Here is a 461,373-nt window from a genome sequence, read left to right as displayed (position 1 = left end):
AATATTTAAAATAAATTGCATTTAAATCAACACATTGCGGATTTTTCGTATATGATGCGGCCCACACCGAAAGTGAAGGGTGATTAGCTCAGCTGGGAGAGCATCTGCCTTACAAGCAGAGGGTCGGCGGTTCGATCCCGTCATCACCCACCATTCGCTTCAAGTGTTACGCGCAGCGGTAGTTCAGTCGGTTAGAATACCGGCCTGTCACGCCGGGGGTCGCGGGTTCGAGTCCCGTCCGCTGCGCCATATTTGCTTCCACTAAGGCCCACTGAACGCCTGGAAGCCACGGAAATAGCGGCCTTGTGCCGCTTTTTTCGTTTTCTGAATTCCACTGGAATCCATCTCCAGCCACGGTTTTTAAGTACACATTTAAGTACACCGCTGGCACAGCCTTTTACGATTCCTTGCGCATCAATTTTCGTATTGGTCCGTCTACCGCTGGGTTGTATTCCCCTCCTTGATGCAGAAGGAGGTGTCTGATGGCTCTGACAGATACAGCGCTCAAGAAAGCCAAGCCCGCCAGCAAGCCTTATACGTTAACTGATGGGAATGGCTTATCTCTGCAAGTGCCGACGACGAGTTCGAAGCGCTGGCATTTCCGTTTCTATTGGCATGACAAGCAATTGCGTATTTCCCTTGGCATCTATCCCGACGTCAGTCTCAAGGAGGCTCGCCAGCGGAGAGAGGCTGCACGTGCGCTGGTGGCCAACAATATCGATCCCCGCTCACATCGTCGCGCCGAGCGCCAAAAAGCCTCTCACGCCGCCAACAACACGTTTGAAGCGGTTGCTGGTCGCTGGCATGAGTTCCGAAGTAAAAAACTGACGAAAAGTAAGAAGGGTTCTGGTGGTGATCGTGGAGCTTCAGTCGAGTTTTGCGCGCCGGACTCGCTCGCAGGGTGCTGAACCAGACCTTGAGCTCGCATCAGCACTTCGCAGGTCTGGTTATTGAACGAGCGGGGCGCTGGAGGACTAATAAGAATCTAGTATTTTGTTTGAGTTGACGGTAGCGAGCAGGGTGCGGCGAGTTCTCGAAGCCGGTCAGTGTTCCGGCAGGTTGGCGAAGATGTTCGCCAAGACTTGGTTAAGTTTGCGCAGTTGAGCTTCGGTTAGACCCTGGAAGCTTTTTTGGAATAACTCGTCGGTGAGTTCGTGCATGTCAAAAAACGCCTGGCGACCTGCCGCGGTCAGGCTGACTTGAGTTACGCGGCCGTCCTGGGTGCTCTGGCTGGTTTCCACCAGACCATCATCCTTCATTCGGTAGACGATTTTGGTGATGGTCGAAAGCTTGGCCACGGCGTGTTCGGATATCTCCGAAATGCTGGAGTCGTCGTTCTCGAAGAGAATGTTCAGCACTCGCCAACGCGGGATATCCAGGTCGATCCGCTTGAGCAGCTTTTCCATGGCCATGGCGTAGCGCCCGTACACGCGTGCCAGCCAGTAAAAAGGAAACTCTTCCTTGTGAAAGTCTTCGCTGGCAGGGTTGTAGCGGTTACGGCGTTTCTTGGGAATGGACATCAAAGGAACTGCTTTGTGAAAGTCGACGGACAATCATAGACATTTCTACTAAATTTGGCATCCGCCGCTATGCCGGCGGAGGGCGCTCAATGGTGCTGCAGGTGTGTGGATCTGTCCGAACAGATGGTCAGCTGTTGTTTTCCAATGCCGGATCGAAGCGTGTCGTAAGCCATGTGGCATCGGGCAGACGAAAGAATTCCTGCGTGCGCTGCGCTTTCTAGGCATCGATATTCTGGCCGGCACGCAGCACTGCTTCGGAGCCAGGGAGGCCGGTTTCCACCAGCTAGATGCCCTTGGCTGGATTCTGCCCGTGATACTTCAGCACCATGGCGATCTGGCCATAGGAGTCATAGGCGTTGACGCCGACGGTCTTGCTCTTGAGGTCTGTAATGCTCTTGATAGGCGAATCCTCCTGCACGGCTCAGTACAGCGAGAATGGCCCCGGTGCCTCGGCCACGTGCTGGCACTGGCTAAGCCGGCAGTTCGCTGGACAATGTGCCCTGATCAAGCGAAGACGGGGCCTGAGATGAGCAGTCGCGTGCGCCAGCGAGCATCAACCGCACCGTTGACGCGGTGCCTTGGAATTGCATCCATTCGATACGGTAGGGCTTACCCGGTTCGGGGAAGGCATCTGCACGTCCCATCAAGCAGTACTTCATTTCTTCCACGCTAAAAAGGAAGCCTGAGCGGATGTTGGTGTTCACCGGGATGCAGGCTGCCCCGCACGCCGCTAATTACCGGAGGTAAAGCGAACAAACAGCCCATGGCCCCGGTGGCGATGATGGCAATATTCAAGGGTGTCCTTGGTTATTGTGCGCGCTGGTTGCGCCTTGGACGTTTGCGCGGTAATCCTTGGGCGGCATGCTGTAGTGGCGCTTGAATACCCGGGAAAAGTGCGCGGAGTCGGTAAAGCCCCACTTGTAGGCGATGGTGGTGATGGGTAGGGCATTGTCACCGGTCTGTGCCAAATCTCGGGCGGCGCAGTGCAGGCGTTGGCGCTGGATGTAGCGTCCGATGCTGTCACCATCGAGTTCAAACTGGCGGTAGAGCTGGCGTACCGAGATGTTCAGCATCGCGGCCAGTTCGGCTGGTGTCGGGGGCGCCAGCAGCGTTTTGTTGATCATTCGCTCAGCGAGTCGTCGTAGGGGGCGGCCGGTGTTCGGTACATCATCGGGATGTAAAGAGGGCTGCAGCAAGTTGATCAGGGCGTCCTGCAATGCCGCGCCATGAGATTGGCCGGCGCCCAGATTCATTTCCCCGTCACTGATCTGCTGCAACATGCCGTGGAGCAGACGTCCGCTCAGGCCGCTCTGTTCGATTTTGCCGAAGCGCCAGGCGTGTGTCGGCAGGAGCCGATCCACGGCGTCACGGCAGAGGTGGATCGACAGTTGCGCGATCAACCCATTCGGTTGCATTTCAAAGGACTCGGCTGAGTCCAGCAGGGCCATGTCGCCAGGGTGCAAGGTGAATGTTTGCGCACTACGGTTGATCGCCATGCTGCCTTCACGCTGCAGGACTAAAAAATAGAAGCGATCATCACCACGGCTTGCGCTGCCGCGTTCGCGGCGGATCGACAAGGCGTTAACCTGGATATCCGCCAGATTCAGATCACCCAATTGATGGTGCTGGATACTGCCAATGAAATTGTCCGCATGAGTGCAGCGTTGCGTGACAAAACGGCCACACACGGCATGTACTGCCTGATTCCAGTGGTCGAAATCGTGGAGGTTTTGCACACTCACAAGGCACCTCGAAGGGATTTCTAATAGTTTTGGTGCGCAATTGGATCGATTTTGCACATATGACTAATTACGGGAAAATTCAAGCATTCCTCGTGCCAGAAACGAGTTGAGTATTGTGAGTTTTCGAACAGGGAGGGCAGGGCCGGTAAACCGGCCCGAGAGGCGATTCAGTAGCGGATCATCACTGACTTGAGTTCGGTGTAATCGTCAATGAACGCGCTGCCGAATTCGCGGCCCGTGCCCGAGGCTTTAATGCCGCCGAAGGGCACCGAAGGGTCGAGGAAGGTGTGCATGTTGATGTATACCGTGCCGGCCTCAATCTGGGGAATCAGGCGCAGTGCCCTGGACAGGTCGTTGGTCCAGATGCTTGCGGTGAGGCCGAACGGCGAGTCGTTCATCAGGCCGGGAAGTTCTTCGACGTCGTCATAAGGCAGCACGCACATTAACGGGCCGAACGTTTCTTCGTGCAGGATGCGATCCTTGGCGTTACCCGCGAGTACCAGGGTCGGCTCAACGAAGTAGCCGGGACGGGCAATCGCATTACCACCGCAGACGATGCGGCTTTCCTGGCGTGCCAGCTCGAAGAATTGCACCATCTTGTCGAACTGCGGCTTATTGGCCAGGGGCCCGAACTGGACACTCTCATCAAGGGGCGAGCCAATGCTCATGCCTTTTAGTGCCGCGCTGAATTTCTCCAGGGTCTCATCCAGGCGTGAACGCGGTACGTAGAGCCGTTCTGGTGCCGCACACACCTGACCCTGATGCACATAACCGGTTTGGATCAGCCCACCGATGGCAGCATCGAGGTCGACGTCAGGCAGCAGCGCCGCAGCATTTTTGCCGCCCAGTTCCAGGGTCACTCGGGTGAGGTTGGCGGCCATTGCGGCCTGGCCGACCTTGAGTCCGGTCGGCACCGAACCGGTGAACGAAACCTTGGCTACCTGCGGGTGGTTGACCAGTTGTGCACCGACTTCGCCGGTGCCGTTGACGATGTTCAACACTCCCGCTGGCACACCCGCGTCCATTGCCAGTTCGGCCAGGCGCAGCAAAGTCAGTGGGGTGAATTCACTGGGTTTGAGCACCAGCGTACAGCCGGTGACCAGAGCGGCAGCGATTTTCCATACGCCGATCATTACCGAGAAATTCCACGGCACGATACCGGCCACCACGCCCACTGGCTCACGACGGGTGAAGGCGGTGTACTGTTCGCCGGCCATCGACGGGAAGGAGGGGGACATCGTTTCGCCGTTGATCTTGGTCGCCCAGCCGGCGTAGTAGCGTAGGAACACCGCGCTTTGGCCGACTTCAAACATCCGGGATAGGTGGATAGATTTGCCTGAGCAGAGGGTTTCCAACTGGGCCAGTTCTTCGCTGTTGGCTTCGAGCAGATCGGCCAGTCGATTGAGTATTACGCCACGCTGATAGGGCAAGGTCTTGGCCCAACTGCCTTTAAAGGCGCAGTGTGCTGCACTGACGGCCGCTTCGATGTCAGCTGCATCAGCGGCGGTTACCTGGGCAATGGCTTCGCCATTGGCCGGATTGATGATCGAGATACGCTTGTCGGAGGCGCTAGAGCGGTAAGCACCATCGACGAAATGGGCGTGCTGGCGTTGTAGGAACGCCTGCACTTGGGGAAGCAATTGAATGTCGCTCATGGGGTGACTCCTGGCAGATAAAATCAAAGAGGGATGGCAATGTTGAGCCAGAACTTATCGCCTTCCGGACGGTTCAATACGTCGAACTCATGTTGGTAGCGGCCCTGGATGTTCAAGCCCGAGGCAGTTGTGTAGGAGAGTTGCGGGCCCAGTGCAGTGGCGCGGCCTTTGAAGTCTCCGAATACCGCACCGTCACCGCTGTCGCCGGTGAGCTGTTTGTAGGTGTAGCCACCGATACCCACACCCCAGTTGCCGAAGTGCTTGGCAGCGACGAAGTCGGCGTGGAGTTCATTGCCTGAGCGGTATTGGGTGTCGTTGTTCTCGTAGTTGTGGTCAAACATGGTCTTCATCGAGAACTCATAACCCTGCGGGTTGCGGTAGGTGAAGGCGAACAGCGGCTCGACGGTGGCGTAGTTACGCCCGATGTTGGCCAGTTCTTTCTTGTCGTAGCGGCCGGTGGGTAGGTACAGGTCGACGGCTGCAATCCAGTGCCAGTTTCCGGCGTGCCAGCCGACCGCCAGCGGACTGACGATGAGGTCGCCCATGCCGGCGCGATCCTGGCGGCCGCCCGCCCCCATATTGACGTCCACATCGGCTGCAACCAGGAAGGCGTGCATCGCCCAGTTGCCACCGAGGATCTTCTTATCAGTGACATGGATGGCGCGCAGAATGGTAGCGGCGGTACTGACTTTGAAGTGGTCGAACGCCGGGTTCGTATTGGCAAACTTGTCGGCGGTGTAATAGGTGTTGTAGCTGATCAGGTAGTTGCCAGGCGGAGGCAGGGCGCCGGTCATGAAACCTTCGCTGCCATTGGCGTAGGCGCCGCCGCCACCCTCGGTGGCGTGGGCATTCTGGGCAAGGACAAGTGCGGAAAGTGCAATAGCGCTTATCAGATGACGCTGCGGGAAGAAGTGCATGGTGTGATCCTCGATCCGGTTTCAGGGCGTAGGAAAGCTCTGGCGCGATATGCGCGCCAGGTCGGGAAAGGTCGATTAGGAGCGGTTGGAGCCGGCGAGTGACTGAGGTGTGCCAATCACCGCATCGAGATTCAGCGTTTGCTCATGTGGTGCGCTCAGCGTCAGCGGTGCCTTGCCGAGAATGAAATCGGCACCGCGTTCGCCAAGCATGATCGCCGGCGCGTTGGTGTTGCCGCTGGCTATCTGCGGGCATACGGAGAGGTCGATCACTCGCAGGTTCGGCACGCCATGTACGCGCATCTGCAGGTCGACCACCGAGCTGCCCGGATCAATGCCCAGGCAACAGGTACCGCCAGGGTGGTAGACGGTCTTGATCGCCTGGCGTATGAAGGTCTCGATGCCGGCAGTGTCCTTCCAGTCGATATTCTCGGGCGCGACGATCTTCTTGATCAGGCTTTTCAACGCGGGTTGTTGCATCAGCTTGAGGCCGGCTTGCACGGCACGTATCTGCCCTTGCAGGTCGTCTTTGTCACCCAGATAGTTGGGGTCGATGAGCAGCATGTCGGCCGGGTCAGTGCTGCGCAGGCGCACGTCGCCACGAGCCTTGGGGCGCAGGTGACCAACCTTGACCGTGAGGCCATGCTCGGCGGCGGGAGGGGCTTCGCCGGGAGTGTTGTCGAAGTTGTCCATTACCGGCAGGAACATGAACTGGATGTCTGGCCGACCGACGCCCTGGCTGTCGACGAAACCGCCGCCTTCGAGGATATTGCTGGTCAGCAGGCCGCTACGGAACGCCAGCCACTGGATCATGTGCTTGATGCCGCGCAGGCCCTTGTCTTCGCCGAGGATGCTGTTCTGTTTGTGGGTGGTGGCGTTGAGCGACAGGTGAAGGTGGTCATGAAAGTTCTTGCCAACCGGTAGGTTGACCAAGGTTTCGATGCCGAGACCCGCGAGGTGTTCCTTCGGCCCGATGCCGGAGAGCATGAGAATCTTCGGACTGCCGAAGGCGCCAGCGCTGAGAATTACTTCCTTGCGGGCGTGGGCGATTATCGGCGCTCCATCCTTCTCGCTGAACTTCACTCCGGTAGCGCGGGCGTTCTCGACGATCACCTTGTGCGCCAGGGCGTCAGTGATCACGGTCAGCTTGCTGTTGTCGCGTACCGATTTCAGATAGGTACGCGCGGTGCTGGCACGGGCACCATTGTGCGTGGTGGTCTGGTAGAAGCCGACACCTTCCTGGGATGCACCATTGAAATCGTTGACGTAGGGCAGGCCCATCTCTTGGCCAGCGCGCACGAAGGCCATGGTCATTGGGTGGCGATAGCGGTTCTCGCTGACCGGCAATGGGCCTTGCTGTCCGTGGAATTCACCGCTGAGGCTCTCGTTGGCTTCGGCTTTCTTGAAGTAGGGCAGCACATCGCGATAACCCCAGCCCGGGCAGTTCCAGTCTTTTACCCAGTCGTCGTAATCCTCGTGTTGGCCACGGATGTAGATCATCCCGTTGACCGAGCTACCGCCGCCGAGCACCTTGCCCTGGGCAATGATCATTTCGCGGTCGTTGCAGTGTTTCTGCGGCACGGTCATGTACGGCCAGGACTTCTGCTGGAAAACCTGTACCACGGTGGCGGGCATCGTATGGAAGGGGCTGCTGTCCTTGCCTCCGGCCTCAAGCAGTAGCACGCTGCCGGCATTCTGCTGGATCAGCCGGGCTGCAACCACGCAGCCTGCCGAGCCGGCGCCTATCACGATGTAATCGTATTCCTGAGTGGACATGGGGGGCCTCGCTAATGTCCCGAAGGGATTTTTATGAGGCTCTATTCAAGCCTTTACCAGCGACAGGAAATTGATCCTGGTGGCCAGGTTGTTGTACGTGCTTGCCAGGTTTACCGATCATCCGGTTGTACGAATCTCAGCCCTTGATGAAACGCTGCGCAAGACTCAGTTGCGATTCGGCCAATTGGTGCAGGGTCTGGCTGATCTCGGTGGTGCGTCCTGCCTGCTGACTGGTGCGCTCTGTGAGGCCGGCAATCTCGGTGATCTGCTGGTTGATCTGCTCGGCGACCTGGCCCTGCTGCTCAATGGCCGCTGCCATCTGCTGGTTCATGCTGCTGATCTGGCCGACTTCCTCGCAGATACGCACCAGTGCCTGGCGGGTTTGCTGCACATCGGCACTGGCGCGCAGCGCGGCCTGCTCGCCACGTTTCGCGGTGGTCAGCGCGTTGCCGCTTCCGCTACGCAGGCTTTCGATAGAGCGCTGGATTTCATGAGTCGAGTCACGTGTGCGTGAGGCGAGGCTGCGTACTTCGTCGGCAACCACGGCGAAGCCCCGGCCGGATTCGCCAGCGCGGGCGGCTTCGATAGCGGCATTGAGGGCCAGCAGATTGGTTTGTTCGGCGATGCTCTGGATCACGCTGGCGATGCCGCCGATTGACTCGATAGCATCGGCCAGGTTGCCGACGGCGCTGCCGATCTCTTCCACCGAAGAGCGCATGGTCTGAGTGGAGTTCTGGCTGTCGTCCGACAGGCGTTCACCGTCGTAGGCCAACTGGTTGGCGTTCTGCGCGGCCTGGGCGGTGCTCTGCAGGTTGCGTGAAAGCTCCTGGATGGTGGCGCTCATCTGGTTGATGGCCGCGGCGGTCTGTTCGGTCTCGCGTACCTGCCTGTTCAGTTGTTCGGCGGTGTTCTCCACCACTTCGGCTGAAGTATGTGCCTGCTGGCGCAGAACCTCGCTGTTGATGCTGATGCGTGACATCACCGTAGTCATCCGCGCGCGCTGGCTGTTCAGGGCCATCGCTAGCAGGGCGCTGCTGTCGGCGTGGCCGCTATGCAGCGGCGCCAGTAGCGGCTCGCTGTATATTTCCCGGTACTGGCCAAGGATTTTGCGGGTCAGTCGGCGCTGGCGCAGGGCTGGTTGCAGCCCGGCCAGCAGCAGCGCGAAGAGGGCCAGCAAACCTGTGGCCAAGGGCAGTTGCGCGGTGATGATTGCGCCCAGAGCGAGCAGGCCAAGACTCAGTTGAAGGCCATGACTGGCGAGCAGCGCAGTGGAACGCTGGCCTGGCGCCCACGGCGATTGACCACGGTCGAGGCGGGCATAGAGCGTACTGGCTGCGAGTATTTCTTCACGGCTGATCGGCTGGTAGACGGTGCCGAGCGCCGAGAGTTCTCCGCCATCGAACAGCGGCACGACATAGAGCGTGTGCCAGTAATGCCCGCCCTGCCTGTGACGCCCCATCACGGGGCCAGTCCAAGGTACGCCGGCACGCAGCGCACGCCACATGCTGTCGATGACCACTGCGGGCATGCGCGGGTCATTGATCTGCTCGTGGGGTTTGCCGATCAGTTCGTCTTCGCGCAGGCCGCACATTCGCAGGTAGGCCGCATTGCAACTGAGCAGCACGCCTTTTGGATCGAGGCGCGATATCGGCGGTTCGTCGAAGTGCGGGAGGTTGGGGTGGATGGCAGCATTCATTGCACGACTCCTCGCGGTTACCAGGGCAGCACGCGCTCGGCGCGCATCTTGCGCACCATGGCGTCGTAGAACTTGGTGGCGAAGCCACTCTCGCGGATCAGCATGGCGGTGAGGTCCGCGCACCTCTCGGCAATACCGGCTTCGAGCGGGTTGTCTTCGCCGCCCAGAGCGCCGGCGGCACACTGGTTCTCGGCCGCGCGTTGCACCGTCCAGAGCAGGAAGAAGGCTTTCTCGATGCTGCTTTCGCCCACTGCGATACCGTGGTTGCGCAGCACCAGGATGTGCTTGTCGCCCAGGCTTTCGATCATCCGGGTCTTCTCGTCTTCAAACAGCGTGATGCCTTCAAAGGTGTGGTAACCGATGCGGCCGTAAAGTTGCGCGCCGTAGAAGTCGTCATGGGTGAAGCCGCGCTTTTTCTGCACCACGGCGGAGATCGGCGTGGTGTGGGTGTGTAGGAGGCACTGGATATCGTCGCGCGCGCCATGCACGGCACTGTGCAGAGCGAAGCCTGCGGGGTTGCCGTCGTAGGGTGACTCGTCGAGCTTATTACCGTGCAGGTCGACCTTGAGCAGGTTGGCTGGAGTGACTTCGCTGTAGTTCAGGCCGAACGGGTTGACCAGGTAATGGTGGGCCGGGCCAGACAGGCGTGCGGAAATGTGATTGAAGATGGTCTCGGTCCAGCCGAAGTAATCGACCAGGTGGTAGCAGTGGGCGAGCTTGATGCGCAGCGCCCATTCTTCGTCGCTACAGGTTTCGGGCTTGAGGGTTTGGATCATTGCGGTCATGGTGGTTTCTCTAGGGCGGTAGGACGCACCTGTCAGGCACGATGGCGTTATGTCAGGCGCAAGGAGCCAGGCGCAGGTTGTCATGGAACCCGTTTCGGCCGGGAAACTCCGGTGCGAGTACGCGTGCATTGGGCATCTTCAGCCACAGGCGCAGTAGGCGGCGTTTGAGGTCTGGATCGTCGTGATCCTCAAAGTTGCTACGCGAATGCATCACGGCGTAATTGTTGGCGAACTGCATGTCGCCGGGTTCCAGCATCATGTCCAGGCGGATCGCTGGGTCATGAATGATGGCGTCGATCAAATCCAACGCCTGGACTTCTACCTGGCAGAGCTTGACGTTGCTCTGTTCGTGGCCGAGTTCGATATAGGCACGAAGGTAACGACAGCTGAGCTTATCCTCGTGGTAGCTGAAAATCGGAGAGGGGACCGGTAGGTCATTACCCAAGTGTGCGAAATATAGTGGGCGATAGAGCAACGCCAGATAGTGGGGGTTCCTCTCCAGGATCTCGTTGTAGACGGTCGCAGCGCTGACCAGGCTGCTGAGTCCGCCTTGCTTGGCCTTGCGTATGGACAGGAGTCCAACTACATCGGACAGATCTGTGTGGTAGGGCAAGTAGGCGTTAGTTTCGTAGACACGAGTAGTTTTCTCTTTGGAGTTGCCTATGGCGGTCACCACGCCCAGCAGGTCGGCGCGTGGATTCTGAGTCACAGGAGTCCCCATGTGCAGGCCCAGGCCGTAATAGATGATTGCCATTTCCTCTTCGCTATAGAGCTCGGCTGGCAGGCCACGAAGGAGAAGAAAACCGCGGCCATTCTCCAATTCGTTCGCAAGGTTTTGGATCTCCTTATCCAGCTCTGGTATCAAGAAATCCTCACGTATGAAGTTCGGAGCCTTTAGGCCACGATCTCTAACCTGCACCATGGCGCGATCAAGCACAGCGAGCGTGTCAGGGGATAGGTGATATATCCAGGCTTGCTCAGGGTCTTTCACCAAATCTTCGCCACGCCAGGCGCAGGGTGAATCGATTTTTTGGGTAAGCAGGGAGGTCATGGTTTTTTCCTTTCCTGTGATGGGGTAGATGTGGGCGCGATGACCGAAACGATGTCAGTGCTGCTGCGTGAAGGGTGCCGAGTTAAAAAGCGCGCTAGCGAAAGAATGTCGCGAGTGGTGGGTACGCCGAGGCCGTGGTGCTCTGCAAGTTCGACTACCGCGTCACCGATAGCGGCGAGTTCCAGAGCGCGCCCATGCTGATAGTCCTGCAGCATCGAAGTTTTGACTGCGCCCATGCCTGCACCAAGTTTCATGAAGGTTGGTGGGTCGAAATCAATGCGTGCGCCATAAGCTGCGGCAGTGAGTAGCCCTTCATGAAGTATTTTCCCCACCAGAGGGGTTAACTCGGGCTCGCTATAGAGCTCTTCGAGTGTTGCCCCAGTGATTACCGACAGGGGGTTGGAGGTCAGATTGGCGAGGATTTTGGTCCACAGCGAGTCTCGGATACGATCACTTGCTCTGGCTTCTATACCCGCGTCTTCGATCAGTTGACGGATCGTTTCGAGTCGTTGGCTCTTGCGGTTATTTGGCTCGCCAAGAATCATCAGGTGCGGATTGTGTGAGCGTGCCTGTCCTGGGCTTATCGTTTCTGCAGTTATGAATACTACGCACCCGAGGATATGTGCCGGATCGAGAGATGCCAGCAGGGTTCCGTCTGGATCAACCGCCTGTATAGGTTGACCAGCCATATTTCCGGACTCGCCGTGGAAGTACCACCATGGCACGCCGTTCACGACCGGAACCACGGTTGTATGTGGGCCGATCAACGGTGCCAGATGGGGGACCAGCGTGGGTAAGGATTGTGCCTTGACGCACAGGAAAACCACGTCCTGCTCGCCGAGCAGGACACAGTCGTCGCTGGCGTTTACCGGGGCGTTATGTTCGCCATCCAGGTCGGTCAGGCGTACGCCGTTTTCGTTTAGCGCGGTGAGTGTGTTGCCACGGGCGAACATATTCACTGGTTGACCTGTGGCCGCCAGGCGCGCCGCCAGGGTGCAGCCAATGGCACCGGCGCCAACAATGCACAGGCGTGAAGGGATCGAGCGAGCCATGGGGCTTTCTCCTTGCAAATAGGTTGCGCCCGCGAGACGGGCGCATGGTGGATCAAGTCGCGAGCATTTCCTGGTGCTTGCTGGCCAGGCCTAGGTAGGCCTCAATCACCCGCGGGTCATCGGCCAGTTCGGCGGCCGGGCCCTGCATGACGATCTGCCCGGTTTCCAGCACGTAGGCGTAGTCGGCAACACGCAACGCCGCGCGGGCGTTCTGCTCCACCAGCAAGATCGACACACCCTGGCGCCGCAGGTCGGCGATGATGCGGAAGATCTCTCGAGTGATCAGCGGCGCCAGGCCCAGGCTCGGCTCGTCGAGCATCAGCAGCTTGGGCTTGGCCATCAGCGCACGGCCTACGGCGAGCATCTGTCGCTCGCCGCCGGAAAGGGTCGACGACTCTTGCTTGCGGCGTTCAAACAGGCGCGGGAACAGGCTGTAGACTTCCTGAAGGGTGCCGTCGAGGTACTTATCGCCTTTGCGGTAGCGCATAAAGCCGCCGAGGCGCAGGTTGTCCTCGACGCTCATGCTGCCGAACAGTTCGCGCTTTTCCGGCACCAGGCCCAACCCGCGCCCGACCAGCACCTCGACTTCCGGTACGGCTTCCAGGGTTCCGTCGAAGTTGACTTGGCCCTTGGAGCCAAGCACGCCCATGATCGCCGAGAGCAGGGTGGTCTTGCCGGCGCCGTTGGGACCGATCACGGTGACGATCTGGCCTTCGCCGACGGTCAGGCTGGCATTGCTTAGCGCCTCGACCTTGCCATAGGCCACGCTCAGGTTTTTTATTTCGAGCAGGATGTTACGAGGTTGATTACTCATGGTCTTCACTCCGCTCCGCCGAGATAGGCTTCGAGCACCGCCGGGTTTTTTTGCACGTCATCTGGCAGGCCTTCGGCAATTTTCTGGCCGAATTCCATGACCGTGATGCGGTTCACAAGGCCCATGACAAAGTCCATGTCATGTTCCACCAGCAGTATTGCCATGCCTTCGTCACGCAGCTTGCGCAGCAGGTTGCCGAGGGCTTCCTTCTCTTTGTGACGCAGGCCGGCGGCGGGCTCGTCGAGGAGCAGCAGGCATGGGTCAGCGCACAGCGCGCGAGCGATTTCCAGGATGCGTTGCTGGCCAAGGGCGAGGCTGCCAGCTTCTTCATAGAGGTAGTCGCCGAGGCCAACCCGCTCCAGTTGGCGCCGGGCCTCACGCAGCAAGTCGGCTTCTTCGGCGCGCTCCATGTGCAGCAGCGACGATACGATGCCCTTGTCGCCACGCAGGTGGGCGCCGATGGCTACGTTCTCCAGCACACTCATGGTTGATAGCAGCTTCACGTGCTGGAAGGTGCGGCTCATGCCCATGTGGGCGATGCGTCGCGAGGGAATGCCGTTGATCTTCTCGCCAAGGAACAACACCTCACCCTCGGTGGGGGTGTCTACCCCGGAGAGCTGGTTGAACATGGTGCTCTTGCCCGCGCCGTTGGGGCCGATCAGCGCGAGGATTTCTCCGGCGCGGATCGATAGGTTCATCTGGTTGTTGGCAACCAGGCCACCGAAGCGTTTGGTCACGTTACGTGCTTCGAGGATAAGTTGGCCGCTATCTGGCAGGTCCCGGCGCGGCAGGCCGCTCGGCAGGTCATCTGCTCTGGGCGCGTTGTGGTCGTGGCGCCAACGGGCTGGAACCAAGCGCACCAGCAGTGGCCACAGGCCGCCCGGAGCACGCTGCATGAGCAACACGATAAGCAGGCCGAAAACGATCGTTTCGTAGTTGCCCTGGCTGCCCATCAGCGTCGGTAGCCAGTCCTGCAGCCACTGCTTGAGCATGGTCAGGATACCGGCACCGAGCAGGGCGCCCCAAACGCTGCCCACACCGCCGATCAGTGCCATGAACAGGTAGTCGATGCCCATGTTCAGTCCAAACGGCGTCGGGTTCACGAAACGCTGGGTATGTGCGTAGAGCCAGCCCGAGACGGTGGCGAACAGCGCGGAGATGAGGAACACCACCAGCTTGGAGCGAAAGGTATTCACGCCCATCGACTCGGCCATCACCTGGCCGCCCTTGAGCGCGCGGATGGCTCGTCCTTCGCGGGAGTTGAGCAGGTTACGGGTGATCAGGATGGCGACCAGCAGCACCGCCCAGATCAGGTAATAGATCTTCTCGCCCTTATCCAGCGTCAGACCGAACAATGAGATCGACGGCAGATCGGCGATGCCGCTCTGGCCGCCCAGCCCATCCAGGGTGCCGAACAGGTAATAGAGCGAAATGCCCCAGGCGATGGTGCCCAGCGGCAGATAGTGTCCGGACAGCTTCAGGGTCAGGGCACCGAGCAGCACGGCTACACAGACAGTGAGGGCGATGCCCACCAGTAATGACAGCCAGGGTGAACCGGCGGTCCAGGCGAGCCAGACGGGCAGTTGCTCGGCGGTGGTCAGATAGGCGCTGGTATACGCTCCGAGGCCAACGAACGCGGCCTGGCCGAAGCTGGTCATGCCACCGACCCCCGTGAGCAGGACGAGGCCCAGCACCACCAGGGTATACAGGCCTATGTAGTTGAGCAGGGTAATCTGGAAGGACGGCAGTAGCAGCGGCGCGACGCCGACGATGACGACCAGCAGGGTGACGAGGAGGCGCGGTTTCATTCTTCTTCCTCCACATGACGGCTAGTCAGTGAGCGCCAGAGCAGGAACGGGATGATCAGGGTGAACACGATGATCTCTTTGTAGTTACTGGCCCAGAACATCGAGAAGGCCTCCACCAGACCAACTGCCAGCGCGCCTAGGGCGGCGATGGGGTAGCTGACCAGGCCGCCGATGATGGCGCCAACGAAACCTTTCAGGCTGATGATGAAGCCGGAGTCGAAATACAGGGTGGTGATTGGGGCGATGAGAATTCCCGAGAGGGTGCAGAGAAAGGCGGCCAGAGCAAAGGTCGTCTTGCCCGCCAGGCTCGGCGATATGCCCATCAGCCGTGCCCCCATGCGGTTCACCGCAGTGGCGCGTAGCGCCTTGCCATACAGGCTGCGTTCAAAGAACAGGAACAGGCCGACGATCAAGCCCAGCGAGACAACGATCACCCACAGTGTCTGGCTATTCAGTGTCACTGGGCCGAGCTCCAACCCTGTTTCGGAGAACGGTCGAGTGCGTGCGCCATCGGGGCCGAACAGCAGCAGGCCGACCCCGACCATGGCCACATGCACGGCAATCGAGACGATCAGCAGCACCAGCGAGTGGGCGCCGGCGATTGGCTGGAAGAACAAGCGATACATCTGTGGGCCCATTGGCACCAGTAGGGCCAGGGTCAGCAGGGCCTGGATCGCCATGGGCAGGTTTGCCAGTAGTAGATTCTGTACCAGCAACACCATGGCTACGGCGTAGGCGAGCTTTATCGGCAGGTATTTGGGTAAACGAAAGCCGTGGCCTTTGTGCAATGTGCCGAGCAGATCCAAGGTGCAGTCGATGACTGTCAGGGCGAGCAGCAGCCAGACCAGTCGGGTTGGCTGGCCAGCTTGCAGAGCCGCCATGGTCAGAGCGCCGAAGGTGACAAACTCACCCAGAGGGATCAAAAGAATCCGTGTCACGGTAAAGACCAGGAGAATGGAAAGCGCCAACAGTGCGTAGATCGCACCATTGGTCACGCCATCCTGACCCAGCAGCATGGCTATCTGAAAATTCATGGAGGCAATATCCTTCGATGACAGGATTCGTATTGCGCGCAGCGACTACCGGCCAAGAAGGCAGGTAGTGGTCTGGCGTCTAACGTACGGTCGGTGCCAGGCACCGGCTAAGGCGTGGCTGCTGTGTTACTTGAGCAGCACCCATTTACCGTCCTTGACGGTGATCAGCTCGCGGCCGCGTTTGTCGAAACCGCTGTGATCTTCAGGACTCATGTTGTACACGCCCTGGGTCGCAGCCAGCTCATGGGTCTGTTCCAGTGCATCGCGCAGTGCCGAACGGAACTCGGCGGTACCTGGTTTGCCTTTTTGCAACGCGGTGGGAATGGCGTGCTCCAGCAGCAAACCGGCATCGTAGACATTGGCGCCGAATGTCGCTGGCGCGCTGCCATTTAGCTGGGTGTAATCATCGATGTATTTGCGCGCCACACTCTTGGATGGGTGATCGTCCGGTACTTCGTCAATCACCAGCATCAGGCTGGCTGCAAGGATGGTGCCTTCGACCTTGCGCCCGCCCAGTTGCAGGAACGGCGGGAGAGCCGCGCCATGGGTCTGGTAGACCTGGCCCTTGTAACCCTGGTCGAACAGGGTGGTCTGCGGCAGCACTGCCGAGCTACCCGGTGCGGCGACCAGTACGGCGTCCGGTTTGGCCATGAGGATCTTCAGGCTCTGGCCGGTGGTGGATGTGTCCTGACGCTGGAAGCGCTCGTTGGCGACGATTTTTATCCCGTTCTTTTCGGCCAGGGCCGTCATGACTTTGCCCCAGTTCTCACCATAGGGGTCGGCGGTGCCGATCAGGCCGAGTGTCTTTACGCCGGTCTTGACCATGTGCTCGACCAGCGCTTGGGCGATCAGGTCATCGTTCTGGGTGGTCTTGAATACCCATTTTTTTTGCTCCGTCATCGGTAGTACCACGGCGGCGCTTCCGGTTGGGGCGAGCATTGGCGTGCCCGACTCGGCAGCAAATTGAATCACCCCCATGGCATTGGGCGAGCCACTTGGGCCGATGATTGCGTCGACATGTTCTTCGTCGATCAGTTTCTTGAACGCCTTCACCGAGGCCGTCGGGTCGCTACCGTCGTCCAGCGAAATGTAGGTGATGTTCTGGTCGCCGACTTTCTTCGGCATGAGCGCCACGCTGTTCTTCTGAGGGATACCGACCAGTGCGATAGGCCCGGTCGAAGAGGTGACGACACCGACTTTCACATCTGCCTGAGCCGCCATCGACGCGCAGAGCGCACTTAACATCAGGGTGGACACAGCTTTCTTGAACAGCATGTCGTGCTCCAGGGTGCAAGGCTAATAAGCGGGCTGAGTTGCGGTACCTATGGGGTATCCGCATAGCCTCTCGTAATGCGCTTGGTGATATTCACCGGCGAAAGCATCACCGCCTGACAGCGGTCGGCGTGCTAGCGACGAATTTGCAGATTGCATGCCAGAACTTGAGCTGCACCAGCAGTGCGCACACCTCGCTCATCTCCCCTCTCGACTAAAAAAGCCGGCGATCGGCAATCGTCGTTGGTCAGTCGCATCGTCAGTAAAAACAGCGATTTAAGTGATTTTTTTTCTGCTTTTTATGGCTAAAAATGTAGGCAAAGAGCGTGGTTTTTTAAGATTTAAAATGACGAATATTTTTTTTCGACAGGTGTTTTCTTGAGCCTTTTTTCTGTTCAAAAATCAACCTGGTAACACTTGTCTGATTGCTGTTGACTCGGATTTGTATGTATAACTTATTGTTTTATATGAATTTATTTTTATTTATCGATGATGGGATGAACCTTTGATAAAGCGTTACCAATCTGCACGTTACTGGTGCGATTCATGGAAATTCGCACCAAATCCGATCGATATTATTAAGTACAATTCAATTGACAATTCACGTAATTATGGCGATTTTAGATTTAGCGAATCGGCGGCCTCGTGCTCGCCACGCCAACAACGTTCGAGAAGGTAGACGGTATGACAATGGTGATCGAGCAAATGAAGGTAGGGGGTACTGGCCTGAAGGTGATGGTGAAGGACACCATCGATATTTCTGGCTATCCGACCCGCGCGTCCAGTAGGGCGCTACAGGATGTCGGTCCAGCCACGCAGAACGCCGCCGTGGTCGATGCCCTGTTTGATGGTGATTGCCAGGTTGTCGGCAAGACCGTTCTGCATGAGCTTGCCTATGGCACTACCGGCATCAACCATTACGCCGGTACTGCCGAGAATCCGCGATATCCCGGACGTATTCCTGGCGGCTCCTCCAGTGGCTCGGCGGCGGCCGTTGCTGCTGGGCTCTGTGATTTTTCCCTGGGCACCGATACCGGTGGGTCTGTGCGCATTCCTGCGTGCTGTTGCGGTGTGTTCGGCTTTAAGCCTACGTTCGGCCGCATTGATCGTCGGGGGGTGATGCCCGCGCAGAGCAGTCTGGATTGCGTCGGCCCCTTCGCGAGCCGCTTGTCCCTGCTGATTGAGTCGATGCGCATCATTGATCCTTCGTTCAAGCCATTACCGGAAGTCGCAGACATTTGTCTCGGTGTGGTCTCGGTGCAGGCATCGAGTGAGGTGCAGCGCGCTATCGACGCCGTGCTTCATGCCACCAACCTGACGCTCGGCAATGTACAGCTCAATAGCATGCAGGCTGCCTATGATGCCGGCATGGTGGTGATCAACCGCGAGACCTGGAATGCCTGCGGGCATCTACTCGATACCGGCTTGGTCGCCCCGGATGTCGCCGGTCGCTTGCAGGCAGCCGGGCAGACCAGCGATGACGCGCTGGCCGCCGCCGAACGAGTGCGCACCACGTTTACCGCCGAGGTAGATGCCGCCCTTGAGCGTTTTCCGGTTTTGGTCCTGCCGACTATGCCTGACTACCCATTGCGTCTCGAGGACGCGGCAGACACCCGTGCGGTGCTGGGGATGACCGCGTTCGTGAGGCCTTTCAATCTTTCTGGTCATCCGGCTCTGAGCATTCCCTTTGAAGGGGAATCCGGTTTGCCGGTCGGCCTGCAACTTATCGCCGCCAAAGGCGCTGACGAACTGCTTTTGGCGGTCGCTGGCGAGTTGTTGCGGCGTCTCGATTCCAACCTTCTCTGATCGTGGATCCTGTCATGACTTCGCTCACCCTGGTCGGCAATACGCCGTCTGCCGCCATTACCGACAATCAGGCCTTTTCGGCATTGTTGGTCGATATCAAAAAACGCGCCCGTAGTGGCGAATTCGACCGCCTTGGCTATATCGCCCAAGACGTGATTGACGCCTTCAAGACGCTGGGGGTTTACCGTGCTCTGGTGCCCCGCCGCTTCGGTGGTGACCAGTGCTCGCCAGGCGAGTTCTGTGCCATGGTCGAAGAGATTTCCAGGGCAGACGGTTCTGCTGGCTGGGTCGCCAGCTTCGGTATGAGCCCGGTCTACCTGGCGTCGCTGCCTTTGGATACCATTCGGCAGGTCTATGCAAATGGCCCCGACGTAGTCTTCGCCGGTGGCATTTTCCCGCCGCAACCAGCCGAGGCCGTGCCAGGTGGCTTCAAGGTCAACGGCCGCTGGAAGTACTCCAGCGGCTGCATGGGGGCTTCACTGGTGGGCGTCGGTATCGCACCAAAAAACGGTGACAAGCTGGACTTGCCGCGCCTTGCGGTAATGCCACAAAGCAAGGTGCGTATCGAGCAGACTTGGGACACCGTCGGCTTGCTCGGTACCGGTAGTCATGACCTGGTGGTCGAGGATGTGGTCGTATCAGAGGAGTGGACGTTCGTGCGCGGTGGCGCGGCCAATCTTGACGAGCCGTTCTTCCGTTACCCCTCGCTGTCGTTCGCCACCCAGGTCCTTTCCGTCGTCGGTCTTGGCGTTGCCCGGGCTGCCTTGGACGAGCTCCGCGATATGGCCGCTGGGCGCATCTCGGTAACCGGTGCGCCGGCTGTGGCCGACAGGCCACTGGCCCAGGTTGAGATCGCTAAGGCTGAGGCTGCGCTGCGTGCGGCTAGAGCTTTCTTCTTCGAATCCATCGAGGACGCCTGGCAAACGGTGTTGCGGGGTGACTCGCTGTCGGTCGAGAAAACCAACCTGCTACGTCTGTCTTCGACCCACGCTACCCGCGTCGCCGCCGAGGTGGCGCGCACCGCGCAGATGCTGTCGGGCATGACCGGCGTCTACAACAGCAGCCCGTTGGCACGCTGCGTGAACGATGCGCAGGTGGTCACCCAGCATGCCTTCATGGGCGACATTACCTACCAGAATGCCGGCGCCGTCTTCTTCGGCAAGCAGCCCTTGCCGGGCTATCTCTGACCCTTATCTGGAGCCAATCATGAGTGAGAAAAAACCACTGCGCGTGCTGTTCTGCATGGGCATCAACCAGAACTTCTTCGATGCGCCGCGCGAGGAGCAACTGGAAGTATGGGGAGCGTTCAGTGCCATGTGGAACGGCATTCACGATCTGCCTGGAGTGACGGTGTTCGGCAACATGGACGATGACCAAAGCATGGTCGGGCCATCCAGCGGATACCCCTGGACCACTTACCTGCTGGCCGATGTGCCGGACATTGAGACTGTACACGCGGCCTGCAACCTGTTCCGAACCACACCGGTGGGCGAAGGCACCTACAAACTGTGGCGTTATGCCAAGGTCGAGGCCCGCACTGGCCGCGAACTGATCATCCAGCGCGCGTGATTGACATGTTGAACGAAGCCCTAATCGCCAATCTCGAAGCGCGTCTCAAGCGCTTCGAGGCCGAGCACGCCATACGCGCCTGTATGAATCGCTACATGGTGCTATGCGATGCCCTCGACGCAAGCACGCAACTGACTGAGCTGGCTGGCCTGTTCACGATCGATGCGGTCTGGGAAGGCAAGGGCGCCAAGTACGCCAACAGCTTCGGCGGCTATCGTGGGCGTGAGGAGATCGGCGCGATGTTCTCCACCTACATGCAGACCCCGGCGCACTTCGCCCTCAACGTGCACTTCCTCACCAGCGAACTGATCGAGGTCGGCACCGACGGCGCATCGGGCAGTTGGGTGATGTTGCAGACCTCAACCTTCGCCAGTGGCGCTTCGCACCTCAATGCCGCGCGGCTGACCGTGCGTTTCGCCGAGGAAAACGGGCAATGGCGCATGGCACATTTCCAGACCGAGAACCTGTTCAGTCGTCCGGTGGATGCCTGGAACAGCGAGGCGGCCTTGCCCGTTCCAAGCCGACCCTCGGCTGGATGAACCAAGACTTTTTAAAGTCGGCCAAACAAACCGACCAGGAGCCAACTGTGAATAACATGATCGATGTCGTGAACCTCGAATGTGATCCCGCCGAACGGGTGCAGGCGGACCGCGTACACACCTCGCTGTACACCGACGCGAAGCTGTTCGATGCCGAGATGGAAAAAATCTTCTACAGCACCTGGGTATGGGTCGCTCACGAGAGCGAAATCCCTGACTCTGGTAGCTACAAGAGTACTTATATCGGCAAGCAGCCGGTGATCGCCGTGCGTGATCGCAAGAAGCAGATCCATGTCCTGCTCAACCGCTGCCGCCACCGTGGTGCCACTGTTTGCGAGCACAAGAAGGGCAAGACCAACAGCTTCGTCTGCCCCTATCACGGTTGGGGCTACGCCCTGGACGGCTCTCTGCGCGGCATTCCGCACCCTGACAGCTACGGCGATTGCCTGGACAAGAGCGAACTGCCACTGGTCAGCCTGCGTACAGAGAGCTACGCCGGGATGGTCTTTGCCACCTTCAAGGACGACATCGAGCCGCTGGTGGACTTCCTCGGTCCAGCTAAAAAATGGATGGATCTGTTCATGAAACAGGGTGCTGGCTATGGCATCAAGGTGCCGGGCGAACACCGCTTCCGCTTCCCGGGCAACTGGAAGATCCAACTGGAAAACACCACGGACGCCTACCACTTTCCGCTGGTTCACAAGTCGTTCCTGCACTCGGTGGATCAGCAGACCATGGACATGCTCGATTTCGTTGATGGCTCAGGCTATGTCGAAGACCTCGGCAACGGCCACAGCGTGATGGTCATGATCCCTGACCTGATCGACCTGGAAGCCAACCTTGATGCACCGATTCCGACCCGCTTTGAAAGCCTGGCCCAGGAGTTGCGTGACGAAGGTATTGAGGACCTTCAGGTCCGCCGCATCGTCCGTGCGGTCGGTGGTTCGGGCTTCAACCTCAATCTGTTTCCCAACGTTGCCTGCTCTATGGCGTTCTTCCGGGTGCTGCAGCCGATCTCGGTCAACGAAACGGAGATCCATCACTCGGTGATCACCATGGATGGTGGCCCGGCAGCCGCCAACCGCTACCGCTTGCGTCTGCATGAGCACTTCCAAGGTCCGATGGGCTTCGGTACGCCGGACGATTCCGAAGCCTGGGAGCGTGTGCAGAAGGGGGCCAATGCTGGCGAAGATCTATGGATCATGCTCAACCGTGGCCTGCCAGGCGAGAAGCCGAGCGAAGACGGACGGATCAGCGACGTGTCAGCCGAAACAGGTATGCGCGCAGCGTACCAGCAGTGGAAAAAAATGATGTCGGCCTGACCGACCAGACCGACGGAGAACGCGAAAATGAATCTGCAATTGCTTCAGGAAGTCACCGCCTTTATCTGGCAGGAAGGCGACATGCTCGATCACAGCGAATACGACGCCTGGTTGGCGCTGTGGGCGCAGAAGGGCACTTACATCATCCCCATCGACCCGTGCGAGGAGGATTTCGAGAACAGCCTGAACTACGCCTATGACGACGCGCACATGCGTGAGCTGCGGGTGCAGCGGCTGATCGGCGGTGAGTCGATCTCGACGACTCCGCGACCGCGTACTGTACGCACCATTTCGCGTTTTCGCGTCCTGTTCAATGACGGCGAGTTTGTCACTGTGCGCTGTGCGCAAAACCTGCGCGAGTTCCGCAAGGACGTGCTCAAGCACTACAGCTCGGACACGGTGTACGAACTGCAACGCAGCGGCGAGAGCTTCAAGATCCAGCGCAAGCTGATCCGGCTGATCAATTCCGACGATACCCTCGCGGGTATCGGCTACATCCTTTGAGGGTCCGGCTATGAAGCAGATCGCACTGGTCACTGGTGCAGCCCAAGGATTGGGCTACGCCATTGCCGCCCGGCTGTTCGCCGCTGGCTACACAGTGGTTATCAGCGACCTTTCCCTGGAGCGCGCCCAGGCGGCTGCCGAGGCACTGGATGCCAGTGGTGAGCGGGTGTTGGCGCTCAAACTGGACGTTACCAACAAGGCCGATTTCGAGGCCGCACTGGCCGTTACTCTGGAACGCTTCGGTGCTCTACAGGTACTGGTAAACAATGCGGCAATGACCATGACCACGCCGGTCATGCAGATCAGCCCGGAAGAGTTCGACAGCGTTATGAGCCTCAACACCAGAAGCATCTTTGTCGGCTGCCAGGTATTTGGCACGCACATGGCGGCGGTCGGCTACGGGCGCATCGTCAACATGGCTTCGCTGGCTGGGCAGAACGGTGGCACCGCTACCGGCGCGCACTACGCCGCATCGAAAGGCGCCATCGTCACCCTGACCAAGATTTTCGCCAAAGAGTTGGCCGCAAGCGGTGTGACGGTCAATGCCGTTGCGCCAGGGCCGATCGACTCGCCCATGGTGCATGCAGTGGTATCGCCGGAGCGCATGGGAGGAATGCTCGCCAATATTCCGGTGGGGCGCCTGGGGAATGCGGATTTTATCGGCGACCTGATCGTGCAACTGGCACGGCCGGAAGCCTATTTCACTACCGGGGCAACCTGGGACGTGAATGGTGGTTTGTTCATGCGCTGAGTTTCAACGAAAACATAATGCGACGGCCGAACCAGCGGCCGCGTTCTTACCTTGACGTCCAATGCGGGTGAGCCCGAGATGATTGAAGAGCTCTTGACGGTGCAGGTGCGCAAGCGCCAGCTCCAGGGCGACGGTGTCGTCGTTCTTGACCTGATTCCGGTGGGTGGCGCCAAGCTGCCGGCCTTTGAAGCCGGTGCCCATGTGGATATCCACATCGCCCCCGGCCTGGTGCGCCAGTACTCGCTGTGCAGCGACCCGGCGGACAGCGCTGTATACCGCCTCGGCGTGCTCAGGGACCCCGCCTCGCGCGGCGGTTCCACGAGTGTGTACGACACGTTGCTAGAAGGGGCAGAGGTGCAGATCAGTGCGCCGCGCAACCTGTTTCCTCTGGCAAGCGAGGCGCGCCGCTCAATCCTTATCGGTGGCGGCATCGGCATCACCCCGATGATCGCCATGGCCTATGCGCTGCATGCCAAAGGCGAGGATTTTGAACTGCACTACTGTGGCCGCTCGCGCAGCCGCAGTGCTTTTCTCGACGAGTTGCAGAGCGCCGCTTTCGCCGAGCGCGTTCACACCCATTTCGACGATGAGGCACCCGCGCAGAAGCTCGACATGGACCGCGTGCTCGGCCAGGCCGAGAGCGGCGTACATGTCTATACCTGCGGCCCGTCCGGATTCATGGACTGGGTGATCGGTGAGTCGGTGAAGCATGGCTATGCCGATGACCATATCCACCGTGAATACTTCCAGATTGAAGTGGACAACAGCGGTGCCAGCTTCGAGGTGGTCGCCGCGCGCAGTGGCAAGACGGTGCAGGTCGCCGAGGGGCAGACGATCCTCGCGGCGCTGGCGGACGTCGGCATCCAGATCGAGATCTCCTGCGAGCAGGGCATCTGCGGTACTTGTCTATGTGATGTGCTTGAAGGCGAGCCGGATCATCGCGACGTGTACCTCACAGACGATGAGAAGCAGGCCAACGACCAGATCTTGATCTGCTGTTCTCGCGCCAAATCGAAAAAGCTGGTTCTGGATATCTGAGGAGGTAAAGCGATGGTCGATGTAAGCGGATTCCGCAATGCCATGTCCCGACTCGGAGGCGCCGTTTCGGTGATCACCACCGATGGCCCCGCAGGACGTTTTGGCTTCACTGCTTCGGCGGTGTGCAGTGTTACCGATTCACCACCCACTCTGCTGGTGTGTATGAACCGCGCGTCCTCTTCTAACGCGCACTTCAAGCACAACGGTGTGCTTTGCGTGAATGTACTGAGTGCAGACCTGAAGGACATTTCGGGCGTATTCGCCAATCGCGAGCTTGGCTCCGATCAGCGATTTTCCTCGACCGCCTGGACGTCCCTGGAAAGTGGTTCGCCGGTGATGGAGGAGGCCCTGGTCAACTTCGATTGCCGCATCGCTCAAGTTCATGAAGTGGGTTCGCACAGCATTTTTTACTGCGAAGTTCTGCGTATCAAAGAGGGCAGTGCTGAAGAGGGATTGGTGTACTTCAACCGGGCATATCACAAGCTCTGTGACGTATCCAAGGCGCTGTCCTGACGCTGTATTGGTCGTAACTTAAAAATCTTCCAAACCTATAAAACCCCCGACGCTTGCGTGCCGGGGAAGGGCTCTTGTTGCCTGCTTCGCGGATAACTGTGCCGTTCAGAGCACCCCGTGAATTGACTGCCAAGTTATCGATTTTTGTTGATCTGCTCACACCACAACACCCGGCTCGCCGGATAAAAAAAGGAGCGTCACATGTTCCAAAAATCATCACTTGCATGCGTGTTTAAAAGTCTGTGCTTTATCGGTGGGGGCATTGCACCGATAGCCGCACAGGCAGACCTGGTCGACGACAGCCACCTGAAGGTGGACATGAAGAATCTCTATCTGAACCGTGACTTCACCACCAGCGACGCTGTCCAGTCCAAGGTCGGCAACTGGTCCCAGGGCTTCGACCTGCAATTTACGTCTGGCTATACCAATACGCCGATCCAGTTCGGTATGGACATGGATGCCCAGTACGCTATTCGCCTGGATTCCCATGGCGACGACGGCTCTTTGCCTATGGACTCCAGCAGCGGCCGCGCCTCGGATAACTACGGCCGCGCGGGTGCCACATTAAAGATGAAGTACTCCAGGACCGAACTGAAGGTCGGTGATATGCGACCAGAATTGCCAGTCGCCTGGCACGACCCGAGCCGTCAGCTTGACACGATCTTCCAGGGGGCTGTGGTCGAGTCCAAGGAAATCGACGGTCTTACCCTCACCGGTGGACGTTTCTGGTCAGCGGTTACTCGCGAATCGTCCAACCACGAAAAGTTCTACAAGTACGGCTCCACCGACAACCTCGATAGCGACAAAGGCCTGGACTTCGGCGGTGCGACTTGGAACGTTACCAAGAACTTCCAGGCCAGCTACTTCTATGGCGTGATGCATGACATCTACAAACAGCACTACGTCGGCTTCGCCCACACTGTCGACTTAGGTGGTGACTTCCGTCTGCGTACCGATGCGCGTTACTTCAACAACAAGGAAGACGGTGACGCGTTGAACGGTAAGATCGATAACCGCGCATTCTCCGGCGGCTTCACTCTGACTAAGGGGGGACACAAGGCGAGCATCGTCTATCAGCGCATGTTCGGCGAAAGCATTTTCCCGACGCCCAACGGCTACATCCCGCAGTTCTACCTGCTGAACTGGGCCAACCAGCCATTCATGCGTCCACAAGAACGCTCTTGGGGGCTCGGCTACGGCTACAACTTCGCCGGGCTGGGCTTGCCGGGCCTGGCCTTCAGTAGCCGTTTCATCAAGGGCAGCGACATCGCCCAGGCCGGTCGCCCGGATGGCGCAGAGAATGAGCGCGACCTCGCCGTGAAATACGTGGTGCAGGAGGGGCTGCTAAAAGGCGTAGGCGTGGAGTGGAAGAACTATCTGGTGCAGCAGCGCGACTTCGGTCATGACTTCAGCGAGAACCGCGTCTACGTCACCTACACCTGGAACGTTTTCTAAGAGGCTGCCCGCGATCTGTTTCGAGTCGGTCAGATAGGGTGAAGCTACTTTTGTCTGGCCCTGGCTTGTGAGGTCGTGAGCAGACTCGACGTCGACCCCTTGCCCGCTTATGGCGAAAACCGTATGCGGGCAGCATGGATGTGGAGTTTTCTATGCATGCTCACTGTGAACAACCCAGGTCGCTGCGCCGCATCGTCGTCGCTTCGGTGTTCGGCAACGCCCTGGAGTGGTACGACTTCTTTCTCTACGGTACCGCCGCTGCCCTGGTGTTCGGTCCGTTGTTCTTCCCGCCCGGCACCGACCCGGTGATCGGCACTCTCGGTGCTTTTGCCGGCTTTGCCGTTGGCTTCGTCGCCAGACCGTTGGGGGGGCTGATATTCGGCCATCTTGGGGATCGCCATGGCCGCAAAAGCGCCCTGGTGATCACTCTATCAATGATGGGGGGAGCGACCTTCCTGATGGGCCTGTTGCCGACCTTCGAGCAGGTCGGTTATCTGGCACCGATCTGTTTGGTGATTCTACGCATCGTTCAGGGCATCGCCTCGGGTGGTGAGTGGGGGGGAGGGGTGCTGATGCTCAGCGAGAACGCCCCAGCCAAACGAGTAGGTTTCTACGCGGCATGGAGTCAACTGGGTGTTTCGGGCGGCTTCGTACTCTCTGCCGTAGCTTTCTACCTGGTACAGATGCTGCCTGAACCGGACTTCATGAGTTGGGGTTGGCGCCTGCCGTTCCTGCTCAGCATCTTGATCTTTGGTGTCGGCATCTACATTCGCCGGCGCCTGCCGGAAAGTCGCGAGTTCGAGGCGGCGGTCGCAAAAAATGAGGTTCAGGCGCACCCGCCCGCGCTCCAGGTTCTGCGCGAGCATCCCAAGGCGGTACTGCAGGCTATGGGGCTGCGGGTGGCGGAGAATGGTGGTGCCTACATTTTCCTGTCCTTCTCCATGGCCTATGCCAAGTTCACCGGCCTGTCGACTCAGGTGGTGCTGATCGGGGTGATGCTGGCGATGACCGTGGAGGCCTTCAGCATTCTGTTTTGGGGCTGGCTGTCCGATCGTATCGGCCGGCGTGCGGTGTATGCCATCGGCTCGGTGAGCCTCGCGCTGTTCGCGTTTCCGTTCTTCTGGCTGATGGACACTCACCAGCCGCTGCTGGTGTACCTGGCCTTGTTGCTTGGCCTGCCGTTTAGCCATGCGGCGATGATAGGCACCCAGCCGGCGCTTATGGGCGAGTTGTTCCCCACCCATGTGCGCTACACCGGCCTGGCCATGGGGCATGAGATCGCCTCGATCTTTGCCGGCGGTCTGGCGCCTCTGGCTGCTACGGCGCTGTTCGCCGTTTACCGCGATGCCTGGCCGGTATCGCTGATGCTGGTGTTCTTCAGCGTGATCACGACCCTGACTCTACTCAGCATCAGCCGTAATCGCCCATATGCCATGCAGGAGGCAAGCGCCTAGTGTCCTTTTTATGGAGTTCCTGCTCCTTTGCCCGGGTCGCTCTCCCGAGCTTTTTTACCGTTGGACGATACCGTAGGTATCGCTGAGGATCGAAACATGCGTCGTTATTACCGCGGTACCGACTTGAGTCGCGTCCATAGCATTGCTGAGTTGGCAACGCTGGCCTGCCAGCGTCTGCCCCATTTCGTCTGGGAGTACCTGGCCGGCGGCGCCGAGGATGAGCTGACCTTGCAGCGCAATCGCCAGGCCTATGTCGAAGTCGGCCTGCAGCAGCGCGCGTTAGTGCCTTGCCATGTACCAGGTACCGCCCGCACGCTCTTCGGCAAGTCGGCTGCATTGCCGCTGCTGATCGGTCCCACTGGCTACAACGGCATGTTGCACCGTGATGCGGATATTCACTTGGCGCGAGCCGCGACCGCGCGAGGCGTGCCTTTCTGTCTGAGTACTGTGGCCAATGCCGCACTGGAGACGATCGTTCGCCAGGTGCCTGGCGTCGATTTGTGGTTCCAGCTCTACGCCATGCGCGATGCGAGCATTCAGGCTAGCCTCCTGGCCCGCGCTAGGGAGGCCGGTGTCAGTACCCTATTGTTGACCTGCGATGCGATGGTGCTGGGCAATCGCGAGTGGGACCGGCGCAACTTCGTGCGGCCCCGCCAGCTCAGCCTGCGCAACAAGCTGCAGGTGCTGCGCCATCCACGTTGGTTGCGTCAGGTGATGTGGCCCCATGGCTTGCCATCGATGGGGAACCTCGACCCTTACCTGCCTGAAGACGAACGCACGGCTCTGGGCTCGATGCAATTTATCGGTGAGCAGATGGATACGCTCCTCGATTGGGACGCCTTGGCTTGCGTGCGTGACCAGTGGGCCGGGCAATTGCTGCTCAAGGGCGTGTTGCACCCGGCAGATGCCGAGCGCGCCATTGCCCTCGGGTTGGATGGTGTGGTGATCAGCAATCACGGTGGGCGGCAGTTGGACGGCGCGGCGAGCGGACTCGATGCCCTACGCCTGATCGCACCGTTGGCCCGTGGCCGCCTGACACTGCTGCTCGATGGCGGCATCCGCCGAGGTAGCGACATCGTCAAGGCCCTGGCTCTGGGGGCCGATGCCGTGCTGCTAGGGCGAGCCAGCCTATATGGCGTCGCGGTCGCGGGAGAGGCCGGCACGGCTCGTGCGCTCGACCTGCTCGCAGAGGAGCTGCGACGTACACTCAACCTGATGGGCTGCCCTGACATAGATGACCTCTCGGCCGAATGGCTGACCTTCAACATGCGGCCCGCCGTTGTGCGGGCCTACTGACCGATTGGAGTACCCATGCGCTTGTATGAACTGATCACCTTCACCGTGCGCGTGCGCACCCCGACCGTCGCCTTGGCACGTATCGAAGCGGCCCTGGCGCAGAGCCTGGATGGCGTAGAGTTGATGGGCTGCTGGCTCTCGGAGATTGGTCCGCAGAATCGCATCGTTCTGCTACGCGGCTTTCCCAGTGAAGCACTGCGCCAGGCCGAACGTGAGCGTTATCTGCTGGCTGACGATGCCTTCGGTATCGGCGAGTTCCTGCTCGACATGCAGGCCGACGACTACTGCCTGTTTCCCTTCCTCAAACCCCTGGCTCCCGGCGCCCACGGGCCTTTCTACGAATTGCGTGAATACGATCTGATTCCTTCCGGCCTGCAACCGACTCTCGATGGCTGGGCCAAAGCCGTGTCGGCGCGCACTGGCGCAAACTACTCATCGGTGTATGCGGCTTTTTACGCCACCTCGGGCGCCCTACCTCGCTACCTGCACATTTGGCCCTACACCAACTTGGAGCAACGCCTTGACGTGCGTACGCGCGCAGTGGCCGACGGAGTTTGGCCTCCGGAAAACTCAGGGCCGCAACTGCGAACCATGCATTCTATCGTCTACCTGCCCGCGAGCTTTTCGCCGTTGTGCTAAACCTTAATGCCGTCTGTTTAAGTTGCCTGTTGGCGCCGACGCCGAATTGACCTAGTTGCCGAGATGTCTCTGACCCAGTCTGATTCCTCAAAAACCATTGCCTGTTCTACATTGGTGTCTATTTGAGGTGGGGTCAGTCTTGCATCGGCACTTGGTTCAATTTGGCGTCGGCGCCTACAGGCATCGCCGTCAGGTTTGATCGTGACGACAGAAAAGCCCTCCCAAAAGGGAAGAAAAGTATTAATATCGCGCACAAGAACGCCGGTTTTTTAGATGTGTTTGCTCGCACGAACATCATCCATCAAATCGGCGTTCTTGTTTCTGTGTTTCCCGGGATTCCGTGAAGAACCTTTTTTTGTGCCTGCCATTCAGCTCGGCGCTCCCTGTGCGGCCTCGGCGTGGAGGGGCGCGATGGGGCGTCGACCGAGGAAAATGAGCACCGCCGCGGCCGTCAGCAAGGTGACGCCCGCCAGCAGTTGCAACAAGTTGCTGAAGCCGGCGATATAGGCCGTGCGCAACACCGCCACGGGCAGGCTCGCACTGGCGTGCTGCACATTGCCCATGACCAGGCTCTGCGCAATGACGGAAACGTCCAGCGCCGTGTGCTGCGGCAGATGATGCGCAACCAAGGCGCTCAACACCGCCAGGGTGACCGCCAGCGCCACGCCCTCACTGGCCACGCGTGTGGTATTGAAAATCCCCGTCGCCATACCCGCACGTTCTTTGGGAACCACGCTGATCGCCAGCCCGTCCATCAAGCCCCATGGCAACCCGGTGCCGATGCCGATGATCAGCATCGCGACCACTGTCTGCCACGACTGGCCGCCCTGAACCAGGCTCAGCGCATACAAGCCCGCCGCCGCGATCAGCAGGCCAATGGCGCACAGCACGCCCGCCGACAGCCAGCGCGTGAGCGTCGCCGCGAGCATCGGCACCCCCAGCATGGGCGCCGACAGTGCGAGCATCATCAAGCCTGCCTCGGACGCGCCGTGGCCTTCGACGCCGATAAAGCGCAGGGGCAGCAACACGATCAGGACGATGTAGCAGTAACAGGTACCGATCGGCAGCAGTTGCACACCAAGGAAGCGCGCAAAGCGAAACAGCTGCAGGTCGAGCATCGGGTGGCGGGCGCGATGTTCAACGAGGATAAACACCAGCAGCAACACGGCGGCGGCCGCCAGCAGGTACCGTGTGCTCGCCGCGCCCCAACCCTGTTCCGGCGCGAGGATGACCGCTGTGGTCAAGCTCACCAGCATGGCCGAAAACGTCAGCACGCCGACCGTGTCCAGGCGCAGTGCCCGGGGATCGCGGCTTTCCCGCAGGGTCGGCGCGGCGAGCATGAGCGAGAGGCCTGCCAGCACGGCCGTGCCGAGGAAAATCGCGCGCCAGCTCCACTGTTCGATCAGCAGCCCCGACAACAGCGGGCCAAACGCCAGCCCCGCGCCGAAGGTGGTGCCCAGCAGGCTGAAGGCGCGCGTGCGCGCATGCCCGTCAAATTCCTGGGCCAGCGCCGCACAACCGCTGGCCAGCGCGATGGCCGCCGCGACGCCCTGCAGTGCGCGCAAGGCATCCAGCCAGAGCATGCCCGGTGCCACCGTCAGCCACAGGGAGGCGCCAGTAAACAGTGCCATGCCCCATAAAAACAGGCGCTTGCGCCCATAGCGGTCGGCGAGGGTGCCGGCGGCCATCAACAAGCTGCCGAAGCTGAGCATGAACGCGTTGGTGATCCACGCCAGTTGCGTGGGGTGGGCGGCGAATGTCTGGCCGATAAATGGCGTGGCGACAGCGCCGCCGGTAAAGCTCATGGGCAACACCAACGCCGCCAGGCAAATCGCGGCCAGGATGGCATGGCGGCCCGGGGCGGGCAGGGTCTCGGTGGTGGTGTGCATGGGGGTATTCCGGCTGTTTTATGAAGACAAAGACTCTAGACAGGATGCAATCGTCGATAAACAGCCTTACATTCCACTCATAACGGACTAAATGGATGTAATAGCGTGACGGATAATCTCAGCGGCGTGATCGCCTTCGTCAAAACGGCAGAAGCCCTCAGCTTCGTGGGGGCAGCGCGGGCACTGGGGGTTTCCGCCTCGGCGGTGGGCAAGAATGTCGCCAAACTCGAAGCCTCGCTGAATGTGCGCCTGCTGCATCGCAGCACGCGCAAAGTCGGCCTGACCGCCGAAGGTCAATTGTTCTACGAGCGCTGTCGGAAAATTCTCGACGACCTGCACGACGCCCGCGCCATGCTTTCCCATGCCATACAAGCGCCCCGTGGCAAGTTGCGCGTCAGCCTGCCGACCATCGGCTACCGCTTTCTCTTTCCGCATATGCTCGCGTTCAGGCAGACCTACCCGGAGATCGAGCTGGAACTGGATTTCAACGACCACCTGGTGGATGTGATCGAGGAGGGCTTCGACGTAGTGATCCGCAGCGGCGGCCTGGCCGATTCGAGCTTGATGGCCCGCAAGCTGGGGCCGTTCAGGTTTGTGCTGTGTGCATCGCCCGCGTATCTGCGCGAGCACGGACGGCCGGCAACCCTCGCCGATCTTGAGCGCCACCCATGCCTGCGTTATCGGTTTGCCACCACCGGCAAAATCATGGACTGGACGTTGTCCGCCAACCCCGCGATCACGGCGTTGCGCCTGCCCACGGCGCTGACGTTGAACAATATGGAAGCCATGCTCAGCGCCGCCGTCGATGGCCACGGCATTGCCTACGTGCCGGACTTTCTCGCCCGCGAGGCGCTCGCCCAAGGGCAGTTGGACACCGTGTTGGAGGGCCATTGCGAGGACGAGGGCCAGTTCTGGGCGTTGTGGCCGTCCAGCCGCCATCTCTCGCCGAAAATCCGCGTGTTCGTGGACTTCGCCGCCGCGCGCCTGTTCACAACCCGACCAACCGGTAGCCCACCTGCAACTCGGTAATGAAGTACTGCGGCTGCGCCGGGTCGGCCTCGAGTTTTTGCCGCAAATGCGCCATGTGTACACGTAGGTAGTGGGCGCGGTCGACGTAGTCCAGGCCCCACACTTCCAGCAGCAGTTGCCGGTGAGTCAGCACCCGGCTCTGGCCGCGAATCATCGCACAGAGCAAGCGGTACTCGATGGGCGTCAGGTGGACCGGCTGGCCCGAGCGCCCATGGCGGTCGCAACAAAAAACACCAGGGAGAGGCCAATAAACATCAGGTTGTACATGGCGAACTCCCTAGAATTTTTCTGCGCGAATAAGTGCGTAGCCCAAGTAAGCGAACAGCCCCACGGCGCATAAGCCGCTGGCGATATAAATGAACGTGAGTGTGAGCACGGTGTAACTCCCCTGAATGAATAAGCCGCAATGGCGGACGCGGGGAGGTTAATCGCTGGGGTATCAAGCCCAGGCACTGATTAGCGGCGGCGGTATTAAGACGGTATAGAGACGAAATTATGCGGGGCGAACGAAAAAAAGGGATAGCCCGCCGCCCGGGTATCCCTTGAAAAACTGGGGTCCTGCTAATGTTGACGCGCTGTTTATTTGGCTTTCTTTTTCTTCTCGCTGCGCGTGGCGAGGTGCTCGAAGCAAAACGCGGCGGTGCCGAAGAGTGCAATCATTGAGAGGACGACCATGCCTAAAGTTGAACTTTCCACGATGACTTCCTACGGATGTTTGGGGGTAGGAAGTGACGGTAGAACGTTCGCGCTTAGTGACTCAATAGAGGCGACGTAATCGTTATGGCGAATTGGCAATCTATACGCATTCTTTACGAAAAGCAGAACAACACAACATCTGCTTATTGTAATGAGATCTAAATGTGGGAGGCAGCAAGCCCCCTCCCACACAGCCCCAACCTTACAAGTTGCGGCTATGCCGATAGTCGCTGACAGCTTCGTACACCGCTTTACGCAACCGGTTGATCCCGCCGATGGGGCGGTGCGCCTCCAGCCCGAACCACGGGTTGAACGACTGGTTGTCGCACGCCAGGTTCAGCGCCGGCGTGTCGAAATCCTGGGCGGGGATCGTCACCTTGGCCACGGTTTCATAGGGCGCATCGCTTTCCTTCCATTCGATGCTGGTGTCCTCGATCGGCATGAACTTCTGCGGGTTCTGCCGCTGGATCTGCAACACGAAACACGCCGGTACGCGGTCGGTGGACAGTTGCTGGTTCAGCGCACTGCGCAGGAAGTTCGGCAGGTCCTGGTTCTGTTTGGGCGGCACGTAATCCGGGCAGCTTTGCGGGTCGGGTGCGACGCGGAACTTGGCGTTGGCCGCGCCGAACTTGTAGGGCGAGACGGAAAAGTACGTGGTCTGGGTCGGGCTGGCTGGCGCGGGGGCCAGGGTCGCCAGGGCGATGAACAGGTGGCGCACCTGCCAACTGCGCGGGTCGAGCTTGGGAAAAAATGCCAGGACCTTCTTGCCGTCCGCCTGGGCCCCGATGTTCTGCGCGTATTCGGCCACGTCGCTGACAAAGAAGTTCGGGTGGCTGAACATCACGAAGTCCTGCTCGGCCCGCGCTTGCTGGTCGGCGAGCAGCTGTTTGCCCGGCACGTCGAGCAGCTTGATGGCCATGCCGCGCGCATCGCGGATGCTGTCGAATTGCGGGTAGGCGTTGCCGTTGGACAACCGCATCATGGCGTGCCAGGTCTTGCCCGGTTCGGCGAACACACCTTGGCGTAACGCCGGGTCGAGGTCGGCCAGCACACTGACTTCGGCCTTCACGCAACCGTGGGCCTTGGCGTGGGCGTCGCGCAGGTAGCGCGTGCCTTCGCGGTGTTGGTCAACGATACGCACTGCCGTCTGGATAATGCCTTGGGTCATTGCCGCTTCACCGGACGGGATCTGCTCATCCGGCGACACCGGACCGCTGTACTGCCAGGCGTACCAGGCGGTGGCGGCCAGCCAGCCGAGCAGGCCAAGGGCCAGCAGCCATGCCAGGGTTTTGCCGAGCACGGCGCCGAGGCGCAGCCACAGGCGCGCGAGCATGGAAGGTTGCTGGTTGTGCGAGTGGATAATCATGGCAGTTGTTGCTCCAGCGGGCCGCCGAGGACTTTGAGGTATTCGAGCAGCGCCCAGCGTTCCTGGGGCAGCAAGCCGCGACCGATGACCCCGTTGCCACGCTGGCCGGCACGGAATTCATGGCCGCTGTTGTGGTTGCCGGTGATGCGCGTATCGAACAGGAAGGCATTTTTGAACGCGTCGGTCTGAAAGCCCAGGTGGCGCGGGTCGTAGTCGAAGGTGCCTTTATAGAAGGTGGTGGCGCGCTCGTCCTGGGGCGAGAGCAACTGGTAGATCGTCGGCACCGAGCCGTTGTGCAAGAACGGCGGGGTGGCCCACACGCCGGCCAGCGGCCGCGCTTTGTAGGCGCGCAATTCGCGCACGCCGATGGGCAGGCCGTAACCGTCCAGGCGTGGGCGCTCGGCCGGGGGAACTCCGGCGGCGCGGTAGGCGTGGTCCTCAACGAAGGCGGTGACGTAGGCCAGGCCCTTGGCCACGGAGATTTTTTTCAGGTCCAGCGGTTCGGTGGGCGTGGGGTGCAACTCGACATTCAGTTTGGCCAGCTCCGCCGGGTCCCATTTCAAGGCGCTGAGGTCATAGCGCTGGTCGGCAATGTTGTTGGCGGCGCCAGGGTCGGTGCCGATGGCGTCCACCGGGAGCATCTTCAGTTGCTGTACCGGGCGGCCATTTTGCTGGGTGACGGCCGGCACATGGCAGCCGGCGCAGTTTTCGGCGAACAGTGCGCGGCCCTGGGCGGCGAGGGGCTTGTCGATGGCGCCGAACAGGTCTTCCGGCCAGGTCGGCGGCTTGAGGCGCTGCAGGGTTTCTTCGATCAGGTTCAGGTCGCGCACCCGCACGCTCGACGGGTAGCGCGCGTCGCCCTGAAGCGGCTGGCCGGCGTTGTCGAAGAAGCCCAGGGTGGCTCCCACGCCGAGGGCTTCGCCGATGTTGCGCGCCATCGGTTGTTGCGCTGAACCGTTCCATTGCACCCAGTCGAACGTCCAGATATCCCACAGCTGCGGGTAGTCCACCGGCGCGTTGGCAACGCGGTAATTGTCCGGCGAAATCGCGTCGCCGAAGCTGGCGTTGGCGATACGGCCGAAGGCATCGGTGCGCCCCGGGCCTTCTTCGGTGGGGTAGAGGCCGCGATGGGTGTCGTTCCAGGCGACTTTGAGGAACTGGTTCAGCGACTGTTTGAAGTCCTGGCGCAGCAGTTGTTCATTGTGAGTGTCGTAATCGTGGCCGAGCACCTTGCGGGCGAAGCGCTCGAATTTCCAGGGGTTGTAATACGTCGCGGCGAGGCTGGCCACCAGGGCCTGGCCGAAACTGCCGCCGCGCAAGGTCGGCACGCTGGACGGCAGCACGTGCTGGGCCGAACCGCCGTCGATGCGCAGGGCCTGGCCGTTGAAATGCAGTTCGCCGGTGTGGCAGGCGGCGCAGGTGATGTCCAGGTATTCGGTATTGTTGCCGGCATTCTTGTGTCGAGCGAAGCCGACCGGCAGGTTGCCGGGGTTTTGTGTGCTGGGCACTTGCTTGGGGTCGACCAGGAAGCCGAAGCGTGCCAGGTACTCCGGGGCGGCGAAGCGCTGTTCGGAAAACGGCAGTTCCAGCGCGGTGAACCAGTCGTAATGCAGGCCTTTTACCTGGGTGCCCTGGGGCGTGAAGTAATAGGTCTGGCGGTCGGCGGCACTCCATTGGTCCTGGTAGCGTACCTGTTCCACGGGCACGTAGTCCGGCAGCCTGGGGTTGACGGTGTAATAGAGCACCACCGCCAGGATCAGGCCCAGCAGGGCGAGAATCAGCAATAAAACACGGGAAAAAATGCGCAAGATAACTATCCTTGTCGAGTGATTGCGTTGTTATGCCACTACGCCACAGGTGCGGCAAGTGGCCATGGTCCTGCTGACAGGCAGTCCCGCGATCCGTCGCGGGCGCCCATCATGAATGAAAATGCGTTTAAACACGTGAACTTATCAGAAGTTTCCTGCTCAGATGCCGGTAGCCATTGGTCGTGGCCGCCTGATAAGCTCGCGACTTTATTCGATTGCCCTTTTGGCGCATGAACAAGGAAATAGCATGAAACAGCATCGGTTGGCGGCGGCGGTGGCCCTGGTTAGCCTGGTACTTGCGGGTTGTGATTCGCAGACCAGCGTAGAGCTGAAAACCCCGGCGCAGAAAGCTTCCTACGGTATCGGCCTGAACATGGGCAAAAGCCTTGCCCAAGAAGGCATGGATGACCTGGATTCCAAAGCGGTAGCCCAGGGCATTGAAGATGCCGTCGGCAAGAAAGAGCAGAAGCTGAAAGACGACGAACTGGTTGAAGCGTTTGCCGCACTGCAAAAGCGTGCTGAAGAACGCATGGCCAAAATGAGCGAAGAGTCGGCAGCCGCCGGCAAGAAATTCCTCGAAGACAACGCCAAGAAAGACGGTGTAGTCACCACGGCTTCCGGCCTGCAGTACAAGATCACCAAGAAAGCCGACGGCCCTCAGCCTAAGCCGACCGACGTAGTGACTGTTCACTACACCGGCAAGCTCACCAACGGCACCACCTTTGACAGCTCCGTGGATCGCGGCAGCCCGATTGACCTGCCGGTCAGCGGCGTGATTCCGGGTTGGGTCGAAGGCCTGCAACTGATGCACGTCGGCGAGAAGGTCGAGTTGTACATCCCGTCCGACCTGGCTTACGGTGCCCAGAGCCCGAGCCCGGCGATTCCGGCCAACTCCGTGCTGGTATTCGACCTGGAACTGCTGGGCATCAAGGACCCGGCCAAGGCTGAAGCTCCTGACGCACCAGCCGCCAAGAAGTAATCGGCGCCTGAACACCCAACGCCCCGTCTCGACGGGGCGTTGTTGTTTCTGCCGCACGCTTGCACACTCAAGCCTGTGCAAACCCAAACGAACGTCCGCAAGGTGCGGCAGTCTGATCAAGACTCGAGTGCAGGTAGCCGGACGCAAGCGCCAAGTCAATGAATTCTTGGGTTTTTTTGATGTGCGCAAAAAACGCCCGATCTGACTGAAAGCCTTGTAAACCGTGGCTCTCAGCGGTGAAAACCGGCTCTGTTCACAAGGTTATCCACAATTTGTGTGGATAACCTTCTCTGTCCCATGGAACTGGAGTGCCGAATGAAACCACCCTTCAATTTCGCCCGTTTTCTGCCCATGGCCGCGCGCTTGCTGGGGCGTGGGCGCTTGCCGACGCTGTTGTTCGCCGTGGCGGCCAAGGGCGCAAGCCAGGGCAACCGCCTCGGTAAGCTCAAGGATGACCTCAAGTTGCTCCAGGCCCTGTGCCTGGCCTACTGGCGGGGCGAGTACCGCGCGATCAGCCCGAAGGCGCTGGTGTCGGTCGTCGCAGGACTGATGTATTTCCTCAGTCCGATCGATGCGATACCGGACTTTATTCCCATGTTCGGCATGCTCGACGACATCGCCGTGCTGGCCTGGGTCATGAAGAGCCTGAGCGCCGAACTGAGCGCCTTTCGCGCCTGGCGTGAGGCGCAGCGTCCGGAAAAGCTCGCCGTGGTTGAGCGCCTGCCTGCGACGCCCGCGCTGCTGGCCCAGGAAAACCGGCAAAAAACCCCATGATACGGCGATCCCCCTGCGACCTTTGTGGCTGTTAGGATTACACTCCTTAGGAAAGCGCTTAAGGAAAGTGCTTACTTAGTAAGTGTTGTTATCCTACGGGGCTGTCATGGATATTCAGATAATTTCACGGGATGGCGAACCCGAATATGCGGTGTTGCCATGGGATCAGTACCAGGCGCTGCTAAAAGCCGCCGGTCAGCAGCAACCCGCACCAGCACCTTCTTCTACTGCCCACGCCGCTCCAGCCCAGGACCTGCACCCGCTTGCAGACCTGCGCGGCTTGCGCGAAGCCAAGGGCCTGGCTATTGAAGCCCTGGCCCGTACCGTGGGGATCAGCCCCTCGTACCTCGGATTGATCGAAAGTGGTGAACGCCAGCCGGATGCCGCGATCCGCCGCAGTCTGGCCTGGGAATTGGGCGTGGCAGGTTGGAGGGATGAATCTTGAGCCTACGTATCAGCCGTCAACACTGGGATGGGTTACTCCACGAACTGGACCAGGCGCGCCGCCAGCGCCACTTGCTGACTTACCGTGCGCTGCTGGAGCGCCTGCAATTTCCCACGCCGGCGATGCAGACCCTCACCGCCGCCCTGGAACATCTGGCGGCGCTGGACGCCAAGGCCGAGCAGCCATTGCGCAGTTCCCTGGTGATCAGCCAGGGTGCCAGCCGCCTGCCGCGTACCGGTTTTTTTGAATGCGTGGAGCGCCTGGGGCGTTTTTGCGGGCCTTCCGATGGCGTGGCCGCCGCGTCCTGGCACGCTTCGGAGGTGGTGCGCGTGTTCGAATACGAGTACCCGGAATCCGCCGAGGCTTAAACCGGCAGGGGCAGCATGTCCAGGCTGTCGATCACGTGGATGCTGTAACCGGCGATGTCCTTGGCATGGTGTTTGGCCTGGGACGCCAGCTCCGCCAACTGGCTGGCATCGAGTTGTCCACAGGCCTGTGGATACAAATGCACCACGCCGATGGACAGCGACAGCAGTGCATATTCCTGGCGCACACCCTGGCGGTTCAAGGCCACAAAGCAGCCGGCGTCCAGATGTTCGGCGCGATAGAAGCGTCGGCACTGGGTGTGGAAATCGTCCAGCAGTTGATTGAGCCGTTTGCGCCAATCCTGCGGCCCGAGCACCAGCAAAAAGTCATCGCCGCCGATATGCCCGACAAAGTCGCGGCTGGGGTCGACCCGGTCATTCAGGCATTGCGCTAGGCACAGCAGCACTTCATCGCCACGCCCGTAGCCATAGATGTCATTGAACGGCTTGAAGCTGTCGATATCCACGTAGCAAATCACCGACTCGCGTTGCTGCTGCAACAGTCGCGTCAGGCACTGCTGGATCGGCACGTTGCCCGGTAGCAGGGTCAACGGGTTGGCGTAGCGCGCCTGCTGGATCTTCAGCTCGGTGATCAGCTTGAGCACATCGATCACCCGGCCCAGGCCGAGGTAGTCGCCGTTCAGCGTGATGATGAAGTCTTCCTCGATGCGTTGGCGGGCGCGGCTGGTCAGCAGCCGGCTGACCTGTTGCAGGGACTGGCTCAACTCCACCGCGAGAAAATCATCGCTCATCAGGCGGCTGATCGGCTTGCGCGCGAACAGGTCGGTGGCGAAGGGTTTGAGCAGGGCGTCGGACAACGAATGGCGATGCACAATCCCGACCGGTCGGTCGCGCCCATCCAGCACCGCCAGAGAGTTGAGGTTGGCCTGGCGGCGGAAGGACTCCAGCACCTGGGCGGTGGCGGTGTCCTGATTCACTGCCGGCTGCTCGTTGAGCAGGGCGCTGAGGTCACTGCCTTCTTCGCTGAGGGCAATGTTGGCGTTATCGGGTTTGGGTAGCATCAGGCGCGCTTCCTGCGGCGGGTGTTCTTGGGGACGACAGAGCAAATAACCCTGGATCAGGTCGACCCCCATCTCGGTCAGCACCGCCAGTTCTTCCGGCAGCTCGATGCCTTCGGCAATCACCTGGGCGCGCGACGCCCGGGCGATCTGCAGGATAGAGCCGACAAATTCGCGCTTGAGCGCGTCCTGGTGGATGCCGTCGATAAAGTGCCGATCGATCTTCACGTAATCCGGACGCAGTTCCGACCACAGGCGCAGGCTGGAATAGCCTGCGCCCAAGTCGTCGAGCGCGATGGCGAAACCCATGTCGCGGTAGTGATGCAGGGCGGTTTGCAGCAGGTCGAAATCGTCGGTGGGCGACTGCTCGGTGAGTTCGATCACCACTTGGCTGGGGGGGATGCCGAAGTCCCGCAGCAGTTGCAGGGTGCGGCCCGGTTGGTGCGCGGTTTCCATCAGGGATTCCGGCGAGATATTGAGAAACAGCTTGCCCGGCAACTTCTGCTCGCTGAAGCGTCGGCATGCGCTTTCGCGGCAGGCTATTTCCAGTTCGCTGAGGCGCCCGGCATGGCCGGCCACGGCAAACAGGGCGACCGGGGAGTGCAGCGGGCTGTTGGACGGGCCACGGCTGAGGGCTTCGTAGCCGAGGATACGCCGCTCGGACAGGCAGATGATCGGTTGGAACAGGCTGTGTAAACTGCCTTGAGCCAGGATAGAGCCCAATGCATTCAGCTGTTCGGTCATGGTCATGGCGATCTCGATCTCGATCGAAAAAAAAGGACCGCAGGCGGTGAGCCGACGGTCCTTTATTTCACGACAGAATGATGTCTATATGATGACACTCTGCAGCGTGATCACATTAAATAGCCATCATTTATTGCTTGGCCACCTGTTTGGTCACTTTCAGGTAGTCCAGCAGAATCCGGCCTGTCTCGGCCAGGTAGGCGTCGTCTTCCGGCTTGGTTTTATCCGCCTCGGTCGGCAGCGCGTCTTCATCTTCTTTCTTCAGTTCCTTGAGTGGGGCTTCGCCCTTGGCCTTGCGGCGGACGTTCTCCAGCACCAGTTGCTGATTCTCGATGTCGGCGTGCTGCTTGCGACGATCCACTTCATTGAGGCTGACGGATTTTTCTTCCATCAGCTTCTTGGCCAGGGCCAGCTTGTCGCGGATGAACATGAACTCGGCATCCTTGGCGGAGCGGGTGTCGTGGTCAGCCTTCAACTGCGCCAGGAATGGCTTGAACGGGTCCGACGCGGGCTTGATCGCAGGACGGATGGTGTCCCACGGCATGGCCTCGGGCAGGGCGCTCTCGCCGATTTCCTTGGTGTCGATGATCGACGGGAAGTCGATGTCCGGCAGCACGCCCTGATGCTGGGTGCTCTGCCCGGAAACCCGGTAGAACTTGGCCAGGGTCAGTTTCAGCTCGCCATGGTTCAACGGCTGGATGGTCTGCACGGTGCCTTTGCCGAAGGTCTGGCCGCCGATGATCAAGGCGCGGTGATAGTCCTGCATGGCGCCGGCGAAAATCTCCGAGGCCGAGGCCGACAGGCGGTTGACCAGCAACGCCATCGGGCCTTTGTAGAAGGCGCCCGGGTTCTCGTCTTCGAGCACGTCGACACGGCCGTCAGCGTTGCGCACCAACACGGTCGGACCCTTGTCGATAAACAGGCTGGTCAGCTCGGTGGCTTCCTGCAGGGAGCCGCCGCCGTTGTTGCGCAGGTCGATGACCACGCCGTCGACTTTTTCTTTCTGCAGCTCGGTCAGGATCTTCTTAACGTCGCGCGTGGTGCTCTTGTAGTCCGGATCGCCAGCCCGGAAGGCCTTGAAGTCCAAGTAGAAGGCCGGGATTTCAATCACGCCCAGCTTGTAGTCCTTGCCATCCTGCTTGAGGTTGAGGACTTTCTTCTGCACGGCCTGGTCTTCGAGTTTCACCGCTTCACGGGTGATGGACACGATCTTGCTGGTCTGGTCGTTCGGCGCATTGGTGTGCGGAATCACTTCCAGGCGCACCACGCTGCCTTTCGGCCCACGGATCAGCTTGACCACTTCGTCCAGGCGCCAGCCGACCACATCGACCATCTCTTTGTCGGCCTGGGCCACGCCGATGATCTTGTCGGCAGGGGCGACCTGCTTGGTCTTGTCTGCCGGACCGGCCGGTACCAGACGCACGATTTTCACCTGGTCATTGTCGCTTTGCAGGACGGCACCGATGCCTTCCAGCGACAGACTCATGTTGATATCGAAATTTTCCGCGTTATCCGGCGACAGATAATTGGTGTGCGGATCGTAGGACATCGCGAAGGTGTTGATGTAGGCCTGGAAGATATCTTCGGCACGGGTCTGGTCCAGACGTGCCAGCTGATTCTTGTAGCGCTTGGTCAACAGCTCTTGAATGGCCTTCGGCTCTTTGCCGGCGATCTTCAGGCGCAGCACTTCGTCCTTGACGCGTTTGCGCCACAGGTCATCCAGGGCGGCGGTGCTGGTCAGCCAAGGGGCGTCCTTGCGATCCACCAGAAGGCTTTCCTTCTCGGTGAAGTCGAACTTGTCGATGCCTTTGTCCAATTCACCCAGGGCGAAGTCCAGACGCGCTTTGACGCGGTCCAGGTAACGCTTGTAGATGGTGAACCCGGGCTGCAGGTCGCCACTCTTGAGGAAGTCGTCGAACTGGGTCTTCCACTTGTCGAACTCAGCGATGTCGCTGGCCAGGAAGTAGCTGCGCGACGGGTCCAGCAGCTTGAGGTAGCTGTCATAGATGATCACCGAGCGAGCGTCGTCCAGCGGCGGCTTGCTGTAGTGATGACGCTTGAGCAACTCGACGACGTTAAGGCTGGCAATCACCTCATCGCGATCAGGCTGAAGATTGTCCCAGCTGTTGGCTGCGAACGTATTGGTCGACATCGACGACAAGCCGAGACCAATGAAAAGAGCTAGGGCGGTGCTGGGGAACAAATGCTTCATGCTGATTCGACGCGGGGGCAATTGATAACGCATATTAGGCCGTCTTTGAAGTCGCCGGTTCCATTTGGGCCGGTCGCATAATGCAAAAAGCCCGGCGATACAGCTACGGGCTCAGTCCAGACTCACTATGGAGGCACTGTGAAAGCATTGCAAGGCGTTGAAGGTCATGTGGAGTGGTTGGAAGAGCCAAGTCCTACATGCGATGTAGGTCAGGTTCGCATTCGGGTGGCGGCTGCGGGCCTCAATCGTGCCGATTTATTGCAGCGTGCGGGGCTGTATCCGCCGCCGCCGGGCGTCAGCAAGGTGTTGGGCCTGGAGTGTTCCGGGGTGATCAGCGAGGTCGGCGCGGGTTCGTCCTGGCAGGTCGGCGACCGCGTCTGCGCGCTGCTGGCCGGCGGCGGCATGGCCGAGGAAGTGGTGGTGGACGCCCGTCACGTGCTGCCGGTGCCGGAAGGCCTGTCGTTGATCGAAGCGGCAGCATTGCCCGAGGTGTATAGCACCGCGTGGTTGAACCTGTTCCAGCTGGCGGGCGTCAAGCCCGGCGAGAAGGTGTTGCTGCATGCCGGCGCCAGTGGCGTGGGTTCGGCGGCAATCCAGCTGTGCAAGGCGTTCGGCAGCCCGTGCTGGGTCAGTGTCGGCTCGGCGGATCGGTTGGCCTACTGTGAAGCCCTCGGCGCCCAGGGCGGCGTGGTCCGCACGGACGGTATCGAAGGGCTGCGGGATTTCGGGCCGTTTGACGTCATCCTCGACCCGGTCGGCGCCAGCTACGCGGCGCTGGACCTCAAGTTGCTGGCCCTGGACGGTCGTTGGGTGCTGATCGGCCTGATGGGCGGGCGCGAGGCGCAACTGGACCTGGCGCAGGTGCTGGGCAAGCGAGTGCAACTGCTGGGCTCGACCCTGCGCAGCCGTGACGATCAGTTCAAGGCCGACCTGTTCAGTGACCTGAGCCAGCATGTCTGGCCGTTGTTTGCCGAAGGCCGCTTGAGCCCGCAACTGGCCAAGACCTTCCCGATCAACGATGCCGAGGCGGCGTTTGCGGAGCTGGCGACCAACCAGATTTCCGGCAAGTTGGTGTTGGTGATCGACGACAGCCTGACCTGATCCCGAATTGGAATGTGGTCAATGTGGGAGGGGGCTTGCCCCCTCCCACATTTGGATCTTGGTCGAATCAGGCCCAGCGGTGGACCGGCCAGCCGGCTTTTTCGGCGTGCTCGCGCAATACCGGGTCGGGGTTCACCACCTGGGGGTTATCCACCTTCAGCAGCAGCGGTAGATCATTGCGCGAATCCGAATAGAAGTACGCGCCTTCCAGGGTTTCCCCTTCCTGCTCCAGCCATTCGAGCAAACGGGTGATCTTGCCTTCGCGGTAGGTCAGGACGCCGACAGTACGGCCGCTGTACACGCCGTGGCTGACATCCAGCTCGATCCCCAATACTTCGTCGATGCCGATACGCGCCGCAATCGGCGTGACCAGGTGGGTGCCCGACGCGGAAATCACCAGCACCCGGTCGCCGTTCGCGCGGTGGCGGGCGATGGTGCGGGTGGCGTCGCTGTAGATCAGCGGTTCGATCACGTCCTCGACCCAGGGCTCCACCAGATGCTCGATCTCCTCCGGCGTGCGGCCGATCATCGGCTCCAGGCTGAAGTCCATGAACTCTTCCATGGCCAGCTTGCCCTGGCTGTAGGCGTCCATCAGTTCGTTGTTCTTGCGCATGAACGACTCGGGGTCGACCCAGGCCAGGCGGCCCATCTGCTCGCTCCACAGGGTGGCGCAGTCGCCGTGGATCAGGGTGTCGTCCAAATCAAAAATTACCAATGCCATCCGTCACACTCTCTTAAAAAATCACTGCTGCTCAGGCTACTTCACACAGTGCGCTCGGGTCGATGGAAAGTGCCAGGCGCTGGCCGTCGGGGTGCAGATCGTCCGCCGAGCGGTTGAGCACGTCCACCACCAATTCCACGCCGCGCGCTTCGATACGGTAGCGAATCACGTTGCCCAGCAGGCTGTGGCTGCGCACCAGGGCGTCGAGTTCGCCGCTGCGGCTCAGTTCGATGGCTTCCGGGCGAATCGCGATGCGCCCGCTGATCGGCCGTTGCAGCAGTTGGCTGGCCTTGTCCGCGTCGAGCAGGTTGTAGTTGCCGATAAACCCGGCGGCAAACACATCCACCGGCGCGGTGTAGAGGGTTTCGGCATCGCCGCTTTGCACGATCTTGCCCTGGTTCATCAGGAAGATCCGGTCGGACATGGTCAGCGCTTCTTCCTGGTCATGGGTCACGAAAATCGTGGTCAGGCCCAATTCGCGCTGGATCTGGCGGATCTGCTCGCGCAGGTGCTTGCGGATGCGTGCATCCAGCGCCGACAGCGGTTCATCCAGCAGCAACAGGCGCGGGCGGGTCACCAGGGAGCGGGCGAGGGCCACGCGCTGGCACTGGCCGCCGGACATCTGGTGCGGGTAGCGACCGGCCAGCTCCTTGAGCTCCACCAGTTGCAGCACGTCCTGCACGCGTTTGTGGCTGTCGTCGGCGTTGACCTTTTGCATGCGCAGGCCGAAGGCGACGTTTTGTTCCACGGTCATGTTGGGGAACAGCGCATAGCTCTGGAACACCATGCCGATCTGCCGTTTCTGCGGGCTCAAGGGCACGATGTCGTGGCCGTCGAGGAGGATCTGGCCACTGTCCACCGAGGTCAGGCCGGCGATGCAGCGCAGCAAGGTGGACTTGCCGCAGCCGGACGGGCCGAGCAGGGTGACGAATTCGCCCTTGGCGATCTCGCAGTTGATGTCACTGAACACCGGGGTGCCGGCGTAGCCTTTTTGCAGGTGTTGGACGCTGACGAAGCTCATTGGCTTTTGTCCTTGTTCAAGATGTTGGCGGCCCAGGTCAGCACCAGCACAAAGAAGAAATAGGAAATGACCACGGCACTGGTGAAGTGGCCGCTGCTGTTGCGCATGTTGTTCAGGTACACCTGCAGGGTTTCGTAGCGCGTGCCGACGAGGATATTGGCGAACACGAACTCACCGAACAGGAACGAAAACGACAGCAGCAACGCCACCATCAGGCCCTTGCGCAGGTTGGGCAGCACCACCAGGATCGCTGCCTGCCAGGTGCTGGCGCCGAGCAGTTGCGCGGCGTCCATCAGGTCGCGCAGGTTGATGGCTTGCAGGTTGTTGGTGATCGCGCGGTACATGAACGGCAGCGCCACGGTGAAATAGCAGCCGATCAGAATCCACGGCGTCCCCACCATCGCCAGCGGCCCGGAGCCATAGAGTTGCAGCAGGCCCACCGACGACACCACCGGCGGCACCGCGAACGGCAGCAGGATCAGGATGTTCATCAACGCGTCGAGCCTGGGGAAGTGGTAATGCACCACGAACAGCAGCGGCAGGATCAGCACCACCGACAAAATCAACGCGCCCACGCACACCAGCAGGGACTGGCCGAAAGCCATCAGAAAGCGCGGGTCGCTCCACAGTTGCACGTACCACTTCACGGTAAAGCCGGCCGGCAAGATCGTCGCCGACCAGCTGCTGGCAATGGAGTAGACAAAGGTGCCGATCAGCGGCAGCACCAGGATCGCGAACAACAGGTACACCACCACCCGGTGGTAGAGAGAGGCCGGGCCGGCTTCAGCGCGAGACATGGTAGCTCCTCTTGAGCAGCAGTTGATGGACCACGGTGACCACGGTCATCAGCGCCACCAGCACCACGGCCAGGGCGCTGGCCATGTTCGGGTCCAGGGAGATGTCGCCGGACACCATCGCTGCGATCCGGATCGGCAATACGTTGAAATTGCCGGTGGTCAGCGCGTAGACCGTGGCGTAGGCGCCGAGTGCGTTGGCCAGCAGGATCACGAAGGTGCCGAGCAGCGCGGGGGTCAGCACCGGCAGGCCGATGTGGCGCCAGAACTGCCAGCCGTTGGCACCCAGCAGGGCGGCGGACTCGCGCCAGTCTTCGCGCAACGCATCGAAGGCCGGGTAGAGCAGCAGCACGCCCAGCGGGATCTGGAAGTAGGTGTAGAGAATGATCAGGCCGGTCTTGGAGTACAGGTTGAAGTCCTGAATGATCCCGGCCTGCTTGAGCATGATGGTGATGCTGCCGTTGAAACCGAGCAGGATGATGAAGGCAAAGGCCAGGGGCACGCCGGCGAAGTTGCTGGTCATGTTGGCGAAGGCGGTGACGAAGTTGCGCAGCGGCGAGTCCACGCGGCGCAACGAGTAGCTGCCGAGCACCGAAATGATGATGCCGAACACGCTGGAGTAGAAGCTGATCTCCAGGCTGTACTGGATCGCCTGCAGGTAGAACTTCGAACTGAAGATTTTGCTGAAGTTGGCCAGGCCCCAGCCGAACTCTTCCGATTGCAGGCTGTTGATCATCACCCACGCCAGCGGGGCAATTTCAAACACGATGAAGAACAACGCGAAAGGCACCAGGCACAGGATTGCCAGCCATTTGCTGCGGGTCATGGCACTCACTTCAACAGCTCCCGGCATACAGGTTTGTCGTGGGGCACGCCCAGCAACGCGCAGACGGTGCCGCACAGCTCGGTTTGCCTGGGCGTGGCGTCGGGATCGAAGGTGAAGGCCGAGCCGAGCACGAACAGTGGCACTTCGCGTTCTTCCGGCAGCAGGCCGTTGTGGGAGCGGTCGTTGTTCATGCCGTGGTCGGCGGTCACCAGCACCTGATAGCCGGCGTCGAGCCAGCCTTGCAGGTAGTCGGCCAGGAGGATGTCGGCCGAGCGTGCGCTGTTGCGGTATTGCGCGCTGTCGAGGCCGTGCTTGTGGCCGGCGTCGTCGATGTTCATCGGGTGGACGACCAGCAGGTTCGGCGCGTGTCTGCAGCGCAGGCTTTCGGCGTCGGCGAACAGGTGCGAATCCGGGTAGTGGTCCTGCCAGTAGAAGTGCCCGTGCTGGATCGCCAGGGTCTTGTCGTCGGTATGCCGGTCACGGGCGGCGATAAAGGGCGTGCGGTTATACAACTCGCTGACCCAATGATAGGCCGCCGCGGCGGTGGTGAGACCGGCGTCGCGGGCGTAATGGAACAGGCTGCGCTGGTTGGACAGGCGCGACACATGGTTGTGGGTGATACCGCTGTCGATCGGCGGCACGCCGGTGAAGATGCATTCGTAGAGCGGCCGGGAGAGTGACGGCAGTTCACATTCGAGTTTGTAGAGGGCTGCGCGTCCTGCGCCGACGTAGGCTTGCAGATGCCCCATGGCATGACGGGCAACCTCGAAGTTCAGGCCGTCGAGCACCACAAGGATGACGTTGTGCTTCATAGGGGGAGACGCTCCGCAACAGATGGGTTTGGATCGGGTTTGCGGTTGGGACCGGAACAAATGTGGGAGCAGGCAAGCCTGCTCCCACACTGACCGCATCTACAGCTCAGGCATTACTGCATATTGATGATGACTTCTTCCTGCCACTTCTGCGGCAGTGCCTTGGAGCTCTTCTCCCAGGCGTCGGCATCCTTGATCGGGGTGACGTGCTTGTATTGCTCGTTCGGCAGCAGCTTGTCCTGCACTTCCTTCGGCAACGTCAGGTGTTCGGCGCGAATCGGCCGCGCATTGCCCTTGGCCAGGTTGATCTGGCCGGCGTCGCTGAAGATGTATTCGCGGGCCAGTTTGGCGGCGTTCGGGTGCTTGGCGTATTTATTGATGATGGTGGTGTAGCCGGAAATCACCGAACCGTCCGATGGGATCAGCACCACGTAGTCATCCGGGTTGGCCATCTTGGCTCTGTAGCTCAAGCCGTTGAAATCCCAGACCACGCCGACTTCCACTTCGCCTTTTTCCATGGTGGCGATGGTCGGGTTGGCGAGGGACAGGCGACCTTGCTTGGCGATGTCGGCGAACATCAGCAGGGCCGGCTGCAGGTTTTTCTCGTCGCCCTTGTTGGCGATGGCGGCGGCCAGCACACCGTTGGCGGCTTGGGCGGCGGTGCTCACGTCACCGATGGAGACCTTGTATTTGCCGCTCTTCAAGTCAGCCCAGCTGGTTGGTACGTCCGAGCCGTGCAGCAGCTTTTTGTTGACGATAAAGGCGATGGTGCCGGTGTAGGCCAGCGCCCAGTTGCCGTCTTTATCTTTCGCCCAATCCGGGACCTGGGCCCAGGTGCTTGGTTTGTAAGGCTGGACCACGCCCTGTTTCACCGCGATCGGGCCGAAGGCCGCGCCGACGTCGCCGATATCGGCACTGGCGTTGTCTTTCTCGGCGGCGAACTTGGCGATTTCCTGGGCCGAGCTCATGTCGGTGTCGATGTGCTTGAGGCCGTAGGTCTTGGCCAGGTCATCCCAGGTGCCTTTCCAGTTGGCCCAGTCATCGGGCATGCCGACGCTGTTGACGGCGCCTTCCGCTTTCGCGGCGGCTTCGAGCGTTTTTAGATCGGTATCAGCGGCCATGGCGGCGGTGCTCATGGCAATGGTCGAGCCTAACAGTGATGCCAGGAAAAGCTGTTTCATCCGAAGCTCCTTTGGGCGTTTTCAACGCGGCGTTTTATATGAACGTTAGCGGTGGTGTTGGTCTAGGTCAGCAATACCTGAGCCAATCTAGGCGGGATGGATGACAGTTTCATGTCGATGTCGTTTTTGAAGCACCGATGTCGCTCGGCGCAGGTTTAGCGTAGACCATGCCCAAGCGCCCGCAGGCCTTGGACTTGGCCGACGGATTGCAAGGTTTATCACGAGGCTCGACCGGGGTTGTCATCTGTCGGTCATCTGCAATGCCTAGGCTGGCATGCAGTAATACAGGCCCATTTAATGAGCGGTTTATGCACCTGAACGGTGCTGGTCTAGTCCAGATAGGTAACGTTGATGCGTGATGAGGCAATCAAGGCGGTGACATCCATCGGCCTGGCGCTGCAAGAGCAGATCGACCATGGCCTTTTGCCGCCCGCCAGCAAACTGCCCGCCGAGCGCAAGCTCAGCGAGTTGTTTGGTACCACCCGGATTACGGTGCGGGAAGCCTTGTTACAACTGGAGGCCCAAGGCCAGATCTATCGCGAGGAGCGCCGTGGCTGGTTTGTCTCGCCGCCGCGCCTGGCCTACAACCTGATGCAGCGCAGCCACTTTCACGCAATGGTCAACGATCAGGGCCGCGTGGCGTCGACCGAGGTGATCAGCGCGCGGCTGCAACCGGCATCGGCGGCGGTGTGTGCGTGGTTGCAATTGCCGGCGCTGTCCAGCGTGATCCAGATCTGCCGCCGGCGCAGGATCGATGAGCGCCTGGTGTTGTATGTGGAGCACTACCTGAACCCGCAGTATTTCCCCGGGATTCTGGCCTGCGACCTGAACCAGTCGATGACCGAGCTGTACGCGCGCAAGTACGATTTGCACTACGGGCGGGTACGCTTCGAGATTGTGCCGACCTCACTGCCGGTGGAAGCCGCCGCCGCGTTGCGCGTGTCGGTGGGCAGCCCGGGCTTGCGTATCGCCCGGGTCAACTATGACCAGCATCAGCGTTTGATCGACTGCGACCTGGAGTTCTGGCGGCATGATGCCATCCACGTGGGCGTGGATGTCATGGGCTCAGCGTCTTGATCAGTTGATCCACATTGCTTTCCAACGCCGTCACCGGGTCGGCGCCGTCGACGTTCAAGACCAGCAGTTGCGCGCCCCCGGCCTTCACCGCGGTTTGCACCGCCGCGCTTGGCGGGCGATGGTGCAGCACCACGGCCACCTCGTTGTCCTTCAGGCGGCTGCTCAGTTGCTGTAAGGCCTCGGGCGTCCAGTCGGCATCTGGGCGTGCGTCGGTGTCGAGCACTTCCAGGTTCAAGCTGCCGAGCAGATACGCAAAGTGATCGCTCAGGCTGACCACGCTCAGGTTATCCGCCTGGGCCAGCCGTGCTTCGCTGTCGGCGGTGAGCTTGAGCAGGCGCAGCTTGAGGGCGGCCAGGTTGGCGTCGATTTGCGCCTTCGCGCCCGGTGCCAGGCGGCTCAGGTCGGCGGCCATCACATCGGCCATGCGCCCCATATTGTTGCTCGATTGCCACGGCTGGCTGTTCAAGCCATCGCTGACGCCCGGTTGTACGGCGATCCCCGGCAGGCCACCGTCCACCGGGCGCGCGGCGTCCACTTCGACGATGCGGATATTGCTGCGTCGCGCCACCGGGTACAGCGGGTCATCGGCCCACAGCGAACGCAAGCCGATGACGGCATCGGCATCCATCGCCAACGTGTTCAAGGCCGGCGCGCCACGGCCGGTGAAGTAGGACACCTGCCGCGAACCGGGCAGGTTGGCCGGTGCGGCGCGTTCGAGCTGTACGTCGCTGCCTTTAAGCAGCAGCTCCGCCAGGCCATAGGTAATGGGCAACGAGGCGAGGACCTTCACAGGCTTTTTCGCTTTGGTCAGCGCGGCGTGGCCCAGGCCTTGGTTGACTTTGAAACTCTTCGGATCAAAACCGTCGACGGCCAGCACCGACGCGCTGATCAGGCAAGCGATGGCCAAGGCCATTGGGCGAAAGGCAGGGTGCATTATCCAAGATTCCCTTTGAGGCTGGGCACGGTGCCGCGCGCGATGGCGGCGAGGGCGAAGGCGATACCGGCGACCAGGATGATCGCGGCGCCGGAGGGGATGGGCAGGTCGAAGATGATCGGCAGCAGGATGCCGCACAACGTGCTGACGGTGGCAATCGCCACGGAGACCCAGAAGAAGCCTTTGAGCGACTGGCTCAGCAGGCGTGCCGCCGCCGCCGGAATCACCAGCAGTGCGCCCACCAGGATCGCCCCGATGACCTTGACCGCTGCGACGGTGATCAACGTCACCAGGATCACGAACAGATAATCCAGGGTCTTCACCGCCACCCCGCGTACCGCCGCCAATTGCGGGTTGAAGCTGGCGAGCATGATGCGGTTGTACAGCGGCAGGGCGAGGGCCATCACCAGCGAACCGACAATCGCCAGCACCAGCAGGTCGTTGCCATTGACCGTCAACACCGAGCCGAACAGCACGTTTTCCAGGATGTGAACGTTGATCTTGCCCGCCAGTATCAACAGCAGGCTTGCGCCCAACGCCAGGGACACCGAGAGGAACACGCCGATCAAGGTATCCGGCGCCAGGCCGGTGCGGTTGCGCAGGTAATTGAGCAGGATGCCGAACAGCAGGCAGTAGCCGAACAGCGCGCCATAGGGCCCGGTGTAGGGTTCGCCGAGTAGAATGCCCACGGCCACGCCGGTCAGCGCGGCATGGCCGACCGCTTCGGAGAAAAACGCAAAGCGCTTGACCACCACCAGCGTCCCCAGGCCGCCCAGCACCGGGCCGATCAGCAGGCCGGCGAGCAGGGCGTTGACCACAAAACCATAGGCCAGCGCCTCCGGCAGGTAACCGGAAGAGGCCCAGCCCTGGACCATCAGGCGAAACGCTTCATAACTCATGGCGCCAGGCTCCGAGGATGGGTGGAGAACAGGGTCAGCAGGCGATCCGGGGTCAGTGCCGCTTTGGGCGTGGCGTCGAACAGCACGCGGCGGTTCAGGCCGGTGACGCGGTCGGCGAGGCGGCCCACGGCGTCCAGGTCGTGCTCGATCCACAGCACGGTGATCCCGGCGCGGCGCCAGTCATTGAGCAGACGTTCGAACACCTGGATACCGGCTTCATCGAGGGCCGACATCGGCTCATCCAACACCAGCAATTGCGGGGTCGGGATCAGCCCCTGGGCGAGCAGCACGCGCTGACGTTCACCGCCCGACAACGCGCCCATGCGCCGTTTGCGTTTGTCCTGCAGGCCGACCCGTTCCAGGGCCTCGCCGATGGCGCCGGCGTAATGCCTGGACAGCCCGAGAAACGCCGGGCGCCGCTGACACATCGCCGCCATGAAGTCATCCACGGTCATCGGCAGGCCGCGGTCGAACTCCAGCGCCTGGGGCACATAACCAATGGTGCCGGGCGTGTCCGGCCACGTCAGGCGCAGTTGCCCCTGGTGCGGCGTTTGCCCCAGCAGCGTCTTGATCAGCGAGCTTTTCCCACCGCCGTTCGGGCCCACCAGTGCATGGATGCTGCCCGGCTGCACCTGGAAGCTCACGCCATCGAGGATCACGGTGCGGCCCAGGGTCAGCGACACCTTATCGAAGTCGATCGTCGGGCCGACGCTGACCATGCTCAAGCGTTGCGCCGCCGTCATGCCCCCGACTCCTGAATCGCCCGCACCACGGTGTTGAGGTTGCCGGTCATTTCCACTTCGTACTTTTCAGCGCTGTATTCGCCGTAGGAGATATGCGACAGCGGGTACAGCCGGACCCCGGATTCACGCTGGATGGTCTCGACGTAGGTGGACGGGAAATCCATCTCCGAGAAGATCACTTTCACATCCAGGGCGCGCAATTCATCGATGGTTTTCTTCAACTGGCTCGGGCTGGGTTCGATGCCGTGGGCCGGTTCGACCACGGCGGTGACTTCCAGGCCGAACTCGCGCAGCAGGTAGTCGTAGGCTGCGTGGACCGTGGCCACGCGCAGGTCCGGGTTGGGCGCGCGGGTCAGCTTGGCCAGGGCCTCGGCGCGCATCTGCCGCAGGCGCTTGCCGTAGGCGCGGGCGTTCTGGGTGTAGGTCTTGGCGTTGTCCGGGTCGAGCTTGCCCAGTTCGCGGGCGATGTTGTTGACCTGGGCAATCGAGGCACTGATCGACAGGAAGGTGTGCGGGTTGACCACCTTGCCGGCGCCGCGGGCGGCGTTGCCGGTGGCGGCCAGCAGCGGCACGTTGGCGTTGGCTTCGATCACCGGGATGTGCGGCCGCTCGCTGGTGGCGATCATGCGGTCGGCGAAATCGTCGTGGCCGACCCCGTTGAGCACGATCACATCCAGGGTGCCGATGCGCTTGATGTCGTCGGCGCGCGGCTCGTAGGCATGTGGGTTGAAACCGGCCGGAATCAGCGGCACCACCTCGGCCTTGTCGCCGACGATGTTGGCGACGTAGCTGTAATAAGGATGCAGGGTGATGCCGATCCGCAGGCGCTTGGCTGCCTCGGCGTTGGCCAGCGGGGCGAGCAGCAGGCTGATCAGGCTGACCAGCAGCAGGCGTACAAGGGGTGATGAAATAGACATGGGCAATCGGTCTTCTCGGTCAGTGACGGTGCTGGCGGGTCACGCCGGCGTCGAATTGCGCGACCACTTGCTGCCAGCCGGCCGCGATCAGCGCCTGGTCGGTGAGGTCGGCGGGGGCGGCCAGGTCCGGGCGGCGGTTGAGCCAGATGTCCGGCTCGGCGCCCGTTACCCGCATCAGTAGCGAGCCGCTGGTGGCCGGCGCCTGGCTCACGCCGAGGTAGGCCGACGGCGCCAGCAACTGCCAGCGATGATTGCCACGGCTGACCGAGCTGGCGTCCTGGGCAAAGGGCGCAAAGCCTTCTTCGGCCAGTTGCGCGGGCGTCGGCAGGGCGCTGTGTGCCTGCTGCAGCCAGTGGATTTCATCCAGGGTCACGCGCAGGTCGGCGTAGATGCCTTGCTCGGCGGCGCTGAGGTCGCGGCGCGCGTCCAACTGGTGGCTGGGCACGGCAACCACGGCCTGGGTTTCACCGTGCAGGGCCACCACCGTACCGGCCACCGCCAGGATGATCAGGCACAGCAGCAGGACATAGAGGGTTTCGTGCCCGGCCCCGGCGGGGCGTACCACCTGTGTCGTACTCATTGGGACGGGATATCCGCTTGGTCGATTTCAACGACGTGACCGGGGCCTGCATCGAACAGCACGTAGAACTCGGCTGAGGGCTTCTTGAAGGTCAGGGTCGAGTCCGCGCCGAGCTTGCCGGGCACGAGGATGGTTTCGTCGTAGCCGATCACATCCAGGGTCACGCCGGGGGCGCCGCTGCCGTCGGAAAAACCGCCGGTGCATTGGATCTGTTCGCCGGGGATTTCCTTGCATTCGCACATCGGGTTGTGGGCCACGGCTGTGGGACAGAAACCGGCGCACAGCAACAACGTGGCGCAGGCGCGGCTCAGGCGTATCAATGTCATGGTTTGACTCCTTGCTTGTTCAGCCAGGCAATGGTGGCAGGCGAGGCCTGGCTCAGCGCAATGGAACCCTGGTGCATCGTGCCGTCCCAGCCTTCCATGGTGACCCACAGTTCGGCGTCGGCCGGCGTGCGCTCGGGCACCGGCAGCAGCGCGCCCATGCGGTACGGCGTGCCGAAGAAGATCACCCCGGCGGCGCGCAGGCTGCGCGGTTTGCCGATACGCAGGTAGGTTGCCTTGACCTGCTCGGCGCAGTTGGCGCACAGGGCCGCATTGAAGAATTTCATCGGGCCGGCCGGGTCCGGGCGCGGGCCTTCGTTGCGGAACTCGGCGAGGGTCAGGCTCCAGGGCCCGACCTGCACCTCACCGGCCACCCGTTCGCCGATGCCGCTGTCACCGCGAAACAGCGCGGCGTCGGCAAAGTACTTGGGCATGAAGCCCAGGGGCACCAGCAACAGCAGGACGTTAAGGTGGAACCGCCATTTCAGCCACACGGCGCGTAGTGGCGAAGGCGTTGCGGCAGCGACCTTGCTCATTGGTTGCCCTCCGTCATTTCAGCCTGCAGGGCCACGATCGCTGCCGCCTGGCGCGGCGCCTTGTGGCTGCGCTTGAAGGCATGGAGGGTGGCCAGGGCGGTGCGTTTGGTCCAGATCAGCAGGCCGCTCAACACCATCATGCTCAACACCAGGCCGAAGAATGCCCAGATCAGCTTGATCCACAGCCCGCCAAAGTCGCCGGTGTGCAGCGGACGCATCGACTCGGTGACGAACTCCAGCGTCGAGCGGTTGGACAGCAGGTGCGAAACCGCCACTTCGCCGGTGTAGGGGTTGATCTGCGCGGTCTGGAACATCAACGGGTACCAGCCCCGCCCGCCGATCTGCAGATGGCTGTAGGCATTGAGTGGCAGGAACACGAAGCTGGTCTCCAGCCCCGGAATCCGTTGGCTGGCGATTTCGATCGCGTCGTCCAGGGCAATCATCGGCGCCGGCACGCCGGGGGCGGACGTCGGCACGTTCTCCCGGGCGATCACCGGCACGATGGGCTCGCTGGAGATGGAAATCTGGTTATCCCCCAGGATCGCCTGAATCAGGAACCAGGTGCCGGTGATGGAAATGACCGCGATGAACCAGATCGACCAGATACCGCTCAGGCGATGGAAGTCGCCCCAGAAGATCCGCGCGCCATGGCGGATGCGCAGGGTCGGGCGCAAAAAGCCCTTCCAGAAGCGCTTGTACACCACCAGCCCGGTGATCAACGACGCCAGCAACGGCAGGCCGAGTGCGGAGACCAGGTACCAGCCCCAACTGAACCCATTGGTGAATGGCACCAGCCACCAGCCGTGCAGGGCGCGGGTGAATTGTTTGAAGTCGAACGCCGGGCTGATGCCCTGGATCGCCCCGGTGTAAGGGTTGACATAGACCTCCACCGAGCGCCCGTCGGGGTAGCTGAGGGTGACACTCAGGGCGAAGTGCGACTCGTCCGGGCGGATGATGGATTGCACGATCACCGGGGGCTCGGCGCGTTTGATGGCGTTGATCACCTGGTCATAGCTCAGCGGTTCGGCGGCGTCCGACGGCTTGCTGGCGCGGATTTCCGGGTTGGCCAGCCAGACGATTTCCTGGCTGACCACCGCCAGGGTGCCGGTGACGCAGACGATCAGTACAAAAAACCAGATGGGTAATGCCAGCCAGCTGTGTACGAGAAACCAGAGTTTTGAGCGCGACTTCTTCGACATGTGAATGGGAGTCTTGATCGGAGGGGGGCAATGAGGGCCCGGAAAAGGCCAGTCGTAGCTTTTGCTGACGCGACAGGCTGTATCTAAGTTAAGACGGATGAGAATGAGAAATCCCTAACCCAGATATGAAAGCAAATGTTTCAGGTTCACATTCGGGGCGCTGAGGCCGCGGTGCTGGGCAGCCCCCGTCTCAAGCCGACCCTCGATCAAACAGTGGCAGCGGGCCTGCCCGAGCGCCATCGCGAGCAAGCCCGTTCCCAGGCTCAGCCTTGCTTGAACAGCGCTTCGGCGCGCTGGCGGATTTGTGCTTCGTTCAGATCCTCCTTGCGGGAGGCGAGGAACCACACATGACCGAACGGATCTCTCAGCGTGGCGGAGCGGTCGCCGTAGAACTGGTCCTTGGGTTCGGAAATGGACAGGCCGCCGGCTGCGACCGCTTGTCGATACTGCGCGTCGACATCGTCCACATATAAATGCAGGCCGACACTGGTGTGGCCATCGCGCGGGCTGCCGAAGGCCATTTCACCGCAGGGCGAGGCGAGCATGATCGCCGAGTCTCCGATACGCAGTTCAGCGTGGCCGACCTTGCCGTCGGGCATGTCCAGGCGCATGACTTGCGTGGCGTTGAAGGCTTTTTTGTAGAACTCGATGGCTTCGGCGGCTTTTTCGACGCCCAGGTAGGGCGTGATGCTGTGATAGCCCTCGGGAATAGGTTTTACGCTCATATCATTCTCCCTGAATTGTGTTTATGAAGGGACGGCCCTTTCACTATAGGCCACGCCAGCCGTGGCTTGCGGGCAACCGACGAGGTGTTGCCCAGGCAACAGTGAACAGGCAGATCGTTGCGCCATCAGTGCTGCGGCGGGCGCCAGCCGCAGCGACACCACGGGTTTCAGGGCGGGGCGCTGTCCCAGGGGTTTAAGGTGAACATTTCCCACAGGGAGCGGTTTTTCAACTGGGCTCCAACAACTGAGCCCCCGGCCCACGCTCACCGAGCAGGTCGCCCTGATTGCGCAACGGGCAGGCTTCCAGCGACAGGCATCCACAGCCAATACAGCCATTGAGCTTGTCGCGCAGGAGCATCAGCTTGTTGATGCGCTCGTCCAGATCTGCCCGCCACGATGCCGACAAACGCTGCCAATCTTTAGCCGTCGGAGTGCGTCCATCCGGCAGGGCCTGCAACGCTTCACCAATCGTCGCCAGCGGAATCCCCAGGCGCTGGGCGATCTTGATCACCACCACCCGGCGCAGTACGTCGCGCGGGTAGCGCCGCTGGTTGCCGGCATTGCGATTGCTTTTGATCAGCCCCTTGGTTTCGTAGAAATGCAGGGCCGTGACCGCCACGCCGCTGCGGGCCGACAGTTGGCCAACAGTAAGCTCCTTGGTAACCATGAAAAACTCCGGATTAACCCTTGACCTTGACTTAACTAGAGGTTTTACCCTGCGTGGTATCGAATCACAAGATTCTGCCTACAGAGAAAGGGGAGTGTTCATGCAGGTATCAGAGAAGAATCGCAGTTTCACTCAATTGATCGAGTTTCAGGTCGAGCCCCAGCAACAGCTCGCCCTGGTCGCGGCATTGTCCATCCAGAGCGAGCGCCTGGCCCAAGGGCACGGCGGCTTTCTCAATGCGAGTGTGCAGGTCAGCGATGACGGGCGGCGGGTACTCAATTACCTGCAATGGCGCTCACGCGAGGACGGCGAGGCGGCCTTCCAGTGCGTTGAGCACGGCGAAGAAGATTTCTGGACACTGATACGCGCCCACCAGGCCACGGCCGTGACCTTCGGTTCGTTCCAGGTGCTGCACAGTTTCGAGCGCAGCCATGACAATGCGTTGCACTGCCGTTTAAATGGATAGGTGCAGCATGCGCTCACCCTGAACGTTTTCCCCCGGGCGGCGCTTGTTCACCGCCAGTTCGCCGATCTTGATCAGGCGCGTGCGTGTGACGTTGCGGCTCAGGCCCAGCAGGTTGGCGGTGTGGACCTGGTTGTAGTGGCTGAAGCGGTAGGCGGCACGCAGCAACGCGTCCTCGACTTTGAAATCCTTGACCTGCGTGCGCGTGTCCAGCGGGTTGAGGGCGTTGCCCCAGAACCAGTTTTTGCGTGCGGTCTGTTCGAACCACGGCTGCCATTGGTCCGGCCGCGAAAACAGGCGCACCGTAGCGAGCATCAGGTGGTGAAAACCGAAGACATGAGCGATGGAGCTGTCGACCTTGGCGAATTCACGCACGATGGCCAGGGTGTCGCTCCAGCGCGCACCGCCCGTGGCGCGCGGCCCGTTCACGTACATCCGCGAGCTTTTCGGCGACGGCGGCGGGTGGTTCGCACCAGGTCAGGTACACGTCCACCTGTTCGGCGGCGAGGTCGTGGGCGGCATCGGAGGAACCGCCGAAGTACAGCGGTGGATAAGGCTTCTGCACCGGTGGGTAAAGTGCCTTGGCATTCTGCACACGCAGGTGTTTGCCTTCGAAGTCCACCGATTCGCCCTGCAATACGCGGCGCCAGATCTTGAGGAATTCGTCGGAGACTTCATAGCGTTCGCGGTGGTCGAGGAAGCTGCCGTCGCCGCGGTTTTCGTCGGGGTCGCCGCCGGTCACGACGTTGATCAGCAGGCGGCCGTTGGACAGGCGATCCAGGGTCGCCGCCATGCGCGCCGACACTGTGGGCGAGATGATGCCAGGGCGAATTGCCACCAGGTAGCGCAAGCGTTCCGTCAGCGGCACCAGCGCCGAGGCGATTACCCAGGAGTCTTCGCACGAACGCCCGGTAGGAATCAACACGCCGTAGTAGCCAAGGCTGTCAGCGGCCTGGGCGACTTGCTTCAGATAATTGAGGGTGACCGGACGGGCACCTTGGGTGGTGCCCAGGTAATGACCGTCGCCATGAGTGGGCAGAAACCAGAAAACATCCATGACGAATCCTTAAGCGATTTTCAACAGTGAGGGGGCGTGCGCGGCGAACAAAGGGGCTGCGCGTTCTGCCGCAAGGCGAATACGGCCTTTCAAGGCTTCGTTGGTGATTTGGTAATCGGTGAAATCGGCTTCGGTGGCATATACGCCGATCGGCAAGGTCAGGGCCTGGAAGAAGCTGAACAGCGGGCGCAACTGGTGATCGAGTACCAGCGCGTGACGTTCGCTGCCGCCGGTGGCGGCCAGCAGCACAGGGGTGTCGATCAACGAGTTGAGGCCAACCAGGTCGAATAGATGCTTGAGCAGGCCTGGATAAGAACCGCGATAGACCGGTGCGGCGACGATCAGCAAGTCGGCCTGTTCGATGGCCAACAGTTGGGATTCGACCTCGGCCGGCAACTCATCGCGCGACAGTGCGCCGCCCAGTGGCCGGGCGATATCACCGAGTTCGATCAGGGTCGTCTGGATCGGCAACAACGTCGCCAGTTCGGCCAGCACGGCCTGGGTCAACACCAGGGTACGGGACGGGCGCCAGGTTCCGCCGGAGAGGGCAACGACATTCAGGGGACGGGTCATGAACAGTTCCTTTTTCAACAGTGGCATAGCAGGGGAAGTGAGCCGGTCTGAGCAAGCGCTGTACCAACGGCTGCAGGCCTTGATCCGCCTGGGCTGCGGGCTCACTGCTGAAAAACGTTGCTGTTGTCTGCCTGGTGTTTTGTTGAATGGCTGTTGCCTGCGCAACAGTTGCCTGGCGAACAGTGTCGAATTGGCGTGGAGCCATTTATAGAGGGTTATGTTTATTCCGTAAATGAACGTATTTCCATATTTATAGATCTTAAAAGAATATAATGGTGGCGCTGATGAGGGTGTGGCGACGGGTGATAGCGACTATCACGGATGGTGATTTTTCACTGTCCAGGGTCGGGAGTAGCCTGTGTTCACTGACTTGAGACCTTCTTCGCAGAGCCGTCGCCATGAACCGATTTTTTGCTGTTTCCTTATTACTCGTCACTTCTGTCGTTGCCGGTTGTGCGACCCATCCTTCGCCTGAATTACGCCCTTACACGGCGCAAGAAACCCGGGAACTGGCGCTGGAGGCGTTGAGCCGTCGCGGCTTGTCGTTTGACGAATATCAACGCCAGCGGGCTGCCCTGACCGGTCAGGCACAACAACCTTTCAGTTTTGCTCACCAGGGCGAAATGAACGCCGAACGTAATGTGACCCTGCATGGCCGCTCCAGTTGAGCCGGTGCTCAGTGGCAAAAAGCCCGAGGTTTCTCAAGAAGCCTCGGGCTTTTTGTTTGCCATGGCGCTATGTCAGCCTGTTAAGCTGAATTTCAGGAGCGTTCCTACGCACATTTACGTCAAGTGGTCCTTTTTTAATGGCATTCGATCGGGTAAACCTGACGACCTCTGTTCCGGTCGATGCCCCTGAGACGTTGCTCTCGGGAACCTGCTCTGCGAGTCCCTAAGGTTATGAATAAACGTCCGTTGTATTTCGACTACGCCGCCACCACCCCGGTGGACGAGCGGGTCATCCAGGTGATGGTCGAGTGTCTGGGCTTGCATGCCAATTTCGGTAACCCTGCGTCCAGTTCCCACGCCTTCGGCCAAGCGGCCCGGCAAACGGTTGAACAGGCGCGTCGCCAGGTGGCCGAGCTGGTCGGTGCCGAGCCGGAGCAGATCGTCTGGACGTCCGGCGCGACGGAGTCCAACAACCTCGCGATCAAGGGGGTGACTCAAGCGCGGGGCTTGGCGGGTGGGCATATCATCACCAGCCAGATCGAGCACAAGGCTACGCTGGACACCGCGCGGCAGATGCAGGAGGCCGGAGTGGCGGTGACCTACCTGGCGCCGGACGCCGATGGGTTGATCAGTGCCGAGGCTGTGAGTGAAGCACTGCGTGAGGACACCTTCCTGGTATCGCTGATGTTGGTGAACAACGAGTTGGGCACCCTCAACGACATCCCCGCCATTGGCGCGCGGGTGCGTGAACACGGCGCGTTGTTGCATGTGGACGCGGCACAGGGCGCGGGCAAGGTGGCGATCGACCTGGCGCAATGGCCGGTGGATTTGATGTCGTTTTCCGCGCACAAGGTGTATGGCCCCAAGGGGATCGGCGCGCTGTATGTCGGGCCGCGGGCGCAGCGGAAGGTGTTGGCGCAGATTCACGGCGGTGGCCACGAGGGCGGCTTGCGCTCCGGTACACTGGCAACCCACCAGATTGCGGGCATGGGCGCGGCGTTCGCCTTGGCGGCGCAGGCGTTCAGTGAAGAGCAGGCGACGATCGTGGCCTTGCGCCAGCGCCTGCTCGATCAACTGGCGTCGGTCGTCGGTGTGCGTCTCAATGGCAGCGCCACCCAGCGCATTCCCCACACCCTCAGCCTCACCTTCGGTGAAGGCGAGTTCAACGCCGCGGCCTTGAGTGCGGGCATTGCTTTTTCCGCCACCTCGGCCTGCAATTCGGCGAGCAATGCGCCCTCCCATGTGCTGCTGGCGCTGGGGCATGATGCCCGCAGCGCCGGTCGAACCATTCGCTTGAGCCTGGGGCGGTTCACCACCGAGCAGGATATCGACCAGGCCGTGCAGTTGATCAAGGCCACCCTTGCCAGTGCGCCGGCGTTCTGGGCGGTCTGATTCTTCATTCGTAATCCATAACAATTATTCGTGGTTAGCAGGAGACACAATGAGTACGCAGCCTTTGACCCATGGAACGGTTCCCCAGCGCCTGGCGCATACCCGTGAATTGATGCGCCGCGAAGGCATTCATGCCTTGCTGGTGCCGTCCGCTGACCCGCACCTGTCCGAATACCTGCCGGGCTACTGGCAGGGGCGTCAATGGTTGTCGGGCTTCCACGGCTCGGTGGGGACGCTGATCGTCACCGCGGATTTCGCCGGTGTCTGGGCCGACAGCCGCTACTGGGAACAAGCGACCAAGGAACTCAAGGGCAGCGGTATCGAGTTGGTGAAGCTGCAGCCGGGTCAACCTGGCCCGCTGGAGTGGCTGGCCGAACAGACGCCGCAGGGCGCCGTGGTGGCGGTCGACGGTGCGGTAATGGCCGTGGCGTCGGCGCGTACCTTGGGCGGCAAACTGGCGGAGCGCGGTGCTCGCCTGCGTACCGATATCGACCTGTTGAATGAAGTCTGGAGCGACCGCCCGGCGTTGCCGAATCAGCCGATCTACCAGCACCTGCCACCGCAGGCCACCGTCAGCCGTGGCGAAAAACTCGCTGCACTGCGCGCCAGCTTGAAAGAAAAGGGCGCCGACTGGCACTTCATCGCCACCCTGGATGACATCGCCTGGTTGTTTAACCTGCGCGGTGCCGACGTATCGTTCAACCCGGTGTTTGTGTCCTTCGCCCTGATCAATGCGCAACAGGCCACGCTGTTTGTGGCGCTGAGCAAAGTCGATGCCGCGCTGCGGGCGGTGCTTGAGCAGGATGGCGTGACCTTGCGCGATTACAGCGAAGTCGCCGATGCCCTGCGCGCGGTGCCATCGGGCGCGAGTGTGCAGGTTGATCCGGCACGCGTGACCGCCGGTTTGCTGGAACACCTGGATGCCAGCGTCAAGCTGGTGGAAGGGCTGAACCCGACGACGCTTGCCAAATCCCGCAAGAGCCTGGCCGACGCGGAACATATCCGCCTGGCCATGGAGCAGGATGGCGCGGCCTTGTGCGAGTTCTTCGCCTGGCTGGAGAGTGCGCTGGGCCGTGAACGCATCACTGAACTGACCATCGACGAACACTTGACGGCCGCACGTACCCGCCGTCCCGGTTATGTGTCGCTGAGTTTCAACACCATCGCTGCGTTCAATGCCAATGGCGCGATGCCGCATTACCACGCCACCGAAGAAGAGCATGCGCTGATCGAAGGCGATGGCCTGCTGCTGATCGACTCGGGTGGCCAGTACTTGGGCGGTACTACCGATATCACGCGGATGGTGCCTATCGGAGCGCCGAGTGATGAACAGAAGCGTGATTGCACCCGCGTGCTCAAGGGGGTGATCGCCCTGTCCCGTGCTCATTTTCCCAAGGGCATTATGTCGCCACTGCTCGATGCCATCGCACGCGCGCCGATCTGGGCCGAAGGTGTGGACTACGGCCATGGCACGGGGCACGGTGTAGGTTATTTCCTCAATGTGCATGAAGGTCCGCAGGTCATCGCCTACCAGGCCGCTACTGCGCCGCAAACCGCGATGCAGCCGGGCATGATCACCTCCATTGAACCGGGTACTTACCGTCCGGGGCGTTGGGGCGTGCGTATCGAGAACCTGGTGTTGAATCGCGAAGCGGGCAAGACCGAGTTCGGTGAGTTCCTCGAGTTCGAAACCCTGACCTTGTGCCCGATCGACACCCGTTGTCTGGAGCCGTCGTTGCTGACGGCGGAGGAGCGCCAGTGGCTCAATGCGTACCATGCCGAGGTGTGTCAGCGTTTGAGCCCATTGCTCAGTGGCGCTGCGCTGGAGTGGTTGCAGGTACGCACCGCGGCTATTTGATCGGTCGCTGCTCGGCAAGTGCCGCTTGCGATTTACGCGCAGACGGCCGGTCGCAGCGTCGCGAAGGGCTGCGCGGGGTCGAGGCGTTCGGTGGGCGCTGCGGAGCAGTCGGAAGTGGACTGCTCGGGCCGCTATTTACAGATGACGATCATGCTCCGGCTGGTGTAACCAGCAGGGTTGAGGCCGAAGGGGTAGTCCCCAGGCTCCTCGGAGTTGTCACCGGACTTGGCGATAACCCGGTAGCCCTTGGCGCCGCATGAGTTGACTGCACTGGTGTAGCACTGGTCCCAAGAGGAGGACAGCCCTGAACAGTTGATATGCAGCCCTTTTTTGCCCCGTTTCACTTCTGTCTTGGTGGTCGCGGCACAGCCAGCAATGGCCACGACCATTAACAGTATCAAAATTCGCTTCATTCCCATCCTTAATAGCCGCTTCGAAAAAATTGCCTGAAGCTGGCTTTACTCGCTCTCGATTGTAGCGTTCGCGCTGTCCTTGTCGAAACTCTCCATGAATGACATTTGTTTGCGGCCTAAACATGGCCCAAATGAGCGACAAATACCAGAGTTACCGTCAAAGATGATTAATCGGCTGGTACTAGAGGTTTGGCCTCGTTTCGCATGGTCAGCGTGGCGCCAACGGAGGCCAGGATAATGCAGGAGATGGCCAGCCACTGTGCGAGCGACAAATGCTCCTGCAGGAAGAACAGGCCCGAGAGCGCGCCGAATGCGGGCTCGATGCTCATCAAGGTGCCGAAAGTACGGGCGGGCAGGCGAGTCAGCGCGACCATCTCCAGGGTGTAGGGGAGCGCCGTGGACAGGATGGCGACGCCGATGGCAACTGGAATCAGCGCAGGCGTCAGCAATGCCGTACCCGCATGAACGATGCCGATCGGTGCGACGAACAAGGCGGCGATCATGACGCCGAGGGCGGCGGTTTGCACGCCGTTATCATTCCCTGCCTTTTGGCCGAACAGAATGTAGAGCGCCCAGCAAACACCTGCGCCTAGTGCATAAGCCGCACCGACCAGGTCAATCCCGGTGCTGGTTTCTCCCGTGGGGATCAACAGCAGAAGACCGACAACCGCGAGGGCGATCCACAGAAAGTCCACCGCGCGGCGCGATGCATAGAGGGCGACGGCGAGCGGCCCGGTGAACTCCAGGGCTACCGCGATACCAAGGGGGACTGTGCGTAGCGACATATAGAAGAGGAAGTTCATGCCGCCTAACGCCATTCCATAAACAATCACGGTGCGCAGGGATTTGGCCGTCAGCGTGGCCCGCCATGGGCGCAATATCAGCAACATGATGATGCTGGCGAAAATCAGGCGCAGCGTGGTGGTGCCTTGAGCGCCGACGATAGGGAACATGGTCTTGGCCAGCGAAGCGCCGGACTGGATGGAAGCCATGGCGATCAACAGCAGGCCGACAGGAAACAGTGCCGAGGCCAGGCTGCGAGGGGAGGTGGTCATTGGGGTGTTCGTCCGAGGTCATATTTGAGTAGCAAAGAGCCCTATGATGCTTAAGTGTGTGTCGCTGAGCAATATATTGCTCAATTATCAGTTTTCTACCTTCTATATAGAGTGGATTGGGAGGTTTTCCGCTGTTTGATAGAAAAACCAAATTAAAGGTTGACGGCAAATCCTGGACGTCTATAATTCGCCCCACTTCCGGCGCAGTCGAAACGGAAAACTCCTTGGTAAACAAAGAGTTATGCAAGATTCGACAGCGACCTGCTTCAGTTCATCGAAGCCTGGAAGGAGTTGGTAGAGCAGGGTTGTTTGGCTCTATTAACGTTTCGATCTTCTCGGTCGAAAGCGGAGAAAAAGAGGTGTTGACAGCAGCGTGTAACGCTGTAGAATTCGCCTCCCGCTAACGAGAGATCGGAAGCGCAAGTGGTTGAAGTTACAAAGGAAACTTTGAAAGCTTCTTAAAATAATCACTTGACAGCAAATGAGGCTGCTGTAGAATGCGCGCCTCGGTTGAGACGAAAGATCTTAACCAACCGCTCTTTAACAACTGAATCAAGCAATTCGTGTGGGTGCTTGTGGAGTCAGACTGATAGTCAACAAGATTATCAGCATCACAAGTTACTCCGCGAGAAATCAAAGATGTAACCAACGATTGCTGAGCCAAGTTTAGGGTTTCTTAAAAACCCAAAGATGTTTGAACTGAAGAGTTTGATCATGGCTCAGATTGAACGCTGGCGGCAGGCCTAACACATGCAAGTCGAGCGGTAGAGAGAAGCTTGCTTCTCTTGAGAGCGGCGGACGGGTGAGTAATGCCTAGGAATCTGCCTGGTAGTGGGGGATAACGTTCGGAAACGGACGCTAATACCGCATACGTCCTACGGGAGAAAGCAGGGGACCTTCGGGCCTTGCGCTATCAGATGAGCCTAGGTCGGATTAGCTAGTTGGTGAGGTAATGGCTCACCAAGGCGACGATCCGTAACTGGTCTGAGAGGATGATCAGTCACACTGGAACTGAGACACGGTCCAGACTCCTACGGGAGGCAGCAGTGGGGAATATTGGACAATGGGCGAAAGCCTGATCCAGCCATGCCGCGTGTGTGAAGAAGGTCTTCGGATTGTAAAGCACTTTAAGTTGGGAGGAAGGGCAGTTACCTAATACGTGATTGTTTTGACGTTACCGACAGAATAAGCACCGGCTAACTCTGTGCCAGCAGCCGCGGTAATACAGAGGGTGCAAGCGTTAATCGGAATTACTGGGCGTAAAGCGCGCGTAGGTGGTTAGTTAAGTTGGATGTGAAATCCCCGGGCTCAACCTGGGAACTGCATTCAAAACTGACTGACTAGAGTATGGTAGAGGGTGGTGGAATTTCCTGTGTAGCGGTGAAATGCGTAGATATAGGAAGGAACACCAGTGGCGAAGGCGACCACCTGGACTGATACTGACACTGAGGTGCGAAAGCGTGGGGAGCAAACAGGATTAGATACCCTGGTAGTCCACGCCGTAAACGATGTCAACTAGCCGTTGGGAGCCTTGAGCTCTTAGTGGCGCAGCTAACGCATTAAGTTGACCGCCTGGGGAGTACGGCCGCAAGGTTAAAACTCAAATGAATTGACGGGGGCCCGCACAAGCGGTGGAGCATGTGGTTTAATTCGAAGCAACGCGAAGAACCTTACCAGGCCTTGACATCCAATGAACTTTCTAGAGATAGATTGGTGCCTTCGGGAACATTGAGACAGGTGCTGCATGGCTGTCGTCAGCTCGTGTCGTGAGATGTTGGGTTAAGTCCCGTAACGAGCGCAACCCTTGTCCTTAGTTACCAGCACGTTATGGTGGGCACTCTAAGGAGACTGCCGGTGACAAACCGGAGGAAGGTGGGGATGACGTCAAGTCATCATGGCCCTTACGGCCTGGGCTACACACGTGCTACAATGGTCGGTACAGAGGGTTGCCAAGCCGCGAGGTGGAGCTAATCCCAGAAAACCGATCGTAGTCCGGATCGCAGTCTGCAACTCGACTGCGTGAAGTCGGAATCGCTAGTAATCGCGAATCAGAATGTCGCGGTGAATACGTTCCCGGGCCTTGTACACACCGCCCGTCACACCATGGGAGTGGGTTGCACCAGAAGTAGCTAGTCTAACCTTCGGGGGGACGGTTACCACGGTGTGATTCATGACTGGGGTGAAGTCGTAACAAGGTAGCCGTAGGGGAACCTGCGGCTGGATCACCTCCTTAATCGACGACATCAGCTGCTCCATAAGTTCCCACACGAATTGCTTGATTCATTGAAGAAGACGATAAAGAAGCAGCCCGAAATTGGGTCTGTAGCTCAGTTGGTTAGAGCGCACCCCTGATAAGGGTGAGGTCGGCAGTTCGAATCTGCCCAGACCCACCAATTTTGTGTGGGAACCTGTAGAAATACGGGGCCATAGCTCAGCTGGGAGAGCGCCTGCCTTGCACGCAGGAGGTCAACGGTTCGATCCCGTTTGGCTCCACCACTACTGCTTCTGAAGTTTGAAAGCTTAGAAATGAGCATTCCATCGTGATGATGGTGAATGTTGATTTCTAGTCTTTGATTAGATCGTTCTTTAAAAATTTGGGTATGTGATAGAAAGATAGACTGAACGTTACTTTCACTGGTAACGGATCAGGCTAAGGTAAAATTTGTGAGTTCTCTTAATTGAGAAATTCGAATTTTCGGCGAATGTCGTCTTCACAGTATAACCAGATTGCTTGGGGTTATATGGTCAAGTGAAGAAGCGCATACGGTGGATGCCTTGGCAGTCAGAGGCGATGAAAGACGTGGTAGCCTGCGAAAAGCTTCGGGGAGTCGGCAAACAGACTTTGATCCGGAGATGTCTGAATGGGGGAACCCAGCCATCATAAGATGGTTACCTTACACTGAATACATAGGTGTAAGGGGCGAACCAGGGGAACTGAAACATCTAAGTACCCTGAGGAAAAGAAATCAACCGAGATTCCCTTAGTAGTGGCGAGCGAACGGGGACTAGCCCTTAAGTGGCTTTGAGATTAGCGGAACGCTCTGGAAAGTGCGGCCATAGTGGGTGATAGCCCTGTACGCGAAAATCTCTTAGTCATGAAATCGAGTAGGACGGAGCACGAGAAACTTTGTCTGAATATGGGGGGACCATCCTCCAAGGCTAAATACTACTGACTGACCGATAGTGAACTAGTACCGTGAGGGAAAGGCGAAAAGAACCCCGGAGAGGGGAGTGAAATAGATCCTGAAACCGTATGCGTACAAGCAGTGGGAGCCTACTTTGTTAGGTGACTGCGTACCTTTTGTATAATGGGTCAGCGACTTATTTTCAGTGGCGAGCTTAACCGAATAGGGGAGGCGTAGCGAAAGCGAGTCTTAATAGGGCGTCTAGTCGCTGGGAATAGACCCGAAACCGGGCGATCTATCCATGGGCAGGTTGAAGGTTGGGTAACACTAACTGGAGGACCGAACCGACTACCGTTGAAAAGTTAGCGGATGACCTGTGGATCGGAGTGAAAGGCTAATCAAGCTCGGAGATAGCTGGTTCTCCTCGAAAGCTATTTAGGTAGCGCCTCATGTATCACTGTAGGGGGTAGAGCACTGTTTCGGCTAGGGGGTCATCCCGACTTACCAAACCGATGCAAACTCCGAATACCTACAAGTGCCGAGCATGGGAGACACACGGCGGGTGCTAACGTCCGTCGTGAAAAGGGAAACAACCCAGACCGTCAGCTAAGGTCCCAAAGTTATGGTTAAGTGGGAAACGATGTGGGAAGGCTTAGACAGCTAGGAGGTTGGCTTAGAAGCAGCCACCCTTTAAAGAAAGCGTAATAGCTCACTAGTCGAGTCGGCCTGCGCGGAAGATGTAACGGGGCTCAAACCATACACCGAAGCTACGGGTATCACGTAAGTGATGCGGTAGAGGAGCGTTCTGTAAGCCTGTGAAGGTGAGTTGAGAAGCTTGCTGGAGGTATCAGAAGTGCGAATGCTGACATGAGTAACGATAATGGGTGTGAAAAACACCCACGCCGAAAGACCAAGGTTTCCTGCGCAACGTTAATCGACGCAGGGTTAGTCGGTCCCTAAGGCGAGGCTGAAAAGCGTAGTCGATGGAAAACAGGTTAATATTCCTGTACTTCTGGTTATTGCGATGGAGGGACGGAGAAGGCTAGGCCAGCTTGGCGTTGGTTGTCCAAGTTTAAGGTGGTAGGCTGGAATCTTAGGTAAATCCGGGATTCTAAGGCCGAGAGCTGATGACGAGTCATCTTTTAGATGACGAAGTGGTTGATGCCATGCTTCCAAGAAAAGCTTCTAAGCTTCAGGTAACCAGGAACCGTACCCCAAACCGACACAGGTGGTTGGGTAGAGAATACCAAGGCGCTTGAGAGAACTCGGGTGAAGGAACTAGGCAAAATGGCACCGTAACTTCGGGAGAAGGTGCGCCGGTGAGGGTGAAGGACTTGCTCCGTAAGCTCATGCCGGTCGAAGATACCAGGCCGCTGCGACTGTTTATTAAAAACACAGCACTCTGCAAACACGAAAGTGGACGTATAGGGTGTGACGCCTGCCCGGTGCCGGAAGGTTAATTGATGGGGTTAGCTAACGCGAAGCTCTTGATCGAAGCCCCGGTAAACGGCGGCCGTAACTATAACGGTCCTAAGGTAGCGAAATTCCTTGTCGGGTAAGTTCCGACCTGCACGAATGGCGTAACGATGGCGGCGCTGTCTCCACCCGAGACTCAGTGAAATTGAAATCGCTGTGAAGATGCAGTGTATCCGCGGCTAGACGGAAAGACCCCGTGAACCTTTACTATAGCTTTGCACTGGACTTTGAATTTGCTTGTGTAGGATAGGTGGGAGGCTTTGAAGCGTGGACGCCAGTTCGCGTGGAGCCAACCTTGAAATACCACCCTGGCAACTTTGAGGTTCTAACTCAGGTCCGTTATCCGGATCGAGGACAGTGTATGGTGGGTAGTTTGACTGGGGCGGTCTCCTCCTAAAGAGTAACGGAGGAGTACGAAGGTGCGCTCAGACCGGTCGGAAATCGGTCGTAGAGTATAAAGGCAAAAGCGCGCTTGACTGCGAGACAGACACGTCGAGCAGGTACGAAAGTAGGTCTTAGTGATCCGGTGGTTCTGTATGGAAGGGCCATCGCTCAACGGATAAAAGGTACTCCGGGGATAACAGGCTGATACCGCCCAAGAGTTCATATCGACGGCGGTGTTTGGCACCTCGATGTCGGCTCATCACATCCTGGGGCTGAAGCCGGTCCCAAGGGTATGGCTGTTCGCCATTTAAAGTGGTACGCGAGCTGGGTTTAGAACGTCGTGAGACAGTTCGGTCCCTATCTGCCGTGGACGTTTGAGATTTGAGAGGGGCTGCTCCTAGTACGAGAGGACCGGAGTGGACGAACCTCTGGTGTTCCGGTTGTCACGCCAGTGGCATTGCCGGGTAGCTATGTTCGGAATAGATAACCGCTGAAAGCATCTAAGCGGGAAACTAGCCTCAAGATGAGATCTCACTGGGACCTTGAGTCCCCTGAAGGGCCGTCGAAGACTACGACGTTGATAGGTTGGGTGTGTAAGCGCTGTGAGGCGTTGAGCTAACCAATACTAATTGCCCGTGAGGCTTGACCATATAACACCCAAGCAATTTGCGAACTCGGAAGAGACCAGATTGCGGTGTGTGAAGACGAAACGAACCGAAAGTTCGACTCTTACAAAACACCGAAAACTATCACATACCCAATTTGCTGAAGCGAGGCCAGCTGGCCACGACTCAGTACCCGAATTTCTTGACGACCATAGAGCATTGGAACCACCTGATCCCATCCCGAACTCAGCAGTGAAACGATGCATCGCCGATGGTAGTGTGGGGTTTCCCCATGTGAGAGTAGGTCATCGTCAAGATTAAATTCCAGAACCCCTGTTTGCTTACGCAGACAGGGGTTTTGTTTTGGGCGGTCGGAAAGGGCGCCTCATTGCGGTGGTCTTCAGTGCTTCCTTGGCAGTGTCTACTAAAGGCTTTTGTATCGCTCTCCTCAAGCTGCAAGATCGTACAAGAGCGCTCGACTCTTCCTTCGATAGTCTGACAACTCTCACCTACCAGAGGATCTGTCATGACTCAGCAGCACCCAGCACAACCTGTCAATCTCGCGCAAAAGGCTTCGCTCATCAGTGAGCAGTGGAGCCCGAGAGTCGTCGCCGAGATGAACGACTACCAGTTCAAGGTTGTACGCATCGAAGGCGAGTTCATCTGGCACTCACATCCAGAAACCGACGAGGCGTTTTTCGTGCTTGAAGGGACACTGCGCATCGACCTTCCGGACGGTCCCGTGTATGTGGCACCGGGTGAGCTGTATGTCGTTCCTCGCGGAATAGAGCATCGGACGGCCGCCGAAGGCGAAGCCAAATTGATGATGATCGAACCACGCGGCATCTTGAACACCGGCCATGAAGGGGGAGACCGCACCGCCATGAACGACCTGTGGATCTGAAATCTCCCTGCTGTTCGAGGCCACCGTTGCCATCTGGTAACAGTAGCCTCATCCCCTGATGCTCGGTGCCGTCTGACTCAACGGCACCACACGGCTCTTCCCAGGTACCGTTGGGGAAATCGATGCAAAGTGTTTCTGCATTTTTGTTATGGTGCAGCACATTTTCACAAGGATTGAGCTTTTATCCGCAGGACGCGGCGTCGACCTTTTTCAACGAGATGCTGTAGAAATGCCTCAACCAATCCCGATCAAAGACCACGAAAACGAAAACCGCCTGGTCAACAAGCGCCTGCTCGCCTGCGCCTTGTTGGTGATCGGCATCACCTGCGCCCTGGTGGGCCGCCTGTATTTCCTGCAGGTCGTGCAATTCGAGTATCACTCGACGATTTCTGAAAACAACCGTGTCCACGTACTGCCCATCACACCGACTCGCGGCTTGATCTATGACCGCAATGGCGTCGTGCTGGCCGACAACCGTCCAAGCTACAACCTGACCATCACCCGCGAGCGCACCACCGACCTCAAGGGCGAACTGGACGCGATCGTCAGCCTGCTGCACCTGCCGGCAGAAGACCGTGCCGTATTCGACAAGGCGCTGAAGCAGGCGCGGCATCCTTTTGTTCCGGTTACGTTATTTTATGAGCTGACCGAAGAACAGATCGCCGAACTCGCCGTCAACGAATTCCGCCTGCCCGGTGTAGACGTCGAACCGCAATTCGTCCGCCACTACCCCCTGGGCGCGCATTTCGCTCACTCCATCGGTTACGTTGGCCGCATCAACGAAAAAGAATCCAAGGCCCTCGACTCGGTGGAGTACCGCGGCACGCAGTCCATCGGCAAGACCGGCATCGAGCGTTTCTACGAGTCAGAACTGCATGGTCATGTCGGCTATGAAGAAGTCGAGACCAATGCGCAGGGGCGCGTACTGCGTGTGCTCAAGCATACCGACCCGATCCCCGGCAAAAACATCGTGCTGAGCCTCGATGTCAAACTCCAGGAAGCGGCGGAAGAGGCGCTGGGCGATCGTCGTGGCTCCGTGGTAGCCCTCGACCCGCAAACTGGCGAAGTACTGGCGATGGTCAGCAAACCCAGCTTCGACCCCAACCTGTTCGTCACGGGCATCAGCTTCAAGGAATACGCCGCCCTGCATGATTCCATCGACCGGCCGCTGTTCAACCGCGTCCTGCGCGGTCTCTATGCGCCGGGTTCGACGATCAAGCCGGAAGTGGCCATCGCGGGTCTCGACAGCGGGGTAGTGACGGCCCAGACCCGCGTGTTCGATCCCGGTTACTATCAATTGCCCGACTTTGACCACAAATACCGCAACTGGAACCACAGCGGCGACGGTTGGGTGGATATGGACGCCGCCATCATGCGCTCCAACGACACCTATTTTTACGACCTGGCCCACAAGCTCGGCATCGACCGTCTGCACGACTACCTGGCCGAGTTCGGCCTCGGCCAGAAAGTCTCCCTGGACATGTTCGAAGAGTCGGCCGGCCTGATGCCGTCCCAGGCCTGGAAGCGCGCGACCCGGCGTCAGCCCTGGTTCCCGGGCGAAACGGTGATCCTCGGCATCGGCCAGGGTTATATGCAAGTCACGCCGCTGCAACTGGCCCAGGCCACTGCGTTGATTGCCAACAAAGGCGTGTGGAATCGGCCGCACCTGGCCAAGACCATCAACGGCGTGGCGCCGGTGGACGAGCACCCGATGCCCAACGTGGTCCTCAAGAACCCGCGTGACTGGGAGCAGGTCAACCACGGGATGCAACTGGTGATGCACGACCCGCGCGGGATCGCCCGGGCGGCTGCGCAAGGCGCGCAATACCGCATCGCCGGCAAGAGTGGTACCGCGCAGGTGGTGGCGATCAAACAGGGCGAGCGCTACAACCGCGACAAAACCCAGGAGCGCCACCGTGACAACGCGCTGTTTGTCGGGTTTGCGCCAGCGGAGCACCCCCAGATCGTGATTTCGGTGATGATCGAAAACGGCGAGGCCGGTGGCCGCGTCGCAGGTCCGGTGGTGCGCCAGATCATGGACGCCTGGCTGCTCGACCACGAAGGCCACTTGAAGCCGCAATATGCGACGCCGAGCAAAGCCCCCGGCGACCCCCACGTCTGACTCATACCTGCCATTCGTCCCACGGCTGCACGCCCTCATGCGCCAGCCACGGCACATCGTGGGCCGTCCAGATATGCGCGGTGGGCCTGATGCCTGGATCATCGTCCAGCGTCGCCACCCGCACAATCACATGGGGCTGATGCCCGCGCTCGGCCATCAGGTGTGAGCCACAGCGCGAGCAGAAGCGCCTGAATTTGCCTGGCGAGGATTCGAAGGCCGCCAACAGTTCTTCGCCCTGGGTCCAGCGAAAGTGCTCACGCATTACGCCGGCAGTGCTCACAAACGCTGCCGCATGCACCTTGCGACAGCTGTCGCAGTGGCAGTGGCTGATGGGCATGTCCAGGCTGTCCACCTGGTAGCGCACGGCTTTACAGAAGCAACTTCCATTCAACGGGTCAGTCATAACCTAAGGGCCTGGACAACAATGGGGGCATCATCATCGCGCAGAACCCAAGGTTGCGCATTGGTCGATGTCGCCTACTGTCAATGGAGGAGGTGACGTATGCACGTATCAGATCGTATAGAACGGAAAGTCCTACTGAACGCTCCACGCAAAAAAGTGTGGGAGGCACTCACCGATGCCGAGCAATTCGGCCGCTGGTTTGGCATCGCCCTCAAGGGCAAGACCTTTGTCGCCGGGGAAACGATCGAAGCGCCGATCACTTACCCAGGTTACGAACACGTGATCTGGAAAGCCAAGATCGAACGCATCCTGCCGCAGACGCGGTTTTCTTTCTCGTGGCACCCCTTCGCCGTCGAAAAGGGCTTCGACTACGACAAGGAAACACCGACACTGGTGGAGTTCACCGTTGAAGACCGCGCCCCGGGCATTCTGCTGCGGGTCGTTGAATCCGGCTTCGACACAGTGCCCGAAGCCCGCCGCCTGAAAGCCTTCAAAATGAATTCCCGCGGCTGGGACGAGCAAATGCGCAATATCGAAGGCTACCTGAGTCACTTCCACCAAGGCATCGCCTGAGGCGATTGCGCTCTGTGCGCGTTAACGTGCTGCGTTTGGCCGGATGCCGGGTAGAATCACGCCCTGAACGTGATTCCTGAGGTGCGGCACGGTGGATTTACAGCAGGGTTTTGTCCTGACCCGGCATTGGCGCGACACCCCGGCGGGGACGCAGGTCAGCTTCTGGCTGGCCACCGACCAGGGGCCGCGGCTTATTCGCCTCCCCGTGCAAAGCTCGGTGATATTCATCCCCGAAGCCCATCGTAAGCCGCTGGATTGGCTGCTCAAGGACGAACGCGATATCGAATTGCGCCCGCTGGAGCTGTGCGATTTCCATCACCGCAAGGTATTAGGCCTCTACACCCGCCAGCATCGGCAACTGATGGACCTGGAAAAGCGCCTGCGCGCCGCCGGTGTCGATGTCTACGAAGGTGACGTGCGCCCGCCCGAGCGCTACATGATGGAGCGTTTCATCACCGCCCCCGTGTGGTTCGACGGCACGCCCGATGCCAGCGGTGCGCTGCTCGAAGCGCAGATGAAACCCGCCCCCGACTACCGTCCGCCGCTCAAACTGGTGTCCCTGGACATCGAGACCACCGCTCAGGGCGATCTGTATTCCATCGCCCTCGAAGGCTGCGGCGAGCGCCAGGTGTATATGCTCGGCCCGCCGAACAAGAGCGACGCGGTGGACTTCAAGCTCGACTACTGCGACACCCGCGGCCAATTGCTCGAACGCCTCAACCAGTGGCTGGCCACCCATGACCCCGATGCGATCATCGGCTGGAATGTGGTGCAGTTCGACCTGCGCGTGCTCCACGAACATGCCCAGCGCCTCAACGTGCCGCTCCTGCTCGGCCGCGGCGAAGAGCCCATGACCTGGCGCGAACACGGCAGCCGCAATCATTACTTCGCGGCCGCGGCGGGGCGGTTGATCATCGACGGTATCGAAGCGCTGCGCTCGGCCACCTGGAGTTTTGAATCCTTCAGCCTGGAAAACGTCGCGCAAACCCTGCTCGGCGAAGGTAAGGACATCTCCACGCCGTACCAGCGCATGGACGAGATCAACCGCATGTTCGCCGAGGACAAGCCGGCCCTGGCGCGTTACAACCTCAAGGACTGCGAACTGGTCACGCGGATTTTCGCCAAGACCGAGTTGCTCAAGTTCCTGCTCGAACGCGCCAGCGTCACCGGCTTGCCAGCCGACCGCAACGGTGGCTCCGTGGCCGCATTCACCCACCTGTACATGCCGCTGATGCACCGACAGGGCTTCGTCGCGCCGAACCTGGGCGACAAGCCGCCCCAGGCCAGCCCCGGCGGGTTTGTCATGGATTCACGCCCCGGCCTCTACGAATCGGTGTTGGTGCTGGACTACAAAAGCCTCTACCCGTCGATCATCCGCAGCTTCCTGATCGACCCTGTAGGCCTGGTCGAAGGCCTCAAGCACCCCGATGACAGTGCGTCGGTGGAAGGCTTTCGCGGCGCACGGTTCTCCCGCACCCGGCACTGCCTGCCCGCCATCGTCGCGCGTATCTCCGAAGGCCGCGAAGAGGCCAAGCGTGAACACAATGCACCGTTGTCCCAAGCGCTGAAAATCATCATGAACGCCTTCTACGGCGTGCTCGGCTCCAGCGGTTGCCGCTTCTTCGATACGCGCCTGGCGTCCTCGATCACCCTGCGCGGCCATCAGATCATGCGCCAGACCCGCGAACTGGTCGAAGCCCAGGGGTATGAAGTGATCTACGGCGACACCGACTCGACCTTCGTCTGGCTCGGCAGCGCGCATTCCCAGGAGGACGCCAGCCGCATCGGCCAGGCGCTGGTACGGCACGTCAACGATTGGTGGCGCGCACATTTGCACAACGCATTCGGCCTGCACAGCGCGCTGGAGTTGCAATACGAAACCCACTTCACGCGCTTCCTCATGCCGACCATTCGCGGCGCCGAGGAGGGCAGCAAGAAGCGGTACGCCGGGTTGGTGGTGCGCGGCGATGGCAGCGAAGAGATGGTCTACAAGGGTCTGGAAACCGTGCGCAGCGACTGGTCGCCCCTGGCCCGGCAATTCCAGCAGGAACTCTACCAGCGCATCTTCCACCGCCAGCCCCATCAGGATTACGTGCGCGACTACGTGCGGCGCACCTTGAGCGGCGAATTCGACGAGTTGCTGATCTACCGCAAGCGCCTGCGCCGCCGGTTGGACGACTACGAGCGCAACGTCCCGCCCCACGTGCGCGCCGCGCGCCTGGCCGACGACTACAACGACCGCATGAACCGCCCGCGTCAGTACCAGCGCGGCGGTTGGATCAGCTACGTGATCACCGTCAACGGCCCGGAGCCGCTGGAGGTGCGCCAGGCCCCGATTGACTACGACCACTACGTCACGCGGCAATTGCAGCCGGTGGCCGATGCGATTCTGCCGTTTGTGAATGACGACTTCGGCACCCTGGTCGGCGGGCAAATGGGCCTGTTCTGAAGTACTTGCCTCGCGTGGCTAAGCGGCTACGCTGTTGGCGTGCTCGGCAACTGCTACCTCACATTCAGGAGGAACCCCCATGTACACGCTCTACGGCACCGACGACTCCGGCTCATGCATGATTGAAATTGCCCTGCCGCGTTGCGCGGTGCCGTGGCATCGGGTGGACGCCAGCTCCTGGCAGGACGGCGAAGGCAGTGCAGCGCTCGCACGGATCAACCCGCTCAAACAGATCCCCACGTTGGTGACGCCCGATGGCCAGGTGCTGACGGAAAGCGCGGCGATCCTGATCCACCTGGGCCTGGAATTCCCGGCCGCCAACCTACTCGCCGGCAACCGCGGCCAGATCCTCCGCGGCCTGGTGTACATCGCCGCCAATTGCTACTCGGCGATCGGCATCATCGACTACCCGCAACGCTGGCTGGGCAACGCCGATGAGGCGGCGCAAGCGCAATTGATCAGCGGCACGCGCGACTACCTGCACCAGGCCTGGAGGGTGTTCGCCGATCAGTTTGCCGACCAATTGTTTGCCCCCGACCAACAGCCGAATGCCCTGGGCATCATGGCGGCGGCGGTGTCGCACTGGGATGCGGCGCGAGAGGCGTTGCAAGCCTCGCGGCCGGCGTTCGCCCAGACCCTGGCCCGGGTGGACGCCGACCCGCTCGTCGCGCCGGTGTTCGCTCGGCATTGGCCGCAGCAATGACAGTGCCGCGTCCTATCGCCTGGCACGTCACGCGCTGGTGCGACGACCCCTATAGCCAAGGTGCCTACAGCGCAATGTTGCCGGGAGGCGATGTCAGCCTGCGGCGCCTGCTCTCCACGCCGATTGATAATCGCCTGTTCCTCGCTGGCGAAGCCTTCAACCACGATCATTGCGCCATGACCCACAGCGCTTGGGACAGTGGCATCCGCGCGGCGAAGGCGGTGGCCGGCACCCGCGCCCGCAAGGTCATCGTTATCGGTGCCGGGTTTGCCGGCCTGAGTGCCGCACGTGCGTTGCAGGCGCAGGGTTTGGAGGTGCGCGTACTCGAGGCGCGCAACCGCATCGGCGGGCGCGTGAACAGTGTGGCCCTGGGTGACCATACGGTGGATGCGGGGGCCGCCTGGTTGCAGCACTATGCCCTCAACCCGCTGGCCCGACGTGCCGAGCAGTTGGGCCTGGAACGACGGCCTACCGATTTCTCGCAACCATTGGCTGCCGCGTGGGATGGCCCCGTACCGGACATCAATGGCGCGTATGAACGCTTGAAACAGGCCATTGATCGTCATCAACCCTTGGCGCAGGGCATCGATCAATACCTTGCGACCCTCAATGCCCCCGAACGCCGCGCTGCCCGCTATGCCATCGACGCTAACCTGATCCTCGAAGCCGGGTTGCCCCTGGACCAGTTGTCGACGCATACGCTCGACGAGGAGGGCGTTGGCCACGGCGACCAGTTTCTGCCTCAAGGCTATCGGCAATTACTGGAGGACGCCGCCAGCGGCCTGAATATCCACCTCAATCACCCCGTGCAGCACGTCGCCTGGGACGAGCGCGGCGTGTGGGTCGATGCCCTCAATGCAGATGCCTGCATCTGCACGGTGCCGATACCGGTACTCAAACACCTGCACTTTACGCCAGGCTTGCCGACGGCTTACCGAGAGGCCCTGGCGTTTTTCACCATGGGCCGCCTGGAAAAGGTCGTGCTGCAATTCGACCAGCGCTGGTGGCCGGTTTCCCGCGATGGTTATCTGCGTTGGTACGATCACCCCGCCAATTGGGGGGAGTGGCTGGATTTGACCGATGCCGTGGGTGCGCCGCTGATTGCCGGGTTGATCGCCGGTGATGCGGTGGACCGGCACTATCGAGGCAAGCTTGACGAGCAGATCGCACTGCAAGCCTGCGAAAAACTTGCGGCCTGGGCCTGCGCAATCAAAGGAAACAATGACTGCTAGCACTCGTCACCCCTTGCGTAGCCGGCGTCCTGACCTACGCTTTCTCAAGGCGGTGTAGGAATCATCCTTGAATTTGGCTGTCGCAGACATGAAACTCAAGAACCCTGCATGGAATTCAAAGGAGGTACGCATGCTCATCCGGTCGCTGACCCTGGCTACCTTGATGGCTTTTACGGGGCCGTTGTTGGCTGCTGATGATATCAACCCGCTCAAGCAGGATTTGGGCAAGGCCCGGCCGCTGGTGGTAGTGGAGCTTGATTCCGGCAATGACACATTGGCCAAGCTCAAAAAACAGCTGGACGAGCCTGCCATCAAGCAGTCCTTTGAAGAGCGCGGCATGGTGTTGTACACCGTGAAGTTCGGCAGCATCGGTGCCGAAGGGGAGAAGTTCGCCAAGGACCCCAAGGACAACAAGAAGCTTGCTCCGCCTGAAACCAACGCGCTGATCCGCGCCCTCAAATTAGGCGCCGGCAGCGGCACCAAGGTGATCCTGGTCGGCAAGGACGGCGAGAAGAAAGTCGAGAAGACCGTGCCGCCGGATACCCTCAACGTGAGCGAGTTTTTCAGCGCCATCGACCAGATGCCGATGGCCGAGAAAGAGGCCGCCGCCGCCGCGGAACCCGAACCTGTCGCCCCCGCGCCAGGCAAGAACGCCAAGCCCGCCAAACCGGCGAAACCCGGCAGCAAACCGGCCCCTCAGCCATTGGATGACTGAGGCTTATCCTTCGGCGGGCGCGCGCCCATAGATATCGTCGAAGCGCACAATGTCGTCTTCGCCCAGGTACTCGCCGCTCTGCACCTCGATCATCACCAGCTCGATGCTGCCGGGGTTGGTCAGGCGGTGTTTGTGCCCGGCCGGAATGTAGGTGGACTCGTTGGCGTTGATCAACAATTCCCGCTCGCCATTGGTGATCTGCGCGGTACCGCTGACCACCACCCAGTGTTCGCTGCGGTGGTGATGCATCTGCAGCGACAGTGACGCCAGCGGCTTGACCACAATGCGCTTGATCTTGAAGCGCGCACTCTCCTCCAGCACCGTGTAGGTGCCCCATGGCCGCGTCACCGTGCGGTGCAGGTTGTACGCCGGATGGTTCTGGCGCTTGAGCTCGGCCACGATGTGGCGCACATCCTGGCTGCGGTGGGCATCGGCGATCAGCAGGGCGTCGGCGGTGTCGACGATGATCAGGTCGCGCACGCCTACCACGCCCAATACCCGCCTGGGCGAGTCGATGTAGCAGTTGTGGACGTCATGCAGAATCGCTTCGCCATTGACCTGATTGCCCTGGGCATCGCTGGGGGTGAGCTGGCGCAGGGTTTCCCAGGAGCCGATATCGCTCCAGCCGATATCGCAGGGCACCACGGCCACCTGCGTGGACTTCTCCATCAGCGCCACGTCGATGGACAGGTCCGGTGCGCCGCCGAAGCCATCGGCATCCAGTTCGCGCTGGCGCGAGGTCGTATTCTGCAGGCTCTGGCTGTGCGCCAGCGCGGCCTTGGCGGCCGTCAGCACCTGCGGGGCGTGGGTGGTCAGCTCGTTCACCAGGGTGCTGGCCTTGAAGCAGAATATGCCGGCGTTCCACAGGTGCTGGCCGCCGTCGAGATAGCCTTGCGCGGTGGCCAGGTCGGGTTTTTCGACAAAGCGTTTGACCCGGTTTCCCGTACTCAGCGCGGCGCCTTGTTCGATGTAGCCGAAGCCGGTTTCCGGGCGATCAGGCTCAATACCGAAGGTCACCAGGTAGCCGGCTGCGGCCAGCTCGCGGGCCTGGCTCACGGCCGCGGCGAACGCGCTTTCATTGAGGATCAAGTGGTCGGCGGGCATCACCAGCAACGGTGCGTCGTCGCCGAAGTGCTCCAGCACATGCAGCGCCGCCACCGCCATCGCCGCTGCCGTGTTGCGGCCGAAGGGCTCCAGCAACAAGTCCAGGGGCAGGCGGGCTGTGTTCACCAGGCGATAGTCATCCAGCGTGCGAAACAGCAGGTCACGGTTGGTGACCGTCAGCACGTTTTCCACCCCGGGCAGGCGGCTGGCGCGCAGGAAGGTTTTCTGCAGCAGGCTCTGGCCATCGCGCATACGCATGAACGGCTTGGGCATGTTTTGCCGGGAGACTGGCCACAGTCGGGTACCCGAACCGCCGGAAATGATGCAGGGAATTAATCCGTCGTGGGTATTCATCAATAAACTTCTTGGGGGGGAAAGGGCAGCCCGCGCTTCGGAATCGAGCTTCGTCGCAATCGCGCTGCCCCGTATCATCGGCGACCCGCCGCGCAGCGGCAACTGCGACGCGTATCAACCCAGGCGCGCTGCCGCCCGCGCAGTGATTTCTGCGCGGACCTTGCGCGACTCGGCCGTGCGTTTGTTGGCCTCTTCCAGCACGGCCTTCGGCGCGGTATCCGGCCGGCCGGCATTGAACGGTGGCGCCGGGGCGTATTCGATCTGCAACTGCACCAATTGCGCTGTCGCTTCGTCGTACAGCTCAGCGGCCAGGGTCAGGGCGAAGTCGATCCCCGCAGTGATCCCGCCGCCGGTGAGCAGGTTGCCGTCCCGCACCACGCGCGCCTGAACCGGAATGGCGCCGAGCGGGGCGAGCAGGTCGTGATAGGCCCAATGGGTGGTGGCCTTGCGCCCGCGCAGCAAACCGGCCGCACCGAGCACCAGCGAACCGGTGCATACCGAGGTGACATAACGCGCGGTGAGCGCCTGGGCCCTGAGGAAGTCGAGGGTCTGCGGGTCTTCCATCAACGGGCCGACGCCGCTGCCGCCAGGGACGCAGAGCACATCCAGGTGTGGGCAATCGGCGTAGGTCATGGTCGGCGTGAACACCAGCCCGGTGCTGGAGGTAACCGGCGAAAGGTCTTTCCACACCAGGTGCAACTTCACATCCGGTAGCGAGCCCAAGACGTCATAGGGGCCGGTGAGGTCCAGTTGCTGGATGCCGGGGAACAACAGAAAACCGATCTGCAAGGTCATGAATGAAGCTCCGATAAGGGGTGGACGGTTTCACTCTAGAGGCCTAGGCTTTGGCGAATACGCCATTGAACCCACGAATCACGCCAAACATGCCGCGCATCATTCATGTACTCGCTTTTGATAATGCCCAAGTGCTCGACGTGACCGGGCCCTTGCAGGTGTTCGCCTCGGCCAACGACCTTGCGCGCCAGCGCGGTGCGCCGTTGCCCTACGCGGTTTCGGTGATCGCCGCCCAGGCGGCGCCGGTGATGACCTCCGCCGGCCTGGCGCTGGTGGCCGAGCCGTTGCCCGCCGTCGACACGCCTTGCGACACCCTGCTCATCGCTGGCGGCTGGGGTGTCTACGGCGCCGCCGAAGACCTGGCGCTGGTGGACTGGGTGCGCGAAAAAGCCCGGCACACCCGGCGCATGGCCTCGGTGTGTACCGGGGCTTTTCTGCTGGCGGCCAGTGGCTTGCTCGACGGCTGTCGCGTGGCGACGCACTGGACACGCTGTGAAGAGCTGGCGCGCAAGTTCCCGGCGCTGACGGTGGAGGCCAACCCGATTTTCATCCAGCAGGGCACCGTGTGGACGTCGGCCGGTGTAACCGCCGGGATCGACCTGTGCCTGGCCTTGGTGGAACAAGACCTGGGCCGCGCCGTGGCCCTGGAAGTCGCGCGGCACCTGGTGGTCTTCCTCAAACGCCCCGGTGGCCAATCGCAGTTCAGCGTGACCTTGTCATTGCAAAAAGGCGACAGCCGCTTTGCCGAGTTGCACGCGTGGATCGCGGAGCACCTGACCCTCGACCTGACCCTCGCCACCCTGGCCGCCCAGGCCGGCATGAGCGAGCGCAGCTTCGTGCGTCACTACCGCGCCGAAACCGGCCAGACCCCCGCGCGCGCGGTCGAGCTGATCCGCGTCGAAACCGCCCGCCGGCAACTGGCGGACAGCAGCACATCGATCAAACGCATCGCCGTGCAGTGCGGGTTCGGTTGTGAAGAGACCTTGCGGCGCAGCTTCCTGCGGGTCTTGTCAGTCACGCCGCAGGCTTATCGCGAGCGCTTTTCGCCAGCGGCCTAGGCGAGCAATTCCAGGAGTGCCTCAAGGGTCGCTTGCGGCGCTTCCTGAGGGATATTGTGGCCGACGCCGGGCAACACCTGCCGCCGATAGAAGCCGCTGAAGTGCTGCGCGTCGTTATCCTCCAGCGGCGGCGGGCCCACGCCATCATCGGCGCCGCACAGCGAAATCGTCGGCACCGCGATCGGCGGTTGCAGCGCCAGCGCCTGTTCGATGGGCGCTAGTGCGGGATCGCCTGGTGCATACATGAAGCGGTGACGGTAGGAATGAATCACCACGTCGACAAAGTCCGGGTTATCGAACGATGGCGCACTCTGGCCATAGAGGCTGGGGCCTGCCGCCCAGGAGGGCGACCACAGTGACCACAGCAATTGGCAAAACGCCCGGCGATTGGCGGTCAACCCATCCACGCCACGCTGGGTGTGGAAGTAGTACTGGTACCACAACCGATGCTCCGTCTCTGGCGGCCTGGGCTCGAGCGACTTGGCAATGTCCTGGATGTTGTAGCCGTCCCCGCTCACCAACCCGCGCACGCGCTCCGGCCACAGTGCCGCGACAATACAGGCGGCACGCCCACCCCAGTCGTAGCCCGCCAGGGTGGCCCGCGGGATACACAGCGCATCCATGAACTCCAGCAGGTCCTTGGCCAACGCGGCCTGTTGCCCGGAGCGCATCACCTGCGCGTTGATAAACCGCGTCGGGCCATAACCACGCAGGTACGGCACCCACACCCGACAGCCGCGCTCGGCCAGGGCCGGGGCGATATCGTCATAGCCGCGAGGGTCGTAGGGGAAGCCATGCAGCAGGATCACCGGTTCACCGTCGACGGGGCCGTGGGCTTCATACGCCACATCGAGCATCGAGGTGCGTACATAAAACAGCGCAGGGGCGATGGGCATGATGGGCTCCTATCGGTTGGGCGATGACTGCCGATGACACTACCGCCGATCCATTAACGCCACAAGGCTGAGAGGGTCGAGGGCCAAGAGTGTCCGGCATTCCGGTCGCCCGACCCTCCGTCATCGCGGCCTCGCTGACCCTCGACGGGTGGCGTTCAAGGCTGCCACACCGTCTTCGCGCCGCTCAACTTGCGGTCCAGAAACGTTGCCGCGCTGATCAGTGCCAAATGGCTCAACGCCTGCGGCGTATTGCCCAGGTGGCGCGCCTGGTTGTCGAACTCTTCGGCGTACAACCCCAGCGGGTTGGCGTAGCGCAGCAACTGCTCAAACTCCAGATGCGCCTTTTCGACCTGCCCGGCGCGGGCCAGGCATTCGACGTACCAGAACGAGCAGGCGGCAAACGCGCCTTCGGTGCCTGGCAGGCCGTCGATCCGGCTGTCGTCGTTGCGATAGCGATAGACCATACCGTCGCGCACCAGGCTTTTCTGGATCGCTGCCAGCGTCGAGAGCCAGCGCGGGTCGGTGGCGGCGACGAAGCGCATCAGCGGCATGAGCAGCATCGAACCGTCCAGCGCGGTGCTGCCGGTATGCTGCACAAAGTGCCCGCGTTCTTCGTTCCAGAAATTGCCCCAGATATCCGCGTAGATCGCCTGGCGCGTCTGGTCCCAGCGCGCGAACGGCGCCGGCAGCGAGCGTTTGGACGCCAGGCGGATCGCACGGTCCAGCGCCACCCAGCACATCAGCCGCGAGTGCAGGAAGTGGTGCTGCTCGCCACGCATTTCCCAGATACCCACGTCTTTGCGGTTCCAGATATCACAGACCTGATCCGCGAGTTCGACCGTGTGTTTCCAGCCGTCGTGGGAAATGGCTTCGCCGTATTTGTTGACCAGATAAATCGCGTCCATCAACTCGCCGTAGATGTCCAGTTGGACCTGGTCGAACGCCTCATTGCCGATACGCACCGGCGTCGCGCCGCCATGCCCACGCAAGTGCGTCAGTTGAGTTTCGGGCAGTTGCTGGCGGCCGTCGATGCCATACAGGATGTTGATCTTGACGGGCTGGTCGCTGCAGTCGCTGACCCGCCCTCTGAGCCAACGCATGTAGTGATTGGCTTCGTCGACAAACCCGAGGCGCATGAACGCGTAGACCGTGAACGAGGCGTCACGGATCCAGGTGTAACGGTAGTCCCAGTTGCGCTCGCCGCCGGGCGATTCGGGCAGGCCGAAGGTGGCGGCGGCGATGATCGCGCCATGTTTGCGCGAGGTCAAAAGCTTCAGGGCCAGGGCCGAGCGGTTGACCATTTCGCGCCAGCGCCCGCGGTAGTTCGATTGCGCAATCCAGCCGCGCCAGAACGCGACGGTGTGCGTCAACGCCAGGTCGGTGCAGCTGCTGTCGACGCGCGGGTCGTCCTGCCCGCCGAGGACGAATTCGGCGCCTTCTTCCTGGGCCAGGACGAAGCTGGCCACTGCGGCGTTGTCTTCGACCTGCAGTGCGTGGCTGCTCGACAAGCGCAGACCGGGCTGGCCGTGGGCGGCGAAACACACCGTGCCGTTGTCGAGGCTGGCATGGGTGGGCGCGCGCGCATAGTCATGACGCACGGCGCAGCGCAGGTGGATCGTCACCTGGCCGCTGACCGCACGCACGCGGCGAATCAACAGGGGCAGGTCGTCCTCCTCACCGATGGTCAACAGGTCAGTGATTTCCACCACGGCGTCATCGCTGAGCCAGCGGGTCTGCAGCACGTTGGTGTCGGGCAGGTAGATCTGTTCGCGGCGGGCGTTGGGCAGGTCTGGCGTGAGCTGGAAAATGCCGGCGTCGGGCGTGTCGAGCAGCGCGCAGAAGATCGACGGGCTGTCGAATTCCGGCCAGCAGAAAAAGTCGATGCTGCCCTTGTCGTTCACCAGGGCGGCGCTGCGCATGTCGCCGATGATGCCGTGGGCGTCGATGGCGCTCTGTGGCTCGTGCTTGAAATCAACCATTGCCGCCCCCGGTCACCAAGGCTACTTGTTGCTGCCGCGAGAGATGCATCCGTTACCCACCGTTGAGTTGCGTTCAGTTAGCTGACTGGCGGGGCAGGGCACAAGTTCACCGAAAAACACCACAACTTGGCTGGCGCTCGCGGCTTGAGCGCGCTCTTTATGAGCGCGCTCGCGGTAAATGACACACCGCTCGCCAGCAGAACCCATTCACTTCTCCCATTGCTCAAGCAGAATCGAAACAAATTTCTCCGCCGCTGGAGATAACGAGGCTCCACGACGGTAAACCAGTCCCAATGAACGGTTCACAATGGGCTCTATCAACGGGATGCTGACCAATGTCGGATGATCCACGGCAGGCATCGCCAGGCTCGGCACGGCCGAGACACCGAGGCCGGCTTCCACCAGGCCCAGCGACGTCGAAAGGTGTTGCACCTCATAGAACCACTGCGGGCGCCAGCTCAAGCCCGATAACGCATGATCGAGCAACATCCGGTTGCCGCTCAGGCGTCCGACGCCGATCAAGCGGTAATTGCTGAGTTCAGACCAGGTCACCGCGCTACGTTCCGCCAGTTCATGATCGCGTCGACACGCCAATACAAAAGGCTCGTCGACCAATGGCACAAATTCTATGTCGGGGTGCTGGCCGCTCATCATGTTGATGCCGAAGTCGGCTTCTCCGCGCAGCACGGCCTCCAGGCCTTCGTTGGCGCTGAGATCGAGCAGGCGGATACGGATTTGCGGATAGCGCTCGTTGTAGAGGCGGATGACCGAAGGCAGGAAGTAGAAGGCTGCGGTCGGGATGCAGGCAAGGGTGACCCGTCCGCTCTGTCGCTCTGCCAGCTCTCGGATGTTGAGTATCGAGTCGTCGAAGTCGTCCAGCAGGCGGCGTGCCTTGGGTAGAAAGTCCCGACCAACGCTCGTGAGACTCACCCTTCTGGTGGTGCGATCGAGAAGAGCGGTCCCCAAGCCTTCCTCCAGTTTTTTCATCCTCCGGCTCAGCGCCGGCTGGGACAGGTGCAATGCATCGGCAGCCTCGTGGAAGCTCCCGAGTTCGGCGATTTTCACGAACGATCGTATGTCATTTAGCTCATATTGCATTTTTTATAACTCGATGGAAGAGGGCGGCGGCGTTCAATCATCCTAAGTTTGTCATTCGCTAAACGCAATAATCAGGCTGATATTTGCATTGGAAACATTTTTCAAAGCCTGCGACTCTTGCCTCAAGAGCATTAATCAACCCGATTGATCAATAAGAGTCAGTGGTCATGCAACGAATTCCTTGTGTGCTTATGCGCGGCGGTACGTCCAAGGGGCCAGTATTTCTCGCCTGGGACCTGCCTGATGCGATCGAACAGCGTGATGAGCTGCTGCTCAACCTGATGGGCTCCGGCCATGAGCTGGAAATTGACGGCATTGGCGGTGGGAGCCCGCAAACCAGCAAGGTCGCCATCGTCAGCCCATCACTGCACCCGGACGCGGATGTCGACTATTTGTTCGTGCAGGTGATGGTCTCCCAGCGTCGAGTCGATACCGCGCCCAATTGCGGCAATATGCTTTGCGCCGTTGGCCCGTTTGCGGTCGAGCAGGGGCTGGTCAAGGCGTCTAAAGGCCTGACGCGTGTGCGTATTCGCAACCTCAACACGGGGACGTTTGTGAACGCAGACGTACACACTCCCGAGGGGACCGTCAGCTACGAAGGCGACACCGCCATTGATGGCGTGCCGGGGACTGCCGCTCCCGTGCAGCTGACCTTCCTGGATGCCGCGGGCAGCAAAACCGGTAAGCTGTTCCCGACGGGGCAGACTCAGGACCTGATCGACGGTGTCCCGATGACCTGCATCGACATGGCGATGCCGATGATGATCATCGAGGCTGGCCAATTGGGTAAACGTGGGGACGAAAGCCCTGCTGAACTGGATGCCGACAAAGCCTTCCTGGGGCGCCTGGAGTCTCTGCGGCTGCAGGCCGGCCTGGCCATGGGTTTGGGCGACGTCAGTGATAAAGTGATCCCCAAGCCCGTACTGGTGTCGCCGGCCAAGGCGGGCGGCACCCTTCAGGTGCGCTATTTCATGCCGCACAACTGCCACCGGGCACTGGCGATTACCGGCTCTATCGGCTTGGCCACCGCGTGCGTCAGTGAAGGCAGCGTGATTGCTCAATTGCTTGGCGGGGTGAGTGAGCCGCGCTTGAAACACGTTCGAATTGAACATCCCAGTGGCGCAATAGACGTTGTACTGTCCTACACCGGGGCTCAGGGTGAGACAATTCGCGCTTCGGTAGTGCGAACATCGCGCAGGCTGTTCTCCGGTTTTGTCTACGCCGCGGCTTCCCAACGACTTGCCGGATAACGTCCTTTAGTCATTGTCGTTTCTGCATCAGCACAATTCTAAAAATGGGTGATGCCATGAAGTTTGTAAAATCGCTCTACGTCCAGATTCTCTTCGCCGTGCTGTTGGGCGTGCTGGTCGGGCATTTCTGGTCACAACAGGCCATAGCCTTGAAGCCGCTGGGTGATGCCTTCATCAAGCTGATCAAGATGATGATCGCTCCCGTGGTGTTCTGCACCATCGTCACCGGAATCGCCGGCATGAGCGACAAGCGCTCCCTCGGGCGTTTGTTGAGCAAGACCATGTTGCTGTTCCTGGGCCTGACCGTGATCAGCCTGATCATCGGCCTAGTGGCGGTCTATCTGTTCAAGCCCGGTGTGGGCATGAACATCGACCCTACCCAGTTGAGCACCAAGGGGCTGTCGCACTACACCGATTCTGCGGCGAAGCTGGGCGTGGTCGAGTTTTTCATGCACATCATCCCCGACACGTTCATCGGTGCTTTCAATAAAGGTGAGGTGCTGCCGGTTCTATTCATTGCGGTGCTGTGCGGGTTTGCGCTTTCGGCCATTGGCGAGCGCGGCAAGCCGGTACTGGATGTACTGGAATCCGCTTCGCACATGGTCTTCAAGATCTTCTCCTACCTGATGCGCTTTGCGCCGATCGGTGCCTTTGGTGCCTTGGCGTTCACGGTCGGGCAGTACGGCATTACCTCGTTGGGCTCGTTGGCCAAGCTGATCATGACGCTGTACATCGCCTGCGCATTCTTCGTGTTTGTGGTGCTGGGGAGCATTTGCCGCGCGCATGGCTTCAGTCTGTGGAAGTTGCTGCGCTACTTGCGCGAAGAGTTCCTGGTGGTCCTCGGCACGTCGTCCACCGAGCCGGTAATGCCGCGGATGTTGGAAAAACTCCAGGCCCTGGGTTGCAACAAAGGCGTGGTCGGGCTGGTGCTGCCCACGGGTTACTCGTTCAACCTCGACGGTACGGCGATCTACCTCTCGCTGGCGGCGGTGTTCATTGCCCAGGCCTGCAACATCGACCTGAGCCTGACCCAGACCGTGACCATGCTGGCAATCATGCTGCTGTCCTCGAAAGGCGCCGCCGGTGTCACCGGCTCCGGTTTTGTCGCACTGGCGTCAACGTTGACGGTCATTCACGACATTCCCTTGGCCGGCCTTGCCTTGCTGATCGGTATCGACCGCTTCATGTCGGAAGCCCGGGCCTTGACCAGCCTGGCCAGCAATGCGGTGGCGACTGTGGTGATGTCCCTCTCGGAAAATGCCTGCGATCGCGAAGTACTGATGCGCACGCTGGACGGCAAACCTTCCCCCATTGCCATCTCGGCCCAGGCCCAGAACCCGGACTGGGATGGTGTGACGGTCACGGACCGCGTCTGACCGGTCGCGGCTGCGCCCAGACACCTTAAACACCTCAAATAAACACTCCCCGCCAGGCACAACTGGCGGGCGCGGAGTCGTGCGCCTGTGCGTCGGCCCCGTTACTTATAAGAACAAGAGAACTGACTTATGCTCGCATTACTTGGCTTGGCCATGGTGGTGGTTTTCACCTTCCTGATAATGACTAAACGGCTGTCGCCGATTGTCGCCCTGACGCTGGTTCCGATAGTGTTTGCCGTGATTGGCGGTTTCGGCGGCACTACCGGCAAGATGATGCTCGACGGCTTGAAAATGGTCGCACCGTCGGCCGCGCTCCTGCTGTTCGCGATCCTGTTTTTCGGCTTGATGATCGACGCCGGCCTGTTTGACCCGCTGATTCGCAAGATCCTCAAGCGCGTCAACGGCGACCCGATGAAAATCGCTGTCGGCACCGCGTTGCTTTCGCTGGTGGTGGCATTGGACGGTGATGGCACCACCACCTACATGATCACCTGCGCAGCCATGCTTCCGCTGTATAAGCGCATCGGCATGAACCCGATGATTCTGGCGACCATTTCCATGCTTTCGCTGAGCATCATGAGCGGCATGACCCCCTGGGGAGGGCCCGCGACCCGCGCGATCGCGGCACTGGGCCTGGATGCCGGGGCCTACTTCGTACCCTTGTTGCCGACCATGATCGGCGGCGCGATGTGGGTGGTGTTCACCGCGTTCCTGCTGGGCCGCGCCGAGCGCAAGCGCATCGGTAACATTCAATTGGAGAGCGGCGGCGGTAACTGCTACATCAACGCAATACTCGAGGACACGCCGCACAAGCGCCCGAAACTGGCCTACGTCAACCTGCTGCTGGTCATCGCGGTGATGGTCGCGCTGGTGATGGGGATCATGCATTCCGCGATCCTGTTCCTGATCGGGTTCGTCCTGGCGCTGATGATCAACTATCCGCAACTGGACATTCAGAAGGAACGCATCCTTGCCCATTCGGGCAATGCCATGACGGTCGTATTGTTGGTGTTTGCCGCCGGCATCTTTGCCGGGATTTTCTCTGGCACGAAGATGGTCGATTCTCTCGCGCAGACACTGGTTGACTGGATTCCACCGTCCTGGGGGCACCTGTTCCCGCTGGTCGTGGCCGTTACCAGCATGCCGCTGACGTTCGTCCTGTCCAACGATGCCTACTACTTCGGCGTGGTGCCTATCCTGGCCAACGCCGCTGCGGCCTACGGCATTGATCCGCTGGAGATCGCCCGCGCATCGATTCTGGGGCAACCGGTGCATCTGATGAGCCCGTTGGTCGCCTCGACCCTGTTGTTGGTCGGGATGGTCGATCGCGACATCGGCGATTTCCAGAAAGCCACCGTCAAGTGGGCCGTGCTCACCTCATTGGTCATCACGGCGCTGGCTTTGTTGACCGGGGCGATCAGTCTCTTCACCTGATTCAACCCAACCTCCTGTTTTTCACCGACGCGCCTCACCCGCGAGGCGCGCGATCTCCTGCACGCCAAATAACAACAATGAGTAGTTTGCTATGAACACTGTACATACCCAACGGGTGCTGTTTTCACTGCTTGGTTTGTTGCCGCTGGCCAGTGCCAGCGCCGAAGGATTTATCGATGACAGCAAGCTCAAGCTGCAATTGCGCAACGTCTATTTCAATGAAAACTTTCGCGACGAGCATGGCTTGAGTGCCCGATCGGCCAGGACCGCCAAGAGCGAACGCACCGAATGGGCCCAGGGATTCCTGCTGGATTACCAGTCGGGATTCACCCCAGGCACCGTTGGGTTTGGGGTGGATGCCCTGGGCCTGCTCGGGGTCAAGCTCGACTCTGGACGTGGCCGCAGCGGTACAGGCTTGTTGCCGGTTCACGCTGACGGGCGTGCGGCCGACGAGTTCGCCAGCCTGGGCATGACCGCCAAGGCCCGACTGGCCAAGACCACGCTCAAATACGGGACCTTGCTGCCCAAGACACCGGTACTGATCTACAACGATGCGCGTCTGATGCCGCAAACCTACCAAGGCGCACAGATCAACAGCCTCGACATCGAGAACCTCAGCCTCACCGGAGGCCACCTCGATCGATTCAAGCTGCGTGACTCCACCGACAGCATGCCGATTGTGCCCGACGGCTATAGCGGCGCTGAATCCGGGGATTTCAGTTATGCCGGCGGAGAATACAAGCTGGGGAAAAACATTCGCCTGAGTTACTTCTACGGCGAACTGGAGAACTTCTACCGGCAGCATTTTGCCGGCATCCAGCACGATCTACCCTTGGGCGGCGGCGTGCTGACCAGTGATCTGCGCTACTTCAACAGTGTCGATAGCGGCTCTGCCTACGGCGGCAAGATCGATAACAACATGCTCAGTGGGCAACTGTCCTACGCCATTTCCGGGCATACCTTCGGTGGCGGGTATCAGACCCTCAGCGGGGATGCCGGGTTGCCATACATCAGTGGCGCGACCGTCTATTCGTTCAGCAACGCCGGTATCGGTAAGTTCATCGAAGAAGACGAGAAGACCTGGATGCTCAACTACGGCTTCAACTTCGCCGCCCTGGGTGTCCCCGGCCTGACCTTTTTCACGCGCTACCTGAGCGGTAACGACGGTAAGTCCAACACCACGGTCAAGGAATGGGAACGCGATGCCGAACTGGCCTACGTGGTGCAGCAAGGCACCTTCAAAGGCCTGGGAGTGAAGCTGCGCAACTACGTCTACCGCTCGGATTTCTCCCGTGGTCGTGACAGTAATCGGATCTACTTCACCTACGACATCGCGCTCTGGTGATCCACTGCTCGCGGCCACGCGACATTCGCGGGCCGCTTTTGCATCGGCGGCTTCATAGGATCGGGGTGAAGGAATCAAATAATGTCGTTCAAAACCAAAATACTGTTGCTGACCTTATTGCCGGTGCTGTTGTTTGCGCTGGTTTTAGGGTTGAGCGCGCGCAGCACGTTGCAGGCCCAGGCCGAGCAGGAAGTCGCACAGACCCGTGAACGGCTGCTCGAGGAAAGCCGCACCCGACTCAAGGATTACGCGAGCATCGCTCAGACGTCCATCACCGAACTGTATGAGCGGGCGTCTGCCGGGGACCTTTCCGGCCGAGCCTTGGCAATCAGCCGACTGTCCAGCGTGAAGTATGGCGATGACGGGTATTTCATCGGCTATGACAGTCAGGTCGTGCGCCTGTTTCGCGGTGACAGCAGCGAAGGTGTCGGCACCAACATGAGTGATCGCAAAGACATCAACGGGAAGTACCTGAACCGCGAGATGGTCGAAGCGGCCAAAAACCAAACGCACTTCGTTACCTATTCGGGTGGGGTCGTCAACACCGATAAGGTGGTGCCCAAGCTCGCTTACAGTTTCTATTTGCCCAAGTGGGACATGGTTGTCGTCACCGCGGTCAATCTGGACAGCATTGAAACCCAGGTCGCCAACGTGCGGGCCGATGTCGAGCTGCGCATACACCACTTGATGCTCAGCATTGCGCTTATCGCTGGCGCGCTGATCGGCATCATCGGGGTACTCGCGCTTCTGCTGGTCAAACGCAGTTTACGACCCTTGACCTTGATCCGCGCTCACCTCGATGAAATCGCCGCGGGCGAGGGGGATCTGACACGGCGTCTGCCGCTTGTGAGTCGCGACGAGCTGGGACAACTGGCCGGTTCGTTCAATGCCTTTATCGAAAAGATTCACAGCCTGGTCAGCCAGATCGTCGCGATGAGCGAACAGTTGACTGGGTCTGTCAGCCATGTGGCCGAGCAGAGCCGGCAGATTGACCGGGCCATGGATCGGCAGCGCCTGGAAACCGACCAAGTCGCCGCGGCGATAAACCAGATGTCGTCGGCGGCGCAGGAAGTCTCGGCCAGCGCGCACAATGCGGCAAACGCAGCGGTCGAGACCGACAGGCAGTCCCGTCACGCCAGGCAGATCGTCAACGGCAGTATTGCGCGCATTCAGGCACTGACGGTCGAGCTGGATGAGAGTGGCCTGTCGATGAAGAATCTGCAAAACGACGTGACGTCTATCGTCACCGTGCTGGACGTCATTCGCTCGATTGCCGAACAGACCAACCTTTTAGCCCTCAATGCGGCCATCGAAGCCGCGCGTGCCGGTGCGGCCGGGCGCGGGTTTGCCGTGGTTGCCGATGAAGTGAGGGCGTTAGCCAGTCGCACTCAGCGCAGTACCCAGGAAATCCAAGCGATGGTCGAGCGCCTGGAGAGCGCTACCGGCGGGGTGGTTACGGCCATGCACCAATCCACCGAAGCCGCCCAGGGCGCTAACGCCGAAGCCGACCAGGCGGGTGAGTTTCTGGGCAACACGGTCGAGCTGATCGCCACGATCAATGCAATGAACGCGCAAATCGCAAGTGCCGCGGAGGAGCAAACCGCGGTGGCTGAAGAGATCAACCGCGGAGTGCATCAGATCGCACGCGCCATCGACGCGGTTGCCAACCAGACGCAGCAGGGCGTCCAGACCGTCGACGAGTTGTATGCGATCGGCAGCCGCCTGCAAGGCTTGCTGGGGCAATTCAAAATCTGAGGCTGCCCTGCAGGGGACGATAGGGTGGCCTGCATCCACATCATGCAGGTTGGGGGGCAGCGCGAGACTCACCCGCTCTTTCCACATCACAAGTAGTCGCAATCGGCACACAGAACGCCGGCGGTGGCGCGGCATCGTCTGCGGTCGTTGCATCCCACCCGAACCTGGACCTGCCGGCGCAAGCCACTGACCACGGCAGCACCGTGGTCGTGAACGCTCCGTCGATTCCCGGTGTGACCCCAGTGGCCCCGGCCGCAACCACCGGCGACAAACCGTCCCCGGTGGCCAGCCAGAGCATTGCCCGTGTGCAGGGCCTGCCGGGCACGCAGCCCGTGTCGCAGCCGCAGAAATACCTGATCGAAACCAACCCGGTGCTCACCGACCTCAAGCAGTTCATGAGCTCGGACTATCTACTCTCCGGCCTCGGCTACAACCCTGACGACAGCGCCAAGCGCCTCGGCGACGGCCTCTATGAGCAACGTCTGGTCGAACAAGCCGTGGTGGCCCGCACCGGCCAACGCTTCATCGACGGCCAGAACACCGACTCGGGCATGCTCAAGTACCTGATGGACAACGCCATCAGGAGCAAACAGCAACTCGGCCTGAGCGTGGGTGTGAGCCTCACCTCAGCCCAAGTCGCGGCGCTGACCCACGACATCGTCTGGCTTGAAGAAGAGCAAGTAAACGGCGAAAACGTCCTGGTACCCGTGGTGTACCTGGCCCAGGCGAATAACCGCCTGGCCCCGGACGGCGCGTTGATCGCCGGTAACGACGTCAACCTGATCGCCGGCCAGAACCTGGACAACGTCGGCACCTTGCGGGCTAGCAATAACCTGTCGGCCCAGGCCGGCAACGACCTGACCAACAGCGGCCTGATCCAGGCCGGTAACCGCCTCAATCTGCTGGCCGGTAACACCATCGTCAACACCGCCGGCGGCATCATCGCCGGTCGCGACGTGAACCTGACCGTCACCCAAGGCGACATCCTCAACGAGCGCAGCGTCACCAGCCACGACAGCAGCAGCGGCTACCGCACCGAGCACACCGACTCCGTGGACAGTGCAGCGCGCATCGAAGCTGCGAACAACCTGAGCCTGCAAGCCGGCCGCGACGTAAACAGCGTGGGCGGCGTGATGAGCAGCGGCGCCGACACCACGCTCAAGGCCGGACGCGACGTCAACCTGATCTCTGCCGAAGGGACCAACAGCAATACGGTGAGCGGGCTGTTCAAGAACAGCAGCGCGACCCAGTACGGCAGCCGCGTGGATGCCGGCGGTGATTTAAAGGTACAGGCGGGCCGGGACATCAGCGCGGTGGCGAGTGAGATCGATGCCAAGCGTGATGTGACGATGTCGGCGGTGGGCGATTTGTCACTGTCGTCGGCAGCAGACGAGTCCCATGCCTCGTTTACGTCGAAGAAGGTCAAGAGCAAAGAGGACCATGTGAGCCAGGTCTCCACCACGGTTAAAGCCGGTGGTGACGTGGCGCTGAGCGCCGGACAGGACCTGGCGTTGACGGCGAGCCGGGTGACGGCGGGGGATGAGGCGTATTTGTATGCCGGTAAAGACCTGAACCTGGTGGCGGCTGAAGACAGCGATTACTCGTATTACTCGAAAACGAAGAAGGGGTCGTGGGGTAAGAAAAGCTCGAAGATGAGCGAGAGCGAAAATGATGTGGCTGTTGGCTCTTCAATTCAGGCGCAGGGTAAAACAACGGTTGTCGCCGCCAACGACATCAACCTCACTGGATCAACCATCAACAGCGACAAAGGCGCATTGGCGGTTTTGGCGGGTCACGACGTCAATCTGACTGGCGCAGAGAACCGTGAATCCAGTGCTTCCGCCAAATCAAAATCCGGCGGGTTTGGACTTTCCAGTACCAGCAAGATGAGCAGTGATTCACAAAGCAGCACGTCGTTGACCGGTTCGACACTGAGTGGGGATACGACGTTGGTACAGGCCGGTCATGATATTGCGGTTTCCGCCAGCAACGTAGTCTCGACTGAAGAAACGAACATTCAGGCTCGCAACAGCGTTCGCATAGAGAGTGATGCGGAGTCGTTCAGTGCACAACACAGCCAGTCGACTAAAAAGTCTGGCTTGTTAAGCACAGGGGGGATCGGCGTCACCTTGGGCTCCTCCCAGAATACCTACAAGCAGGGCACGGAGAGCGCCAGCCAGAAAGGCAGCACCGTCGGCAGCGTCATGGGCGATGTGAATATCACCGCCGGTAAAGACCTGACCGTCAAGGCGTCGGACGTGGTTGCAGGGAAGGACATCAAGCTGGTTGGACAAAACGTCAATATTCTCGACGCGGCCAACGACAGTACGACGCGTACCTCTCAGGAGAGCAAGAAGAGCGGTCTGACGTTGGCGTTGTCCGGTGTGGTGGGGGAAGCGGTCAACACGGCAGTGCAAACCGCTCAAGATGCCATTCATGAAAACGACACGCGTTTGTCGGCATTACAGGGGGTCAAGGCCGGGCTTTCCGGCTATCAGGCTTATCAGGGCGCCCAGGCACTTGAGTCCGGTGCGCAGGCAGGCGAGTTCGTCGGTATCTCGATTTCGTTGGGAGGACAGAAGTCCAGCTCCAAGCAAATACAGGAACAAAGCGTCAGCCAAGGCAGCAATCTGACGGCAGGCGGTAACCTTAGCCTGGTTGCTACCGGGAATGGACAGCCGGGTGCTACGGGTGGCGACATCACGGTACAGGGCAGCAAACTTCAGGCCGGCACCGACTTGCTGTTGTCTGCCGCACAGGACATCAATCTGCGCTCCGGCACCAATACGCAAAGCCTCGACGGCTCTAACAAGAGTGCAGGCGGTGCAATCGGCGTAAGCCTGGGAGTCAGTGACAGCGGTGCGGGTCTTAGTATCTTCGCCAACGGCAACGCCGGGGCGGGCAAGGAAAAGGGTAATGGCACCACATGGACTGAAACCACCGTCAATGCCGGTAACAAGCTCACGCTCGACAGTGGTCGGGATGCAACCTTGGTGGGCGCGCAGGCGAATGCCCAGCAGATCGTCGCGGACATAGGGCGCAACCTGACGCTGAGCAGTCAGCAAGACACTGATCGTTACGACTCCAAGCAAACCAACGTCAGCGGAGGCGCCAGCTTCACATTTGGCTCTATGAGCGGGAGTGCGTCGCTTAGCGTCAGCCAAGACAAGCTCAAGTCTAACTTTGACAGCGTGAAAGAGCAGACCGGGTTGTTCGCTGGGAAGGACGGCTACCAAATAAGCGTTGGCGAACATACCCAACTGGATGCCAGCGTAATCGGCAGCACCGCGAGCGCCGACAAAAACAAACTCACGACCGGGAGCCTGGGCTGGACCGGACTGGACAACAAAGCCGATTTCAGCAGCCAGCACCAGAGCGTGAGTGGAGGGACGGGCGGGGATGCCAGTACTCAGTTCCTCGGCAATATGGGCAGTATGTTGCTGGTGGGTGCGAACCACGACGGGCATGAAAGCAGTACGACTTACGCAGCCATATCTGATGGCCAGCTGACTATTCGCGACAAGGATAAGCAGCAACAAGACGTCAACACGCTGAGTCATGACGTTGAGCATGCCAATAACGCACTGAGCCCTATCTTCGACAAGGAGAAGGAGCAGCAACGGCTTCGCCAGGCGCAGTTGATTGGTGATATCGCTAACCAGTCCATGGACATTATTCGTACCCAGGGAACGATTGAAGCTGCGAAGGCCGCGCAAGCACACCTGACAGATGAACAGAAGAACATGCCGGGGGCTAATCCAGACGCCTCTTACAAAGATCGCAAGGCCTACGTGGACATGTTGCAGGGCACCGATGCCTATAAAAGCACCATGGCTGCCTACGGTACGGGAAGTGACCTTCAGCGTGCTGCGCAAGCCGTAACGGCAGCGGTTCAAGGGCTGGCTGGAGGCAACCTCGCCCAGGCGGTCGTGGGGGCTTCGGCGCCGTATCTGGCGGGTATCATCAAGGACAACACAGGCGATAACCTTGAAGCCAGAATAATGGCTCATGCTGTATTGGGCGCGGTGCTTGCAAAATCCCAGCAAAACTCTGCGCTTGCTGGAGCCACGGGGGCGAGTATCGGTGAACTGGTCGCTTACGAGCTGTACCCGAACAAGCCCATCGATCAACTGAGCGAAGCTGAAAAACAAAAGGTCTCCGCACTATCGACACTTGCTGGAGGCCTCGCTGCAGGCATTGTGGCAGGGAACTCGTCAGATGCAGTGGCGGGAGGCATCGCAGCGAAAAATGCGGTCGAAAATAACCAGCTCAGGGGCAGTGAGGGCATAACACTTGCGCAAGAGCAGGCCGAGTATAAGAAAAGGAACTGCGGGGGAACGTCCTCATCCCGTTGTGACGAACTATCGAAAAATATAAAGGAACTGTTGGCAAGAGACAGCTCCGTACTCAAAGATATGCCAGCCGTAGAAGGGGACATAGGAACCGATCCGGGCTCCAGACCTCAGCCAGGGCAACTGGTCAGCTGTGCGCTCTCGGGTAACGGTGTATGTGTCGTATCTGACAGAACGGTCAAAACCGATTTGGGAGATGAGTGGGCCCTGGAACCCGCCAGCGACGCACAGTCGATTACTCATAAAGCAGAGGTTGCAACAACGGTAGCTGCACAGAAAGCGTATCTGGACGAGTTTTCGAAGGAAACGTTTGCTGCCGGATGCGGTGGTATGGGGCTCGCGGGGATTGCGTGCCAGACCTACATGGCTTCAGGTGGGAAAAATCCCATCACCGGTGAAGTAGCGACGACAACCGAAAGGTTCGGGTTCGGGCTCCAAGCTGTCCTGAACAGTGCGGGATTGTTTGGGGCAGTTTATGATGGTGCAGCTGCTAGTATTGATTTAGCGCCAGTTAAGGGTGCAAAAGGAGTACGCCCTCCCGTAGTCAATCCGACACCAGCGCAAGTGGCCACTGCTGAAAAGTTGGGTGTTGATCCTAGGTGGGTAAAATCTGACGGAAGTCCCGACTGGCCAACGAAAGCAAATAATGGTTTCGATGGCGGATTCGATGGGCAGCCGAAGGTTACTGAGCTTCAACCAGGCCAGACGTTTGATAGGTACGGTGGCCGATTTGATGAGAAAGGGAATTTTACTGATCAAGGTAAATTTGTGGCACCGAAAGATGTGCCGTTTGATCAGCGTGCTTTGCCTGACTCGAGTCTAAAATCACCATATCAACAATATGAAGTTATAAAGCCTATCCCAGAGGTAAACTCCGGAAATGCAGCTCCTTGGTTTGGCAAGCCAGGCGGAGGGACTCAGTATCAATTGCCTATGAGTATTGATGAGTTGTTGAAGGAAGGTTTCATCAAGCCAATAAAATAAGCTAGGGGTTATCGCAGTGAAGCTTGAGCAAGTAGCCGAATATTTTTTCAAATACGCAAGTGAGCAAGGGAATCCATATGATAAATTCCCCTTGGGAACTGAAGTGGATGAATTTGGTGCTCCATACATTGAAATTTCTGGATCTGGAAAGCTCGCTATTGTTGCAAGGGATCGCGGCGAAGAATGTCTAAGGAAAGAAACAACATCGCCGGAAGTGCTGGCCAAATGGGTATATGAGATTTTCAACAAGAAATAATAGGCTGTTGGTGGAATAGTACTGATATTGCTCCGTCCAGATTGAGGGTGCAAAAGCGACAGGAGAATTAGCTAGTTCTGGCGGGAAACCCACCGTTGAGTTATTTGGTGGGAAGAATGCTCAAACTCCTGGTGCTATAAACGTGGATATCCGAGCAGATATTCAGTCTGGTATTCGAGCGGACGCAACGAAACTTCCTTTCAAGGATAGTTCGGTGGGAGAGATTGTTGCTAGTAACCCATTCATTCCCAAGAGTGCAGGTGGTACTAACTCAATGATGGATTTTCTTTCGGAGGCTACTCGCGTGGTTGAACCTGGTGGAAAGATATTTGTCAACGCAAATGCTGCGAACCCTTACGGAAAAATACCAAGTACATCTGAATTAGAGTCTCTAGGGTTGCGAGTTATACAAAATGGCCCTCTTGACTCTCGATTCGCAGGGCAAACATTCCTTCGTACAGATGGAAGTATAATTACGAATCTAGATAGCATGAAAACTATTGTTCTGGAGAAGCTCAAGTGATAGTTTTTGTTGGCTTTGATGACCTTGATACATTTAATTGCACATATGGGTTTTCAGAAGAGAAGCTTGGAGTGCTTAGGGTTTTTGTTGAGGGAGGGCTAGCACTTCCATATGGTTTTCTTTTAAAAGAAGCAAGTGGGGTTCATTTTGTTAAGTGTGATAAAGACAACGGCGGTGGTATAGAAGATATATTTCCGAGGCACTATATTTACGATCCGTCAAGGCAGACTGAATATGTTGAGTGGGAGTTAAGTGATGGGCTTTTGAGAGCCCGCACTGACTCTGGTGAGTGGGTTCAATATGGAAGCAAGGCTGATAGTCAATATGCCATGCATGAGTTTGTAGGTGGCTGTTGGTTTGTTTTTGAAGGTGTTTCCTTTTCAAAAAGGACAATTACTGAATACGCAGCGGATCGTAAAAAATCAACTGGCAATGAAACAGTGGAAGAGTTTGGCTCTCGTGCTTATATTGAGCAGTCTTCTAGAGAGTATTTATTAGAGGGAGTTCTAAATGTTTCGCCAGGGCCGGGCTGGATGTCTTGGGAAATTCATTCAGAGTTATTTTATATTGAGGTCCCGGAAAAGTCGGGGGTAGGCCACGATTAACTAGATTTTCAGCTTTTACGTTGTGATATTTATCCTGTTGTGATTGCTTGGTGCAAAAGGAACTACTAACGCTCCCAATACATCTAGGTTCATTGCGGACTCTGCCGGTAACACTATTGATTTAGATTATACCAAGGGACTCAGGGAAACGAATGTGACGGTCACGGGAACTCGTGGTGGTGTTCAGTATCCGTTGCAAGGACAAGCACCCAATTATTACGCCAATCTTGGAAATGGGCATGTTGTTGTCTATGGTCCTGAGGGGCGTGCACTATATGATGTGTCTAACTCTCGGATTAAGGTAGTCGAATGGAACCAAGCACCGAATGGAACATATTTCCCCAAGAAGGGAAGTGATACAAAAGCTTTTGAGGGAAATGTTCCTCAGTCGGTTCTTGATAGCTTAGGGTTGAATTGATGAAAATTTATCAGGGTAATATTTCTAAAGAGTCGTTGAATTTGTTTGTTTCGGATATCGGCTCCGGGGAATTTTTTTCATATGTAGGGCACTTGGTTTCATTGGAACAAGCAATTTCTGTTCTAGGTTTGCTCTCTCCTGATTTTATTGAGGTTGATGGCCACGTTTTCTGGCTGCCTAACGCTCAGCAATACGACCCGCAAAAATTTCATTTGAAGGGGCTGGTCGAGACCGAATCTGGTGTGTTGGAACAAAGTGCATCGCGTAGAGACGTTGAGCGATACAGAAATATTTTTTCAATAAATCAGTTCTTTTCAAAGTGGGAAGATGCGCCGGGCCGACCCGTATTTAAGGTTGGCCTGTCGGAAGAAGATTATCGTCTTTGTCATTTATTTGCTGAGCAGATCACTAGATATTGGAGACGCGCGCTATCAGACTCCTTCCCAGAGAAAGTGTTTCAGTTTGAAATTGCTGATGATCTTCTCGATGAATATGGGGTTTGTCTGACATTCTGGCAGCCGTAGTTTAAAGAGGGCACAGGGCATCGTCACTAAATCGCCGCGCAAAATTGGCCGCTTCAATAAAGGCCCAGATCAGGTACGCGTTACCGTTTTTGGCGTTGCCTTCACCCTTCTTTTTGCCGTTGGAGTAGCGCGCACTTTTTACGCACCGAGCATAGGAGGCAAAGTGACCGACCTCTGCAAAACGTCCTATGTCACCGGTTTCCAACATGATGACTGTTGCCAGTACTTCACCGACGCCTGGCATCGTTTTTAGCAACAAATACTCAGGTCGTAATTTGGCCTGTTGAAGCAGTCGCGCTTCAAGCCCGGCGATCTGCGCTTCAAGCGCCTGGATGACCGCCACATTGGCGTTCATTGCCAAAGCCACATCTGTTGGCAGGCCCAGCCTGTCAACGGATGCGGCAGAAAAGCCTTTGATTTCATTGCAGCTAAAACCATGGCCGAACTGGCGTGCGGCAATGTTCTCGACAGCCAGGATATGCTGGGTTCTTGTGCGCACCAGTTGAATGCGTTTACGCGCCAAGTCTCTCAACGCACGCTCCTGAGGCGGATGAATATAGCCCGTCGGTAGAATCCCGAGTCGCAGCAAATGCGCGAGAAATACCGCATCATCCTTGTCGTCTGAATGCTTCAAACCGTCGTAGCGCTTCATCGCCACCGGGTTTGCCAGTTTAACGTCCATGCCCGCGGCCATAAGGCCATCGACCAGCCAATACCAGTTGTACGTCGACTCGACCACCACACCGACCAACTCGTCACGGTGTGGTTCGAGCAGTGAGAGGATCGGCGTGAGCTCATTGGGACAGCGTCGGCTCACCAAGACTCTGTCCGTTTCGTCGGTTACCACGACAACGCTGTTGTTCGAATGCAGGTCTATGCCACAGAATTTCATCGTAACTGATCCATAAACCCCACCTATCCAAACAGACGGCGCCTGAGGTGGGGAGGAATCAAATCATGCTGGCGCGGAGACGATTCTCGGCACAGTTACTTCATTTTTTCGGCCTGATATCCACCACCATCCCCGCCTGTACGTTTTTGATCGGTGACAGTAAGTGCGGCGAAATATTCCAGCGCTGGCCGGTGTCGGTTACCACTGTGACGGTTTTGCGGTTGAACTTCATGACGGTACCGGACAGGCGCTCACCATTGGGTGAATCGAAGCTTACCCGTGCTCCCGGATGGAACTGCATCATCGATTTATGAGCCTCCAATGACTCCAACATCTTCAGCCGTTCGATAATGTGATGATTCAATGTCACTAACTCATCAGCGCTCAGATGATCAATGTTGATACTCATGATGCCCTCCAATTCCAGGGTAGTAACGCCTCAACATCTTCAACTGATTCAGCCTGCGGTAATCGCTCCAGTACGTGGCGCAGCCACGTATAGGGCTCCTGGCCGTTGGCTTTAGCCGTTTCGACCAGACTGTAGATCTGCGCACTGGCGGTGGCGCCCTTGGGCGTATCGCTGAATAACCATGCCTTGCGCCCTATGACAAACGGCTTTATCGCTCTTTCGGCGGCATTGTTGTCGATCGGTAAAAAACCGGCCTCCACGTAACGTTCCAGCCGGCTCCAGTTGCTACCCAGATAACTGAGCGCCTTGCCGAGAGCACTTTGCGATGCGACTTGCGGCTGAGTTTTCTCCAGCCAGCTTTTCAACTGCGCGAGCACCGGCAAGCTCTTTTCCTGGCGACCGGCAAAGCGCTGCTCATCCGTCATTTCTTTCAAATCACGTTCGATACCGTACAACTTGTTGATCATCGTCAGCGCAACATCGGCCCGACCGGTTTTACCCTTGGGCTGCACTTTCTGCGCATCGACAAACTTGCGCCGTACATGGGCCATACAAGCCAAACGCTCGACACTCGGCTGTGCGGCCAAGGCGTTATAGCCGGCGTAATCGTCAGTCATCAAATAGCCACGATAGTCGCCGAGCAGCCGCAACGGCACCTCCTGCGCTCGACTGGTGGTGTAGTCAAAAAGAAGGATTGGTCGCGCCGGTGGGCCGCTGGCTTGTACCCACATCCAGGATTGGCTGGTCGGGTCTCGACCTGGCTCTTTGAGCACCTGCACTCGCGTTTCATCGCAGTGAACAATCGGACTTTCCAGTAACCGATCACGCATCAGATTCAACAGCGGTTGGAAGTGTTCGCAGCACTGGATCACCCAGCGCGCCAGGGTTTGACGCGGGATATCGACACCGTGGCGAGCGAGGACTTTTTCGAAACGGTGCAGCGGCAGGCCATCGACATACTTGGCGGTCAGCAACATGGCCAACACGCTGGGGCTGGCCATGCTTTTTTCGATCAGTTGCGCGGGTTTGTCGGCGGTGACCGGTGCAGTTTCACAACCACGGCAGCCGTAGACCTTGCGGATGTGTTTGATCACCCGGATCTGCATCGGCACGATCTCCAGCTGTTCGCTGGTTTCTTCGCCGATGGTATGTTTGCGGCAGCCGCAAATGCAGGTCAGTTCGTGTTCGGGGAGTTCGTGGATGACTTCGATTCGTGGCAAGTTAGCGGGTAGAGGCTTGCGTTTGCCACGGCGTTTGGTCGGGGCGACAACTTCTTCCTCAGCATCAACGGGCACTGGCGTGGCGATACTTTCAGCTTCATTGAACAACGGCAGCTGTGGTGTCATCGGATCAACGGTTTGCTCAGATTTTCGTCCGAACAGGCGCTGACGAAGCAGTGCATTTTCCTCTTCAAGAAGAGCGACTTTCGACTGCATCTGAGCAAGTAATTGCTTGAGCGCAGCCGGGTCATCGGGATGGTTGTCGGGCATCGAAGTCATGGCCCGGATTATACCCAATCAAGCAACAAATCGCGGCGTCAAAACCTGATGCGGACGGTTGCGCCACAGGTCAAAACCGTCAAGCAGCCAGTTCAGTTCCTGGACGCTCAATACGATGGCTTCGTCAGTCGCGTCGGGCGAGGTTTTGAAACGCTCGGACTCCAGGCGCTTGAGCCAAAGGCAAAAGCCATTGCGCTCCCAGTAAAGGATTTTCACCCGGTTACGGGGGCGATTTAGAAAAACAAAAAGTACCGGGTCGAATACCGCCACCTTGATATCCAGCTCGACCAGGGCGGCGAGGCCGTCGATGGATTTTCGAAAATCCACGGGCTTGGGGTAGAGGTAGACTTTTTCGACTTTGGCGTCGGGACGCATCATGAGGTGCTGGCTCCGTAAAGAGATCGGGAGCACAGCATCAGGCTTCAATGGGCGGCTTTGAATGTGTAGGTGATGGATCGCTTACATTTCATCACGGCCTCCTCAGCAAAAGTCTAAGTTCGCACGTTGAATTTTGCGCCACCTCCGTGAGGTGGGGAGGCCGGCCAGATGATTCTCAGATTTATTTATAGTGAACTGATCGCACGCGCCATCGACGCGGTTACCAACCAGACGCAGCAGGGCGTCCAGACTGTCGATGAGTTGTATGCGATCGGCAGCCGCCTGCAAGGCTTGCTGGGGCAATTCAAAATCTGAGGCTGCCCTGCAGGGATACCGCGCTTATCAGGCGTTGACCGTCACCGCGTTTTGCTTGCGATACAAGATCGTCGTCGCCGTGAACCCGCACAACGCCGCAAACATCAGCCAGTAGGCCGGTGATGCCTTATCGCCGGTTACTTGCACCAAAAGGGTGGATACGGCGGGTGTAAAGCCGCCAAACACTGCAGTCGCCAAGCTGAACGCCAGGGAGAACCCGACGACCCTGACGTTCTGTGGCATCACCTCAGTCAGCGCGGCGACCATTGCGCCGTTGTAAATGCCAAAGAAGAACGAGAAGTACAGCAGCACGCTGAGGAGTCGTTCGAAGCTGGCCGCGGCGGCCAGCCAATGCATGGCGGGGTAAGCGGTGCATAGGCACAACAAAGAGATCGCCAGCAATAACGGGCGCCGGCCGATACGGTCGGAGAGTGTGCCGCCGATGGGCAACCAAATGAAGTTGCTCAGGCCGACGAAGAGCGTGACCACCAGGCTGTCGGTGGTGCTCAGGTTCAGTACGGAACGGCCGAAAGTCGGGGTGTAGACGGTGATCAGGTAGAACGTGGTGGTGGTCATCGACGCCAACAGACCGCCAGCCAGTACCGTGCGCCAGTTGTCGCGCATTGAGCGGAACACTTCATTGGCCGTTGGGTGATGCTTGCGTGCTTTGAACGCCTCGGTTTCCTGCAACGAACGGCGAATGATGAAGATGAACGGGATGATCACGCAGCCGATAAAGAACGGGATGCGCCAGCCCCAGGCAGCCACCTCGGCGGCTGCCATGGACGCGTTGATCGTGTAACCCAGCGCTGCCGCAAGAATGATCGCCACTTGTTGGCTGGCCGATTGCCAACTGGTGTAGAACCCGCAGCGGCCCGGCGTGGCGATTTCAGCCAGGTACACCGAAACGCCCCCCATCTCCGCCCCGGCGGAGAAGCCCTGCAACAGTCGTCCCATCAACACCAATACCGGTGCCGCCACTCCGATGCTGGCGTAGCCGGGCACGAGTGCAATCAATACCGTCCCGGCCGCCATGATCGACAGCGTTACGATCAGGCCCTTGCGCCGTCCCACCTTGTCGATGTACGCCCCCAGCACGATAGCGCCCAGCGGACGCATCAGGAACCCGGAGCCGAATACGGCGAAGGTCATCATCAGCGAAGCGAACTCGCTGGTGGCAGGAAAGAACGTCTGGGAGATGTAGGTCGCGTAGAACCCGAACAGAAAGAAGTCGAACTGTTCGAGAAAGTTGCCGCTGGTGACCCGCAGGATGGCGCCCAGTTTTGAACCCTTGGACGGGGTGTTTTGTGTTGTTGTTTTCATTATGGCTACCGTGGTGATCAATCTTGTTTTTGGAATGACGGTCTTGACGATCAGTCGCTTGCGGCGTTGATGGGGTTGGGTTGACGTTTTTCGATGGAGTATTTGAGCAGCGCGGCGCTGCGGAAGATGCCGTGGGCGAATTTGCTGTAGGGCATGGTCAGGAAAAAAGCCATGACCAGGCCGAGATGGATCGCCAGCAACAGGCCCAGGGCCATGCTTTCGCGAAACGCCAGGAGTGCCAGGCCGCTGGCGCTGACGAGAAACAACAGCGCGATGAAGCCGCGATCCATGGGCTTCTGCTGTTCATCGCCGTGTTCGGCGTTGCGCCGCAGGTTCAACCACAAGAGCCCCGCCGGGCCGACCAGCAACCCGAACCCGCCGACGATGCCGAGCATCACCGGCACGCTCAAGACGGGGTAGGGCGCCGACCAGCCCAGCAGGAAATGGTAGAGCGTGGCCACGCCGGTGGCGGCGAAGCACAGCATGAAGCCGTAGAAGGTGAAGTGATGGAAGCGCCGCCGCCACAAGGTGAATCGATCATCGGCGTTATTGCAGCCCTCGCCGTGGCCACCATCCAGGTACTTGAGCGTGGCCACATTGGCGCTCGCTTCCAGGGCCGCCGATGTTGTTTGCTCGCGGGAGGCCTCGACCGGCGAGACATTGCGCCAAAAGCGCCGCACGCCGATCGCCAATGCAAGCACCGCGAAACCAAACACTGCGCCGAACATCAGGGCCAGGGTGTTATGCGGGAAGATCCCGTAGAAATTCCCCCCGGGCATTGCCGTGAACAGATTGCCCATCATCATCAACGTCAGGCAAAGGAACAGCGCCAGCCCCGCGCCGGATGCCAGCGCCAGGGTCAGCCCGTTGCGCCGGTATAACGTGCCCATCGCTTGCGGCCAGGCGTACTCGGCATACGTGTCGAGGCGGACTTTGGCCATGGCCTTGGGCACATTGATCGCAAATTCATGCGGTGCGGCGTACTGGCAGGCATGCAGGCACGCGCCGCAGTTATGGCAAAGGTTCGCCAGGTAATGGATGTCCGCCTGAGAAAATTCCAGGCGCCGGGTCATGGCCGGGAATACCGCGCAGAAGCCCTCGCAATAACGGCAGGCATTGCAGACCGTCATTTGTCGCTGGACTTCGCTTTCATCAAGGTTGAGGACGGGAATCAGCGTGCCCGGCGCCTTGGGATCAAACAGCTGCATGTTGCGGCTCCTGGGATGAACGGGTGATGAAGCCGGCCGCGGCGGCGGCTTGCACGCCGGCAATGCGACCGAATGCGGTGCCGATGGCCATGCCGATGCCGGCGGTGTAGCCCTTGCCCAATACGTTGCCAGCCATCATTTCTCCGGCGACGAACAGGTTGGGGCTCGCCTGGCCATTGAAGCGAACGGCGGCGGTAGCGTCGGTGGCGAGGCCTAAATAGGTGAAGGTCACGCCCGGCTTGAGCGGGTAGGCGCAGAAGGGGGGCTTGACCAATGGGCGGGCCCAATGGGTTTTGGCGGGCGTCAAACCTTCGGTGCGGCAATCGTCCAGGGCGGTGTGGTCGAACGTACCGACGCGGCAGGCCGCGTTGTAGGCCTGGATGGTGCTGACAAATGGCGCCACCGGGAGCTTCAACTGGCGCGCCAGGTCTTCCAGTGAGTTGGCTTTGGTGCCCGGAAACACCGGCGGCATGAACCGACCGATGGCTTGTTGGTCGATGATCGAATAGGCCTGTTGACCGGGCTGCCCCGCGACCAGGCGCCCCCAGATCGCATAGCGCTTGGGCCAGAAATCCTCGCCCTCGTCATAGAAGCGCTCGCCGTCGCGATTGACCACCACGCCCAGCGATACACAATCGATACGCGTGCAGATGCCGCCGTCATACAACGGTGCGCGGGCGTCGATGGCCACCATGTGCGCCTGGGTCGGGTCGCCGATAAAATCGGCGCCCAGTTGCTGCATGCGCCGCAGCAGTACGCCAGTATTGAAGCGCGTGCCGCGAATCAGAAAGTTGTCCGAAGGCCACTCGCCGCGCTCGTTTTGCCCCCACGCTTCACGCAGCCATTCGCGGTTGGATTCGAACCCGCCCGCCGCCAGCACGCACGTCCTGGCCTGGATACGTTCGGCGGGCAGACGTTGCCCTTCGGCATCGCGCGCGCTCAGGTGGGCCGCGACAAATGTTCCCCCGTTCAATTCGATGTCGGTCACTTGCGCGTTGTAGCGGATGTTCACGCCCAACCGCTCGGCGCTGCGGTAATACGCGTTGACCAACGCCTTGCCGCCGCCCATGAAAAACGCGTTGGTGCGCGCGACATGCAACGCGCCGGATAACGACGGCTGAAAATGCACGCCATGGGCGCGCATCCAGTCACGGCAGTTCGATGAGGCGCGGATGACCAGACGAGCGAGCTTCTCGTTGGTCATCCCGCCGGTGACTTTCAGCAGATCCTGCCAATACTCCTCTTCGGGGTAGGCCTCGACCAATACATCCTGGGGCGCGTCGTGCATGCAGCGCAGGTTGCGGGTGTGTTGCGAGTTGCCGCCGCGCCAGGCTTTGGGCGCGCCTTCAAGCAACATCACGCTGGCGCCGGCCTCTCGGGCCATTAACGCCGCGCACAAGGCGGCATTGCCGCCGCCAATGACTAATACGTCGATCATCATCACTCCTCGATCGCGAGGAGGCGTGAACGAAGGGCTCCTCGCGAGTGGCGAGACCTTAGGGCAGCGAGCGTTGGGTCGAAAGGCGCGTTAGCGGTTGGGGTGTTTAGTTTTCGTAAAGGCTTTGCGGGTTGCCGCTGGCCCTGAAGCGCGGGCGAGGGCGGCTGGAGATCAGGGCGTGATGTCTTCGATCCACGAGGCGCCCGGCCATTGATGATCGATCACCAGCTGCCGCGCCACATCGGTGATGACCAGCCGCGCCGCGAGTGCCGCGGGCGCCAGCTCATCATCCGGCAGTGTCGCCAACAGGTTTCGCCGGCCGACATGAGCATCGGCGATTTCCACCACCGAAAGCCCCGACTCGCCTTTGAGCGCCACCGCCGCGCCGGGCTGGATGGTGGCCGCGTGGCCGGCGCGTACAGCGTTCATCAACACGGCCAGGCCATCCACCTCCATGATGATGTTGGGCGTCAACCCCGACCGCTCGAACGCCGCCATCAGCGTTGAGCGCAAACCGTGTTGCGCACTCGGCATCACCAGTGGCAGTTGCCCCAGGTCCGCCATTTGCACAGAGCGTCCTTGCGGGGCATCCGGCAAGTGTGGCGAGCAGATGACAAACAGTTTCTCGTCAAGCAGCGGCGTCACGCTCCAGCGCTTGCCCCCTTCAAGTTGAAATAAAATGGCCAGATCGATCTGGCGGGCATTGAGTTGCGTGGCCAGATGCCCGGACAGCATCTCGATCAGGTGCAACTGAATATCCGGATACCGCGCGCGCATCGCATTGATCAAGGGCAGGGCAAGCACCGTGGCCGTGGTGGGCGGCAAGCCCACGGTGACATACCCGCTCATCCGCCCACGGTGTGCCGCCAGGATCGCATTCTCGGCTTGCCTCAAGCACAACTGCGCATGGTGCAGGAAGGCCATGCCGGCCGGGGTCGGTGTGACGCCGGTGGTCGTGCGGTTCAGCAGGCGGGTCGAGAGTTCGCTTTCGAGTTTGGCGATCTGCTGGCTCAGCGCCGATACGCCCACGTCCAGCTCAAGGGCTGCGCGGCCCAGGCTGCCGTGTTCGACAATGTTGACGAAATAGCGCAGTTGTCTTAATTCCACGCGTTACTGCTCCACTTCAAATGAGTACCTACCTGTGTAACGGTGGGTCGGGGAACGTCAGCCACCACGCACCGAGCGGGCGAGGCGGCGCGTGGTCAGCCTGAGAGGTAACGCGTCGGCAGTCAACTTCCAGCGTTGGGTTCGCTGCTGGCCGGCGTTGTTGGCGTGCGCCAATTCATAACATGCGGCGCAGCACGTCGCTACGAGGATCTTTGTCGTAGAAGCGGTGCTTGAGCGCACCGGCGATGTGCAACAGGATCAGCCCGAGCAAGGTATACGCAAGTACCTTGTGCAGCCACTGGAAGACGACGAACCAGTCGTCATTTTTCGCCAGCAGCTCCGGCAGGTTGATCCCGAAAAAGAACACCCCGTCGCTCATCGTGTAGGTGCTCGACATCGAGTAACCCATCAAGGGCACGATCACGAGCAGTGCATACATGGTGCGTTGCGCAAGTCTTGACAGAAACCGCTCATGCCTGGCCAGCGTTAACGGCGGCTGCGGGAGTAGGGGGGTGCGTACACGCACGGCGAGCTGAACCAGGACCACCAGGAATGTCAGCACCCCGAACGATTTGTGCCATGGGTAATAGAGTTCGAACTTGCTCGCCACTTCGTCATTCATGCCGGTCATATGCCAGCCTGCCCAGAGCAGGCCGATGACGAGCAAGGCGCGCACCCAGTGCAAAATGCGCAGGGACGTCGAGTACTGATCGGTTGTCAGTTTATCTGTCGGGTTCATCATAGGCTCTCCATTTATATCAAAGGCATCAGTGAAGTGATGCACGTTTGAACGTCCGCCCTTACCGAGCAACGCTTGGCCGGCTCGGTCAGGGCGAAGATTGTTTTTACTTGGGCAGCAGCACGGTGATGACCTTCTCTTCGGTGTACGCCAGCGCGCCGCCAAACCCGCCTTCACGGCCTATGCCGCTGGTCTTGACGCCGCCCCAGGGCAGGTTGGCATCCAACGGGCTCCAGCAGTTGACGCCCACGGCACCGACTTTCACGGCGCCGGCTACGCGGTGCGCGCGCACCAGGTCGGTGGTCCACACGGTGGCTGCGAGGCCGTAGGTGGAATCGTTGGCCAGTGCGACAGCCTCCTCTTCGCTGTCGAACGTGATCACCGTGCCGACGGGACCAAAGATCTCGTCGCGGGCGATCGCCATCTCGTTGTTGGCGTTGGCGAAGATCGTCGGCCGGACAAACCAGCCGCGCTCAGGCGTCGATACACCGCCGGCGAGCAGAGTAGCGCCTTGGTCAATGCCCAGTTGGATGTAACGGTTAACGCGATCGAATTGTGCTTTCTTGGCCACCGGGCCCATCTGCACGCCGGGCTCCCGAGGGTCGCCCACCTTGACGGCTTGCGCGGCGTCGGCAAGCGCCGCGGCGAAGCGATCGGCGATGCCGCGCTGGACCAGAATGCGCGAGCCGGCGGCACAGATCTGGCCCTGGTTGGCGAACAGTCCGAGGGTGCAGCCGCGCAGCGCGTCTTCAAACGAGGCGTCGTCGAAAACGATCTGGGGGCTCTTGCCGCCCAGCTCCAATGCCACGTGCTTGAACAACACGCCCGCGGTGCGCTGGATCTCGCGCCCCGCCTCGGGGCTGCCGGTAAAGCTGATCTTGGCGATGTGCGGGTGTTCGCACAGGGCACGCCCCACCTCGGCGCCATAGCCGGTGACCACGTTGATCACACCGTCCGGGAAGCCCGCTTCCCGAGCCAGCGCGGCCAGGTGCAGGGCGGACTGTGGTGTTTCTTCCGAAGGCTTGATGACCACCGTGCAGCCGGCCGCCAGTAACGCGGCCAGTTTCCAGACGGTGATCATCAGCGGCGAGTTCCAGGGCACGATCGCCCCGACCACGCCCACCGGTTCCCGAACCGTGTACGAGAGGGTCTTGGTGCCGAAGTAACCGCCGGAGGGAATGGTGCGGCCCTCCAGTTGGTTGGCCCAGCCGGCGGCGGCGCGCAGGTTGGCGAGCGCGTTGGGCACGTCCATCCGACGGGGTTCGATCGGCGAACGACCGATGGCGTTGGCGTCCATGTCGGCGAGCAATTCGGTGTCGCGCTCTACCAGATCCGCCAGCTTCAACAGCAGTCGAGCGCGCTGGGCACCATCGAGCTGGCTCCAGGCGCCCTGCTCCAGTTGGTGGTGCGCGGCGTTTACGGCACGGTCCACATCGTCGGCGGTGCCGCGCGCGCAGCTGCCGTACACCTGTTCGGTCACAGGGTCGACCAAGGGGATGCGTCGGCCGTCGGAGGCTTCGCAGCCAGTGCCTTCGATGAAGTGATTCAAGTGCTCAGTCATGTTGGGAACCTAAGTGACGTAGGGTGGACGGGGTGAGCGCCTCAAGCGTTGAGGCTGGCCAGGGCGTCGCCGAAGATATCCAGCGCCTTGAAGAACAGCGCGCGTGAGATCGTCAATGAGGGCATGACCCGCATCACGTTGCTGTAGCGACCGCAGGGAATCATCAGCACACCGTGGTTCAGCAGGTAACCCATGAGCTGGCCGATTTTTTCGGGCGCCAGGGGAGCCTTGGTGATGGGGTCTTCGACCAGCTCGATACCGATCATCAGGCCACGGCCGCGGACTTCGCCGACCCACGGGCTGCCAAAGCCACGGATACGTGCCTGTGCCTCCAGGCCCAGGGCGTGGGCGCGGTTGAGCAGATCGAGTTCCAGGTCTTGCAGGATGGCGATGTTGGTCAGCGCCACGGCTGCGGATAACGAGTTGGCGGCGAAGGTATTGGGCATCGAGCCGTCTGGAATCGCGGCCGCCAGGTCCGAACGCATGATCAGGCCTGCCATCGGCAGGTCGCTGCCGATACCCTTGCCGAAGGTGAGCATGTCTGGTTTTACGCCCGAATGCTCGACCGCCCACATTTTGCCGGTACGCCCTGCGCCGGACTGCACTTCATCGACAATCAGCAGCGTGCCGCTGCGGTCACACGCCTTGCGCAATAACTGCAGGAACTCCGGCGACGGGGGGACATAGCCGCCTTCGCCCTGCACCGGCTCGACGATCACGGCGGCCACGTCATCGGCGGCGGTGTAAGGGGTGTTCAACAGGTAGTCCACGTACTCGCCGGCGATCTGCTCGGCGCTTTTGTGCGTGGTGTCGAAGGGGAAGCGGTAGGCATACGGGTAGGGCGCGTGAATCACGCCGCCCATCTGGGCACCGTAGCCCTTGCGGTAGGCGGTGCCGGTCGTCAGGGCGCCCGAGGCGTTCCATACGCCGTGGTAGCCACCATGGAAGGCGATGATCTGGTGGCGCCCGGTGATGCGTTTGGCGAACTTGATCGCGGCTTCCAGTGCGTCGCTGCCGCTTTGCGTGAAGTAGGTGACGCAATCGCCCCGCAGGCCGTCGGGCGCGATCTCGGAAAGTTTGGCCGCCAATTCGGTTCGCCGGGTGCTGTTGATTTCCAAGGCATGCATCAGCACTTCGGACTGCTCGCGGATCGCCTGCACCACCTTGGGGTGGCAGCGGCCGACGCTGCTGACGCCCACGCCGGCGGACAGGTCGATGTAGGTGTTGCCGTCCGGGTCCTTGAAGGTCGCGCCGAAGGCACGGTCCATCGCCACCGGCATGCGTCCACCACCCCGGGCCATCGACTCGGTACGTGCCGACAGTGCCAGGGCCTCGAGGGTCTTGGGGCCGGGCAGGGCGCTAGAGGTTATCCGCGGGGCATCCGCGAAGTGCAGGGATTCAAGTTGGGCTTCACTCATGACGGTCTCTTTGGGATGTAGGTTCACGTATGCCGATCATCCCCAGAGCGCACGGGTTGCCGTTAGCCCGAATTGGCACTTGGGGATTCCATCCTGAGCGCGCTTTCCTGCACACATCTTGCATAAAGAAATGTGCAGGTTTTCTGCTATGTGCGAACATCACGCAAAAGATTCCTCAAAAAAAAAGAATATTGGCGGAGGCTTTCGACCTAATGAAAAATCAGCTTATCGGCCATTTTCGCGACATCCATGTCCATGCGGCCACCATCCATGAATGGAATCAGGACTACAGCCAGTTAACCGCAGGCTCGTCCGAGAGTTCGCTGATGCAACTGTCGACCGCCGGATGCCATGTCTTTCGCGAGCAGATCAACCAGCGTGTGGTGCAACAGGGTGCGGCGCCCCGGGGCAAGATGTGCTTTGCGGTGCCGATCACCGTGCCCGGTTCGATTCGAATGCAGGGGCGGGAGGTGGACGACAGCAGCCTGTTTTTTCTTCACGGTGGTGAGGAGTTCATGTTCCATATGCCGACGGGCATGGAGTTGTTGTCCATCACCTTCGAGCGTGAATTGTTCGAGCAAGCCTTGGCGCAAACGGCGTCGCCGAAGGAAGTCAGCCAACTGTTGCGTCAGCCGGTGATCAAGGTGTCCACCCAGCGCGTCGCGGGCGCTCGGCACCGATTGCTGGCGATGTTCACCCAGGCCCTGATGCACGAAGAGCTCGACAGCACGCGAGATCGGGAGCGGGAGCAGGCGTTGGAACAGGCCATGCTCGACGAGTTGCTGCAACTGCTGACCGACCCGGCCTGCGATAAACAGCAGCGTACCGCGAGCTCCACGCGCAGCTTCATTGTCGAGAAATGCCACCGTTTGGCGACGGCCGAGATGAACAGCGTGCCCAGCGTGAGCGAGTTGTGCCAGCGCCTCCAAGTGAGTCGGCGCACCGTGCAGAACAGCTTTCGCGCGGTGGCTGAGACCACGCCCCTGAACTACTTGCGCTCCCTAAGGCTTAACGGCGTACGCCGGACCTTGATGTCGACCCGTGCGTCGGACCTCTCGATTGGCGATATCGCTGCCCAATGGGGCTTCTATCACCTCAGCCACTTCGCGGCGGAGTACCACGCGCTGTTCGCCGAATTGCCGTCCCACACCGCGCGTGCCGCCATCGCCGTGTGCGCGCGCGCCTGAGTAAGCGCCCACGGCACATGGGGGGCGACCCTGCGCGCGGTGTTACTGTGCTGCGGATCTGCCCACTAAGTGTGCATGGACTGTCCTCTTTAGTAGCGCACCGTGCGCAGAGGGCTGTATTCGCGGTGCAGGCGATCTTCCGGCCAGCCCCGCGCTCGCCGGCGCGGGCGCAATAATGCAGCTCGAAATCTGCCCGCGCGTGCGCCGGGCGCTCAGCCGTTCCAGGATCTTGCGCGACCGCACGCCGCCGTAGGCCCCTGTTCGCTTTCGGCCCATTCCAGGTGCGGGATCAACCGTCTTGTTGCACGCCCCCTCCGTACTCGCTGGCCGGCATCCGCACGGTGGTGCCGTCGCGGCCCATCGCCAAGCCGTGGTAGCCGCAGCCCCGTTCTCCATTTTCCACAGCGCTTAGAGAAGGCGCCGCGCCGCGATGGGGCAGAAGTCCTCAAGCGTGGCGACCTGGCCCGTCAGGCCCCGGCAAAACACCATATTTTCTCCGCAAGTTTGCCGGCCCACGTGTTTTTTTGAGTGCATGACAGCTCTCCAGGAAACGCATTGTTTTTGCCTAGCGGATCCATTGAATGCTCGCGGCATTTTTGGTCAGCCTCATGCTTTCTGACTCAAGTGACTTTTTTTCGATTGTCGGACGATAAGGATCGTATCTCGCTCTTTAATGGATCCATTTACTGTGATCAATATAACTTCTTAAGTTAAATATTTTATTTACTAAAATAATTAATGATAGTAATTATTTTCCTGCATCTGCTCCACGCAGAGTCTTTTTCAGGATCACACAGATGAGCCAGAACACCGTGCCTTTACTCGTCAGGCTTTACGCCGAGGCCAATGAATCCTTACTTCCCGGGCATACCGCGCCGGGGTTGATGCAGGGGTTTCCAGCCGCGCCCGAGCAGCGCGTAACCTGGGAAAACTGGATGCGCCCGCCCTTCAACCGCTGGGGGGTTCGTCACCTCGCGCGCCTACGGCCGTCCATCGACGTGCGGGCCGGGAATGCGCCACGCAGCCCCTTGAACGACGCGCCGCAAGCGCTGAGCGAGCTGCGCTTCGACAGTTGCTGTGGCCTGAGCGTCAGCGTGCTCGACCACCTGGTGGCCAGTCACACCGATAGTTTTCTGGTGATGCAGGGCGATCAAGTGCTGTTCGAGCGCTATTTCAACGGTCAGCGTCCCGAGCACCGGCACATTATGTTTTCGGTGACCAAGTCGCTGATCGGTCTGCTGGGCGAACAACTGATCAGCGAGGCGCTGCTCGACCCCATGCGCAGGGTCAGTGCTTACGTGCCCGAGCTGGCGGGCAGCGCCTTCGGCGATGCGCGCGTGGGCCGGCTGTTGGCCAACGATGGCTGGCACGCGGGTTCGCCACTGATCTCCAGCGAGGCCATCGCGCGCATCGCCAAAGGCGGTGACCCGGCGATCTACGCGGCCAACGCCGAGTTTTCCGAATGGACGCCCGGCGCGTCCTACCGCAGCCAGTGGTACGTCTTCAACGACCATAGCCAAGCCCTTATGGCGGGCGGGATCCCAGCGTCTGGATTTCACCTGGCTTGCCCAGGTGTTGGCGGCGTACTGCGCCGCTTGCAACTGCCCTGTAACAACAATAATTACACAGGCGCTTCACTATGTTTTTCACGACGCGTTTTACCCGCGCGCTGGTGGCGGTCAACCTGCCGCTTAGCGCCCAGGTTGCCTTGGCGGGCTACACCTTCGAGGACGGCAACCTCAAGGGCGAGGTCAACCTGACCGCGAGCGCTGCGACCATCACCACGCGCAACGTCAACTTCGGCAGTGGCCGGGTCGACCAGCGCAGCGGCAAAAATGGCGGCAGCCGCATCGGCTGGCAGGAGGTGTATGTCAAACCCGCGATCAAATTCGACTATGCCCTGACACCTGACATCAGTGTGCTGGGCGGTGCGTCGGTGGTCGCCGCCAGCACCTTCGGCGACGGTGACGCCGGTCCTCGGGTACCGTTACGCGAGCTTTTCCGGTGACGACAACCTTGCCGACAACCGGCAAAAAGCCTGGGACCCGTTGAGTAAAGGCTTTGTCGACTGGAGCACCTGGCTGGTGGGGGATGTGGTCGGTAACTACCTGCTGTTTAACAGCAACGAAAATGTCCAGCAGTTCTCGCTCAAGACGCACCTGAGCCAGACGTTTACGCTGGGAGCGATCCACTATCAGTTCTGGTTGGACGAAAAGAACTATATGGGCGCGGCCGTCAGCGATCGGCGCTTTACTGATGGCTTGGCGTCGTTCGAGCTTTTGCCGCTCACGGTAAATCCTTGTGGTGTAAAGAGAAGGGCCTGATTGGTCCAGGCATTCCCGCAAAAATATTTCATGGGGTAAAAATTTTAAAGCACTCATTTTGGTAGTGGTGGCGTACCTGATTCATGGGCGCACTAGCCGATTTCGGCACACCTTACCCAATGGCGCCATGCGGGGAATGGAAATTGCGTGCTGAGCGACAGTGCTTCAGGCTCAAAGGGAAAAATCCATGAACACTTACAATAATAATTCCAGCGTGCAGATGGTTCGCCCGGCATGGGGCATTCCTTCAACGATCCGGCATTTTCACACCCATGACATCGATCAGCACGCACGCAACATGGGCGGTTGGCAGGTCCGTTATGACCAATTGTCCCCAGGCCGCTTTGAGGGCGAGTTGATCGAGCTACACGCCGGCTGGATGCAACTGATGCGTGACCGCACCAACCAGTCGATGCTCAAAAGCGGCAGTGCCTGGAAAGGCGCGATCACCTTCAGCATGCCGCTCAACGCGAGCGGCCCGCTGTTTTGTGCCGGGCATCCGATCCATGAACACGGCCTGTTGGTCGCCCATGGCGATCATTTGCCTGACCTGCGCGTGCCTGAGAACCTCGACCTGTTGAGCGTTGCCGTCGACATCGAGGCTTTGGAGCGTCTGTTAGAGCATCAGGAAGTGGCTTTTCGCTTTACCGATCTTCCCAAGTGTTACCGTTTGGGCGGGACGTGTGTGCAAATCGAGCTGGCCAATCTGTTGGATGAGTTGGTCTGCGCTGATCAGGGGCACGAAGCGCTGTTGCGCTATGAAGCGATTCGGCACGGGGTCCGCGATGCGGTGATGGTGCAGTTGCTGGACCTGGTCGCCCCGGATCAGTTCGCCGGCCTGAGTCCGACGGCGCGCAAACGCATGGTTGATCGGGCACGCGAATATGCCTTGGGGCATCTGGATGAACCGCTGTCGATCCTCGATCTGTGCAGTCACATCGGCGCCAGCCGGCGCAAACTCCAATACTGTTTCCAGGAAACCCTGGGCATCAACCCCGTGGCCTATTTGCGTGCGCTGCGCTTGAATGCGGTGCGTCGCGAGCTGCGCGAGCGCCAGGAAGCCTACGGTGTCCAAGAGGTCGCGGCACGCTGGGGGTTCTGGCATCTGAGCCGTTTTGCCAGCGACTACCGGACCCTGTTCGGCGAGTCACCGTCGCAGACGTTGCAACGGCGCTAACTGTGCTGAAAACGGCTAACCCGCTGCGGCGTGCCGTTACTAGGATGGCCCACACCATGAGGTTGGGAGGGGCATTCGATGAACAACAACAATTCAAACATCCGCCACGTCAGTTGGGTCACCTTGGGTCTGCTCGGTCTTTGCCTTGGGGCACAGGCCACTGAAAACGGCGCGCCCACCACCGCGGTGGGCGTCTACGATTTCGGCGCCGGGATGACGCCACCTGTGACACCGAACGGCACCGTGGGGCTGCGCACGGCGTTCTATTCCGCCAACGTGCAGAAGGACAGCCAAGGGCGTGCGGTGGATAACCGTCTCTCCCTGGATGTGCTGTCCATCGGCGTGGTCTACCTGCGCATGACGGACTATCGCGTGCTGGGTGGCCAGTACGGCTTCGGTGCCGTCGTACCGTTCTTCAAGATGGATGCGTCGCTGCAAGTGCCGACACCGGGCGGGCCGTTGAAACTGTCGGCCGACCCCTTTCGGATGGCGGATGCGCAGATCGTTCCGTTGATCCTGCAGTGGAACCTGTCGCCTAACCTGTTCGTCAATACCCAGTTCCAGATCCAGGCGCCGACCGGCGACTACGACCAAAAACGGCTGGTGTCTCCTGGGCTGAATCACTGGACATTCTCCCCGGCGGTCAACGCCACCTACATCAGCGACACCGGCTTTGAGGTGTCGTCGAGTTTCCAGGTCGATGTGAACACGCGCAATCCCGACACCCACTACAAAAATGGCGTGGAGTACCGCCATGAGTTTGCCGTGGGGCAACATTTCGGGCCTTGGACGGCGGGCCTCGGCGGCTATTACTACCGCCAGTTGAGCGACGACGATGCGCCGAACCTGACGCGCGGCAACCGCGCGGGGGTCATGGCCCTGGGCCCGGCGATCAGCTACATCGCGCCGGGGCTGCCACCGCTGTGGCTGCATCTTTACAAAGAGTTCGACGCGCGCAATCGCGCCGAAGGCTACACCGCCGCCTTGCGCGTTTCGTATAGCTTCTGAGGGCCGGATCATGACCACTGTTAATGCCGCCACAAACCTATCGACCGCTGACACCCGCCAAGCCTCGGGCCGTCGCGAAGGGGTGGTGCTGATACTCGGCAGCAGCCTGACCATCATGGGCGCGGTGATGATCGCGCCTATCTTGCCCAAACTCGGTGCCGAGTTCGGCCCCCTCAATCCCCATGCCGACCTGCTGGTTCCGCTGGCCGTGACCGGCCCCGCGCTGGCCATCGCGCTGTGCGCGCCGCTGGCGGGCTGGCTCGCCGACCGGATCGGGCGCAAAGCCTTGCTGGTCATTGCGACATTGCTCTACGCGCTGCTGGGCGTAACCCCGGTGATCCTCGGTGACTTGCAGTCCATCGTGGTCGTGCGCTTGTTGTTCGGTTGCGCCGAAGCGGCGGTGATGACGTGTTGCTCGACCTTGATCGCCGACTATTGGCACGGCGGCGAGCGGCTGCGCTACATCAATCGCCAGATGGTGACCATTGGCCTGGTCGGCGCGTTGTTCTTCGTGGTCGGCGGCGCCTTGGGCGAGTATTCCTGGCGCTTGCCTTTCCTGTTGTACCTGCTGCCGTTGCTGTTGGTGCCGGCGATGCTGAAAGTGCTGTGGGAACCGGCGCGTTCCCAGCCGAGTACGGTTGCCCAGGACGCCGAGCGGGTGGCGGTGTGGCCGCTGGTGCTGGGCTACCTGTTGATCTTCGGCGGCATGGTGCTGACCTTTATCGCGCCGGTGCAGGTGCCGATTCTGCTGGTGCAGTTGGGCATTACCTCCAGCACCCTGATGGGGTTGGCCGCCGGTCTGAGCCTGATCTCCACCCTGGGCGGTTCTCTCGCCTGGCCGCTGTTGCGACGCACCTTAAAGGGCGCGGGGACCAATACGGTGTTGCTGCTGCTGTTCGCCTTGGGGCTGTGGTTGCTGACCCGTGCGCAGAGCTACAACGAAGTGGCGCTGGCGATGGTGCTGCATGGCCTGGGAGCGGGCCTGCTGGTGCCGAACGTGATGGCGCCGGTGATGGAAGCCCTGACGGCGCGCACCCGTGGCCGGGGCCTGGGCGGTTTGACCGCCTGCCTGTATCTGGGGCAGTTCGTCAGCCCGCTGGTGGTCGCGGCGCTGGTGGTCTATGCCGGCGACCTGCGCCACGCCATCCAATGGCTAGCCTGCGCCAGCCTGGCGGCGGCTGTGCTGTGGGGCGTTGCCGGCGTGTCACGCCTGCGCTCGGTCATCTGAATACCGTCAGTTTGCACGTCATTGAAATACATCCGGAGTAATGGGTATGCGCGACATTCAGCAGTTAATCGACAATGAAGACGCTATCGGTCTGGCCGCATGGGTCAGGCGCGGCGAAGTCCAACCGGTGGAACTGGTGGAGGCCGTCATCGAGCGGATCGAGCAGGTCGAGCCACGCCTCAATGCCGTCGCCGAACGCCTGTACGACCAGGCGCGCGAGGACGCCCTCGCCCCCACGTCCGGGGAAGGGGTGTTCGCCGGGGTGCCGACCTTGATCAAAGATTTGTTCGCGCCCGTGGCGGGTGCGGCAATGACCAATGGCTCACTTGCGCTGGGGGCTGCCCGCGTCGACTTCGACGCCGAGGTGGTCACGCGCCTGCGCCGCGCCGGTTGCCTGTTCGTCGGCACCACCACGGCACCGGAATTCGGCACCTCCTATTCCACCGAGTCGATGCGTTTTGGCGCCACCCGAAACCCCTGGAATACCCAGCACAGTGCCGGCGGTTCCAGCGGCGGGGCGGCGGCGTTGGTCGCGGCGCGCGTTGTGCCGTTCGCACACGGCAACGATGGCGGCGGTTCCTTGCGCGTGCCGGCGTCCTGTTGCGGCGTGTTCGGCCTCAAGCCCAGCCGTGGTCTGCTGCCGTCGGGGCCGATGGTCGGGGAGGGCTGGGCGGGGATGGCGACCAATCATTGCCTCACCCTGTCGGTGCGTGACAGTGCGGCATTGCTGGACGCCACCGCCGGCCACGAACTGGGCGCACCCTACGCCGCGCCGATTTCAGCGCACCCGTATGCGTGGGCCTTGCAACAGGCGCCGCGGCCTTTACGGATTGCGCTGGTCGAGCGGGTCGGCACGTGGCCGATCTCCAATCAAAGCCTGGATGCCGTGCGTCAGGCGGCCAAGCTTTGCGAATCCTTGGGGCATCGGGTGGAACTTGCGCAGTTACCGGTGGTGTTGCCGGAGTTTCTCGACCAGGTGTTCACCATCATCGGCGCGAGCACGCGTCACTATGTGGACGTCCTCGGCCAATTGCGCGGGGCTCCGGTACGGCCCGAGGAACTGGAGGCGCGCACGCGCATCATTCTGCGCGACAAGGGTGCGGTCAGTGGCGCGCAATACGCTGCGGCGGTGGAATGGATTCACGCCCTCGGCCGTCAACTGGCGCTGTTCATGTGCGACTACGACGTGATCCTCAGCCCGACCCTGGCGCGGGAACCAGCCCTGATCGGTGAACTGGATCTGCAGGATGACAGCCTGGCTCTGGATGAGCTGATCGAGCGCTTCCACAGCTATTCACCGTTTACCGCCTTGTTCAATGCCAGCGGACAACCGGCGATGTCGGTGCCGCTGTACTGGAGCGAGCGCGGGCTGCCCATGGGCGCGCATTTCGCCGGGCGTTTTGGCGAGGATGCGACGTTGTTGGCGTTGGCGGCGCAACTGGAGATCGCCCAGCCATGGCGTCAGCGCATGGCATCGGTGAATGCGTGCCTGGGCGCTCAGTCACGGTAGATTTTTTTCAGCAGCCGGAGCAGTTCGTCGCGCTCCTGGTTGTCGAGGGCGGCGGTGGCATCCTTGTCGCTCTCGGCAGCGATTTGCGTGAGTTCCTTGAGCAGCGCTTCGCCGGCCTTGCTGAGGAAAATCCCGTAGGAACGCTTGTCGGGTTTGCAGCGCACCCGTACCGCCAGCGCGCGGCTTTCCAGCTTATTGAGCAGCGGCACCACTTGCGGTGGCTCGATGGCCAGCGCCCTGGCCAGGTCGGTCTGCATCAGCCCGGGGTTTTGATTGATGATCGCCAGGGCCGAGAACTGTGCCGGCCGCAAGTCGTGAGCCGACAACCGGCCGATCAGGTTCTGGAACAGCTTCAATTGCGCGCGGCGCATCGCATAGCCGATCAAGTCATCCAGCGCGGTGTCCAGTGGGGCCGGGTTGTCGCCGCTGGCGGCGGGGCGTTCTGGGGGGCGGTGAGCCGGGAAGACTTGGCCATGGCAGGGCGGGTCCTTGAGCAGTGGTTAATAAAGCTATGCAGTTTTCCGAGATTGGCTGGCGATAGCCATCGCTATGTTTCAATACACCGTGCAAATACGCCTTTCCAATACCTGAAAAAGATTAGGTTAATTTCATTAATGGTTAGTTGATATAACTAATTTGTCGGTTTAGCTTTTAACCATCGTCAAGCCAAGAACAAGAGAGCATCGCCATGAGCAATTACGAAGGTCGCTGGTCAACGGTCAAAGTCGAAATCGAAGAGGGCATTGCCTGGGTCATTCTCAATCGGCCGGAAAAACGCAATGCCATGAGCCCGACCCTGAACCGGGAAATGATCGATGTACTGGAAACCCTGGAGCAGGACCCTGCTGCCGGTGTTCTGGTGTTGACGGGCGCGGGCGAGGCTTGGACGGCGGGTATGGACCTCAAGGAATACTTTCGCGAAATCGACGCCGGCCCGGAAATCCTCCAGGAAAAAATCCGCCGCGAAGCCTCGCAATGGCAGTGGAAGTTGCTGCGCATGTACACCAAACCGACCATCGCCATGGTCAACGGCTGGTGCTTCGGTGGCGGTTTCAGCCCCTTGGTGGCGTGCGACCTGGCGATCTGTGCCGATGAAGCGACCTTCGGGTTGTCGGAAATCAACTGGGGCATTCCACCGGGCAACCTGGTGAGCAAAGCCATGGCCGACACCGTGGGCCATCGCCAGTCGCTGTACTACATCATGACCGGCAAGACGTTTGGCGGGCAGAAGGCCGCCGAAATGGGCCTGGTCAACCAGAGCGTGCCGTTGGCGCAACTGCGTGACGTCACTGTCGAGCTGGCGCGTAATCTTTTGGAGAAAAACCCGGTGGTGCTGCGTGCCGCCAAGCATGGTTTCAAACGATGCCGCGAGCTGACCTGGGAGCAAAACGAAGACTACCTGTACGCCAAGCTCGACCAGTCGCGCCTGCTCGATACCGAAGGCGGTCGCGAGCAGGGCATGAAGCAGTTCCTCGACGACAAAAGCATCAAGCCTGGCCTGCAGACGTATAAACGCTGAAGCCAGCCCTTGGCCGCGCCGCACGGCGGTGTCGGCGGTGTAGGGTTTGAACGTATTCCCGATAAAGACAATAAAGAGGAATCACCATGCTGGACGTGCCCCTGTTGATTGGCGGCCTGTCGGCGGCGATCTTCAGCCGTGACACGGCGCGTGCGCTGGCGCTGGCGCGGCGGGTGGAGTCGGGGATCTGCCACATCAACGGCCCGACCGTACACGATGAAGCGCAAATGCCCTTCGGCGGCGTCAAGTCCAGCGGTTATGGGAGTTTTGGCAGCAAGGCCGCGATCGAACACTTTACGCAACTGCGCTGGATCACATTGCAGAACGGTCCACGGCATTACCCGATCTGAGGCGCCGCCCAAGGGCGGACCCACATAACAATAATCAGGGCGCAGCCGCTGGCTGGCGCCACATGACACCCACGGGTGTCCGTCGGCGTGCCTTGTTGGAGGACCATCCCGTGAGTTCCGAATTCAGATCGCAACCCGAACGGCCCACGCCGCGTTACCGCCCCGTGTCCATCAGCCATGCGCCGGTGGAAGTGATCGAAAACCACGGCGTGCTGCACATGCGTTCGCTGGAACCGTTGGCCGAATTACCGCAACGGTTGCTCGACCGGCTGCTGCATTGGGCCCAGGTACGCCCGGAGCAGACCTTCGTCGCCGCCCGCGACGGCGACGGTTGGCGTCGCGTCAGTTATGCGCAGATGCTCGACAGTGTGCGGGCCATTGCGCAGAGTTTGCTTCGCTATGGTCTGTCGGCCGAGAAGCCGCTGGTGCTGCTGTCGGGCAACGACATCGAACACCTGCAGATGGCGTTCGGCGCCATGTACGCCGGTATTCCCTATTGCCCGGTGTCGCCGGCGTATGCGCTGCTGTCCCAGGACTTCGCCAAACTGCGGCATGTCTGCGACCTGTTGCAACCCGGCCTGGTCTTTGTCAGCGACGCACTGGCTTACCAGCGCGCGATCGATGCGGTGCTGCCCGCCGAGACCCCGTTGATCAGCGTGCGTGGCCAAGTGGCGGGGCGCGCCCAGGTGAGTTTCGCCAGTTTGTTGCAGGTCGCGGGCGGCGCCGAGGCCGAGCGGGCCTTCGCGGCCACCGGCCCCGACAGCATTGCCAAGTTTCTCTTCACGTCCGGTTCCACCCAATTGCCCAAGGCGGTGATCACCACCCAGCGCATGCTCTGCGCCAACCAGCAGATGCTCTTGCAAACCTTCCCGGTGCTTGGCGAAGAGCCGCCGGTGCTGGTGGACTGGCTGCCGTGGAACCACACCTTCGGCGGCAGTCATAACGTCGGTATCGTGCTCTATAACGGCGGCACGTTTTACCTGGACGACGGCAAGCCCACGGTGCAGGGCTTTGCCGAAACGCTGCGCAATCTCAAGGACATCTCGCCCACGGCCTACTTGACCGTGCCCAAGGGGTGGGAAGAACTGGTCAATGCCCTGGAGCAGGACGCCGCCTTGCGTGAGTGCTTTTTTGCCCGGATGAAATTGTTTTTCTTCGCCGCCGCGGGCCTGTCGCAGCGGGTCTGGGACCGGCTCGACCGGGTGGCCGAGCAGCATTGCGGCGAACGCATTCGGATGATGGCCGGGCTGGGCATGACCGAAGCCGCGCCATCCTGCACCTTTACCACCGGGCCGTTGTCCGTGGCCGGGTATATCGGCTTGCCCGCGCCCGGCTGCGAGGTGCGTCTGGTGCCGGTGGACGGCAAGCTCGAGGGGCGTTTTCGCGGCCCCCACATCATGCCGGGGTACTGGCGAGCGGCGCAGCAGACCGCCGCGGTATTCGACGACCAGGGGTTCTACTGCTCGGGTGACGCGCTCAAACTTGCCGACCCAAACAACCCGCACCTGGGCCTGATGTTCGACGGACGCATCGCCGAGGATTTCAAACTGTCGTCCGGGGTGTTTGTCAGCGTGGGGCCGTTGCGCAACCGTGCGGTCCTGGAGGGGGCGCCCTATGTGCAGGACGTGGTGATCGCCGCGCCCGACCGCGAATGCCTGGGCATTCTGGTGTTTCCAAGGCTGTACGAATGCCGCCGACTGGCGGGGCTGGGTACCGCCGCCAGCGACGCCGAGGTGCTGGCCAGCGCTGCCGTGCGCCAGTGGTTTGGCGACTGGTTGCAACGCCTCAATCTCGACGCGACGGGCAATGCCAGTCGCCTGGAGTGGTTGGTCCTGCTCGATGAACCGGCGTCCATCGACCGTGGCGAGATCACCGACAAGGGCTCGATCAACCAGCGCGCGGTCTTGCAGTGGCGCGCGTCCCAGGTCGAGGCGTTGTATCGCGGGGAGGAACCGTCGATCCTGCGGGCGGGCGCGCGGGCATAACGCCAAGGCGCCTGCTAAGCCAGATCATCCGTAACGATCGCCGCTGCTGGCAGGCTCCGCTTCACCAGCAGCGCCGCAATCAACAACAGGACTGTCATCGTCACCAGCACGGCAACGAAACCTGTATCAAACGCCGAACGGGCGAACGCCGTCAGCATGGCGGCGCCCTCGGGTGATAACGTCCCGGCGACGTTCAGCGCGTCGTCGAGGCTCTCGAATGTCATGGGGTTTCGGCTCAGCCATGACGGGATCATCAAGCCTGTCGAGTACGCGTAGATCGCTGACAAGAGGCTGCCTGCCAGTGTCACGCCCACCGCACCGCCCAGTTCGAACGAGACTTCCTCAAGGGAGGCGGCCATGCCGGCCTTGTCGGCGGGCACGCTGAGCATGATAGTGCTCGACGCCGCAGTCAGTGCCGCCCCCATGGTCAGGCCCAGCAGCGCCAGGCTGACGATTTGCAGGGGCACCGCGGCTTGGTACAGAAACACATAGGCCAGCATCGCGGCGGATGAAAGCAGCAATGTCCAGAACAGCATGCGCTGGTTGCCCACGCGCGACAGGTAGTAGCCGGCAAGCGGGCCGGCGACAAAGGAACCCAGCGGCAGCGGCAGGATGAACAGCGCCGCGTCCAGCGGCGACAGGCCCAGCACCAGTTGCAAGCGTTGGCTGAACACCAGCTCCATGCCGATAAATGCGGCGGCTGACACCACGGCCGCAATCACCGCATTTCGGAACCCGGATGTGGTGAACAACGACAGATCGAGCATCGGCTGCGCGGCACGTCGTTGGCGCCGAATGAACAGCGTGAGAAACAGCGTGCCCAGGACCACCGCCACCAGCATGGCTTCGAAGGAGGGCACCCGTTTGCCGAGCTCCTTGACGGCATACGCCATGCTGATCAACCCGATCATCACCTGCAGCGAACCCAGCCAATCCCAACGTCGTTCGGGGTTTCCCGGGTGGTCGGGGATCAACAGCACGCCGACGAGCAACGCCAGCAGCACAATCGGCACGTTGATCAGAAACACCGAGCCCCACCAGAAATGCTCCAGCAACAGGCCACCCACCACCGGCCCGAACGCCGCGCCCCCCGAGGCCACCGAGGCCCAGATCCCGAACGCCATGGCCTGTTCGCGCTCGTCGGTGAACGTCAACCGGACCAGGGCCAATGTGGCGGGCATCATCATCGCCGCGCCGACCGCCAGGAACCCCCGCGCGCCGATCAATACGCCGGCCGAAGGCGAGAAGGCCGCGATCAGCGAGCACAGCCCAAATACACTCAAGCCCCCGATAAATAGCCGTTTATGCCCCAGGCGGTCGCCGAGCGTGCCCATGCCCAGCAACAGCCCGGCGGCGATCAGCGCATAGATATTGATGATCCACAGTTTCTGCGACGCTGTCGCACCAAGCTCGCGCGTCAGTGTCGGCAACGCGGTGTACAGCACGGTCATGTCAATCACGATGAGCAGCAATGCACTGGAAATAATGGCCAGGATCAACCAGCGTCGCGAAGCGGTCATGGGCAAGGCTCTATGGGTAAAGTGTCGAAGGCCGGCCACTGTAGCTCAGTTGCGCTGCATTGCCCCTCACACACGGAAATGGCCCACCAGGTTCTGTTGATGGTTGGCCATTTCATGCAGTGAGTCACTGGCCCTGGAGGCCTCGTTCATGCGCGTGGTGAGTGTTTCGCTGATGCCTCGGATGTCGCTGACACGCTGGCTGATATCGTCCACGACGGTGCTTTGTTCCAGGGCGGCGCTGGCGATCTGTTGGTTCATCTGCTCGATCACGTCCACGGCCTGGGAGATGTTCTGCAGCGCCGCACGCGTCTGTTGCACCTGGATCACGCTGCTGCCGGCTTGTTCGCGACTCAGTTGAGTGCTGTGTACCACCTCCTGGCTCAGCTGTTGCAACCTCTCGATCACGTTGCGCACCTGTTCGACCGAGCTCTGGGTGTTGCTGGCCAGGTGCCTGACTTCATCGGCTACCACCGCAAAACCGCGCCCTTGTTCGCCCGCTCTGGCCGCTTCGATGGCTGCATTCAAGGCCAGTAGGTTGGTCTGTTGAGCGAGGGTGCAGATCACGTCCAGCACCTGGCTGATCTGGCTGCTGCTGTCGGCGAGGGCGTGTACCTGCTTGAGTGTGGCGTCCAGGCGCTGGTCGAGGTGTTCGATGTTGTGTACGGCGCTGGCGAAGACGGCCTGACCGGAGCGGCTCGCGCTTTCCGCGGCGCTCGCGGCGTCGGCGGCAGAGTGCGAGTGGCGCGCCACTTCCTGGGCACTGGCGCTCATTTCATGCAGCGCGGTGGCAGCCAGTTCCACTTCACGGTACTGGCGCTGCATGCCTGCGCTGACCTCCCGGGCAATGCCCGAGGACGCGTCGGCACTGGTGCGCGTGTCCCGCGAGGCGGATTGGATGTCGCGGATGATCGGCTGCAATTTGTCCAGGAAACGGTTGAAACCGTTGCTCAGTGCGCCCAGCTCATCGTGGCGAGCCACCGGCAGGCGTTGGGTGAGATCACCGTCGCCGTCGACAATCGCATCAAGCAGGCTGGCCACCTTCAGCAGCGGGCGCGTCACGCCGTAGGCCGCCAGCCAGATCAGCAGCATGCCCAGGCAACTGGCGAGCAAACCGAGGCCCAGGTTGAGCCAATTGGCCTGACGGCGTTGGGCATCCAATTCGCTCTGCATCTGCCGAACGGGGGCCTGCGCCACGGCTTGCGGGACCTTCAGCTGCAACGTCCACGGTGGGCTGCCCGCTACGGTCTGGACTGCCTGGCTGATGTCGATGCTGGCGCCCGAGACCTCGCCACTGCGCCCGGCCACCTGGCCCGAGTTCGCGACTATGCTGACTGCGCTGGCGCCCTGATACAGATCCTGGCGCAGGTTGGCCGCGAGTTTCTGCAGGGTATCGAGGCCGATGTCCATGCCGACCACGCCGATCGTCGTGCCGTTGGCGATCAGTGGAATCGAAATGCTGCTCATCAGGACTTTGCGGCCCTCCACCTCGCTTTCATAGGGCGCCACCACACAGGTGCGGCCCTGGGCCTGTGGGCAGACGTACCAGGCGTTTTCCGGCTCACTGCCCGCCGGCGCATGGTTGGCGGTGATTTGCGGCTCAGTGAGTACTTCCTGGACCAATTGCCCCGGTTGGCTCTGCGACCAATACAGCGCGAACCGGCCTGTTTCGTTGCCTGCCAACGCACGTTGCGCGGTGAACTGCGCGTCGGCACCTGCCAGCGCATCGGGCAGCAACACCACGTACAGGCCGAGCACTTTGTCGCGCTTGAGCAGTGTCTGGCGAGTAATGTTCACCAGTGTCTCGCGCAGTTGTGTCGCCGAGAGGCGGCCATTGAGGGTTTGTTCGCGCAGTTGCAGGACCTGTTGCGCGAAGCCTTCGCCATACAGCGCCGTCTCATTGAAAAAACGCGCAACCTGCTGACCGTGGGCAACCGCCTGGGCCTGCAAGTGCTCCGTGGCCGCTTGCGCCAGCAACTGAGTGCTGCGTGCCTTGAGCAGTTTTGCACTTTGTTGATTCTGGTACAGAGAGGCGCCGGTCAATGCGGCGACAACGGCCAGCAGGCACAGCCCGCTCAGGAGTGTGATGCGCCATTGAATAGTCAGGTGAGCAAAAGGCATGGCTGGGGGTTCCTGCGCGTGAGCGCTCTATGGGCTGTAATAGCCTGGTGGGCGCCGTCGTTTCTTATTGTTGCTAGCCGACATCCGGGCATAGCACGGCGACACTAGAGTGCAGGGATGAACATCCGGGGGGTTATCCCAAATCGGCGGGGAACGGTGCTGGACGCTGAACTGTTTTGGGGCGATGCAGGCGATGCTACCGATTTGGGATAGCGAGGGGTTTGTAGGGGGGCATAGGATCGAATACAGCGTGCAAGCCAAAAAATAAAAGCGCTACCCGGTGCCGATAGAGCCTTGATCGGAGCCACCCCACAGCGACTGCCTCATACAATAAGGTCAATAACATGAGTGTATCTATTCAGGTCAACAGCTCCACGGAGTTGAAGCGAGGCGCCTTGGGCGTCGGCTTCATCATCTTCTTCGTGATTTCGGCGGCGAGCCCTCTCAGTGTCATCGCCGGCGGTTTTCCGATTGGTATCATGCTGGGTAACGGCGCCGGCACCCCGGCATTGCTGATCCTGGCGTTGCTGGTGCTATTGGCGTTCTCGGTGGGTTACACCACCATGTCCCGTCACCTGACCAACGCCGGTGGTTTCTATGCCTTCACCTCGCGCGGCTTGGGCGGTTTGGCCGGCGGCGCGGCGGCGGTGTTGGCGATGTTTGCCTATAACATTCTCCAGATCGCCCTGTATGGCATGTTCGGTGGCGTGGTCAGCGGCACCATGGAGAGCGTGTTTGGCCTAGTGATGCCCTGGTGGTCTTATTCGCTGATGGCGATGGCCAGTATTGCGGTCCTCGGTTATCGCAAGATTGATCTGTCCGCGCGGGTCTTGTCAGTCGTGGTGATCGCCGAGTACCTGGCAATCCTTACCCTCGACTTCGCGATTCTCAGGACCGGTGGCGACAGCGGTATCAATCTCGACTCGTTCAGCAGCCAGCACGTGTTCAGCGGCACCCCGTCGATCGGCCTGCTGTTCTGCTTCGCCGCGTTCATCGGCTTCGAGGCCACCACGATCTACGGCGAAGAAGCGAAGAACCCGCAACGCACCATTCCGATTGCCACCTACAGCTCGGTGCTGCTGATCGGTGGTTTCTATGCGCTGTCGGTCTGGGCGATGGTGGTCGGTGTGGGCACCGACAAGATCGTGCCGATGCTGCAAGCATTGCAGGACCCCACGACCTTTATCTACGGCATGTCCGATCACTTTGTCGGTCCTCACCTGACCCAGATTATCCGCGTGCTGTTCATGGTCAGTATCTACGCCGGGCTGCTGGCGTTCCATAACGCCGCCGCGCGCTACTTCTACGCGATCGGGCGTGACGGTTTGCTGCACAGTCTGCTGGGCACCACCCACCGCGTGCATCAGAGCCCGCATATGGGGTCGGCATTGCAGAGCCTGATCGCTGCGGTGGTGGTGCTGATCTTCGCCGCCATGGATGCGGACCCGATCCTGCAACTGTTCGCCTGGTTCTCCAACCTCGCCACCCTGTGCGTGATTTTGCTGATGGCGATGACCTCGGTCGCGGTGTGTGTGTATTTTCACCGGCATCCCGAGCTCAAGGTCGGCGCTTTGCGCGGGCGTATTCTGCCGGGGTTGTCCTGCCTGGCATTGCTGATGGTGCTGATCCTGGCAGTGGCGCACTTCGATGTGCTCACGGGCGCCAGCAAGCTGTTGTCGTACAGCCTGTGCGCCGTCATCCCCCTGGCCCTGCTCGGCGGCATCTTTCTCGCCGCGCGGCTGCGCAAGGTATCGCCACAGCGGTTCCTGGCATTGGGTAGCCACAAGCTCTAAGGCATCAACCCGGTACAACTCTACTGCGAACTGTGCGCTTGTCGGTGTCCGACAAGGCGTGCCTGCGTTAAAGGAAAATTGCACATGCACCATTACACGATGCTGATCAACGGGGTTCAGGTTGCCGGTGAAAACGGGCAGTTTGACGTGATCAACCCAGCCACCGGCACCGCATTCGCACAGTGCCCGGCCGGTTCCCTGGCGCAACTGGACCAGGCGGTGGCGGCTGCCCAGGCGGCCTTCAAGACGTGGCGGCACAGCACTCACGCGCTGCGTTGCGAGCGCCTGCTGGCGATCGCCGAAGACATTGAGCGGGACGCCGAGGCACTGGCCCGGCTGATCGTTCTCGAGCAAGGTAAACCGCTGGAGCTGGCATTCTCCGAAGTCATGGGCGGTGCCGCCTGGACCCGCTATGCCGCCGGGCAAGAGATCGCGGTGGAACTGGTGGAAGAAACCCCCACCCAGCGTGTCGAGTTGCACCGCAAGCCGCTGGGCGTGGTGGCTTCGATCACGCCGTGGAACTGGCCGTTCATGATCGCTATATGGCACATCATGCCGGCATTGCGCGCCGGCAATTGCGTGATCAGCAAACCCTCGAGCCTGACGCCGTTGAGCACCTTGCGCCTGGTGGAAATCATCGCTCGGCATGTGCCCCGCGGTGTGATCAATTGCGTGACCGGTGAGCAAGGTTTCGGCAGTACGATCACCGCCCACACGGGGATTCAGAAGATTGTCTTCACCGGCTCGACCGCCACCGGGCAAAGCGTGATGCGCGGCGCCGCCAACAACCTCAAGCGACTGACCCTCGAGCTGGGCGGTAACGATGCCGCGATCGTGCTGCCTGGCACGCCGGTCGATGAAGTCGCCGAAGAGATTTTCCAGGCGGCCTTCCTCAACATGGGGCAGACGTGCGCCGCCCTCAAGCGTTTGTACATTCATGAATCCCAATACCAAGCGTTTGCCGAGGCGCTGACCCGCATCGCCGAACGGCAGGTGGTCGGTGATGGCCTGGAGCCTGGGGTCACGTTTGGCCCGGTGCAGAACCTCGAGCAACTGCAACTGGTCGAGGCCCTGGTCGACGATGCGCGGCAGCACGGCGCCCGTATTTTGTGCGGCGGTGCGCGCCTGGACCATCCGGGGTTCTTTTACCCGCCGACGCTGGTCGCCGATGTCACCGACGGCCAGCGGCTGGTCGACGAGGAGCAGTTTGGCCCGGTGTTGCCGTTGATCGCCTATCAGGATGTGGAAGACGTGCTGCGTCGCGCGAATGCGGGCGACATGGGCTTGGGCGGCTCGGTCTGGGGGCCGGACGTCGAACAGGCGACGGCGTTGGCCAGCCGTCTGGAAAGCGGCGTGGCATGGGTCAACTGCCATGCCCGCATCCAGCCGAACACGCCGTTCGGCGGCAGCAAGATGTCCGGGTTCGGTGTCGAGTTCGGCCTTGAGGGCCTGCTCGAATTCACCGGGCAACAGTTGCTGTTTGTCCACAAGCGTGACGCTGAATAAGGGCCTGAACCATGTACGAAAAATATAAAACCGCACAGAAGAAATTCTGGCACCCAATGAGTTCCAGCGCCCCGGCGCATCGCGCGAAGACCTTGATCATTGCCCGTGGCGACGGCAATTACATCACCGATATCGACGGCCAGCGCATGCTCGACGGCGTGGGTGGCCTGTGGAACGTCAACATCGGGCACAACCGTGCGTCGGTCAAGGCCGCGATTGCCGCGCAACTCGACGAACTGGCGTATTACCAGACCTTCGACGGCATTGCCCATCCGCGGGTGTTCGACCTGGCCGAGCGGCTGACGTCGATGTTCGCCCAGGAGCAGATGACGCGCGTGCTGTTCAGTTCCGGTGGCTCCGATGCGGTGGAGACTGCGCTGAAAATGGCCCGCCAGTACTGGATCGCCAGCGGCGAGCCGGGGCGCACGCGCTTTTTGTCCCTGCGCAACGGTTATCACGGCGTACACATGGGCGGCACGTCAGTGGGCGGCAATGGGGTTTATCACTACAACCACGGGCCGTTGTTGGCCGGATGCCATTTGCTCGACACCCCATGGTTGTATCGCAACCCTTGGGACTGCCGGGACCCGCAAGCGCTGACCGCACACTGCATTCGCCAGCTTGAAGATCAGATCGCCTTGCTGGGCGCGCAGACCATCGCCGCGTTGATCGCGGAACCGGTGCAAGGCGCCGGTGGCGTGATCGTGCCGCCGGACGACTACTGGAAGCGCCTGCGTGAGGTGTGCGACCGCCACGGCATTCTGTTGATCGCCGACGAAGTGGTCACCGGTTTCGGTCGCTCGGGCTGCATGCTCGGCAGCCGCGGCTGGGGTGTCGCGCCGGACATGCTGTGCCTGGCCAAAGGCATCACCGCCGGTTATATCCCGCTGGGCGCAACGCTGTTCAATCAGCGCATCGTCGACGCGATTGAGCACGGCGAAGGCTTCAGCAACGTGATCATGCACGGCTACACCTACAGCGGGCATCCGACTGCCTGCGCGGCCGCCCTGGCGGTGCTGGATATCGTCGAAGCCGAGGACCTGCCGGGCAACGCCGCCAAGGTCGGCGGGCAATTGCTCGAACAGCTGCAAGCACTGACCGAGCGTTACGCCGTGGTCGGTGAAGTGCGCGGCAAGGGCCTGATGATTGCCCTCGACCTGGTGGCGGACAAAACCACCCGCGAACCGCTGAACCCGGCGGCCGGGCAGCCTTTGCGGATCGCTGACGAAGCGCGTCGCGCCGGGGTGCTGGTGCGGCCGATCGGCAACAAAATCGTTCTTTCGCCACCGCTGACCCTCACGGGCGCGGAGGCCGAATTGATCGTCGCGGCGCTGGACACCGCGCTCGCCGCTTGCGGCTAGCCCTTGCGAGCCTGGCGCAGCGCGGCTGCGCCAGTGTTATGCGAATACCTAAGACAGCCTTTGAAGGCGCACCTCAAGGAGTTTCAACCATGCGGTATCCATCCCCTCCCTTTCGCCGCGGCACCCTGGCTGCCACATTGGCGCTTTGCGCCGTCGGCCAGGCCCAGGCCTATGAGATTTACAGCGACGAGAGCCGACATCTCAACGCCGATATGACCGCCGTATTCGGTCAGTTCAACAGTCGCAAAAACTATAACGGCACCCCGGGCGGTTCGACCTGGCGCGAAGGTTTCATCAAATACGGCTTGAGCGGCGACCAGGCCCTGGCGGGCAAAGGCACGGCTTATGGCGCGTTCTCGCTGGTCAGTTCCGCGACCTGGGGCGACGGTGATCCGGCCGGCAATACCCTCGGCACCGAACGCACCACGAAAATTGAAGACGCTTACTTCGGCTGGCGTTCCGGCGACCTGTTTCCGGCACTGGGCAAGGACGGTGTGGATATTTCCGGTGGGCGCCAGGTGGTCAAGCTCGGTCGTGGTTTCCTGATCAACGACGATGGGCCGAACCTGGGCAAGGGCCCGGCGGATGGTGCGCTGAACCGTGGCGGGGCCTTTTACCTGGCGGCGCGGCATGCCTTCGATCAAACCGCGGTCCTGCGCCTGGGCGGGCAGGATGGCGTGCATGGCAGCGTGTTGTGGCTCAAGTCCGACAACCGCGCCCAGGCTGAAACCGAACTGGCCGCCGGCACCCTGGATTACACCGCCAAGCCTGGCACCCTGGGGTTGACCTGGGTGCACGGCATCGATGTGAACGAGCGCTGGGCCAGTGATTTTCAGCGCCAGCGCAAAGGCATGAATGTCTACAGCGTGCGCGGCGAAGGCGATGCCGGGCTGCCGAACGTCAGCCTGGCATTCGAGTATGCCTGGCAGGACAAAGACACCGGGCCTGAAAAAGCCTGGTACGGCGAAGCCGGCTACACCTTTGCCGACATCGCCTGGGCGCCGAAAGTCACCTATCGCTATACCCGTTATTCGCAGAAGTGGGATTCGCTGTTTACCGGGCTCAGCACGGGTTACGGCACCTGGTTCCAGGGCGAGGTGGCCTCCAACTATGCCGGCCCGTTCAACAGCAACACCGGTATCCATCACGTCGGTCTCAAGGCAACGCCATTGGAGAACCTGACGGTCGGCGCGCTGTACTTCGACTTCGATACGCTGCGCAAAAGCAATGCGCTGAACCTCGACGCGCGGGAGCTGGACGTCTACGTCGAGTGGGCCGTCAACCCGCACCTGATCGTCACGCCGCTGATCGGCCTCTACAAGCCGAAGCAGGACTCCACCAGCGGCGGCAACCAGACGGTCGGCAATGGCACCAACCTGTACAGCCAACTCACGGTCGCCGTGCCGTTCTGAGGTTGACGGCCGTCGCGTTCCTGACCCTCAGGGCGCGGGGGCGCTCGGTGGGTTGCGCATGTTTTCGGCAATTCGCCGTGTGGTGTCCATCACCATTTCGATCACGGTTTCCTGACGCAGCAGCTTGAAGCTCTGGCTGCTGCCGACGGCGGACAGACTGCCGACCACCTCGTCCATATCCGGCCGGATGATGGGCGCGGCGATGCCGGTCAGGCCCAGGTTGAGTTCGTCGTGGGTCAGGCAGTAGCCGTCCTTGCGGATCTTTTTCGCGGCCTTGGCGAAGCTGGCCCAGTCGTATGGGCTGTCCGGGTCGTGGGCCATGTGTTCTTCGAACAGGCGTTGCAAGCGTCGACCTTTCTGAAAGGCGATCAGCACCTTGGATTGCGCGCCGCGAAAAAACGGCAGCGGGTGTCCGCGGCCAAAGGAGAAGTGGTAGGTGTCGCTGGGTTCGGCGATGTAGGTGTTGATGATGCGCCCGTCATAAAAAACGCTGGCGAACACGGCCAGGCCGGTCTGGGCGGACAGTTCGTGCATCAGCTCGCGCCCGGCGAGGAGGATGGGGTCGTACTGGCGCATCATCCAGTCCAGTTCGATCACGCGCGGCCCCAGGCCGTAGCTGCCGGCATCCACGCGGGTCAGCAGGCCGGCGTCACACAGGTCCTTGACGTAGCGATACACGGTGGCGCGCGACAGGCCCATGCGCTCGGCGATGGTGTCCGGATCGATCTTCAACGTCTGCGGACCGAACAGGTCCAGGACACTCAACAACTTGCTCAGACTGCTCATTTCGTTCCTAGAAAAGGGGATGGCACGCGGGTGAGCACTATAGGCACGCCCGCCCGCGCTGAAAAGACGGCCGACCCGATGGGGGGCCGTCACGCCACACTATCGCAGTTAAGCGAAAAAGCAATCGTCGCCGCACTTTTCATAACCGATTAATTGGCATTTATCTCATAAGTAGAGACAAATGGTAAAAAATAGCTTGTTTGATGTGATTTTGTATGTGATAAATCTCATCAAAGAAAATGCTCAAGCGAGAGGGCTGATAATGAATGGTGCGCAACTGATAGTGAATGCGGCAGCGGCAAGCGGTATCGAGTACTGCTTCGCCAACCCGGGAACCACGGAGATCCCGCTGGTGGCGGCCATGGCCAGCGCGCCCGCCCTCAAGCCGGTGTTGTCGTTGTTCGAAGGCGTCTGTACCGGAGCGGCGGACGGTTACGGCCGGATCGCCGGCAAGCCCGCGATGACGCTGACTCACCTGGGCCCGGGGTTTGCCAATGGCATCGCCAACCTGCACAACGCGCGGCGCGCCAACACGCCTATCGTCAATGTGATCGGTGACCACGCCTCATGGCACGTCAACTACGACCCGCCCCTGGCCAGCGATATCCAGGCCCTGGCTGGCACCGTGTCCGGCTGGGTTCGCACGTCGCGCACCGCCTCGGCGATCGGTGAGGACCTGCAGGAAGCCGTGCGTGCCGCCTGGCAAGCCAAGGGCCAGATCGCCAGCCTGATCCTGCCGATGGACCTGCAAGCCGCCGCGGTGACGCACAACGGTGTGTTCACGCGGATGCAGGCGCCGATCCGCCGCTTTGCCGGCGACCGTATCGAAGCGGTGGCGCAGGCCCTGCGTGATGGTCAGCGGCTGGTCTTCATCGTCGGTGATCAAGGCTTGTCGGTTGCTGGCCTGGAAGCGGCAGGGCGGCTGGCGCAATTGCCCGGTGTGCGGCTGTTCGCCGAAACCTTTCCCCGGCTCAGCTACCGGGGCGGCGGCTTGCCGGACCTGGACCGCCTGCCGTACTTCCCGGAAGTGGCCATCGAGATCCTCGAGCAGTACGACAAGGTGGTCTGTGCCGGTGTCCCGGAACCCATCAGTTACTTCGGCTACGAAGGTATTCCGTCGCGTCTGGCCGAGCGTGAGCGCTTGCTGTCGCTGGCCGAAGTCGGCGACGACGTGGCCGGGGCGTTGACCGCGCTGGCCGACGCGCTGAATGCACCGGCTTATGTGCCGACCCCGCGGGGGATCGAGCTGCCGCCAGGCGAGGCCGCGTTGACGCCGCAGTCGGTCGGCCAAGTGTTGGCCGCAGCGCTGCCGGACGACTGCATTGTCTCGGTCGAAGGGGGCACCTGCGGCTATCCGTTTTTCACCGCCTCCGCCAGCGCGGCGCGGCACCGTGTGTTGACCAACACCGGCGGCGCGATTGGCCAGGGCATTCCGGTCGGGTTCGGCGCCGCGCTGGCGGAGCCCGGTACCCGGGTGTTTTGCCTGCAATCGGACGGCAGCGCGCAGTACACCATTCAAACCCTGTGGAGCATCGCCCGCGAGCAATTGCCGGTGGTGATCCTGATCGCCGCCAACCACCGCTACGCGATCCTGCAGAACGAACTGCGCCGTTTCGGCATGACCGAACTCGACCCGCAAGCCCTCAGCCTGACCGTGCTGGACCGTCCGCGGATCGACTGGAAAGCCCTGGCCACCGGCTACGGCGTGCCGGCCCGTACCGTACACACCAATGCCGAACTGCAACGGGCGCTGGCCAATGCCGCCGCCGATGCGGGCCCTTGCCTGATCGAAATGGCACTGTGAAGGAGTCGATGATGAATCAGCTTGACGTGTTACCCGCCGTCCAGGCGTTCCTGTCTCAACCCGGCCGTCTGTTCATCGGCGGTACCTGGCAAGACGCGGCCAGCGGTCGCCGGTTCGCGGTGGAAAACCCGGCCACCGAAGAAACACTCACGGAAGTCGCGCGCAGCGACGAGCGCGATGTGGATGCGGCCGTAGCCGCCGCCCGCGCCGCATTCACGGGGGCTTGGGCGCAGCAGTCACCGGCCCAGCGCGGCGTGTTGCTGTTTCGCCTGGCGGACTTGCTCGACCAGCACCGCGAAGAGCTGGCGCAACTGATCACCCTGGAAAACGGCAAGCCGATTGCCAACGCACGCGGCGAGGCGGCCAGCGCGGCCAGCATCCTTCGTTACTTCGCCGGTTGGCCGACCAAGATCGAAGGCAGCACGCTGCCGGTGTCGCCGGCCAGTGGCGCACCGATGCTCAACTACACGTTGCGCGAGCCGGTGGGCGTCTGCGCCTTGATCGTGCCGTGGAACTTCCCGCTGAACATGTGCGTGTGGAAGCTCGGCCCGGCGCTGGCCACCGGCTGTGTGGCGGTGCTCAAGCCCGCCGAGCAGACGCCGCTGGTGGCGATCCGGCTGGTGCAGTTGATCGAGGCGGCGGGCTTCCCGCCGGGTGTGGTCAACCTGATCACCGGCCTGGGCGCCGAGACCGGCGCACCGCTGGCGCAGCATCCTGACGTGGACAAGATCGCCTTCACCGGCTCGACCCAGGTCGGGCGGCTGATCGCCCAGGCGGCCACCGGCAACATGAAGAAGGTCTCGCTGGAGCTGGGCGGCAAATCACCGAACATCATCTTGCCCGACGCCGACATCGTGCGCGCCGCCAAGGGCGCCGCCGATGGGATTTTCTACAACCAGGGCCAGGTGTGTACGGCGGCATCGCGTCTGTACGTACACGCCAGCGTGCTGGATCAGGTGCTCGAAGAATTGCAGCGCCACGCTGCCGCCCATGTCCTCGGCAACGGCCTGGACCCGGCCAACAGCATGGGCCCGCTGGTGTCCGCGCGGCAGCTGGATACGGTCAAGGGCTACCTGCAGCGCGGCCAGGAGGAGGGCGCCGAACTGATTTGCGGCGGCGGCCGCCCCGAGCACCTGGAACGCGGGCACTTCATCCAGCCGAGCGTGTTCCTCGACCGTGCCGAGCGTGCCTGCGTGGCCCGCGAAGAGATCTTCGGCCCGGTGCTCACCGTCATGAGCTGGACCGACGTCGATGACCTGGTGTTGCGCGCTAACGACTCGCCCTATGGCCTGGCCGCCGGCCTGTGGACCCGCGACTTGCGCTCGGCGCACCGCCTGGCGGCGCAGCTCCAGGCCGGTTCGGTGTGGATCAACTGTTGGAACGTGGTCGATGCGGCTTCGCCGTTCGGCGGCTACAAGCAATCCGGCTGGGGCCGGGAAATGGGCAAGAACGTTATCGACGCCTACACCGAGACCAAAAGTGTGTTTGTCGATCTCGGCTGAACAGAATAATCACAAGAGGAACTGCTATGGATCTGGAATTGAAAGGCCGCGTGGCAATTGTCACCGGAGGTGGCATGGGCATCGGCAAGGAAGTTGCGCGCTTTCTGTCCGAAGAAGGCTGCAAGGTGGTGATCTGTGCGCGGCGCATGGCGTTTCTCCAGCTGGCCGCCGAAGAGATCAGCGCGCAGACCGGCAACGAAGTACTGCCGCTGTTCTGCGACACCAACGATATGTCGGCCGTGTCGGAAATGGTCGCCGCCGCGCACAAGCACTTCGGCCGCATCGACATCCTGGTCAACGGTGCCGCGGCGCCGTCGGGCGTGGTGCGCAATGACATCGAGCATGCCGGCGACGACGAGTTGCTGTCGGACCTCAACACCAAAGTGATCGGCTACTTCCGCTGTGCCAAGGCCGTGACCCCGCACATGAAGGCGGGTGGCTTCGGTCGCATCATCAACATCGGCGGCCTCACCGGGCGCAGCAGCAAAGTCCTCTCGGGGATGCGCAACCTGGCGATCGCGCACATGACCAAAACCCTGTCCGACCAGTTGGGCGCGTTTGGCATCACGGTCAACCTGATCCACCCGGGCGTGGTCGACACCCCGCACATCCGCGAGCTGTACGAGCGCGAAGGGATCAAGCAGGGCAAGACCCCGGAGCAGGTCGAGCAGGGCTACATCGACGCAACGCCGATTCGCCGCACGCTGGCGCCCATTGAAATGGGCTGGCTGATCGGCTTCCTGGCGTCCCCCAAGGCTGGCGCGGTGACCGGTGAATCCATCGGCATCGACGGCGGCCTGACCCGTGGCATCTTCATCTGAGGAGTAACTGCGATGAGTAACGGAACCCTATTAGTCGCCACCGTCGGCCAGGCCGTGATCCGTAGCGCCGACGATGGCCGCAGTTGGCATCGTCTCGGTCTCGGGCAGGATCTGGAGTTCGATGCGATCACCCGTTCGCTGAGCTTTCACCCCGGCACGCCGGACGTGATTTATGCCGGCACCGACATTGGTTTGTGCGTCAGCCACGACACCGGCGGCCATTGGCAGCAGGTCGACACACCGTTCAACGGGCAGACCGTGTGGAAGGTGGCGGTCGACCCGCAGGATGCTCTGCGGATATTCGTCGGCACCGGTGCGCCTTCGCGCGCCGAGCTGTGGCGCACCCTGGACGGCGGCCTGAGCTGGGATCGCGCGCCGGTGGAAATCCCGGAGTTCTGTGACGGCGTCAGTCGTCCACGGTTGCTGGCCTTCGCCTACGACCCCACCGACCGCAACCAGGTGTGGTTCGGCCTTGAGGAGGGCGGGCTGTTCCATTCGCGTAACGGCGGCGAAAGCTGGATGCGCGTCGATGATCGGCTGCTGTGGGACTTCAACTCGGACATCCACAACATCCTGGTCCTGCCCAATCACGGTGAGAAAGTCATCGTGGTGGTTTGCGTCAATGCGGTTTACCGCAGCCTCGATGAAGGGCTGACCTGGACCGGCATCGTCGCCCGCGAAGCGTTTGGCCTGTATTACGCGCGCGCCATGAGTGCGCCATTGGGCACGCAGGATACGCTGTACCTGAGCATCTCCGACGGCACGCCGGGCACCACCAGCAAGATCCTGGTCTCCCATGATGCCGCGCTCAGTTGGCAGGTGTTGCCGCTGCCGCAACAGCCCAATTCCTGTGTGTGGGCTATCGCCTTCAACCCGGCGAACCCTCGGCAAATCGTCGCGGGCACCAAGTACGGCCATTTGTTCACCTCCGAGAACGGCGGTGACGGCTGGCAGAAGCAGTGGCGCGAATTCAGTGAGATCGCTGACGTGCTGTGGACCCCCGCCGTGGCGCAGATCAAGGCGGGGCATCAATCCATCGTCAAGAAAAACTGAGGTAGTGCGTGATGAAAGTCGAAGTCCTTCGTACTCACTTATCGCTATGGGTGAGTGATCCGGATGTGTCAGCACGTTGGTACGCCGACATCCTGGGTATGCACGAAAGTGCCCGTGGCGAGAGCTGGGTGATGATGGCGTTTGGCACCAAGCACCACGACATTGCGTTGATTCGTGCCGAACCCGGCGCCCATCAGGGCGGGTTGGGGTTGCAGCACTACGGATTGGAAATCGCCGGCGACATGACCACCCTGCGCCAGCTCTACGGCATGTTGCTGAGCAAAGGCGTCGAGGTGGTGAAAATCACCGATCACGAAATCGGCCATGGCGTGTATTTCCACGATCCGGATTGTAATCGCATGGAATTCTTTCTCGAGACCGAGCACGACGACGCACTTGGCAAGGCCCGCTTCAAGGCCGCCGGCGCGCCGAGCCGGAACTTTAAACTCGACCCACTTTGAATAGAGGCAGCTCTGATGAAAACCGCGAATTTCGCCAGCTATCACATCCGTAAATGGTACAGCTTCATTGAAGAAACCCTGGCCAACGAAACCGGCCAGTTGGCCGATGGCGAACCTGTGTACAAGTACGCCATCGCCGCAGTGATTGCCAACCCCTATGCCGGCCGCTTCAGCCAGACGCTGGATGCATTGGTGGACGACTCGCCGTTGCTGGGCGAAGAGTTCGGCCGGCGCATCAACGCACTGGCCGGCGAGCACGAGATTGTCAGCTACGGCAAGGCGATCCTGGTGGGCAGCGCGGGCGAGTACGAGCACGGCAACGCGTTCCTGACCAACCCTGCCGCCGATCCGATCCGCGTCGCGCTGGGCGGTGGCAAATCCTGGGTGCCGTCCACCGGCAAGCGCGGCGGCCCGGGCTCGACCATCGATGTGCCATTGGCCCACAAGGACGCGCTGTATGTGCGCTCCCATTACGACAGCATGTCGCTGATGTTCGGTGACGGTCCTTCGCCGGACGAGGTCATTGTGATCTGGGCCTTCGCCACGCGCGGACGCCTGCATGCACGGCTCGGCGGTTTGCAGGCGGCGGATGTGCAAGGTCTCGACGGGCTGCACTGAGCCCGGGCGCAAAGCCTTGCGTGGCATCCGATCAACACCACAACAAGAAAGCGGTGACTAGCGATGAAGCAGGACAAAACCCAGGTGGTCATTGTCGGCGGCGGCCCGAACGGGATCACCGCCGCACACTATATGGGGATGTACGGTATCGACTGCGTCGTCCTTGAACTGGCCGACGGCATCCTGCCTTATCCCCGCGCAGTCGGCATGGACGATGAAGCGCTGCGCGTGCTGCAGGGGATCGGCATTGCCGAGCTGGCCGCACGTGACATGATCTGCGATGTACCGCTGCGCTATTACAACGCGCGTGGCGTGTGTTTCGCCGAAGTCAAGCCGAGCGTCGCGCAGTACGGTTGGCCGATGCGGAACATCTTCATGCAGCAATTGCTCGAAGGCACCCTGCGCGAACATCTCGTGCAGCACGCCAGCGTCCAATTGCGCCAGGGCCATGAACTGCTCGAACTGGAGCAGGACGAGCAGGGCGTGACCTTGCAGGTGCGCGATGCCCACGGCGAGCTCTACCAATTGCAGGCGGACTATGTGATTGGCGCCGACGGCGGGCGCTCCACCGTGCGCAAACAGTTGGGCGTCGAACTGCTCGGGCTCACGCATCCGCGCAAATGGGTGGTGGTCGATACGGCCAACGACACCCTGGATGCGCCGTACACCGCCCTGCATGCCGATCCGCAACGGCCCTTCGTGTGCATCTACCTGCCTTATCAGCAGCGGCGCTGGGAGTTCATGCTGCTGGAGGGCGAAGACGAAGCGAAGATGTGCGACGAGGCGACGATTCGTGAACTGATCCGCGGCCATATCGGCGCGGCCGTGGATCAGTTGAACATCATCCGGATCCGCGCTTACACCCACCACTCCCGCGTTGCGGCGCGGTTTGTCCAGGGGCGGGTCGCGCTGGTCGGCGATGCGGCGCATATTTCGCCGCCCTGGGCCGGGCAGGGCCTCAATTCCGGCCTGCGCGACGTGGCCAACGTGGCCTGGAAACTGGCGGCGATCATTCAGGGCCGCGCGGCGCCGTCGATCCTCGCCAGCTACGACCAGGAACGCCGCGGCCACGCCACCGAGCTGGTGGCGCTGGCCGACAACATGGGCGCCGTGCTGGGGTTGACCAACCCGCTGATGGCCGGCGTGCGCGACTGGCTGTTCCAGGCGGTCAACAGTGTCGACAACCTGCGCTCGCACCTCTTGGAATTCAAGTTCAAACCCAAGGCCACCATCACCCAAGGCCTGGTCTATCACGAGCGTGCCGAGCTGCGCGAAGACGATTTGGTCGGGCAACTGTTCGTGCAGCCTTACATCGAAGATGCCCAGGGCCAACGTCGGCGCCTCGACGACATGCTGGGCAACTCGTATGCCGTGTTGGGGTACCGCACCAATCCCCGGGCGCCACTGAGCGAGGACATGGCCGCGTATTGGGCGCGTTGGAACACGCGCTTTATCCAGGTCAACCGTTCGCGCAGCGGCGTGGGGCGCAACCAGCCGCTGACGGCGATGGACGCGATCAGTGTGGAGGACGTGGATAACCGGCTGGCCGAGTGGTTCTCCAAGGTGCGCGACTGCATCGTCGTGGTGCGTCCGGACCGCTTTGTCGCGGCCATTACCACCCCAGAGCGGCTTGACGGTGTATTGCGCAAGCTGGCGGAGCAACTGTCATGAGCACGCCCGACGATGTACTCGGCCAACTGCGCCAAGCGAGGCTCAGCGCTCATGCCATAGCGCCTTTGGCACCGCAGGCGCTGGACCGGCAGCAAGGCTACGCGTTGTTGCGCCAGACCCTGGAGCGACGCGTGGCCGCCGGGGAGAAACCGAGCGGCTGGAAGGTCGCCTTCGCCGGCCGCGCCGCGCAAGCACGCTTTGCTCTCGACGAACCGGTGTACGGCGGCCTCACGGAGGCGATGCAGGTTGAGCCGGGGAGTGCGGTGCCATTGGCGCGGCTGATCCAGCCCAAGCTGGAGGTCGAACTGGCGTTCGTCTTCGGGCACGCGCTGGCGCCGGGGGACTACCGCGACCAGGACATTCTGACGGCCATCGCCGAGGTGGCGCCCGCGTTCGAAATCGCCGACTGCCGATGGCAAGGCTGGCGTTTCGGGCTTGGCGCCTTCCTCGCCGATAACGCGGCGGCGGGGCTTTACTGTGTGGGGCCGAGGTCGCCGTTCGAGCCGCAACAGCATGCCTGCGTGCCCTATCGTCTGGAGCACGAAGGGGTTCACCTGGGCAGCGGCGATACGCAGGCTCGGGAAGACAACCCCCTGTTCAATCTGTGCTGGTTGGTGCGCCGGCTCCTGGCGGACGGTCACCGTATCGAGGCTGGGCAGGTGGTGCTGTCGGGCGCGTTGCTGGCACCGATCGATATACAGCCGGGAACCTATCGTCTGCAGATGCTTGGCACGGAACTGGCTTTGATTTTCCGGGCGGACACTGTGCCCGTGTGAATGCCAGCTGCCGTCAGGGATGACTGAGCCCCCTTCAGGCCAATGACCAGACACAGGCCGCCGAGGAACGACGAATATGCTCGCTGAAGTCCGAACCTTCAATGATCCTCAACAGCACGCCGGCTCGATCCAGGGCTGGCAGCAGATCTACGACCAACTGGGCCGTGGCTGCCTCACCAGTGAACTGCGCCAGTTGTCCTGCGATCGCTTCCAGATCTTCCAGGAGGTGCTGGACAAGCGTGTGGTGCAGCATGGTTCCTCGCCCAAAGGCCGGTTGTGCGCCGCCATGTCATTGGGCAGCGCACCGGTGGTGCAAGGGCAGCAAGTGGACGCGCAGAGCGTGGTGCTGCTGCGCGATTCAGAGGAGTTCGTATTGCATGCCCCGGAAGGCACGCATTTTTTCGCGATCAACGTCGACGCGGTACGCTTTGCCAAACTGGCGGCTTTCGAGTTATCCGGCGAGCAGCTTAAACGCCTGACCACTGTGTCTCAGCTGCGTGTGGATGAGGCGTTACTGCTGCGTATACACCAGCGTATTCACCCGTTGTTTCGTCACCTTTTGGAACATACCGACGCGATCAGCGCCGTCTCGGAAAAGATCCTGGAAGATGAGCTGCTCGGCACCTTCCTGGACCTGTTCACCCATGCCAGCGATGAGGTGCGTTGCCGACGCGGCAATTTCGCCGTCAGTGCCTACCTGGTCCGGCGTTGCCAGGAGTTGATCGTTGCCAGTGGCGATACCCCGTTGAGCATCCTCGATCTGTGCGAGCAATTGCGCGTCAGCCGCAGGACCCTGCAGAACAGTTTTCAGGCGGTGACCGGCCTGCGCCCGGTCGAGTACCTGCGCAATCTGCGCCTCAACGCGGTCCGGCGGCGGTTGATCGCGACCGCGGCCAGTGAGAAAAACGTCGGTGAGGTCGCCGTGGCCATGGGCTTTTTTCACCTGAGTCACTTCGCGGCGCATTACCGCGAATTGTTTGGCGAGTCGCCCTCGGAAACGCGCAGGGCCGAGCGCTGATGCGCGATCAGTCCGCCGCCTCGCCAAGCCCTGGGTTCACGCGCTTGCCGATGTCCTTGAGCCGCGCCAGTTGGTCGATCATCGCGGGGGCTTCATCCAGGCAACTGACGAAGGTCCACAGGTAAGTCATCACCGCATAGATATGCCCGGCTTTTACGGCCGGTGACAATGCCAGTTGCGTGATAGCAACCACAAACAGCAGCGCCGCCAGAATGCCAATGGACAGGAAGGCGATGGCCTCACGGTCCGACAAGCGGATCCGCAGTCGCGACAGCAGGCGATAATGACGGTGCAGGGTATGCGCGCCGACGGCTTCCACCATGCCGATTTCCTTTTCCAGGCGATTGTTCAAGCGCTCATGCAAGCGCTGGTTACGCCGGGCGAAGCCGGGCATCACGGTGACGCACAGCAGCAGCGCGAGCAGGCATGCCACGCCAACCCATGGCTCGATCACCAGCAACATGCCGGCCGCGCCAATGATCGAGACCAGCGCGGTGGCGATGATCGGCACGTGCTTCTCGAAAAAGTCGACAAAGTCCCGCGCCAGCACCACCCGCGCCGCCGCCTTGGACGTGCTCTGGCGTTCCAGGCGCTGATTGAGGATCACCGGCACCGCAAGATCGGCGTAGATGCGCGTAAAGGTGCGCGTATCCAGCGCGCGCCGCGCCGCCCCCACCACCCAGAACCCCAGCACCACGCCGGCATAGAGCAATGCGCTGGCGGCATCGCCACGGATGATCGAGTCCACGGCAAACCCGGCGAACAGCGGGTAGGCGAGCAGCAGTGCATTTTCCAGCGCCACCAGCGACAAGGTCGCAAACAGCTTGCCGGGGTAGGCCCTGGCAATGGCCTTGAGGGTCTGGCTGGCGGATTGCTGACCGAGCTTTTTGCTTTCTTCGAGCACGATCCTAGGGGTTACGGACGGCATGGGCCACCTGTCGAGCGCATCATGGGAGGATAGATGCCGCGGGCGACGCCGAGCAGATAGCGCGCCTCCTCGGTCATCAATAACAAATTGATCTGCACTTCTTCGATAACGATTTCCATGGCGATCAATATGCAAATGGCCGGCGCTGTAATCAGCCAGTGACAATAAGACTGTGTGATCAACGACGCGCTCACACCAATCAACCACAACGCCAATACGCAATGCGGCGCGTACTTCTGCAGGGGAATCCAGAAGCGCTGCAACTTTCGCAGTTTGAGTGTGTAGAGCGTCAGTGACGCTTCCAGCTGTTTCGAGTCAACAAGGGGGCGAGCGGAATGCAGAGTCGGCATAACAGTTGTCCGCGTAAAACATTGAACGTCATTTGCCAGGTGTTGCTTCATTGTCCCGGCGCCCGTGGCCTGGAAGGGTTTGATTGAACCAGGCAAGATTGATTGCTGTGATTTCGACCCATTCGCCCTGAGTTGGCATCCTTTCGCAGCTCTTGAACGCGATACAACATCCTTGTGAGTTCAGTAAGGCAAAGTGGCGATATTTCGTGGCTCTATTAACTATAAAAATAGAGAGGCGCATGCCATCACCTTTGTCGGTTTGAATATTCAAGCGAGTTTGGCGTTATATGCAGTTACACCTCAGTAGACTCCGTGTCGGTATCCAGGCTCTGCGTTGTTGTTGGCCAACTGAGTTCAAACACGGTGCCGCCATTAATCGATGTCCGACAGCTCACCGTGCCGCCATGGGCGATGGCAATCGCGCGCACCACGGCCAGGCCCAGCCCACTGCCTCCCTGGGCACGGGAGCGAGAACTTTCGCCGCGCTGGAACGCATCGAAAATATACGTCGCGAAAGCGTCGTCCACCCCCGGCCCCTCATCCGTGACTCTCAGGAAGTTGCGCGAGTGTTGGCTGCCGAGTTGCACCCAGACGTTGCCCGGCGTCGCATGCCGGCGGATGTTGTCCAGCAGCGCCAGCAACGCCTGGCGAATCCGCGCGCGGTCACAGCGTATCGGCCCCTTGAGCAGGTCCAGGTGCAGCACGAAGCCGGCGCTGCGCAGGCTCGATTCGAACAACCGTGCTTCGGCTTCCAGGTCGGTGGCCAGGTCGGCGTAGTCGGGTTCGAGCTTGAGGTAGCCGCTGTCTCCCAGGCCAACCACGCGCAGGTCTTCAACCAGGCGCGTCAACCCTTCCACTTGCGTCAGCAGGCTGTAGAACTGCGCGGTGTCCGGCTCGAACACACCTTCGGCCAGCCCCTGCAGGCGGCCGCGCAAGATGGTCAGCGGCGTGCGCAACTCATGGGCGATCGCTGCGTTCCAGAACGCCTGTTCTTCGGCCATGCGTTTCAATCGGTTGGCCATGCTGTTGAAGTCATCCACTAATAAGGCGGCTTCGCCCAAGGATTGATCCGGCGCCACTGCGCGGGCATCCAGGTCGCCATCGGCCAGCCTGCGCAGGCTGGCCGCCACCGAGTTCAAGGGCATCAGAATGCGCCGGGACAACTTGATCGCCGCTGCGACGCCGACACCCAGGCTGACGCAGGTGATCAGGCTCATCCAGGCCCACTCCATGCCGCTGGGCAGCCACTCATCCATTTCCGCGTCGCTCAGCGGAGCAAACGACCACAGCAGCCCATAAAAGACATAGGTCCCGACAATCGCCAGGGTTATCACACACAGGACCACGGCCGACATCGACAGGATAATCTGCCGACTCAAGCTGTTGGCGCCTTTCATGGCAGGCTCCCGAACCGGTAGCCGACCCCGCGGATACTGGCCGGTACGCCTTGCAGTCCGAGGTCCTCGATTTTCCTGCGTAATTTGCTGATATGGCTGTCGACCGTGCGCTCCAGGCTGTCGCTCTCGGGCGAGCAGAGGGCCAGCAACTCGGCGCGGCTGAACACGCGCCGGGGCGCCTTTGCCAATTGCGCGAGTAACTTGAATTCGGTCACGGTCAGGTTCAATGGGTGTTTCTGCCCGTCGATGCTGACGCTCACGTCATGGTTGTCGATGTCGATTTCGAAGGCGTCCACGCGCAGCACGCTGCGCCCCGTCAAATAGCCATTGTCGACGCAGCGGCGCAGCACCGCCTGGGTTCTGGCGACGACCTCGGCCGGGTTGAACGGCTTGACGATGTAATCGTCGGCGCCAATACGCAGCCCCATGAGTTTGTCCACGTCCTGGTCCTGTGCGGTCAGCATGATGACCGGCGTGTTGCCGCGGTGACGAACCTCCGCCAGTACCATCCAGCCATCCAGTTTCGGCATCAGTACATCGAGCAGCACCAGGTCGGGCTTGAGCGTTTGGTGCAGTTCGAGTGCGCGACGGCCATCCTGCGCATGCGCGGTTTGAAAGCCGGCGCGTTTGAGATAGGCCGTGAGGATATCGGCGATTTCCGGTTCGTCTTCGGCGATCAGGATCAGTGCCTGATTAGCGGTTGATGTAACGAGTGATTCGGTCATGTTCTGCTCGGTCGATGTGCCCTGTGCTGCCGGACAATGCTGCAACGGCGCGCGGTTTTCTGGCAACGGGTTGGATGATGCACGGCAAGCATGCACTTTCAGCGTAGGTTTTATGGAGAAATGATGGAGACGCAGGTTTATTTTTCGTCGCGCGGGGGAGGGAGGTGAACGCTGCCTGATGCGGTGCGTTCAGGCGAAGCTGATGCGGTCGCTGTAGGCGTTCTGCACAATTTTGCGCTGGTAGTCACAGGGTGTCGTACTGACCAGCTTCTTGAAGTCGCGCAGGAAGTGTGACTGATCGGAGAAGCCCAGGTCCAGCGCCAGTTCCGAGAAGGATACATCGTGCTGGGTATTCAATGTTTCCAGGGCCGCCTGGCAGCGAATGATGCGGCAAAAGATCTTCGGCGACATGCCGGTGTCCTGGCTGAACTGGCGATGGATGGTGCGGCTGGTGTAGCCGCTGAGGTCTTCAAGCTGCTGAATGCGCAGGTCACCGCGATGCACCAGGGCCTGTTGAATCACCATCGCCGTCAGTTTCGAGGTCCTGCCCATCAGGCGCGGGGCCAGGTAGTCATTGAACAGCCTCATCTGCTCTTCCAACCGTGGGGTTTGCACGATGTTCTCGAACATGCGCTGGGCAAACCCCGAGACCTTGAGCAGATCCAGCTCCTGTTCGGTCAGGTCCGCGGCCAGCACGTTGATGAAGCCTGGAATGACCCCCGGTGAAAAGCGCACGCCAAAGTAGTGATGATGCTGATGCAGTTCGACGCGCTGCGCCTCCAGCGGCGTGCCGCAGATCCGCACGGTGGGACGTGTGGTATCGCAGTCGAAAACGATGTCCACGCAGCCATCCGGCACCGCCAGCACGTCGGTCGATTGGGCGACATCGAAGGCATAGAAATGCGAGATCGCCGGGTGCTCGGAAGGCATCACCGAATACCGCGATGAGTTGAGTACGAACCAGGGTTGTTCGTAGGCGGTTGGGTGCCGCGGCCTCGGCGCACACAGGTTGACCATGACGGAACCTTCGATTGGCAATATGCGCGAATATTCAGGCATTTATCGCGCCAACTCAGGTGCCCGCGGCAAGCGCCGATGTCCGAAATTTACAATACCGCCGATAAGCCCAGCCCGATACTCGGACTCGACAGCGTGGGAGCCGCGCCTACCGCAGCGATATCACCTTCAGCCCGAGAATAATTATGTCCACGACTACAAAAATAGACTTCATTTACCTGTCCGAGCAGGACATGATCCGCGCTGGCGTCACCGACATGCTTGCCTGTGTCGACACCATGGAAGAGATGTTCGGCCTGCTGTATATCGGCGACTACCGCATGGCGGGCCCGAACAACGATTCCCACGGCGCGATGGTGATTTTCCCCAAGGAATCACCGTTCCCGAACATGCCCAAACCCACCGCTGACCGACGCATGATGGCGATGCCGGCCTACCTGGGCGGCAACTTCTGCACCGCCGGCGTGAAGTGGTACGGCTCCAACATCGCCAACCGCGACAAAGGCCTGCCGCGCTCGATCCTGATGTTCACGCTCAACGACCCCGACACGGGCGCACCGCTGGCGCACATGTCGGCCAACCTGCTGTCGGCGTATCGCACCGGCGCGATTCCCGGCGTGGGCGCGCGCCACCTGGCCCGCAAGGATGCCAAAGTCGTCGGCCTGCTGGGCCCGGGGGTGATGGGCAAGACCACGCTGGCCGCTTTCATCGCGGTGTGCCCGCAGATCGATACCTTGAAGATCAAGGGACGCGGCGAGAAAAGCCTCAACGATTTTATTGCCTGGGTAAAGCAAACCTACCCACAGGTGACCACGATAAAAGTCGTCGACACCCTCGAAGATGTGGTCCGCGACGCCGACCTTGTTACTTATTGTAGCTCCGGTGAGGTCGGCGACCCCTCGAACTACCCAATCGTTAAGCGTGAGTGGGTCAAACCGGGCGCCTTCATGGCGATGCCGGCGTCCTGCTCCCTGGATGAAGGCATGGAGAGCTCCGAGGTGCGCAAGGTGCTGGATAACACCGGCCTCTATGAAGCCTGGTTCGAAGAGTTGCCCAAGCCCGCGCACCACTGCGTGCCGGTGATCGGTGTGCGGTTCATGGACATGATCGCCGAAGGCAAGATGCAGCGCGACGAGCTCGAAGACATCGGCAAGATCGTTGCCGGCGATGCCCAGGGCCGCCGGAACGATGAAGAGATCATCATCATGTCGGTGGGCGGCATGCCCGTGGAAGACGTGGCCTGGGGCACGGTGGTGTACCGCAATGCCATCGCAAAAGGCATCGGCGTGAAACTGAATCTGTGGGAAACCCCCGCGTTGCGCTAAGCCACCCTTATCCATCTGAAGAGGCAACGACATGACCAAAATCATCAAGCTCAAGACCGGTTCCCCGTTTGAAGACCAAGCCAGCTATTCACGCCTGGTGGTGGTGGACAACTGGATCTATGTCTCCAATACCGCAGGCCGCAACCCGCAAACCAAGTTGATCCCCGAGGACATCCTCGAACAGACGCATCAGGTATTCGCCAACATCGAAACGGCCCTCGCCGCCGTCGACGCCAGCCTGGCCGATGTGGTGTGCTCGCGGGTATTCATCCAGGACCCCAAGGACGTTCCGGCGGTCATGGGCCTGATCGGCGAGAAGTTTCGCGGTGTCGATCCGGCCAGTACCGTGACCTGCCCGCCGTTGGGCTCGACGGTCTACAAGGTGGAACTGGAAGTGACGGCCTATCGCAACGCCTCCAAGGCGCAGGTCGACGTCATCCGCCTGTCGCAATGACCGCTACGCGGCCGTGCGCTTGCGCGGCCGACCTCAATCGCTCACAGAGTCTTGATCATGGCCCCGACTATAGCGCCCGTGAACACGTCAACTACGTTCCCCTTCGCGACGTCCGTCGTCATCATTGGCGGCGGGATCATCGGCTTGACGGCTGCGCTGACATTGGCCGAACGCAATATCGCGGTGGTGGTGCTGGAAAAAGGCCGTATCGCCGGCGAGCAGTCCTCACGCAACCTCGGCTGGGTACGCAAGACCAGCCGGCACGCCGCCGATATCCCCTTGGCCCTCGCCGCAGATCGCTTGTGGGCGCAGATGCCTGAGCGGGTCGGCGCCGACGTCGGGTATCGGCAAGAGGGCATCATGTTCCTGGGCCGCAACGAGGCGCAGATGGCGATGCATGAAAGCTGGCTGAAATCGGTCGAACATCTGTCCCTCGACTCGCGGTTGCTGAGCCAGCGCGAGATCGCGCAACGGGTGCCGGGCGGCGTGGCTGACTGGGCCGGCGGTATCTTTACGCCATCCGATGCGCGGGCCGAGCCGACCCTGGCCAGCAGTGCGATCGCCAAGGCGGCCATGGCCAAGGGCGTGGTGATCGTCGAGCAGTGTGCGGTGCGTACACTGCAGATGTCCGCCGGTAAGGTCAGTGGGGTGGTCACCGAAAAGGGCGAGATTCGCTGCGATCAGGTATTGCTGGCCGGGGGGATGTGGTCGCGGCGCTTTTTGGGCAACCTCGGCGTGGCGTTGCCGACCTTGGCCTTGACCTGTTCGGTGCTGCGCACACATCCGATGGACGGGCCTACGGAAATCGCCGTGGGCGCGCCGGACTTTTCCTTTCGCAAGCATAAGGACGGCGGTTTCATCATTACCCAACGCGGCAAATTGGACGCCTACCTGACCCTCGATCACCTGTTGCTCGCCAAGCAATACATGCCGCAGTTTCGCGCGCAGCGCAGCGTGTTGAACGTGTCGCTGGGCAAGTATTTCTTTAACGACCTGGCGCTGGCCCGGCGTTGGTCGGCCGACAGTATCAGCCCGTTCGAACGGGTACGGGTGCAGGACCCGGCCGCCAACCCGCGGCTCAACAACGATGCGATGAACAACCTCAAGGCCGCCTGGCCGGTATTCGAGCAGGCGCGGATTGCCCAGGCCTGGGCGGGCACCATCGACGTGACGCCGGACTCGAACCCGGTGATTGGGCCGGTCGCGCAAATTCCCGGGTTGACCGTCGCCACCGGTTTCTCGGGGCACGGTTTCGGCACCTCGCCGGCGGCCGGCCATCTGGCGGCGGATATCGTCAGCGGGCATACCCCGATCATCGATCCGAGCCCGTATCGTTTCGATCGTTTCTAAGCCGGCCCAAGCCCAGCCTTCATGGAGCACAACGATGTCGCCTGCCAGCTGTTTTTTTACTAATCGCACAGGCTTGCGCCTGCATTTTCTGCAATGGGGCGAGCCGAGCGGCGTGCCTCTGGTTCTGCTGCACGGCTTGCGGGCCTATGCGCAGACCTGGGAGTCGCTGGTGCAGGCGTTGGGCCCCGGTTACTGCGTTTACGCCCTGGACCAGCGCGGTCGCGGGTTGAGCGATTGGGCCACGCCGAGCAGCTACCACACGCAATCTTATGTGGAGGATGTGGAGGACTTTGTCGCCCACCTCGGTTTGCAACGCTTCGTGTTGCTGGGGCATTCGCTGGGTGGCGCCAATGCTCTTGAATATGCACGGCAAAACCCAGGGCGTTTGCACGGGCTGATCATCGAAGACATCGGTCCCGGCTCCTCGAGCCAGGGCGACGGCGCGGCGCGTATTCGCCGTGAAATGAGCCAGACGCCGTTGCACTTCGACAGTTGGGCGAGCGCCCGCGCTTTCTGGCAGGCGTCGCGCCCGGGCTTGTCGGAGCAGGGCCTCGCTTCCAGGCTGGCGCATTCGATGAAAGAGCACGAAGGGCTGATCAGTTGGCGGCACGATCAGCAAGGCATCGCCGAGGCGCGCCTGAGCATCGAGCCGACCGACCTGTGGCCGGCGGTGCGGGCCTTGGACTGCCCGACGCTGTTCATTCGTGGCGGGCGTTCGGACTTCCTGCCCACCGCGACGCTGCAGGCGATGCGTGACAGCAATCGGCAGGTGCAGACGGTGGAAGTCGCGCACGCCAGTCACTATGTCCACGACGATCAGGGCGAGACGTTCAACCGGCTGGTCGCTGACTTTCTCGCCAGCCTCACGACTCCGAGCCCTTGAAGGCAAGCGCGCCAGCACTGCCGTGGCAGGCGGCCATGGCAAAAGCGAACCACTCTAGCGAGTGGTTTTTTTTGCCTGGATTTTTACGCGGTTGATACAAAGCTGATACGCAAAAAACAGTTAATGAGAATCCATGTCATACGCGAATGGTTTGGTATATCATGCGCCGCGAATTCTTGGCAGGTTTGCCTGCGCGTCGGCTCATCCATGAGGTCCAACATCCATGCGTCACACCCTGATTTCCCTCTGCGTGCTTCAGGCGTTTACTCCTTTTGCCTGGGCGCAGGTTGCTGCCTCTGAACAAAGCAGCCTCGAGTTGCAGGCGACCACGGTCACCGGCGAAATGGACTACGAGACGGCTCAAGGGCCGGTCAAGGGCTACCGCGCAACACGTTCAGCCAGTGCGACCCGCACCGACACTTCGATTCATGAAACGCCGCAGTCCATCAGCGTAGTGCCCAAGGACGTGGTCGAGGACATTGGTGCGACTCGCCTGCAGGAAGCCCTGGACTACGCGGGCGGCGTCGGCCGGGCGAACAACTTCGGTGGGCAAGGGCTTACCAGCTTCACCGTGCGAGGCTTTACCACTGCCGAGTTCTACCGCAACGGTTTCCCGATCAACCGCGGCTACCCGAGCATGCCCGACGCCAACAGCATCGAGCGCCTTGAAGTGCTACGCGGGCCGGCGACCATGCTGTATGGCCGTGGCGATCCCGGTGGCACCTTCAACGTGGTATCCAAGCAGCCGCTGGCCGAGCCCACGGTCACGCTGGGTAGCCAATTGAATGACCAGGGCATGAAGCGCGGCACCCTCGATGCGTCCGGCCCGCTGGATGAGCAAGGCGCGCTGGCCTATCGTCTGAACGTGGTGGGCGAGGGCGGCGACACCTTCCGCGACCATGTCTCGAGCGAACGCTACGGCGTGACCCCGGTGTTGACCTGGCAGGCCAATGACGCCACCAAGGTGATCTTCGAAGGCGACTTCATGCGTAACAATCGCCCGCTGGATCGCGGCCTGACACGCTTCGCCAACCAGCGTGGGACGCCGTCCCGCGACACCTTCTGGGGCGAGAAGTACGCCGGCGACCTGCACAACGATAACAACATGGCCCAGTTGCGCTTCGAACATCTGCTCAACGACAACTGGACCCTGGGCGGTGGTTTCCAGTGGCTGGACGGGACGATGAAGGGCAATGGTGTCGAGGCCAACGGCGCGACCAGCCTGGATGCCGATGGCCGCACACTTCAGCGCAACTTCAACTACCGCAAGCTGGAATGGACCGACAAGGACTACCAACTCAACCTGACCGGGCACTTCTCCACCGGCGGCTTTGCGCACACCTTGCTCACTGGCATCGAATACGAAGACTACGACTACAAGTCGATCATCCAGCGTTCCAGCGGCGTGGCGGGGACCTTTCCGATCGATATCTACAACCCGGTCTACGGCCAGCCTCGTCCGGCGCTGACCCGCACGCCGACGCACGATAAAGAAAACCTCAAGACCTACGCGGCCTTCGTTCAGGACCAGGTGGCACTGACCGAGCGCTTGAGAGTCCTCGCCGGTGCGCGCTTCGAGCGCTTCGAGCACGATTACGAGTCCTACGTACCCGGTGTCAGAAGCTGGAACGCCGCCGACAACGCCGTCACCCCGCGCGTCGGCGTGATGTATGACCTCACCGACACCGTCGCGCTCTACGCGGATGCCGCGCGCTCGTTCAAGCCCAACACTGGCGCCAGTCGTCAGGGCGGTGGGTTCGATCCGGAGAAGGGCAAGTCCTACGAGATGGGCGTGAAGTGGGAAGCGCTTGACCGACAGTTGAGCGTCGATGCGGCGATTTACCAGATCGAGAAGAAAAATGTCCAGGGTCTCGACCCCTTGAACTCCGACTTCAATGTCGCGACGGGCCAGGTCCGCAGTCGCGGCTTTGATCTGAACGTGGCCGGCAACCTGACGCCCGAGTGGCGGATGATCGGCGGCTATGCCTATGTGGATGCCGCCGTCACCAAGGACACCACTGTCCGTACCGGAACGCGTTTGGCCAACATTCCGCGCAATAGCTTCAGCCTGCTCAACGTGTATGAGTTCCAGGACGGCGCGCTCAAAGGCTTGGGCCTCGGCGCCGGTGGCAAATACGTGGCCGAGCGTGCCGGGCAGACGGCCAACAACACGTTCGCGATGGACGCTTACACGGTCGTCGACCTGCTCGGTTACTACAAGGTCAACGAAAAGGTCAGGCTCAACCTGGACGTGAAGAACCTGTTCAATCGCGAGTACGAAGAGGGCTCGTTCTTGAACTTCTACGCCTACCCTGGCGAGCCGCGCACGGTGCAAGTGGGTATTTCCTACACTCTGTAGCGCGGTCAGCGCCCGGTGCGATGTGCCTCGTCGCTTGATCCGGTGGTATGCCGGGCGAAGATCACGCAGCCACACTTTTTGGCGGCCTGTAGGGAAACCCCTACAGGCTCCGAAAATCCCTCGCGCAATATCAGGATTGGATGATGGCTCTTTGCTAGATGTCGGGTTAGAGTGATTAAAAGGTTCTTGCGAATCTTCGTTTCTGCGACCCCTCCCGAGGCTGCAGGACACTTCATAATGTGGAGTGCATCATGAAAGTCCTAATCGCTGATGACTCATCCATGTCCCGCAAGCTGGTCTTGCGTTCCCTGCCAGAATCACTGACCGAAGATGTTCGCCAGGCCTGTAACGGTGCCGAGGTGATGGAGGCGTATCACGCCGGTTTGGTGGACCTGCTTTTTCTCGACCTGACCATGCCGGTCATGGATGGCTTCCAGACCCTTGAGGCGCTCAAGCGCGAGGACGCGAATGTGGTTGTCGTGGTGATCAGCGCCGACATCCAGCCGCTGGCCAGGCAGCGCGTATCCGATCTGGGCGCTGCTGCATTCGTCGCCAAGCCGGTTACGGCGCAAGCTGTACTCAATGCCTTGCACGTCATAGGGGTACTTTGATGGAAACCTTGGCCGCGCTAACCGAAGACCAACGTGACGCCTTGCAGGAATTGATGAACATTGCCATGGGGCAGGCCGCCGAACGACTGGCCCGGCTGACCAACACCATGGTTACGCTTTCGGTTCCTTTCATTCACCCACTGATCCGGGAGCAGGACAACCTGTTGATTCCGGACCATCTTCGTCGAAGCTCCATGATCGTCACCCGCCAGTCGTTCCTGGGGGAGTTACGCGGAGAGGTGTTCGTTTGCTTTGGTTCCATGGGGGCCGACAAGCTCGCCGAATTGCTCGGCTATAGCGACGGCGGCCCTGCGCAGCAGGAAGAACTGATGCTGGATGTCACCAACATCCTGTCCGGCGCCTGCATCAGTGGCCTGGCCAAGCAGGTGGCGATACAAGTGAGCTACGACGCGCCGTCGATTCTGGTCCACAGAGAAGAGTCCACGAACGCACTGGATGAATTGAACCTGAACGAACACCTGGCGATGGTGTTGGAAATCCGTTTCGAGGTGCAGGCTCATCAATTCTCCTGCGACCTGCTGATCTGTATCACCGAACGTACAGCAGGCGTTGTGGTCCGGGCCATCGATCGCTTGCTCTATGAGCTTTGAAGGGGCGTCTTCATGACAGACAACAAGGCAATTTCCCGGGAAACCCTTGAGTCGATGCTCAAGGCCATCAACATGGGCGTGCTGCTGGTCGACCATGACTGCAAAGTGCTGTTCTCCAACCACTTCATGTCCATCAACAGCGGCCGCAGCGCCGAAGAGCTCGTCGGTCGCACGCTGTTCGAAGTGTTTCCGGAACTGCCCGAGGTCTGGACCCGGCAGAAGATCAACAGCGTCGTCACGCTGCAGAACTTTGCGTTCACCTCCTGGCAGCAACGGCCGCACCTGTTCAACTTCGAAAGCACCCGGCCGATCAGTGGCTTGGTCGGGCACATGTATCAGAACTGCACCTTCTTCCCGGTGCAGGACGCCGATGGTGGCAGTCTGGGGGTGGGCCTGGCGATAAGCGATACGACCGACACCGCTGCCCGCCAACTCGAACTGACGCACCTCAACGAGTTGCTGGAGGAGGAAAAGAGCGCCCAGGCGCTGCTGATCGCACGGCTCGAGGAGGCTCAGGCGCAGTTGCTGCAGTCCGAGAAAATGGCTGCGATTGGCCAGCTTGCGGCGGGCGTGGCCCACGAGATCAATAACCCGATCGGCTTTGTGTGCTCCAACGTCAACAGCCTGCGGCGTTACCTGGTGGATCTTTTCGCATTGCTCGACGCCTACGAACAGGCCAGTGACGAAAAACATGCGCAGGCTCATCCCGAGCTTGCGGCCATGCGGGACAAGGCGGATTACGATTTCATGCGGCAGGACATCGACGAGCTGATCGTCGAGTCGGTCGAGGGGCTGGACCGGGTCACTCGTATCGTCAAGGACCTGCGCGAGTTCTCCCATGTCGACAGTTACGAATGGCAGTTGGCCGATCTGCACAAGGGGCTGGATAGCACCCTCAACGTTATCTGGAACGAGATCAAGTTCAAGGCTCAGGTGATCAAGCGCTACGGCGATATCGAGCCTATCGAGTGCATGGGCTCGCAGATCAATCAGGTGTTCTTGAATCTGCTCATCAATGCGAGCCATGCCGTGGGCGTTGATGGCGAAATCATCATCAACAGTGGCAGGGAAGACGGCGGTGTGTTCGTCGAGGTCGTCGACAACGGTCACGGCATCCCGCTGGACATCCAGAACCGGATATTCGAACCGTTCTTCACTACCAAGCCGGTAGGCATGGGCTCGGGCCTGGGCCTGTCGCTGTCGTACAGCATCATCGTCAAGCACCATGGAAGGCTCACCGTCGAAAGTGAACCGGGCCGGGGCAGTTGCTTCCGCGCGTGGCTCCCGTTACGTCAGCCCCAGGTACAGGCCCACGCTACCTCTGCCGTTGAAGGATGCTGAGCATGAACACCACCGAGTTGAGCGAAAAACGCTACACCGTCATGCTGGTGGACGACGAAGAAAGTATCCTCAACAGCCTGCGCCGCTTGCTGCGTGGCAAGCCTTACGATTTGCTGCTGGCCACCAGTGGCGCGCAGGCGCTGAGCCTTTTCGAACTGCACCCCATAGACCTGATCGTCTGCGACGCGCGCATGCCGTTCATGGACGGCCCGACCCTGCTCCGTGAGGTGCATAAGCGCGATCCGCACTGCATGAATATCCTGCTGACCGGTTATGCCGACATGAGCATGATCACGCAGGCACTCAGCGATGGGTACATTTTCCGCTACATCAGCAAACCCTGGAAGGATGAAGAGCTTCAGCTCACCCTCGATGAGGCTTTGGAAATGCAATGTGTGCTGCGTGAACGTGACAACCCGAAGAAGCTCATCAGCGAATAGTGGCTCGACAGCTTCGGCGCCTCACGGTTTTTGATAAATCGAAGGCGCCACCAGCTTGAACGCATCGCTGACGCCGTTCAGGCTTTCCGAATGACTGATCATGAAATAGCCGCCACGTCGCAGGAATGGGAGCAGGCGACTGACCACTTTTCGCTTGGTCTCCTGATCAAAGTAAATCATCACGTTGCGCAGGAAAATCACATCGAATTCGCCCAGTTGGGGCAGGGTTTCGATCAGGTTGACTTGCACGAAACTGACCCGCTGGCGCAGGGATTTATCGATCAGGAAGGTGCCTTCCTGCTGGCCGATGCCCTTGAGGCAGTATCGACTGAGCAAGGACTGCGGCAGTCTGTTGGCGCGTTCCATCGGGTAATGCCCGTTCCGGGCCTTGGCCAGTACCTGGGTGCTGATGTCCGATCCGATGACCTCCCAGGGCGTGCTGCGCAGGGTTTCGGCAAGGGTCATGGCCAGGCTGTAAGGTTCTTCGCCCGAGGAGCTGGCCGCGCTCCACACCCTGAAGGTCTTGCCTGGTGACGCGAAGGGCAATACCCGTTCGCGCAGGAACTCGAAGTGCTTGGGTTCACGAAAGAAATACGTTTCGTTGGTGGTCAACAGGTCCAGGGCGAACTGCAGTTCGTCGGGGTTCTCCTTGCCCATTATCATTTTGAAATACGCGCCGTAGCTCTCCAGTTCATGGAACTGCAGGCGCTTGAACAGACGCCCGGCAACCAGGGCTTTTTTCATGGGTGACAAGTGGATGCCCGCTGCACCATAGAGCCAGGACTGGAACTGGGTGAATTCACGATCTTCAAGATTGATCTGTTTCAATCCGAACTCCTTGTTCGTGACTTACAGGTCCTGGAGGCTGGGGCTGTCACCGGCGTCCGCCAGTTGAGACATTTCATCCATCGATAACACCTTGTCCACCTGCAAAACGATGACGAACGTGCCGGCGACCTTGGCCATGCCGCTGATGAAGTCAGGGCGAATGCGCGCGCCAAAGCTGGGGGCCGGCTTGATCTCGTCCGCCGGAATTTCCAGTACCTCTGACACACTGTCCACCAGAAGCCCGATATCCTGGGCCTGGTGGTCCTCGCTGCTGGCTTCGAGGATCACCACACAGCTGCGTCGAGAGACCTTCGTGCAGGGCTGCCCGAACCGTGCCTTGAGGTCCAGCACCGGCACCACGGCACCTCGCAGGTTAAGCACGCCGCGCACGAAGTCGGGCATCATCGGCACCGGAGTCACGTGTCCGTACTCGATGATTTCCTTGATGCCCTGGATATCGATGGCGAACATTTCGCCGCCCAGCAGGAGCGTCAGGTACTGCGCCTCCTGCTTTTGAATCGCCGTCGTCTGTCGGGTATCGGTTAACGCGCCCATGTCGCTCTCCTGCATGAAAAAAGCACCGCGTCCGGTTTGCGCTTAGAACCGCGTGAACTCGCTTTCGTCGGGGCCTGCGCTCTTGAGGAAGGTTTTCTGCGGGACCGCTCGCGGTGCCCGCGCCACCGCACGCGATACGCTGCTTGCCTGGCTGGATTTGCCCAGTGTGACGTTCGATGCCTGATCGCTTGCGTCCAGCCTGAAAAAACTCATGGCCTGCTGCAACTGTTCGGCCTGGGTACTCATTTCTTCGGCGGTGGAAGCGAGCTCTTCGCTGCTGGAGGCATTTTGCTGAGTGACCTGGTTGAGTTGGTTCATCGCCGAATTGATCTGCGCCACGCCGGCTGCCTGTTCTTCGGAGGCGGCCGTGATTTCCTGGACCAGATCGGAGGTCTTGTTGATCGACGGCAGCATCTCGCCAAGCAGATGGCCGGCCCGTTCGGCCATTTCGACACTGCTGGTGGACAGCTCGCCTATTTCCAGAGCGGCCACCTGGCTGCGCTCGGCCAGTTTGCGCACTTCGGCCGCCACCACCGCGAAGCCCTTGCCATGTTCGCCGGCTCGCGCCGCTTCGATGGCGGCGTTCAAGGCCAGCAAGTTGGTCTGGTAGGCAATGTCATCGATGATGCTGATGCGTTGCGCGATTTTTTTCATCGCCTGCACCGTTTGCTGAACAGAGTCGCCGCCGTCTCCTGCTTCCTTGGCTGCCTTGCTGGCCATGCCGTCGGTTATCTTGGCGTTCTCGGTGTTCTGGTTAATGCTGGCACTCATTTGTTCGATGGACGCACTGGTTTCTTCGACGCTTGCGGCTTGTTGGCTGGTGGTCTGGCTGATGGCCTGGGCAGTAGCGCTGACTTCCTCCGACGCGCTGGCCAGACCGTCGGCGGCATTGCGCACCTCACCGATAATCTGCGAAAGCTTGCCGACCATGGCCTGCATCGCCGTGAGCACACGCCCGGTTTCGTCCTTGGAGCCACCTTCGATCTTCACGGCCAGGTTACCTTCGGCCAGTTGGCTGGCCACATCCACGGCCCTTTTCAGCGGGGTGGAAATGATGCGTGAAATAAACAACGCCAGCGCGATACCCACCAGCAAAGCCACGAGTACCGCGGCGATGATGGACAGTCGCGCATTGGCGTAGATTTCGTTACCGCGTTGATTGGCTGCCGTGGCTCCGGCGTCGTTGAGGTCGACGAGTTTTACCAAGTCGCTGGAGATCTGTTCGAAGTCCCGTTTCGAATCCCCTTTGAGAATGACACTGGTCTGTTCCTTCAAACCCTGCCGCGACTCGGCCAACAGGTTCTTACTGGTATTGAGGTAGCTGTTCCAGTTGGTCTTGAGCGTATCGAACAACGCCTGTTCCACCGGGCTTGAGATCAGCTCTTTTTCATAGCGCGCCATGCGGGTCTCGACTTCCTTGCGAGCATCGACGATCTCCTGTTCATATTGCGCCTGTTCCGTCGGGCTGTCGGCCATCAGATAGCGCAGTTCCTTGACCCGATAGTTGGCGACAAAAAAACGAATGCCGGAGACAACCCGTACCGAAGGCAACCAGTTGTCGCGCATTTCAGTGGCAGTTTCGTTAACCAGGCCCAACTGGATGATGGCGAACACGCCCGTCATGGCCGTCAGCACCAGCACCAGCAAGAACGAAGTGATGAGCTTGGTAGCTATCCTTAAATCGTAGAACCATTTCATTGAAAGGCCTCTCCATGTGCGGTGCGGTTGGCTGAATTGCCGGGTTTGCTATCGTTCGAGGAATAAACAGTGGTTTGCCCAGGCGTTTGCGGGGCGCGTTGTCTGGTTGTCGGCGCGCCAGTCGCTCAATAGCAGGGCGCATGCGCCACAGGCAGCGGGTACGAGCGGTAAGCGGAAAAAAGTGCGAGCCTGAGGAAGCGGCTGCAAGTTGCCGTATGACGACATAGGTTCCTCCCTGAATCAGTAAATAGCGATCCTTCTCACATCAGCCTATCGGCTCGGGCCAAGATCAACTTGAGCGCAGAACAGGTCAGTCGTCGGTCAGCGGTAAAATAATTCGGTTTTACCGGGGCGGTAAGTAAGGGCTGTAATAAAAAACGGCCAGGCAGCGGTGGTTTATATAATCGGTAGACGACTGGCGCAGGCGTGGCGTTATATAAATAGCGCGCAATCGCCGCGTGCGAGTCCTTCAACGTCATGATTGCCTCCTGGTTTCTTTGTCCTATCCAGGTTTCTAAAGCCTTGGAACTCATAGGTTTTTCTATCAAGTAACGCTGCAGAACTTCTTGGTTTTCTACGCCTTCTGCAACGACTCGGTAGCCGATATTTTTAAGTTATGCAGAATACGTTCGCAAATTTGCTCAGGGCCCGGCTCATTCATTGAGAATGAAGCCGAATCGCGTCGGACTGATTTTATAAAGCAAGCAATTATTGGGTAGCACTTTTGTAGGCGCGACGTTATCGCCAGGATCAAGTCTTGTGTACAGGTATAACCCGGTGCCTTGACTATATCGTTGAGGACTTTCGGCATAATGACGTCGACTGCGTCAATCTCGCATGCGCTGTTTACCCGGTTCGTTTGATGTATATCTTCCTCAAACCTCAGTCGATTAAACAACCCGGTGGGTTGGTCTACGAAGTTACGAGCGCGCCTGTTGCAGATACGCATCGTGACCCATTCAGTGAAGTAATTGAGCATGCCTCTGTCCAACTCGCTCATGGGCGCGCGCGTGACAGTGTCAATAATGCAGAGCTCATCGACGATTGAGACCCGCGTGACCGGCGCGTTGAAGTACGCCGAGGTGATTGCGGCGATTTTGTCGAAGACTTCGTCGGAGTCGCTGCCCGCGGGGCAAAATTTGGCGACCTCTTTTAGCCTTTCAGCTTCATTCGACGGAATAGGAGCGCCTTCGCCCATGATGACCCTCGCAATTGCTTGGTTCTACCTACAAGGTATCAGGTGATGATGTCATTATGATATCATTTTTTCGTTCGCTGCAAGGCTCAAAGGTCTGCGCCTCGGCGGTGCGGGTGAGCATAGACAAGAAGTGATGCAAAACCCGCGGCCGCCCATGTGTATTGACTTGGATCATCTCCTGTAGCGCCTTCTCTTCTATCGTGCTGCAGCTCTTCGAAGCCTGATATTGGGCTACAGTTCGAGCAAAGGATTGAGTCGTGGGTCTGAAGGCGCTTTAACGCGAGATAGACAAGTTGGCGGTGAGGGTCCGTGCTCTCGTAAAAAGGTCAATGTTCAGGCGTTTCCGATTTCCAGCGCTGCGTAGAAGGTTGCTAGGCGTTTTACCCGCCTTGCAAATATCGTTAAGTCCGTTCAACGACCGAGGGCACAGGGATGATGGCTCGCGACGCACAGGCAGTGGCTGACGACGATACGTTGCGAACCCTCGAGAGTGTGCTCGGCTGTCTGTCCATTGCGGTTGTGGCGCTGGACCGCGCCGCTCGGGTTGTCGCCGGCAATCCCGCGTTCGCCCATCTGCAAGTTCAAAATGGCGTTTCTCCGACAGCGGGCGGCGAGTTCATCGCCCTCCTGCGGCCCGAAGACCATGGACTGTTTTATGCCGCGCTAGAAACGGCCGCAGGGAACACGCGGGCTGGTTTCGCGGCATTGAGCAGAGGGGCGTGCGGGCTGGACGTTTCCCTGACGCTGTGGCGCGATGCGTATTTTATTGTCGAGGTCGTTGCCCGCCAGGGCGCGTCGGCCCCGCCATCCGAAACCGAAAGCTACGCGCAGATCCCGCTCAGGTCGATTTTCGATTCCTCCGGTACCGGCCTGGCGCTGGTGTCGCTGGACGGTCGTTGGCTACGGGCCAATGGCGTCATTTGCACATTGCTTGGGTATAGCGAAGCGCAGTTGCAAACCACCACGTTCATGGCACTGACCCACCCCGAGGACCGCGAGGTCGGCAAGCAGTTGATCGACGAACTCAAGCGCGGTGCGAGGTCAGGCGCGACGTTGCATAAACGCTATATCCATCGCGACGGGCGGGTGGTGTGGGCGCGGTTGACCGTGGGAATGGTGCGGGACGATCAGGGGCAGCCGCTCTGCTTTGTGTCCCAACTGGAGGACATCACCGAGAACTGGCAGCTGCGCGAAACGCTGGTGGGCAGCGAACTCAAATTTCTCACCCTCGCGGAAAGTTCACCCAACATCATCGTGCGCTACAACCGCAACCTGTTGCGCACTTACGTCAACCCGGCCTTTTTGCGCTTGACCGGCATGTCTTATGACGAGTCGATAGGCGTGAGCCCCGACGAGGACGCGGGTGACTATATCAACCAGCTGCGCCATGTCGTTGCGACGGGCGAAACCGCGCAATTCCTCGACAGTTGGACCTTCGCGGACAGTACCGAGTTGGTCAGTTGTGCGGTCAGCCTGACGGCCGAGCGCAGCCCGACAGGCGAGGTGATCGGCGTGTTGGCGCTGGCCCACGACATTACCGAGTTGTGCAAGCAACAGGTCCTGGAAGACGCGCGCTTGGGGATTTTCGAAAAAATGGCGACGGGCGCGCCCCTGGAGGAAACGCTCGAGCTCCTGGTGGACTATCTGCAATTGGCCTTGCCCCATCGGTCCTGCCGGGTGCAACTGGTAGCGCCGCTCGGCACCGGCGCGGTGATGAATACGGCGTCTGCCGTAGGCTGGTCCGAGCCGATCGTGGACAAACAAGGCCACGTGCTCGGCACTTTCGAGTTGTCTCAGTCGTCCGGCACCGGGCCGGATGAGAGCGACATCCTGCGCGTGCGCCAGACCTGTCATATTGCGGCGATCGCGATCGAACGCTGGCAATCAGAGTCGTTGCTCCGCGAGCGCGAGCGTCGTTACCGTGACATTTTCGACCACACCCTGGACATGCTTTGCCTGCTGGAAATGACGGCGGTCGGTTGCCTGCGTTGTGTCGAGGTCAACCCGGCGTTGTTGCGCGCGCTGGGCAAACCGCATGCCGATGTCATCGGTGAGCCGCTGGAGTTGATCTTTGGTCGGTTGGGCGCGCAAAAAATCCAGGCGCTTTGTGAGCAATGCACAACCGCCGGGCGGGTGGTTGAGTCGGATGAGGGCATGGTGCTTCGCAACGAAGTCCGTCAACTGCACTTTACGCTGGTGCCGGTGGCGGATTCAGGGCGTGTGGCGGCACGGATATTGGTGATCAGCCGCGACATTACCCTGTTGATCAGGGCCCGGCAGAAAGAACTCGGACGCCAGCACGACATCAGCGCACTGGTCGAAAACAGCCCGGACGCTATCGCTCGGTTGAGTGCTCATGGCGAAGTGCTCTACGTCAATGCACAGTTGCGAAGATGGGTGGGCGGGGCCTGGCCGGAACTGATGGGCATGCCCATGGACGCGGTGGCGCCGCTGAACCACCAGTCTCAGCTGTTTCGCGAATTGGTGGCCCAAGTGATTCAGGAAAATAAAGCGACGGAGCAGGAGTTTCTGCTCTCGGGGTTGAAGAGCGCACCCAAAGTGGTACTGATCCACTTTGTTCCAGAGGTCGACGGCCAGCGGGTCGTGAGTGTGCTGGCGGTGGGGCGCGATATTTCCAGGCTGCGGGCTGCCGAGCGGCGCCTGGCCAACTCCAATGCACAATTGCGCGATCTGTCGACCCGTCGCGAAACGGCGCGGGAAGAGGAGCGCAAACTGATCGCCAGGGAGATCCATGATGAGCTGGGCCAGCACTTGACGGCACTGCGCATGGGGATATCACTGTTGAGGTTTCAATTCGGCGCTTCGACACCCGAGCTGACCCCGCAGGTCGAGCGGCTGATGGTGCTGACCGACAAGACGATTCAGGTCGTGCGTGATGTCTCCACCAGCCTGCGACCGTCCGCGTTAAACCTGGGGCTGGTTTCCGGTCTTGAGTGGCTGACCACCGAGTTCGTCACCTTGACCCGGGTTCCCTGTGTGTTACACCTGCCGTCGATTCCGCTGACGCTCCCCGATACCCACGTCACCGCCGCGTTTCGCATCGTGCAGGAGTCGTTGACCAATATCGCGCGTTACGCCGAAGCGACACAGGTCAGCGTCACCCTGAGCCCGCAGGAAACCAACTGGCTGCTGGAGGTCCAGGATAACGGCAAGGGGTTTGACCCCGACGCCGTCACCCGGCAGACCCTGGGGCTGGCCGGGATGCGTGAGCGTGGCCTGATGTTGGGCGGCAAAGTGATTGTTTTCAGCCATCCCGGACAGGGCACAACAGTCCAGGCATTCATTCCGATGCACAAGGATACGTATTAATGATTCGCATGCTGATCGCCGATGACCACACCATCATGCGCGAAGGGCTCAAGCAGTTGTTCATGCTGGTCGCCGATGTCCAGGTGGTGGCCGAAGCCGAGAGTGGCACGCAAGTGATCGAGCTGTTGCGCCAGGTCGAGATCGACCTGCTGCTGCTCGATATGAACATGCCGGGTATCAGCGGCGAAATCCTGATCGCCCGCCTGCATACCCAGTACCCGGAGCTGCCGATCCTGGTGTTGAGCATGCATAACGAAATCCACATTGCGCAACGCGCACTGCGCGCTGGTGCGCTCGGCTACCTCACCAAGGACCGCGACCCCGAGACCCTGTTGATTGCCATGCGACGAGTGGCCAGCGGCCAACGTTACCTGGACCCGGCGCTGGCAGAGCAGATTGCCCTGCAAAGCAGTGGCCTGAAGCAACAGACCTACGTTGAAAGCCTGTCCGATCGCGAGTTTCAGATTCTGCGCTTGCTGGCTCATGGCATGAGCGTCAACCAGATCGCCGAACAGTTGGTCATCAGCAACAAGACGGTCAGCACCCACAAGACCCGGCTCATGGAAAAGATGGGGTTCGGCTCTACAGCGGACATTGTGCGCTTCGCCATGACCTTGGGTATTTCGTGAGCAACCCCCTTGTGTAGGGATTTTCCTACCTTGGTTGCCGGTATCCCTACCCTGGAATAGGGATGGTCCGATGGCCGTGGTGCCATTATTGGGCCAGTATCCCTCTCAAGCAATCGAACTGCCGATCAACCGGCGACGAGATGCTTCGATTGGGAGACAGACCGTGAGCGAACAGACCACACCCCCCTCGGCTGCTTTGATAGTGTTTCCGGTCGCCTTGGCCGGTCTGCTCGGAGGCCTTGCGGTTGCCTACAGCAATGACTTCAGCGCATGGGCTGTGGCGGCAGGGGGCGCGTTGTTGGCGCTGTGCGTTGGCTTGGGCCTTTGGGCAAACAGATGCTTCCAGGCGCATTGCAACAGCCTGCAACGCCAGCTCGATCAGCCGCCCGAGGTCTCGGCGACATTGGCCGTCGATAACGGCCTGGCAGACGTGTGCCTCAGCGTGCTTCCCGTTTGGTCCAGGCAGATCGAAGCCGCGCGCGTGATCAGCGAAACGTCCATCCTCAAGCTCAGCGAACGCTTTGGCACGCTGTCATCGAACATCAGCCACAGCGTGGCCAGCAACGGCGGGCAAGATGCTTCCCAGCAATTGGTCGACTTGCTGGAAGTCGGCCAGCGCGACCTCAATTCCATCGTGCTGGCCCTGCGCTCCGCGCTCTCCAATAAAGAGAGCGAACTCAAAGAAGTCCTGCAGCTCTCCGGCTTCACCGAACAACTTCAGCAGATGGCCAAGTTTGTCGGTGACATCGCCAGTCAAACCAACCTGCTTGCCCTCAACGCCGCCATCGAGGCCGCGCGCGCCGGTGAGGCGGGGCGAGGTTTTGCGGTGGTCGCCGATGAAGTGCGCAAGCTGTCGAGTATGTCCGGCGAGACCGGGCGCAAGATCAGTGAAACCGTGAATACCGTCAATGCGGCCATTGCCCGCACGGTGCAAATGTCCCGCCACCACGCTGAACAAGACACTTTGACCCTCGCGGATTCGGAGCGTGTGGTCTCGCAGGTCATCGAACATTTTCGCGGTACCGCCCAGACCCTCGTGCGCAACAGCCATGACCTGCAACAGCAGAGCGCCAACGTCGCCGACGAGATTGCCCAGGTGCTGGTCGCCTTGCAGTTCCAGGATCGCGTCAGCCAGATGTTGACGCTGATTACCCGCGACCTGGACAAGCTCCAGCAGCAATTGGACGAGCGCCAGGCATCGAGCCTGAGCGGGCATTCCCTCAGCCCGATGGTCAGTGATCGTTGGCTGCAAGAGCTTTCAACGGCCTACACCATGCCGGAGCAACACGCTATCCATGGCGGTAACACGCACGCCAAGTCCGATGACAGCGAAATCACCTTTTTCTAGAGGAGCTTTTCCGATGAGCAAAACCATTCTGATCGTCGACGACTCCGCCTCCATCCGGCAGGTGGTCAGCATCACTCTCAAAGGCGCGGGTTATGACGTGATCGAAGGCTGTGATGGCAAAGATGCGCTGAGCAAACTGGACGGACGCAAAATCCACCTGATTGTCAGCGACGTGAACATGCCCAACATGGACGGCTTCAGCTTCGTCAAGGCGGCCAAGCTATTGCCGGCCTACAAGTTCACGCCGGTCATCATGCTGACCACCGAGGCCAGTGATGCGATGAAGCAGCAAGGCCAGGCCTCCGGTGCCAAGGCGTGGATGGTCAAGCCCTTTCAGCCAGCGCAAATGCTCACTGCCGTCTCCAAGTTGATCCTGCCATAGCAATGACCAGCGACCGCTGGCCAGGAGGTTTCCATGAAAAGCACCGTACCGATGCTACGTCGAATCCAGGTCATGGAAGGCCCCCTGACGATCTACACCGCCACTGAACAAAAAGACCTGTTGTTGTCGTTGTTTCCGCTGGCGCATGAGGTTGAGTTGGACTTGTCCAATGTCGACGAACTGGACAGCGCCGGTCTGCAATTGTTGATCCTCATCAAACGCGAGTCGCTCAAGGACGGAACGCAGCTGTTGCTGAGCAACCCGAGCGCGACCGTAATCGAAGCAATACGGCTCAGCGGTCTTGACGACTACTTCGCCAATCCGCTTTTCGCCCAGTCGCTTGGAGCATGATCGTATGGCCCAGCCCATGAACATGGATGACGTGCTGCAGACTTTCATTGCCGAGAGTCGCGAGCTCCTGCTGCAAATGGAAGACGCACTGCTGCAGATCGAGAGGTCGCCGCAGGACCTCGACACCATCAACGGCTTGTTCCGCGTGGCCCACACCATCAAAGGCTCGGCCGGCTTGTTTGGCTTGATGCCCATCGTTGAGTTCACCCATGTCGCCGAAAGCGTCCTGGACCGGGTCCGCAGCCTGGAAGTGCGCGTCGACGAGGCATTGAGTGCGTTGTTTCTCGATGCCCGTGACCATATCGGCCAGTTGATCGACCTGCTGGCCGAGGATGGCAACCTTGACCGATTGGACGAACCGCTGCGGCTCCAGGGCCAATGCCTGGGCGAGCGGCTCGCGCAGTACCTGGAAGGCTCGGTGCCGAGCGCTTCGCCCGCTCCAGCCACGTTGCCGGTGGACGAGCCGGGCGCAAGTCCCGGCCACTGGCACTTGTCCCTGCGCTTTGGCCCGGATGTATTGCGCAACGGCATGGACCCGCTGGCGTTCCTGCGTTACCTGAGCACGTTGGGGCAGTTGCTGCATACCGTCACACTGTGCGAGGGGTTGCCGCCGTTTGCGTCGATGGACCCGGAAACCAACTACCTGGGCTTTGAACTCGCGCTGCTCAGCGATGCCTCGCGGGAGGTCATCGACGGAGCCTTTGATTTTGTGCGCGATGACGCGCTCGTCCAGATCCTTGCACCGCAAGCCTCTGTCCAAGCCTGTCGCGCGCATCTCGACGGATTGCCGGAAGACAATGCCGTGCTGCTTGAGCTGCTGGTGCGTTGCGGCACATTGACGGAGTCCCAGGCCCTGCTCGTCACCCAGGAGGGTGAGCAAGCTCCGGTCGAGATGCGCGGCGAGCTGGACGCACCACCCGATTCAGTCGCGCCGTTGATCAAGGCCGGCAAGGGTGCGGCGAGCAACGAAGGCAACCTGATCCGCGTCGATGCCGCCAAGCTGGACCAACTGATCAACCTGGTTGGCGAGCTGATCATCGCCGGAGCCGGAGCCAACCTGGTGGCAGTGCGTAGCGGGATTGGCGAGATGATCGAAGCCACCAGCCTGTTATCGCGCTTGGTGGAAGAGGTGCGTGACTCGGCACTGACCCTGCGCATGGTGCAGATCGGCGCGACATTCACGCGCTTCCAGCGGGTGGTGCGCGACGTCTCCAAGGAACTGGGCAAGGACATCGTGCTGCAGATCGGCGGTGGCGAGACCGAGTTGGACAAGACCGTCGTCGAACGTATCGGCGACCCGTTGACGCACTTGGTGCGCAACGCCATGGACCATGGCATCGAGGCCGTATCGACGCGCCTTCAACGGGGCAAGCCGGCCCAGGGCACGGTACGCCTGAATGCCTACCACGAGTCCGGCAGTATCGTGATCGAAGTGTCGGACGACGGCGGTGGCCTGGCCAAGGACAAAATCCTGACCAAGGCCCGCGAGCGTGGCCTGGTGGGGGACGGCCAGCTACCGGCGGATAAAGACATCCTGAACTTGATTTTCGAGCCGGGCTTCTCCACCGCCGACCAGGTCAGCAACCTGTCCGGCCGCGGGGTGGGCATGGATGTGGTCAAGCGCAATATCACCGCGTTGCGCGGCAGCGTGAGCCTCGAGAGCGAAGAAGGGCAGGGCACAACGGTACGGATTCGTCTGCCGCTGACCCTGGCAATCATCGACGGCTTTCTGATCGGGGTGGGCAAGGCCTCTTATGTCATCCCGCTGAACATGGTGGAGGAGTGCATCGAACTGGCGCCTGGACAGGGCGCAGACACCGGCTACCTGGACCTGCGTGGAGATGTGCTGCCGATCCTGCGCCTGCGGGACATGTTCGATGTGCAAGAACCCCGAGGCAGTCGAGAAAACGTGGTCGTCGTGCAATACGCCGGCCTGCGTGCTGGCTTGGTGGTCGATCGCTTGCAGGGGGAGTTTCAAACCGTGATCAAGCCATTGGGCAAAGTGTTTGGTGAGGCCCATGGGCTCGGCGGGTTCACCATCCTTGGCAGTGGAGCCGTCGCCCTGATTCTGGATATACCCAATTTGTTAGGACACGTTGCCAAGGACGCCACCCACCGTTCGATCCCAAGTCCGTTATCGACTTAATGAGCGTCATCAGGAGTTCCTCGCCATGACCGTTATCAGAAATATCATGCTGTTGGTTTTCACCGCAGCGCTCGGCGTTGTCGTGTTGGGTGGTACCAGCCTTTACCTGGCCGGTGAAATCAATACGAGCGCCAGTTATGCCAACACCAATACCGTGCCCAGCTTGCTGGAAATCGACCGTGCGGCGGCTGCGTTCACCGACCTTCACACCCTGGAATGGCAACGTCTGAACGATTCCGAAAAAAACTTCGTGTCCAGCTATGCACAGAACGTGGCACAGAACTTCAGCGCGATTGGCAAAGCCCTGGATCACTATGAGGCCGCGTTGGTCTCCGACGACCATGACGCAGCACTGTTGAAGCAGTTACGTGGCCGCTTGGCTGAATTCGCGACCCTGCAGGCGCATTTCGACAAGTTCATCGACGACGGTGATCAAGCCTCGGCCCGTGCATTGATCGAGGCGAGCCAGCCATTGCAGAGCGCGGTGCTGACGACGATCGGTGAGCTGCGCGAATACAACCTGGAACTTGGGCGCAAGGGCCAATTGGTTGCCACCGCCACTGAGAAGAATGCCCGCTCCCTCATCCTGCTGGTCAGCGCGCTGACATTTTTAGCCACCGCGTTGGTGGGCGCACTTCTGGGGCGCAACCTGATGCGCCAACTCGGCGGCGAACCGGTGGCCGTGCGCGCTTTCGCCGCTCGCTTGTCAGCGGGGGAGCTGGATGCCAAAGCCACGCTCAAGCCCGGTGACACCACGAGCTTGATGGCGTCCATGCAACAACTGGGCGCGAGCCTGCATGGGCTGGTCGCGGAGATAAACCGCATGTCCAGTGAACACGACAAGGGCGACATCGATGCACAGATCGATGCTGGCCGCTTTCATGGCAGTTACCGCTCCATGGCCCAGGGCATCAACGAGATGGTCAACGGCCATATCAGCGTGAAGAAAAAAGCCATGGCCTGTATCCGCGCGTTCGGCGAAGGCAATCTGTCGGCACCGCTTGAGCAATTCCCCGGCAAAAAAGCCTTTATCAACGAGAACATCGAGCAACTGCGGGCCAATATCCTGGCGCTCGTCGAAGACACCAGCCAGATCAGCGACAGCGCGCTGATCGGCAAACTCGATACCCGGCCTGACGCCGCTCGGCATCAGGGTGATTTCCGCCGCATCATCCTGGGGATCAACGGTTCGCTGGATGCGATCATCGTGCCGATTACTGAAGCCATGGATGTCTTGTCGGCGATGTCCAATGGCGACCTGACCCGGACCATCAACGGCGACTATCAAGGCAAGTTCCTGGAACTGAAAAACTCGGTCAACGGCACCGTGGAAAAACTCTCGGAAATCATCGGCGAAGTGCGCGGCTCGGCCGATTCGCTGTCCAGTGCTTCCGAGGAGATCTCCGCCACTGCGCAAAGCATGGCGCAGTCGGCGTCCGAACAGGCCGCGTCGGTGGAACAGACCTCGGCATCGATGGAGCAGATGTCGGCGTCCATTGCTCAAAATACCGAAAATGCCAAGGTGACCGACGGCATGGCGGGTAAAGCCAACAAGGAAGCCTCGGAAGGCGGTCGCGCCGTGAAGGACACTGTGGCGGCGATGAAGACCATCGCTGAGAAAATCGGCATCGTCGACTCCATCGCTTACCAGACCAACCTGTTGGCGCTCAACGCGGCGATCGAAGCGGCGCGTGCCGGCGAGCACGGCAAAGGCTTCGCGGTGGTGGCGGCCGAAGTGCGCAAACTGGCCGAGCGCAGCCAGATCGCGGCGCAGGAAATCAGTGAAGTGGCCAAGAACAGCGTGGCCTTGGCGGAACGGGCGGGCAACCTGCTTGACGAGATTGTGCCCTCGATCGCCAAGACCTCTGACCTGGTGCAGGAAATCGCGGCCGCCTCGGAAGAACAATCCATCGGTTCCGAGCAAATCAACAGCGCGATGTCGCAGATGAGCCAACTGACCCAGCAAAACGCTTCGGCCTCCGAAGAGCTGGCGGCGACGGCCGAGGAAATGAGCGGCCAGGCCGAGCAGTTGCAGGAACTCATGGGCTTTTTCAGCGTACAGAGCAAGCGCGCCGGGCGGACCGCCTCGATGCCCGTGATCAATCGCGCGGCATCCACGTTCGACCAGGATACCCGTGCGGTGGAGAGCGGTTTCGTCCGCTTCGGGAGCTGACCCATGAGCGCCACAGCCGTTATGCCGAACACTTTGGAGTCAGCGCCGCAGGTCGATGAGCCCTTGCAGTACCTGACCTTCTTGGCTGACCAGCAGATGTATGCGGTCAATACACTGAACGTTCGCGAAATCATCGAATACAACCAGGTGACCACGGTGCCGATGATGCCGACATTCCTGCGCGGGGTGATCAACCTGCGCGGTTCAGTGGTGCCGTTAGTGGACCTCAAGGCGCGGTTTGGCAAGGGTGTGACGGTGCTGGGCAGCCGAACGTGCATCGTCATTCTTGAAGCGGCGAAGGAGGGCGAGTCCCAGGTGCTGGGGGTGGTGGTGGACTCGGTCAGCGAAGTGATCGAGATCCTCGATATCGATATCAAGCCCGCGCCGGCCTTTGGTAACCCTATCCGTACCGACTTCATCCGGGGGATGACCAAGGTGCGAGGTGCGTTTGTCACGCTGCTGCAAATCGAGCAGGTGTTGTGTGTCGATGAGATGGCCGGCTTGATGCGAGCTTGACGTATACGACCGCGCCTCCCGGCGCGGCCGCAAAGTAATCGATGCGAGGTGAGTCATGGCGTTATCCATCGCAAGTCCAGGTAAAGCCACGGTCTCGAGCCCTAGCCAATACCTCACCTTCGAGTTGGGGGATGAGATGTTCGCCGTCGGCACGCTCAACGTGCGAGAGATCATCGAATACGGACCGATCACCAGCGTGCCGTTGTTGCCGCCCAGCATCCGCGGCGTGATCAATCTGCGCGGCGCGGCGGTTCCGGTGCTGGACCTGGGTGTGCGCTTTCGCGGCGAGCGCACGGTGCAGACCTCGAGGACCTGCTTTGTGATCCTTGAGGTACAGGCCAATGCCGGGGGCAAGCCGGTGGGCATCATTGTGGATGCGGTCAGCGAGGTCCTTGAAATCGCCGATCAGGATATCGAACCGTCCTTGAATTTCGGGACCGATGTCAGAGCGGACTTCCTGTTGGGCATCGGCAAATTGGAGAGCGGTTTTGTGTTGTTGCTGGATATCGGTCGCGTGTTGTCCCTGGAACAGGTCGATGTGCTGGCAACCCTTGATCCCTTGCTGCCTTCAACTGCCTGATTGTTTTTTGGGAGTGTCCTCATGAACGTGATTCTCTCCGATGCGGAGTTCCTGCAGTTTCGCACTCTCATTCATCAAATCGCCGGCATCAGCCTGTCGGATGCCAAAAAACAGTTGGTGAGCGCTCGGCTCGCCAAGCGCCTGCAAGTGTTCAAGCTCAATACCTACGGCGCGTACTACAAAGTGCTGATGAAGGACGCGACGGAACTACAAGTGGCGGTCGATATGCTGACCACCAACGAAACCTACTTCTTCCGCGAGCCCAAGCATTTTGATTTCCTGCGCGATGTCGCACTGCCCGAACTGCGTGGCAGCGGGCCTTTGCGTGTATGGAGCGGCGCCTGCTCGAGCGGTGAAGAGCCCTACACCCTGGCCATGGTCCTGGCGGACAGCCTCGGCGGCCGGCCCTGGGAAATCGTCGCATCGGATATCAGCAGCCGGGTACTGGAAACGGCCCGCCAGGGGCGCTACCCCCTCGAAGGCACGCGCGGCATTCCCCAAGCGTTGCTCAACAAATATTGCCTCAAAGGCGTCGGCGCCAACCACGGTTGCTTCATGGTCGAACCGGCGCTGGCGTCGAGGATCGATTTCCAGGCCATCAACTTGAACAATCCGCTGCCGAAACTGGGAATGTTTGACGTGATCTTCCTGCGCAACGTGATGATCTATTTTGACAGCGAGACCAAAGTGCAAGTGGTCAAGCGCCTGGTCAGCCACCTCAAGCCCGGCGGCTATTTCCTGGTCAGCCATTCGGAAAGTCTCAATGGCGTGACCGATGAACTGCGACTGGTCAAGCCTTCGATCTATCGGAGGCCGCATGCCTGACACCCCACCGTCCCGCGAGGTGTACCTGAATCCCGGCGAGTGGTTTTTCGGTTCAGGCGCCATTCGGCTGCGCACCGTGCTGGGCTCATGCGTTGCATTGGTGGTCTGGCATCCGCGGCGCTTGTTGGGCGGCATGTGCCACTACCTGTTGCCGCGGCGCGCAGTGAACAGATCGGCTGCACTGGATGGTCGCTACGGCGATGAGGCGCTCCAATTGCTGCTCGGCCGAATGCACGCGATCAAGGTGCCGCCGACGGAGTTCAGAATCAGCGTGTATGGCGGCGGGGATATGTTTCCGGGGCTGGCGCGTTCGGACAATCACTACGTTGGCCAGCGCAATGTCGAGCAAGCCAGGCACCTGCTCGATTCGCATCATTTGCGGTGTCACAACTTTCATGTGGAAGGCGTGGGTTATCGAACCGTGGTGTTCGATCTGGCCAATGGCAACATCGAACTCAACTACCTGGCCCTGCATTGGCCACTCAGCAGCCCTCATGGAGAGCGTGCGATATGAGCCTTATCAAAGTACTGATCATTGACGACTCCGCGGTGGTTCGCCAGGTGCTGACGGCGACCCTTGGGCAAGACCCGGCCATTGAAGTGATCGGCGCGGCGGCGGACCCGGTGTTCGCCATGGACAAGATGAATAAGCAATGGCCGGACGTCATCGTGTTGGACGTCGAGATGCCGCGGATGGATGGTATTACGTTCCTCAAGAAACTGATGGCCGAACATCCGACGCCAGTGGTCATCTGCTCCACGCTGACCGAGAAGGGCGCGGCCACCACCATGCAAGCGCTGGCGGCCGGTGCGGTGAGTATCGTGACCAAGCCGCAACTCAATTTGCGTCAGTTCCTGACCGACAGTTCCGATGAATTGGCCGGTGCCGTCAAGGCCGCAGCCCGTGCCAACATGAAACGCATGGTGCCGTCCAGCGAGCGAGCCCCGGTCAAGCTGACTGCCGACGTCATACTGCCGGCGAGCACGCAGGCCATGGCGCGCACCACCGAAAACATCGTCGCCATTGGTACGTCCACCGGCGGCACGCAAGCCCTGGAGCTGGTGCTGACTGCCTTGCCCAGGGTGTGCCCGGGAATCGTGATCGTGCAGCACATGCCGGAACACTTCACCGCGGCATTTGCCGAGCGGCTCAACCGCCTGTGCGAGATCGAAGTCAGGGAGGCGAAAAATGGCGACCGAGTCATTCCCGGTTGTGCGTTGATTGCTCCCGGCGGCAGGCACATGTTGCTCAAGCGCAGCGGCGCCCAATACCTGGTTGAAATCGTTGATGGGCCCCCTGTCAGCCGGCACCGCCCTTCGGTGGACGTGCTGTTTCGTTCGGTCGCCCGCAGCGCCGGCGGCAACGCGCTGGGCATCATCATGACGGGCATGGGGGACGATGGCGCTCGCGGGTTGAAGGAGATGCACGACAACGGCGCGCTGACGCTGGGCCAGAATGAAGAGTCGTGCGTGGTGTACGGCATGCCTAAGGAGGCCTTCAAGCTCGGTGCGGTGGAGCGCGAGTTGCCGCTCGAACAAATTCCAGCCGCGATTCTGCAGTCCATGCACCTGCGCCGCTGACGGTTGATGCTGGTGAACCGAGGTTTTTTGCGCGCCTGGGTCGGGTTGGGCGGCGAGGGGGCTGGCTGCGCCGAAACGGCTTGGGAAGGTGATGAGTTCCGTATCTCAGCAGATGCTCTTCCTACCTGGGCGCTGGAAACTTTCAGCGCGATCAGGAACCGACTCCCACAGTTCTGCCACACAGGATAAGCCTGCTTCCGCTGGTTTTCTTGACGATTTGTCGATCGTCGGGGCGCCTGGAGCGCTGAGGCAAGGCGTCTGATCAAACCGAACTGGAGAACTAAATGTCGGCATCAGTATTCATGCAGTCTGTCGCTCACTCCTCTGATGACAAGTCTTTCAGAGACCCCATGTCCATTGCCGAGCGGTCTATGAGCTCATCGGCCAGCCAGAGCCTGTTCTGGGATTCGTATCACTTCGGCTCAGCATTCGGCAGCACGTCGTCGCGCCCGTACTTCGGCCACGGTCATTATCACTCGGGGCCGCCGCAACGTCCGCTGCCCGATAATGTGCGCCCGAACCCCGGCCCACCGCCGCGCCCAACCCCCGAGCGGCCGGACCCGCATTACTCCAAGCAAAGCAATCAGCAACTGGCCCAGGCGCTGCTGAGCAATTACGGCGCGTTCAGGGAAGGGCATTTTTCGCGGCAAGTCACCCTCGAAAGCCTGAAGAAAATGGCCGAGCGACCGTTGACCGGCAACCCGCAGATGGACGCCAATATCCGCCTGGCGAAGGAACTGCTGCGGCGTCCCGAGCTGGTACGCGCGCTCGATCGAAACATGAGCACCGGTGCTTCGGATGGCCGCTTGTCCAGGGACGACATTATGAGCGTCATCGGTTCCGATAACCCCTTTAAACTCAAAGACGACAAACAACTGATCAAGGAAATGCTCGGCCATTTCCAACAGTTGAAGGGCAACGGTCGGGGCGACAGCATCAAGCTCGACAAGCTCAAAGAGTTTGCGGCGCAGGCGTTGACGGGCAATCCCTTCACTGACCATCTCATCCAATTGGCCAAGGAAGTCATGGCCCGTTCGATTCTGCAGGGGCGGATGGACAATGTTGACGAGTGGCAGCGCGACGGCAAGATTTCGCGACGCGAACTGCTGAAACTGCTGCGTTAACTCTGGCATAGCCGAATGCCGCGTCACTCGCGGCATAGGTTGGTAAGCGTAGTGAGCAGGAAGCACCACTTCAGTCAGGGAGGAAGGGTTTTACCACGAAGAGATTGCCATCGGCCGTTGAATGGCTGCCGGTGTCTTCACCTACCGAATCAGGTCTGGACTATGAATTCGACATCCTTTGAATCTCAGCCCTCCCAGTACACGGTTGCGAGCCTGGCGATGCCTGCACGGGAAGCAGGCCTCCCAAGCACATCCCGTTCGCAGGCACTCAACCTCATGTCTTCGCCGAAGTTCAGCTTCAGGGCGCCCACCGCCGAAGACTTCGATAAAGGTTCTCGAACATTCACGGAGGAACCGTTGTCCAGCCCTGTGTTTTCCACGCTCGCCGGGTTATGGCACAAGTTGTCTTGCCGTCTGGCCAATGACACCGAGCGGCATCTGGGCTAACCACTGAACCGTTCTGCCAGGCACAGCGCTGCGGACGGGAAACGATAAGGCAGGGAAGAAACGATCAGGCGTACATGAGCTACTTGAAGGATTCAGGCCGCTCATGTCCTTTGCTCATACCCGCAGTATTTTGCCGCTGACCGCCACCGCTGCGAGCAATCCCCCGATCAACAGGAAGGCAGTCGCCAGGCTGCTGCCATGGGCAATGAAACCGATCACCGCGGGCCCCGCGAGAATACCGGCATAGCCGAGGGTGGTGATGGCCGGCACGGCGATGTGTTCCGGCATGACGGTCTGCTTGCCGACAGCGGTGTAGAGCACCGGGACGATATTTGAACATCCGGCGCCGACCAGCGCATAGCCCAGCAGGGACATGGCCCAGGCCGGTGACAGGGTCGCGAGGAAGATCCCGGCCGCCGCCAGCGCCCCGCCGGTGACGATCACCCGGGCAGCCCCCAGTCGACGGACAATCCGGTCGCCGGTCAGGCGCCCGGCGGTCATGGTCAGGGCAAAGGCCGCATAACCCAGGCCGGCGTAGGCTTCATCCAGGCCGCGTTCGGCGCTGAGGAACACCGCGCTCCAGTCGAGCACGGCGCCTTCGGCCAAAAACACGATGAAACACAAGCCGCCGATAAACAGCACCACGCCGTGGGGAATGGCAAACGGCGGCCCGGCGCTTTCACTGCCGTAGGGCAACCAGTGGGGGGCGGCCTTGAACAGCGCCAGCGCCATGATGACGATCACCACCAGGGTCGCCTGCAGCGGCGAAAACCCCAGCCCCAGCAACCCGGAAACCCCCGCTGCGCCGACGATGCCGCCCAGGCTGAACAACCCATGGAAGCCCGACATCATGGTTTTGCCGCTGGCGCGCTCGACGATCACCGCTTGCAGGTTGACCGTGGAGTCGACCGTACCCAGGCCCGCGCCGAACAGGAACAGACCGGCCATCAGCAACGGGATCGAACTGACCGTGGCGAGCATGGGCAACGCCAGGCAGATCAGGACCGTCCCGGCGCTCAGTACGCGCCGGCAACCATAGCGCGAGGCCAGTGCGCCGGCCACCGGCATGGCGATGATCGAGCCGCCCCCCAGACACAGCAGCAACAGGCCCAGGGTGCCCTCGTTGAGTTCGGCGCGGGCCTTGGCATACGGCACCAACGGCGCCCAGGCGGCGATGCCGAAGCCGGCGATGAAGAAGGCGATGCGCGTCGACATTTGCTCCAGCCGCCCGGGAACCACGGGCGCTGGGGTGGGGATGGCAGTCATGGAGAATCCTTGGTTTTGCGTTCAACGAACGATGTCCGGCGCGACATCCTTACACATCAAGCCTGATCGAGCGAGCCAGGTTCACGCGGCGTTCGCGCTGGCGACGGGTTTTATTTTCGCCAGCACGGAACGCTCTGGACACTGGCTGCCACCTAGAGGACATCGACGTGTAGGAGGTGGTCTGGAAGGTGCGTAATCCCCGTGAGAATTGCTGAACCCCAGGCTTCCTGCGGCGGATGACGCACCTTCCAGACCACTTCCCACGCGCCGACCGTTCTGTAATACGCTGCTGCTTCTGTGTGCAGACGATTGGACGGACGAAGCGATGAAGGACTTTCAGCCAGGCGACCCCACGACCCGGTTCTACGATGCCCGCGGCAATATCTATGGGGTGGTCAGCCCGGCCTGTTTGCGTCGCCACGGGGTCGAGGTGCCCGACACTGCGGCCCTCGCGGCGAGCCGGCGCGACGCTTGGGCACTGCCGGCCATTGCCGCCGAATGTGGCTGGGGGCCTTCGCCGCGTCCGGCCGGCGCCAAGGCGCACCGTTGTGATGGGTTGTTGGTCGGGCCGTTCCAGGCGGCGCCGCCGTTCGACCTGTTGATCGTCAACACTGACGGCTCCCTTGCGGAGCGCAGTGGCAATGGCCTGACCATCTTTGCTCAGGCGCTGAGCGATCAGGGCTTGATGACGCAGGGCTGCGAGCTGCGGGTGCATCACGATAAACAGGATGCGAAGTCGCCGCTGGCCACCTATGTCGAACCGGCACTGCACGAGCAGGTGCGTGGGTTCTGGCTGGCGTTGGGGCAGCCGGCGTTCGGCCCGCTGGCGGTCGGCGCGGACCTGCCTGGCGCCGAAGAAGGGGCGTTCAGCCATGTGCCCGCGCTGGCGGCGATCAACCCGGCATGGACGCGCAGCCAGTTTGTGCGGGTGGGCAACCCCCATTGCGTGACGTTGGTGTACCAGGCCGCTGCGCTGCCGGACAATCTGCCGATGCACCAGAGCGCACTGTTCGAGCCCTTGCAGGCGATTGCATTTGCGCCACCTGCCGGGCGTGGCCAGCCCTGTGTGGCCGGGGTCAACTTGCAATGGGCTGCCCAGGCGTCCGGCAATCGAGTGCTTGCGCGGGTGTTCGAGCGGGGAGAGGGGCCGACGGCGTCCTCCGGGACCAGCGCCTGTGCCGTGGCGTGCGCCGCGTGGCGCGCCGGTTGGGTCGCGGGCGGGGAGGTCGCGGTGGTGATGCCGGGCGGTACGGTGCCGGTTCGGTTGCAGATTCAGGATGCGACAGTGCTGAGCGTCAGCCTGTTCGGGGCTGCGCGGCCGCAGCTCGATGCGGGGCCGCGCGGCTGATCGCGTCGAGTCGTATTAGCGGCTGTCCATCGAACCCCGCGTGCTACAAAAACGTCACCTGCGCCGGCTGGCGCTTCATCAACACCTTGCCGTTGCGGATCGAGTACAGCGCCAGGCCCTGGCTGCGAATCACCTCATAGTCGCTGTCGGCCGAGAGGATCAACAGGTTGGCCGGCCGGCCGGGTTCCAACCCATAGCGATCGCCGAGGGCCATGGCCTTGGCGCTGTTGTCCGTGACCAGGTCCAGGGCGTTTTGCAGGTTGCGGTAGCCGAGCATGTGGCAGATGTGCAACCCGGCTTCGAGCACCCGCAGGATGTTGCCGTTGCCCAGGGGGTACCAGGGATCGACGATGGAGTCCTGACCGAAGCACACGTTCATGCCGGCTTCCAGCAGTTCGTTGACGCGGGTGACGCCGCGCCGTTTCGGGAAACTGTCGAAGCGCCCTTGCAGGTGAATGCTTTCGGTGGGGCAGGAGACGAAGCTGATGCCGGAATGCCCGAGCAGGCGGAACAGTTTGGCGCAGTAGGCGTTGTCGTAGGAACCCATGGCCGTTGTGTGGCTGGCGCTGACGCGGGCGCCCATGTCGCGGCTGCGCGCTTCTTCGGCGAGCACTTCGAGGAAACGCGAGTGCGGGTCGTCGGTTTCGTCGCAATGCACGTCGACCAGGCAGCCGCTGCGTTCGGCCAGGTCCATCAGGAACTTCACCGAACTCACGCCCTGGTCGCGGGTGTATTCAAAGTGGGGGATGCCGCCGATCACGTCGGCGCCCAGGCGGACGGCTTCTTCCATCAGCTCGCGGCCGTTGCGGTACGACTCGATGCCCTCCTGGGGAAAGGCGACGATTTGCAGGTCGATCAGGTGCGCAGTGTCCTCGCGCACTTCGAGCATGGCTTTGAGCGCGGTGAGGTCCGGGTCGGTGACGTCGATGTGGGTACGCACATGCTGGATACCGTGGGCGGCGAGAGCCTGGATGGTTTTCCTGGCGCGGGCCTTGGTGTCTTCGTGGGTGATGGTGGCTTTGCGTTCGCCCCAGCACTCGATCCCTTCGAACAGGGTGCCGCTCATGTTCCAGCGCGGCTCGCCGGCGGTGAGGGTGGCGTCGAGGTGGATGTGCGGTTCGACGAAGGGCGGTATCACCAGGTTGCCGGCCGCGTCGAGGTCGTCAGGCCCCGCCGTGGGGGCTGTGGTTTGCGGCGTGATGCTGGCGATCCGGCCGTGTTCCAGGTGCAGATCATGCAGGCCTTCACGGTTGCGCAGGCGGGCGTTGATGATGTGCATGGGCAAGTTCCTCTTGGCTAAAAACAATCAGGCAGACAGCCGCCAGATCATCAGCGCGATGCCGATGTCCAGGCGGTCATACGAATTATCCAGCCTCAGCCCGCACAGGGCTTCGATGCGCTGGACGCGGTGCGTCAGGGTATTGCGGTGGACGGCCAGGCGCTGCGCGGCGGCCACAAGGTTACCATTCTCGTGGAACCAGGCTTCGAGGGTCGGCAGCAGGCTTGGGCCATGGTGCAGGTCGTGGCGCAGCAACGGGCCCAGGCGGTCATTGAGAAACTGGTCGAGCAGCGCACGATCGCGCACGCCGCTGAGCAGCTTCAATACGCCCAGTTCGTCATACACGCAGAGCCCGGCGCGTTCGCTGAAGCGCCGCGCGGCGGCCAACGCCTGGCGCGCTTCATCCTGCGCCTGGGCCAGGCGCGCCGGCGGGTGGGCGGCGGCGCTCAGGCCGATGAACAGTTTCAGCGGCGCCAGGCGCAGGTTCAGCGGCTTCAACCAATTGGCCAGTTGCTCCCGGTTAGCCAGCGCCGCGACGGCATCGGCGGCCGGCAGCAGCAACGTCCATTGGCCGGCGCGCCCGAGTACCGGCACCGCGGCCGACAACTGCCGCAAGCGCCGGGTAATGCTGTCGTGTTGCCGCGCCAACTGCGCTTCCATCTGCGCGGCCTCGCCCTGGGCAAATAACGCGTCGCTGCCCTCCAACTGCAACTGCACGATTTGCCAATGGCCGGCCAGGGGCATGCCCAACTGGGCGGCGCGGTGCAGCAGCAGATCCAACGATTGATAGTCACCGGCCAGCAACCGCTCCAGCACATCGTGCCGCGAGCGGCCCAATTGTTCGGACTGGATCAACGCTGAACCGATCGCCTGGGTCACCAGCACCATTTTCAGTGAGTAAGGCTGTTCGATCAGCGGCATGTCGGCGGCTTCGGCGGCGTCCAGCAAGCGCTGGGGAATCGCCTGGATATAGGCCGGCCCGGTGAGAATCACCAACCCGGCCACCTGACGCAGGCAGGCTTCCTCCAGCAGTTGCAGCAAATTCGCTTCGTCCCGTGGGTGATTGATACCGGTGACGAACACCAGTTCGCCCCCCAGCACCCACTCGGCGATGCCGCTGTTCTCTGCGACATACGGCCAGCGCACGGCATTCTCCAGGCCCGCCGCCCCGGCGCGCAGGCACAGGGAATCCAGCCCTGGCAGGGCGAGCACATCGGCAATGGTCAGGCTCATGCCTGTGCGTCAGCCAACGGTGCCCGCACACGCAGTACGGCGCTGAGTAACATGTAGGTCAGCGACGCGGCCACGATCCCCACCAACGGCGCCACCCAGGGCGAATTGAACGCCAGTACGGTGCCCACGGCGTAGGCGGTCAGCCCCGGCCAGTTGAACGCCGGCAGGCGCGCATCGGCCAGGCGTGGATAGCGGCCGCGGTAGCGATAGAAAAAGTCCGCCATGATCACCCCGCCAATCGGTGGAATTACCGTGCCCAGCAGGATCAGGTAGGGCACCAGCATGTCGTACATGCCGAGCAGCGCCAGCAGCGTGCCGATCACCGCACCTGCCAGGGTCACCGTCTTGCGGCGGCGGGTGCGCAGCAGGTTGCAACCGGCCACGGCGAAGTTGTAGATGGTGTTGTCCTGGGTGCTCCAGATATTGAGCAGCAACATCGCCATCGCGGCCGTGGCAAAGCCTTGCAGCAGCAACACCTCCACCACGTCGGGCTGTTGATAGACGATGGCGCCATAAGCCCCGATCAGCACCATCAAGCCATTGCCGACAAAAAAACCGATCAGGCTGGCGAGCACCGCGACCTTGGCCGAGCGCGAAAAGCGCGTCCAGTTGGTGGCCTGGGTCGCGCCGCTGACAAAGGTGCCGAACACCAGGGTGATCGCCGTCGACACGTCCAGTTCCGACGTCGGCACCACCGCCAGCAAGCCTTGCAGCCCGCCGACTTTCACCGTGGCGACCCACATCGACAGGCACAACAGAATGCCCATGGCCGGAACCGCGATGTAGGACAGAATCTCCAACCCGCGATAGCCCACGTAGGCCGTGGCGCAGAACAGCAGGCCAAACAGCACCATCAGCACCAGCACGCTGCCCTGGCTCAGCTCGAAATATTTGCCCAGCACCACGGCGGCGGTGGCGGTGCCCCAGGCGTACCAGCCGATCTGGGTGAAACCGAGGATCAAATCACTGAGCTTGCTGCCGACTTCGCCAAAACAGAAGCGCCCCATCAGCACCGAGTTCAGGCCGCTCTTGAACGCGATGTAACCCAAGCCTGCGGCATAAATGCCCAACAGCAGGTTACCCAAGGCCACGACGCCGAGCATGTCGACGAAACTGAATGCCACGCCCAGCTTGCCGCCGGCAAACATGGTCGCGGTGAAAAAGGTGAAGCCCAGCAGCACCATGGCGGTGGACGCCAGGCCCTTGCGTGCGTGCATCGGGACTTCGCTGAGGGGGTAATCGTTGCCCGGTTCTTGCTGCGTCATGTGCCTTGCTCCCTGAATGAGTGACGCAGGCCTATTGCACCGCGCGTGCCAATTGAGCAGCAGTGACGGGCGCACGGTGGGTGTTGTGCAGTATGCACAGGATTTATCGCCAGACAGGCGCGGAACGCGGGCGGGAGTGGTCGCGGTGCCCAATCGGGCACGAAAGCGGTACAGCGGTGATACAAATTGGATCAGTCGAACAGCGTCAGCGTGGTTTCGCCGCGATGAAACGCAAAGGCCGCCTCGAGATCGCTTTCGATGGTGCGCCCACGGGACAGCGGCGGCAGGTCGTCGAGGGCGAAAAAGCCCACCTCGGTGGTTTCGAACCCGGCCGTCGGCGCCAGTTGGTCGACCCGTTCACACAGGAAATACAGCTTGTAGAAGTCCCGCACATCCGGGCGATACAAGCCCTTGGCCTTGTGCGTGACGCTGTAGAGCGCCCGCGCCGTCACCGTCAGCCCGGCTTCCTCGCGGATCTCCTTGACGATGTTTTCTGCGGCCGACAGACCGATATCGGCATAGCCCCCCGGCAGCGCCCAGCAACCATCGGTCGCCTCGCGCACCAGCAGAATGCGCTCGCCGTCGATCACCGCGCCGCGGACATCGATCATTGGCGTCGAATAGCGCTGGGCGAAATCCGGGACCAGCCCGCTGATGCGCTCCAGCGGCACATTGCCCAATTGCGCGAGCATGCTGTGGGCGATCTCGGCAATTTCTTCCAGGCGCTCGCGTTCGAAGTCGTCGGTGCAAAAGTGCAGCCCCGTGGACGCCAATGCCTGCAAGCGTTTGGCCTGGGCCAGCCAGGTGTTTTCCATGGGGCGCTCCCGCAGGGCGTTGACGTGAGGGTTACTCGCCGCGATAGATGCAGCCGCTGGTGCAGGTTTCATGGATGCGAATCGCGCTGAGTTCCGGCAGCAGGGGCTTCAATTCGGTCCAGATCCATTTGGCCAGTACTTCGCTGGTGGGGTTTTCCAGGCCGGGGATGTCGTTCAGGTAGTTGTGGTCGAGGCGTTCATAGAGCGGCTTGAAAATCGCCTTGATCTCCGAGAAGTCGCGAATCCAGCCGGTATGGGGGTCCAGGTCGCCGCTCAGGTGGATCGCCACCTTGAACGAATGCCCATGCAGGCGCCCGCATTTGTGGCCGTCTGGCACGTGGGGCAGGCGGTGGGCGGATTCGAATGTAAATTCCTTGAAGATTTCCACAGTATTTTTCAGCTCGGTCAGGTTTCTGGCAGGCGGCGAGTTTAACAGCTACATCGCGCCTCGCGCATACCGCTGGGTCAAAGCGCCTGCAAGCGCTCGCCCAGGCCACCCTGGTCGGCCAGTTGCAGAAACTCATCGCCCAGGCGCCGGCTCTCGCTCATTGCGGTTTGCCAGTATTTGTTGCGAGTCGCGTCATCGCCCAGAAAGCGCTTGAAGTCGCTGCGGTCCGGCAGTTTGCCGTGGGGCAGGCGGGCCAGGTAGTCCTTCGACGGCGCCAGCAGCAACACGTCCTGCAAGCCTTGTTGATTGCTGCGTCGCCACGGCAGGCCCTTGTCGAACCAGCCGGGGATGACCCGGTCGGTGAAGTGCGGGTACAGCACGATGTCATCGCCGTGGTAGGGCAGGTCGAGGTGGTAATCCAGCAGGCCGCCGTCGCGGTAGGTGCCGGCACCGGCGCCAGGCAGGTCGCGCACGCCTTGCATCACCAGGGGAATCGAGCCGGACGCCAGCAGCGCCTGGCGCAGGTTGCCCAAGTTCAGGTCGAGGAAGCGCGACGGAAAATCCCGCAGCGCATGCACCGGCGGCGCCTGGCGCGGGTCATGGATGATCAGCCGCTCGAAATGCCGCGACAGCCGCGCGCGGCCGCGCAGGTTGTCGGCAATCACCGACGACAGGCCCAGGCCCAGCCGCCCGCGGTGGTCATCGGCGAGCAGGCCGTGGCTCTTGACCACCATGATGTTCAGCCGATAGTCGGGGTTGTCCAGTACCCGCGCATCGCGCCCGGCCAGCAGGTCATCGAGCATGCGCCGGCAGCTCTGGCTGACCTCGGCCATGGTCACGCCTTTGGCGAAGCGTTGTTCGTTGTACAGGCGGCCGAGGTCGAGCAGGCCTTGCACCGGGTCGGGCAGGCAGGCGCTGGCAAACCGCCAGGAACCGATGGAGGCACCGATCAGCGCACGTTCGCGTGGCGCGCGGGGCAGCCACTCGCCGAACAGCGCCAGGTCCAGGCCCTGGATGCCCAAGGCCTTGGGCCCGCCTGCCGCACCGGGAAGGATACCGACATCGGCAGGCTTGAGGCCTTGCTCGCGAATGCGCGCAAAGGCGCGTTTGCCGGCCTTGAGGGTCAGGACGGGAAACTTGATGTGGATGGCTGTCATACCGGTCTCTGTTGAAGCGAGCGGGGCAGTATAGAAAATCTCGCCGGGTGAAGGAAAACGCGGGTGACGCGAATTGCCATGGTGGCAATTCAGTTTCAGTTAAGTTGCCACGGATACGCTGGCGGGCGTAGGACAAATATCGTGAAACGGAGACTCAGCATGAAGCGTCTTACAATGCTGGTCGCCGCCGGGTTCATTGCCTCTTTGGCGGCACAGGCCCAGGCAGCCGACCCCGACAAGTCACTCCGCGGGCCCGGCACTGTTACTATTGTCGCCTTCGATCAACTGGACGCCACGGCCCTGGCCTTGCATCCCGGTTCGACCCTGCTGGACACCGACCTGGACGAGGTCTACGGCAAGTACCTCTACGAGGTCGAACTGGAGGATGTCGACGGCATCGAATGGGAGGTTGAATTGGACGCGCTCACCGGGCATGTGCTCAAGAATCATCAGGATACGTAATGAAGGTATATCGACGCGCCGCTGGTTGGGCGGGGCTGGTGCTCCTGGCGTTTTGCTCAAGCCTGTCAGCCCGCGACCTCAACCAGGACGAAGCCTTGGCACTGCGCCAGCAGGGGGTGATCCTGCCGCTCGAGCAACTGTTGCAGCAGGCCATGGCGCGCCACCCCGGCTCGCGGCTGCTGGAGGCCGAGCTTGAGAAAAAGGACGAGCAATATGCCTATGAGGTGGAACTGGTGACGACCGACGGTGTGGTGCGCGAGATCAAACTCGACGCCACCAGCGGTGCGCTGATCAAAGACGAGGAAGACTGATGCGCCTGCTGTTGGTGGAAGACAACGTACCGCTGGCCGATGAACTGCTGGCCGGCCTGCAGCGCCAGGGCTATGCCGTCGATTGGCTGGCCGATGGGCGCGATGCCGCGTACCAGGGCCGCAGCGAACCCTATGACTTGATCATCCTCGACCTCGGCCTGCCCGGCTTGCCCGGGCTCGAGGTGTTGGCGCAATGGCGCGCGGCCGCGCTGGCCACCCCGGTGCTGATCCTCACCGCGCGCGATTCCTGGGCCGAGCGCATCGAAGGGCTCAAGGCCGGCGCCGACGATTACCTGAGCAAACCGTTTCACCCCGAAGAACTGCACCTGCGTGTCCAGGCGCTGTTGCGCCGCTCCCATGGCCAGGTCAACCAGCCGACCTTGCAAGCGGCCGGCCTGCAGTTGGATGAAGGGCGCCAATGCGTGCTGCGCGACGGCGACGAAATCCAACTGACCGCCGCCGAGTTTCGCTTGCTGCGCTATTTCATGTTGCACCCGCAACAGATCCTGTCGAAAAGCCATCTGGCCGAGCATTTATATGACGGTGAGACCGAGCGCGATTCGAATGTGCTCGAAGTCCACGTCAACCACCTGCGCCGCAAATTGGGCCGCAGCGTGATCGAAACCCGGCGCGGCCAGGGTTACCGGTTCGGCGCCAGTCCTGCATGAAGTCGATCCAGCGGCACCTGAGCCTGGGGCTGATCAGCGTGATGGTGGTGGTCGGCGTGGTGCTGGCGCAAACCAGCCTGTGGTTGTTCGAAGCCGGTTTGCAGCGCTATTTGGAGGCCGGCCTGCGCAACGACAGCGAGAACCTGCTGGTGGCGCTGGTGCGCGGGCCGAATGGCGTGCAACTCGACGAGCAACGCCTGGCGCCGGCCTATCAGCGGCCGTTCTCGGGGCACTATTTCCGTATCGATTTCGCCGACACCCACTGGCGCTCCCGCTCGTTGTGGGACCAGGAGCTGCCACGCCTGCCCGCGGCCGGGCTCAAGGGCAATCTGCAACTGGGGCCGGAAGGCCAGCAACTGTTGGTACTGCGTTCGGACTACAAGCGCTTCGGCCAATTGATTTCCATCAGCGTGGCCCAGGACTACACGCCCGTGCGCGAAAGCTTTCGGCTGATGCGTCAGATCGGCCTGGTGCTGGGGGTGGCGGCCCTGTTGCTGGTGTTGATCCTGCAACGGGTCACGGTCCGTCGCGCCTTGCGCCCGCTGGAAGTTGCGCGCAACCAGATCGCCCAGCTGCAACAGGGCCAGCGCTCGCAACTCGACACCCAGGTGCCGCAGGAGCTGGAACCGCTGGTGGCGCAGATCAACCACCTGCTGGCTCACACTGAAGACAGCCTCAAGCGTTCACGCAATGCCCTGGGCAACCTCGGCCACGCGCTGAAAACCCCGCTGTCGGTGCTGTTGAGCGCGGCGTCGAGCGAAGCGCTCAAGGACCAGCCGCGCTTGCGCACGCTGCTGCGCGAACAGCTTGAACAGGTGCAACAGCGCCTCGACCGCGAACTCAACCGCGCACGCCTGGCCGGCGACACCCTGCCCGGCGCCTTGTTTGATTGCGCGAACGAACTGCCGGGCCTGCTGGCGACCCTGAACATGGTCCACGGCGACCACCTGGACTTGAGCCACCACGTCGTCCCTGGCCTGCAATTGCCCTGGGACCGCGAAGACCTGCTGGAGCTGCTCGGCAACCTGCTGGACAACGCCTGCAAATGGGCGGATGCGCAGGTGCGCCTGAGCATCGGCGAGACGCCGCACAGTTACCTGCTGGCAGTGGAAGACGACGGCCCCGGTATTCCCGAAGCCCAGCGCGACCGGGTGTTCAGCCGTGGTACGCGCCTGGACGAGCAGACCGACGGCCATGGCCTGGGCCTGGGGATCGTGCGCGATATCGTTGAGGTGTGGGGCGGGGTGTTGCAGTTGCAGGAAAGCCAACTGGGCGGGCTCAAGGTGCTGATCGAGCTGCCCAAACGCTGAGGTCGATCAAAAAGGGGGGGGAGGGGCTTACCCCGGTGCAGACCGGAGACATCCTTTACGTTTGAAACCGCGATCAAAAGTGTGGGAGGGGGCTTGCCCCCGATAGCGGTGAATCAGTCGATGTAGCCTTTGACTGACCCACTGCAATCGGGGGCAAGCCCCCTCCCACATTGGATTTCCTTCAGCGTTGGTGTCGGTTACTCACACCTGGAAATGATCCATCAACCCCTGTTGCTGATTGGCCAGGTGGTTCAACGCCTGGCTGACGCGCGCCGATTCGTTGGCCTGTTCCGACAGCGACTCGGTGACATCGCGGATTGTCGCCACGTTGCTGTTGATCTCTTCGGCCACCGCGCTTTGCTCTTCGGCGGCACTGGCGATCTGTAGGTTCATGTCGCTGATCACTGTGACTGCGGCGCCGATCTGGCGCAGGGCGGTGACCGCCTCGCCGACTTGTTCGACGCTGCTCTGGGCCTGGCGATAGCTGTTGCCCATGGCGCCGACCACATCGGTGGTGCCGCTTTGCAGTTGCTCGATCACCAGGCGGGTTTCTTCCACCGACTCCTGGGTACGACGCGCCAGGTTGCGCACTTCGTCGGCGACCACGGCAAACCCACGGCCGGCCTCACCGGCCCGGGCCGCTTCGATGGCGGCGTTGAGGGCCAGCAGGTTGGTCTGCTCGGCGATGCCGCGAATCACTTCGAGCACCGAACCGATCTGCGCACTGTTGGTCGCCAGGCCTTCAACCTGGGTCATGGCGGTGCTCATGTCCGCCGCCAGATGGCCGATGTTGGTGGTGGTGCGGTCGATCACCTGCAGGCCGTCACGGGTGGCCTGGTCGGCATCGCGTGCGGCTTGGGCGGCCTGGGCCGCACTGCGGGCGACGTCCTGGGCGGTGGCGCTCATTTCATGGGAGGCGGTGGCCACCTGGTCGACCTGGCGGTATTGCTGCTCCATGCCGGCGCTGGTTTCGCTGGCGATCGCGGCGGATTGGTCGGCGGTGCCGCGGGCGTCCTGCACCGAGCGTTTGACCTCAGCGATGATCGGCTGCAGTTTGTCGAGGAAGCGGTTGAACCAGCCGGCCAGTTGCCCCAACTCGTCCTGTTTGGCGTAGTCCAGGCGGCGGGTCAGGTCGCCTTCGCCGCTGGCGATGTCTTCGAGCATGTGCGCCACGCTCAGGATCGGCCGGGTCACGCTGCGCGCCATCAGCCACACCAGCCCCAGGCCGATCACGGCGGCGAGCAGGCCCAGGCTCAACTCGAGCAGGGTGCCGCGGGCGTTGTCGGCGTCCAGTTGCGCTTTGAGCGCTTCGGCCGGGCCCACCAGGATTTTTTCCGGCACATCCAGCAACACGCCCCACGGCTTGCCGCCGGGGATCGGCGTGAACGGTGCCAGGACCTTGAGTCGATGGTCGGCACGCAGGCTGCTGATCCGCGTACTGCCGGCCAGGGCGCTGAGCAATTGCGCGCCGCTGGCGGTGTCGACCTGGTCCAGGCGCTGGCTGAGCTTGCTCGCATCCGGGCTGTAGCCGGCCAGCAAGCCGGTGGCGCTGAGAATGCTGACCTGGGTCTGGCCGTCATACAGCGTGTGGCTCGCCTGCTGGCTCACCGCCTGCAGGCTGTTGAGGTTGATGTCCACCGACAGCGAGGCAATGACTTTGCCATTCACCATCAGCGGGAACACGAGGCTGGTCATCAGTACGTTTTGGCCGTCGATGACATAGAAGTACGGTTCGATCACACACGGTTTGAGGGTGGTGCGCGGGCAGGTGAACCAGGCATTGGCCTTTTCCCCGCTCGGGCCGACGCTGGTGTCGGACATGTCGCTTTCGGGCAGCGACATGGCGGTGAGTTTGCCGGGCGTCGGCTGTGACCAATAGAGGGCGAATCGGCCTTTGTCGTTGCTGCCCAGCTCTGGCTGGTTGACGAACAGCTCATCCTTGCCGTCCAGGGCATTGGCTTCGAACACCAGGGACAAGCCGAGCAGGTCGGGGTTGGCCTGCAAGGCGGCCTTGACCTGGCGGGTCAAGTCTTCACGGGTGTCGAAGGCGTCAAGGAAGCGCTTTTCCGCCTGTTCGCGCAGGAACAGCACCTGGCGGGAAAACCCGTGACCGTATTGATAGGCATCCATGAACTGCTGGCGGATGCCCAGCGCCTGCGCTTCGCCCTGGGCTTCGATACGCGCCCGGGCCGCTTCGTCGAGCATGTGCATGCTGGAGGCTTTGACCTGCTGCGAACTCTGTTCCATGCGATACAGCGACAGACCCACCAGCAGGGTCACGATCCCCAGCAGGCAGAGGCCGGCGAGCAGGGTGATTTTCCATTGAATGGACAGCTGTCTGAGGGACATCGCGGAGCATCCTTTACCTGAAAACATAGAGAGCCTTTATATCGGCGGCTATGTTTTTTTCTTTATTCAAACGTTCAATTTAAATTTGCAGGCGGCGCCGTTTTTTGACATGCGACCGCGCCTGCTGCAAAGTGCGCGCCCTCTAATAAGACCTCCTTCCAGCCTGCTCACCGGCAGTCATCCTCCATGGCCGCGCGGGTGCGGGCATGCCTGTATTTTGTTTTTTGCTTGAGGTAACCATGATTAACGCAGTCATCGCCGCGGTCGGCACCATGCTGGTGCTCAGCCTGTCCCGCGTGCATGTGGTCATCGCCATCATCGTCGGCGCCCTGGTGGGCGGGCTGACCGGTGGCCTGGGCATCGACGCCACGCTCCAGGCCTTCAACGGTGGGCTGGGTGGTGGCGCGACAGTGGCTTTGTCCTACGCATTGCTCGGCGCTTTCGCGGTGGCGATTGCCAAGTCCGGCCTGGCCCATGCCCTGGCGGACAAGGCGTTGCTGCTGGTCGATCGCCAGGAAGCCAGCGGCGGCAGCCATGTCAAATGGCTACTGATCGGCCTGCTGTGGGTGGTGGCGATCGCCTCGCAAAACATCCTGCCGATTCATATCGCGTTTATCCCGCTGCTGGTGCCGCCGTTGCTGTATGTGCTGACCAAACTGCAACTGGACCGTCGCCTGATCGCCTGCGTGATGACCTTCGGTTTGATCACGCCCTACATGTTCCTGCCGGTGGGCTTCGGCAACATCTTTCTCAACCAGATCCTGCTGGCCAACGTGGCCAAGAGCGGCGTGGACATCAGCCAGGTCAACGTGACCCACGCCATGGGCCTGCCAGCGCTGGGCATGGTGGTCGGCCTGCTGGTGGCGGTGTTTGTCAGCTACCGTAAAAAGCGCGTGTACGACCTGGAGAAAATCGAGCGGGTCGAACAGGTTGCGGTGCAATACAACCCGCTGACCCTGCTGGTGGCTGGCCTGGCGATCGCCTCGGCGTTCATCATTCAGTTGTGGTTGGACTCGATGATCATCGGCGCCCTGGCCGGGTTCCTGATTTTCTCGGTATCGGGCATTGTGCGCTGGCGCGAGACCGACGACCTGTTCACCGAAGGCATGAAGATGATGGCGATGATCGGCTTCATCATGATCGCCGCTTCAGGCTTCGCCGAAGTGCTCAAGGCCACCGGAGACGTGCGCTCGCTGGTGGAAACGTCGGCGGCGCTCATCGGCCATAGCCGTGGGATCGGGGCGTTGCTGATGTTGCTGGTGGGGCTGCTGGTGACCATGGGCATCGGTTCGTCGTTTTCCACGGTGCCGATCCTGGCCGCGATTTTCGTGCCGCTGTGTGTGCAACTGGGCTTCAGCCCGCTGGCCATTGTGTGCATCGTCGGCACGGCCGGCGCCTTGGGCGATGCCGGTTCGCCGGCGTCGGATTCGACCCTGGGCCCGACGTCCGGCCTGAATATCGACGGCCAGCACCACCACATCTGGGACACCGTGGTGCCGACATTCCTGCATTACAACATCCCGCTGCTGGTGTTTGGCTGGGTGGCGGCGATGACGCTCTGACGAGGTCGTCCTACAGAATCCGCGCAACTGGCCGTTAACCTCTCAAGCCGCCACTAATAAGAGAGAAAAGCCATGCGTCTGAGCCTGAAGGTCAAAGTCCTGTGCCTGGCCATCGTGCCGGTGCTGTTGTTTGCGTTGGTGATCAGCCTGACCACGGTGTGGATCCTCAAGGGGCAAGCGCGCAACGAGGTGGATGAGACCCGCCAGCACCTGCTCGACGCCGCCAAGGCCACTCTGCAGAGTTATGTGGAAGTGGCCATGACCACTATCAAGCCGCTCTACGACGCCGCCGCCCCGGGCGATACGGCGGCGCGTGCCGAGGTGGTCAAGCTGCTGTCCAATACCAGCTACGGCAAGGATGGCTACTTCTTCGGCTACGACTCCGAAACCATCCGCCTGTTCAAGGGCAACAGCCCGGACGGCGTGGGCAAGAGCTTCAAGGACAACCGCGACCCGAATGGCGTCTACGTCAACCGCGACCTGGTCAAGGTCGGCAAGGACGGCACCCACTACCTGCAATACAGCTCGACCCAGCCCGGCCAGACCGAACTGGTGCCCAAGCTCGGCTACACCGAGTACCTGCCCAAGTGGGACATGGTCATCGGCACCTCGGTCAACCTGGATGGCATCGATGCCCAGGTGGCGGTGGTCGAGGCCAAGGTCAAGAAACGCATGGAGGGCGTATTGCTGAGTATCTTCGGTGTGGCCGTGCTGGTGCTGCTGGTGATTGCGGCGGCGGGCATGGTCCTGGCCAATACCATCCTGCGTCCGCTGCACCTGATGAAAGCCAACCTCGACGATATCGCTGCCGGTGAGGGCGACCTGACGCGGCGCCTGGCTATCACCAGCCAGGATGAGCTGGGCGATCTGGCCGGGGCCTTCAACCGGTTTGTCGAAAAGATCCACGGTTTGGTGCGCCAGATCACCGAAATGACCGCGCAACTCACCGGGCTGGTGGGCCAGGTGTCCGACCAGGCGCAGCGTTCGGAGCAGGCCATGGAGCGTCAGCGTCACGAGACCGACCAGGTGGCCACCGCGATCAATCAAATGTCTTCCGCCGCCCAGGAAGTGGCGCGCAGTGCCCAAGGCGCTTCCGTGGCTGCGCAACAGACCGACGCCGAGGGCCAGGCTGCCAAGCGCGTGGTGGACGGCAGCATCGCGCAGATCCATGCGTTGGTGAACGATATCCGCAGCAGCGGCGTGTCCCTCGACAGCTTGCAGCAGGATGTGTCGTCGATTGTCAGCGTGCTCGGCGTTATCCGCTCGATTGCCGAGCAGACCAACCTGTTGGCCCTTAACGCCGCGATCGAAGCGGCGCGGGCGGGGGAGGCCGGTCGCGGCTTTGCCGTGGTCGCCGACGAAGTGCGTGCCCTGGCCAGTCGTACCCAGACCAGCACCCAGGAAATCCAGGGCATGATCGACCGCCTGCAAAAAGGCACCGTCGCCGCCGTGGAGGCCATGCGCCGCTCCAGCGATGCCGGGGACGGCACCTCGGCCCAAGCCAACGAAGCCGGGGCGTCGCTGGACACCATGGCGCAGTTGATCGGCACCATCAACTCGATGAACGCGCAAATTGCCAGCGCCGCCGAAGAACAGACCGCCGTGGCCGAAGAGATCAACCGCAGCGTGCATCAGATTGCCGTGGCGGTCGACAGCGTGGCCGATGAAACCCAGTTGGGCGCCCAGACGTCGCGCAGCCTGGCCGACCTCGGCCAGCGCTTGGGCCAACTGGTGGCCCAGTTCAGGATCTGAGGGGGGTTACTCGACGTCGCGCATCAACAGGCCGAAACGCAGATCCATCTGCGCCGGCAAGGGCACATACACCGTGTGCCCATCCCCCGGCGCCACCTCGATGGCTTCGCCCTTGGCGTTGTGCAGGGTGGCCAGGTCGAAGTGAAAGTTGCCGGCGGGGGTCATCAGTTCCAGGTGATTGCCCACCGCAAAGCGGTTCTTCACCTTGACCTCCGCCAGCTCGCCCCGGCGCTCGCCGGTCAATTCGCCGACGAACTGCTGACGTTCCGACACCGAACTGCCGTTCTGGTAGTTCTGGTACTCGTCGTGTACATGGCGACGCAGGAAACCTTCGGTGTAGCCGCGTTGGGCCAGTGACTCCAGGTTGGTCATCAGGTTGCGGTCAAATTCGCGACCGGCCACGGCGTCATCGATGGCCTGGCGATACACCTGGGTGGTGCGCGCGCAGTAGAAGTGGGACTTGGTGCGGCCTTCGATCTTCAACGAATGCACGCCCATGCGGGTCAGGCGCTCCACATGCTGCACCGCGCGCAGGTCCTTGGCGTTCATGATGTAGGTGCCGTGCTCGTCTTCGAAGGCGGGCATCTGTTCATCCGGGCGGTTGGCCTCCTGCAACAGGAACACCTGATCGGTCGGCGCGCCAATGCCCAGTGTGGGTTCCGGCTGATATTCCTGGACGATATCGCCGGTGGCGTTTTCCACCGCCGGCGTGGCCTGGTATTTCCAGCGGCAGGCGTTGGTGCAGGTGCCTTGGTTGGCGTCGCGCTTGTTCATATAGCCGGAGAGCAGGCAGCGCCCGGAATAGGCCATGCACAACGCGCCATGGACAAACACTTCCAGCTCCATGGCCGGCACTTGCTCGCGGATTTCGCCGATCTCTTCCAAGGACAATTCCCGCGACAGGATCACCCGGCAGATGCCCTGCTGTTGCCAGAATTCCACACTGGCCCAGTTCACGGTATTGGCCTGCACCGACAAGTGGATGGGCATCATCGGGAAGTGGCGACGCACCAGCATGATCAGCCCGGGGTCGGACATGATCAACGCATCCGGGCCCATGGCGATCACCGGGGCCAGGTCCTTGAGGAAGGTCTTCAGCTTGGCGTTGTGCGGCGCGATGTTGACCACCACGTAGAAACGCTTGCCCAGTGCATGGGCTTCCTCGATGCCCAGGGCCAGGTTGGCGTGGTCGAATTCGTTGTTGCGCACGCGCAGGCTGTAGCGCGGCTGGCCGGCGTATACCGCATCGGCGCCGTAGGCGAAGGCGTAGCGCATGTTTTTCAGGGTGCCGGCGGGGGCAAGCAGTTCGGGTGCAAGGACGAGAGACATGGGGAGTGGGGCCCAAAAGGCCGCGAGCGTAGCCGAACGCGTGCAGGGATTTATTGATCCAGGTCTACGCTTGCTGCAACAAAAAAGGCACTCCCGGGATTTGCGACGGACTAAGCACGTGGACGCAAGCGCGCGCCCGGCTTTTTGACCTGGATCGGACATGAATCAAACCAACCTGCAATTCAAGACTCTGCTGTTACTGCTGGCCCTGGTGACCGTTGCCTTTATCTGGATATTGCTGCCGTTTTACGGCGCGGTGTTCTGGGCGGTCATCCTGGGCATCATCTTTGCCCCGATGCAGCGGCGCCTGCAGGTGAAATCAGGCTGGAACCGCAACCTGACCTCCCTGGCCACCCTGACGGTGTGCCTGGTGATTGCGATTCTGCCGGTGATCATCACCAGCGCCTTGCTGGTGCAGGAGGGGGCCACGCTGTATAAAAATGTCGAAAGCGGCAAGCTGGACGTGGCCGGGTATATCGAACAGTTCAAGAACTTCCTGCCACCTTATTTTCAGCACCTTCTGGATCGCTTCGGCATGGGCAACCTGGAAAGTCTGCGCGAGAAAATCGTCAAGAGTGCGATGCAGGGCAGCCAGTTCTTCGCCAGTCAGGCGTTCAGCTTTGGCCAGGGCACGTTCGATTTCCTGGTGAGTTTTTTCATCATGCTATATCTGCTGTTTTTCCTGCTGCGTGACGGCCCGGAGCTGGTGCGAAAAGTCCGCACGGCGGTGCCGCTGGCCGAGCCGCAAAAGCGCCGCCTGCAACTCAAGTTCAACCGCGTGGTGCGCGCCACGGTCAAGGGCAACGTGCTGGTTGCCGTGACCCAAGGGGCGTTGGGCGGTTTGATCTTCTGGTTTCTGGACATTCCCAGCGCGTTGCTCTGGGCGGTGCTGATGGCGTTTTTGTCGCTGCTGCCGGCGGTGGGCGCGGGGATCGTGTGGGGGCCGGTGGCGGCGTACTTCCTGCTGAGCGGGGCGATCTGGCAAGGCGTGGTGCTGAGCCTGTTTGGTGTGTTCGTCATCGGCCTGGTGGATAACGTGCTGCGCCCGATTCTGGTGGGCAAGGACACCAAGATGCCGGACTACCTGATTCTGATCTCGACCCTGGGCGGCTTGTCGGTGTTCGGCCTCAACGGCTTTGTGATCGGGCCGCTGGTGGCGGCGTTGTTCATGTCCAGCTGGGCGTTGTTTGTCGAAAGCAAGCCGCGGCTCAAGTTGCCGTTGCCCTAGGCATCAGGCGCGCAGCCTGAAGGTTGCCGCTTGTTGCTCGGCAGCCGATAACGAGGTGAGCGGGCCGCTGACGGGTTCGCCATCGTGCATCAGGTACCAGCAGGCGAGTACACCCAGCTTGCGCAGGGGGGCAGGAACGGCGCTGCCGATGACGGACATGATCTGAATAGTGGGCATATGGACCTCCAATCGCTATGAGGGTCACCTTACGGGGTGCCAGCGTCGAGGAAAAATCACCCGGCTTGATAGTCGACATCAACGCCAGGCGTCACTCCACCACTTGATCGAGCATGTGTACCACTTCTTGCTCATTGAGCAGGCCTTTGCGCACCAGGCTTTCGGTCAGCAGCGCGAGGAATTTTGCGCTGCGGTGGCCTTCCAGGTGCTTGAGTTCGGTCAGTGCGCTGTAGACCTTGCTGGACGTACAGAGTCCGGCTACGTGGTGTGGGTTTTGCGTGGGCATGGTCAGCCGTCCTTGTTGTTATCGGGTTCAGAGGTGGGATAGTGAAAGTGAGTCGTGACACAAACATGACAGCGCGAGACCCGGTCGGGCAAGTAGACTTTCGGCTTCGATGATGTGGGATTACGACTCGGCCATTGTCCTTATAACGACCTTGGTACGATCAATCCGCACGATGTGCAATAAAACGCCATGCAAAAAAAGGCCCCGCGGGTGGGCGAGGCCGGTTCAGGCAGATCGGTTCAAGCTTACCAACCGCGGCCATAGTAGCCGTGGGGGTGGCCGTAATAGCCACGCGGTGGCCCGTAATACACCGGTGCCGGGCGGTAATAGACCTGTTGTTGCACATACACCGGCGGCGGTGGTGCGTAGTACACAGGCGGCGGTGCGGCGTAAACCGGTTGCGGTTGCACATACACCGGCTGCTGCACATAGACTTCACGGGGTTGGCTGGCAACCACGGAGCCTACGACGGCGGCGCCGACTAACGCACCCAAGACGGCCGGACCACCCCATCCACCACCGTGGGCGGAGGCTTGGCCTGCCATAGCGAGTGTACCGATAAGCAAGGCGATCTTGGGGATTTTACGAATCATGGTCATTCCTCGGTTAGCCCCTGCGCTTGTGGCCTGCAATCAATTGGCTCAAGTAATGTCGCGGGATACTTTTAAGACAACGTATTTCTGAAAAACAGCACGGCCGATTGGTAAAGGTTGTGTAAGGTCTGTACCGATTTGCTTACTTCAAGGAGTTACCCATGCAGATGCACCCCAACAAGGATACCCAACTGTGCATGTCACTGTCGGCGCGTCCCGGGAATTTCGGCCTGCGATTTCATAACCATTTGTATGAACAACTGGGTCTGAATTTCTACTATAAAGCCTTCAGCAGCCAGGATTTAGCCGGCGCGATCGGCGGTATCCGGGCGTTGGGGATTCGCGGTTGCGGGGTGTCGATGCCGTTCAAGGAGGCCAGTATTGCCCTGGTGGACGAACTGGACAGTTCGGTCAAAGCCATCGCGTCCCTGAACACCATCGTCAACACGGCCGGCCATCTCAAGGCCTACAACACCGACTACATCGCCATCGCGCAACTGTTGAAAAAGCATGCAGTGCCGACAGATTCGACCTTTGCCCTGCGCGGCAGCGGCGGCATGGCCAAAGCCGTGGCCAGTGCCCTGCGCGACGGCGGGTATGCCAATGGCGTGATCGTGGCGCGTAACGAAGCGGCGGGCAGGGCGCTGGCGCAGAGCCTGGGTTATCAATGGCAGGCGCAATTGGGCGATCTGCGCCCGCAGATGTTGATCAACGTCACGCCGATCGGCATGACCGGCGGGGCCGAGGCCGATCAGTTGGCTTTCGAGGCTGACGCGGTGGACCAGGCGCAGACTGTGTTCGATGTGGTGGCGATCCCGGCGGAAACACCGTTGATCGTGCGCGCACGTGCCCAAGGCAAGCGCGTGATCACCGGGCTGGAAGTGATCGCGATCCAGGCGCTGGAGCAGTTTGTGTTGTACACCGGGGTGCGGCCGACCCAGGAGCAGTTCGAAAACGCCGTCGCGTTTGCGCGAGGCTGAACAGCGCGGCCAATCAACTGTAGGAGCAGGCAAGCCGGCTCCTACAGGGGGTTGAGCGTGTCAGGCCTGTTCCAGCTGTGCCAGCCGTTCTTCGAGCGCGGCAATCCGCGCTTCCAGCTCTTCGATGCGCTCGACTGAGACCCCGCCGGCCCCGCGTTCCACCGGGTTGCCGCGCGCCGCGATAATCGCCTCGATATCCGCCGGGTCGCCCAGCGCGTGGGTATAGCGATCCTCGCGTTGCCCCGCCTGGCGCGGCACCAGCACGGCCAGCCCCCGCGCAATCAGGCGTTCCAACTGGTGTACGACCTGGTCGGCGTCTTCGAAGTCATGCATGCGCCCGCTGCGGGTCAGCAGTTCGTTGACCGTCTGCGGCCCACGCAGAAACAGCAGCCCGGTCAGGATCACCTGGGCCGGCACCAATTCCAGCGCCTTGTCGACCCGGTGTTCCCAGCGGTCGGCGCGGCTGCCCATGACCAGGCGGGTGAAACCCTGGCCTTCCAGCACGCGCAGGCTTTGGCCGACCTGGCCTTGACTGAGGTTCATCACCGGCTCGCGGCTGGTCTTCTGGTTGCACGCCAGCACCAGCGCGTTGAGGGTCAGGGGGTAGGTTTCCGGGTTGGTCGCCTGTTTTTCGATCAGGCAGCCCAGGATGCGGATTTCCGTGCTGTTCAGGCGCGGCTCAGGGGTGTCGGTATCGTGCTCAGCGGTCATCGCGCTTTCCCTATGCAGTGAACGCACTAGCCTAATCCTGAAAAAATAAAAGACAAGCGGCCGGCATGGCTATAATCGCTGCTGGTTCCAACCCAGCCCTTACCGATGAGACTGTCATGACTATTTCCCTGTACGCCGCTTCCGTCCCAGTCTTCAAGCAAATGCTCACCGCCCTGAGCGGTGTGCTGGACAAAGCCGAAGCCCACGCCACCGCGAAGAACATCGAACCCAACGCCTTGCTGCAAGCGCGCCTGTTCCCGGACATGTTCCAACTGGTGCGCCAGGTGCAGATCGCCGTCGACTTCGCCAAGGGCGTTTCCGCGCGCCTGGCCGAGATCGAAGTGCCGAAATATGAAGACAACGAGGTGACCTTCGCCGACCTGCAAGCGCTGATCGCCAAGGTCTTGGCGTTTATGGACAGCATCAAGCCCGAGCAAATCGACGGCAAAGAAGGCATCGAGATCATCACTCGCCCAGGCACGCCGAAAGAGAAGCGCTTCAGCGGCCAGTCCTACCTGCTGACCTACGGCCTGCCGCAGTTCTTCTTCCACGTCACCACCGCCTACGCGCTGTTGCGTCACAACGGTGTGGAAGTGGGCAAGCGTGATTACATGGGCGCTTTCTAAGCGCTTGAGCCTCCAGGGTCATTGTTTAAACAATGACCCTGGGTGTTTTGAGGGTGATATCTCATGTGTGTTCAAACAGCCCGGCGATTTTCTCCGGAAGCGGTGTTGACGAGATCAGCACCAGGCGTTGGCCTGCGCGAGTCATTGCCATGTAGAGCTTGCGAGCGTTTTGCTCAAGCTCGCTTTCGGTAACGCTGTGGCTTTGCACAGTGTTTCGCAGCAGCTTTTCCAGCCCGACCAGAAACACGGCATTAGCTTCCAGTCCGGTCGCGCTTTCTACCGTGGCGATCCGCAGACTTTCATCATGACCGGGCGCCGCGCGCTTATCGTTCATGTCCCAGATTCGGTCTACACCAAAACGCGTCTTCAGCGTTTTAACCAATAGCGCCTTGTCGATCCCTTTGCCGTACAGCAACAACATACCCGACAAAGACCATTCAGCGCTTTTCTGGTGAGCAGCAATTTCATTGCAGGTCTGTGCGATCGCATCCTGTGGGGAGTGCGACAAAACAAACAGCGGCGGCGTGCCCGTTGCCATTCCTTCGAAGTCCGGTTGCAGATAATCGTCCGGATCGGTTTGGGTGATTCCTGCCAGCATCTGATTGGCCGCGCTCAGGATTGCCTGGGTTGTGCGATACGATTTGCGCAGTTTTTTAGTCTTACCTGCCACATCAAGGCCGACGCGTTTCCAACTGAGGCGATTTTTCAGAAAGCCCTGATTCGGATCGGCACATAGAAACAACGTCCCCTCGGTTTTTTCCAGAGTGAGTTTGATCAATTGGAACCAAGAAGGTGCGAAGAACTGGGCCTCGTCCACCAGAATGTGCTGATAGACGTCTAGCGTGTCGTGGCAATTGGCCAGGCATAGATCACGGGACAGGGAGCTCCACAAGCGCAGGCCGGATTGTTTCAGCAGAGCGGTGGTTACGCGCTCGTAAAGTGCCCAGACCTGCTGTCGTTCCTCTTTTCGCAACGCAAAGCCCTGGCCAGCGCGTTCGACCTTGAAGTAATCAACCTCGTTGATGATCACTGTGTCGTTTATAAAATTGAATTCGTCGAGCAGTTGCTCGTTACCCGGCTTCAGGTCAGGGTATTCTATGTTCCGAAAGTGCTGGATAAGATCCAGGGTTTCTTTGTTGTAGCTGGGCATTTTCGGGGTTTCTTTGAACAGCGTCCTCCATTGCTTTGAGATCCAGCTCAGCGCTGTGATGATGGTGAGGTTGGCCGGTATTTCCCCATATACGCGTTGCAGGCGGTGCTTGAGATCTTTCACTACTGGGACGTTGTGGATCAGCATAAGCACCCGTTGGTCAGGAAACTTCCTGGCCAGGATAAGGGCGCGGTTGGCAGCGATGAGCGTTTTGCCACTGCCCGCTACACCATTGACCAGCCTTACAGAAAAGTCACCTGCCATTTCTGTCTGCTCATCCGGTAGCTCCAGATCAAGCTTGCTGGCCCACTCCTGCTGAACGTCCAGAAAGTAGCGTTGCGTCCGGGCACTATTGTCGCGGACGAACTGACGGCGCGTAGTACGGATTCCGGCTATTTCCGCCTCTGGGAAGTAATGGCCCATGATGGTCTGTCTGGCGTCCGTAGATAGGCCTTTAAGCAGTTTGGGCAGTTGCTCCGCGCCGGAGTCAATGAATGTCTTCTTTGACATCAACCATATGCCACGGCCTTCGCAATGCCTCGACCACAAAGCTTTACACTGATCCGAGTCGCAGCCCCACATCACTACCAGCTTGCGCATGGCAGGGATATCCGTCAGTGACTCGAATGTCGACAGCTTCTCCAACATCTGGCTGAATGCTGTTTGCTCTGCGGTTATAAACAACTGACTCGGATCTAGCGTGTCGAACTGCAGCTCGCATACCATCAGCGCCAGCCACTCAAGCTCATCGCGTTGCAGGAAGAAGTCTGGCGACCAGATGCCCTGCGTAATGCATTGGCGTACGACGTAATCACCCTCAAGCTTCTTGAGTACGCGCTTGCATTGCAATCGTGAGCCACTGCTGCGCTGCCATTCAGGTATGAACAGGGTCATCGCGCAAACTCGACTTTATGGCATTGGCTGATCAACTGGCGGTATTGCTCGGCCCAGACCTGTACGACATCGTTGGAGCAGGCAATCCCGCGAGTCAGTTCCGGGCCGATGATTATCAACTTGGTCATCGCACGAGTGATGGAAACGTTCAGGCGTTCGGGCTGGAAGAAAAACTCCCCTATTGCGCTGATAAAGGCCTCGTCGCCACTGGCCAGCGACAGAATGACCAACTCGCGCTCCTGACCTTGCATGCGCTCGACGGTATCGGCCACGACTGTATTGGCGGCATCACGACCGAACTGTTTCGCGAGTGCCTGGCGGATCGCGCGACCTTGAGCACGATAGGGTGTGACAATACCGATTTCGTGCAGTGGTAGTCCCAGTTCGTGCGCTTCTTTGCACAACTGGACGACGTACTTTGCGTCCGTCGGGTTTCGGTTCCTGGCCTTTACGTCTTGCGTAGCGATGAAAACTGCACAGGCTTGCGGATTGAGCGCTTCGCTGACGGCCTTCTGATGACCGACCATCAGCCGTCGGTTTTTGTTATGCCCCGCAGACTGTAATTGTCCGCTGTAGTACATCTGACTGGGCCACTCTGTCAGCCAGCGATTCATTCGGTAGGTTTCTTCCAGCATCACCGTGTGATCGGCGTCTTGGGCTGTCAGGCGCGCGAACACCGACATGGACTCCTTGGACAGAATCGAGCATGAAAGCAGCACAGGAGGTAGTTGTTTTTGGTCACCGATGAAAATGAATCGTTTGCCCTTGCGCATTGCCATCAAGGCGAGAGGCAGGGTGATCTGGCTGGCTTCGTCGAAGATGATGGTGTCGAAACTGTAATTGGCCAATGAGCTGCAAGTCGCAAAGGGTGTTGCGCCAATCACATAGCCTTGGCCTGCGTCAGGCATATGCTCCCAATTGGCTGGTTCGGCTTCCCAATCCACGCTCTTGTCGAGGTCTTCCCGGCGGCCGCCAACCTTGAGGGTCGGCACATTGCGCGCAGCGATCTTACTAAGGGCGTTGTTGATTGCCATATGCGTATGTGAAGTGATGAGCACGTGTTCGCCGCGTGCTACCAGCAGTTGAGCGATCAGGGCCAGCGCTCGGGTCTTTCCGGTACCCGGTGGGCCTTGAATGCAGGCAATCTGTTCCGCGCCCAAGGCAAGGCCCACGGCATACGCCTGTTTCTCGTTACAACCTTCTTCGAGCGCAGTTTGCTCGCCGTATTCAACGTCAGCGTCATTGAAGCTAATGTCCGGCGTATTGCCGAGCAGTGGCAAAATTGCGTTGTTGCCCAGTGAGTCATTTTCTATGTCTTGTAGGGCTTGAATGTACCTAGGGGTCAGATCAATGCCATCCGGGTCGGCGTAGCAGTGACCTTCCTGATAGTCATCCCAGACAAACATTGCCCGATCTGAGCTGAGCAGCCAGCGGTCATCCTCTTCCTTTTCGAACTTCATGCCCTGACACAATACTTGCCCCCGGGCATCGCCAAGGTGCAACCGCAGCAGGTCACCTGTGCGAAAGCGCGATTCGTTGTCGTCTAGGTGGGCCCACAGTTGTTTGGGATTTTCGCTGCGTTCAAGGCGAATAAAGCCCTGTGTCCACCCTTGCAACAGCTTGTCCTGCAAGGCACGTTCCCATATATCACCCAGTTTTTGCAGGTTGGCAGCCTGCTCTGCGTAAACGAATTCGTACAGTTTTTGAATCAGTGGATGCTGTCCAGGCATGGCGGTGAACAATCCTTATCGACCGAGGCTCATGCTGGCAGTGTTACATAATGTTTGTAGTGCGTGCGAGCCAGGGATTGCTCATCTGCACCGCTGATGAAGTTGCTACGAATACCGGCGATGTAACCTGGCTGAGCACCTGACTTCGTTTCGAGAGGGTGAGGCCCGGCCGTTACAGTGATGCATTTCAAAAAAGCCCGAGGTCGTTCTGCAGGGAACGGCCACGGGCGTTTTTTGTCATTTTGTCCCGTCCTGAATAAGGTTTACGCCTTCTGACCTATCTTCAGGAGGATTCAATGGATACGGGCAAAAGGCGCAGCCAGCGCGACTACACGTTAGCTTTTAAATTATCGGTCGTAGACCAAGTCGAAAAAGGCGAGTTAAGTTATAAAGAGGCTCAACGGCGCTTTGGCATTCAGGGCCGGTCCACGGTACTGGTTTGGTTACGCAAGCATGGCCGACAGGACTGGAGCCAAGGCGCATCAATTCGAGCGCCGCGGAGCAAGCCAATGACCGACCCCAACCTCCCGCTAACACCCGAACAGCGGATCAAAGAGCTTGAAGAGCAACTGGCACTGAGCAATCAGAAAGCCCAGTTCTTTGAGGCTGTCGTGAATGTCTTGAAAAATGACTACGGTGTTTCCATTGTAAAAAAGCGACCCGGCAAGTCCTCTCGCAAGGGCAAATCCAAGACCTGAGCATTACCAGGGCTTGCCTGTTCATGGGTATTTCGCGTCAAGCGTATTACAAACGCAATCGAGTTTTTGATGCCCGAGTCCGCCAGGACCAGGAAGTGGTGGACTTTGTTCTGGAAAAGCGTCGACGCCAACCCAGGCTAGGAACGCGCAAGCTGCATTACCTGATGAGCATTGAGGCTGGAGCGGCATTAAGTGTCGGCAGAGACCGCCTGTTTGCCATCTTGAGAGAGGCGCGAGCGCTCGTTCCACGCAAGCGGGCCTACCATAAAACCACTCATAGCCATCATCGTTTTCGCCGCCATCCAAACCTGCTCAAAGCAGGTCCGGAACAAGTCGTAGCCAGCAGGCCCGAACAGGTTTGGGTCGCAGACATTACCTATCTACCAACGCGGGAAAGTGTCGCCTACGTCAGCCTGATAACGGACGCGTACTCACGCAAGATCGTAGGTCATCATGTGCATGAAAGCCTGCATACGGAATCGGTGATCAAAGCGCTGCAGAAAGCGGTTAGCCAGCGAAGCTCCAAGGAGCCGCTTGTCCATCACTCAGACCGCGGCGCCCAATACTGCTCCGACTTATACCAGCGGATGCACATCAAGCACGGGATCAGGTGCTCAATGACCGACGGTTATGATTGTTATCAGAACGCGATGGCCGAGAGGATAAACGGGATTTTGAAAACTGAATTTTTGCTACATCGCCCCAAAGACTTGGCAGACGCAGTAAAGATGGTGGATGAGTCGGTGCGGATCTACAACGGGGAGCGACCGCATTTCTCCCTGAAATACAAAACGCCCGATGCGGTGCACCGGGCGTTTTGAGACTGAAATAGGTGTAAACCTATTTCAGGACTAGACATTTGTTTAAGTAGGCTGCTCTTCCTTGCCCAGGCACGCCGCCGCAGTAAACAGCACATCGGTGGACGAGTTGAGCGCGGTTTCCGCCGAGTCCTGCAACACACCGATGATGAAACCTACGGCCACCACCTGCATGGCGATATCGCTGGAGATGCCGAACAGGCTGCACGCCAGCGGGATCAGCAGCAGCGAACCGCCGGCCACGCCCGACGCACCGCACGCGCAAATGGCGGCGACTACGCTGAGCAGCACGGCGGTGGGCAGGTCTACGACGATGCCCAGGGTGTGTACGGCGGCCAGGGTCAACACGGTGATGGTGATCGCCGCCCCCGCCATGTTGATGGTGGCGCCCAGCGGGATCGACACCGAGTAGGTGTCTTCATGCAGGCCCAGGCGTTTGCTCAACGCCAGGTTCACCGGAATGTTCGCTGCCGAACTGCGGGTGAAGAATGCCGTGATGCCGCTTTCGCGCAGGCACAGCAATACCAGCGGGTAGGGGTTGCGGCGCAGTTTCCAGAATACGATGGCCGGGTTGACCACCAGCGCCACGAACAGCATGCAGCCGATCAGCACCACCAACAGGTGGGCGTAACCGAGCAGGGCGCCGAAGCCGGAGGTGGCCAGGGTCGAGGCCACCAGGCCGAAAATCCCCAGGGGCGCGAAGCGGATCACCACGCGCACGATCAAGGTCACGCCGTTGGACAGGTCATCGAGCACCGTGCGAGTGGTTTCGCCGGCATGGCGAATCGCGATGCCCATGCCGATGGCCCAGGCCAGAATGCCGATAAAGTTGGCGTTCATCAGCGCGCTCACCGGGTTGTCCACCACGCTCAGCAACAGGCTCTGCAACACCTCGCCGATGCCGCCGGGGGCGCTCACGGTGGCGTCGTGGGTGGCGAGCACCAGCGGCGAGGGAAACAGCGTGCTGGCGATCACTGCAACCACGGCGGCCGCGAAGGTGCCCAGCAGGTAGAGGAACAGGATCGGCTTGATGTGGGTTTCCTGGCCGTGTTTGTGGTTGGCGATCGACGCCATCACCAGCACGAACACCAGGATCGGCGCCACGGCCTTCAGCGCGGTGACAAACACTTTGCCAATGAAACCGGTGGCCCTGGCGGCGTCGGGCGACACGAAGGCGAGCAGAATGCCGGCGATCAGGCCGATGACGATTTGCGTGACCAGGCTGGCGCGCGTGAGTCGTTGGAAAAGGGAAGGGGCAGCAGTCATAAACGGTTGTCTCTGGTTTTTTTAGTAGGACGCAGCATTGCAGGTGGAGCGCGCTGTAGGAAGCGGGCGCGGAGTCTATCATGCTGTAGGAAATGTCCCTGTTGATGCGGCATTCCGTCACCCATTTGCGGCCAATTCGCACAGATCCTGTTAATATCGCCGTCTCTCATCTTTCTTCTTCGTCAGCGGGCCTCCGGGCTTTCGTTGATGTCGTCGTTTCTGGAGTTTTCATGCTGTTTCCCATCCTGCTGCTGTCGGCCGCCGGTTTTACCGTGCTGACCACAGAATTCATTATCGTCGGCCTGTTGCCGTCGATTGCCCGGGACCTGAATGTCAGCGTGTCCCAGGCCGGCCTGCTGGTGACGCTGTTTGCGTTCACCGTGGCGGCGTTCGGCCCGTTTCTCACGGCCTACTGCGCGCGGTTCCAGCGCAAGCGCCTGTTCATCACGATTTTGATCATGTTCGCCGTGGCCAATGGCGTGGCGGCGCTGGCGCCGAATATCTGGGTGATGTCCCTGGCGCGCTTGATTCCGGCGTTGGGCTTGCCGGTGTTCTGGGCGCTGGCCAGTGAAACGGCGGTGGACATCGTCGGCCCGGCATACGCCGGTCGCGCCATCGAGAAGATCGGCTTCGGGATCGTCTGCGCCACCGTCTTCGGCATTCCGGTGGGCACGTTGATTTCCGATATGTTCGGCTGGCGCAGCGCGTTTGCGGTCCTCGCGGTGATTGCCTTGGCCAAGGCGCTGCTGCTGTTTGTCTACCTGCCGGTGACACAGGCGAAGAACGCGCAGGTGACGTTGCGCTCGCAATTCAAGCTGTTGCGCAGCCCGTTGATGCAGGGGCATATCCTGCTGTCGATCCTGGTCTTCAGCGGCATGTTCACCGCCTACACCTACCTGGCCGACATCCTTGAGCGCCTGGCCGGCTTCGACGGCACGCTGGTCGGCTGGTGCCTGATGGGCTTTGGCGCAGTCGGGTTGATCGGCAACTCCCTGGGCGGCCGCGCGGTGGATCGCCACCCCTTGATTGCGTCGATGGTGTTCTGCGGGTTCATGATCGGCGGCATGGTCGCGTTGGTGCCGGCGATTCACTCCACCATCGGCCTGGCGGCGGCGATGGCCGTGTGGGGCGTGACCCAGGCGGCGATGTTCCTGGTCAGCCATGTGCGGCTGATGAAGGCTGCGCCGCATGCGCCGGCGTTTGCCGCGTCGCTGAATATTGCCGGTGGAAACCTCGGTATCGGTCTCGGCGCCTTGGTCGGTGGGCATGTGATCGACACCCTCGGCCTGGCCAGCCTGGGCCTGGCCGCGTCCGGGTTCATCCTGGTGTCGATGCTGCTGGCGCTGTGGCTGATGAGCGCCAAACCGCTGCCGACTGGCGCTTGAACCCTCAGGGCAGGGCGGTGAACAGTTCTCGCCTGGCGCCTTCGGTAATCGCCACGATGCCGGGGTGCTTGACCTTGCGTTCCACCGAAATCGCATAGAACGATTCGGTCACCGCCTCGGTCTGGCCAATCAGCGCGACGCCGTACTGGCGCACCACCTCATCGGCGATCACGCTGGGGGCGATAAAGATCCCGCTGCCGGATTGGCCGAATGCCTGCATCAAGGCACTGTCGTCGAACTCGCCGATGATCTTCGGTTGGATCTGTTGCTCGGCAAACCAGCGCAGCAAGCGGCTGCGCACCACGGTCTCTGCCCCCGGAATCAATAGCGGCGCGCCCTGTAAACACTGTGGGAAAACGCCGCGGTGTCGGTCAGCCAATGCTTGGGTAGCGAAAAAACTGATGCCGCATTCGCCCAACTTCTGGCTGTAGCCTTTGATGTCCAGATGCGTGGGCATGGGGCTGTCGGAAATCACCAGGTCGAGGCGCTGGATCGCCAGGTCGGCGAGCAGGCGTTCGAGTTTGTCTTCGCGGCAGGTGATGCGGATCGGCTCGCTGAGCTCCATGGTCGGCGCGATCAGCCGGTAGACGATGGATTTGGGCACCACATCCGCCACCCCGACGCGAAACAGAATCTGCTGCTCATTCGGCTGGGCGCGCAACATCGCCTCCAACTCGTTGCCGGTCTGGAACATCTGCTCGGCATAGGGCAACGCCTGGCGCCCGGCTTCGGTCAGCTCCAACTGACGGCCGACCCGCTGAAACAGGGCGATACCGAAGGTTTGCTCGAGCAGACTGATCTGCCCGCTGATGGTCTGGGGTGTGAGGTTCAGTTGCTCACAGGCGCGCACGATGCTGCCGGTCTTGGCCACCACCCAGAAGTAATGCAATTGTCGGTAATTGAGCATGCCGGACTACACTTCGTTAAAACCGAAGTATACGCGAGAAAAATACGAATTTTCCTGAAGTGTTCCCCTGCATAGAATGCATCGCTATCGAGGGGTCACTGTTTGGACCCAATGGTTCTAATGAGGAAAACATCATGAAACTCAATTCCCTGGGCGCGGCATCGTTGCTTGCGCTTTCATTAGTAGTGGTCAGCGGTTGTGATCAGGTCGAAAAAAGCGCACAGCAGGTGATGGGCAAGGCCAGCGAATCGGCCAAGCAAGTGATCGATGACACTCACAAGGCCGCCGAGCAGGCATTGAGTGAAGCGACCCAAGGCCTGATCAGTCCGCAGAAAAAAGACGATCAGCCGCAAAACGAGTCTGAATCGACGCGTAAAGAAGCCTAATTTCCCAGCACAACGTCAGGATTGATCTATGGACTACCTTGTACAACTGGCCGCCAGCCCTACCGCCTGGGTCGCACTGGCGACCTTGATCGTGATGGAAATCGTGCTGGGCATCGATAACCTGATCTTTATCTCGATCCTCACCAACAAATTGCCCGAGCAGCACCGGGCCAAGGCGCGGCGCATCGGCATCAGCATGGCGTTGGTGTTGCGCCTGGGCCTGTTGAGCACCATTGCGTTCATCGTGCAGTTGACCACGCCAGTGTTTGAGATCCTCGGCCAGGCGTTTTCGTGGAAGGACATGATCCTCATCGCCGGCGGCCTGTTCCTGGTCTGGAAGGCAACCACCGAGATCCATCAAAGCATGGACCCGGAGCCTGAAGAGAAGGCCAGCAGCGGCAATGCCGTGTCCATCGGCTTTGCTGCGGCCATCGGCCAGATCCTGATGCTCGACCTGGTGTTCTCCATCGACAGCATCATCACCGCCGTGGGCATGACCGAGCATTTGCCGATCATGATCGTTGCCGTGGTGACCTCGGTCATCGTGATGCTGGTGGCGGCTGATCCGCTGGCCAAGTTCATCCACGACAACCCAACCGTGGTGATGCTGGCCCTGGGCTTCCTGATCATGATCGGCATGACCCTGATCGCCGAAGGCTTCGGCGCCCATGTGCCAAAAGGCTACGTGTATGCGGCCATGGCGTTCTCGGCGGCAATCGAGTGCTTGAACATCGCCCGGCGCAACCGCCACAAGCGGTTGCTGGCCGCCCGCCAGTAATCGCAGCACCCCAAAAAGGCCGGCTGTGCTCGTAAGAGCCCCGCCGGCTTTTTGCCGTCTGTTAGAATCCGCGCACTTGATAGCTTGAGGTCCACCATGAACGAGCCGATTCGCCTTACCCAGTACAGCCATGGCGCGGGGTGTGGCTGCAAGATTTCGCCCCAGGTATTGGAAGTGATCCTCGCCGGCAGCGGCGCACAGAACCTTGACCCCAACCTGTGGGTGGGCAACGCCTCGCGGGACGATGCGGCGGTGTACGCCATCGACGACGAGCGCGGCGTGGTCTCCACCACTGATTTTTTCATGCCGATTGTCGATGACCCGTTCGACTTCGGCCGGATCGCGGCCACCAACGCGATCAGCGATATCTACGCCATGGGCGGCGACCCGTTGATGGCCATCGCCATTCTGGGCTGGCCAGTGAATGTCCTGGCGCCTGAGGTTGCCCGCGAAGTGATCCGTGGCGGCCGCTCGGTGTGCGACGAGGCCGGCATTCCCCTGGCCGGTGGCCACTCCATCGATGCGCCGGAGCCCATCTTCGGCCTGGCCGTGACCGGCATCGTGCAAAAGCGCCATATGAAGCGCAACGACACCGCCACCGTCGGCTGCCGTTTGTACCTGACCAAGCCCCTGGGCATCGGCATCCTGACCACTGCCGAAAAGAAGGGCAAATTGCGCGAGGCGGATATCGGCCTGGCTCGTGACTGGATGTGTACCCTCAACAAGCCTGGCAGCCGCTTCGGCAAACTGGCCGGCGTCACGGCAATGACCGACGTCACCGGCTTCGGGCTTTTGGGCCACTTGGTGGAAATGGCTGACGGCAGCGGCGTGACGGCACGCATCGAATACGACAAAGTCCCACGCCTGCCTGGGATCGAGGACTACCTGGACCAGGGCTGCATGCCGGGCGGCACCTTGCGCAACTTCGACAGCTACGCGAGCAAGCTCGGGCGCCTGCAGGAGCTGCACAAGCGTGTGCTGTGTGACCCGCAGACCAGCGGCGGCCTGCTGATCGCCGTTACGCCCGCGGGCGACGCCGAGTTTCACACGGTCGCCAGCGAACTGGGCCTGACCCTTGAGCCCATCGGTGAATTGGTTGAGCGACAGACCCACGCGGTAGAGGTGTTTTGATGGCGACTGACATCACCGACTACCGCGACATCTTCCTCAACGACCGGCCGATGATGGATACCCGCGCGCCGGTCGAGTTCGCCAAGGGCGCGTTCCCGGGCGTGGTCAACCTGCCACTGATGACCGATGACGAGCGTCAGCGGGTCGGCACGTGCTACAAACAGCAGGGCCAGCAAGCGGCTATCGTGCTCGGGCACGAACTGGTGTCCGGGGCGATCAAGGCCGGGCGTATCGAGCAATGGGCGCGGTTCGCCCAGGCCAATCCCGACGGCTACCTGTACTGCTTTCGTGGCGGGCTGCGCTCGCAGATCGTGCAGCAATGGCTGAAAACCGAAGCCGGTATCGAGTACCCCCGTGTCGGCGGCGGCTACAAAGCCATGCGTGGTTTTTTGCTGGAGACCGTCGAACAGGCAGTCGCCGAGTGTGATTTCGTGTTGCTGGGCGGCATGACCGGCACTGGCAAGACCGAAGTGCTCGGCCAACTGCGCAACGCCCTGGACCTGGAGGGCCACGCCAACCATCGCGGTTCCAGCTTCGGCAAGCGGGCCACGGTGCAACCGTCCAACATCGACTTCGAGAACCGCCTGGCGGTGGACCTGCTGAAAAAACGCGCGGGCGGCGTCGAGCAGTTTGTGGTCGAGGATGAGAGCCGCATGATCGGCAGTTGTGCGCTGCCGTTGCCGTTGCACAAGGGCATGCAGACCTTTGCGATGGTGTGGCTGGAAGACACTGTCGAAGGCCGGGTTGAACGTATCCTGCGCGATTACGTGGTCGACCTTTGCGCCGAATTCATCGCGGTATTTGGCGAAACCGGCTACGTCCTGTTTGGCGAGCGCCTGACCCAGAGCCTGGCCAATATCCACAAGCGCCTGGGCGGCGAGCGTTTCCAGCGGTTGCAGGCGATTCTGCAGGACGCCCTGGCGGAACAGACCCGCAGCGGCGCTGTGGACCTGCACCGGGTGTGGATCGAAGGGTTGCTGCGCGAGTACTACGACCCGATGTACGCCTTCCAGCGTGAAAGCAAAGGCGCGCGCATCGAGTTTGTCGGGGAGCAGGCAGCGGTGGTGGAGTATTTGCGCGAGCGTGGTGCGTTGCGAGGTTGATGCTTGCCTGCAATAAGGCCCTCAACCCCGCCTGCCACTTACAGAATCGCCGCTCCAATCAAGCCGCAGACCACGCCTACCAGCATGGTCAAGCCGGCCACGGTGACCAGCACCCGCGCGTCGAAATCCTTGCGCAACATCAGCAGCGACGGCAGGCTCACGCTCGGCAGGGTCATCAACAGGGCCACAGCCGGGCCGCTGCCCATGCCCAGCGTCATCATGGTTTGTACGATAGGAATCTCCGCGGCGGTTGGAATCACGAACAGCGTGCCGACAATCGCCAGCGGCACCAGCCACAGCAGGCTGTCGGCCATCGCCCCATCCACATGGGGAAACAGCCAGACCCGCGCCGCGCCCAACACCAGCACTGCCAGGATATACACCGGGATCGTGCTCCAGAACAGTTGCCACAGGGTGCGCAACCAGTGGCTGAAAAACGGTTGCGACTCGATCACGCTGGCCTCGGCCACCGCGCCCAGCGCCGCTTCCGGCACTTGTTCCGGGCGCGCGATGCGCTGGGCCACCAGGGACACGCCCACCACCAGCACAATCCCCGCCACCAGCCTTAACGCCGTGAAGCCCCAGCCCAGCACAAACCCCATGAATACCAGGGTGGCCGGGTTCAGCACCGGGTTGGCGATCCAGAACGCCAGCGCCGCGCCCACCGACACTTGCTGCCGGCGCATGCCTGCCGCCACCGGTGCCGCGCAGCAACTGCACATCATTCCGGGCAGCGCGAACAGCCCGCCGCGCAGGGTCGAACCCAGCCCGGCACGCCCGAACAGGCGCAGCAGCCAGTCGCGGGGGATCAACACTTGCAGCAACGAGCCCAAGATCACCGCCAAAACGGCGGCTTTCCAGATCGCCAGGAAATACACCTGGGCGTAGGCCAGCGCCGCGGCCAGTGGCGAGGTTTGCTGGTCATTGAGAATCGACGCGCCGATGCTGTGGTTGTCGGCGGCGACAAATGCCTTGAAGTAGTAGGGCGACCACTTCACGTAGTAGAGGCCGATGCAGGCGACCAGCAGGAACAGCGCTGGTTTCCACCAGAACGACCAGCCCCGGTTGGGCTGGGTGGAGACGAGGTTGGACATGGTGTTGATCCGCAGATGAGTCAATAGCCGCGCATCATACGCCGCTATCGCCCATCCTTCAGATATCTGCGCTGATCTGCGTCGCCGGTGGGCAGGTTTGTTCGCCGTTGTTCAGGCCCTGCTTGTAGTTGCGGCTCAGCAGCGAGGCCTTGCCGTTATGCCAGGTGAGCGTCAACACATACAACGTGTCGTAGTCATTGCCGGACCAGTCTTGGGTGATGGTGTGCTTTTCGCCCACCGCTTCGCTGGCCACCTTGTTGATCAATTCCGGCAAATAGCCGTGGGACCAGGCGGTGTAGATGATGGCGTTGTGGTACTTGTTTTCCACCAGTTCGTCGGCGAGGGCGCTGGTGTCATTCGCCGAAAACGTGATGTTCACCGGCAAGCCGAGCTTGATCGCGCTGGGGCTGATGGTCATCAGTGGGCGAATGTAGCTGTAGGAATTATCTTTTTCGCCTTCCTCGACATTGCGCGTCGGGTTGGCGGCGAAGACGAAGTTGGCCTTGCCGAACTTTTCCGGCAGCACGGTAGCCAGGTTCATCGCACGGTTCAGGCCCTGGCAATTGAGTTGTCCCAGGCCGCCGACGGGTTTTTCGCCGTGGCGCAGGAACACCAGGGTTTGCACGCCGTCCACCGATTCGGCGCGGCTGATGCGCGATTGCAGGGTCAGGTCGAGGGCGCCGCCGACCAGCAACAGCGGTAATATGATGTATGAATATCGTTTGAGGCGTTGCGCAAGGCACAGAGGCTTTATTGTCATTGGGTTCGAGTCTTCAGTGCATCGGATTAAGGCGGACAAGCCCGGCCCCAGTGACACACGCGGCGTCCTGCGGGTTCCGTGTCTTATTAGCAGGGTGCCTCCATTCACCGTTCAGCGCACTTAAGAGTCCACTCGGCCACTTTGGTTCGCTCGTGGGGGAGAGTAGCGAGGGCATGTTGCGCAATGATGACCCATGCAGGATGCCGGGCAGATGATTATCATGGGGGTTTTCGCCGAGGGATATCCCGATGAATTCACTCGCCGCTTTCCCGATCAACCGTAAATGGCCCGCCCAGCATCCGGAGCGTCTGCAACTGTATTCGCTGCCCACGCCCAACGGGGTAAAAGTCTCGATCATGCTCGAAGAGCTGGGCCTGCCCTATGAGGCGCACAAGGTCAGCTTCGAGACCCAGGACCAGCTGTCGCCCGAGTTCCTGTCGCTGAACCCCAACAACAAGATTCCCGCGATCATCGACCCCAACGGCCCCAGCGGTCAGCCGTTGGCGCTGTTCGAGTCCGGTGCGATCCTGCTGTACCTGGCGGAAAAAACCAGCCAGTTGCTTTCCGAAGACCCGGCGACACGTTATGAAACCATTCAGTGGCTGATGTTCCAGATGTCCGGCATCGGCCCGATGTTTGGCCAGGTGGGGTTCTTCAACAAGTTCGCCGGCAAGGCCTACGAAGACAAGCGCCCGCGTGACCGCTACGTCGCCGAGTCGCGGCGCTTGCTGGAAGTCTTGGAAAAACGCCTGCTGGGCCGCACCTGGATCATGGGCGATGACTACAGCATCGCGGACATCGCGACGTTTCCGTGGATCCGTAACCTGATCGGTTTCTACGAATCCGGTGACTTGGTCGGCATCGCCGATTTCCCCAATGTGCTGCGCGCGCTGGACGGCTTTGTCGCACGTCCGGCAGTGATCCGTGGCCTGAACATTCCGAGCTGAGCCCATGCCGACTTTCGATTTCAAACAACTGGATGTCTTCAGCAATGTGTCGCTCAAAGGCAACCCGCTGGCGGTAGTGCTGGGGGCCGACAGCCTCAACGAGCAACAGATGGCCGACTTCGCCAAGTGGACCAACCTCAGCGAAACCACGTTTTTACTCACGCCCCGCGATCCACGGGCTGACTACCGGGTAAGAATCTTCACCACCTTGCAGGAACTGCCGTTCGCCGGGCACCCGACGCTGGGCAGTTGCCATGCATGGTTGCAGGCCGGTGGCATTGCGCGAGGGGAGGAAATTATCCAGGAGTGCGAAATCGGCCTGGTGCGTATCCGTCGCCAAGGCGATGAGCTGGCGTTCATCGCGCCGCCGTTGTTGCGCTCGGGCCCGCTGGAGGCGGCGTTGCTGGAGCGCGTGCGGCTGGGGTTGGGCCTGGCGCCGGAGGCTATTGTGCGCAGTCAGTGGGTGGACAACGGCGCGGGTTGGCTGGCGGTGATGCTGGCCGACCGCCAGGCGGTGCTCGATCTGCAGCCCGATTACTCGCAGTTGCTCGGTCTGGCGGTGGGCGTGATTGCCCCCTGCGATCCCGAACGCGACGCTGTAGACACGCACTTTGAAGTGCGCGCGTTCATCGCCGGCGACGGGTCCCCGGAAGACCCGGCCACCGGCAGCTTGAATGCCGGGGTGGCCCAATGGCTGTTGGACGAAGGACTGGCACCGAACTGTTACCTGGTCAGCCAGGGCACGGCCATGGGGCGCGCGGGGCGTATCCGCATCGAGCGCCAGGGCGATGAGATCTGGGTCGGCGGTGCCGTGGCGGTGTGCATCGAAGGGCGTCTACAGCTCTAGATCAATGCAATTGTTGTGGGCCTTGCCATAAACTATTGCCTGCCTGGCATTTGCGCTGCCGGGGTCGGGGGGCATACGCTTTCGCCCCAACGTTTTTAGCCTTATTCAGGACAGCCATGACCAGCCAGTTCCCTCAAGCCCGCCCACGCCGTCTGCGCCGCTCCCCGGAGTTGCGTAGCTTGTTCCAGGAAACCGAGTTCACCCTCAACGATCTGGTGCTGCCGATTTTCGTCGAAGAAGAAATTGACGACTTCGTACCGATCACCAGCATGCCGGGTGTGTTGCGCATCCCTGAGAAAAAGCTGGCCGGGGAAATCGAGCGCTATGCCCGCGCCGGGATCAAATCGGTGATGACCTTTGGCGTGTCCCACCACCTGGACGCCAGTGGCAGCGACACCTGGAAGGAGCGCGGCCTGGTCTCGCGCATGTCCTCGATCATCAAGGACGCCGTGCCGGAAATGATCGTGATGTCCGACACCTGTTTCTGCGAATACACCGATCATGGCCATTGCGGTGTGATGCATGGCGCCCATGTCGACAACGACGCGACCTTGGTCAACCTCGGCAAGCAAGCCGTGGCGGCGGCCCGTGCCGGTGCCGATGTGATCGCGCCGTCGGCGGCGATGGACGGCCAGGTTCAGGCGATTCGCCGGGCGTTGGATGACGCCGGTTTTACCCATATTCCGATCATGGCCTACTCCACCAAATTCGCTTCGGCCCTCTACGGCCCGTTCCGTGAAGCGGGTGGCAGCGCGCTCAAGGGCGACCGCAAAAGCTATCAGATGAACCCGATGAACCGCCGCGAAGCCGTGCGTGAATCGCTGCTGGACGAGCAGGAAGGCGCGGATGCGCTGATGGTCAAACCGGCCGGTGCCTACCTCGACATCATCCGCGACATCCGCGAAGCCTCGCGCCTGCCGGTGGCGGCGTATCAGGTCAGCGGCGAGTACGCGATGATCAAATTCGGTGCCCAGGCAGGCGCGATCGATGAGGACCGCGTGGTGCGGGAAACCCTGGGTTCGATCAAGCGCGCCGGCGCGGACCTGATCTTCACTTACTTCGCCATGGACCTGGCGCTGGCAGGGATCTAAAGCGCTCAACCTGTGGGGCGGGTAAGCCCTCCCCACAGTGGGTTGCAGCGTTTTTCAGCGCTGTGCGAGCGCCAGGTTCAAGCCCAACCCCGCAAAGGCCGCCGCAAAACTGCGTCGCAGCCAGTTCTGTACCCGTGGTGACTCGATCACTGCGCGGCGAAACACATTGGCCAGCAGGCCATACACCACAAACACCGCAAACGTCATGGCCATGAACACGCCGCTCAGCACCAGCATTTGCAAGGCCGGCGCCGTGCTGGCCGGTGTGACGAACTGAGGCAGGAAGGCCAGGAAGAAAATCGTCAGCTTGGGGTTGAGAATATTCAGCAAAAAACCGCGCAGCATCAGGCCACGGGCCGTGGTTGCCGTTGGTGTGTCATTCACCGCGAAGGCCGAACGATCGCGCCACGTGGCGTAGGCCAGGTACAGCAAGTAGGCGGCTCCGGCGAATTTCAGCGCTTCGAATGCCAATGCGCTGGTGTGCAGCAGGGCGGAAAGGCCGAGTATGGATGCCAATAAGTGCGGGATGATCCCGGCGGTACAGCCCAGCGCGGCGAACACGCTGGCGCGCTTGCCGGCCATGAGGCCCGTGGACACGGTAAAGATCACGCCGGTGCCGGGAATCAGTACAACGATCAGGCAGGTGATGAAAAAGTTCATGCTGAGCATGGCATTCAAACGCCTTGTACGAATGGTCGATGAAAGATCCTGTCATATTCGCATCGCGTAGGCGAGGGGGCACAGGGCGAACCCGCGTTAGACTTATCGGTCGATATCTGCACCCCCGGCCCATCGCCCTTCAAGGAAGTCCCATGCACCTACGCCGCCTGATCCTGTGTCTCACGCCCTTGCTGGTGCTGGCCGGTTGCTCGACCGCACGCGGCCCGCAACAGCCGGAGCGCAGTGAAGCCGAGGTCAAGGCGCAGATCGTGCGTTTGCTGCCCGCCAAGGTCGCCGATCGCAACGGTTGGGCCCAGGATATCTACACCGCTTTCGACACCCAGCACATCTACCCGAGTACCGAAAACATCTGCGCCGTGCTGGCGGTGACCGAGCAAGAGTCCACTTTCCAGGTCGACCCACCTGTGCCGAACATGGGCAAGATCGCCCAGGATGAAATCCTGCGCCGTGCCGGCAAGGTGCATGTGCCGGCGGTGTTGGTCCGCACGGCACTGCAACTGCGTTCGCCCACTGGTAAGTCTTACGCCGATCGCTTGAACGCCGCACACACGGAGAAAGACCTGAGCGGGATCTTCGATGACTTCATCAGCATGGTGCCCTTGGGCAACACGCTGTTCGGCGGTTTCAACCCAGTACACACCGCCGGCCCGATGCAAGTCAGCATCGACTTTGCGCAGAAACAGGCGCGGGGTTATCCCTACACGGTAGACGGCACGATCCGTCGGGAAGTGTTCACGCGACGTGGCGGCATGTACTTCGGCATCGCCCATTTGCTTGGTTATCCGGTGAGTTATGACCGGCCGCTGTACCGGTTTGCCGACTTCAACGCCGGTTGGTACGCCAGCCGCAACGCTGCGTTCCAGGCCGCCGTCAGCCGCGTCTCAGGCACCGAGTTGGCGCTGGACGGGGATTTGATCCGCTACGGCTCGCTGCTGCCCGGCAGCACCGAATTGGCGGTGCGTTCCCTTGGCGCCCGGCTGGACATGCGCAACCCCAGCATCCGCAGTCAGCTGGAGCAGGGCGAGCAATTGGATTTTGAGCAGACCACGCTCTACACACGCGTGTTTGCCCTGGCCGACACGGCGGCCGGCAAACCGCTGCCGCGGGCGATCCTGCCGGGCATCGTGCTCAAGAGCCCGAAGATCACTCGCAATCTGACCACTGCCTGGTTCGCCCAGCGGGTGGATGAGCGTTATCAGCGCTGTATGAAGCGCTGAGGCCGGTCCTGAGCGGGGTTGGCGAATCAGCCCCAGGCATTGCAGAGGATATGTGCGGCTGATGGTAATGGTCGCCGTGTGAGGCCTGGGGTACACCTCATGCCTGACTCCAAGGAAGACTCCGCGATGATCGCTCACGCCGTGCCCGAAGGTTTTGTCTCACTGCCGCGCAGCAGCCCGCTGCTCGACTTGTTGGGCCCGGCGTATTGCCGGGGTGAAGGTCTGCAACTGGAAATCGGCCTGCGCGCCGACAACCGCCATGCCAATGGCCGCGGCACGGTGCATGGCGGGGTGTTGGCGACCCTGGCGGATATCGGCATGGGCTACGCGATGGCGTTTTCCAGTGAGCCGCCATTGCCGTTGATTACCGCGAGCATGACTGTCGATTACCTGGGCGCGGTGCAAGTGGGGGAGTGGATCGTGGTACGACTGGAGCATCACAAGCGTGGCCGGCAAATGGCGTTTGCCACGGTGAGTCTGCAGGTGGGGGAGAAAGTCGTGGCGCGGGCGAACGCGGTGTTTGCGGTGCCGCGTGCGGACTGACAGGCGAAAAAAAGCCCGGTTTTTCGTGGAACCGGGCCTTTTCGTGTGTTGCTCTTGAATCAGCTGCGCTCAAGGGCCAGGGCTACGCCTTGGCCGCCACCGATGCACAGTGTCGCCAGGCCTTTTTTGGCGTCGCGCTTGATCATTTCGTGCAGCAGGGTCACCAGTATGCGGCAGCCTGATGCGCCGATCGGGTGGCCAATGGCAATCGCGCCGCCGTTGACGTTGACTTTGTCGGCGTCCCATTCCAGCTCTTTGGCCACCGCCAGGGATTGCGCGGCAAAGGCTTCGTTGGCTTCGACCAGGTCCAGGTCGCCGACGCTCCAGCCGGCTTTGTCCAGGCAGCGGCGGGTGGCCGCGACCGGGCCGATGCCCATGATGGCCGGGTCGACGCCGGCATTGGCGTAGCTGGCGATACGCGCCAGAACGGGCAGGCCAAGGGCCTTGGCCTTGTCGGCGCTCATCAGCAGCACCGCGGCGGCGCCGTCGTTGAGGCTGGATGCGTTGCCCGCGGTGACGCTGCCGTCTTTCTTGAACGCGGGTTTGAGTTTGGCCAACGACTCGGCGGTGGTGCCGGCGCGCGGTTGTTCATCCACGGCGAAGGCCACCGGGTCGCCCTTGCGCTGCGGGATCAGAATCGGCGTGATCTCATCGGCAAAGCGGCCGGCTTCGATGGCGGCTGCGGCTTTTTGCTGGGACGCGGCGGCGAAGGCGTCCTGGGCTTCACGGCTGATGCCGTACTTGTCCACCAGGTTCTCGGCGGTGATGCCCATGTGGTAGTCGTTGAATGCATCCCACAGGCCGTCGGTGATCATGCTGTCGATCATCTTGGCGTGGCCCATGCGCAAACCGGTGCGCGCACCAGGTAATACGTAGGGGGACAGGCTCATGTTCTCCATGCCGCCGGCGATGATCACGTCGGCATCGCCACAACGGATGGCCTGGGCGCCCAGGTGCAGGGCCTTGAGGCCCGAACCGCAGACCTTGTTCAAGGTCATCGCGGGTACGGCATGGGGCAAGCCGGCGAGGATCGACGCCTGGCGCGCCGGGTTCTGGCCTGAGCCTGCGGTGAGTACGTGGCCGAGGATCACTTCATCCACCTGGGCCGGGTCGAGGCCGGTCTGCTCCAACAGGCGACGGATTACGGCAGCGCCCAACTCCGGTGCCGGGATGCTCGCGAGCGATCCTTGAAAACTGCCTACGGCGGTACGTGTGGCAGCAACAATCACAACGTCTTGCATGGAATGTGTCCTCACTGGAATTGCATTTCTGGAACGTGGTCGGGGACGATTAGTTTACCGGCTGTCTTGCTGACAATCTCTTCAATACTGACCCCTGGGGCACGCTCCTTTAGGATAAAGGCGCCGTTGTCGATTTCCAGGTATGCAAGGTCCGTCAGCACACGCTTGATGCAGTGGGCACCGGTCAGCGGCAGGGTGCATTGGCTGAGCAATTTGGACTCACCGTCCTTGGAGGCGTGGGTCATGATCACGATGATGTTTTCCGCGCCGGCCACCAGGTCCATGGCGCCGCCCATGCCCTTGACCAGCTTGCCCGGGATCATCCACGAGGCGATGTTGCCCTGTACGTCCACTTCAAACGCGCCGAGCACGGTGAGGTCGACATGGCCGCCGCGAATCATTGCGAAGGACTCGGCGGAGGAGAAGATCGAGGCGCCGATGCGCGCGGTCACGGTTTGTTTGCCGGCGTTGATCATGTCGGCATCGATGGTGTCTTCGGTGGGAAACGGGCCCATGCCGAGCAGGCCGTTTTCCGATTGCAACATCACTTCCATGCCTTCCGGGATGTAGTTGGCCACCAGGGTCGGAATGCCGATGCCCAGGTTGACGTAGAAACCGTCCTGCATTTCGCGGGCGACGCGTTGAGCCATTTGTTCGCGGGTGAGAGCCATTGTGCTGTTCCTCTTGTTCTCTTCGGGCTGGAGGGATTATTTGCGGACGGTGCGCTGTTCGATGCGCTTCTCGAAGGTGCCGCAGATGATCCGGTCGACGTAGATGCCAGGGGTGTGGATCTGCGACGGTTCCAGCTCGCCCGGTTCGACGATTTCCTCGACTTCGACCACGGTGATCTTGCCGGCGGTGGCGGCCAGCGGGTTGAAGTTCTGGGCGGTGTGGCGGTAGATGACGTTGCCGAAGTGGTCGGCTTTCCAGCCTTTGACGATGGCGAAGTCGCCGGTGATGGATTCTTCCATCAGGTACGGGCGACCGTTGAATTCGCGGGTTTCCTTGCCTTCGGCTACCGGGGTGCCGACGCCGGTGGCGGTGAAGAAGGCCGGAATGCCAGCACCGCCGGCGCGCATTTTTTCCGCCAGGGTGCCTTGGGGGGTGAGCACCACTTCGATTTCGCCGCTGAGCAGTTGCTTCTCGAACAGGGCGTTTTCGCCCACATAAGACGCGATCACTTTGCGGATCTGCTTTTGTTCCAGCAGCACGCCCAGACCAAAGCCGTCGACGCCGCAGTTATTGGAAACCACGGTCAGGTCGCGGGTGCCTTTGCGCTTGATCTCGGCGATGAGGTTTTCCGGAATGCCGCACAGGCCAAAGCCGCCAGCGAGTACGGTCATGCCATCTTCCAGGCCTGCGAGGGCTTCTTCATAGGACGCCACGCGTTTATCGAAACCTGCCATATGCACCTCTTTTATTGTTAGTGGGCCAGCCAATGTCTCAAGTGTTGCGCCGACGGATTGATTTGTTAAGTTGTTTTTTAAGGTTGATTGATTTAAAAAACTGCATAGTCGAACCGTCGTCCGGAGTAATGTCATGACCGTCAAACAGATTCGTGCCTTTTTGGCCGTGGCGCAGAGCCTGAGTTTTGCCGCCGCCTGCGAGCGCCTGCACCTCTCTCAGTCGGCGCTGAGCCTGACCATCAAAGGCCTGGAAGAAGGGCTGGGCGGGCGCTTGTTCAGCCGCAATACACGGAATGTCGCGCTGACCCCTGAAGGGGAATCCTTATTGCCGCTGGCGCGTCGGCTGATTGCCGATTGGGACAACGCCGAGGATGAACTGCGCCAGCGCTTCACCCTGCAGCGCGGGCGCGTAACGGTGGCGGCGATGCCGTCGTTTGCGGGTAACCTGCTGCCGCCGATCCTGAAGATATTCCGCGCGCGTTACCCCCATGTGAACGTGACGGTGCATGACCTGATCAACGAACAGGTGCTGGAAATGGTCCGCGATCGCCAGGTCGAGTTGGGCGTGGCGTTCGAACCGTCCGAGGGGGCGTCGCTGGTGTTTACGCCGTTATACCTGGACCGCTTCATTGCCGTGGTGCCCATGGATTCACCCTTGGCACTGCGCGCTGAAATCGACTGGAAAAGCCTGTTGGAGCAACCGTTCATTGCCCTGCAACGACCCTCGACGGTACGGGTGATGCTGGAGGAGCATCTGGGTGCCTTGCAGATGAAATTGCCGGTGGCGCTGGAGAGTCATCAATTGGCGACGGTGGGCAAGATGGTTGCCAGTGGGCTGGGGGTCAGCGCCGTACCGGCATTATGTGCGCAGCAGATGCAGGAGGCGGGCGCCCATTGCATCACCTTGACCGATCCGGTGATCGAGCGGCCGATTGGTGTGTTGACCAAACCGGGGCATGAACTGTCGGCGGCGGCACAGGTGTTGTTTGATATTTTCCGCGATGAAGCGGGGAAAGGGCGTTACCCCAACTTTTGAAGTTGCATAAAAAATGTGGGAACTGGCAAGCCAGTTCCCACATTAGTTGAGAAGTACTTAGTAGTAGCGGTCGATTACTTTAACTTGCGAGTTGTCTTTGAAAGACTCCCACGCGTGGTTAAGTGTGTCGAACACTTGCTCGATGAAATTGCGATCGGCCGCCGCTTTCTTGCCGACATAACCCTGGCCACGGCGGTACATCTTCAGGCGCGCCGCCAGTTCACGGTTGTTTTTGTCGAACTCGGCTTCTTCGGTGTGGGGCGCCAGGCAGTCAATTTGGACTTTGCCCGATTTGCCAATCCACAGGATATGGTCGTCGAGTGTGTCTTTCTGCGCTGCGAACATCTCAGCCAATTCTTCGATAGTTGGTTGGTTGTTCAGATTCATGTGTAAGCCCCTTGACCAGTTGGCGATCTATCAATTGATTCGTTAAAACTGCTTAGTTGTCTCCGGTTCCGAAAACCGGGCGTCAGTGACGGTCTGCCGAATACGGGCAGGGTCTTGAACCTGATGCATGTAGTCTTGCTGATGAACTGCTACGCAATGGTTTCATAACGAAGACAAGCAGCGTTTGAGCTCCTTGTACCGAACCCTTCGGGTCGGTCAGCTTCATCAATCTGCCTTGTGGGCAGTGCACATCCGGAAGAAACAGCTCGGCGGTCAGACGAGCTTGTTCAAAACGCTTGTTACCAACGCTCCCGATCCGGGAGACGTCTAGATCATGCAAGGACAAAAAGGTTACGTCAACGGTTATGTAGTGATTATTTTTGATCACTACATAAATCGCCGTGGGGACGGGGGCATGCGAGGCGGTGTGACTCAGGCGTCATTTTTTGTGCGGTGGGTCGCTGCAGTTCATTGGCCTGCCCGGGTCTCCCGCTGATTTTTGAGGGGCGGTGCCCTGGCTATCCCAGGCGCTCTGCCAATAGCGGCAATAACCGCTCGCAGGATGCCGCGATCTTCAACTGCAACAACTCATCCCCACGGGTCTTGCCCAGATTGATGGCAATCACCGGTTTGCCTTGCTCGACCATCGCCTTGCACAGGCGAAACGCCGAATAGGCCATCAGCGACGACCCCACCACTAACAGCCCCTCGGCGTGTTCCACCGCCGCCATCGCCCTGGCGGCGGTGGCTTGGGCAACGTTTTCGCCGAAGAACACGACGTCCGGTTTGAGCCGTTCACCGTCGCAATGGGGGCAGCGGGGCACGCGAAAACGTTGTTCAAACGCTACGTCGAGCAGCGTATCGCCGTCGGGTGCCTGCACGGCGTCGACGCCTGCCAGGTATGGGTTCTCGGCCTCCATCAACCGTTGGATCACATCGCGTGCGCTGGGCCGATGGCAATCCAGGCATAGCACGCGATGCAAGCTGCCATGCAGCTCGATCACATCCTCACTACCGGCCTGGTCATGCAGCGTGTCGACGTTTTGTGTGATCAGCCCGCTGATACGCCGGCGATGTTGCAAGGCGGCCAGCGCCAGGTGGGCCTGGTTCGGCTGCGCAATCCGTACCCGTGGCCAACCCAGCATCGCCCGTGCCCAATAACGGCGCCGCGCTTGCGGGGTGGCCAGGAACTCCTGGTACATCATCGGCGCCTTGCCTCGGCGCACGCCTTCGCTGTCCCGATAATCCGGGATACCTGATGACGTGCTGATCCCCGCCCCGGTCAGCACCAGAAAACGCCGTGCGGCCATGGCCCGGTGCAGGGTGTCGAGGTGGTCTTCTTGATGTTCGAGCATGTCGAGCATGGGCTCTCCTATTCGCCGCGAATGTATTGCTCCAGTTGCTTGATCAGGTTGGCTTGTTCGGCAATGGCTTCCTTGACCAGGTCACCGATGGAGAGCAGGCCCAGCAGTTTTCCGTCGACGACCACCGGCAAGTGGCGCAGGTGACTGTCGGTCATGATGTTCATGCAGGCTTCGACTGTCTTGTGGGCATCGACCGTGATGACTGGAGAGCTCATGACCTCGTGGACTTTGGTGGTGACGGAAGAAAGGCCTTTGAGTATCAGCTTCCGTGCGTAATCGCGCTCGCTGATGATGCCAACCACCTCACCCTGCTTGACGACCGGCAGGGCCCCGACATTTTTCGATGACATCACCACCAACGCTTCGAATACGGTGTGGTCCCATTCAATGGTGTGGACTTCCTGGTTTTGCTTGTCTTTGGCTTTGAGTACTTCTGAGACGGTTTTCATGGTGGCCACTCCGGTGTTGTTGTTAGGAAGTCAGCAATCCCCTACAGAATCCTAGACGGCCGGCGCCGGAGCAAGGACCAAAGCGGCGTTAAAGCTGTCGAAAAACGTCATCCGCCGGATTTATTCATGGTTTACCCGGTACTTGTCGGCTTTTTCGCCCGTTTTGGGCTGGCCGCCGTCTTGCGGGGCGCGGCCGTGCGTTTCTTCTTCCACGGGGTGGCGCCGCGGCCTGCCGGGCTGGCGGGGCCGGTGATGGTCATACGCATACCGTTGCAGCGGGCGATTTGCTTGCTCATCCAGGCCGCTTGCTTGGCGACGAATTCTTCCAGGCTCATTTCGCCGCTTTGCACCATGTCCAGCGCCTGTTCCCAGATCGCCGTGGTGCCGGGGTCGGCGATGGCGCGCGGCACCGCATCGATCAGGCTGAACGCCGCCGGGGTGGCCGAGAGGGCCTTGCCGTTCTTCACCAGGTAGCCTCGGTCCAGCAGGCCCTGGATGATCCCGGCGCGGGTGGCTTCGGTGCCGATGCCGGTGGTGTCCTTGAGCTTTTGCTTGAGCAACGGGTCTTCCACCAGCTTGGCGACGTTTTTCATCGCCTTGATCAGGTCGCCCTCGGTGAAGGGTTTGGGCGGCTGGGTCCACAGGTCCTTGAGGTTGACCTTGGCAACGGCGTAATCCTGGCCCTGCACCAGCGCCGGCAAGGCTTGCGGTGCTGGCGCCTCACGGCCTTTGGCGGGTGCAAGGGCTTCGGGCAGCGCGCGTTTCCAGCCTGGCTCGATGACGACTTTGCCCACCGCGCGCAGCGCTTGGCCGGCACAGTCGAAATCCGCCTGGGTGCGGTCGTATTCATGGTTGGGCAGAAACTGCGCCAGGTAGCGCGCGCGAATCAGTGTGTAGACCGCCCGATGCTTGCCGGTGAGCTGCCCGGCATCCTTGCCGGCGCCGGTGGGAATGATGCCGTGGTGGGCGCTGACCTTGGCGTCGTTCCACGCCCGTGAGCGGCGCTGGGGATCGAGATGCGGCATCAGTTCGTTGACGGCCGCGTCGGCACGGCCCAGGGCGGCAAGGATCTTCGCCGCGTCGCCATGCTGACTCAATGGCAGGTAGCCGCAATCGCTGCGCGGGTAGGTGATGGCCTTGTGGGTTTCGTACAGCGATTGGGCGATGTCCAGGGTTTCCTGGGCGCCGAGACCGAGCTTCTTCGAGCAGATTTCCTGCAACGTCCCCAGGTCGAAGGGCAGGGGCGCGACCTCGCGCATGCGTTCGGTGCGCAACTTCACCAGCCGCGCACTGGCGGCGTGGGTCATTGCGTCGGCGGCGTCCCGGGCGAGTTGCGGGTTGAGGCAGCGGCCTTGATCGTCACAGGCATCGTCGGCGGCGCGCCATTGGGCGGTGAAGGTCATGTGCGCGTGGCGCAGGTCGACATCGATGGCCCAGTAGGCCACCGGTACGAAATCGGCGATGCTGCGGTCACGGTCGACCACCAGGCGCAGGGTCGGGGTTTGCACCCGGCCCACCGGCAGCACGCCTTGGTAACCGGATTGGCGGCCGAGCAAGGTAAACAGGCGGCTCATGTTCATGCCGATCAGCCAGTCGGCGCGGGAACGGCCGAGGGCCGAGTGGTACAGGCTGAAGGTCTCGGCGCCGGGTTTGAGCGCGGCCAGGGCCTTGCGGATGGAGGCGTCGTCCAGCGCGGACAGCCACAGGCGTTGGATCGGCCCGCGATAGCGGCAATGTTCCACCAGCTCGCGGGCGATCATTTCGCCCTCGCGGTCGGCGTCGGTGGCGATCACCAGTTCCAAGGCTTCCCCCAGCAGGCGCTTGACCGCCTTGAACTGGGCGGCGGTCTTGGGCTTGACGCGCATCTTCCATTTGTCCGGGACGATCGGCAGGTCGGCGAGCACCCAGCGCTTGTACTTGGCGTCGTAGGCGTCGGGCGGGGCGGTTTCCAGCAGGTGGCCGATGCACCAGGTGACGGTCACCCCGTTGCCCAGCCAGCAACCGTCGCCACGGCGCGTGGCGCCGAGCACCGCCGCAATATCCTTGGCCTGGGAGGGTTTTTCACAGAGGAACAGCCGCATGGTCATCACATCAGATCGGGTTGATGCCTTGCAGGATGCGTAGTCCGAGGGATTTGAGCAACCATTATCTGTATGGATGTACAGCAATTTGTGTGGCGCCGCAGAGCAGATGTGGGAGGGGGCTTGCTCCCTCCCACAGGGGACCTGCGGTGTTCAGGTGGTCGGGTCAGTTGTTGTCGATATCCACATGCCGCGTTTCCTTGAGGCAGAACATCCCGACAACCAGGCTCACCCCGGTCACGACCACCGGATACCACAAGCCATAGAAGATATCGCCGGTGTACACCACCAGGGCAAACGACACGGTCGGCAGGAAGCCGCCAAACCAGCCGTTGCCGATGTGATAGGGCAGGGACATCGAGGTGTAGCGGATGCGTGTCGGGAACAGTTCCACCATCAACGCCGCCAGCGGGCCGTAGCACATGGCCGCGATCAGGATCAGCACCACGATCAGCACCACCACCATCACCTTGTTGACCTGCGCCACATCCGCCGATGTCGGGTAGCCGGCGAGGGTCACGGCGGCGCGCAGGGCCGACTCGTCAAAGCCATCGATGCGCACGTCGCCCACGCTCACCTGCACCGGGCTGCCCGCAGGGGCGGCGGCGCTGCTGTAGGGCAGGCCTTGCTTGACCAGGAAGGTCTTGACCTTGTCGCAGGGGCTGTCAAAACGCGCCTTGCCCACCGGGTCGAACTGGAAGGTGCAGGTGGCCGGGTCGGCCAGCACGGTGATCGGCGCCTGGCGACTGGCCTGGTCCATCGCCGGGTTGGTGTAGTGCGCCAGGCCCTTGAAGATCGGGAAGTACAGCGCGGTCGCCAGCAGCAGGCCGAGCATCAGCACCGGTTTGCGCCCGATCTTGTCCGACAGCCAGCCGAAGAAGATAAAGAACGGTGCGCCAATCACCACGCTGATGATCAGCAGCATATTGGCCAGGGCCGGGTCCATCTTCAGGAACTGCGTGAGGAAGAACAGCACATAGAACTGCGCCGCGTAAAAGGTCACCGCTTGCCCGCCGTTGATGCTGAACAGCGCAATCAGCACCACCTTGAGGTTTTCCCACTTGCCGAAGGACTCGCGGATCGGCGCCTTGCTGGCCTTGCCTTCCTCCTTCATTTTCAGGAACGCCGGCGATTCATGCAGGCTCATGCGGATCCAGGTGGAAATGCCCAGCAGCACGATGGAAAACAGGAACGGAATGCGCCAGCCCCACACTTCGAACTGATCGCCAGTGAAGTAGCGGCAGGCCAGCACCACCAGCAGTGACAACAGTAACCCCAGGGTGGCGGTGGATTGAATCCAACTGGTATGCAGGCCGCGCTTGCCGGCGGGGGCGTGTTCGGCGACATAGGTCGCCGCGCCGCCGTACTCGCCGCCCAACGCCAGGCCTTGCAGCATGCGCAGGACGATCAGGATGATCGGCGCGGCAATGCCGATGCTGGCATACGTGGGCAACAGGCCGACGCAGAACGTCGCCACACCCATCAGGATAATGGTCACGAGGAAGGTGTACTTGCGCCCGATCATGTCGCCCAGGCGGCCAAACACCAGCGCGCCGAACGGGCGCACCACAAAGCCGGCCGCGAAGGCCATCAAGGCAAAGATAAACGCCGTGGTGTCGTTGACCCCGGCAAAGAACTGTTTGCTGATCACCGCCGCGAGGGCGCCATAGAGGAAGAAGTCATACCACTCGAATACCGTCCCCAGGGACGAGGCGAAGATGACTTTTCTCGATTCGCTGACGGTGCTCGTGCTGACCGCCGAGCCCAGGGTTTGAGCATGTTCTGACATCGGGTATCCCTCACAGTGATTATTTATTGTTGTTCCACTGTCGGCGCCAACCTCAGCGCCGGTCTGTTTTCCGTTCCTCTGTAGGCGCGCGCTTGCTCGCGAAAATCGCCAACGATTACGCGGGAAATCTGGATGAACGCGGCGCCTTTGCGTTTTTCGCAGGCAAGCTCGCTCCTACAGTGTTCGGCGAAAGGATCAGTTGCGCGGCTTTCTCCGCGATCATCAGCGTCGGTGAGCAGGTATTGCCGGATGTGATGCGGGGCATGATCGAGGCATCGGCGATGCGCAGCCCCGGCACGCCATGCACCCGCAGCTGCGCGTCGACCACCGCGTCCTGGTCACTGCCCATGCGGCAGGTGCCCACCGGATGGAAGATCGTCGTGCCGATGCGCGCCGCGGCTTCGTGCAGTTGCTCTTCGGTTTGCAGCGCATCGCCGGGCAAGTATTCCACCGGTTTGAACGGGCTCAGGGCCGGCGCGGCGACGATCCGTCGAGTCAGGCGAATCGCGTCGGCGGCCACCCGCAGGTCTTGCGGATGGCTGAGGTAATTGGGCTGGATCAACGGCGCATCCGTCGGGTTGACCGAGCGAATATCGATACGCCCGCGGCTTTGCGGGCGCAGGTCGCAGACCGACGCGGTAAACGCCGGGAACGCGTGCAACGGCTCGCCGAAGCGCTCCAGGGACAGCGGCTGCACATGGTATTCAAGGTTGGCCGAGGTTTGTTCCGGGCCCGAGCGGGCAAACGCGCCGAGCTGGCTGGGCGCCATCGACAGCGGGCCGCTGCGGTCATACAGGTAACGCAGGCCCATGCCCATTTTGCCCCACACGCTGCCCGCGATCTGGTTCAGGGTGCGCGCGTTTTCCAGCTTGTAGATCAGCCGCAGTTGCAGGTGGTCCTGCAGGTTGCCGCCAACCCCTGGCAGTTCATGCAACACATTGATGCCGAGCGGCTTGAGCACGTTGGCGGGGCCAATCCCCGAACGCTGCAAAATGCCGGGCGAACCCACGGCGCCAGCACACAACACGATTTCCTTACGGGCCTTCCAACGGAGCGACTGGCCGTGCTGACGCCCGACCACTGCCGATGCGCGGCCGTTTTCCAGCAACACGCGGTCGACTTCGACTTCGGTCAATACCGTCAGGTTCGGCCGCTGGCGGATCGGCTTGAGGAACGCCTTGGCCGCATTCCAGCGGACGCCGGCCTTCTGGTTGACCTGGAAGTAACCGCAGCCTTCGTTATCGCCCTGGTTGAAGTCGCTGACGTTGGCGATGCCGCTTTGCGCTGCGGCTTCACGGAAGGCATCCAGAATCGGCCACGACAGCCGTTGTTGCTCGACGCGCCACTCGCCGCCGTCGCCGTGAAATGCCGAACCGCCAGCAAAATGGTTCTCGCTGTGCTTGAACAGCGGCAGCACGTCTTCCCACGCCCAGCCCGGGTTGCCTGCCGCCGCCCAGCCGTCGTAGTCCTGAGCCTGGCCGCGCATGTAGATCATGCCGTTGATCGACGAACAACCGCCGAGCACCTTGCCCCGCGGGTAACTCAGGGCGCGGCCTTGCAGGCCGGCCTGGGCTTCGGTCTTGAAGCACCAGTCGGTGCGTGGGTTGCCGATGCAGAACAGGTAGCCGACGGGGATGTGAATCCAGGGGTAATTGTCGCGACCACCGGCTTCAAGCAACAGCACACGGTGGGCGGGGTTGGCGGACAGTCGATTGGCCAGCAGGCAGCCTGCGGGGCCGGCGCCTACGACGATGTAATCGTATTCAGCAGTTGCAGTGGGCATCTGAGGTCTCGCTTGTTTTTCTTATTGGCTCCATCCTAGTTGTTAGTTTTCGTCTTAAAAATGTTAGTTTTTACCCAGTGGCTGTGCGTTTTTAAACAGCACGGCCCAGACTCACGGATTGGAGGCGCTATGTTCGACTGGAATGACCTGCGGTTTTTTCTTGAGTTGCAGCGCAGCGGCCGCCTGCTCACCGCCGCGCAACGCCTGAAAACCACCCACGCCACCGTGGCGCGGCATATCGAGGCGATCGAGAAAAGCCTCGGCACCGCGTTGTTTGTGCAGCACGCCCACGGCTATGAGTTGACGCCGTCCGGCGAGGCCCTGCTCAAACACGCCGAAGCCATGGAAAACGTCGCGCTGCTGGCCGAAGACGAATTGACCCACACCGCCGCGCCTCTGGGCAAGATCCGCCTGGGCGTGGCCGAAGGGCTGGGGGTGATGTTCCTCGCCAGCCGCATGGGCGGGCTGTTCGAGCGCTATCCGGGGTTGGAAGTGGAGCTGGTGGCCGTGCCGCGTTTCGTCAGCATCCTCAACCGCGAAGCCGAAATCAGCATCCACCTCGAACGTCCCAGCGTCGATCAACTGGTCACGCGCAAACTCACCGACTACCGCCTGGCGCTCTATGCCAGCCGCGCGTATCTGGCGCGCACCCCGCCGATTGAAAAACGCGAAGACCTCGCCGCCCATGCCTGGATCGATTACGTCGACGATCTGCTCTTCAGCCAGGAACTGAAACTGCTCAGCAGCTTCTGCCGTAACCCCAAAGTGGTGTTCCACAGCACCAGCGTGATCGCCCAGCACCAGGCGGCGCGTTCCGGGCTGGGGATTGCGGTGTTGCCGTGCTTCATGGCGGCCGGTGATCCGGACCTGGTGGCGTTGTTGCCGGGGGAGGGGATTCAGCGCAGCTATTGGATCAGCTCGCGCCGGGAACTGCACAAGTCAGTGCGGCTGCGGGTGTTGTGGGATTACGTGGTGGAGTTGTGCGCGCGGGAGCAGGCACTGTTGCTCGGCGAGTCCACCTGAAGAACCTGGATCAAAAATGTGGGAGGGGGCTTGCCCCCGATAGCAGTGTGTCAGCCAAAACATGCATGACTGAAGCAGCGCTATCGGGGGCAAGCCCCCTCCCACATTTTTGACCGGATTCAGCTTCCAAGATCAGGTTGGCTATAAGGCCAAGCAAGAGCAAAAGCAGATCAGGGTCTATCTGATCTATGGAGATCCAAATGTGGGAGGGGGCTTGCTCCCGATAGCAGTGTGTCAGCCAAAACATGCATGACTGAAGCAGCGCTATCGGGGGCAAGCCCCCTCCCACACTTTTGACCGGATTCAGCTTCCAAGATCAGGTTGGCTATAAGGCCAAGCAAGAGCAAAAGCAGATCAGGGTCTATCTGATCTATGGAGATCCAAATGTGGGAGGGGGCTTGCCCCCGATAGCAGTGTGTCAACCAAAACATGCATGACTGAAGCACCGCTATCGGGGGCAAGCCCCCTCCCACACTTTTGACCGGATTCAGCTTCCAAGATCAGGTCGGCTATAAGGCCAAGCAAGAGCAAAAGCAGATCAGGGTCTATCTGATCTATGGAGATCCAAATGTGGGAGGGGGCTTGCCCCCGATAGCAGTGTGTCAGCCAAAACATGCATGACTGAAGCAGCGCTATCGGGGGCAAGCCCCCTCCCACACGTTTGACCGGATTCAGCTTCCAAGATCAGGTCGGCTATAAGGCCAAGCAAGAGCAAAAGCAGATCAGGGTCTATCTGATCTATGGAGATCCAAATGTGGGAGGGGGCTTGCCCCCGATAGCAGTGTGTCAGCCAAAACATGCATGACTGATTCACCGCTATCGGGAGCAAGCTCCCTCCCACATTTTTGACCGGATTCAGCTTCCAAGATCAGGTCGGCTATAAGGCCAAGCAAGAGCAAGAGCAGATCAGGGTCTATCTGATCTATGGAGATCCAAATGTGGGAGGGGGCTTGCCCCCGATAGCAGTGTGTCAACCAAAACATGCATGACTGATTCACCGCTATCGGGAGCAAGCTCCCTCCCACATTTTTGACCGGATTCAGCTTCCAAGATCAGGTCGGCTATAAGGCCAAGCAAGAGCAAAAGCAGATCAGGGTCTATCTGATCTATGGAGATCCAAATGTGGGAGGGGGCTTGCCCCCGATAGCAGTGTGTCAGCCAAAACATGCATGACTGAAGCAGCGCTATCGGGGGCAAGCCCCCTCCCACACTTTTGACCGGATTCAGCTTCCAAGATCAGGTCGGCTATAAGGCCAAGCAAGAGCAAAAGCAGATCAGGGTCTATCTGATCTATGGAGATCCAAATGTGGGAGGGGGCTTGCCCCCGATAGCAGTGTGTCAGCCAAAACATGCATGACTGAAGCACCGCTATCGGGGGCAAGCCCCCTCCCACATTGAAGCTGTGGTGTTGCTTGAACTGAGTCAATCGCGCAAGACGAATTCCGCGCTGCCCAGCCGTTCTCCATTCACCAGCACATGCACCGCGTGCTTGCCCGGGTAGTGCTTGCGCGTGGTCAGTTCACGGATATGTTGTTCGCGGCTGATGTGCTGCTGCTCGCCTGCGCCAAGGGTAAAGGCCTTGAGCTTGAACACTTTGGCCGCACGATGGCCGGCGCTTTTTACGTAGTCGATGGCGTAGTCCACCACCAGTTTTTGTGGTGCGGCGGCGGTGGATTCCAGGCTGAAGGTCAGGTTGATCCGCTCCCCCAGTGTGATCACCGCCGGCGTGACGCGCAGGTGATGAATTTTGACCTCGGCCTTGGCTCCCGCGCCGATGATCGTCAGCGCGCGGGTGTTGCCCTGCTTGATCAGGCTGCGCAGTGCATGGCGGGCGATCCAGGCGGTGTGCGGGTTATCCAGCGACCAGCCTTCGATCAGGCTGAGGACCCAATCGGGGTGGTCCTTGGTGATGTCGTTGAGGTGGTTGGCCACGGACTTGCGCACGTAGAGGCTGCTGTCGGCCTTGAGGTTGTCGAGGATCGGCGCGCACAGCCCGGGGTTGGCCTGTACGTTGGCCAGGCGGAATGACCACGGCAGGCGCGGTCGCGAGCCTTCGCTGGCGAGGCGGCGCACGTGTTCGTTGTCATCCAGCGACCACTGTTGCATCACCGCCAGGGTGCGTTGGAAGTCGTGCAGCAAGAAGTGCCGGATCGCGAATTCGGCGGAGCCAAAGGTGGTGAAATATTTGAGCGCGGCCATGGAGCGCTCGAAGTCATCCCGGCCATGACTCGCCACGTAGTGCGGCAGGAACAGGCTGACAAACCCGCTGTTCAAGCGCGGCGCGAGGGCATAGAGCAGCGTGAGAGTCTGTGGGTAATCCAGCGGGATCACCGCATGCAGGCTGTCGCTGACCCGTGCCACGCGCTGCATCACCGACAACTCGGCCAGCCCGGCCTTGGCGTGCTGGAGAAAGCCCTTGGCGTCGAACGCCGGGTACACCGCCGTCATCTCGGTGGCGATGTGTTGCAGGCGTTCGGCGTTGAAGATTTCCTTGAGGGCCGGGGCGCTTTGGTCGGTCATCGGTGATTCCATGGGGGGTTAGAGAAACCAGCGGTATTCCCGTGCGTTGATCTCCTGCTGAAACGCCAAGTGGTCCTGGCGTTTGTTCTCGCAGTACACGTCGACAAATTCCGCGCCCAGCTTATCGCGCAATACCGCTTGATGTTGCATGGCGCGCACGGCCTCGAGCATTTCCAGGGGGAAGTCGGTGCCGCTGTTGCGGTCGTCGTTCAGTGGGGCGATGGGTTCGCGCTTGGCGTCAAGCCCATACTCCAACCCCACCAGAATCGCCGCCAACACCAGGTACGGGTTGGCATCGGCGCTGGCCAGGCGGTGTTCGATACGCAGGTTGCGTGGGTCGGACTCGGGGATGCGTACGCACGCATCGCGGTCTTCGAAGCCCCAGCTGGCACGGGTGGCTGCGTTGACCGTACCGCCCAGGCGGCGGAAGGCGTTGTGGTTCGGCGAGAAGATCGGCATGCAGTGCGGCAGCAACTCCAGGCAGCCGGCCACGGCGTGGCGCAGGGGTTGCTGTTGATGGGCCGCGAGTATGTTGTTGCCGGCGCCGTCGTACAGGCTGACATGCACGTGCATGCCGCTGCCGGGGAATTGCAGGTAGGGCTTGGCCATGAAGCTGGCGCGGTAGCCGTGCTTGAGCGCCACGCCACGGGTGCTACGGCAGAACAGGGCGGCCCAGTCGGCAGCGCGCAGGCCATCGTCCAAGTGGCCGAAGTTGATCTCGAACTGGCCGGGGCCGAGTTCCGCGGTGATCACCGTGATGTCGATGCCTTGGTCCTTGGCGGTTTGCGCCATATCGTCGAGCACCTCGCTGAAGCGCGACAGTCGCTCGATATGCAGGTTGGGCTGGTCGTCGGCGTCGTCACTCAGCGGGTCGCGGGCGAATTGCGGCAGGCCGTTGTCGAGCTGCTTGTCGAACAGGTAAAACTCCAGTTCAAAGGCCACCACCGGGTGAATGCCTTTGTGGTGCAGGCGTTCCAGGACCTTGGCCAATACTTCCCGCGGTTCGAATTCGATCGGCGCTTGCGTACCGTCCGAGGTGATCAGCATCTGGCCCAGCGGCTGCGACTCCCAGCTCACCGGCTTGAGCGTGCCCGGCACCAGGCGGCGGTTGGCGTCGGGGTCGCCGTCGTTGAAGCAGTAATCACCGATCTTGAACAACCCGCCCTGAACCCCCAGCAGCACGGCGTTCTGCGGCAGCTTCAAGGGGCCGCCGGCGGCGACTTTTTCCAGCATCTCCACCGGGTAGCGCTTGCCGTAGAAATGCCCGGGGATGTCCAGGGCGATCAGGTCGACATAACGCACGTCGGGGTGGTTCTGGCGAAAGCTCCGTACTTCGGCCAGCAGCGTGGAGGAATGGCTTTTCACGGGTGTAGCTCCTAGTTGTAAACCCACAGCACGCGGGCGGGCAGTTCGGTCAGGTTGGCGTAGCGGCAACGGGCGAAACTGGCCAGGTGGAAGCTGTCGCCTTGGTGCAGGGTGACCGAGTCGGCTTCCCCTTCCACCCACAGCGTCAACTCCCCCTCCAGCACAAACCCGGCCTGCTCGGCGCGGTCGCTCATGGTCTGCTCACCGCTATTGGCTCCGGGGGCCAGCAGGCTGTCGAGCATCGAAAACGCACCGTTCATGTTGGGGGAGACCAGGATGTCGGTGATGCCATTGGCGTAATACACCGTGCGCCGCTCGTTGGGGCGCGTCACCCAGTTGATGGCCTTGGGCTTGCTCAGGCTGTAGAAATAGGTGGTGGGCACGTCAAGGGCGTGGCTGATCGCGGTCAGGTCCGCCACGGTCGGGCGTGACAGGCCTCGTTCGACCTGAGACAGGAAACCCACCGAACGCTCGATCTTTTGCGCCAATTGCGCGAGGGTGAGTTTCTTGTACTTGCGCAGGTCGTGGATCAGGATCGCCAGGGCTTCGAGTTCTTCTTGTTGGTTCATGAAATTTATTTCGTTAAATTTCATGAAAAATTACAGGATAAATTTCATGAGGGCAATAGGTTTGTGCTGCTCAAAACCACTAACGGCACCATCCTCGAGATCACTCCGGTCAAGCAATAATCCGCTGGCAACGCCTGCTTTTTTTCGGGTTCCTGAGGTAAGGTGACCGGCTGCAATGGCCGCGTTACCTTCATGGAATGAGAGCAGGATGCTTGCCACCCTTAGACACTACCCCCGCACAGTGAAGCTGTTGCTGTCCGCCACGTTGATGTTGACGCTGGCCAAGGCGATCACCTTTCCGTACCTGGTTATCTACCTCACCCGGCACTTTGCCCTGGACATCACTCAGGTCGGCCTGGTGATCGGCAGTTCGCTGATCGTCGGTTCGTTGCTCAGCGTGTATGGCGGGTTTCTCGTCGATCGCATCAGCAGCTATCGGTTACTGCTGGGCTTGAGTGCGCTGTTTGTCGTGGGCTTTATCGGTACGGTGCTCGCGCAGACTATCTGGGCGTTCTATGGCTGCCTGATCCTGATCAACCTGGCTTACGCGGTCATCGATATTGCGATCAAAGCCGGCTTTGCCAGCCTGTTGCCGGAAGATGCGCGCAGTGAGGTGTTTTCCATCAAGTACACCCTGACCAATATCGGCTATGCGGTGGGGCCGTTCTTTGGTGCGATGGTGGCCAGGCTGGATATCAGCTTGCCGTTTATGCTGTCGGCGCTGTTGGGGGCGGGGTTTTTCCTGCTGTACTGGCGCTGGGGCGATCGTGCGCTGGCCACTGTCGATGCCACGCAAAAGCCGGTGTCGTTCCTGGCTGTCGGCCGCGTGCTGTTAAAGGATCGGCGCCTGGTGTGCTTCACCGTTGGCGGCGTGCTCAGTGCGGTGGTGTTCGGCCAGTTCACGGCTTACCTGTCGCAATACCTGGTGACCACCACCACTGCTGAATACACCTACAAGGTCATCAGCGCGGTGCTTACGACGAACGCCGTGTTGGTGATTGCCTTGCAATACGTGATCGGTCGGCGCATCTCGCACCGTTACCTGAGCCAGTGGCTGATCTTCGGCTTGAGCATGTTCATGCTGGGGTTGATCGGCTTTGCGCTGTCCACCAGCGTGCTGTGGTGGGTGCTGGCGATGGCGGTGTTTACCGTGGGGGAAATCGTCGTGTTCCCGGCCGAGTACATGTTTATCGACCGTATTGCCCCGGACCACCTGCGCGGCATGTATTACGGCGCGCAAAACCTGTCCAACCTCGGCGCCGCGCTGGGGCCGGTGCTGTGCGGGTTGGTGTTGGCCAGCCTGCCGGCGCATTACATGTTCTACATGCTGGGGGCGTTTATCGTCGGTGGCGGGGTGTTCTATTTCATGGGTGCGAGGCTGAAGGCAAGTCATCCAGAGTGAGTTTGCCCAGGTGGTTGCTGTGCAGCTCGTAGCGTAATTCTTCGACCATCTTGTCCACTTCTTGCGGGGTCTGCAGCCGATTGGTGCTGATCCCGGTGACCACCAGGTCGACCCGGCCGGTTTCGGCGTCGAAGACTTTGAGGGTCAGCGACGCGTCCCGGCACAGGGTGAATTCGCACGTCAGCGGCGACAGGCCTTCTTCGATGCAATTTCGCAATTGAGACAGGGTAAACATGCTAATTCCTTCCGGGTGTGGAATACGACGACACAGGATCGAAAGCCTGTGCCCACCCCAGGAAGGTTAAGCATTACACCTAGGCGCAATAAGGCGAATTCGCACTAGCCGCACTAGTGCATTTGCACTTTCAGCGCTTGTTTTTCAGACGCAGTTCACCGGCGAACAGCCCGCGCTCACGGGCCCAGACGATCGCTGCACTACGGCTATGCACCCCCAGTTTGGAATACACCGTGGCCACATGGTTACGCACTGTGTTGGGCGCCAGCTTCAGGCGCGAGGCGATCTCTTTGTCGGCCAGGCCTTCGCAAATCAAACCCAGCACATCGCGCTCGCGGGTGGTGAGGTCGGTGAAGGCAATGCCTGGCACATTGGGTCGGTTGGCGCCTTTGGCGTTGGCCAGCTTTTCGATCAGGGTCTGGCTGAACCAGGAGGCGTCCTGCATCACTTCTTCGATGGCCGCCACCAGCTCCAGCTCCGAGCGCTTGCGTTCGGTGATGTTCATCAGCACCAGCAGGTAGCAGGGCACGTCCTGGATGCTCACGGTATCGGCGGACACCACGCAGTCGATCACCTCATCGCCTTTCTTGCGCACCTTCAGATCCAGCCCGTCGAGGTTGCCGGCTTTTTCCAGAGTGGCGAACAACTGCGCGCAGGCTTGGGCGCTGTCGATGAAGTCGATGTCTTCGATGGCTTTGCCGATCAGTTCCTCACTGGTGTAGCCGGTAATGCTCATGAAAGCTTCGTTGATATCCACCACTTGACGGTTGTCGGCGTTGCACACCAGGGTTGGCACCGGCGTCAGGCGGAACGACTTGGCGAAGCGCTCCTCACTCTGGCGCAGGGCGATTTCTGCCTTGCGCCGCGGTTCCAGGTCGGTGAAGGAAAACAACATGCAGTCTTCCTCGTTCATGTCCAACGGCTGGCCGGCCACGATCACCAACTTGCTGCCGCCCTCGGGCAATCTCAATTCGGCCTGCATCTGCGGGATGGTCGCGCCTTCGGCCAGGCGCTGGATGGCCAGGTCCTTGAGCTCGGCGTGTTCCAGCACGTCCAGTTCATACACCGAGCGGCCGATCACTTGGTCGCGGTTATAGCCGGTCATCTCCAGAAAGCCCTGGTTGACCTTGATATAGCGCAGGTCGCTGAGGCGACAGATCACGGCGGGCGCGGGGTTGGCGTTGAAGGTTTTTTCGAAGCGCTGCTCGGCGCTCGCCCATTCGGTGGCGTCGCTGAGGATCAACACCAAAAGCTCCGGTTCGCCGCGTGAATCGGTCAGCACCAGGCTGCGCAGGCGATGGACCCAACTGCGCTCGTCGTCGCCGGTGGGGCTGACTTCCACGATCACGTCGCTGAACGCTTCGCCGGCCGCCACCCGGCTGAGCGGGTAGTTGTCCGGCAACAGCGGGTGGTTATTGCGATAGCGCAAGGCGAATCGCTCGGCATAGGCCTGATTGTTGGCGCCCAGGTGTTCGACCGCGCTGACCCCGTGCATGGTCAGCGCGGCCTCGTTGGCCCAGAGGATGGTCTGGTCGAGCTCGGCCAAAATCACCCCGTCGGACAACCCGGAGATGATCTGCTGCAATTGGCGGCGGTTGGTTTCTTTGGCGAGGACGTCCTGGCTCATGGTTTCTCCTGGGAATGGGCGCATGCGAGTTACGACACCCAGGCTGCGCGATAGTGCAGCGCAACTGCCCCGTGCGATCTGGCGCACGCTGCTGTTGCGCACGGCGCTGAGCGTTTCCTTTCTTCACCTGCCGCGTTGAATGGGTAAAATGCCGGCTTTTTACGCGTATCCCGCAAAGGTGTATCTTGAACGCAGGCAAATTCGTCGGCTTGTTATTACTCACTTCGCTGCTGGCGGCCTGCGGCACCTCGCCACCCCGCACGCCCAACGACCTCTGCGGCATCTTTCGCGAAAAGGCCGACTGGTACGACGCCGCCCAAGTCACCCAAAAGCGCTGGGGCGTGCCGATCCAGTTGCCGTTCGCCATCATGTACCAGGAGTCGGCCTTCCGGCAGGACGCCAAGGCTCCGCGTAACTACCTGTTGTGGATCATCCCCTGGGGCCGCGTCTCCACTGCCGCCGGCTATGCCCAGGCCAAGGATGAAGTGTGGAACGACTACCGCAAAAGCACCGGCCGCAGCGGCGCCAGCCGTCAGGACTTCGACGACGCCATCGACTTCGTCGGTTGGTACATGGACAAGACCTACACCATCAACGGCGTTTACAAGTACGACGCCTACGGCCAATACCTGAACTACCACGAAGGCTGGGGCGGCTATCGCCAGCGCACCTACGCCAGCAAAGCCTGGCTACCCCCCGTGGCCAGCAAAGTGCAGGCTCGCTCGCAGCTGTATGCGCAGCAATATGCGGGTTGCAAGAATGATTTGGGGCGTGGGTTCTGGAGCCGGTTTTGGCATTGGTTGTGAGGCCGCTCGTGTTCAACGCGGCAATGCTCGATGCTGCATATAGCCCAGCATCTGATCGTACAGGTCAACCCGCCGATCCCTTTGCAGATCATTGAGGCTGTTCCAGATGGGCGCACTGCGCGCGCTGCTCAGGTCGATATCGGCGAACAGGATTTCCTGGCGATTGGCCGACGCCACCTTGCCGATAGGCCACCCATTGGTCCCGGCAATCAGCGAACACCCCAGGTAACGGGCATCGCGCTCTTCGCCGATTCGACTGGCGGCGGCAATAAACACGTTATTGACGTGTGCTGCCGTCATCGTCAGGTAGGACGCCATGCACCGCCCGGCGTCGTCGAACAGCGGGGGCGGCGTCCAGACCCAGTTGTTCAGGCTGCAAATGATATCGGCACCCTGCTGGCTGAGAATGCGCGGGACTTCGGGAAACCAGATGTCCCAACAGATCAGCATGCCGATCCGCCCGATCGGTGTCTCGAAGACTGGAAATCCCGTGTTTCCCGGGGTGAACCACAGCTTCTCCAGGTTCCATAGATGGGCCTTGCGGTACTTGCCGATAAAACCGTCCGGGCCGAGCAGCACCGCTGTATTGAATAATTGCGCTCCGTCGATTTCGTTCAGGCCCGCCACCAGATAGACCTGGTACCGGCCGGCAAAGTCGATCCATGCCCGCAGACTCGGACCGTCTGGCACCGCTTCGGCGTGATCGAACGCATCTTTGCGGCTGGAAAAAAAGTAACCGCAGTTGGAAAGCTCCGGCAGCACGATCAGATTGGCGCCGCCGTTCGCTGCTGCGGCTGCCAGCTCCAGGCTACGTCGCAGGTTTGCGGTACGGTGGTCCACACCGACCTGGGGATCGAATTGCACAACAGAAACACGTACAGGGCTTGTGGCTTGGTTCATTGTGGGTGATCTCTTTGGATGGTTACCGCCGAAGTGGCTGGCGCTCCATAAGAGGTGATCTGACGGGCGGGAGAAAATCGGGCGCTTCCGGTTGAGGTGTCAGTGGGCTCTTGATAGTTCGCTGCCCATATTCGTGGAGAGAGGTCAGGTCTTTTGGTCCCAGCGAAATTGGATCGACATGCACTAGCGTTGGTTGTGAGAACGACACCCGGCAACTGGTACAGACCTGTGAACTCTGACAGTAGGCAGGATGCAGTGAGCTTCTTAAGCTGCTGCGTCTGCCCTCACGCATTGTTGAAGAAGGAAACTGACAATGAAAAAGTCTGAATTTAACGCTTACCTTGATAAAGAGATTAATACTGCCCAGGGCCGTATCTCATCCAAGGACAGCAAGTCCGATAAGGTCGATTCGGGCCGGGTGGAGTTTTTGACAGCGTTGAAGGATGTTGTCGATGGGAAGCCCCAGCCTAAAAATGTGGGCGTTGTCGGCGCCGTCAATGACGTGTTGCAGACACTAGGTCTGCTCTCTCGCGACAAAACCTTACTATCCGGTCTTGAGCTTTGAGGCGGTGATTGCTTTTGTTGTGGTGAGGCAATCGTCCCTCATCACAACGCGTGCCGCCGGTTCAGCTCGGCAGCATGCACTCCAGCGATCAATTCACCGCCCCCCCTCCGATTATGTTCATCGAGTGCGATCTCGAAGTAACTCCCCTGCGCGAGGTGCCGCCCAGCCGGCGGAAACGCCCCGCAGGTTAAAGAGAAATGTCATTGAGCCGACGCTTCCTCCACTTGCCAAACCCACCCAATTCTGGGAAAACCCCAGCCTTTGCGCAGTCAACGAGAGCCCCCCATGAGCGACGAACAACTCCAGATCACCGACATCCGCCCCGGCACCGGCAAGGCCGTGGTCAAGGGCGCGTTGATCACCACTCAATACACCGGCACCCTGGAAGATGGCACGGTGTTCGATTCGTCGTGGGAACGGGGCAAGCCGTTTCAGTGTGTGATTGGAACGGGCCGGGTGATCAAGGGCTGGGACCAGGGGTTGATGGGCATGCAAGTCGGTGGTGTACGCACATTGTTCGTACCGGCGCACCTGGCGTATGGCGAACGTTCGATGGGCGCGCATATCAAGCCGAACAGCCCTTTGCGCTTTGAAATTGAATTGCTGGAAGTACTGACGCGTGATGATTGAGGGCGGCGGTTGCACGCCGACCTCGAAGCATGGGCCGTCACGCAGGGTGCCGAGTGGCTGCGCCTGACGGTGGTGGTCGGTAATCGCAAGGCCGAGCGTTTCTGGCCGAAACTGGGGTATGTGCCGGTGCGTATTCGCGAGGGAGTCAGGATGGGGCGACAGCTGAATACGGTGTCGATTCAGGTCAAGGCGCTGGTGGGTGGGCAGGTGGATGATTACCTGATACGGGTGCCGCGAGATCGACCTGTTGCACCTTAGCTGCGGATAGACACATTCAACCTGTGGGAGGGGCGGTGCGACGACTCGACTTGCTCCCGATGGCGGTGGGGCAGTTAGCTTATCTCTAGCTGCACCATCGCCATCGGGAGCAAGCTCCCTCCCACATTTAAGCCTCGGAGGGCTTCAAGATAGGGGTTCCTGAACCCATCCTGAAGAATCCTCTTATTCATCATGCAGGTACTTTCTTACGGTTTACTCTCCTGTAATCGGGGCGTAAGCTTCGCGCGTTTTCATCAATAGCGGAGACCCTCAGTGGGTACTTGTTCAAGTGACAGTCGTCGGCCGGTTTCGGTAACCGGCACAGACTTGGCAAGGTAACGCGCATTCTTCCGATGCCGTTGTCTCGCCAAACAGCGAGAAGCGGCATCCCGGCAGCGACCAGTCCTGGCGCCTGCCTCGATCCACTCTCATCGACGCTGACCAGCACCTGACTCACCTCAGGTTGCTACGGACGCGCCTGCCTTTTTGCGGCGGGCGGGCCAGGCTGGCTGTGCCTTTTTGATCGGGCGCGGCGCAGTTGGCCGTACCTGCACGATGGTTTCCTCGCGCAGGAGTAACACCATGAACTTCACTCTGTTGAAAGAGTTCTTTGCCGGCTTCCTGCGGACCCGGCATATCGCTCGGCATTTCCGTCGCCTGGCACTGCTCGACAGCGTCACCGACGCCAGCGTCAGCCGCGAAGTCCCGCCGAGCCTGGCGCAAACCCTGGTGGCTGCGGCCAACAGCGGCGCGGAACAATTGCTGGGCACCCTGGGCAGTCACGCCGAAGGCTTGGGCGTCCAGGAAGCCGACGCGTTGCGGGAGCAACACGGCCTCAATGAAGTCGAACACGAACAGCCGCTGCCCTGGTGGGTCCACCTGTGGCATTGCTACAAGAACCCCTTCAACCTGCTGCTGACCTTGCTGGCGGTGATCTCCTGGCTGACCGAAGACATGAAGGCCGCCACGGTGATTTTTTCCATGGTGGTGCTGTCGACGCTGCTGCGTTTCTGGCAGGAGGCCAAGTCGAACAAGGCTGCCGACGCACTCAAGGACATGGTGAGCAATACCGCGACGGTGTTGCGCCGTGAGGCGGCCAAACCCATCGAGCTGCCGATCAAGCAACTGGTGCCGGGCGACCTGATCGTGCTGTCGGCCGGCGACATGATCCCCGCCGACTGCCGCGTGCTCAATGCCAAGGACCTGTTCGTCAGCCAGGCGGCGATGACCGGCGAATCGATGCCGGTGGAGAAGTTCGCCCAGCAGAAGGATGCCAAGACGCGCAACCCGCTGGACCTGGAAAACATCCTGTTCATGGGCACCAACGTGGTGTCCGGCGCGGCGACGGCGGTGATTCTGACCACCGGCAACAGCACCTATTTCGGCGCGTTGGCCCAGCGCGTCACCGCCACGGATCGCGCGACCACCTCGTTCCAGCAGGGCGTCAACAAAGTCAGCTGGCTGCTGATTCGCTTCATGTTCGTGATGGCGCCGCTGGTGTTGTTCATCAACGGTTTCACCAAGGGCGACTGGACCGAAGCGCTGCTGTTCGCGCTGTCGATTGCCGTGGGCCTGACCCCGGAAATGCTGCCGATGATCGTCACCTCGACGTTGGCCAAGGGCGCGGTGTTTCTGTCGCGCAAGAAGGTCATCGTCAAGCGCCTGGACGCGATCCAGAACTTCGGCGCCATGGACGTACTGTGTACGGACAAAACCGGCACGCTGACCCAGGACAAGATTTTCCTGGCGCGCCATGTGGACGTGTGGGGCGAAGAGTCCGACGACGTGCTGGAAATGGCCTACCTCAACAGTTACTACCAGACCGGTCTGAAAAACCTGCTGGACGTGGCGGTGCTGGAACACGTGGAAGTGCATCGCGAGCTGAAAGTCGCCACCGCGTTCCAGAAGGTCGATGAGATCCCGTTCGACTTCAACCGGCGCCGGATGTCGGTGGTGGTGGCCGAGCAAGGCCAGCCGCACCTGTTGATCTGCAAAGGCGCGGTGGAAGAGATTCTGTCGGTGTGCAACCGGGTGCGCCACGGTGACTCCAACGAAGCGCTGACCGATGAGTTGCTGGCGCGCATCCGCCAAGTAACCGCGGCATTCAACGAAGAAGGCTTGCGGGTGGTCGCGGTCGCCGCGCAGCCGATGTCAGCGGGGCGCGATACCTACAACCTGGCGGATGAAAAAAACCTGACGTTGATCGGTTATGTGGCCTTCCTCGATCCGCCCAAGGAAAGCACCGCGCCTGCCCTCAAGGCCCTCAAAGCCCACGGCGTGGCCGTCAAAGTGCTGACGGGCGATAACGAACTGGTCACCGCCAAGATCTGCCGCGAAGTGGGCCTGGAGCAGCAAGGCCTGCTGATGGGCAACGACATCGAGGACATGACCGACGCCGAACTGGCCAAGGCCGTGGAAACCACCAACGTATTCGCCAGGCTGACGCCGTCGCACAAGGAACGCATCGTGCGCCTGCTCAAGGCCAACGGCCATGTGGTGGGCTTCATGGGCGACGGGATCAACGACGCACCGGCGCTGCGCACGGCCGATATCGGTATTTCGGTGGACAGCGCGGTGGACATCGCCAAGGAAGCGGCTGACATCATCCTGCTGGAAAAGAGCCTGATGATCCTGGAGGAGGGCGTGCTCGAAGGCCGGCGCACCTTCGCCAACATGCTCAAGTACATCAAGATGACCGCCAGCTCCAACTTCGGCAACGTGTTTTCGGTGCTGGTCGCCAGTGCGTTCATTCCGTTCCTGCCGATGCTGCCCATGCATTTGCTGGTGCAGAACCTGCTGTACGACATTTCGCAGATCGCGATTCCATTCGATAACGTCGATGAAGACATGCTCGCCAAGCCGCAACGCTGGCAACCGGGGGATGTGGGCCGTTTCATGCTGTTTTTCGGGCCGATCAGTTCGATCTTTGACATCACCACGTTCGCACTCATGTGGTATGTGTTCGATGCCAACACCCCGGACCACCAGACCCTGTTCCAGTCGGGTTGGTTCGTGGTGGGGTTGCTGACCCAGACGCTGATCGTACATATGATCCGCACCCCGAAAATCCCGTTTCTGCAAAGCCGTGCGGCAATGCCGCTGATGGTGATGACGGGGGTGATCATGGCCGTAGGGATTTTCCTGCCGATGGGGCCGTTGGCGCACTACTTCAAACTGCAGGCGTTGCCGTCGCTGTACTTTGTGTTCCTGCCCGTGATTCTGTTGGGGTACATGGCGTTGACCCAGGCGGTAAAGGGCTACTACATCCGTAAGTTTGGCTGGCAATAACAGTTGTATCGAACGCCCCTGGACCCGGTGGGAGCCAGGCTTGCCCGCGATGGCAGTGGGGCTGCCGCCGCATTCATGGAGTTTTTATGCAGGCAATCAACAACATCAACCTCGATTCCCTGATCGATACCGTGGTCAGCCTGACCGCCGCGTTTATCCTCGGCGGCTTGATCGGCTTCGAGCGCCAGTACCGCCAGCGCACGGCGGGCTTGCGCACCAACGTGCTGGTCGCAGTGGGCGCGGCGATTTTCGTCGACATGGCCAACCGCCTGGGCGGTGCAGACGGTGCTGTGCGGGTGGTCGCCTATGTGGTGTCGGGCATCGGCTTTCTGGGGGCCGGCGTGATCATGCGCGAAGAAGGCAACGTGCGCGGGCTCAACACCGCCGCCACCCTCTGGGCCTCGGCCGCGGTGGGCGCCTGTGCCGGTGCCGACCTGATCCTCGAAGCGCTGCTGGGCACGTTGTTCGTACTGGCGGCCAATACGCTGCTGCGGCCGATCGTCAATAACATCAACCGCCAGCCGCTGGATGTGGTGTCGGCGGAGGTGACCAACATCCTCTATGTGATTGCACGGCGTAGCCAGCAACAGGCGGTCATGGTGCTGCTGGAAGCCGAGCTGGCACGTTGCAACTACCCCGCCAGCGATGTCGATGTGCGCCCGTTTGGCAGCGAAGAAGTGGAGATCGAGGCGACCCTGGCGGCCACTTCCGTGGACGGTGATGAACTGGACGCCCTGGTGACGCGCATTTCCATGTCGAGCCTGGTGGTGCAGGCTTTCTGGAGCCCAAGTACCACCGACTGATCCATCCTGGTCAAGCCTAGGTAGACCCAGGATTGGCTATGCTTTTGTAAGGAAAAGTCCTACACGCAGTCAGGATTATCCCTTCGTAAGAAACATCACCCCATTGCTAAGGTTGATCGCTGCGGCTGGCCGGCAGCAATGATATGGCTTCATATGTTCGTGGTGATTTTCAAGGGAAGGGACCAGGCACCCGTCTGTTGGCGCTCTGAGGGACTGTACCGTTCGTCGGGACTGTCAATTCTCACAGGTGGCTGCGTCCCGTGTGATGTGTCAGCGTACTTTGTCCTCTCAGGGGTGTTTTATGAGCAAAGCGTTAGTAGTGGATGACCACCCGTTTATTCGTGCCACTGTCAAATTTCTGTTGAAACAGGAAGGTTTTACTGAAATTGATGAAGCGGGTAATGGCGCGGATGCCGTGCAGAAGGCCAGAGAAGGGCGTCCGGACCTGGTGATTCTCGACCTGGCGATGCCCAAGTTGGGTGGCCTGGAGGTCATCAGTCGGATCAAGGCCTTGGGCCTGCCGTGCAAGATCCTGGTGCTCACGTCCTACTTGGCGGTGTTTTTTTCGACCCGGTGCATGCGGGCCGGTGCCATGGGGTTTGTCGCCAAGACCGGCGAGTTGGACGAGCTGCAAAAAGCAATCAAGGCTGTGATGTGCAACTACAGCTGCTTTCCCAGCCTGCCCACCAGTTCGGTGCGCCGCGATGATTTGCAGACCTCCGAGCACGAGTTGGTGGAAGCTCTTTCGGACCGCGAGTTGACGGTGCTGCAGAAGCTGGCCCTGGGCCTGGGCAACAAGGAAATCGCCGAGGACATGCTGCTGAGCCACAAGACCATCAGCACGTACAAAACCCGCCTGAAGGAGAAGTTGCGCATGTCCTCCGTCGTGCATTTATCCAAGTTCGCCCAGCGCAATCATCTGATCTGAAATGACTGCCACTGTGTTTAAGCGGCTCGCCGCGATCTTGTTGATGGGCCTGTTGCCCATGATCGCAGTGGCCGTTGATCAGCCACATGCACTGTTCCTGTTGGGGCACTCTCAGCTCGAAAACCCCAGCCTGACGCTGGATGAAACCGACTGGCGCTGGCTACGTGAGCGGCGCACGTTGGTGATGGGGGTGTCGGCGCCGGATTACGCGCCATTCGACCTGAGCAACAACAACGACGAGCTTGAGGGCATTACCGCCGATTATGCGGCGCTGGTGGCGCAGGCGTTGAATATCATCATCGAGGTGCGACGCTACGATACCCGCGATGAAGTGATTGAAGCGCTCAAGCAGGGCGCGGTGGATTTCGTTGGCTCGGCCAACGGCTATGAAGCCGCAGACCCTGAGTTGGAGCTATCACGCTCTTACGCCAACGATCAACCCACCCTGGTCACCCGCATCGGAGACACCCAGGCCCTGAGCGCGGACTTGGCCGGCAAACGCGTGGCCATGCTGTATCACTACATGCAGCCCGATGCCGTGCAGCAGTTCTACCCCCACGCGCAGTTGCAACTGTTTGCCTCGACCTTCGAAGCCATCGGTGCGGTGGCGTTCGGCCGGGCCGATGCGTACCTGGGCGATGCCATCAGCACCCGGTACCTGATCAACAAGAACCACCTCAATAACGTGCGCGTGGCGGATTTTTCCGGCCTGGAGGTCAACCCTTTCGGGTTTGCGTTCACCAAGGACAATATTCGCCTGCGCAATATCATCAACGCCGCGTTGGCCATCGTGCCGGTCAACCAGCAGATGGATATTCTGCGCCGCTGGAGTGCTGGCGGCAGCGGTTTCATGGAAGCCGAACGGCTGCGCCTGAGTGACAGCGAGCAGCGCTGGCTGGAGAAACACCCGCGGGTGAAAGTGGCGGTGCTCGACAAGTTCGTGCCATTGTCGTTTTTCAATGAGCAAGGGCAATTCGAAGGGCTTAGCGCGGAGGTGCTGGCGCGGATCAGCTTGCGCACGGGCCTGAAGTTCGATGTGGTGAAGGGCAGTTCGTTGCCTCGACAAATCGATGAGGTCAATGCTGGCCAGGCAGACATGCTGGCGGTGATTACCCCCAGCGTCGAGCGGGCCGAGAAGTTGCGCTTCACCCGGCCTTACCTGTCCAACCCGTATGTGCTGGTGGTGCGCGCCGAAGACGAGCGGCTGGTTACCCTGGAAGACTTGCCCGGAAAGCGCCTGGCGTTCATTCGCAGCAACAGCCTGGGTGAGCAAATCACGCGGGATTACCCCGGTATTGAGTTTATCGACAGCGCAAACCCCGAAGCCGCCATGGAGTTGGTGGCCAATGGCGGGGCCGATGCGACCGTGATTTCGCTCATCAGTGCGCGCTACATGATTGCGCGTCATTACCGCGACCGCTTGCGTATGACCAGCACCGTCGGCACGGAGCCGGCGCGGATCACGTTTGGCGTCAACCGCAGCCAACTGGAGCTGTATTCGATCCTCGACAAGGCATTGTTGAGCATCACACCTGAGGAGCTGGATGAGCTGACCAATCACTGGCGCAGCGAGATCATCATTGAAGACAGCTACTGGCTGCGCCATCGCAACGCAATCATCCAGGGTTTCAGTCTCGCCGCGGTGCTGTTGTTGATCACCCTGTGCTGGGCCTTTTACCTGCGCAGCCTGATTCGCAAGCGCGCCCAGGCCGAGCGGGCGTTGAGCGATCAGATGCGCTTTATGAGCGTGTTGATCGACGGCACGCCTCACCCGATTTACGTGCGCGATCGCCAGGGGCGGTTGATGGCCTGCAACAATGCCTACCTCGACGTGTTCGGTTTCAAGCTCGAAGACGTGATCGGCAAGACCGTGGTGGAAACCGACACCGGTAACCCGCCGCAAGCCCAGTCGTACCATGACGACTACCTGAAGTTGATGGCGCGGGGCGAGCCGCAGATTCATGACCGGATCCTCAGGGTGCCGGGCGGTGAAGTCCTCACGATTTACCATTGGATGCTGCCGTACCGCGACGGCGACGAGAAGGTCGTGGGCATGATTGCCGGCTGGGTGGATGTGAGTGAGCGCCACCGCTTGCTGGGCCAGTTGCAGGAAGCCAAGGACGATGCCGATGCCGCCAACCGCGCCAAGACGACGTTCCTGGCCACCATGAGCCACGAGATCCGGACGCCGATGAACGCGGTGATCGGCATGATCGAGCTGGCACTCAAAAGCGCCGAGCAAGGTCGGGCGGATCGCGATGCGCTGGAAGTGGCGTCGGTGGCCTCGCGCGGCATGCTGGAATTGATCGGCGACATCCTGGACATCGCCCGGATCGAATCCGGCCACCTGTCCCTGGCCCAGGAGCCCGCCAACCTGCGTGAGCTGCTGGCCTCGGTGGTGCGGGTTTTCGAAGGCCTCGCGCGGGCCAAAGGGCTGGCGCTGCGGGTGACGCTCGATCCGGCGCTCGATCGCCCGGTGCTGATCGACCCGCTGCGCTTCAAGCAAGTGGTTTCGAACCTGCTCAGCAATGCCATCAAGTTCACCAGCAAAGGCCAGGTGCAACTGGGCGCCCAGGGCGATGTCGCCGAGGATCAACTATGGCTCAGGTTGTGGGTGCAAGACACCGGTATGGGCATCAGTGCTCAGGACCAGCAGCGGCTGTTCAACCCGTTCAGCCAGGGCAGCAACGCTGAACAATCGGCGCGCAGCGGTTCCGGCCTGGGGCTGGTGATCAGTCGCAGTCTGTGCGAAATGATGGGCGGTCAGTTGCACCTGAGCAGCGTGCTGGGGCAGGGCACCCGGGTGGACGTGAGTGTGGCGCTGAGCCTGGCGGCCGCGCTGCCGGTGCCGGCTTCGGCGCCTGCTCCGCACAGCCCACCGACACGCGCGTTGAGTATCCTGGTGGTGGATGACTACCCGGCCAACCGTTTGCTGCTGGCCCGGCAGTTGAGCTTCCTGGGGCATCGCATTACCACGGCCGAGGACGGTGTACAGGGGCTCGCGCTGTGGCAGGCCGGGCACTTCGATGGCGTGATCACCGATTGCAATATGCCTCTGAAGGACGGTTACACATTGGCGCGGGATATTCGTACTCAAGAGCACGAACGAGGCCTGGTGCCGTGCCTGCTGCTGGGGTTTACCGCCAATGCCCAACCCGAAGAAGCCGAGCGCTGTCGCCAGGCGGGCATGGACGGGTGCCTGTTCAAGCCCACCGGGCTCGAAGACTTGCGATCGGCCCTGGCGCCGCGCATGGCGAGCCTATGCGAGCCGCAAGCCGAACCGGCGTTCGATCTGGGAGCGCTGATCATGCTGACGGGGGACGATCATGCAGCGCTCAACGAATTGTTGATGCCGCTGCTCGACAGTCTGGAAGCCGATCAACGGCTATTGCCGTCATTGCGACGCCAGGCCGACTTTGCCCAGTTGCATGACCTGGCACACCGCGCCAAAGGCGGCGCGCGGATGGTCAAGGCGCACGCGCTGATCGCTTGTTGCGAAACCTTGGAGGCCGTGTGCGAACGGCAGGACCTCCAGGCGTTGGGGCCAGCGGTTGAGGGCGTCGAGCAGGCGATCGATGATTTGCATCACTGCTTGAGCGTTTATTGCAATCAACCTTGACGCGGTTGGGTGGTTATTCGGTGGATTTGGGACAACTCCTACATGAAGGGGGAACATGCCTGATTTTGTCTGCGGGATATGTCTGGAAAATGGGCTGCTCTCATTCAACGAGCACAGCCTGCCAGGGGTTTGCCATGCCGAACAAAGCACTGACCATCCTGATTGCCGATGAACAGCACCTGCAACGGTTGTATATCGAAAAAATGCTCAACCGGTTGGGGTATCACCGGATTGTGCCGGTGCAAACCTTTGAAGAGGTCCAGATCCTCACGGCGATCCCGGCCGAACCCTTTGATGTGCTGATCGTCAATGCAGGCTTGGCGGCCCACGCCGGTGGGCCGCAGGCCCAGGTGCGCCACGTTCTGGTCTACGATCACTTGGACCTGGGCGTACCCGTCGGCTTGACACCGCAGGTACTGGTCCGCTTGCCCGGCGTACCGGATAACATCAACCTTGAGCACTTCATGGACATCATCGACCCACCTGAGGCCGCCGCGGGCTTGCGCGTATTGCCCTGGCTGCGGGAATTATCGCGCACGCCGGTGGCCGGGGTTTAGTTCCGCGTCGGCGCGATGCCATTGGGGCTGTCAGGTGCGGGCTCCGTCGCGGCCAGCAATCTGCAGCTTGTCGGCAGTGCTCAAGGTCAGTTGCAGGGCCTTGAGGTTGCTCTCCAGGTTGGCGGCCGTCCGACTTGCCCGCGCTTTGCAGGCAAGCCGGTGTCCATTGCTCAGCCGATGGCGTGTTCGCGCAAGCGTTGAGCTGCGCTGCGCAACAGCTGCTCGGTGCTGTCCCAACCCAGGCAACCGTCGGTCACCGACACGCCGTATTTCATCGCCGGCCCCAATGGTTGGCAGCCTTCGAACACGTGGCTTTCGAGCATCATGCCGATCAGCGAAGTGTCGCCCTGCAGGCGTTGCTCCAGCACTTCATTGAACACTGCCGGCTGACGCAGCGGGTCTTTGCCACTGTTGGCATGGCTGCAATCGACCATGATCCGCGCGGTCACCTTGGACTTGGCCAGGTCCTGTTTCACCTGGGCCACGCTCTGCGCATCGTAGTTCGGCCCACGGTGACCGCCGCGCAACACCAGGTGGGTGTCGGGGTTGCCCGGGGTCTGGATGATCGCCGGGTGGCCCTGGCTGTCGACGCCGAAGTGCCGGTGCGGGTGGGACGCCGAGCGCATCGCATCGCAGGCAATGGCGACGCCGCCGTCGGTGCCGTTCTTGAAGCCGACGGGCATGCCCAGGCCGCTGGCCATTTCGCGGTGGATCTGCGACTCGGTGGTGCGTGCGCCGATGGCGACCCAACTGAGCAGGTCGTCGAAGTAGCCGGCGGCCATCGGTTGCAGCAACTCGGTGGCGACCGGCAGGCCCAGGCGCAGCATCTCACGCATCAGTTCGCGGGACAGGCTGAGGCCGGCGGCCATGTCATCGCTGCCATCCAGGTGCGGGTCGTAGGCCAGGCCTTTCCAGCCAATGGTGGTGCGCGGTTTTTCGACGTAGGCGCGGATTACTAGCAGCATCTGGTCGCTGACGTCCAACGCCAGTTTCTTCAGGTTGCGTGCGTATTCCATGGCCGATTCCGGGTCGTGGATCGAACACGGACCGACGATCACCAGCAAACGTGAATCTTCGCCATTGAGAATGGCGCGCACGGCTTGGCGATGGGCGTGGATTTGCTCATTGAGGAATGGGCTGAGAGGTAACTGGTGCTTGAGTTCAAGGGAACTGGGCAAGCGCAGGGTCAGCGCTTCATTGGCGCTGGTCAGGGTAGAGACGGGCAGAGCGGCGACGGAGGAGTTCATCTTCAAGGCTTCCTGGGCAAGCGGCGGGCGATTCCCGCACGCTCTGCCCTACTGGGGTGTTCGACAATTGGCCGTAGTGGCTACGTGTGTTGGCTTGCCACCGATAGGTGACCGATCGGAGGCGGCAGGCTGTCCCGAGCGGAGCTTGCTAAATCGCCATGCAGTGCTGGTGTCGTAGCGGTAATAGGTGGCGTAGTTCATGTCGTGATTCCTTTAAATGGTCTTGATCAAACAAAGTGTTCAGGGCTGAAAAAACAAAACCCCCGATCGGGGAGCCGACCGGGGGTTAGATTTCTCTGGTAGGCGACCCCTTGAGCAGTGGGCGCCGATTTCAGGTATCAGGCGCGCCAGTGGCTAAACCAATACCCAAAATAAAAGCTGACCAGTGCGCTCAAACCGTTCACACGGGTAGCCGATACCGAGCGCGAGGCGCTGGCAGCAGGGCAAACCTGGGTGTGGGTGAGTTGCAACATGGTGGCTCTCCAAATGATGGTGGCAGCTTACTAGAGGCGCACGGGTGGATTCAATCGGTAATTTCTATTGTGTGGAGGTACTTACGACTATGGGGTGAGTGCCGATATGCTGGTGGCCACTCAATAATGCTTGCCGGGACGCGACCATGACTGCCTTGACCCTTGCCGCTGCTCAATCCGTTTCCATCGCCGGCGACGTACCGGCCAATATCCTGCGGCACCTGGCGTTCATGCGCGCCGCGGCTGAGCAGGGTGTGCAAGTGCTGGTGTTTCCGGAGCTGTCGTTGAGCGGGTATGAGCCGTACTTGGCGGCTGAGCTGGCAATCGCCCCCGAGGACGCGCTGTTGACGCCGCTGCGCGAGATGGCGCGGGAGCTGCGCTTGACGGCGGTGGTGGGCATGCCGATCCGCTTGGCGCCAGGGGCGGGCGTGTCGATCGCCGCGTTGGTGCTGGGAGCAGACGGTTCGCTTGCGGTTTACACCAAGCAGCATCTGCATCCCGGCGAAGAGGTGGCGTTTGTCGCGGGGCAGGGCGGTGACGTGCTTGAGTGGCGGGATGATCGGATCGCGCTGGCGGTCTGCGCCGACTTTTCCCACGCCAGCCATGCACGTCAGGCTGCGCAAGCGGGCGCCACTGTATACGCCGCCGGCGTGCTGATCAGTGAAGGCGGCTACGCAACGGACAGTACGTTGCTCCAGGGCTACGCTGCCGAGCATGGCCTGGTGGTATTGATGGCCAATCACGGTGGCCCCTCGGGCGGCTGGGCGTGCGCGGGGCGCAGTGCTATCTGGGGCGCCGATGGGCAGGTGCTTGCCGCCGCGCCGGGGGTGGGCGACGCGCTGGTCATTGCCCGTCGCGATGGCGGGCGCTGGACCGGTCAAGCGGTAGCACTGTGGGCTGAAGGGGCGCGATGACATGACGTTTCACTTGCGCGCGGCGACTGACCAGGACCGCTCATTTGCCCGGACGCTGACCTACGAAGCCATGCGCGGCTACTACGCGCAATACCGTTTGCTGTGGTCCAACGATGGTTTCGACGTGGCCTGGGCGGGGCGCGAGAATTGGCTGATCTGCAGCGACGATACTGTGGTGGGCTTCATCAGCCTGAGTCGCGACAGCCAGGCGCTGTACATTCGCGAGTTGCATATTCTCGAACCGTTCCGTGGCCGTGGAGCAGGCAGCTGGGTAATGGAGCAAATGGCGTTCAAGGCGTGCGCTCAAGGTCGCGGTCTTTTACGGTTGACCGTGTTTAAAACCAATCCGGCAAAAAGGCTTTATCAGCGCAAGGGTTTGCAAGTTGCGGGTGAGGATGCGTGCTTCTGGTGCATGGAACGCGATTGTCGGCCCATGTCCGCAGACTAATAAGTGACTCATTTGCGCAAAACAGGCGCAACGGCTTAATAAGCGCATACTGAGCCTAGGGTAATATTTCTTGTTCCTGCCTCAGAGGCTCATTCTCGGCAAGGATGATGCCTTCTTTCATGCCCAGAAGGACCGCTACCTTATGGGCCTCTCCCCGCCGTCCTTTCTTGCGCCCAGCGAGCACCTGATACGTGGTTGCCGGGTCGACACCGTGTTCCCGGGCGAACGCTTGAACCGACTTACCTTGGTGTTCAAGCCAAGCCTTGGCTTGTGCAGCAGTACGAATTCCGGGCATAGTTCAAAACCGTTCAAGTTTGTGTAACCAAGGGATCAGCGTATCACCTCTTGGGGTGTGCCAATTTAGGATCATACATCCAAATGAGTGGAATCGGTTTGCGTCTAAGGCAGGAAAGAGAGCGGCTTGGGTTGTCGCAAAAAGTGTTTGGTGAAATTGGAGGCGTTGAAGCGAACGCACAAGGCAAATATGAAAACGGCGGGCGGGCGCCGAAGGCCGATTATTTATCGCGTGTGGCCGAACGCGGCGTGGATTTGCTCTACGTATTAACGGGGGCTCCTACGCCAGCTCAAATGGATAACCTGAGTCAGATCGAAGAAAAAGTGCTGGGCAACTACCGGGCCATGTTCAAAGAGGACCAGGATGCAATCAGGCGGTTGACCTCTACCCTGGCCGAGCATTCGCTGACGATGAAAGTGAACGGCAAATTAAAGCTGTAGCCCAGGATTCCTGACCTTTCCCCCAGGAAACAGCGCTGCTCGTCGTTCGACGGGCACGCTCTTCGCGCTCAAGCGCTATATATATGACACTTGCAACTAGGTCTGCGCCTTGGTTTTTTGCTAAGGTGTTCAGCAACCTATAAGACCATATCGCGAGGTGTCTGCTTGATTAGGGTGCTAGTAGTCGATGACCATGATCTCGTTCGTACAGGCATTACACGAATGCTGGCTGACATCGATGGCCTGCAAGTAGTCGGCCAGGCTGAATCGGGTGAAGAGTCCCTGATCAAGGCCCGGGAGTTGAAACCCGATGTGGTGTTGATGGACGTCAAGATGCCTGGGATCGGCGGTCTTGGCGCCACTACCAAATTGTTGCGCAGCCACCCGGACATCAAAGTCGTGGTGGTCACCGTGTGCGAAGAAGACCCGTTTCCTACACGTCTGCTGCAGGCGGGGGCGGCGGGATACCTGACCAAGGGCGCAGGCCTGGCGGAGATGGTACAAGCCATTCGCCTGGTATTTGCCGGCCAGCGCTACATCAGCCCGCAGATCGCGCAGCAGTTGGCGATCAAGTCCTTCCAGCCCACCAGCGATTCGCCGTTTGACGTGCTGTCGGAGCGTGAAATCCAGATCGCCTTGATGATTGTCGGCTGCCAGAAGGTGCAGGCCATCTCCGACAAGCTGTGCCTGTCCCCCAAGACCGTCAACACCTACCGCTATCGCATTTTCGAGAAGCTCGCCATCAGCAGTGATGTTGAATTGACCCTGCTCGCGGTGCGCCACGGCATGGTGGACGCCAGCGCCTGACATGACCACACCGTTTGATCCGAGTGCCTTTCTCTCGACCTGCAGCGGCCGCCCCGGCGTGTACCGCATGTTCGACAGCGAGGCGCGCCTGCTGTATGTGGGCAAAGCCAAGAACCTGAAAAACCGCCTGGCAAGCTACTTCCGCAAGACCGGCCTCGCGCCGAAAACCGCGGCCCTGGTGGCGCGTATCGCCCAGGTCGAAACCACCATCACCGCCAACGAAACCGAGGCGCTGCTGCTTGAGCAGACGCTGATCAAGGAATGGCGGCCGCCTTACAACATCCTGCTGCGTGACGATAAATCCTACCCCTACGTGTTTTTATCTGACGGCGACTTCCCACGCCTGAGTATTCATCGGGGCGCGAAGAAGCAGAAGGGCAAATACTTCGGACCTTACCCCAGCGCCGGTGCGATCCGCGAAAGCCTGAGCCTGCTGCAAAAGACCTTTTTCGTGCGGCAGTGCGAAGACAGCTTCTACAAGAACCGCACCCGGCCGTGCCTGCAATATCAGATCAAGCGTTGCAAGGCACCCTGTGTCGGCCTGGTTGAACCGGCGGAGTACGCCGAGGATGTGCGCCATTCGGTGATGTTCCTCGAAGGGCGCAGCAACGCCCTCACCGACGAACTCTCCGGCGCCATGGAACAAGCCGCGAGCACCCTGGATTTCGAGCGAGCCGCCGAGTTGCGCGACCAGATCTCCCTGCTGCGGCGTGTGCAGGACCAGCAAAGCATGGAGGGCGGAACCGGCGACGTCGATGTGATCGCTGCGTTCGTCAACCCGGGTGGCGCCTGTGTCCACCTGATCAGTGTGCGTGGCGGTCGGGTGTTGGGCAGCAAGAACTTCTTCCCGCAGACCGGGATCGACGAGGAGGTCGCTGAAGTCATGGCCGCGTTCCTGGGCCAGTATTACGTCAGCAGCCCCGAGCGCGACTTGCCGTCGGAACTGATCGTCAACGTGGTGCATGAAGACTTCCCGACGTTGATCGAGGCCATCCACGCGTTGCGTGGCCGTGAACTGGACATCAGCCACCGCGTGCGCGGCACGCGGGCGCGCTGGCAGCAACTGGCCGTGACCAACGCCGAGCAGGCCCTGAGCGCACGCCTGGCGAATCGACAGCACGTGGCCGCGCGCTTCGAGGCCCTGGCCGAAGTCCTCAACCTGGACGAACCGCCCCAGCGCCTGGAGTGTTACGACATCAGCCACTCCAGCGGCGAAGCCACGGTGGCGTCCTGCGTGGTGTTCGGGCCGGAGGGGCCGATCAAGTCCGATTACCGGCGCTACAACATCGAAGGCGTCACCGCCGGCGACGACTACGCCGCCATGCACCAGGCCTTGACGCGCCGCTTCAGCAAATTGAAGGAGGGGGAGGGCAAGCTCCCCGATATCCTGCTGGTGGACGGCGGCAAGGGCCAGCTGTCCATGGCTCGCGACGTGCTCAACGAACTGGCGGTGCCCGACCTGATCCTGCTCGGCGTGGCCAAGGGCGCCACGCGCAAGGCCGGCTTCGAGACGTTGTACTTGAATGATGCCGCCCATGAGTTCACGTTGAAGGGCGACTCGCCTGCGCTGCACCTGATCCAACAGATCCGCGACGAAGCCCACCGTTTCGCCATTACCGGCCATCGCGCCCGTCGCGGCAAAACCCGGCGAACCTCAACCCTGGAAGGCGTGGCCGGAGTAGGCCCGACACGCCGACGCGATCTGCTTAAACATTTTGGTGGCTTGCAAGAGCTCTCCCGTGCCAGCATTGACGAAATAGCTAAAGCACCCGGTATCAGTAAAAAGCTCGCTGAGTTGATTTATGCAAATCTGCACAGCGAGTAGAATGCCTTCTCACCTCGCAGCCAGTTGTGCCGATGAATATCCCTAATCTGATCACCGTTCTACGCGTCCTGCTTATTCCGATTTTCATTTTGTTGTTCTATTTGCCTTACGAATGGAGCTACATGGCCTCCAGTTCGGTGTTCGCCGTTGCGGCCGCCACCGATTGGCTCGACGGCTACCTGGCCCGGCGCCTGGAACAGAGCACGCCGTTCGGCGCGTTCCTCGACCCGGTGGCCGACAAACTGATGGTGGCCGTGGCCCTGGTGCTGCTGGTGCAGGAACACGGCAACCTGTGGCTGACCTTGCCGGCTGCGGTGATCATCGGCCGCGAGATCGTCGTTTCGGCCCTGCGCGAATGGATGGCCGAAATCGGCGCCCGCGCCCACGTCGCCGTGTCGAACATGGGCAAATGGAAAACCGCCGCGCAAATGCTCGCGTTGGTGATCCTGCTGGCCAACCCGTCGGACTTTTCCTTCTGGGTCTTGCTGGGCTACGCCTTGCTGCTCATCGCTGCCGGCCTGACGCTGTGGTCCATGCTCCAGTATTTACGCGCTGCCTGGCCTCATCTGCGCACCACTGTTGAAAAAAAATAAAACTTTTTTGAATCAAGGGGTTGACGGGTGCTGAGGATTCTATAGAATGCGCCTCACCAAGACGCGGGAATAGCTCAGTTGGTAGAGCACGACCTTGCCAAGGTCGGGGTCGCGAGTTCGAGTCTCGTTTCCCGCTCCAAACATAGCGCTACAGAGTTCCACTGAATTCTGTCAGCGATCGAAACAAGGACCTTCGGGTCCTTTTTTCGTTCCGGCGGGAATCACTGACATCCAGCACCGTCCAGTGCTTTTAAGTCCCGATTTATGTCCCGAATGAGGGGTTTGGATTTGGATATGCACTGAATCGGTTTTTTGCTGGAGCAGCTTGGATAGCGAGACGAGCATCCGCTCCTGACTCTGTTCAGGAGCTCGCTATGGCACTCTCGGATACGACCGTTCGGCCAGCCCGAATCACCGGCAATGACTACACGCTAGGCGACACGGATGGGCTTGCGCTCAACGTGACGGCCTGCGGCGGGAAAATCTGGCGTTTCAATACTGCTGGGCGGGCGTGCAGAAGCGTATGTCTCTGGGTCGCTATCCGCAAATGCTGTTGGGCGTTGATCGGTTCATGTCGGAGGCTCGGGCGATCACTAACACCATCGGCAACGGTGTGGGCACCATGGCCATTGCCAAGTGGGTCGGAGCACTGGATGTGGTGAAAATGCACAAGGCTTTGAATGGTGAGGTCGAAGCGCAAAAGTCCGATGCAGTGCAGGTGGCGGTGGCGCATGAAACTCCATCCGCGCCAGGCAGTTCTTTGCTACCTCCGTTAAACAAAGTATCCAGGGCGTGAGGAATATGGCGCTGAGCGTTACGCAATGAGCTTGCAGAGTGTCTAGAGAGTCCGTGGCGATTCAGCGAACCGCTCTACGAGGCGAACGTGCCTCTGTCCGCAGATGCTCAAAAAATCATCATCGATTAGGGAGCTTGCTCGCTCGTAGCGAGATGAGCCCAGCAGTCCTTCACGGGCCACACGACGCGTACTCATCACCTCTTAGATTACGTCTACCGGTCGACAACTCCGCTCTCGTTACGCTACAGGCGCATCAGAGTGCGATGCTACAAGCCGTGTGTAAGAACGGTTATCTGCAAAATGCCACTGATCGGAGGACGTTGCGGGGTGGAGTCGTCAGGCCGCCTCGAATACTGGAGGCGGTCTTCTGTCATGCGGGTGTATCGGCAGTCATCTGGGGATGGCGGGTAGCAGGTCCATGACGTTGCAGAAGAGATTACGCTGCCTCCAGTCATTGCGATCACCGATCACATACAGCCGGCGCTTGGCCCGGGTGGCGGCGACGTTGAGGAGGTTGGGTTGAGACACTGCCCAATTACGAGCGCCGGCGTTTTCGCTGTTACCGCCCAGGACGAGGATGATGACTGCGGCTTCCTTGCCCTGCATGGTGTGGATGGTGCCATGTACGATCTTTCCGAGGAGGCGGTCCTTGAGCTGGTTGCGTACGTCCTGAAAGGGTGTGATTACGGCGATACTGTCGGGCGGCACGCCGTCGGCATCAAGCAACGCCAGCAGGCGTTCGAGGGCATGCCCTTCGTTGTCGACCCAGTTGCCGGAAGAGCGACCGTTTACGTGAACCCAACCGGTGGATAGGCGGGCAGGGGTTTCCTTGGCTGGGGTCGGGGCAATGGTGCCATAAACCATTGCGCCGTCGTAGGCGATGCGGTTGGCCAGGTCGAACATCGGTTTGTCGCAGCGCCGGTGCACCACCAACGGCAAGCCTACCCAGCATTTTTGGCCTTGTGGGCCGGCCATGCGACCCCAGGGGGTGGCGTGGTCGGCAAGCGTCTGGGCGGACTGGCGGTTGGGCAGCCAGTGGGCGTCGACCTGGTAGCGGGTGCGCATGTGTTCAAGCACCGCGTTGGAGACGGTGACGATGGGCTCCAATTGCAGCGGATCACCGACCAGTACGGCACGGCGCGCGCGCCATAGCGCACCCACCGCAGCCTGTGGGGTGGCCTGGCCGGCTTCGTCCACCAGCAGCCAGCCGATCTCGCCGCAACCGAGGCTGCCGAATGAGCGGGCGAATGAGGCAAAGGTGCTACTGAGCACTGGCACCACCATAAACAGCGACGCCCAGGCCGAGCGCATCACGGCTTGGGACACACCACGATAGCGGCTTCCGGTCAGCAGGCTGGTGATGAAGGCCAAGTTATTGCCCAGGCGCGAGGCTTCGATCTGGAAGAAGGTGCGATGTAGCTTGAGCGCTTCAATGAACACTTTTGACCTGGCCTGGCGCCAGCCTTCGAGGATCCAGGGTTCGAGCAATTCGATCTCGCTGCCTCTGCCAAGCTGGCCTTGCGCGAGCCAAATCAGCAGGTGTTCGGCCTGGCCGGCCTGGGCAACGCCGCGAGCCTTGTCGATTTGCAGGGTGGCGTGGCGTATGGCTTCGTTGATCTCCTGTTCGTCCGTGGCCAATTGTCGATTGAGTTGGCTGAGCTGGGCGCTGAGTCGCTGCAGTTGGCGTTGGACGCTGTCGAAGGCCTCACGGGCCAGGGCATGGGCGCCGTCGAGCAGGCGTTGCCGGGCGGACCAAGTGCGATGAGCACCCCATAGGCTGAAAAGGTTTGCGAGCAGGCCGGGCTTTTGTACAAGGTGCGCTTCGAGGGATTGGAGTTCACGCTGCAGTTGCTCACGGGCGGGCGTTAGCTGCCGGATTTCAAGCGTGGTTTGTTCCTCGTCGAGGCTGCGGCGCTGCGTCAGGCGGATTTGACGCTCCTGTTCCTTCTGTCTGATCCGCGCCTTGGCACTGATTACGGCCTGGATCCGTTCCAGGATGTCGCTGACCTGAGCACGCAGCGCCTGTTCGGCGCCCTTGGCGTCTTCGTACTGCTTGACGGCGGCACGCCAGAGGGTGGCTTTTTCGGCGGGCGTGAGCAGCTTTATCTGCTGCGACTGCGCGTTCAGCCACTCGCGCATGCCCTTGGGCGCCGGCTCGTTGTTCGCTTCCGGGTTGTCGAGCATGGGCTCACCGGTGTACAAGTCTTCGTCCGGGGCTTGGTTGTCGAGAGGTTCCAGGTTTAGAGGCGTAGGCTCGTTTTCTGACTTCGTCGCTTTAGAAGGACGTTTGCCATAGAAGAAGCGTTCGACGAACTGGGTGCGCTTGGATTTGCTGCCCAACGCTGCAGAGATCAGGCCCCAGGCAGGTCTGCCGCTGGTAAGCTCGGCGAGCTCACTGAAATATTCGGCATCGGGCAACCAGGACGGGTCGATTTTGTCGCGCTGGGGCAACTCGAGGGTTACGTTCTCGACGGCACCGTTGTTGGACGAGGCCACCACTATCTCGAAGCCGAACAGGCGCGGATCAAGTTGGTACGCATAGCGCTCGCGTCCGCCATCGTTGGCAGACTCGCGGCCATTCTGGACGAAGGCCTCCGAGGCCTTGCTCAGCGAAGCCAACACATCGGCTCGCTGCGTCACCACGGCGGCGATCAGGTCGCGCAGCAGGGTTGTCTTCCCGGTGCCTGGCGGACCGTTGACGCCCATCACGCCGGTGTCGTTGCCCAAAGTCTGCAGCAGACTGTTGACCGCCAATTGCTGGGAGTGCACCAGGCCCAGGTGCCGTTCGGCAGGCCAGCAGCCGACGGCGTAGCGCGAGGGGGCGAGGCGATCGATTAGCGCAAGGTCCGCGCGGGGTTGGTCGAGATGCAGCCGCTGGCTGGAGTCGTGCAGGCTCAGATAGCGGGCTAGCGGTTCACTGGTCTTGCCGTGGGCCAGGGCATCGGCCACGTCGGCCAGATCGCTGAGCAGGAAACTGTTGAGTGGATCGTCTTCTTGTTCGGGCTTGTCCGGGTTGATCGGCGCCGAGCGGAAGCGATGCATGCGCGGCTTGTCGCCGAACAACGCATCGAGCCCAAGGGTCTGGCGGATAAGCTCGGTCATGCTTGCCAGGTCGGCAGCCATGACCACACCTCCAAGCAGGCTGTTGGCCTGCTCGCGAAGGAACTCCTGGGTTTCGTCGAAGCCACGAGTCCAATCCTTATGGTTGATGGCGCAGCCGACAAACCACGCCTCGCTAGACAGCACCAGGCTGTCGATCACCATCATGCCCTGGCCGTTGAATTTCAATGCGAACAGGGCCGACTGCCGACGTTGCGGCTCCTTGTAGCCTTGGTCTGCACCGTAGAGCGCTTCCAACTGTCGGGCTACATCAAGATTGTCGTAGAGGTGCGCGTAGAGCGTGTGGCTCCATGCACGTTTGTTGGGTAAGGGCTGCCTGCTCAGGGGGTTGGCTGGCATCCACGGCAGAATCTGGGCTGAGACGGGGATGTCCTGGAAATAGGGCTGATAGTCGCTATCGCGCTTCTTCAGCTTGGGGACCGCCTGAGGTTGCAGTAGCTCGACAGCGTGCCAATAGCGCACTATGTTTTGCGGATTCATTTACGTCCTTGAAGCGCTTGGGTTGGATTCCTGATGGGAAGGATATCAGGCATGGGGGGCATCGCTTCCTCGTGCGGCGCGCGGAAGCGATGCTGACCGTGGGCCAGGTCAGTGATCAGTCGTTGGGCAGATGCAGTTGCACTTCTATGGCGTCCTGAAGGAGCCGGACGACCTCTATCCCGTCGCTGGTTGCACACCGTTCGCTTCCACTTTAGGAGGCATCGATCCGCGTCTCCGTCATCGGCACCAGACGTACGGTAGTCTCCGACGGGACTAGGTTTGAAGCGGGTTTGGAATTCGATGGAAAATTTAGCGTACCCCCACTAGTAGCTATAAATAAATCAGCTAATTATGGCGTTTGGTGGAACCGAACTCGGGATTTTTTACATGTCAGCACGTTGTCGGCCTGCAAGAAATTCAGAGCCGCATGCGGAATGGTAAACCTCCTGAATTCGAACGTTGTCGATCATCCCCTCCGTCGAGAATAGGCAGGAGTTCGCCAAAAGCTGCCGTGGCGATAGGCAGCGGACGGCCGATTCTGTTGAAAAAGTAGCTACCCTGTTTGGCCAGCGGCAAAATTGCTTCATTGGTCGGCTGGGGATCACACAGCATGATGTGACAGCTATCGATTGGGCAGGAGCGGCATTCGTTCACCTTGAAGATCACATCCCCGCCAATCACCTTCTGCGCAGCATTGATCAGTCTCTCGATCTGAGCGACTTGCGCCATCACCTCGCCGATTTCTATACCCTGATTGAGCGTCCGTCGATTGATCCCGAACTGATGATTCGCATGCTGATTGTGTGAGCTATTGCTACGGCATTCGCTCAGAGCGGCGGTTGTGCGAAGAGGTCCATTTGAACCTGGCGTATCGCTGGTTCTGAGCCATAGCAATCCCCCGGCTAACGAGTAGCCGTACTGCGGATGTATCGAGCCGGCGATGAACCCAGCGTTTTGCGAAACATACTGATGAACGAACTGACCGACTCGTACCCGAGTGCTTCGGCGGTTCGTTGCACGGATTCGCCCTCGGCCAGGCTCTGCAATGCCACGATGATTTGCCATTGCTTGCGCCATTGGCCAAATGTCAGCCCGGTTTCGCTTTTGACCAGGCGCGCCAGGGACCGCTCGCTCATGGCGACCCGGCGTGCCCACTGGGCCATGGTGCAACGATTTGACGGGTCTTGGGCCAAGCCTCGTGCGATGAAACGCAACTGCGGTGTGGCGGGAAGCGGCAGGTACAACTGTTCCGAGGGGGCCAGTTCCAATTGTTCGAGGAGCACGCTCGCCAAGCGTGCATTGGCAGACGCCGGCGGGTAGTCCTGGGCTTGGGTGCTCAAGTGCAGGATCAACTCCAGGACCAGCGGTGAAAGCACCAGCGTGCAGCATTTGTGCGGTAATGCGGCCGCACCGGGTTCTACAAACAGATAGCCGATCTTGCCGTTGGCGGTAACCCGGTTGCTGTGGGCAATACCGCCCGGAATCCACACGCCGAATCCCGACGGCACCATCCACACGCCATCCTCTACGGTGCAGACGATGCCGCCGTGATAAGCCACTACCAGTTGACCTTTGCGGTGCGTGTGAACAGGGAATTCGGTGTCGTTTCGCTGGCTCCCCAGCATCAACGCCACCGCGGGTTGGTCGAAACTGTCCAGTTCGAATTGATCAACCGCATAGAGATTTGTCCCGTCCACGCCGCCCTCCTCAATTGTCCGAATTTGATTATATCTTGGCAGCCTACTCAATATCGGCAAGACCTTGCAGCCCCTACCATCGTCATCAAGGCCATTGCCGACTGCGAGACTCAACCGATGCTGAGCGAAATCACGATTGCCCACCTCTACATGCCGCCCTTTTTGCTCTACCTGGGTATTACAGCGCTGGTTTACGCGCTGCTGGAGCGGATCATACGTCGCTGGCTGGACTGGACTTGGCACCCGAGCATGGCGCGTTTCTTTGTGTCGTTGATCGTACTCTCGATCCTCGTCCTGAAGTTTTAAGGAGGGCGCGATGACGATCAAACACATCCTCAAGTCCCTCGTAACCCTTGTGCTCGGCTTGACCGCGCTGCTGCTCTGTACGCAGTTGTGGCGCGCCTATGAGCTGGCCCCCTGGACGCGGGACGGGCGTGTCAGCGCGCAAGTCATCCGTATTGCACCTGAAGTGTCCGGCCAGGTTGAACAACTGCTCGTTGGGGACAACCAGTGGGTCGCCAAGGGCGCGTTGCTGTATCAGATCGACCGGAGCGCCTATCTGCTGGCGCAGCAACAGCGAACGGCCGAGCTTGCCGAGGCGCGCAGTGTCTTCGAGCAGCGCAGCTCACAGCTCAACCGCCGCAAGCAACTCGGCGATGCCATTGCGCGGGAGGAAACCGACAATGCGGCCCGGGACCTGGTGGTTGCCAGGGCGCGTCTGGATGCGGCCCAGAGCCAGTTGGCCCATGCGCAGTTGGATCTGGACCGCACGACTATTCGTTCGCCGGTCGACGGGTATGTGACCCAGCTGCGGCTTCAGCCGGGTGACTACGCTGCGGCGGGCGATACCAATATCTTTTTGGTCGATAGCCATAGCTTCTGGGTCACCGGTTACTTCGAAGAGACCAAGCTGCCCGGTGTTCGAGTGGGGGCTACGGCGTCAATCAAGCTCATGGGCTTTTCACCGCTGCTCGAAGGGCATGTGGCGAGTATTGGCAGAGGTATTGCTGACGGCAATGAGCTGCGCAGTAACAGTGGTTTACCTCAAGTGGCTCCAACGTTCAGTTGGATACGCCTCGCCCAGCGTGTGCCGGTCCGGATTGAACTGGACAAGGTGCCGGCAGGCGTTGAACTGGCGGCGGGGATGACCGCGAGTATCGAGGTCGTCGAGGCAGGGGCTGCAACCCGCTGGAGGCTTACGCAGTGGCTCCAGGAGTTCATGTGATGGCCCTTGCGCTGCGAATGCTGGGCGCGCTGCCTGGGGCTTGGTCGCCCGACGTATCAGGTTATGTATTGCGCAGTCTTGCAGCGGCCTCATTGGCCCTGTGGCTGGGGTTCCAATTGCACTTGGAGGCGCCGTTCTCGGGAGCTTCGACGGTGTTGTTGCTGATCCATCCGCTACAGGGTGCGGTGGTCGGCAAGGGGTTCAATCGGGTACTGGGAACCATGGTGGGTTTGGTCGCAGCCTTGGTCCTGACCGGCCTGTTCGCGCAAAAAATGCTGCTGTTCATCCTCGGGGTCGGGGTGTGGCTAGGTCTCTGTGTCGGTGCCATGACCGTGCTTCGGCACTACCAGGCTACGGCGGCAGTTGTCGCAGGCTACACCGTTTGCCTTGCCCTGGGCCCCGCCATTGTCGCCCCACAGCAAGCTTTCGATCATATCGTGGCGCGGGGCACGGCGGTGGTACTTGGGGTGCTGAGCCTGAGCCTTGTGGCGACGTTGTTCAGCCGCAAAACCGTTGAGGACAAACTGAACAAGGCGCTTAAGGACGTCTCTGCCCGCACCATGCGGTTGCTGGCCTTGCGATTTGAGGGGGAACACAGCGCGCAATCGGCTATAGCGCAGGGCCCGCTCGCCATTGATGTAAGTAAGGTGGACGAGCTGCTCGGGATCGGCCGAGGTGAGTCCCACCTGGTCCGCTCCAGGCTTGCGCCCCTGCAGGCAGGGCTTGCGTATTTGCATGCCGTGATCCTGGACGAGTCACCGGTCAATCGCTGTGGCTTGCCTGCCCTTGATCGAATTGGCGAGCAGTTGCAGCAGTTGGCCGACGCACAGCCGGGTTTTTCTGCGGCGGCTGATCGTGTCCGGGAGATGCAGCACAGCTTCGCCCACAATCATGAAAACAGTAAAAGCCAGCAGCGCTTGAGTGAACAATTGGCAGACCTGTCCAGCGCCTTGCTGTGCTTTGCCTGCCTTGAGCGCGCGCCCCAAACAGCGACCCGCGCCGTCGGTTTTCACCGCCATTACGGCGACGCGCTGCGTAACGGTTTGCGTGCCCTGGTGACCACGCTTGCAACCGCCGCTGTCTGGTACCTGACCGCCTGGGACCAAGGGCCAACGTTGTTGGCGGTGTTAGGCCCCTGCTGCACTTTGCTGGCCACTAGCGCGGCGCCCGCTCAAGGCATTGCCCGCTTCTTCAAGGGAACGCTCTACGGAATACTGGCGGCAGCGGCGTGCAAGTTTCTGGTGTTGCCACACATCAGCGGGTTCGCGTTGCTTACATTCGTGCTGATCGCATTTTGGGGCGTCGGGATTCATGCCACCACCCGGCCACGTCACGCCATGCAAGGCATTGCCTACCTGATCGCCTTTAACACGCTCGTCAGCACCGGCGGCACAGCCCAATACGATTTCACCGACTTCGCCAATCAAGCATTCGCCTGGCTGGTAGCGCTTGCCATCTGCCTGTTGGCCTTCCAGCTACTGCCGGGAAAATCCGGCAGCCACGTACACGTCCTGACCAAGGCGCTACACAGGGATACGCGACGATTACTCCGTCACGGGCGACGCATGGATCTGCTCAAGTGGCAGGCCAGGCAACAGCACCGATTAGTCGCTTTGCAGGCACTTTTGGGCGCTGATCACCAACAGGCTGACCAGGCCGGCTCTGTGTCCCTTCAATTGAGTCGCCGGTTGCTGACTCTGCAACGCAAAACACACGAGTTGGAACCCGACTCAGCGATCGCCAAGTGCGCGCAACGGGGAGATCGGCGAATTTCAAGGTATGCCTTCAATTCAGCGATCAGCGCGGCTCAGGCACGCCGAACGTCGAGATCGTTGATGCGGCTGGGTGCTCACGATCTGGCAGCTTGCTACCAGGATTTAGCGGGGCTGCTCGACACGTACTCAAGCATTACAAACGCGGATATCCGCACCCGTTTCAATTCAAACAGTCAGGGTGAGATGAAATGAAGCAACTTCTTATTTGGACGCTTTTCGGCATGATCGTGTCGACTCCACTGGCAGTGCAGGCCTCGGACGGGGCTGACGCGCTGGTGCGCTGGCATCAGCAATTCAAGCAAGAGCAAAAAAAGCTCACTGAACGCCAAGCGGGTGGCCATGGCGCAGGTTCCAAGGCGGCTGTAAGCGGGAATGGAAGAACATGATCGGTTAGCTGATCACAACCGGCAGTGTCCATATATGGGACACCGCTCACGGGATAGGTATGCCTGCATTCAGCAAAAAAAACCAAATTAACCCACTAACTGAGCAACAACGGTCAACGAAGGATCGAGAAACCACTCAATGTGGTGAGTCGGTTCTCCAGTGGTGGTCGTGCCTGAGGTCAGGCAAGCTAAAAATTCGACTGTTTTCAACAGAATCGGCCAGTAGCGATCACTTAACTGTTCAGCGACATCGGCTTGTCGCCACCCGGAGGCAACCCAAACACCTTCCGTACCCCATTAAGAAACACCCCATAAGGTCGTCCCAAAGCCAGCATCATCAACGCCGCACCGAGCGTGCCGCGCACCAGCCCACCTCCCGATGCACCACTGAAGGCAATGATCGCTGCATAGATGGGCACCTGGAAACTGACGAGGGCGAGACTGTCCCACAGCATCCTGGAAACCCGGCGCTGACTGGCCCGCTTCATCACCCAGTCCCGCCATAGGCCGTAAGGTCTCGCGACTGGCACCATTAGCGCTGCGCCCAGAAGGCGCGCATGAAGGACCTGATCCCACGTCATGCCGGCAATGAAACGTTCATTGATGATGCCGGTGGTTGTGAAAAACAGGATTAGCGCCGTGGTGTCTGCAAAAAACGCAGTCCGACGCATTGACTGTTGCGAGCGTTGAAGCAAATCACATCTCCTGTCTTGGCTTGAACAAACAAAGCACTGGACCTTGATTCACGCACGAGGCCAGCTCAGTCAAAAGTGCCAACCCTCAGCCCAGTTGCTCAGCCAACCCTACGATGATGCCCTCAGGCCCGCGAAGATAGGCCAGTCGATAAGACTGCTCGTACTGCATCTGGCCAATCACGGCTGCGCCGTGGGCCTGCATCCGCGTTATGACAGCCTCGATGTCGTCAACGGCGAACATGATGCGCCGCAGCCCCAAAGCATTCACCGGGGTGTCCACGGGCCCGAACCTGACGGCGTTGGGTGTGTGGAATTTGTCCAGTTCAATGCCTTGTCCATCGGGTGTGCGCAGCATCGCCAGGGTGGCGCGCATGTTGCCAAGCCCGATGAGGTTGCCGATTTCAGACCCTTCGACCGTGGTCTGACCCTCAAGCGTGAGGCCTAACGCGATGAAGAAGGCCTTCATCGCTTCGAGATCGTCGACAACGATCAGCACGTTGTCCATTCGTTTGAGGGTCATGTCTGTCGCTCCTGCTTTGCTTAGCTATATGTCAACGCATCTTCCTGATGTGACAGCGGCTGCGCCGCCAGGTGCGGAGATTCGCCGAAGAACTCGATCAGCAGTTCGGTGAGCACGCGTATTTTCCGGGCGGGATGCGGACCAGGCGGGCGGATGATGTAGGCACCGGCCGTGGGGGGCGGATGGTTTGTCATAATCGGCACCAGTGCGCCCGATGCCACGTGTTCATGGGTGAGGCAGTCGGGCAGGTAGGCGACGCCGAGGCCTGCGGTCGCGGCGGCGACGAGGGCGATGCCGTTGTCGGCCTTGAAGCGTCCTTGCGGACGAACCGTGATGATCTTGTCGCCGTCCATGAATTGCCAGGCTTCGGTGCCCTGCAGGAGCGCCTGATGATCGACCAGGTCGTCCGGCGTCTCGGGCGCACCGTGCGCCTTGATGTAGTCCGTGCTCGCGACAAGCTTGGTGTAGACCGGGCCAATGCGCCTTGCGATCAGATTGGAGTCCTTCAGATAACCCACCCGAATGGCGCAATCGTAGCCCTCGGTGATGAGGTCAACGAAGCGATCACTGTAGCAAGTCTGCATATGCAACTGAGGATGACGGCGTGCCATTTCCGCCAGCACCGGTGCGAAATGAGTCGGGCCGAACGACAGCGGAACGGCCACGCGCAGGCGGCCGCGAAGGGTGCCGGCAGGCAGGATCGTTTCCTTGGCGATGTCTATCTCGGTACAGACTCTGGCGGCGTAGTCCCGGAATGTCGCGCCGGACTCAGTGAGTGCCGACCCGCGAGTGGAGCGTGCCAGCAGTTGCACACCCAGTTCGCTTTCAAGCCGAGACAGGCGGCGACTGACGATCGACTTCGATACGCCAAGACGCAGTGCAGCCTGCGAAATGCCGCCGGCATCGGCCACTTCCACGAAGGTCTGCAGTTCTTCGATATCCATGCTTGCGTTCCTCTTTTCGCGACACAGCATATCGCGCAATGCTACTACTGCCTCGAGCATGGGAACAGCACAATGGATTTCCCAGGCGCAGCATCCTTCGCACGTGTCCTGGAATCCATTACCCGCATGGGCTTCGGCCCTTTCACAAACGTGCGTCACCCATAAAAAGGATTTGCCAATGGCAAGCGAGACTCTCCGCAACCCCCACACCGACCAACTACTGACCCCGGAAAACTCGGCGTTGATCATCATCGATTATCAGCCTGTTCAGGTTTCCTCGATCCGCTCGATGCCGCGTGAGGAACTCGTCTTCAACATCACCAGCGTCGCCAAGGCGGCGGTCAACTACAACGTTCCGATCATCCACTCGACCGTTAATGTGGCAACCGGTCGCAATAAGCCGCCGATTCAGGCGTTGCAGGAGGTGCTTGGCCACCTGCCGACCTATGACCGCACCTCTATCAATAGCTGGGAGGACACTGAATTCAAACAGGCGGTCAAGGCGCTTGGGCGTAAGAAACTCATTATGACTGCGCTCTGGACCGAAGCCTGTCTGACATTCCCGGTGCTCGACGCTATCCAGGAAGGCTATGAGGTGTATGTGCCGGTCGATGCGGTTGGCGGCACATCGCTCGCCGCCCATGAGGCAGCGTTGCGCAGAATGGAACAGGCGGGCGCGAAGCTCATCAGTCGTGTGCAGATGTATTGCGAACTGCAGCGCGACTGGGCGCGAGAAGTGACCGTGCCGGGCTTTATGGGCGTGTTCGAGAACTTCGACGGGTTCAACGCTGAAAAGGCTCTGGAGGAGGCGGGCAAGAAGGCCTGATTAGCTGGCAGATGATGACGGTGGCGCTTGCAAAAGCGGGCGCTGCCTTTATTTTTGCAGTGAATAAGCCGGAGATTTTGGCACTCCCGGGCATCGTAAAACCCTTCTAGTGATGCAAGTTCACACTGATGAACTTGCTGCTGCGACTCTACGACGTCGACAGCGGGGAGATTCGTGTCGACGGCACAAAACATTGTGCACGTGCTGCACGACAGTCGGCGCAGCGCTATCGGCAGGGTTGACCACTACATAAATGCCGAACCAGAGCGCAGTAATGAATAGCAATAGACTGCCGAGAGTGAACACGAAGAATAGGGAAAACTGTGTTTAAGGTGGAAAGCTAAACCAATTCATGAGTGGGAACGGGGATATGGTAATAATGGCAATTGCTAACCATAATCCAATCCCTCGCGTTCTAACGGTAGAGCGCGGCAAATCCAAGTAAACGGAGTTTAGGTGGTTGGGTTGGGCAGCACCGGTGAATAAGGATCGGTGCTGGGAGGCTGATCCGGCATCGGCAAATCGCGCTTCCATCCGGGGGCCGGTGGGTCGAGCAAAGGTTCGGTGAAGAACGCGAGCCCCGGTTGCAGGCGTTCATCGTCACCTTCCACATGGGCCAATTTGGCGTCATTGCGCAGTGCGGCCAGCCGCGTCTTGGTGAAAGGCTTGCCGGCGATGTCGCGCTTGTAGCGGCCGGGGTAGTCGTAGCGTTCGTAGTCCTTGTGCTGGTTGTTCAGGTCCTGGTCGCCGGTGGCGGTGTGCTGCTGGTTGTAGCGCGGGTGGGTGAAGGTGTAGTCGCGTTGCACCTGGCGTGCGGTGCGCACTTGTTCGGTGTAGTGGAAGCGGGTCAGTGCCGGCTCCGTAGCATCGTCGCCGCCCATGGGCTGGTAGATCACCGGGCAGTGCTCTTTGCCGTGGATGCTGATATACGCGATTTGGCCGACCGCGCTGCTGTCGACGATTTCCAGCGAGTAGGGCGGCGCCAGGTCATGAGGGATATAGGCTGCTTCAGTTGATGGCTTGTATTCAGGGCGCGCTGCGTGACTCGAGGTCTATTTCGGCTGGCCATCGCACTTTGGGGGCCAAGCGACGCGCGAGATTGAAGGTCACGTCTTCATTGTTCCAGTCACGAGGTGGGCGGGGGAGAGTGGGCAGGGCTTGCGGGCCTTGTTGCATGAACAGTTGGGCCATGGCCCAGTACATTTCGCCTTGTTGAATTTCGTGGGCGAAATGAAAACGTTCTATTACCTGATGGGTGCCAGGTTTCACCACGGCAAGTGTGACGGTTTCGATGAGGCCGCCACTGCCCATGGGGCCGTACACGCTGCAGGCTTCGGCACGCAGGTTATCCCAGTCATAGACTTCGGCCCGAACGCCCCAAGCGGTGCGGCTGAAGGGTCTGAGGCCGTCGCGGTAAAAGCGGTATATATAGACTTTGCGTCGGAAACGGTTGAAGCGGATGGGTTCGTCACGGGGAGGGGCAACGTCCATTCGCCAGAAGTAAATCCCTAGCCACAAAGCTGTGATGAGTCCAAAAAATGCTACTAAAACGAGAGAGGTAGGGGGGGCACTATGCTCTTTAACTGCAAAAGCAACCAGCGTAGCCGGAAATCCTAGAGACAATAGAAAGATGAAAGGAACCATCCAAACACCAACTCCACGAACTCTCATCGTGGCGCGCGCCAGTTCGAGATACACATCGTCAACATGATTGGGCGGATTCGATAGTACGGGAGGATACGGTTCATTGGAGGGCGAGTCGTTTGGTCCTGGCAGATCGTGCTTCCAGCCAGGAGCAGGTTTGTCGAGTAAAGGTGTTTTAAATACCATGATGAGCAGTTCCAGTTCGGGGTGATCGCCGCTTGTATCTTTAGCCGGTCGTCGTATTAAGGCTGCTTTGGTTGATGACTTTTATTCAGGGCGCGCTGCGTGACTCCAGGTCTATTTCGGCTGGCCATCGCACTTTGGGGGCCAAGCGACGCGCGAGATTGAAAGTCACGTCTTCGTTGTTCCAGTCCCGGGGCTGGTGGGGGAAGGTGGGCAGGGCTTGCGGGCCCTGTTGCATGAACAGTTGAGCCATGGCCCAGTACATTTCGCCTTGCTGGATTTCGTGGGCGAAATGAAAGCGGTCAATGACTTGGTTTGTACCGGTTTTTACAACGGCCAAGGTCACAGTTTCGATGAGGCCGCCGCTGCCCATGGGGCCATATACGCTGCAAGCTTCGGCGCGCAGATTGTCCCAGTCATAGACTTCGGTTCTTACGCCCCAGGCGGTGCGGCTGAAGGGCCTGAGTCCATCACGGTAAAAGCGGTAGACATAGACTTTGCGTCGAAAGCGGTTGAAGCGGATGGGTTCGTCCAGGGGAGGGGTAACGTCCATTCGCCAGATATAAATGCCTAGCCATATGCCAGTAGTACATAAGATGAGGCTGAGAAAACTCAGCACAAAGGGAGGGAGATATTGCTCCGCGACAACATAGCTAATCAAACCGACAGGTATAGCCATGGACAGCAGAAACATAAAAAGTGCTATCCAAATACCCACTCCGCGAGATCGCACTGTGGCGCGTGCTAGTTCAAGGCATACATCATCAACGTGATTGGGTGGGTTTGAGAGTACAGGAGGGTATGGTTCACTTAACGGTTGTTCGTTTGGCCCCGGCAGGTCGCGCGTCCAGCCAGGAGCAGGTTTGTCGAGTAACGGTGCTGTAAATAACATGATGGAAAGTTCCAGTTCGGGGTAAGAGCTGTGTGTGACCTTTGGCTTGTCGATCAGGCAGCAGATAACCAGCAGGCAGGCACACTGTTGATGACGAGCAGCGATGGTCGCCATGGGAAAAGTAGGCAAATGCCCATGCCAAGTTCACCCAAGGCTGTGGTTTACAAGCTATCCATCAAGATGAGCTCGGCGTAGGCATCGTGAATGTCGCAATCGGGCCAGTAGGTTACCGACAAGGTCGCCGCTTCAATGTTGTGCCGGCGGCGGTCGGGCAACAGTACAACCGCGCCTTTGATGTCGTTGACCTGCGAGGTACGGTTATCGGGCAACGAGACGGTGCGAACTTCCTGCGTGGGCAGGGTGCTGTCGGCCCGGTAATCTGGCTTGTTCGGGCGTTTGGGCACAGCCAGCGCTGCTCGGCGTTCGCTGGCGGCGGTTGCCAGGGTGGGGGGATTCAGCTCGCCTTCGGCCAGCACTTCGCCGCCGGTGTACTGGTTGGCCGAGCCATCGCCGTGACGATGAACCGTTAGCGACCAGCGATAGGCCGACCGGTTGGCGTCGAAGAGCGGCAGAATCAGGTGATATTCAAGGTGCTGTTCATGGACCTGCGCGCCTACGCTACCCATGGGGCCGCCCCAGCCATGTGAGCCGCTATCGACGATTCGTAAGCGAAAATTGATTCCTGCTTCAACACCTATGGTCGCGGCATTGAGTTCGGCGATTGCGATGTGGGCGTGTTCAGGTTTGTTCCAATGAATGGGGGGAACTTCGTTGTGCAAACCAAAAAAACAACGGCGCGCCCAGCGGTCGAGTGGTGTTGATTCTTCTCCCTCGGCCCATTTGTACAAACCGTATCCTACTAGGCCGAGAAGTATGGCTATACCCAATGGACCAAGTAGTGTGCTGGTACCTGCGGCTGCTGCCCAAATGCTGGCCCCCGCTCCCAGACCAGAGGCAATGGCAGACAGGAAATAGGCTGTTGCTGCTGGAGTATCCCCTTCGTTCCGAGTGCGATTAAAAGCAAACCCCGCCCGCGTCGCATCGTACAATCCCGCCACAGCACCAATACTCCCCCCGACCCGTACAAATACGTTGCCTACGCGTGCAGTCGCTTTTGCGGCAGTCATCGCCTGGGTAGACAAGCTGCCCGCCTTCTGCATCTGCACCGCCCCTTTTTCCAAGGCGATGCCTACGATTTCCACCCCTCCACCCAACACCCCCAAACTACTTCCATACAACGCCAACCTGGCCTCAACGGCCTTTTCGCCCATGGCTTTCTCCGCTTCCTTGAGACTTTTGTTCAGCGAGTCACTAAGCAGGTACATCCCGCCCATCGCCATCAAAAACTCGCTACTGCCGACCACGCCACGCAACCCGGTAAAGCCGCTGCGAACCCATCCAGCCGCCAGGTACGAGGACACCTTGACCCCCTGCAGCACCTTGCGCGCCTGCGGGTCCAGGGTGCCAACCCCAGCAGCGATTTCGACTAGCGCAGCGTGGGCACCTTTGCCTAGCTGATCCACGCCGAGGTTGGCCTGGCGCATCAGGCTGTCCTGCAGTTGGGTGACCTGGCCTTCCACCCAAACGCTGAGGGTCACGCTGAGGTTGGCTATTTTCGGGTCCAGCACCGCCAGGCTGAGCAGGCCGCCCTGAATCAGCGGGCGCACTTGCTTGCGCGCCTTGCGGGCCTCATCGTCGGTTTTGCCCAACTCGTCCTTGAGGCCTTCCCAGGTGCGGTCGATGGCATCAGCGGCTTTGCGTTGCAGGTTGCGCAGGTGCTCGCATTGCAGGGCGTAGTATTCACCGAGCTTCATCTTTATCTTGAGTTCGGTCAGATGAATGCCGTTGTAGAGCAGTTGGCTGGCACTGTTGATGCGCGAAACCGCCCGGCCCACGCCAGGGCCGAGCGACGGTTGCAAGCGGGCGGCAGCGGCGTTGAGGGCACCGAGAAGCTGCGCCATGGCATGCTGTAGACGGGGGCGGACATGCTTCTTGAAGTCGTCGTTGGCGATGAGCTTGGTAATGGTGGAGTAGAGCTTTTCGCTGTCGTTCCAGTCGCTATCACCTGTGGCATTGAAACTGGGCAACAGATCGGCCAGCAAGCCTTTGTCACGCAAGAGAAGGGCGCGGTAGATCGGGCTTTGTGGGTCGGTGGGCGCGGCGATTTGGTGGTCGACTTCCTGGGCGAGGATTTCGTCTTCGTGGCCTTCCACATAAACGTTGCCCACCGAATCGGCGGTGAACGCACCTTTAGTGATGTGGCCCTGGTCTTTGCCGTGGATGCTGATGTACGCGGGTGTTGGCATGACATGCTCCTTGTCGCGATCAAGTGAACGACCCATGGGGTCGCGGGTTATGGCCTATAAGTCCATGGCTTTGCAGGCGCTCGGGATGAGCACGCTGAAAATCGGTTACAGGTGCAGCACCCGCTCCAGCGACACCAGCACCTGCTGGGTGATGGTGTTCAGGGCGACCGTCAGCATGACGGCGGCCATGGCCCAAGGCGTCCACAGCGGCCATGCGCGTTTGATCCGGTAGTTGCGCGGCGCGACGTTTTTCAGCGGGTCGGTCAGGCGCTTGGGTGTTTCGCCGCGCAGGGGGCGCAACAGGCCATGCAGTTGGTCGATGATCTTCTGTATCTCGTCATCGCCCTTGATATGGGCGCCGTATTTGCCCTTGAGGCCGGAGATCAGGCACTGGTACATGAACTCCAGCACATGCTGATACCGGGCGGCTTTGGGGATCATGTTGTTCATGACGGTGAAGAATTTTTCGCCACCCGAGGTATTCAAGGTGCGGTGCGTGACTCCAAGTCTATTTCCGTCGGCCACCGTACTTTGGGAGCCAAGCGGCGCGCAAGATTGAAGCTCACGTCCTCGTTGTTCCAGTCGCGTGGCGGGCGTGGAAAGTGGGGTAAGGCCTGCGGACCTTGCTGCATGAACAGCAGGGCCATGGCCCAGTACATCTCGCCTTGCATCGTTCCGTGGGCAAAATGGAAGCGGTCGATGACCTGATGTGTGCCGGGTTTCACCACGGCAATGCTGACCGATTCGATCAAGCCGCCGGCGCCCATGGGACCATAAACGCTGCATACCTCGGCGCGCAGGTCATCCCAGTCGTAAACTTCCGTACGTACGCCCCAGGCGCTGCGGCTAAAGGGGCGCAGCCCGTCGTGGTGGAAGCGATAGACGTAGACTTTGCGGCGCAGGCGGTTGAAGCGGATGGGTTCGTCGCGGGGTGCTTCTATGTCCATTCGCCAGACATGAATACCGAACCAAAACAGGACAATGGATAAACCGAGACAGACAAGAATGAAGGCCCAATCAACAGATTCCCATGGCGCAGGAGGGAGGATTAGGGGAGCTGTAAGCAGGAGAAAGGACAAACCTAGAATAGCTATCGCCAACCAGGCGCCTAGCCCTCGTATTCTCAGTGCCGAGCGTGGTAGTTCCAGATAAATGGTGTCCACATGATTAGGCGGACTTGGCAGCACCGGTGGATATGGGGCGGTGCTGGGAGCTTGATCCGGCTTTGGCAGATCGCGTTTCCAGGCAGGTGCTGGTGGATCGAGTAACGGTTCGGTGAAGAACATCAGTGAATTCCGGAGAGATTAAAGGTTGGAGTACGTTGTGAGAGTCAGGGCCGCATAGCCCTCGGAGATGTTGCGATCAGGCCAGTAGGTCAACGACAGGATGGCCGCTTCGACTCGGTGGCGACGTTCAGTAGGCTTGAAAACGAGCGCGCCTGAAATGTCTAGGATCTGTAGAGCGCTGTTGTTGGGTGACATGGCGCCGCGAGTCTTGACGGTCGGCGTGCCGGGCTCCGCCTGATAATTCACATTTCGGGTGGGGTTGGCTGCTTCGTTGGTCGTTAGTGGCACGGGAGGAGCAACCAGATTGCCACTTGCGGCCACTTCGCCGGCATCTTCGGTGTTTGGGTTATCGCCCTCGCGCAAGAGGCGTAGGGTCCATTGATAGTTCGAATGCTCCGGGTGAAAGCATGGCAATACCAAGCGATATTCCAGCCTCTCTTCCTGAGCTAGGGTACCGGCCCCGCCGGTCGAACCACCCCTGTGGTGGCTCTGGCCGGCGATCAAACGCAAACGAAAGCGCACGTCGGCCTCGACGCCGAAAGTTGCGGCGTTGAGTTCGGCGATGGCAACCGGGGCATGTTTGGGCTGATTCCAATGAATCTTTGGAGTTTCGTCGGCGTAACCGAAGACACAGCGTCTGGCCCATTTTTCAAGGGGCGTGGACTCTTTACTCTTGGCCAATTGAAAAAAAGCATACGCTGTAATCCCCAGTACTATTGCAAGGCCCATTAGTCCCATAAGAGCCGAAGCACTATATATGCCAGCACCAATGGCAGCAGCGGCGCCTGCCCCGCTTACTACCGCTGACGCGAGGTACCATCTTGTCGCGGCCCTATCACCGCTTTTCGACGTTCGAATAGCCGCCATCCCCGCCTGCGTCGCATCAAACAAACCGGTCACAGCTCCGATCATGGCTCCCGTTCTGGTAAGTATCTGGCCGGCGCGAAATGTAGCCTTGGCGGAAGCTGCCACCGGAGCAGGCAGGCCTGCCACCTGCTGAATTCTCCCTGCGCCCGCTTCAAGTGCAATCCCTATGACTTCCATACCGGCGGCCAGTATCCCCAGCGTCGCGCCATACAGAGCCAGTCTGGCTTCGGGAACCTTGTCGCCCAGGGCTCGCTCGGCTTCTTCAAAGTTCTTCTTCATGGAGTCGTTGAGCAAATAAAACCCTCCCAACGCCAACAACAGCTGGCCGCTGCCGGCAACTCCCCGCAACCCGGTAAACCCCGCGCGCACCCAGTTGGCTGCCACGTTTGCAGACACCATGAGTCCGCGTAATGTCGCACGGGCCTTCGGGTCCAGGCTGCCAACGCCTACCGTAACTTCTTGCAGCATATGTTGGGCGCTGGCCCCCGCGCGGCCGATACTTTGTTCGGTATTGCGCATCAGGTCGCGTCGCAGATTGTCGGCTTCGCCCTCCACCCAAACCGAGACGGTTATCAATTGATTGGCTATCTTGGGATCCAGCACGACCATGCTGAGAAGCCCTGTCCTGATCAGCGGGACGACCTTCCTTTGCACCTTTTGGAACTTGTGGTTCACCTTGTCCACGCTAGCCTTTACGCTTTTTTCGCCCCGGCGGATGGCTTCGGATGCCCGAATTTGCGCCTTGCGCAAATGCTCGGATTGCAGGGCGTAGTACTCGCTGAACTTCATTTGGATCTTGAGTTCGGTGAGGTGAACCTGGTTGTACAGCAGCTGGCTTGCACTATTGAGTCGAGAAACAACACGCCCGACACCAGGCCCCAGTCTGGGTTGGAGTCGGGCGCTGGCGGCGTTGAGTGCGCCGAGGAGTTGGGCCATGGCGGTCTGGATACGCGGCTGGACATGACGTTTGAATTCATCGCTGGTCAGGGCCTTGGCCACTGCCGAGTAGAGCTTTTCACTGTCGTTCCAGTCGGTTTCCCCAGTCACGCTGAAACTGGGTAACAAGCCGGCCAGCAGCGAATCGTCCCTCGTTAATATCGCGCGATAGACCGGGCTGTGCGGATTTTTCAGCCACTCAAGCCAAAGCTTGGCTGTTGGGTCTTTATCCGTAAAAGGAGTTTTTTCATCGGCGCTCTGCTGGTTGACGAGCGGTGCTTCACTGATGCCGCCGCGCAGACACATCGACATGGTCAGACTGTAGGCCACTCCTGACGTGAAATCAGCGCCATCATAGTCATGCTCCTCAATGCGCTTGAACGGCGTGCCGTGGCAGAGCTCTGCGTACTGCCTCCCGCACCAGTCGATATAGTGTTGGTAGTTTGCCAACTCGCGCTGATAGTCTTCTTCAAACGAGGCGCGATCGGCTTCGCTGTAGCGCTTTTCCAGTGACGCATTGTATTTCCGGACTTTTTCTTCGATGGCGCGCCGACGCTCCACCTCGGGATCGCCAAAGGTCGGTGCCGCATCGCCCGTCATGGGGGCAAATGAGGCGGTCTGTTGGTCGGCCCAGATCGGGTGCATTTCGCGAATAGCCAGGAGCAGATCTGACGTCTGGCGCTTGTAGGTCCTCATCGGGTCTTCAATGTACCGCTGACGAGCCTCAACCCAGCCGTTACGCAAGTAGTTGTACTGTTGAATCAGACCCACCGTGTCGTCCAGCACCAGAGCGAGCACACCTTGTTGCAACCCTTGCTGGTCGATCGTTTGGCGCAGGTAATTCTTCAGTGCTCCCACCCGTGTTACGCGGCTGTGAAACCCATGCACCTTATCCAGGTCTCCGACAGCCTGATGACGCTGATATTCATGCACTTGCTGATCCACACGAGGCTCCGTCGCTGTCATCATCAACGCGTCCTCCATGCTGTCGGGGGCGTCCCGAGCAGTTCGCAGGTCGAGTTTTCGGAAGCGTCCTGGAGCAGCGCTGTTTTTGTAGGCGTCGAGAACGCTGCGAGGCCAGGGGTCACTGGCAAAAGCCAGCCATGCATGGGTGTATTTACGGATATCGATGTTGAGAAAGGACGCTGGAGCGTCGTGGCCTGCCGAGGTACACGCATCGCACAACGGGGTCTCATTGGCAGCGGGTGGCGCGTCGGGATTGAACTGACGTAGATAGCCATCGGGTGTCACTTGATAGGCTTGCCACGTCTGCTGATCGAGTAATACGTACAAATAGCCTGCGCGTAGTGTACGCAGGCCCATGCGAGAATTGGACATCGCACCGGTGTCTTCGCCAGCGCGCGGAACCAGAGCTTTTCGCAGCGGAAGGATTGGTAATCCTTGGCGGGTGCAGGCGTTGCATTGGTCCAAAGGAAGGCATGTTTCTACTACGGCATTGCCAAGCTGCGAGCTTAGGGTCATGGTTGTGCTCCTGCAAGGGTCAATTCCGACACGATTCTTTGCCAGGATTGGTCATTTAGTTCGGAAAAAAGCTTTGCGAGCGACGTGCCATTCTCGATTGCCCGCTTTATTGATATGCCTATGTCTGTGTGTGTATGAATGCTCGAATGCAGCAATAGACGATGTAGTGCCAGGGTCACAATGTCGTGTTGTTTTTTCAGGCCCATAATACGTGCGTCACGTATCTGCTCGTAAGCCCGAGCAGCAGCTTGAGGAGGTAGCAAAGTAGCGCCTTGCCAGCGAGCGGGGGCGTAAGTAAGGGGAAGGCTGACAGCGTGACGCCACGCGCCGAGCAGTGAGGACACCAGTCCTGCATTCTGTTGTATTGCGCTGGTAAATGGCGAGAAGTCAACGCTCGTGCCCGGCTGGCCAATCAAGCAACTGCTGCCGCCACTGCTTGTGGGAAATAGCCATTGATGGATTGGCCACCAGCTTCCTGTCTCCCCAAATTTCAACGTGGCGACCAGTAGTTCCAGGCGCAACGGTTCATACACCGGAAAGAATGCTGTCCCCACCGAGGTTGGCAAATGACCGAGTTCTATCAGGTGACTGCTGACCGTCGTGGCTGTTGCGGTACTACTGAGCCAACCACATACATAGCGTCTTGAGCGGCGTTCATCTTCTTTGGCACGCAATGCCGACAACGACAGTAAATATTCTGAAGGTTTGGCGCCAGCCGTTGCGAGGGTCACCAGCACCGGGCACGCTTGTGGTGTGTGGACCAAATCTGGGCGGCGCAGTCCAGTGAGTGCATCGTTGCCTAACGATTGGCGTAGAGTGTCTATATGTAATGGGTCGTCTTCGGCGCAATCCGCTAGTGGATCGAGCAGCAGATACAACGACGCATTGGCGGTGTATTGCTCGGTTGCGAAGGTCTGGACAACAGCTGGAGTCATTTTGTTTTCTCCACGCAGGTGTGTCCCGCCTCGGGTTCCAGTTGCAGCGAGAAAGGTTGCCCGCCGCCCGATGCTGTTGCAGACACTGGCCCCTGGATCGTGATGGCTAAGCCATTGATGTGAATGCCTTGAGCATCGAGAGTGATGCTGCCCCCTGGACTCTGAAAGATGATTTTTTCACTGGTCTGCAAGCTATAAACGGTAGTAATGCATTCGAAACCCTGACCTGCCGTAACGCTATGCTGCCCCTTGATCGTGTGCTCGCTATGACCGCCAACTTCGACACTGTGGTTGGCGGTTGTGGACTCGTATCGGTCATTGCCAACGCCATCCCACCGGTCGCGCCCAATGAAGACCTTATAGTCATGACCGACGTCAAGAATGCGATTCTGGCCTATGGCGTGAGTTTGATCATTGCCGATCGAAACATGCTCGTCGTTACCAATCTCTTTCTTACGGTCATTTCCAACAAAAAAACTATTGTCGTTTTTGACATGAACGTTTTTGTCCTTTTCGGCATGGATGTACACCTCTTCCTGCCCCAGCTCATCCTCAAAACGCAGCTCGTTGAAACCTTCGCCCTTATGGGTCCGGCTCTTGATGGTCATCCGCGTTTTGTGCTTGGGCAGCTCATACGGCGGCAGGTTAGTTTCGCGGTAGGTGCGGCCGGTGGCGATGGGCTGGTCAGGATCACCACTTAGGTAGCTGATCACCAGCTCCTGACCTACACGCGGTACAGCCATGGCGCCCCAGGTCGCGCCGGCCCAGCCCTGAGCCACACGAATCCAGCACGAACTCTGGTCGTTGTTTTTGTCCGAGCGATCCCACGGGAACTGCACCTTGACCCGGCCCCATTCATCGCAATAGATCTCTTCCCCTGGCGGGCCGACTACGGTGGCGATCTGCGGGCCGTCGATGCAGGGTTTGTCGCACAGCGGCGCTTTCCAGTCGGACATCCAGTGGATCGCGCTGGCCTTCATTTTGTAGGAAGTGCCGCTGTCGCTGCCGAATGCTTCCTCCTCCAGACTGCTGTGCTGTTTGCCTTCGTGGGTAACAGCAATGGTGCGCCAGCGATCATTGAAATCCTCACGGGGATGCTCGTTGAGGTCGAACGCCAACCCCGGTTGCAGGCGCGCATCGTCACCGGCCACATGCGCAAGCTTGGCGTCGTTGCGCAGGGCGGTCAGGCGGGTCTTGGTGAAAGGCTTGCCGGCGATGTCGCGCTTGTAGCGGCCGGGGTAGTCGTAGCGTTCGTAGTCCTTGTGCTGGTTGTTCAGGTCCTGGTCGCCGGTGGCGGTGTGCTGCTGGTTGTAGCGCGGGTGGGTGAAGGTGTAGTCGCGTTGCACTTGTACGGCGGTGCGCACTTGTTCGGTGTAGTGGAAGCGGGTCAACGCCGGTTCCATGGAATCGCCGCCACCCATGGGCTGGTAGATCACCGGGCAATCGGTGTGGGTGCCGATGGTGCCCAGGCCACCGACGCGGTCGGTGAGGACCAGGGTGTGGCCGTCGGCGCGGTGTTCGAAGGTGTAGAGCAGGCCTTCTTCGGCGGCGAGGCGAGCGATGAAATCGAGGTCGGTTTCGCCAGCCTGTACACAGTATTCACGGGGTTGGTGTTCGAAGCAGATTTCGCTGCGGATGTCGGTCAACTTATGCTCGGCCAGCACGCTGGTGATGATGCCGGGAACGGTTTGGCCCTGGAAGATGCGCCAGTTGGAGCGCAGGTCGAAACGCGCCAACGTCGGTTCGACCACAGCGGTGTAGCGGGTGCGGCGAAAGCCGGTGTCACCTTGTTGGAACAGGCTGACCAACCCGTGGACGTAGCGCACTGGGGTATCGCCACGCCATAGGGTAAAGAGCCCCGCCAGATCGAGCACCCGATTGAAGTCGATGGCAGCGTTGTGGCTGGCCAGTTCCAGTTCCAGTTTGAACGGCCGGGACAGTCCTTCTTCAAGGGTGAACGAGACCACGTCGAAGGCGTCGCCTTTCAAGGGTTCAAAGGTGAAACGCAGGTCGCTTTGGCGGGGCATGGAGCCTCCTTGTCGAGAGTGTGAATGTCAGTCGATCAACCAGCTGATATCACCGTTTTCCAGTTTTCCATCGTGATCGGTGGTATCGCCGACACGGGCTACTGGCTGTCCATTAACGGTCATCGAGGGCGAGCCGCTGGTGATCACGGCACCGCAACCCAGGGCGTCGCCGACACGGGCGACGGCGCGACCGTTGACGGTGACATTGCGCGTACCGCTGTTGATAGTGGTGGGGCCACACAGAGGGCAATCATGGTCGTGACCGACCAGAACGACGGCAGGCATAGAGCCTCCTTAAATGGGTTGAGTCAGTGAAGGTTCTGCCGCTGCGCGAACCGCAGCGGCGGAATGGGCGCGCTTAACCCGCTGCAGCCGGTTTGCGCCAGTCGTCCGAGGCTTCGGTGCCGGCCACCACATGACTCCAGCTGACCTTGCGGTAAGCCAGGCTGGTCTTGATCAGTTGGGTATAGTTTTCGTTCTCGCTGTCCTGGGCGTGAGGCAACACGGTGTGGATGTCGACGACGGTGGCCTCTTCCAGCTTGGTGGTGAAGAAGTGCTCCTGTTTACCGTCGGTGGAGGTGCGGAACCACCTGACCTCAACGGTCGGCAGCATTTCGCCAGTGGCCAAGGCCTGGTAAAGCAGCGGCGAGGCTTTGTTCAGCGCGCTGGTGAAGGTCAGCGGTTTATGCACGCGCTGTCCGGTGGGTTGGCCGCTTTGCGGGTCGGTTGGGGCACCGATTTGATGGTCTATTTCCTGGGCGAGGATTTCGTCCTCGTGGCCTTCCACAAAGACGTTGCCCACCGAATCAGCGGTGAAGGCACCTTTAGTGATGTGGCCCTGGTTTTTGCCGTGGATGCTGATGTACGCGGGTGTTGGCATGACATGCTCCTTGTCGCGATCAAGTGAACGACCCATGGGGTCGCGGGTTATGGCCTATACGGCCATGGCTTTGCAGGCGCTCGGGATGAGCACGCTGAAAATCGGTTACAGGTGCAGCACCCGCTCCAGCGACACCAGCACCTGCTGGGTGATGGTGTTCAGGCGGATGGAGTAGATCGTGTAGGCGACCGTCAGCATGACGGCGGCCATGGCCCAAGGCGTCCACAGCGGCCATGCGCGTTTGATCCGGTAGTTGCGCGGCGCGACGTTTTTCAGCGGGTCGGTCAGGCGCTTGGGTGTCTCGCCGCGCAGGGGGCGCAACAGGCCATGCAGTTGGTCGATGATCTTCTGTATTTCGTCATCGCCCTTGATATGGGCGCCGTATTTGCCCTTGAGGCCGGAGATCAGGCACTGGTACATGAACTCCAGCACATGCTGATACCGGGCGGCTTCGGGGATCATGTTGTTCATGACGGTGAAGAATTTTTCGCCACCCTGGGTTTCGCCATGGAACTGGCTGAGCAATGAGCGTGCGCTCCAACTGGAGAGCCGGCCCCAGGTGGTACTCATGACCACTTCGTCGAGCAACAGGCACAGGCTGTAGGAGTAGGCCTTGAGCATGCCGGCGTCGTAGTCGAGCTGGCTGACTTCTTCCATGATCGTAGTGATCTGGTTGCTGACGCTCAGGTACAGCGCAGGTACGTCATCGTGCTGGTCCAGGCGGCGCAGGCGGATCACCAGGCCGATCAGTGGCGTGGCGGCATCGCACAGCGGGTTCCAGGCTACGCCGCGCAAGTCGAATTCAGGGTCGGCCAATTGTCTTTGGCTGTTGGCAGTGATCGTTTCGCCGGCAAAGTCGATGGCGCCGGAGACTTCCTCGTGGTGCCATGAATTTGGTGTGGTCTTAGTCATCTCTCTCACTCCTGATCGCCCAGAACTGCAACTCCAGCTCCGGGAATTCACCGGCAATATGGAAACCGAACCCGCTGCCGCTGCTCAGGCTTTGCCAGGCAGGGTGATGGCGGTCGAGTTCGAAGTAGCTGAAGCCGGCATGGAACGGCAGGTGGCGCGGCGCCACCGGCAGCGGCCGCAATGGGATGCCCGGCAGTTGCAGGCTGACCAATTGCTCCAGCCCTTCGGTGGAGGTGATCTTGATCTGCCTCGGCAGTTGCTGACGCAGGGTTTCCGCGGGCAGTTCAGCGCGCACGGCGAGGATGAATTCGGCGTTGTCCAGCAGGCGCTTGTCGTTCAAGGCGGCGCTGCGCACGCCGTACTGCTGCTCGACAATCGGCAGCGACACCGCGCGTGGTTGCAGTACTGTGCCCAGGGCGCGGCGCAGGGTGTGCTCCAGCATCTGGAAGGATTCGCGCAGGTTGTCGTGCTGGTAGGCCGGGTATTCCTGGGGCAGGTGGCCCTCGTCGGTAAAGGTCACCAGTTCTCCGCAGGCTTGCGCCAGCGCGATGTACAGCCGCTCCGGGTGAACCTGGCGTTGCCGGGCCAGGTGCTGGAACAGCGGGAACAAACGATTGAGGGTTTGCAGCAGGTTGAAGTCGGTGACATCGGCCACCCCCGATTGCCCCGGTGAGCCGATCCGCTGGGCCAGGTTCTTGGCGCGTTCACGCATCAACCCGGCCACTTCACCCAGGTAGCGATGCAACGCCGGCACCGCTTGCAGGGACAGGCTGGTGGGGTAGAAGTGCTCGTCCATCACCAGGCTGCCGTCCGGGCGTTTGTCCTTGATTTTGCCCAGGGCGATGCCGGTAAAGGCACTGCGGTCGCTACGTTCGAGCATCAGTTGCAGGTTGGGCACGGCCAGGTCCATGCCGACTTGATCGCCGTCATCGCTGTGGGTGTCGCGGATTTCCTCGCGGCGGGCGATGTAGCGGCTGTTGCCGTACTGGTCGGGCCAGCGCACTTCGAGGGCTCCGTTGGAGCGCAACGGCAGTGCCAGGTAGACGATCTGGCCGACCGCGCTGCTGTCAGCGATCTCCAGCGGGGAGGGCGGAGCCAGGTCGTGGGGAATGTCGAAGACGCTGCCGTCGGGCATGATCCCGCGTGCCCGGGTAATGGCGATTTTGCCGAAGCTCAGGTATTCGTCGTTCAACGCCAACTCGCTGAAGCCATAGAGCGCGTCGTTGAGGCTGTGCAGGCGCTGGTGCACGGCGGCTTCGGCGGCGCGGGCCTGTTGTTGGAAGTGCTGGGGTTTGACGAACAAACCTTCATGCCAGATGACGGGGTTGCGTGAACTCATCGGTGATTACTCGGGGCAAAAGCGACTGAAAAAGGCGTCATCGGGTTTCTCCTTTGAGGCTGACCTGGGCGGCGTCCAACTGCACCAGCACGGCGTATTGGCGGCCCTTGGGCTCGACGCGCAGGCGCTGTTTCCACCGGCCGACATCAGTGCTGTGGTAGTTGGCAATCACTGCGATAAAGCGGGTGTCTTCATCCAGGGCGCGCAGGTCGATGAACTTGAATTGGCCGGGGTTGAGCAGGTAGTCGTCGGCGCGGATGTAGGTGCTGCCCAGGGTCTTTTTCAGGTCGTCGGCCATGGCTTGGGGACTGGCGTTGACCAGCAGCGAGTCGTCAGTCAACTGCAAGACCTTGAAGGCGATGGGCGTGGCGACGTGCTGCAATGCCGGGTTGCCCCAGGGCGTGGTCAGGCTCACGCCTTGAGCGTCGTAGTCGCCCAGCAGCGCGTCTTCGATAGGCGACATGGGCACTACAGGGGCTGGCTCCAAGCTCAGTGGCGACTGGGCCGGTACGCTTTCGTAAAGGTGACTGAGCAAGGTTTGTACTTTGTCCGTCAGCGCCTGCGGGCTGGTTGCTTGCACGTTGAGGGTGTAGGGCGAACGGCTCGCGTCTTCATCCAGTGCCGTGCCGGTGCTGATCAGGCGCGGGTTGACGTCGTCGCTGGCGTGCAGGCTCAGGGAGTAGCGGCTGGGCTGATCGTCGGGGCCGCCGACCGGGATGGAGGGCGTCCAGATCACTTGGCCGATCTTGCCGAGCATGGTGCAGCCGCCGAGGGCCAGGCAGGCGAGCAACAGGGTGCCCAGGCGCAGGTTGCTGAACAAAATGGTGGGAGGTTTTGGAACCATCGAGCGAACTTCAGGCGGCTGATTTTTTGAAGGCGGCGCTGCTTCCAGTGCTCGCAGCGGATCGCCTTGCTCCGTCAAATCCACTGGCTGGCAAAGACGCTCGAACTCCGGGCAAGTGGCAGGTCGCTTATCCGCTGGTGGCCGACTCGGCAGGTCTTCCTGGTGCCATACGTGCATGCCCTCAGGGTGGTCGCCGAGCAGCTCATCGAGCGAATGCTGTCCGGGGGCGTATTCGCCCAACTGCACCGCAACCTGATACGCACCAATCTGCAATCGATCACCGTCGTTGAGGCTTATCGCAACATGGCGCTCAAGCGGCAGTTCGTGACCGTTGACGTAGGTTCTACCGCTGCGGTCGATCACGCAGAACCGCCCTTCGATGACGCGGATATCGCAATGGTTGGGGCGTACGCTGTTGTGGCGATCTTCCAGGCGCCAGTCCACAGCGGCACTGCCGATGCTGCCGCCCTGTGGGCCAAACCGGTGAAGAGGCAAATACCCGTGCAACAACTGCGCAGGATTGTTGATGACCAGTGTCAACTTCATGCGCGCCCCCGAATCCGCACCACGGCGGGATGGCGGTGTTCTTGATGTTCGATAAAGCTGGTCCAGCCCAGGTGGGTACCGCTGGTGCGTTGCAGGTTGAACGGCGGTACATCTTCTTCGCGCAGCCCCAGTTCCAGGTCGTAGGCGGTGGCATCGCGCAGCAGAAAATCCATCAACTGGCGCAATCGCCCGAACTGCTCGCCGCTGGGCAAAAACTGCCGAAAGCGCGTCTGGGTCAGGTTGGGAATCACCAGGGTGAACTTGCTGGCGCGGGTCTTGCTGCGGTCGCCCACCACAAAATCGCTGCCCAGGGTGCCGTTGGCTTTGCCCAACGCTAGGCGCTGACGCTGCGGCAAATTTACCGAGCGCACCTCGAACTCACGGATATAAACGCCGTGCAGATCAAAGCTGTGCTCAACAATGCCGGACACTATCGAAGGTGAACGGCTGCGACTGGCGATCAAGCCAGCAAAGCTCAGCAATCGGCCCCACGGCAGCGGTGTCGCACCGCGAAGGTCGTTGTCGTTCAGCCCAACCATGGAAAATACGTAGCGCGAAAAGCGATCGCTGGCCTCGGCCTGAAAGCGAATGTAGTAGCGGTACTTGCGCCAGCTGGTGTGCAGCAGGGTCAGCAGGCGATGATTGAAAAAGTCCATGAACGCCGGGCGAATCCCGCGCTCCTGAGCCTGCTCGTAGGCCAGGCGGTCCAGGTAATAGCCGGGCAGCGGTGAGTCGGTACCGTGCAGGCCAAAGAAGCTGGTCTGCAAGCGATAGCGCACTTCTTCGCGGTCCTCCTCAATGCGTGCCGCTTCGACCACATCGGAGGCCGGAAAGCCCAACCCTGCATGGCTTTGCAGGCGCACGCGGCGTCTCGCCGCCGCACTCAAGGGCTGCGCCTCCAGGTCATCGCCGTGCAAAGCGTGCAGATGCTCCAGCAGACGGTGAAACGAGTAGTTCCGCGCGTCGGCCAGCAGCATATCGGCTAGATCACGGGTTGTCTGCCGGTCAACAGTGGCCATTCGTAGCGCTCGTTGTTAGTGGTATTGATCACTTCCAGGCGGTGGAAGGAATTGATGCTCGCGTAGAGGGCGAAGAAGTGCGAAAGCACGCTGGCGAACAGGTACAACTCGCCCTCGCAAAGAAACGCGTTCTGGTCCAGTTGCAGGCGGGTCTGCACGCCCCGCACGGGCTGGCCCTTCATCAGCCAGTCAATCGGCGTGGTCACCGCATCACGGATGCCGTTGAGGCGCTTGCGGGTGGCGCGGGCTTGTTGCAGGTCGTGCAGGGCGGCGAAGTCATAGGCGCGGATCACCGCCTTGAGCGGCTCGGCCGACAGCAACGACAGGTAGTTCAGCGACAGGTTGGAAATCAGCGTCCAGTGCAGGCTGCTGTCCAGCACGGGCCGGTAGCTTCGGGTCGGTGCGATCAGGTTGGTGTAGGTGGCAAACGACGGCGTGACTTCGGTGGACAGCGATACATCTCCCACGCCCAGCAACTGCGGCAAATCGCGGTTGCTGCAGGTCAATTCGATGGATGCTGCTTCATGCTCACCGATGTACAGGCTTTCATCGCCGCGCACGAAAGCGATGCGATGACGCAAGCCCTCGCGCCCGTGGGACTCTTCGATATGCGTGCGGAAATACAGTGCCGTGCGGCCCCGCGCGTGTTCGATCTCATGCTGGAACGATTCGAATGGAGTAAAGCGTCGCAGCGGATCGCCTTTGCGCTCCTTGTCGGCGGCATCCCAACCGGCCACGTTATCGACACTGAAAATTTCGAAGGCCTCGGGGCGGTTGCCGCTGGGGCTGATACGCCGCTCCAGACTGCGCCCATCCAGTGCAATAGGGTTGGCATCGTGGCGGAACAGGTTGACCGCCGGCGCGCAGTACAGGTGCAGGTCACTGGTGCGCAGGCGGATATCAGGCGGCATGGGCCGGCTGAACTGAAATTCAAAGCGCAGGCTGGTGGCGCTGATCTCCGGCCAGACGCGCGCCAGCTGGGTCAGGCTGAAAAAGTGAAAACGCTGCGGGAATACAAAATACTCCTGCAGGATCCGGTAGCCATCGAACACATTGCGCGGGTAGGGCAGCAGCGCTTCTTCGGCGGTGAAACCGGGAAAGCCGATAGCCTTGGCTGGCAGGCGATAGCTTTGCTTATCAATATGTAACGTGACGCTGTCCAAGTAGTGGGCGAGCCACAGGTACAACGTCATGGCGGTGGCGTTATCTCCACCCAGATGAAAATCCAGTTGGTCGCAGGCCATGCTGGTCAGCGGTTGCTCGGTCAACACCTTGAGGTCGATGCGCATCACCGAGGCCTCGCGGCTGTGGGCATCGCTGACTTCCTGCAACGCCAATGGATACAGGTTGACGTCAGTGCAGGTACGAAACTGGCAGGAGATGCCATCCACCGGTTTGGCAAACAACGGCGTGCCCTTTAGGATCACCTGGCGCTGGCTGATCGCATCCGGCAACGGTGTAAAACGGATGATGGTCGCGCTGGGCAGGGGCCGCAGGTAATTGGGCCAAAGCATCTGCAACAGCGGATGGGTCAGCTCCGGCAAATCCTCGTCGATCTTCATGCCCAGCTTGGCGGTGAGGAAGGCAAAGCCTTCCAGCAGCCGCTCCACGTCCGGGTCGCCGGCCTGATCACCGAGAAATTGCGCCAGTTGCGGGTTGTCCTCGGCAAACTCGCGGCCGAGTTCGCGCAGGTAGCGCAGCTCCTCGGCAAAGCGTTGTTTCAAGTCCATTGCATCCTCATCGCACGCGGGTGTAGCCGTCGCGGCCGTGCATGGCCACCTCGATCTGCACCTGTTCTTCCTTGTGGTTGACCTGCACCTGGCAATCCAGGCGAAAGTTCAGCTCCAGTGGCAGGTCCGGGTCGGGCTGAAAACGCACGCCCCTGACCTTGATGCGCGGTTCAAACGCTTCCACCGAGCGCCGGATATCGGCGCTGATGGCCACCACCAAGTCACTGCTGGCCTGGGTGACGCCGTTGAAATCGCGCAGGCCCAGTTCAGGGCTGCTTTGCGAGCAGCCCTGGCGTGAGTTGAGCACCTGTTCCAAGTGGCGTTTGATCGCCTCGACCCGCTGGCGCACCTGCTCATCCGCGCTGCCGGGGCGGTAGCGCGGTGCGTCGGGTTCCAAGCGTTCGAACAGGCTGGCGCCCACTTATTGGGTGTCCAGCCGACCGACCAGGGAGATCTCGAAGTTGGCGCCCATGTACTTGAAGTGCGGGCGCACGGCCAGCGACACCTGGTACCAGCCTGGATTGCCTTCCACGTCCTGCACCACGACTTTTGCGGCGCGCAAGGGGCGACGGCTGCGCACATCGGACGAAGGGTTTTCCTGGTCGGCGATGTACTGCTTAAGCCAGTCGTTCAGCTCGCGCTCCAGGTCCTGGCGTTCCTTCCAACTGCCGATCTGTTCGCGTTGCAGCACCTTGATGTAGTGGGCCAGGCGATTGACGATAAACAGGTACGGCAACTGGGTGCCAAGCTTGTAGTTGGTCTGGGCTTCCTGGCCTTCGCGGGTCTTGGGGAAGTTCTTCGGTTTTTGTACCGAGTTGGCAGAGAAGAACGCCGCGTTGTCGCTGTCCTTGCGCATGGTCAGTGGGATGAAACCGGCTTCGGCCAGCTCGAACTCCTTGCGGTCGGAGATCAGCACTTCGGTAGGGATCTTGGCCTGCAATTGGCCCAGGGATTCATACAGGTGCACCGGCAGGTCATCCACCGCGCCGCCAGATTGCGGGCCGATGATGTTCGGGCACCAGCGGTAGCGGGCGAAGCTGTCGGTGATGCGCGAGGCCATCAGAAACGCGGTGTTACCCCACAGATAATTATCGTGATTACCGTCGACGGTTTCGTCATAGCCGAAGCTGCGCGCCGAGTTGTCTTCAGTGCTGTACGGCGTGCGTAACAGGAAGCGCGGCAGGGTCAGGGCCAGATGGCGGGCATCCTCGGATTCCCGCAGACCACGCCACTTGGTGTGGCGCGGCCCCTCGAAAATATCGCTGATTTCCTTGAGGTCGGGCAGACCCTGGAACCCTTCGAGGTTGAAGAGCTCAGGCCCGGCCGCCGAGACAAACGGCGCGTGGGACATGGCGCCGATGGAGGCCACATAGCTGAGCAACTTGATGTCTGGCGAGCTGGGGCCAAAGGTGTAGTTGCCGACGATGGCGCCCACTGGTTCGCCGCCAAACTGACCATAACCGGCGGTGTAGACGTGCTTGTACAAGCCGCTGCGGGTGATGTCGCCGGCGTTGTCGAAGTCGTCCAGCAGCTCTTCTTTGGTGACGTGCAGCATTTCCAGCTTGATGTTCTCGCGGAAATCCGTGCGATCCACCAACAGCTTCAGACCACGCCACGACGACTCCAGTTGCTGGAACTGCGGTTGATGCAGAATCACGTCCATCTGCTTGCTCAAGGCGCGGTCGATTTCGGCAATCATCTGGTCGACGCGGTGCTTATTGACCGGCTGCTGGTGATCGCCGCTTTGCAGGATCTCACTGATAAACGCAGCCACGCCTTGGCGGGCAACGGCATAGCCTTCCTGGGACGGGCGAATGGTGGTGTTGGCCAGCAGTTGGTCAAGCAACGACGGCGGTTCGTCAGCCACCAATACTTTGGCGGCGGCGCTTTCCATAGGCATGGGGAGTACTCCGTTGAGAAGGGTGTTCAAGTCAGTTGTTGGGCGCGTCGAGCACCAGATTCAGTTCACTGGCCAGGCGTTGACGGGCGGTTTCATCGGTCAGCAGGTTTTGCAGGTGTTTACGAAAGGCCGGGACATTGCCCATCGGGCCCTTGAGCGCAACTAAGGCTTCGCGCAGTTCCAGCAACTTGTTCAACTCCGGTACTTGGCGGGCGATCGCATCGGGGCCGAAGTCATTGATGCTTTTGAATTGAAGTTGCACGTTCAAGTCGGTGTCTTGATCGTTGTTCAGAACAGACGGCACCGCCATGTCCAGAGCAACTTCGGCTTTGGTGAGTACTTCATTGAAGGTGTCTTTATCTATTCGAACGGATTGCCGGTCTTCAAGGGCGGTTAGTTCACCGTGGCCTTTGAAGTCGCCGGTAACCAACAGCTTCAGGGGAAGCTCTACTTCTGCTTGTTGATCGCCTGTGGCTGGGACGTACTTGATGTTGATGCGTTCTTTTGGGGCGACAGAACCCTGAGTTTTCGACATTGGAAAAATCCTTTTCGTAAGGTCGGCGTATTAGAACCAGCTGTTGCAAGGTTTGTCTTGTAGGACGAAATGGACGCGATTCGTGGGCTTTGGATGTAGGAAAAGGCATCGCGATAAGGATTTCTAAATTTCCTACGCTCGCTATGGAGCTATCTGAAAGATATCTCTTTTTATTCTCGATTTGGCAGTGTGTTGCTCGTCTTTTACTTGCCTATCCATTGAGGGCGGGTGACGCTTTGCAAGTTAATGAATTTAACTTTCGGTCTAAGCCGCGTTAGTTCGAAAGTTGAAAAATATCCGGTTTGGATTCAACGAGGCATATTCAGGAGGCGTTGATGCGCAACGGATGGCGAGGATGGAAATGGGCGCTCTGCCTGACGGTTGTGGCGGTAATGGAGGCGCGGGCAGCGACCCAGGATTGCCCTGCCATCGTCTCGCCCTTGAAACGCCTGGAATGCTTTGATCTGGCGGCCGGCACGCCCATTCATCAGCCACCTGCGCCGCCACGTGCCCTGGGCCGGGTGTTGCCGATTGTCGATCTGGTCCAACGCAATGAGGCCAAGCGTCCATCCGAGGATCAGCGTTTTCTGTTGTCGTCATTCCCGGAGCCGGACAACGACCAGCAACAGCGGCTGGTGATCTCAGCCCCAGCGTTGGGCGCGCTACCGCCTCGGCCTTACTTGGCCATCAGTTGTGAGTCGAAAATCTCGCGCCTGCAGTTGGTGCTGGATGAACCGGCCAAGCCTAACAAGATTCGCATCCAACTGTTCAAGGATGAGCGCCCAGTCTCCGGGGCTTATCAGTGGCAGGTGCTGGACGACGCGGGTCTGGTGGTCGACGCCGGGCGCGGGCTGCAGGCGATTGCCTTGTTGCGCAATATGGGCGGTGGCCAGCGTCTACGACTGGAGAGCGACTATCTGCGGCTGCACGGCCTGGTCTTCGACGCTGAAGGGCTGGGTGAACTGATCGAACAGGAGCGCCAAGTATGTCGCTGGTAATCGACGTGCCGGCGGACACTGTCAAGTTGCTGCTGACCCCCATCGACCCGGAGCAACCTGCCGGGCATTTCGATGTGGAGGATGAAACCTACCAGGCCATCGACCAAGAGATGGTCAAGCTCGGCGGCCTGCGTGAAGGCGATATCGACTGGCCGTATATCGACGAAGCCTCCCGCCAATACCTGGCGACCCAGTGCAAGCACTGGCGGGTCGTCGCGCACCTACAGGTGGTGTGGCTGCGCACCCGGCAATGGGCGCGCTGGGCCGATGCCCTGGGTTTGTTGGCCGGCATGGTCGAGTTGTATTGGGACAGCGCTCACCCCAAGCCCGGCCCCACCGGCTACCTGAACAAACGCAAGCAAGTGCAGCGCCTGTTGGGCGACCTGGGGCAGGTGTTGCCGACCCTGGAGCGCAGCAGTTTTGAACCGGCCTACCAAGCCGCGGCGGAACTGGCCCTGGCCAATCTGCAACGCTGTGCCGAAAGCGCCAAGCTCGACCCGGCCCCGTTGGACGCGTTGCAACGCCAGTTGGACAAATACAGCGAGCCGGTCGTTGCTACTGAGCCCGCCCGTGCGGCCGCCTCCGGCAGTGTGCTGGAGTCGGCCTTTTTCGCCCTCCCCAAACCGCAAGCGCCGAGCAACGAGCGCGAACAACGCCGCGCCGTGTTGAACATGGCCGAGCAGATCAACCAACAAGATCCCTACGACCCCACCGGCTACCAACTACGACGATTCGGCCTGTGGTCGCATTTGCGTACTGCGCCGCCCATCACCCGCGACCGTCGCACCGAATTGACCGCCGTGCCCAAGGATATCGTCGACGGCTACCAGGACGCGTTGAACCACAACGCCATTGAGCCGAACCTGCTGCTGCGCATCGAAAAAAGCGTCTGCGCCTCGCCGTACTGGCTACGCGGCAGTTACCTGGCCGCCGAGGTCGCCTCGCGCCTGGCGATGGAAGAAGTGGCGGCCGCCATTCGCCAGACCTGCGAGCGGTTTGTCTGCCGTTTGCCGGCCTTGCTGGAGTTGTGCTTCAGCGACGGCACACCGTTCGTGGATGTGCAAACCCAGGCCTGGATCACCGGCGCCGACCAGGCGCAAACCACCGGCAGCTCGGTGCAGGAATACGCCGGCCTGCGCGACGAACTGACCACCCAGCTCAATACCGAAGGCGTGGAAGTGGTGCTGCTGCGCCTGCAGGAACTGCACGCCACCCATGAGGCTCCGCGCCAGCGCAGCTACGCCACAGTGATTGCTGCCGACTTGCTGGCATCGCGTGGGTTGTCGTGGCTGGCGGATGACCTGTACGCCAGTGTAGCGCGGTTGATGCGCGAGACCGCGGCGCAGGGGTGGGAGCCGGAGTTGTATCAGAAGGTGGCGACCATTATCAGTGAACGTAAGGACTAGTCACGTGCCCCGCCAAAGCGATCTGCGTTTTACCTTCGAACCCCTGAAAGGCGACGCCTTCGACGTGGTTTCGTTCAAGCTCGATGAAAGCCTGTCCCAGCCGTTCAAGCTCACCCTGGAACTGGCCAGCCACAACGCCGCCGTCGACTTCAATAACGTGCTCGACCTGGCGGGGCTGTTCACGATCTGGCGCGGTGAAACTCCGGTGCGCTATGTGCATGGTCTGGTCAGCCTGTTCCAACAAGGCGACACCGGCTTTCGCCGCACCCGCTATACCGCCGTGGTCGAGCCAACCCTGAAGCGTTTCGATCTGCGCTCCAACTGGCGCATCTTCCAGGCCCAGACCGTGCCCGACATCATCACCAGCATGCTGGCCGAGCAAAAGCTGACCGACGTCCGCACTGAAATCTGCTTCGAACACCAACCCCGCGAATACTGCGTTCAGGCCGGCGAAGCCGACCTCGACTTCATCGCTCGCCTCGCCGCCGAAGAAGGCCTGCTCTACACCTTCGAACACCGCGCCGACGGCCACACCCTCGTCCTCACCGACCGCGTCGGCGGCCTGGGCACCATCGGCACCCACACCGACTGCCCGGTGATCTACCAGCCTATGGGTGGCGGCGATTCCATGGAACCGGCGTTGACCCGCTTCCACTACACCGAACAAGTGCGCACCGCCGTACAAGTGCAACGCGACTACACCTTCACCCACCCGCTCTACAACCAGCAGCACACCGCGACCGGCGACCAGGACCTGAACAACCAGCACAAGGATTACGAACGCTACGACTATCCCGGCCGCTACAAACGCGATATTGCCGGCAAGCCTTTTACCAAAACCCGCCTGGCCGCCCTGCGCAATGACGCCAAGCTGGCCCATGTGGAAGGTGACGACGAACGCCTGCAACCGGGGTTGGCCTTCGACCTCAACGACCACCCGCGCGAAGACTTCAATGATCGCTGGCGCACCATTGCCATCAAGCATGAAGGCAAGCAGCACACCAGCTTGCAGGAAGAAGCGTTTGGCAGTGACAGCGGCACTTCCTATGAAGTGAAGGCCACGGCCATCCGCTGGACCTCTGACTGGAAAGCTCCTCTGCCCAACAAACCCCGTATCGACGGCCCGCAGATCGCCACCGTGGTCGGCCCGCCGGGTGAGGAGATCTATTGCGATGAATGGGGCCGGATCAAGGTGCAATTCCCGTGGGATCGCTCGGACAAAAACAACGACCACAGCTCGTGCTGGATCCGCGTCACCCAAGGCTGGGCCGGGGCGACCTGGGGCTCGATGGCCATCCCCCGTGTGGGTCAGGAATTGGTGATCAGCCATCTGGACGGAGATCCCGATCAGCCGATCGCCATTGGGCGAGCGTACCGGCAGACCAATTTGCCGCCCTATGAGCTACCCAAGCTGAAAGCTATAGCAACAACCAAAAGCCGCGAGTTTGGCGGCACCCAAGCCAATGAGTTGCGTATTGACGACACCACCGGGCAAATCAGTGCGGCATTAATGAGCGAGCACACGCACAGCGCTCTGCACCTGGGTTACCTCACGCATCCACGTCACTATGGTGGTGGCCGGCCAAGGGGCGAAGGCTTTGAATTACGCACGGATGGTCATGGTGCGTTGCGTGCAGCAAAAGGATTGTTGCTGACTGCCGAAGCGCAACTGAAGGCCGGTGCGGGTCAGCTAGAACGCCAGCAGGTGATTGATGTATTGCAAGCCGCCCTGACATTGGCCAAACAGCTGGGAGCATCTGCCGAAAACGCCCAGGCAATTGCCCTGGATGCGCAGCCGCAGCAGTCCCTGACTGATGCCGTGAACGCGTTGGGCCATGGTGCCAATGATCAGGCCAATGGCATCGGCAATGGCGCGCAACCCATCATCGCGTTAAGTGGGCCTGCCGGCATCGCTGCCGCGACGTCCCGCAGCATCGCCATAGGCGCAGGCGAGCATATCGATAGCGTGGCACAACAAAACCAGCAACTCACCGCCGGCAAAAAAGTGGTGATCAATGCAGGCGACGAAATCGGTCTGTTTGCCCAAGGCGGCGACATGCGCCATATCGCCCATAACGGCCAACTGCTGTTGCAGGCCCAGCACAACAGCATCCGGGTGCAGGCGGATCAGAGCGTGGAGCTCAGCGCCAGCCAGCAACATGTGCTGGTGGCGGCGGACAAGCACATCACCCTGTTGTGCGGTGGGGCATATATCAAGATGCAGGGCGGCAATATCGAGCTGGGGATGCCGGGAAATTTTACGGTGAAGGCAGCGAACAAGTACTTCATTGACCCAAGCAATGCCGCCATCGAACTCAATAGCTGGCCCAGCACATCGTTCAACGAACGCTTTCAGACCCTCTTCTCCGACGGGAAACCTATCCGAAACCGCGCCTACGCCTTGGTTCGCAAGGACGGCGCACGCTTTGAAGGGCGAACCGATGCTGAAGGCTTCGTCACCCTGCAACAGGGCATGACGCTGGAAGGGCTTGAATTGGAATGGCTTGAAAACGGAGAGCCCGTATGACCGATAACCCTTCGGCGCCTCGTATTGCGCCCATGACCTATAACGCACGCGGCAATCCTGTGCATACCTGGGCCTTGACGCCCAGCCATATCACCGACCCGGTTCTATGCATGCTGCCGCCGGAGGGGGTGCTGCCGGTGATCTTTGTGCCGGGGATTATGGGGTCGAATTTGAAGAGTAAGCCTGACAAGCGCAAGGAAAAGGAAAAGGCGGTTCCTGTATGGCGTCTGGACGCTGGATTCATGGGCAAAAATGTGTGGCTGGCCGTGAACTGGATCAACAAAAAGGCAGGCATACGCCAGCGCCTGTTACACCCGCAAAGGGTGGAAGTCGATAGAGAAGGCGCGGTGCCCGAACGGCCGGTAGGCACCGTCTTGACGACGCCTGGGCCGGACAAAAAAAGCACAATGCTTGCCCTGACTAAACGCTATCAGGAGCGCGGCTGGGGCGAAGTCAGCGAAACCAGCTATCACGCGTTTCTTCTTTGGCTGGAAGAGACCCTGAATAGCGAGTTCGTGCCCCAGCGGTGGCCTCAATTCGATATTCGGCCGGAGCACCTGCATACCGTCGCCGTCGAACCGGGGCCGACTCACATCACCCGTCTCAAGCCCGCTATAAACATCGGCATGCCAGGGCTGGGTGCCACCCTGGCCAGTCAGTTGCCGCCGATTGTGTCGGATGAGCTGGTGGCGCGCGGTGGTTATCGGATGCCGGTGCATGCGTGTGGGTATAACTGGTTGGATTCCAACGAGGATGCGGCATTTAGGTTAGCTGAACGTATTGACGAACTGATGCGCCAATACGGCCGCAATTGCCAGCAGGTGATTTTGGTCACGCACTCCATGGGCGGGCTGGTGGCAAGACGGTGCGCGCAACTGCCCGGCATGGCCGACAAAATTGCCGGTGTCGTGCATGGCGTCATGCCGGCAACCGGCGCGCCAGTCGCCTATCGCCGTTGCAAGGTCGGCATGAAAGATGAAGACCCTATTGCCGGTGCAGTGATTGGTCCGACCGGTCAAGAAGTTACGGCGGTCTTCGCCCAGGCACCCGGTGCCTTGCAATTGTTGCCGACCCAGGATTACATGCCCGGCTGGCTAAGGTTGGTCGACGACCAAGGCCTTTCGGCAATGCCTCGCCAACCGGTAAAAGATCCTTACGAGGAGATTTATTTACGCCGTGACCGTTGGTGGGGATTGTTGCGTGAAGAATGGTTGGCGCCGAAGGATGGAGACGCGATCACCTGGAAGATATTTGCGGGCAACATTCAGAAAGCAAAAGTCTTTCATCAAGACATCAGTGGCTCCTACCACCCTCAAACCTACGTCTACTATGGCAGTGAAGACAAACACCCCAGCTTCGAGTCCATCACTTGGAAAATGACTCGCGGGGCCACTGTCAATGGCCTTCACGGTTCACGCCCCGATAGCTACACGGTTTCAAATCTGCAGATGCATCAGGTCAGGGATGACGGCCGCAGCCCTGTTTACGTCGGCGGCCACGAACAATCCATACCGCCCCTGCGGGGCGATCCCGATGCGCCCGTCAAAACCGTGCAGACCAGCTACTGGGAGCTGCATTGCAAAATGCAGGACGGCTCCGGCGACGGCACCGTACCGGTCAGTTCGGGGAGCGCGCCGATAAAACAGGCGCGCAATGGTGGCGTTCGCCAGCAAATCAAGGCCCCAGGCTTTGATCATGAAGCGTCCTATACCAACCCGTTAACACAGCAGTTCACCCTTTATTCAATCATCAAAATTGCGGCGAAAGCCAAGGAGCCCCTGTGCGTCGGATGACCGTTTTTTTGGCCTGCCTGGTGCTGGGTTCCCTCACCGCATGTACCACCTTCAAACAACCCAGCGAACAGGAGAAACACAACGTGAGCGAAATGACTACCCACATGCGCACGTTGGCGCTGGGCCGAGGCCTGATCGACTTGCCCGCCAACTGGACTGGCGGCGGCGATGTGAAGCTGTTCTATGGGCTGGGCGCCGATCACTCGTCGGTTGAGGTGCGGGTGTTGGGAGAAGGCGTGACACAACAACGGTTTGACGCCGCCTTGAATGAGCGATCGCATCGAATCGCTGCGATTAAAAACTATAAGCAGTCTGATGTGTCCATGTTGGTGTCGGCGATACGGCTTTCGCCGCAGAGTGTAACGCTGCAGTATTTTCAGAGCGCCGCGCTCCCAGATACCTTCGTTCACGAATTCCATCTGCTGGTAGGCGATGCCTACGTCATGCTCCGCGCCGAATCTTACGACGGTGAGACAGCCCCCGTTGAGGCCCGGCTGTTAAAGCTGTCCAAGGAAATATTCAAAGTTGCGCCGGAAAACGCAGGTGCGGGCTTTGCGTTGGGACCTATCGTGATCAGAAGCCACCACGATCAGGAGATTGCCAGCTTTGATTTCAGCCCACCTGCTTCGGATGTCTCGCTGAGCATCTATATCAACGCGCTGTCACCGGATGACGACGAGCGCTTGCACGTCCGCACCCCAAAAGACACACAGATTTTTCTCGCTGGCGATTATGAAAACTTACGCGCCGGAAAAATCACACTGGCTGAAATGCAAGCCGAAGAGTCCCTGATCGGTTTCAGTGACGATACTCACCGTCAAATACTCTTCGTGAGTGAAAACTACCGAGCCGATCCTTCCCTAAGCCGGCCTGCCATGAGCTTGCGTTTATCAGCAGGAGGGATGAAAACCGGACCTGACGATCCGAATGAGCCCGAGGACCTCGTCCGCTGGACCCTTCCCCAGTTCGCCAACAAAGGCTACGACCTACCGCTCTGGCAACAACCCGCAAGCCCAGAACCCGTCAACCCGTCACTGACCGACTACGAAGCCATGGCCGTGTGGGACGCGATCCTCAAGTCTGTGCGCATCCGCTACGGCGCCGTCGCGCCCAAGCCAGACCCATGGGCCAACTATCGCGGCCCCAGCGCTGAAGAGGCGGCTGAAAGCAAACGCATCCTTGATGAGTTCATCGCCAGCTTCGAGAAGCCGAAGGCGGATCCGTGGAAGGAGGGTTGATGAGTATGCGTCAACTGACCGTTTTTTTTGCCTGCCTGGTGCTGGGTTCCCTCACCGCATGTACCACCTTCAAACAACCCAGCGAACAGGAGAAACACAACGTGAGCGAAATGACTACCCACATGCGCACCTGGGCGCTGGGCCGGGGCCTGATCGACTTGCCCGCCAACTGGACTGGCGGCGGCGATGTGAAGCTGTACTACGGGCTGGGCGCCGATCACTCGTCGGTTGAGGTGCGGGTGTTGGGAGAAGGCGTGACACAACAACGGTTTGACGCCGCCTTGAATGAGCGGTCGCATCGAATCGCGGCGATTAAAAACGATGAAATGCAGGATGCATCCATGCTGGTTTCGGCAGTACGGCTCTCGCCGCAGAGTGTAACGCTGCAGTATTTCGAGAGCACCGAACTCCCGGATACCTTCGTTCACGAATTCCACCTGCTGGTAGACGATGCCTACATCATGCTCCGCGCCGAGTCCTACAACGGCAACACAGCCCCCGTTGAGGCCCGGCTGTTAAAGCTGTCCAAGGAAATATTCAAAGTTGCACCGGAAAACGCAGGTGCGGGCTTTGCGTTGGGACCTGTCGTGATCAGAAGCCATCACGATCAGGAGATTGCCAGTTTTTACTTTCGCCCGCCTGCTTCGGATGTCTCGCTGAGCATCTATATCAACGCGCTGTCACCGGATGACGACGAGCGCTTGCACGTCCGCACCCAAAAAGACACACAGATTTTTCTCGCTGGCGATTATGAAAATTTGCGCGCTGGAAAAATCACATTAGCGGATATGCAAGCCGAGGAGTCCCTGATCGGTTTCAGTGACGACACTCACCGTCAAATTCTCTTCGTGAGCGAGAACTATCGAGACAACCCCTCACTAAGTCGTCCGGCGATGGGTATCCGTTTATCTGCAGGGGGGAAAAAGCGCTCCGCTATTTATCCAGATAAACCCAGAGACCTCGTCCGCTGGACCCTTCCCCAGTTCGCCAACAAAGGCTACGAGCTGCCGCTCTGGCAGCGCCCCGCAAGCCCAGAGCCCGTCAACCCCTCACTGACCGACTACGAAGCCATGGCCGTGTGGGACGCGATCCTCAAGTCGGTACGTATGCGCTACGGCGCCGTCGCGCCCAAGCCGGACCCATGGGCCAACTATCGCGGCCCCAGTGCCGAGAAAGCGGCCGAAAACAAACGCATCCTTGATGAGTTCATCGCCAGCTTTGAAAAGCGCAAGCCATGACCATGACTGTGGCGTTAGCAGACGCAAAAACAAACGCGTTCGTGCCATCTGTAGGCAACGAATTCCATAAATACGCAAGGAGCGATTCATGAAGACGGTCTGGAGTTACGTAAAACGCTGGGGCCTGCCGGTGCTGCGTCAGTTCAACCAAGCGGTGCCAGTATTGGTGCTGCTGGGCGTGGTGTTTTTGTTGATCGCCATCTGGTGGCTGGGCCCGCAGTGGACCTGGCGCGAGCGTCAGCCGCTGGGTGAACTGGCAATGCGCGTCTCGGCCAGTGTCGTTGTGCTGGTGGTGCCGCTGCTGATCTGGGCGTGGCGGGTGCGCAATCGTTACCAGCGTCTGCAGGTTGAACGTCAGCATGAGGCGGCGGTGCAGGCCGATCCTTGTCTGCCTTATATCGAGGCGCAGGAGCGTGCGCTGGACCGCAGCCTGGGCAATTTGCTGAACAACATGGAGCGTCGCCGCTCGCTCTATCAGCTGCCGTGGTACCTGGTGCTGGGTGAGGAAAATGCCGGCAAGACCAGCCTGATCACCCGCTCCAACCAGAGCTTTGCCTTGTCCCATGTGACCAAGGTAGGGGTCAGGGCGCATCAGGAAGAGCAATTGGCCTATCCGGTGGATTGGTGGATTGGCGACGAAGCAGTTTTGATCGACCCGCCGGGTGAGTTCCTCAGTCACTCGGATTCACCGGCTGAAGACATCGAGCAGCAGGGCAAGGTCAAACCGGTGTTACCCAGTGGCACCCATGCGCGCCTTTGGTCGCACCTGCTCGACTGGCTAACGCGCAACCGCAGCCGTCGCGCATTGAACGGCGTGGTGCTGGTGATCGATGTGCAGGCCTTGCTGGCGCAACGTCCTGAACAACGCAAGGCCCACGCCAACCTGCTGCGCACCCGGTTGTTTGAACTGACGCGGCAATTGGGCACGCGCTTGCCGGTGTACGTCACGCTGAGCAAGTTCGACTTGCTGGAAGGCTTTGAAGAATTCTTCGCCCGGTTATCGCGCAGCGGGCGCGAGGACCTGCTGGGCTTCACTTTCAGCCTGGACGCGGTGGATGATTTTGATGCCTGGCTGGCGGAACTGACGCGCCAATACCAAACCTTTGTCGCCTGCCTGACCGAGCAGGTTTTCAACAGCACCAGGGAGTCGCGTACATTGGATGAGCGTGATCGCTTGCAGGCGCTGATGCATCAGATGGCGGGCTTGCGCCCGGCATTGTTCGGCTTCCTCAGCGAAATGCTCGGCAGCGACCGTTTCACTACCCCGGCGTTGGTGCGCGGACTGTATTTCTCTTCGGTGTTGCAGCAGGGCACCCTGAGCAACGCTTTCGTCAAAGAAGCGGGGCAAGCCTATCAACTGCCGCCACCGCCACCCGAAGTTAAACCAGCCGGTGGCACGGTGATCTACTTTGCCCAGCAACTGTTCCAGCGGGTGATCTATCCCGAAGCGGGCCTGGCGGGCGACAACATCAAGGTGGCCCGCAGCAAGCGGCGGTTGCTGATCGCTGGGTTCAGCGTCGCATCCCTGGGCTGTTTGGTCGTCATCGGCACCTGGCAGTTTTATTTCAATATCAACCGTGACAAGGCGGCCAACGTCTTGGCCAAGAGCCAGGAGTTCAGTGAGCGGGATATCGACGCCAAGGTCGACCCTACCGGCCGCAACCTGTTGTTGCCCCTGGACCAGATCCGTGATGCGGTGCTGGTCTACGGCGACTATCGCCAAGCCTGGCCGTTGCTGTCGGATATGGGGTTGTACCAGGGGAGGGCGATTGGCCCCACAGTGGACGAGGCCTACCTGAATCTTCTGTCCAAACGCTTCCTGCCGGCGATTGCCAGCGGTGTGTTGGATGCCATCAATACCGCACCCGCCGGCAGCAATCAGCAACTGGCGGCCTTGCGCGTGTACCGCATGCTCGAAGAGCGGCAAAACCGTCGCCCGGCCATCGTCGAAGAATGGGTTGCCAAGCAATGGCAGCGTGCCTATCCAGGTCAGGGCCAGTTGCAGGCCGATCTGATGGGGCACCTGGGCTACGCACTGAAATATGCCGACGCTGACCTGCCGCACTACCGTGAACGCATTGCCCAGGTGCAGCAACAACTGCGCCAGTTGCCCATGGCCGAACGGGTCTACATGAGCCTGAAACAGGACGCCCTGGAACGTTTGCATCGTCCGTTGGACCTGCGCAACGAAGTGGGCCCCGCGTTCGATATCGTCTACCGCCCACTGAACACCGATCAAGAGGGGAGCGGCCTGCAGTTGCCGCCGCTGCTCACCGCCAAGGGCTTCAAGGACTACTTCGAGCCCGGCACCGAGGGCATCATCGAACTGGCGATGATCGATCAGTGGGTGCTCGGCGAACGCCAACGCCTGGACTACTCCGACGAAGACCGCAAAGTGCTGACCCAACGCATTCGCGCCCTGTACAGCGCCGACTACGTCGACAGCTGGCGGCGGGCGCTGAATCAGTTCGCGGTCACCGACTTCGACGACCTCAGCCACGGCGTGGCGGTACTCGAACAAGTCACCGGCCCGGCCGCACCGCTACGACGGTTGCTGGAAACCCTGCGCGACAACAGCGTGATCTACCCGACCGTGCCCTTGGCTGAAGGGCAAGCGCCGCTCAAGCTGGACAAGATGCCAGAGGGGCAACAACAGGCAGCAGGGATTCGGCGCGCATTCTCCAGTCTTTCAGAGCTGATCACCGCACGAGGCGAGCAGCCGTCTTACTACGAAGAAACCCTGCGTTCGGTCAGTGCCGTCTACGACTATGCCAAAACCGTGCACGACAACCCCGATCCCGGCAAGGCGGCGCTGAAAACCGTACTCAACCGCTTCTCCCTGGACGGCGCTGACCCGATTGCCAACCTGCAGCGCGTCGCCGTGGGCCTACCCGAACCGCTGAACCAGCACGTCAAAAAACTCGCCGACCAGACCTCACAGGTTCTGGTAATCGCCGCCTTGCGCGAACTGGAAAAACGCTGGGACAGCGAAATCTACAGCTTCTACCGCGACCGTCTGGCAGGCCGCTACCCGTTCAAGGCCAGCGGCGAGGACGCTTCGCTGGAAGACTTCGAAGCCTTCTTCGGCCCACAAGGGCGCCTGCAGCAGTTCCACGATCAGTACCTGAACGTGTTCCTCAAAGACAACCTCGACGCCCTGTACTCCGACAGCCTCGGCGGCTACCTGGTACGCAGCGACGTGCTGGAACAACTGAAAAAAGTCGAGCGCATCCGCGACACCTTCTTCAACCATCGCGGCCACTTGGCCGTGCAACTCACCATCGAACCCCTGGCCCTGAGCGCCACCCGCCTGAGCAGCATGCTCAGCGTCGACGGCCAACTGATCCCTTACCAGCATGGCGCGCCGCAACGCACGGGGCTGGTGTGGCCCAACAGCCTGGGCAACACCAATGGCAGCCAACTGACCCTGGTACACAGCACCGGCAACACCGCCAGCCTGAGCTATCGCGGGCCGTGGTCGTTGTTTCGCCTGCTCAGTCGCGGGCATCTCAATGGCAGGACCGACACCAGCGTGGACCTGACCTTTTCAGTCGCTGATGGGTTGATGCGTTATCGGATTGGGGCAGAGAAGGCAAATAACCCGGTTACTCAGCGCAGTTTTGAAGGGTTTGTGTTGCCGAGAACGCTGCTGGAAGAACGATGGAGCAAAAAGATCGCCGTCGACGTTACGCGACGCTGAGCAATACCACGAAAAACAGCCAGTGCTGAGATGAATTAACGACGAATGAAAAAGGACCTTTACATGGCAATCAGGCTACAAATGTTGACCGAAGACCCTAAAGAAATTGAGTTGATCGAGCGTTATTGGGCCGTCGATGAGTTCGGGCAATACCTCGAAAAAGTGAGCGCGCTAGCGGGCCTCATTGAAATGGCTCAGGGCGTTACGCTGACCAGCTTCATACGGGAGCGCTGCAATGCGTTTGATGAAAATCAGGTCTGCCCAAAATGCGCAGAATTGATTGAAATCAAAAATCGCTGACAGGCCAAGAAGGTCTCCCAGCCATCCATCAAGCTCTGTACGTTGTGTCAGAAAGACCAGGATGACATTGCACTGGAAGCTAAAAGGTCGAAAGCTGCGGAGCTTGAGCGGCAGTTGGCTGAATACTCCCGCAATCAGTCAACCCGAACGGTGGACTACTCAGCGATTCCGGATGCTCATGTGCTGATGTTGTTGGCGTTAGACAGGGCCATTACGCCGAGACTGGCCAATGGCGGTTTCACAATAGGTGACTGCCGAGGACTCGCACCACTATATATCGGTGACTTTGTGCTGCAATTGCGCGAGGCAGGGCTGGTCCTTGATGAACCCTGCAAAGCCAGGCCGGGCACCTACTATTGGGAGGGCGATGAGATTTGGATGGTGAGGGACCAAGTGGTTTACCGTTTGGCACCCGATGCTGAATCACGAAGTGCAGACGAGGTTATCCGGAGTCTGTCGGATAGGGTGTAAACAGACGCGGAAGGGATCTTCAATCTGTGGCTTGATTACTCAGCTGCTGATGTTATGCGCTATCTGGGTATCCAATGCGAACTCTATAACCATGAACTCACTGAACAAGAGCTGGAGGAAATTAAAAGTACCCTGCGATCAGCACTGGAAACCTATAGTGTCTCGCAGCTCTGGTCGGTGGTCTGGAAGGTTGTCAGAGATGCCGCAAGTTTAGCTAATCGCGAGTACTACAACCGTCCAAAAGCGGCTGCGACCATTCCCGGGAAGATTCGGCGGAACCTGGAGAAGGTGCGGCGCGAGTCGATTGAACTCAAGTCATGGAGCCGCCCGGACCAGCATCCCGCCGGAACATTGGGCATGGTGCTGGGTGAAATTCTGAGTGTTGACGAAAATACCTCAGGGCACATGGTCTCTTCCCTTGTTACCTGGCTCACCGGGCAGGGATGTTCACCTAGTGTCGGAGCAGAGCTTGACGAACCGATACGGGAATTGATGACCATAGCGTTGGCCCACGATGTCAGTTCCTCAGTGATGCTGCGGTTTGCGGAGTTGATTCGTGCCGGCCATGACGTTGGTTTTGCCATTGAGGAAATTGGTGAGACGCTTCGGTCGTAAAGGTGGCGGGGCAACTTCAGAGGAAGAAGATGCGGGTAGCAAGCCTGTCCATCACGGCGTCTGGGCGGGGTGGGAGAGACGCTGCTGCGGAAGGCTGTCCCTATCATTTTGTGCGTTCTATGATCCGCAATGTTATCGTGCCATCACGTATGACAGCTTCGTCAGGGACTGAAAGGGGACAAGATGACCGATTTTGAGCAGCAACCTTTTGCGGACGCCGAGTTTGCAGAGAATCCGGAGCAACGATGCCCCTGCATACTGCTGTTGGACACGTCATCGTCCATGAATGGCGCGCCAATCAGCGTTACGCAATGAGCTTGCAAAGTGTCTAGAGAGTCCGTGACGATTCAGCCGGAAGAAACCTGCTGCTCGAGCACTGGTTTGATGAAGTCCTCAACAATGTTCACTCCATTCCGAGACGAGGTAAAACGATGACTATCGACAGAATACTGCGTACTCGCTTGACCAGATCGACCTCGCTGTCGAATCCAGGCGTCCTAATGCGCCGAGCTTGAAAGATGAAGCAAGGTCGAGGGAACGGCTCATCGGTCAAACCTTGAAGTGACTGACAAGTTGCTGTAACTGTACCCCCAGGCGCGCGAGTTCGATACTGGAGGCCGCTGTCTCCTCACTAGCTGAGGCGGTCTGCTCAGACACGTCGCGTACACTCAAAATGCTGCGGCTTATTTCCTCCGCCACCGAACTTTGTTGTACTGCGGCGGCAGCAATCTGTTGGTTCATGGCTTGAATCCCGGAAACCGTCTGAGTGATGCTAGCTAAAGATGCGCCTGCTTTACCTGCCAACGCCACAGTGCTATCGGTTAGTTCGCGGCTGCTCTGCATAATACTGGACACCTGACGTGTTCCACCTTGCAAGCCTGCCACCAAGCTTTCTATTTCCTCAGTGGACTGCTGAGTACGCTGAGCCAGTCCTCGTACTTCGTCAGCGACCACTGCAAAACCGCGCCCTGCCTCACCTGCGCGAGCAGCCTCAATGGCCGCGTTAAGGGCCAATAAATTAGTTTGCTCAGCCACCGCCTTGATCACGTCCATGATCTTAACGATGCGCCCACTTTCTTGTTCAAGCTCATTCATAGCTTCCGCTGAACGCCCGACTTCGCTGGACAAACGCTCAATCTGGGCGATGGCTTCCGCGACTACTTTGTCACCAGCGCGCGCCTGAGCATCGGCCTCTGATGCGGCAACGGAAGCTTGTTCCGCATTCCGCGCAACTTCATGCACAGTGGCCGACATTTCGTGCATCGCAGTAGCCACTTGGTCGGTCTCGGTTTTCTGGCTATTGACCCCAGCGCTGGTCTGCTCAGTGACAGCTGAAAGCTCTTCCGCTGCACTGGCGATCTGGGTGACTCCATCGCGGATACCACCGATCAGATCGCGCAAGGTACGACCCATGCGCTGAATACCTTGTTGCAGCACACCCAGTTCGTCTCTACGGGTCACGACCATGTTTTGCGTGAGATCGCCCGCTGCAATGCAATCGACCACAGCCAGAGTCTCCTGCAATGGGCGGGTAATCTGGCGGGTGATTATCAGAGCTGCAAGAAGCCCCAATAACATTGCCAAAGCAGTGCAACTCAACTGCAGCGTGCGGGCCTGAGCACTATCTGTTTCAAGGGCGGCCAGCTGTCTGGCATACATTTCATCAGTCAGACGGGTGATGGCCCCTCCGAAATTGACAGTGTCCTGTACGGAGTGGTCGATAGCCCCATTACTGGCTGTAAAATCCTGCACTGAGCGGCGGTAAGCCATCAGAGCGGTTTCCAGTTGCCTGATAGGATCGGCATAGGCAGCACCAAAGGTGTTGTTGAGGGTTTCAATGCCCTTGAGCGCACTATCAAGCTGGCGGGCGGCGGCTTGTTCCGTGGTGCTGTTGGGATTGCCGGTGTAGCCACGAACTTCATAACGCACCAGCGCGACATCCTCTTTGGCCTTGAGGATGACTTTGTATAACTCATAACGGCGCTGATCAGAGACTGGCATTGCTTCTACGTCATTGATGAGCTTGGCAATCAGCGCGGCGCCTTTGACCGCATTGGTGGCCATTTCCTTACGGGTGGCCGCACTATTGCGATAGGCCTCGCGCATCGTATTAATTGCCATTTGATACTGAGTGGTGGCTTGGTTGATCAGCGCAAGACTTTGCAAGTTTTCAGGTTGCTGCAGTTCTTTTGCGAGGCTTTTTTGCTTGGCGACAAACAGTTCCAGCGCATCCTGGATCAATGCACCTTGCTGCTCGTCACCCTTGTCCACCTGATACTGAAAACGGGCCCTCCGTAGATGATCAAGACGGTTGCCGAGTTCGGTGATGCTGGCCATTCGATTACTACGGTCAATCATTTTTCCCAAGCTGAACCAGCTGGTCGCGGCAAGGATGGCGGTTAGAAGGAGTACAACAGCAAAGCCCAAGGCCAGCTTGAGCATGACGCTGATATTCGCGAACCAAGAGTTCATAGCGTTCCTTTGGTAATCAGCCGTGACCGATCAAAACTGGCGCGGTCATCTGAGAAGGGGGGGCAGGTATAATCAATATTGATATGGATGATTGGATGAATATAGCACAGTGATGGCTCGGTGCCATCACAAGCCTTTAATGATTTCGACGATACGTGTCAGAATGGCGACAGCTAGAAAAATGAATCGCCCAGGATTCTCTAGATACCTTGCAAAAAGTTATACAAGGTGCTCGATTGTGTACAAGGGTGGTGGCCGGCCTATGCAAGTCGGCATGCAATCCTTACGCTCCACCCTGAAGCCTCTCTAGGTGGTTTTGACATCTGCCGCACTCAGGAGAAAGTCCGGTTAGCGCATTGCTTTCAAGACAGGACGGTTGCAGAGGTTGCATACGCCGTCATGAACAGTGAGAGGCAACTATTGTGGGTGGGTTTTTCCTACATTGAGGTCTGAATGACGAACCTTGCAAGCCGTGAAGAGCTAATCACATGGCGAACCTTAAGGTCTTCTCATGCACAGTTATGCGCGCTTAGATATCCAGACAAATTTTGCCGACCCTATGAGCACCGTAAACAGCAGCGTCGTGCTGTTCGTTTTGCGGCAGAGCAGGCCTTCGAGGCCGTGTTCAATCTATGGGTGGAGTTCCGCAGGCTGAGCCTGAAGGAGGGGCGCCAGAGCACACTCTCGCAAATCTTGAGAATCTTCACATGCTGTTTAGCAGACGAGATAAACGAGCGCGCGGATGTAGTTGTTGTCAGGGGGGGATACCTGTTACTGGCTGCATCCTTGCAGCCAGTAACCAAGGGTTGTTACTACGTATTGTTCAAGAGGGTTCCCGAGCAAAGTCGCAGTAAGTTAGGTGGGATATCTCGATCCTATCCGCAACGAGTTTTTCATCGAGCTCAAACCCGCTGCCTGAAAGCCCTGGGTAGCGATTACTTGAGCGTGACGTCGAGCATCGGCGGGATGTAACCGTAGTCGTACTCGGCAACCACGAACGTCTGCTGCCCTTTGATCTTGATCCCCACCGTCGGTGCTTCGGTGCCGCCGATACGAATCTGCGTGCCGGTTTCGTCGGTCGGTACGCTGTCGATAAATGAGGTCACCAGGCCGTTGGGCATCACGCAGTGCGAGTAGGTCTGGAACGGCTGGGAAGACGGATTTCCCAGTACCAGGCCGGAACCGTTCAAGGGTACGTACGGACCGAACAGCGAATCTGCGACAAAGCCGTACACACCGTCTGGCCCGGTCACCCCATCGGCATAGGTAAAGGTGTGGCTGATGGTGAACAGGTAGTACTTGCCGTCCTGGAACACGAAGTGCGGGCGTTCGGTCTGATCGTTGACGCCTACCGCGGTCAGCAGCGGCGGCAGCATTTCCCAGTCGTCGCCGTCTTCGTCACGGGCTACGGCGATACCGACACAGGCCGTCTGGAAGCGCGAGTTGCCGACGTCTTCATAACCCGGCGGCACATCACCGACTTCTGCTTCACCGACCTTGTGCGAGCCGCGCTCGCCGGCCACGTTGCCCTCGAACAGCATGTACAGCTTGCCATCTTTCGGGTCGCGGAACGGCCATGGATCACGGAAGCCCCAGAAGGCGTTTTGCGCTTCGGTCTGGTACATCTTGCCGTCGGCCTCGAACAGCGGCTTGACCTTCTCGAAGCCGACCAGGCTGACGCCATGCTCGGTGGTCACCACACGGCCACGCACCTTGACGATGGTCGCGCCCGGCGTGACCGCGGTGTAGTACAGGTCCACTTCGCCTTGCTCGTTCAACAGAATCGGCGTGCCGGCCCATTCGCGAACGGTCGGCGAAACCCCTTCAGCCATCACTCGGCCGCCGAGTTCCCAGTCCTTGCCGGTGCGGGAGAACCAGTAGTACATCTTTGCCCGGCCATGGCGATCGTTCCAGTCGCGGGTGATGTCGTAGTTACCGTTCTGGTCGAGGTATTGCGGGTCGTTCGGGTGACGATCCGCAGTCAGGGTGAAGATCACTGACCAGCCATCGACAGAGGTGATGTTGCCGTCGATATCACGTAGCGGCATGGTGTCCCAGATAAACACCTCGTCGCTCAGTACCGGGAAGTTCGCACTGACCAGTGGCTGGGTGGTAGTGGGGTCGTCCGCGCGGACTTTCAGCGCATCGGCTCGGGTCCACAGGCTGGGTTGATGGGGTGTTTTGCCAAATTTCTCAGTGTTGCTTTTCATAGGGAAAAACCTCGTCCATGAATGGATTCAAATAAATACTGATCAAAAAATACTGTATTTATATACAGTCATTTAACTGTAAAAGACTCCTCCCTTCGGGTCAAGGGAAAAAATGCATTTATGCATAATTGAGTTTTTTGTTGAGGCTGATACGTTTCAGCTTGTGATGTTTCTAGAGGTTTGTTCTCGGACCGATCAGCGACGTTACCTGCATGATGCTGGGTAGACGTAGGTGGTCAAATCGATCAACGCTGTCGAACCTTGCAAAGAGTTTTGGTGCGATGGCATGGACGTAGCCCTGCGTCTTCAACGCCTGCATCACTATCAGTAGGAGTCAGGCGATGAACGGTGCAATCGATGCGCGGGCACGTCACCGAGAGGCTCAACCGGCATTAATACTTGCAAGTTAGGGTCTGCGGATTGTGGGTTAAGTCAGTCGAATTAATTTCGCAGCTGTTTCGAAAGCCGACAGCAACGATGCTACCGAGCCACTCAAGCTGATCAGGTTGCCTGGGATCGGGTACATCACCCCAAGGGGTTAGTACCGATACAAAGTCGACTCACCGGAGGTACGGACGAAAACTTGGATGACCTGATGGCGATCTCATCCCAGGCCTAGGTCTGTGAAAGCTACCAAAGCGGAGCTGGTCGGCCGGTCCGTGTGCCCGCCAGCGGCGGGCGCCTTCCACCCTGTCAACGCTTCGTAACGTTCCTGCGCGTAGCGATGGCGCAGACCGTGCATATGGCTCAGTCCCGCCGCTTTGCACTGCCCATCATAGACATGGCGTTGCTGGATGTAGGTCTTGTGCGCCGGAATCAGAGAGCCGACTCCGGCGAACTGATGGACTTGCTCAAGCAGTGCTCGTTGCCCTGGCGTCGTGACCGGCACGACGCGCTCACGCCCGCCCTTGGTCCATGACCCCTTGAGGGTGATGTGATCGCCGTGATCAGCGAAGCGTGGCTGGAATTTGATGGACTCCTCGCGCCGCAAACCAAATGCGGCTTGCAAGGCCAGGCTCATTGCACATGGGGATCGCTCACGCGATCCAGGCCGTCACCCAGCGCCTGTGCTTTGTTGGTATGGGGCGTGGCGCGGCGCGCAGAAACACCCAATCGGGTGTTGTCGGCAGGAATCAGTCCTGCTTTGCCGATCTTCTCGGCCCACCAGCGCAGATGGGCCAAACGGTTCTTGAGGGTGCCTGAAGACAACCCTTCGGCCTGCCAGCGTTCAATCAGCGTTTCGATATGCTTGCCTTTGAGCGAAGTGGCCCGCATCTGCCGAAAACCGGCTTCGCGCAATTGGCGAGCGATCAGGGTGAGACTGCGCTGGCGGTCGGCTTGTGTCGTGTGGCTTCCATCGCGGTTGCGCTGGCACAGTTGACGCAAGGTATAGGTGAGATCGTCCATAGTGCGCTCCATGGGGGGGCTGCGGTGTTCTGTGTTGTTCTGAGTTGCATTCGGTGAGTGTTGGTGCCAACTCGCCAAGGCGAGATCCCCGAGGGGCAAGGGCCAGGTGCTCAGATCACCTGTTGCCTCGATGAGGCGTCCGCCGTGCTTCCTGTGGGAAGCGCGAGGCGGGATGTTGCCAAGAAACGACACATTTGGTTGCCGTGATAAACACCTCCTGTGGAGTGAGAGAGTGGAAGGCAGGCGACGGACATTGCGCCTGAATACGTTGCCGCAGACGAACACGTGCCCAGGGCACGGAAGAGGGAGGAAGGCAAGGTGCTTGCCATGGATGAACAGGGTTCCACCCCGTGGGTAGGGGGCGATGCGCAGCGTGGAACCTGGGCGCATCTGGGATGGTTCCTCCCGAGATGGGATAGCACTTTCAGGAACCTGTGCTCTGGGCAACCGGATGGCTACGGCATCGGCGAGTCAATCGCACGGTGTGACGCTTACTGCCCGCGCCAGGGGTTCCGGTGATGAGACCCACCGGCAGGTCGTTGCAGGCTCAGTGTGCAGGGCATCGTCATGCAGTGCCAACGTAAATAGGAACTGCGCGATGCCGCATTGTTGCGGGGCTGCTGGGGGTCGTCACTGCGGCGGCAGTGACGGCCCTTACTCGCGATCACTCTTTGGCACAGATGACCCAATTCAGGCTGACGCGGCCTGACGGCCTTGTCGGCCACTGGCGCGCGAACCGCGTTGCGGTTCACTTGCCACTGGCTGGTGAAGGGGGGCTTAGATGCTGGAGGATTGTCTTATTGGGCCGCTGTCCGTCACTATCACGATGGCTCCAGTCCCATCCAAAGCCAGACGACTCTCTCACCACCCACTGTCGGCATCAGAACGCCATGCTCGATGACTTGCTTACTCCCCGGCTTATACTCACACACCCAGGCACCCGGATACGGACAGGGTTGACCGCTGTTCGCACGCATGCCGCTGACCGTCCAGTGCCAGCGCACGACTCGGCCTTCGTGGGCGGGTAGCGGTTCGCTCAACTGAACATCGCGTGCGATGAAGCGGTCGTTTTCAACTTCCCAGCGCCCTGCGCGAGGAGCCGGATCATGGGTATTGGCATGGCGGGCAGGCTCTGGTGGTGTTTGATCAAAGTCACGCTGCCATGTCACCAAATCATCTGTGGACGCCGCATTGAGGTCTGGCATGATCTCGCCCTGTTTGAAGGCTCGCCGGGTTTCCGCTTGCCCTGGAACCAGCCACCATCCGGCTTGAATACAAGCTGTTCCAGCTACCATACGAAGAGGCATTGGCGTAGAGGTTTGGGCGGAAGGCATGGGCGATGGAGCAATGAAGCGCATTGCTGGCGTGGGCCAATCGCTGTCGGCGTCAAAGCGGGACATCCAGCGACGACTGTCAGCGTCAGTGAAACGTTCGTTGGGGTCGCCGTCCCATTGGCCGAAGCCCAGCAATCCCAAATCGTCGTAGCGGATGGGCTTGAGCAGTTTGTTCAGGAGCATGGGCAGTTCGGGCACGCCTTGCTCGACCGGATACAATTCTGGCTGTTCGCCCAGCTCAATCCATTGGCCGCTCTGTAATTCGGTGATGCTGATGTGTGGGTGAGACAGCGCCGTATGCACTTGTTCGCGGGTCAGGTCAAGCTTTTCGCGCCAGTGGTCGGCAAGCAGGAAGGCCCAGGTGGGGGGGCGAATGCCGTTGAGCAGTTCGCCGCGCATGTTAAAGGCGTAGTCAATATCCAGGCCGTGAAAGTTGGGGGCTAGTGCTCGCTCCCAAGTGGTAACGGCTGATCGCGTACCAAATTCGAGTGGGTTGGCCATGGCGAAGCCACTGTAGACCTGATGCGCCTTGAGCAGGTCAATGGTTTTGAGCACAAAGCAGCGCCACGCTTCGCGGTTGTCCAGCCACCATTGCCAGCGGTAATAAAACGTGATTGAGGAGTACGCGGTTCTTCTTCCTTCGTATTTTTTGAACCATGTGCGCCAGAAATATCCTGCTGTCGTCGGTGACGAGGCATGATTTTTTTCGTCGGTAAAATTAAAAACAAAGGATTCGTCGTCGAAACTTTTCCTGGCCTGCTCACGCAGATTTGGCAGGCGTTTCGAGCCATATGGGTGTGGGCGCTCCGAAATTGGATGGGTGCCAACGGTGTAAGGCTTGCCAAGGAGCTGTTCAAAGGCTTCGTGGATATCCACCATCAGCAGCGCTTCTTCTTGGTGTTTGTCTGGGGCAGGGGGGAAATAGAAGTTGATGAAAGGGCTCACACTGTGTCGAGCATCATCCGTACCCCAATCAGTGTTTGGCCACTCCTTGAGCTCTGCGATGAATTCAGCACGCTCATCTTCATCAAACAAACCATGGGTTGTACTCACGTTCACCTCCTGTTTTTGGTGCCTTTGGATGTCGGGGGCTGTTTGTTATCCGTTTCAGAGCCAGTGCAATCCTCCGGAACGCGTAGCAAGGCCACTTTCTCCCGACCAATTTTTTCTCGGTTGACGCCAGTTCTCGGCTCCATAAGCTCAGCGTACTGGTCGATCTGTTTTTGTTTTACCCAATCCCCTGGAAACTTGATCTCAACTGCCGCAAACACATTTTCCGATTCGAATGGCTCTTGTCGGTACTCAACAACGACTAGATCAGGCGCTAGCAATCCTCCAGGCCGTGGCCAAAACGGCTGAATATCGCTGCCGAACCGTTTGGGACGAGTTGCAGGGATCCCCAGTAAGGCTTTCTTGCTGGTGCCGTTGTAATTGGGCTCGGCCTTGAGTGAACTTCGCCATTGCAGCGCCTCATCTACGGCTTCAAAAAACAGAGAAGCCGTGAACTGCTTTAGGGCGACTTCAATAGTGGTCTCAATTTTATCGCCGGCAATTTTCTTGCTGATACGGCGTGGCACTTTGATCGGCAGTTGCAAAGCAACTGTGCAGACTTGGCTAATGGCTGGGCGAAAAGGCACTTTACGTTCAATGTATTCCTTGAAATTCAAGTTCTCCTTGCCTCTTCGAGAAACCGTGCTATTGCCACCCCGGTCCACTGCGGCAAACGTGGAGCTTTTGACGTCGATTTCACGCGTCATTGCTTCAATAGTTGCTCGAAGCATTTTTTTAATCTGGTTTCTTCGCTCGTTAATCTCTACTGCGAGTTGGGCTAACTCGGCGGCGGTTTTGGCGTTTTCATAAGCCTGGTTTGCTCGGTAGGCCCGATAGGCTCTATCGATAACGTGAGCGAGAGTACGGGCAATGGGGGCTACTGGCATCAGTCGAGGTCTCCACTGTGCTGAGCAAGAAAGTCATCAGGAAAAATGGCCTTGGTCTCTACGGGTGGGGCTTCATCGTCGAAAGCCATCAGATAGGGCTGCCAGGTTTCGGTGATTCGCTGATCGTCGCGCATGATTGCCTTATGAGCTTGCACGGATTTGGATGCCTCGGTAACAGTCCAGTCAGTTCCCCCTTGGGGGCAGGTCAGGCCTTCGGTGAGTAGGGTGGCTCCATCGGTGATGCGATATCGATAGCCCGCGAAAGCACGTTGATCGTTCTTCAGCAACGTGTAACGTCCCAGGAATGCTCCAAGCGGTGCGGGAGGCGATTGTGGACTGCCAAGCGGATTGCCCGTACCGATTGCATCTGTGGTGACGGGGCCTTTGATCTTGATGGTCAGCCCATCAAGGGTAATGCCATCGCTATCAATCGTGATGCTGCCACCGGGGGCTCTCAGAACAATGCGTTCGCCCGATGTGACATCGAACACTGTCGTTTTTTGCTCAATGCATTGCCCTGCGGACAGGTAGTAGCGGTTCCGGACTGATTGCTCAGCACTGCCTCCGATCTGGATGTTATGGTCAGCGGCAATTTTATCATGCCGGTTGTTGGCAATTTCTTCGACTCGGTCCCCGCCGATGCTGGTGTGATGATTACGCCCCAGCGTCTGAATTCGATCACGGCCCAGTTCCAAATGCTGATCCTGCACAATAGCAATGTGCTCATCGTTACCTACTCGCTCGTTGCGGTTATGGCCGATGTCTACCTGCTCGTCGTGTTCGACCTTCTCGCTTCGGTCGTTACCCACGTAGGTGGTGTTGTTGTGCTTGATGTGGACGTTCTTGTCTTTTTCAGCATGGATATAAACTTCTTCCTGCCCCAGCTCATCCTCAAAGCGCAGCTCATTGAAACCTTCACCTTTATGGGTTCGGCTCTTGATGGTCATCCGCGTCTTGTGTTTCGGCAGTTGGTAGGGCGGCAGGTTGGTCTGTCTGTAGGCGGTCCCAGTGGCGATCGGCTGATCAGGATCTCCGTCCAGGTAGCTGATCACTAACTCCTGACCCACACGCGGGATCGCCATGGAGCCCCAGGTCGCCCCGGCCCAGCCTTGGGTGACGCGGATCCAGCAGGAGCTGTGGTCGTTGTTTTTGTCCGAGCGATCCCACGGGAACTGCACCTTGACTCGGCCCCATTCATCGCAATAGATCTCTTCCCCCGGAGGCCCAACCACCGTGGCGATCTGTGGGCCGTCGATGCAGGGTTTGGGACGCAGCGGAGCCTTCCAATCGGAGGTCCAACGGATGGCGCTGGCCTTCAACGAGTAAGACGTACCGAGGCCGCTACCAAAGGATTCTTCCTGCAGGCTGGTGTGCTGTTTGCCCTCATGCCTGATGGCAATGGTGCGCCAGCGATCATTGAAGTCCTCACGGGGATGATCGTTGAGGTCGAAGGCCAATCCCGGTTGCAGGCGCTCATCGTCGCCTTCCACATGGGCCAGCTTGGCGTCGTTGCGCAGTGCGGCCAGGCGCGTCTTGGTGAAGGGCTTGCCGGCAATGTCGCGTTTGTAGCGTCCCGGATAGTCGTAGCGTTCGTAGTCCTTGTGCTGGTTATTCAAGTCCTGGTCACCGGTGGCGGTGTGCTGCTGGTTGTAGCGCGGGTGGGTGAAGGTGTAGTCGCGCTGCACCTGGCGCGCGGTGCGCACTTGTTCGGTGTAGTGGAAGCGGGTCAATGCCGGTTCCAGGGCGTCGCCGCCACTCATGGGCTGGTAGATCACCGGGCAATCGGTGTGCGTGCCGATGGTGCCCAGGCCGCCGACGCGGTCGGTAAGAACGAGGGTGTGGCCGTCGGCGCGGTGTTCGAAGGTGTAGAGCAGGCCTTCTTCGGCGGCGAGGCGAGCGATGAAATCGAGGTCGGTTTCGCCGGCCTGTACACAGTATTCACGGGGTTGGTGTTCGAAGCAGATTTCGCTGCGGATGTCGGTCAGTTTCTGCTCGGCCAGCATGCTGGTGATGATGTCGGGCACGGTCTGGGCCTGGAAGATGCGCCAGTCGGAGCGTAGATCGAAACGCTTCAGAGTCGGTTCGACCACGGCGGTGTAGCGGGTGCGGCGAAAGCCGGTGTCGCCCTGCTGGAACAGGCTGACCAAACCATGCACGTAGCGCACCGGGGTGTCGTCGCGCCAAATGGTGAACACGGCGGCCAGGTCGAGCATGCGGTAGAAGTCGATGGCGGGGTGATGACTGACCAGCTCCAGCTCAAGTTTGAAGGGTTGGGAGAGGCCTTCTTCAAGGGTGAACGAGACCACTTCGAAGGGATCGCCCCGCAGCGGTTGGAAGGTGTAACGCAGGTCGCTTTGACGGGGCATGAAACCTCCTTGTGGTGAGTGTGGGTCAGTTGATCAACCAGCTGTCGTCGCCGTTTTCCAGCACGCCTTCGTGGTCGGTGGTGTCACCGACGCGGGCCACGGCTTTGCCGTTGATGATCATTGACGGCGAGCCGCTGATGATCACGGCACCGCAACTGAGTGTGTCGCCAGCGCGGGCAACAGCCCGGCCATTGACAGTGAAGCTCCCTGATCCACTGGCGACAGTGACTGGGCCACACGTTGGACAAGCATGGTCGTGACCGACCAAAACGACGGTAGGCATAGAGCCTCCTTATGGCTTTCACATGGGAGTTAGAGCTTGAGAATTTTGTCCAGTGAGGCAAGGACTTCTTGGGTGATGGCGTTCAGTCGTAGGGTATAGATCGTGTAAGCCGTGCCTAGTACGGCGGCGGCCAGTGCCCATGGCGTCCACAATGGCCACGTACGTTTGATCCGGTAGTTACGTGGCACAACGTTGGTCAACGGGTCGGTCAGGCGCTTGGGTGTTTCGCCGCGCAGGGGGCGCAACAGACCGTGCAGCTGGTCGATGATTTTTTGTATTTCGTCATCGCCCTTGGCATGGGCGCCATATTTGCCTTTGAGACCGGAGATCAGGCACTGGTACATGAACTCCAGCACATGCTGGTACCTGGCCGCTTCGGGGATCATGTTGTTCATGACGGTAAAGAATTTTTCGCCGCCCCATGTTTCCTCATGAAACTGACTGAGCAGTGAGCGTGCACTCCAAGTGGAGGACTTGCCCCAGGTAGTGCTCATGACTACCTCATCCAACAGCAGGCACAGGCTGTAGGAGTAGGCCTTGAGCATGCCGGCGTCGTAGTCGAGCTGGTTGACTTCTTCCATGATCGTGGTGATCTGGTTGCTGACGCTTTGGTACAGTGCGGACACATCGTCGTGCCGGTCTAAACGACGCAGGCGAATTACTAGGCCGATCAGCGGCGTGGCGGCATCGCACAGCGGGTTCCAGGCCACGCCGCGCAGGTCGAATTCGGGATCTGCAAGCAGCGGTTCAGGTTTGGTGCCAGTAGGCGTCGATTCAAGGGTGTTTTCGGGCGAGGCGGTAGGTGTTGGTTCTGTGTGGGTGGCTCTGTTCGAAATGGCGCCACTCATCGCATGCACTCTTCTATCTATATTGGTTGAGAGCTGCAACGCCAGTCCTACAGCTGTCGCCACTCTAGGCAGACAAGATTTGGCGCTTCAATAGGGCGTGGACGATCAAGAGACGTCCTACAACTGCTGGTGTAATAATCTGTCAGTTTTGACTGTCTTTGGCGGGCGTCTTTCGGCGGTGGATGTGGTTAGAGGTCTTGCGAGTGGGTTGGGCATACTCCGTGCAGCGTTCCACGGACATCTCTGCACTGCTGGCTATCGGCCTTTCAGGTAGGGGTTGCCAGCTTTGCCGAAGTAGTACACAACGTAAACCAACGAGGCGTACCTAAAACCTATTTGGAATCAACGAATTGCGCGGGAAACGAGTGTCTCGTTTCCCGCTCCAAACGTAGCGCTACAGAATTCAGTGGAATTCTGTCAGCGATCGAAACAAGGACCTCCGGGTCCTTTTTTCGTTCCGGCGGGAACCACTGACATCCAGCACCGTCCAGTGCTTTTAAGTCCTGAATTGTTGGCACCGAGCGTTCTCCACCGCTCAAGCCCGGTGACTCGGCGAAGCCCTGAACGCTTCCACCGTCAGCGGGCGGCGCCGTGTCGTACCACTTCTATGCAAAAGGCCTGTTCGTAGGGCGGTACGTTGCATTCGACAATATCAGTGGCGGCGACTTGCAGGTGTATACCGACAATGTCGGCCCGGATCGGCTGCTGACGGACATGCCGGTCGACCAGTACCGCCGTATGGACCCGACGAGCCCCCAGTTGTGCCAGATATGCACAAGTGCGCAGGAGGGAATGGCCTTCGAAGAGCACATCATCGACCACCAGAAACGTGGTATTGGCCAGATCCAACCTGCCCAGGGCCGGGTTTTCGGTCAATTGCGTGTAGGTATGCAGCACTTGCAGGTCGTCGGCGTAGCGCTTGACCTGCAGCGGGTAAACAGGGAGTTCCGGCCGGCCGGTCTGACGCGCAATGTACTCGCGCAACCTTTGAGCCAGGGGCTGGCCCCTGCGTTCGATGCCTATCAGTGCCGTATGCGTCGGTGGCAGAAGGGTGGCGGCCTTGCGCGCCATCGTCTGCAACACAACATCCAGCTCATCACTGTCATACAGGCGCAACCGTTGACTTGCCACTAGGATCGTCATTGCTTTCTCCTGCTCGGGAAACATGGGGTCATGCGGTGCCGGCTACGGCAGCAGGCGTATGCCATGAGATACGTGTGCAATCGGCGAGTCTGAACTCCTGAGGCGCCGCACCCTTGCGAGTGCATGTTGGGTCAATGTAGACCGGCTGACCCTGGCAAGATTGATATTGATCAATCGCGATCAATCCAACGCCCGATCCTTTCAACCGACGCGAATCGGCGGTGGCGCCAGAGGTGTGGGCACAAGCTGTCGCGAGTGAATGTATTGCTTGCCCGGGCACTTGATATAAATCAACTCCAAGGCCGCATCGACGGAGGATTCTGAGTTCATAAAGAAGGTGCTCGGTTCGGCGGTGAACACGACAGTTGTCCGCCATTGCGGGCAATGACAAACGTGCAAGCCCATGGAGTCCGATCATGAGCCAGTATCAACGGTTATTGCTGATCATCAACCCGGCGCTGCGCCGGTCTCAAGCCATGAACCATGCTGCCGCTCTGGCCAAGGTCAGCGGTGCGAGCCTGCACATTGCTGCCTTGATCCCTACCTGGAACCTGTTGTCGCTGCTCGAAGAGGGTGACCGGGAAAAAGCTCGCGAAAATTATCTGCAAGATCATCGTGATTGGCTCAAATACCAGGCGGCTCATCTGCGTGATAGTAATAAAGGTATCGAAGTGACGGCTGAAGCGAAGTGGGCCGACGACCTTCAGCAAGAGATTCTCGATTACGTCGCAGAAATGCAGCCAGACCTGCTGATCAAACAGGTGCAGCGCGAACCGGCACTCAAGCGTGCATTCATCACCCCGCTGGATTGGCGTTTACTGCGTCACTGCCCGATACCGGTCTATCTGCTCAGCGAAGACGACCTGCCCTTGCCGCGCAAGATCGTGGCGGCGGTCGACGCCTCCAATACCCTTGCCCAGGACAACGAGCTCAATGAACGGATCATCCAGCAGGCTTCCAGTCTCGCCATCCAGTGTCAGGCCGAGTTGCACTTGCTGTATGCCTGCGACATTTCCATGGTGTACCTGGGCGATATGGGCGGCGGGGGCCTGACAATTTCAGACCTTGGCAGGCAATTGCGCAAAGGTCATGAAAAGTCATTCCTCGAACTGGCCGACCGTTATGGCGTGCCTGCCGACCGGCGGCATTTCATCGAAGGGCAGCCTGTCGCGGTGCTCCATGCGTTCACCGATGAGCAGCATATGGATGTGATTGTGATGGGCAAGGTCCAGTCCCACGGACTGGACAAGCTGCTGGGCAGCACCACCGAACATCTCCTGTATCAGGTGTCCTGCAGCATTCTGGCTATCTAGCGCGGCGAGGGCCGCCTATTCCGAAATCACAGGCGTTATCGTCGGAGGAGGTCCTCGTGATCCTTAGTCCCTCATTGCAAACCCTCTTGCCAAACCGCGTCGAGGCCGGTCGACGACTGGTGGAACCCTTGCTCAAATACGCCAACAGGTCTGACGTCATCATTCTCGCGTTGCCCCGGGGCGGTGTTCCGGTGGCTTATGAAGTCGCCACAGCCCTGAAGGTTCGCCTGGACCTGATGCTGGTACGCAAGCTCGGCGTGCCTTCACACCCGGAATATGCCATGGGCGCCATTGCCAGCGGAGGTATACAAATCCTTAATGACGACGCGATGCGGGTGCAGTCGATCGATCGAGCCGGTCGAGGATTGCCGCTGCCAGGCTCGCGGACGGAGCATCTTGATGTTTAAACCAATATCACGATCCATGGACCTGCCGGGCGTTGAACTGGACGCCGATTTGCGTTTGCCGACCAACACCCGCGCCTTGGTCGTTTTCGTACACGGCAGCGGTAGTGGCCGTTTGAGCCCGCGTAATCAATATGTGGCCGATGTACTGGCCCATCGGGGCTTGGGTTCGCTGTTGTTTGACCTGCTCACGGAAAAGGAGCAGCGCCTGGATAACTTGACCGGGGAGCTGCGTTTCGATATTCCGCTGTTGGCCAGACGCTTGATCGATGTCATCGACTGGGCCGCTCGGGACCCCCAATTACGCTTGCTGCGGATTGGACTGTTCGGCGCGAGCACCGGCGCTGGCGCGGCACTGGTGGCGGCGGCCGAGCGTGCGCAGGTGGTCGGGGCGGTGGTCAGCCGGGGTGGGCGGACCGACCTGGCGGGACCGGCGCTGGCCCGGGTGAAGGCACCGACCTTGCAGATTGTCGGCGCACAGGACCCGGTGGTGTTCGACTTGAATTGCCAAAGCAGCCGGGCCCTGCGGTGCGAGCAACGACTGGAAGTCGTGGAGGGCGCCACGCATCTATTCGAAGAGCCTGGCGCCCTGGAGACAGTCGCCCGACTCGCTGGCGAATGGTTTGAAAAATACCTGCAGTCCCCGCACCCCTGAGAGGGCTGCATTCAGCATCACACACCAAACGGATAGGTTTCTGGTTCCAGGTGTTGGGTTTTCGGCCACGGCAGCGCGGCAACCGGCTTGGTGTGCTCAATCCAGATCATGGCATCGAATTGATCTGCTGGCACGGACTCGAAGTAGTGACTGAAACGCTCGGTTTCGGGGTCGCTCAGGCCCGTCGAGCCTGGCTGGAGCCCCATGACGTGCTCAATACTCGTTTGCTACCTGAGCTGAAGCCATTCTTGCGCGGTGCCGGGGCAAGGCGAACAGAACGCGATCAAGGACTATGTCAGTCATAGACAATATCGTTGCGCGGGTACTGGCCTAGCACGCTCGTTTTATCAATATCTTCAAGCGTGTATGCCAATGAAGAAACTTTATTCCCGGCGATCACTTCCTCGCGATTTTCCAAGCAAGCGCCGCTTTTGTTTTTCCAGGAAGAACATCACCTCGAGCTTCAGATTATCGGGGTCGAGGAAATAAACCGCATAGTAGCCCTCGCCATAATCCGGATAGTCAGCGGGCGCGTCGACAATCGTAACCGCCTGATCCAGCAGGAACACGTAGAGCGCATCGACGTCCTCGCGCGCGGCAACCTCGAACGCATAGTGGTGATAGCCCACATCGCCGGTCCGGTGCTTGTGTTTGCGCCCCTGGGCATCGGCTTCGGTGATCCAGAACAGGGTTTCGCCATTGGTCCAACCAATAACCCGGTCGAACTCCCACTCTATGGTGAATCCCAAGAAACCGAGTACCTGATCGTAGAACGCCCTGGAGCGGTCCAGATCGCTGACACGAATAGCCAAGTGGTCTATCCCGATGACGTTCATCCTGTCAGGTCTCCTCGATTTCGGTTTCTTGGGACAAAGAGCGCTGTTGAACTCAGAACGGGGCGTCGATATCGACCACGACAATGAGCTTGTGGTTGACGAACTCCTTGAGCCCGAGCCCGATCAGCTCGCGACCGTACCCCGAGCGGCGCACGCCACCGAAAGGCAGGTCGGCTTCGACCTTGGTCGGATGGTTGACGAATACCATGCCGGTGGAGATTTTCTTCGCGACTTCTGCGCCATGCGCCGTGTCCGAGGTGAACACCGAACCGCCGAGGCCGAACGGCGAGTCGTTGGCGATACGCACTGCATCGTCTTCATCCTTGGCGCGGAACACCATGGACACCGGGCCAAAGAACTCCCAGTAGCGAGCGGGGTTGTCTTCGGCGACATCGGTCAGGATCGTCGGCTGCACGAATGCCCCATCGACAGGCACGGGCGGCCCGACTTCTTCGGCCTTGGCGCCAAGCTTCACGGCTTCGAGGATCTTTTGCTTGACCTCATTGGCCGCGCTTTGCGAGGAGAGCGGTGCCAGGGTCGTCTTCGCATCGAAGGGATCGCCGGCCACCAACTCCGCGACGCCCTTGCGATAGAGCGCGAGGAAGTCGTCATAGACCGCATCGACCACGATCATGCGCTTGGAGGACACGCAGACCTGCCCGGCATTCCAATGCCGGCCGAACACCGCCCATTTGCTCGTTTTCGCCAGGTCCGCGTCGGCCAGCACGACGAAGGCGTCGGCGCCGCCGAGTTCCAGGGTGGACTTTTTCAGCGCTTTGCCCGCCTGCGACGCAACCACCGCACCGGCGCCTTCCGAGCCGGTCAAGGCAACGCCCTGCACGCGGGCATCGTTGATGATCAACTCGATCTGCGAACGCGTGGCGTACAGATTACGGAAGGCGCCGTCAGGCAGGCCGGCATCCTTCATCAACTTTTGAAAGCCAGCGGCGCTTTGCGGCACATTCGCTGCGTGTTTGAGAAGCACGGTATTACCGGCAGAAAGCTGCGGCGCCAGAATGCGGGCGATCTGGTAATAAGGGAAGTTCCACGGCTCGATCGCCAGCAGCACGCCGAGCGGTTCGCAGACGAGAGCCGCCTCGCCCTCGGCAGGGTCGAGGACCGGGAGTTTCTCCGGCTTGAGCAAGGTTTCGGCATTGCGCACATAGTATTCGAAGATTTTTGCCGACAGCTCGACCTCGGCTTTCGCCTCGGCAAACAGCTTGCCCATCTCCAGCGTCAGTACCCTGGCAAAGGCGTCGCTGTCCTTGCGCAGGATATCGGCCGCATTCTGCAGGATGCGCGCACGTTCGGCGAAAGAGGTGTCCTTCCACGCCAGGAAAGCCTCATGGGCCTTGCCGATGGCCGCGGTGACTTCTGCATCGGTCGCATCGGGAAAGGTATGCAGTGTCTCGCCCGTATAGGGATTGATTGTTGCGTATGCCATGTAAAAGCTACTCCAGAACCGTTTCGACTAAATGGCCAACCCGCCGCTGAGTGCATATGCCGGGCCTGCCGAAGGTACACGAGGAACAGGTTTCAAACATGGAGCCAAAGGTCGCAGGCCCACCCAGACCCGAGAGATCGGGGAGCTCACTTGACGTTCAGGGCGGCGGCGACGGTCACTGAAAGCGGCCACGATGATCTGCCGATCAGCGTCTCCTGTTGATCTTTGTCATAGAAAGGCAAAGAAGAGGCGTCCTTGCGCGGGTTGCCTGACTAATAGGCATCCCCCTTTTGCGCGACTTGTGCCATAAGACCGGTAGCGTTGGCGACCCGATGGCGCAGCAATAGCATCCATTGACTCCCCGACCCTGGGGCCGGGTGGCGGGCATTGCGCCAGACTTCGGAGCGCTGGAAGGGTGGTGCTGTACTGCTTTGGCATTTGTTGGGCCCGCTGTAACGCAAGCTCACTCACGGATACAAGGAGATAAGCATGAAAGCTGCTGTTGTTGCCCAAGGGCAACGCGTGAATGTGATCGAAAAAACATTACGGCCTCTGAAACATGGTGAGGCTCTCCTTAAAATGCAGTGCTGCGGGGTCTGCCATACCGACCTGCACGTCAAGAACGGCGATTTCGGTGATAAAACCGGAGTGATCCTAGGCCATGAAGGCATCGGTATCGTGCAGCAGGTAGGACCAGGCGTCACCTCTCTGAAGCCTGGTGACCGGGCCAGCGTAGCCTGGTTCTTCCAGGGCTGTGGGCACTGTGAATACTGCAACAGCGGCAACGAGACACTCTGCCGCAACGTAAAAAACTCCGGCTACACCGTGGATGGCGCAATGGCCGAAGAGTGCATTGTCGTCGCCGACTACTCGGTGAAAGTGCCTGATGGGCTTGATTCTGCGGCGGCGAGCAGCGTGACCTGTGCTGGCGTAACGACCTATAAAGCCGTGAAGGTTTCCAATATCCGCCCTGGGCAATGGATTGCGATCTACGGGCTGGGCGGCCTGGGGAATCTGGCGTTGCAGTACGCAAAAAATGTATTCAACGCCCGAGTGATCGCCGTGGACATCAACGATGATCAACTGCAGTTCGCCAGGGAAATGGGCGCTGACCTGGTCATCAACTCCCGCAACGAGGATGCCGCAAAAGTTATCCAGGAGAAGGTCGGCGGAGCTCACGCGGCTGTCGTGACGGCCGTCGCCAAGGTCGCGTTCAACTCTGCGGTGGATGCCCTGCGTGCCGGTGGACGCTTGGTCGCAGTTGGGCTTCCGCCTGAAGCCATGAGTCTCGATATTCCTCGGTTGGTGCTTGACGGGATCGAGGTGGTCGGCTCGCTGGTCGGTACTCGACAAGACCTCGTAGAAGCCTTCGAGTTTGCCGCGCAAGGCAAGGTGGTGCCGAAGGTGACACTGCGTCCGATCGAAGATATCAATGAGATCTTCGATGAAATGCAGCAAGGGAAAATCAAAGGCCGCATGGTGATTGATTTGAGTCATTGACGGGCCATTGGCAGTCGCTCGGGCGGCTGCCAATACCGTTGGCTCCTCGCGACGAGAAGCGCAGCCGATCGCTTTTGCCGATAGTTTCTGGATGGTTTTCTCACTTGCATCGCTAGATATTGAGGCGAGGTTGATGATAGGTTTTGCGTCCAAAACCATCCTGCGCGGGAGATAACCGATGTTTGGCGTGACCGACTATGGCGCTTTCATCATCGCCTTCATTATCGTCCTGGCCATTCCTGGCCCCGGCAATTTTGCCCTCATCACGGCCACCGGCAAAGGCGGGATAAAAGCGGGTTTGGCTGCGACGTGCGGAGTGATACTCGGTGACCAGGTGCTCTTATGGCTGGCGGTCGCTGGCGTCGCAACCCTGCTGGCCGCGTATCCGGCAGCGTTCCATCTCATTCAATGGTTGGGTGCGTCGTACTTGGCGTGGCTGGGCCTGCGAATGTTGTTTAGTCAGGCTGGGGCCGCGCCGCGCAAGAGCCGAATGGATAACGGCCACTTCCTGCGTCAGACCATGATGATCACGTTGCTCAACCCCAAGGCGATCATCTTCTACATGGCCTTTTTCCCGTTGTTTGTCGATCCGGTGAAGCATCAGGGCATAGTGACATTCGCGTTCATGGCCGCGACCGTAGCGGTGGTGACGTTCCTCTATGGTTTGATAGCCGTCCTATTGACCCACAAGCTCGCTCAGCGCATGCGGGCCAACCCGCGCATCGCCAATCTGCTGGAGCGCTTGGCCGGCGTTTGCCTGCTGGGGTTCGGCGTCAAGCTGGTCGCCATGCGCTGAATACGAGCCGTTGGTTTACCCTGTCAGCAACCTGAAAACCATTGCCTTATCGAAGCCAGCCGCTCACTCGGCATTGGTGAGTCAGCGCTGCGCCGCTGGGTTGACCAGGTTCAGAAAGGGCCCCAAGGCGTCACGCCGCAGAGCAAGACGCTGACCCCAGAGCAGCAGAACATTCAGGAGCTGGAAGCTCGGATCGCCTGGCTTGAGCGAGAGAAATCCATACTAAAAAACTGCCTCCCCGGCGCTCCGCGGCTCATTGGATTAGAAACACTGCGTTCTACACTGATCTTACTGGACAGTGGTCGCTGGCTTTTTGGAGGCTTAGTCCCCGTCAAAAAACTTGACCGAGGGGAAGCTGCGGACCCGTTAGTGGTGGCACGAACTTAACGAGGTTAATGTCGTGGCGCCGTTCCACCTAGTCGCGTTGCCGAGTCGGCATTGCGCGATGCCGCCTGTTACCGTCGAGCAGGTTGCGTCGTAAACATCAGTTCGCATGCCGGTATCCGTCCTAAGGGCGCATCTATTCCCTATGCGGTAGTTGTAATGCTGGTCGAGTCGGACGACTTGACCGGCGAGATACTCCTCTCAGACGGCGGGTTGAATCTGACCTAGGTTTAGCGTGCTCCGGTATCTGGAGATGGTTGCAGGCGTTCCGCTTGCGCCTCGTTGACGGTGCCGATGTGTATTATTCCGAGGTATCAGGCCTCGGAAAGCTGAAACCGATAACCGACCCCATACAACGATTCGATGGGCGTTTCCCCTGGGCACGCCTGCTCCAGCTTGCGCCGCAGGTTGCGGATATGGCTGTCCACGGTGCGGTCGGTGACCACGCGGTGGTCGGAGTAGATCTTGTCGAGCAGTTGGTCACGGGAAAACACGCGGCCGGCAGAGCGGGCGAAGGTGCTGAGCAGCCGTAGCTCCAGGGGGGTGAGGTCCAGGGCGATGCCGTCTATCGAGGCGCGATATTGCGCTTCGTCGATCAGCAGGCGCGGCGCTGAGCTGGCCAGCAGTTGGGGCCCGCGGCGCAGGATGGCCTTCTCGTCCAGCTCGGCATTGGCCGGCCTGTTCAAATCCGGCAGCGGTGCCTGGACCTTTGCCCCGAGCATCAGCGTGCCGATTTTCGACGCCGGGAGTAACCGCGCGACCCTGGATTCGGCCAAGGTCGAGCGTGACATCCAGATACAGACTTATCAGCAGACCCTGCAGACCGCGTTCCGCGAAGTGGCCGACGCGCTGGCCGTGCGCAGCACCCTGGATCGCCGGATCGCCGCGCAACAGGCGCTGACCGACGCCAGCCGCAAGAGCTTCGAGCTCTCGGACGCCTTGTACCGGGGCGGGTCGCAAAGCTACCTGGAAGCCCTGGATGCACAACGCTCGCTCTACAGCGCCCAGCAGGACCTGATCACCCTGCGTCTGACCGAGCAGAGTAACCGCATCACGTTGTACAAAGTGTTGGGAGGCGGTTGGAATTAATAGCCCTGTCTCTTGCACACACAATCGCCGCGATGGAACGGCTGGCGCGCGTCAAATCGGCTGACTTCATTCAATGGGAAATCAACATGCGTGCATCTCGTTCCACTTTAAGCCGTTGCGCTCAGGTACTGACCTGCGCCAGTTTCATAACGCTTTCAGCCCTTTGCCAGGCGGATTCCGACAAGGACCCGTGGGAGCGTATCAACCGACCCATTTTCTCATTCAATGACACGCTGGATACCTACGCACTGAAACCCCTTGCCCAGGGATATCAATTTGTCACTCCGCGCATTGCGCAAGACGGCGTGCATAATTTTTTCAACAATCTGGGGGAGGTCAAGAACCTGGCGAACAACTTACTTCAAGCCAAGTTCTATAACGCCGGGGTTGATACGAGCCGCTTCTTACTCAACAGCACCATTGGCCTGGCAGGATTGGTCGATGTCGCGACGCCCATGGGGCTGCAGCGCAATGACGAAGATTTCGGTCAAACCCTCGGTTACTGGGGGGTAGGTAGTGGTCCTTATCTTGTGCTGCCGCTCTTGGGGCCCAGCACACTTCGCGATGCGCCGGCCATCTTTCCCGATATCTACGCCAACCCGGTTCGTTACATCGGCGACGTTCCGACGCGTAATAGCCTGTACGGCCTGGGCATGATCGACGGACGCGCTCAATACATGAAATCTGAAAAGCTCATCACCGGGGATAAATACAACTTCATTCGAAGCGTTTATCTGCAACACCGGGAGTTCAAGATCAACGATGGCAACGTAAAGGACGACTTTTGATCCGCGCGGTTCGACCTCGGGATCAAGTTACCCGTTGACACTATCCGGATGCGCCGCCCATCGAAGCCCAGGCACTGATGGCCGGTGCGGCCGTGGAATAGCAGGCTGGAGTGCTCGCGGCCCTCAAACAATATCGTCGATCAGGATATGAGGCTGCCCGCGACTGCACTGTTCAATGCGCGCCTGGACCTTATACACAGTGCGCAGCATCTGTTCTGTAATGACCTCACGGCTCGCGCCACTGCCTTGTGCGGTACCGTCCGCAATCACCAGCACCTGATCGGCAAAACGTAACGCCTGGTTCAGGTCATGGATGGCGATGAACACAATGACCCGACGCCGGCGGGCCAATGCCTGCATGAAGTCCAACACCTGGACCTGGCGGTGCATGTCGAGGGCGCTGGTGGGTTCGTCCATCAACAGGATCTCCGGCTCGCGCACCAAGGTCTGCGCGATGGACACGAGCTGTTGCTGCCCGCCGCTGAGTTCGCCGAGGTTGCGAAAGGACAGGCCGGTGATCCCCAGCGCCTGCAATATCTCGTCGACCAGCGTCAGCTCATCATCGTGGACGACCCAGCCGGGCGACAGTTGTTTACGTGCCAGAAGCACCGATTCGTACACCGTCAATCGAGCGCTGCCGTTCAAGCCTTGCGGCATGTAGCTGATGCCCCGGATGCCCTTTTTCGAGCCCTGCAGAATCACCCGGCCGGGGCCGTCGATCAAGCCTGCCATGCGCTTGAACAGGGTGGACTTGCCGGCGGCATTGGGGCCGACCACCGCGACCACTTGGCCACCCATAAATGCGCCGGTCGTGACACCGCTGATGATCGTGCGCTGACCGTAGCGGGCACCAAGGTTCTCCAGCTGGATCGTCACCATGAGTTTTTCTTCCCGCTGAGAATCAGAGATATGAAGAACGGCACGCCGATCAACGATGTGACCACGCCGATCGGAAAGATCGCGCCCGGAATCAGGGTCTTACTGACCACCGAACTGACGGACAGAATCAGTGCGCCGGTCAGCAGCGACGCCGGCAGGAAGAACCGCTGGTCTTCGCCAATCAACATCCGCGCAATGTGCGGGCCGACCAGCCCGATAAAACCGATGGTGCCGACGAAGGCCACGGGAAACGCGGCGAGCAGGCTGACCATGATCAACGTCTGAAAGCGCAGGCTGCGCACGTTGATACCGAAACTTGCGGCCTTGTCGTCGCCCAGCCTCAGGGCTGTGAGGGCCCAGGCGCGCCTGGCGAAAATCGGCAGGGTGACCACGATCACCAGGCAGATCACACCGAGTTTTGGCCAGGTGGCTTTGGTCAGGCTGCCCATGGTCCAGAACACCACGGCCGCCACGGCTTGCTCGGTGGCAAAAAACTGCACCAGGGCCAACAACGCGTTGAACGTGAACACCAGGGCAATGCCCAGCAGCACGATGGTTTCAGCGGTGACGCCGCGGCGCATGCTCAGGAAGTGGATCAGCAAGGCAGAGAGCATGGCCATGACGAACGCGTTCACCGGCACCATGTACTGTGCCGCCAATGGGAACAGGGCCACGCCAAACGCCAGGCCCATGGCCGCGCCGAAGCTGGCGGCGGCAGAAATGCCCAGGGTGAAGGGGCTGGCCAGCGGGTTGTTGAGGATGGTCTGCATCTGCGCACCCGCCAGTGATAATGCCGCGCCCACGGCAACCGCCATCAGGGCGACAGGCAGGCGGATATCCCACATCACCACGCGCACCTGCGCCGAAGCGTCGTCCGGCGAAAACAGTGCGCCGAGTACTTCGCGCAGGCTGTAACTCGCCGGGCCCAGGGCCAGGTCAAGCAGGACACTGCAGAGCAGCAGCGTCATCAGCCCGGCGAGGATCAGCCGCTTGCGCAGCACCAGGCGACGGTAGGTCTCGCGCTGCACCACCAGGGTGTCGCTCGGTGCGCTCATGGCTTGACCTCGGGGGTGCGCAAGCTGACGAAATAGCCCGGCTCGTAAGGTACCGGCAGAAACCGCTCGTGCAGCTCGCGAAAGGAGGCCTCGGGGTCCAGGTCGGCAAACAGCGTGGGATGAAACCATTTGGCCAATTGCTGGATGGCCACGAACTGGTAAGGGCTGTTGTAGAACTGATGCCAGATCGCATGAAAGGCCTGGTTGTCCTGCGCCTTGATCCCTGCGTAGGCTGGCCGTTGGGTGTACCAGGCCAGTTTGTGCCGGGCTTGCGTCATGTCGGCGCCCGGGCCGACGCCGACCCAATGGCCGCCAGGGGCGAACGCCTCCCAGTTGGCGCTGGTGACTACCACCTGCGCCGGGTTGGCGACGATGACCTGTTCGGGATTCAACTGGCCGAAGGTGCTGGGGATAATGCCTCTGGCGATATTGTTGCCACCGGCCATGTCGACAAAAAGCCCGAAGTTTTCGTTGCCGAAGCTCAGGCAGCAATCGTCCGTGTAACCGCCGATGCGTTCGATAAACACCGCGGGGCGCACAGGCTGCTGCGCCGCGATCACGTCGGTCACCCGGCGGATCTGCCGGTTGCGAAAATCAATGAAAGCCTCGGCACGCGCTTCTTTGCCCAACAGCCGGCCGAACAGGCGCATGGTCGGCTCGGTGTTCTGCATCGGTTGATTGCGAAAGTCGACGTACACCACCGGTATGCCCAGGGCATCGAGCTTCTCGATATAGCGCGCATCCTCGGTGGCATGCTGTGCCTCGATGTTGAGGATGATCACGTCGGGGTGTTGGGCGATCGCTTGTTCGATGTCGAAGGTCCCGTCTTCAAAACCGCCAAAGGTGGGAATCCTGGCAATGGCGGGAAATTTGCGCAGGTAGGCTCCGTAGGTGTCCGGGTCCGACTGGATCAGATCCTTGCGCCAGCCGACGATGCGTTCGATGGGGTTTTGCGTATCCAGGGCGGCGACTAGGTACAGCTGGCGACCCTCCCCGAGAATCATCCGCCTGACCGGCAGATGGACCTTGACCTCGCGGCCGAGCAGGTCGGTGACGGTACGGCGCGCGGTATCCGCCTCGGCGGCGGGGGCGGGCAGTGAAGCCCCGAGCAAGCCAGCCACTAACAGCGCCGCGAAGGCGTGGCTGCGTCGAACGATGGTAACCATGGTTAAAGCCTTTGCAGGTGTCAGAAGTCGACCGTGGCCGAGAGTAAAAGCGTGCGTGGCGAGCCCTGGGAAAACGCTCCATAAGAGGCGACACCCGACCAGTACTCGCGATCGAACAGGTTTTGCACCGTGGCGCGGAACGTTGTCGGCCGCTGTGCGATACGCGTGGTGTAACGTGCGCCGAGGTCGATGCGGGTCCAGGGATCCAGTTGTTGGCTGTTGGCCTGGTTGACGTACTGGCGGGCGGTATAGATCGCGCCACTGGTGAACGTCAGCCCCTCGACCCAGGGGATGTCCCATTCGGCCCAGAGGTTGGCTTGTACATCCGGCACGCCGACCGGAGTGTTGCCTCGGTTGGCGGCAATGCCGGTTTTGGTCAACTGCGCATCCAGCAGCGTCACTCCCCCGAGCAGGCGCGCGCCTGGGGCGACCTCGCCAAACAGGTTCAGCTCGATGCCCCGATTGCGCTGTTCGCCTTGCACCGAAAACGTCCCGCCCGACAACTCGCCGCTGGGCTTCTTGATCTGGAACAGCGCCAGGGTCGCCATGAACGTGCCGTAGTCGAGCTTGACCCCGATCTCCTGCTGCCGGGAAACGTAAGGGGCGAAGATCTGGCCTGCATTGGCGGCGTTGGCCGGGGCGACGTCGCCCTTGCTCAGGCCCTCAAGGTAGTTGTAGTAGAGCGACACATGGTCCCAGGGTTTGACCACCACCCCGAACAGCGGCGTGGTCTTGCCTCCGTCATACGACGTGCTCAGCGTACCGGAGGCGTTGTAGTTGCTCGACTCAATATGCTGTCTGCGCAGGCCGAAGGTGACCTGCAGGCGTTGTTCGAGCACCGACAGGGTGTCGGCGATGGCGATGCCGGATAATTGCGTCGCGGAGACCTTTGGCGTATCCGGCTCGGCAATCGAGGGCTTGGGCTGATCGATCGGGTGGTAGATGTTCGACAGGATGACCGCGCCGGATGTGATGCCACGGGACAACTCATCGCGATAACGCGAGACTTGCAGGGCCGTGACGTGGCCGACCGGCCCGGTGTCGAAGCGTAGGCGCGTGCCCGCATCGACAGTGTAGCGCTGCACGTTGAACTTGTAATAGCCGGGTGTCGAGGCGGTGTCGCCGGCGGCGTTGAGGAGGGTTGGGGTCTGGTCGGACATGCGCGCGACAGCCGACCTGCCGCCACCGGCATGGGCGAAGACGGTCAAGGCGTCGGTGAGGTCGTATTCACCGCTGAGCAACGCGGATTTATCACGGGTTTCGGACCAGCCCCAGTCTTGGCTCACATTGGTCCGACCATTGGCGGCGGAAGGCATCTCCACGCCCGTGTCGATCAGGAACGGTCGAGATGCCGCATCGAACTTTTCTTGCTGGGAGATCAGGTCCAGGCTGCCTCGCAGGCGATCGCCCCGGTAGTCCAGGGACACGGCGCCGAGCCCGACGGCGCGCGATTGGTCGTCGATCACGGTGTTGCCTTGCTGGACACTGGCGTTGACCCGCACCCCCCATCGGCGTTCCTCGCCAAAGCGCCGGCTGATGTCGATATGGTTCCCCAGTTGCGCATCCTGGGCGTAACTGGCGGTGAACCGCGTCAAGTCTTCATCCAGGGAGCGCTTGGGCACCACATTGATCACCCCGCCGACGGCACTGTTGGGCGACATGCCGTAGAGCAGTGCGCTCGGTCCTTTGACGACCTCGATGCGTTCGGCGTATTCGGTGAACACCCGATAGTTGGAGGCCACGCCATAGACACCGTCGAAGGCCAGCTCACCGAGGTTGCCTTCGCCGACCGGAAACCCACGGATAAAAAAAGAATCGACAATCCCGCCGGTCTGCCCGGTGGCGCGGACCGACGAATCGCGCTCCAGCACGTCGCCCACGGTCGTTGCCTGTTGGTCCTTGATCAGCGCCGAGGTGTAAGTGCTGACGCTGAAGGGGGCGTCCGTTACATCGATATTACCCAGCATGCCCAGGCGTCCTCCCGCGGCCACCTGGCCCCCCGGGTACACCGGGGGCAAGGTCTCGGCCGGCTGGTCGTGGCCACTGATCGTGGTCTGCGCCAGGGTGACCCTGCGGAGCGCCAAGGTGTAGCTGCCGTCGTTGCGCAGCAGCATGTCCAGGCCACTGCCGGCCAGCAAATGCGCGACTGCCGCCTGGGTCGAGTAATTTCCAGAAAGCCTTGGGCTGATCAACCCTTCAGTGATCGACGGCTCGAAGGACAAGGCAATGCCGGCCTCCACGGCAAAGCTCGACAAGGTTGCGCCGAGCGGTCCGGGGGCAAGGTTGTACGCGCGCACGGTCACTGAATCCAGCTGCACCGGCGCGTCCGCCCAGGCCAAAGGGCAGGCCGCACCGATCAGGGTCAGGCTGAGCAACGCGCTGCGAATGACCGGCATCAATGGGGGGCCCTGTGGCGAGAGGAAGTGGCTGTTCCTTCATTGCCAGTTGAGATCAAAAAAAGTATCAGCCTGGCAACGCTTTATTTTTTTGCGAGGTTTGCCTTCGCGGCGTCAGGCGGGCGACAGCGTGACCCAATACCCGTTCAAATGGCCGGTGGCGAGCACCGGGTAGGTTTGCACCAGCATGTTCAAGGTGCGTTGGGTATCGCTGATCGGGAAGGCACCCGAGACGCGCAGGTCGGCAATGGCCGGATCGCAGCGCACAAAACCACGACGATAACGCGCCAGCTCGGCAACGAAATCCGCCAGGCGCATCTTGTCCGCCATCAGCATGCCCTGGGCCCAGGCACCGACGTAGCGACCGGCGGCAGTCAGCGCTCCAAAGGTCTGTGAGGAAAAGTCGGTGCGCTGCCCGGCGTTGACGATCAGCGGCTCCGTTTGGCGGTTTTCGGCCAGTTCCACTTTCACTGCGCCTTCCAGTACGGCGAGCTGGGTACGCGGGCCCAGTTCACGCACGGTAAAGCGCGTGCCCAGGGCCTGCATGCGGCCCTGTCGGGTGATGACGAGGAAGGGGCGGGGGACGGAAGCGGTATCCGGTGCGGTCTGCACCAGTATTTCGCCTTCGCGCAGATGGATCAGCCGCTGTTGGCCATCAAACAGCACATCCATGGCGGTGTCGGTATTCAACGTGATGCGTGAGCCATCGGCCAGGGTCAATTCGCGTTGTTGGCCCACGGCCGTGCGGTAGTCGGACGACCATCGGCCTGACTCCACCAGCTTCCAGCTGCCCCAACCCGCCGGTATCACCGCCAGCAGCAGGGCCAATTTACCCAGGGCTGCACGCCGCTCCGGATTGCTTGGCCGATCCAGCGCCGACATCGCCAGGGAAGACGGCAAGCCGCCCAGCTTGCTTTGCAGCAATTGCGCCCGCGACCACGCGCGATCGCGCTCGGGGCTGCTGACCTTCCAGCGCTCCCACTCGGCACGCTCGTTGTCGCTCAACCCGTTGTCGCTCAAACGCATCAGCCATTCGGCGGCTTCTTCAAGCACGTCGGGATTCAGCGGTGGCTCTCTGCGCAGCGCGCGCATCTATTCGACCATCATCATGCAGTGCAGGAACGCTTGCTTCATGTAGCGTTTGACGGTGATCAGCGAGACGTCCAGTTGCTTGGCGATGTCGTCGTATTTCAGCCCGTTGATCTGCGACAGCAGGAACGCCCGCTTCACCAGCGGCGGCAGGGCATCGAGCATGGCGTCGATTTCGTGCAGGGTTTCCAGCACCATGAAGTGCGATTCAGGCGACGGCACATCCTGTGCGGGCGCATTGGCGAGTGCCTCCAGGTAGGCGCGCTCCAGCGCCTTGCGCTGGTACCAGTTGATCAGGATGCCCTTGGCCACGCAGCTCAAGTAGGCGCGAGGCTGCTCGATTACCGTGACCTGTGAAGCCAGGATACGGGTGAAGGTGTCCTGCGCCAGATCCGCCGCATCCATGGCGTTGCCCAGTTTTCTTTTCAGCGTCGCGTACAGCCAGCTGTGATGCCCGCTGTACAGGGCCTCAATCGCGCGCAGGTGACTCGGGTTGTTCGCGGAGTGGGTTTGGCTCATGGCGCGGGCGTGCATCTAATTGAGAAGTATTCCCAATGCTAGTTGACAAGATGCTTGAAAAGCAAGGGGAGATCAGTGCCCCGCGATCGGTGCGATCCCATGTGCTGGCGTGTCCTTCATCGCCAGGCACCTGGTTCAATCCCGACCCGCGACTTGGTGGGGTTGCTTGCCCGCGGGCCAATAACGCAGGGCGACGATCAGCACCAGCGCCAGCACATACGCCAGGCAAACGAACAGATACGTGTAGGGCAGGCCATACGCTTGGCTGAGCAAGCCGCCGATGCAGATACCGGCAATCGAGGCAAACTGCGCGGTGCTTTGCGCGATACCCAGTACATAGCCCTGTCGGGCACTGTCGGCGGTGGTCGAGATCAGGGCCATCAGCACTGGCGTCGTGGCACCCAGCAGTACTCCCCAGACGAAGTAGGCCAGGATAAACACCACGGGGTTGCGGGTAATGCCCGCCACGGCGGTCAGCGCGATGCAACCGATCACCACGTAAGTGATGCGCTGCAGCGTCTGGTGTAGAGAGCGCTGCTCGAAGTAACGCGACCATGCCGTCGCCGAAAGAATGAAGCCCAGGGCCAATAGCCCGTAGCACAGGCCGACCACTGAGTGGCTGACATCGAATGTGGAACTGACGTAAAGCGAGAACGAAGTCTGGGGCAGCATTCGCGCCAACAGCAGAATCCCCATGATGCCCAACAGCGACAGCAGGGGCGAGCCACGCCAGCCAGCAGCGCTGGCCTGGGCGGGGGCGCAGGTGTTTACCGGCGCGGTTTTTTTCACGGGGGGGACGTCCGGCAGTGTCATGGCGGCGATCACCGTGCAGGCGGCGCATAACACCGAGGCCACGATATTGATCCAGAAAAACGTCGCGTAATCGAGAATCAGGCCGCCGAGCACGGCGCCCAGCAACGAGCCGACGTTGGTCGAGATCTGCAGAATCGCGAACAGCCGGGCCCGGCGCGACGGGCTTTCGATACTCACGCCGTAGGCCTGCGCCGGGGCAATGTAGCCCGCGAAGGCACCCTGCAGGAAACGCAGGGCCAGGATCGCCCAGATGTCGCTGAAAAACGCCAGGCCGAGCTGGGTCAAGGACAACCCGGCGAGCGCGCGGATCATCATCAACTTGTGCCCGTATCGATCGCCGATACGGCCCCAGAACGCACTGGTCAGCATGATGCCCAGCATCGGTCCCACGTACACAGCGATGCTGGCGAAACTGAAAAGCGCCTCCGAAGAAGCCAGCCCGCGCAGGTGTACGGGCCAGAACGGTCCGCTCATTTCCATCGCGCCCATGGAGACCAGTTGGATCGCGAACAAAAGATAAACAAGGGTTCTGACACTTGAACCCTGAATGACACCTGCATGGGACATGAGACGGCCTCGGCGGATGAACCCGGTAAAAAAACAGGGAGGGATGATACTTTTTCGCAAGTCGGCTGGCATTAGGAGTGATTCCCATTTTCCTACGTTGAAAGGATCCTCTCGTCATGCCCGTTATCTGTCGTCCCTATGGTGAACGTGTGTTAACCCTCGCGATTCGGAGCGCCATGCTGAATGTCGTCTTGGTCGCATGCAGCGCCAATGCCTCGGCGGCTACGCCACAGCCCGCAGCGGGCGACGCGTCAACGCCTGACAGCGCGCAGAGCCTGATCCTCGACACCACCACCATCGACGCCCGCGAGGCTGGCCCCACGGCATTGCCGCCGGTACTGGCCGGCGGGCAGGTCGCCCGTGGCGCGCGCCTGGGGATGATGGGCAACAAGGATGTGATGGACGCCCCGTTCAGTGTGACCAGCTACACCGCCAAAACCCTGGCCGACCTGCAGACAGTGACGGCGGCCGACGCCCTGGAGCGCGATCCTTCGGTGCGGTCCACGGGGCAGACGGGCGGTATCGTCGATTCGTTTTTCATCCGTGGGTTTGCCATCGGCGAAGGCAACCTTGGCGAGTTGGCCTATGACGGCGTGTACGGTGTGGCGCCGAACTACCGGACGTTCACCGACTACGCCGAACGCATCGAGGTGCTCAAAGGGCCCGGTGCGCTGATGTACGGTGTCTCGCCGAACAGCGGCGTTGGCGGCGTCATCAACATCGTGCCGAAGCGGGCGCTGGATGAAGACCTGACGCGCTTTACCGGCAGTTACGCATCGGACTCCCAAGTGGGCGGCCGCTTGGACATCAGCCGGCGCTTTGGTGAAGAAAACCAGTTTGGCCTGCGCTTCAACGGCAGCCTCCAGGGCGGCGACACCGCCGTCGATAATCAGAAGCGCGAGGTGGATATCGGGGCCATTGCCTTGGATTATCGCGGCGAGCGGTTGCGCCTGAACCTTGACTACATCAGCCAGAAAGAAAACTTTGACGGCGCCTCGCGCCCCTTCACCGTCGCAACGGGCGTCGACGTGCCATCTGCCGCCAATGGCCGCACCAGCCTGCCGCAAAAATGGGGTTGGTCGGACACCAAGGAACAATCGGCACTGCTCGGCGGCGAGTATGACTTGAGCGATGCGCTGACCGTGTTCGCCCATGCCGGCGGGGGCAAGTCGGACGTGAAGCGCCTGTCCGACCAGGTGCCCAGGATCCTCAACGACGCCGGCGATACCAGCAATATCCCGGGTTATTACAAGTTCAACGTCGACCGTTCGACCGCCGATGTGGGCCTTCGCGGGCTGTTCGCCACCGGGCCGGTGACGCACATGACCACGCTGATGGCGACCCGTTACCGGGACGAACTGTCCCGAGGCATCACCAATGGTAAGGAGATCCGCTCCAACATCTATCACCCGGTGGATACGCCCAAGCAATACCTCGACGCCCCCAAGGTGCTGCGCATTTCGGAGACGGAACTGTCCGGCGTCGCACTGACGGACACCCTGGGCGTGCTGGACGACCGCCTCCAACTGACCCTCGGCCTGCGCCGGCAAGCGATCGAGTCGCGTAACTACAATGCCGCCGGGGCTGTCAGCTCCCGCAACAAAGACACTGCCACGACGCCGTTGCTGGGCGTCGTGGTCAAGCCCTGGGATGACGTGTCTTTGTATTACAACTATGTCGAAGGCTTGAGCAAGGGCGATACCGCCCCAGGCACCGCGAACAACGGCGGCCAGACATTCGCCCCTTATGTGTCCAAACAGCACGAGCTCGGCGTGAAGTATGAACACCACACGTTCATCACGAGCGTGGCGTTGTTCCAGATCGAAAAGCCCAGCGGCGAGCTGGGTGCCAACAATGTGTATTCCGTGCAATCGGAGCAACGCAACCGTGGCGTGGAAGTGAGCCTGTACGGGGAAGTCGCGCCGGGCACGCGCTTGATGGGGGGCGTGACGTTCCTCGACGGCGAGTTGACGAAGTCCGCCACCGCAGCCAACCGGGGCAACAAACCGGTCGGCGTACCCGACATCCAGGCCAACCTCTGGGCCGAATGGGATACCCCATGGCTGGAAGGCTTTACCTTGACCGGCGGCGCGATCTACACCGACAGCCAATACGTCAACCAGGCCAACACCCAGGAACTGGACGCCTGGACTCGCATCGATGCGGGCGCGCGTTATGCCACGAAGATAGAAGGGCGACCTACGACGTTCCGCGCCACCGTGCAGAACGTATTCGACCGTGAGTACTGGTCGGGCGTCGCCTCCTACGGCGCCTTTTCCCCGGGATCTCCGCGCACCTTGCAGTTGTCGGCCACGGTTGATTTCTGAGGTCGGTGTGGAGTGTGCTTTTCATGACGGCGAATGTGCCACGCACCGCCGGCTACCGGCTCGATGCAGCGATAGCGGAGTTAGTGTTATCGAATAAAAAGTTTTATTGACTAAAGATAAATATCGGGTAATGATTTCTGCGCATCTGCTCTCATGCAGAGTCATCTCCAGGGTCATCTCCCGATGAGTCATAAAAACCCGTCTTTTCTTGCGACGCTTTACGTCGAGGCCACTGAATCGTCGTCGGCCACTTGCGCGGCCCCTTTGCTGATGCGTGGCTTTCCCGCCGAGCCGGAACACCGAGTCACGTGGCACAACTGGATGCGTCCGCCCTTCAGCCAGTGGGGGTTCCGCAACCTGGCGCGCTTGCGCCCCACCATTGACGTACCGGCGGGCCCAGGGCCGGTCGGTATGCTCAAGCAGGCTCCCAATGCGCTGGACCAGCTGTGTTTCGACAGTGAGTGTGGGCTGAGCATCAGCGTCATCGATCACCTCGAGGCCAGCCAGACCGACGCCTTTTTGGTGATGCAGGGCGACACGGTATTGTTCGAGCGCTACTTCAACGGTCAGCAGGCCTGCGACCGGCACATCATGTTTTCGGTGACCAAGTCGCTGATCGGCACCCTTGGCGAACAGCTGGTTTCCAGTGGTGTGCTCGAGCCTGGGTTACCCGTCGCGTACTACGTGCCCGAACTGGTGGGCAGCGCGTTTGGCGATGCGACGGTGCGCCAGTTGTTCGATATGGCGGTGGGCATCGACTACAGCGAGGTGTACGACGATCCCAACTCGGAGAGCTCGCAGTACGGTTACGCCTGCGGGTTTCAACCCGCACCGGCGCAATACGCTCAATTCGAGTCGTTGTACCAGTACCTGCCATCCCTCAAAAAGCGCGCCAGCCACGGTGGCTTTTTCCATTATGTGACCGCGACCACCGAAGCCTTGGCTTGGGTCATGGAGCGCGCCTCGGGCAAGGCCTGCAGCCAGTTGTTAGCAGAAATCTGGAGCCGGCTGGGCTGTGATCGCGACGGCTATTTCATGGCTGATCCCTGGGGACGTAACGTTGCCGGGGCGGGTTTCAGTGCGACGTTAAGAGACATGGCGCGCTTCGGCCGTCTGCTGGCCAACGATGGCTGTCACGAGGGGGTTGAGCTGCTGTCGCCCGAGACCGTGGCACGTATCGCCGGCGGCGGGGATCCGGCGATCTACGCGCAAAATGCCGAGTTCTCCGGCTGGACACCAGGTGCGTCCTATCGAAGCCAGTGGTACGTGTTCAACGATCACAGCCAGGCCCTGATGGCCGGTGGCATCCACGGCCAGTACCTGTTCATCGACAAGCCCTCCGGCGTCGTGATCGTCAAGCAATCGTCGCTGACCGATGCGGTCGGCCCGTTCGATGCCGATAGCGTGCGAATGCTGCGCGCTATCAGCGCTCACCTGAGTCACTGACACACCCCGAAAAATAAGAGTCTTGCGTTCTATTCACCTGGCTTTGCCATGTGTTGGCGGCGCTTTGCGTCGCCATTGACTGCCCTGTAACAACAATAATCACACAGGAGCTTCTTATGGTTTTCATCAAGCGTTTCTCTCGAGCGCTCATCGCGGTCGGCTTACCCTTGACCACCCACGTCGCGTTGGCGGGCTACACCTTTGAGGACGGCGATCTCAAGGGCGAAGTCAACCTCACCGCGGGGGGCGCGACGCTATCAACCCGCGGCGTCAACTTTGGCAGCGGCCGGGTCGATGCGCGCAACGGTAAAAATGGCGGCACCAAGATCGACTGGCAAGAGTTCTACGTAAAACCCGGGGTCAAACTCGAGTATGCGTTGCAACCCGATTTCAGCTTGCTGGCCGGCGGTTCCCTGGTCGCGGCAAGCACGTTCGGCGACGGCGATGCGGGCGGCTTTACCCGCAGTTCCGACGGCAAGGTTGCCGCTGAAGAACTGTACGGCGGGTTCCGTGCCGGTGAGTGGAAGTTCACGGCTGGCCGCCAGAACTACATGGTCGGTACGGGGTTCATCGTCATGGACGGCAACCTGGACCAGCTCAAGGACGGCGCCTACTGGCTGGGCCCTCGAACCGCCTTCAAGGATTCGGCGATCCTGGCCTGGGAACATGGCGCCTTGAAGTCTCAGGCATTCACCCTGCGCACCGACGATGACCTGGGTGATTTCCGCATGACCGGCGTCAACCTCGATTACAACCTCGACGACCAAGTGACCCTGGGCGCCATGGCCATGCGGGTCAACGCCCTGGGGCCCAAAGGCAGCACGCTGCCTCGTCGTCGCGACGGCATGCAGGTGTACAACCTGCGGGCGCTCAATGCCAAGGTGCCCGGCGTACCGGCGCTGACCCTGAATGCGGAGTACGCGTTGGAGCGCGGTAGCGGCGAGGGGGTCGATTACGATGCCAACGCCTGGTACGGCCAGGCCGACTATGCCTTCAGCACGTTGCCGTTGACGCCCGTCATCGGTTATCGCTACGCGAGCTTTTCCGGTGATGACAACCTCAGCGATAACCGCCAGAAAGCCTGGGACCCGTTGAGCAAGGGCTTCGTCGACTGGAGTACGTGGCTCGTCGGCGACGTGGTCGGCAACTACCTGCTGTTCAACAGCAACGAAAATGTCCAACAGTTCTCGCTCAAGACCCACCTCAACGAGACCCTGACCCTCGGCGCCATTCACTACCAGTTCTGGCTCGATGAGAAAAACTACATGGGCGCGGCGGTCCGCGATCGGCGCTTTGCCGATGAGAGCGTGATATTCCTCGACTGGACGCCCACGCCGTCGTTCTATACGTCGCTGTCCTATAACTGGGTCAAGCCACTGGCCGCCGCCAAGCAGGTGTTCGGTGACGACCAGACCTTCAGTGCGTTGGAACTGTATTTCACCTATCGCTATTAAGTGCCGCGAGCCTTTGCGGCCGCGCTGGAGTGTTTTTATCATGAACAGTTTTTTGCGTAATACCCTGCTGGGCACAGTCGCTTCGTTGTTGATCAGCGGTTTTTGTCTGGCCGAAGAACGAACCGTAAGGATCTACAACTGGATCGAATACCTGCCGCCGGAAGTGCTCAAGAGCTTCCAGGAAGAGACCGGAATCCGCCCGATCTACGATGTATTCGACAGCGCCGAAACCATGGAGTCCAAGCTGCTGACGGGAAACTCCGGGTATGACGTGGTATTCCCGGGCACCGCCAACCTGGGGCACCTGATCACCGCCGGTGCCGTCCAACCGTTGGACCGCGCGCAGTTGCCGAACTGGCAGCACCTGGACCCCGAGTTCATGAAATCCCTGGAAGCGGTGGGGGACACCGGCAATCGCTACGCCGTGCCGTACCTATGGGGCACCACATTGATCGGCTACAACGTCGACAAGGTGCGCAAAGCCCTGGGCGCCGACGTGCAGATGAACAGCTGGGACATCATCTTCAAGGAAGAAAACCTCGCCAAGCTCGCCAGTTGTGGCGTGGGTTTTCTCGACGCCGGCAACGAGATCCTGCCGATTGCCTTGCACTACAAGGGCCTCGACCCCAATAGCCAGAAGCGTGAGGACTATGCGCAAGCCCAGGCCGTGATGATGAAGATCCGCCCTTACGTCACTTACTTCAACTCGTCGCGCTACGGCATGGACCTGGCCAACGGTGATATCTGTGTGGGCGTGGGCTGGTCCGGCGGTGTCGCATTGGCCGCGCGACTGGCAGATGCCGCCGGCAAGGGCGTCAAGGTCGAGATGGCACTGCCCAAGGAAGGCGCGCCGATGTGGGCGGACGTGATGATGATCCCGGCCAATGCGCCCGATACTGCAGAGGCCCATGCGTTCATCAATTACATCCTGCGCCCGGACGTGATTGCGCGCATCAGCAACAAAATCGGCTACCCCAACCCGAACAAGGACGCCACTGCGCTGGTGGACGCCAGCATCCGCAACGACCCCAACATGTATGTGCCGGAGGAAGCGCGCAAGACCCTGTTCGCCCTGGAGCCGATCCCGGCCGCCGTGGAGCGCATCCGTACCCGCACCTGGACCGCCATCAAGAGTAACCGCTGATCGGTATGGCCTGACCCCGTAATGGGTCAGGCCTGCATGCCGTAAAACAGCAACTCGGTGATGCGCCTGACCTGGGTAGAGTGCGCGTCGATATCCGGGTGTTCCTGGTTCACCAGTCGGAACAGTTGCAGGTGCGAATAGTCGTTCAACAGGAACGCGGCCAATTCCACATCGAGCTGCGGACGCAGCTTGCCAGCCCGTTGCAATTCCCGCAGCAATTCGCTGATTTCGGCCCTGAGCGCATCGTTCATGGCCCGATAGCCTGCCGGCAGTTCATTGTTGCCACCGAAGAGAATCAGCGGCAGCAGTTCACGCCACAGGCTGGGGTGCATGACTTCCAACGCATAGCCGGTAAGAAGGCGTTCCAGGTGGCAGAGCGCCTCGACCGGGTCGTCTATTTCGTGGATCCGGCTGCGGGTGTCGATGATCGCGCGTTGATCGGCGTGGTGCAGGATTTCCAGGATGATTTCCTGCTTGTTGCCGAAGTACTTGAACACCGTCGGCGGCGACACCCCGGCCTGGCTGGCGATCTGTTCGATGGTGGTGTTCTGGAAACCCTGGCGTTCAAACAGTTCGATCGCGGCCTTGCTGATGGCTTGCCGGCGTTCGGCTTTCTGACGTTCACGCAGTCCGCTCACAGGAGATCCTTGTCATGAGTAAAAAGAGGGGCGCTTGTCGCCCCGGTATCCCTGCAAAATACTTAATTGGGTAAAGCTTTTAAAGCACTAATTGCCATTCAAGGGGTTTGCCGCTGATGCTTCTTCAATCGGTAGGCAAATTGAGCGCGGCTGAGCCCCACGAGCCTGGCGGCGGCGGCCAGGTTGCCGGCGTTTTGTTGCAGCGCTTCATTGATCAGGCGCGATTCAAGGCCGTCGATGGAAAACCCCTGGTCCAGCTGGCCAAGGGTGTCCAGCAGTGCAGGGCGGGGCGCTGTGGTGGTTAGCTGCGGCCCGCTGTTTGACAGGCTGCCGTGGTCGTCCAGGCCATAGGGATCGGCGGGCATCGGCTCGTTGCGAAACAGGTGCACCAGGTCAATCGCTTGGCCTTCGTCACTGGCGATCAGGCCGCGTTCGATCAGGTTTTGCAGCTCGCGCACATTGCCCGCGAAGTCATAGCGCAGCAAAACCTTCAGGGCGCGCATGGTCAGGCCCGCTGGCGTTCGCGCGTATTCCTGGCAGAAGCGTGTGAGGAATGCGTTGATCAGCAGCGGGATGTCGTCCCTGCGTTCGCGTAGCGGTGGCAGGGCGATGGGGTAGACATTCAGCCGGTAGAACAGGTCTTCACGAAACGTACCGTCAGCCACGGCTTTACGCAGGTCGATATTGGTGGCGGCGACCACGCGCACATCCACCTTGATACCGCGCACGCCGCCGACCCGTTCGACTTCCCGTTCCTGCAAGGCCCGCAGCAACTTGCTCTGCCCGCCCAGGCTGAGGCTGGTGATTTCATCCAGGAACAGCGTGCCGCCCTGGGCCCGTTCGAAACGCCCAGGGCGCGAGTGCGTCGCGCCGGTATAGGCACCGCGTTCGACGCCGAAGAGTTCGGCCTCGATCAGGTTATCCGGAATGGCGGCGCAATTGAGCGCCACGAACGGGCCGTCATGGCGGTGACTGAGCTGGTGCAACTGGCGCGCAAACATCTCCTTGCCCACTCCGGACTCACCGCTGATCAACACCGTTGCCGGGGTCAGCGCGACGCGTTGCAGGGCTTGTGTCGCGGCGTTGAACGCGGCGCTAGCGCCCACCAGCGTTTGCGGCGGGTTGGCCCTGGCGCTGCGGCTCACCGGGTGCTCGGGCGTGGGCGCGAGCGTGGTGCTGGTGACGGCCTGGGACACATTCAGGTAGCGCAGGTCCTGCTCGACGTCACCCCATTGCTCGGCCGTCTTGCCGATCACCCGACAGCTGCGGTGGCCCATGCCACGGCATTCCACTTCGCGGAAAATCACCATTTGCCCGAACAGGCCACTGACGAAACCGATGGCATAGCCGGTTTCAGTCCAGCACACCGGGTCCTGGCCGATGCCGTAGGCGCCCACATGCTCATCGGCCTCGCAGGAGTGGTGCCAGAGGAACTCACCTTCATAGAACCCCGAATCGGCATCGAACTTGAAGTGCAGCGGCTCGACCTTGGTCATGCCCTCCAGGGTGTGCAGGTGTGTCCCGGCGCGAAACACCGCGGCGGCATCGGCCTGTGGCCAGCGCTCGCGTATCAACCGCGCATCCCGCGCGCCGGAGGCATAACCGGTGCGGGTGAACAGGCCGCGCGCCTGCTCCAGGCCCAGGCGTTCGATGACCTCCCCGCGCAGGGCGCCGAACGACGAACTGTGCAGCAACAACATGCGTTGATCGTTGAGCCAGATACGCCCGTCTTCGGGAGAAAAAAACAGGCAGTCGGTCAGTTCCGCCGGCGTGGGCGAGCTGCCGGCACTGAGTTGGCGGCTGTCGCCGCGCGGATGGAAGGCCGCATTGGCCACCCGGTCGTCGGGCAGCGCACTGGGGGGATTAGTCATTGTTATGCCCCTGCAAAGCGAGTGAACGATATGAGTAACTGCTCAGATAGTTATTAAACATAACCTTATCAATTGAACAAGTGGCAGGGCCCCGGTTCTTGCAGGCAACCGCTCGGTGGGGTGTGAGCGCGACGCGGCGGGCCGCGACCCAGAGCCCTCGACGCGTTACGTCAGCAGCTTTGCGCGCAAGCGGCACAGCCTTTGCTCAAGGCTTGATGCGGCGTTTGCACCCTGTGCAGGCGATGACAATTACAAGAACTCGGAGTTGCCATGTCAGTGTCTGAAACCACTCACTTTCTACAGCGGGCCATTGCGTCCGAATGCCTGTTCAACGGCGATTGGATACCCGCCTCGGGGTCCGTGATCCCAGTGATCGAACCCGCCACCGGCGAACCCCTGATGCGCTGCGCCATGGCCACCCCGGCCGACATCGCCATCGCCTGCCGCAACGCGGCCCTGGCGCAGCCGGCATGGGCTGCATTCGGCCCTCGGGAGCGTGCCGAGGTGTTTCGCAAGGCGGCGGACCTGGCTCAGCAGTCCTTCGCGGAACTGGCGCTGTATGTCGCGCGGGAAACCGGCGGCGCGTTGTTCAAGGGTGAACACGAAGTGCGCGAAGCGATAGTGCTGCTGCATCAGGCGGCGGGGCTGTTGTCCCAACCGCACGGGGTGGTGCTGCCCAGTGAAGCCGGGCGCCTGTCCTATGCGCGGCGTCAGCCCCATGGCGTGGTCGGGGTGATTTCGCCGTTCAATTTTCCGCTGATCCTGTCGCTGCGCTCGGTGGCGCCGGCGCTGGCGGCGGGCAATGCGGTGGTGCTCAAGCCCGACCCGCAGACGCCGGTCAGCGGTGGTTTTCTCATCGCCCGGCTGTTCGAGGAGGCGGGCTTGCCCAAGGGCCTGCTGCAGGTGTTGCCCGGCGCTGCGCCGGAGGGGGAGGCGCTGTGCCGCGATCCGAATGTGCGGATGATTGCGTTCACCGGATCCACCGCGGCGGGGCGCAAAGTCGCCGAAGTGGCGGGGCGACACCTGAAAAAAGTCGCGCTGGAACTGGGCGGCAAAAACCCGCTGATCATTCTCGAAGACGCCGACCTCGACCTGGCCGCGAGCAATGCCGCCTGGGGCGCCTGGATGCACCAGGGGCAGATCTGCATGGCGACCGGCTTGATTCTCGCCCACGAATCCATCGCCGAACGCCTCACGCGCAAGTTGGTGGACAAGGCCCGGGCGTTGACGGTGGGCAATGCCGCCCGGGGTGAGGCCGCGCTCGGCCCATTGATCAACCAACGGCAATTGCAGCGCGTACACGCAATCGTCAGCGACAGCCTGCAAGCGGGCGCGCGGTTGGAGGCGGGCGGCGAATATGACCGGTTGTTCTACCAGCCCACCGTGCTCAGTGGCGTGCGTCCGGGGATGCGCGCGTTTGAGGATGAAATCTTCGGCCCGGTGGCCACGGTGGTCAGCTTCGCCACGGACGAGGAGGCCATCGAACTGGCCAACCGCACCGAGTACGGCCTGTCGGCCGCCATCATCTCGCCGTCGGTCGGGCGCGCCATGGCCATCGGCGAGCGGCTTGACTGCGGCCTGTTGCACATCAACGACCAGACCGTGGCCGACGAATGCATCAATCCGTTCGGCGGGCGCGGCGCCTCCGGTAATGGCGGCAGCGTGGGCGGGCCGGCCGACTGGGACGAGTACAGCCAGTGGCAGTGGGTCACGCTGAAAAATACACCGCCTGCCTATCCGTTCTGAGCCCTGGCTCATCGGTTTGATCCATCCATGCCTATACAAAAACAAGAGGGCTTGAACATGAACCTGCAGAACAAAACCTTGATCGTCACTGGCGTCGCTTCCGGCATTGGCGCCGAGCTGGCGCGGCTTGCGCGCTTCCAGGGGGCCACGGTGATCGGCGTTGATCGCCATGCACCGCAACTGACCCTGGATAGCTTCGTCCAGGCTGACCTGGGCGACCCTGCCAGCATCGATGCGCTGGTGGCACGCCTGCCGGCGCGCATCGATGGGCTGTGCAACATTGCCGGAGTGCCCGGTACGGCGCCCTTGCAAGCGGTGGCCACGGTCAATTACCTGGGGCTGCGGCACCTGACCCAATCGCTGCTGCCACGCATGTCGGCGGGCGGCAGCATCGTCAATGTCGCCTCGGTCCTCGGCGCGCAATGGCCGCAACGGCTGGAGCGGCACAAGGCCCTGGCCGCGACGCCAAGCTTCGAGGCAGGGCAGCAGTGGCTGGCGGCCAACCCGGTGGAGCAGGACAACTGTTATCAGTACTTCAAGGAAGCGCTGATCGTGTGGAGCTTCCAGCAATCCCAGGGCTGGTTTCGCGATCACTCGGTACGCATCAACTGCGTCGCGCCGGGGCCGGTGTTTACCCCGATTCTCGGTGATTTCGTCAGCATGCTCGGGCCGGAACGGGTGGCCGCAGACAGCCAGCGCATGACCCGGCCAGCCCTGGCCGATGAGGTGGCGGCGGTGATTGCCTTCCTCTGCTCGGACGCCGCGCGCTGGGTCAACGGGGTCAATCTGCCGGTGGACGGTGGCTTGGCCGCGACCTACGTGTAGCGCTTGCAGCGGCGCTAAACCCCGGCGCGGCGCCTTCGCGCCGGGGGTCTTGAACAACAACAAAAATACAGGACATCCAAGATGCTCAAGCCTATCTTGCGCACGGTTGCGGCCATGCCTTTTGTCGCACTGTCATCGATTGCACACGCTTACGACCTGCCCGGGCTCAACCTCGGTAGCACCAGTTTCTACGACGGCTCACCGGCCCCGGCCGGCCCTGGCTGGTACCTGGAGGAATACCTGACGTACTCCCGGGCCAGCCGCTTCAATGACGCCAACGGTCACAAGCTGGCGTTGCCCAGGCAGGACCTGGACGTGGTGGCGCCCACCACGCAGATCATCTACCTCGGGCAACCCCTGGCCAATGGTGCGATGCCGGGATTCACCCTGATCAACACCTCCCTGGTCCACGCAGATGTCGACGATGGCTTGAACAATGCGGCGCTGAGTTCTCGCGCCGGGTTTGGTGATGTGACTGTGGGGCCCTTCCTGCAATTGCCGACCCTGAGCCGCGCCGATGGCAGCCCGTTGTTGACCCAACGTGTCGAAGCCGATATCTCGGTGCCGGTGGGGGCCTATGATCGCAAGCGCTCGATCAACCCAGGCAGCAACTTCTGGTCATTCAACCCGTATTACGCGGCAACGTACTGGTTCAGCCCGAAGTGGTCGGCGAGCGGGCGTTTCATGTACCTGTGGAATGGCAAGAATGATGAGCCGCAGGCCGGCTTTGGGGATGTTTCCGATACCCAGGCCGGCCAGGCGTTGCATGCCAACCTGACCGTGCAATATGCCTTGAGCCAGCAACTGAGCGTGGGGGTGAACGGCTACTGGTTGAAGCAGATCACTGACACCCAGGTGGACGGGCACGCCGTGAGCGGGCGCCGGGAGAAGGTCTGGGCCATGGGCCCAGGCCTGTTATACGCCTTCAACAAGGAGAACGTGCTATCGGTGAACGCCTACTTTGAACAGCAGGCTGAGAACCGCACCGAGGGCAACAAACTAGTGCTCAATTGGCTGCACAAGTTCTAGGCTTTGGTGTGCCCGGCCGCTTCCGGGGTGGACAGGTTCAGTGGCGCCTTACGCACCATGACGGTGATGATGGCCAGCGCCGCGATCGCCAACCCGGGGGAGGTCGCCAGCAGGACGCCTGTGGTGCCCGCACCTGCGGCGAGCAGTTGTCCCGCCGCCAGCGGTCCGGCCACCGAGCCCAGCCGGCCGATGGCCACGGCCGCACCGACGCCGGTGGCGCGCACCGCCGTTGGATAGGAGGGCGGTGCCGACGCATAGAGCACCAACTGCGCGGCCATGACGAACAAGCCCGCGGCGAAACCGGCGATGGCCATGGGCACGATGCCCACCGACAGCCCGACCCCGGCCAGGGCCGCGAGCAACCCGGCATACACGAACAGCACCACTCTGAGGGCATTGCAGCGGTCCAGCAGGACGCCGCCGAGCAGCGAGCCAAGGGCGCCGCCGATGTTGAACAGCATCTGCACCATGCCCGCCTGGGGTTTGCTGAAGCCTTGTTCGAGCAACAACGACGGCAGCCAGTTGAGCAGCATGTACATCACAGTCAGGGTGAAGAAGTAGCTGAGCCACAAGGCCAGCGTGGTGCCTGCGCGCCCCTCGCCGAACAGCGCCTGGCGGGTGGAGGGGCGGGCACTGAGGGTATTGTCGAGCTGTTGGCGAAAGGCATTGGACTCGGGCAGCAGCAGGATCATCAACGGCACGGCCAGCAAGGGCGCCAGGCCGCCGATGATAAAGGTGGTCTGCCAGTGTTCACTGGAAAACATCGCCACCACCGCCGCCAATGCGCCGCCCAACGGCACGCCGCAGTACATCACGCTGATGGCGGTGCCCCGGCTACGTTCGCTGACCGCTTCGGCGCACAGCGCGATCAGGTTGGGCAGCGCGGCACCCAGCCCGAGGCCGGTCAGAAAGCGCACCAACAGCAGGCTCGAGTAGCTTTCGACAAACGCGGTGCAAAGCGAGAACAGCCCGAACAGCAGCACGGCGATCACCAGGATTTTCTTGCGCCCGATTCGGTCGGCGACCCAGCCGCCGAAGAACGCCCCCGGCAGCAGGCCAATGATCCCGACGCTGAACACCCAACCGAGCATCTTCGGGTCCAGGGCAAAACTCTGGCGCAACCCCGCGGCGGCGGTTCCGGCGGCTTGCAGATCGAACCCTTCGATCAGCGCAACGATAAAGCACAACGCGATAGTCAGCGTCGAACGACGCGATGGACTGTCCATGGGCAAACCTCATTGTTGTTGTTTTTGTTGTGGTGGCGAGCGCAAGTGGCTGCTGCTGATTAAGATAACAAAGATAACTAAAAAATGAATGGCGTATTAAAAATGCTAAAAACAGTAAATAAGTGCTTTAAATTCATGGTGTTGTGATGCGTGTCAGTGTTCATCATAAAAATAGATAGCTTTATTAATGTTCGATTATCGGTCAGTCGCTGTTGACGAGTGCCGTCGGCTGTTTCCATTCTCTATTGGCGAAGCCGAACGGGCCGAGCGTGTGCCACCCCCAAAAACAACAACAAAAAATGGACAACGAACATGCCAAAACTCCCGATGGAGGACGCCGTTGCAGTGGCGTCCGTCTCCTGTGTGTCGAACCGCAAGCCAGGCCTGGTCATGGCGTTGCTGGCCTTGAGCGTGTTGCCCTCCCAGCTGTGGGCGGCCGGCTTTATCGACGACAGCCACGGCACCTTGACCCTGCGCAATTACTATCTGGATCGCGACTACAAGGACGACGGTGCAAAGACCGCTGCGCGAGAATGGGCCCAGGCGTTCATCCTCAACCTGGAATCGGGGTACACCCCGGGCCCGCTGGGCTTTGGCCTGGATGTGCGCGGGTTGATGGGGGTCAAGCTCGACTCGTCGCCGGACCGCAGCGGCACCGAGTTGTTGCCGGTGTCGGCCAGCGACAAGCGTGCCGCCGATGAGTACTCGCGCCTGGCGCCGACCGCCAAGCTGCGGTTTGCCCAAACCACCGTGAAGACCGGTGACGTGTCGATCTTCCTGCCGTTCGCCTTTGCCAGCCCGTCGCGCCTGCTGCCGCAAACCTTTCGCGGCACCACCTTGAGCTCCAAAGACATCGACGGCCTGACCTTCAATACCGGCTATATCGACCGCATCAACAAACGCGACTCCACCAGCTACCAGGCCATGACCATCGCCTCGCCCAACCGGCGTTTCAACGCCACCGCCACCACCTCGCACCTGGCTTACGTCGGCGGTGACTACCAGGTCAACAAAGACCTCAGCCTGCGCGCCTATCACTCGCAGATAGCCGACCTCTACCAGCAGGACACCCTGGCGTTGCTGCACAATCTGCCCGTGGGCGATGGCGTGCTCACCAGCGACTTGCGCAGTTTCTTCAGTCGCGAGGACGGCAGTGCCAAGGCGGGGAACGTGGATAACCGCAACCTCTCAGCGTTGTTTGGCTACCGCCTGGGCGGTCACAAATTCAGCCTGGGCTACATGCATTCCAGTGGGGAGACGGCCACGCCCTATATCTCCGGGACGGAGCTGATGGGCATGAGCGAACTGACCATGAGTTCGGACTTTCTCAACGCCAAGGAGCGCACCTGGCAGGCGATCTACGACTACGACTTCGCGGCTTCCGGTTTACCGGGCCTGAAGGGCCGGCTGCGTTACGTGCGCGGCGATAACATCGAGCTGGCGGCATTCAACGCCGAGGATCGCAAGGAGCGCGAGTTCCAGATGGAGCTGGGCTACGTGATCCAGAGCGGCCCGCTGAAGAACGTCGGGCTGCTGGCGCGCAAGTCGATCTATCGCAATGACTTCCCGGCTGGCGCGGCATTTCGCGATGAAAACCAGACCCGTTTCCTGGTGCTCTACACCGTGGCGCTCTGGTAAGCCGTCAGTCCTGATACACCTTCTTCAGCAAGCGCAGCAGCTCTGCACGTTCCTCAGCGTCCAGGGCTGCGGTGGAGTCCAGGTCACTCTGGACGGCGATCTCTTTGAGCGCCTTGAGCAGAGTTTCGCCGGTCTTGCTGAGGAAGATCCCATAGGAGCGCTTGTCTGGTTTGCAGCGCACACGCACGGCGAGGGCGCGGCTTTCCAGCTTGTTCAGCAACGGCACCACCTGGGGCGGCTCAATCGCCAGCGCGCGAGCCAGGTCGGTCTGCATCAGGCCGGGATTCTGCTCGATGATCGCCAGGGCCGAGAACTGAGCGGGGCGCAGGTCGTGCTCGGCAAGCCGACCGATCAGGTTCTGGAACAGCTTGAGCTGCGCACGCCGTATGGCGTAACCGATCAGGTCGTCCAGGGCCGAATCCAGCGGCGCACGCCCCTCGGTGGTGTCGGGCAGGGCCAGGTTGGCGTCGGCGATGTTGGAAGGCTTGGCCATTGACAGTGCAATCCTCAGAAGGTGGAGGTTAAGAAAGCTATCTAGTTTGCCGAGGTTCGTGAGCCGTGGCTATGCCGGCTTTTCATAACGCCCGAGCGGCTTAGGTTTTACAAGGGGAAAATATTGGTTATCAAGGTTAATAGTTAATTGACATAACTATATTTGCGGTTTAATTTCGAACCATCTTCCAACCAAGAACAAGAGCGTACCGTCATGAGCAATTACGAAGGCCGTTGGACCACCGTCAAGGTTGAAATCGAGGAAGGCATTGCCTGGGTCATTCTCAATCGCCCGGAAAAACGCAACGCCATGAGCCCGACCCTGAACCGCGAAATGATCGACGTCCTGGAAACCCTGGAGCAGGACCCCGCCGCCGGCGTACTGGTACTGACCGGTGCCGGTGAAGCCTGGACCGCCGGCATGGACCTCAAGGAATACTTTCGCGAAGTGGATGCCGGCCCGGAAATCCTCCAGGAGAAAATCCGCCGCGAAGCCTCGCAATGGCAATGGAAACTGCTGCGCATGTACGCCAAGCCCACCATCGCCATGGTCAATGGCTGGTGCTTCGGCGGCGGCTTCAGCCCATTGGTGGCGTGCGACCTGGCGATCTGCGCCGACGAAGCCACCTTCGGCCTCTCGGAAATCAACTGGGGCATCCCACCGGGCAACCTGGTGAGCAAGGCCATGGCCGACACCGTGGGCCATCGTCAATCGCTGTACTACATCATGACCGGCAAGACCTTCGGCGGGCAGAAGGCCGCCGAGATGGGCCTGGTCAACGAAAGCGTACCGCTGGCGCAACTGCGCGAAGTGACCATCGAACTGGCGCGCAACCTGCTGGAGAAAAACCCGGTGGTGCTGCGGGCGGCCAAGCATGGCTTCAAGCGTTGCCGCGAACTGACCTGGGAGCAGAACGAGGATTACCTCTACGCCAAGCTCGATCAGTCGCGCTTGCTCGACACCGAAGGCGGCCGCGAGCAGGGCATGAAGCAGTTCCTCGACGACAAGAGCATCAAGCCCGGCCTGCAGACGTACAAACGCTGAGGCTGGCCGGCGAATGGCGGGCGCATCCCGCTGTTCGCCGCCTCACCCTGGCGCTACTGTGACATCGCTTGAATGCATTCCCCATAAAGACAATAAAGAGGAATCACCATGCTGGACGTGCCCCTGTTGATCGGCGGCCGGTCGTGCCCCGCCCGTGACGGTCGAACCTTCGAGCGTCGCAACCCGGTGACCGGTGAAGTGGTTTCGCGGGTTGCCGCCGCGACCCTGGACGATGCCGACGCCGCCGTGGCCGCAGCCCAGGCGGCGTTCCCCGGCTGGGCCGCGCTGGCGCCGAACGAACGCCGCACCCGGTTGCTCAAGGCGGCCGAGCACTTGCAGGCGCGCAGCGCCGAATTCATTGCCGCCGCTGGCGAAACCGGCGCCATGGCCAACTGGTATGGCTTCAACGTGCGCCTGGCGGCCAACATGCTGCGTGAAGCGGCGTCGATGACCACCCAGATCACCGGTGAAGTGATTCCCTCCGATGTGCCCGGCAGTTTCGCCATGGCCCTGCGTCAGCCGTGCGGCGTGGTGCTGGGGATTGCGCCGTGGAATGCCCCGGTCATCCTCGCCACGCGCGCCATCGCCATGCCGCTGGCCTGCGGCAATACCGTGGTGCTCAAGGCTTCGGAGTTAAGCCCGGCAGTGCATCGCCTGATTGGCCAGGTCTTGCAGGATGCCGGGCTGGGCGATGGCGTGGTCAACGTCATCAGCAACGCACCGGCCGATGCCGCCGCGATTGTCGAACGGCTGATCGCCAACCCGGCGGTGCGCCGGGTCAACTTCACCGGCTCGACCCATGTCGGGCGGATTGTCGGCGAACTCTCGGCGCGTCACCTCAAGCCGGCCTTGCTGGAGTTGGGCGGCAAGGCGCCGCTCCTGGTGCTCGACGACGCCGACCTGGATGCGGCGGTTGCCGCGGCAGCGTTTGGTGCCTACTTCAACCAGGGGCAGATTTGCATGTCCACCGAGCGCCTGATTGTCGATGCCAAGGTCGCCGATGCGTTTATCGCCAAGCTGACCGCCAAGGTCGCCAGCCTGCGCGCCGGTGACCCCGCGGCGGCGGATTCGGTCTTGGGTTCCCTGGTGGATGCCAGTGCCGGTACGCGCATCAAGGCCCTGATCGACGATGCGCTGGACAAGGGCGCACGGCTGGTCGCGGGCGGCCAGTTGGAGGGCAGCATCCTGCAGCCGACCCTGATCGATGGCGTCACCGAGAACATGCGCTTGTACCGCGAAGAATCCTTCGGCCCGGTGGCGGTGTTGCTGCGCGGTGACGGTGATGAAGCACTGCTGCGCCTGGCCAACGACTCCGAGTTCGGCCTGTCGGCGGCGATCTTCAGCCGCGACACCGGGCGTGCGCTGGCGCTGGCGCAGCGGGTGGAGTCGGGCATTTGCCACATCAACGGGCCGACCGTGCATGACGAGGCGCAGATGCCCTTTGGCGGGGTCAAGTCCAGCGGTTACGGCAGCTTTGGCGGCAAGGCGTCGATTGAACACTTCACGCAATTGCGCTGGGTGACCTTGCAGAACGGGCCGCGGCATTACCCGATCTGAGCAGGCGTCGCGACATAACAATAACAAGGCGGCTGTGATCCGCCTTGCTGGAGGACACCCTTGTGAGTTCCGAATTCAGACCGCAACCCCAGCCCGCACCGCGCTACCGCGAGGTCTCCATCGGCCACGCCCCGGTGGCGGTCACTGAAGAGCGGGGCGTGCTGCATATGCGTTCCCTGGAGCCATTGGCCGAGTTGCCGGCGCGCTTGCTCGATCGTCTGGTGCATTGGGCCCGGGTGCGTCCCGAGCAGACCTTCATTGCCGCACGCCAGGCCGATGGTGACTGGCGTCGCGTCAGCTACGCGCAGATGCTTGAGAGCGTGCGGGCGATTGCCCAGGCCTTGCTGAGTTACGGCCTGTCAGCAGACAAGCCGCTGGCGTTGCTGTCGGGCAACGACATCGAGCATCTGCAACTGGCCCTCGGCGCGATGTACGCCGGTATCCCTTACTGCCCGGTGTCGCCGGCGTATTCGTTGTTGTCCCAGGACTTCGCCAAGCTGCGGCATGTATGCGACCTGCTGCAACCGGGGCTGGTGTTCGTCAGCGATGCGGCGGCCTACCAGCGTGCGGTCGACGCGGTATTGCCGGCCGAGACGCCGCTGATCTGCGTGCGCGGCCATGTGCCGGGACGCACCCAGGTCAGCTTCGCGAGCCTGCTGCAAACCCCGGGCGGCAGTGCGGCCGATCAGGCGTTCAATGCCACCGGCCCGGACAGCATCGCCAAGTTTCTTTTCACCTCGGGCTCGACCAAATTGCCCAAGGCGGTGATCACCACGCAACGCATGCTCTGCGCCAACCAGCAGATGTTGTTGCAGACGTTTCCGGTGTTCGGCGAAGAGCCGCCGGTGCTGGTGGACTGGTTGCCGTGGAATCACACCTTCGGCGGCAGCCACAACGTCGGCATCGTGCTCTACAACGGCGGCACCTTTTACCTCGACGCTGGCAAGCCCACGGCCCAGGGGTTTGCCGAGACCCTGCGCAACCTCAAGGAGGTGTCGCCCACGGCCTATCTGACGGTGCCCAAGGGGTGGGAAGAGTTGGTCAGCGCCCTGGAGCAGGATGCCGAGTTGCGCGAGTGCTTTTTTGCGCGAATGAAATTGTTTTTCTTCGCCGCCGCGGGCCTGTCGCAAAGTGTCTGGGACCGCCTCGACCGGGTGGCCGAACAGCACTGCGGAGAACGCATCCGCATGATGGCCGGGCTGGGCATGACCGAAGCCGCGCCATCCTGCACCTTCACCACCGGGCCGTTGTCCATGGCCGGCTATATCGGCTTGCCCGCGCCGGGCTGCGAGGTGCGCCTGGTGCCGGTGGACGGCAAGTTCGAAGGGCGCTTTCGCGGGCCGCACATCATGCCGGGCTACTGGCGGGCGCCGGAACAAACCGCCGAGGTGTTCGACCCGCACGGCTTCTATTGTTCGGGGGACGCGATCAAGCTCGCCGACCCGAATCGGCCGCAACTGGGGCTGATGTTCGACGGGCGCATCGCCGAGGATTTCAAACTGTCCTCCGGGGTGTTTGTCAGCGTCGGGCCGTTGCGCAATCGCGCGGTGCTGGAAGGCTCGCCGTATGTGCAGGACCTGGTGATTGCCGCGCCGGACCGCGAATGCCTGGGCGCCCTGGTCTTCCCCAGGCTCTACGAATGCCGCCGGCTGGCGGGCTTGAACGCCGACGCGAGCGACGCCGACGTACTCGCCAGCGTGCCGGTGCGCCAATGGTTCGGCGACTGGTTGCAGCGCCTCAATCGCGACGCCACCGGCAATGCCAGCCGTTTGGAATGGATTGCCTTGCTCGACGAGCCGGCGTCTATCGACCGTGGGGAAATTACCGACAAGGGGTCGATCAACCAGCGTGCAGTACTGCAATGGCGCGCGGCCAAGGTCGAGGCGCTGTATCGCGGTGAAGATGCTGCGATCCTGCGTGCCGAGCCCAAGCCTTGAGCGGCGTGGGGCAATATTCGGCGTTTGCCGACGTGGCGATTTACGAGGCGCTACGCACGCCGTGGGTCGACCTCGGTGGCGCCTTGTCCCTGGTCTCGCCCATCGACCTGGGGATCAAGGTCGGCCGTGAAGTCCTGGCCCGTGCCGGTATCGACCCGCTGGCGGTGGACAGCGTGCTGGCCGGCTCCATGGCCCAGGCCAGCTTCGATGCCTATTTGCTGCCGCGGCATGTCGGGTTGTACAGCGGCGTGGCGCAATCGGTGCCGGCGCTGGGGGTGCAGCGCATCTGCGCCACGGGTTTCGAGTTGTTGCGCCAGGCCGCTGAGCAACTGCGCGACGAGGTGCAACTGGCCTTGTGCGTGGCCAGTGAGTCGATGTCCCGCAACCCGATTGCGGCCTACACCCACCGGGATGGGTTTCGTCTCGGTGGCGAAGTGCAATTCAAGGATTTTCTCTGGGAAGCCCTATACGACCCGGCTCCGGGGCTGGACATGATCGCCACCGCCGACCACCTGGCGCGCCGCCATGGCCTGAGCCGCGAGGCCGTGGACCGTTACGCCTGCGCGAGCCATCAGCGTGCGTTGCAGGCGCAGCGTGACGGTGCGTGGGCTGAAGAGATCGTGACGGTCGATAACCAAGTGTTCGAGCTGGAGGGGTATCAGCCGCGTGGCATCAGCCTGGCACGCCGCGCCGCTGCCGTCACCCAGGACAGCCACCCACGGCCCACCGACCTTGCGGCCCTGGCACGCTTGCGCGCCGTGCATGCCAATGGCGTGCAAACCGCTGGCAACAGCTGCGCGGTGGTCGATGGTGCGGCGGCAGCCCTGGTCGGGCGCGCCTCGGCCTGCCCGCGTGCGCCCCTGGCCCGGCTGCTGGCCAGCGCGGTGGTCGGTGTGGCGCCGGAGTTCATGGGCATCGGTCCGGCGCCGGCGATCCGCTTGCTGCTGCATCGCAGCGGGTTGAGCCTGGATGACATCGGCCGTTTCGAGATCAACGAAGCGCAGGCGGCCCAGGTATTGGCGGTGGCCCAGGAACTGGAGCTGGACAGCGCCCGGCTCAACGTCCAGGGCGGTTCGCTGGCGGTGGGGCATCCATTGGCTGCCACCGGCCTGCGCTTGGTCATGACGCTGGCCGGGCAATTACGCCGGCACAACCTGCGCTACGGGATTGCCGCTGCGTGCGTCGGCGGTGGGCAGGGCATGGCGTTGTTGATCGAGAACCCGGCCTATCGCGGTTGAGCGTTCAACGGTGTAACTCCTTTTTATTCGATGAGGTTTGCCATGTGGAGCTATCAGGCGCCGCTGCGCGATATGCAATTTGTGCTTGAACATTGGCTGCAAGCCCCCCAGGCGTGGAGCCATGTTCCGGCGTTCGAAGCGTTGGACATGTCTCTCGCCGTTCAAGTGTTGGAGGAAGCGGCGCGCTTCAGCCAGGGGGTGCTGGCGCCCCTGAACAGTAGCGGCGATCGTCAAGGCTGTCGCTGGAACGCCGGCCAGGTCAGCACGCCGGACGGTTTCGCCGAGGCCTATCGCGCCTATGTCGACGGTGGCTGGCCGGCCTTGGCATGCGCTGAAGGGCAGGGCGGCCAGGGGTTGCCGCAACTGCTCGACGCGGCGCTGCAAGAGATGCTCTACGCCAGCAACCACGCGTGGGCCATGTACACCGGGATCGCCCACGGCGCCTACCTCTGCCTCAAGACCCACGCCGCGCCCTGGTTGCAGGCGCGTTACTTGCCCGAGATCGTCAGTGGGCATGCCTTGCCCACCATGTGCCTGACCGAGCCCCAGGCCGGCAGCGATGTCGGGTTGCTGCGCTGTCGCGCGACCCCCGAGGGCGATGGCCGTTATCGCCTGCAGGGCAACAAGTTGTTTATCTCCGGCGGCGAGCACGACCTCACGCCCAATATCCTGCACCTGGTACTGGCGCGCCTGCCCGATGCGCCGCCGGGCAGTCGCGGCCTTTCACTGTTCCTGGTGCCCAAGCGACTGGATGACGGCCAGGCCAACGCTGTGCATTGCGACGGCATTGAACACAAGATGGGCATCAAGGGCAGCGCCACGTGCTCGCTGGTGTTCGACGGCGCCCTAGGCTGGCTGATCGGCGACGCCAACCGCGGCCTGGCAGCGATGTTCGTGATGATGAACTCGGCGCGCCTGCATGTCGGCCTGCAAGGCCTGGGGCATGTCGAGGCGGCTTGGCAGAACGCTGCGCAATACGCCGCCGAGCGCATGCAAATGCGTGCGCCGTCGAGGCCGCAAGGGGCATCGGCCCAAGCGGCTGACCCTATCCGTTATCACCCGGCGATGCGCCGCGTGTTGCTGGAGTTGCGCACGGCCAGCGAGGGGATGCGGGCCATCGGTTATTGGGCCGCGCATTTGCTCGATCAGGCCGAGCATGACCTGGACCCGCAAGCACGAGCGTGCGCCGGTCAACTGGCGCAGTTGCTGACGCCGATCATCAAGGCGTTTTTCACCGAGCAGGGTTTTCGTCAGGCGAGCAATGCCTTGCAGGTCTTCGGCGGTTACGGCTACGTCGCCGAGTTCGCCATCGAGCAAACACTGCGCGACAGTCGCATCGCGATGATCTATGAGGGCAGCAACGAGATCCAGGCCAATGACCTGCTGCTGCGCAAGGTGCTGGGCGATGAGGGGCGGGCCTTCGACTTGCTGCTGGCAGTGCTGCGCACCGAGGCCGGGCAGGGCGGCCAATGCACCGCGTGTGCAGGTTTCGCCGAAGCGCTGGGCAGCCTGTGTGACGCACTGGCCCGTGTGGTCGAGGCCATCCGTGAACGGGCGCTGGAAGACAGCGAGTACCCCTATCGGGCCGCGCCGGACTTTCTCCAGTTATGCGGCGTGGCCCTGCTGGCCCTGGCATGGGCGCGGGCCGCTCGGGTTTCCCGGGCATTGCCCGAGGACGATCCGTTGCGCGCCGCCAAGCTGCAAAGCGCCGGGTTCTTTTTCGATTACCTGCCGTCCCGGTTGGCGCAGCACCTGGGCGCGATAGACGCGGCACGCGCGGCGTTGGCGTTCGTCTGACGCGGTTGGATGCTTGCGGTACTACTTGCGGTACTACTAGCGGTACTATGGCGACCCACGTTTTCTGGAAGTTGCCTGGATGAGTAAACCCGGTCAATTGGTGCTGGTTGCACTGCGCAAGATGATCGCCAGCGGCGAGTTGGCGGCGGGCGAGCGGCTGATGGAGATTCCCACGGCGCAACTGTTCGGTGTGTCACGCATGCCCGTGCGTATGGCGTTCCGTACCCTTGAGCAGGAAGGGCTGCTGGTGCCGTTTGGCGGGCGTGGGTATCAGGTGCGTTCGGTCAGCCCGGACGACATTGCCGGCGCCGTCGAAGTGCGTGGCGTGCTCGAGGGCCTGGCTGCGCGTCAAACCGCCGAGCGCGGGTTGTCCGACGCGGCGCGTGCCACGCTCGAGCGCTGCCTGGTGGAAGGCGATCAACTGTTCGACAAAGGGTACGTGACCGAGGACGACCTTGAGGTCTATCACGACCTGAACATGCGCTTTCACCGCGTCATCGTTGAAGGCAGCCACAACCCGGCGATCGCCGACGCACTGGCACGCAATGATCACCTGCCGTTCGCATCGGTCACCGCGCTGGCGGTGGATCGCGACGACATGGTCCGCGAATACCGGCGTTTCAACTATGCCCACATGCAACATCACTCGGTCTTCGATGCCCTGGTCAATCGCCAGGGCGCGCGGGCCGAAGCGATCATGCGCGAGCACGCCAACGCGACCTTGCGCTATGCCGAGATCTTCGGTTCCGCGACCGCCAACGCGCGGATGAAGGTCATTTTGCCCACGGCGTGACGCCTTTCAGAGATCGAGCACCAGCAGCGGGGTTTTCGCGCGCGAGCAGCAGGGGGTGAACTGGTCGTTCAGCGCTTGTTCCTGCTCGGTGAGGAACAGATCGCGGTGCTCCGGTATGCCTTCGAGCACGCGGGTCAGGCAGGTTCCGCAAATCCCTTGTTCGCACGACACGGCAATCTCGATACCGTGGCTTTCCAGGACCTGGACCACGCTCCGGTCGGCGGGTACGTCGAAGACCTGGCCGCTGCTGGCGAGCTTCACCGAAAACCCTGCGTCGAGGCTGCTGTCCAGCGGCGCCGCAGCGAAGTATTCGCGGTGCAGGCATTCCTCCTGCCAGCCCTGGGCCCGAGCGCTGTCGAGCACGTGCTGCATGAAACCGCCGGGGCCGCACACATACAGGTGGACGTTGGCGTCGGGCGCCGCCAGCACCTGGGCGGTGTTCATTGCCGTATGGGGCTGCTCGTCGAAATGCAGGAACACGCGCTCGGCGAACGATGAGTCCTTGAGGCGTTGCACAAAGGCGGCGCGTTCACTGGCGCGGGCGCAATAATGCAGTTCGAAGTCAGCCCCGACATGGGCCAGGCGCTCGGCCATGCACAGGATCGGGGTGATGCCGATGCCGCCGGCGAACAGCAGGCTGCGTCGGGCTTCGTGCGCCAGCGGGAACAGGTTGCGCGGTTCGCTGATCTGCAGGTGGGCGCCCGTCTGTATGTGTTCGTGCAGGCAACGGGAGCCGCCACGGGAGGCCGGGTCGTTGAGCACGCCGATCAGGTAGCGATGCCGTTCTTCCGGGTGATTGCACAGGGAATACTGACGGACCACGCCGTCGGGCAGGTACACGTCGATATGCGCGCCAGCGCTGAAGGCCGGCAGCGTCTGGCCATCGACGCGGGCCAATTCAAAGCTGCAAATGTCCTGGGCTTCGTTGTTGCGGGATACCACCACCACATCGATCATGTTCAGTCCTCGTAGCGTTAGCGCGCGGTTCAGGCGCGGGTCGTGGTGATCAGTTGCGGCGCGAGGGCGCGCTCCTTGGCGATCAGCCGTTCGAGGACCTTGCGTGACTGCACGCCACCGGCATCGATATTGAGCTTGAGCAGATTGCGCGTCGGGTGGGCCAGCAGGTTCTGTTGCTGGCGTTCAAGCATCTCCAGGTCTTCGCTGAAAATCTTGCCCTGGCCTTCGCGAATGCTGGCGGTCAGTGCCTGGTCCTGAGGGTTGAAGTTGCGCGCCATGCCCCAGAAGTACCAGATCGATGTCTCGGTTTGCGGGGTGATGAAGTCCACCACGATGCTCGCGGCCTTGTGCTCGGGCGCGGCGTGGTAGCCGCCCTTGCCGGCGTGGGCCACGCCGACTTCGATCAGCACATGGCTGGGCGGGGTGAAGCGGCAGATCTGCCAGCGGTCCACCGGCACGTCATCGACGAGGTTATTGCCACGCAGGGCCATGCGCCAGAACGGCGGGGCCATGATGTTTTCCATGTGGCGGGCGGTGACGACTTCATCGCCTTCGACCGTGGTCACGGGCGGCGCTTCGTCGATTTCCTTCTGGCCGATGCTGGAGGCGTGGACGTAGGTTTCGTGGGTCAGGTCCATCAGGTTGTCGATCATCAGGCGGTAGTCGCACTGGATGTCAAACAGACCGCCGCCATAGGCCCACTGGTCGCTCACGGCCCATTCCAAGTGGTGGATCAACGCCGGGTCGGCCAGGGCCTGATCGCCGGGCCACACCCAGATGAAACCGTAGCGTTCCACCGCGGCGAAGGTCTTGTTGCAGGGAAACCCGCGCACCCGCTGCCCGGGCATTTCGACGGTCTTGCCGTCGTCCCCCATGACCAGGCCATGGTAGCCGCAGACCAGCTTGCCGTTCTCCACATAGCCCAACGAGAGCGGCGCGCCGCGGTGCGGACAGAAGTCCTCGACAGCCACGACGGCGCCTTCCAGCCCGCGATAAAACACCATTTTTTCCCCGCAGATCTGCCGACCCAGCGGCTTTTGCGCGATTTCATCGGCGGTGCAGGCGACATACCACGTGTTCTTGGGGTACATGGTGACTCTCCAGGCGAGTGATTGTTCTTATTTAATGGATCCATTAAATGAAGTGCGTCACTTTTAGTCAACGTGCTCTTTGGGTTTATTGCGTTTTATTGGGGCGATTATCGATCATCTGTTTATTTTGGATCCACTGATTGCATTTTTGTCGGCTGATAACCCGGCCCGAAGCCGGGTTTGTGTTGCTCCAGAAGGCCTATGCGACGGCCACATTTGAACGATCCGCCCAGCCCAGGTGAATCACTGGGCGGTCATTCACCACAGCTTCCAGGTGTAATCGACATTCACCCGTAGCTCATTGTCGTCCCGATGGCTGGCCTGGGCGGCGAAATCATTGCGGTACCATGCGTTGCGCACGCGCAGATTCAGGCCTTTAAGGGGCGTGCTCTGAAGCACATAGTTCAGTTCGATATCTTTTTCGCTTTCCTTCAGGTTGCTGCCGCCCAGTTTGGGTAACTCAATGTTGTCGCCGCTGACGTAACGCAGCATGCCATTGAGCCCGGGCAAGCCCAGCGCGGCAAAGTTGTAGTCATAGCGCAGCTGCCAACTGCGCTCCTTGGGGTTGAGAAACTCCGAGCTCAGCGTGCCTTCGGTGATGACCAACGGCTCGGTGCCGAACAGGTAAGGCATGGCGGTCTTGCCGGTCAGTTGCATGTAGCCGGCGCCGAATTTGTGCGCGCCCAGGCTGTACGTCAGCATCAGGGCGGCGTTGCGATTGTCCACGGGGCCGGCCTTGGCGGCACCGTTTTCACCGGTGACGAACAGGCGCACGTCGCTTTTCAGGCGGCCGGGGCCCATCGGGCGATTGTCGACGAAACCGTAGAAATCCTTGCGATAAAGGTCAGCCAGTTCGGCGTGGTAGTACTTGAGCGTCAGTTGCGGCGACCAGGCATAGTCGCCGCCGAGGAAGGTAAAACGGTCGGATTCGGCGGCGCCATTGAAGCGGCCGTTGGGCGAGGCTACCGACATTTTCTGGTAGTGGGTGGAGTCGCGCAGGTTGATGCGGTCGAGCCAGCCGACGTGCAGGGTCAGGTTGTCGATTTCCTGGGACTTGAGGTACGTGCCGCGGAAGGTCTGCGGCAGCAGGCGGGTAGGGCTGGCGAAGGCGATTGGCAGAAACGTGCTGATGGTCCCCAGTTGCCACTCGCTCTTCGAGGCCCGGGCCTTGGCGGTCAGGCCCAGCTCCGAATATTCGCTGGCCGGTTCACGGGTCTGGTGGTTGTACGGTAGCAGGCCGGTGCCCGTGCGTGCGGGCGAGGAGTCCAGACGTGCGCCCAGCAAACCCTGGGCGTCCAGGCCGAAGCCGACAGGCCCTTCGGTATAGCCCGAGCGCATGTTGAGAATGAAGCCCTGCGCCCACTCGCGGGCAGCCGCCTGCGGCGTGGCGTTCACGTAATTGCGATCGAAGTAATAGTTGCGTATCACCAGATCGGCCTGGCTGTCGTCGACAAAACCAGCGGCGCAGGCCTGGTCTACGAAAAAAACACAGGTGCAGGCGCTGACGCCCCGAAAGAAGTTCCTGAGCATGGCAGTGTTCACTTTTATTGTTGTAGGGGTATGCCCCGCGCCATCGTGGCGCGGAAGGCGAGTACGGATTGGCGCTCAGTCAGCCGGGCAGCGGTTGCGGCGTACCGACAGGTAAAACATCGCCAGCGCGGCGATGACAATGCCGGGTGCCGAGGCCATCATCACGCCCGTGGTGCCCGTGCCCAGTGCGAGCATCTTGCCGGCCACCAACGGGCCGCTCATCGCACCCAACCGGCCAATGGCGACGGCGCTGCCGACGCCCGTGGCGCGAATTGACGGACGATAGAAATGCGGGGCCAAGGCATACAGCACACATTGCCCGCCCGTGGCGAAGAACCCGGCGACGAAGCCTGCCGCCAGCATGCTGTGCCATTGGGTGGCCATGCCCAGCGCAGTCAGTGACGCGAGGATGCCGAGGTAAATCAGCGCCGACAACGCCCAGGCCGGCAGGCGATCCATGACCCAGCCCAGCAACAACGTGCCGGCCGCCGCGCCAAATTGCAGCGCGAGCATCACCCAACTGGCCTGAGAACCGCTGAAGCCTTGGCCGACCAACAGGCTCGGCAGCCAGTTGATCAGGATGTAAACCACCATGAGCGTAAAGAAGTAGCTGACCCAGATCATCACGGTCGGCCATGCCGCGCCCCCGCGGAACAGCCCGCTGGCCACACTGATCGGCGCGGCGTCGCGCACGCTGCGAAACGCCGCGGATTCCGGCAGATAAACCCCCAGCAGCGGCACGATCAGCAACGGCACGATACCGCCGACGTAGAACACCACTTGCCAGCCGCCGGCCAGTTGCGCGATGCCAATGCTGGCCGCCAGCGCCGCGCCCAGGGGCACGCCGCAATACATCAGGCTCACGGCGCTGCCACGCAGGCGCGGGCCAGCCACTTCACTGGTCAGCGCGATCAGGTTAGGCAATGCCGCGCCCAGGCCGACGCCCGTGAGGCAGCGCGCAACCAGCAGGCTGTTGAAGTCCCAGGCCATGGTCGTGACCAGCGAGAACAATCCGAATAGGGCCACCGAGGCCATCAACACCCGTTTGCGGCCGATGCGATCAGCCAGCAAGCCGCCGAGAAACGCTCCGGGCAGCAGGCCGAAAATGCCGGCGCTGAAGACCCAGCCCATGTGTAGTTTGTCCAGTTGGAACGCTGCCGCCATGCCTTGGGCGGCGATGCCCGAGGCTTGCAGGTCGAGGCCTTCCATCAGGGCGACGAGGAAGCACAGACCGATGGTCCGCGCCATGTACAACGGTGTCAGCACGTTTAGCGATGTCATGGGAAATACCCGTTTTATTGTTGTAATGGGCACAGCAAAACCGTCCGGCCGCTGCGTGGGCGACCGGACGGGGGGATGCACGGTTCAGCGTTTGAGCAGGTCCAGCGCGACGTCGACGATCATGTCTTCCTGGCCGCCGACCATCCGGCGTTTGCCCAGCTCGACGAGGATGTCCACGGTCTTCAAACCGTACTTGGCCGCAGCGATTTCGGCATGGCGCAGGAAGCTCGAATAGACCCCGGCATACCCCAGCGCCAGGGACTCGCGGTCGACCCGCACCGGCCGATCCTGCAACGGCCGCACGATGTCGTCCGCTGCGTCCATCAAGGTGTAGAGGTCGGTGCCGTGGTTCCAGCCCAGGCGTTCGGCGGCGGCGATGAACACTTCCAGCGGCGCGTTGCCGGCCCCGGCGCCCATGCCGGCGAGGCTGGCGTCGATGCGGTCGCAGCCTTCCTCGACCGCGGTGATCGAGTTGGCCACGCCGAGCGAGAGGTTGTGGTGGGCGTGCATGCCGGTTTCGGTTTCCGGCTTGAGCACGGCCTTGAACGCTCGGAAGCGATCACGGATGTCCTGCATGTTCATCGCGCCGCCGGAGTCGGCCATGTACACGCAGGTCGCGCCGTAGCTTTCCATCAGCTTGGCCTGGGCGGCGAGCTGCTCGGCCGGGATCATGTGGCTCATCATCAGGAAGCCGACGGTGTCCATGCCCAGTTCGCGGGCGTATTCGATGTGCTGTCTGGAGACGTCGGCCTCGGTGCAATGGGTGGCGATCCGCACCACGCGGGCACCGGCGTTGTACGCCGCCTTGAGGTCATGCACGGTGCCGATGCCGGGCAGCAACAGCGTGGTGATCTTGGCGTGGCTGATCACGTCGGCGGCGGCTTCGATCCATTCCAGGTCGGTGTGCGCCGCGAAGCCATAGTTGAAGCTCGAGCCTTGCAGGCCGTCGCCGTGGGCGACTTCGATCGAGTCGACCTTGGCCTTGTCCAGGGCGCGGGCGATGTCCTGCACGTTTTGCAGCGAATACTGATGACGCACCGCATGGCTGCCATCGCGCAGGGTCACGTCGGAGATGTAGATTTTCTTACCGTTCATGTCGCTCTCCTCAGGCCTGTTGCATCGACTGCGCCATGCGCTCGGCGGTAGCCAAGGCTGCGGAGGTCATGATGTCGAGGTTGCCGGCGTAGGCTGGCAGGTAATGGGCGGCGCCTTCGACTTCGAGGAACACCGAGGTTTTCAGGCCGGAGAATTTGCCCAGGCCAGGAATGTTCAGCGGCGCATCTGCCGGGATCACGTCGAACTGCACGTTTTGCTTGAGGCGATAGCCCGGCACATAAGCCTGCACGGCCGCCGCCATTTCGACGATGGAGGCTTCGACCAGCGCCTGATCCGCCGCTTCGGACAGCACAAACACCGTGTCGCGCATGATCAACGGCGGCTCGGCCGGGTTCATCACGATGATCGCCTTGCCCTTGGCCGCGCCGCCGATGACTTCGATGGCCTTGGACGTGGTCTCGGTGAATTCGTCGATGTTGGCGCGGGTGCCGGGGCCGGCGGATTTACTCGCGATCGAGGCGACGATCTCGGCGTAATGCACCTTGGCCACGCGCGACACCGCGGCGACCATCGGAATGGTCGCCTGGCCGCCGCAGGTGACCATGTTGACGTTGAGCTGATCGAGGTTCTGCTCCAGGTTCACCACCGGCACGCAGTACGGGCCGATGGCTGCTGGCGTCAGGTCGATCAGGCGGATGCCGGGCTTGATCGCGCGCAGGAACGCATCGTTCTGCACATGCGCGCCGGCCGAGGTGGCATCGAAGACGAAGTCGATGTGCTGGAACACGTCCATGCGGGTCAGGCCTTCGACGCCTTCGTGGGTGGTGGCCACGCCCATGCGCTGGGCGCGGGCGAGGCCGTCGGAGGCTGGGTCGATGCCGACCATGACCGCCATTTCCAGGTGTTTGGCGTTGCGCAGGATCTTGATCATCAGGTCGGTGCCGATGTTGCCGGAACCGATGATGGCGACTTTGAGTTTATTCATTGTTATTGCCTCATATGCACGCAAGTCGCCGATTACTCGGCGCGACTGTCTACCGAGAAGTTCACGCCGACCCGGCCGATGCCGTCGATCTCGGCCTCGAACCGATCACCGGCAGCGACCGCCACCATAGGCCCCAGCGCGCCGGTGAGAATGATGTCGCCGGCGCGCAGCGGATCGCCCAGACGCGCCATGGCGCAGGCCAGCCAGACCGCCGCATTGAGCGGGTGACCAAGGCATTCGGCGCCACTGCCGCTGGACACTTCTTCAGCGTTGCGGGTCATCCGCATGCTGGCCTGGCGCAGGTCGAGCCCATCGAGACGTCGAGCCGGGCCGCCCAGTACGAAGCAGCCGCTGGACGCGTTGTCAGCCACGGTATCGACGAAGCGGATGTTCCAGCCCTGGATGCGACTGCCGACGATTTCCAGGGCCGGCACGACCCAGCCGGTGGCCGCCATCACGTCGGCGAATGTGGTGTCGGCGCGGGGCAGGTCGCGTTCGAGGATCAGCGCGATTTCAGCCTCGATCTTCGGTTGCAGTACGCGGCCGCTCGGCACGGTGGCGTTGTCGCCGTAGCACATGTCGGCAAACAGGGTGCCGAAGTCCGGCTGGTCCACGCCCAACTGGGCCTGGACCTTGGGGTTGGTCAGGCCGATCTTGCGCCCGACCACGCGGCGCCCGTTGGCCACGCCGTGGTCGACGTTGAGGCGCTGGATGGCATACGCGGCGGCGGCGTTGTCTGCACCGATCCGCTCGCGCAGCGGCCCGATGGCTTCGCCGTGGTCTTCGGCCTGGCGCAGGTCGGCGGCGAGTTGTTGCAGGGTGTCTTGAGTCAGTGTCATGTCAGCCTCGATGATCAGTGGGTCAGGAAGTCCAGGACCATGCGGTTGAACTTCTCGGCGTGTTCCCACTGCGCCCAGTGGCCGCAACGGTTGAACACGTGCAACTGCGCCCGGGGCAGGCCGGCCAGCAGGCGCAAGCCGGTGTCCATCGGCACGAAGCGGTCCTCGCGGCCCCAGACGAGCAGGGTGTCGGCGCTGATTTCGTGCAGGCGGTGGCTGAAATCCGGAAATTGCTTGGGGTTGAGCGTGCTGCTCTTGACGAAGTTGTCCAGGTGATCGCGGCGCGACAGGATGTTGTCCAGGCGGGTCTGGAACAGTTCGTCGGTGAGGCCGCTGGCGTCGAAAACGAAGACATTCATCATCTTCTTCAGGTTCTCGATGGTCGGGTCGCGGTACAGCGCGCCGATCAGCTTGATGCCTTCGGTGGGCTGCGGCACGAAGGCACTCGGGCCGCCGGTGCCGCCGCCCATCAGGATCAGCTTGCCGATCCGCTCAGGGTATTCCAGGGCGAAAGCGACGGTGCTGTGGGCCCCCATCGAATTGCCGATGATGTGCACGCGCTCCAGCCCCAGCACATCGAGCAGGCCCTTGAGCGCTTGGGCATTGAGGTTCGAGCGCGAGCCTTCGCTGACGATCGTGTCGCTTTTGCTCCAGCCGGGGCAATCCATCAGGATCACGCGAAAACCGGCATTCACCAGCGGCTCGATATTGCGATTGAAGTTGGCCCAGCCGCTCGCGCCCGGCCCGGAGCCGTGCAGCATGACCACGGTGTCGGCGCCTTCGCCAAGGTCGTTGTAGTGCAGTTGCAGGTCCAGGTCGCCTTCCTTGATACGGGCAAAGCGGCTGGTGGAGGCTTCACTGAAAGCAGTGGCAGTCATGGCAGTGTTCCTTGAATTCATGGGTGAGGGGGCAGCGGCTGTGCGCCAAGCGCACCGAAACCTGCGATCCACTCGGGAATCGGGCGGTAGTAGCGGCCTTCGGTCTGATACGGGCCGAAGGCACTCAGGGCAGCGAAGGCGGCGACCCAGGTTTTGACTTCGTGGGTCGACTTGCCGGCCAGCGCCGACAACGCGTCATTGCCCAAGCTGTCGAGGTCGCGCATACGGCCCTGTTCGAGGCTGTCGAGAAACTGCTGATCCCAGGCCGGGTTCAGCGGGTGCAGGCTGTTCGGGTCTTCGACGAAAGCGCGGGCGGCTTGAATCACCCGGTTCTGGCGGGCCTGTCGTTCATCGGCGGGGAGCTGACGCCCGCTGCCCATCAGACGGTCAGCCATGCGTGCGTCGACCTTGGCCAGTTCCGGTACCGGTGGCTGATGGGACAAACCACCGGAAGCGAGGAACAGCACACGTTTATCCAGCGCTTTGGCCCATTGGCCGATCGCTTCACCCAGCAGTCGGGCGCGTTTGAAACTCGGCAGCGGCACCGCCACCGAGTTGATAAACACCGGAATCACCGGGCAGCGCTGCAAGCCGCCGAGCAACAGTTCCAACGGTTGCGCGAACCCATGGTCGACCTGCATGCGATACGACACCGCGGCATCGACACCGGCATCCAGCACCGCCTGGGCGCAGGATTCGGCCAGCGCTTTGGGCACGTCGAGCGGGCCGGCGGCGGTGTCGAAATCGCCAATCGCGTGGGCCGCCATGCCGATGCAAAAGGCCGGCATCACGTCGTAGAAAAAGCCGTTGTAATGGTCGGGAGCGAACAGCACCACCAACTGCGGGTCGAAGCGGGCGATACGCTCGCGCGCGGCGTCGATCACGCCGTCGACTTCAGCCAATACCTGCGGCGCCGGATCGACGTAGCCCACCAACGGCGTATGAGACAAACAATGCACAAAGGCGCTCATGTCACGCGACCTTGCTGACAACAGCGTTCGCCGAGGTCGGTGGCACGGCTTTGAGCGCCCGGGCCAGGTCATCGCAGGCCAGGCCGACGGTTTGCGGGATGGCCAGGCCGGCGAGGAAGCGGTCCGGACGCACCAGGGCGATGGACGAGGTGCCGAGCGCGAACCATTCTTTCAAGCGCCCGCTGTTGTCACCCACGCGGATCACGTCTTGGCCGGCATCGCTCGGTACTCGCAGCTGGACGTCCGGCAACACTTGGATGAAGCGCGTGCCCAGGGCTTTCCAATGGGCGATTTGCGTGGCCGACAGGCCCCAGGTCGGATCGCAGCCCCAGGCAATGATCGCAAAGTTGTCGCCAATCACTTCGTCCAGCAGCACGGTGGTGCCGGCGTCGGTCAAGACCTTTGGCTGAATGAACATCTTGCCCACCGGCGAGCCCTTCGTAGTCGGCACGATCAACGCGCCCCGGGTGTATTGCGGCATCGGTTTGAAGCGCATTTCCACGAAGTAGCGCTTGACCGGCGGCAGGTAGTTGAGCAGCCACGACACCCCATCGCGCAGGGTGCCTTGCCAGCGTTTCGGCGGCGCCAATACGTGGCCGGCGAGTACGGAGAGGTTGATCATCGCCTTGGCGTGGTCGCGGCGCTCCTGTTCGTAGCTGTCGAGCAGGCTGTCGGCGGCCAGGCCCTTGATCACCAGCGCGAGTTTCCACGCCAGGTTCAAGGCATCGCGCATGCCGCTGTTGTAACCCTGGCCTTGCCATACCGGCATGATGTGCGCGGCATCGCCGGCCAGCAGCACCCGGCCCTGGCGGAACCGCCCGGCCAGACGCGCGTTATGGGTATAGACGCGGCTGCGGATCAGCTCGATGCGGTCGGGGTTGGGCAAGACTTTGCTCAGCAGCTTGCGCAGGTTCTCGGGCTTGCTCAGCTCGGTCTCGGTTTCGCCGGGCATCACCATGAACTCGAAACGACGCACGCCGTGGGGCAGGGCGGCGGACACGTAAGGACGCACCGGGTCGCAGCACAGATAGACATGGGGCGTGGCCAGCGGGTCGTTGGCGATGTCGACCACGATCCACTGATTGGGCGCGGTCTTGCCTTCGAAACTGATGTCCAGGCTGCGCCGCACCAGGCTGTTGCCACCGTCGCAACCGATCAGGTAACGGGCATTCAGGCGTTCGCTGCGGCCATGCTGATCCTTGAGGTTGAGCACCACCGCGCTGTCGCTTTGTTCAAAGCTGTCTAGCTCGCGACTGAACAGCACCTTGACGTTGCTGAAGCGCTGCAGGCCGTCGAACAGCACGCGGTCGGCCAAAGGTTGAATGAACGCGTTGCGGCGGGACCAGCCGAACTCGTCGGTTTTCGGTTGGATATCGGCAAAGCAGCGACCCTTGGGGGTCAGGAAACGCATGGCGTGCCAGGGCGTGGTATGCGGCAGCACCTTGTCCGCCAGACCGACGGCCTGGAACGTGCGCAGGCTTTCATCGTCCAGGCCGATGGCGCGGGGGTAGTCGATCAGGGTGTCGAGCTTTTCCACCAAGGTGACGTTCACGCCACGTTGTCCCAGGTAATTGGCGATCATCAAGCCGACAGGGCCGGCGCCGACGATGGCAACGTCGGCGGTCAGCTCCAATGTGGAAGGAGCGGGTGCAAGACTCATGGGTATCTCCGTACAGCGTTTTTGGATTTCTTGTGGGACGCAGTATGGAAATCACGAGGCTGGTGGACAACGAAAACCCCTGCTAGTGTGCACCAGGTGCACAGCGTTGATTTGAAACGATAATGGAGCGTCCATGAGCGAAACAGAATACAAAACCGTTCGTGGGCTGATGCGGGGTTTGGCCCTGATCAATGGCTTGAATCGTTTCGATGGCGGGGCCAGTACGGCGCAGTTGGCCGAGCAAAGCGGGCTGCACCGGACCACGGTTCGCCGGCTGCTGGAGACCTTGCAGGCCGAGGGTTATGTACGCCGCAGCGAGTCGGATGACAGCTATCGCCTGACGCTGAAAGTCCGTGAACTGAGCGAGGGATTTCGCGACGAGCAATGGATTTCGTCGATTGCCGCACCGCTGCTCGGCGAGCTGCTGCAACAAGTGGTCTGGCCCACTGACCTGTGTACGCTGGACGGCGACGCCATGGTGATACGCGAGACTACGCATCGCTTCAGTCGCCTGTCGTTTCACCGCTCCATGGTCGGCCGGCGTTTACCCTTGCTCATGACCGCCATCGGGCGCGCGTACTTCGCGTTCTGCCCGCCGGCCGAGCGCGAAGAGCTGATCGAGTTGTTGATCAGCCGCGACGATGAACAGTCGGCGCTGGCGGCGGATCGCAGCTTTGTCGATCGGTTGGTCGAGCACACCCTCGGCAAGGGCTACGGCGAAAACAATTCCCACTGGGGCCTTGAGCGTAAAATCGCTGCGATTGCGATTCCGATCAGGCACGAGGAGCGGGTGATGGGCTGCCTGAATCTGGTCTACATCGCCAAGGCGATGTCGGTTGAGGAAGCCGCCCGCCGCTATCTGCCGGCCATGCAGGGCGTGGTGGAAAAAATCAGAACGCAATTGGCGGAGTGCTGATGCTTGGTTGTGTGGGGCTCTAATCGGCCGGCGAGGCTTTTTCCGCCGCCTCATTGATCAGCACCATACTCTGCGGCGATGACAGCGCCACGCCGAGTTCGCGCAGGCGCCCGAGGACGGTGAACAGCAGGTCGCTGCGGGCTGTTCCCACCGAGCGCGGGCTGTTGACGTAACCGCTGACGCCGATGACCAATCCGTTGGCGGTCAGGTCCTTGAACGTCACCGACGGCGCCGGCGTGTCCAGCACGTCTTCGTGTTCGGTGAATGCCGTCAACAGCAGTTCGCGGATCTGCAGCACATCGGTTTCCAGCGGCAGGGTCAGGGTGATGCCGACCACGCCCAGCGCATTGCCCATGGTCACGTTGCGCACGTTCTGGGTGATGAACTGCGAGTTGGGCACGATCACCGTTGAACGATCGGACATCTGGATTTCCGTGGCGCGCACGTTGATGCGGCGGATATCGCCTTCGACGCCCGCGAGGCTGACCCAATCGCCGACTTTGACCGGGCGTTCGGTGAGCAGGATCAGGCCGGAGATGAAGTTCTGCACGATCGCCTGCAGGCCGAAACCGATGCCCACCGACAGCGCACTGACCACCCAGGTCAAGTTGGTCAGGCTGATATTCAGCGTGGACATCACCACCACCGCGACCAGCACGAAGCCGATGTAACCCACCAGGGTCACCAGCGAGGCGCGCATGCCGGCGTCCATGTTGGTTTCCGGCAGCAGCCGTTCGCCGAGCCAGTTCTTGAGCACGCGCACGCCGAACAGGCCGATCGCGAGCAGGACAAGGGCCAGCAGAATATCGCCAGGGGCGATGTTCAGGTTGCCCAGCGGCTTGCTGCCCAGGTCGAGTTGCGTCAGCCCCGCCAGCAGCTCGCCCGGGCTGGAGCCGGAGGGCAGGAACGCCAACAGCACCGCGGTGAACATCAGCAGGGTGCGGCCCACGCCCGCGAGTATCGTGCTGGCCTGTGCCTGGTGGCGTTCGGACAGGCCCAGGGCCGAGCCGAGCGCCAGGCCGCCAGGCTGTTTCGGCGAGAGCAGGGTCTCGCAGAGGTCGCCGAAGCAGGCGATCAGCAGATAAGCCGTCGCCGCGACCACGCTCATCCACAGCAGTTTGACGGTGAGGAAGTAAGCCAGGGTCAGGTAGCCGCTCAACAGCGCCAGCAGGCTGATCCCGATCCAGGTCCCGGCGACAAACGGAATCAGCCCGGCGATGCCGCTCATGCGTTCAAGCGCGTATCGGCGGCGGGTGCGGCGGTAACGCAGCAGGCCGAAGAAGAACACCAGCGCGATAGCCAGCGCGGTCAGGCCGTTCACCGCCGCGGTCAGTGCCAGGCTGCTGGCGATGACGCTGTTGATGCGTTCCTGGGTGCCGATCAGCATCAAGGCCAGGCCCATCAGCACGGGGAAGGGGGCCAGGGCGACGGCGATCTGGTCGGGGATCTGGGGCAGGCGCCAGGACGGATGCGCGCGCATCAACAGGGCGCGACCGAGGCCGACAATGAAGGCGCAGAACACCACCAGGGTCTGCAATTGATCGAGCAGCGTGAGCATGTCGGCGCTGGGCACGGTGTCGCGTAGCACGCCCCAGCGCAGCAGCGTGGCGGCCAGGCTGATGGTCAGCACGGTGGCCAGCCCCACCGCCAGCGCCAGCGCACTGCGACGCAGGCGGCCTTCGGGGATCCAGCGCACCGTCAGCCGGACCAGCGTGTGCTCCAACACCCGTCGTCCCGTCACCCAAACCAGCAGCGCACTGAACAGCATGCTCACGAAAAACCAGCGGTTTCCCGGCGCCACGGCGGTGTCCGTCACGCTGCGTACATCGGCGTACAGGCCGCGTAAACGGCTGAGATCGTCGTCGGTCGGGCGGATGATGTTGGACCAGAACACCACACTGATCGGGCTCGCCGAGCGGGTGCTGATCTGTGAGTCGAAGAGGCTGCGGCGCAGGCTGAAGATCTGCGCGGCCATGTCGCTGGCGGATTGGCTCAGGCTGCTGGCCTGGCGCTGCTCGTTGAGCAGGGTGTTCTTCTGCCGGGTCAATGCGCTGCGTTGTTGGGTCAGGCTGGGAGGCTCATTGACCTGTACCGGGCCAAGCACGTTGAGCTGGTCATCCAGGTGTTCAAGATCGAGGATTTGTTTGGCGGCCAGGGTGTCGGCCTGTTTTTGCACCTGCAAGGCGGCCTGGCGCAAGGTCGAGAGCAGGTCGTCGTTGGCGCTGCCCGTGACTTTCTGGCGGATCAGGTCGAGTTGGTCGTTGAGGTCTTGCACACTGGCGTCTTCAGCCAGCAGCGGCACACTGCGCGGGTCGTTGATCGGCGAAGGCGCAGCCTGCGCGAGGCTGGGCAACGTAGCGCACAGCATCAGCAGGGCGAACAGCCCGGTGAAAAAACGGCTCGTGGTGACTCGATGCATGCGCCTTGCCCTTTGACGGTTACCCAAATACCTAAGCGTCACCACTCTATGAGGCGAAGGCAAGCCATTCGTGCGAATTTTTTGGGGAGGCACGGCGGCAACGATGCGCGTCGTCAGGCGGCGGCACAAGATTGTTTAAACCTTCTGCCTCAGCGCTATGTCGATAGCTGGACATACTTCGCCAGCTGAGGCAACGCCAATGATAGGAGTCGTGATACCCGCCCATAATGAAGAGCGGCAGATCAGCGAGTGCCTCGCTTCTGTGCGGCTCGCCAGTGAACATCCCGCGCTTGACGGCCGCCCGGTTGAGATACTCGTGGTTCTGGATGACTGTTCCGACCGCACCGACGCGTTGGCGGCGGCCCACGGTGCGGCGACACTCGACGTGCGTTTTCAGAATGTGGGCAAGGCCAGAGCCGTCGGCGCCGAGACGTTGCTCAAGCGCGGCGTGCAGTGGCTTGCCTTCACGGATGCAGACACGCGGGTTCCCCAGGATTGGCTGGTGCGCCAGCTCGGGTTTGGCGCTGACGCGGTGTGCGGCACCGTCGAGGTCGACAGCTGGAACGAGCACGGCGAACGGGTGCGCGCGCAATACCTGGAGCGCTATCGATTCATCGAAAACCACCGCCACATCCATGGTGCAAACCTTGGGTTGAGTGCCGAGGCCTATCGCACCGCCGGTGGGTTTCAGCACCTGGCCGCCGATGAAGACGTCCGCCTGGTGGCCGACCTTGAACGGACCGGCGCGCGGATCGCCTGGACGGCCACCATTCCGGTGATTACCAGCGCGCGTCGGGACTACAAGTGCCAGGGCGGGTTTGGCGAATACCTGGCTTCGCTGATCCCGCCGTCCGCTCACACCGAAGCCGATTCCCCCTGCACCTGAGCCCCGTGCGTGGATTGCCTGGAAGCGATTGACGGAAAATACGCTAAAGTCCATTATGGATTTATAAGTACAAAAAACCTGCCTGACTTTTTCTTCAATCTTGCCAAATCGACAATAACTTGCGAGACCACGACCATGAAGAAACGCTCCCTCATCACCGCCCTGGCCCTGAGCCTGTTCGCTTGCGGCCACGCCCTGGCCGCCGAGAAAACCCTGCGCATCGGCATCGAGGCAGCTTACCCGCCGTTCGCATCGAAGACCCAGGAAGGCACAATCGTCGGGTTCGACTATGACATCGGCAACGCTTTGTGCGCGCAGATGAAAGTCAAGTGTGTGTGGGTCGAAGGTGAGTTCGATGGGCTGATTCCTTCGCTGAAAGTGAAGAAAATCGACATGGCCTTGTCGTCCATGACCATCAACGAAGACCGCAAGAAGTCGGTGGATTTCACCCACAAGTATTACTTCACCTCATCGCGCCTGGTGATGAAGGACGGCGCGGTGGTGGACGACCAGTACGCCAGCCTCAAAGGCAAGACCGTCGGCGTGCAGCGGGCCACCACCACCGACCGGTATGCCACCGAGGTGTTCGAACCCAAGGGCATCAACGTCAAGCGCTACAGCAATAACGAAGAAATCTACATGGACCTGGCGGCGGGGCGCCTGGATGCGATCTTTGCCGACACCATCCCCCTGAGTGACTTCCTGTCGCTGCCGCGAGGCCAGGGTTATGCGTTTGTCGGGCCGGAACTCAAAGACCCGAAATACGTGGGCGAGGGCGCCGGCATTGCGGTGCGCAAGGGCAATAGCGCGTTGGTCAGTGAGTTGAATGCGGCCATCGACGGCATCCGCGCCAATGGCGAGTACCAGAAGATTTCCGCGCAGTACTTCAAGTCCGATATCTACGGCGACTGATGCTGAATACGCACTTGAAAACGCTGTAGGTCAGTGTGAGAGCTGTCGAGCCCTGGCAAGCCCGCTCTCACATTTGATCGCGGCTGCCGGCTTCAGCCCTTCAGTTCCTTCAAGTGCTTGTAGACCGTCGCCCGCCCCATGCCCAACACGTTGGCCACGTAGTTCGAGGCGCTCTTGCCCTTGAACGCGCCTTCGGCGTGCAGCGCCAGCACCAGCTCGCGCTTGTGGTCGCGGGTCAGCAGGTTCAGGCTCAACTGGCGTTCGCGCAGCCAGGCGTGCAAGAAGGTGTTGATCCGTTCCTGCCAGTCATCGCGAAACAGTGAGTCCGGTTGCGGGATCAGCTTGCTGGGTGACAGAAACAGGTCCAGCGCCGCCTTGGCGTTTTCGAACAGCGAGATATTCAGGTTGATGCACAGCACGGCCAGCGGGCGACCTTTGTGGTCGCGCAGCACGGTGCTCAGGCTGCGGATTTTCTGACCGTCCCAGTTGAGCTTTTCGTAGGGGCCGATATTCACTTCGCGGATGTCGTCGCTCAGCATGTCTTCCAGCGCCGAATCGTCACCGATGGCCCGTTTCGACAGGTTGTTGGCGATGTAGTCGACCTTTTGCGTGCGCAGGTCGTGCAGCACCACTTCGGCGTGGGGGAAGAACAACGTGGCGATCGCATCGGCGATCGCACGGAAGTTCTGCAGGACCTTGTCTTGTTCAGCGGTGTTCATCAATGCGGCTCCAGGCGTTCGGGGGAGAGCATACCAGCGTCCAGGCCGAACCGCGCCAGTGGCTCCGGCAGCGCCGCGCCGCGCACCAAGGCCGCGCTGGCCTGGCCCATCGCGGGCGAGGTCTGGATGCCGTACCCGCCCTGTGCCGCCACCCAGAACAGCCCGGCCACCCGCGGATCGAAGCCGGACAGCAAATCACCGTCGTGGACAAAACTGCGCAGGCCGGCCCAGGTGCGGGTCGGGCGGCGGATGGTCAGGGTGGTGGCTTCTTCGATCTGGTGGATCCCCATGGCGATGTCCAGTTCTTCGGGCTGGATGTCCTGGGGTTCCACCGGGTCGGCGTTGGCCGGCGAACCGAGGAACATGCCGGCATCGGGTTTCATGTAGAACGCTTCGTCGAGGGCCACCAGCATCGGCCAGGCGTGGCTGTCCATGCCTTCGGGGCCGGCGAAGATGAACGCCGAACGACGCTTGGGTTGCAGGCCGACGGACGCGGCGCCGGCCAGCCCGCCGATATGGTCGGCCCACGCGCCGGCAGCGTTGATGATGATCGGCGCGGTGCAGGTTTCATGCTGGGTTTGTACGTGCCACAGGCCGTCGGTAGTGCGGCTCAGGCCCAGCACGTGGCTGTCGGTCCGCACTTCGCCGTGGTTGCGGCGGATGCCGCGCAGGTAGCCTTGGTGCAGGGCGTCGGTGTCGATGTCGCTGGCGGTCGGGTCGTAGATCGCCCCGTGGACTTTGTCGCGCCGCAGGATCGGCAAGCGCGCACAGGCTTCGTCGGCACTCAGTCGTTCGACCTGCGACACGGTGGCCTTGGCGCTGAGGTATTGCTTGTCCAGTTCGGCCGGGTCGCCGCTGAAGTCCACAGTCATCTCGCCCCGGGGCGTGAGCAGCGGGTGTTCGCAGAAACCGGCGGGCGGGTTGTCGAAAAACGCCCGGCTGGCCAGGGTCAGTGCGCGCACTTGCGGGGTGCCGTAGGCGGCGCTGTAGAGCGCGGCCGAACGCCCGGTCGAGTGATAGCCGGGGTGGGCCTCACGCTCCAGTACCAGTACCTTGCCGTGGGGCGACAGCCAGAAACCCGTGGACGCGCCGGCAATCCCGCCGCCAATGATGATGAAGTCTGCGTGGCTCATGAACATCTCCTGAAGGTGGGGTTAGCGCTGCAGCTGGTACAGCGCGTTAGCCAGTGCAATGTCTTCCAGACCCAGCCCGATGGACCGGAAAAACACCGGGCGCTGGTAGTCCGGGCGCTGTGCCATGTCACTGAGTAGCTCGGGCAGGTCGCCCATCACCGCGCGTTTGTCCCAGCCGTGCTGTTCGCTGGCGATCAGCATTTCGCCGGCCGCGTCCGGAGTGGTCTGGCGATAGTCGCAGAATACCTGCATCGCGTTAAGGCTGTGGGGCGGCACTTCATGGGCGCGAGGCGCATTGGTGCTGATCGAAGTGATCAGCGCCGGTTTGCTCAGGTGCGCCGGGTCGAGCACCGGGCCGGCCGACGAGGTACACAGCATGATCACATCGGCATCCGCCACGGCCGCCGCGCAGCTGTCGGCGATGCTCAGGCGCGGGTCGAGGCCGGTGAGCTGCGCGAGGGTGGCGGGGCTGGCGCTGGCCAGGCTCGGTGAAAACAGGCTGATGTGCTGCCAGTCCCGCAGGTTTTGCACGTAGCGCAAGTGCGCCTGGGCGACCTTGCCGCTGCCGATGATCGCCAGGCGCCGGGCCGCCAATGGCGCCAGGGCGTCCACCGCGAGGGCCGTGGTGGCGGCGGTGCGTGCGGTGGTCAGTTCATGGGCATCGCACAACAGCAACGGTTGGCCGCTGTGCATCGACATCAACAGCGTCCAGGCCGTCACCAATGGCCCTTGCTCCCCTACGATGTACGGCGAAGTCTTGACCCCGTACACGCCGTCCTCGGCCAGCACGCCCAGGTAGTTGATGAAGTCGCCGGCGCCCTTCGGAAACGCCACTAACTGTTGCGGCGGTTGCACCGCCAGCCCGGCGGCGAGGTCGCGGAACAGCTTGTGCAGGATCTGGGGCACGTCGATCTGAGCGAGTAACTCGCGCGCTTGGGCCTGCTGGATGACATGGGGCGTGCTGGACATGGGGAACTCCGCTGTAAACTAATTTGTCCATTATGGACTTTTAGTCGTTGCGGGCAATATCCCGGCGAAAAAAATACGCTCAAGCCGGCCGCCCCCACATCTATGTAGGTCACCTGTTCGCCACGGCTCAAGTACGTTTCGGCACCACCCCTGTTGCCACCCGGACGTTCGACCATGCTGACCCGCTGCATCTTCCCCCTCGTGTTACTGCTGTTGCCTTGCCTTACCGGCCACACCCACGCCAGAGACCTGGCCGAGGGACTGAACGATGACAGCGCCTCCCTGGCGCTGCAGAACCACGACCAGCGTTACGCGCTGTGGTCCGGTATCGGGTTGTTGAAAAATGCGATCGGCCAAACCTGCAACGCGGTGCTGCTGGACACCCGCAACCGCCAGAGCAAGGCCGTCGGCCCGGCGTATGTCTTGACCAGTGGGCATTGCGTGTACTTCAGCTTCGGCACGGCCCATGTCAACCAAGCCATCGAGGCGAGCATCACGTTCAATTATTTCCACGACACATCGGCGCAACAGCGCACGTTTCGCATTAAAACGGCGCATTGGACCAGCATGGTCGGCACTGATCTGGCAGTGCTCGAACTGGATACTTCACTCGCCGGGCTGATCACCGACGGCATCATGCCGCTCAAGCTCGCCACCCATCAAAGTACCGGGGAACGTGAGGTCGTGAATGTCGGTTCGCCGAGCGGGTTTCGCCAGAAGGGCTTGCGTATGAGTGCCTGCAAGGAAACCGCGACCAACAGCTTTGTCGAGCATCCCGGGGTGTTTCCCGGTGCCCTGAAAAACCGCTGCAATGACCTGCAGTACGGCAGTTCCGGCAGCCCGATGCTGGACCGGCATACCAATGAAGTCACCGGCATTGTCAGCAAAGTCGCCGCGGTCATTAAAAAAGACATCCTCAACAACTGCCAGAACGTCTCGGCGTGTGAAGCGGCCAAGTTCAACTACAGCTATCCCGCCAACGACCTGCACCGTTGTTTTGTCGAGGGCCAATTCTCGAACGATACGCCCGCTTGCCAGCTCAAAGCCGTCGATATCCACCTTGAGGAACCCTGGAAGCTCAACCCCTATGTGCATATGCAACTGGGCGAATTCGGGCAGAGTGTGCGGCCCACCTGGAACATCAGGTTCTCGATCCAGGACCCGTTCTATCGCTTCAAGGCTGTGCGCAACGTCAATGAATGCAGGCTGCCCAATGGTTATCAACGTGCCATTGCGTCAACCCAGGGCTACATCAATCAGGCCATCGGCCCGGCGCTGGGGGCGTATGTGCTGTGCATCATCGGCGTTCAAACCCCCGGCGAGCCGTTGACGCCGGCCTTGCTGCACAATGCGTTCACCCACTCGGTGTTCTTGACCGACCCGGCGCCGGTCCCGCGCATCGGCCTGAACTACAGCGTCAACTGGGACGACCCGCAAACCGCCTTCAGCCACCATTACTTCTATGTGGACACCTCGGCGGAAGCTGCCTGCCGTGACAATGACGACGTCCGCTACATCCTCGCCACGGGCGGAACGAGTTACCCGCTCTCGCAACTGCCCGTCACCCTGTGCAGCTTTGCGCGTAACCCGGCGGGGCAACCTTCGGCGGTACGCACGGATGTGATCGAGCGATCCACCTACCTGCCGCCCACCCAAACGCGCCAGCCGGCAGCGTCTCAGCGATGAGGCGGTCAACCCGTGACACGAAAGCCACCGGAGAGTTTTTCCTTCAGATAACCCACCAATGCACTTACGGACTTGGGTACATGGGGCGAGTAGGGCCGTATCAAGTAAATCTCATCGGCAAACGCGCCCTTGAGCGTCCAGCCCTTGAGCACCTGCACCAGCGTGCCGCCGGCCAGCGCCGCATGGGCGCTGAAATCCGGGAGCAGGGCGATGCCCAGGTGATTGAGCGCCGAGTCGCGCAAGGCTTCGCTGTTGTTGGTCGAGAAGCTTCCGGCGATCGGCACGGTGACCCGTTCGAGGGTTTTGCCGCCGCGCTCGAAGGTCCAGGCGGGCTGCTCGGTGCCGCGCGGGTAGTAGAGGCAGTTATGCGCGCTGAGCTCGCCGGGGGTGCGCGGTTCGCCGTGGCGTTGCAGGTAGTCGCGGGTGGCGACCAGCACCGAGGTGGTGTCGCACAGCTTCCATGCGACGTGGGTTTCCGGCACCTGAAAACCGTGGCGCACCGCCAGGTCGTAGCCTTCGGCGGCCAGTGAACTCAAGGCATCCGACACCTCCAACTGCACTCGCACCTGCGGGTACAGTTGCAGGAAGGCCGACAGGTGCGGCACCAGTTGCTGCCGGGCGAACGCGACCGGCGCGGTCAAGCGCACCAAGCCGCGGATTTCCCCGGCGGCGTCGCGCACCGAAGAAAAACTGCGGGCGATCTGTTCGTAGGCGCTGCGCACGTCCCGCGTCAGTGACTGCCCGGCGTCGGTCAGGCGCACGCTACGGGTGGTGCGGGTGACCAGGCGCGTGCCGGTGGCTTTTTCCAGGTCGCTGATGCGCTGGCTGACCGCCGACTTGCTCACCCCCAGGCGCGCCGCGGCGGCGGTGTAGGTGCCGTGTTCTTCCAGCACCGAGAGCCAGTGAATGTGGCTCCACAGCCCTTCGATCTCAGACTTTTCCATGAGATTATTGTTCGCCTATAAGGACAATCAGTTCTGGATTCTGCTCTGGTTCGGAACAAATCGAAAGCCTATCGTGTGTCCCAACGCTACCCACCTGGGACCTACTGCCATGACCAGCACCATCGAGCACTACATCAACGACCAGCGCGTGAGCCGCGATGATCGCTATCAGGACGTCTACAACCCGGCCACCGGCGCCGTGACCGGGCGCGTCGCCCTGGCCAGCCGCCAGACCGTCGGCGAAGCCGTCGCCGCCGCCCAAGCCGCTTTTGCCAGTTGGGCCGATACCCCGCCGATCCGCCGCGCCCGCGTATTGTTCGAATACCTGCACCTGCTGCGCGCACGCAAGGACGACCTGGCGCGCATCATCGTCGCCGAACACGGCAAGGTGTTTACCGATGCCCAGGGCGAAGTCGACCGTGGCATTGACATCCTCGAATTCGCCTGCGGCATTCCCAACCTGCTCAAGGGCGAACACTCCGATCAGGTCTCGCGTGGCATGGATAACTGGACGATGCGCCAGCCCCTGGGCGTGGTCGCTGGCGTCACGCCGTTCAACTTCCCGGTGATGGTGCCGATGTGGATGTACCCGATCGCCATCGCGGCGGGCAACACCTTCATCCTCAAGCCCAGCCCGACCGACCCGAGCGCCGCGCTGTTCATGGCTGAGCTTTTGCGCGAAGCCGGTTTGCCCAGCGGCGTGTTCAACGTGGTGCAGGGCGACAAGGAAGCGGTGGACGCGCTGATCGAACACCCGGACGTCAAGGCCGTGAGCTTTGTCGGCTCCACGCCGATCGCCCAATACATCTACGAAACCGGCGCGCGCCACGGCAAGCGCGTGCAAGGCCTGGGCGGCGCGAAAAACCACATGGTGGTGATGCCCGACGCCGACATCGAACGCACCGTCGACGCGCTGATGGGCGCCGCCTACGGCAGTGCCGGCGAACGCTGCATGGCCATCTCCGTGGCGGTGCTGGTGGGCGATGTGGGTGACAAAGTCATCGCCGCCCTGACCGAGCGGGCCAAGCAACTGCGCATCACCGACGGCCGCGACCTCAAGGCCGAAATGGGCCCGATCGTCTCGCGCGCGGCACTGGAGCGCATCAGCGGCTACATCGAACAAGGCGTCCAGGCCGGCGCGCAGCTGCTGCTCGACGGCCGCGATTACGTGCCGACCGAACCCGGCCTGGAAAACGGCTTCTGGCTCGGCGCGACCTTGTTCGACCATGTGACTCAAGAGATGAGCATCTACCGCGAAGAAATCTTCGGCCCGGTGCTGGCCTGCGTGCGCGTGAATGATTTTGCCGAAGCGGTGAAACTGGTCAACGACCACGAATTCGGCAACGGTGTCAGCTGCTTCACCCGCGACGGCAACATCGCCCGCGAATTCGCACGGCGTATCGAAGTGGGCATGGTCGGCATCAACGTACCGATCCCGGTGCCGATGGCCTGGCACGGCTTTGGCGGCTGGAAGAAGAGCCTGTTCGGCGATATGCATGCCTACGGCACCGAAGGCGTGCGCTTCTACACCAAGCAGAAGTCGATCATGCAGCGTTGGTCGGAGAGCATTGAGCAAGGTGCGGAGTTTGCGATGCCCGTCTCCAAATGACAGCCTAAGGAACACAGAGAAACCCATGTGGGAGGGGGCTTGCCCCGATGACGGAGTGGCAGTCACTGCATGAGTGCCTGAACCACCGCTATCGGGAGCAAGCTCCCTCCCACATTTTTTGTGCGTGGTCAGGCAGTGGTCTTCGTGGGCCTGAGGCATTCGATGGAGCGGTCAACCGTGGTTTTGGCGATTTCCAGCAAATGCCACACCGCGAGGATCTTCGCCCGCTCCGGCTTTTCCAGCAGCTCCCCGCAATCCAGCGCCGTCGCCGAAGCGCTGTCCAGCAGACTGGCGGTGTAGAGCAGGGCGTCTTCGAAGCTCAGGTCTTCGTTGACGGCGTGGAAACCTTGGGTGGGCAGGTAATGGTCGATGGCGCGGTTGAAGGCAGCGCGGTCTTTGGTGGGATCGATGGGTGGGTCGGGTAGGGCTTTGGTCATGGTGTAATTCCGTGATGGATTGAGATTCGCCACCCCGCCGCGACTAAACGTAGGGTGGCGGCTGTACGCAGGTTAGTCGACCGGTCATCACGAAAATCCGGCGCACCCGAAGGCGCCCTGCGCACAGCCACCATAAAAACTGATGGAAGACCGTGCACGTGATGAGAGGTCGGGCGACTAAACCCGATCACTGATTTGGCAGTGACGGACCGCAGACTAGCCATCGATTCCAACAGGCACAAGGCGGCGCAGATTGTCTAGGAAACGTCCTGCAATTTAAAGCGACCCGGCTTGCTGGCCCTTTAAAAACCATGACCAAATGCCACTAACTCCAATGAAATGCGGTCCATGTGGGAGGGGGCTTGCCCCCGATGGCGCAGTGGCAGTCACTGCATGAGTGCCTGAACCACCGCTATCGGGAGCAAGCTCCCTCCCACATTTTTTGTGCGTGGTCAGGCAGTGGTCTTCGTGGGCTTGAGGCATTCGATGGAGCGGTCAACCGTGGTTTTGGCGATTTCCAGCAAATGCCACACTGCCAGAATCTTCGCCCGCTCCGGCTTTTCCAGCAGCTCCCCGCAATCCAGCGCCGTCGCCGAAGCGCTGTCCAGCAGACTGGCGGTGTAGAGCAGGGCGTCTTCGAAGCTCAGGTCCTCGTTGACGGCGTGGAAACCTTGGGTGGGCAGGTAATGGTCGATGGCGCGGTTGAAGGCAGCGCGGTCTTTGGCGGGGTCGTGGGGTGGGTCGGGTAGGGCTTTGGTCATGGTGAAACTCCTGTCTGATCAAGGAGACGGCACTCTTCGCGACTAAACGAAGGTGGCGGCTGTACGCAGGTTAGTCGACCGGTCAGAACAGGAACCCGGCGCGCCCGAAGGCGCCCTGCGCACAGCCACCATTGAGCTTCATGGGACCATGCGCCTGTTCTGAATCCGGGCGACTAAACCCGATCACTGATTTGGCAGTGACGGACCGCAGACTAGCCATCGATTCCAACAGGCACAAGGCGGCGCAGATTGTCTAGGAAACGTCCTGCAATTTAAAGCGACCCGACTTGCTGGCCCTTTAAAAACCATGACCAAATGCCACTAACTCCAATGAAATGCGGTCCATGTGGGAGGGGGCTTGCCCCCGATGGCGGAGTGGCAGTCACTGCATGAGTGCCTGAACCACCGCTATCGGGAGCAAGCTCCCTCCCACATTTTTTGTGCGTGGTCAGGCAGTGGTCTTCGTGGGCCTGAGGCATTCGATGGAGCGGTCAACCGTGGTTTTGGCGATTTCCAGCAAATGCCACACCGCGAGGATCTTCGCCCGCTCCGGTTTCTCCAGCAGCTCCCCGCAATCCAGCGCCGTCGCCGAAGCGCTGTCCAGCAAACTGGCGGTGTAGAGCAGGGCGTCTTCGAAGCTCAGGTCCTCATTGACGGCGTGGAAACCTTGGGTGGGCAGGTAATGGTCGATGGCGCGGTTGAAGGCAGCGCGGTCTTTGGTGGGATCGATGGGTGGGTCGGGTAGGACTTTATTCATGGTGTAACTCCGAATTTTGAGTAAGGAGCCGAACCGGTCGCGACTAAACGAAGGTGGCGGCTGTACGCAGGTTAGTCGACCGGCCAAAATCGGAAACTCCGGCGCACCCAAAGGCGCCCTGCGCACAGCCACCATAAACTGCATGGACCATTGCGCCGAATTTGGAGTCCGGGCGACTAAACCCGATCACTGATGAGCAGTGACGGACCGCAGACTAGCCATCGATTCCAACAGGCACAAGGCGGCGCAGATTGTCTAGGAAACGTCCTGCAATTTAAAGCGACCCGACTTGCTGGCCCTTTAAAAACCATGACCAAATGCCACTAACTCCAATGAAATGCGGTCCATGTGGGAGGGAGCTTGCTCCCTCCCACATGGAAGAATGGGGTTTATCGCCGACCCGCCCGCGTACTCACATCCACCCACACCGCCAGCACCAAAATGCTGCCCTTCACAATCATCTGCCAGTAACTGTCCACATCCAGCATCGACATGCCGTTATCCAGGCTGGTAATCACCAGCGCCCCGAGCAGCGCGCCATACACCGTGCCCGAGCCGCCGCGCATGGAGGTGCCGCCGATAAAGCAGGCGGCGATGGCGTCGAGTTCGCCCATGTTGCCCGCCGACGGTGAACCGGCGGCGAGGCGTGCGGTGTTGACCAGGCCGGCGAGGGCGCACATCACGCCCATGATGCCGAAGATCCACAGTTTGACGGCCTGCACGTTGATGCCCGACAGGCGCGTGGCTTCCATGTTGCTGCCCACCGCATACACGCGGCGGCCGAATACGGTCTGGCTGGTGACGTAGCTGAACACGCCGAGCAACACCAGCAACAGCAGCACCGGCACCGGGATGCCGTCGTAGCTGTTGAGGATGGTGACGAACCCGGCCAGCACCGCGCCGATCACCGCCACGCGCAGCACGTCGCGCATCAATGAGTGTGCGGCCAAGCCATGCAGTGCGCGGTTGCGCCGTTGTTTCCAGGTCAAAAACAGGGTCAGGGCAAACAGCAAAATCCCGAGGCCGATGCCCACCGCATGCGGCAGATAGCCCTGGCCCACGTACACCAGCGACGGCGACACCGGTGCGATGGTGGTGCCGCCGGTGATGCCCAGCAGAATCCCGCGAAACGCCAGCATGCCGCCCAAACCGACGATAAACGACGGGATGCGCAGGTACGCGGTCATATAGCCGTTGGCCAAACCGATCATCAGCCCGCACAGCGCCACCAGGCTCAGGTTGGCCAGCAGCGGCAGGTGATAGACCACGTCCAGAATCGCCGCGAGCCCGCCCAACAAGCCGAGCAACGAGCCCACCGACAAATCGATCTCGCCGCTGATGATCACCAGCACCATGCCGCACGCCAGAATCCCGGTGATCGACATCTGCCGCAGCAGGTTGGACAGGTTGCGCGGGGTGAGGAAACCGCCCTCGGTCTGCCAACTGAAAAACAGCCAGATGAACGCCACGGCGATCACCAACGCGAGCATTTTGTAGCGGGTAAACAGCTGTTTGAGCTGATTCATCTAAGCGGTCTTCCGATCATTATTATTTTGGCTGAGCGCAGCGGCGAGGACCTGTTCCTGGGTGAGGCCTTCGTTGATGAAATCCCCGCGCAACTGGCCGTCGCCGATTACCAGCACGCGGTTGGACACGCCGAGTACTTCGGCCAGTTCCGAGGAGACCATGATGATCGCCACGCCTTCGGCCGCCAGCGCGCCCATCAGTTTGTAGATCTCATACTTGGCGCCCACATCCACCCCGCGCGTGGGCTCGTCGAGGATCAGCACCTTGGGCTTGGCCATGAGCATTTTCGCCAGCACGGCCTTTTGCTGATTGCCGCCGGACAGGCTGGTGATCGGCAAGAGCGGGCTGGCGGTCTTGAGGTGCATGCGCGCGATCTGCCGGTCGATGCTGCCCAGTTCGGCCTCGGCGTCGATGCGCGTCAGGTGCGCGTAGGTGTCGAGTACCGCCAGGGTGATGTTCTGGCCCACGTCCAGGTCGGGAATGATGCCCTGGCGCTTGCGGTCCTCGGGCACCATGCACAGCCCGGCGCGGATCGATTTGAGCGGCGTGCGCGTGTCGATCAGTTGGCCGTCCAGCCAGACTTGCGCGCTGTAGCGGCCGGGGTAGGCGCCGAACAAGGCCGAGACCAGCTCCGTGCGCCCGGCGCCGACCAGCCCGGCAATGCCGAGGATTTCCCCGCGCCTGAGTACGAAGGAGATGTCGTCCACGCGTTTGCGCTTGGGGTTGTCGACGTCGTAGCAGGTGACATGGCGCGCTTCGAACATCACCTCACCGATCTCATGCGGCTCGGTGGGGTAGAGGTTGCTCATTTCGCGCCCGACCATCTGCGTGATGATCCGGGGGATATCCATGTCGGCCATGGCGCTGGTCGCGATGTGCTGGCCGTCGCGGATCACCGTGATGGTGTCGCACACCGCCGCCACTTCATCGAGCTTGTGGGAGATGTACACGCAGGCCACGCCCTTGGCCTTGAGGCCCTTGATGATCTCCAGCAGTACCTCGATTTCCGAGCGGGTCAGGGCCGAGGAGGGCTCGTCGAGGATCAGCAGGCGCGCCTGTTTATTCAGGGCCTTGGCGATTTCCACCAGTTGCTGGTAGCCACCGCCGTACTGCGACACCGGCAGCGCGACGTTCATGTCCGGCACCTTCAGCTCGCGCATCAACGCTTCGGCGCGGTGCAGCATCGCCGGGTAGTTCATGCGCCCGCCGGGCAGGGTCAGCTCGTGGCCCATGAAGATGTTCTCGGCCACCGACAGGTCCGGCACCAGGGTCAGTTCCTGGTGAATGATGACGATGCCGGCCGCCTCGGTTTCGCTGATCGACTGGGCCTTGAGCGGCTGCCCGTCCCAGAGGATTTCGCCGTCCCAGGTGCCATGGGGATAAACCGCCGACAGCACCTTCATCAAGGTGGATTTACCGGCACCGTTCTCGCCGCACAGGCCGACACATTCCCCCGGCCGCACCTTGATATCGATGCCGTTGAGCGCGTTGACACCGCCAAAGCGTTTGACGATGCCGTTCATTTGCAGCAGGTAGTGCGACATGGCGATGGCTCACACAAAAGGCCGAAGAAACGCGGTTTCCCGTAGGAGCGAGCTTGCTCGCGAAGAACCCTCAGGCAACGCGCACATCCAGGATGCCCGCGTTATCGTTGACGTTTTTCGCGGGCAAGCCCGCTCCTACAGGCCGATCTGCTCTTTGGTGTAGAAGCCGTCCTTCTCCAACAGGTCGATATTGGCCTTGGTCAGCGGGGTCGGGGTGAGCAGGATGGTGTCGACTTTCTTGCTGCCGTTGTCGTATTGCGAGCTGTAGGTGGGCTTCTCGTTGCGCGCCAGTTGCACCGAGAGCTTGGCGGCTTCGGTGGCGATCAGTTTGAGCGGTTTGTACACGGTCATGGTCTGGGTGCCGTCGATCACGCGCTTGACGGCGGCGAGGTCGGCGTCTTGCCCGGAGATCGGCACCTTGCCCGCCAGTTTCTGCGCGGCCAGGGCCTGGATCGCACCGCCGGCGGTGGCGTCGTTGGAGGCGACGATGGCGTCGATCTTATTGTTGTTCCGGGTCAGGGCGTTTTCGACGATGCTCAGGGCTTCGGTCGGGTTCCATTCCTTGACCCACTGCTGGCCGACAATCTTGATGTCGCCCTTGTCGATGGCCGGTTGCAGCACTTTCATCTGGCCTTCGCGCAGGACCTTGGCATTGTTGTCGGTGGGCGCACCGCCGAGCAGGAAATAATTGCCCTTGGGCGCCGCCTGCAGCACGCCATTGGCCTGCATCTCGCCGACCTTTTCGTTATCGAAGGAGATGTAGGCGTCGATATCCGCGTTGAGGATCAGGCGGTCATACGACACCACCTTGATCCCGGCCTTCTTGGCTTCGGCGATGGCGTTGGTCAGCACGGTGGCGTTGAACGGCACGATCACGATCACGTCGACGCCGCGTGATATCAGGTTTTCGATCTGGGAAATCTGCTTTTGCTCGTTGGCATCGACCGACTGCACAAACACCTTGGCGTCGAGTTTTTCCGCCGCCGCGACGAAGTAGTCACGGTCACGGGACCAGCGTTCCAGACGCAGGTCGTCGATGGAAAAACCGATTTTCGGATGGGCCGGATCGGCCATGACCGGCAGGGCGAGCAGGGCCAGGGCAGAGGCGAGCAGGGTGCGTTTAAATGACTTCATGGTGGTGCGTCCTTTTATTGTTGTTGGAAAGACACAGCGTGATGCGGGTAGAACTGTAGAGCGTCCCTCGACGCTCTGTGCGTAGATTTGTCGCGCAAATGTCACCGCCGCCCCCTGTGTAGGAGCGAGCTTGCTCGCGAAAAACGTCAACGATGACGCGTGATGCCTGGATAAACGTGTCGAGTTCACGTTTTTCGCGAGCAAGCTCGCTCCTACACAGAGGGCTGCGTGATCAGGTGTAGATAAACCGATTGACCACGCCTTCAAGCATCTCCTGCCGACCACTCACGGCCTGCGGGTTGAGCTCGTGGGCAAACGCATGTTCGGCCAGGGATTCCAGGCTGAATTCGCCCGCCAGTACCGCCTGGCCCAACGGTTGCTGCCAGCCGGCATAGCGCTGGTCCTTGAACTGCTGCAACCGATCGTTCTGCACCATCGCCGCCGCGCGTTCCAGCGCCAGGGCGAGCACATCCATGGCGGCGACGTGGCCGTGGAACAGGTCGATCTCGTCCAGGCTCTGGCGGCGCACCTTGGAATCGAAGTTGTAGCCGCCATTCTTGAAGCCACCGGCCTTGAGGATTTCATACGTCGCGAGGGTCATCTCCTCGACGCTGTTGGGGAACTGGTCGGTGTCCCAGCCGTTCTGCGGGTCGCCGCGGTTGGCGTCGATGCTGCCGAAGATCCCGAGGGACACGGCGGTGGCGATCTCATGATGAAAGCTGTGCCCGGCCAGGGTCGCGTGGTTGGCCTCGATATTCACCTTGATCTCGTGTTCCAGGCCGTACTCATGCAGGAAGCCGAACACCGTGGCGCTGTCGTAATCGTATTGGTGCTTGGTCGGCTCCTGGGGCTTGGGTTCGATCAGCAGGTCGCCCTTGAAGCCGATCTTGTGCTTGTGCTCCACCACCATGTGCATAAAGCGCCCGAGCTGTTCGCGCTCGCGCTTGAGGTCGGTATTGAGCAGGGTTTCGTAACCTTCACGGCCGCCCCACAGCACATAATTGGCGCCCTTGAGCCGCAGCGTGGCGTTCATCGCGCTGCACACCTGGGCGGCGGCGTAGGCGAACACCTCCGGGTCCGGGTTACTCGCGGCGCCGGCGGCAAAGCGCGGGTTGCTGAAGCAATTGGCGGTGCCCCACAGCAGTTTGACGCCGGTCTGTTCCTGGTGGCGTTCGAGGTGATCGACCATCTGCGCGAAGTGGTTGCGGTACTCCTTGAGCGAGCTGCCTTCCGGCGCCACGTCGGTGTCGTGAAAACTGTAGTAGTCGATGCCCAGCTTGGAGAAAAACTCAAAGGCCGCCTCGGCCTTGCCGATCGCCACTTCCATCGGCTCGCCGCTGCGCTGCCACGGGCGCTTGAAGGTGCCCATGCCAAACATGTCCGCGCCGGGCCAGACGAAGGTGTGCCAATAACAGGCGGCCATGCGCAGGTGTTCGCGCATCGGTTTGCCGAGGATCAGTTTGTTGGCGTCGTAGTGGCGAAAGGCGAGGGGGGCGTCGCTGGCGGGGCCTTCGAAGCGAACCTTCTCGACACCGGGGAAGTACGTCATGGCGTGTTCCTTATTGTTCTTGGCGGTGTCTGGATACTAACAACGGCACTGGGCCCGGCGATTATGAAAATCGTCAAGGTGTAGTGCGATTTTGAATGGCGGGGTCTAACCTGTGGCGACCGGCCTCAGGACAAAAACAATGAAAACCCTACCGCCCGTCCACCGCATCGCCTTGCTGTTCAACGGCAGCAAAATCTATGACCGCGGCATCATCACCGGCATCGGCAATTACCTGAGCAGCACCCGCGCGTCCTGGGATTTATTCCTGGAGGAAGATTTTTTGTGCCGCCTCAAAGGCATCGAGCGCTGGCAGGGCGACGGCATCATTGCCGACTTCGACGACCCGCTGATCGGCGAGGCACTGGCCGATATCAAGCTGCCGGTGGTGGCGGTGGGCGGTTCCTATGAGGATGCGCGTGCCTACCCCAGGGGCATCCCCTACGTGGCCACCGACAACCATGCGCTGATGAAGCTGGCGTATGAGCATTTGATCGAGGCCGGACTGACCCGGTTTGCCTGTTTCAGCCTGCCGCCAGCCCAGGCCAATCGCTGGGCCCAGGAACGCGAAACGGCCTTCAAGCGCCTGCTGCAACGTGATGGTTTGCCGGTGGAGGTGTACCGCGGCCTGGGCACCAGCGCGCCGTTGTGGGACAGCGCGGTGGAGCAGCAGATCGCCTGGCTGCAAAGCCTGCCCAAGCCCATCGGCATCATCGCCGTCACCGACGCCCGCGCCCGGCAATTGCTGCAGGCCTGCCTCACTGCCGGTATCGCCGTGCCGGAGGAGGTGGCGTTGATCGGCATCGACAACGACCCGCTGACCCGCACCCTCACGCGGGTGCCGCTGAGTTCGGTGATCCAGGGCACGGAAACCATGGGCCGCACGGCCGCCGTGCTGCTGCATCAGATGCTGCACGGCAAACCCTGCACCGGCACGCAGATCCTGGTGCCACCGGATGCAATCAATGTGCAGGCTTCCAGCTTGCATCAGCCGTTGGGCAATCCGTATGTGATGCAGGCGCTGCTGTTCATCCGCCAGTACGCCTGCCAAGGCATCAAGACCGCCCAGGTCGCGGCGTATGTCGGTGTATCGCGTTCATCCCTGGAATCGCACTTTCGCAAGACACGCGGGTGCAGCGTGCATGACGAGATCCTGCGCTTCAAACTCGCCGCCGCCGCCAAAGGCCTGGAAAACCACGCCCTGGCGATTGCCGATGTGGCGCAGCAGTGTGGCTTCAAGTCGGCGCAGTACCTGCATACGGTGTTTCGCCGTGAGTTTGGCTGTACGCCGCGGGAATACCAGCAAGGCGCGGCCTAGAAAAAAGCCGCTTGCTCCGTGAAGAGGCAAGCGGCTTGGTCATTCACCGATCAACGAAACGCTGGCACGACCTGCTCGATAAACAGCGCCAGGGACTTTTTCTTCTCGGCATGGGGCAGGCTGTTGTCGCACCAGAAGCTGAACTCATCCACGCCCAGTTCCTGGTAGTACTTGATGCGCGGGATGATTTCTGCGGCGGTGCCGATCATCGCGGTCTTGTGCAGGCTGTCCAGCTCGAACTCCGGGCGGCCGGCGAATTTTTCTTCCGGGCTTGGCGCCAGGAAGCCATTGACCGGCACTTCCTTGTTGCCGAACCAGGCATCGAAGGTGCGATAGAACCTGGAGATCGCCTTGGCCCCGACTTTCCAGCCTTCCGGGTCGTCGGCGGCGTGTACGTGGGTGTGGCGCAGCACCATCAATTGCGGGCGCGGCACGCCGGGGTTGTTGTCGAGGGCGGTCTGGAATTTGTTTTTCAGGTCCAGGACTTCTTCATCGCCTTTCATCAGCGGCGTGACCATCACGTTGCAGCCGTTGGCCACTGCGAAGTTGTGGGAGTCCGGGTCGCGGGCGGCGATCCACATCGGCGGGTTGGGCTTCTGTACGGGCTTGGGCACACTGGTGGAGGTGGGGAATTTCCAGATGTCGCCGTCGTGGTCGTAGTCGCCTTGCCACAACGCGCGCACCACCGGGACCATTTCACGCAACGCCTGGCCGCCGCTGGCCGCGGGCATGCCGCCGGCCATGCGGTCGAACTCGACCTGGTAGGCGCCACGGGCCAGGCCGACTTCCATGCGGCCGTTGCTGATCACGTCGAGCAAGGCGCATTCACCCGCCACCCGCAGCGGGTGCCAGAACGGCGCGATGATGGTGCCGGCGCCCAGGTGAATGGTGGTGGTCTTGGCCGCGAGGTAAGCCAGCAACGGCATCGGGCTTGGCGAGATGGTGTATTCCATGGCGTGGTGTTCGCCAATCCATACGGTGCTGAAGCCACCGGCTTCGGCCATCAGGGTCAATTCGGTCAAGTCTTCGAACAACTGGCGGTGGCTGATGCTCTCGTCCCAACGTTCCATGTGTACGAACAGGGAAAACTTCATGACGCTTACCTCGGATCTATTGTGATCGGCCTGTCGACCGCGGGCCCTTAAGTGCTCTCGCCGTTGTAACGCTTGCCGGGGATAACGGCTGTTCGGCGGATTGATTGTTGGTATACCATAATATGGAATATCCACAAAACTTTTCTCTCCAACGGTTACACCCTCATCTCACAAGGAAGGCGAGCCCGATGAACATAAAACAAAAACTGATCCTGGCCTTTGCGGTGATTGCCAGCCTACCGGTGATTCTGGTGGCTGTGCTGATCATCCTCAACGTGCATGAGGTTCTTCACCGAGCCGACCATGATCGCGTGGTCTCACGCCACTGGGAGGGGCTGACACCCCGCAATCAAACTGTGGGAGGGGGCTTGCCCCCGATAGCGGTGGGTCAGCTACAGATAAGCTGGCTGTTCCTCCGCCATCGGGGGCAAGCCCCCTCCCACATGATTGGATGTGTGGCTTAAGCCGGCATGGGCAATGCGCCCATCTTGCCGTGGCAATACACCAGTGGCGCGGCGTTCTGTTGGGGCACGATGAGGTTCTCAAACTGTGGGAGGGGGCTTGCCCCCGATAGCGGTGGGTCAGCTACAGATAAGCTGGCTATTCCTCCGCCATCGGGGGCAAGCCCCCTCCCACATGATTGGATGTGTGGCTTAAGCCGGCATGGGCAATGCGCCCATCTTGCCGTGGCAATACACCAGTGGTCCGGCGTTCTGTTGGGGCACGATGAGGTTCTCAAACTGTGGGAGGGGGCTTGCCCCCGATAGCGGTGGGTCAGCTACAGATAAGCTGGCTGTTCCTCCGCCATCGGGGCAAGCCCCCTCCCACATGATTGGATGTGTGGCTTAAGCCGGCATGGGCAATGCGCCCATCTTGCCGTGGCAATACACCAATGGCGCGGCGTTCTGCTGGGGCACGATGAGGTTCTCAAACTGTGGGAGGGGGCTTGCCCCCGATAGCGGTGGGTCAGCTACAGATAAGCTGGCTGTTCCTCCGCCATCGGGGGCAAGCCCCCTCCCACATGATTGGATGTGTGGCTTAAGCCGGCATGGGCAATGCGCCCATCTTGCCGTGGCAATACACCAGTGGCGCGGCGTTCTGTTGGGGCACGATGAGGTTCTCAAACTGTGGGAGGGGGCTTGCCCCCGATAGCGGTGGTTCAGCTACAGATAAGCTGGCTGTTCCTCCGCCATCGGGGGCAAGCCCCCTCCCACATGATTGGATGTGTGGCTTAAGCCGGCATGGGCAATGCGCCCATCTTGCCGTGGCAATACACCAGTGGTCCGGCGTTCTGTTGGGGCACGATGAGGTTCTCAAACTGTGGGAGGGGGCTTGCCCCCGATAGCGGTGGGTCAGCTACAGATAAGCTGGCTGTTCCTCCGCCATCGGGGCAAGCCCCCTCCCACATGATTGGATGTGTGGCTTAAACCGGCATGGGCAATGCGCCCATCTTGCCGTGGCAATACACCAGTGGTCCGGCGTTCTGTTGGGGCACGATGAGGTTCTCAAACTGTGGGAGGGGGCTTGCCCCCGATAGCGGTGGGTCAGATACAGATAAGCTGGCTGTTCCTCCGCCATCGGGGCAAGCCCCCTCCCACATGATTGGATGTGTGGCTTAAGCCGGCATGGGCAATGCGCCCATCTTGCCGTGGCAATACACCAATGGCGCGGCGTTCTGTTGGGGCACGATGAGGTTCTCAAACTGTGGGAGGGGGCTTGCCCCCGATAGCGGTGGGTCAGCTACAGATAAGCTGGCTGTTCCTCCGCCATCGGGGCAAGCCCCCTCCCACATGATTGGATGTGTGGCTTAAGCCGGCATGGGCAATGCGCCCATCTTGCCGTGGCAATACACCAGTGGTCCGGCGTTCTGTTGGGGCACGATGAGGTTCTCAAACTGTGGGAGGGGGCTTGCCCCCGATAGCGGTGGGTCAGCTACAGATAAGCTGGCTGTTCCTCCGCCATCGGGGCAAGCCCCCTCCCACATGATTGGATGTGTGGCTTAAGCCGGCATGGGCAATGCGCCCATCTTGCCGTGGCAATACACCAGTGGTCCGGCGTTCTGTTGGGGCACGATGAGGTTCTTCACCGAGCCGACCATGATCGCGTGGTCGCCGCCTTCGTACTCGCGCCACAGCTCGCATTCGATCACCGCCGTGGCATTCGCCAGGATCGGATTGCCCCGCTCGCTGAGCGTCCATTCGAGGCCTTGGGCCTTGTCCTTGCCCTTGCGCGCAAAGGCATACGCTTCGGTTTGCTGGCCGCCGGAGAGCACATGGATGGCAAAGCGTTTGTTCTTGATCAACACCGGGTACGAGTCGGAGCTGTAGTTGGGGCAGAACAGCACCAGCGCCGGATCCATCGACAACGAGCTGAAAGCACTGGCGGTCAGCCCGACGATTTGCCCGTCGTCATCGAGCGTGGTGATCACGGTGACCCCGGACGGAAACGAACCCATCACTTGTTTGTAGATAGCGGCATCGATCATGGGACGGTCCTCGGCGGTGGAGCGGTTTTTATAAGCTTGTAGGTATGATGGTATACCGTAATACAAAGCATGCAACTGCTTTTTCAAGCGCCCGATGAACGTCAATTCTTGGTCTTGTATCCAATAAATACTGGGGTAAAGGCGATAAATGGCTATTGGCCATGCGGCACATTAGCAGATCAGATTAGCGCCAGAGCTACGGATCAGTCGTGTAAAAAACTGGGGGCGTGTGACGCTGTCGGGCGTGATCCTCATCGGTTGCTGCCTGACGACGCGACAGCACACGCAGGCGGTCAGGGCGGGGCGGTTGGGGTATACCGACTGAACAGGTTTTTCTGGCGAGAGCGCGGCGTTGACCCTGGCTTACCGCGTCATCGTTAACGACCCTCGCGGGCAAGCTCCGCTCCTACGGCGACGGGGTCATCTGTAGGAGCGAGCTTGCTCGCGAAAAACCTGAGAACGCCACGTTGACCCTGGCTTACCACGTCATCGTTAACGACCCTCGCGGGCAAGCTCCGCTCCTACGGTGACGGGGTCATCTGTAGGAGCGAGCTTGCTCGCGAAAAACCCGAGAGCGCCACGTTGACCCTGGCTTACCGCGTCATCGTTAACGATCCTCGCGGGCAAGCTCCGCTCCTACGGTGACGGGGTCATCTGTAGGAGCGAGCTTGCTCGCGAAAAACCTGATGCCGCTGCGTTAATCCTGGCTTACCGCGTCATCGTTAACGATCCTCGCGGGCAAGCTCCGCTCCTACGGTGACGGGGTCATCTGTAGGAGCGAGCTTGCTCGCGAAAAACCCGAGAGCGCGGCGCTGATCCTGGTTTTACGCGCGATCGGCAAGTCCCACCCCGCCAAACTCCTCCAACGCATCCCGCAACGCGCCGTCGAAGTAGTCCTTCGAGGCGCGGTCCCAGAGGATGTGGAACGCTGGCGCGTCCACGCTTCCCGAGTGGATGACGATCACATTGATCCGCGCCGCCGCCGTCTGCGCCACCGCCCCCGGCTTGAAGGCCGGAAAACTGAGATCGACGCCGCACAGCTTGGCCATCACCTGGGCAATCACCGCGCCGCTGAGCAGCACGCAAGCATGACTGTCCTGGCGCGGCAGCAGGTAGTGGGCGCGGTGGTCGAGTTCCCAGCGTGCTTCTTCATCGGCGATGCGCTGGCCTTGATCCGCCGGGCTGCCCAGCAGCAGGTATTCGTTCTGTGACAGGCGCGCCACCCAGCTGCCGTCCGCCTGCGCGGTCGCTCGGTTGGGCGCGTCGGGCAGGGTGAAGCCGCGGGCCGTGAGGTACTCGGCGCTGTGTGCGCCGCGAAAGCCGACCCGGGGCAGGTCGGTCTGGTCGATCAGGCGGCAGGGCGGCGTGAGCAATTCGTGGGCTTTCAGACTGGTCATGGCTTAACCCTCCTGGCGTTGGTTGGTGGGGTCGAAGAACGGTAGCTGCACCACTTCGGCCTGGACGACGATGCCGCCTTCGACGCGAATCGGAATGCATTGCCCCGGTGTGCTCTGGTCGATCCCGGCGTAGGCCAGGCCGATGATCCGGCCCAGGCTGGCGGAGTATTCACACGAGGTGACGTTGCCGCTGATGTCCGGGCCGTTGAGCACCAGGTGGCCTTCCAGCGGCTGCACGCTGCCCTTGGGCAAGGTGAAGCCGACCAGTTTGCGTTTCAGCGGTTGGGCTTCGAGGATGTCCACCGAGCGGCGGCCGATGAAGAACGGTTTGTTGCGGCTGACGGCCCAGCTCATGTCGATTTCCGCCGGGTGGGTCATGCCGTCGGTGTCCTGGCTGATGATCACGTGGCCTTTTTCCAGGCGCAGCAGGCGCTGGGTTTCGACGCCGAAGGGGCGAATGTCGAAGGCTTTGCCGGCGGCCATCAACGCATCCCACAATGCCAGGCCATGACGTGCGGCAACGTGGATTTCATAACCCAGTTCGCCGACGAAACCGACCCGCAGCAGCCGCGCCTTGATCCCGGCCACCGTGCCCTGGCGCACGCCCAGGTAAGGGAAACCCTCGGCGCTCAGGTCGAGGTCGCTGCACAGCTGTTCCAGCACTTTGCGCGAATCCGGCCCGGCCACGTTCACCGCACAGATTGCGGCGGTGACGTTGGCCACATCCACGTCCAGGCGCCATTGCGCGTTCCACTTGATCATCTGCTGGTAGATACGGTCGACGCCGCTGGTGGTGGCGGTGACGTAGAAGTGCTTGTCGGCCAGCCGCGCGCACACGCCGTCGTCGATCACCACCCCGTGTTCATTGGTCATCAGCGCATAACGCGAACGGCCCACCGGCTGCTTGAGAAATGCGAAGGTGTACATCCGGTTGAGCAGTTCGGCGGCATCCGGGCCGCGCACGTCCAGGCCGCCGAGGGTGGACACATCGATCAGCCCGACCTTGTTGCGCACATGCAGGGCTTCGGCCTGCATGCACGCGTCGCGGTCCTCGGCCTTGCCGTAATAGGCCGGGCGCTGCCAGATGCCGGCGGGCATCATCTTCGCCCCGGCCTGCAGGTGCCGCGCATGCATCGGCGTTTGCCGGTAGGGGTCGAAGGCGCGCCCGGCGACGTGGGCGAGTTTCTCCGCCACGAACGGCGGCCGTGCGGTGGTGACCCCGGTTTCGCTGATATTGCGCTGGGTCGCCCAGGCCACCAGGCGCGCAGTCGGCAACGCCGAGTGGCGGCCCTGGGACGGGCCCATGCCGACGGTGGAGTAGCGTTTCACCAACTGCACATCGCGGTAGCCGATGCGGGTGGCGTTGACGATATCCGCCACTTGCAGGTCTTCGTCGAAGTCGACGAAATCCTTGCCCTTGGGGTGCGGGAAGATCGGCCAGTTGAAGTTGACCTGGGCTTCGCTACGCAGCGGGGTAGGCGCTGCGGCAGGGCTCAAGCCGAGGGCGAGGGCGATGTCGTGGGCGGCGTTGCTCGCGTCCGCCAGCACATTGTCCAGTTGGTGCCGACCGTGGACCGAACCGGCCACATTCAGGTTCTGCGGCAGGCCGCTGAGGCTGAACTCCGCACGCGAGTCCTCATAGGCCAATTTGCCGCCGGCCTGGCACAGCAGTTGGTACACCGGCATATAGCCGGCCGACATGCACAGCAGGTCGCAGTCGATCACCTGCCCCTTGTCGCTGACCTGGCCCTGGGCGGTGATCTGGCGCACATCGACACCCTTCACATGGCGCAGGCCTTTTTCATGCAAGGCCTCGAACACCGTGCTGTTAGTCAGGCAACGGATCTTGCGCTGCGTCAGCGCGCCGGCCAGGGCCTGGTCGGCGGGGGCGTGGCGCAGGTCGATCAGGGCGGCGACGTCCACGCCCTGGTCATGCAGGTCGAGGGCGGCGAGGTAACCGTCATCGTTGCCGGTGAGCACCACCGCGCGTTTGCCGGGCTTGACGGCGTAGAGCTTGATCAGGCGTTGCGCGGCGCTGGTCAGCATCACCCCCGGCAGGTCGTTGTTGCGAAAGATCACCGGCTGGTCGAACGAGCCGCTGCACACCAGGCACTGCTGCGCGCGCACCTTGTACAGGCGCTTGCCCTGGATCACCGGCAGGTAGTTGTCGGTGAACCAGGCGTTGCAGGTGGCCTCGGTGAGCACCTGGATATTCGCGTGTTGCTGCACCGCGCTGAGCAATTTGTGGCGCAGGCTGTCGGCGCGGGTGCCGGCGATATCGAAGCGCGCATAAGTGAGCGAACCGCCGAGGATCGGCTGCTGCTCGATCAGCAGCACCTTCGCCCCGGCATTCGCGGCGGTCAGCGCCGCCTGCAAGCCGGCGGGGCCGGCGCCGATGACGGCGAGGTCGGTGAACAGGTAGGCCTTGTCGTAGTACTCGGGCTGGAAGTTCAGGTCGAGCACGCCCAGGCCGGCTTTTTTACGGATGATCGGCTCCCACACTTTCCACATGCCCTTGGGCTTGTAGAACGAGCGGTAGTAGAAACCCACCGGCATGAATTTGGAGAACTTGCCCATATAGGCATCGCGGTCGTGGTCCAGCGTGCCGTTGACGTTCTGCGCGGTCACCGCCAGGCCGTTGCTCAGTGCGTGGGCATCGGCCAGCACATTGGGTTCCTGGGGCAATTGCACCAGGCTGTTGGCGTCCTGGCCGGCCATGCTCAGCGGCCCGCGTGGGCGGTGGTATTTGAACGAGCGCGACATCAGAAAGCGCCCGTTGGCGAGCAGGGCGCTGGCGATGCTGTCGCCCTGCAGGCCCTGGTAGGGGTGGCCGTCGAAACTGAAATCGAGTGGCTGATCGCGTTGGATCAGCAGGCCCATGGGGGCGGGGAGGCGGTTCATCCGGCGATCTCCTGGGGGGTGTTGAAGTCGACGCGGTGGGTGAACAGTTCCTTGGGATCGAAGGTGCGCAGGATCTCGTCGGTGACGGTGTGGCGCTCGGCGAGGAACCAGTAGCTGGACGGCGTGTGCATCCACCATTCACGCACTACACCGGCGAGGTTGTCGGTGTTGAACACGTAGTCGGCCCATTCGGCGTCGCTGCAGTTGACCGGATCGGGCATGGGCTTGAACTCGCCGCCGTAGGTGAACTCGCTGATATTGCGCGGCCCGTTGAGCGGGCACATCATGATTTTCATAGTCCGCTCTCCATCAGTGACTGGCCGCCGTGGCGCCCATCTCATTGACTTGCTGGAAGGTCGAGAAACGTTCGAGGCCAAAGGGTTTGATCAGCTCCGGCACCTTGCCGCCGCTGGCGACCAACTCGGCCATGGTCTTGCCGCAGATCGGCGTGGCCTTGAAACCCCAGGTGCCCCAACCGGCGTCGAGGTAGTAATTCTTCACCGGCGACAGGCCCATGATCGGGCTGTAGTCCGGGGTCATGTCGGTGATCCCGGCCCACTGGCGCATCAACTTGGCGTTGGCCAGGAACGGGAACATCTCGATGGCATGGGCCAGCAGGCTTTCCTTGAGGTCCAGGGTCGAGCGTGTGTTGAACAGCGGGTAGGGGTCGGAACCGCCGCCGAACACCACTTCGCCGCGACTGGTTTGCTGCACGTAGCAGTGCAGGGCCGAGGAACTCACCAGCGGGTCGAGGAACGGCTTGAACGGCTGGGTGACCATGGCCTGCAGCGGGAAGGTCTGGATCGGCGAGCGGATGCCGGCCTTGGCCATCAACAGTGAGCTGTGCCCGGCAATCGCCTGCACCGCGCAGCCGCACCGGATGGTGCCGCGATTGGTTTTCACCGCGGTGATGGCGCCGTTTTCAATGATCAGGTCTTGCACTTCGGTGAGCTGATGGATTTCCACGCCGCGCTTGGCCGCCTGCTTGGCGTAGCCCCAGGCCACGGCATCGTGGCGCGCGGTGGCGCCGTCGATGTGCCAGAGCCCGGCGAGCACCGGCAGGCGGCCGGGGTCGAGGTTGAGGCTGGGCACCAGTTCGCGGATCTGCTGGCGGTCGATCATCTCGGTGCGCCCGCCGAAGTGCTTGTTGACCTCGGCGCGCTGGCGGAACGAACGCACGGTGGCGTCCGTGTGGGCCAGGGTCAGTTGGCCGCGCTCGGAATACATGATGTTGAAATCGAATTCGTTGGACAGCGCCTGGAACATCTTCACTGACTCGGCGTAGAAGCGCACCCCTTCGCTGGTCAGGTAGTTGGAGCGGATCACCGCTGTGTTACGCGCGGTGTTGCCGCCGCCCAGATAGGACTTTTCCAGCACGGCAATGTTGCTGATGCCGTGGTACTTGGCCAGGTAGTAGGCGGTCGCCAGGCCGTGGCCGCCGGCGCCGATGATCACCACGTCGTAACTCGACTTGAGTTCTTTGGGCGGCGGCAGATCCACCTCCACCGGGTACTCCGAACTCAGCCCGTATTTCAATAGATTGAATGGCATACGGCCTCCGATTGGCTGCGTAGGGCGTGATGTTGCGCAAGGGCGGCGGTCACGGTGTTTTTCATCAGGAAGGCAATGGTCATCGGGCCGACACCGCCGGGGACCGGGGTGATGGCGGCGACGTGGGGCAGGGCGGCGTCGAAGTCGACATCGCCCACCAGGCGGCTGCGGCCGTCGTCATCGATACGGTTGATGCCGACGTCGATCACCACCGCGCCGGGTTTGAGCCAGCTGGCATCGATCAAGCGTGGGCGGCCCACGGCGGCGATCACGATGTCGGCCTGGCGGCACAGGGCCTGGGCGTTGTGGCTGCGCGAATGCAGCACCGTCACCGAGCAATCGGCCTTGAGCAGCAGCGCCGCCATGGGCTTGCCGACGATGTTCGAGCGGCCGACCACCACCGCGTGTTTACCGCGCAGGTCGCCACAGGTTTGCTCCAGCAGGTACAGGCAACCGCTGGGCGTGCAGGGCGTGAGCACGGCGCGCCCCTGGCTGAGGCCGCCGACGTTCTGGCTGTGGAAACCGTCCACGTCCTTCTGCGGCGCGATGGCTTCCAGGGCGCGCAGTTCGTCCATCTGCTTGGGCAGCGGCAATTGCAGGAGAATGCCGTGGATCGCCGGGTCGGCATTCAACTGGGCGATCAGGATCAACAGTTGTTCGGTGCTGGTGTCGCTGGGCAGCCGATGCTCCACGGAGCGGATGCCCACTTCTTCGGCGCGCAGGATCTTGTTGCGCACATACACCTGGCTGGCGGCGTCGTTGCCCACCAGGATTACCGCCAGGGCCGGTTGAATGGCTTGCTCGTGCAGGCGCGCCACGTCTTCGCGCACTTGCAGCAGTACCCGTGCGGCGGCGGCTTTGCCGTCGATCAGTTTGGGCGCGCTCACCGGAACACCACCGTTCTGTCCTGGTTGAGGAACACCCGATGCTCCAGGTGGTACTTGACCGCCTTGGACAGGGCCACGGTTTCGGTGTCGCGGCCGATGGCGACGAGGTCGTCGGGCTTGTACACGTGGTCCACGCGCTGCACTTCCTGCTCGATGATCGGGCCCTCATCCAGGTCGCTGGTCACATAATGCGCGGTGGCGCCGATCAACTTCACGCCACGCTGATAGGCCTGGTGATAGGGCTTGGCGCCTTTGAAACCGGGCAGGAACGAATGGTGGATATTGATCGCGCGCCCCGACAGTTGCCGGCACAGGTCGTCGGAGAGGATCTGCATGTAGCGCGCCAACACCACCAGTTCGGTGCGGGTGTCGTCGACGATCTTCATCAGCTCGGCTTCCTGCGCGGCCTTGGTGTCCTTGGTCACGGGCAGGTAGATAAAGCGGATGCCCTCGCGCTCGGCCATGGGCCGCAGGTCGAGGTGGTTGGAGACGATGGCGGTGATGGTCATGTCCATCTCGCCCTTGTGGTAGCGGTAGAGCAGGTCGGTGAGGCAATGGTCGAACTTGCTCACCATCAGCAGCACGCGCATCGGCTCGCGGGTGTCGTACAGCGCCCACTGCATGTCGAAGGCCTGGGCGACGTCGGCGAAACCGGCGCGGATCTGTTCCAGGTCGCCGGCGTGCCCATCGTTGAAACGGAACACGGCACGCATGAAGAAGCGACCGCTGAAGTCATCATCGAACTGCGCCATCTCCCCGATGTAGCACGCGTTGTCCGCCAGGTACGTGGTGACGGCAGCGACAATGCCGGACACCGCGGGACAAGTGACCTTGATGATGAAATGGTTTTTTTCGTGTTGCATGACACGTCCTCGGGATGATGGCGGCAGCTCATCGCATAGCGAAAAAACGTCAGAGGACAGCAGGCTCATTTCGTGAGCGCATTTTCTTATGAGGAATAAAATATTCCTGAAGTGGCTTTATAGGGGAATGGACGCGGGGCGTCTAGGGGTTTTGGGAAAGTTTTTTAACTGAGGGGAAATTTTCTACAGGCCCAGCGGCATCGAACGCTGTTAAAAATGTGGGAGGGGGCTTGCCCCCGATGAGGGAGTGTCAGTGAATGCATCTTTCACTGCCCCCCCTCATCGGGGGCAAGCCCCCTCCCACAATTGGATCTCTGTGCTTCAGGTGTATCGCGAGTCCGGATTATTCTTTGTCGTTGCCGTAGTTCATGATCGACAGCAGGCGAATCGGCACCCGCACCAATTGCTCCGGCCCATGGGGAATCTCGCCCTCGAACGTCAGGCTGTCGCCGGCTTCCATCCGATACAGCTGATTCCCATGCCGATAAATCAGCTCCCCTTCCAACAAGTGCAGAAACTCGGTCCCAGGGTGGGCAAAGGTCGGGAACTCCTCGCTGGCGTCATCCATGCTGACCATGTACGCCTCGAAGCTCTTCTTCGGCCCCCGGGTATGGTTGAGCAGATGGTAGGTATGCCCCTTTTCCGTCCCCCGGCGCACCACTTCCATGCCTTGGTCGGCCTTGACCAGCAAGGCACTGCCGTCCTGTTGATCGTATTCGGCGAACAATTTCGATAACGGCAGCCCGAGCACATCGCACAGGCGGCTGAGGGTGTCGAGGCTGGTGGAGACCTGGGCGTTTTCGATCTTGCTCAACATGCCCTGGCTGATATCGGCAATCTTCGCCACGTCGGACAGCTTCAGGTCCTGGGCCTGGCGCTGGCGTTTGATCTGCAAACCCAAGTATTGCTCGAGTTTGAGGCGGGGGGCGGTTTCGGTGGACATAGTCATCAGATCCTGCACGCTTTCCGTTCAGTAATATTAGTTTCGCACTAGGAAAGTGCAAGCAGCGGCGCTTGGCGGCCGTGCCCAGGCACGTATTCCCACGGGGAAAACAATTTTCCCATATATACAGCACAAAAGCGCTTTCACCGGCACTTCAATCGGCCGCTCGCGAATCTGGCAAGGGTATTGCATTCCTGTGGAGAAACTAACTTTCTTTTTAGGAATAAAAAGACAGTCCAGGCCCACCCACACGGTTTTGCCTTTCGCGAGGAGTGACACGCAATGTTGCCAGCAGAAACCCAGCGCATCATCGACAAGTACGGCATCAAGTACGTGCTTGCGCAGTTTGTGGATATACATGGTGCGGCCAAGACCAAGTCGGTGCCGATTTGCGGGCTCAAAACGGTGGCCGAAGAGGGCGCCGGGTTTGCCGGGTTTGCCATCAGCGGCATGGGCATGGAACCCCACGGCCCGGACTTCATGGCGCGGGGTGACCTGTCCACGCTGACCCCGGTGCCCTGGCAGCCGGGTTACGGGCGCGTGGTGTGCGTCGGGCATGTCGACGGCAAGCCCCATCCCTTTGATAGCCGCTACGTGCTGCTGCAGCAGGTGCAGCGCCTGCAGGACAAGGGCTGGACGCTGAACACCGGCCTGGAACCCGAATTCAACCTGATGCGCCGCGACGAGCAGGGCAAGCTGCAACTGGTCGACCCCAGCGACAACCTCGACAAGCCCTGCTACGACTACAAGGGCCTGTCGCGCTCGCGGGTATTCCTGGAGCGCCTGACCGAAGCCTTGCAGGCGGTGGATTTCGAGGTCTATCAGATCGACCACGAAGACGCCAACGGCCAGTTCGAGATCAACTACACCTACAGCGACGCCCTGACCTCGGCCGACCGTTTCACCTTCTTCCGCATGGCTGCCGGCGAGATCGCCAATGACCTGGGCATGATCTGTTCCTTCATGCCCAAGCCCGACCCGAAGCGCGCCGGCAACGGCATGCACTTTCATCTGTCGATCAGCAGCGCCGAGAACAAGAACCTGTTCCACGACGCCAGCGACCCGAGCGGCATGGGCCTGTCGAAGCTGGCCTATCACTTCGCCGCCGGCCTGCTCGCCCATGGCCCGGCGCTGTGTGCGTTCGCCGCGCCCACCGTCAACTCCTACAAGCGCCTGGTGGTGGGCCACTCGCTGTCCGGCGCCACCTGGGCCCCGGCCTTTATCGCGTTTGGCGCCAACAACCGTTCGGCCATGGTGCGCGTGCCTTACGGCCGCCTGGAGTTCCGCCTGCCGGATGCCGGCTGCAACCCTTACCTGGTCAGCGCCGCGATCATCGCGGCGGGCCTGGACGGTATCGATCGCCAGCTGGAAATCGACCACGTCTGCAATGAAAACCTCTACAGCCTGAGCCTGGAACAGATCGCCGAGCGCGGCATCAAGACCTTGCCGCAATCCCTCAAGGAAGCCTGCGACGCGCTGGAAGCCGACCCGCTGTTCGCCGAGGTGCTCGGCCCGCAGATCGTGGGTGAGTTCATCAAACTCAAGCGCATGGAGTGGGTGGAATACAGCCGCCATGTGAGCGACTGGGAAGTCCAGCGCTATACCGAATTTTTCTGACACCGTGTGACGGAGACTTGATATGTGTGGAATCGTAGGTCTGTACCTGAAAAACCCCCGGCTGGAACCCCAACTCGGCCAGCTGTTTGAACCGATGTTGCAGGCCATGACCGACCGTGGCCCGGACAGTGCGGGCTTTGCCATCTACGGTGATGAAGTCGCCGACGGCTGGGTCAAGCTGACCCTGCAAGCGACCACCGAGGCCTTCGACTGGAAAGCCCTGATGGGCGAGCTGGAAGGGCGCCTGGGCTGTTCGCTGGACTGGTTTCAGAACGCCAGCGCCGCCGTGTTGAAGGTCCACGCCGACGAAGCCCCGGTACGCCTGGCCCTGGCCGAACTGGCGCCGAGCGTGCGCGTCATGAGCGCCGGGCAGAGCATCGAGATCCTCAAGGGCATGGGCCTGCCCCAGGAGATTTCCCAGCGCTTCGGCCTGGCGAGCATGCAGGGCAGCCACATCATCGGCCACACCCGCATGGCCACCGAAAGCGCGGTGACCATGGAAGGCAGCCACCCGTTTTCCACCGGTGCCGACCTGTGCCTGGTGCATAACGGTTCGCTGTCGAACCACTTCCGCCTGCGCCAGGAACTCAAGCGCGAAGGCATCCATTTCGAAACCGACAACGACACCGAAGTCGCCGCCGGCTACCTGACCTGGCGCCTGCAACAGGGCGACTCGCTCAAAGACGCGCTGGACCACGCCCTGGAAGACCTCGACGGCTTCTTCACCTTCGCCATCGGCACGCGCAACGGTTTTGCGGTGATCCGCGATCCGATCGCGTGCAAGCCGGCGATCCTCGCCGAGACCGACGACTACGTCGCCATGGCCTCCGAGTACCAGGCGCTGTCGAGCCTGCCAGGCATCGAGAATGCCCGCATCTGGGAGCCCGCACCGGCCACTTTGTACATCTGGGAACGCCAGTCAGCTTAAGGAGCGCACACATGAAAACCATCGACCTTTCCACCGCCACCGTGCGTGACCTCAACCAGGCGCTGCACGCCCAGGCCATCGACAACGAGTGGCGCGTCACCCACTCCAACGGCAAGCACAACCTTGCGGTGGGGGTGAATCAGGCGGTGTCCATCGATATCGAAGGCCACGCCGGCTACTACTGCGCGGGCATGAACCAACAGGCGTCGATCACCGTACACGGCAACGTCGGCGTGGGCTGCGCCGAGAACATGATGTCTGGTTCGGTGCGCGTCAAAGGCAGCGCGTCCCAGGCGGCCGGGGCCACGGCCCATGGCGGCTTGCTGGTGATCGAAGGCGACGCGGGGGCGCGTTGCGGGATTTCCATGAAAGGCATCGACATCGTGGTCGGCGGCAGCATCGGCCACATGAGCTGCTTCATGGGCCAGGCCGGGCGTCTGGTCGTCTGCGGCGATGCCGGCGATGCGCTGGGCGATTCGCTGTACGAGACCCACATCTACGTGAAGGGCACGGTCGAGTCGCTGGGCTCCGATTGCGTCGAAAAAGAGATGCGCAGCGAGCACCTGCAAGAGCTGCAGGAGCTGCTCGATCGTGCCGGTTTCGCCCACCGCGCGGCGGATTTCAAGCGCTACGGCTCGGCCCGCCAGCTGTACAACTTCAAAGTCGATAACGCCTCCGCGTACTGAACCAGGAGCTACACCATGAGTGAAAAAACCCCTCCAGTGTTGCGCGAGTCGGCCACCTTCGACCGCCTGACCATCCAGGAAATCCAGCGTGCCGCCGAAACCGGCATCTACGACATTCGCGGCGGCGGTACCAAGCGCAAGTTGCCGCACTTCGATGACTTGCTGCTGCTGGGCGCCAGCGTGTCGCGTTACCCGCTGGAAGGCTATCGCGAGAAGTGCGGCACCGATGTGATCCTCGGCAACCGCTTCGCCAAGAAGCCGATCCACCTGAAGATCCCGGTGACCATCGCCGGCATGAGTTTCGGTGCGTTGTCGGCCAACGCCAAGGAAGCCCTGGGCCGTGGCGCGAGTATCGCCGGCACCAGCACCACCACCGGTGACGGCGGCATGACCCCGGAAGAGCGCGGCCAGTCCCGGCACCTGGTGTACCAGTACCTGCCGTCGCGCTACGGCATGAACCCCGATGACCTGCGCAAGGCCGATGCCATCGAGATCGTCCTCGGCCAGGGCGCCAAGCCTGGCGGTGGCGGCATGTTGCTGGGCATGAAGGTCACCGAACGCGTGGCCGGCATGCGTACCTTGCCGATCGGCGTGGACCAGCGCAGCGCCTGCCGCCACCCGGACTGGACCGGTCCGGACGACCTGGCGATCAAGATTGCCGAGTTGCGCGAAATCACCGATTGGGAAAAACCGATCTACGTGAAAATCGGCGCCAGCCGGCCGTATTACGACGTGAAGCTGGCGGTCAAGGCCGGTGCCGATGTGATCGTACTCGACGGCATGCAGGGTGGCACCGCGGCGACCCAGGAAGTGTTCATCGAACACGTCGGTATCCCGATTTTGTCGGCGATCCCGCAAGCGGTACAGGCTTTGCAAGAGATGGGCATGCACCGCAAGGTCCAGTTGATTGTGTCGGGCGGGATTCGCAACGGCGCCGATGTGGCCAAGGCCATGGCGATGGGCGCGGATGCGGTGGCCATCGGCACGGCGGCGTTGATTGCCCTGGGCGACAACCACCCACGGCTGGACGCGGAACTGAAAAAGATCGGCTCGGCCGCCGGCTTCTACGACGACTGGCAGAACGGCCGCGACCCGGCCGGCATCACCACCCAGGACCCGGAGCTGTCGAAACGCCTGGACCCGGTGGAAGGCGGGCGTCGTTTGGCCAACTACCTGCGGGTGATGGTGCTGGAAGCCCAGACCATGGCCCGTGCGTGCGGCAAGTCGCACCTGCACAACCTCGACCCCGAGGACCTGGTGGCGCTGACGGTGGAGTCGGCCGCCATGGCCCGGGTGCCGTTGGCGGGGACCCGTTGGATACCGGGTTCCGGTTACTGAGTTACGAGCCGGCTTGCCGGCTGCTACGGCGTTCCACCCCTGTAGGAGCGAGCCTGCTCGCGAAGGTCGTTAACGATAACGCGGGCATCCTGGATGACCGCGTTGCCTGGACGTTTTTCGCGAGCAAGAACTAGGCGTCCCCCTCGCTCCTACATGCATCTCCCCTATCTTTTGCAGGAGCTTTGAACATGATCAATCGTCTTCTCGGCAAATCCCTCTTCGGCTTATTGGCCGCCAGTGCCTTCGCCCCCTTGGCCCAGGCCGCCGATGCGCCCACCTTGAACACCGGCAGCACCGCCTGGATGGTCACCGCCGCGGTGCTGGTGCTGTTCATGTGCCTGCCGGGGCTCGCGCTGTTCTACGGCGGGCTGGTTCGGGCGAAAAACATGCTCTCGCTGTTCACCCAGTGTTTTGGCGTCGCCGGGCTGGTGGGCGTGCTGTGGGTGATCTACGGCTACAGCATGGTGGTGGACACCACGGGCATGGTCGAAGGGCAGGTGACCTTCAACAGTTTTGTCGGCGGCCTGAGCCGCGCGTTCCTGGCGGGGATGACCCCCGAGAGCTTGGTGGGGGATATTCCGGAAGGCGTGTTCGTGACCTTCCAGATGACCTTCGCGATCATCACCCCGGCGCTGATCGCCGGCGCCTTCGCCGAACGCATGAAGTTCTCGGCGGCGCTGCTGTTCATGGCCATCTGGTTCACCCTGGTGTATGCCCCGGTGGCGCATATGGTCTGGGGCGGTTCGGGGGCCTTGATGCATAACTGGGGCGTGCTCGACTTTGCCGGCGGCACCGCCGTACACATCAACGCCGGTGTGGCCGCGCTCGCCGCATGCCTGATCCTCGGCAAGCGCAAGGGCTACCAGAACACGCCGATGCCCGCGCATAACCTGAGCCTGACCATGGCCGGTGCGGCGATGCTCTGGGTCGGCTGGTTCGGCTTCAATATCGGCTCCGGCGGCGGCCTCAACGGCACCTCGGGGATTGTCATGCTCAACACCCAACTGGGCGCGTGTGCGGGGATTCTCGGCTGGATGTTCACCGAGTGGTTCAAGGTCGGCAAACCCAGCGCCCTGGGCCTGGCCAGCGGTGCATTGGCCGGTCTGGTGGGGATCACCCCGGCGTGCGCTTATGTCGGCGTCGGCGGCGCGTTGGCCATCGGCTTGCTGTGCGGGGTGTTCTGCTACTTGAGCGTGACCGTGTTGAAGCGGCGCTTCGGCTACGACGACAGCCTCGACGTATTCGGCCTGCACGGCATCGGCGGCATGATCGGCGCGGTGCTCACCGGGGTGTTCTGCGTGCCGTCCATGGGCGGCCTGGTGGAAGGCGTGACCATGGGCGGCCAAGTCGTCGCCCAGATCAAGGGGGTGTTGCTGACCACGGTGTACTGCTTCGTGGTCAGTTGGATCATTCTCAAGGTGGTCAATGCCCTGGTCGGCCTGCGTGCCCATGAGTCGGTGGAAGAAATGGGCCTGGACCTGGCCGAGCACAACGAGCGCGCCTACAACCACTAACGGCCCACTGTAGGAGCGAGCTTGCTCGCGAAGATCGTTAACGATAACGCGGGTATCCTGGATGACCGCGTTGCCTGGGCGTTTTTCGCGAGCAAGCTCGCTCCTACAGGTACAGCGCCAGCGCCTGGGGCAGGGCTTTGTTCTTCAGCCTGCGTGCCCATGCGTCGGTGGAAGAGATGGGCCTGGACCTGGCCGCCTACAACCCCTGAGAACCCTGTAGGAGCGAGCTTGCTCGCGAAGGTCGTTAACGATAACGCAGGCATCCTGGATGACCGCGTTGCCTGGACGGTTTTCGCGAGCAAGCTCGCTCCTACAGGTGCGGCGCCAGCGCCTGGGGCAGGGCTTTGTTCTTCAGCCTGCGTGCCCATGCGTCGGTGGAAAAGATGGGCCTGGACCTGGCCGCCTACAACCCCTGAGAACCCTGTAGGAGCGAGCTTGCTCGCGAAGGTCGTTAACGATAACGCAGGCATCCTGGATGACCGCGTTGCCTGGACGGTTTTCGCGAGCAAGCTCGCTCCTACAGGTGCGGCGCCAGCGCCTGGGGCAGGGCTTTGTTCTTCAGCCTGCGTGCCCATGCGTCGGTGGAAAAGATGGGCCTGGACCTGGCCGCCTACAACCCCTGAGAACCCTGTAGGAGCGAGCTTGCTCGCGAAGGTCGTTAACGATAACGCAGGCATCCTGGATGACCGCGTTGCCTGGACGGTTTTCGCGAGCAAGCTCGCTCCTACAGGTACAGCGCCAGCGCCTGGGGCAGGGCTTTGCGTTGCAACTGGCTTGCCACCAGGGTGTTCTTCAGCCTGCGAGCCCATGAGTCGGGACCTGGCCGCCTACAACCCCTGAGAACCCTGTAGGAGCGAGCTTGCTCGCGAAGGTCGTTAACGATAACGCGGGCATCCTGGATGACCGCGTTGCCTGGACGGTTTTCGCGAGCAAGCTCGCTCCTACAAGTGCGGCGCCAGCGCTCGGGGTAGGGCTTTGTTCTTCAGCCTGCGTGCCCATGCGTCGGTGGAAGAAATGGGCCTGGACCTGGCCGCCTACAACCCCTGAGAACCCTGTAGGAGCGGCGCCAGCGCTTGGGGCAGGGCTTTGCGTTGCAACTGGCTCGCCACCAGGGTGTTTTTCAGCAGGTAGGCAATCGTCATCGGTCCCACACCACCCGGCACCGGCGTAATCGCGCTGGCCACGGTGCGTGCGCTGGCGTAGTCCACATCGCCCACCAACCGCGTACCGGTCTCGGTGCTGATGCGGTTGATCCCCACATCGATCACCACCGCGCCAGGCTTGAGCCAGCTGGCATCGATCAACTGCGGCCGCCCGACCGCGGCGACGACGATATCGGCCAAGCGGCACAATGCCTGAGCATCGACGCTGCGTGAATGCACCACGGTGACCGAGCAGTTGGCCTGCAACAGCAGGGTCGCCATCGGTTTGCCGACGATATTCGAGCGGCCAATCACCACCGCGTGCAAGCCACTCAAATCGCCGCAGGTTTCATGCAGCAGGCGCATGCAGCCGCTGGGCGTGCAAGGCGTGAGCACCTCGATGCCTTGCACCAGGCCGCCGACGTTCTCACGGTGGAAACCGTCCACGTCCTTGATCGGGTCAATCGCATGGATCACGGCCGCCTCGTCGATATGCGCCGGCAACGGCAACTGCACCAGCACGCCGTTGACCGAAACGTCGGCGTTCAACCGGGCCAGCAGATCGAGCACTTGCGCCTGGCTGGCGTCATCCGGCAGCCGGTATTCAAGGGAGCGAATCCCGACTTCCTTGGCCCGCAGCAGTTTGTTGCGCACATACACTTCGCTGGCCGGATCGTCGCCCACCAGCACGACAGCCAGGGCCGGGAAGATTTTTTGCGCGGCAAGCAGCAGGACCTCTTCGCGAACCTCGTCGAGAACCTGGGCAGAAATGGCCTTGCCGTCGATATCGCGGGCAAGGGAAGGGAGAGTGCTGGTCAAAAGCGTCACCGTTGTCTGGAGAAATAGGGGCGCTGAGGGATAAATCCCTCAGCAATAGGCAGCCCAGGGCATTCAGGCTACCAGTTGATGGCAGGCATACACCACCAGCACACCGGCGATCAGTGTGGCGTAGGGCAGCCAGCCGGCGCGGCGTTGGCCGTCATCGACCTGGATATACAAGTCACTGAGCATGGCCGCGGGGAAGCGGCCTTTGTCCTGCACATAGTGGCGGTAGCAGAACACCGGCAGGATCAACAGCGCCAGCAGCAAGCCGGTGACCAGCGTGCCTGCGCCCCAGATATCCGCACCCAGGCCCATGCACGCCAGGTTGACGAAGCTCAGCACGCCGCCGGCCGCCAGCAGCACGGTGGGGGCTTTGTACGGGCGCACCCAGTCGGGGCGGTCGAGGCGGTGGATCCAGCCGGCGTTGAGGTTGAGGAAGTTGAAAATGATGTAGCTGACGTTGGACGCCGCCAGCACGAACACATAGTCCGACATCAGCAACAACAGCAGGTTGAACGACAGGTCGGTCCACATCGCCGCCGTGGGCGCACCGTGTTCGTTGGTGCGCCCCAGGTATTTGGGCAGCCAGCCGTCCACCGACGCCTGATACAGGGTGCGCGACGAGCCGGACATCGAGGTCATGATCGCCAGCAACGTGGCGAGCACCAGCATGATCAGCACGATATTGGCGACCACCTTGCCGCCGCCGATGCTGTCGGCCATCACCTGGCCAACGCCCATGCCGCTGTAGATCGCCGGCGACAGCAGGCCGCTGTACACCGCCGGAGTCACTACCGCGCCGCTGGCGTCGAGCACCGCCGGGGTCACCAGTTGGCCCAGCCCCAGGCTGCCTTGAAACGCCAGCGGCACCAGGGTGAACACCAGGATGCACAGCAGGCCGGCGTAGAAGATCGCCTTGAAGGTGTCACGCTTGGGGTCCTTGAACTCGCGGGTGTAGCACACCGCCGTTTCGAACCCGTAGGTGGACCACGCGGCCATGAACAGCCCGCCGGCCATCAGCGACCAGCCGGACATATCCCACGGGCCGTCGATGACTTGCCCGGCCGCGTCATGGGCCAGCGGGAACAGCGGCAGGAAGTTGGCCTGGGTCGCGTCCCCGGTGAACAACGGCACCACGCCCACCAGCAACAGCGGGATCAGCGAGGTGACCCCGAGCACCAGCGTCAGCCGCGCCGAGCGCAGGATGCCGCCATGCTGCACGGCAAACACCGTGAGCAGAATCAACAGGCCAATGGCGAACGTCGCGTTGATGCGCAACGACAGGCCGCTCTTGACCCAACCCAGGTCAAGCAGGGTCAGTTGCCAGGTGTTGATCAGCGCATCGGCGGGAAACAGCGCGGTGAGGATATACCCCGCCGCCAGCCCCGAGCCGATGGACAGCACCGGCGACCAGGCCAGCCAGTTGCACCACACCGACACCGGTGCGATCAACTTGCTGTAGCGCACCCAGGCCACCGCGCCGTACACGGACGCGCCGCCGGACTTGTGCGGGAACAGCCCGGCGATCTCGGCATAGGTGAAGGCCTGGATAAACCCGAACAGGATCGACACGATCCACACGATCCAGGCCGGTTTGCCCACCGTGGCGGCAATCGCGCCGATGGAGAACAGCACCAGCGCGGGCACGCCACTGGCGACCCAGAATGCACCGCGCCAATCGATCTTGCGGTGCAGGCTGCCCACTGAGTGGGCAGCCTGCGGTACAGCCTCGAACGTCGTCGCTTCCATCTTCGTATTCCCATGTCTGAGTAGCGGTTAAGAAGGGCAATCAAAGTGGGCAGTCAAAGTGGGGTGGCACACATCGGTATCGGGACGATCAGCTACGCACGCGGCTCTTGTCCGGGTCATAGAAAATCGCTGCGCTGACCGTGGCGCTGATGCGCTTCTGTAGGCCATCGACTTTGCCAATCTCAAGCAGGGTGCCGGGCTCGGCGCAGCTCACGTCGACCCGGCACAGCGCGATATTGCTGGCCAGCAACGGTGAGCGGCAGGCGCTGGTGATGACCCCGACCTGGGCGCGGCCGTGGTACACCGGGTCGCCGTGGTGGGCCGCCTCGTTGCCGCCGAGGTGCAGGCCGACCAGTTTGTGGCTGGGATGGGCGCTGCGCCGCAACAGGGCGTCGCGGCCGATAAAATCATCGGTCTTGCTCTTGAGTGGCACGCTGAAGCCGATGCCGGCCTCGAACGGGTCGGTCTGGTCGTTGAACTCGTAGCCGGCAAAAATCAGCCCGGCTTCGATGCGCAACAGGTCCAGCGCTTCCAGGCCGAGGGGCACCAGGCCCAAGGGTTGGCCGAGTTGCCAGATGCGGTCCCACACCCGTTCGGCGTCTTCGGGCTGGCACCACACCTCAAAGCCCAGTTCGCCGGTGTAGCCGGTACGCGAAATCATCAACGGGCAGCCCTCGAAACCGTCCAGCCGGCCGACCAGGAAGCGGAACCAGCCGAGGCTGTCCACGCTCGGTTGGGTGGGCGGCGTCCAGACCATCTGCTTGAGCAGCTCGCGGCTGAGCGGCCCTTGCACCGCCAGGTTGTGAATCTGCTCGCTGGCGGACTTGACCCACACCTTCATCCCCAGTTTGTGGGCCTGCTCGCGCAGCCACACACCGGCGTAGTCTTCGCCGCAGATCCAGCGGAAGTTGTCCGGGCCCAGGCGCAGCAGGGTGCCGTCGTCGAGCATGCCACCGTGTTCGTGGCACATCGCCGAATAGACCACTTGGCCCACCGCCAGGCGCCGCACGTCGCGGGTCAGGCAGTATTGCAACAGGGCTTCGGCGTCGGGGCCGATGATCTCGAATTTGCGCAGGGCGGTCAGGTCCATCACGGCCACGCGTTCGCGGCAGCCGAGGTATTCCTCGGTGGCGCCATAACCGTCGTAGCGCAACGGCAGCCACCAGTTGCGGTAGTCGATGAAGCTGCCGGTGAGGGCGCTGGTGCGTGAGTGGAACGCGGTCTCACGGGTCAGTATCGGGTCGGCATCGGCCGTGGTTCGAGTGCTCATGGCGATGGAAAAACGCTCCTTCTCGCGGTAGATACGGACATGGATATCGGTCGGGTTCCAGCCATTGGCCGGGTCGATGTCATCCGGGCACGAGGTACTGCCGCACACCAGCTCGGTCATGGCCCGCAGCAGTACGTAGTCGCCGGGCCGCGACCAGGGCTCATCCAGGGTCATCTGCTGGTGTGCATCAATGCCGGTGTTGAAGAAGAAATTGATCGCCGGCCAGCCGTTGCGCGCTTGCACGCCGTAGGGCGCGAGTACGCGGCTGAGGTTGTCGCTGCAGTTGTCGTGCCCGAAATAGCCATGGGATTCGTAGTAGCGCGCCGCGCAGGCCAGGGCGAAGGCGTCGTGGCGCCCGACGGTGTCCTGCACCACCTCCAGCATCGGCTGCATCCGGCGGTCGAAAAACTTCGAGAACAGCCCCGGCGCCGGGTAGGCGCTGCCGTTCAGCGTGCGCGTCACGGTCTGGTCAAGGTCCAGCTCCATGCCGCGATCCAGGGCGCGGCGGTCGAGGGCGACGAAGTCCGAACACTGGCGGCCGGCGACGTCCAGCACCTGCACGTACTGGCCCTTGGCGACGCTGTAGCCGTGGGCCGTGCCCGCACGCACGGTGAACTCGTCCAGCACCTCGCCCAATGGCTCGGGCAGGGCAGGCACCAGCAGGGGCGACGGGTTGGCCCGTGTCACCAGCAGGCGCAGTTCGCTGGGCCGGTATTGCCGGTCGACGGCGGTGGGCCCGGCGGGAGCGGCGACGATCACCAGCAGGCGATCATGGGCGACAAACTGCCGAGTGTGACCGGGCGGGCTGGCGTCGTCCCACAGCGCGGCGGCCAGGGGCAATGCCTGCGCGTCGATACCGCGCCGCTTGAGCGCCTGGCCGACACGCGGTGGCACGCGGCAGGCGCTCGAGCCACTCAGCCCCCAGCTCGCCAGGGCGCTGCGGCCGCTGGCGTCGAGGGCCAGCAGTTCGCAGATTTGCCGGCCTTCGAGGTCGATCACCTGCAGGCCGTCGCCGGGCTGCAGGTCGACCAGCGTCACACCGCCGACGGCCACGCGGTAGCGTTCGAGGTTCGGCGCCCGGGCAAACAGCCCGGGTTCTCGCGGGTGGGAAACACGCGGAGCATTCATCATGGGCACCCGCTCAGCCGACTGATTTGATGGGCGTCACGGGCTCGCCCAGGTACGCCGCCATCGAGTCGTCCAGGGCCAGCAGCCACGGGGTGTGGTGCGGCGGCGACTGGGTGCCGGTCATCAGCGAGCGGTAGGACTTGTCGCGATAGCCCATGATGTTTTCGGCCTTGTCGTGCTTCCAGTGCAGAAAGGTCTCGTTGACGGCGGCGATGTCGAAATCCGGGTAGTCGGTGGCGTCCACCAGGTGCTGGATGTAGGCGCCCTGGAACTCGAACATCTGCTGGTTGGTTTCCAGGGTCAGTTCCCGTGCCTGCCATTGCTGGCTGTCGGCGATCATCGCGGCCTGGCTGGGCAATGGGATACGCCCCAGGATCACATCGCGGGCATACCAGGCCTGGGCGTCGAACATGTTGAACGAGTACCACTGGTCCTGCATGCCGAGGTAGATCAGCCGCGGGTTGGGTTCCCAGAACACACCCTTGTAGAGGTTCATCGGCCACAGGCGGTTGTCGGTCCTGAGGCTCAGCTCATCCGGCAGGAACGGGAAGTGGTGCTTGTAGCCGGTACACAGGATCACCGCGTCGATGTGCTTGCTGCTGCCATCGGCAAAGAACGCACGGTTGTTTTCCAGGCGTTGCAGCAGCGGTTTTTCTTCCCAGTTGTCCGGCCACGCATAGCCCATGGGCGTGGTGCGGTAGCAACTGGTGATGCTGCGCGCGCCATATTTGTAGCATTGCGAGCCGATGTCCTCAGCCGAATAGCTGCTGCCGATGATCAGCAGGTCCTTGTCCTTGAATTCCAGCGCCTCGCGAAAGTCATGGGCATGCAGGATGCGCCCGGCGAACTGCTCGAAGCCTTCGAAGTACGGCACCTTGGGCGTGGAGAAGTGGCCGCAGGCGTTGATCACGTAGTCGAATTCTTCACAGGTCAAGGTGTCGTGGGTGTAGTCGTGGGCGTACACGGTGAAGCGCTGGGTCTGTTCGTCGAAGGTGACCTGGCGCACCACATTGTTGAAGCGGATGTAGTCGCGCACGCCGGCCTTTTCCACCCGGCCCTTGATGTAGTCCCACAACACTTCGCGGGGCGGATAGGAGGCGATGGGCCGGCCGAAATGTTCTTCAAAGGTGTAATCGGCGAACTCCAGGCATTCCTTGGGGCCGTTGGACCACAGGTAGCGGTACATGCTGCCATGCACCGGCTCGCCGTTTTCGTCCAGGCCGGTGCGCCAGGTGTAGTTCCACATGCCGCCCCAGTCCTGCTGTTTCTCGAAGCACACCAGTTCGGGAATGGCGGCGCCCTTGTCGCGGGCCGACTGGAAGGCGCGAAGTTGTGCCAGGCCGCATGGGCCGGCGCCGATGATTGCTACACGTAAAGTCATGAGCGTGCCTCCTGAAGGGTTTCAGCGAAAGATCACTGTCTTGTCGTGGTTGATGAACACCCGGTGTTCCAGGTGGTATTTCAGGGCTTTGGAAAGGGCGACGGTTTCGGTGTCGCGGCCGATGGCGACCAGTGAATCGGGCAAGTGGGTATGGTCGACGCGCTGGATTTCCTGCTCGATGATCGGGCCCTCGTCGAGGTCGCTGGTGACGTAGTGGGCGGTGGCGCCGATCAGCTTCACCCCCCGGTCATAGGCCTGGTGATACGGCTTGGCGCCCTTGAAACCGGGCAGGAACGAGTGGTGGATGTTGATCGCCCGCCCCGACAGTTGCTGGCACAGGCCGTCGGACAGGATCTGCATGTAGCGCGCGAGCACTACCAGATCGGTCTGGGTGTCTTCGACGATACGCATCAGTTCGGCTTCCTGGCCGGCCTTGGTGTCCTTGGTGATGGGCAGGTAGATGAAGCGGATGCCCTCACGCTCGGCCATCGCCCGCAGGTCCAGGTGGTTGGAGACCACGGCGGTGATGGTCATGTCCATTTCGCCTTTACGGTGGCGGTAGAGCAGGTCGGTGAGGCAATGGTCGAACTTGCTGACCATCAGCAGCACGCGGGTCGGCTGGCGTGAGCTGAACAACTGCCACTGCATGTCGAAGCCGCCGGCGAGCTCGCCCAGGCCTTTGCGCAGGTCGCCGATATCACCGCTGACGCCCTTGTTGAAACGGAACACCGCGCGCATGAAAAACTGCCCGGTGAACTCGTCGTCGAATTGCGCCAACTCGCTGATGTAGCACTGCTGCCGGGCCAGGCAGGCGCTGATCGCGGCGACGATCCCGGACGCCGCCGGGCAGGTGATCTTGAGAATGTAATGTTCGCTTGAGGCGTCCATCGAAGGCTCCTGAATGCGGTGAAGGAAGGCTCAGCCCTTGGCCGTGCGCTTGGTTTTTTGCGGGTCGTCGAAGGGCAGGGCGTGGGTGGTGGCGGTGCCTTCGAAGCTGCCGCGCACCTGCAACGCGATGCCGGGTACGGCGCAGGCGACGCTCATGCGCGCGATGGCCATCGAGCGTTTGCTCAGGCGCGAATACATGCCGCAGGTGATCACGCCGACTTGCTGGTTGCCCTGCCACAAGGTGTCGCCAGCCTCGGCCGGGCGCACGCCGTCGAGCAGCACGCCGGTGATCTTGAAGCGCTCCTGGCCGCGCAGGCGCAGGTGTTCCTCGGCGCCTCGGAACGCTTGTTTGCCGGGCGAAACCGTGAAGTCCAGGCCCATTTCCCACAGGGTGTCGCCGGCCTTCTGGTCGGCGAAGGGGTACATCTGCGAGTTGTCGTAGGGGAAAAACATCAGCGAGCTTTCCACTCGCAGCCAGTCCAGGGCGGTGAAGGCGCAGGGAATGATTCCCAGGCTCGCGCCCTGTTCGAGGATGCTGTCCCACAGGAACGGGGCGTCCGCGGCCTTGCAGAAAATCTCGTAGCCGCGCTCGCCGGTGTAGCCGGTGCGGGAGATCATCACCGGGCGCTCGAACAGGCGCGTTTGCAGGTGATGGAAGTACGGCAGCTGGCGGATGCCAGGCACATGCTCGGCGAGAAAATCCACCGCCAGCGGGCCTTGCAGCGACAGGTCGTGCAGGTCGTCGTCGAACAGCACCGCCACTTGCCGGCCCTGGGCCGAGCGCACCAGCATTTCATGCCCGGTGCCGGCGCCATGCACGACCATGAACGCATTGGGCCCGGTGCGGTAGACGATGCAGTCATCGACGAATTTGCCGTCCTCGTCGAGCATCGACGCATACACCGATTTGCCGGGATAGAGCTTGGCGATGTCGCGGGTGGTGGCCCACTGCAACAGGCTTTCGGCGTGCGGGCCGACGTAGTGGACTTTTTTCAGGCCCGATACATCCATCAGGCCGGCGCGGGTGCGGATCGCTTCGTGGTGGTCGGCCAGCGCGCTGCGGTAGGTCCAGGCGGTGCCCATGCCGTTCCAGTCTTCGAGGTTCGAGCCGAGCGCGCGGTGCCGCTCAGCCAATGCAGAAATACGCCAGGAGTGGGTCATGTGAGATTCCTTGCTGTGAAAAGGAGCACCGGGAAATGGTTCAGGCGAGTGGATCGAACTGGCGCAGCCACTCGACCAGGGTGTGTCGATAGCGGGTCATGCCCTTGTAGTCGGCGATGGCATCGGGCAGGTCGCGCAGCACGCGGTGCAGGCGGCAGCCCCAGCCGGGGTGGCTGACCAGTTCGTCCAGGCTGATCAGGTAGGTGCGAATGCTGAACATCACTGCGTTGCTGCGCGGCAGGCGCGCCATCACTTGCAGTTCGACCCGCAGATGCACCTGTTGCCCGACGTTCTGCGCGGTGATCCGGCCGCGGTCGGCGCCCCATTGATGGAAGGTTTCCGGCGACGAATCCAGGCGCGGGTTGATGGTCAGGGTCCAGTTCAGGCGCCGGACCGGCTGGCCGGCCTGCAGGTTGAGCAGGTACTTCAGCGCGCGCTCGAACACGCCCATCTGGTGGGCCATGGGCACCGGTGCATGCCACTGCTTGAAACTCATCCCGGCATCGAACGCCAGTGACCAGTCGGCCGGGCTGGTGACCAGGCCGGCGTCCATGTACAGGTCGCCGTCGCGCTGGTCGAGCAGGGCGAAATCCCCTTGCACCTGGCGGCCGATGTATTCCAGCGGTGCGCAGGGCAGGCTGGCGGCATCGCCGAAGATGAACGGTTGATCGATCTGCAGCAGGTGGTTGCGCCAGTGCCAGCGGTCGCCGTCACGCACCAGGCTGAACCACTGCGGGTAGTCGACGGCGAGGTTTTCCATGAGCATTTGCAGCGCATCCCAGGCCGCCGCTTGCATGTGCGGCATCACCAGGTAGCGGCGCGGGTCGTTGTCCAGGATCAGGGCGCGTTCGGCCATTTCCGAGCGGTAGTGCTCGTCGATGTCGAAGGCGTGCTCGTAGACGGAACCCGGGTCGCGGGAGGTGGCCGGTTCGATGTTCACCGAGTACAGGTAGCTGTCCTCGATAAACGGAAACGGGAAGCGACGGATCGCCGCCGGGCTGTTGCGAAAGCTGAAATCGTCGCGATAGCTCAGCACAGGGCTCGATTGCAGGGGCATGGCACTCACTCCTATAGGTCCAGCGAAACGCAGGGGCCGCTGCCGCGTGAGACGCAGGGCATCAGAAATTCGGCCTGCTCGGCCGGGCTGAGGAAACTGTCGCGGTGTTCGATGGCACCGCCTTGATGGCGCGTGATGCACTGGCCGCAGACCCCACCACGGCACAGGTTGGGCACCTGCAACCCCGCGTGCTCCAAGGCTTCGAGCAGGCTCTGCTCGGCCTCCACGCGCAGGGTGCGGCCACTGCGCAGCAGTTGCAGGTCGAACGGCTGGCCCGGTTGCGCGCCTTTGAACGCCTCGGCATGCAGCCGATTGCGCGGCCAACCGAGGCGATCGGCGTGTTGCTCGACCGCCTCGATCAAGGGTTGCGGGCCACAGGTGTAGACGTGGCTGCCCAGCGGCCGGTTGGCGAGGATGCGGCTCAGGTCCGGGCGGCGGTCGTAGGCGTGCAGGCGCGGGCCGAGGCGCTGTTGCAATTCATCGAGGTAGGCGTCGCTGAGGCCTGGCCGGAACAGGTAATGCAGTTCGAAGTCGGCCTGCTGTTGTTCCATCGTGGCGATATAGGCCATGAACGGCGTGATGCCGATGCCGGCGGCGATCAGGATGTGCCGGCGTGCGGTGCCATGGGGCGCGAACAGATTGGCCGGCGGCGAAATCCGCAAGGTGTCGCCGACCTGCACCTGGCGATGCAAGTACTGCGAACCGCCGCGAGACGCGTCCTGCAGGCGCACGGCGATGCGGTAGTGGCGAGTGTGCGCCGGGTCGCTGGTCAGCGAGTAGGCGTTACGCACCGTGCCCTCGGCCAGCGGCAGATGCACCTGTACGTGGCTGCCGGGCGAGAAAGCGGGCAGGGCACCGTCGCAGGCAGTCAGGGTGAACTCGCGCACCACGGGGGTGAGCATTCTGGCCGCACTGACCTGAACCTTGAGGGCGGCGCTCATGGCTGGAACCCCGCGTAGGGCTGGTCGGGGTTGATGCACACGCCGAGGTAAGCCCCCAGGCGCCGGGAAAAGTGTGCGCGCACTTCCAGCCCGACGTTGCAGCCGATGCAGTTCAACACCGGCTCTGGGCCTGCGGTCTGGGTCAGCCCGCAATGGGCGCAATACACCTGGCGCAGGCCGGGCATCGTGCAGGTCACGCTGATCTCGTCGTCTTCCAGGCCGGCGGCGCGGGCTTCGGTGTGAATGCGCCAGACAAAGGCCTCATCGCCCAACAGGTAGAGCCGACAACCCACGGTTGCGCTGGCCAATGCCTGTTGTAAACGTCGGCTGAAGTCGGGTTGTTCGCCGCTCAGCAGCAAAGGCTTGTGCAGGTCGGCGGCAACCGCCATGCCGGCGGTTGCCGATTGCATCACCACGATGGGGCGGTTGTGGGTGTGCGTCATGCGGGCTCTCCAAGGTGCGTTTTGTTTCCTGTTGGGAGAGATACTTTCCTATGAGGAAAATCTTCTCAATCTGGAAAAAGGGCTATGCCTTTGGAGATAAGCCTTGCCGCACTGGCGTTCGGGGCATGGAAGTTGCTGGTCTTGCAGTAATGCTCAGCAACCGGACGGGGAGTTATCGAAGAGTGCGAACGCGACCGAAGAGCTGGCCGCTCTGGTTGGGGCCTGTGCGCCCCGAACAGGCGCGCAGCGTGCGCAGGCTGTTGGCCGGGTTGCCCCTGCACGCTGACGGTGCCTTGTCGGGTTTTCTGGACCGTTTCGACGCACTGCTGCCCGCCGCCAGGCTCAACCTGATCCTGGGCGGCGAAGACCTGGGCCCGACGCGACGTGGCTTGATCGAGGGCTGCCAGAACGTGGCGCGCTGCCCCTGGCGCGACGCGAGTGCGATGGACACGCCCCAGGCCTGCGGCCCTTGCCGGCAGCGCGGGGTACACCGATTGGTGTGCGCCTTGCCCGAGGGTGAAAAAGGCGCGTTACTGCTCGACACCCCCCGACGGGCCGGTGCCAGTTGGCGCCAGTTGCTGGAGGAAGCGGCGCAAGCCGTGGCGGTCAGCGTGCGTCTGCGCAGCGACAACCGTGAGCAGCAGCGCAGGCAGGCAACGTCGCGCCACGGCGCGCTGGCCCGTGAGCTGCACGATTCGGTGGCGCAACAGTTGGGTTACCTGGCGTTCCAGGCCCACGGCTTGCAGTCACAGCTGGGCGCGCCTGCCCTGCAGGACCTGTGCGCCGGCCTCAGCCAGTTGCAACGCCAGGTGCGCGAGCTGATCACCAGCGCACGCCTGACCATGGACGGACGCTCACTGCGCCAGGCCCTGGCCGACTCCGTCGCGGAGTTTTCGCGGCGTTGCATCATCGTGTTCGAGTTGGATAACCGCCTGGCCGACAATGCCCTGAGCCCGGAAACCGAATTGCAGATCCTGCAGATTGTTCGCGAGGCCCTGGCCAATGCGGTGCGCCATTCCCACGCGCGGCATGTGCGTATCGAACTGCGCCAGACCCAGGACGGCGATGCCTCGGTGTCGGTGGAGGACGATGGCATCGGCTTGAGCCCGGCTTGCGATGAGCATAACCATTTCGGCCTGGCGATTATCCGCGAGCGCGCCGCCAGTATCGGCGCGCGGCTGAGCATTGAAGCGATCCGCCCGCACGGCGTGCGCGTGCATCTTGGCCTGCGCCGCCACCACGACCTGCCACACGGGAGTCTCGATGGACTGCACGACCTTATTACTGATCGATGATCACCCACTGTTTCGCAAAGGCCTGGCGCAACTGTTCGATGCCAGCGACGACTTCGAAGTGGTGGGGCAGGCGGCCAGTGGCCGGGAGGGCATCAATCTGGCCGTGAGCCTGACGCCGCAGCAGGTGTTGCTGGATCTGCACATGCCTGGCCTCAGCGGCCTGCAGGTGCTGGACGAACTGCGCCAATTGCGCCTGGACTGCCAGGTGGTGGTGCTCACCGCTTCGATGGACCGCGCCGAACTGCTCAGCGCCCTGCGCCTGGGCGCCAGCGGTTATGTGCTCAAGGAAACCGAGCCCGAGGCGTTGCTGGCGTATATGCGCAACTGCCACAAGGGCGCGATCATGCTCGACTCAACCCTGATCGCCTTGCTCGCCGACCCGGCCGAGCCCAGGCCACACGGTGAGACGCCGGGCGGTGAAAACCTCACCGAACGCGAAGGCCAGACCCTGGCGCTGATCGCCGCCGGCATGAGCAATAAACAGATCGGCAGGGAGCTGGGGATCAGCGACGGCACGGTGAAAATCTATGTGCGCAGCCTGTTGCAGAAACTCAACCTGCATTCGCGCCTGGAGCTGGCGGCCAGGGTACACAGCGGCGCCTTGCTCAAACACGAGGAGCGTCACTAGATGAGGGAAAGCCCTGACGCTTGGGGGCAGACATCGCCCGCGCACCTGATGGATTGTTTTCCCGCCGCCTTGCTGCACCTGCGCGACAACGGCCAGATCGCCCACTTCAACCTGGCCTGGGCCGAGTTGATGGGTGCGCCGGGCGCGGAACGCAACGTCGTCGACTACGTCCACCAGGAAGACCGCCCGCTGTGGCGCCAGGCCTTGCATGAGCTACGCCGGCGTCCCGAGACCTCGTTCAACCAACGCCTGCGCTTCGTGCATCCGTGCGGCGAGCTGCGCTGGTTCGAGGTCAGTCTCAAGCGCGGCCCGCAGGGCTTCTACCTGGTGGCCGGAGATATCACCGCGCACAAGCGCCGCGAAATCGCCCTGCAGGCCAGCCAACGCAGCAGCATGAGCTTGCTCGACAGCATGCCTGGGCTGATCTATCGCGGCCGTAACAACCGCGACTGGACCATGGAATTCGTCAGTGCCGGCTGCCTGCAATTGACCGGCTACCCCGCCGAGCGGTTGGTGGACAACCATGAGTTCACCTACAACAGCCTGATCCTCGCCGAGGATGCCGACTACGTATGGCGCGAGGTGCAATATGCGTTGTCGCGCCAGGAACCGTTCGAGCTCAATTACCAGATTCGTTGCGCCGACCAGTCGATCAAGCACGTATGGGAGAAGGGCGTGGGGATCTATGCCGATACCTGCGAGGTGCTGGGCATCGAGGGCGCGATTTTCGAGCGCAGAGTTCTGTAGGAGCCGGCTTGCCGGCGATGGTCGTCAACGATGACGCGGGAAGCCTGGATGCCCGCGGTGGTTGTGGGTTTTTCGCTGGCAAGCCAGCTCCTACAGGGGATGGTTCAGCTTTTTGTTTGGCTTAATGGGCGCCGGCGGCTTTGTTCAGATCGCTTTCGGCCCATTCGGTGTACACGCAGGCATCCGCCGTGGCCCAGCGCACGCGCACCGGGTCGCCGGCCTTGAGCGGCATGCCGGCGGCGGACAATGCCTTGACCGTCATCGAGGTGCCGCCCAGGGTTTTCACGCTGCAGGTCTGGCTTTCACCGAGGAACAGCACTTCGCCGACGATGGCCGACACTTCGTTCCAGCCTGCGGCCAATGGTTGCCCGGCGGCCTGTTCGACGCTCAGCGCGAGGGCTTTTTCCGGGCGCACCATCAGCAGCACGTCCTGCTCGCTGCGCAGGCCGCCGGTCAGGCGGATCGACAGGGATTGGCCTTCGAACGACGCCGCCGCGTTGCCCTGGGCCTTGAGCTTGAGGAAGTTGGAGTTGCCCAGGAATGAGGCGACAAACGCATTCGGCGGGTTCTGGTACAGGTCGAAACCGCTGCCCAGGCCGACGATCTTGCCGTGGCTGAAAATCGCGATGCGCTGGGACAGGCGCATGGCTTCTTCCTGGTCGTGGGTCACGTAGACAATGGTGATGCCCAGGCGCCGATGCAACTGGCGCAGCTCGTCCTGCAAGTCTTCACGCAGCTTCTTGTCGAGGGCGCCGAGCGGTTCGTCCATCAGCAGGATACGCGGCTCGTACACCAGCGCCCGGGCGATGGCGACGCGCTGTTGCTGGCCGCCAGACAGTTGCGACGGGCGGCGATGGGCGAACTGTTCCAGTTGCACCAGCTTGAGCATGGCGTCGACGCGCTTCTCGCGCTCGGCACTGGCCAGTTTGCGGATCGCCAGGGGGAAGGCGATGTTGTCGCGTACCGACAGGTGCGGGAACAGCGAGTAGCGTTGGAACACCATGCCGATGTCGCGCTTGTGCGGCGGTACGTTGACTAGCGATTGGCCGCTCACCAGGATCTCGCCGCTGCTCGGCGTTTCAAAGCCGGCGAGCATCGACAGGGTGGTGCTTTTGCCCGAGCCGCTGGAGCCGAGGAAGGTGAGGAACTCGCCGTCCTTGATGTCCAGCGAGATGTTGTCCACGGCGGCGAATTCGCCATAGAACTTGTTCAGGTTGCGCAGGCTGACCAGAGGTTGGCCAGGGGTCTGCGCGGCATCTTGGATCACTGCACTCATGTTCTGCTCCTGGGCGCTCAAGCGCGGGTTTCTGTGCGCCGGCGAACGGCGGCGGCGATGACCATGACCAGCACCGAGAGGCCGATCAGCAGCGTCGAGGCGACGGCGATCACGGGTGTCAGGTCCTGACGCAGGGTGGTCCACATTTTCACGGGAAGGGTTTGCAGGGTCGGGCTGGCCATCATCACGCTGAGCACCACTTCGTCCCATGACACGAGAAAGGCGAACAGCGCACCGGCCACCATCCCCGGGCGAATCGCCGGGAAGGTCACCTTGAACACCGCCTGCAGGCGCGACGCACCGCAGATCACCGCGGCGTCTTCAATCGACTGATCGAACAGTTTCAGCGAGTTGATGATCGAGATGATGGTGAACGGCAACGCGACAATCACGTGGCTGACCACAAAGGCGAACATCGTGCCGGTGTAGCCGAGCTTGAGGAACAGCGCGTACACCGCCACGGCGATGATCACCAGTGGCACGATCATCGGCAGGGTGAACAGGCCATAGAGCAGTTCGCGGCCGGGGAAGCGCCCGCGCACCAGGGCAAATGCGCTGGGCAGGCCCAGCGCCACGGCGAACACGGTGGTCAGCACGGCGACCTTGAGGCTGGCCAGCGCCGCGTTCATCCAGTCGGCGTTGGAGAAGAACTGGCCGTACCATTTCAGCGTCCAGCCCGGTGGCGGGAACACCAGCCATTGCGACGAGCCGAACGACAGCAGCACGATAAACACGATCGGCAGCAGCAGGAACAGCCCAATCAAACCGGTGGTGGCGTAGAGGCCCAGACGCATCCTGCGGCTCATGGCATTCGGAGTCAGCAGCATGACGGCTTACCTCGCATGGCTGGCGCCAACCGGGGATTCCGGCTGAAGCTTCAGGTAGAAGTAGAACAGCACCAGCGTGATGAAGATCAGCAACGCGGCACCGGCACTGGCCAGGCCCCAATTGAGGAACGACTGCACCTGCTGGATGATGAACTCGGGCAGCATCATGTTCTGCGCACCGCCGAGCAACGCCGGGGTGACGTAGTAACCGAGGGACATCACGAACACCATCAACCCGCCGGAAAACAACCCCGGCCGGCACAGCGGCAGGAACACCCGGAAGAAGTTGGTCCACGGGCTCGCGCCACAGATGGAGCCGGCCTGCAGGATCATCGGGTCGATGGCCTGCATGGTCGCCTGCAACGGCAGCACGATGAACGGGATCATGATGTAGCTCATGCCGATCACCACGCCGGTGAGGTTATGCACCATCTCCAGGGGCACATCGATGATGCCCATGGCCAGCAGCGCCTTGTTGATCACCCCCGAGGCTTGCAGCAACACCAGCCAGGAATAGGTGCGGGCCAGCAGGCTGGTCCACATCGACAGCAGCACGATATTCAGCATCCAGCGGCCCCAGCCGCGTGGCACCAGGGTAATCGCCCAGGCCAGCGGGAAGCCCAGCAACAGGCTGAACAGGGTCACCAGGCCCGCCACCGAAAAGGTGTTGAGCAGCACGCGGGCGTAGGCCGAGTTGGCGAACAGCTGTTCATAGTTGCCCAGGCCCGGCACGGGCTCCAGCACGCCGCGCAGCAACAGCCCGATCAGCGGTGCGAGGAAGAACAGGCCGAGGAACAGCAGGGCCGGGATCAGGTTGCCCGCCCCGCGCCAGCGCTGGGCCAGGGGCGGCGATACGGCTTTGCTGCAAACCGCGCCGGCAGCGCCGAGGGCGCTCCCGGTCGGTGTGGTTGCCGTCATTTTCATTTGACTAGCCATTCATTCCACCGTGTCGCAATGGCCGGACCGTTCTTGGCCCAGTAGGCGAAATCGAGGGTGATCTGGTCCTTGGCATACGCCGTCGGCAGGTTGGGCGCCAGGACTGAATCCAGGCGCTGCACGCTGTCGATATTCACCGGTGCATAAGCGGTCAGGTTGGAGAAATCGGCCTGGCCCTTGGCGCTGCTGGCACTGGCCAGGAACTTCATCGCGGCGGCTTTGTTTTTGGTGCCCTTGGGCACGACGAGGATGTCGGCCATGACCAGGTTCTGCTTCCAGCTGACGCCCACCGGTGCGCCATCTTCCTGCAGGGCGTGGATGCGACCGTTCCAGAACTGGCCCATGCTGACTTCACCGGAGGCCAGCAGTTGCTGCGATTGCGCGCCGCCGCCCCACCAGACGATGTCTTTTTTGATGGTGTCGAGTTTCTTGAAGGCGCGGTCCAGGTCCAGGGGGTAGAGCTTGTCGGCGGGTACGCCGTCGGCGAGCAGGGCCAGTTCGAGCACGCCAGGGCTTGGCCATTTGTAGAGGGCGCGTTTGCCGGGGTAGGTCTTGGTGTCGAACAGCGCGGTCCAATCCTGGGGCTTGGCGGCGCCGAGTTTGCTTTCGTTGTAGCCGAGCACGAAGGAGAAGAAGAACGAACCGACGCCATGGTCGGAGACGAAGCGCGGGTCGATCTTGTCGCGCTGGATCACCGAGAAGTCCAGGGGTTCGAGCAGGCCTTCGGCGGCGGCGCGCAAGGCGAAGTCGGCCTCTACGTCTACCACGTCCCACTGCACGTTGCCGCTTTCGACCATGGCCTTGAGCTTGCCGTAGTCGGTCGGGCCGTCTTGCACCACGGTGATGCCGCTGGCCTTGCTGAAAGGGTCGGCCCACGCCTGCTTCTGCGCATCCTGGGTGCTACCGCCCCAGCTCACGAAATTCACGCTTTCGGCCGCCAGGGCCGCGTGAGTGACCGTAGCCAATAAACCCGCGAACAGCACTGCGGTTGCACGTTTGTTCAACACCATTTTCACGCCCTCATTTGTTGTGTTTTTGAGCGGGCTTGGTAATGCCCGCCTATCGGGAGCAGTAGGTCCATCGGAGCCTCTAATCGAGGCCCAAAAGGCGACCGTGCCAAGGGCTGTTATTGGTGCTGTCCCTGGCGGGCGCACTTGGCGAAAGCGTTCGGTCTATGGAATATCATATTATGGTATTCCAAACTTTGTGCAAGCATTTTGCCTTACCGGTTATCCGTCACTCGGTGAAGGGAATGCTCTCGACTACCTCCAGGTCGTAGCCAGTCAGCCCGGCGTATTTCAGGGGCGGGCCGAGGTGACGCAGCTTGCCGACGCCCAGGTCCTGCAATATCTGCGCCCCGGTGCCGACTTCCGAATAAATCCGCGATTGTGAACGGTTGAACTGGCGCGGCGCCTGGGTCAGTTGCGGTACGCGCTCCAGTAATGCCTGGGACGATTCATGATTGGCCAGCACCACCACCACGCCACGACCTTCGGCCGCGACGCGTTGCAGGGCGGCCCACAGCGTCCAGTTGGACGGACCGCTGTAGTCGGCACCGACCAGGTCGCGCAGCGGGTCGATCACATGCACGCGCACCAGCGTAGGTTCATCGCGGCGCAACGGGCCCATCACCATGGCCATGTGTACACCACCGTCGATGCGGTCTTCAAAGGTGATCAGGCGGAACGTGCCATGCACCGTGGGCAGGTCGCGTTCGCCAATGCGCGCCACGGTGCGTTCGGTGCTGAGGCGGTAGTGAATCAAGTCGGCGATAGTGCCGATCTTGATCCCGTGCTTGCGCGCGAAGATCTCCAGCTCAGGTCGGCGGGCCATGGTGCCATCGTCGTTCATCACTTCGACGATCACCGAGGCTGGCGTATGCCCGGCCAGGCGTGCCAGGTCACAGCCGGCTTCGGTGTGGCCGGCGCGGGTCAGCACGCCGCCGTCTTTGGCGCGCAACGGAAAGATGTGCCCGGGCTGCACGATATCGGCCGGCCCGGCATTCACGTCCACGGCCGCCGCCACCGTGCGTGCGCGGTCGGCGGCAGAGATACCGGTGGTCACACCGCTGGCCGCTTCGATGGACACGGTAAACGCGGTGCTGAACGCGCTGCCATTGCTCGGTACCATCTGCTCCAGGCCCAGGCGCTGGCAGTGTTCGTCGGTGAGGGTCAGGCAGATCAGACCACGGGCTTCACGGGCCATGAAACTGATAGCCTCGGCACTGCAGCACGCCGCAGGCAGCAGCAGGTCGCCTTCGTTTTCCCGGTCTTCGTCGTCTACCAGGAGCACCATCTTGCCTTGGCGGTAGTCTTCGATGATGTCTGCGATGCTGTTGAAGGACATGTTGGGTGCTCGATTTGTTGGTTGTATGTATTATGGTATACCACAAAAATCAAGCAAGAGGATGTCGCGATGAAGGCCTACTGGATTGCCCATGTAGATGTGTCCGATGCAGAGCAGTACACGCAGTACACCCAACGCGCGCCGGCGGCGTTTGCGCAGTTTGGCGGGCGGTTTCTGGCCAGGGGCGGGCGCAGCGAAGCGATGGAAGGCGGGCCGGCGCGGCAGCGTAATGTGGTGATTGAGTTCGATAGCTATGAGCAGGCGGTGGCGTGTTACGAATCCGCCGAGTATCAGGCGGCGAAGGTCCACCGCGAGGGCGTGGGACAGGCGCAGATCATCATCGTGGAAGGCCTGGCGCCTTAGGTATATCAGTCCAAGTATTGTTCCCAATGTGGGAGGGGGCTTGCTCCCGACGGCAGTGGTTCAGTCACCTCATTCAGTGGCTGACACACCGCTATCGGGGGCAAGCCCCCTCCCACATTGGGTTCGGTGGTGTGGAGTAGGATGCGTTGCAGCGCCCTGGTTTCGACGATGAGCAGGGCTGATTCGTGGCTGAATAAACGCGCTTCAAACTGTGGGAGGGGGCTTGCCCCCGATAGCGGTGTGTCAGCCAACGACGATGTTGAATATGCCACTGCCATCGGGAGCAAGCCCTCTCCCACATTTGAACCGAGTTCAGCTTGAGGATCAGCGGATGAAGTGGATCTTGCCGCTGTCGTCATTCCCGATGTAGATGCCATACACCCCGGCCTGGCGTTCCTCGATGTAGCGTTCGAGGATCTGCCGGATCGCCGGGTAGTAGATGCTGTCCCAGGGAATGTCCTCGGGCGCGAAGAATTGATAGTCGAGGGTTTCCGGCCCGAACTGGCCGGTGATCTCCTGCGCGATGGCGCGGAAGATGATGTACACCTCGCTGATCTTCGGCACGCTGAAGATTGAGTAGGGCGAGACGATCTCGGCGCGCACGCCGCTTTCTTCCCAGACTTCGCGCAACGCGGCCTGTTCGGTGGTCTCGCCGCCTTCCATGAAACCGGCCGGCAGGGTCCAGGTGCCGGGGCGCGGTGGGATCGCCCGTTGGCACAGCAGGTACTTGCCGTCCTGCTCGATGATGCAGCCGGCGATGATCTTGGGATTGATGTAGTGGATATAGCCGCAACCGCGGCACATCAGGCGCTCATGCGTATCGCCCGGAGGCAACTGGTGACCGAGGTCACTGCCGCCGCATTTGGGGCAAAAGCTTGGCCTGAACACGGTCAGTGACCTATACGCGGTTCTTTGAGGGCGATGGGCAGGGTGATCTCGGGGATCTTGCCGGTCTCTTCCTGTTTGCGCTTGAGGTAATCCAGGGCCACGGCCGCCGCCGCGCGCACGTGGTCGACGCAGGCCTGGTGGGCGGCGAGCGGGTCGCCGCTCTTGATCGCCTGGACCATGCGTTCCATTTCCTGATTGCTGGTGCCGCGACGGTTTTCCTGGGACACCGACGTGGCGCGCAGGTAGCTGATGCGCGCCTGCAATTGACGCAACTGGGTGGCGGCCACGCGGTTGCCGGAGCCTTCAAGCAACACGTCGTAGAAACCCTGTACCGAATCGATGACCTGTTGCAGTTCGCCGTCCTTGAGGGCCTTGCGGTTTTCCTCCAGGGCTTTTTCCAGGGCCTTGATGTCCTTGGCCTTGGCGCGCAGGGTGAACAGCTGCACGATCAAACCTTCGAGCACGCAACGCAGTTCATAGATGTCGACGGCATCGGCCAGGGTGATGATCGCCACCTGGGGCCCCTTGGCATCGGCGAATTCCACCAGACCTTCGGACTCCAGGTGACGCAAGGCTTCGCGCACCGAGGTACGGCTGACGCCGAGGCGGTCGCACAGGTCGCGTTCCACCAGGCGATCACCCGGCAGCAGCTGGAAGTTCATGATGGCGCTGCGCAGTTTCTCCAGCACGATTTCGCGCAGGGTGACCGGGTTGTGATTGACCTTGAAGCTGTCGTCGAGGGGCAGGCGTTTCATGGGGGCTGCTCTGAATGGGGCGGTTAACGGGATGCCTCGGCATCGGCTTCGGCGAAGGCTTCCCGGGCCAGCCGGAAGCTGTCCACGGCGGCGGGAACCCCGCAATAGATGCCGACCTGAAGCAGAATTTCGCGTATTTGTTCACGACTCAGGCCGTTACGCAAGGCGCCGCGCACATGCAGCTTGAGCTCGTGAGGCCGATTGAGGGCCGAAATCATTGCCAAGTTTATCATGCTGCGTTCTTTAAGCGACAAACCCTCCCGGCCCCACACATGGCCCCAGCAGTATTCGGTGACCATCTCTTGCAAGGGGCGGGTGAAGTCGTCGGCGTTCTCGATCGAGCGCTGCACATAGGCTTCGCCCAGCACCTGGGTGCGGATCTTCAGGCCCTGCTCATACTTTTCGTTGCTCATTGCACACAGCTCCTCAAGCCAGGGTGGGCAGCGGGCCCAGCTTGCCTTTGTGATAGATCATCGGCGTGATCGGTTGCTCGGGCAGGATCAGGTTCTTCACGGCGCCGACGATGATCGCGTGATCGCCGCCGTCGTATTCGCGCCACAGCTCGCACTCGATGATCGCCGTGGCCTTGGCCAGCAGCGGGTTGCCCAATTCGCTCAGGTGCCACTCGATGCCCTTGGCTTTTTCCTTGCCTTTGCTGGCGAAGGCATAGGCTTCGGCGGTCTGGTCGGCGGACAGCAAGTGAATCGCAAAGCGCTTGCTGTCACGCAGGATCGGGTAGGTGTCCGACGCATAGTTGGGGCAGAACAGCACCAGGGCCGGGTCGATCGACAGCGCGCTGAACGCGCTGGCGGTGATGCCGACGATGCCGCCGTCCGGGTCGAGGGTGGTGACCACCGTGACCCCGGACGGGAACGAGCTCATGACGTCTTTGTAAATGCCGGGTTCGATCATGGTTGTGGACTCTTAACGCATCACAAAAGGATCAGGCATGGGCGCCTGGGAGAGGTTGATCCACACCGTCTTCAGCTCGGTGTAGGCCAGCACCGAATCGATGCCGCTTTCGCGTCCGTAGCCGCTGTTCTTGAAGCCGCCGATGGGGGCCATGGCCGAGACCGCGCGGTAGGTGTTGACCCAGATGATCCCCGAGCGCACATCGCGCGCCAGGCGGTGGGCGCGCCCGAGGTCGCGGGTCCAGATACCGGCAGCGAGGCCGAACTGCGAGTCGTTGGCGATGGCCAGTGCTTCGGCTTCGTCCTTGAAACGGATGACCGAGGCCACCGGCCCGAATACTTCCTCTTGCATGATCTTCATCGAGTTGCGGTCGCACTCGAACAGCGTCGGCTCATAGAACCAGCCTTCGCCGAGGTTCTGCGGGCGCTTGCCGCCGGTGCGCAGGCGTGCCCCTTCGGCGATGGCGTCCGCCACCAGGCCTTCGACCACGGCCAGTTGCTGCGCGGTGGCCATGGGGCCCATTTCGCTGGCGTCGTCTTGCGGGTTGCCGATGCGGATGCGTTGGGCGCGCGCTACCAGGCGCTCGACGAATTCGTCGTAGATAGCGTCCTGCACCAGCAGGCGCGAACCGGAGACGCAACTCTGCCCGGACGCCGCGTAGATGCCGGCGATTGCACCATTGATGGCGCTGTCGAGGTCGGCGTCGGCAAAAATGATATTCGGCGACTTGCCGCCCAGTTCCAGGGAGAGTTTGGCGAAGTTCTCCGCGCTGCTGCGCACCACATGCCTTGCCGTGGCCGCGCCGCCGGTAAAGGCGATCTTGCGCACCAGCGGGTGGCGGGTGAGGGCGGCGCCGGTGCTGGGGCCAAAGCCTGTGACCACGTTGACCACGCCCGCTGGAATGCCGGCTTCGAGGGCCAGGCGCGCCAGTTCCAGGACGGTCGCCGAGGCATGTTCCGACGGCTTGATCACGATGGTATTGCCCGCCGCCAGGGCCGGCGCGAGTTTGATCGCGGTCAGGTACAGCGGGCTGTTCCACGGAATGATCGCAGCGACTACGCCCATGGCTTCATGCACGGTGTAGGCGAACAGGTCGGGCTTGTCCAACGGCAGGGTGCCGCCTTCGAGCTTGTCGGCCAGGCCGGCGGTATAGTGGAAAAACTCCGGCAGGTAGCTGACCTGGCCACGGGTTTCGCGGATCAGCTTGCCGTTGTCACGGCTTTCCAGCTGGGCCAGGTGTTCCTTGTTCGCGGCGATCAGGTCACCCAGGCGGCGCAGCAGTTTGCCCCGCGCGGTGGCGGTGAGGCCGCGCCAGGCCGGGCTGTCGAAGGCGCTTTGCGCGGCCTGCACGGCGCGCTCCACGTCGGCTTCGTCGGCGTCGGGCAATTGCGCCCAGGGTTCGGCCAGGGCCGGGTTGAGGCTGTCGAAGGTCTTGCCGGAGAGGGCATCGACCCATTCACCGCCGATGCACATCTGGAAGCGTGCGAGTGTCATGCAACGATCCCCTTGATTGGAGTGTTTTGGGCGTACACCGTGTCGAGGAACCCCAGCAGCAACTGGTTGACCAGGCGCGGCGATTCTACCGGCATCATATGCCGTTGCTCGGCCAGCACCGCAACGCTGGCGCCGGGAATGCGATCTGCCAGTTGCCGGGCCATTTCCGGGGTCGAGCCAGGGTCGAGTTCGCCGGTGGCGACCAGGGTCGGTGCGCGCAACCCCGGGAGGTCGTCGGCACGGTACATGTCCTGGGTCGCAAACAGTTCATAGGTGGTCAGGTAACCCTGGGGGTCGTTGCCCGCCAGGGTTTCACGCAGCGCGGCGATCTGCGCCGGGTTGGCCGCCTGGTATTCACGGCTGAACCAGCGCGACAGTGCGGCTTCGGCATTCGCGTCGGGGCCGTGTTCGGCGGCCTGGGCGGTACGTGCGATGACCCCGGCACGCTGTTCAGGGCTGCGGTTGAACACACTGTTGAGCACCACCAGGCCCTTCAGGCGCTCGGGGTAATGCAAGGCAAACGCCCGCGCGACCAGGCCGCCCATGGAAAACCCGATCACCGTGGCCTGGGGCAGTTGCAGGTGGTCGAGCAGTTCCAGCAACTGGTCGGCATAGCCGAGCAGCGGGGTGTCGGCGGCCGGGCGCGGGCTGGCGCCATGGCCGAGCATGTCATAGGTGATCACGCGGTAGTTCGTGGCCAGGCCAACGACTTGCCCGCCCCACATTTCTTTATTCAGGCCCACGCCGTGGATCAAAACCACAGGCTGGCCTTGGCCGGTCGCCAGATAACTGGTGCCAGCCGGGGTGCGTTCAGCGGTGAGCCGAATCATGGAGCGCTCCTGCATGCTTTTTGTTGGGGTGGCCGGTCTTGCTTACTGGGCTTTTTCAGCCGCCAGCTCTTCCAGGTCGATATAACGGTTGCCGATGCGCGGATGCAGGCGGCCGCCATCGGCGCAACCCAGGACCACGACGATTTCGTCGGCACGCGGCGCATCTTCGATCTGCATCTCCAGGGTGATGTAGTGCGAACGCAGGCCTTCGTCGTCCTTGTGCATCATCGGGATCTGGATCGACGTGCCCGGGCCGCCGCGCTTGTTGGTAAAACTCAGGTAGCTCTTGGCCTTGACCGCCTCACGGTAGTGGTTGCCGAAGCGCAGGGTGTGGATGATCGCGCTGGCATGTTCGATCTCGCCGTCGGCACCGACCACTGCCGCCTTGCCGTAGGCCTCGATTTTTTCCGCGCCGCCGATGATGCCCACCAGGCGTTCGACCATCAGCGCGCCGAGGTCGGAGCAATTGGCACGGATCTCAGGCTTGAGGTCTTCGACGAAACCGCGACCCAGCCAAGGGTTTTTCAGCACCACGGCCAGGCCGACCATGGTCACGGGAGTGTCCGCGGCTTTACCGCCTTCGATAAAGGTTTCTTCTACGTAGCTGACGATCTTGCGGATTTCGAAACTCATGGGCTGCTCCGTCTGATGTGAGAGGTATGCGTATGATGGTATACCATAATACGAGAATCGCAATAGACGTCAGCACGTTCGAATGATCGGCGGTTGCACGCCAGCCTTATCCGCGGATGCGGACAGTGACGCCGAGGTCGGCGGGAGGTATTGGCGTATTGATGCACCTCAAGGCGACCGGTTGCGCGGTCGGGCTCAAGGTAGAGGCTGGCGTGGGGTAAGCAGCAGAGGCGGTGAGTGGCTCACCGCCTTGCATTGGCGGGGGTTAGAACTTGAAGCGGCCTACCAGGCCTTTGAGCTGCCCGGAGATATCCGTCAAACGGCCAGAGCCGGTCTGCGCCGAGTGGGCAAAGTCTTCCACCAGTTGGGCATCGGCGTGGATTTGCGCGATGTGCTGGTTGATCTGTTCGGCGACCTGGTGCTGTTCCTCGGCGGCGGTGGCGATCTGGGTGTTCTGGTCGCGGATCGAGTCCACCGAGCCTTGGATCTTGTCGAAGCTGTCGCGGGCCTGCTGGATGCGTTCCACACTGGTTTGCGACACCTGCAGGCTGCCTTGCATCTGCAGGGTGACTTCCTGGGTGCGGCGTGCGAGGTTGCCGAGCAGGCTGTCGATCTCGCCGGTGGAGTCGGCGGTGCGGCGGGCCAGGGCGCGCACTTCGTCGGCGACCACCGCGAAGCCGCGGCCCTGGTCACCGGCGCGCGCGGCTTCAATCGCCGCGTTGAGCGCCAGCAGGTTGGTCTGCTCGGCAATCGAGCGGATCGTGTCGAGGATGGTGTTGATGTTTTTGCTGTCCTGCTCCAACTGCTGCATGGTCTGGGTCGACTTTTGCAGGTCTTCGCTCAGTTTGAGCACGCTGCCGGTGGCTTCGCCGATATGCTGCTGGCCGTCGTGTACATCGCGGTAGCCTGCGTCGGCGCTGGACGCGGCGGCGCTGCAGGAGCGGGCGACTTCGTTGGCGGTGGCCACCATTTCGTTGAATGCGGTACTCACCAGCTCCACGGCTTCACGTTGGCGACCGGCGGCCTGGTTCAGGTTGTTGGCCACTTCGCGGGTGTCGGCGGCGGCGCTTTGCAGGTCGGAGGATGCGCTGCCGATGCGCTGTACCAGCTGGGCGATCATGCCCAGGAACTGGTTGAACCAGCCGGCCAGGCTGGCGGTTTCGTCCTTGCCTTGCACCTTGAGTTGGCGGGTGAGGTCGCCTTCACCTTCGGCGATTTCTTGCAGGCCGTCGGCGACCCCGCGAATCGGGCGCACGATCATGCTGGCGAAGCTCGCGCCGACAATTGCGAAGACCACGGCGAGTACCGCTGCGATGGCTGCGATCAGCCAGGTCAGGCGGGTGGCGTCGGCCATGACTTCGTCGCGCTTGATCAAGCCGATAAAGCGCCAGCCCAGGTCTTTGGAGCTGACCACGTTGGCCATGTAGGCCACCCCATCAATATCCACTTGGGTCACGCCGTCGCCGCGCTTGGCCAGTTCGGCGTAGTTGGCGCCGAGTTCGGCCATCGGCTTGAAGTTGTGCTTGGCGTCGCTGGGGTCCACCAGCACGTTGCCGTTGGCCTCCACCAGCATCAGGTAGCCGCTGTCGCCCAGCTTGATGTTGCGCACCAGTTCGGTGAGCTGTTTGAGCGAGACGTCCAGGCCGACCACGCCGAGCAGGGTGCCGCTGGCGTCGACCACGGTGTGGACCGTGCCGATCAGCACCACATCGTCCGGTGCCCAGTAATAGGCCCCGGTCCGCACGGTGGTGCCCGGAGCGGCCACGGCGGCTTTGTACCAGGGGCGTACACGCGGGTCGTAGTTGTTCAGTTTGGTGTCGTCAGGCCAGCTCGCATAACCGCCGTCGCTCAGGCCCAGGGACAGGTAGGCGGTGCTTGGGTGGCTTTTGGCGAACTGCTCGAATATCGCCAGCAGCTCTTTATTCGTCGGCGTCAGCGGGATTTGTGCGGCGTCGGCACCGGCGTAGTTCTTCAGCTCCTTGGCCGCGACAACGCGAGGGTCTTTGGCCACGTACTCGACGTTCTGGCTGATGCCGTCGAAGAACTGCTTCATGCCGTTATCGATCTGACGGATCTCGCGGCCGCTGCTGTCGAGGAAATTGGCCACAGCCGCCTCGCGCAGGTTCAGCACCACCAGCACCGCCACCAGGATAACCGGCACGCACGCGATGGCCGCAAACGCCCAGGTCAGCTTTTGCTTGATATTCATGACTTCTCCCGCGGGTATTTATAGTTTTGGCAAGGGGAAAACAGTAGCGTCGCATGTATTGTTATGAGGGGTGCGCCCATGCGTACCCCTTATATCGACCGTCGGGGCACGCACTTGAGGCCGTGGAGGCGTTCAGCCGATACGGTTGCCGCCCAGCGCATCGCGCTGCATCGACTGCAGGTTGTTCTCGATGGTTTCGCAGATGGTTTCCATCTGGATCTGATGTTCGCTGGAGTGAAACGGGCTTTGCAGGTCGGTGCCGATGCGCTCGATGGCCAGCAGCATGAAGCCCACCACCGTGGAGGCCAGCGGGGTGAACCAGCCCAGGGATTCGACCAGGCCCACCGGCACGATCAGGCAGAACAACGAAATGAACAGGCGCGGGAAGTACACGTAAGGGTAGGGCAGCGGGGTATTGGCGATGCGTTCCATGCCGCCCTGGGCGTTGGACAAATCCACCAGCGTCGACTCCAGCCGCGCCAGGCGGATGCTGTCCAGGTGCCCGGCCTTGTATTCCCTGGCCAACAGCGCCGCCGAGCCGGTGAGGATGTCATTGGCGAAATTATTGGTGGCGCCGTTGCGCGCAAATTCCTCGGCCGGAATAAATGCTCGCACCTCGTCCGGGCACGACCGGCCCTTGAGATGGGCGGCCAGGCAGTTCACATAGGCCACATGGCGGCGCAACAGGGTGGCCTTTACCGGGTTCACGTCGTTGCCGAGGTCATCCAATAGCGTCAGCACCTGCCGCGCGAAACTGCGCGAATTGTTGACCATCGCGCCCCATAAGGTGCGCGCTTCCCACCAGCGGTTGTAGGCGCTGCTGTTACGAAAACTGATCAGCACCACCAGCGCTGAACCGAGCAAGGTCAGCGGCATCAGCGGCAGGTTGATCTTGGTGGTGAGAAACAGCATGAAGTCCACGGTGACGGCGACGTCCCACAGCAACAGCCAGAACAGGGCCCAACCGACATAGCCCATGGTTTTGATGATCAGGCGGTATTTTTTGACGATGGCGGCTTTCAAACGGAGACCTCGCGGCGAGCGGTAAGCAACAGTGCCTAAGCTCGGACGTTGGTTTGCCGTGAAAGGTTCGGTGAAGGAGGGCGGTACACCGGATCAAATCAATGATTGCGCCCGTCGAGCTGGGTAGAGAGCAAGGATCACCACCATGCTATGCTCGAAAAGCTAACAGAGGGATTCCAAATGACGAGTACAACCGATGTCAGTATTGCCAGCAAAGTGCGCAGGCTGGCTAAAGCGCATCATGTCACCGCTGAACGTGACAGCATCAGCCGAATGGCGGTTGCCATCACCGGACTGGCTGGTGATGCGGTCGAATTGGATGGCGTGGAACAGTTATTGGTCAACCTTAAGCGCAAGGGTATTTTGAGCAAGTCGGAAACCCTTGCACTTCAAGGCAGTTATCTTCAGGAGAAGCGCCGCGCCAAGAAGAAACTCAGCGCATGAGTTTTGATCCTTTCGGAGATTTTGATACCGCTGGATATCTTCAAAACGCGTTACAGCTTAAAGATCCTATGGAGGTCAAGGAGTCCGAGCATCTGTCCTTTGAGTTGAGCGTGGAAGATGCACTGGGTTATTTGGCCAAGAAAAAACCGATTGATTACAAGTCGGTCCTCAAAGTACACGAAATCTTGTTTTCTGATTTCTATCACTGGGCGGGTAAAGATCGAAATGATCTGGTGCCGCATCTTGCCGTATTCAAGGGTTCCCACGACGATCCTTGGCACACTGTCTTTGAACATCCTGGCTCGATCAAGCGCTCCATTGACTATGCGCTTGAACTGGCGTCGAACAAGAAGCGCTTCAGAGAGCGTCCTGGCGATGTGATGGGGCAACTAGCATTTGCGCACCCTTTTCTTGATGGTAATGGGCGCACGATTCTGCTTGTTTTCATGGAGCTTTGTTATCGCTCCAAGTTCGCCATTGAGTGGTCGAAAACGAACAAGGACGATTATCTTCGGGCACTTAGCGAAGAGCTCAGGGCACCGTTCAAGGGGCATCTGAATAATTACTTGAAACCCTTTGTCGTCGATATTGCCCACCGTGATGAATGGCCGGGCATGATAGGTGGCATCAAGGGATTGGATGGCCTGGATAAAGAAGGGATAACTTACGAAAATCTGGACGATCCTGAGGTTCAACAGATCTACAAAACCTATCGAGCACAACTGATCGATACACCCCCGTCCGCAAAATAGAGCAGTGACGTAATACGCTCGGATCGCTGTCCTGATCCTATCGTTTACCGCTGAGCCAAAACACTCGCCAGCAACCCGGGAAAACGCGCCTCAAGCACATCCGCGCGCAACGAATTCAGATGCGTGGTGCCGACGCTGCGGGTGTGGACCAGCCCGGCATCGCGCAGCACGCGGAAGTGGTGGGACATGCTGGATTTCGGCCGTCCGCCGTCCAGTTCGCCGCAGGTGGCCTCGGGCACGTCGGCCAGGTAGCGGATGATTTCCAGGCGCACCGGGTCGCTCAAGGCGTAGAGCACGCGTTCGAGTGTCAGGTCTTGCAGGGCGGGGTGTTTGAAGGCTCGCATAAAACAAATGATAACAGGGCTGGTGTTGAATACCATAGTTCGAATACCATCGAACTATCGAATCAATCACTCGCTCCTGGAGGTGCCTGATGGCTGCCTTGTTTGAACCCTACAAACTCAAAGACGTGACCTTGCGCAATCGCATCGTGATCCCGCCGATGTGCCAGTACATGGCCAACGACGGCATCGTCAACGACTGGCACCACGTTCACCTGGCCAGCATGGCCCGTGGCGGCGCCGGTTTGCTGGTGGTCGAAGCCACCGCGGTGTCCCCTGAAGGCCGTATCACTCCCGGTTGTGCGGGTATCTGGAGCGACGCCCACGCCCAGGCGTTCGTGCCGATGGTCAAGGCCATCAAGGCTGCTGGCGCGGTGCCAGGCATTCAGATCGCCCACGCCGGTCGCAAGGCCAGTGCCAACCGCCCATGGGAAGGCGACGACCATATCCCCGCTTCCGATGCGCGCAGCTGGGAAACCATTGCGCCTTCGGCCATTGCGTTCGGCGCCAACCTGCCTAACGTGCCGCGCGCCATGACCCTGGACGACATCGCCCGCGTGCGCCAGGACTTCGTCGACGCCGCCCGCCGTGCCCGCGACGCCGGTTTTGAATGGATCGAACTGCACTTCGCCCACGGCTACCTGGGCCAGAGCTTTTTCTCCGAACATTCCAACCAGCGCACCGACGCCTACGGCGGCAGCTTCGACAATCGCAGCCGTTTCCTCCTGGAAACCCTGGCCGCTGTGCGCGAAGTCTGGCCGGAAAACCTGCCGTTGACCGCGCGTTTCGGCGTGATCGAATACGACGGCCGTGACGAGCAGACGCTGACCGAATCCATCGAACTGGCCCGTCGCTTCAAGGCCGGTGGCCTCGACCTGCTGAGCGTCAGCGTCGGCTTCACCATTGCTGACACCCAGATCCCGTGGGGCCCGGCGTTCCTGGGGCCGATCGCTGAGCGCGTGCGTCGCGAAGCCGGTATCCCGGTCACTTCGGCCTGGGGGTTTGGCACGCCGCAATTGGCGGAAGGTGCGTTGCAGGCTGGGCAGGTGGATTTGGTCTCGGTGGGGCGCGCGCATCTGGCTGATCCGCATTGGGCGTACTTTGCCGCCAAGGAACTGGGGGTAGAGAAAGCCTCCTGGACCTTGCCAGCGCCGTATGCCTATTGGTTGGAACGCTATCGCTGAGGCGGCCGCTCAGCCCGACCTGTGGGAGATGTCACACCGATGCCGGCAGGCCCGCCGCCATCGAAGCCTCGCTGGGGCTCGACATCTCCCACATTTGATCTCCAGGGCTGACAGAAAGTGTTCTTGCGCCCCTACCTTGCGGGTGCCGTCGAGCCTCACGGTTGTCGAGCGAGGGTGGGGCTTATAACGGCGTCAGCACATTCATCACCGTATCCAGCGCCACCCGCGTGTCGTCCAGTTGCACCAGCGAGGCATGCCGGGCGCCGAGGGCATCGCGGTTCTGGATCGCGGTGAGGATCGCCTTGTGCCGGGGCAGGCTCAGGCCCTGGATATCCGGGCGGCGGTTGGTGATGTTGATCGACTCGCGCAGCGGCAGCGACAGCATGTTGCACATATACGCCAGCAGGTCGTTGCGCGTGGCGTCGGCAATCGCACGGTGGAAGTCCAGGTCGGCCTGTAGCAGCGCGTCGTGGGTCTGCGCGGTTTCCATGCCGAGGTAGGCTTTTTCGATGGTGGCGATGTCTTCAGCGGTCGCGGTGGTCGCGGCCATGGCGGCGATTTCCGGTTCGAGGATGCGCCGCACGCCGGCCAGGGTGTTGAAGAACTCGCTATGGGGGGTGGACTGCATCAACCAGGACAGTACGTCCGGGTCGAGCAGGTGCCACTTCACCCGCGGCCGCACCACCGCGCCCACCCGTGGCTTGGAATACACCAGGCCCTTGGCGCTGAGCACCCGGGTCGCCTCGCGCAATACCGAGCGGCTGACCTTGTACTCCTCACACAGCGTGGCCTCCATGGGCAGACGTTCTTCTGGCTTGAAGCGACCGGAAACGATGTGCATGCCCAAGTCCTGGACGATCTGGGCATGCATGCTCTTGCGCGGCTTGGACGGCTGGTGATCCATAACGACAGGGATGCTCTGGCTAAATAGGCGGCATCATAGCATCCCAATTAGTGGGAATGACGTGGGACTTCGGCCCCGCGGCAACCCACCAGGAAATCGAAGTCGCAGCCCTGGTCCGCCTGCAGCACATGGTCGATGTACAGCTGGCGGTAGCCGCCGACGATCAGCTTCTGCGGTGGTTTCAGGTCAGCCATGCGTGCCGCCAGCTCGGCGTCGGGGATGTCCAGGTGCAAGCGCCCGTTGGCGCAGTCGAGTTCGATCCAGTCGCCTTCGCGCACCGCGGCCAACGGCCCGCCGGCAGCGGCTTCCGGTGCGACGTGCAAGACCACCGTGCCATACGCCGTGCCGCTCATGCGCGCATCGGAGATCCGCACCATGTCGGTCACGCCCTGGGCCAGCAGCTTGGCGGGCAGGCCCATGTTGCCGACTTCGGCCATGCCCGGATAACCCTTGGGCCCGCAGTTTTTCATGACCAGGATCGAGTGGGCGTCCACCTCCAGTTCCGGGTCGTTGATGCGCGCCTTGTACATGTCGAAATCCTCGAACACCACGGCGCGGCCACGGTGCTGCATCAGCTCCGCGCTGGCGGCCGACGGCTTGAGCACCGCGCCCAGCGGGGCCAGGTTGCCGCGCAGCACACAGATGCCGCCGTCGGCGCGGATCGGGTTGTCGAGGGTGCGGATCACTTCGTCCTGGCCGTAGATCGGCGAGTCCTTGGTGTTCTCGCCCAGCGACTTGCCGTTGACGGTCAAGGCGTTCGGGTGCGGGATCAGGTTGGCTTCACCGAGCCGGCGCAGCACCGCCGGCAGGCCGCCGGCGTAGTAGAACTCTTCCATCAAGAAACGCCCGGACGGTTGCAGGTCGACGATGGTCGGCATGCCGCGCCCGATGCGCGTCCAGTCGTCCAGGTCCAGCTCCACGCCGATGCGCCCGGCGATGGCTTTGAGGTGGATCACCGCATTGGTCGAGCCGCCGATGGCCGCGTTCACGCGGATCGCGTTTTCGAAGGCTTCCTTGGTGAGGATCTTCGACAGCTTCAAGTCTTCGCGCACCATCTCCACCGCACGCATGCCGGACATATGCGCCAGCACATAACGCCGTGCATCCACCGCCGGGATCGCCGCGTTGTGGGGCAGGGAGGTGCCGAGTGCCTCGGCCATGCAGGCCATGGTCGACGCGGTGCCCATGGTGTTGCAGGTGCCCGCCGAACGCGACATGCCGCCCTCGGCCGCGAGGAAGTCATCCAGGCTGATGGTGCCGGCCTTGACCTGTTCGCTGAGCTGCCACACCACCGTGCCCGAGCCGATGTCCTGGCCCTTGTGCTTGCCGTTGAGCATCGGCCCGCCGGTGACCACGATGGCCGGCACGTCGCAACTGGCCGCGCCCATCAGCAGCGCCGGGGTGGTTTTGTCGCAGCCGGTCAGCAACACCACGCCGTCGATGGGGTTGCCGCGAATCGCTTCTTCCACGTCCATGCTCGCCAGGTTGCGCGTGAGCATGGCGGTAGGGCGCAGGTTCGATTCGCCATTGGAGAACACCGGGAATTCCACGGGGAAGCCGCCGGCCTCGATCACGCCGCGTTTGACGTGCTCGGCGATCTGGCGGAAATGCGCGTTGCACGGCGTCAATTCCGACCAGGTGTTGCAGATACCGATGATCGGTTTGCCATGGAACTGATGGTCGGCGATGCCCTGGTTCTTCATCCAGCTGCGGTACATGAAGCCGTTCTTGTCGGCGGTACCGAACCACTGGGCGGAGCGTAGGCCGGGCTTTTTATCAGGCATGATGGTTTCTCTTATTGTATGACTATATGTTCTATGCGTGCTTAAACATAAGCGCAAAATCGAAGCTTTGGAAGAGTTGTTTTGCAAATAGTCCTACTATATAGTCTGGCTTAACTGAGGTATGGCCCTGGCGGATTTTCGCGAGAGGCGTCCCCCGAGCTTCTATAAAAACAACAATCGGAGATCGACCCCCATGAGCCAGGAACTGCGGCTTATACGGCGCATCACGCTGAAACTGATTCCCTTCCTCATCCTGCTGTACCTGATCGCCTACGTGGACCGCTCCGCCGTGGGTTTCGCCAAGCTGCACATGGGCGCCGACGTCGGCATCGGTGATGCGGCCTACGGTTTGGGCGCGGGTCTGTTCTTCATTGGCTATTTCCTGTTCGAGATCCCCAGCAACCTGATGCTCGATCGCTTCGGCGCGCGGCGCTGGTTCGCGCGCATCATGCTCACCTGGGGCGCCATCACCATCGGCATGGCGTTCGTGCAGGGGCCACACAGCTTCTATGTGATGCGCTTTCTGCTCGGCGCGGCGGAGGCGGGGTTCTTTCCCGGCGTTCTGTACTACATCACTCAGTGGTTCCCGGTGCGCCATCGCGGCAAGATCCTCGGGCTGTTCATCCTCTCCCAGCCGATCGCGATGATGATCACCGGCCCCGTGTCCGGTGGCCTGCTGGGCATGGACGGCGTCCTCGGCCTGCACGGCTGGCAATGGCTGTTCATCGTCATCGGCACCCCGGCGCTCCTGCTCACCTGGCCGGTGCTGCGCTACCTGCCGGACGGCCCCAAGCAGGTCAACTGGATGAGCGAGGACGAAAAAACCTGGCTCACCGGCGAACTGGCCAAGGACCTGCAAGCCTACGGCCAGACCCGCCACGGCAACCCGCTGCACGCCCTCAAGGACAAGCGCGTGTTGCTGCTGGCGCTGTTCTACCTGCCGGTGACCCTGAGCATCTACGGCCTGGGCCTGTGGTTGCCGACCCTGATCAAGCAGTTCGGCGGCACGGACCTGGTTACCGGCTTTGTGTCGGCGGTGCCGTATATCTTCGGCATCGTCGGGCTGTTGATCATCCCGCGCAGTTCCGACCGTTTGAACGACCGCTACGGCCACCTGGCGGTGCTCTATGTACTGGGTGCCATCGGCCTGTTCTGCAGTGCCTGGCTGAGTGTGCCGGTGCTGCAAATGGCCGCGCTGTGCCTGGCGGCGTTCGCACTGTTTTCCTGCACGGCGGTGTTCTGGACCCTGCCGGGGCGGTTTTTCGCCGGCGCCAGTGCGGCAGCGGGCATTGCGTTGATCAACTCGGTGGGCAACCTCGGCGGCTACATCGGCCCGTTCGTGATCGGCGCGCTCAAGGAATACACCGGCAACCTGGCTTCGGGCTTGTACTTTTTGTCCCTGGTGATGGTGTTCGGGCTGGTCTTGACCGGCGTGGTCTACCGCGTGCTGGAGCGCAAGCATGTGCTGCCTGCCGAGCAATTTGCCGCCAGTGCCCGTGGCGCCACACGTACTTAATCGAGGAGAAGTTTCATGCGTTTAGTTCAGTTCGAGGTGTCCAACGGCGAGCGCCGGGTCGGCGTGGTGGAGGGCAGCCAGGTGCGCGAAGTGCTCAGCGCCCACAGTGTGCGCGAGTTGGCGCTGGCCGCGATCGAAGCCGGCGTGGGCCTGGTGCAGCAGGTGCAGAGCCTCGGCCTGGGCGACAGTCATCATTACGCCGAGCTGCTGGCCGATCTGAAGATCCTGCCACCGCTGGACCACCCGGACCCGGCCCATATGCTGATCAGCGGCACCGGCCTGACCCACCTGGGCAGCGCGTCGGCGCGGGACAAGATGCACCAGCAGGCCGGTGACGACAGCGCGTTGACCGACACCATGCGTATCTTCAAGTGGGGCGTGGAAGGCGGCAAACCAGCGGCCGGCCAGGCGGGCGTGCAGCCGGAGTGGTTCTACAAGGGCGACGGCGGTATCGTGGTGCGCCCCGGCGCGGCGTTCCCGGTGCCGCCCTTTGCCGAAGACGCCGGCGAAGAGCCGGAGATCGGCGGGCTGTATGTGATCGGCCACGACCGCAAGCCCTATCGCCTGGGTTTCGCGGTGGGCAACGAGTTCTCCGACCACGTGATGGAACGCAAGAACTACCTGTACCTGGCCCATTCCAAACTGCGCAGTTGCAGCTACGGCCCGGAGTTGCGCGTGGGCGAGTTGCCCCGGCATCTTGCGGGCACCAGCCGCATCCTGCGTAACGGCGAGGCGATCTGGCAGAACGAGTTCCTCAGTGGCGAGGCCAATATGTGCCACAGTCTGGAAAACCTTGAGTACCACCACTTCAAGTACAGCCAGTTCCTCAAACCCGGCGATGTACACATTCATTTCTTCGGCACCGCCACCCTGTCATTCGCCGACGGTATACGTACTCAACCGGGCGATGTGTTCGAGATCAGCCAGGCCGAGTTCGGTGCTCCGCTGGTCAATCGTGTCGGCAGTGCCGACGCCGTCTTCGAACCCGGCGACGTCATCACCCTTTAAAGGAGAGCCACATGCCCCAGTTCCTTGGTCACAACTACATCGGCGGCCAGCGCAGCGCCAACGGCAGCGTCAAGCTCCAGAGCATGGATGCTGCGACCGGCGAAGCCTTGCCCCAGGATTTTTACCAGGCGACCCCGCAAGAAGTCGACGCCGCCGCCCAGGCTGCCGCGGCGGCTTACCCGGCCTACCGCGTCTTGAGTGCCGCGCGGCGTGCGCAGTTCCTCGACGCGATCGCCGACGAGCTGGATGCCCTGAGCGATAACTTCATCGACCTGGTGTGCCGCGAAACCGCGCTGCCCGCCGCGCGAATCAAGGGCGAACGCGGGCGCACCAGTGGGCAGATGCGTCTGTTCGCCAACGTCTTGCGTCGCGGCGATTTCTACGGTGCGCGCATCGACAAGGCCCTGCCGGATCGCCAGCCCCTGCCACGCCCGGACCTGCGTCAGTACCGCATCGGCCTGGGCCCGGTCGCCGTGTTTGGTGCGAGCAACTTCCCCCTGGCGTTTTCCACGGCGGGCGGGGATACCGCCGCCGCGTTGGCGGCCGGCTGCCCGGTGGTGTTCAAGGCCCACGGCGGGCATATGGCCACGGCCGAACGCGTCGCCGATGCGATCATTCGCGCGGCCGAGGCCACCGAGATGCCGGCGGGCGTGTTCAACATGATCTTTGGTGGCGGCGTCGGTGAAGCGCTGGTCAAGCACCCGGCGATCCAGGCAGTCGGCTTTACCGGCTCGCTCAAGGGCGGGCGCGCCCTGTGCGACATGGCGGCGGCGCGTCCGCAGCCGATCCCGGTATTCGCCGAGATGTCGAGCATCAACCCGGTCATCGTGTTGCCCCAGGCCCTGCAGGCGCGGGCCGAAACCGTGGCACGCGAGCTGACTGCCTCGGTGGTGCAAGGCTGCGGCCAATTCTGTACCAACCCCGGTCTGGTGATCGGCCTCGCGTCGCCGGCCTTCAGCGCGTTCACCCAGCAGGTGGCGCAACTGATCGGCGATCAGCCGGCGCAGACCATGCTCAATGCCGGCACCTTGAGCAGCTATGACAAGGGCCTGCAAAAACTGCTGGCGCACCCCGGCATCCAACACCTGGCCGGTCAGGCTCAAGCCGGGCATCAGGCGCGGCCGCAGTTGTTCAAGGCCGATGTCAGCCTGCTGATCGACGGCGATGAAGTGCTGCAAGAGGAAGTGTTCGGCCCCACCACGGTGTTCGTCGAAGTCGCCGACCAGGCTCAGCTCAGCGCCGCCTTGCATGGCCTGCACGGACAGCTCACGGCGACGATCATCGGCGAGCCGGCCGACCTGCAACAGTTCGCCGAACTCACGCCGCTGCTGGAGCAGAAAGTCGGGCGTATCCTGCTCAACGGTTACCCGACCGGCGTGGAAGTCTGCGATGCGATGGTGCATGGCGGGCCGTACCCGGCGACGTCGGATGCGCGTGGCACCTCGGTCGGCAGCCTGGCCATCGACCGCTTCCTGCGCCCGGTGTGTTTCCAGAACTACCCGGACAGCCTGCTGCCCGACGCGTTGAAAAACGCCAACCCGTTGCGTATCCAGCGCCTGGTGGATGGCACTCCGTCACGCGACTCGCTGTAACGCGCACCTGAGAACAATAACAATCCAGGAGGCAACATGTCGTTTCACGCCGTCAGCGCACACCGTGCGCAACTGGGGGAGGGCCCGTTCTGGGACGTGCCCACCCAGGCCCTGTATTGGGTCGACATCGCTGGCAAACAGGCGCTGCGCCTGCTGGACGGGCAGTTGCAGGCCTGGCGGTTGCCGGAGCATGTGTCCGCGTTTATCCCATGTGAACGCGGCGATGCGCTGGTGACCTTGAGCAGCGGCGTCTACCGACTGGACCTGGCGAGCGCCGCCTTGAGCCTGTTCTGCGTGGCCGACCCGCACGCGGGCAACCGTGGCAATGAAGCGCGCTGCGACGCCCAGGGCCGCCTGTGGCTGGGCACCATGCAGAACAACATCGGCGAGCACGGCGAAGACCTGCCCGTTACACGACGTTCCGGCGGGCTGTTTCGTGTGGATGCCGATGCGCGGGTCACGCCGTTGCTGCACGGCCTGGGCATTCCCAACACCTTGCTGTGGAGCGACGACGGCCGCCAGGTGCATTTCGGCGACAGCCTCGACGGCACGCTGTATCGGCATGCGATCCAAGCGAACGGCCAACTCGACCCCGCCCAGCCCTGGTTCGGCCCGCATGGGCGCGGCGGGCCGGACGGGTCGGCGATGGACAGTCAGGGCTACATCTGGAACGCGCGCTGGAACGGCAGTTGCCTGCTGCGCCTGACGCCGGACGGTGAAGTCGATCGCATCGTCGAACTGCCCGTCAGCCGCCCCACCAGTTGTGTGTTCGGCGGGCCCGACCTCACCACCCTGTACATCACCAGCGCCGCCAGCCCCTTGGATCACCCCTTGGACGGTGCGGTGCTTGCCATCGAGGTCGATGTGCCCGGTAAACCCTGTCACCGCTTTGCCGGATAAACGCTATACCGCTTCACCGCTTTACCCCTGTAGGAGCGAGCTTGCTCGCGAAAAACGTTAACGATGACGCGCGCATCCTGAATGTACGCGGCGCTCTCTGGCTTTTCGCGAGCAAGCTCGCTCCTACAAAAAAAAGAAAACAACAATAAGGAGTCAACCGTATGAATCGTCGTCGTGCTATCCGTTCCTTGTGCTGCGCCGCTGTGGCGGTCTCGGCCATCAGCTTGAGTGGGCTGTCGCTGGCCGCTGAAGCAGTAAAAATCGGCTTCCTGGTCAAACAAGCCGAAGAACCCTGGTTCCAGACCGAATGGGCCTTCGCCGAAAAGGCCGGCAAGGAACATGGTTTCACTGTGATCAAGATCGCCGTGCCCGACGGCGAGAAGACCCTCTCGGCCATCGACAGCCTGGCCGCCAACGGCGCCAAGGGCTTTGTGATCTGCCCGCCGGACGTGTCCCTCGGCCCGGCCATTGTCGCCAAGGCCAAGGTCAACGGCTTGAAAGTCATGGCCGTGGATGATCGTTTCGTCGACGCCAAGGGCAATTTCATGGAAGACGTGCCGTACCTGGGCATGGCCGCGTTCGAAGTCGGTCAGAAGCAAGGCGCGGCGATGGCCGCCGAGGCGAAGAAGCGCGGTTGGGACTGGAAGGACACCTACGCGGTGATCAACACCTTCAACGAACTCGACACCGGTAAAAAACGCACCGACGGTTCGATCAAATCCCTCGAAGAAGCCGGCATCCCCAAAGACCATATCCTCACCGCCGCGCTCAAGACCCTCGACGTGCCCGGCAGCATGGACGCCACCAACTCGGCCCTGGTCAAGCTGCCCAGCGGCGCGAAGAACCTGATCATCGGCGGCATGAACGACAACACCGTGCTCGGCGGCGTGCGCGCCACCGAAAGCGCCGGCTTCAAAGCCGCCAACGTGATCGGCATCGGCATCAACGGCACCGACGCCATCGGCGAGTTGAAGAAAGCCAACAGCGGTTTCTTCGGTTCGATGCTGCCCAGCCCGCACATCGAGGGCTACAACACCGCGCTGATGATGTACGAGTGGGTCACCACCGGTAAGGAACCGCCGAAGTACACCGCGATGGACGAAGTGACGCTGATCACCCGCGCCAACTTCCAGGAAGAACTGAGCAAGATCGGGCTGTGGAAATGACCGCAGCGGCACTGCGCTTTGACGGCATCGGCAAAACCTTCCCCGGGGTCAAGGCGCTGGACAGCATCAGTTTCACCGCGCACCCGGGGCAGGTCCACGCGTTGATGGGCGAGAACGGCGCGGGCAAGTCGACGCTGCTGAAGATCCTCGGCGGCGCCTACATCCCGAGCAGCGGCAGCGTGCAGATCGGCGCGCAGACCATGGCCTTCAAATGCGCGGCCGACAGCATTGCCCGCGGCGTCGCGGTGATCCACCAGGAGCTGCATCTGGTGCCGGAAATGAGCGTCGCCGAGAACCTGTTCCTCGGGCATTTGCCGGCGCGTTTCGGCGTGGTCAACCGCAGCCAGTTACGCCAGCGGGCGCTGGCGTGCCTCAAGGGCCTGGCCGATGAAATCGACCCGCAGGAAAAGCTCGGGCGCCTGTCCCTGGGCCAGCGCCAACTGGTGGAAATCGCCAAGGCGCTGTCGCGGGGCGCGCATGTGATCGCCTTCGATGAACCCACCAGCAGCCTGTCGGCCCGCGAGATCGACCGGCTGATGGCGATCATCACGCGCCTGCGCGACGAGGGCAAAGTGGTGCTGTACGTGTCCCATCGCATGGAAGAAGTGTTCCGCATCTGCGACGCGGTCACGGTGTTCAAGGACGGCCGCTACGTGCGTACCTTCGACGACATGCGTGCGCTGAGTCACGACCAGTTGGTCACCTGCATGGTCGGTCGCGACATCCAGGACATTTATGACTATCGGCCGCGCGAGCACGGCGAGGTGGCGCTCAAGGTCGACGGTTTGCTCGGCCCGGGCTTGCGCGAACCGGTCAGCTTTGAGGTGCGCAAGGGCGAGATCCTCGGCCTGTTCGGCTTGGTCGGCGCCGGGCGCACCGAGTTGTTTCGCCTGCTCAGCGGCTTGCAGCGTGCCACGGCGGGGCAGTTGGAACTGTGCGGGCAAGCGCTGCAATTGCGCTCGCCGCGCGACGCTATCGCCGCCGGCGTACTGCTGTGCCCGGAGGACCGCAAGAAGGAGGGCATCATCCCGCTGGGCAGCGTGGCCGAGAACATCAACATCAGCGCACGCGGCGCCCATTCCCGGTTCGGCTGGCTGCTGCGCGAGGGCTGGGAGCAGGGCAACGCCGAGCAGCAAATCCGCGGGATGAAGGTCAAGACGCCGAGCGCCGCGCAGAAAATCATGTACCTGTCCGGCGGCAATCAGCAGAAGGCCATTCTCGGCCGCTGGCTGTCGATGCCGATGAAGGTGCTGCTGCTGGACGAGCCGACGCGGGGCATCGACATCGGCGCCAAGTCGGAGATCTACCAGATCATCCATGACCTGGCGGCCAGCGGTATCGCGGTGATTGTGGTGTCCAGCGACTTGATGGAGGTGATGGGGGTTTCCGATCGCATTCTGGTGCTGTGTGAAGGCGCTTTGCGCGGCGAACAACGGCGCGAACACGCCACTGAATCCAACTTGCTGCAACTGGCCTTGCCGCGTGGCCTGGCGAACTGAGAGACGACTATGACGACCCAACACAACGCGTTGCCGACGGCACGCAAACCCGTGGACCTGCGCGCGCTGCTCGACAACTGGGCGATGCTGCTCGCGGCGCTGGCGATTTTCCTGCTGTGTGCCTTGCTGATCGACAACTTCCTCTCGCCGCTGAACATGCGCGGGCTGGGCCTGGCGATTTCCACCGTGGGCATCGCCGCCTGCACCATGCTGTTCTGCCTGGCGTCGGGGCACTTCGACTTGTCGGTCGGTTCGGTGATCGCCTGCGCCGGGGTGGTGGCCGCGATTGTGATGCGCGACACCGACAGCGTCATGCTGGGCATCGGCGCGGCGCTGCTGATGGGCCTGATTGTCGGGCTGATCAACGGCATCGTCATCGCCAAGCTGCGGGTCAATGCGCTGATCAC

General features: G+C 61.0%; 389 protein-coding genes, 5 tRNA genes, 3 rRNA genes and 33 pseudogenes (1 of these 430 running past the window's edge). 205 read left to right on the top strand and 225 right to left on the bottom strand.

Going from position 1 to position 461,373, the window contains the following annotated elements; all coding sequences use genetic code 11:
- Positions 1–77: 77 nt before the first annotated feature.
- The 3 genes from C5F70_RS14670 (at position 78) to C5F70_RS14660 (ending at position 908) form a co-directional block, all read left to right on the top strand.
- Positions 78–153, top strand: a tRNA-Val gene (locus C5F70_RS14670).
- 19 nt (positions 154–172) lie between these two features.
- Positions 173–249, top strand: a tRNA-Asp gene (locus C5F70_RS14665).
- A gap of 233 nt (positions 250–482) precedes the next feature.
- Positions 483–908 carry an integrase arm-type DNA-binding domain-containing protein gene (locus C5F70_RS14660; protein WP_104903594.1) on the top strand — a complete coding sequence of 142 codons (426 nt, stop codon included), beginning with the start codon at positions 483–485 and terminating at the stop codon, positions 906–908.
- 135 nt (positions 909–1,043) lie between these two features.
- Here the strand turns inward: C5F70_RS14660 and C5F70_RS14655 are convergent, their stop codons facing one another.
- The 13 genes from C5F70_RS14655 to C5F70_RS14595 all read right to left on the bottom strand — a co-directional run bounded on the left by C5F70_RS14655 (position 1,044) and on the right by C5F70_RS14595 (position 17,122).
- Positions 1,044–1,520, bottom strand: a complete 477-nt coding sequence (locus C5F70_RS14655) for a MarR family winged helix-turn-helix transcriptional regulator (protein ID WP_017846849.1) — start codon at positions 1,518–1,520, stop codon at positions 1,044–1,046.
- A gap of 791 nt (positions 1,521–2,311) precedes the next feature.
- A complete protein-coding gene (gene feaR / locus C5F70_RS14650) occupies positions 2,312–3,262 on the bottom strand; it encodes a transcriptional regulator FeaR (protein ID WP_032804421.1) in 951 nt (316 codons plus the stop codon).
- A 167-nt stretch (positions 3,263–3,429) separates the two neighbouring features.
- Positions 3,430–4,917, bottom strand: coding sequence for an aldehyde dehydrogenase family protein (locus tag C5F70_RS14645; RefSeq protein ID WP_017846852.1), 1,488 nt, complete (start codon positions 4,915–4,917; stop codon positions 3,430–3,432).
- A 23-nt stretch (positions 4,918–4,940) separates the two neighbouring features.
- Positions 4,941–5,834 carry a transporter gene (locus tag C5F70_RS14640; RefSeq protein WP_017846853.1) on the bottom strand — a complete coding sequence of 298 codons (894 nt, stop codon included), beginning with the start codon at positions 5,832–5,834 and terminating at the stop codon, positions 4,941–4,943.
- Between the two features lie 75 nt (positions 5,835–5,909).
- Entirely contained in the window at positions 5,910–7,607 is a 1,698-nt protein-coding gene (locus C5F70_RS14635) for a GMC family oxidoreductase (protein ID WP_104903593.1), read from the bottom strand.
- Positions 7,608–7,743: 136 nt separating this feature from the next.
- Complete coding sequence (locus tag C5F70_RS14630; RefSeq protein ID WP_079443216.1) at positions 7,744–9,303, bottom strand: methyl-accepting chemotaxis protein; 1,560 nt, start codon at positions 9,301–9,303, stop codon at positions 7,744–7,746.
- Between the two features lie 17 nt (positions 9,304–9,320).
- Positions 9,321–10,088 (bottom strand): class II aldolase/adducin family protein, encoded by a 768-nt coding sequence (locus C5F70_RS14625; protein WP_017846856.1) that lies wholly within the window; start codon positions 10,086–10,088, stop codon positions 9,321–9,323.
- 52 nt (positions 10,089–10,140) lie between these two features.
- Positions 10,141–11,139: a TauD/TfdA family dioxygenase gene (locus tag C5F70_RS14620; protein WP_017846857.1), complete on the bottom strand. Its 999-nt coding sequence runs from the start codon at positions 11,137–11,139 to the stop codon at positions 10,141–10,143.
- Entirely contained in the window at positions 11,136–12,191 is a 1,056-nt protein-coding gene (locus C5F70_RS14615; protein ID WP_079443218.1) for a ketopantoate reductase family protein, read from the bottom strand. The genes C5F70_RS14620 and C5F70_RS14615 overlap by 4 nt, the downstream gene beginning before the upstream one ends.
- 52 nt (positions 12,192–12,243) lie before the next feature.
- Complete coding sequence (locus C5F70_RS14610; protein ID WP_017846859.1) at positions 12,244–13,005, bottom strand: ABC transporter ATP-binding protein; 762 nt, start codon at positions 13,003–13,005, stop codon at positions 12,244–12,246.
- A 5-nt stretch (positions 13,006–13,010) separates the two neighbouring features.
- Positions 13,011–14,813: an ATP-binding cassette domain-containing protein gene (locus C5F70_RS14605; RefSeq protein WP_079443219.1), complete on the bottom strand. Its 1,803-nt coding sequence runs from the start codon at positions 14,811–14,813 to the stop codon at positions 13,011–13,013.
- Positions 14,810–15,847: a branched-chain amino acid ABC transporter permease gene (locus C5F70_RS14600; RefSeq protein WP_017846861.1), complete on the bottom strand. Its 1,038-nt coding sequence runs from the start codon at positions 15,845–15,847 to the stop codon at positions 14,810–14,812. The genes C5F70_RS14605 and C5F70_RS14600 overlap by 4 nt, the downstream gene beginning before the upstream one ends.
- Before the next feature lie 126 nt (positions 15,848–15,973).
- Positions 15,974–17,122, bottom strand: a complete 1,149-nt coding sequence (locus C5F70_RS14595; protein WP_017846862.1) for an ABC transporter substrate-binding protein — start codon at positions 17,120–17,122, stop codon at positions 15,974–15,976.
- A 681-nt stretch (positions 17,123–17,803) separates the two neighbouring features.
- Between C5F70_RS14595 and C5F70_RS14590 the strand changes: the two genes are divergently transcribed.
- The 13 genes from C5F70_RS14590 to C5F70_RS14530 all read left to right on the top strand — a co-directional run bounded on the left by C5F70_RS14590 (position 17,804) and on the right by C5F70_RS14530 (position 30,005).
- Entirely contained in the window at positions 17,804–18,925 is a 1,122-nt protein-coding gene (locus C5F70_RS14590; RefSeq protein WP_026140004.1) for an amidase, read from the top strand.
- 14 nt (positions 18,926–18,939) lie between these two features.
- Positions 18,940–20,112, top strand: coding sequence for an indole-3-acetate monooxygenase (gene iacA, locus C5F70_RS14585; protein ID WP_017846865.1), 1,173 nt, complete (start codon positions 18,940–18,942; stop codon positions 20,110–20,112).
- Between the two features lie 19 nt (positions 20,113–20,131).
- Positions 20,132–20,494: a hypothetical protein gene (locus C5F70_RS14580; RefSeq protein WP_017846866.1), complete on the top strand. Its 363-nt coding sequence runs from the start codon at positions 20,132–20,134 to the stop codon at positions 20,492–20,494.
- 5 nt (positions 20,495–20,499) lie between these two features.
- Complete coding sequence (locus C5F70_RS14575) at positions 20,500–21,033, top strand: nuclear transport factor 2 family protein (protein WP_177410558.1); 534 nt, start codon at positions 20,500–20,502, stop codon at positions 21,031–21,033.
- A 56-nt stretch (positions 21,034–21,089) separates the two neighbouring features.
- Positions 21,090–22,355, top strand: a complete 1,266-nt coding sequence (locus C5F70_RS14570) for a Rieske 2Fe-2S domain-containing protein (protein WP_226926277.1) — start codon at positions 21,090–21,092, stop codon at positions 22,353–22,355.
- A gap of 27 nt (positions 22,356–22,382) precedes the next feature.
- Entirely contained in the window at positions 22,383–22,859 is a 477-nt protein-coding gene (locus tag C5F70_RS14565) for an aromatic-ring-hydroxylating dioxygenase subunit beta (protein ID WP_017846869.1), read from the top strand.
- Between the two features lie 10 nt (positions 22,860–22,869).
- Positions 22,870–23,610: an SDR family NAD(P)-dependent oxidoreductase gene (locus C5F70_RS14560; protein WP_102618357.1), complete on the top strand. Its 741-nt coding sequence runs from the start codon at positions 22,870–22,872 to the stop codon at positions 23,608–23,610.
- Positions 23,611–23,688: 78 nt separating this feature from the next.
- The gene (locus tag C5F70_RS14555) at positions 23,689–24,648 is read left to right on the top strand and encodes a PDR/VanB family oxidoreductase (RefSeq protein WP_017846871.1); all 960 of its coding nucleotides are present in this window, start codon (positions 23,689–23,691) and stop codon (positions 24,646–24,648) included.
- A 12-nt stretch (positions 24,649–24,660) separates the two neighbouring features.
- On the top strand, positions 24,661–25,161 hold the full coding sequence (locus C5F70_RS14550) for a flavin reductase (RefSeq protein ID WP_026140007.1): 501 nt from the start codon (positions 24,661–24,663) through the stop codon (positions 25,159–25,161).
- Positions 25,162–25,362: 201 nt separating this feature from the next.
- On the top strand, positions 25,363–26,616 hold the full coding sequence (locus C5F70_RS14545) for an OprD family outer membrane porin (protein WP_104903592.1): 1,254 nt from the start codon (positions 25,363–25,365) through the stop codon (positions 26,614–26,616).
- Positions 26,617–26,768: 152 nt separating this feature from the next.
- Positions 26,769–28,070: an MFS transporter gene (locus C5F70_RS14540; RefSeq protein WP_104903591.1), complete on the top strand. Its 1,302-nt coding sequence runs from the start codon at positions 26,769–26,771 to the stop codon at positions 28,068–28,070.
- A gap of 96 nt (positions 28,071–28,166) precedes the next feature.
- Positions 28,167–29,366 (top strand): alpha-hydroxy acid oxidase, encoded by a 1,200-nt coding sequence (locus tag C5F70_RS14535; protein ID WP_017846875.1) that lies wholly within the window; start codon positions 28,167–28,169, stop codon positions 29,364–29,366.
- Positions 29,367–29,381: 15 nt separating this feature from the next.
- Entirely contained in the window at positions 29,382–30,005 is a 624-nt protein-coding gene (locus C5F70_RS14530; RefSeq protein WP_046491074.1) for an NIPSNAP family protein, read from the top strand.
- Between the two features lie 368 nt (positions 30,006–30,373).
- On the opposite strand, the gene C5F70_RS14525 is transcribed toward C5F70_RS14530, so the two are convergent.
- Complete coding sequence (locus C5F70_RS14525) at positions 30,374–31,894, bottom strand: MFS transporter (protein ID WP_104903590.1); 1,521 nt, start codon at positions 31,892–31,894, stop codon at positions 30,374–30,376.
- A gap of 105 nt (positions 31,895–31,999) precedes the next feature.
- On the opposite strand from C5F70_RS14525, the gene C5F70_RS14520 reads away from it, so the two are divergent.
- The gene (locus C5F70_RS14520; RefSeq protein ID WP_046384153.1) at positions 32,000–32,923 is read left to right on the top strand and encodes a LysR family transcriptional regulator; all 924 of its coding nucleotides are present in this window, start codon (positions 32,000–32,002) and stop codon (positions 32,921–32,923) included.
- On the opposite strand, the pseudogene C5F70_RS14515 reads toward C5F70_RS14520, so the two are convergent.
- The 4 genes and pseudogenes from C5F70_RS14515 to C5F70_RS14500 all read right to left on the bottom strand — a co-directional run.
- A pseudogene (locus tag C5F70_RS14515) lies at positions 32,883–33,131 on the bottom strand (winged helix-turn-helix domain-containing protein); the annotation flags it as partial. The gene C5F70_RS14520 and the pseudogene C5F70_RS14515 overlap by 41 nt on opposite strands.
- Positions 33,132–33,200: 69 nt before the next feature.
- Positions 33,201–33,254: a K(+)-transporting ATPase subunit F gene (gene kdpF / locus C5F70_RS31150; RefSeq protein WP_231590042.1), complete on the bottom strand. Its 54-nt coding sequence runs from the start codon at positions 33,252–33,254 to the stop codon at positions 33,201–33,203.
- Positions 33,255–33,821: 567 nt separating this feature from the next.
- The gene (locus C5F70_RS14505; RefSeq protein WP_371920074.1) at positions 33,822–34,952 is read right to left on the bottom strand and encodes a catalase family protein; all 1,131 of its coding nucleotides are present in this window, start codon (positions 34,950–34,952) and stop codon (positions 33,822–33,824) included.
- Positions 34,953–34,981: 29 nt separating this feature from the next.
- Positions 34,982–36,793, bottom strand: coding sequence for a di-heme-cytochrome C peroxidase (locus tag C5F70_RS14500; protein WP_104903589.1), 1,812 nt, complete (start codon positions 36,791–36,793; stop codon positions 34,982–34,984).
- Positions 36,794–37,040: 247 nt separating this feature from the next.
- On the opposite strand from C5F70_RS14500, the gene C5F70_RS14495 reads away from it, so the two are divergent.
- The 4 genes from C5F70_RS14495 to C5F70_RS14480 all read left to right on the top strand — a co-directional run bounded on the left by C5F70_RS14495 (position 37,041) and on the right by C5F70_RS14480 (position 39,359).
- Entirely contained in the window at positions 37,041–37,772 is a 732-nt protein-coding gene (locus tag C5F70_RS14495; RefSeq protein ID WP_017846882.1) for an FKBP-type peptidyl-prolyl cis-trans isomerase, read from the top strand.
- Between the two features lie 315 nt (positions 37,773–38,087).
- Entirely contained in the window at positions 38,088–38,546 is a 459-nt protein-coding gene (locus C5F70_RS14490; protein ID WP_017846883.1) for a YkvA family protein, read from the top strand.
- A gap of 106 nt (positions 38,547–38,652) precedes the next feature.
- On the top strand, positions 38,653–38,991 hold the full coding sequence (locus tag C5F70_RS14485; protein WP_046385332.1) for a helix-turn-helix transcriptional regulator: 339 nt from the start codon (positions 38,653–38,655) through the stop codon (positions 38,989–38,991).
- On the top strand, positions 38,988–39,359 hold the full coding sequence (locus C5F70_RS14480; protein ID WP_017846885.1) for a hypothetical protein: 372 nt from the start codon (positions 38,988–38,990) through the stop codon (positions 39,357–39,359). Before C5F70_RS14485 ends, C5F70_RS14480 begins: the two co-directional genes overlap by 4 nt.
- On the opposite strand, the gene C5F70_RS14475 is transcribed toward C5F70_RS14480, so the two are convergent.
- Entirely contained in the window at positions 39,356–41,125 is a 1,770-nt protein-coding gene (locus tag C5F70_RS14475) for a bifunctional diguanylate cyclase/phosphodiesterase (RefSeq protein ID WP_046384146.1), read from the bottom strand. The two genes, C5F70_RS14480 and C5F70_RS14475, sit on opposite strands and share 4 nt — an antisense overlap.
- Before the next feature lie 124 nt (positions 41,126–41,249).
- Positions 41,250–43,331, bottom strand: coding sequence for a carboxy terminal-processing peptidase (locus C5F70_RS14470; RefSeq protein ID WP_169886158.1), 2,082 nt, complete (start codon positions 43,329–43,331; stop codon positions 41,250–41,252).
- A 138-nt stretch (positions 43,332–43,469) separates the two neighbouring features.
- Here C5F70_RS14470 and C5F70_RS14465 point away from each other — a divergent pair, with 138 nt between their 5' ends.
- Positions 43,470–44,432: a zinc-binding dehydrogenase gene (locus C5F70_RS14465; protein WP_026140008.1), complete on the top strand. Its 963-nt coding sequence runs from the start codon at positions 43,470–43,472 to the stop codon at positions 44,430–44,432.
- Between the two features lie 67 nt (positions 44,433–44,499).
- Here C5F70_RS14465 and C5F70_RS14460 read toward each other — a convergent pair whose 3' ends face one another.
- The 6 genes from C5F70_RS14460 to C5F70_RS14435 form a co-directional block, all read right to left on the bottom strand.
- Positions 44,500–45,153, bottom strand: a complete 654-nt coding sequence (locus C5F70_RS14460) for an HAD family phosphatase (protein ID WP_017846889.1) — start codon at positions 45,151–45,153, stop codon at positions 44,500–44,502.
- A 31-nt stretch (positions 45,154–45,184) separates the two neighbouring features.
- Complete coding sequence (locus tag C5F70_RS14455) at positions 45,185–46,174, bottom strand: ABC transporter ATP-binding protein (protein WP_057005837.1); 990 nt, start codon at positions 46,172–46,174, stop codon at positions 45,185–45,187.
- Positions 46,171–46,971 (bottom strand): ABC transporter permease, encoded by an 801-nt coding sequence (locus C5F70_RS14450; RefSeq protein ID WP_017846891.1) that lies wholly within the window; start codon positions 46,969–46,971, stop codon positions 46,171–46,173. The genes C5F70_RS14455 and C5F70_RS14450 overlap by 4 nt, the downstream gene beginning before the upstream one ends.
- Positions 46,958–47,794: an ABC transporter permease subunit gene (locus tag C5F70_RS14445; RefSeq protein ID WP_177410557.1), complete on the bottom strand. Its 837-nt coding sequence runs from the start codon at positions 47,792–47,794 to the stop codon at positions 46,958–46,960. The genes C5F70_RS14450 and C5F70_RS14445 overlap by 14 nt, the downstream gene beginning before the upstream one ends.
- 5 nt (positions 47,795–47,799) lie before the next feature.
- The gene (locus C5F70_RS14440) at positions 47,800–48,606 is read right to left on the bottom strand and encodes an alkaline phosphatase family protein (protein ID WP_017846893.1); all 807 of its coding nucleotides are present in this window, start codon (positions 48,604–48,606) and stop codon (positions 47,800–47,802) included.
- Between the two features lie 113 nt (positions 48,607–48,719).
- Positions 48,720–49,787 carry an ABC transporter substrate-binding protein gene (locus tag C5F70_RS14435; RefSeq protein ID WP_102618347.1) on the bottom strand — a complete coding sequence of 356 codons (1,068 nt, stop codon included), beginning with the start codon at positions 49,785–49,787 and terminating at the stop codon, positions 48,720–48,722.
- A gap of 351 nt (positions 49,788–50,138) precedes the next feature.
- Here C5F70_RS14435 and C5F70_RS14430 point away from each other — a divergent pair, with 351 nt between their 5' ends.
- Positions 50,139–50,864: a UTRA domain-containing protein gene (locus C5F70_RS14430; protein WP_017846895.1), complete on the top strand. Its 726-nt coding sequence runs from the start codon at positions 50,139–50,141 to the stop codon at positions 50,862–50,864.
- On the opposite strand, the gene C5F70_RS14425 is transcribed toward C5F70_RS14430, so the two are convergent.
- The 10 genes from C5F70_RS14425 to soxR all read right to left on the bottom strand — a co-directional run bounded on the left by C5F70_RS14425 (position 50,845) and on the right by soxR (position 58,387).
- On the bottom strand, positions 50,845–51,798 hold the full coding sequence (locus C5F70_RS14425) for a metal ABC transporter solute-binding protein, Zn/Mn family (RefSeq protein ID WP_104903588.1): 954 nt from the start codon (positions 51,796–51,798) through the stop codon (positions 50,845–50,847). The two genes, C5F70_RS14430 and C5F70_RS14425, sit on opposite strands and share 20 nt — an antisense overlap.
- A complete protein-coding gene (locus C5F70_RS14420; RefSeq protein WP_017846897.1) occupies positions 51,798–52,697 on the bottom strand; it encodes a metal ABC transporter permease in 900 nt (299 codons plus the stop codon). The genes C5F70_RS14425 and C5F70_RS14420 overlap by 1 nt, the downstream gene beginning before the upstream one ends.
- On the bottom strand, positions 52,694–53,440 hold the full coding sequence (locus C5F70_RS14415) for a metal ABC transporter ATP-binding protein (protein WP_104903587.1): 747 nt from the start codon (positions 53,438–53,440) through the stop codon (positions 52,694–52,696). The genes C5F70_RS14420 and C5F70_RS14415 overlap by 4 nt, the downstream gene beginning before the upstream one ends.
- Positions 53,437–54,357: a metal ABC transporter substrate-binding protein gene (locus tag C5F70_RS14410; RefSeq protein ID WP_046384138.1), complete on the bottom strand. Its 921-nt coding sequence runs from the start codon at positions 54,355–54,357 to the stop codon at positions 53,437–53,439. The genes C5F70_RS14415 and C5F70_RS14410 overlap by 4 nt, the downstream gene beginning before the upstream one ends.
- A gap of 19 nt (positions 54,358–54,376) precedes the next feature.
- Positions 54,377–54,937, bottom strand: coding sequence for a DUF6162 family protein (locus C5F70_RS14405; protein ID WP_104903586.1), 561 nt, complete (start codon positions 54,935–54,937; stop codon positions 54,377–54,379).
- Complete coding sequence (locus C5F70_RS14400) at positions 54,934–55,263, bottom strand: hypothetical protein (RefSeq protein ID WP_017846901.1); 330 nt, start codon at positions 55,261–55,263, stop codon at positions 54,934–54,936. The genes C5F70_RS14405 and C5F70_RS14400 overlap by 4 nt, the downstream gene beginning before the upstream one ends.
- A complete protein-coding gene (locus tag C5F70_RS14395) occupies positions 55,260–55,796 on the bottom strand; it encodes a hypothetical protein (protein WP_017846902.1) in 537 nt (178 codons plus the stop codon). Before C5F70_RS14395 ends, C5F70_RS14400 begins: the two co-directional genes overlap by 4 nt.
- Positions 55,793–56,995 (bottom strand): PepSY domain-containing protein, encoded by a 1,203-nt coding sequence (locus C5F70_RS14390; protein ID WP_104903585.1) that lies wholly within the window; start codon positions 56,993–56,995, stop codon positions 55,793–55,795. The genes C5F70_RS14395 and C5F70_RS14390 overlap by 4 nt, the downstream gene beginning before the upstream one ends.
- Positions 56,996–57,258: 263 nt before the next feature.
- A complete protein-coding gene (locus C5F70_RS14385; protein WP_046384136.1) occupies positions 57,259–57,720 on the bottom strand; it encodes a VOC family protein in 462 nt (153 codons plus the stop codon).
- 226 nt (positions 57,721–57,946) lie between these two features.
- The gene (soxR, locus tag C5F70_RS14380; protein ID WP_017846905.1) at positions 57,947–58,387 is read right to left on the bottom strand and encodes a redox-sensitive transcriptional activator SoxR; all 441 of its coding nucleotides are present in this window, start codon (positions 58,385–58,387) and stop codon (positions 57,947–57,949) included.
- A gap of 100 nt (positions 58,388–58,487) precedes the next feature.
- Here soxR and C5F70_RS14375 point away from each other — a divergent pair, with 100 nt between their 5' ends.
- Complete coding sequence (locus C5F70_RS14375) at positions 58,488–58,853, top strand: antibiotic biosynthesis monooxygenase (protein ID WP_017846906.1); 366 nt, start codon at positions 58,488–58,490, stop codon at positions 58,851–58,853.
- Here C5F70_RS14375 and C5F70_RS14370 read toward each other — a convergent pair.
- The 4 genes and pseudogenes from C5F70_RS14370 to msuE all read right to left on the bottom strand — a co-directional run.
- Positions 58,842–59,033: pseudogene (locus tag C5F70_RS14370) on the bottom strand (sigma-54-dependent Fis family transcriptional regulator); the annotation flags it as partial. The gene C5F70_RS14375 and the pseudogene C5F70_RS14370 sit on opposite strands and share 12 nt — an antisense overlap.
- Positions 59,034–59,285 (bottom strand): annotated as a pseudogene (locus C5F70_RS14365) (monooxygenase); the annotation flags it as partial.
- Positions 59,254–59,907, bottom strand: a pseudogene (locus C5F70_RS14360) (LLM class flavin-dependent oxidoreductase); the annotation flags it as partial. The pseudogenes C5F70_RS14360 and C5F70_RS14365, both read right to left, overlap by 32 nt.
- 9 nt (positions 59,908–59,916) lie before the next feature.
- A complete protein-coding gene (msuE, locus tag C5F70_RS14355) occupies positions 59,917–60,480 on the bottom strand; it encodes an FMN reductase (RefSeq protein WP_057005851.1) in 564 nt (187 codons plus the stop codon).
- Positions 60,481–60,878: 398 nt separating this feature from the next.
- Between msuE and C5F70_RS14350 the strand changes: the two genes are divergently transcribed.
- The 3 genes from C5F70_RS14350 to C5F70_RS14340 all read left to right on the top strand — a co-directional run bounded on the left by C5F70_RS14350 (position 60,879) and on the right by C5F70_RS14340 (position 64,398).
- Positions 60,879–61,148 (top strand): hypothetical protein, encoded by a 270-nt coding sequence (locus C5F70_RS14350; RefSeq protein WP_026140011.1) that lies wholly within the window; start codon positions 60,879–60,881, stop codon positions 61,146–61,148.
- A gap of 231 nt (positions 61,149–61,379) precedes the next feature.
- The gene (locus tag C5F70_RS14345; RefSeq protein ID WP_104903584.1) at positions 61,380–62,540 is read left to right on the top strand and encodes a cysteine desulfurase family protein; all 1,161 of its coding nucleotides are present in this window, start codon (positions 61,380–61,382) and stop codon (positions 62,538–62,540) included.
- A 49-nt stretch (positions 62,541–62,589) separates the two neighbouring features.
- On the top strand, positions 62,590–64,398 hold the full coding sequence (locus C5F70_RS14340; RefSeq protein WP_017846913.1) for an aminopeptidase P family protein: 1,809 nt from the start codon (positions 62,590–62,592) through the stop codon (positions 64,396–64,398).
- Between the two features lie 131 nt (positions 64,399–64,529).
- Here C5F70_RS14340 and C5F70_RS14335 read toward each other — a convergent pair whose 3' ends face one another.
- Positions 64,530–64,811 (bottom strand): hypothetical protein, encoded by a 282-nt coding sequence (locus C5F70_RS14335; RefSeq protein WP_017846914.1) that lies wholly within the window; start codon positions 64,809–64,811, stop codon positions 64,530–64,532.
- Between the two features lie 167 nt (positions 64,812–64,978).
- Entirely contained in the window at positions 64,979–65,866 is an 888-nt protein-coding gene (rhtA, locus tag C5F70_RS14330; protein ID WP_017846915.1) for a threonine/homoserine exporter RhtA, read from the bottom strand.
- A 696-nt stretch (positions 65,867–66,562) separates the two neighbouring features.
- Here rhtA and C5F70_RS14320 point away from each other — a divergent pair.
- From C5F70_RS14320 to mrdA, 7 genes are all read left to right on the top strand, one after another.
- Positions 66,563–68,099, top strand: a 16S ribosomal RNA gene (locus C5F70_RS14320).
- Positions 68,100–68,182: 83 nt separating this feature from the next.
- Positions 68,183–68,259, top strand: a tRNA-Ile gene (locus C5F70_RS14315).
- A 27-nt stretch (positions 68,260–68,286) separates the two neighbouring features.
- Positions 68,287–68,362 (top strand) — tRNA-Ala (locus tag C5F70_RS14310).
- 247 nt (positions 68,363–68,609) lie between these two features.
- Positions 68,610–71,501: ribosomal RNA gene (locus tag C5F70_RS14305) — 23S ribosomal RNA — on the top strand.
- A gap of 156 nt (positions 71,502–71,657) precedes the next feature.
- Positions 71,658–71,773, top strand: a 5S ribosomal RNA gene (rrf, locus tag C5F70_RS14300).
- Together the 16S, 23S and 5S rRNA genes with 2 tRNA genes alongside form the textbook arrangement of a ribosomal RNA operon.
- Positions 71,774–71,982: 209 nt before the next feature.
- Positions 71,983–72,360: a cupin domain-containing protein gene (locus C5F70_RS14295; RefSeq protein WP_046384128.1), complete on the top strand. Its 378-nt coding sequence runs from the start codon at positions 71,983–71,985 to the stop codon at positions 72,358–72,360.
- Positions 72,361–72,589: 229 nt separating this feature from the next.
- Positions 72,590–74,482, top strand: a complete 1,893-nt coding sequence (gene mrdA / locus C5F70_RS14290; protein WP_079443257.1) for a penicillin-binding protein 2 — start codon at positions 72,590–72,592, stop codon at positions 74,480–74,482.
- Between the two features lies 1 nt (position 74,483).
- Here the strand turns inward: mrdA and C5F70_RS14285 are convergent, their stop codons facing one another.
- The gene (locus C5F70_RS14285; RefSeq protein ID WP_026140012.1) at positions 74,484–74,885 is read right to left on the bottom strand and encodes a GFA family protein; all 402 of its coding nucleotides are present in this window, start codon (positions 74,883–74,885) and stop codon (positions 74,484–74,486) included.
- A 99-nt stretch (positions 74,886–74,984) separates the two neighbouring features.
- Between C5F70_RS14285 and C5F70_RS14280 the strand changes: the two genes are divergently transcribed.
- The 5 genes from C5F70_RS14280 to C5F70_RS14260 all read left to right on the top strand — a co-directional run bounded on the left by C5F70_RS14280 (position 74,985) and on the right by C5F70_RS14260 (position 80,557).
- Complete coding sequence (locus C5F70_RS14280; protein ID WP_017846919.1) at positions 74,985–75,458, top strand: SRPBCC family protein; 474 nt, start codon at positions 74,985–74,987, stop codon at positions 75,456–75,458.
- A gap of 91 nt (positions 75,459–75,549) precedes the next feature.
- On the top strand, positions 75,550–77,907 hold the full coding sequence (locus C5F70_RS14275; protein WP_017846920.1) for a DNA polymerase II: 2,358 nt from the start codon (positions 75,550–75,552) through the stop codon (positions 77,905–77,907).
- 79 nt (positions 77,908–77,986) lie between these two features.
- Positions 77,987–78,610 (top strand): glutathione S-transferase family protein, encoded by a 624-nt coding sequence (locus C5F70_RS14270; protein ID WP_017846921.1) that lies wholly within the window; start codon positions 77,987–77,989, stop codon positions 78,608–78,610.
- On the top strand, positions 78,607–79,842 hold the full coding sequence (locus C5F70_RS14265) for an NAD(P)/FAD-dependent oxidoreductase (RefSeq protein ID WP_104903583.1): 1,236 nt from the start codon (positions 78,607–78,609) through the stop codon (positions 79,840–79,842). The genes C5F70_RS14270 and C5F70_RS14265 overlap by 4 nt, the downstream gene beginning before the upstream one ends.
- A 130-nt stretch (positions 79,843–79,972) precedes the next feature.
- Positions 79,973–80,557 (top strand): DUF4174 domain-containing protein, encoded by a 585-nt coding sequence (locus C5F70_RS14260; protein WP_104903582.1) that lies wholly within the window; start codon positions 79,973–79,975, stop codon positions 80,555–80,557.
- A gap of 3 nt (positions 80,558–80,560) precedes the next feature.
- Here C5F70_RS14260 and C5F70_RS14255 read toward each other — a convergent pair whose 3' ends face one another.
- A complete protein-coding gene (locus C5F70_RS14255; RefSeq protein ID WP_104903581.1) occupies positions 80,561–82,015 on the bottom strand; it encodes a mannose-1-phosphate guanylyltransferase/mannose-6-phosphate isomerase in 1,455 nt (484 codons plus the stop codon).
- A gap of 114 nt (positions 82,016–82,129) precedes the next feature.
- Complete coding sequence (gene inhA / locus C5F70_RS14250) at positions 82,130–82,810, bottom strand: isonitrile hydratase (RefSeq protein ID WP_017846925.1); 681 nt, start codon at positions 82,808–82,810, stop codon at positions 82,130–82,132.
- An 89-nt stretch (positions 82,811–82,899) separates the two neighbouring features.
- Between inhA and C5F70_RS14245 the strand changes: the two genes are divergently transcribed.
- A complete protein-coding gene (locus C5F70_RS14245; protein WP_017846926.1) occupies positions 82,900–83,868 on the top strand; it encodes a GlxA family transcriptional regulator in 969 nt (322 codons plus the stop codon).
- Here C5F70_RS14245 and C5F70_RS14240 read toward each other — a convergent pair.
- From C5F70_RS14240 to C5F70_RS14230, 3 genes are all read right to left on the bottom strand, one after another.
- Positions 83,865–84,764: an alpha/beta fold hydrolase gene (locus tag C5F70_RS14240; RefSeq protein WP_104903580.1), complete on the bottom strand. Its 900-nt coding sequence runs from the start codon at positions 84,762–84,764 to the stop codon at positions 83,865–83,867. The genes C5F70_RS14245 and C5F70_RS14240 overlap by 4 nt on opposite strands.
- A 155-nt stretch (positions 84,765–84,919) precedes the next feature.
- Positions 84,920–86,743: a glycoside hydrolase family 15 protein gene (locus C5F70_RS14235; RefSeq protein ID WP_104903579.1), complete on the bottom strand. Its 1,824-nt coding sequence runs from the start codon at positions 86,741–86,743 to the stop codon at positions 84,920–84,922.
- Between the two features lie 207 nt (positions 86,744–86,950).
- The gene (locus C5F70_RS14230; protein ID WP_017846929.1) at positions 86,951–87,841 is read right to left on the bottom strand and encodes a LysR family transcriptional regulator; all 891 of its coding nucleotides are present in this window, start codon (positions 87,839–87,841) and stop codon (positions 86,951–86,953) included.
- Between the two features lie 167 nt (positions 87,842–88,008).
- Between C5F70_RS14230 and C5F70_RS14225 the strand changes: the two genes are divergently transcribed.
- From C5F70_RS14225 to C5F70_RS14175, 10 genes are all read left to right on the top strand, one after another.
- Complete coding sequence (locus tag C5F70_RS14225; RefSeq protein WP_026140015.1) at positions 88,009–89,091, top strand: 4-oxalomesaconate tautomerase; 1,083 nt, start codon at positions 88,009–88,011, stop codon at positions 89,089–89,091.
- Between the two features lie 44 nt (positions 89,092–89,135).
- Positions 89,136–90,467: a dicarboxylate/amino acid:cation symporter gene (locus C5F70_RS14220; protein ID WP_026140016.1), complete on the top strand. Its 1,332-nt coding sequence runs from the start codon at positions 89,136–89,138 to the stop codon at positions 90,465–90,467.
- Positions 90,468–90,596: 129 nt separating this feature from the next.
- Positions 90,597–91,901 carry a CitMHS family transporter gene (locus C5F70_RS14215; RefSeq protein ID WP_017846932.1) on the top strand — a complete coding sequence of 435 codons (1,305 nt, stop codon included), beginning with the start codon at positions 90,597–90,599 and terminating at the stop codon, positions 91,899–91,901.
- A gap of 91 nt (positions 91,902–91,992) precedes the next feature.
- Positions 91,993–93,246, top strand: coding sequence for an OprD family porin (locus tag C5F70_RS14210; RefSeq protein ID WP_017846933.1), 1,254 nt, complete (start codon positions 91,993–91,995; stop codon positions 93,244–93,246).
- 81 nt (positions 93,247–93,327) lie between these two features.
- Entirely contained in the window at positions 93,328–95,001 is a 1,674-nt protein-coding gene (locus tag C5F70_RS14205) for a methyl-accepting chemotaxis protein (RefSeq protein WP_104903578.1), read from the top strand.
- A gap of 395 nt (positions 95,002–95,396) precedes the next feature.
- Positions 95,397–100,337: a hemagglutinin repeat-containing protein gene (locus C5F70_RS14200; protein WP_256588430.1), complete on the top strand. Its 4,941-nt coding sequence runs from the start codon at positions 95,397–95,399 to the stop codon at positions 100,335–100,337.
- A 16-nt stretch (positions 100,338–100,353) separates the two neighbouring features.
- Positions 100,354–100,593 carry a hypothetical protein gene (locus C5F70_RS14195; protein ID WP_104903576.1) on the top strand — a complete coding sequence of 80 codons (240 nt, stop codon included), beginning with the start codon at positions 100,354–100,356 and terminating at the stop codon, positions 100,591–100,593.
- 142 nt (positions 100,594–100,735) lie between these two features.
- Positions 100,736–101,116 carry a methyltransferase domain-containing protein gene (locus C5F70_RS14190; protein ID WP_238560678.1) on the top strand — a complete coding sequence of 127 codons (381 nt, stop codon included), beginning with the start codon at positions 100,736–100,738 and terminating at the stop codon, positions 101,114–101,116.
- Positions 101,113–101,721 (top strand): hypothetical protein, encoded by a 609-nt coding sequence (locus C5F70_RS14185; protein WP_081610149.1) that lies wholly within the window; start codon positions 101,113–101,115, stop codon positions 101,719–101,721. Before C5F70_RS14190 ends, C5F70_RS14185 begins: the two co-directional genes overlap by 4 nt.
- A 417-nt stretch (positions 101,722–102,138) precedes the next feature.
- Complete coding sequence (locus C5F70_RS14175) at positions 102,139–102,663, top strand: hypothetical protein (protein WP_081610150.1); 525 nt, start codon at positions 102,139–102,141, stop codon at positions 102,661–102,663.
- A 1-nt stretch (position 102,664) separates the two neighbouring features.
- Here C5F70_RS14175 and C5F70_RS14170 read toward each other — a convergent pair whose 3' ends face one another.
- The 4 genes from C5F70_RS14170 to tnpB form a co-directional block, all read right to left on the bottom strand.
- Entirely contained in the window at positions 102,665–103,555 is an 891-nt protein-coding gene (locus C5F70_RS14170; protein ID WP_104903575.1) for an IS110 family transposase, read from the bottom strand.
- 100 nt (positions 103,556–103,655) lie between these two features.
- Complete coding sequence (locus C5F70_RS14165) at positions 103,656–103,964, bottom strand: hypothetical protein (RefSeq protein WP_046489443.1); 309 nt, start codon at positions 103,962–103,964, stop codon at positions 103,656–103,658.
- Entirely contained in the window at positions 103,961–105,463 is a 1,503-nt protein-coding gene (locus tag C5F70_RS14160) for an IS66 family transposase (RefSeq protein WP_102619022.1), read from the bottom strand. The genes C5F70_RS14165 and C5F70_RS14160 overlap by 4 nt, the downstream gene beginning before the upstream one ends.
- Before the next feature lie 18 nt (positions 105,464–105,481).
- Positions 105,482–105,841 carry an IS66 family insertion sequence element accessory protein TnpB gene (gene tnpB / locus C5F70_RS14155; RefSeq protein WP_046489445.1) on the bottom strand — a complete coding sequence of 120 codons (360 nt, stop codon included), beginning with the start codon at positions 105,839–105,841 and terminating at the stop codon, positions 105,482–105,484.
- Between the two features lie 168 nt (positions 105,842–106,009).
- Between tnpB and C5F70_RS30605 the strand changes: the two genes are divergently transcribed.
- Positions 106,010–106,156, top strand: coding sequence for a hypothetical protein (locus tag C5F70_RS30605; protein ID WP_158683859.1), 147 nt, complete (start codon positions 106,010–106,012; stop codon positions 106,154–106,156).
- Positions 106,157–106,183: 27 nt separating this feature from the next.
- Here C5F70_RS30605 and C5F70_RS14150 read toward each other — a convergent pair whose 3' ends face one another.
- The 7 genes from C5F70_RS14150 to C5F70_RS14120 form a co-directional block, all read right to left on the bottom strand.
- Entirely contained in the window at positions 106,184–107,479 is a 1,296-nt protein-coding gene (locus C5F70_RS14150; RefSeq protein WP_104903574.1) for an MFS transporter, read from the bottom strand.
- Between the two features lie 50 nt (positions 107,480–107,529).
- Positions 107,530–108,687 carry a tricarballylate utilization 4Fe-4S protein TcuB gene (gene tcuB, locus C5F70_RS14145; RefSeq protein ID WP_017846941.1) on the bottom strand — a complete coding sequence of 386 codons (1,158 nt, stop codon included), beginning with the start codon at positions 108,685–108,687 and terminating at the stop codon, positions 107,530–107,532.
- Positions 108,674–110,125 carry an FAD-dependent tricarballylate dehydrogenase TcuA gene (gene tcuA / locus C5F70_RS14140; RefSeq protein ID WP_017846942.1) on the bottom strand — a complete coding sequence of 484 codons (1,452 nt, stop codon included), beginning with the start codon at positions 110,123–110,125 and terminating at the stop codon, positions 108,674–108,676. Before tcuA ends, tcuB begins: the two co-directional genes overlap by 14 nt.
- Positions 110,126–110,296: 171 nt before the next feature.
- Positions 110,297–111,232: a LysR family transcriptional regulator gene (locus C5F70_RS14135; RefSeq protein ID WP_104903573.1), complete on the bottom strand. Its 936-nt coding sequence runs from the start codon at positions 111,230–111,232 to the stop codon at positions 110,297–110,299.
- A 175-nt stretch (positions 111,233–111,407) separates the two neighbouring features.
- A complete protein-coding gene (locus C5F70_RS14130) occupies positions 111,408–111,971 on the bottom strand; it encodes a cytochrome b (protein WP_017846944.1) in 564 nt (187 codons plus the stop codon).
- A gap of 106 nt (positions 111,972–112,077) precedes the next feature.
- A complete protein-coding gene (locus C5F70_RS14125) occupies positions 112,078–113,532 on the bottom strand; it encodes an aldehyde dehydrogenase (protein ID WP_104903572.1) in 1,455 nt (484 codons plus the stop codon).
- Positions 113,533–113,573: 41 nt separating this feature from the next.
- Positions 113,574–114,950: an aspartate aminotransferase family protein gene (locus C5F70_RS14120; RefSeq protein WP_104903571.1), complete on the bottom strand. Its 1,377-nt coding sequence runs from the start codon at positions 114,948–114,950 to the stop codon at positions 113,574–113,576.
- Positions 114,951–115,162: 212 nt separating this feature from the next.
- On the opposite strand from C5F70_RS14120, the gene C5F70_RS14115 reads away from it, so the two are divergent.
- On the top strand, positions 115,163–116,137 hold the full coding sequence (locus C5F70_RS14115) for a helix-turn-helix domain-containing protein (RefSeq protein WP_102618914.1): 975 nt from the start codon (positions 115,163–115,165) through the stop codon (positions 116,135–116,137).
- 289 nt (positions 116,138–116,426) lie between these two features.
- On the opposite strand, the gene C5F70_RS31550 is transcribed toward C5F70_RS14115, so the two are convergent.
- Positions 116,427–116,540 (bottom strand): hypothetical protein, encoded by a 114-nt coding sequence (locus tag C5F70_RS31550; protein ID WP_371918441.1) that lies wholly within the window; start codon positions 116,538–116,540, stop codon positions 116,427–116,429.
- A 394-nt stretch (positions 116,541–116,934) separates the two neighbouring features.
- On the opposite strand from C5F70_RS31550, the gene C5F70_RS14110 reads away from it, so the two are divergent.
- From C5F70_RS14110 to C5F70_RS14085, 6 genes and pseudogenes are all read left to right on the top strand, one after another.
- On the top strand, positions 116,935–117,897 hold the full coding sequence (locus C5F70_RS14110) for a serine hydrolase domain-containing protein (protein WP_256588419.1): 963 nt from the start codon (positions 116,935–116,937) through the stop codon (positions 117,895–117,897).
- Positions 117,810–118,395 (top strand): annotated as a pseudogene (locus tag C5F70_RS14105) (hypothetical protein); the annotation flags it as partial. The gene C5F70_RS14110 and the pseudogene C5F70_RS14105, both read left to right, overlap by 88 nt.
- 253 nt (positions 118,396–118,648) lie before the next feature.
- The gene (locus C5F70_RS14100; RefSeq protein ID WP_017846950.1) at positions 118,649–119,638 is read left to right on the top strand and encodes a helix-turn-helix domain-containing protein; all 990 of its coding nucleotides are present in this window, start codon (positions 118,649–118,651) and stop codon (positions 119,636–119,638) included.
- 78 nt (positions 119,639–119,716) lie between these two features.
- Entirely contained in the window at positions 119,717–120,646 is a 930-nt protein-coding gene (locus C5F70_RS14095; protein ID WP_104903570.1) for a transporter, read from the top strand.
- 10 nt (positions 120,647–120,656) lie between these two features.
- Positions 120,657–121,874 (top strand): MFS transporter, encoded by a 1,218-nt coding sequence (locus tag C5F70_RS14090; protein WP_017846952.1) that lies wholly within the window; start codon positions 120,657–120,659, stop codon positions 121,872–121,874.
- Between the two features lie 46 nt (positions 121,875–121,920).
- Positions 121,921–123,384, top strand: a complete 1,464-nt coding sequence (locus C5F70_RS14085) for an amidase (protein ID WP_017846953.1) — start codon at positions 121,921–121,923, stop codon at positions 123,382–123,384.
- On the opposite strand, the pseudogene C5F70_RS14080 reads toward C5F70_RS14085, so the two are convergent.
- Positions 123,372–123,859: pseudogene (locus C5F70_RS14080) on the bottom strand (MarR family winged helix-turn-helix transcriptional regulator). The gene C5F70_RS14085 and the pseudogene C5F70_RS14080 overlap by 13 nt on opposite strands.
- A 213-nt stretch (positions 123,860–124,072) precedes the next feature.
- Between C5F70_RS14080 and C5F70_RS14075 the strand changes: the two are divergent.
- The 3 genes and pseudogenes from C5F70_RS14075 to C5F70_RS14065 all read left to right on the top strand — a co-directional run bounded on the left by C5F70_RS14075 (position 124,073) and on the right by C5F70_RS14065 (position 127,238).
- Positions 124,073–124,903, top strand: a complete 831-nt coding sequence (locus C5F70_RS14075; RefSeq protein ID WP_017846955.1) for a p-hydroxycinnamoyl CoA hydratase/lyase — start codon at positions 124,073–124,075, stop codon at positions 124,901–124,903.
- Positions 124,904–125,016: 113 nt separating this feature from the next.
- Positions 125,017–125,253, top strand: a pseudogene (locus C5F70_RS14070) (aldehyde dehydrogenase family protein); the annotation flags it as partial.
- 110 nt (positions 125,254–125,363) lie between these two features.
- Positions 125,364–127,238, top strand: coding sequence for a feruloyl-CoA synthase (locus C5F70_RS14065; RefSeq protein WP_104903567.1), 1,875 nt, complete (start codon positions 125,364–125,366; stop codon positions 127,236–127,238).
- Between the two features lie 14 nt (positions 127,239–127,252).
- Here the strand turns inward: C5F70_RS14065 and C5F70_RS14060 are convergent, their stop codons facing one another.
- The 3 genes and pseudogenes from C5F70_RS14060 to C5F70_RS31540 all read right to left on the bottom strand — a co-directional run.
- Positions 127,253–128,758, bottom strand: coding sequence for an MFS transporter (locus tag C5F70_RS14060; protein WP_104903566.1), 1,506 nt, complete (start codon positions 128,756–128,758; stop codon positions 127,253–127,255).
- Between the two features lie 66 nt (positions 128,759–128,824).
- Positions 128,825–129,361 (bottom strand): annotated as a pseudogene (locus C5F70_RS31545) (methyl-accepting chemotaxis protein); the annotation flags it as partial.
- Positions 129,362–129,730: 369 nt separating this feature from the next.
- Positions 129,731–130,876, bottom strand: a pseudogene (locus C5F70_RS31540) (cache domain-containing protein); the annotation flags it as partial.
- Between the two features lie 344 nt (positions 130,877–131,220).
- On the opposite strand from C5F70_RS31540, the gene C5F70_RS14050 reads away from it, so the two are divergent.
- The 4 genes from C5F70_RS14050 (at position 131,221) to C5F70_RS14035 (ending at position 136,948) form a co-directional block, all read left to right on the top strand.
- Positions 131,221–132,669 carry an APC family permease gene (locus C5F70_RS14050; RefSeq protein ID WP_017846960.1) on the top strand — a complete coding sequence of 483 codons (1,449 nt, stop codon included), beginning with the start codon at positions 131,221–131,223 and terminating at the stop codon, positions 132,667–132,669.
- An 84-nt stretch (positions 132,670–132,753) separates the two neighbouring features.
- Positions 132,754–134,175 carry an aldehyde dehydrogenase family protein gene (locus C5F70_RS14045; RefSeq protein WP_104903564.1) on the top strand — a complete coding sequence of 474 codons (1,422 nt, stop codon included), beginning with the start codon at positions 132,754–132,756 and terminating at the stop codon, positions 134,173–134,175.
- 11 nt (positions 134,176–134,186) lie between these two features.
- Positions 134,187–135,536: an aminotransferase class III-fold pyridoxal phosphate-dependent enzyme gene (locus tag C5F70_RS14040; protein ID WP_104903563.1), complete on the top strand. Its 1,350-nt coding sequence runs from the start codon at positions 134,187–134,189 to the stop codon at positions 135,534–135,536.
- An 89-nt stretch (positions 135,537–135,625) separates the two neighbouring features.
- Positions 135,626–136,948, top strand: a complete 1,323-nt coding sequence (locus C5F70_RS14035; protein WP_177410556.1) for a hypothetical protein — start codon at positions 135,626–135,628, stop codon at positions 136,946–136,948.
- A 27-nt stretch (positions 136,949–136,975) separates the two neighbouring features.
- Here the strand turns inward: C5F70_RS14035 and C5F70_RS14030 are convergent, their stop codons facing one another.
- Positions 136,976–137,734, bottom strand: a complete 759-nt coding sequence (locus C5F70_RS14030; RefSeq protein WP_104903562.1) for an IclR family transcriptional regulator — start codon at positions 137,732–137,734, stop codon at positions 136,976–136,978.
- Positions 137,735–137,996: 262 nt separating this feature from the next.
- Here C5F70_RS14030 and C5F70_RS14025 point away from each other — a divergent pair, with 262 nt between their 5' ends.
- The 9 genes from C5F70_RS14025 (at position 137,997) to C5F70_RS13985 (ending at position 147,458) form a co-directional block, all read left to right on the top strand.
- On the top strand, positions 137,997–139,538 hold the full coding sequence (locus tag C5F70_RS14025) for an acetolactate synthase large subunit (protein ID WP_017846965.1): 1,542 nt from the start codon (positions 137,997–137,999) through the stop codon (positions 139,536–139,538).
- Between the two features lie 11 nt (positions 139,539–139,549).
- Complete coding sequence (locus C5F70_RS14020; protein ID WP_017846966.1) at positions 139,550–141,040, top strand: aldehyde dehydrogenase family protein; 1,491 nt, start codon at positions 139,550–139,552, stop codon at positions 141,038–141,040.
- 26 nt (positions 141,041–141,066) lie between these two features.
- The gene (locus C5F70_RS14015) at positions 141,067–141,861 is read left to right on the top strand and encodes an SDR family NAD(P)-dependent oxidoreductase (protein ID WP_017846967.1); all 795 of its coding nucleotides are present in this window, start codon (positions 141,067–141,069) and stop codon (positions 141,859–141,861) included.
- 12 nt (positions 141,862–141,873) lie between these two features.
- Positions 141,874–142,914: a YCF48-related protein gene (locus C5F70_RS14010; protein WP_046384088.1), complete on the top strand. Its 1,041-nt coding sequence runs from the start codon at positions 141,874–141,876 to the stop codon at positions 142,912–142,914.
- A gap of 11 nt (positions 142,915–142,925) precedes the next feature.
- On the top strand, positions 142,926–143,375 hold the full coding sequence (locus C5F70_RS14005) for a VOC family protein (RefSeq protein WP_026140020.1): 450 nt from the start codon (positions 142,926–142,928) through the stop codon (positions 143,373–143,375).
- Positions 143,376–143,390: 15 nt separating this feature from the next.
- Positions 143,391–143,993, top strand: a complete 603-nt coding sequence (locus C5F70_RS14000; protein WP_017846970.1) for an amino acid synthesis family protein — start codon at positions 143,391–143,393, stop codon at positions 143,991–143,993.
- 63 nt (positions 143,994–144,056) lie between these two features.
- Positions 144,057–145,664: a bifunctional 3-(3-hydroxy-phenyl)propionate/3-hydroxycinnamic acid hydroxylase gene (locus C5F70_RS13995; RefSeq protein ID WP_017846971.1), complete on the top strand. Its 1,608-nt coding sequence runs from the start codon at positions 144,057–144,059 to the stop codon at positions 145,662–145,664.
- The gene (locus C5F70_RS13990; RefSeq protein ID WP_017846972.1) at positions 145,661–146,440 is read left to right on the top strand and encodes a 2-keto-4-pentenoate hydratase; all 780 of its coding nucleotides are present in this window, start codon (positions 145,661–145,663) and stop codon (positions 146,438–146,440) included. Before C5F70_RS13995 ends, C5F70_RS13990 begins: the two co-directional genes overlap by 4 nt.
- 76 nt (positions 146,441–146,516) lie before the next feature.
- Positions 146,517–147,458 carry a helix-turn-helix domain-containing protein gene (locus tag C5F70_RS13985; protein WP_017846973.1) on the top strand — a complete coding sequence of 314 codons (942 nt, stop codon included), beginning with the start codon at positions 146,517–146,519 and terminating at the stop codon, positions 147,456–147,458.
- 7 nt (positions 147,459–147,465) lie between these two features.
- On the opposite strand, the gene C5F70_RS13980 is transcribed toward C5F70_RS13985, so the two are convergent.
- The 5 genes from C5F70_RS13980 to C5F70_RS13955 all read right to left on the bottom strand — a co-directional run bounded on the left by C5F70_RS13980 (position 147,466) and on the right by C5F70_RS13955 (position 151,875).
- On the bottom strand, positions 147,466–148,386 hold the full coding sequence (locus tag C5F70_RS13980; RefSeq protein ID WP_026140021.1) for an ABC transporter six-transmembrane domain-containing protein: 921 nt from the start codon (positions 148,384–148,386) through the stop codon (positions 147,466–147,468).
- Positions 148,374–148,736 carry a hypothetical protein gene (locus C5F70_RS13975; RefSeq protein ID WP_104903561.1) on the bottom strand — a complete coding sequence of 121 codons (363 nt, stop codon included), beginning with the start codon at positions 148,734–148,736 and terminating at the stop codon, positions 148,374–148,376. The genes C5F70_RS13980 and C5F70_RS13975 overlap by 13 nt, the downstream gene beginning before the upstream one ends.
- 293 nt (positions 148,737–149,029) lie before the next feature.
- Positions 149,030–150,133 (bottom strand): ATP-binding protein, encoded by a 1,104-nt coding sequence (locus tag C5F70_RS13965; RefSeq protein WP_017846976.1) that lies wholly within the window; start codon positions 150,131–150,133, stop codon positions 149,030–149,032.
- Positions 150,130–150,858, bottom strand: a complete 729-nt coding sequence (locus C5F70_RS13960) for a response regulator (protein ID WP_102618303.1) — start codon at positions 150,856–150,858, stop codon at positions 150,130–150,132. Before C5F70_RS13960 ends, C5F70_RS13965 begins: the two co-directional genes overlap by 4 nt.
- Before the next feature lie 189 nt (positions 150,859–151,047).
- A complete protein-coding gene (locus C5F70_RS13955) occupies positions 151,048–151,875 on the bottom strand; it encodes a helix-turn-helix domain-containing protein (RefSeq protein WP_046483329.1) in 828 nt (275 codons plus the stop codon).
- A gap of 185 nt (positions 151,876–152,060) precedes the next feature.
- On the opposite strand from C5F70_RS13955, the gene C5F70_RS13950 reads away from it, so the two are divergent.
- From C5F70_RS13950 to C5F70_RS13910, 9 genes are all read left to right on the top strand, one after another.
- A complete protein-coding gene (locus tag C5F70_RS13950; protein WP_026140023.1) occupies positions 152,061–153,200 on the top strand; it encodes a tyramine oxidase subunit B in 1,140 nt (379 codons plus the stop codon).
- Positions 153,201–153,231: 31 nt separating this feature from the next.
- On the top strand, positions 153,232–153,654 hold the full coding sequence (locus C5F70_RS13945; RefSeq protein ID WP_104903560.1) for a RidA family protein: 423 nt from the start codon (positions 153,232–153,234) through the stop codon (positions 153,652–153,654).
- Positions 153,655–153,711: 57 nt separating this feature from the next.
- Positions 153,712–155,004 carry an FAD-binding oxidoreductase gene (locus C5F70_RS13940; protein WP_104903559.1) on the top strand — a complete coding sequence of 431 codons (1,293 nt, stop codon included), beginning with the start codon at positions 153,712–153,714 and terminating at the stop codon, positions 155,002–155,004.
- Positions 155,005–155,038: 34 nt separating this feature from the next.
- Positions 155,039–155,887: an alpha/beta fold hydrolase gene (locus C5F70_RS13935; RefSeq protein WP_017846982.1), complete on the top strand. Its 849-nt coding sequence runs from the start codon at positions 155,039–155,041 to the stop codon at positions 155,885–155,887.
- Between the two features lie 223 nt (positions 155,888–156,110).
- Positions 156,111–158,246 carry a TonB-dependent siderophore receptor gene (locus C5F70_RS13930; RefSeq protein ID WP_104903558.1) on the top strand — a complete coding sequence of 712 codons (2,136 nt, stop codon included), beginning with the start codon at positions 156,111–156,113 and terminating at the stop codon, positions 158,244–158,246.
- 251 nt (positions 158,247–158,497) lie between these two features.
- Entirely contained in the window at positions 158,498–158,857 is a 360-nt protein-coding gene (locus tag C5F70_RS13925) for a response regulator (RefSeq protein WP_017846984.1), read from the top strand.
- Positions 158,857–159,468: a chemotaxis protein CheC gene (locus C5F70_RS13920; RefSeq protein ID WP_017846985.1), complete on the top strand. Its 612-nt coding sequence runs from the start codon at positions 158,857–158,859 to the stop codon at positions 159,466–159,468. The genes C5F70_RS13925 and C5F70_RS13920 overlap by 1 nt, the downstream gene beginning before the upstream one ends.
- Before the next feature lie 12 nt (positions 159,469–159,480).
- Entirely contained in the window at positions 159,481–160,809 is a 1,329-nt protein-coding gene (locus C5F70_RS13915; protein ID WP_017846986.1) for an ATP-binding protein, read from the top strand.
- A gap of 2 nt (positions 160,810–160,811) precedes the next feature.
- A complete protein-coding gene (locus C5F70_RS13910; RefSeq protein ID WP_017846987.1) occupies positions 160,812–161,249 on the top strand; it encodes a response regulator in 438 nt (145 codons plus the stop codon).
- 21 nt (positions 161,250–161,270) lie between these two features.
- Here the strand turns inward: C5F70_RS13910 and C5F70_RS13905 are convergent, their stop codons facing one another.
- From C5F70_RS13905 to C5F70_RS13890, 4 genes are all read right to left on the bottom strand, one after another.
- Positions 161,271–162,077 carry a protein-glutamate O-methyltransferase CheR gene (locus C5F70_RS13905; RefSeq protein WP_017846988.1) on the bottom strand — a complete coding sequence of 269 codons (807 nt, stop codon included), beginning with the start codon at positions 162,075–162,077 and terminating at the stop codon, positions 161,271–161,273.
- 21 nt (positions 162,078–162,098) lie between these two features.
- Entirely contained in the window at positions 162,099–162,632 is a 534-nt protein-coding gene (locus C5F70_RS13900; protein ID WP_104903557.1) for a chemotaxis protein CheW, read from the bottom strand.
- A gap of 42 nt (positions 162,633–162,674) precedes the next feature.
- Complete coding sequence (locus tag C5F70_RS13895; protein WP_017846990.1) at positions 162,675–164,330, bottom strand: methyl-accepting chemotaxis protein; 1,656 nt, start codon at positions 164,328–164,330, stop codon at positions 162,675–162,677.
- A gap of 574 nt (positions 164,331–164,904) precedes the next feature.
- A complete protein-coding gene (locus C5F70_RS13890) occupies positions 164,905–165,528 on the bottom strand; it encodes a hypothetical protein (protein ID WP_104903556.1) in 624 nt (207 codons plus the stop codon).
- Positions 165,529–165,963: 435 nt separating this feature from the next.
- On the opposite strand from C5F70_RS13890, the gene C5F70_RS13885 reads away from it, so the two are divergent.
- The 14 genes and pseudogenes from C5F70_RS13885 to C5F70_RS30820 all read left to right on the top strand — a co-directional run bounded on the left by C5F70_RS13885 (position 165,964) and on the right by C5F70_RS30820 (position 180,513).
- Positions 165,964–168,858 carry a PAS domain S-box protein gene (locus C5F70_RS13885; protein WP_256588418.1) on the top strand — a complete coding sequence of 965 codons (2,895 nt, stop codon included), beginning with the start codon at positions 165,964–165,966 and terminating at the stop codon, positions 168,856–168,858.
- The gene (locus C5F70_RS13880) at positions 168,858–169,487 is read left to right on the top strand and encodes a response regulator transcription factor (RefSeq protein ID WP_104903554.1); all 630 of its coding nucleotides are present in this window, start codon (positions 168,858–168,860) and stop codon (positions 169,485–169,487) included. The genes C5F70_RS13885 and C5F70_RS13880 overlap by 1 nt, the downstream gene beginning before the upstream one ends.
- Before the next feature lie 70 nt (positions 169,488–169,557).
- The gene (locus C5F70_RS13875; protein ID WP_371920066.1) at positions 169,558–170,835 is read left to right on the top strand and encodes a methyl-accepting chemotaxis protein; all 1,278 of its coding nucleotides are present in this window, start codon (positions 169,558–169,560) and stop codon (positions 170,833–170,835) included.
- A gap of 13 nt (positions 170,836–170,848) precedes the next feature.
- Entirely contained in the window at positions 170,849–171,217 is a 369-nt protein-coding gene (locus C5F70_RS13870) for a response regulator (RefSeq protein WP_017846994.1), read from the top strand.
- A gap of 33 nt (positions 171,218–171,250) precedes the next feature.
- A complete protein-coding gene (locus tag C5F70_RS13865; RefSeq protein ID WP_017846995.1) occupies positions 171,251–171,568 on the top strand; it encodes a lipid asymmetry maintenance protein MlaB in 318 nt (105 codons plus the stop codon).
- Between the two features lie 4 nt (positions 171,569–171,572).
- Positions 171,573–173,714, top strand: a complete 2,142-nt coding sequence (locus tag C5F70_RS13860) for a chemotaxis protein CheA (protein ID WP_104903552.1) — start codon at positions 171,573–171,575, stop codon at positions 173,712–173,714.
- A gap of 25 nt (positions 173,715–173,739) precedes the next feature.
- Positions 173,740–174,720: pseudogene (locus tag C5F70_RS31140) on the top strand (MCP four helix bundle domain-containing protein); the annotation flags it as partial.
- A 192-nt stretch (positions 174,721–174,912) separates the two neighbouring features.
- Positions 174,913–175,887: pseudogene (locus C5F70_RS31135) on the top strand (methyl-accepting chemotaxis protein); the annotation flags it as partial.
- 3 nt (positions 175,888–175,890) lie between these two features.
- Positions 175,891–176,403, top strand: coding sequence for a chemotaxis protein CheW (locus C5F70_RS13850; RefSeq protein WP_226926074.1), 513 nt, complete (start codon positions 175,891–175,893; stop codon positions 176,401–176,403).
- Positions 176,404–176,458: 55 nt separating this feature from the next.
- Positions 176,459–176,983: a chemotaxis protein CheW gene (locus tag C5F70_RS13845; RefSeq protein ID WP_026140027.1), complete on the top strand. Its 525-nt coding sequence runs from the start codon at positions 176,459–176,461 to the stop codon at positions 176,981–176,983.
- A gap of 21 nt (positions 176,984–177,004) precedes the next feature.
- Positions 177,005–177,808, top strand: coding sequence for a protein-glutamate O-methyltransferase CheR (locus C5F70_RS13840; RefSeq protein ID WP_017847000.1), 804 nt, complete (start codon positions 177,005–177,007; stop codon positions 177,806–177,808).
- Positions 177,801–178,322, top strand: a complete 522-nt coding sequence (locus C5F70_RS13835; RefSeq protein WP_104903551.1) for a chemotaxis protein CheD — start codon at positions 177,801–177,803, stop codon at positions 178,320–178,322. Before C5F70_RS13840 ends, C5F70_RS13835 begins: the two co-directional genes overlap by 8 nt.
- Positions 178,319–179,389: a chemotaxis response regulator protein-glutamate methylesterase gene (locus C5F70_RS13830; protein ID WP_017847002.1), complete on the top strand. Its 1,071-nt coding sequence runs from the start codon at positions 178,319–178,321 to the stop codon at positions 179,387–179,389. The genes C5F70_RS13835 and C5F70_RS13830 overlap by 4 nt, the downstream gene beginning before the upstream one ends.
- 371 nt (positions 179,390–179,760) lie before the next feature.
- Positions 179,761–180,513 (top strand): hypothetical protein, encoded by a 753-nt coding sequence (locus C5F70_RS30820; protein ID WP_017847003.1) that lies wholly within the window; start codon positions 179,761–179,763, stop codon positions 180,511–180,513.
- A 561-nt stretch (positions 180,514–181,074) separates the two neighbouring features.
- Here the strand turns inward: C5F70_RS30820 and C5F70_RS13815 are convergent.
- A complete protein-coding gene (locus C5F70_RS13815) occupies positions 181,075–182,226 on the bottom strand; it encodes an MFS transporter (RefSeq protein WP_102618293.1) in 1,152 nt (383 codons plus the stop codon).
- Positions 182,227–182,551: 325 nt separating this feature from the next.
- Between C5F70_RS13815 and C5F70_RS13810 the strand changes: the two genes are divergently transcribed.
- Positions 182,552–183,574, top strand: coding sequence for a diaminopimelate epimerase (locus C5F70_RS13810; RefSeq protein ID WP_102618292.1), 1,023 nt, complete (start codon positions 182,552–182,554; stop codon positions 183,572–183,574).
- A 43-nt stretch (positions 183,575–183,617) separates the two neighbouring features.
- Here C5F70_RS13810 and codA read toward each other — a convergent pair whose 3' ends face one another.
- From codA to C5F70_RS13780, 6 genes are all read right to left on the bottom strand, one after another.
- The gene (gene codA, locus C5F70_RS13805) at positions 183,618–184,853 is read right to left on the bottom strand and encodes a cytosine deaminase (RefSeq protein ID WP_104903550.1); all 1,236 of its coding nucleotides are present in this window, start codon (positions 184,851–184,853) and stop codon (positions 183,618–183,620) included.
- 27 nt (positions 184,854–184,880) lie between these two features.
- Complete coding sequence (locus C5F70_RS13800) at positions 184,881–186,086, bottom strand: PucR family transcriptional regulator (RefSeq protein ID WP_046384045.1); 1,206 nt, start codon at positions 186,084–186,086, stop codon at positions 184,881–184,883.
- Positions 186,083–187,351, bottom strand: coding sequence for a cytosine permease (gene codB, locus C5F70_RS13795; protein WP_104903549.1), 1,269 nt, complete (start codon positions 187,349–187,351; stop codon positions 186,083–186,085). The genes C5F70_RS13800 and codB overlap by 4 nt, the downstream gene beginning before the upstream one ends.
- A gap of 191 nt (positions 187,352–187,542) precedes the next feature.
- Positions 187,543–188,166, bottom strand: coding sequence for an NUDIX hydrolase (locus C5F70_RS13790; RefSeq protein WP_017847009.1), 624 nt, complete (start codon positions 188,164–188,166; stop codon positions 187,543–187,545).
- A 31-nt stretch (positions 188,167–188,197) separates the two neighbouring features.
- Positions 188,198–188,554 carry a 6-carboxytetrahydropterin synthase QueD gene (queD, locus tag C5F70_RS13785; RefSeq protein WP_017736453.1) on the bottom strand — a complete coding sequence of 119 codons (357 nt, stop codon included), beginning with the start codon at positions 188,552–188,554 and terminating at the stop codon, positions 188,198–188,200.
- Between the two features lie 77 nt (positions 188,555–188,631).
- Positions 188,632–189,711, bottom strand: coding sequence for a hypothetical protein (locus C5F70_RS13780; RefSeq protein ID WP_104903548.1), 1,080 nt, complete (start codon positions 189,709–189,711; stop codon positions 188,632–188,634).
- A 159-nt stretch (positions 189,712–189,870) separates the two neighbouring features.
- On the opposite strand from C5F70_RS13780, the gene C5F70_RS13775 reads away from it, so the two are divergent.
- The 4 genes from C5F70_RS13775 to C5F70_RS13760 are packed head-to-tail and all read left to right on the top strand — an operon-like array spanning position 189,871 to position 192,462.
- Complete coding sequence (locus C5F70_RS13775) at positions 189,871–190,173, top strand: PepSY domain-containing protein (RefSeq protein ID WP_104903547.1); 303 nt, start codon at positions 189,871–189,873, stop codon at positions 190,171–190,173.
- Positions 190,173–190,484, top strand: coding sequence for a PepSY domain-containing protein (locus C5F70_RS13770; RefSeq protein WP_017847012.1), 312 nt, complete (start codon positions 190,173–190,175; stop codon positions 190,482–190,484). The genes C5F70_RS13775 and C5F70_RS13770 overlap by 1 nt, the downstream gene beginning before the upstream one ends.
- Positions 190,484–191,152 carry a response regulator transcription factor gene (locus tag C5F70_RS13765; RefSeq protein ID WP_017847013.1) on the top strand — a complete coding sequence of 223 codons (669 nt, stop codon included), beginning with the start codon at positions 190,484–190,486 and terminating at the stop codon, positions 191,150–191,152. Before C5F70_RS13770 ends, C5F70_RS13765 begins: the two co-directional genes overlap by 1 nt.
- Entirely contained in the window at positions 191,149–192,462 is a 1,314-nt protein-coding gene (locus tag C5F70_RS13760; protein ID WP_104903546.1) for a sensor histidine kinase, read from the top strand. The genes C5F70_RS13765 and C5F70_RS13760 overlap by 4 nt, the downstream gene beginning before the upstream one ends.
- Before the next feature lie 201 nt (positions 192,463–192,663).
- Here the strand turns inward: C5F70_RS13760 and C5F70_RS31535 are convergent, their stop codons facing one another.
- Both C5F70_RS31535 and C5F70_RS31530 read right to left on the bottom strand, forming a co-directional pair.
- A complete protein-coding gene (locus C5F70_RS31535; protein WP_371920073.1) occupies positions 192,664–193,368 on the bottom strand; it encodes a methyl-accepting chemotaxis protein in 705 nt (234 codons plus the stop codon).
- Positions 193,369–193,569: 201 nt separating this feature from the next.
- Positions 193,570–193,626: pseudogene (locus tag C5F70_RS31530) on the bottom strand (hypothetical protein); the annotation flags it as partial.
- 1,162 nt (positions 193,627–194,788) lie between these two features.
- Here C5F70_RS31530 and C5F70_RS30600 point away from each other — a divergent pair.
- The 4 genes and pseudogenes from C5F70_RS30600 to C5F70_RS31520 all read left to right on the top strand — a co-directional run bounded on the left by C5F70_RS30600 (position 194,789) and on the right by C5F70_RS31520 (position 198,125).
- Positions 194,789–195,043 (top strand): hypothetical protein, encoded by a 255-nt coding sequence (locus C5F70_RS30600; protein WP_158683858.1) that lies wholly within the window; start codon positions 194,789–194,791, stop codon positions 195,041–195,043.
- Between the two features lie 10 nt (positions 195,044–195,053).
- Complete coding sequence (locus tag C5F70_RS13750; RefSeq protein ID WP_162231498.1) at positions 195,054–196,373, top strand: Na+/H+ antiporter family protein; 1,320 nt, start codon at positions 195,054–195,056, stop codon at positions 196,371–196,373.
- Positions 196,374–196,445: 72 nt separating this feature from the next.
- A pseudogene (locus tag C5F70_RS31525) lies at positions 196,446–197,219 on the top strand (cache domain-containing protein); the annotation flags it as partial.
- A gap of 84 nt (positions 197,220–197,303) precedes the next feature.
- A complete protein-coding gene (locus C5F70_RS31520) occupies positions 197,304–198,125 on the top strand; it encodes a methyl-accepting chemotaxis protein (protein ID WP_370737509.1) in 822 nt (273 codons plus the stop codon).
- Positions 198,126–198,131: 6 nt separating this feature from the next.
- Here the strand turns inward: C5F70_RS31520 and yegQ are convergent, their stop codons facing one another.
- Entirely contained in the window at positions 198,132–199,454 is a 1,323-nt protein-coding gene (gene yegQ / locus C5F70_RS13740) for a tRNA 5-hydroxyuridine modification protein YegQ (protein ID WP_046384037.1), read from the bottom strand.
- Positions 199,455–199,614: 160 nt separating this feature from the next.
- Between yegQ and C5F70_RS13735 the strand changes: the two genes are divergently transcribed.
- Positions 199,615–200,682 (top strand): AI-2E family transporter, encoded by a 1,068-nt coding sequence (locus C5F70_RS13735; RefSeq protein ID WP_017847019.1) that lies wholly within the window; start codon positions 199,615–199,617, stop codon positions 200,680–200,682.
- Between the two features lie 3 nt (positions 200,683–200,685).
- On the opposite strand, the gene C5F70_RS30815 is transcribed toward C5F70_RS13735, so the two are convergent.
- The 3 genes from C5F70_RS30815 to C5F70_RS13725 form a co-directional block, all read right to left on the bottom strand.
- Positions 200,686–200,859: a hypothetical protein gene (locus C5F70_RS30815; protein ID WP_017847020.1), complete on the bottom strand. Its 174-nt coding sequence runs from the start codon at positions 200,857–200,859 to the stop codon at positions 200,686–200,688.
- Between the two features lie 91 nt (positions 200,860–200,950).
- Complete coding sequence (locus C5F70_RS13730; RefSeq protein WP_017847021.1) at positions 200,951–201,145, bottom strand: hypothetical protein; 195 nt, start codon at positions 201,143–201,145, stop codon at positions 200,951–200,953.
- Between the two features lie 245 nt (positions 201,146–201,390).
- Positions 201,391–201,744: a hypothetical protein gene (locus tag C5F70_RS13725; protein ID WP_104903544.1), complete on the bottom strand. Its 354-nt coding sequence runs from the start codon at positions 201,742–201,744 to the stop codon at positions 201,391–201,393.
- Between the two features lie 155 nt (positions 201,745–201,899).
- Here C5F70_RS13725 and C5F70_RS13720 point away from each other — a divergent pair, with 155 nt between their 5' ends.
- The gene (locus tag C5F70_RS13720; protein WP_017847023.1) at positions 201,900–202,718 is read left to right on the top strand and encodes a shikimate 5-dehydrogenase; all 819 of its coding nucleotides are present in this window, start codon (positions 201,900–201,902) and stop codon (positions 202,716–202,718) included.
- 60 nt (positions 202,719–202,778) lie between these two features.
- Here the strand turns inward: C5F70_RS13720 and C5F70_RS13715 are convergent, their stop codons facing one another.
- Positions 202,779–203,429 carry a YceH family protein gene (locus C5F70_RS13715; RefSeq protein WP_017847024.1) on the bottom strand — a complete coding sequence of 217 codons (651 nt, stop codon included), beginning with the start codon at positions 203,427–203,429 and terminating at the stop codon, positions 202,779–202,781.
- Between the two features lie 116 nt (positions 203,430–203,545).
- Between C5F70_RS13715 and C5F70_RS13710 the strand changes: the two genes are divergently transcribed.
- Entirely contained in the window at positions 203,546–204,055 is a 510-nt protein-coding gene (locus C5F70_RS13710; protein ID WP_017847025.1) for a DUF1993 family protein, read from the top strand.
- A 61-nt stretch (positions 204,056–204,116) separates the two neighbouring features.
- Here C5F70_RS13710 and C5F70_RS13705 read toward each other — a convergent pair whose 3' ends face one another.
- Positions 204,117–206,099 carry a 3'-5' exonuclease gene (locus C5F70_RS13705; RefSeq protein ID WP_017847026.1) on the bottom strand — a complete coding sequence of 661 codons (1,983 nt, stop codon included), beginning with the start codon at positions 206,097–206,099 and terminating at the stop codon, positions 204,117–204,119.
- A complete protein-coding gene (locus tag C5F70_RS13700) occupies positions 206,096–207,829 on the bottom strand; it encodes a DEAD/DEAH box helicase (RefSeq protein ID WP_104903543.1) in 1,734 nt (577 codons plus the stop codon). The genes C5F70_RS13705 and C5F70_RS13700 overlap by 4 nt, the downstream gene beginning before the upstream one ends.
- Positions 207,830–208,125: 296 nt before the next feature.
- On the opposite strand from C5F70_RS13700, the gene C5F70_RS13695 reads away from it, so the two are divergent.
- Positions 208,126–209,348, top strand: a protein-coding gene (locus C5F70_RS13695; protein ID WP_165933345.1) for an IS3 family transposase whose coding sequence is annotated in 2 segments (ribosomal slippage) — positions 208,126–208,477 and positions 208,477–209,348 — 1,224 coding nt in all. Because the reading frame shifts where the segments join, the coding sequence is not laid out codon by codon here.
- Positions 209,349–209,390: 42 nt separating this feature from the next.
- Here the strand turns inward: C5F70_RS13695 and sstT are convergent.
- Positions 209,391–210,611 carry a serine/threonine transporter SstT gene (gene sstT, locus C5F70_RS13690; protein WP_104903542.1) on the bottom strand — a complete coding sequence of 407 codons (1,221 nt, stop codon included), beginning with the start codon at positions 210,609–210,611 and terminating at the stop codon, positions 209,391–209,393.
- A gap of 230 nt (positions 210,612–210,841) precedes the next feature.
- Between sstT and C5F70_RS13685 the strand changes: the two genes are divergently transcribed.
- Positions 210,842–211,996: an MFS transporter gene (locus tag C5F70_RS13685; protein ID WP_046483161.1), complete on the top strand. Its 1,155-nt coding sequence runs from the start codon at positions 210,842–210,844 to the stop codon at positions 211,994–211,996.
- Positions 211,997–212,000: 4 nt separating this feature from the next.
- Here the strand turns inward: C5F70_RS13685 and nhaR are convergent, their stop codons facing one another.
- Positions 212,001–212,903, bottom strand: a complete 903-nt coding sequence (gene nhaR / locus C5F70_RS13680) for a transcriptional activator NhaR (RefSeq protein WP_017847030.1) — start codon at positions 212,901–212,903, stop codon at positions 212,001–212,003.
- A gap of 134 nt (positions 212,904–213,037) precedes the next feature.
- Here nhaR and C5F70_RS13675 point away from each other — a divergent pair, with 134 nt between their 5' ends.
- From C5F70_RS13675 to mnmH, 4 genes are all read left to right on the top strand, one after another.
- Complete coding sequence (locus tag C5F70_RS13675) at positions 213,038–213,289, top strand: hypothetical protein (protein WP_017847031.1); 252 nt, start codon at positions 213,038–213,040, stop codon at positions 213,287–213,289.
- Between the two features lie 28 nt (positions 213,290–213,317).
- Complete coding sequence (locus C5F70_RS13670; RefSeq protein WP_104903541.1) at positions 213,318–214,067, top strand: TerC family protein; 750 nt, start codon at positions 213,318–213,320, stop codon at positions 214,065–214,067.
- Between the two features lie 96 nt (positions 214,068–214,163).
- A complete protein-coding gene (gene selD, locus C5F70_RS13665; RefSeq protein ID WP_046483157.1) occupies positions 214,164–215,198 on the top strand; it encodes a selenide, water dikinase SelD in 1,035 nt (344 codons plus the stop codon).
- Positions 215,198–216,301, top strand: coding sequence for a tRNA 2-selenouridine(34) synthase MnmH (gene mnmH, locus C5F70_RS13660; RefSeq protein ID WP_017847034.1), 1,104 nt, complete (start codon positions 215,198–215,200; stop codon positions 216,299–216,301). The genes selD and mnmH overlap by 1 nt, the downstream gene beginning before the upstream one ends.
- 38 nt (positions 216,302–216,339) lie before the next feature.
- Here mnmH and C5F70_RS13655 read toward each other — a convergent pair whose 3' ends face one another.
- Positions 216,340–217,395: a permease gene (locus C5F70_RS13655; protein WP_104904561.1), complete on the bottom strand. Its 1,056-nt coding sequence runs from the start codon at positions 217,393–217,395 to the stop codon at positions 216,340–216,342.
- 58 nt (positions 217,396–217,453) lie between these two features.
- A complete protein-coding gene (locus C5F70_RS13650) occupies positions 217,454–218,155 on the bottom strand; it encodes a hypothetical protein (RefSeq protein ID WP_026140035.1) in 702 nt (233 codons plus the stop codon).
- Between the two features lie 248 nt (positions 218,156–218,403).
- On the opposite strand from C5F70_RS13650, the gene C5F70_RS13645 reads away from it, so the two are divergent.
- From C5F70_RS13645 to hemB, 3 genes are all read left to right on the top strand, one after another.
- Positions 218,404–219,102: a glutathione S-transferase N-terminal domain-containing protein gene (locus C5F70_RS13645; protein ID WP_104903540.1), complete on the top strand. Its 699-nt coding sequence runs from the start codon at positions 218,404–218,406 to the stop codon at positions 219,100–219,102.
- A gap of 4 nt (positions 219,103–219,106) precedes the next feature.
- Entirely contained in the window at positions 219,107–219,949 is an 843-nt protein-coding gene (locus tag C5F70_RS13640; RefSeq protein WP_102617822.1) for a PhzF family phenazine biosynthesis protein, read from the top strand.
- A gap of 116 nt (positions 219,950–220,065) precedes the next feature.
- Positions 220,066–221,040 (top strand): porphobilinogen synthase, encoded by a 975-nt coding sequence (gene hemB / locus C5F70_RS13635; protein ID WP_017847039.1) that lies wholly within the window; start codon positions 220,066–220,068, stop codon positions 221,038–221,040.
- Positions 221,041–221,094: 54 nt separating this feature from the next.
- Here the strand turns inward: hemB and C5F70_RS13630 are convergent, their stop codons facing one another.
- On the bottom strand, positions 221,095–221,709 hold the full coding sequence (locus C5F70_RS13630; protein ID WP_017847040.1) for a LysE family translocator: 615 nt from the start codon (positions 221,707–221,709) through the stop codon (positions 221,095–221,097).
- Positions 221,710–221,852: 143 nt separating this feature from the next.
- Here C5F70_RS13630 and C5F70_RS13625 point away from each other — a divergent pair, with 143 nt between their 5' ends.
- A complete protein-coding gene (locus C5F70_RS13625; RefSeq protein WP_104903539.1) occupies positions 221,853–222,938 on the top strand; it encodes a DUF1615 domain-containing protein in 1,086 nt (361 codons plus the stop codon).
- A gap of 126 nt (positions 222,939–223,064) precedes the next feature.
- A complete protein-coding gene (locus tag C5F70_RS13620) occupies positions 223,065–223,481 on the top strand; it encodes a PaaI family thioesterase (RefSeq protein ID WP_017847042.1) in 417 nt (138 codons plus the stop codon).
- Positions 223,482–223,540: 59 nt separating this feature from the next.
- Here C5F70_RS13620 and C5F70_RS13615 read toward each other — a convergent pair whose 3' ends face one another.
- Genes C5F70_RS13615 through C5F70_RS13605 form a run of 3 tightly spaced genes read right to left on the bottom strand, consistent with a single transcriptional unit; the run spans position 223,541 to position 226,128 of the window.
- Complete coding sequence (locus tag C5F70_RS13615; protein WP_017847043.1) at positions 223,541–224,722, bottom strand: acetyl-CoA C-acetyltransferase; 1,182 nt, start codon at positions 224,720–224,722, stop codon at positions 223,541–223,543.
- An 11-nt stretch (positions 224,723–224,733) separates the two neighbouring features.
- Entirely contained in the window at positions 224,734–225,393 is a 660-nt protein-coding gene (locus C5F70_RS13610) for a CoA transferase subunit B (RefSeq protein WP_010566045.1), read from the bottom strand.
- 36 nt (positions 225,394–225,429) lie between these two features.
- Positions 225,430–226,128 carry a CoA transferase subunit A gene (locus tag C5F70_RS13605; RefSeq protein ID WP_017847044.1) on the bottom strand — a complete coding sequence of 233 codons (699 nt, stop codon included), beginning with the start codon at positions 226,126–226,128 and terminating at the stop codon, positions 225,430–225,432.
- A 133-nt stretch (positions 226,129–226,261) separates the two neighbouring features.
- Here C5F70_RS13605 and C5F70_RS13600 point away from each other — a divergent pair, with 133 nt between their 5' ends.
- Positions 226,262–227,164: a LysR family transcriptional regulator gene (locus C5F70_RS13600; RefSeq protein WP_104903538.1), complete on the top strand. Its 903-nt coding sequence runs from the start codon at positions 226,262–226,264 to the stop codon at positions 227,162–227,164.
- A gap of 57 nt (positions 227,165–227,221) precedes the next feature.
- Here the strand turns inward: C5F70_RS13600 and C5F70_RS13595 are convergent, their stop codons facing one another.
- From C5F70_RS13595 to C5F70_RS13570, 6 genes are all read right to left on the bottom strand, one after another.
- Entirely contained in the window at positions 227,222–227,551 is a 330-nt protein-coding gene (locus C5F70_RS13595; RefSeq protein WP_017847046.1) for a hypothetical protein, read from the bottom strand.
- Positions 227,552–228,069: 518 nt separating this feature from the next.
- A complete protein-coding gene (locus C5F70_RS13590) occupies positions 228,070–228,915 on the bottom strand; it encodes an NAD-dependent protein deacetylase (protein ID WP_104903537.1) in 846 nt (281 codons plus the stop codon).
- 8 nt (positions 228,916–228,923) lie between these two features.
- Positions 228,924–229,364, bottom strand: a complete 441-nt coding sequence (locus C5F70_RS13585; RefSeq protein ID WP_017847048.1) for a CBS domain-containing protein — start codon at positions 229,362–229,364, stop codon at positions 228,924–228,926.
- A 131-nt stretch (positions 229,365–229,495) separates the two neighbouring features.
- Positions 229,496–231,445, bottom strand: coding sequence for a DNA topoisomerase III (locus tag C5F70_RS13580; protein WP_102617831.1), 1,950 nt, complete (start codon positions 231,443–231,445; stop codon positions 229,496–229,498).
- Between the two features lie 166 nt (positions 231,446–231,611).
- Positions 231,612–233,234, bottom strand: a complete 1,623-nt coding sequence (locus C5F70_RS13575) for an MFS transporter (protein WP_104903536.1) — start codon at positions 233,232–233,234, stop codon at positions 231,612–231,614.
- A gap of 115 nt (positions 233,235–233,349) precedes the next feature.
- Positions 233,350–235,017, bottom strand: coding sequence for a GMC family oxidoreductase (locus tag C5F70_RS13570; RefSeq protein WP_017847051.1), 1,668 nt, complete (start codon positions 235,015–235,017; stop codon positions 233,350–233,352).
- 129 nt (positions 235,018–235,146) lie between these two features.
- Here C5F70_RS13570 and C5F70_RS13565 point away from each other — a divergent pair, with 129 nt between their 5' ends.
- Positions 235,147–236,040, top strand: a complete 894-nt coding sequence (locus C5F70_RS13565; RefSeq protein ID WP_104903535.1) for a LysR family transcriptional regulator — start codon at positions 235,147–235,149, stop codon at positions 236,038–236,040.
- 1,422 nt (positions 236,041–237,462) lie between these two features.
- Here the strand turns inward: C5F70_RS13565 and C5F70_RS13525 are convergent.
- The 3 genes from C5F70_RS13525 to C5F70_RS13515 are packed head-to-tail and all read right to left on the bottom strand — an operon-like array spanning position 237,463 to position 240,494.
- On the bottom strand, positions 237,463–238,560 hold the full coding sequence (locus tag C5F70_RS13525) for a DNA alkylation repair protein (RefSeq protein WP_104903527.1): 1,098 nt from the start codon (positions 238,558–238,560) through the stop codon (positions 237,463–237,465).
- Between the two features lie 18 nt (positions 238,561–238,578).
- On the bottom strand, positions 238,579–239,925 hold the full coding sequence (locus tag C5F70_RS13520; RefSeq protein ID WP_104903526.1) for a glutamine synthetase family protein: 1,347 nt from the start codon (positions 239,923–239,925) through the stop codon (positions 238,579–238,581).
- An 11-nt stretch (positions 239,926–239,936) separates the two neighbouring features.
- Positions 239,937–240,494 carry a helix-turn-helix domain-containing protein gene (locus C5F70_RS13515; RefSeq protein ID WP_017847055.1) on the bottom strand — a complete coding sequence of 186 codons (558 nt, stop codon included), beginning with the start codon at positions 240,492–240,494 and terminating at the stop codon, positions 239,937–239,939.
- A 208-nt stretch (positions 240,495–240,702) separates the two neighbouring features.
- Between C5F70_RS13515 and C5F70_RS13510 the strand changes: the two genes are divergently transcribed.
- Positions 240,703–241,896, top strand: a complete 1,194-nt coding sequence (locus C5F70_RS13510) for an MFS transporter (protein ID WP_026140037.1) — start codon at positions 240,703–240,705, stop codon at positions 241,894–241,896.
- Here C5F70_RS13510 and C5F70_RS13505 read toward each other — a convergent pair.
- Both C5F70_RS13505 and C5F70_RS13500 read right to left on the bottom strand, forming a co-directional pair.
- On the bottom strand, positions 241,859–242,131 hold the full coding sequence (locus C5F70_RS13505) for a DUF1652 domain-containing protein (protein WP_017847058.1): 273 nt from the start codon (positions 242,129–242,131) through the stop codon (positions 241,859–241,861). The genes C5F70_RS13510 and C5F70_RS13505 overlap by 38 nt on opposite strands.
- 130 nt (positions 242,132–242,261) lie before the next feature.
- Positions 242,262–243,758, bottom strand: coding sequence for a helix-turn-helix transcriptional regulator (locus tag C5F70_RS13500; RefSeq protein ID WP_104903525.1), 1,497 nt, complete (start codon positions 243,756–243,758; stop codon positions 242,262–242,264).
- 185 nt (positions 243,759–243,943) lie between these two features.
- Between C5F70_RS13500 and C5F70_RS13495 the strand changes: the two genes are divergently transcribed.
- Entirely contained in the window at positions 243,944–244,564 is a 621-nt protein-coding gene (locus C5F70_RS13495) for a transglycosylase SLT domain-containing protein (RefSeq protein WP_057004912.1), read from the top strand.
- Positions 244,565–244,576: 12 nt separating this feature from the next.
- On the opposite strand, the gene C5F70_RS13490 is transcribed toward C5F70_RS13495, so the two are convergent.
- Positions 244,577–245,464 carry a nitrilase family protein gene (locus C5F70_RS13490; protein WP_104903524.1) on the bottom strand — a complete coding sequence of 296 codons (888 nt, stop codon included), beginning with the start codon at positions 245,462–245,464 and terminating at the stop codon, positions 244,577–244,579.
- A 313-nt stretch (positions 245,465–245,777) separates the two neighbouring features.
- Here C5F70_RS13490 and C5F70_RS13485 point away from each other — a divergent pair, with 313 nt between their 5' ends.
- The 8 genes and pseudogenes from C5F70_RS13485 (at position 245,778) to C5F70_RS13450 (ending at position 256,112) form a co-directional block, all read left to right on the top strand.
- Positions 245,778–246,029, top strand: coding sequence for a hypothetical protein (locus C5F70_RS13485; protein WP_104903523.1), 252 nt, complete (start codon positions 245,778–245,780; stop codon positions 246,027–246,029).
- A gap of 285 nt (positions 246,030–246,314) precedes the next feature.
- Entirely contained in the window at positions 246,315–246,659 is a 345-nt protein-coding gene (locus C5F70_RS13480; protein ID WP_017847066.1) for an FKBP-type peptidyl-prolyl cis-trans isomerase, read from the top strand.
- A 3-nt stretch (positions 246,660–246,662) separates the two neighbouring features.
- Positions 246,663–246,917, top strand: a pseudogene (locus tag C5F70_RS13475) (GNAT family N-acetyltransferase); the annotation flags it as partial.
- Between the two features lie 582 nt (positions 246,918–247,499).
- The gene (gene mgtA / locus C5F70_RS13470) at positions 247,500–250,205 is read left to right on the top strand and encodes a magnesium-translocating P-type ATPase (protein WP_104903522.1); all 2,706 of its coding nucleotides are present in this window, start codon (positions 247,500–247,502) and stop codon (positions 250,203–250,205) included.
- 86 nt (positions 250,206–250,291) lie between these two features.
- Complete coding sequence (locus tag C5F70_RS13465) at positions 250,292–251,008, top strand: MgtC/SapB family protein (RefSeq protein ID WP_017847070.1); 717 nt, start codon at positions 250,292–250,294, stop codon at positions 251,006–251,008.
- 301 nt (positions 251,009–251,309) lie between these two features.
- On the top strand, positions 251,310–251,936 hold the full coding sequence (locus C5F70_RS13460) for a response regulator transcription factor (protein WP_017847071.1): 627 nt from the start codon (positions 251,310–251,312) through the stop codon (positions 251,934–251,936).
- A gap of 1 nt (position 251,937) precedes the next feature.
- Positions 251,938–255,555 (top strand): transporter substrate-binding domain-containing protein, encoded by a 3,618-nt coding sequence (locus tag C5F70_RS13455; RefSeq protein ID WP_104903521.1) that lies wholly within the window; start codon positions 251,938–251,940, stop codon positions 255,553–255,555.
- Positions 255,556–255,689: 134 nt separating this feature from the next.
- A complete protein-coding gene (locus C5F70_RS13450; RefSeq protein ID WP_017847073.1) occupies positions 255,690–256,112 on the top strand; it encodes a hypothetical protein in 423 nt (140 codons plus the stop codon).
- A gap of 170 nt (positions 256,113–256,282) precedes the next feature.
- Here C5F70_RS13450 and C5F70_RS13445 read toward each other — a convergent pair whose 3' ends face one another.
- The gene (locus tag C5F70_RS13445) at positions 256,283–257,359 is read right to left on the bottom strand and encodes a 3-deoxy-7-phosphoheptulonate synthase (RefSeq protein WP_046384006.1); all 1,077 of its coding nucleotides are present in this window, start codon (positions 257,357–257,359) and stop codon (positions 256,283–256,285) included.
- Positions 257,360–257,978: 619 nt separating this feature from the next.
- Between C5F70_RS13445 and C5F70_RS13440 the strand changes: the two genes are divergently transcribed.
- Positions 257,979–258,746 carry a carbon-nitrogen hydrolase family protein gene (locus tag C5F70_RS13440; protein WP_104903520.1) on the top strand — a complete coding sequence of 256 codons (768 nt, stop codon included), beginning with the start codon at positions 257,979–257,981 and terminating at the stop codon, positions 258,744–258,746.
- 1 nt (position 258,747) lies between these two features.
- Complete coding sequence (locus C5F70_RS13435) at positions 258,748–259,194, top strand: GNAT family N-acetyltransferase (RefSeq protein WP_104903519.1); 447 nt, start codon at positions 258,748–258,750, stop codon at positions 259,192–259,194.
- A gap of 55 nt (positions 259,195–259,249) precedes the next feature.
- On the opposite strand, the gene C5F70_RS13430 is transcribed toward C5F70_RS13435, so the two are convergent.
- Positions 259,250–259,489, bottom strand: a complete 240-nt coding sequence (locus tag C5F70_RS13430; protein WP_046384003.1) for a DNA-binding protein — start codon at positions 259,487–259,489, stop codon at positions 259,250–259,252.
- Positions 259,490–259,572: 83 nt separating this feature from the next.
- Between C5F70_RS13430 and C5F70_RS13425 the strand changes: the two genes are divergently transcribed.
- The 6 genes and pseudogenes from C5F70_RS13425 to C5F70_RS30805 all read left to right on the top strand — a co-directional run.
- Positions 259,573–259,929: a helix-turn-helix domain-containing protein gene (locus tag C5F70_RS13425; RefSeq protein ID WP_046485884.1), complete on the top strand. Its 357-nt coding sequence runs from the start codon at positions 259,573–259,575 to the stop codon at positions 259,927–259,929.
- A 165-nt stretch (positions 259,930–260,094) separates the two neighbouring features.
- Positions 260,095–260,736: a UvrY/SirA/GacA family response regulator transcription factor gene (gene uvrY / locus C5F70_RS13420; protein ID WP_026140040.1), complete on the top strand. Its 642-nt coding sequence runs from the start codon at positions 260,095–260,097 to the stop codon at positions 260,734–260,736.
- A 1-nt stretch (position 260,737) separates the two neighbouring features.
- Positions 260,738–262,561 (top strand): excinuclease ABC subunit UvrC, encoded by a 1,824-nt coding sequence (gene uvrC / locus C5F70_RS13415; RefSeq protein ID WP_017847080.1) that lies wholly within the window; start codon positions 260,738–260,740, stop codon positions 262,559–262,561.
- A 32-nt stretch (positions 262,562–262,593) separates the two neighbouring features.
- Entirely contained in the window at positions 262,594–263,154 is a 561-nt protein-coding gene (gene pgsA / locus C5F70_RS13410; RefSeq protein ID WP_017847081.1) for a CDP-diacylglycerol--glycerol-3-phosphate 3-phosphatidyltransferase, read from the top strand.
- A gap of 63 nt (positions 263,155–263,217) precedes the next feature.
- Positions 263,218–263,293, top strand: a tRNA-Gly gene (locus tag C5F70_RS13405).
- A gap of 387 nt (positions 263,294–263,680) precedes the next feature.
- A pseudogene (locus C5F70_RS30805) lies at positions 263,681–263,950 on the top strand (C4-dicarboxylate transporter DctA); the annotation flags it as partial.
- Positions 263,951–264,340: 390 nt separating this feature from the next.
- Here the strand turns inward: C5F70_RS30805 and C5F70_RS13395 are convergent.
- The gene (locus C5F70_RS13395) at positions 264,341–267,550 is read right to left on the bottom strand and encodes an ATP-binding protein (RefSeq protein WP_104903518.1); all 3,210 of its coding nucleotides are present in this window, start codon (positions 267,548–267,550) and stop codon (positions 264,341–264,343) included.
- Between the two features lie 615 nt (positions 267,551–268,165).
- On the opposite strand from C5F70_RS13395, the pseudogene C5F70_RS13390 reads away from it, so the two are divergent.
- Positions 268,166–268,431, top strand: a pseudogene (locus tag C5F70_RS13390) (transposase); the annotation flags it as partial.
- 21 nt (positions 268,432–268,452) lie between these two features.
- On the opposite strand, the gene C5F70_RS13385 reads toward C5F70_RS13390, so the two are convergent.
- The gene (locus C5F70_RS13385; protein WP_104903517.1) at positions 268,453–269,247 is read right to left on the bottom strand and encodes a helix-turn-helix domain-containing protein; all 795 of its coding nucleotides are present in this window, start codon (positions 269,245–269,247) and stop codon (positions 268,453–268,455) included.
- Between the two features lie 117 nt (positions 269,248–269,364).
- Between C5F70_RS13385 and C5F70_RS13380 the strand changes: the two genes are divergently transcribed.
- The 4 genes from C5F70_RS13380 to C5F70_RS13365 are packed head-to-tail and all read left to right on the top strand — an operon-like array spanning position 269,365 to position 272,633.
- On the top strand, positions 269,365–269,553 hold the full coding sequence (locus tag C5F70_RS13380; RefSeq protein ID WP_104903516.1) for a DUF1656 domain-containing protein: 189 nt from the start codon (positions 269,365–269,367) through the stop codon (positions 269,551–269,553).
- A 10-nt stretch (positions 269,554–269,563) separates the two neighbouring features.
- Entirely contained in the window at positions 269,564–270,472 is a 909-nt protein-coding gene (locus C5F70_RS13375; RefSeq protein WP_104903515.1) for an HlyD family secretion protein, read from the top strand.
- Positions 270,472–272,439: an FUSC family protein gene (locus C5F70_RS13370; protein WP_104903514.1), complete on the top strand. Its 1,968-nt coding sequence runs from the start codon at positions 270,472–270,474 to the stop codon at positions 272,437–272,439. Before C5F70_RS13375 ends, C5F70_RS13370 begins: the two co-directional genes overlap by 1 nt.
- The gene (locus C5F70_RS13365; protein ID WP_104903513.1) at positions 272,436–272,633 is read left to right on the top strand and encodes a hypothetical protein; all 198 of its coding nucleotides are present in this window, start codon (positions 272,436–272,438) and stop codon (positions 272,631–272,633) included. Before C5F70_RS13370 ends, C5F70_RS13365 begins: the two co-directional genes overlap by 4 nt.
- 233 nt (positions 272,634–272,866) lie before the next feature.
- Here the strand turns inward: C5F70_RS13365 and alaE are convergent, their stop codons facing one another.
- From alaE to C5F70_RS13350, 3 genes are all read right to left on the bottom strand, one after another.
- Positions 272,867–273,328, bottom strand: a complete 462-nt coding sequence (gene alaE, locus C5F70_RS13360) for an L-alanine exporter AlaE (protein ID WP_046488563.1) — start codon at positions 273,326–273,328, stop codon at positions 272,867–272,869.
- A gap of 85 nt (positions 273,329–273,413) precedes the next feature.
- Positions 273,414–273,848: a VOC family protein gene (locus C5F70_RS13355; protein WP_046488561.1), complete on the bottom strand. Its 435-nt coding sequence runs from the start codon at positions 273,846–273,848 to the stop codon at positions 273,414–273,416.
- Positions 273,849–273,868: 20 nt separating this feature from the next.
- Complete coding sequence (locus C5F70_RS13350) at positions 273,869–274,792, bottom strand: LysR family transcriptional regulator (RefSeq protein WP_104903512.1); 924 nt, start codon at positions 274,790–274,792, stop codon at positions 273,869–273,871.
- A 178-nt stretch (positions 274,793–274,970) separates the two neighbouring features.
- Between C5F70_RS13350 and C5F70_RS13345 the strand changes: the two genes are divergently transcribed.
- Positions 274,971–275,618, top strand: a complete 648-nt coding sequence (locus C5F70_RS13345; RefSeq protein ID WP_104903511.1) for a hydrolase — start codon at positions 274,971–274,973, stop codon at positions 275,616–275,618.
- Positions 275,619–276,187: 569 nt separating this feature from the next.
- On the opposite strand, the pseudogene C5F70_RS13340 reads toward C5F70_RS13345, so the two are convergent.
- The 19 genes and pseudogenes from C5F70_RS13340 to tssB form a co-directional block, all read right to left on the bottom strand.
- Positions 276,188–276,526: pseudogene (locus tag C5F70_RS13340) on the bottom strand (contractile injection system protein, VgrG/Pvc8 family); the annotation flags it as partial.
- Positions 276,527–276,644: 118 nt separating this feature from the next.
- Positions 276,645–277,448 (bottom strand): DUF6708 domain-containing protein, encoded by an 804-nt coding sequence (locus C5F70_RS31515; protein ID WP_306345989.1) that lies wholly within the window; start codon positions 277,446–277,448, stop codon positions 276,645–276,647.
- Between the two features lie 85 nt (positions 277,449–277,533).
- Complete coding sequence (locus tag C5F70_RS13330) at positions 277,534–278,139, bottom strand: DUF6708 domain-containing protein (protein ID WP_232591543.1); 606 nt, start codon at positions 278,137–278,139, stop codon at positions 277,534–277,536.
- Between the two features lie 359 nt (positions 278,140–278,498).
- Positions 278,499–280,643, bottom strand: coding sequence for a T6SS effector BTH_I2691 family protein (locus tag C5F70_RS31365; protein WP_275942368.1), 2,145 nt, complete (start codon positions 280,641–280,643; stop codon positions 278,499–278,501).
- A gap of 105 nt (positions 280,644–280,748) precedes the next feature.
- On the bottom strand, positions 280,749–281,129 hold the full coding sequence (gene icmH / locus C5F70_RS13320) for a type IVB secretion system protein IcmH/DotU (RefSeq protein WP_256588416.1): 381 nt from the start codon (positions 281,127–281,129) through the stop codon (positions 280,749–280,751).
- Positions 281,126–281,929, bottom strand: a complete 804-nt coding sequence (locus C5F70_RS31510; protein WP_312023636.1) for a DUF6708 domain-containing protein — start codon at positions 281,927–281,929, stop codon at positions 281,126–281,128. The genes icmH (C5F70_RS13320) and C5F70_RS31510 overlap by 4 nt, the downstream gene beginning before the upstream one ends.
- Before the next feature lie 18 nt (positions 281,930–281,947).
- Positions 281,948–285,214: a T6SS effector BTH_I2691 family protein gene (locus C5F70_RS13310; RefSeq protein ID WP_046488553.1), complete on the bottom strand. Its 3,267-nt coding sequence runs from the start codon at positions 285,212–285,214 to the stop codon at positions 281,948–281,950.
- Positions 285,211–286,149 (bottom strand): hypothetical protein, encoded by a 939-nt coding sequence (locus tag C5F70_RS30595; protein ID WP_126587299.1) that lies wholly within the window; start codon positions 286,147–286,149, stop codon positions 285,211–285,213. The genes C5F70_RS13310 and C5F70_RS30595 overlap by 4 nt, the downstream gene beginning before the upstream one ends.
- Positions 286,146–288,176, bottom strand: a complete 2,031-nt coding sequence (locus C5F70_RS13305; RefSeq protein WP_104903509.1) for a type VI secretion system Vgr family protein — start codon at positions 288,174–288,176, stop codon at positions 286,146–286,148. The genes C5F70_RS30595 and C5F70_RS13305 overlap by 4 nt, the downstream gene beginning before the upstream one ends.
- A 27-nt stretch (positions 288,177–288,203) precedes the next feature.
- Complete coding sequence (locus C5F70_RS13300; RefSeq protein WP_104903508.1) at positions 288,204–288,461, bottom strand: PAAR domain-containing protein; 258 nt, start codon at positions 288,459–288,461, stop codon at positions 288,204–288,206.
- 73 nt (positions 288,462–288,534) lie between these two features.
- Positions 288,535–289,056 (bottom strand): Hcp family type VI secretion system effector, encoded by a 522-nt coding sequence (locus C5F70_RS13295; RefSeq protein WP_017847989.1) that lies wholly within the window; start codon positions 289,054–289,056, stop codon positions 288,535–288,537.
- A gap of 105 nt (positions 289,057–289,161) precedes the next feature.
- Positions 289,162–289,968, bottom strand: a complete 807-nt coding sequence (gene icmH, locus C5F70_RS13290; protein ID WP_046483834.1) for a type IVB secretion system protein IcmH/DotU — start codon at positions 289,966–289,968, stop codon at positions 289,162–289,164.
- Positions 289,961–291,307, bottom strand: coding sequence for a type VI secretion system baseplate subunit TssK (gene tssK / locus C5F70_RS13285; protein WP_017847987.1), 1,347 nt, complete (start codon positions 291,305–291,307; stop codon positions 289,961–289,963). Before tssK ends, icmH (C5F70_RS13290) begins: the two co-directional genes overlap by 8 nt.
- 37 nt (positions 291,308–291,344) lie before the next feature.
- On the bottom strand, positions 291,345–292,697 hold the full coding sequence (tssJ, locus tag C5F70_RS13280; RefSeq protein ID WP_104903507.1) for a type VI secretion system lipoprotein TssJ: 1,353 nt from the start codon (positions 292,695–292,697) through the stop codon (positions 291,345–291,347).
- On the bottom strand, positions 292,694–293,716 hold the full coding sequence (tssG, locus tag C5F70_RS13275) for a type VI secretion system baseplate subunit TssG (RefSeq protein ID WP_046483830.1): 1,023 nt from the start codon (positions 293,714–293,716) through the stop codon (positions 292,694–292,696). The genes tssJ and tssG overlap by 4 nt, the downstream gene beginning before the upstream one ends.
- A complete protein-coding gene (tssF, locus tag C5F70_RS13270) occupies positions 293,680–295,446 on the bottom strand; it encodes a type VI secretion system baseplate subunit TssF (protein WP_104903506.1) in 1,767 nt (588 codons plus the stop codon). Before tssF ends, tssG begins: the two co-directional genes overlap by 37 nt.
- Positions 295,447–295,453: 7 nt before the next feature.
- Positions 295,454–295,867: a type VI secretion system baseplate subunit TssE gene (tssE, locus tag C5F70_RS13265; protein ID WP_104903505.1), complete on the bottom strand. Its 414-nt coding sequence runs from the start codon at positions 295,865–295,867 to the stop codon at positions 295,454–295,456.
- Entirely contained in the window at positions 295,868–297,340 is a 1,473-nt protein-coding gene (gene tssC / locus C5F70_RS13260) for a type VI secretion system contractile sheath large subunit (protein ID WP_032804672.1), read from the bottom strand.
- A gap of 37 nt (positions 297,341–297,377) precedes the next feature.
- Positions 297,378–297,881 (bottom strand): type VI secretion system contractile sheath small subunit, encoded by a 504-nt coding sequence (gene tssB / locus C5F70_RS13255; protein WP_017847981.1) that lies wholly within the window; start codon positions 297,879–297,881, stop codon positions 297,378–297,380.
- 335 nt (positions 297,882–298,216) lie between these two features.
- On the opposite strand from tssB, the gene vasI reads away from it, so the two are divergent.
- From vasI to C5F70_RS31125, 9 genes are all read left to right on the top strand, one after another.
- Positions 298,217–298,879 carry a type VI secretion system-associated protein VasI gene (gene vasI, locus C5F70_RS13250; RefSeq protein WP_256588415.1) on the top strand — a complete coding sequence of 221 codons (663 nt, stop codon included), beginning with the start codon at positions 298,217–298,219 and terminating at the stop codon, positions 298,877–298,879.
- Positions 298,867–300,285 (top strand): type VI secretion system protein TssA, encoded by a 1,419-nt coding sequence (gene tssA, locus C5F70_RS13245; RefSeq protein WP_104903503.1) that lies wholly within the window; start codon positions 298,867–298,869, stop codon positions 300,283–300,285. The genes vasI and tssA overlap by 13 nt, the downstream gene beginning before the upstream one ends.
- Before the next feature lie 4 nt (positions 300,286–300,289).
- On the top strand, positions 300,290–302,812 hold the full coding sequence (locus tag C5F70_RS13240) for a type VI secretion system Vgr family protein (RefSeq protein WP_104903502.1): 2,523 nt from the start codon (positions 300,290–300,292) through the stop codon (positions 302,810–302,812).
- Complete coding sequence (locus C5F70_RS13235) at positions 302,809–304,605, top strand: alpha/beta fold hydrolase (protein ID WP_104903501.1); 1,797 nt, start codon at positions 302,809–302,811, stop codon at positions 304,603–304,605. Before C5F70_RS13240 ends, C5F70_RS13235 begins: the two co-directional genes overlap by 4 nt.
- Positions 304,602–305,843, top strand: coding sequence for a T6SS immunity protein Tli4 family protein (locus C5F70_RS13230; protein WP_104903500.1), 1,242 nt, complete (start codon positions 304,602–304,604; stop codon positions 305,841–305,843). The genes C5F70_RS13235 and C5F70_RS13230 overlap by 4 nt, the downstream gene beginning before the upstream one ends.
- Positions 305,843–307,081 carry a T6SS immunity protein Tli4 family protein gene (locus C5F70_RS13225; RefSeq protein ID WP_104903499.1) on the top strand — a complete coding sequence of 413 codons (1,239 nt, stop codon included), beginning with the start codon at positions 305,843–305,845 and terminating at the stop codon, positions 307,079–307,081. Before C5F70_RS13230 ends, C5F70_RS13225 begins: the two co-directional genes overlap by 1 nt.
- A gap of 88 nt (positions 307,082–307,169) precedes the next feature.
- Positions 307,170–310,781, top strand: a complete 3,612-nt coding sequence (tssM, locus tag C5F70_RS13220) for a type VI secretion system membrane subunit TssM (RefSeq protein ID WP_104903498.1) — start codon at positions 307,170–307,172, stop codon at positions 310,779–310,781.
- 63 nt (positions 310,782–310,844) lie between these two features.
- Positions 310,845–311,081, top strand: a complete 237-nt coding sequence (locus tag C5F70_RS31130; RefSeq protein ID WP_256588414.1) for a hypothetical protein — start codon at positions 310,845–310,847, stop codon at positions 311,079–311,081.
- A gap of 525 nt (positions 311,082–311,606) precedes the next feature.
- Positions 311,607–312,167 (top strand): hypothetical protein, encoded by a 561-nt coding sequence (locus C5F70_RS31125; RefSeq protein ID WP_256588413.1) that lies wholly within the window; start codon positions 311,607–311,609, stop codon positions 312,165–312,167.
- A 549-nt stretch (positions 312,168–312,716) separates the two neighbouring features.
- Here C5F70_RS31125 and C5F70_RS31505 read toward each other — a convergent pair.
- Positions 312,717–313,421 carry a methyl-accepting chemotaxis protein gene (locus tag C5F70_RS31505; protein ID WP_371920072.1) on the bottom strand — a complete coding sequence of 235 codons (705 nt, stop codon included), beginning with the start codon at positions 313,419–313,421 and terminating at the stop codon, positions 312,717–312,719.
- 198 nt (positions 313,422–313,619) lie between these two features.
- Positions 313,620–314,504: pseudogene (locus C5F70_RS31500) on the bottom strand (methyl-accepting chemotaxis protein); the annotation flags it as partial.
- A gap of 690 nt (positions 314,505–315,194) precedes the next feature.
- Between C5F70_RS31500 and C5F70_RS31120 the strand changes: the two are divergent.
- Positions 315,195–315,344, top strand: a pseudogene (locus C5F70_RS31120) (integrase); the annotation flags it as partial.
- A 230-nt stretch (positions 315,345–315,574) separates the two neighbouring features.
- On the opposite strand, the gene C5F70_RS13200 reads toward C5F70_RS31120, so the two are convergent.
- The 8 genes and pseudogenes from C5F70_RS13200 to C5F70_RS13165 all read right to left on the bottom strand — a co-directional run bounded on the left by C5F70_RS13200 (position 315,575) and on the right by C5F70_RS13165 (position 326,167).
- Positions 315,575–316,849, bottom strand: a complete 1,275-nt coding sequence (locus C5F70_RS13200; protein WP_017847970.1) for a glycoside hydrolase family 68 protein — start codon at positions 316,847–316,849, stop codon at positions 315,575–315,577.
- A gap of 664 nt (positions 316,850–317,513) precedes the next feature.
- A pseudogene (locus tag C5F70_RS13195) lies at positions 317,514–318,256 on the bottom strand (phage integrase N-terminal domain-containing protein); the annotation flags it as partial.
- Positions 318,257–319,077: 821 nt separating this feature from the next.
- Complete coding sequence (locus C5F70_RS13190) at positions 319,078–320,643, bottom strand: type VI immunity family protein (protein WP_046483809.1); 1,566 nt, start codon at positions 320,641–320,643, stop codon at positions 319,078–319,080.
- 2 nt (positions 320,644–320,645) lie between these two features.
- Complete coding sequence (locus tag C5F70_RS13185; RefSeq protein WP_046483807.1) at positions 320,646–321,527, bottom strand: hypothetical protein; 882 nt, start codon at positions 321,525–321,527, stop codon at positions 320,646–320,648.
- Positions 321,527–323,893 (bottom strand): type VI secretion system Vgr family protein, encoded by a 2,367-nt coding sequence (locus C5F70_RS13180; RefSeq protein ID WP_046483805.1) that lies wholly within the window; start codon positions 323,891–323,893, stop codon positions 321,527–321,529. Before C5F70_RS13180 ends, C5F70_RS13185 begins: the two co-directional genes overlap by 1 nt.
- 25 nt (positions 323,894–323,918) lie before the next feature.
- Entirely contained in the window at positions 323,919–324,176 is a 258-nt protein-coding gene (locus tag C5F70_RS13175) for a PAAR domain-containing protein (RefSeq protein WP_026140151.1), read from the bottom strand.
- A gap of 29 nt (positions 324,177–324,205) precedes the next feature.
- On the bottom strand, positions 324,206–325,024 hold the full coding sequence (icmH, locus tag C5F70_RS13170; protein ID WP_104903496.1) for a type IVB secretion system protein IcmH/DotU: 819 nt from the start codon (positions 325,022–325,024) through the stop codon (positions 324,206–324,208).
- 576 nt (positions 325,025–325,600) lie between these two features.
- A complete protein-coding gene (locus C5F70_RS13165; RefSeq protein WP_104903495.1) occupies positions 325,601–326,167 on the bottom strand; it encodes a phosphoribosyltransferase family protein in 567 nt (188 codons plus the stop codon).
- A 416-nt stretch (positions 326,168–326,583) separates the two neighbouring features.
- On the opposite strand from C5F70_RS13165, the gene C5F70_RS13160 reads away from it, so the two are divergent.
- The 3 genes and pseudogenes from C5F70_RS13160 to C5F70_RS13150 all read left to right on the top strand — a co-directional run bounded on the left by C5F70_RS13160 (position 326,584) and on the right by C5F70_RS13150 (position 328,539).
- The gene (locus C5F70_RS13160) at positions 326,584–327,480 is read left to right on the top strand and encodes a universal stress protein (protein WP_046383989.1); all 897 of its coding nucleotides are present in this window, start codon (positions 326,584–326,586) and stop codon (positions 327,478–327,480) included.
- 56 nt (positions 327,481–327,536) lie between these two features.
- Positions 327,537–327,833 (top strand): annotated as a pseudogene (locus C5F70_RS13155) (phosphoribosyltransferase family protein); the annotation flags it as partial.
- A 46-nt stretch (positions 327,834–327,879) separates the two neighbouring features.
- Positions 327,880–328,539 carry a dienelactone hydrolase family protein gene (locus tag C5F70_RS13150; protein WP_026140150.1) on the top strand — a complete coding sequence of 220 codons (660 nt, stop codon included), beginning with the start codon at positions 327,880–327,882 and terminating at the stop codon, positions 328,537–328,539.
- Between the two features lie 17 nt (positions 328,540–328,556).
- Here the strand turns inward: C5F70_RS13150 and C5F70_RS13145 are convergent.
- The 3 genes and pseudogenes from C5F70_RS13145 to C5F70_RS13135 form a co-directional block, all read right to left on the bottom strand.
- Positions 328,557–328,709, bottom strand: a pseudogene (locus C5F70_RS13145) (erythromycin esterase family protein); the annotation flags it as partial.
- Between the two features lie 213 nt (positions 328,710–328,922).
- Positions 328,923–329,375: a VOC family protein gene (locus C5F70_RS13140; RefSeq protein WP_104903494.1), complete on the bottom strand. Its 453-nt coding sequence runs from the start codon at positions 329,373–329,375 to the stop codon at positions 328,923–328,925.
- 52 nt (positions 329,376–329,427) lie between these two features.
- Positions 329,428–330,819, bottom strand: a complete 1,392-nt coding sequence (locus tag C5F70_RS13135; RefSeq protein ID WP_104903493.1) for an NAD-dependent succinate-semialdehyde dehydrogenase — start codon at positions 330,817–330,819, stop codon at positions 329,428–329,430.
- 489 nt (positions 330,820–331,308) lie between these two features.
- Between C5F70_RS13135 and adhP the strand changes: the two genes are divergently transcribed.
- The 4 genes and pseudogenes from adhP to C5F70_RS30875 form a co-directional block, all read left to right on the top strand.
- Positions 331,309–332,319, top strand: coding sequence for an alcohol dehydrogenase AdhP (adhP, locus tag C5F70_RS13130; protein ID WP_017847956.1), 1,011 nt, complete (start codon positions 331,309–331,311; stop codon positions 332,317–332,319).
- A gap of 178 nt (positions 332,320–332,497) precedes the next feature.
- Positions 332,498–333,115, top strand: a complete 618-nt coding sequence (locus tag C5F70_RS13125; RefSeq protein ID WP_046383985.1) for a LysE family transporter — start codon at positions 332,498–332,500, stop codon at positions 333,113–333,115.
- Positions 333,116–333,163: 48 nt separating this feature from the next.
- Positions 333,164–333,343: pseudogene (locus C5F70_RS13120) on the top strand (transposase); the annotation flags it as partial.
- Positions 333,344–333,488: 145 nt separating this feature from the next.
- Positions 333,489–333,727: pseudogene (locus C5F70_RS30875) on the top strand (short-chain dehydrogenase); the annotation flags it as partial.
- 86 nt (positions 333,728–333,813) lie between these two features.
- On the opposite strand, the pseudogene C5F70_RS13115 reads toward C5F70_RS30875, so the two are convergent.
- Positions 333,814–334,152 (bottom strand): annotated as a pseudogene (locus tag C5F70_RS13115) (winged helix-turn-helix domain-containing protein); the annotation flags it as partial.
- Between C5F70_RS13115 and C5F70_RS13110 the strand changes: the two are divergent.
- A pseudogene (locus C5F70_RS13110) lies at positions 334,148–334,588 on the top strand (TolC family protein); the annotation flags it as partial. The pseudogenes C5F70_RS13115 and C5F70_RS13110 overlap by 5 nt on opposite strands.
- An 86-nt stretch (positions 334,589–334,674) precedes the next feature.
- Complete coding sequence (locus C5F70_RS13105; RefSeq protein ID WP_104904560.1) at positions 334,675–335,376, top strand: VacJ family lipoprotein; 702 nt, start codon at positions 334,675–334,677, stop codon at positions 335,374–335,376.
- Positions 335,377–335,499: 123 nt separating this feature from the next.
- Here the strand turns inward: C5F70_RS13105 and C5F70_RS13100 are convergent, their stop codons facing one another.
- The 7 genes from C5F70_RS13100 to C5F70_RS13070 all read right to left on the bottom strand — a co-directional run bounded on the left by C5F70_RS13100 (position 335,500) and on the right by C5F70_RS13070 (position 343,860).
- Entirely contained in the window at positions 335,500–336,255 is a 756-nt protein-coding gene (locus C5F70_RS13100; RefSeq protein WP_104903492.1) for an ABC transporter ATP-binding protein, read from the bottom strand.
- Positions 336,249–337,310: an iron ABC transporter permease gene (locus C5F70_RS13095; protein ID WP_046383977.1), complete on the bottom strand. Its 1,062-nt coding sequence runs from the start codon at positions 337,308–337,310 to the stop codon at positions 336,249–336,251. The genes C5F70_RS13100 and C5F70_RS13095 overlap by 7 nt, the downstream gene beginning before the upstream one ends.
- The gene (locus tag C5F70_RS13090; RefSeq protein ID WP_104903491.1) at positions 337,307–338,476 is read right to left on the bottom strand and encodes an ABC transporter substrate-binding protein; all 1,170 of its coding nucleotides are present in this window, start codon (positions 338,474–338,476) and stop codon (positions 337,307–337,309) included. The genes C5F70_RS13095 and C5F70_RS13090 overlap by 4 nt, the downstream gene beginning before the upstream one ends.
- 20 nt (positions 338,477–338,496) lie before the next feature.
- A complete protein-coding gene (locus C5F70_RS13085) occupies positions 338,497–340,872 on the bottom strand; it encodes a TonB-dependent receptor (protein ID WP_104903490.1) in 2,376 nt (791 codons plus the stop codon).
- A gap of 114 nt (positions 340,873–340,986) precedes the next feature.
- On the bottom strand, positions 340,987–341,964 hold the full coding sequence (locus C5F70_RS13080; protein ID WP_104903489.1) for a FecR domain-containing protein: 978 nt from the start codon (positions 341,962–341,964) through the stop codon (positions 340,987–340,989).
- Positions 341,965–342,480 carry a sigma-70 family RNA polymerase sigma factor gene (locus C5F70_RS13075; RefSeq protein WP_079445008.1) on the bottom strand — a complete coding sequence of 172 codons (516 nt, stop codon included), beginning with the start codon at positions 342,478–342,480 and terminating at the stop codon, positions 341,965–341,967.
- A 135-nt stretch (positions 342,481–342,615) separates the two neighbouring features.
- Positions 342,616–343,860 (bottom strand): MFS transporter, encoded by a 1,245-nt coding sequence (locus C5F70_RS13070; protein ID WP_104903488.1) that lies wholly within the window; start codon positions 343,858–343,860, stop codon positions 342,616–342,618.
- 116 nt (positions 343,861–343,976) lie between these two features.
- Here C5F70_RS13070 and C5F70_RS13065 point away from each other — a divergent pair, with 116 nt between their 5' ends.
- The 4 genes from C5F70_RS13065 to C5F70_RS13050 all read left to right on the top strand — a co-directional run bounded on the left by C5F70_RS13065 (position 343,977) and on the right by C5F70_RS13050 (position 350,231).
- Positions 343,977–346,187, top strand: a complete 2,211-nt coding sequence (locus C5F70_RS13065) for a TonB-dependent siderophore receptor (RefSeq protein ID WP_104903487.1) — start codon at positions 343,977–343,979, stop codon at positions 346,185–346,187.
- Positions 346,188–346,370: 183 nt separating this feature from the next.
- Positions 346,371–347,633: a serine hydrolase gene (locus C5F70_RS13060; protein ID WP_104903486.1), complete on the top strand. Its 1,263-nt coding sequence runs from the start codon at positions 346,371–346,373 to the stop codon at positions 347,631–347,633.
- A 116-nt stretch (positions 347,634–347,749) separates the two neighbouring features.
- Positions 347,750–349,087, top strand: a complete 1,338-nt coding sequence (locus tag C5F70_RS13055; RefSeq protein ID WP_046383971.1) for a hypothetical protein — start codon at positions 347,750–347,752, stop codon at positions 349,085–349,087.
- 40 nt (positions 349,088–349,127) lie between these two features.
- On the top strand, positions 349,128–350,231 hold the full coding sequence (locus tag C5F70_RS13050; protein WP_104903485.1) for a polyamine ABC transporter substrate-binding protein: 1,104 nt from the start codon (positions 349,128–349,130) through the stop codon (positions 350,229–350,231).
- A gap of 26 nt (positions 350,232–350,257) precedes the next feature.
- Here C5F70_RS13050 and C5F70_RS13045 read toward each other — a convergent pair whose 3' ends face one another.
- Both C5F70_RS13045 and C5F70_RS13040 read right to left on the bottom strand, forming a co-directional pair.
- Positions 350,258–350,869: a TetR/AcrR family transcriptional regulator gene (locus C5F70_RS13045; protein WP_017847941.1), complete on the bottom strand. Its 612-nt coding sequence runs from the start codon at positions 350,867–350,869 to the stop codon at positions 350,258–350,260.
- 98 nt (positions 350,870–350,967) lie between these two features.
- Positions 350,968–352,740, bottom strand: a complete 1,773-nt coding sequence (locus tag C5F70_RS13040) for a sigma-54-dependent Fis family transcriptional regulator (RefSeq protein WP_104903484.1) — start codon at positions 352,738–352,740, stop codon at positions 350,968–350,970.
- A 270-nt stretch (positions 352,741–353,010) separates the two neighbouring features.
- Here C5F70_RS13040 and C5F70_RS13035 point away from each other — a divergent pair, with 270 nt between their 5' ends.
- The 3 genes from C5F70_RS13035 (at position 353,011) to C5F70_RS13025 (ending at position 356,340) form a co-directional block, all read left to right on the top strand.
- Positions 353,011–354,486 carry a benzaldehyde dehydrogenase gene (locus tag C5F70_RS13035; protein ID WP_046483790.1) on the top strand — a complete coding sequence of 492 codons (1,476 nt, stop codon included), beginning with the start codon at positions 353,011–353,013 and terminating at the stop codon, positions 354,484–354,486.
- Positions 354,487–354,543: 57 nt separating this feature from the next.
- A complete protein-coding gene (locus C5F70_RS13030) occupies positions 354,544–355,311 on the top strand; it encodes a coniferyl-alcohol dehydrogenase (protein ID WP_046383966.1) in 768 nt (255 codons plus the stop codon).
- 81 nt (positions 355,312–355,392) lie between these two features.
- The gene (locus C5F70_RS13025) at positions 355,393–356,340 is read left to right on the top strand and encodes a transporter (RefSeq protein WP_104903483.1); all 948 of its coding nucleotides are present in this window, start codon (positions 355,393–355,395) and stop codon (positions 356,338–356,340) included.
- Here C5F70_RS13025 and mhpT (C5F70_RS13020) read toward each other — a convergent pair.
- Positions 356,337–357,566 carry a 3-(3-hydroxy-phenyl)propionate transporter MhpT gene (gene mhpT, locus C5F70_RS13020; protein ID WP_017847936.1) on the bottom strand — a complete coding sequence of 410 codons (1,230 nt, stop codon included), beginning with the start codon at positions 357,564–357,566 and terminating at the stop codon, positions 356,337–356,339. The genes C5F70_RS13025 and mhpT (C5F70_RS13020) overlap by 4 nt on opposite strands.
- A 312-nt stretch (positions 357,567–357,878) precedes the next feature.
- On the opposite strand from mhpT (C5F70_RS13020), the gene C5F70_RS13015 reads away from it, so the two are divergent.
- Complete coding sequence (locus tag C5F70_RS13015) at positions 357,879–359,204, top strand: OprD family porin (RefSeq protein ID WP_026140144.1); 1,326 nt, start codon at positions 357,879–357,881, stop codon at positions 359,202–359,204.
- Positions 359,205–359,208: 4 nt separating this feature from the next.
- Here C5F70_RS13015 and C5F70_RS13010 read toward each other — a convergent pair whose 3' ends face one another.
- On the bottom strand, positions 359,209–359,697 hold the full coding sequence (locus C5F70_RS13010) for a MarR family winged helix-turn-helix transcriptional regulator (protein WP_046383963.1): 489 nt from the start codon (positions 359,695–359,697) through the stop codon (positions 359,209–359,211).
- Positions 359,698–359,910: 213 nt separating this feature from the next.
- On the opposite strand from C5F70_RS13010, the gene C5F70_RS13005 reads away from it, so the two are divergent.
- From C5F70_RS13005 to C5F70_RS12980, 6 genes are all read left to right on the top strand, one after another.
- Positions 359,911–360,741, top strand: a complete 831-nt coding sequence (locus C5F70_RS13005; RefSeq protein WP_046483783.1) for a p-hydroxycinnamoyl CoA hydratase/lyase — start codon at positions 359,911–359,913, stop codon at positions 360,739–360,741.
- 108 nt (positions 360,742–360,849) lie between these two features.
- The gene (locus C5F70_RS13000) at positions 360,850–362,298 is read left to right on the top strand and encodes an aldehyde dehydrogenase (RefSeq protein WP_046383962.1); all 1,449 of its coding nucleotides are present in this window, start codon (positions 360,850–360,852) and stop codon (positions 362,296–362,298) included.
- A gap of 62 nt (positions 362,299–362,360) precedes the next feature.
- Complete coding sequence (locus C5F70_RS12995; RefSeq protein WP_104903482.1) at positions 362,361–364,235, top strand: feruloyl-CoA synthase; 1,875 nt, start codon at positions 362,361–362,363, stop codon at positions 364,233–364,235.
- The gene (locus C5F70_RS12990) at positions 364,232–365,473 is read left to right on the top strand and encodes a thiolase family protein (protein WP_026140143.1); all 1,242 of its coding nucleotides are present in this window, start codon (positions 364,232–364,234) and stop codon (positions 365,471–365,473) included. The genes C5F70_RS12995 and C5F70_RS12990 overlap by 4 nt, the downstream gene beginning before the upstream one ends.
- A 42-nt stretch (positions 365,474–365,515) precedes the next feature.
- The gene (locus tag C5F70_RS12985) at positions 365,516–367,270 is read left to right on the top strand and encodes an acyl-CoA dehydrogenase family protein (protein WP_104903481.1); all 1,755 of its coding nucleotides are present in this window, start codon (positions 365,516–365,518) and stop codon (positions 367,268–367,270) included.
- Between the two features lie 79 nt (positions 367,271–367,349).
- Complete coding sequence (locus C5F70_RS12980; RefSeq protein WP_017847928.1) at positions 367,350–368,063, top strand: GntR family transcriptional regulator; 714 nt, start codon at positions 367,350–367,352, stop codon at positions 368,061–368,063.
- Between the two features lie 6 nt (positions 368,064–368,069).
- On the opposite strand, the gene C5F70_RS12975 is transcribed toward C5F70_RS12980, so the two are convergent.
- The 10 genes from C5F70_RS12975 to C5F70_RS12930 form a co-directional block, all read right to left on the bottom strand.
- On the bottom strand, positions 368,070–369,020 hold the full coding sequence (locus tag C5F70_RS12975; RefSeq protein ID WP_104903480.1) for a PDR/VanB family oxidoreductase: 951 nt from the start codon (positions 369,018–369,020) through the stop codon (positions 368,070–368,072).
- A gap of 29 nt (positions 369,021–369,049) precedes the next feature.
- Positions 369,050–370,111, bottom strand: a complete 1,062-nt coding sequence (locus C5F70_RS12970; protein WP_104903479.1) for an aromatic ring-hydroxylating dioxygenase subunit alpha — start codon at positions 370,109–370,111, stop codon at positions 369,050–369,052.
- 258 nt (positions 370,112–370,369) lie between these two features.
- The gene (locus C5F70_RS12965) at positions 370,370–371,641 is read right to left on the bottom strand and encodes an OprD family porin (protein WP_104903478.1); all 1,272 of its coding nucleotides are present in this window, start codon (positions 371,639–371,641) and stop codon (positions 370,370–370,372) included.
- Between the two features lie 75 nt (positions 371,642–371,716).
- On the bottom strand, positions 371,717–372,922 hold the full coding sequence (gene mhpT / locus C5F70_RS12960) for a 3-(3-hydroxy-phenyl)propionate transporter MhpT (RefSeq protein WP_102617398.1): 1,206 nt from the start codon (positions 372,920–372,922) through the stop codon (positions 371,717–371,719).
- Positions 372,923–373,006: 84 nt separating this feature from the next.
- Positions 373,007–374,017, bottom strand: a complete 1,011-nt coding sequence (gene dmpG / locus C5F70_RS12955; RefSeq protein ID WP_017847923.1) for a 4-hydroxy-2-oxovalerate aldolase — start codon at positions 374,015–374,017, stop codon at positions 373,007–373,009.
- A 10-nt stretch (positions 374,018–374,027) separates the two neighbouring features.
- A complete protein-coding gene (locus C5F70_RS12950; protein WP_090234805.1) occupies positions 374,028–374,963 on the bottom strand; it encodes an acetaldehyde dehydrogenase (acetylating) in 936 nt (311 codons plus the stop codon).
- 32 nt (positions 374,964–374,995) lie between these two features.
- Positions 374,996–375,802, bottom strand: coding sequence for a 2-keto-4-pentenoate hydratase (gene mhpD, locus C5F70_RS12945; RefSeq protein ID WP_079443509.1), 807 nt, complete (start codon positions 375,800–375,802; stop codon positions 374,996–374,998).
- 14 nt (positions 375,803–375,816) lie between these two features.
- Entirely contained in the window at positions 375,817–376,680 is an 864-nt protein-coding gene (locus tag C5F70_RS12940) for an alpha/beta fold hydrolase (protein ID WP_017847920.1), read from the bottom strand.
- A gap of 17 nt (positions 376,681–376,697) precedes the next feature.
- Positions 376,698–377,651: a 3-carboxyethylcatechol 2,3-dioxygenase gene (mhpB, locus tag C5F70_RS12935; protein ID WP_046484029.1), complete on the bottom strand. Its 954-nt coding sequence runs from the start codon at positions 377,649–377,651 to the stop codon at positions 376,698–376,700.
- Position 377,652: 1 nt separating this feature from the next.
- Positions 377,653–379,311 (bottom strand): bifunctional 3-(3-hydroxy-phenyl)propionate/3-hydroxycinnamic acid hydroxylase, encoded by a 1,659-nt coding sequence (locus C5F70_RS12930; RefSeq protein ID WP_104903477.1) that lies wholly within the window; start codon positions 379,309–379,311, stop codon positions 377,653–377,655.
- 133 nt (positions 379,312–379,444) lie between these two features.
- Here C5F70_RS12930 and C5F70_RS12925 point away from each other — a divergent pair, with 133 nt between their 5' ends.
- A complete protein-coding gene (locus tag C5F70_RS12925) occupies positions 379,445–380,227 on the top strand; it encodes a DNA-binding transcriptional regulator (RefSeq protein WP_104903476.1) in 783 nt (260 codons plus the stop codon).
- Between the two features lie 19 nt (positions 380,228–380,246).
- On the opposite strand, the gene C5F70_RS12920 is transcribed toward C5F70_RS12925, so the two are convergent.
- A complete protein-coding gene (locus tag C5F70_RS12920) occupies positions 380,247–382,646 on the bottom strand; it encodes a DUF3772 domain-containing protein (RefSeq protein WP_104903475.1) in 2,400 nt (799 codons plus the stop codon).
- 199 nt (positions 382,647–382,845) lie between these two features.
- On the opposite strand from C5F70_RS12920, the gene C5F70_RS12915 reads away from it, so the two are divergent.
- A complete protein-coding gene (locus C5F70_RS12915; RefSeq protein ID WP_104903474.1) occupies positions 382,846–383,532 on the top strand; it encodes a glycosyltransferase family 2 protein in 687 nt (228 codons plus the stop codon).
- A gap of 135 nt (positions 383,533–383,667) precedes the next feature.
- Positions 383,668–384,444: an ABC transporter substrate-binding protein gene (locus C5F70_RS12910; RefSeq protein WP_017847914.1), complete on the top strand. Its 777-nt coding sequence runs from the start codon at positions 383,668–383,670 to the stop codon at positions 384,442–384,444.
- 92 nt (positions 384,445–384,536) lie between these two features.
- On the opposite strand, the gene C5F70_RS12905 is transcribed toward C5F70_RS12910, so the two are convergent.
- From C5F70_RS12905 to C5F70_RS12895, 3 genes are read right to left on the bottom strand one after another with little or no spacing between them, the layout of a single operon-like run.
- Positions 384,537–385,163, bottom strand: coding sequence for a transcriptional regulator (locus tag C5F70_RS12905; RefSeq protein ID WP_017847913.1), 627 nt, complete (start codon positions 385,161–385,163; stop codon positions 384,537–384,539).
- Positions 385,163–386,296 (bottom strand): FAD-binding oxidoreductase, encoded by a 1,134-nt coding sequence (locus tag C5F70_RS12900; RefSeq protein ID WP_104903473.1) that lies wholly within the window; start codon positions 386,294–386,296, stop codon positions 385,163–385,165. Before C5F70_RS12900 ends, C5F70_RS12905 begins: the two co-directional genes overlap by 1 nt.
- 21 nt (positions 386,297–386,317) lie before the next feature.
- Entirely contained in the window at positions 386,318–387,265 is a 948-nt protein-coding gene (locus C5F70_RS12895; protein ID WP_017847911.1) for an ornithine cyclodeaminase family protein, read from the bottom strand.
- Between the two features lie 174 nt (positions 387,266–387,439).
- On the opposite strand from C5F70_RS12895, the gene C5F70_RS12890 reads away from it, so the two are divergent.
- The gene (locus C5F70_RS12890; RefSeq protein ID WP_104903472.1) at positions 387,440–388,951 is read left to right on the top strand and encodes a serine protease; all 1,512 of its coding nucleotides are present in this window, start codon (positions 387,440–387,442) and stop codon (positions 388,949–388,951) included.
- A gap of 5 nt (positions 388,952–388,956) precedes the next feature.
- Here the strand turns inward: C5F70_RS12890 and C5F70_RS12885 are convergent, their stop codons facing one another.
- Complete coding sequence (locus tag C5F70_RS12885) at positions 388,957–389,895, bottom strand: LysR family transcriptional regulator (RefSeq protein WP_102618279.1); 939 nt, start codon at positions 389,893–389,895, stop codon at positions 388,957–388,959.
- Positions 389,896–390,004: 109 nt separating this feature from the next.
- On the opposite strand from C5F70_RS12885, the gene C5F70_RS12880 reads away from it, so the two are divergent.
- Positions 390,005–391,504 carry a CoA-acylating methylmalonate-semialdehyde dehydrogenase gene (locus C5F70_RS12880; protein ID WP_046383933.1) on the top strand — a complete coding sequence of 500 codons (1,500 nt, stop codon included), beginning with the start codon at positions 390,005–390,007 and terminating at the stop codon, positions 391,502–391,504.
- Positions 391,505–391,632: 128 nt separating this feature from the next.
- On the opposite strand, the gene C5F70_RS12875 is transcribed toward C5F70_RS12880, so the two are convergent.
- The 7 genes from C5F70_RS12875 to xylA form a co-directional block, all read right to left on the bottom strand.
- A complete protein-coding gene (locus tag C5F70_RS12875; RefSeq protein WP_017847906.1) occupies positions 391,633–391,941 on the bottom strand; it encodes a DUF6124 family protein in 309 nt (102 codons plus the stop codon).
- A gap of 452 nt (positions 391,942–392,393) precedes the next feature.
- Positions 392,394–392,702, bottom strand: coding sequence for a DUF6124 family protein (locus C5F70_RS12865; RefSeq protein WP_104903470.1), 309 nt, complete (start codon positions 392,700–392,702; stop codon positions 392,394–392,396).
- 448 nt (positions 392,703–393,150) lie between these two features.
- Positions 393,151–393,459, bottom strand: coding sequence for a DUF6124 family protein (locus C5F70_RS12860; protein WP_079443517.1), 309 nt, complete (start codon positions 393,457–393,459; stop codon positions 393,151–393,153).
- 389 nt (positions 393,460–393,848) lie between these two features.
- Positions 393,849–394,985, bottom strand: a complete 1,137-nt coding sequence (locus C5F70_RS12855) for a sugar ABC transporter permease (protein WP_017847902.1) — start codon at positions 394,983–394,985, stop codon at positions 393,849–393,851.
- Positions 394,986–396,530 carry a D-xylose ABC transporter ATP-binding protein gene (gene xylG, locus C5F70_RS12850; protein ID WP_104903469.1) on the bottom strand — a complete coding sequence of 515 codons (1,545 nt, stop codon included), beginning with the start codon at positions 396,528–396,530 and terminating at the stop codon, positions 394,986–394,988. It abuts the gene before it with no gap.
- 135 nt (positions 396,531–396,665) lie between these two features.
- Complete coding sequence (xylF, locus tag C5F70_RS12845) at positions 396,666–397,664, bottom strand: D-xylose ABC transporter substrate-binding protein (protein WP_104903468.1); 999 nt, start codon at positions 397,662–397,664, stop codon at positions 396,666–396,668.
- Between the two features lie 232 nt (positions 397,665–397,896).
- Positions 397,897–399,213 carry a xylose isomerase gene (gene xylA, locus C5F70_RS12840; protein ID WP_046383928.1) on the bottom strand — a complete coding sequence of 439 codons (1,317 nt, stop codon included), beginning with the start codon at positions 399,211–399,213 and terminating at the stop codon, positions 397,897–397,899.
- A gap of 139 nt (positions 399,214–399,352) precedes the next feature.
- Between xylA and C5F70_RS12835 the strand changes: the two genes are divergently transcribed.
- Positions 399,353–400,528, top strand: a complete 1,176-nt coding sequence (locus C5F70_RS12835) for a XylR family transcriptional regulator (RefSeq protein WP_104903467.1) — start codon at positions 399,353–399,355, stop codon at positions 400,526–400,528.
- A gap of 50 nt (positions 400,529–400,578) precedes the next feature.
- On the opposite strand, the gene C5F70_RS12830 is transcribed toward C5F70_RS12835, so the two are convergent.
- Positions 400,579–401,622, bottom strand: coding sequence for an LLM class flavin-dependent oxidoreductase (locus tag C5F70_RS12830; RefSeq protein ID WP_104903466.1), 1,044 nt, complete (start codon positions 401,620–401,622; stop codon positions 400,579–400,581).
- 188 nt (positions 401,623–401,810) lie between these two features.
- On the opposite strand from C5F70_RS12830, the gene C5F70_RS12825 reads away from it, so the two are divergent.
- The gene (locus C5F70_RS12825; RefSeq protein WP_104903465.1) at positions 401,811–402,086 is read left to right on the top strand and encodes a hypothetical protein; all 276 of its coding nucleotides are present in this window, start codon (positions 401,811–401,813) and stop codon (positions 402,084–402,086) included.
- Here the strand turns inward: C5F70_RS12825 and C5F70_RS31495 are convergent.
- The 14 genes and pseudogenes from C5F70_RS31495 to C5F70_RS12745 all read right to left on the bottom strand — a co-directional run.
- Positions 402,083–402,166, bottom strand: a pseudogene (locus C5F70_RS31495) (flavin reductase); the annotation flags it as partial. The gene C5F70_RS12825 and the pseudogene C5F70_RS31495 sit on opposite strands and share 4 nt — an antisense overlap.
- A 109-nt stretch (positions 402,167–402,275) precedes the next feature.
- Positions 402,276–402,359 (bottom strand): annotated as a pseudogene (locus C5F70_RS31115) (flavin reductase); the annotation flags it as partial.
- A gap of 301 nt (positions 402,360–402,660) precedes the next feature.
- A pseudogene (locus C5F70_RS31110) lies at positions 402,661–402,744 on the bottom strand (flavin reductase); the annotation flags it as partial.
- Between the two features lie 109 nt (positions 402,745–402,853).
- Positions 402,854–402,937: pseudogene (locus tag C5F70_RS12800) on the bottom strand (flavin reductase); the annotation flags it as partial.
- 108 nt (positions 402,938–403,045) lie between these two features.
- Positions 403,046–403,129, bottom strand: a pseudogene (locus C5F70_RS31105) (flavin reductase); the annotation flags it as partial.
- A gap of 300 nt (positions 403,130–403,429) precedes the next feature.
- Positions 403,430–403,510: pseudogene (locus C5F70_RS31100) on the bottom strand (flavin reductase); the annotation flags it as partial.
- Between the two features lie 111 nt (positions 403,511–403,621).
- Positions 403,622–404,107, bottom strand: coding sequence for a flavin reductase family protein (locus C5F70_RS12780; protein ID WP_046383924.1), 486 nt, complete (start codon positions 404,105–404,107; stop codon positions 403,622–403,624).
- Positions 404,108–404,931: 824 nt separating this feature from the next.
- Complete coding sequence (locus tag C5F70_RS12775; protein WP_104903464.1) at positions 404,932–405,504, bottom strand: sarcosine oxidase subunit gamma; 573 nt, start codon at positions 405,502–405,504, stop codon at positions 404,932–404,934.
- A 3-nt stretch (positions 405,505–405,507) separates the two neighbouring features.
- Positions 405,508–408,405 (bottom strand): 2Fe-2S iron-sulfur cluster-binding protein, encoded by a 2,898-nt coding sequence (locus C5F70_RS12770; protein WP_104903463.1) that lies wholly within the window; start codon positions 408,403–408,405, stop codon positions 405,508–405,510.
- Positions 408,402–408,701, bottom strand: coding sequence for a sarcosine oxidase subunit delta (locus tag C5F70_RS12765; protein WP_057005905.1), 300 nt, complete (start codon positions 408,699–408,701; stop codon positions 408,402–408,404). Before C5F70_RS12765 ends, C5F70_RS12770 begins: the two co-directional genes overlap by 4 nt.
- A 13-nt stretch (positions 408,702–408,714) precedes the next feature.
- Positions 408,715–409,956, bottom strand: a complete 1,242-nt coding sequence (locus C5F70_RS12760; RefSeq protein ID WP_104903462.1) for an FAD-dependent oxidoreductase — start codon at positions 409,954–409,956, stop codon at positions 408,715–408,717.
- Positions 409,938–410,843, bottom strand: a complete 906-nt coding sequence (gene folD / locus C5F70_RS12755) for a bifunctional methylenetetrahydrofolate dehydrogenase/methenyltetrahydrofolate cyclohydrolase FolD (protein WP_079443521.1) — start codon at positions 410,841–410,843, stop codon at positions 409,938–409,940. Before folD (C5F70_RS12755) ends, C5F70_RS12760 begins: the two co-directional genes overlap by 19 nt.
- On the bottom strand, positions 410,840–411,706 hold the full coding sequence (gene purU, locus C5F70_RS12750) for a formyltetrahydrofolate deformylase (RefSeq protein ID WP_046383918.1): 867 nt from the start codon (positions 411,704–411,706) through the stop codon (positions 410,840–410,842). The genes folD (C5F70_RS12755) and purU (C5F70_RS12750) overlap by 4 nt, the downstream gene beginning before the upstream one ends.
- A 343-nt stretch (positions 411,707–412,049) precedes the next feature.
- Complete coding sequence (locus tag C5F70_RS12745) at positions 412,050–412,649, bottom strand: helix-turn-helix domain-containing protein (RefSeq protein WP_078834999.1); 600 nt, start codon at positions 412,647–412,649, stop codon at positions 412,050–412,052.
- A 282-nt stretch (positions 412,650–412,931) separates the two neighbouring features.
- Here C5F70_RS12745 and glnT point away from each other — a divergent pair, with 282 nt between their 5' ends.
- The 5 genes from glnT to C5F70_RS12720 all read left to right on the top strand — a co-directional run bounded on the left by glnT (position 412,932) and on the right by C5F70_RS12720 (position 418,732).
- Positions 412,932–414,266, top strand: coding sequence for a type III glutamate--ammonia ligase (gene glnT, locus C5F70_RS12740; protein WP_104903461.1), 1,335 nt, complete (start codon positions 412,932–412,934; stop codon positions 414,264–414,266).
- Positions 414,267–414,288: 22 nt separating this feature from the next.
- A complete protein-coding gene (locus tag C5F70_RS12735) occupies positions 414,289–415,194 on the top strand; it encodes a glutamine amidotransferase family protein (RefSeq protein ID WP_046383915.1) in 906 nt (301 codons plus the stop codon).
- An 11-nt stretch (positions 415,195–415,205) separates the two neighbouring features.
- Positions 415,206–415,880, top strand: coding sequence for a protein glxC (locus C5F70_RS12730; protein ID WP_046383914.1), 675 nt, complete (start codon positions 415,206–415,208; stop codon positions 415,878–415,880).
- Positions 415,881–415,895: 15 nt separating this feature from the next.
- The gene (locus C5F70_RS12725) at positions 415,896–417,218 is read left to right on the top strand and encodes an FMN-binding glutamate synthase family protein (RefSeq protein WP_046383913.1); all 1,323 of its coding nucleotides are present in this window, start codon (positions 415,896–415,898) and stop codon (positions 417,216–417,218) included.
- 188 nt (positions 417,219–417,406) lie between these two features.
- Positions 417,407–418,732 carry an ammonium transporter gene (locus tag C5F70_RS12720; RefSeq protein WP_102618269.1) on the top strand — a complete coding sequence of 442 codons (1,326 nt, stop codon included), beginning with the start codon at positions 417,407–417,409 and terminating at the stop codon, positions 418,730–418,732.
- A 1,034-nt stretch (positions 418,733–419,766) separates the two neighbouring features.
- Here the strand turns inward: C5F70_RS12720 and folD (C5F70_RS12710) are convergent.
- From folD (C5F70_RS12710) to C5F70_RS12670, 9 genes are all read right to left on the bottom strand, one after another.
- Positions 419,767–420,702 (bottom strand): bifunctional methylenetetrahydrofolate dehydrogenase/methenyltetrahydrofolate cyclohydrolase FolD, encoded by a 936-nt coding sequence (folD, locus tag C5F70_RS12710; RefSeq protein WP_104903459.1) that lies wholly within the window; start codon positions 420,700–420,702, stop codon positions 419,767–419,769.
- A gap of 63 nt (positions 420,703–420,765) precedes the next feature.
- A complete protein-coding gene (locus C5F70_RS12705; protein WP_104903458.1) occupies positions 420,766–422,445 on the bottom strand; it encodes an APC family permease in 1,680 nt (559 codons plus the stop codon).
- 88 nt (positions 422,446–422,533) lie between these two features.
- Positions 422,534–424,843 carry a DUF1989 domain-containing protein gene (locus C5F70_RS12700; protein WP_104904559.1) on the bottom strand — a complete coding sequence of 770 codons (2,310 nt, stop codon included), beginning with the start codon at positions 424,841–424,843 and terminating at the stop codon, positions 422,534–422,536.
- Positions 424,844–424,856: 13 nt separating this feature from the next.
- Entirely contained in the window at positions 424,857–426,224 is a 1,368-nt protein-coding gene (locus C5F70_RS12695; protein WP_046383909.1) for an NAD(P)-binding domain-containing protein, read from the bottom strand.
- Between the two features lie 21 nt (positions 426,225–426,245).
- Positions 426,246–427,112: a formyltetrahydrofolate deformylase gene (gene purU, locus C5F70_RS12690; protein ID WP_046383908.1), complete on the bottom strand. Its 867-nt coding sequence runs from the start codon at positions 427,110–427,112 to the stop codon at positions 426,246–426,248.
- 30 nt (positions 427,113–427,142) lie between these two features.
- A complete protein-coding gene (locus C5F70_RS12685) occupies positions 427,143–428,273 on the bottom strand; it encodes an aminomethyltransferase family protein (RefSeq protein ID WP_104903457.1) in 1,131 nt (376 codons plus the stop codon).
- 40 nt (positions 428,274–428,313) lie between these two features.
- The gene (locus C5F70_RS12680) at positions 428,314–429,330 is read right to left on the bottom strand and encodes a DUF3445 domain-containing protein (RefSeq protein WP_104903456.1); all 1,017 of its coding nucleotides are present in this window, start codon (positions 429,328–429,330) and stop codon (positions 428,314–428,316) included.
- Between the two features lie 11 nt (positions 429,331–429,341).
- Positions 429,342–430,271: a PDR/VanB family oxidoreductase gene (locus C5F70_RS12675; protein WP_046383905.1), complete on the bottom strand. Its 930-nt coding sequence runs from the start codon at positions 430,269–430,271 to the stop codon at positions 429,342–429,344.
- Complete coding sequence (locus C5F70_RS12670) at positions 430,268–430,714, bottom strand: dimethylamine monooxygenase subunit DmmA family protein (RefSeq protein WP_102618262.1); 447 nt, start codon at positions 430,712–430,714, stop codon at positions 430,268–430,270. The genes C5F70_RS12675 and C5F70_RS12670 overlap by 4 nt, the downstream gene beginning before the upstream one ends.
- 248 nt (positions 430,715–430,962) lie before the next feature.
- On the opposite strand from C5F70_RS12670, the gene C5F70_RS12665 reads away from it, so the two are divergent.
- Genes C5F70_RS12665 through C5F70_RS12655 form a run of 3 tightly spaced genes read left to right on the top strand, consistent with a single transcriptional unit; the run spans position 430,963 to position 433,384 of the window.
- Positions 430,963–432,009, top strand: a complete 1,047-nt coding sequence (locus C5F70_RS12665) for a sensor histidine kinase (protein WP_104904558.1) — start codon at positions 430,963–430,965, stop codon at positions 432,007–432,009.
- Complete coding sequence (locus C5F70_RS12660) at positions 431,978–432,637, top strand: response regulator (protein ID WP_046383903.1); 660 nt, start codon at positions 431,978–431,980, stop codon at positions 432,635–432,637. The genes C5F70_RS12665 and C5F70_RS12660 overlap by 32 nt, the downstream gene beginning before the upstream one ends.
- A complete protein-coding gene (locus tag C5F70_RS12655; protein WP_104903455.1) occupies positions 432,638–433,384 on the top strand; it encodes a PAS domain-containing protein in 747 nt (248 codons plus the stop codon). It abuts the gene before it with no gap.
- Between the two features lie 121 nt (positions 433,385–433,505).
- On the opposite strand, the gene C5F70_RS12645 is transcribed toward C5F70_RS12655, so the two are convergent.
- The 5 genes from C5F70_RS12645 to ribBA all read right to left on the bottom strand — a co-directional run bounded on the left by C5F70_RS12645 (position 433,506) and on the right by ribBA (position 438,769).
- On the bottom strand, positions 433,506–434,660 hold the full coding sequence (locus C5F70_RS12645; protein ID WP_104903453.1) for an ABC transporter ATP-binding protein: 1,155 nt from the start codon (positions 434,658–434,660) through the stop codon (positions 433,506–433,508).
- A 17-nt stretch (positions 434,661–434,677) separates the two neighbouring features.
- Positions 434,678–435,487 carry an ABC transporter permease gene (locus C5F70_RS12640; protein WP_046383898.1) on the bottom strand — a complete coding sequence of 270 codons (810 nt, stop codon included), beginning with the start codon at positions 435,485–435,487 and terminating at the stop codon, positions 434,678–434,680.
- A gap of 6 nt (positions 435,488–435,493) precedes the next feature.
- On the bottom strand, positions 435,494–436,411 hold the full coding sequence (locus C5F70_RS12635) for an ABC transporter permease (protein WP_046383897.1): 918 nt from the start codon (positions 436,409–436,411) through the stop codon (positions 435,494–435,496).
- Entirely contained in the window at positions 436,408–437,433 is a 1,026-nt protein-coding gene (locus C5F70_RS12630; protein ID WP_046383896.1) for an ABC transporter substrate-binding protein, read from the bottom strand. Before C5F70_RS12630 ends, C5F70_RS12635 begins: the two co-directional genes overlap by 4 nt.
- A gap of 226 nt (positions 437,434–437,659) precedes the next feature.
- Positions 437,660–438,769 (bottom strand): bifunctional 3,4-dihydroxy-2-butanone-4-phosphate synthase/GTP cyclohydrolase II, encoded by a 1,110-nt coding sequence (gene ribBA / locus C5F70_RS12625; protein WP_079443541.1) that lies wholly within the window; start codon positions 438,767–438,769, stop codon positions 437,660–437,662.
- Positions 438,770–438,838: 69 nt separating this feature from the next.
- Here ribBA and C5F70_RS12620 point away from each other — a divergent pair, with 69 nt between their 5' ends.
- The gene (locus C5F70_RS12620; RefSeq protein ID WP_104903452.1) at positions 438,839–439,132 is read left to right on the top strand and encodes a DUF1330 domain-containing protein; all 294 of its coding nucleotides are present in this window, start codon (positions 438,839–438,841) and stop codon (positions 439,130–439,132) included.
- A gap of 324 nt (positions 439,133–439,456) precedes the next feature.
- Here the strand turns inward: C5F70_RS12620 and C5F70_RS12610 are convergent, their stop codons facing one another.
- The 10 genes and pseudogenes from C5F70_RS12610 to C5F70_RS12570 all read right to left on the bottom strand — a co-directional run bounded on the left by C5F70_RS12610 (position 439,457) and on the right by C5F70_RS12570 (position 447,876).
- On the bottom strand, positions 439,457–440,020 hold the full coding sequence (locus C5F70_RS12610) for an NUDIX hydrolase (protein ID WP_104903450.1): 564 nt from the start codon (positions 440,018–440,020) through the stop codon (positions 439,457–439,459).
- A gap of 2 nt (positions 440,021–440,022) precedes the next feature.
- Positions 440,023–440,775, bottom strand: coding sequence for a GntR family transcriptional regulator (locus C5F70_RS12605; RefSeq protein WP_104903449.1), 753 nt, complete (start codon positions 440,773–440,775; stop codon positions 440,023–440,025).
- A 23-nt stretch (positions 440,776–440,798) separates the two neighbouring features.
- Complete coding sequence (locus C5F70_RS12600) at positions 440,799–441,188, bottom strand: carboxymuconolactone decarboxylase family protein (RefSeq protein WP_046383892.1); 390 nt, start codon at positions 441,186–441,188, stop codon at positions 440,799–440,801.
- A 13-nt stretch (positions 441,189–441,201) separates the two neighbouring features.
- Positions 441,202–441,687 carry a flavin reductase family protein gene (locus C5F70_RS12595; protein WP_104903448.1) on the bottom strand — a complete coding sequence of 162 codons (486 nt, stop codon included), beginning with the start codon at positions 441,685–441,687 and terminating at the stop codon, positions 441,202–441,204.
- A gap of 12 nt (positions 441,688–441,699) precedes the next feature.
- On the bottom strand, positions 441,700–443,181 hold the full coding sequence (locus tag C5F70_RS12590; RefSeq protein WP_046383891.1) for an aldehyde dehydrogenase: 1,482 nt from the start codon (positions 443,179–443,181) through the stop codon (positions 441,700–441,702).
- On the bottom strand, positions 443,178–444,011 hold the full coding sequence (locus tag C5F70_RS12585) for an alpha/beta fold hydrolase (RefSeq protein ID WP_046383890.1): 834 nt from the start codon (positions 444,009–444,011) through the stop codon (positions 443,178–443,180). The genes C5F70_RS12590 and C5F70_RS12585 overlap by 4 nt, the downstream gene beginning before the upstream one ends.
- Positions 444,012–444,053: 42 nt before the next feature.
- Complete coding sequence (locus C5F70_RS12580; RefSeq protein ID WP_046383889.1) at positions 444,054–444,644, bottom strand: amino acid synthesis family protein; 591 nt, start codon at positions 444,642–444,644, stop codon at positions 444,054–444,056.
- Positions 444,645–444,909: 265 nt separating this feature from the next.
- Entirely contained in the window at positions 444,910–445,614 is a 705-nt protein-coding gene (locus tag C5F70_RS31490) for a methyl-accepting chemotaxis protein (protein ID WP_371920071.1), read from the bottom strand.
- 204 nt (positions 445,615–445,818) lie between these two features.
- A pseudogene (locus C5F70_RS31485) lies at positions 445,819–446,697 on the bottom strand (cache domain-containing protein); the annotation flags it as partial.
- Positions 446,698–446,985: 288 nt separating this feature from the next.
- Positions 446,986–447,876 (bottom strand): bestrophin family protein, encoded by an 891-nt coding sequence (locus C5F70_RS12570; protein ID WP_104903446.1) that lies wholly within the window; start codon positions 447,874–447,876, stop codon positions 446,986–446,988.
- 180 nt (positions 447,877–448,056) lie between these two features.
- Between C5F70_RS12570 and C5F70_RS12565 the strand changes: the two genes are divergently transcribed.
- Positions 448,057–448,320: a hypothetical protein gene (locus C5F70_RS12565; protein ID WP_017847895.1), complete on the top strand. Its 264-nt coding sequence runs from the start codon at positions 448,057–448,059 to the stop codon at positions 448,318–448,320.
- Positions 448,317–449,072, top strand: coding sequence for a Fic family protein (locus C5F70_RS12560; protein WP_104903445.1), 756 nt, complete (start codon positions 448,317–448,319; stop codon positions 449,070–449,072). The genes C5F70_RS12565 and C5F70_RS12560 overlap by 4 nt, the downstream gene beginning before the upstream one ends.
- A 44-nt stretch (positions 449,073–449,116) precedes the next feature.
- Here C5F70_RS12560 and C5F70_RS12555 read toward each other — a convergent pair whose 3' ends face one another.
- On the bottom strand, positions 449,117–449,416 hold the full coding sequence (locus tag C5F70_RS12555; protein WP_032804674.1) for a helix-turn-helix transcriptional regulator: 300 nt from the start codon (positions 449,414–449,416) through the stop codon (positions 449,117–449,119).
- Positions 449,417–449,505: 89 nt separating this feature from the next.
- Here C5F70_RS12555 and C5F70_RS12550 point away from each other — a divergent pair, with 89 nt between their 5' ends.
- Entirely contained in the window at positions 449,506–450,597 is a 1,092-nt protein-coding gene (locus C5F70_RS12550) for an NADH:flavin oxidoreductase/NADH oxidase (protein WP_104903444.1), read from the top strand.
- A 181-nt stretch (positions 450,598–450,778) separates the two neighbouring features.
- Here C5F70_RS12550 and C5F70_RS12545 read toward each other — a convergent pair whose 3' ends face one another.
- Positions 450,779–451,501, bottom strand: coding sequence for a FadR/GntR family transcriptional regulator (locus C5F70_RS12545; protein WP_017847891.1), 723 nt, complete (start codon positions 451,499–451,501; stop codon positions 450,779–450,781).
- A 47-nt stretch (positions 451,502–451,548) separates the two neighbouring features.
- Positions 451,549–453,285 (bottom strand): IlvD/Edd family dehydratase, encoded by a 1,737-nt coding sequence (locus C5F70_RS12540; RefSeq protein ID WP_017847890.1) that lies wholly within the window; start codon positions 453,283–453,285, stop codon positions 451,549–451,551.
- Positions 453,286–453,478: 193 nt separating this feature from the next.
- Here C5F70_RS12540 and C5F70_RS12535 point away from each other — a divergent pair, with 193 nt between their 5' ends.
- The 7 genes from C5F70_RS12535 to araH all read left to right on the top strand — a co-directional run.
- Complete coding sequence (locus C5F70_RS12535) at positions 453,479–454,801, top strand: MFS transporter (protein ID WP_017847889.1); 1,323 nt, start codon at positions 453,479–453,481, stop codon at positions 454,799–454,801.
- 15 nt (positions 454,802–454,816) lie between these two features.
- A complete protein-coding gene (gene araD1, locus C5F70_RS12530) occupies positions 454,817–455,809 on the top strand; it encodes an AraD1 family protein (RefSeq protein WP_104903443.1) in 993 nt (330 codons plus the stop codon).
- 11 nt (positions 455,810–455,820) lie between these two features.
- On the top strand, positions 455,821–457,401 hold the full coding sequence (locus C5F70_RS12525; RefSeq protein WP_104903442.1) for an aldehyde dehydrogenase (NADP(+)): 1,581 nt from the start codon (positions 455,821–455,823) through the stop codon (positions 457,399–457,401).
- A gap of 36 nt (positions 457,402–457,437) precedes the next feature.
- A complete protein-coding gene (locus C5F70_RS12520; protein ID WP_104903441.1) occupies positions 457,438–458,301 on the top strand; it encodes an SMP-30/gluconolactonase/LRE family protein in 864 nt (287 codons plus the stop codon).
- Positions 458,302–458,462: 161 nt separating this feature from the next.
- Positions 458,463–459,467 carry a substrate-binding domain-containing protein gene (locus tag C5F70_RS12515; protein ID WP_104903440.1) on the top strand — a complete coding sequence of 335 codons (1,005 nt, stop codon included), beginning with the start codon at positions 458,463–458,465 and terminating at the stop codon, positions 459,465–459,467.
- Complete coding sequence (gene araG, locus C5F70_RS12510) at positions 459,464–460,966, top strand: L-arabinose ABC transporter ATP-binding protein AraG (protein WP_104903439.1); 1,503 nt, start codon at positions 459,464–459,466, stop codon at positions 460,964–460,966. Before C5F70_RS12515 ends, araG begins: the two co-directional genes overlap by 4 nt.
- A gap of 9 nt (positions 460,967–460,975) precedes the next feature.
- On the top strand, positions 460,976–461,373 hold the 5' portion of the coding sequence (araH, locus tag C5F70_RS12505) for an L-arabinose ABC transporter permease AraH (protein WP_046489319.1). Its footprint extends 571 nt past the window's final position; 398 of the gene's 969 nt are visible here — the first part of the coding sequence; it begins with the start codon at positions 460,976–460,978; the stop codon falls past the right edge of the window.

This window comes from Pseudomonas sp. LH1G9 (assembly GCF_002949975.1).
GTDB classification, from domain to species: Bacteria; Pseudomonadota; Gammaproteobacteria; order Pseudomonadales; family Pseudomonadaceae; genus Aquipseudomonas; species Aquipseudomonas veronii.
Note: the sequence above shows the minus strand (reverse complement) of the source record. Positions and strands in the feature narration are given on the sequence as shown.

Excerpts from the sequence above, each read along its gene's own strand:
- C5F70_RS14660 (WP_104903594.1), top strand. The coding sequence starts at position 483 with ATGGCTCTGACAGATACAGCGCTCAAGAAAGCCAAGCCCGCCAGCAAG.
- C5F70_RS14655 (WP_017846849.1), bottom strand. The coding sequence starts at position 1,520 with ATGTCCATTCCCAAGAAACGCCGTAACCGCTACAACCCTGCCAGCGAA.
- C5F70_RS14645 (WP_017846852.1), bottom strand. The coding sequence starts at position 4,917 with ATGAGCGACATTCAATTGCTTCCCCAAGTGCAGGCGTTCCTACAACGC.
- C5F70_RS14640 (WP_017846853.1), bottom strand. The coding sequence starts at position 5,834 with ATGCACTTCTTCCCGCAGCGTCATCTGATAAGCGCTATTGCACTTTCC.
- C5F70_RS14635 (WP_104903593.1), bottom strand. The coding sequence starts at position 7,607 with ATGTCCACTCAGGAATACGATTACATCGTGATAGGCGCCGGCTCGGCA.
- C5F70_RS14630 (WP_079443216.1), bottom strand. The coding sequence starts at position 9,303 with ATGAATGCTGCCATCCACCCCAACCTCCCGCACTTCGACGAACCGCCG.
- C5F70_RS14625 (WP_017846856.1), bottom strand. The coding sequence starts at position 10,088 with ATGACCGCAATGATCCAAACCCTCAAGCCCGAAACCTGTAGCGACGAA.
- C5F70_RS14620 (WP_017846857.1), bottom strand. The coding sequence starts at position 11,139 with ATGACCTCCCTGCTTACCCAAAAAATCGATTCACCCTGCGCCTGGCGT.
- C5F70_RS14615 (WP_079443218.1), bottom strand. The coding sequence starts at position 12,191 with ATGGCTCGCTCGATCCCTTCACGCCTGTGCATTGTTGGCGCCGGTGCC.
- C5F70_RS14610 (WP_017846859.1), bottom strand. The coding sequence starts at position 13,005 with ATGAGTAATCAACCTCGTAACATCCTGCTCGAAATAAAAAACCTGAGC.
- C5F70_RS14605 (WP_079443219.1), bottom strand. The coding sequence starts at position 14,813 with ATGAAACCGCGCCTCCTCGTCACCCTGCTGGTCGTCATCGTCGGCGTC.
- C5F70_RS14600 (WP_017846861.1), bottom strand. The coding sequence starts at position 15,847 with ATGAATTTTCAGATAGCCATGCTGCTGGGTCAGGATGGCGTGACCAAT.
- C5F70_RS14595 (WP_017846862.1), bottom strand. The coding sequence starts at position 17,122 with ATGCTGTTCAAGAAAGCTGTGTCCACCCTGATGTTAAGTGCGCTCTGC.
- C5F70_RS14590 (WP_026140004.1), top strand. The coding sequence starts at position 17,804 with ATGACAATGGTGATCGAGCAAATGAAGGTAGGGGGTACTGGCCTGAAG.
- iacA (WP_017846865.1), top strand. The coding sequence starts at position 18,940 with ATGACTTCGCTCACCCTGGTCGGCAATACGCCGTCTGCCGCCATTACC.
- C5F70_RS14580 (WP_017846866.1), top strand. The coding sequence starts at position 20,132 with ATGAGTGAGAAAAAACCACTGCGCGTGCTGTTCTGCATGGGCATCAAC.
- C5F70_RS14575 (WP_177410558.1), top strand. The coding sequence starts at position 20,500 with ATGTTGAACGAAGCCCTAATCGCCAATCTCGAAGCGCGTCTCAAGCGC.
- C5F70_RS14570 (WP_226926277.1), top strand. The coding sequence starts at position 21,090 with ATGATCGATGTCGTGAACCTCGAATGTGATCCCGCCGAACGGGTGCAG.
- C5F70_RS14565 (WP_017846869.1), top strand. The coding sequence starts at position 22,383 with ATGAATCTGCAATTGCTTCAGGAAGTCACCGCCTTTATCTGGCAGGAA.
- C5F70_RS14560 (WP_102618357.1), top strand. The coding sequence starts at position 22,870 with ATGAAGCAGATCGCACTGGTCACTGGTGCAGCCCAAGGATTGGGCTAC.
- C5F70_RS14555 (WP_017846871.1), top strand. The coding sequence starts at position 23,689 with ATGATTGAAGAGCTCTTGACGGTGCAGGTGCGCAAGCGCCAGCTCCAG.
- C5F70_RS14550 (WP_026140007.1), top strand. The coding sequence starts at position 24,661 with ATGGTCGATGTAAGCGGATTCCGCAATGCCATGTCCCGACTCGGAGGC.
- C5F70_RS14545 (WP_104903592.1), top strand. The coding sequence starts at position 25,363 with ATGTTCCAAAAATCATCACTTGCATGCGTGTTTAAAAGTCTGTGCTTT.
- C5F70_RS14540 (WP_104903591.1), top strand. The coding sequence starts at position 26,769 with ATGCATGCTCACTGTGAACAACCCAGGTCGCTGCGCCGCATCGTCGTC.
- C5F70_RS14535 (WP_017846875.1), top strand. The coding sequence starts at position 28,167 with ATGCGTCGTTATTACCGCGGTACCGACTTGAGTCGCGTCCATAGCATT.
- C5F70_RS14530 (WP_046491074.1), top strand. The coding sequence starts at position 29,382 with ATGCGCTTGTATGAACTGATCACCTTCACCGTGCGCGTGCGCACCCCG.
- C5F70_RS14525 (WP_104903590.1), bottom strand. The coding sequence starts at position 31,894 with ATGCACACCACCACCGAGACCCTGCCCGCCCCGGGCCGCCATGCCATC.
- C5F70_RS14505 (WP_371920074.1), bottom strand. The coding sequence starts at position 34,952 with ATGCTCGCGCGCCTGTGGCTGCGCCTCGGCGCCGTGCTCGGCAAAACC.
- C5F70_RS14495 (WP_017846882.1), top strand. The coding sequence starts at position 37,041 with ATGAAACAGCATCGGTTGGCGGCGGCGGTGGCCCTGGTTAGCCTGGTA.
- C5F70_RS14490 (WP_017846883.1), top strand. The coding sequence starts at position 38,088 with ATGAAACCACCCTTCAATTTCGCCCGTTTTCTGCCCATGGCCGCGCGC.
- C5F70_RS14485 (WP_046385332.1), top strand. The coding sequence starts at position 38,653 with ATGGATATTCAGATAATTTCACGGGATGGCGAACCCGAATATGCGGTG.
- C5F70_RS14475 (WP_046384146.1), bottom strand. The coding sequence starts at position 41,125 with ATGACCATGACCGAACAGCTGAATGCATTGGGCTCTATCCTGGCTCAA.
- C5F70_RS14470 (WP_169886158.1), bottom strand. The coding sequence starts at position 43,331 with ATGAAGCATTTGTTCCCCAGCACCGCCCTAGCTCTTTTCATTGGTCTC.
- C5F70_RS14460 (WP_017846889.1), bottom strand. The coding sequence starts at position 45,153 with ATGGCATTGGTAATTTTTGATTTGGACGACACCCTGATCCACGGCGAC.
- C5F70_RS14455 (WP_057005837.1), bottom strand. The coding sequence starts at position 46,174 with ATGAGCTTCGTCAGCGTCCAACACCTGCAAAAAGGCTACGCCGGCACC.
- C5F70_RS14450 (WP_017846891.1), bottom strand. The coding sequence starts at position 46,971 with ATGTCTCGCGCTGAAGCCGGCCCGGCCTCTCTCTACCACCGGGTGGTG.
- C5F70_RS14445 (WP_177410557.1), bottom strand. The coding sequence starts at position 47,794 with ATGACCCGCAGCAAATGGCTGGCAATCCTGTGCCTGGTGCCTTTCGCG.
- C5F70_RS14440 (WP_017846893.1), bottom strand. The coding sequence starts at position 48,606 with ATGAAGCACAACGTCATCCTTGTGGTGCTCGACGGCCTGAACTTCGAG.
- C5F70_RS14435 (WP_102618347.1), bottom strand. The coding sequence starts at position 49,787 with ATGAAACAGCTTTTCCTGGCATCACTGTTAGGCTCGACCATTGCCATG.
- C5F70_RS14430 (WP_017846895.1), top strand. The coding sequence starts at position 50,139 with ATGCGTGATGAGGCAATCAAGGCGGTGACATCCATCGGCCTGGCGCTG.
- C5F70_RS14425 (WP_104903588.1), bottom strand. The coding sequence starts at position 51,798 with ATGCACCCTGCCTTTCGCCCAATGGCCTTGGCCATCGCTTGCCTGATC.
- C5F70_RS14420 (WP_017846897.1), bottom strand. The coding sequence starts at position 52,697 with ATGAGTTATGAAGCGTTTCGCCTGATGGTCCAGGGCTGGGCCTCTTCC.
- C5F70_RS14415 (WP_104903587.1), bottom strand. The coding sequence starts at position 53,440 with ATGACGGCGGCGCAACGCTTGAGCATGGTCAGCGTCGGCCCGACGATC.
- C5F70_RS14410 (WP_046384138.1), bottom strand. The coding sequence starts at position 54,357 with ATGTCTATTTCATCACCCCTTGTACGCCTGCTGCTGGTCAGCCTGATC.
- C5F70_RS14405 (WP_104903586.1), bottom strand. The coding sequence starts at position 54,937 with ATGAGTACGACACAGGTGGTACGCCCCGCCGGGGCCGGGCACGAAACC.
- C5F70_RS14400 (WP_017846901.1), bottom strand. The coding sequence starts at position 55,263 with ATGACATTGATACGCCTGAGCCGCGCCTGCGCCACGTTGTTGCTGTGC.
- C5F70_RS14395 (WP_017846902.1), bottom strand. The coding sequence starts at position 55,796 with ATGAGCAAGGTCGCTGCCGCAACGCCTTCGCCACTACGCGCCGTGTGG.
- C5F70_RS14390 (WP_104903585.1), bottom strand. The coding sequence starts at position 56,995 with ATGTCGAAGAAGTCGCGCTCAAAACTCTGGTTTCTCGTACACAGCTGG.
- C5F70_RS14385 (WP_046384136.1), bottom strand. The coding sequence starts at position 57,720 with ATGAGCGTAAAACCTATTCCCGAGGGCTATCACAGCATCACGCCCTAC.
- soxR (WP_017846905.1), bottom strand. The coding sequence starts at position 58,387 with ATGGTTACCAAGGAGCTTACTGTTGGCCAACTGTCGGCCCGCAGCGGC.
- C5F70_RS14375 (WP_017846906.1), top strand. The coding sequence starts at position 58,488 with ATGCAGGTATCAGAGAAGAATCGCAGTTTCACTCAATTGATCGAGTTT.
- msuE (WP_057005851.1), bottom strand. The coding sequence starts at position 60,480 with ATGACCCGTCCCCTGAATGTCGTTGCCCTCTCCGGCGGAACCTGGCGC.
- C5F70_RS14350 (WP_026140011.1), top strand. The coding sequence starts at position 60,879 with ATGAACCGATTTTTTGCTGTTTCCTTATTACTCGTCACTTCTGTCGTT.
- C5F70_RS14345 (WP_104903584.1), top strand. The coding sequence starts at position 61,380 with ATGAATAAACGTCCGTTGTATTTCGACTACGCCGCCACCACCCCGGTG.
- C5F70_RS14340 (WP_017846913.1), top strand. The coding sequence starts at position 62,590 with ATGAGTACGCAGCCTTTGACCCATGGAACGGTTCCCCAGCGCCTGGCG.
- C5F70_RS14335 (WP_017846914.1), bottom strand. The coding sequence starts at position 64,811 with ATGAAGCGAATTTTGATACTGTTAATGGTCGTGGCCATTGCTGGCTGT.
- rhtA (WP_017846915.1), bottom strand. The coding sequence starts at position 65,866 with ATGACCACCTCCCCTCGCAGCCTGGCCTCGGCACTGTTTCCTGTCGGC.
- C5F70_RS14295 (WP_046384128.1), top strand. The coding sequence starts at position 71,983 with ATGACTCAGCAGCACCCAGCACAACCTGTCAATCTCGCGCAAAAGGCT.
- mrdA (WP_079443257.1), top strand. The coding sequence starts at position 72,590 with ATGCCTCAACCAATCCCGATCAAAGACCACGAAAACGAAAACCGCCTG.
- C5F70_RS14285 (WP_026140012.1), bottom strand. The coding sequence starts at position 74,885 with ATGACTGACCCGTTGAATGGAAGTTGCTTCTGTAAAGCCGTGCGCTAC.
- C5F70_RS14280 (WP_017846919.1), top strand. The coding sequence starts at position 74,985 with ATGCACGTATCAGATCGTATAGAACGGAAAGTCCTACTGAACGCTCCA.
- C5F70_RS14270 (WP_017846921.1), top strand. The coding sequence starts at position 77,987 with ATGTACACGCTCTACGGCACCGACGACTCCGGCTCATGCATGATTGAA.
- C5F70_RS14265 (WP_104903583.1), top strand. The coding sequence starts at position 78,607 with ATGACAGTGCCGCGTCCTATCGCCTGGCACGTCACGCGCTGGTGCGAC.
- C5F70_RS14260 (WP_104903582.1), top strand. The coding sequence starts at position 79,973 with ATGCTCATCCGGTCGCTGACCCTGGCTACCTTGATGGCTTTTACGGGG.
- C5F70_RS14255 (WP_104903581.1), bottom strand. The coding sequence starts at position 82,015 with ATGAATACCCACGACGGATTAATTCCCTGCATCATTTCCGGCGGTTCG.
- inhA (WP_017846925.1), bottom strand. The coding sequence starts at position 82,810 with ATGACCTTGCAGATCGGTTTTCTGTTGTTCCCCGGCATCCAGCAACTG.
- C5F70_RS14245 (WP_017846926.1), top strand. The coding sequence starts at position 82,900 with ATGCCGCGCATCATTCATGTACTCGCTTTTGATAATGCCCAAGTGCTC.
- C5F70_RS14240 (WP_104903580.1), bottom strand. The coding sequence starts at position 84,764 with ATGCCCATCGCCCCTGCGCTGTTTTATGTACGCACCTCGATGCTCGAT.
- C5F70_RS14235 (WP_104903579.1), bottom strand. The coding sequence starts at position 86,743 with ATGGTTGATTTCAAGCACGAGCCACAGAGCGCCATCGACGCCCACGGC.
- C5F70_RS14230 (WP_017846929.1), bottom strand. The coding sequence starts at position 87,841 with ATGCAATATGAGCTAAATGACATACGATCGTTCGTGAAAATCGCCGAA.
- C5F70_RS14225 (WP_026140015.1), top strand. The coding sequence starts at position 88,009 with ATGCAACGAATTCCTTGTGTGCTTATGCGCGGCGGTACGTCCAAGGGG.
- C5F70_RS14220 (WP_026140016.1), top strand. The coding sequence starts at position 89,136 with ATGGGTGATGCCATGAAGTTTGTAAAATCGCTCTACGTCCAGATTCTC.
- C5F70_RS14215 (WP_017846932.1), top strand. The coding sequence starts at position 90,597 with ATGCTCGCATTACTTGGCTTGGCCATGGTGGTGGTTTTCACCTTCCTG.
- C5F70_RS14210 (WP_017846933.1), top strand. The coding sequence starts at position 91,993 with ATGAACACTGTACATACCCAACGGGTGCTGTTTTCACTGCTTGGTTTG.
- C5F70_RS14205 (WP_104903578.1), top strand. The coding sequence starts at position 93,328 with ATGTCGTTCAAAACCAAAATACTGTTGCTGACCTTATTGCCGGTGCTG.
- C5F70_RS14200 (WP_256588430.1), top strand. The coding sequence starts at position 95,397 with ATGAGCTCGGACTATCTACTCTCCGGCCTCGGCTACAACCCTGACGAC.
- C5F70_RS14175 (WP_081610150.1), top strand. The coding sequence starts at position 102,139 with ATGAAAATTTATCAGGGTAATATTTCTAAAGAGTCGTTGAATTTGTTT.
- C5F70_RS14170 (WP_104903575.1), bottom strand. The coding sequence starts at position 103,555 with ATGAAATTCTGTGGCATAGACCTGCATTCGAACAACAGCGTTGTCGTG.
- C5F70_RS14165 (WP_046489443.1), bottom strand. The coding sequence starts at position 103,964 with ATGAGTATCAACATTGATCATCTGAGCGCTGATGAGTTAGTGACATTG.
- C5F70_RS14160 (WP_102619022.1), bottom strand. The coding sequence starts at position 105,463 with ATGACTTCGATGCCCGACAACCATCCCGATGACCCGGCTGCGCTCAAG.
- tnpB (WP_046489445.1), bottom strand. The coding sequence starts at position 105,841 with ATGATGCGTCCCGACGCCAAAGTCGAAAAAGTCTACCTCTACCCCAAG.
- C5F70_RS30605 (WP_158683859.1), top strand. The coding sequence starts at position 106,010 with ATGATTCTCAGATTTATTTATAGTGAACTGATCGCACGCGCCATCGAC.
- C5F70_RS14150 (WP_104903574.1), bottom strand. The coding sequence starts at position 107,479 with ATGAAAACAACAACACAAAACACCCCGTCCAAGGGTTCAAAACTGGGC.
- tcuB (WP_017846941.1), bottom strand. The coding sequence starts at position 108,687 with ATGCAGCTGTTTGATCCCAAGGCGCCGGGCACGCTGATTCCCGTCCTC.
- tcuA (WP_017846942.1), bottom strand. The coding sequence starts at position 110,125 with ATGATCGACGTATTAGTCATTGGCGGCGGCAATGCCGCCTTGTGCGCG.
- C5F70_RS14130 (WP_017846944.1), bottom strand. The coding sequence starts at position 111,971 with ATGAACCCGACAGATAAACTGACAACCGATCAGTACTCGACGTCCCTG.
- C5F70_RS14125 (WP_104903572.1), bottom strand. The coding sequence starts at position 113,532 with ATGACTGAGCACTTGAATCACTTCATCGAAGGCACTGGCTGCGAAGCC.
- C5F70_RS14120 (WP_104903571.1), bottom strand. The coding sequence starts at position 114,950 with ATGAGTGAAGCCCAACTTGAATCCCTGCACTTCGCGGATGCCCCGCGG.
- C5F70_RS14115 (WP_102618914.1), top strand. The coding sequence starts at position 115,163 with ATGAAAAATCAGCTTATCGGCCATTTTCGCGACATCCATGTCCATGCG.
- C5F70_RS14110 (WP_256588419.1), top strand. The coding sequence starts at position 116,935 with ATGAGCCAGAACACCGTGCCTTTACTCGTCAGGCTTTACGCCGAGGCC.
- C5F70_RS14100 (WP_017846950.1), top strand. The coding sequence starts at position 118,649 with ATGAACACTTACAATAATAATTCCAGCGTGCAGATGGTTCGCCCGGCA.
- C5F70_RS14095 (WP_104903570.1), top strand. The coding sequence starts at position 119,717 with ATGAACAACAACAATTCAAACATCCGCCACGTCAGTTGGGTCACCTTG.
- C5F70_RS14090 (WP_017846952.1), top strand. The coding sequence starts at position 120,657 with ATGACCACTGTTAATGCCGCCACAAACCTATCGACCGCTGACACCCGC.
- C5F70_RS14085 (WP_017846953.1), top strand. The coding sequence starts at position 121,921 with ATGCGCGACATTCAGCAGTTAATCGACAATGAAGACGCTATCGGTCTG.
- C5F70_RS14075 (WP_017846955.1), top strand. The coding sequence starts at position 124,073 with ATGAGCAATTACGAAGGTCGCTGGTCAACGGTCAAAGTCGAAATCGAA.
- C5F70_RS14060 (WP_104903566.1), bottom strand. The coding sequence starts at position 128,758 with ATGACCGCTTCGCGACGCTGGTTGATCCTGGCCATTATTTCCAGTGCA.
- C5F70_RS14050 (WP_017846960.1), top strand. The coding sequence starts at position 131,221 with ATGAGTGTATCTATTCAGGTCAACAGCTCCACGGAGTTGAAGCGAGGC.
- C5F70_RS14045 (WP_104903564.1), top strand. The coding sequence starts at position 132,754 with ATGCACCATTACACGATGCTGATCAACGGGGTTCAGGTTGCCGGTGAA.
- C5F70_RS14040 (WP_104903563.1), top strand. The coding sequence starts at position 134,187 with ATGTACGAAAAATATAAAACCGCACAGAAGAAATTCTGGCACCCAATG.
- C5F70_RS14035 (WP_177410556.1), top strand. The coding sequence starts at position 135,626 with ATGCGGTATCCATCCCCTCCCTTTCGCCGCGGCACCCTGGCTGCCACA.
- C5F70_RS14030 (WP_104903562.1), bottom strand. The coding sequence starts at position 137,734 with ATGAGCAGTCTGAGCAAGTTGTTGAGTGTCCTGGACCTGTTCGGTCCG.
- C5F70_RS14025 (WP_017846965.1), top strand. The coding sequence starts at position 137,997 with ATGAATGGTGCGCAACTGATAGTGAATGCGGCAGCGGCAAGCGGTATC.
- C5F70_RS14020 (WP_017846966.1), top strand. The coding sequence starts at position 139,550 with ATGAATCAGCTTGACGTGTTACCCGCCGTCCAGGCGTTCCTGTCTCAA.
- C5F70_RS14015 (WP_017846967.1), top strand. The coding sequence starts at position 141,067 with ATGGATCTGGAATTGAAAGGCCGCGTGGCAATTGTCACCGGAGGTGGC.
- C5F70_RS14010 (WP_046384088.1), top strand. The coding sequence starts at position 141,874 with ATGAGTAACGGAACCCTATTAGTCGCCACCGTCGGCCAGGCCGTGATC.
- C5F70_RS14005 (WP_026140020.1), top strand. The coding sequence starts at position 142,926 with ATGAAAGTCGAAGTCCTTCGTACTCACTTATCGCTATGGGTGAGTGAT.
- C5F70_RS14000 (WP_017846970.1), top strand. The coding sequence starts at position 143,391 with ATGAAAACCGCGAATTTCGCCAGCTATCACATCCGTAAATGGTACAGC.
- C5F70_RS13995 (WP_017846971.1), top strand. The coding sequence starts at position 144,057 with ATGAAGCAGGACAAAACCCAGGTGGTCATTGTCGGCGGCGGCCCGAAC.
- C5F70_RS13990 (WP_017846972.1), top strand. The coding sequence starts at position 145,661 with ATGAGCACGCCCGACGATGTACTCGGCCAACTGCGCCAAGCGAGGCTC.
- C5F70_RS13985 (WP_017846973.1), top strand. The coding sequence starts at position 146,517 with ATGCTCGCTGAAGTCCGAACCTTCAATGATCCTCAACAGCACGCCGGC.
- C5F70_RS13980 (WP_026140021.1), bottom strand. The coding sequence starts at position 148,386 with ATGCCGTCCGTAACCCCTAGGATCGTGCTCGAAGAAAGCAAAAAGCTC.
- C5F70_RS13975 (WP_104903561.1), bottom strand. The coding sequence starts at position 148,736 with ATGCCGACTCTGCATTCCGCTCGCCCCCTTGTTGACTCGAAACAGCTG.
- C5F70_RS13965 (WP_017846976.1), bottom strand. The coding sequence starts at position 150,133 with ATGAAAGGCGCCAACAGCTTGAGTCGGCAGATTATCCTGTCGATGTCG.
- C5F70_RS13960 (WP_102618303.1), bottom strand. The coding sequence starts at position 150,858 with ATGACCGAATCACTCGTTACATCAACCGCTAATCAGGCACTGATCCTG.
- C5F70_RS13955 (WP_046483329.1), bottom strand. The coding sequence starts at position 151,875 with ATGGTCAACCTGTGTGCGCCGAGGCCGCGGCACCCAACCGCCTACGAA.
- C5F70_RS13950 (WP_026140023.1), top strand. The coding sequence starts at position 152,061 with ATGTCCACGACTACAAAAATAGACTTCATTTACCTGTCCGAGCAGGAC.
- C5F70_RS13945 (WP_104903560.1), top strand. The coding sequence starts at position 153,232 with ATGACCAAAATCATCAAGCTCAAGACCGGTTCCCCGTTTGAAGACCAA.
- C5F70_RS13940 (WP_104903559.1), top strand. The coding sequence starts at position 153,712 with ATGGCCCCGACTATAGCGCCCGTGAACACGTCAACTACGTTCCCCTTC.
- C5F70_RS13935 (WP_017846982.1), top strand. The coding sequence starts at position 155,039 with ATGTCGCCTGCCAGCTGTTTTTTTACTAATCGCACAGGCTTGCGCCTG.
- C5F70_RS13930 (WP_104903558.1), top strand. The coding sequence starts at position 156,111 with ATGCGTCACACCCTGATTTCCCTCTGCGTGCTTCAGGCGTTTACTCCT.
- C5F70_RS13925 (WP_017846984.1), top strand. The coding sequence starts at position 158,498 with ATGAAAGTCCTAATCGCTGATGACTCATCCATGTCCCGCAAGCTGGTC.
- C5F70_RS13920 (WP_017846985.1), top strand. The coding sequence starts at position 158,857 with ATGGAAACCTTGGCCGCGCTAACCGAAGACCAACGTGACGCCTTGCAG.
- C5F70_RS13915 (WP_017846986.1), top strand. The coding sequence starts at position 159,481 with ATGACAGACAACAAGGCAATTTCCCGGGAAACCCTTGAGTCGATGCTC.
- C5F70_RS13910 (WP_017846987.1), top strand. The coding sequence starts at position 160,812 with ATGAACACCACCGAGTTGAGCGAAAAACGCTACACCGTCATGCTGGTG.
- C5F70_RS13900 (WP_104903557.1), bottom strand. The coding sequence starts at position 162,632 with ATGGGCGCGTTAACCGATACCCGACAGACGACGGCGATTCAAAAGCAG.
- C5F70_RS13895 (WP_017846990.1), bottom strand. The coding sequence starts at position 164,330 with ATGAAATGGTTCTACGATTTAAGGATAGCTACCAAGCTCATCACTTCG.
- C5F70_RS13890 (WP_104903556.1), bottom strand. The coding sequence starts at position 165,528 with ATGGGCGAAGGCGCTCCTATTCCGTCGAATGAAGCTGAAAGGCTAAAA.
- C5F70_RS13885 (WP_256588418.1), top strand. The coding sequence starts at position 165,964 with ATGGCTCGCGACGCACAGGCAGTGGCTGACGACGATACGTTGCGAACC.
- C5F70_RS13880 (WP_104903554.1), top strand. The coding sequence starts at position 168,858 with ATGATTCGCATGCTGATCGCCGATGACCACACCATCATGCGCGAAGGG.
- C5F70_RS13875 (WP_371920066.1), top strand. The coding sequence starts at position 169,558 with ATGGCCGTGGTGCCATTATTGGGCCAGTATCCCTCTCAAGCAATCGAA.
- C5F70_RS13870 (WP_017846994.1), top strand. The coding sequence starts at position 170,849 with ATGAGCAAAACCATTCTGATCGTCGACGACTCCGCCTCCATCCGGCAG.
- C5F70_RS13865 (WP_017846995.1), top strand. The coding sequence starts at position 171,251 with ATGAAAAGCACCGTACCGATGCTACGTCGAATCCAGGTCATGGAAGGC.
- C5F70_RS13860 (WP_104903552.1), top strand. The coding sequence starts at position 171,573 with ATGGCCCAGCCCATGAACATGGATGACGTGCTGCAGACTTTCATTGCC.
- C5F70_RS13850 (WP_226926074.1), top strand. The coding sequence starts at position 175,891 with ATGAGCGCCACAGCCGTTATGCCGAACACTTTGGAGTCAGCGCCGCAG.
- C5F70_RS13845 (WP_026140027.1), top strand. The coding sequence starts at position 176,459 with ATGGCGTTATCCATCGCAAGTCCAGGTAAAGCCACGGTCTCGAGCCCT.
- C5F70_RS13840 (WP_017847000.1), top strand. The coding sequence starts at position 177,005 with ATGAACGTGATTCTCTCCGATGCGGAGTTCCTGCAGTTTCGCACTCTC.
- C5F70_RS13835 (WP_104903551.1), top strand. The coding sequence starts at position 177,801 with ATGCCTGACACCCCACCGTCCCGCGAGGTGTACCTGAATCCCGGCGAG.
- C5F70_RS13830 (WP_017847002.1), top strand. The coding sequence starts at position 178,319 with ATGAGCCTTATCAAAGTACTGATCATTGACGACTCCGCGGTGGTTCGC.
- C5F70_RS30820 (WP_017847003.1), top strand. The coding sequence starts at position 179,761 with ATGAGCTCATCGGCCAGCCAGAGCCTGTTCTGGGATTCGTATCACTTC.
- C5F70_RS13815 (WP_102618293.1), bottom strand. The coding sequence starts at position 182,226 with ATGACTGCCATCCCCACCCCAGCGCCCGTGGTTCCCGGGCGGCTGGAG.
- C5F70_RS13810 (WP_102618292.1), top strand. The coding sequence starts at position 182,552 with ATGAAGGACTTTCAGCCAGGCGACCCCACGACCCGGTTCTACGATGCC.
- codA (WP_104903550.1), bottom strand. The coding sequence starts at position 184,853 with ATGCACATCATCAACGCCCGCCTGCGCAACCGTGAAGGCCTGCATGAT.
- C5F70_RS13800 (WP_046384045.1), bottom strand. The coding sequence starts at position 186,086 with ATGAGCCTGACCATTGCCGATGTGCTCGCCCTGCCAGGGCTGGATTCC.
- codB (WP_104903549.1), bottom strand. The coding sequence starts at position 187,351 with ATGACGCAGCAAGAACCGGGCAACGATTACCCCCTCAGCGAAGTCCCG.
- C5F70_RS13790 (WP_017847009.1), bottom strand. The coding sequence starts at position 188,166 with ATGGAAAACACCTGGCTGGCCCAGGCCAAACGCTTGCAGGCATTGGCG.
- C5F70_RS13780 (WP_104903548.1), bottom strand. The coding sequence starts at position 189,711 with ATGACAGCCATCCACATCAAGTTTCCCGTCCTGACCCTCAAGGCCGGC.
- C5F70_RS13775 (WP_104903547.1), top strand. The coding sequence starts at position 189,871 with ATGAAGCGTCTTACAATGCTGGTCGCCGCCGGGTTCATTGCCTCTTTG.
- C5F70_RS13770 (WP_017847012.1), top strand. The coding sequence starts at position 190,173 with ATGAAGGTATATCGACGCGCCGCTGGTTGGGCGGGGCTGGTGCTCCTG.
- C5F70_RS13765 (WP_017847013.1), top strand. The coding sequence starts at position 190,484 with ATGCGCCTGCTGTTGGTGGAAGACAACGTACCGCTGGCCGATGAACTG.
- C5F70_RS13760 (WP_104903546.1), top strand. The coding sequence starts at position 191,149 with ATGAAGTCGATCCAGCGGCACCTGAGCCTGGGGCTGATCAGCGTGATG.
- C5F70_RS31535 (WP_371920073.1), bottom strand. The coding sequence starts at position 193,368 with ATGAGCGCCACCGCCCAGGACGTCGCCCGCAGTGCGGCCCAGGCCGCC.
- C5F70_RS30600 (WP_158683858.1), top strand. The coding sequence starts at position 194,789 with ATGGACAGCTGTCTGAGGGACATCGCGGAGCATCCTTTACCTGAAAAC.
- C5F70_RS31520 (WP_370737509.1), top strand. The coding sequence starts at position 197,304 with ATGACCGCGCAACTCACCGGGCTGGTGGGCCAGGTGTCCGACCAGGCG.
- yegQ (WP_046384037.1), bottom strand. The coding sequence starts at position 199,454 with ATGTCTCTCGTCCTTGCACCCGAACTGCTTGCCCCCGCCGGCACCCTG.
- C5F70_RS13735 (WP_017847019.1), top strand. The coding sequence starts at position 199,615 with ATGAATCAAACCAACCTGCAATTCAAGACTCTGCTGTTACTGCTGGCC.
- C5F70_RS30815 (WP_017847020.1), bottom strand. The coding sequence starts at position 200,859 with ATGCCCACTATTCAGATCATGTCCGTCATCGGCAGCGCCGTTCCTGCC.
- C5F70_RS13730 (WP_017847021.1), bottom strand. The coding sequence starts at position 201,145 with ATGCCCACGCAAAACCCACACCACGTAGCCGGACTCTGTACGTCCAGC.
- C5F70_RS13725 (WP_104903544.1), bottom strand. The coding sequence starts at position 201,744 with ATGACCATGATTCGTAAAATCCCCAAGATCGCCTTGCTTATCGGTACA.
- C5F70_RS13720 (WP_017847023.1), top strand. The coding sequence starts at position 201,900 with ATGCAGATGCACCCCAACAAGGATACCCAACTGTGCATGTCACTGTCG.
- C5F70_RS13715 (WP_017847024.1), bottom strand. The coding sequence starts at position 203,429 with ATGACCGCTGAGCACGATACCGACACCCCTGAGCCGCGCCTGAACAGC.
- C5F70_RS13710 (WP_017847025.1), top strand. The coding sequence starts at position 203,546 with ATGACTATTTCCCTGTACGCCGCTTCCGTCCCAGTCTTCAAGCAAATG.
- C5F70_RS13705 (WP_017847026.1), bottom strand. The coding sequence starts at position 206,099 with ATGACCCTGTTCATACCTGAATGGCAGCGCAGCAGTGGCTCACGATTG.
- C5F70_RS13700 (WP_104903543.1), bottom strand. The coding sequence starts at position 207,829 with ATGCCTGGACAGCATCCACTGATTCAAAAACTGTACGAATTCGTTTAC.
- sstT (WP_104903542.1), bottom strand. The coding sequence starts at position 210,611 with ATGACTGCTGCCCCTTCCCTTTTCCAACGACTCACGCGCGCCAGCCTG.
- C5F70_RS13685 (WP_046483161.1), top strand. The coding sequence starts at position 210,842 with ATGCTGTTTCCCATCCTGCTGCTGTCGGCCGCCGGTTTTACCGTGCTG.
- nhaR (WP_017847030.1), bottom strand. The coding sequence starts at position 212,903 with ATGCTCAATTACCGACAATTGCATTACTTCTGGGTGGTGGCCAAGACC.
- C5F70_RS13675 (WP_017847031.1), top strand. The coding sequence starts at position 213,038 with ATGAAACTCAATTCCCTGGGCGCGGCATCGTTGCTTGCGCTTTCATTA.
- C5F70_RS13670 (WP_104903541.1), top strand. The coding sequence starts at position 213,318 with ATGGACTACCTTGTACAACTGGCCGCCAGCCCTACCGCCTGGGTCGCA.
- selD (WP_046483157.1), top strand. The coding sequence starts at position 214,164 with ATGAACGAGCCGATTCGCCTTACCCAGTACAGCCATGGCGCGGGGTGT.
- mnmH (WP_017847034.1), top strand. The coding sequence starts at position 215,198 with ATGGCGACTGACATCACCGACTACCGCGACATCTTCCTCAACGACCGG.
- C5F70_RS13655 (WP_104904561.1), bottom strand. The coding sequence starts at position 217,395 with ATGTCCAACCTCGTCTCCACCCAGCCCAACCGGGGCTGGTCGTTCTGG.
- C5F70_RS13650 (WP_026140035.1), bottom strand. The coding sequence starts at position 218,155 with ATGACAATAAAGCCTCTGTGCCTTGCGCAACGCCTCAAACGATATTCA.
- C5F70_RS13645 (WP_104903540.1), top strand. The coding sequence starts at position 218,404 with ATGAATTCACTCGCCGCTTTCCCGATCAACCGTAAATGGCCCGCCCAG.
- C5F70_RS13640 (WP_102617822.1), top strand. The coding sequence starts at position 219,107 with ATGCCGACTTTCGATTTCAAACAACTGGATGTCTTCAGCAATGTGTCG.
- hemB (WP_017847039.1), top strand. The coding sequence starts at position 220,066 with ATGACCAGCCAGTTCCCTCAAGCCCGCCCACGCCGTCTGCGCCGCTCC.
- C5F70_RS13630 (WP_017847040.1), bottom strand. The coding sequence starts at position 221,709 with ATGCTCAGCATGAACTTTTTCATCACCTGCCTGATCGTTGTACTGATT.
- C5F70_RS13625 (WP_104903539.1), top strand. The coding sequence starts at position 221,853 with ATGCACCTACGCCGCCTGATCCTGTGTCTCACGCCCTTGCTGGTGCTG.
- C5F70_RS13620 (WP_017847042.1), top strand. The coding sequence starts at position 223,065 with ATGATCGCTCACGCCGTGCCCGAAGGTTTTGTCTCACTGCCGCGCAGC.
- C5F70_RS13615 (WP_017847043.1), bottom strand. The coding sequence starts at position 224,722 with ATGCAAGACGTTGTGATTGTTGCTGCCACACGTACCGCCGTAGGCAGT.
- C5F70_RS13610 (WP_010566045.1), bottom strand. The coding sequence starts at position 225,393 with ATGGCTCTCACCCGCGAACAAATGGCTCAACGCGTCGCCCGCGAAATG.
- C5F70_RS13605 (WP_017847044.1), bottom strand. The coding sequence starts at position 226,128 with ATGGCAGGTTTCGATAAACGCGTGGCGTCCTATGAAGAAGCCCTCGCA.
- C5F70_RS13600 (WP_104903538.1), top strand. The coding sequence starts at position 226,262 with ATGACCGTCAAACAGATTCGTGCCTTTTTGGCCGTGGCGCAGAGCCTG.
- C5F70_RS13595 (WP_017847046.1), bottom strand. The coding sequence starts at position 227,551 with ATGAATCTGAACAACCAACCAACTATCGAAGAATTGGCTGAGATGTTC.
- C5F70_RS13590 (WP_104903537.1), bottom strand. The coding sequence starts at position 228,915 with ATGCTCGACATGCTCGAACATCAAGAAGACCACCTCGACACCCTGCAC.
- C5F70_RS13585 (WP_017847048.1), bottom strand. The coding sequence starts at position 229,364 with ATGAAAACCGTCTCAGAAGTACTCAAAGCCAAAGACAAGCAAAACCAG.
- C5F70_RS13580 (WP_102617831.1), bottom strand. The coding sequence starts at position 231,445 with ATGCGGCTGTTCCTCTGTGAAAAACCCTCCCAGGCCAAGGATATTGCG.
- C5F70_RS13575 (WP_104903536.1), bottom strand. The coding sequence starts at position 233,234 with ATGTCAGAACATGCTCAAACCCTGGGCTCGGCGGTCAGCACGAGCACC.
- C5F70_RS13570 (WP_017847051.1), bottom strand. The coding sequence starts at position 235,017 with ATGCCCACTGCAACTGCTGAATACGATTACATCGTCGTAGGCGCCGGC.
- C5F70_RS13565 (WP_104903535.1), top strand. The coding sequence starts at position 235,147 with ATGTTCGACTGGAATGACCTGCGGTTTTTTCTTGAGTTGCAGCGCAGC.
- C5F70_RS13525 (WP_104903527.1), bottom strand. The coding sequence starts at position 238,560 with ATGACCGACCAAAGCGCCCCGGCCCTCAAGGAAATCTTCAACGCCGAA.
- C5F70_RS13515 (WP_017847055.1), bottom strand. The coding sequence starts at position 240,494 with ATGAACCAACAAGAAGAACTCGAAGCCCTGGCGATCCTGATCCACGAC.
- C5F70_RS13510 (WP_026140037.1), top strand. The coding sequence starts at position 240,703 with ATGCTTGCCACCCTTAGACACTACCCCCGCACAGTGAAGCTGTTGCTG.
- C5F70_RS13505 (WP_017847058.1), bottom strand. The coding sequence starts at position 242,131 with ATGTTTACCCTGTCTCAATTGCGAAATTGCATCGAAGAAGGCCTGTCG.
- C5F70_RS13500 (WP_104903525.1), bottom strand. The coding sequence starts at position 243,758 with ATGAGCCAGGACGTCCTCGCCAAAGAAACCAACCGCCGCCAATTGCAG.
- C5F70_RS13490 (WP_104903524.1), bottom strand. The coding sequence starts at position 245,464 with ATGAACCAAGCCACAAGCCCTGTACGTGTTTCTGTTGTGCAATTCGAT.
- C5F70_RS13485 (WP_104903523.1), top strand. The coding sequence starts at position 245,778 with ATGAAAAAGTCTGAATTTAACGCTTACCTTGATAAAGAGATTAATACT.
- C5F70_RS13480 (WP_017847066.1), top strand. The coding sequence starts at position 246,315 with ATGAGCGACGAACAACTCCAGATCACCGACATCCGCCCCGGCACCGGC.
- mgtA (WP_104903522.1), top strand. The coding sequence starts at position 247,500 with ATGAACTTCACTCTGTTGAAAGAGTTCTTTGCCGGCTTCCTGCGGACC.
- C5F70_RS13465 (WP_017847070.1), top strand. The coding sequence starts at position 250,292 with ATGCAGGCAATCAACAACATCAACCTCGATTCCCTGATCGATACCGTG.
- C5F70_RS13460 (WP_017847071.1), top strand. The coding sequence starts at position 251,310 with ATGAGCAAAGCGTTAGTAGTGGATGACCACCCGTTTATTCGTGCCACT.
- C5F70_RS13455 (WP_104903521.1), top strand. The coding sequence starts at position 251,938 with ATGACTGCCACTGTGTTTAAGCGGCTCGCCGCGATCTTGTTGATGGGC.
- C5F70_RS13450 (WP_017847073.1), top strand. The coding sequence starts at position 255,690 with ATGCCGAACAAAGCACTGACCATCCTGATTGCCGATGAACAGCACCTG.
- C5F70_RS13445 (WP_046384006.1), bottom strand. The coding sequence starts at position 257,359 with ATGAACTCCTCCGTCGCCGCTCTGCCCGTCTCTACCCTGACCAGCGCC.
- C5F70_RS13440 (WP_104903520.1), top strand. The coding sequence starts at position 257,979 with ATGACTGCCTTGACCCTTGCCGCTGCTCAATCCGTTTCCATCGCCGGC.
- C5F70_RS13435 (WP_104903519.1), top strand. The coding sequence starts at position 258,748 with ATGACGTTTCACTTGCGCGCGGCGACTGACCAGGACCGCTCATTTGCC.
- C5F70_RS13430 (WP_046384003.1), bottom strand. The coding sequence starts at position 259,489 with ATGCCCGGAATTCGTACTGCTGCACAAGCCAAGGCTTGGCTTGAACAC.
- C5F70_RS13425 (WP_046485884.1), top strand. The coding sequence starts at position 259,573 with ATGAGTGGAATCGGTTTGCGTCTAAGGCAGGAAAGAGAGCGGCTTGGG.
- uvrC (WP_017847080.1), top strand. The coding sequence starts at position 260,738 with ATGACCACACCGTTTGATCCGAGTGCCTTTCTCTCGACCTGCAGCGGC.
- pgsA (WP_017847081.1), top strand. The coding sequence starts at position 262,594 with ATGAATATCCCTAATCTGATCACCGTTCTACGCGTCCTGCTTATTCCG.
- C5F70_RS13395 (WP_104903518.1), bottom strand. The coding sequence starts at position 267,550 with ATGAATCCGCAAAACATAGTGCGCTATTGGCACGCTGTCGAGCTACTG.
- C5F70_RS13380 (WP_104903516.1), top strand. The coding sequence starts at position 269,365 with ATGCTGAGCGAAATCACGATTGCCCACCTCTACATGCCGCCCTTTTTG.
- C5F70_RS13375 (WP_104903515.1), top strand. The coding sequence starts at position 269,564 with ATGACGATCAAACACATCCTCAAGTCCCTCGTAACCCTTGTGCTCGGC.
- C5F70_RS13370 (WP_104903514.1), top strand. The coding sequence starts at position 270,472 with ATGGCCCTTGCGCTGCGAATGCTGGGCGCGCTGCCTGGGGCTTGGTCG.
- C5F70_RS13365 (WP_104903513.1), top strand. The coding sequence starts at position 272,436 with ATGAAGCAACTTCTTATTTGGACGCTTTTCGGCATGATCGTGTCGACT.
- C5F70_RS13355 (WP_046488561.1), bottom strand. The coding sequence starts at position 273,848 with ATGACCCTCAAACGAATGGACAACGTGCTGATCGTTGTCGACGATCTC.
- C5F70_RS13350 (WP_104903512.1), bottom strand. The coding sequence starts at position 274,792 with ATGGATATCGAAGAACTGCAGACCTTCGTGGAAGTGGCCGATGCCGGC.
- C5F70_RS13345 (WP_104903511.1), top strand. The coding sequence starts at position 274,971 with ATGGCAAGCGAGACTCTCCGCAACCCCCACACCGACCAACTACTGACC.
- C5F70_RS31515 (WP_306345989.1), bottom strand. The coding sequence starts at position 277,448 with ATGGTATTTAAAACACCTTTACTCGACAAACCTGCTCCTGGCTGGAAG.
- C5F70_RS13330 (WP_232591543.1), bottom strand. The coding sequence starts at position 278,139 with ATGTTTCTGCTGTCCATGGCTATACCTGTCGGTTTGATTAGCTATGTT.
- C5F70_RS31365 (WP_275942368.1), bottom strand. The coding sequence starts at position 280,643 with ATGCCAACACCCGCGTACATCAGCATCCACGGCAAAGACCAGGGCCAC.
- C5F70_RS31510 (WP_312023636.1), bottom strand. The coding sequence starts at position 281,929 with ATGTTCTTCACCGAACCGTTACTCGATCCACCAGCACCTGCCTGGAAA.
- C5F70_RS13310 (WP_046488553.1), bottom strand. The coding sequence starts at position 285,214 with ATGACCCTAAGCTCGCAGCTTGGCAATGCCGTAGTAGAAACATGCCTT.
- C5F70_RS30595 (WP_126587299.1), bottom strand. The coding sequence starts at position 286,149 with ATGACTCCAGCTGTTGTCCAGACCTTCGCAACCGAGCAATACACCGCC.
- C5F70_RS13305 (WP_104903509.1), bottom strand. The coding sequence starts at position 288,176 with ATGCCCCGCCAAAGCGACCTGCGTTTCACCTTTGAACCCTTGAAAGGC.
- C5F70_RS13300 (WP_104903508.1), bottom strand. The coding sequence starts at position 288,461 with ATGCCTGCCGTCGTTCTGGTCGGTCACGACCATGATTGCCCTCTGTGT.
- C5F70_RS13295 (WP_017847989.1), bottom strand. The coding sequence starts at position 289,056 with ATGCCAACACCCGCGTACATCAGCATCCACGGCAAAAACCAGGGCCAC.
- icmH (WP_046483834.1), bottom strand. The coding sequence starts at position 289,968 with ATGACTAAGACCACACCAAATTCATGGCACCACGAGGAAGTCTCCGGC.
- tssK (WP_017847987.1), bottom strand. The coding sequence starts at position 291,307 with ATGAGTTCACGCAACCCCGTCATCTGGCATGAAGGTTTGTTCGTCAAA.
- tssJ (WP_104903507.1), bottom strand. The coding sequence starts at position 292,697 with ATGAAGTTGACACTGGTCATCAACAATCCTGCGCAGTTGTTGCACGGG.
- tssG (WP_046483830.1), bottom strand. The coding sequence starts at position 293,716 with ATGGCCACTGTTGACCGGCAGACAACCCGTGATCTAGCCGATATGCTG.
- tssF (WP_104903506.1), bottom strand. The coding sequence starts at position 295,446 with ATGGACTTGAAACAACGCTTTGCCGAGGAGCTGCGCTACCTGCGCGAA.
- tssC (WP_032804672.1), bottom strand. The coding sequence starts at position 297,340 with ATGGAAAGCGCCGCCGCCAAAGTATTGGTGGCTGACGAACCGCCGTCG.
- tssB (WP_017847981.1), bottom strand. The coding sequence starts at position 297,881 with ATGTCGAAAACTCAGGGTTCTGTCGCCCCAAAAGAACGCATCAACATC.
- vasI (WP_256588415.1), top strand. The coding sequence starts at position 298,217 with ATGCGCAACGGATGGCGAGGATGGAAATGGGCGCTCTGCCTGACGGTT.
- tssA (WP_104903503.1), top strand. The coding sequence starts at position 298,867 with ATGTCGCTGGTAATCGACGTGCCGGCGGACACTGTCAAGTTGCTGCTG.
- C5F70_RS13235 (WP_104903501.1), top strand. The coding sequence starts at position 302,809 with ATGACCGATAACCCTTCGGCGCCTCGTATTGCGCCCATGACCTATAAC.
- C5F70_RS13230 (WP_104903500.1), top strand. The coding sequence starts at position 304,602 with ATGACCGTTTTTTTGGCCTGCCTGGTGCTGGGTTCCCTCACCGCATGT.
- C5F70_RS13225 (WP_104903499.1), top strand. The coding sequence starts at position 305,843 with ATGAGTATGCGTCAACTGACCGTTTTTTTTGCCTGCCTGGTGCTGGGT.
- tssM (WP_104903498.1), top strand. The coding sequence starts at position 307,170 with ATGAAGACGGTCTGGAGTTACGTAAAACGCTGGGGCCTGCCGGTGCTG.
- C5F70_RS31130 (WP_256588414.1), top strand. The coding sequence starts at position 310,845 with ATGGCAATCAGGCTACAAATGTTGACCGAAGACCCTAAAGAAATTGAG.
- C5F70_RS31125 (WP_256588413.1), top strand. The coding sequence starts at position 311,607 with ATGCGCTATCTGGGTATCCAATGCGAACTCTATAACCATGAACTCACT.
- C5F70_RS31505 (WP_371920072.1), bottom strand. The coding sequence starts at position 313,421 with ATGTCGGCCACTGTGCATGAAGTTGCGCGGAATGCGGAACAAGCTTCC.
- C5F70_RS13200 (WP_017847970.1), bottom strand. The coding sequence starts at position 316,849 with ATGAAAAGCAACACTGAGAAATTTGGCAAAACACCCCATCAACCCAGC.
- C5F70_RS13185 (WP_046483807.1), bottom strand. The coding sequence starts at position 321,527 with ATGCCAGTAGCCCCCATTGCCCGTACTCTCGCTCACGTTATCGATAGA.
- C5F70_RS13180 (WP_046483805.1), bottom strand. The coding sequence starts at position 323,893 with ATGCCCCGTCAAAGCGACCTGCGTTACACCTTCCAACCGCTGCGGGGC.
- C5F70_RS13175 (WP_026140151.1), bottom strand. The coding sequence starts at position 324,176 with ATGCCTACCGTCGTTTTGGTCGGTCACGACCATGCTTGTCCAACGTGT.
- icmH (WP_104903496.1), bottom strand. The coding sequence starts at position 325,024 with ATGAGTGGCGCCATTTCGAACAGAGCCACCCACACAGAACCAACACCT.
- C5F70_RS13165 (WP_104903495.1), bottom strand. The coding sequence starts at position 326,167 with ATGACGATCCTAGTGGCAAGTCAACGGTTGCGCCTGTATGACAGTGAT.
- C5F70_RS13160 (WP_046383989.1), top strand. The coding sequence starts at position 326,584 with ATGAGCCAGTATCAACGGTTATTGCTGATCATCAACCCGGCGCTGCGC.
- C5F70_RS13150 (WP_026140150.1), top strand. The coding sequence starts at position 327,880 with ATGTTTAAACCAATATCACGATCCATGGACCTGCCGGGCGTTGAACTG.
- C5F70_RS13140 (WP_104903494.1), bottom strand. The coding sequence starts at position 329,375 with ATGAACGTCATCGGGATAGACCACTTGGCTATTCGTGTCAGCGATCTG.
- C5F70_RS13135 (WP_104903493.1), bottom strand. The coding sequence starts at position 330,819 with ATGGCATACGCAACAATCAATCCCTATACGGGCGAGACACTGCATACC.
- adhP (WP_017847956.1), top strand. The coding sequence starts at position 331,309 with ATGAAAGCTGCTGTTGTTGCCCAAGGGCAACGCGTGAATGTGATCGAA.
- C5F70_RS13125 (WP_046383985.1), top strand. The coding sequence starts at position 332,498 with ATGTTTGGCGTGACCGACTATGGCGCTTTCATCATCGCCTTCATTATC.
- C5F70_RS13105 (WP_104904560.1), top strand. The coding sequence starts at position 334,675 with ATGCGTGCATCTCGTTCCACTTTAAGCCGTTGCGCTCAGGTACTGACC.
- C5F70_RS13100 (WP_104903492.1), bottom strand. The coding sequence starts at position 336,255 with ATGGTGACGATCCAGCTGGAGAACCTTGGTGCCCGCTACGGTCAGCGC.
- C5F70_RS13095 (WP_046383977.1), bottom strand. The coding sequence starts at position 337,310 with ATGAGCGCACCGAGCGACACCCTGGTGGTGCAGCGCGAGACCTACCGT.
- C5F70_RS13090 (WP_104903491.1), bottom strand. The coding sequence starts at position 338,476 with ATGGTTACCATCGTTCGACGCAGCCACGCCTTCGCGGCGCTGTTAGTG.
- C5F70_RS13085 (WP_104903490.1), bottom strand. The coding sequence starts at position 340,872 with ATGCCGGTCATTCGCAGCGCGTTGCTCAGCCTGACCCTGATCGGTGCG.
- C5F70_RS13080 (WP_104903489.1), bottom strand. The coding sequence starts at position 341,964 with ATGCGCGCGCTGCGCAGAGAGCCACCGCTGAATCCCGACGTGCTTGAA.
- C5F70_RS13075 (WP_079445008.1), bottom strand. The coding sequence starts at position 342,480 with ATGAGCCAAACCCACTCCGCGAACAACCCGAGTCACCTGCGCGCGATT.
- C5F70_RS13070 (WP_104903488.1), bottom strand. The coding sequence starts at position 343,860 with ATGTCCCATGCAGGTGTCATTCAGGGTTCAAGTGTCAGAACCCTTGTT.
- C5F70_RS13065 (WP_104903487.1), top strand. The coding sequence starts at position 343,977 with ATGCCCGTTATCTGTCGTCCCTATGGTGAACGTGTGTTAACCCTCGCG.
- C5F70_RS13060 (WP_104903486.1), top strand. The coding sequence starts at position 346,371 with ATGAGTCATAAAAACCCGTCTTTTCTTGCGACGCTTTACGTCGAGGCC.
- C5F70_RS13055 (WP_046383971.1), top strand. The coding sequence starts at position 347,750 with ATGGTTTTCATCAAGCGTTTCTCTCGAGCGCTCATCGCGGTCGGCTTA.
- C5F70_RS13050 (WP_104903485.1), top strand. The coding sequence starts at position 349,128 with ATGAACAGTTTTTTGCGTAATACCCTGCTGGGCACAGTCGCTTCGTTG.
- C5F70_RS13040 (WP_104903484.1), bottom strand. The coding sequence starts at position 352,740 with ATGACTAATCCCCCCAGTGCGCTGCCCGACGACCGGGTGGCCAATGCG.
- C5F70_RS13035 (WP_046483790.1), top strand. The coding sequence starts at position 353,011 with ATGTCAGTGTCTGAAACCACTCACTTTCTACAGCGGGCCATTGCGTCC.
- C5F70_RS13030 (WP_046383966.1), top strand. The coding sequence starts at position 354,544 with ATGAACCTGCAGAACAAAACCTTGATCGTCACTGGCGTCGCTTCCGGC.
- C5F70_RS13025 (WP_104903483.1), top strand. The coding sequence starts at position 355,393 with ATGCTCAAGCCTATCTTGCGCACGGTTGCGGCCATGCCTTTTGTCGCA.
- mhpT (WP_017847936.1), bottom strand. The coding sequence starts at position 357,566 with ATGGACAGTCCATCGCGTCGTTCGACGCTGACTATCGCGTTGTGCTTT.
- C5F70_RS13015 (WP_026140144.1), top strand. The coding sequence starts at position 357,879 with ATGCCAAAACTCCCGATGGAGGACGCCGTTGCAGTGGCGTCCGTCTCC.
- C5F70_RS13010 (WP_046383963.1), bottom strand. The coding sequence starts at position 359,697 with ATGGCCAAGCCTTCCAACATCGCCGACGCCAACCTGGCCCTGCCCGAC.
- C5F70_RS13005 (WP_046483783.1), top strand. The coding sequence starts at position 359,911 with ATGAGCAATTACGAAGGCCGTTGGACCACCGTCAAGGTTGAAATCGAG.
- C5F70_RS13000 (WP_046383962.1), top strand. The coding sequence starts at position 360,850 with ATGCTGGACGTGCCCCTGTTGATCGGCGGCCGGTCGTGCCCCGCCCGT.
- C5F70_RS12985 (WP_104903481.1), top strand. The coding sequence starts at position 365,516 with ATGTGGAGCTATCAGGCGCCGCTGCGCGATATGCAATTTGTGCTTGAA.
- C5F70_RS12980 (WP_017847928.1), top strand. The coding sequence starts at position 367,350 with ATGAGTAAACCCGGTCAATTGGTGCTGGTTGCACTGCGCAAGATGATC.
- C5F70_RS12975 (WP_104903480.1), bottom strand. The coding sequence starts at position 369,020 with ATGATCGATGTGGTGGTGGTATCCCGCAACAACGAAGCCCAGGACATT.
- C5F70_RS12970 (WP_104903479.1), bottom strand. The coding sequence starts at position 370,111 with ATGTACCCCAAGAACACGTGGTATGTCGCCTGCACCGCCGATGAAATC.
- C5F70_RS12965 (WP_104903478.1), bottom strand. The coding sequence starts at position 371,641 with ATGCTCAGGAACTTCTTTCGGGGCGTCAGCGCCTGCACCTGTGTTTTT.
- mhpT (WP_102617398.1), bottom strand. The coding sequence starts at position 372,922 with ATGACATCGCTAAACGTGCTGACACCGTTGTACATGGCGCGGACCATC.
- dmpG (WP_017847923.1), bottom strand. The coding sequence starts at position 374,017 with ATGAACGGTAAGAAAATCTACATCTCCGACGTGACCCTGCGCGATGGC.
- C5F70_RS12950 (WP_090234805.1), bottom strand. The coding sequence starts at position 374,963 with ATGAATAAACTCAAAGTCGCCATCATCGGTTCCGGCAACATCGGCACC.
- mhpD (WP_079443509.1), bottom strand. The coding sequence starts at position 375,802 with ATGACACTGACTCAAGACACCCTGCAACAACTCGCCGCCGACCTGCGC.
- C5F70_RS12940 (WP_017847920.1), bottom strand. The coding sequence starts at position 376,680 with ATGACTGCCACTGCTTTCAGTGAAGCCTCCACCAGCCGCTTTGCCCGT.
- mhpB (WP_046484029.1), bottom strand. The coding sequence starts at position 377,651 with ATGAGCGCCTTTGTGCATTGTTTGTCTCATACGCCGTTGGTGGGCTAC.
- C5F70_RS12930 (WP_104903477.1), bottom strand. The coding sequence starts at position 379,311 with ATGAGTCTTGCACCCGCTCCTTCCACATTGGAGCTGACCGCCGACGTT.
- C5F70_RS12925 (WP_104903476.1), top strand. The coding sequence starts at position 379,445 with ATGAGCGAAACAGAATACAAAACCGTTCGTGGGCTGATGCGGGGTTTG.
- C5F70_RS12920 (WP_104903475.1), bottom strand. The coding sequence starts at position 382,646 with ATGCATCGAGTCACCACGAGCCGTTTTTTCACCGGGCTGTTCGCCCTG.
- C5F70_RS12915 (WP_104903474.1), top strand. The coding sequence starts at position 382,846 with ATGATAGGAGTCGTGATACCCGCCCATAATGAAGAGCGGCAGATCAGC.
- C5F70_RS12910 (WP_017847914.1), top strand. The coding sequence starts at position 383,668 with ATGAAGAAACGCTCCCTCATCACCGCCCTGGCCCTGAGCCTGTTCGCT.
- C5F70_RS12905 (WP_017847913.1), bottom strand. The coding sequence starts at position 385,163 with ATGAACACCGCTGAACAAGACAAGGTCCTGCAGAACTTCCGTGCGATC.
- C5F70_RS12900 (WP_104903473.1), bottom strand. The coding sequence starts at position 386,296 with ATGAGCCACGCAGACTTCATCATCATTGGCGGCGGGATTGCCGGCGCG.
- C5F70_RS12895 (WP_017847911.1), bottom strand. The coding sequence starts at position 387,265 with ATGTCCAGCACGCCCCATGTCATCCAGCAGGCCCAAGCGCGCGAGTTA.
- C5F70_RS12890 (WP_104903472.1), top strand. The coding sequence starts at position 387,440 with ATGCTGACCCGCTGCATCTTCCCCCTCGTGTTACTGCTGTTGCCTTGC.
- C5F70_RS12885 (WP_102618279.1), bottom strand. The coding sequence starts at position 389,895 with ATGGAAAAGTCTGAGATCGAAGGGCTGTGGAGCCACATTCACTGGCTC.
- C5F70_RS12880 (WP_046383933.1), top strand. The coding sequence starts at position 390,005 with ATGACCAGCACCATCGAGCACTACATCAACGACCAGCGCGTGAGCCGC.
- C5F70_RS12875 (WP_017847906.1), bottom strand. The coding sequence starts at position 391,941 with ATGACCAAAGCCCTACCCGACCCACCCATCGATCCCACCAAAGACCGC.
- C5F70_RS12865 (WP_104903470.1), bottom strand. The coding sequence starts at position 392,702 with ATGACCAAAGCCCTACCCGACCCACCCCACGACCCCGCCAAAGACCGC.
- C5F70_RS12860 (WP_079443517.1), bottom strand. The coding sequence starts at position 393,459 with ATGAATAAAGTCCTACCCGACCCACCCATCGATCCCACCAAAGACCGC.
- C5F70_RS12855 (WP_017847902.1), bottom strand. The coding sequence starts at position 394,985 with ATGAATCAGCTCAAACAGCTGTTTACCCGCTACAAAATGCTCGCGTTG.
- xylG (WP_104903469.1), bottom strand. The coding sequence starts at position 396,530 with ATGTCGCACTACCTGCTGCAAATGAACGGCATCGTCAAACGCTTTGGC.
- xylF (WP_104903468.1), bottom strand. The coding sequence starts at position 397,664 with ATGAAGTCATTTAAACGCACCCTGCTCGCCTCTGCCCTGGCCCTGCTC.
- xylA (WP_046383928.1), bottom strand. The coding sequence starts at position 399,213 with ATGACGTACTTCCCCGGTGTCGAGAAGGTTCGCTTCGAAGGCCCCGCC.
- C5F70_RS12835 (WP_104903467.1), top strand. The coding sequence starts at position 399,353 with ATGAAAACCCTACCGCCCGTCCACCGCATCGCCTTGCTGTTCAACGGC.
- C5F70_RS12830 (WP_104903466.1), bottom strand. The coding sequence starts at position 401,622 with ATGAAGTTTTCCCTGTTCGTACACATGGAACGTTGGGACGAGAGCATC.
- C5F70_RS12825 (WP_104903465.1), top strand. The coding sequence starts at position 401,811 with ATGAACATAAAACAAAAACTGATCCTGGCCTTTGCGGTGATTGCCAGC.
- C5F70_RS12780 (WP_046383924.1), bottom strand. The coding sequence starts at position 404,107 with ATGATCGATGCCGCTATCTACAAACAAGTGATGGGTTCGTTTCCGTCC.
- C5F70_RS12775 (WP_104903464.1), bottom strand. The coding sequence starts at position 405,504 with ATGACCAGTCTGAAAGCCCACGAATTGCTCACGCCGCCCTGCCGCCTG.
- C5F70_RS12770 (WP_104903463.1), bottom strand. The coding sequence starts at position 408,405 with ATGAACCGCCTCCCCGCCCCCATGGGCCTGCTGATCCAACGCGATCAG.
- C5F70_RS12765 (WP_057005905.1), bottom strand. The coding sequence starts at position 408,701 with ATGAAAATCATGATGTGCCCGCTCAACGGGCCGCGCAATATCAGCGAG.
- C5F70_RS12760 (WP_104903462.1), bottom strand. The coding sequence starts at position 409,956 with ATGCCATTCAATCTATTGAAATACGGGCTGAGTTCGGAGTACCCGGTG.
- purU (WP_046383918.1), bottom strand. The coding sequence starts at position 411,706 with ATGCAACACGAAAAAAACCATTTCATCATCAAGGTCACTTGTCCCGCG.
- C5F70_RS12745 (WP_078834999.1), bottom strand. The coding sequence starts at position 412,649 with ATGTCCACCGAAACCGCCCCCCGCCTCAAACTCGAGCAATACTTGGGT.
- glnT (WP_104903461.1), top strand. The coding sequence starts at position 412,932 with ATGTTGCCAGCAGAAACCCAGCGCATCATCGACAAGTACGGCATCAAG.
- C5F70_RS12735 (WP_046383915.1), top strand. The coding sequence starts at position 414,289 with ATGTGTGGAATCGTAGGTCTGTACCTGAAAAACCCCCGGCTGGAACCC.
- C5F70_RS12730 (WP_046383914.1), top strand. The coding sequence starts at position 415,206 with ATGAAAACCATCGACCTTTCCACCGCCACCGTGCGTGACCTCAACCAG.
- C5F70_RS12725 (WP_046383913.1), top strand. The coding sequence starts at position 415,896 with ATGAGTGAAAAAACCCCTCCAGTGTTGCGCGAGTCGGCCACCTTCGAC.
- C5F70_RS12720 (WP_102618269.1), top strand. The coding sequence starts at position 417,407 with ATGATCAATCGTCTTCTCGGCAAATCCCTCTTCGGCTTATTGGCCGCC.
- C5F70_RS12705 (WP_104903458.1), bottom strand. The coding sequence starts at position 422,445 with ATGGAAGCGACGACGTTCGAGGCTGTACCGCAGGCTGCCCACTCAGTG.
- C5F70_RS12700 (WP_104904559.1), bottom strand. The coding sequence starts at position 424,843 with ATGAATGCTCCGCGTGTTTCCCACCCGCGAGAACCCGGGCTGTTTGCC.
- C5F70_RS12695 (WP_046383909.1), bottom strand. The coding sequence starts at position 426,224 with ATGACTTTACGTGTAGCAATCATCGGCGCCGGCCCATGCGGCCTGGCA.
- purU (WP_046383908.1), bottom strand. The coding sequence starts at position 427,112 with ATGGACGCCTCAAGCGAACATTACATTCTCAAGATCACCTGCCCGGCG.
- C5F70_RS12685 (WP_104903457.1), bottom strand. The coding sequence starts at position 428,273 with ATGACCCACTCCTGGCGTATTTCTGCATTGGCTGAGCGGCACCGCGCG.
- C5F70_RS12680 (WP_104903456.1), bottom strand. The coding sequence starts at position 429,330 with ATGCCCCTGCAATCGAGCCCTGTGCTGAGCTATCGCGACGATTTCAGC.
- C5F70_RS12675 (WP_046383905.1), bottom strand. The coding sequence starts at position 430,271 with ATGAGCGCCGCCCTCAAGGTTCAGGTCAGTGCGGCCAGAATGCTCACC.
- C5F70_RS12670 (WP_102618262.1), bottom strand. The coding sequence starts at position 430,714 with ATGACGCACACCCACAACCGCCCCATCGTGGTGATGCAATCGGCAACC.
- C5F70_RS12660 (WP_046383903.1), top strand. The coding sequence starts at position 431,978 with ATGGACTGCACGACCTTATTACTGATCGATGATCACCCACTGTTTCGC.
- C5F70_RS12655 (WP_104903455.1), top strand. The coding sequence starts at position 432,638 with ATGAGGGAAAGCCCTGACGCTTGGGGGCAGACATCGCCCGCGCACCTG.
- C5F70_RS12645 (WP_104903453.1), bottom strand. The coding sequence starts at position 434,660 with ATGAGTGCAGTGATCCAAGATGCCGCGCAGACCCCTGGCCAACCTCTG.
- C5F70_RS12640 (WP_046383898.1), bottom strand. The coding sequence starts at position 435,487 with ATGCTGCTGACTCCGAATGCCATGAGCCGCAGGATGCGTCTGGGCCTC.
- C5F70_RS12635 (WP_046383897.1), bottom strand. The coding sequence starts at position 436,411 with ATGAAAATGACGGCAACCACACCGACCGGGAGCGCCCTCGGCGCTGCC.
- C5F70_RS12630 (WP_046383896.1), bottom strand. The coding sequence starts at position 437,433 with ATGGTGTTGAACAAACGTGCAACCGCAGTGCTGTTCGCGGGTTTATTG.
- ribBA (WP_079443541.1), bottom strand. The coding sequence starts at position 438,769 with ATGTCCTTCAACAGCATCGCAGACATCATCGAAGACTACCGCCAAGGC.
- C5F70_RS12620 (WP_104903452.1), top strand. The coding sequence starts at position 438,839 with ATGAAGGCCTACTGGATTGCCCATGTAGATGTGTCCGATGCAGAGCAG.
- C5F70_RS12605 (WP_104903449.1), bottom strand. The coding sequence starts at position 440,775 with ATGAAACGCCTGCCCCTCGACGACAGCTTCAAGGTCAATCACAACCCG.
- C5F70_RS12600 (WP_046383892.1), bottom strand. The coding sequence starts at position 441,188 with ATGAGCAACGAAAAGTATGAGCAGGGCCTGAAGATCCGCACCCAGGTG.
- C5F70_RS12595 (WP_104903448.1), bottom strand. The coding sequence starts at position 441,687 with ATGATCGAACCCGGCATTTACAAAGACGTCATGAGCTCGTTCCCGTCC.
- C5F70_RS12590 (WP_046383891.1), bottom strand. The coding sequence starts at position 443,181 with ATGACACTCGCACGCTTCCAGATGTGCATCGGCGGTGAATGGGTCGAT.
- C5F70_RS12585 (WP_046383890.1), bottom strand. The coding sequence starts at position 444,011 with ATGATTCGGCTCACCGCTGAACGCACCCCGGCTGGCACCAGTTATCTG.
- C5F70_RS12580 (WP_046383889.1), bottom strand. The coding sequence starts at position 444,644 with ATGAGTTTCGAAATCCGCAAGATCGTCAGCTACGTAGAAGAAACCTTT.
- C5F70_RS31490 (WP_371920071.1), bottom strand. The coding sequence starts at position 445,614 with ATGGTGGCCACCGCCAACGAAGTCGCCCGCTCCTGCAGCGCCGCCGCG.
- C5F70_RS12565 (WP_017847895.1), top strand. The coding sequence starts at position 448,057 with ATGACGAGTACAACCGATGTCAGTATTGCCAGCAAAGTGCGCAGGCTG.
- C5F70_RS12560 (WP_104903445.1), top strand. The coding sequence starts at position 448,317 with ATGAGTTTTGATCCTTTCGGAGATTTTGATACCGCTGGATATCTTCAA.
- C5F70_RS12555 (WP_032804674.1), bottom strand. The coding sequence starts at position 449,416 with ATGCGAGCCTTCAAACACCCCGCCCTGCAAGACCTGACACTCGAACGC.
- C5F70_RS12550 (WP_104903444.1), top strand. The coding sequence starts at position 449,506 with ATGGCTGCCTTGTTTGAACCCTACAAACTCAAAGACGTGACCTTGCGC.
- C5F70_RS12545 (WP_017847891.1), bottom strand. The coding sequence starts at position 451,501 with ATGGATCACCAGCCGTCCAAGCCGCGCAAGAGCATGCATGCCCAGATC.
- C5F70_RS12540 (WP_017847890.1), bottom strand. The coding sequence starts at position 453,285 with ATGCCTGATAAAAAGCCCGGCCTACGCTCCGCCCAGTGGTTCGGTACC.
- C5F70_RS12535 (WP_017847889.1), top strand. The coding sequence starts at position 453,479 with ATGAGCCAGGAACTGCGGCTTATACGGCGCATCACGCTGAAACTGATT.
- araD1 (WP_104903443.1), top strand. The coding sequence starts at position 454,817 with ATGCGTTTAGTTCAGTTCGAGGTGTCCAACGGCGAGCGCCGGGTCGGC.
- C5F70_RS12525 (WP_104903442.1), top strand. The coding sequence starts at position 455,821 with ATGCCCCAGTTCCTTGGTCACAACTACATCGGCGGCCAGCGCAGCGCC.
- C5F70_RS12520 (WP_104903441.1), top strand. The coding sequence starts at position 457,438 with ATGTCGTTTCACGCCGTCAGCGCACACCGTGCGCAACTGGGGGAGGGC.
- C5F70_RS12515 (WP_104903440.1), top strand. The coding sequence starts at position 458,463 with ATGAATCGTCGTCGTGCTATCCGTTCCTTGTGCTGCGCCGCTGTGGCG.
- araG (WP_104903439.1), top strand. The coding sequence starts at position 459,464 with ATGACCGCAGCGGCACTGCGCTTTGACGGCATCGGCAAAACCTTCCCC.